This window comes from Stenotrophomonas sp. YJH_SMC_106-19, assembly GCF_059368375.1.
The window spans coordinates 1-402,567 of sequence record NZ_JCAFRQ010000003.1 but is presented as its reverse complement, the minus strand read 5'-3'; the positions used below and the strand labels follow the sequence as shown (position 1 = coordinate 402,567).

General features: G+C 67.4%; 345 protein-coding genes and 1 pseudogene. 200 read left to right on the top strand and 146 right to left on the bottom strand.

Annotation, left to right across the window (positions count from 1 at the left end):
- The 4 genes from AC5P5M_RS12590 to AC5P5M_RS12575 all read left to right on the top strand — a co-directional run.
- On the top strand, positions 1 to 2,092 hold a 2,092-nt coding region (locus AC5P5M_RS12590; RefSeq protein WP_495205976.1), incomplete at its 5' end, for an Ig-like domain-containing protein.
- A complete protein-coding gene (locus AC5P5M_RS12585) occupies positions 2,092 to 3,366 on the top strand; it encodes a TolC family protein (RefSeq protein WP_180875318.1) in 1,275 nt (424 codons plus the stop codon). The genes AC5P5M_RS12590 and AC5P5M_RS12585, both read left to right, overlap by 1 nt.
- Positions 3,347 to 5,512 carry a type I secretion system permease/ATPase gene (locus tag AC5P5M_RS12580; protein ID WP_495205975.1) on the top strand — a complete coding sequence of 722 codons (2,166 nt, stop codon included), beginning with the start codon at positions 3,347 to 3,349 and terminating at the stop codon, positions 5,510 to 5,512. Before AC5P5M_RS12585 ends, AC5P5M_RS12580 begins: the two co-directional genes overlap by 20 nt.
- The gene (locus AC5P5M_RS12575; RefSeq protein ID WP_005414746.1) at positions 5,505 to 6,695 is read left to right on the top strand and encodes a beta-barrel domain-containing protein; all 1,191 of its coding nucleotides are present in this window, start codon (positions 5,505 to 5,507) and stop codon (positions 6,693 to 6,695) included. The genes AC5P5M_RS12580 and AC5P5M_RS12575 overlap by 8 nt, the downstream gene beginning before the upstream one ends.
- On the opposite strand, the gene AC5P5M_RS12570 is transcribed toward AC5P5M_RS12575, so the two are convergent.
- Entirely contained in the window at positions 6,676 to 7,623 is a 948-nt protein-coding gene (locus AC5P5M_RS12570; protein ID WP_065182966.1) for a LysR family transcriptional regulator, read from the bottom strand. The two genes, AC5P5M_RS12575 and AC5P5M_RS12570, sit on opposite strands and share 20 nt — an antisense overlap.
- Before the next feature lie 93 nt (positions 7,624 to 7,716).
- Here AC5P5M_RS12570 and AC5P5M_RS12565 point away from each other — a divergent pair, with 93 nt between their 5' ends.
- On the top strand, positions 7,717 to 8,910 hold the full coding sequence (locus AC5P5M_RS12565; RefSeq protein WP_253118584.1) for an MFS transporter: 1,194 nt from the start codon (positions 7,717 to 7,719) through the stop codon (positions 8,908 to 8,910).
- 22 nt (positions 8,911 to 8,932) lie between these two features.
- On the opposite strand, the gene AC5P5M_RS12560 is transcribed toward AC5P5M_RS12565, so the two are convergent.
- Both AC5P5M_RS12560 and AC5P5M_RS12555 read right to left on the bottom strand, forming a co-directional pair.
- Positions 8,933 to 9,586, bottom strand: a complete 654-nt coding sequence (locus tag AC5P5M_RS12560; protein ID WP_065175264.1) for a response regulator — start codon at positions 9,584 to 9,586, stop codon at positions 8,933 to 8,935.
- Positions 9,579 to 12,608: a sensor histidine kinase gene (locus AC5P5M_RS12555; RefSeq protein WP_495205974.1), complete on the bottom strand. Its 3,030-nt coding sequence runs from the start codon at positions 12,606 to 12,608 to the stop codon at positions 9,579 to 9,581. The genes AC5P5M_RS12560 and AC5P5M_RS12555 overlap by 8 nt, the downstream gene beginning before the upstream one ends.
- 96 nt (positions 12,609 to 12,704) lie before the next feature.
- Between AC5P5M_RS12555 and AC5P5M_RS12550 the strand changes: the two genes are divergently transcribed.
- The 7 genes from AC5P5M_RS12550 to AC5P5M_RS12520 all read left to right on the top strand — a co-directional run bounded on the left by AC5P5M_RS12550 (position 12,705) and on the right by AC5P5M_RS12520 (position 19,476).
- The gene (locus AC5P5M_RS12550; RefSeq protein WP_253118582.1) at positions 12,705 to 13,037 is read left to right on the top strand and encodes a hypothetical protein; all 333 of its coding nucleotides are present in this window, start codon (positions 12,705 to 12,707) and stop codon (positions 13,035 to 13,037) included.
- Between the two features lie 78 nt (positions 13,038 to 13,115).
- Positions 13,116 to 13,532: a helix-turn-helix transcriptional regulator gene (locus AC5P5M_RS12545; RefSeq protein WP_164152522.1), complete on the top strand. Its 417-nt coding sequence runs from the start codon at positions 13,116 to 13,118 to the stop codon at positions 13,530 to 13,532.
- Positions 13,529 to 14,185 (top strand): hydrolase, encoded by a 657-nt coding sequence (locus AC5P5M_RS12540; RefSeq protein WP_065175260.1) that lies wholly within the window; start codon positions 13,529 to 13,531, stop codon positions 14,183 to 14,185. Before AC5P5M_RS12545 ends, AC5P5M_RS12540 begins: the two co-directional genes overlap by 4 nt.
- A gap of 2 nt (positions 14,186 to 14,187) precedes the next feature.
- Positions 14,188 to 14,607, top strand: a complete 420-nt coding sequence (locus tag AC5P5M_RS12535) for a DoxX family protein (RefSeq protein ID WP_065182957.1) — start codon at positions 14,188 to 14,190, stop codon at positions 14,605 to 14,607.
- A gap of 119 nt (positions 14,608 to 14,726) precedes the next feature.
- Entirely contained in the window at positions 14,727 to 16,574 is a 1,848-nt protein-coding gene (locus AC5P5M_RS12530; protein WP_253118618.1) for an amidohydrolase, read from the top strand.
- A complete protein-coding gene (locus tag AC5P5M_RS12525; protein ID WP_495205973.1) occupies positions 16,553 to 17,836 on the top strand; it encodes an alginate export family protein in 1,284 nt (427 codons plus the stop codon). Before AC5P5M_RS12530 ends, AC5P5M_RS12525 begins: the two co-directional genes overlap by 22 nt.
- Positions 17,830 to 19,476: an MFS transporter gene (locus tag AC5P5M_RS12520; protein WP_065175256.1), complete on the top strand. Its 1,647-nt coding sequence runs from the start codon at positions 17,830 to 17,832 to the stop codon at positions 19,474 to 19,476. The genes AC5P5M_RS12525 and AC5P5M_RS12520 overlap by 7 nt, the downstream gene beginning before the upstream one ends.
- Positions 19,477 to 19,581: 105 nt before the next feature.
- Here AC5P5M_RS12520 and AC5P5M_RS12515 read toward each other — a convergent pair whose 3' ends face one another.
- A complete protein-coding gene (locus AC5P5M_RS12515) occupies positions 19,582 to 20,406 on the bottom strand; it encodes an alpha/beta fold hydrolase (RefSeq protein WP_065175255.1) in 825 nt (274 codons plus the stop codon).
- Between the two features lie 187 nt (positions 20,407 to 20,593).
- On the opposite strand from AC5P5M_RS12515, the gene AC5P5M_RS12510 reads away from it, so the two are divergent.
- Positions 20,594 to 20,992, top strand: a complete 399-nt coding sequence (locus tag AC5P5M_RS12510) for a DUF4124 domain-containing protein (protein ID WP_155761065.1) — start codon at positions 20,594 to 20,596, stop codon at positions 20,990 to 20,992.
- A gap of 70 nt (positions 20,993 to 21,062) precedes the next feature.
- Here the strand turns inward: AC5P5M_RS12510 and AC5P5M_RS12505 are convergent, their stop codons facing one another.
- The 13 genes from AC5P5M_RS12505 to AC5P5M_RS12445 all read right to left on the bottom strand — a co-directional run bounded on the left by AC5P5M_RS12505 (position 21,063) and on the right by AC5P5M_RS12445 (position 33,623).
- Positions 21,063 to 21,770 (bottom strand): DUF2968 domain-containing protein, encoded by a 708-nt coding sequence (locus tag AC5P5M_RS12505; protein WP_065175254.1) that lies wholly within the window; start codon positions 21,768 to 21,770, stop codon positions 21,063 to 21,065.
- Positions 21,771 to 21,868: 98 nt separating this feature from the next.
- Positions 21,869 to 24,016 (bottom strand): TadG family pilus assembly protein, encoded by a 2,148-nt coding sequence (locus tag AC5P5M_RS12500; protein ID WP_164152531.1) that lies wholly within the window; start codon positions 24,014 to 24,016, stop codon positions 21,869 to 21,871.
- Between the two features lie 8 nt (positions 24,017 to 24,024).
- Positions 24,025 to 24,480 carry a DUF3613 domain-containing protein gene (locus AC5P5M_RS12495; RefSeq protein ID WP_459062088.1) on the bottom strand — a complete coding sequence of 152 codons (456 nt, stop codon included), beginning with the start codon at positions 24,478 to 24,480 and terminating at the stop codon, positions 24,025 to 24,027.
- Positions 24,477 to 25,352 carry a tetratricopeptide repeat protein gene (locus AC5P5M_RS12490; RefSeq protein ID WP_262100531.1) on the bottom strand — a complete coding sequence of 292 codons (876 nt, stop codon included), beginning with the start codon at positions 25,350 to 25,352 and terminating at the stop codon, positions 24,477 to 24,479. The genes AC5P5M_RS12495 and AC5P5M_RS12490 overlap by 4 nt, the downstream gene beginning before the upstream one ends.
- A 5-nt stretch (positions 25,353 to 25,357) precedes the next feature.
- On the bottom strand, positions 25,358 to 26,287 hold the full coding sequence (locus AC5P5M_RS12485) for a type II secretion system F family protein (protein WP_253118575.1): 930 nt from the start codon (positions 26,285 to 26,287) through the stop codon (positions 25,358 to 25,360).
- Between the two features lie 22 nt (positions 26,288 to 26,309).
- The gene (locus AC5P5M_RS12480) at positions 26,310 to 27,260 is read right to left on the bottom strand and encodes a type II secretion system F family protein (protein ID WP_322522645.1); all 951 of its coding nucleotides are present in this window, start codon (positions 27,258 to 27,260) and stop codon (positions 26,310 to 26,312) included.
- A 2-nt stretch (positions 27,261 to 27,262) separates the two neighbouring features.
- The gene (locus tag AC5P5M_RS12475) at positions 27,263 to 28,612 is read right to left on the bottom strand and encodes a TadA family conjugal transfer-associated ATPase (RefSeq protein WP_065182946.1); all 1,350 of its coding nucleotides are present in this window, start codon (positions 28,610 to 28,612) and stop codon (positions 27,263 to 27,265) included.
- On the bottom strand, positions 28,597 to 29,853 hold the full coding sequence (locus AC5P5M_RS12470; RefSeq protein WP_065175248.1) for a CpaE/TadZ family protein: 1,257 nt from the start codon (positions 29,851 to 29,853) through the stop codon (positions 28,597 to 28,599). The genes AC5P5M_RS12475 and AC5P5M_RS12470 overlap by 16 nt, the downstream gene beginning before the upstream one ends.
- A 27-nt stretch (positions 29,854 to 29,880) precedes the next feature.
- Positions 29,881 to 31,239, bottom strand: a complete 1,359-nt coding sequence (locus tag AC5P5M_RS12465; protein WP_111185926.1) for a type II and III secretion system protein family protein — start codon at positions 31,237 to 31,239, stop codon at positions 29,881 to 29,883.
- An 18-nt stretch (positions 31,240 to 31,257) separates the two neighbouring features.
- The gene (gene cpaB / locus AC5P5M_RS12460; protein ID WP_164152538.1) at positions 31,258 to 32,301 is read right to left on the bottom strand and encodes a Flp pilus assembly protein CpaB; all 1,044 of its coding nucleotides are present in this window, start codon (positions 32,299 to 32,301) and stop codon (positions 31,258 to 31,260) included.
- A 19-nt stretch (positions 32,302 to 32,320) separates the two neighbouring features.
- Positions 32,321 to 32,797 carry a TadE/TadG family type IV pilus assembly protein gene (locus AC5P5M_RS12455; RefSeq protein WP_065182943.1) on the bottom strand — a complete coding sequence of 159 codons (477 nt, stop codon included), beginning with the start codon at positions 32,795 to 32,797 and terminating at the stop codon, positions 32,321 to 32,323.
- Positions 32,794 to 33,339: an A24 family peptidase gene (locus tag AC5P5M_RS12450; RefSeq protein WP_065182942.1), complete on the bottom strand. Its 546-nt coding sequence runs from the start codon at positions 33,337 to 33,339 to the stop codon at positions 32,794 to 32,796. The genes AC5P5M_RS12455 and AC5P5M_RS12450 overlap by 4 nt, the downstream gene beginning before the upstream one ends.
- Before the next feature lie 104 nt (positions 33,340 to 33,443).
- Complete coding sequence (locus AC5P5M_RS12445; protein WP_065175243.1) at positions 33,444 to 33,623, bottom strand: Flp family type IVb pilin; 180 nt, start codon at positions 33,621 to 33,623, stop codon at positions 33,444 to 33,446.
- Positions 33,624 to 34,313: 690 nt separating this feature from the next.
- On the opposite strand from AC5P5M_RS12445, the gene AC5P5M_RS12440 reads away from it, so the two are divergent.
- From AC5P5M_RS12440 to AC5P5M_RS12425, 4 genes are all read left to right on the top strand, one after another.
- On the top strand, positions 34,314 to 35,294 hold the full coding sequence (locus AC5P5M_RS12440; RefSeq protein WP_065175242.1) for an AraC family transcriptional regulator: 981 nt from the start codon (positions 34,314 to 34,316) through the stop codon (positions 35,292 to 35,294).
- A 201-nt stretch (positions 35,295 to 35,495) separates the two neighbouring features.
- Positions 35,496 to 41,852 carry an ESPR-type extended signal peptide-containing protein gene (locus AC5P5M_RS12435; RefSeq protein WP_495205972.1) on the top strand — a complete coding sequence of 2,119 codons (6,357 nt, stop codon included), beginning with the start codon at positions 35,496 to 35,498 and terminating at the stop codon, positions 41,850 to 41,852.
- A gap of 61 nt (positions 41,853 to 41,913) precedes the next feature.
- Entirely contained in the window at positions 41,914 to 42,753 is an 840-nt protein-coding gene (locus tag AC5P5M_RS12430; RefSeq protein WP_180875308.1) for an OmpA family protein, read from the top strand.
- A gap of 150 nt (positions 42,754 to 42,903) precedes the next feature.
- Positions 42,904 to 43,167, top strand: coding sequence for a DUF6959 family protein (locus AC5P5M_RS12425; RefSeq protein ID WP_495205971.1), 264 nt, complete (start codon positions 42,904 to 42,906; stop codon positions 43,165 to 43,167).
- 15 nt (positions 43,168 to 43,182) lie between these two features.
- Here AC5P5M_RS12425 and AC5P5M_RS12420 read toward each other — a convergent pair whose 3' ends face one another.
- Together AC5P5M_RS12420 and AC5P5M_RS12415 are read right to left on the bottom strand one after the other, a co-directional pair.
- Positions 43,183 to 44,979: a chloride channel protein gene (locus AC5P5M_RS12420; RefSeq protein ID WP_053517842.1), complete on the bottom strand. Its 1,797-nt coding sequence runs from the start codon at positions 44,977 to 44,979 to the stop codon at positions 43,183 to 43,185.
- A 38-nt stretch (positions 44,980 to 45,017) separates the two neighbouring features.
- Positions 45,018 to 47,036, bottom strand: a complete 2,019-nt coding sequence (locus AC5P5M_RS12415) for a TonB-dependent receptor family protein (protein ID WP_495205970.1) — start codon at positions 47,034 to 47,036, stop codon at positions 45,018 to 45,020.
- Between the two features lie 192 nt (positions 47,037 to 47,228).
- Here AC5P5M_RS12415 and AC5P5M_RS12410 point away from each other — a divergent pair, with 192 nt between their 5' ends.
- A complete protein-coding gene (locus AC5P5M_RS12410) occupies positions 47,229 to 48,149 on the top strand; it encodes a M14 family metallopeptidase (protein WP_180875306.1) in 921 nt (306 codons plus the stop codon).
- A gap of 73 nt (positions 48,150 to 48,222) precedes the next feature.
- Here AC5P5M_RS12410 and AC5P5M_RS12405 read toward each other — a convergent pair whose 3' ends face one another.
- Positions 48,223 to 49,074: a LysR family transcriptional regulator gene (locus AC5P5M_RS12405; protein WP_495205983.1), complete on the bottom strand. Its 852-nt coding sequence runs from the start codon at positions 49,072 to 49,074 to the stop codon at positions 48,223 to 48,225.
- Positions 49,075 to 49,186: 112 nt separating this feature from the next.
- Between AC5P5M_RS12405 and AC5P5M_RS12400 the strand changes: the two genes are divergently transcribed.
- The 4 genes from AC5P5M_RS12400 (at position 49,187) to betT (ending at position 52,424) form a co-directional block, all read left to right on the top strand.
- Entirely contained in the window at positions 49,187 to 49,540 is a 354-nt protein-coding gene (locus AC5P5M_RS12400; RefSeq protein WP_053517832.1) for an SMR family transporter, read from the top strand.
- The gene (locus AC5P5M_RS12395) at positions 49,540 to 49,860 is read left to right on the top strand and encodes a DMT family transporter (protein ID WP_065175236.1); all 321 of its coding nucleotides are present in this window, start codon (positions 49,540 to 49,542) and stop codon (positions 49,858 to 49,860) included. Before AC5P5M_RS12400 ends, AC5P5M_RS12395 begins: the two co-directional genes overlap by 1 nt.
- Positions 49,861 to 49,926: 66 nt before the next feature.
- Positions 49,927 to 50,307 (top strand): VOC family protein, encoded by a 381-nt coding sequence (locus tag AC5P5M_RS12390; protein WP_065175235.1) that lies wholly within the window; start codon positions 49,927 to 49,929, stop codon positions 50,305 to 50,307.
- Between the two features lie 137 nt (positions 50,308 to 50,444).
- Complete coding sequence (gene betT / locus AC5P5M_RS12385; protein ID WP_495205969.1) at positions 50,445 to 52,424, top strand: choline BCCT transporter BetT; 1,980 nt, start codon at positions 50,445 to 50,447, stop codon at positions 52,422 to 52,424.
- A 127-nt stretch (positions 52,425 to 52,551) separates the two neighbouring features.
- Here the strand turns inward: betT and AC5P5M_RS12380 are convergent, their stop codons facing one another.
- The gene (locus tag AC5P5M_RS12380; RefSeq protein WP_495205968.1) at positions 52,552 to 55,179 is read right to left on the bottom strand and encodes a TonB-dependent receptor; all 2,628 of its coding nucleotides are present in this window, start codon (positions 55,177 to 55,179) and stop codon (positions 52,552 to 52,554) included.
- A 201-nt stretch (positions 55,180 to 55,380) separates the two neighbouring features.
- Entirely contained in the window at positions 55,381 to 56,358 is a 978-nt protein-coding gene (locus AC5P5M_RS12375) for a zinc-binding dehydrogenase (RefSeq protein ID WP_495205967.1), read from the bottom strand.
- A 431-nt stretch (positions 56,359 to 56,789) separates the two neighbouring features.
- On the opposite strand from AC5P5M_RS12375, the gene AC5P5M_RS12370 reads away from it, so the two are divergent.
- The 4 genes from AC5P5M_RS12370 (at position 56,790) to AC5P5M_RS12355 (ending at position 61,094) form a co-directional block, all read left to right on the top strand.
- Positions 56,790 to 59,153 (top strand): ribonucleoside-diphosphate reductase subunit alpha, encoded by a 2,364-nt coding sequence (locus tag AC5P5M_RS12370; protein WP_495205966.1) that lies wholly within the window; start codon positions 56,790 to 56,792, stop codon positions 59,151 to 59,153.
- 109 nt (positions 59,154 to 59,262) lie between these two features.
- Positions 59,263 to 60,303, top strand: a complete 1,041-nt coding sequence (locus tag AC5P5M_RS12365) for a ribonucleotide-diphosphate reductase subunit beta (protein WP_495205965.1) — start codon at positions 59,263 to 59,265, stop codon at positions 60,301 to 60,303.
- A 13-nt stretch (positions 60,304 to 60,316) separates the two neighbouring features.
- Entirely contained in the window at positions 60,317 to 60,796 is a 480-nt protein-coding gene (locus AC5P5M_RS12360) for a flavodoxin (RefSeq protein ID WP_495205982.1), read from the top strand.
- A complete protein-coding gene (locus AC5P5M_RS12355; RefSeq protein ID WP_445394387.1) occupies positions 60,768 to 61,094 on the top strand; it encodes a thioredoxin family protein in 327 nt (108 codons plus the stop codon). The genes AC5P5M_RS12360 and AC5P5M_RS12355 overlap by 29 nt, the downstream gene beginning before the upstream one ends.
- A gap of 66 nt (positions 61,095 to 61,160) precedes the next feature.
- On the opposite strand, the gene AC5P5M_RS12350 is transcribed toward AC5P5M_RS12355, so the two are convergent.
- Complete coding sequence (locus tag AC5P5M_RS12350) at positions 61,161 to 62,492, bottom strand: Nramp family divalent metal transporter (RefSeq protein ID WP_128987962.1); 1,332 nt, start codon at positions 62,490 to 62,492, stop codon at positions 61,161 to 61,163.
- Between the two features lie 116 nt (positions 62,493 to 62,608).
- On the opposite strand from AC5P5M_RS12350, the gene mntR reads away from it, so the two are divergent.
- Positions 62,609 to 63,073, top strand: coding sequence for a manganese-binding transcriptional regulator MntR (gene mntR, locus AC5P5M_RS12345; RefSeq protein WP_053517818.1), 465 nt, complete (start codon positions 62,609 to 62,611; stop codon positions 63,071 to 63,073).
- 118 nt (positions 63,074 to 63,191) lie between these two features.
- Here the strand turns inward: mntR and AC5P5M_RS12340 are convergent, their stop codons facing one another.
- The 4 genes from AC5P5M_RS12340 to fabR all read right to left on the bottom strand — a co-directional run bounded on the left by AC5P5M_RS12340 (position 63,192) and on the right by fabR (position 69,486).
- Positions 63,192 to 63,740 (bottom strand): thioredoxin-like domain-containing protein, encoded by a 549-nt coding sequence (locus AC5P5M_RS12340; RefSeq protein ID WP_495205964.1) that lies wholly within the window; start codon positions 63,738 to 63,740, stop codon positions 63,192 to 63,194.
- Positions 63,730 to 65,886 (bottom strand): TonB-dependent receptor plug domain-containing protein, encoded by a 2,157-nt coding sequence (locus tag AC5P5M_RS12335; RefSeq protein ID WP_495205981.1) that lies wholly within the window; start codon positions 65,884 to 65,886, stop codon positions 63,730 to 63,732. The genes AC5P5M_RS12340 and AC5P5M_RS12335 overlap by 11 nt, the downstream gene beginning before the upstream one ends.
- 238 nt (positions 65,887 to 66,124) lie before the next feature.
- Positions 66,125 to 68,494, bottom strand: a complete 2,370-nt coding sequence (locus AC5P5M_RS12330; protein ID WP_495205963.1) for an autotransporter family protein — start codon at positions 68,492 to 68,494, stop codon at positions 66,125 to 66,127.
- A 335-nt stretch (positions 68,495 to 68,829) separates the two neighbouring features.
- Positions 68,830 to 69,486: an HTH-type transcriptional repressor FabR gene (fabR, locus tag AC5P5M_RS12325; RefSeq protein WP_053517811.1), complete on the bottom strand. Its 657-nt coding sequence runs from the start codon at positions 69,484 to 69,486 to the stop codon at positions 68,830 to 68,832.
- A 93-nt stretch (positions 69,487 to 69,579) separates the two neighbouring features.
- Here fabR and AC5P5M_RS12320 point away from each other — a divergent pair, with 93 nt between their 5' ends.
- Positions 69,580 to 70,650 carry a ferredoxin reductase gene (locus AC5P5M_RS12320; RefSeq protein ID WP_495205962.1) on the top strand — a complete coding sequence of 357 codons (1,071 nt, stop codon included), beginning with the start codon at positions 69,580 to 69,582 and terminating at the stop codon, positions 70,648 to 70,650.
- Positions 70,651 to 70,662: 12 nt separating this feature from the next.
- Positions 70,663 to 71,811 (top strand): fatty acid desaturase family protein, encoded by a 1,149-nt coding sequence (locus tag AC5P5M_RS12315; protein ID WP_262100547.1) that lies wholly within the window; start codon positions 70,663 to 70,665, stop codon positions 71,809 to 71,811.
- 27 nt (positions 71,812 to 71,838) lie between these two features.
- On the opposite strand, the gene AC5P5M_RS12310 is transcribed toward AC5P5M_RS12315, so the two are convergent.
- The 4 genes from AC5P5M_RS12310 to AC5P5M_RS12295 form a co-directional block, all read right to left on the bottom strand.
- The gene (locus tag AC5P5M_RS12310) at positions 71,839 to 72,177 is read right to left on the bottom strand and encodes a tetratricopeptide repeat protein (RefSeq protein WP_495205961.1); all 339 of its coding nucleotides are present in this window, start codon (positions 72,175 to 72,177) and stop codon (positions 71,839 to 71,841) included.
- Positions 72,174 to 72,752 carry a flavin reductase family protein gene (locus AC5P5M_RS12305; protein WP_495205960.1) on the bottom strand — a complete coding sequence of 193 codons (579 nt, stop codon included), beginning with the start codon at positions 72,750 to 72,752 and terminating at the stop codon, positions 72,174 to 72,176. Before AC5P5M_RS12305 ends, AC5P5M_RS12310 begins: the two co-directional genes overlap by 4 nt.
- On the bottom strand, positions 72,749 to 73,378 hold the full coding sequence (locus AC5P5M_RS12300) for a superoxide dismutase (RefSeq protein WP_495205959.1): 630 nt from the start codon (positions 73,376 to 73,378) through the stop codon (positions 72,749 to 72,751). Before AC5P5M_RS12300 ends, AC5P5M_RS12305 begins: the two co-directional genes overlap by 4 nt.
- A gap of 100 nt (positions 73,379 to 73,478) precedes the next feature.
- A complete protein-coding gene (locus AC5P5M_RS12295) occupies positions 73,479 to 74,999 on the bottom strand; it encodes a thioredoxin family protein (protein WP_495205980.1) in 1,521 nt (506 codons plus the stop codon).
- 183 nt (positions 75,000 to 75,182) lie between these two features.
- On the opposite strand from AC5P5M_RS12295, the gene AC5P5M_RS12290 reads away from it, so the two are divergent.
- The 9 genes from AC5P5M_RS12290 (at position 75,183) to AC5P5M_RS12250 (ending at position 86,275) form a co-directional block, all read left to right on the top strand.
- Complete coding sequence (locus AC5P5M_RS12290) at positions 75,183 to 76,118, top strand: TIGR03571 family LLM class oxidoreductase (protein ID WP_495205958.1); 936 nt, start codon at positions 75,183 to 75,185, stop codon at positions 76,116 to 76,118.
- A 138-nt stretch (positions 76,119 to 76,256) separates the two neighbouring features.
- Positions 76,257 to 76,568: a DUF3817 domain-containing protein gene (locus tag AC5P5M_RS12285; RefSeq protein WP_277380751.1), complete on the top strand. Its 312-nt coding sequence runs from the start codon at positions 76,257 to 76,259 to the stop codon at positions 76,566 to 76,568.
- Positions 76,569 to 76,720: 152 nt separating this feature from the next.
- Positions 76,721 to 77,917 carry an MFS transporter gene (locus AC5P5M_RS12280; protein ID WP_065182925.1) on the top strand — a complete coding sequence of 399 codons (1,197 nt, stop codon included), beginning with the start codon at positions 76,721 to 76,723 and terminating at the stop codon, positions 77,915 to 77,917.
- Complete coding sequence (locus AC5P5M_RS12275) at positions 77,914 to 79,107, top strand: isochorismate synthase (protein WP_128987973.1); 1,194 nt, start codon at positions 77,914 to 77,916, stop codon at positions 79,105 to 79,107. The genes AC5P5M_RS12280 and AC5P5M_RS12275 overlap by 4 nt, the downstream gene beginning before the upstream one ends.
- Positions 79,104 to 80,750 (top strand): (2,3-dihydroxybenzoyl)adenylate synthase, encoded by a 1,647-nt coding sequence (locus tag AC5P5M_RS12270; protein WP_495205957.1) that lies wholly within the window; start codon positions 79,104 to 79,106, stop codon positions 80,748 to 80,750. The genes AC5P5M_RS12275 and AC5P5M_RS12270 overlap by 4 nt, the downstream gene beginning before the upstream one ends.
- Positions 80,750 to 81,382: an isochorismatase family protein gene (locus AC5P5M_RS12265; RefSeq protein WP_180875289.1), complete on the top strand. Its 633-nt coding sequence runs from the start codon at positions 80,750 to 80,752 to the stop codon at positions 81,380 to 81,382. The genes AC5P5M_RS12270 and AC5P5M_RS12265 overlap by 1 nt, the downstream gene beginning before the upstream one ends.
- Complete coding sequence (locus AC5P5M_RS12260) at positions 81,382 to 81,639, top strand: phosphopantetheine-binding protein (RefSeq protein ID WP_495205956.1); 258 nt, start codon at positions 81,382 to 81,384, stop codon at positions 81,637 to 81,639. The genes AC5P5M_RS12265 and AC5P5M_RS12260 overlap by 1 nt, the downstream gene beginning before the upstream one ends.
- A complete protein-coding gene (locus AC5P5M_RS12255) occupies positions 81,636 to 85,526 on the top strand; it encodes an amino acid adenylation domain-containing protein (RefSeq protein WP_495205955.1) in 3,891 nt (1,296 codons plus the stop codon). Before AC5P5M_RS12260 ends, AC5P5M_RS12255 begins: the two co-directional genes overlap by 4 nt.
- Positions 85,517 to 86,275 (top strand): 2,3-dihydro-2,3-dihydroxybenzoate dehydrogenase, encoded by a 759-nt coding sequence (locus AC5P5M_RS12250; RefSeq protein WP_128987976.1) that lies wholly within the window; start codon positions 85,517 to 85,519, stop codon positions 86,273 to 86,275. Before AC5P5M_RS12255 ends, AC5P5M_RS12250 begins: the two co-directional genes overlap by 10 nt.
- 22 nt (positions 86,276 to 86,297) lie before the next feature.
- Here the strand turns inward: AC5P5M_RS12250 and AC5P5M_RS12245 are convergent, their stop codons facing one another.
- From AC5P5M_RS12245 to AC5P5M_RS12230, 4 genes are read right to left on the bottom strand one after another with little or no spacing between them, the layout of a single operon-like run.
- Positions 86,298 to 86,675: a DUF2894 domain-containing protein gene (locus AC5P5M_RS12245; protein ID WP_128987977.1), complete on the bottom strand. Its 378-nt coding sequence runs from the start codon at positions 86,673 to 86,675 to the stop codon at positions 86,298 to 86,300.
- Positions 86,665 to 87,303, bottom strand: coding sequence for an OmpA family protein (locus AC5P5M_RS12240; protein ID WP_053517790.1), 639 nt, complete (start codon positions 87,301 to 87,303; stop codon positions 86,665 to 86,667). Before AC5P5M_RS12240 ends, AC5P5M_RS12245 begins: the two co-directional genes overlap by 11 nt.
- Complete coding sequence (locus tag AC5P5M_RS12235; RefSeq protein WP_495205954.1) at positions 87,300 to 89,477, bottom strand: DUF802 domain-containing protein; 2,178 nt, start codon at positions 89,475 to 89,477, stop codon at positions 87,300 to 87,302. Before AC5P5M_RS12235 ends, AC5P5M_RS12240 begins: the two co-directional genes overlap by 4 nt.
- 11 nt (positions 89,478 to 89,488) lie before the next feature.
- On the bottom strand, positions 89,489 to 90,142 hold the full coding sequence (locus tag AC5P5M_RS12230) for a DUF3348 family protein (RefSeq protein ID WP_065175212.1): 654 nt from the start codon (positions 90,140 to 90,142) through the stop codon (positions 89,489 to 89,491).
- 144 nt (positions 90,143 to 90,286) lie between these two features.
- On the opposite strand from AC5P5M_RS12230, the gene AC5P5M_RS12225 reads away from it, so the two are divergent.
- Positions 90,287 to 91,204 carry a M14 family metallopeptidase gene (locus AC5P5M_RS12225; protein WP_065176143.1) on the top strand — a complete coding sequence of 306 codons (918 nt, stop codon included), beginning with the start codon at positions 90,287 to 90,289 and terminating at the stop codon, positions 91,202 to 91,204.
- A 47-nt stretch (positions 91,205 to 91,251) separates the two neighbouring features.
- Here the strand turns inward: AC5P5M_RS12225 and AC5P5M_RS12220 are convergent, their stop codons facing one another.
- Positions 91,252 to 92,304: a sensor domain-containing diguanylate cyclase gene (locus AC5P5M_RS12220; protein ID WP_495205953.1), complete on the bottom strand. Its 1,053-nt coding sequence runs from the start codon at positions 92,302 to 92,304 to the stop codon at positions 91,252 to 91,254.
- Positions 92,305 to 92,389: 85 nt separating this feature from the next.
- On the opposite strand from AC5P5M_RS12220, the gene AC5P5M_RS12215 reads away from it, so the two are divergent.
- Entirely contained in the window at positions 92,390 to 93,466 is a 1,077-nt protein-coding gene (locus AC5P5M_RS12215; protein ID WP_495205952.1) for a retropepsin-like aspartic protease, read from the top strand.
- 97 nt (positions 93,467 to 93,563) lie between these two features.
- Here the strand turns inward: AC5P5M_RS12215 and AC5P5M_RS12210 are convergent, their stop codons facing one another.
- Entirely contained in the window at positions 93,564 to 93,905 is a 342-nt protein-coding gene (locus tag AC5P5M_RS12210; RefSeq protein ID WP_053519774.1) for an RcnB family protein, read from the bottom strand.
- A gap of 72 nt (positions 93,906 to 93,977) precedes the next feature.
- On the bottom strand, positions 93,978 to 94,865 hold the full coding sequence (locus AC5P5M_RS12205) for a LysR family transcriptional regulator (RefSeq protein WP_495205951.1): 888 nt from the start codon (positions 94,863 to 94,865) through the stop codon (positions 93,978 to 93,980).
- Between AC5P5M_RS12205 and AC5P5M_RS12200 the strand changes: the two genes are divergently transcribed.
- The 15 genes from AC5P5M_RS12200 to AC5P5M_RS12130 all read left to right on the top strand — a co-directional run bounded on the left by AC5P5M_RS12200 (position 94,864) and on the right by AC5P5M_RS12130 (position 106,400).
- Positions 94,864 to 95,736, top strand: coding sequence for a glucose 1-dehydrogenase (locus AC5P5M_RS12200; protein ID WP_461289819.1), 873 nt, complete (start codon positions 94,864 to 94,866; stop codon positions 95,734 to 95,736). The genes AC5P5M_RS12205 and AC5P5M_RS12200 overlap by 2 nt on opposite strands.
- Positions 95,737 to 95,748: 12 nt before the next feature.
- Positions 95,749 to 97,149 (top strand): MFS transporter, encoded by a 1,401-nt coding sequence (locus AC5P5M_RS12195; RefSeq protein WP_495205950.1) that lies wholly within the window; start codon positions 95,749 to 95,751, stop codon positions 97,147 to 97,149.
- Positions 97,150 to 97,260: 111 nt separating this feature from the next.
- Positions 97,261 to 97,530, top strand: coding sequence for a hypothetical protein (locus AC5P5M_RS12190; protein ID WP_053519770.1), 270 nt, complete (start codon positions 97,261 to 97,263; stop codon positions 97,528 to 97,530).
- 142 nt (positions 97,531 to 97,672) lie between these two features.
- On the top strand, positions 97,673 to 98,353 hold the full coding sequence (locus AC5P5M_RS12185; RefSeq protein WP_495205949.1) for a hypothetical protein: 681 nt from the start codon (positions 97,673 to 97,675) through the stop codon (positions 98,351 to 98,353).
- Positions 98,354 to 98,573: 220 nt separating this feature from the next.
- Positions 98,574 to 99,554 (top strand): GTP 3',8-cyclase MoaA, encoded by a 981-nt coding sequence (gene moaA / locus AC5P5M_RS12180; RefSeq protein ID WP_277380740.1) that lies wholly within the window; start codon positions 98,574 to 98,576, stop codon positions 99,552 to 99,554.
- Positions 99,555 to 99,562: 8 nt separating this feature from the next.
- Complete coding sequence (gene moaCB, locus AC5P5M_RS12175) at positions 99,563 to 100,561, top strand: bifunctional molybdenum cofactor biosynthesis protein MoaC/MoaB (RefSeq protein WP_495205948.1); 999 nt, start codon at positions 99,563 to 99,565, stop codon at positions 100,559 to 100,561.
- Positions 100,558 to 101,814, top strand: coding sequence for a molybdopterin molybdotransferase MoeA (locus tag AC5P5M_RS12170; protein ID WP_495205947.1), 1,257 nt, complete (start codon positions 100,558 to 100,560; stop codon positions 101,812 to 101,814). The genes moaCB and AC5P5M_RS12170 overlap by 4 nt, the downstream gene beginning before the upstream one ends.
- Positions 101,811 to 102,071, top strand: a complete 261-nt coding sequence (locus AC5P5M_RS12165) for a MoaD/ThiS family protein (protein ID WP_495205946.1) — start codon at positions 101,811 to 101,813, stop codon at positions 102,069 to 102,071. The genes AC5P5M_RS12170 and AC5P5M_RS12165 overlap by 4 nt, the downstream gene beginning before the upstream one ends.
- A 3-nt stretch (positions 102,072 to 102,074) precedes the next feature.
- Positions 102,075 to 102,569, top strand: coding sequence for a molybdenum cofactor biosynthesis protein MoaE (locus AC5P5M_RS12160; RefSeq protein ID WP_414487411.1), 495 nt, complete (start codon positions 102,075 to 102,077; stop codon positions 102,567 to 102,569).
- Entirely contained in the window at positions 102,541 to 103,098 is a 558-nt protein-coding gene (gene mobA / locus AC5P5M_RS12155) for a molybdenum cofactor guanylyltransferase (RefSeq protein WP_430544323.1), read from the top strand. The genes AC5P5M_RS12160 and mobA overlap by 29 nt, the downstream gene beginning before the upstream one ends.
- Positions 103,095 to 103,460 carry a hypothetical protein gene (locus AC5P5M_RS12150; RefSeq protein WP_111186844.1) on the top strand — a complete coding sequence of 122 codons (366 nt, stop codon included), beginning with the start codon at positions 103,095 to 103,097 and terminating at the stop codon, positions 103,458 to 103,460. Before mobA ends, AC5P5M_RS12150 begins: the two co-directional genes overlap by 4 nt.
- Positions 103,461 to 103,515: 55 nt before the next feature.
- On the top strand, positions 103,516 to 104,292 hold the full coding sequence (locus AC5P5M_RS12145) for a helix-turn-helix domain-containing protein (protein ID WP_053519761.1): 777 nt from the start codon (positions 103,516 to 103,518) through the stop codon (positions 104,290 to 104,292).
- Between the two features lie 19 nt (positions 104,293 to 104,311).
- Positions 104,312 to 105,055, top strand: a complete 744-nt coding sequence (gene modA, locus AC5P5M_RS12140; protein WP_461289330.1) for a molybdate ABC transporter substrate-binding protein — start codon at positions 104,312 to 104,314, stop codon at positions 105,053 to 105,055.
- A 3-nt stretch (positions 105,056 to 105,058) separates the two neighbouring features.
- Positions 105,059 to 105,742: a molybdate ABC transporter permease subunit gene (gene modB, locus AC5P5M_RS12135; protein ID WP_065176130.1), complete on the top strand. Its 684-nt coding sequence runs from the start codon at positions 105,059 to 105,061 to the stop codon at positions 105,740 to 105,742.
- Positions 105,732 to 106,400 carry a sulfate/molybdate ABC transporter ATP-binding protein gene (locus AC5P5M_RS12130; protein WP_128988275.1) on the top strand — a complete coding sequence of 223 codons (669 nt, stop codon included), beginning with the start codon at positions 105,732 to 105,734 and terminating at the stop codon, positions 106,398 to 106,400. Before modB ends, AC5P5M_RS12130 begins: the two co-directional genes overlap by 11 nt.
- A 45-nt stretch (positions 106,401 to 106,445) precedes the next feature.
- Here the strand turns inward: AC5P5M_RS12130 and AC5P5M_RS12125 are convergent, their stop codons facing one another.
- Positions 106,446 to 107,978: a flavodoxin domain-containing protein gene (locus AC5P5M_RS12125; RefSeq protein ID WP_111186848.1), complete on the bottom strand. Its 1,533-nt coding sequence runs from the start codon at positions 107,976 to 107,978 to the stop codon at positions 106,446 to 106,448.
- Complete coding sequence (locus AC5P5M_RS12120) at positions 107,975 to 108,403, bottom strand: PAS domain-containing protein (RefSeq protein WP_111186849.1); 429 nt, start codon at positions 108,401 to 108,403, stop codon at positions 107,975 to 107,977. The genes AC5P5M_RS12125 and AC5P5M_RS12120 overlap by 4 nt, the downstream gene beginning before the upstream one ends.
- A gap of 431 nt (positions 108,404 to 108,834) precedes the next feature.
- Between AC5P5M_RS12120 and glgA the strand changes: the two genes are divergently transcribed.
- From glgA to glgX, 7 genes are read left to right on the top strand one after another with little or no spacing between them, the layout of a single operon-like run.
- Positions 108,835 to 110,361 (top strand): glycogen synthase GlgA, encoded by a 1,527-nt coding sequence (gene glgA / locus AC5P5M_RS12115; protein ID WP_180875273.1) that lies wholly within the window; start codon positions 108,835 to 108,837, stop codon positions 110,359 to 110,361.
- Positions 110,358 to 112,592 (top strand): 1,4-alpha-glucan branching enzyme, encoded by a 2,235-nt coding sequence (locus AC5P5M_RS12110; RefSeq protein ID WP_495205945.1) that lies wholly within the window; start codon positions 110,358 to 110,360, stop codon positions 112,590 to 112,592. The genes glgA and AC5P5M_RS12110 overlap by 4 nt, the downstream gene beginning before the upstream one ends.
- Complete coding sequence (treZ, locus tag AC5P5M_RS12105) at positions 112,589 to 114,307, top strand: malto-oligosyltrehalose trehalohydrolase (protein WP_495205944.1); 1,719 nt, start codon at positions 112,589 to 112,591, stop codon at positions 114,305 to 114,307. The genes AC5P5M_RS12110 and treZ overlap by 4 nt, the downstream gene beginning before the upstream one ends.
- Positions 114,304 to 116,148 carry a 4-alpha-glucanotransferase gene (locus tag AC5P5M_RS12100; protein WP_495205943.1) on the top strand — a complete coding sequence of 615 codons (1,845 nt, stop codon included), beginning with the start codon at positions 114,304 to 114,306 and terminating at the stop codon, positions 116,146 to 116,148. The genes treZ and AC5P5M_RS12100 overlap by 4 nt, the downstream gene beginning before the upstream one ends.
- Positions 116,145 to 118,718 (top strand): malto-oligosyltrehalose synthase, encoded by a 2,574-nt coding sequence (treY, locus tag AC5P5M_RS12095; protein ID WP_495205942.1) that lies wholly within the window; start codon positions 116,145 to 116,147, stop codon positions 118,716 to 118,718. The genes AC5P5M_RS12100 and treY overlap by 4 nt, the downstream gene beginning before the upstream one ends.
- On the top strand, positions 118,687 to 118,857 hold the full coding sequence (locus AC5P5M_RS12090; RefSeq protein WP_080375226.1) for a DUF2934 domain-containing protein: 171 nt from the start codon (positions 118,687 to 118,689) through the stop codon (positions 118,855 to 118,857). Before treY ends, AC5P5M_RS12090 begins: the two co-directional genes overlap by 32 nt.
- Complete coding sequence (gene glgX / locus AC5P5M_RS12085) at positions 118,844 to 120,961, top strand: glycogen debranching protein GlgX (RefSeq protein ID WP_197571115.1); 2,118 nt, start codon at positions 118,844 to 118,846, stop codon at positions 120,959 to 120,961. The genes AC5P5M_RS12090 and glgX overlap by 14 nt, the downstream gene beginning before the upstream one ends.
- 66 nt (positions 120,962 to 121,027) lie before the next feature.
- Here glgX and AC5P5M_RS12080 read toward each other — a convergent pair whose 3' ends face one another.
- Both AC5P5M_RS12080 and AC5P5M_RS12075 read right to left on the bottom strand, forming a co-directional pair.
- Positions 121,028 to 121,327, bottom strand: coding sequence for an AzlD family protein (locus AC5P5M_RS12080; RefSeq protein WP_053516356.1), 300 nt, complete (start codon positions 121,325 to 121,327; stop codon positions 121,028 to 121,030).
- On the bottom strand, positions 121,324 to 122,058 hold the full coding sequence (locus AC5P5M_RS12075) for an AzlC family ABC transporter permease (RefSeq protein ID WP_495205941.1): 735 nt from the start codon (positions 122,056 to 122,058) through the stop codon (positions 121,324 to 121,326). Before AC5P5M_RS12075 ends, AC5P5M_RS12080 begins: the two co-directional genes overlap by 4 nt.
- A gap of 124 nt (positions 122,059 to 122,182) precedes the next feature.
- On the opposite strand from AC5P5M_RS12075, the gene AC5P5M_RS12070 reads away from it, so the two are divergent.
- The 15 genes from AC5P5M_RS12070 to AC5P5M_RS12000 all read left to right on the top strand — a co-directional run bounded on the left by AC5P5M_RS12070 (position 122,183) and on the right by AC5P5M_RS12000 (position 148,486).
- Positions 122,183 to 122,647 (top strand): Lrp/AsnC family transcriptional regulator, encoded by a 465-nt coding sequence (locus AC5P5M_RS12070; protein ID WP_128988259.1) that lies wholly within the window; start codon positions 122,183 to 122,185, stop codon positions 122,645 to 122,647.
- A 148-nt stretch (positions 122,648 to 122,795) separates the two neighbouring features.
- Positions 122,796 to 123,476 carry a TonB-dependent receptor gene (locus tag AC5P5M_RS12065; protein ID WP_053516350.1) on the top strand — a complete coding sequence of 227 codons (681 nt, stop codon included), beginning with the start codon at positions 122,796 to 122,798 and terminating at the stop codon, positions 123,474 to 123,476.
- A 16-nt stretch (positions 123,477 to 123,492) separates the two neighbouring features.
- Positions 123,493 to 124,023 (top strand): RNA polymerase sigma factor, encoded by a 531-nt coding sequence (locus AC5P5M_RS12060; protein ID WP_494531403.1) that lies wholly within the window; start codon positions 123,493 to 123,495, stop codon positions 124,021 to 124,023.
- Between the two features lie 69 nt (positions 124,024 to 124,092).
- Positions 124,093 to 125,073 carry a FecR family protein gene (locus tag AC5P5M_RS12055; RefSeq protein WP_476343098.1) on the top strand — a complete coding sequence of 327 codons (981 nt, stop codon included), beginning with the start codon at positions 124,093 to 124,095 and terminating at the stop codon, positions 125,071 to 125,073.
- Positions 125,074 to 125,126: 53 nt separating this feature from the next.
- On the top strand, positions 125,127 to 125,675 hold the full coding sequence (locus AC5P5M_RS12050; RefSeq protein WP_495205940.1) for a hypothetical protein: 549 nt from the start codon (positions 125,127 to 125,129) through the stop codon (positions 125,673 to 125,675).
- Positions 125,676 to 125,818: 143 nt separating this feature from the next.
- Positions 125,819 to 126,379 (top strand): hypothetical protein, encoded by a 561-nt coding sequence (locus AC5P5M_RS12045; protein ID WP_495205939.1) that lies wholly within the window; start codon positions 125,819 to 125,821, stop codon positions 126,377 to 126,379.
- A gap of 57 nt (positions 126,380 to 126,436) precedes the next feature.
- Entirely contained in the window at positions 126,437 to 126,874 is a 438-nt protein-coding gene (gene gspG, locus AC5P5M_RS12040; RefSeq protein WP_065176116.1) for a type II secretion system major pseudopilin GspG, read from the top strand.
- A 54-nt stretch (positions 126,875 to 126,928) separates the two neighbouring features.
- Complete coding sequence (gspK, locus tag AC5P5M_RS12035) at positions 126,929 to 127,789, top strand: type II secretion system minor pseudopilin GspK (RefSeq protein WP_111186859.1); 861 nt, start codon at positions 126,929 to 126,931, stop codon at positions 127,787 to 127,789.
- A complete protein-coding gene (gene gspL, locus AC5P5M_RS12030) occupies positions 127,786 to 128,952 on the top strand; it encodes a type II secretion system protein GspL (RefSeq protein WP_495205938.1) in 1,167 nt (388 codons plus the stop codon). The genes gspK and gspL overlap by 4 nt, the downstream gene beginning before the upstream one ends.
- Positions 128,949 to 129,476 (top strand): type II secretion system protein M, encoded by a 528-nt coding sequence (locus AC5P5M_RS12025; protein ID WP_253161711.1) that lies wholly within the window; start codon positions 128,949 to 128,951, stop codon positions 129,474 to 129,476. Before gspL ends, AC5P5M_RS12025 begins: the two co-directional genes overlap by 4 nt.
- Positions 129,473 to 131,848, top strand: coding sequence for a type II secretion system secretin GspD (gene gspD / locus AC5P5M_RS12020; RefSeq protein ID WP_495205937.1), 2,376 nt, complete (start codon positions 129,473 to 129,475; stop codon positions 131,846 to 131,848). Before AC5P5M_RS12025 ends, gspD begins: the two co-directional genes overlap by 4 nt.
- A 2-nt stretch (positions 131,849 to 131,850) precedes the next feature.
- On the top strand, positions 131,851 to 133,287 hold the full coding sequence (gene gspE / locus AC5P5M_RS12015; protein ID WP_495205979.1) for a type II secretion system ATPase GspE: 1,437 nt from the start codon (positions 131,851 to 131,853) through the stop codon (positions 133,285 to 133,287).
- A gap of 7 nt (positions 133,288 to 133,294) precedes the next feature.
- Positions 133,295 to 134,494, top strand: coding sequence for a type II secretion system inner membrane protein GspF (gene gspF, locus AC5P5M_RS12010; RefSeq protein ID WP_495205936.1), 1,200 nt, complete (start codon positions 133,295 to 133,297; stop codon positions 134,492 to 134,494).
- A gap of 212 nt (positions 134,495 to 134,706) precedes the next feature.
- A complete protein-coding gene (locus tag AC5P5M_RS12005; protein WP_053516316.1) occupies positions 134,707 to 135,882 on the top strand; it encodes a substrate-binding domain-containing protein in 1,176 nt (391 codons plus the stop codon).
- A gap of 205 nt (positions 135,883 to 136,087) precedes the next feature.
- Entirely contained in the window at positions 136,088 to 148,486 is a 12,399-nt protein-coding gene (locus AC5P5M_RS12000) for a putative filamentous hemagglutinin family protein (protein WP_495205935.1), read from the top strand.
- Between the two features lie 222 nt (positions 148,487 to 148,708).
- Here AC5P5M_RS12000 and AC5P5M_RS11995 read toward each other — a convergent pair whose 3' ends face one another.
- From AC5P5M_RS11995 to gspH, 3 genes are read right to left on the bottom strand one after another with little or no spacing between them, the layout of a single operon-like run.
- Positions 148,709 to 149,323: a type II secretion system protein GspJ gene (locus AC5P5M_RS11995; protein WP_414487534.1), complete on the bottom strand. Its 615-nt coding sequence runs from the start codon at positions 149,321 to 149,323 to the stop codon at positions 148,709 to 148,711.
- Entirely contained in the window at positions 149,320 to 149,679 is a 360-nt protein-coding gene (gene gspI, locus AC5P5M_RS11990; protein ID WP_414487427.1) for a type II secretion system minor pseudopilin GspI, read from the bottom strand. Before gspI ends, AC5P5M_RS11995 begins: the two co-directional genes overlap by 4 nt.
- Positions 149,679 to 150,125, bottom strand: coding sequence for a type II secretion system minor pseudopilin GspH (gene gspH, locus AC5P5M_RS11985; RefSeq protein ID WP_053516372.1), 447 nt, complete (start codon positions 150,123 to 150,125; stop codon positions 149,679 to 149,681). Before gspH ends, gspI begins: the two co-directional genes overlap by 1 nt.
- A 115-nt stretch (positions 150,126 to 150,240) precedes the next feature.
- On the opposite strand from gspH, the gene AC5P5M_RS11980 reads away from it, so the two are divergent.
- On the top strand, positions 150,241 to 150,699 hold the full coding sequence (locus AC5P5M_RS11980) for a general secretion pathway protein (protein ID WP_053516310.1): 459 nt from the start codon (positions 150,241 to 150,243) through the stop codon (positions 150,697 to 150,699).
- Between the two features lie 7 nt (positions 150,700 to 150,706).
- On the opposite strand, the gene AC5P5M_RS11975 is transcribed toward AC5P5M_RS11980, so the two are convergent.
- Positions 150,707 to 151,042, bottom strand: a complete 336-nt coding sequence (locus AC5P5M_RS11975; RefSeq protein ID WP_346475124.1) for a hypothetical protein — start codon at positions 151,040 to 151,042, stop codon at positions 150,707 to 150,709.
- Positions 151,043 to 151,243: 201 nt separating this feature from the next.
- Here AC5P5M_RS11975 and AC5P5M_RS11970 point away from each other — a divergent pair, with 201 nt between their 5' ends.
- From AC5P5M_RS11970 to AC5P5M_RS11945, 6 genes are all read left to right on the top strand, one after another.
- Entirely contained in the window at positions 151,244 to 152,866 is a 1,623-nt protein-coding gene (locus AC5P5M_RS11970; protein WP_111186880.1) for a ShlB/FhaC/HecB family hemolysin secretion/activation protein, read from the top strand.
- Positions 152,867 to 152,904: 38 nt separating this feature from the next.
- Positions 152,905 to 154,689, top strand: coding sequence for a DUF2341 domain-containing protein (locus tag AC5P5M_RS11965; RefSeq protein WP_495205934.1), 1,785 nt, complete (start codon positions 152,905 to 152,907; stop codon positions 154,687 to 154,689).
- A gap of 10 nt (positions 154,690 to 154,699) precedes the next feature.
- The gene (locus AC5P5M_RS11960; RefSeq protein WP_053516303.1) at positions 154,700 to 155,113 is read left to right on the top strand and encodes an ExbD/TolR family protein; all 414 of its coding nucleotides are present in this window, start codon (positions 154,700 to 154,702) and stop codon (positions 155,111 to 155,113) included.
- A 39-nt stretch (positions 155,114 to 155,152) separates the two neighbouring features.
- Entirely contained in the window at positions 155,153 to 155,818 is a 666-nt protein-coding gene (tolA, locus tag AC5P5M_RS11955) for a cell envelope integrity protein TolA (protein WP_053516301.1), read from the top strand.
- Between the two features lie 42 nt (positions 155,819 to 155,860).
- Entirely contained in the window at positions 155,861 to 157,606 is a 1,746-nt protein-coding gene (locus tag AC5P5M_RS11950; RefSeq protein WP_346475127.1) for a putative porin, read from the top strand.
- A 98-nt stretch (positions 157,607 to 157,704) separates the two neighbouring features.
- Positions 157,705 to 158,034 (top strand): hypothetical protein, encoded by a 330-nt coding sequence (locus AC5P5M_RS11945; RefSeq protein WP_495205933.1) that lies wholly within the window; start codon positions 157,705 to 157,707, stop codon positions 158,032 to 158,034.
- Here the strand turns inward: AC5P5M_RS11945 and AC5P5M_RS11940 are convergent.
- Positions 158,031 to 158,444: an OsmC family protein gene (locus tag AC5P5M_RS11940; protein WP_197600046.1), complete on the bottom strand. Its 414-nt coding sequence runs from the start codon at positions 158,442 to 158,444 to the stop codon at positions 158,031 to 158,033. The genes AC5P5M_RS11945 and AC5P5M_RS11940 overlap by 4 nt on opposite strands.
- Before the next feature lie 222 nt (positions 158,445 to 158,666).
- Here AC5P5M_RS11940 and AC5P5M_RS11935 point away from each other — a divergent pair, with 222 nt between their 5' ends.
- From AC5P5M_RS11935 to AC5P5M_RS11905, 7 genes are all read left to right on the top strand, one after another.
- Positions 158,667 to 159,167: an RNA polymerase sigma factor gene (locus AC5P5M_RS11935; RefSeq protein WP_053516292.1), complete on the top strand. Its 501-nt coding sequence runs from the start codon at positions 158,667 to 158,669 to the stop codon at positions 159,165 to 159,167.
- An 82-nt stretch (positions 159,168 to 159,249) separates the two neighbouring features.
- Complete coding sequence (locus AC5P5M_RS11930) at positions 159,250 to 160,206, top strand: FecR family protein (protein WP_495205932.1); 957 nt, start codon at positions 159,250 to 159,252, stop codon at positions 160,204 to 160,206.
- 171 nt (positions 160,207 to 160,377) lie between these two features.
- Positions 160,378 to 163,512, top strand: coding sequence for a TonB-dependent receptor (locus tag AC5P5M_RS11925; protein WP_495205931.1), 3,135 nt, complete (start codon positions 160,378 to 160,380; stop codon positions 163,510 to 163,512).
- A 54-nt stretch (positions 163,513 to 163,566) separates the two neighbouring features.
- Positions 163,567 to 164,331 (top strand): Slam-dependent surface lipoprotein, encoded by a 765-nt coding sequence (locus AC5P5M_RS11920; RefSeq protein WP_495205930.1) that lies wholly within the window; start codon positions 163,567 to 163,569, stop codon positions 164,329 to 164,331.
- Positions 164,332 to 164,422: 91 nt separating this feature from the next.
- Positions 164,423 to 165,877 carry a surface lipoprotein assembly modifier gene (locus tag AC5P5M_RS11915; protein ID WP_495205929.1) on the top strand — a complete coding sequence of 485 codons (1,455 nt, stop codon included), beginning with the start codon at positions 164,423 to 164,425 and terminating at the stop codon, positions 165,875 to 165,877.
- 145 nt (positions 165,878 to 166,022) lie between these two features.
- Complete coding sequence (locus AC5P5M_RS11910; RefSeq protein ID WP_065176179.1) at positions 166,023 to 166,427, top strand: response regulator; 405 nt, start codon at positions 166,023 to 166,025, stop codon at positions 166,425 to 166,427.
- A gap of 9 nt (positions 166,428 to 166,436) precedes the next feature.
- The gene (locus AC5P5M_RS11905) at positions 166,437 to 168,032 is read left to right on the top strand and encodes a sensor histidine kinase (protein ID WP_263174415.1); all 1,596 of its coding nucleotides are present in this window, start codon (positions 166,437 to 166,439) and stop codon (positions 168,030 to 168,032) included.
- A gap of 29 nt (positions 168,033 to 168,061) precedes the next feature.
- Here AC5P5M_RS11905 and AC5P5M_RS11900 read toward each other — a convergent pair whose 3' ends face one another.
- On the bottom strand, positions 168,062 to 168,286 hold the full coding sequence (locus AC5P5M_RS11900) for a hypothetical protein (RefSeq protein WP_053516280.1): 225 nt from the start codon (positions 168,284 to 168,286) through the stop codon (positions 168,062 to 168,064).
- Between the two features lie 166 nt (positions 168,287 to 168,452).
- Between AC5P5M_RS11900 and AC5P5M_RS11895 the strand changes: the two genes are divergently transcribed.
- The 3 genes from AC5P5M_RS11895 to AC5P5M_RS11885 all read left to right on the top strand — a co-directional run bounded on the left by AC5P5M_RS11895 (position 168,453) and on the right by AC5P5M_RS11885 (position 171,644).
- Positions 168,453 to 168,869, top strand: a complete 417-nt coding sequence (locus AC5P5M_RS11895; protein ID WP_053516277.1) for a baeRF12 domain-containing protein — start codon at positions 168,453 to 168,455, stop codon at positions 168,867 to 168,869.
- A gap of 5 nt (positions 168,870 to 168,874) precedes the next feature.
- Positions 168,875 to 169,198: a thioredoxin family protein gene (locus tag AC5P5M_RS11890; RefSeq protein ID WP_495205928.1), complete on the top strand. Its 324-nt coding sequence runs from the start codon at positions 168,875 to 168,877 to the stop codon at positions 169,196 to 169,198.
- Positions 169,199 to 169,289: 91 nt separating this feature from the next.
- Complete coding sequence (locus AC5P5M_RS11885; RefSeq protein ID WP_481504653.1) at positions 169,290 to 171,644, top strand: GH92 family glycosyl hydrolase; 2,355 nt, start codon at positions 169,290 to 169,292, stop codon at positions 171,642 to 171,644.
- Between the two features lie 34 nt (positions 171,645 to 171,678).
- Here the strand turns inward: AC5P5M_RS11885 and AC5P5M_RS11880 are convergent, their stop codons facing one another.
- Complete coding sequence (locus tag AC5P5M_RS11880; protein WP_065182361.1) at positions 171,679 to 172,422, bottom strand: SDR family oxidoreductase; 744 nt, start codon at positions 172,420 to 172,422, stop codon at positions 171,679 to 171,681.
- Positions 172,423 to 172,529: 107 nt separating this feature from the next.
- On the opposite strand from AC5P5M_RS11880, the gene AC5P5M_RS11875 reads away from it, so the two are divergent.
- Positions 172,530 to 173,423, top strand: coding sequence for a LysR family transcriptional regulator (locus AC5P5M_RS11875; protein WP_065176182.1), 894 nt, complete (start codon positions 172,530 to 172,532; stop codon positions 173,421 to 173,423).
- Here AC5P5M_RS11875 and AC5P5M_RS11870 read toward each other — a convergent pair.
- The 5 genes from AC5P5M_RS11870 to AC5P5M_RS11850 all read right to left on the bottom strand — a co-directional run bounded on the left by AC5P5M_RS11870 (position 173,383) and on the right by AC5P5M_RS11850 (position 177,380).
- A complete protein-coding gene (locus tag AC5P5M_RS11870; protein ID WP_495205927.1) occupies positions 173,383 to 174,777 on the bottom strand; it encodes a heavy metal sensor histidine kinase in 1,395 nt (464 codons plus the stop codon). The two genes, AC5P5M_RS11875 and AC5P5M_RS11870, sit on opposite strands and share 41 nt — an antisense overlap.
- A complete protein-coding gene (locus AC5P5M_RS11865) occupies positions 174,774 to 175,472 on the bottom strand; it encodes a heavy metal response regulator transcription factor (protein ID WP_053516367.1) in 699 nt (232 codons plus the stop codon). Before AC5P5M_RS11865 ends, AC5P5M_RS11870 begins: the two co-directional genes overlap by 4 nt.
- A 31-nt stretch (positions 175,473 to 175,503) precedes the next feature.
- Positions 175,504 to 176,388 carry a copper homeostasis membrane protein CopD gene (gene copD, locus AC5P5M_RS11860; protein ID WP_111187011.1) on the bottom strand — a complete coding sequence of 295 codons (885 nt, stop codon included), beginning with the start codon at positions 176,386 to 176,388 and terminating at the stop codon, positions 175,504 to 175,506.
- A 9-nt stretch (positions 176,389 to 176,397) separates the two neighbouring features.
- Complete coding sequence (copC, locus tag AC5P5M_RS11855; protein WP_495205926.1) at positions 176,398 to 176,775, bottom strand: copper homeostasis periplasmic binding protein CopC; 378 nt, start codon at positions 176,773 to 176,775, stop codon at positions 176,398 to 176,400.
- A 116-nt stretch (positions 176,776 to 176,891) separates the two neighbouring features.
- Positions 176,892 to 177,380 (bottom strand): MerC family mercury resistance protein, encoded by a 489-nt coding sequence (locus AC5P5M_RS11850; RefSeq protein ID WP_495205925.1) that lies wholly within the window; start codon positions 177,378 to 177,380, stop codon positions 176,892 to 176,894.
- A gap of 31 nt (positions 177,381 to 177,411) precedes the next feature.
- Between AC5P5M_RS11850 and AC5P5M_RS11845 the strand changes: the two genes are divergently transcribed.
- From AC5P5M_RS11845 to AC5P5M_RS11810, 8 genes are all read left to right on the top strand, one after another.
- Positions 177,412 to 177,942, top strand: a complete 531-nt coding sequence (locus tag AC5P5M_RS11845; RefSeq protein WP_346480231.1) for a ZrgA family zinc uptake protein — start codon at positions 177,412 to 177,414, stop codon at positions 177,940 to 177,942.
- Entirely contained in the window at positions 177,939 to 178,631 is a 693-nt protein-coding gene (locus tag AC5P5M_RS11840) for an ABC transporter ATP-binding protein (RefSeq protein WP_495205924.1), read from the top strand. The genes AC5P5M_RS11845 and AC5P5M_RS11840 overlap by 4 nt, the downstream gene beginning before the upstream one ends.
- A complete protein-coding gene (locus AC5P5M_RS11835) occupies positions 178,624 to 179,877 on the top strand; it encodes an ABC transporter permease (protein WP_081284414.1) in 1,254 nt (417 codons plus the stop codon). Before AC5P5M_RS11840 ends, AC5P5M_RS11835 begins: the two co-directional genes overlap by 8 nt.
- Positions 179,878 to 179,879: 2 nt before the next feature.
- A complete protein-coding gene (locus AC5P5M_RS11830) occupies positions 179,880 to 180,425 on the top strand; it encodes a DUF3299 domain-containing protein (protein ID WP_164152801.1) in 546 nt (181 codons plus the stop codon).
- Positions 180,415 to 181,035, top strand: coding sequence for a DUF3299 domain-containing protein (locus AC5P5M_RS11825; RefSeq protein WP_495205923.1), 621 nt, complete (start codon positions 180,415 to 180,417; stop codon positions 181,033 to 181,035). Before AC5P5M_RS11830 ends, AC5P5M_RS11825 begins: the two co-directional genes overlap by 11 nt.
- A complete protein-coding gene (locus AC5P5M_RS11820) occupies positions 181,035 to 181,781 on the top strand; it encodes a hypothetical protein (protein ID WP_459040318.1) in 747 nt (248 codons plus the stop codon). Before AC5P5M_RS11825 ends, AC5P5M_RS11820 begins: the two co-directional genes overlap by 1 nt.
- 125 nt (positions 181,782 to 181,906) lie before the next feature.
- The gene (locus tag AC5P5M_RS11815; protein ID WP_478053280.1) at positions 181,907 to 183,439 is read left to right on the top strand and encodes an MFS transporter; all 1,533 of its coding nucleotides are present in this window, start codon (positions 181,907 to 181,909) and stop codon (positions 183,437 to 183,439) included.
- Positions 183,440 to 183,443: 4 nt separating this feature from the next.
- Positions 183,444 to 183,989 carry a TetR/AcrR family transcriptional regulator gene (locus AC5P5M_RS11810; RefSeq protein WP_065182328.1) on the top strand — a complete coding sequence of 182 codons (546 nt, stop codon included), beginning with the start codon at positions 183,444 to 183,446 and terminating at the stop codon, positions 183,987 to 183,989.
- Between the two features lie 44 nt (positions 183,990 to 184,033).
- Here the strand turns inward: AC5P5M_RS11810 and fdhD are convergent, their stop codons facing one another.
- The gene (fdhD, locus tag AC5P5M_RS11805) at positions 184,034 to 184,888 is read right to left on the bottom strand and encodes a formate dehydrogenase accessory sulfurtransferase FdhD (protein ID WP_065182327.1); all 855 of its coding nucleotides are present in this window, start codon (positions 184,886 to 184,888) and stop codon (positions 184,034 to 184,036) included.
- Positions 184,889 to 185,101: 213 nt separating this feature from the next.
- Between fdhD and AC5P5M_RS11800 the strand changes: the two genes are divergently transcribed.
- Positions 185,102 to 187,393, top strand: coding sequence for an FdhF/YdeP family oxidoreductase (locus AC5P5M_RS11800; RefSeq protein ID WP_180875240.1), 2,292 nt, complete (start codon positions 185,102 to 185,104; stop codon positions 187,391 to 187,393).
- 504 nt (positions 187,394 to 187,897) lie between these two features.
- On the top strand, positions 187,898 to 188,425 hold the full coding sequence (locus AC5P5M_RS11795) for a DUF411 domain-containing protein (RefSeq protein ID WP_081358907.1): 528 nt from the start codon (positions 187,898 to 187,900) through the stop codon (positions 188,423 to 188,425).
- A 40-nt stretch (positions 188,426 to 188,465) separates the two neighbouring features.
- Here AC5P5M_RS11795 and blaL1 read toward each other — a convergent pair whose 3' ends face one another.
- The 6 genes from blaL1 to AC5P5M_RS11765 all read right to left on the bottom strand — a co-directional run bounded on the left by blaL1 (position 188,466) and on the right by AC5P5M_RS11765 (position 195,121).
- Positions 188,466 to 189,332, bottom strand: a complete 867-nt coding sequence (blaL1, locus tag AC5P5M_RS11790) for a L1 family subclass B3 metallo-beta-lactamase (protein WP_481525810.1) — start codon at positions 189,330 to 189,332, stop codon at positions 188,466 to 188,468.
- An 85-nt stretch (positions 189,333 to 189,417) separates the two neighbouring features.
- Positions 189,418 to 190,059 carry a response regulator transcription factor gene (locus AC5P5M_RS11785; protein ID WP_476341396.1) on the bottom strand — a complete coding sequence of 214 codons (642 nt, stop codon included), beginning with the start codon at positions 190,057 to 190,059 and terminating at the stop codon, positions 189,418 to 189,420.
- Complete coding sequence (locus tag AC5P5M_RS11780; RefSeq protein ID WP_065176099.1) at positions 190,052 to 191,107, bottom strand: sensor histidine kinase; 1,056 nt, start codon at positions 191,105 to 191,107, stop codon at positions 190,052 to 190,054. Before AC5P5M_RS11780 ends, AC5P5M_RS11785 begins: the two co-directional genes overlap by 8 nt.
- A 119-nt stretch (positions 191,108 to 191,226) precedes the next feature.
- Positions 191,227 to 191,967 carry an MgtC/SapB family protein gene (locus AC5P5M_RS11775; protein WP_065176105.1) on the bottom strand — a complete coding sequence of 247 codons (741 nt, stop codon included), beginning with the start codon at positions 191,965 to 191,967 and terminating at the stop codon, positions 191,227 to 191,229.
- A 30-nt stretch (positions 191,968 to 191,997) separates the two neighbouring features.
- A complete protein-coding gene (mgtA, locus tag AC5P5M_RS11770) occupies positions 191,998 to 194,757 on the bottom strand; it encodes a magnesium-translocating P-type ATPase (RefSeq protein WP_495205922.1) in 2,760 nt (919 codons plus the stop codon).
- A 64-nt stretch (positions 194,758 to 194,821) separates the two neighbouring features.
- Positions 194,822 to 195,121, bottom strand: coding sequence for a hypothetical protein (locus tag AC5P5M_RS11765; protein ID WP_065182320.1), 300 nt, complete (start codon positions 195,119 to 195,121; stop codon positions 194,822 to 194,824).
- A 376-nt stretch (positions 195,122 to 195,497) separates the two neighbouring features.
- On the opposite strand from AC5P5M_RS11765, the gene AC5P5M_RS11760 reads away from it, so the two are divergent.
- Genes AC5P5M_RS11760 through AC5P5M_RS11745 form a run of 4 tightly spaced genes read left to right on the top strand, consistent with a single transcriptional unit; the run spans position 195,498 to position 201,833 of the window.
- Positions 195,498 to 196,679, top strand: coding sequence for an efflux RND transporter periplasmic adaptor subunit (locus tag AC5P5M_RS11760; RefSeq protein WP_197600030.1), 1,182 nt, complete (start codon positions 195,498 to 195,500; stop codon positions 196,677 to 196,679).
- The gene (locus AC5P5M_RS11755; protein WP_111186906.1) at positions 196,676 to 199,789 is read left to right on the top strand and encodes a multidrug efflux RND transporter permease subunit; all 3,114 of its coding nucleotides are present in this window, start codon (positions 196,676 to 196,678) and stop codon (positions 199,787 to 199,789) included. The genes AC5P5M_RS11760 and AC5P5M_RS11755 overlap by 4 nt, the downstream gene beginning before the upstream one ends.
- Positions 199,786 to 200,475: a heavy metal response regulator transcription factor gene (locus AC5P5M_RS11750; RefSeq protein WP_053515914.1), complete on the top strand. Its 690-nt coding sequence runs from the start codon at positions 199,786 to 199,788 to the stop codon at positions 200,473 to 200,475. The genes AC5P5M_RS11755 and AC5P5M_RS11750 overlap by 4 nt, the downstream gene beginning before the upstream one ends.
- 2 nt (positions 200,476 to 200,477) lie before the next feature.
- Positions 200,478 to 201,833, top strand: a complete 1,356-nt coding sequence (locus tag AC5P5M_RS11745; protein WP_227255275.1) for a heavy metal sensor histidine kinase — start codon at positions 200,478 to 200,480, stop codon at positions 201,831 to 201,833.
- 9 nt (positions 201,834 to 201,842) lie between these two features.
- Here the strand turns inward: AC5P5M_RS11745 and pip are convergent, their stop codons facing one another.
- Positions 201,843 to 202,802 carry a prolyl aminopeptidase gene (gene pip, locus AC5P5M_RS11740; RefSeq protein ID WP_277380714.1) on the bottom strand — a complete coding sequence of 320 codons (960 nt, stop codon included), beginning with the start codon at positions 202,800 to 202,802 and terminating at the stop codon, positions 201,843 to 201,845.
- Between the two features lie 61 nt (positions 202,803 to 202,863).
- On the opposite strand from pip, the gene AC5P5M_RS11735 reads away from it, so the two are divergent.
- Entirely contained in the window at positions 202,864 to 203,973 is a 1,110-nt protein-coding gene (locus AC5P5M_RS11735; protein WP_111186909.1) for a DNA glycosylase AlkZ-like family protein, read from the top strand.
- 127 nt (positions 203,974 to 204,100) lie between these two features.
- Positions 204,101 to 204,892 carry an exodeoxyribonuclease III gene (locus tag AC5P5M_RS11730; RefSeq protein WP_495205921.1) on the top strand — a complete coding sequence of 264 codons (792 nt, stop codon included), beginning with the start codon at positions 204,101 to 204,103 and terminating at the stop codon, positions 204,890 to 204,892.
- Between the two features lie 44 nt (positions 204,893 to 204,936).
- Here AC5P5M_RS11730 and AC5P5M_RS11725 read toward each other — a convergent pair whose 3' ends face one another.
- From AC5P5M_RS11725 to AC5P5M_RS11705, 5 genes are all read right to left on the bottom strand, one after another.
- Positions 204,937 to 205,131 (bottom strand): hypothetical protein, encoded by a 195-nt coding sequence (locus AC5P5M_RS11725; protein ID WP_111186911.1) that lies wholly within the window; start codon positions 205,129 to 205,131, stop codon positions 204,937 to 204,939.
- Entirely contained in the window at positions 205,128 to 205,760 is a 633-nt protein-coding gene (locus tag AC5P5M_RS11720) for a DNA-3-methyladenine glycosylase (protein ID WP_065176091.1), read from the bottom strand. The genes AC5P5M_RS11725 and AC5P5M_RS11720 overlap by 4 nt, the downstream gene beginning before the upstream one ends.
- A gap of 69 nt (positions 205,761 to 205,829) precedes the next feature.
- Positions 205,830 to 206,789 (bottom strand): cation diffusion facilitator family transporter, encoded by a 960-nt coding sequence (locus AC5P5M_RS11715; RefSeq protein ID WP_495205920.1) that lies wholly within the window; start codon positions 206,787 to 206,789, stop codon positions 205,830 to 205,832.
- Positions 206,790 to 206,859: 70 nt separating this feature from the next.
- On the bottom strand, positions 206,860 to 207,471 hold the full coding sequence (locus AC5P5M_RS11710) for an AprI/Inh family metalloprotease inhibitor (RefSeq protein ID WP_111186913.1): 612 nt from the start codon (positions 207,469 to 207,471) through the stop codon (positions 206,860 to 206,862).
- Positions 207,472 to 207,561: 90 nt separating this feature from the next.
- Complete coding sequence (locus AC5P5M_RS11705; protein WP_197571394.1) at positions 207,562 to 208,206, bottom strand: TetR family transcriptional regulator; 645 nt, start codon at positions 208,204 to 208,206, stop codon at positions 207,562 to 207,564.
- 124 nt (positions 208,207 to 208,330) lie between these two features.
- Here AC5P5M_RS11705 and AC5P5M_RS11700 point away from each other — a divergent pair, with 124 nt between their 5' ends.
- Both AC5P5M_RS11700 and AC5P5M_RS11695 read left to right on the top strand, forming a co-directional pair.
- Positions 208,331 to 210,613: a TonB-dependent receptor gene (locus AC5P5M_RS11700; RefSeq protein ID WP_495205919.1), complete on the top strand. Its 2,283-nt coding sequence runs from the start codon at positions 208,331 to 208,333 to the stop codon at positions 210,611 to 210,613.
- A gap of 17 nt (positions 210,614 to 210,630) precedes the next feature.
- Positions 210,631 to 211,527 (top strand): tyrosine-protein phosphatase, encoded by an 897-nt coding sequence (locus tag AC5P5M_RS11695; protein ID WP_111186916.1) that lies wholly within the window; start codon positions 210,631 to 210,633, stop codon positions 211,525 to 211,527.
- A gap of 50 nt (positions 211,528 to 211,577) precedes the next feature.
- On the opposite strand, the gene AC5P5M_RS11690 is transcribed toward AC5P5M_RS11695, so the two are convergent.
- From AC5P5M_RS11690 to AC5P5M_RS11675, 4 genes are all read right to left on the bottom strand, one after another.
- The gene (locus tag AC5P5M_RS11690; protein ID WP_053515893.1) at positions 211,578 to 211,835 is read right to left on the bottom strand and encodes a hypothetical protein; all 258 of its coding nucleotides are present in this window, start codon (positions 211,833 to 211,835) and stop codon (positions 211,578 to 211,580) included.
- Positions 211,832 to 213,184: a TFIIB-type zinc ribbon-containing protein gene (locus tag AC5P5M_RS11685; RefSeq protein ID WP_495205918.1), complete on the bottom strand. Its 1,353-nt coding sequence runs from the start codon at positions 213,182 to 213,184 to the stop codon at positions 211,832 to 211,834. The genes AC5P5M_RS11690 and AC5P5M_RS11685 overlap by 4 nt, the downstream gene beginning before the upstream one ends.
- A 21-nt stretch (positions 213,185 to 213,205) precedes the next feature.
- Entirely contained in the window at positions 213,206 to 214,345 is a 1,140-nt protein-coding gene (locus AC5P5M_RS11680; RefSeq protein ID WP_193395822.1) for an SPFH domain-containing protein, read from the bottom strand.
- A gap of 96 nt (positions 214,346 to 214,441) precedes the next feature.
- On the bottom strand, positions 214,442 to 215,314 hold the full coding sequence (locus AC5P5M_RS11675) for an NAD(P)-dependent oxidoreductase (protein WP_495205917.1): 873 nt from the start codon (positions 215,312 to 215,314) through the stop codon (positions 214,442 to 214,444).
- A gap of 204 nt (positions 215,315 to 215,518) precedes the next feature.
- Here AC5P5M_RS11675 and AC5P5M_RS11670 point away from each other — a divergent pair, with 204 nt between their 5' ends.
- Both AC5P5M_RS11670 and AC5P5M_RS11665 read left to right on the top strand, forming a co-directional pair.
- Positions 215,519 to 215,980, top strand: coding sequence for a helix-turn-helix transcriptional regulator (locus AC5P5M_RS11670; protein WP_495205916.1), 462 nt, complete (start codon positions 215,519 to 215,521; stop codon positions 215,978 to 215,980).
- Between the two features lie 10 nt (positions 215,981 to 215,990).
- Positions 215,991 to 216,416: a VOC family protein gene (locus AC5P5M_RS11665; protein ID WP_053515885.1), complete on the top strand. Its 426-nt coding sequence runs from the start codon at positions 215,991 to 215,993 to the stop codon at positions 216,414 to 216,416.
- Between the two features lie 45 nt (positions 216,417 to 216,461).
- On the opposite strand, the gene AC5P5M_RS11660 is transcribed toward AC5P5M_RS11665, so the two are convergent.
- Together AC5P5M_RS11660 and AC5P5M_RS11655 are read right to left on the bottom strand one after the other, a co-directional pair.
- Positions 216,462 to 217,157, bottom strand: a complete 696-nt coding sequence (locus AC5P5M_RS11660; protein WP_283219769.1) for an HAD family hydrolase — start codon at positions 217,155 to 217,157, stop codon at positions 216,462 to 216,464.
- 93 nt (positions 217,158 to 217,250) lie between these two features.
- Positions 217,251 to 218,165, bottom strand: coding sequence for a hypothetical protein (locus tag AC5P5M_RS11655; protein WP_461288274.1), 915 nt, complete (start codon positions 218,163 to 218,165; stop codon positions 217,251 to 217,253).
- Positions 218,166 to 218,371: 206 nt separating this feature from the next.
- Here AC5P5M_RS11655 and AC5P5M_RS11650 point away from each other — a divergent pair, with 206 nt between their 5' ends.
- Complete coding sequence (locus AC5P5M_RS11650; RefSeq protein WP_495205915.1) at positions 218,372 to 219,946, top strand: alpha/beta fold hydrolase; 1,575 nt, start codon at positions 218,372 to 218,374, stop codon at positions 219,944 to 219,946.
- Here the strand turns inward: AC5P5M_RS11650 and AC5P5M_RS11645 are convergent.
- Positions 219,920 to 222,151 (bottom strand): ATP-binding protein, encoded by a 2,232-nt coding sequence (locus tag AC5P5M_RS11645; protein ID WP_495205914.1) that lies wholly within the window; start codon positions 222,149 to 222,151, stop codon positions 219,920 to 219,922. The two genes, AC5P5M_RS11650 and AC5P5M_RS11645, sit on opposite strands and share 27 nt — an antisense overlap.
- Before the next feature lie 312 nt (positions 222,152 to 222,463).
- Entirely contained in the window at positions 222,464 to 222,769 is a 306-nt protein-coding gene (locus tag AC5P5M_RS11640; RefSeq protein WP_154582308.1) for a hypothetical protein, read from the bottom strand.
- A gap of 284 nt (positions 222,770 to 223,053) precedes the next feature.
- Here AC5P5M_RS11640 and AC5P5M_RS11635 point away from each other — a divergent pair, with 284 nt between their 5' ends.
- The 12 genes from AC5P5M_RS11635 to AC5P5M_RS11580 all read left to right on the top strand — a co-directional run bounded on the left by AC5P5M_RS11635 (position 223,054) and on the right by AC5P5M_RS11580 (position 235,723).
- Positions 223,054 to 223,569 (top strand): hypothetical protein, encoded by a 516-nt coding sequence (locus tag AC5P5M_RS11635; protein ID WP_461288277.1) that lies wholly within the window; start codon positions 223,054 to 223,056, stop codon positions 223,567 to 223,569.
- A 172-nt stretch (positions 223,570 to 223,741) separates the two neighbouring features.
- Complete coding sequence (locus tag AC5P5M_RS11630; protein WP_495205913.1) at positions 223,742 to 224,485, top strand: CS1 fimbrial subunit B flags: Precursor; 744 nt, start codon at positions 223,742 to 223,744, stop codon at positions 224,483 to 224,485.
- 68 nt (positions 224,486 to 224,553) lie between these two features.
- Positions 224,554 to 225,051, top strand: a complete 498-nt coding sequence (locus AC5P5M_RS11625) for a CS1 type fimbrial major subunit (RefSeq protein ID WP_277380704.1) — start codon at positions 224,554 to 224,556, stop codon at positions 225,049 to 225,051.
- Positions 225,052 to 225,134: 83 nt separating this feature from the next.
- On the top strand, positions 225,135 to 227,666 hold the full coding sequence (locus AC5P5M_RS11620; protein ID WP_495205912.1) for a TcfC E-set like domain-containing protein: 2,532 nt from the start codon (positions 225,135 to 225,137) through the stop codon (positions 227,664 to 227,666).
- On the top strand, positions 227,663 to 228,886 hold the full coding sequence (locus AC5P5M_RS11615; protein WP_279941454.1) for a hypothetical protein: 1,224 nt from the start codon (positions 227,663 to 227,665) through the stop codon (positions 228,884 to 228,886). The genes AC5P5M_RS11620 and AC5P5M_RS11615 overlap by 4 nt, the downstream gene beginning before the upstream one ends.
- Positions 228,887 to 228,967: 81 nt before the next feature.
- The gene (locus AC5P5M_RS11610) at positions 228,968 to 229,564 is read left to right on the top strand and encodes an NADPH-dependent FMN reductase (protein WP_053515860.1); all 597 of its coding nucleotides are present in this window, start codon (positions 228,968 to 228,970) and stop codon (positions 229,562 to 229,564) included.
- A gap of 11 nt (positions 229,565 to 229,575) precedes the next feature.
- Positions 229,576 to 230,259, top strand: a complete 684-nt coding sequence (locus tag AC5P5M_RS11605) for a hypothetical protein (protein ID WP_495205911.1) — start codon at positions 229,576 to 229,578, stop codon at positions 230,257 to 230,259.
- A 19-nt stretch (positions 230,260 to 230,278) separates the two neighbouring features.
- Positions 230,279 to 231,229 carry a DUF2268 domain-containing putative Zn-dependent protease gene (locus AC5P5M_RS11600; RefSeq protein ID WP_053515855.1) on the top strand — a complete coding sequence of 317 codons (951 nt, stop codon included), beginning with the start codon at positions 230,279 to 230,281 and terminating at the stop codon, positions 231,227 to 231,229.
- A 90-nt stretch (positions 231,230 to 231,319) separates the two neighbouring features.
- Positions 231,320 to 232,609: a serine hydrolase domain-containing protein gene (locus AC5P5M_RS11595; RefSeq protein WP_495205910.1), complete on the top strand. Its 1,290-nt coding sequence runs from the start codon at positions 231,320 to 231,322 to the stop codon at positions 232,607 to 232,609.
- A gap of 59 nt (positions 232,610 to 232,668) precedes the next feature.
- Positions 232,669 to 233,709 (top strand): alpha/beta hydrolase, encoded by a 1,041-nt coding sequence (locus AC5P5M_RS11590; RefSeq protein ID WP_495205909.1) that lies wholly within the window; start codon positions 232,669 to 232,671, stop codon positions 233,707 to 233,709.
- 32 nt (positions 233,710 to 233,741) lie between these two features.
- Positions 233,742 to 235,223 carry an OprO/OprP family phosphate-selective porin gene (locus AC5P5M_RS11585; protein WP_346480257.1) on the top strand — a complete coding sequence of 494 codons (1,482 nt, stop codon included), beginning with the start codon at positions 233,742 to 233,744 and terminating at the stop codon, positions 235,221 to 235,223.
- A 77-nt stretch (positions 235,224 to 235,300) separates the two neighbouring features.
- On the top strand, positions 235,301 to 235,723 hold the full coding sequence (locus tag AC5P5M_RS11580; protein ID WP_053515935.1) for an H-NS histone family protein: 423 nt from the start codon (positions 235,301 to 235,303) through the stop codon (positions 235,721 to 235,723).
- Between the two features lie 75 nt (positions 235,724 to 235,798).
- On the opposite strand, the gene AC5P5M_RS11575 is transcribed toward AC5P5M_RS11580, so the two are convergent.
- The 18 genes from AC5P5M_RS11575 to AC5P5M_RS11490 form a co-directional block, all read right to left on the bottom strand.
- The gene (locus tag AC5P5M_RS11575) at positions 235,799 to 236,176 is read right to left on the bottom strand and encodes an EF-hand domain-containing protein (protein WP_053515849.1); all 378 of its coding nucleotides are present in this window, start codon (positions 236,174 to 236,176) and stop codon (positions 235,799 to 235,801) included.
- Between the two features lie 33 nt (positions 236,177 to 236,209).
- Positions 236,210 to 236,590: a BA14K family protein gene (locus AC5P5M_RS11570; RefSeq protein ID WP_053515847.1), complete on the bottom strand. Its 381-nt coding sequence runs from the start codon at positions 236,588 to 236,590 to the stop codon at positions 236,210 to 236,212.
- Positions 236,591 to 236,676: 86 nt separating this feature from the next.
- Positions 236,677 to 238,647, bottom strand: a complete 1,971-nt coding sequence (locus AC5P5M_RS11565; RefSeq protein ID WP_495205908.1) for a MacB family efflux pump subunit — start codon at positions 238,645 to 238,647, stop codon at positions 236,677 to 236,679.
- Positions 238,647 to 239,870: an efflux RND transporter periplasmic adaptor subunit gene (locus AC5P5M_RS11560; protein ID WP_053515933.1), complete on the bottom strand. Its 1,224-nt coding sequence runs from the start codon at positions 239,868 to 239,870 to the stop codon at positions 238,647 to 238,649. Before AC5P5M_RS11560 ends, AC5P5M_RS11565 begins: the two co-directional genes overlap by 1 nt.
- A gap of 131 nt (positions 239,871 to 240,001) precedes the next feature.
- Entirely contained in the window at positions 240,002 to 240,835 is an 834-nt protein-coding gene (locus AC5P5M_RS11555) for a hypothetical protein (protein ID WP_495205907.1), read from the bottom strand.
- Between the two features lie 88 nt (positions 240,836 to 240,923).
- A complete protein-coding gene (locus tag AC5P5M_RS11550; protein ID WP_495205906.1) occupies positions 240,924 to 242,279 on the bottom strand; it encodes a sensor histidine kinase in 1,356 nt (451 codons plus the stop codon).
- Entirely contained in the window at positions 242,276 to 242,950 is a 675-nt protein-coding gene (locus AC5P5M_RS11545) for a response regulator transcription factor (RefSeq protein ID WP_053515840.1), read from the bottom strand. The genes AC5P5M_RS11550 and AC5P5M_RS11545 overlap by 4 nt, the downstream gene beginning before the upstream one ends.
- Positions 242,951 to 243,102: 152 nt before the next feature.
- The gene (locus tag AC5P5M_RS11540) at positions 243,103 to 244,155 is read right to left on the bottom strand and encodes a sialidase family protein (protein ID WP_495205905.1); all 1,053 of its coding nucleotides are present in this window, start codon (positions 244,153 to 244,155) and stop codon (positions 243,103 to 243,105) included.
- Between the two features lie 5 nt (positions 244,156 to 244,160).
- Positions 244,161 to 245,720, bottom strand: coding sequence for a sodium/sugar symporter (locus AC5P5M_RS11535; protein ID WP_495205904.1), 1,560 nt, complete (start codon positions 245,718 to 245,720; stop codon positions 244,161 to 244,163).
- Positions 245,717 to 246,652 (bottom strand): SMP-30/gluconolactonase/LRE family protein, encoded by a 936-nt coding sequence (locus AC5P5M_RS11530; RefSeq protein WP_495205903.1) that lies wholly within the window; start codon positions 246,650 to 246,652, stop codon positions 245,717 to 245,719. Before AC5P5M_RS11530 ends, AC5P5M_RS11535 begins: the two co-directional genes overlap by 4 nt.
- Positions 246,649 to 247,413 (bottom strand): SDR family NAD(P)-dependent oxidoreductase, encoded by a 765-nt coding sequence (locus AC5P5M_RS11525; RefSeq protein ID WP_180875194.1) that lies wholly within the window; start codon positions 247,411 to 247,413, stop codon positions 246,649 to 246,651. Before AC5P5M_RS11525 ends, AC5P5M_RS11530 begins: the two co-directional genes overlap by 4 nt.
- Before the next feature lie 5 nt (positions 247,414 to 247,418).
- Positions 247,419 to 248,567: a galactonate dehydratase gene (gene dgoD, locus AC5P5M_RS11520; protein WP_065182278.1), complete on the bottom strand. Its 1,149-nt coding sequence runs from the start codon at positions 248,565 to 248,567 to the stop codon at positions 247,419 to 247,421.
- A complete protein-coding gene (locus AC5P5M_RS11515) occupies positions 248,564 to 249,199 on the bottom strand; it encodes a 2-dehydro-3-deoxy-6-phosphogalactonate aldolase (protein ID WP_476341453.1) in 636 nt (211 codons plus the stop codon). Before AC5P5M_RS11515 ends, dgoD begins: the two co-directional genes overlap by 4 nt.
- Before the next feature lie 10 nt (positions 249,200 to 249,209).
- Positions 249,210 to 249,926 carry a FadR/GntR family transcriptional regulator gene (locus AC5P5M_RS11510; RefSeq protein WP_229765774.1) on the bottom strand — a complete coding sequence of 239 codons (717 nt, stop codon included), beginning with the start codon at positions 249,924 to 249,926 and terminating at the stop codon, positions 249,210 to 249,212.
- A gap of 99 nt (positions 249,927 to 250,025) precedes the next feature.
- The gene (locus AC5P5M_RS11505; RefSeq protein WP_495205902.1) at positions 250,026 to 252,737 is read right to left on the bottom strand and encodes a TonB-dependent receptor; all 2,712 of its coding nucleotides are present in this window, start codon (positions 252,735 to 252,737) and stop codon (positions 250,026 to 250,028) included.
- Positions 252,738 to 252,812: 75 nt separating this feature from the next.
- Complete coding sequence (locus tag AC5P5M_RS11500; RefSeq protein WP_111187013.1) at positions 252,813 to 253,961, bottom strand: cellulase family glycosylhydrolase; 1,149 nt, start codon at positions 253,959 to 253,961, stop codon at positions 252,813 to 252,815.
- Positions 253,962 to 254,077: 116 nt separating this feature from the next.
- Positions 254,078 to 255,220, bottom strand: coding sequence for an aldose epimerase family protein (locus AC5P5M_RS11495; RefSeq protein ID WP_065182275.1), 1,143 nt, complete (start codon positions 255,218 to 255,220; stop codon positions 254,078 to 254,080).
- 104 nt (positions 255,221 to 255,324) lie between these two features.
- Positions 255,325 to 256,254: a 2-dehydro-3-deoxygalactonokinase gene (locus tag AC5P5M_RS11490; RefSeq protein ID WP_495205901.1), complete on the bottom strand. Its 930-nt coding sequence runs from the start codon at positions 256,252 to 256,254 to the stop codon at positions 255,325 to 255,327.
- A 105-nt stretch (positions 256,255 to 256,359) separates the two neighbouring features.
- On the opposite strand from AC5P5M_RS11490, the gene AC5P5M_RS11485 reads away from it, so the two are divergent.
- On the top strand, positions 256,360 to 257,361 hold the full coding sequence (locus AC5P5M_RS11485; protein WP_495205900.1) for a glycoside hydrolase family 43 protein: 1,002 nt from the start codon (positions 256,360 to 256,362) through the stop codon (positions 257,359 to 257,361).
- A gap of 131 nt (positions 257,362 to 257,492) precedes the next feature.
- Here the strand turns inward: AC5P5M_RS11485 and AC5P5M_RS11480 are convergent, their stop codons facing one another.
- A complete protein-coding gene (locus tag AC5P5M_RS11480) occupies positions 257,493 to 258,419 on the bottom strand; it encodes a ParB N-terminal domain-containing protein (RefSeq protein WP_495205899.1) in 927 nt (308 codons plus the stop codon).
- A 192-nt stretch (positions 258,420 to 258,611) separates the two neighbouring features.
- Between AC5P5M_RS11480 and AC5P5M_RS11475 the strand changes: the two genes are divergently transcribed.
- The 3 genes from AC5P5M_RS11475 to AC5P5M_RS11465 all read left to right on the top strand — a co-directional run bounded on the left by AC5P5M_RS11475 (position 258,612) and on the right by AC5P5M_RS11465 (position 261,408).
- The gene (locus tag AC5P5M_RS11475) at positions 258,612 to 258,773 is read left to right on the top strand and encodes a hypothetical protein (protein ID WP_195840294.1); all 162 of its coding nucleotides are present in this window, start codon (positions 258,612 to 258,614) and stop codon (positions 258,771 to 258,773) included.
- Positions 258,774 to 258,851: 78 nt separating this feature from the next.
- Complete coding sequence (locus AC5P5M_RS11470; protein ID WP_277380691.1) at positions 258,852 to 259,553, top strand: lasso peptide biosynthesis B2 protein; 702 nt, start codon at positions 258,852 to 258,854, stop codon at positions 259,551 to 259,553.
- A 13-nt stretch (positions 259,554 to 259,566) separates the two neighbouring features.
- Complete coding sequence (locus AC5P5M_RS11465; RefSeq protein WP_495205898.1) at positions 259,567 to 261,408, top strand: asparagine synthase-related protein; 1,842 nt, start codon at positions 259,567 to 259,569, stop codon at positions 261,406 to 261,408.
- Here the strand turns inward: AC5P5M_RS11465 and AC5P5M_RS11460 are convergent.
- From AC5P5M_RS11460 to AC5P5M_RS11445, 4 genes are read right to left on the bottom strand one after another with little or no spacing between them, the layout of a single operon-like run.
- Entirely contained in the window at positions 261,405 to 262,115 is a 711-nt protein-coding gene (locus AC5P5M_RS11460; RefSeq protein WP_053515807.1) for an ABC transporter ATP-binding protein, read from the bottom strand. The genes AC5P5M_RS11465 and AC5P5M_RS11460 overlap by 4 nt on opposite strands.
- A gap of 9 nt (positions 262,116 to 262,124) precedes the next feature.
- Positions 262,125 to 263,483: an ABC transporter permease subunit gene (locus tag AC5P5M_RS11455; RefSeq protein WP_495205897.1), complete on the bottom strand. Its 1,359-nt coding sequence runs from the start codon at positions 263,481 to 263,483 to the stop codon at positions 262,125 to 262,127.
- Positions 263,480 to 264,943, bottom strand: coding sequence for a DUF3526 domain-containing protein (locus tag AC5P5M_RS11450; RefSeq protein WP_495205896.1), 1,464 nt, complete (start codon positions 264,941 to 264,943; stop codon positions 263,480 to 263,482). The genes AC5P5M_RS11455 and AC5P5M_RS11450 overlap by 4 nt, the downstream gene beginning before the upstream one ends.
- A gap of 5 nt (positions 264,944 to 264,948) precedes the next feature.
- Positions 264,949 to 267,312 carry a TonB-dependent receptor plug domain-containing protein gene (locus AC5P5M_RS11445; RefSeq protein ID WP_495205895.1) on the bottom strand — a complete coding sequence of 788 codons (2,364 nt, stop codon included), beginning with the start codon at positions 267,310 to 267,312 and terminating at the stop codon, positions 264,949 to 264,951.
- A gap of 138 nt (positions 267,313 to 267,450) precedes the next feature.
- On the opposite strand from AC5P5M_RS11445, the gene AC5P5M_RS11440 reads away from it, so the two are divergent.
- Positions 267,451 to 269,133, top strand: a complete 1,683-nt coding sequence (locus AC5P5M_RS11440) for an ABC transporter ATP-binding protein (RefSeq protein ID WP_495205894.1) — start codon at positions 267,451 to 267,453, stop codon at positions 269,131 to 269,133.
- Positions 269,134 to 269,249: 116 nt separating this feature from the next.
- Positions 269,250 to 270,068, top strand: coding sequence for a S1 family peptidase (locus tag AC5P5M_RS11435; protein ID WP_263174261.1), 819 nt, complete (start codon positions 269,250 to 269,252; stop codon positions 270,066 to 270,068).
- Between the two features lie 12 nt (positions 270,069 to 270,080).
- Here the strand turns inward: AC5P5M_RS11435 and AC5P5M_RS11430 are convergent, their stop codons facing one another.
- The 3 genes from AC5P5M_RS11430 to AC5P5M_RS11420 all read right to left on the bottom strand — a co-directional run bounded on the left by AC5P5M_RS11430 (position 270,081) and on the right by AC5P5M_RS11420 (position 272,368).
- Positions 270,081 to 270,359, bottom strand: a complete 279-nt coding sequence (locus tag AC5P5M_RS11430; RefSeq protein ID WP_053515798.1) for a hypothetical protein — start codon at positions 270,357 to 270,359, stop codon at positions 270,081 to 270,083.
- A gap of 187 nt (positions 270,360 to 270,546) precedes the next feature.
- Positions 270,547 to 270,903, bottom strand: a complete 357-nt coding sequence (locus AC5P5M_RS11425; RefSeq protein ID WP_262100631.1) for a hypothetical protein — start codon at positions 270,901 to 270,903, stop codon at positions 270,547 to 270,549.
- A 469-nt stretch (positions 270,904 to 271,372) separates the two neighbouring features.
- Positions 271,373 to 272,368, bottom strand: coding sequence for a LysR substrate-binding domain-containing protein (locus AC5P5M_RS11420; RefSeq protein WP_495205893.1), 996 nt, complete (start codon positions 272,366 to 272,368; stop codon positions 271,373 to 271,375).
- Between AC5P5M_RS11420 and AC5P5M_RS11415 the strand changes: the two genes are divergently transcribed.
- From AC5P5M_RS11415 to AC5P5M_RS11395, 5 genes are all read left to right on the top strand, one after another.
- Positions 272,367 to 273,395 (top strand): glutathione S-transferase family protein, encoded by a 1,029-nt coding sequence (locus AC5P5M_RS11415; protein ID WP_495205892.1) that lies wholly within the window; start codon positions 272,367 to 272,369, stop codon positions 273,393 to 273,395. The genes AC5P5M_RS11420 and AC5P5M_RS11415 overlap by 2 nt on opposite strands.
- The gene (locus AC5P5M_RS11410; protein WP_495205891.1) at positions 273,392 to 274,018 is read left to right on the top strand and encodes a LysE family translocator; all 627 of its coding nucleotides are present in this window, start codon (positions 273,392 to 273,394) and stop codon (positions 274,016 to 274,018) included. Before AC5P5M_RS11415 ends, AC5P5M_RS11410 begins: the two co-directional genes overlap by 4 nt.
- A 119-nt stretch (positions 274,019 to 274,137) precedes the next feature.
- Positions 274,138 to 274,776 carry an acrylate utilization transcriptional regulator AcuR gene (gene acuR / locus AC5P5M_RS11405; RefSeq protein WP_065182260.1) on the top strand — a complete coding sequence of 213 codons (639 nt, stop codon included), beginning with the start codon at positions 274,138 to 274,140 and terminating at the stop codon, positions 274,774 to 274,776.
- Positions 274,777 to 274,854: 78 nt separating this feature from the next.
- Complete coding sequence (acuI, locus tag AC5P5M_RS11400; protein WP_065175658.1) at positions 274,855 to 275,841, top strand: acrylyl-CoA reductase (NADPH); 987 nt, start codon at positions 274,855 to 274,857, stop codon at positions 275,839 to 275,841.
- 176 nt (positions 275,842 to 276,017) lie between these two features.
- Positions 276,018 to 277,115, top strand: coding sequence for a hypothetical protein (locus tag AC5P5M_RS11395; protein ID WP_065182259.1), 1,098 nt, complete (start codon positions 276,018 to 276,020; stop codon positions 277,113 to 277,115).
- A gap of 99 nt (positions 277,116 to 277,214) precedes the next feature.
- Here AC5P5M_RS11395 and AC5P5M_RS11390 read toward each other — a convergent pair whose 3' ends face one another.
- The 4 genes from AC5P5M_RS11390 to AC5P5M_RS11375 form a co-directional block, all read right to left on the bottom strand.
- Complete coding sequence (locus AC5P5M_RS11390) at positions 277,215 to 277,613, bottom strand: hypothetical protein (RefSeq protein ID WP_065182258.1); 399 nt, start codon at positions 277,611 to 277,613, stop codon at positions 277,215 to 277,217.
- On the bottom strand, positions 277,594 to 277,989 hold the full coding sequence (locus AC5P5M_RS11385) for a hypothetical protein (protein ID WP_258012745.1): 396 nt from the start codon (positions 277,987 to 277,989) through the stop codon (positions 277,594 to 277,596). The genes AC5P5M_RS11390 and AC5P5M_RS11385 overlap by 20 nt, the downstream gene beginning before the upstream one ends.
- Before the next feature lie 119 nt (positions 277,990 to 278,108).
- Complete coding sequence (locus AC5P5M_RS11380) at positions 278,109 to 280,289, bottom strand: TonB-dependent siderophore receptor (protein ID WP_495205890.1); 2,181 nt, start codon at positions 280,287 to 280,289, stop codon at positions 278,109 to 278,111.
- Positions 280,290 to 280,617: 328 nt separating this feature from the next.
- Entirely contained in the window at positions 280,618 to 281,469 is an 852-nt protein-coding gene (locus AC5P5M_RS11375) for an AraC family transcriptional regulator (RefSeq protein WP_065182352.1), read from the bottom strand.
- Between the two features lie 198 nt (positions 281,470 to 281,667).
- Here AC5P5M_RS11375 and AC5P5M_RS11370 point away from each other — a divergent pair, with 198 nt between their 5' ends.
- The 12 genes from AC5P5M_RS11370 to AC5P5M_RS11315 all read left to right on the top strand — a co-directional run bounded on the left by AC5P5M_RS11370 (position 281,668) and on the right by AC5P5M_RS11315 (position 293,710).
- A complete protein-coding gene (locus tag AC5P5M_RS11370; protein WP_495205889.1) occupies positions 281,668 to 282,864 on the top strand; it encodes a GAF domain-containing sensor histidine kinase in 1,197 nt (398 codons plus the stop codon).
- Between the two features lie 304 nt (positions 282,865 to 283,168).
- Positions 283,169 to 283,498, top strand: a complete 330-nt coding sequence (locus AC5P5M_RS11365; protein ID WP_253118483.1) for a hypothetical protein — start codon at positions 283,169 to 283,171, stop codon at positions 283,496 to 283,498.
- 427 nt (positions 283,499 to 283,925) lie between these two features.
- Positions 283,926 to 284,141 carry a hypothetical protein gene (locus AC5P5M_RS11360; protein ID WP_193395781.1) on the top strand — a complete coding sequence of 72 codons (216 nt, stop codon included), beginning with the start codon at positions 283,926 to 283,928 and terminating at the stop codon, positions 284,139 to 284,141.
- A gap of 590 nt (positions 284,142 to 284,731) precedes the next feature.
- On the top strand, positions 284,732 to 285,031 hold the full coding sequence (locus tag AC5P5M_RS11355; protein WP_227255271.1) for a hypothetical protein: 300 nt from the start codon (positions 284,732 to 284,734) through the stop codon (positions 285,029 to 285,031).
- Between the two features lie 1,577 nt (positions 285,032 to 286,608).
- Positions 286,609 to 287,256 (top strand): aldehyde dehydrogenase iron-sulfur subunit PaoA, encoded by a 648-nt coding sequence (gene paoA / locus AC5P5M_RS11350; protein WP_065182255.1) that lies wholly within the window; start codon positions 286,609 to 286,611, stop codon positions 287,254 to 287,256.
- Positions 287,253 to 288,203 carry an FAD binding domain-containing protein gene (locus tag AC5P5M_RS11345; protein WP_253118482.1) on the top strand — a complete coding sequence of 317 codons (951 nt, stop codon included), beginning with the start codon at positions 287,253 to 287,255 and terminating at the stop codon, positions 288,201 to 288,203. The genes paoA and AC5P5M_RS11345 overlap by 4 nt, the downstream gene beginning before the upstream one ends.
- A complete protein-coding gene (gene paoC / locus AC5P5M_RS11340; protein WP_368865092.1) occupies positions 288,203 to 290,407 on the top strand; it encodes an aldehyde oxidoreductase molybdenum-binding subunit PaoC in 2,205 nt (734 codons plus the stop codon). The genes AC5P5M_RS11345 and paoC overlap by 1 nt, the downstream gene beginning before the upstream one ends.
- A 9-nt stretch (positions 290,408 to 290,416) precedes the next feature.
- On the top strand, positions 290,417 to 291,478 hold the full coding sequence (locus AC5P5M_RS11335; RefSeq protein WP_495205888.1) for an XdhC family protein: 1,062 nt from the start codon (positions 290,417 to 290,419) through the stop codon (positions 291,476 to 291,478).
- Positions 291,454 to 292,077, top strand: coding sequence for a nucleotidyltransferase family protein (locus tag AC5P5M_RS11330; protein WP_495205887.1), 624 nt, complete (start codon positions 291,454 to 291,456; stop codon positions 292,075 to 292,077). Before AC5P5M_RS11335 ends, AC5P5M_RS11330 begins: the two co-directional genes overlap by 25 nt.
- 176 nt (positions 292,078 to 292,253) lie before the next feature.
- The gene (locus tag AC5P5M_RS11325; RefSeq protein ID WP_258012743.1) at positions 292,254 to 292,385 is read left to right on the top strand and encodes a hypothetical protein; all 132 of its coding nucleotides are present in this window, start codon (positions 292,254 to 292,256) and stop codon (positions 292,383 to 292,385) included.
- A 61-nt stretch (positions 292,386 to 292,446) separates the two neighbouring features.
- Positions 292,447 to 293,178, top strand: a complete 732-nt coding sequence (locus AC5P5M_RS11320; RefSeq protein WP_461287861.1) for a hypothetical protein — start codon at positions 292,447 to 292,449, stop codon at positions 293,176 to 293,178.
- A gap of 283 nt (positions 293,179 to 293,461) precedes the next feature.
- A complete protein-coding gene (locus AC5P5M_RS11315) occupies positions 293,462 to 293,710 on the top strand; it encodes a DUF3653 domain-containing protein (RefSeq protein ID WP_164152119.1) in 249 nt (82 codons plus the stop codon).
- Positions 293,711 to 293,917: 207 nt separating this feature from the next.
- Here AC5P5M_RS11315 and AC5P5M_RS11310 read toward each other — a convergent pair whose 3' ends face one another.
- On the bottom strand, positions 293,918 to 294,901 hold the full coding sequence (locus AC5P5M_RS11310) for a LacI family DNA-binding transcriptional regulator (RefSeq protein ID WP_053516400.1): 984 nt from the start codon (positions 294,899 to 294,901) through the stop codon (positions 293,918 to 293,920).
- A gap of 159 nt (positions 294,902 to 295,060) precedes the next feature.
- Between AC5P5M_RS11310 and ptsP the strand changes: the two genes are divergently transcribed.
- The 4 genes from ptsP to AC5P5M_RS11290 all read left to right on the top strand — a co-directional run bounded on the left by ptsP (position 295,061) and on the right by AC5P5M_RS11290 (position 301,640).
- The gene (gene ptsP / locus AC5P5M_RS11305) at positions 295,061 to 297,571 is read left to right on the top strand and encodes a phosphoenolpyruvate--protein phosphotransferase (protein WP_481526043.1); all 2,511 of its coding nucleotides are present in this window, start codon (positions 295,061 to 295,063) and stop codon (positions 297,569 to 297,571) included.
- On the top strand, positions 297,568 to 298,524 hold the full coding sequence (locus AC5P5M_RS11300; protein WP_262218107.1) for a 1-phosphofructokinase family hexose kinase: 957 nt from the start codon (positions 297,568 to 297,570) through the stop codon (positions 298,522 to 298,524). The genes ptsP and AC5P5M_RS11300 overlap by 4 nt, the downstream gene beginning before the upstream one ends.
- An 83-nt stretch (positions 298,525 to 298,607) precedes the next feature.
- Positions 298,608 to 300,308 (top strand): PTS fructose transporter subunit IIC, encoded by a 1,701-nt coding sequence (locus AC5P5M_RS11295; protein ID WP_053516393.1) that lies wholly within the window; start codon positions 298,608 to 298,610, stop codon positions 300,306 to 300,308.
- A 78-nt stretch (positions 300,309 to 300,386) separates the two neighbouring features.
- Positions 300,387 to 301,640 carry a carbohydrate porin gene (locus AC5P5M_RS11290; protein WP_495205886.1) on the top strand — a complete coding sequence of 418 codons (1,254 nt, stop codon included), beginning with the start codon at positions 300,387 to 300,389 and terminating at the stop codon, positions 301,638 to 301,640.
- A gap of 48 nt (positions 301,641 to 301,688) precedes the next feature.
- Here the strand turns inward: AC5P5M_RS11290 and AC5P5M_RS11285 are convergent, their stop codons facing one another.
- The 7 genes from AC5P5M_RS11285 to AC5P5M_RS11255 are packed head-to-tail and all read right to left on the bottom strand — an operon-like array spanning position 301,689 to position 313,655.
- The gene (locus AC5P5M_RS11285) at positions 301,689 to 302,540 is read right to left on the bottom strand and encodes an aldose epimerase family protein (RefSeq protein WP_495205885.1); all 852 of its coding nucleotides are present in this window, start codon (positions 302,538 to 302,540) and stop codon (positions 301,689 to 301,691) included.
- Positions 302,530 to 303,567 carry a glycoside hydrolase family 43 protein gene (locus AC5P5M_RS11280; protein WP_263178302.1) on the bottom strand — a complete coding sequence of 346 codons (1,038 nt, stop codon included), beginning with the start codon at positions 303,565 to 303,567 and terminating at the stop codon, positions 302,530 to 302,532. The genes AC5P5M_RS11285 and AC5P5M_RS11280 overlap by 11 nt, the downstream gene beginning before the upstream one ends.
- Before the next feature lie 16 nt (positions 303,568 to 303,583).
- Positions 303,584 to 305,068 (bottom strand): MFS transporter, encoded by a 1,485-nt coding sequence (locus AC5P5M_RS11275; protein ID WP_495205884.1) that lies wholly within the window; start codon positions 305,066 to 305,068, stop codon positions 303,584 to 303,586.
- Entirely contained in the window at positions 305,055 to 307,760 is a 2,706-nt protein-coding gene (locus AC5P5M_RS11270) for a glycoside hydrolase family 3 protein (protein ID WP_495205883.1), read from the bottom strand. Before AC5P5M_RS11270 ends, AC5P5M_RS11275 begins: the two co-directional genes overlap by 14 nt.
- Positions 307,760 to 309,442: a glycoside hydrolase family 43 protein gene (locus AC5P5M_RS11265; protein WP_495205978.1), complete on the bottom strand. Its 1,683-nt coding sequence runs from the start codon at positions 309,440 to 309,442 to the stop codon at positions 307,760 to 307,762. Before AC5P5M_RS11265 ends, AC5P5M_RS11270 begins: the two co-directional genes overlap by 1 nt.
- A gap of 59 nt (positions 309,443 to 309,501) precedes the next feature.
- A complete protein-coding gene (locus tag AC5P5M_RS11260) occupies positions 309,502 to 311,478 on the bottom strand; it encodes a sialate O-acetylesterase (RefSeq protein WP_495205977.1) in 1,977 nt (658 codons plus the stop codon).
- A 2-nt stretch (positions 311,479 to 311,480) separates the two neighbouring features.
- Positions 311,481 to 313,655 carry an alpha-glucuronidase family glycosyl hydrolase gene (locus AC5P5M_RS11255; protein ID WP_495205882.1) on the bottom strand — a complete coding sequence of 725 codons (2,175 nt, stop codon included), beginning with the start codon at positions 313,653 to 313,655 and terminating at the stop codon, positions 311,481 to 311,483.
- 92 nt (positions 313,656 to 313,747) lie between these two features.
- Here AC5P5M_RS11255 and AC5P5M_RS11250 point away from each other — a divergent pair, with 92 nt between their 5' ends.
- Positions 313,748 to 314,806: a LacI family DNA-binding transcriptional regulator gene (locus tag AC5P5M_RS11250; RefSeq protein WP_495205881.1), complete on the top strand. Its 1,059-nt coding sequence runs from the start codon at positions 313,748 to 313,750 to the stop codon at positions 314,804 to 314,806.
- A 73-nt stretch (positions 314,807 to 314,879) separates the two neighbouring features.
- Here the strand turns inward: AC5P5M_RS11250 and AC5P5M_RS11245 are convergent, their stop codons facing one another.
- The 8 genes from AC5P5M_RS11245 to AC5P5M_RS11210 form a co-directional block, all read right to left on the bottom strand.
- A complete protein-coding gene (locus AC5P5M_RS11245; protein ID WP_495205880.1) occupies positions 314,880 to 317,429 on the bottom strand; it encodes a glycoside hydrolase family 3 N-terminal domain-containing protein in 2,550 nt (849 codons plus the stop codon).
- Between the two features lie 5 nt (positions 317,430 to 317,434).
- The gene (locus AC5P5M_RS11240) at positions 317,435 to 318,844 is read right to left on the bottom strand and encodes a sugar porter family MFS transporter (protein ID WP_164152081.1); all 1,410 of its coding nucleotides are present in this window, start codon (positions 318,842 to 318,844) and stop codon (positions 317,435 to 317,437) included.
- A 45-nt stretch (positions 318,845 to 318,889) separates the two neighbouring features.
- Positions 318,890 to 320,224, bottom strand: a complete 1,335-nt coding sequence (gene xylA / locus AC5P5M_RS11235; protein WP_253118467.1) for a xylose isomerase — start codon at positions 320,222 to 320,224, stop codon at positions 318,890 to 318,892.
- 46 nt (positions 320,225 to 320,270) lie between these two features.
- On the bottom strand, positions 320,271 to 321,764 hold the full coding sequence (gene xylB, locus AC5P5M_RS11230; RefSeq protein WP_495205879.1) for a xylulokinase: 1,494 nt from the start codon (positions 321,762 to 321,764) through the stop codon (positions 320,271 to 320,273).
- A gap of 197 nt (positions 321,765 to 321,961) precedes the next feature.
- Positions 321,962 to 323,494: a tryptophan halogenase family protein gene (locus AC5P5M_RS11225; protein WP_495205878.1), complete on the bottom strand. Its 1,533-nt coding sequence runs from the start codon at positions 323,492 to 323,494 to the stop codon at positions 321,962 to 321,964.
- 8 nt (positions 323,495 to 323,502) lie between these two features.
- Positions 323,503 to 324,519: a cupin-like domain-containing protein gene (locus tag AC5P5M_RS11220; protein ID WP_459040362.1), complete on the bottom strand. Its 1,017-nt coding sequence runs from the start codon at positions 324,517 to 324,519 to the stop codon at positions 323,503 to 323,505.
- A gap of 9 nt (positions 324,520 to 324,528) precedes the next feature.
- A complete protein-coding gene (locus tag AC5P5M_RS11215) occupies positions 324,529 to 325,287 on the bottom strand; it encodes a SapC family protein (protein ID WP_263178286.1) in 759 nt (252 codons plus the stop codon).
- 137 nt (positions 325,288 to 325,424) lie between these two features.
- Positions 325,425 to 328,562: a TonB-dependent receptor gene (locus tag AC5P5M_RS11210; protein WP_053518517.1), complete on the bottom strand. Its 3,138-nt coding sequence runs from the start codon at positions 328,560 to 328,562 to the stop codon at positions 325,425 to 325,427.
- 402 nt (positions 328,563 to 328,964) lie between these two features.
- Between AC5P5M_RS11210 and AC5P5M_RS11205 the strand changes: the two genes are divergently transcribed.
- Positions 328,965 to 330,212, top strand: a complete 1,248-nt coding sequence (locus tag AC5P5M_RS11205; RefSeq protein WP_053518519.1) for an arsenic transporter — start codon at positions 328,965 to 328,967, stop codon at positions 330,210 to 330,212.
- Positions 330,213 to 330,236: 24 nt separating this feature from the next.
- Here the strand turns inward: AC5P5M_RS11205 and AC5P5M_RS11200 are convergent.
- Positions 330,237 to 330,308, bottom strand: a pseudogene (locus tag AC5P5M_RS11200) (CGNR zinc finger domain-containing protein); the annotation flags it as partial.
- Between the two features lie 77 nt (positions 330,309 to 330,385).
- Here AC5P5M_RS11200 and AC5P5M_RS11195 point away from each other — a divergent pair.
- Both AC5P5M_RS11195 and AC5P5M_RS11190 read left to right on the top strand, forming a co-directional pair.
- Positions 330,386 to 332,581, top strand: a complete 2,196-nt coding sequence (locus tag AC5P5M_RS11195) for an AsmA family protein (RefSeq protein ID WP_495205877.1) — start codon at positions 330,386 to 330,388, stop codon at positions 332,579 to 332,581.
- 66 nt (positions 332,582 to 332,647) lie between these two features.
- Positions 332,648 to 333,133 carry a TspO/MBR family protein gene (locus AC5P5M_RS11190; protein WP_065182222.1) on the top strand — a complete coding sequence of 162 codons (486 nt, stop codon included), beginning with the start codon at positions 332,648 to 332,650 and terminating at the stop codon, positions 333,131 to 333,133.
- Between the two features lie 13 nt (positions 333,134 to 333,146).
- Here AC5P5M_RS11190 and AC5P5M_RS11185 read toward each other — a convergent pair whose 3' ends face one another.
- Positions 333,147 to 333,446: a hypothetical protein gene (locus tag AC5P5M_RS11185; RefSeq protein ID WP_065175681.1), complete on the bottom strand. Its 300-nt coding sequence runs from the start codon at positions 333,444 to 333,446 to the stop codon at positions 333,147 to 333,149.
- A gap of 126 nt (positions 333,447 to 333,572) precedes the next feature.
- Between AC5P5M_RS11185 and AC5P5M_RS11180 the strand changes: the two genes are divergently transcribed.
- From AC5P5M_RS11180 to AC5P5M_RS11165, 4 genes are all read left to right on the top strand, one after another.
- A complete protein-coding gene (locus tag AC5P5M_RS11180; RefSeq protein WP_155761037.1) occupies positions 333,573 to 334,184 on the top strand; it encodes a biliverdin-producing heme oxygenase in 612 nt (203 codons plus the stop codon).
- Between the two features lie 97 nt (positions 334,185 to 334,281).
- Positions 334,282 to 336,519: an ATP-binding protein gene (locus AC5P5M_RS11175; protein WP_495205876.1), complete on the top strand. Its 2,238-nt coding sequence runs from the start codon at positions 334,282 to 334,284 to the stop codon at positions 336,517 to 336,519.
- Positions 336,516 to 336,983 (top strand): response regulator, encoded by a 468-nt coding sequence (locus AC5P5M_RS11170; RefSeq protein ID WP_053518529.1) that lies wholly within the window; start codon positions 336,516 to 336,518, stop codon positions 336,981 to 336,983. Before AC5P5M_RS11175 ends, AC5P5M_RS11170 begins: the two co-directional genes overlap by 4 nt.
- Entirely contained in the window at positions 336,976 to 339,372 is a 2,397-nt protein-coding gene (locus AC5P5M_RS11165) for a response regulator (protein WP_495205875.1), read from the top strand. The genes AC5P5M_RS11170 and AC5P5M_RS11165 overlap by 8 nt, the downstream gene beginning before the upstream one ends.
- Before the next feature lie 21 nt (positions 339,373 to 339,393).
- On the opposite strand, the gene AC5P5M_RS11160 is transcribed toward AC5P5M_RS11165, so the two are convergent.
- From AC5P5M_RS11160 to AC5P5M_RS11150, 3 genes are read right to left on the bottom strand one after another with little or no spacing between them, the layout of a single operon-like run.
- Positions 339,394 to 340,062, bottom strand: coding sequence for an NAD(P)H-binding protein (locus AC5P5M_RS11160; RefSeq protein ID WP_053518533.1), 669 nt, complete (start codon positions 340,060 to 340,062; stop codon positions 339,394 to 339,396).
- A gap of 32 nt (positions 340,063 to 340,094) precedes the next feature.
- Positions 340,095 to 340,775, bottom strand: a complete 681-nt coding sequence (locus tag AC5P5M_RS11155; protein ID WP_277381768.1) for a ChrR family anti-sigma-E factor — start codon at positions 340,773 to 340,775, stop codon at positions 340,095 to 340,097.
- On the bottom strand, positions 340,772 to 341,395 hold the full coding sequence (locus AC5P5M_RS11150; RefSeq protein ID WP_065182216.1) for a sigma-70 family RNA polymerase sigma factor: 624 nt from the start codon (positions 341,393 to 341,395) through the stop codon (positions 340,772 to 340,774). The genes AC5P5M_RS11155 and AC5P5M_RS11150 overlap by 4 nt, the downstream gene beginning before the upstream one ends.
- A gap of 132 nt (positions 341,396 to 341,527) precedes the next feature.
- Here AC5P5M_RS11150 and AC5P5M_RS11145 point away from each other — a divergent pair, with 132 nt between their 5' ends.
- The 9 genes from AC5P5M_RS11145 (at position 341,528) to AC5P5M_RS11105 (ending at position 349,581) form a co-directional block, all read left to right on the top strand.
- Positions 341,528 to 342,295 carry a hypothetical protein gene (locus AC5P5M_RS11145; RefSeq protein ID WP_495205874.1) on the top strand — a complete coding sequence of 256 codons (768 nt, stop codon included), beginning with the start codon at positions 341,528 to 341,530 and terminating at the stop codon, positions 342,293 to 342,295.
- A gap of 93 nt (positions 342,296 to 342,388) precedes the next feature.
- Positions 342,389 to 343,339, top strand: coding sequence for an acyl-CoA desaturase (locus tag AC5P5M_RS11140; protein ID WP_495205873.1), 951 nt, complete (start codon positions 342,389 to 342,391; stop codon positions 343,337 to 343,339).
- A 1-nt stretch (position 343,340) separates the two neighbouring features.
- Positions 343,341 to 344,618: an NAD(P)/FAD-dependent oxidoreductase gene (locus AC5P5M_RS11135; RefSeq protein ID WP_495205872.1), complete on the top strand. Its 1,278-nt coding sequence runs from the start codon at positions 343,341 to 343,343 to the stop codon at positions 344,616 to 344,618.
- On the top strand, positions 344,615 to 345,382 hold the full coding sequence (locus AC5P5M_RS11130) for a DUF1365 domain-containing protein (protein ID WP_065182212.1): 768 nt from the start codon (positions 344,615 to 344,617) through the stop codon (positions 345,380 to 345,382). The genes AC5P5M_RS11135 and AC5P5M_RS11130 overlap by 4 nt, the downstream gene beginning before the upstream one ends.
- A complete protein-coding gene (locus tag AC5P5M_RS11125) occupies positions 345,379 to 346,638 on the top strand; it encodes a class I SAM-dependent methyltransferase (RefSeq protein ID WP_495205871.1) in 1,260 nt (419 codons plus the stop codon). Before AC5P5M_RS11130 ends, AC5P5M_RS11125 begins: the two co-directional genes overlap by 4 nt.
- A gap of 1 nt (position 346,639) precedes the next feature.
- The gene (locus tag AC5P5M_RS11120) at positions 346,640 to 347,188 is read left to right on the top strand and encodes a DUF2878 domain-containing protein (protein WP_053518549.1); all 549 of its coding nucleotides are present in this window, start codon (positions 346,640 to 346,642) and stop codon (positions 347,186 to 347,188) included.
- Complete coding sequence (locus tag AC5P5M_RS11115; protein ID WP_445394497.1) at positions 347,185 to 347,970, top strand: DUF1295 domain-containing protein; 786 nt, start codon at positions 347,185 to 347,187, stop codon at positions 347,968 to 347,970. Before AC5P5M_RS11120 ends, AC5P5M_RS11115 begins: the two co-directional genes overlap by 4 nt.
- Positions 347,967 to 349,040 (top strand): SAM-dependent methyltransferase, encoded by a 1,074-nt coding sequence (locus tag AC5P5M_RS11110; protein ID WP_065175693.1) that lies wholly within the window; start codon positions 347,967 to 347,969, stop codon positions 349,038 to 349,040. Before AC5P5M_RS11115 ends, AC5P5M_RS11110 begins: the two co-directional genes overlap by 4 nt.
- A gap of 7 nt (positions 349,041 to 349,047) precedes the next feature.
- The gene (locus AC5P5M_RS11105) at positions 349,048 to 349,581 is read left to right on the top strand and encodes a lipocalin family protein (RefSeq protein ID WP_065175694.1); all 534 of its coding nucleotides are present in this window, start codon (positions 349,048 to 349,050) and stop codon (positions 349,579 to 349,581) included.
- A gap of 50 nt (positions 349,582 to 349,631) precedes the next feature.
- Here AC5P5M_RS11105 and AC5P5M_RS11100 read toward each other — a convergent pair whose 3' ends face one another.
- The 13 genes from AC5P5M_RS11100 to AC5P5M_RS11040 all read right to left on the bottom strand — a co-directional run bounded on the left by AC5P5M_RS11100 (position 349,632) and on the right by AC5P5M_RS11040 (position 366,004).
- A complete protein-coding gene (locus tag AC5P5M_RS11100; protein ID WP_053518557.1) occupies positions 349,632 to 350,384 on the bottom strand; it encodes a SapC family protein in 753 nt (250 codons plus the stop codon).
- 110 nt (positions 350,385 to 350,494) lie between these two features.
- Positions 350,495 to 350,767: a hypothetical protein gene (locus AC5P5M_RS11095; RefSeq protein WP_019659661.1), complete on the bottom strand. Its 273-nt coding sequence runs from the start codon at positions 350,765 to 350,767 to the stop codon at positions 350,495 to 350,497.
- 156 nt (positions 350,768 to 350,923) lie between these two features.
- Positions 350,924 to 352,960: an elongation factor G gene (fusA, locus tag AC5P5M_RS11090; RefSeq protein WP_495205870.1), complete on the bottom strand. Its 2,037-nt coding sequence runs from the start codon at positions 352,958 to 352,960 to the stop codon at positions 350,924 to 350,926.
- A gap of 370 nt (positions 352,961 to 353,330) precedes the next feature.
- The gene (locus AC5P5M_RS11085) at positions 353,331 to 354,092 is read right to left on the bottom strand and encodes a heme ABC transporter ATP-binding protein (RefSeq protein WP_495205869.1); all 762 of its coding nucleotides are present in this window, start codon (positions 354,090 to 354,092) and stop codon (positions 353,331 to 353,333) included.
- The gene (locus tag AC5P5M_RS11080) at positions 354,089 to 355,132 is read right to left on the bottom strand and encodes a FecCD family ABC transporter permease (RefSeq protein ID WP_164152907.1); all 1,044 of its coding nucleotides are present in this window, start codon (positions 355,130 to 355,132) and stop codon (positions 354,089 to 354,091) included. Before AC5P5M_RS11080 ends, AC5P5M_RS11085 begins: the two co-directional genes overlap by 4 nt.
- Entirely contained in the window at positions 355,129 to 356,181 is a 1,053-nt protein-coding gene (locus AC5P5M_RS11075; protein WP_262218073.1) for a heme/hemin ABC transporter substrate-binding protein, read from the bottom strand. Before AC5P5M_RS11075 ends, AC5P5M_RS11080 begins: the two co-directional genes overlap by 4 nt.
- A 51-nt stretch (positions 356,182 to 356,232) precedes the next feature.
- Positions 356,233 to 357,621 carry a YncE family protein gene (locus tag AC5P5M_RS11070; RefSeq protein ID WP_128988579.1) on the bottom strand — a complete coding sequence of 463 codons (1,389 nt, stop codon included), beginning with the start codon at positions 357,619 to 357,621 and terminating at the stop codon, positions 356,233 to 356,235.
- A 122-nt stretch (positions 357,622 to 357,743) separates the two neighbouring features.
- A complete protein-coding gene (locus AC5P5M_RS11065; protein ID WP_065182201.1) occupies positions 357,744 to 358,772 on the bottom strand; it encodes an alpha/beta hydrolase in 1,029 nt (342 codons plus the stop codon).
- 201 nt (positions 358,773 to 358,973) lie between these two features.
- Entirely contained in the window at positions 358,974 to 359,363 is a 390-nt protein-coding gene (locus AC5P5M_RS11060; RefSeq protein ID WP_065182200.1) for a DUF805 domain-containing protein, read from the bottom strand.
- A gap of 81 nt (positions 359,364 to 359,444) precedes the next feature.
- Positions 359,445 to 360,722: a replication-associated recombination protein A gene (locus AC5P5M_RS11055; RefSeq protein ID WP_227255445.1), complete on the bottom strand. Its 1,278-nt coding sequence runs from the start codon at positions 360,720 to 360,722 to the stop codon at positions 359,445 to 359,447.
- Positions 360,723 to 360,908: 186 nt separating this feature from the next.
- Entirely contained in the window at positions 360,909 to 361,547 is a 639-nt protein-coding gene (gene lolA / locus AC5P5M_RS11050) for an outer membrane lipoprotein periplasmic chaperone LolA (protein WP_065182198.1), read from the bottom strand.
- Positions 361,548 to 361,658: 111 nt separating this feature from the next.
- Positions 361,659 to 363,602 carry a DUF3857 domain-containing protein gene (locus tag AC5P5M_RS11045; RefSeq protein WP_495205868.1) on the bottom strand — a complete coding sequence of 648 codons (1,944 nt, stop codon included), beginning with the start codon at positions 363,600 to 363,602 and terminating at the stop codon, positions 361,659 to 361,661.
- Positions 363,603 to 363,640: 38 nt separating this feature from the next.
- On the bottom strand, positions 363,641 to 366,004 hold the full coding sequence (locus AC5P5M_RS11040; protein ID WP_283219318.1) for a DNA translocase FtsK: 2,364 nt from the start codon (positions 366,002 to 366,004) through the stop codon (positions 363,641 to 363,643).
- Positions 366,005 to 366,237: 233 nt separating this feature from the next.
- On the opposite strand from AC5P5M_RS11040, the gene trxB reads away from it, so the two are divergent.
- The 5 genes from trxB (at position 366,238) to AC5P5M_RS11015 (ending at position 370,085) form a co-directional block, all read left to right on the top strand.
- Positions 366,238 to 367,209 (top strand): thioredoxin-disulfide reductase, encoded by a 972-nt coding sequence (gene trxB / locus AC5P5M_RS11035; protein WP_053517948.1) that lies wholly within the window; start codon positions 366,238 to 366,240, stop codon positions 367,207 to 367,209.
- A gap of 83 nt (positions 367,210 to 367,292) precedes the next feature.
- Positions 367,293 to 368,417 carry a GNAT family N-acetyltransferase gene (locus AC5P5M_RS11030; protein WP_111186996.1) on the top strand — a complete coding sequence of 375 codons (1,125 nt, stop codon included), beginning with the start codon at positions 367,293 to 367,295 and terminating at the stop codon, positions 368,415 to 368,417.
- Between the two features lie 43 nt (positions 368,418 to 368,460).
- Positions 368,461 to 369,201: a leucyl/phenylalanyl-tRNA--protein transferase gene (aat, locus tag AC5P5M_RS11025; RefSeq protein ID WP_053517945.1), complete on the top strand. Its 741-nt coding sequence runs from the start codon at positions 368,461 to 368,463 to the stop codon at positions 369,199 to 369,201.
- 86 nt (positions 369,202 to 369,287) lie between these two features.
- Positions 369,288 to 369,506 (top strand): translation initiation factor IF-1, encoded by a 219-nt coding sequence (infA, locus tag AC5P5M_RS11020; protein WP_005409596.1) that lies wholly within the window; start codon positions 369,288 to 369,290, stop codon positions 369,504 to 369,506.
- A gap of 201 nt (positions 369,507 to 369,707) precedes the next feature.
- On the top strand, positions 369,708 to 370,085 hold the full coding sequence (locus tag AC5P5M_RS11015) for a hypothetical protein (protein ID WP_253118448.1): 378 nt from the start codon (positions 369,708 to 369,710) through the stop codon (positions 370,083 to 370,085).
- A 75-nt stretch (positions 370,086 to 370,160) separates the two neighbouring features.
- Here the strand turns inward: AC5P5M_RS11015 and clpA are convergent, their stop codons facing one another.
- Positions 370,161 to 372,440 carry an ATP-dependent Clp protease ATP-binding subunit ClpA gene (gene clpA, locus AC5P5M_RS11010; protein ID WP_495205867.1) on the bottom strand — a complete coding sequence of 760 codons (2,280 nt, stop codon included), beginning with the start codon at positions 372,438 to 372,440 and terminating at the stop codon, positions 370,161 to 370,163.
- Positions 372,441 to 372,575: 135 nt separating this feature from the next.
- On the opposite strand from clpA, the gene AC5P5M_RS11005 reads away from it, so the two are divergent.
- Positions 372,576 to 373,388 (top strand): APH(6) family putative aminoglycoside O-phosphotransferase, encoded by an 813-nt coding sequence (locus AC5P5M_RS11005; protein ID WP_495205866.1) that lies wholly within the window; start codon positions 372,576 to 372,578, stop codon positions 373,386 to 373,388.
- Between the two features lie 43 nt (positions 373,389 to 373,431).
- On the opposite strand, the gene clpS is transcribed toward AC5P5M_RS11005, so the two are convergent.
- Entirely contained in the window at positions 373,432 to 373,758 is a 327-nt protein-coding gene (gene clpS, locus AC5P5M_RS11000) for an ATP-dependent Clp protease adapter ClpS (RefSeq protein ID WP_053517940.1), read from the bottom strand.
- A gap of 108 nt (positions 373,759 to 373,866) precedes the next feature.
- On the opposite strand from clpS, the gene AC5P5M_RS10995 reads away from it, so the two are divergent.
- The 6 genes from AC5P5M_RS10995 (at position 373,867) to AC5P5M_RS10970 (ending at position 378,249) form a co-directional block, all read left to right on the top strand.
- A complete protein-coding gene (locus tag AC5P5M_RS10995; protein ID WP_495205865.1) occupies positions 373,867 to 374,337 on the top strand; it encodes a hypothetical protein in 471 nt (156 codons plus the stop codon).
- Position 374,338: 1 nt separating this feature from the next.
- Entirely contained in the window at positions 374,339 to 374,800 is a 462-nt protein-coding gene (locus AC5P5M_RS10990; RefSeq protein WP_495205864.1) for an NUDIX hydrolase, read from the top strand.
- Complete coding sequence (gene mnmA / locus AC5P5M_RS10985) at positions 374,797 to 375,939, top strand: tRNA 2-thiouridine(34) synthase MnmA (RefSeq protein ID WP_053517935.1); 1,143 nt, start codon at positions 374,797 to 374,799, stop codon at positions 375,937 to 375,939. Before AC5P5M_RS10990 ends, mnmA begins: the two co-directional genes overlap by 4 nt.
- Positions 375,936 to 376,550, top strand: a complete 615-nt coding sequence (hflD, locus tag AC5P5M_RS10980) for a high frequency lysogenization protein HflD (RefSeq protein WP_053517934.1) — start codon at positions 375,936 to 375,938, stop codon at positions 376,548 to 376,550. Before mnmA ends, hflD begins: the two co-directional genes overlap by 4 nt.
- A gap of 191 nt (positions 376,551 to 376,741) precedes the next feature.
- Positions 376,742 to 377,932: a methyl-accepting chemotaxis protein gene (locus AC5P5M_RS10975; RefSeq protein ID WP_053517932.1), complete on the top strand. Its 1,191-nt coding sequence runs from the start codon at positions 376,742 to 376,744 to the stop codon at positions 377,930 to 377,932.
- 98 nt (positions 377,933 to 378,030) lie between these two features.
- Positions 378,031 to 378,249, top strand: coding sequence for a hypothetical protein (locus tag AC5P5M_RS10970; protein ID WP_193396554.1), 219 nt, complete (start codon positions 378,031 to 378,033; stop codon positions 378,247 to 378,249).
- A 215-nt stretch (positions 378,250 to 378,464) separates the two neighbouring features.
- Here AC5P5M_RS10970 and AC5P5M_RS10965 read toward each other — a convergent pair whose 3' ends face one another.
- Positions 378,465 to 381,227 (bottom strand): bifunctional diguanylate cyclase/phosphodiesterase, encoded by a 2,763-nt coding sequence (locus AC5P5M_RS10965; RefSeq protein ID WP_053517927.1) that lies wholly within the window; start codon positions 381,225 to 381,227, stop codon positions 378,465 to 378,467.
- Positions 381,228 to 381,358: 131 nt separating this feature from the next.
- Here AC5P5M_RS10965 and AC5P5M_RS10960 point away from each other — a divergent pair, with 131 nt between their 5' ends.
- Both AC5P5M_RS10960 and AC5P5M_RS10955 read left to right on the top strand, forming a co-directional pair.
- A complete protein-coding gene (locus tag AC5P5M_RS10960) occupies positions 381,359 to 383,461 on the top strand; it encodes a sensor histidine kinase (protein ID WP_481526493.1) in 2,103 nt (700 codons plus the stop codon).
- A gap of 4 nt (positions 383,462 to 383,465) precedes the next feature.
- Positions 383,466 to 385,241, top strand: a complete 1,776-nt coding sequence (locus tag AC5P5M_RS10955; RefSeq protein ID WP_065182186.1) for an EAL domain-containing protein — start codon at positions 383,466 to 383,468, stop codon at positions 385,239 to 385,241.
- A 54-nt stretch (positions 385,242 to 385,295) separates the two neighbouring features.
- Here the strand turns inward: AC5P5M_RS10955 and AC5P5M_RS10950 are convergent, their stop codons facing one another.
- The 4 genes from AC5P5M_RS10950 to flgA all read right to left on the bottom strand — a co-directional run bounded on the left by AC5P5M_RS10950 (position 385,296) and on the right by flgA (position 387,977).
- Positions 385,296 to 386,513, bottom strand: a complete 1,218-nt coding sequence (locus AC5P5M_RS10950) for an ATP-binding protein (protein ID WP_065175707.1) — start codon at positions 386,511 to 386,513, stop codon at positions 385,296 to 385,298.
- Positions 386,514 to 386,604: 91 nt separating this feature from the next.
- Entirely contained in the window at positions 386,605 to 386,943 is a 339-nt protein-coding gene (locus AC5P5M_RS10945; RefSeq protein ID WP_053517922.1) for a flagella protein, read from the bottom strand.
- The gene (gene flgM, locus AC5P5M_RS10940) at positions 386,940 to 387,245 is read right to left on the bottom strand and encodes a flagellar biosynthesis anti-sigma factor FlgM (protein WP_053517921.1); all 306 of its coding nucleotides are present in this window, start codon (positions 387,243 to 387,245) and stop codon (positions 386,940 to 386,942) included. The genes AC5P5M_RS10945 and flgM overlap by 4 nt, the downstream gene beginning before the upstream one ends.
- 75 nt (positions 387,246 to 387,320) lie before the next feature.
- The gene (gene flgA, locus AC5P5M_RS10935) at positions 387,321 to 387,977 is read right to left on the bottom strand and encodes a flagellar basal body P-ring formation chaperone FlgA (protein ID WP_476341591.1); all 657 of its coding nucleotides are present in this window, start codon (positions 387,975 to 387,977) and stop codon (positions 387,321 to 387,323) included.
- Between the two features lie 129 nt (positions 387,978 to 388,106).
- Between flgA and AC5P5M_RS10930 the strand changes: the two genes are divergently transcribed.
- The 14 genes from AC5P5M_RS10930 to AC5P5M_RS10865 form a co-directional block, all read left to right on the top strand.
- Complete coding sequence (locus AC5P5M_RS10930) at positions 388,107 to 389,051, top strand: chemotaxis protein (protein ID WP_053517918.1); 945 nt, start codon at positions 388,107 to 388,109, stop codon at positions 389,049 to 389,051.
- Positions 389,052 to 389,169: 118 nt separating this feature from the next.
- Positions 389,170 to 389,565: a flagellar basal body rod protein FlgB gene (flgB, locus tag AC5P5M_RS10925; RefSeq protein WP_476341593.1), complete on the top strand. Its 396-nt coding sequence runs from the start codon at positions 389,170 to 389,172 to the stop codon at positions 389,563 to 389,565.
- Positions 389,566 to 389,568: 3 nt separating this feature from the next.
- Positions 389,569 to 389,976 (top strand): flagellar basal body rod protein FlgC, encoded by a 408-nt coding sequence (gene flgC, locus AC5P5M_RS10920; RefSeq protein ID WP_053517916.1) that lies wholly within the window; start codon positions 389,569 to 389,571, stop codon positions 389,974 to 389,976.
- Between the two features lie 23 nt (positions 389,977 to 389,999).
- Positions 390,000 to 390,683 carry a flagellar hook assembly protein FlgD gene (locus tag AC5P5M_RS10915; RefSeq protein ID WP_053517914.1) on the top strand — a complete coding sequence of 228 codons (684 nt, stop codon included), beginning with the start codon at positions 390,000 to 390,002 and terminating at the stop codon, positions 390,681 to 390,683.
- A gap of 31 nt (positions 390,684 to 390,714) precedes the next feature.
- Positions 390,715 to 391,938, top strand: coding sequence for a flagellar hook protein FlgE (gene flgE, locus AC5P5M_RS10910; protein ID WP_053517912.1), 1,224 nt, complete (start codon positions 390,715 to 390,717; stop codon positions 391,936 to 391,938).
- A gap of 32 nt (positions 391,939 to 391,970) precedes the next feature.
- Positions 391,971 to 392,720, top strand: coding sequence for a flagellar basal body rod protein FlgF (locus AC5P5M_RS10905; protein WP_065175709.1), 750 nt, complete (start codon positions 391,971 to 391,973; stop codon positions 392,718 to 392,720).
- Positions 392,721 to 392,823: 103 nt separating this feature from the next.
- On the top strand, positions 392,824 to 393,609 hold the full coding sequence (flgG, locus tag AC5P5M_RS10900; protein WP_053517910.1) for a flagellar basal-body rod protein FlgG: 786 nt from the start codon (positions 392,824 to 392,826) through the stop codon (positions 393,607 to 393,609).
- A gap of 22 nt (positions 393,610 to 393,631) precedes the next feature.
- The gene (gene flgH / locus AC5P5M_RS10895) at positions 393,632 to 394,324 is read left to right on the top strand and encodes a flagellar basal body L-ring protein FlgH (protein WP_253118440.1); all 693 of its coding nucleotides are present in this window, start codon (positions 393,632 to 393,634) and stop codon (positions 394,322 to 394,324) included.
- An 8-nt stretch (positions 394,325 to 394,332) separates the two neighbouring features.
- On the top strand, positions 394,333 to 395,460 hold the full coding sequence (locus AC5P5M_RS10890; RefSeq protein ID WP_414487527.1) for a flagellar basal body P-ring protein FlgI: 1,128 nt from the start codon (positions 394,333 to 394,335) through the stop codon (positions 395,458 to 395,460).
- A 1-nt stretch (position 395,461) separates the two neighbouring features.
- Positions 395,462 to 396,658, top strand: a complete 1,197-nt coding sequence (gene flgJ / locus AC5P5M_RS10885; RefSeq protein WP_476341599.1) for a flagellar assembly peptidoglycan hydrolase FlgJ — start codon at positions 395,462 to 395,464, stop codon at positions 396,656 to 396,658.
- Positions 396,659 to 396,666: 8 nt separating this feature from the next.
- Positions 396,667 to 398,547, top strand: a complete 1,881-nt coding sequence (gene flgK / locus AC5P5M_RS10880) for a flagellar hook-associated protein FlgK (protein WP_495205863.1) — start codon at positions 396,667 to 396,669, stop codon at positions 398,545 to 398,547.
- Entirely contained in the window at positions 398,544 to 399,746 is a 1,203-nt protein-coding gene (flgL, locus tag AC5P5M_RS10875; RefSeq protein ID WP_053517905.1) for a flagellar hook-associated protein FlgL, read from the top strand. The genes flgK and flgL overlap by 4 nt, the downstream gene beginning before the upstream one ends.
- Before the next feature lie 370 nt (positions 399,747 to 400,116).
- On the top strand, positions 400,117 to 401,334 hold the full coding sequence (locus AC5P5M_RS10870; protein ID WP_495205862.1) for a flagellin: 1,218 nt from the start codon (positions 400,117 to 400,119) through the stop codon (positions 401,332 to 401,334).
- Positions 401,335 to 401,406: 72 nt separating this feature from the next.
- Positions 401,407 to 402,567 (top strand): flagellin (locus tag AC5P5M_RS10865; protein WP_495205861.1); only part of this gene is annotated, 1,161 nt, incomplete at its 3' end.

Sequence of the window (402,567 nt, the reverse complement as noted above, 5' to 3'; positions counted from 1 at the left end):
CGCCGATGGCAGCGGCAACTGGAGCTTCACCCCTGGAGCGCCGCTGCCCGATGGCACCGTGATCAACGCGGTGGCCCAGGATGCGGCGGGCAATAGCAGCGGCCCGGCCACCACCACGGTGGACGCGGTGGCGCCGCCGGCACCGGTGATCGACCCGAGCAACGGCAGTGTCATCACTGGCACGGCCGAAGCGGGTGCCACGGTGATCCTCACAGATGGCAACGGCGATCCGATCGGGCAGGCTATCGCCGATGGCAGCGGCAACTGGAGCTTCACTCCTGGAGCGGCGCTGCCCGATGGCACCGTGATCAACGCGGTGGCCCAGGATGCGGCGGGCAACAACAGCGGCCCGGCCACCACCACGGTGGACGCCGTGGCGCCGCCGGCGCCGCTGCTCAGCGTGAGTGCTGACGGTACGCTGCTGAGCGGCACGGCCGAGCCCAACAGCCAGGTCCGGATTGTGGTCAATGGAGACACCGCGAATCCGATCACCGTCAATGTGGATGGCAGCGGCAACTTCAGCCTGCCGTTCGCACCACCGTTGATTGCCGGCGAGCTGATCTCTGCGGTGGCGATCGATCTGGCGGGCAATACCAGCGGTCCGGCGACGATCAATGCCCCCGATCTTGCGCCACCGGACATCAGCGTGCCGGAGGCCGCCGACACGTGGATCAATGCTGCGGAAATCGGCGACGGCATCCAGGTCGACGTGACCGTTCGCCCGACGATGCAGGTCGGGCAGGTCATCACCGTCAGGTTCGCGGGCCAGAACGGCTACGAGGCCGATGTCAGCCACACCCTGACCGCTGCGGACATCGCGGCCGGTTCGGTGACCGTGACCTTGACGCCGCCCGCTGGCATGGGGCCGTTCCCGGAAGGCGCATCGACTATCACCGCCGAAGTCGCCGGTGGCACCGCATCGGCGCCGGAAGCCTTCACCATCGATACGGTTCCACCCGCAACCCCTGTGCTGTCGCTGGTCGGCAATCTGCTGACCATTTCCGCCGAACCCGGCACCGAATTGACGGTCACGCTGACGGTAGGAGGTGTGACGGCCACGGCGACGGTCACCGCCGACAACAGTGGCCTGGCGTCGCTGAACCTGCTCACCGATCTGGATATCGACTTCACCTGGGACCAGCTGCTCAACGCACAGGTGTCGGTCGTGGGCAGTGATCCGGCTGGCAATCCGAGCAACGTGGCCAGCATCGGCATCGGCACCAGCATCGAACAGCCGGTCACCATCGGCAACTTCGGGGTGGACGTCAGCCTCAATCCTCTCAGTCCGCGCTTTGGCTTCAGTGGCACCACCGAGCCGGATTCGAGCGTTGTGATCCGGGTGATCACGCCCGCGCTGAACGTCGAGCTGCTGCCGATCCAGGCCGATTCCTCCGGCAACTTCTCGCTGAACCTGCTCAGTCCGACCATCCTCAGCCAGCTCGGGTTGAACATCACCGATATCCTCAACCTTGGGTCGCAGATATCCTTCAATCTGGTATCTACCGATTCCAACGGCAACGACAGCGCTGCTTACGGCGTCACGCTGAGTCCGAACGGCCTGTCGTTGAACATCGGTCAGATCGATGTCAACGGTACATCCGGGAATGACGTACTGTCCGGCGCCAACGGCAGTTCCGAGCACATCAACGGCGGCGATGGCAGCGATCTGATCTTCAACGTCGGCAGCGGCGATCACGTGGTCGCCGGCAACGGCGACGACGCGATCCAGATCACCGCCACCAACTTCGTCAGCATCGATGGAGGGGCTGGATTCGACACCCTGATCCTGGCCAATGGCATCGACCTGGACTACAACTCGGCCGGTGTGGGCACGCTCAGCAACATCGAGCGCATCGATCTGGGCACGGGAGATTCGGGCAGCGTGCTCACCCTCACTGCGGCGGAGGTGGCGGCGATCACCGATGGCAACGACACGCTGCAGATCACCGGCGAGAGCAACGATGTGCTGAACGTCATCGGTGCGGTCAACACCGGAACCACCCAGTTGATCAATGGTGTGACCTACGACGTGTACACCTTTGGCAGCACCACGCTGCTGGTGGAGGACAACTCGGTGCAGGTGGTGGCCTGATGCCGCAACGGCGGAGCCGAAGGCGGTGGGCAGGAGGAGCGTTCGCGCTCCTCCTGCTGTGCGGCCTGCCGGCGGGCGCCAGTGCGATGAGTGTGGAGCAGGCTGTGCAGACCGGACTGGCGATCCATCCCCGGGTGCGTGCGGCGCTGAGCGAAGCGGAACGGGCAGGCACCGACGTGAAAATCGCACGGGGGGGCTACTTTCCCGCACTGCAGGTCTCTGGCGGACCGCAGGCCGGACACATGTCCGAGATGGTGTACGACGTCACGCTGTCGCAGATGCTGTTCGACTGGGGCCGGACGCGCAGCCAGGTCGAGGCCGCCAGTGCGACCCAGCGCCGCTATCTGGCAGCGCTGGAGGTCGCCCGGGACGACGCAGCGCTGGATATCATCGAGACCTACCTGGACGTGCTGGTCGCCCGCGAAAGAGTGGTGGCCGTGCGTGACTTCCTGCAGCGGATCGAGGGCGTCCGCGGCATGGCCCGCGACCGCAGCGGCAGCGGCTACGCCGACCGCACCGAGCTGGATCGCGCGCAGCTGGAGTTCGCGCGCGGCCAGGACCAGCTGGCGTTCGAGGAAGGCGCGTTGCGCGATGCCAACAACCAGCTGGCCCTGCTGCTGGGCCGGGATCCTGGCCCGCTGCAGGCGCCGGACCTGCCTGCCGGACGGCGGGCGTGGCAGCGTGACGGCCTGGATGCAGCAATCGAGGCCGCGCCGCTGCTGCGGGAATCGCGCGAGGATGCCGCGGCAGCCGAGGCGGAGCTGGCCGAATCGCGCGCGGCATTGAAGCCACAGCTCAACGTGGAGGCATCGGCGCTGCGCCGCGAGATCGGCGGCCAGATGGAGAACGATTCGGTGGTTTCGCTGCGCCTGCGCATGGATGTCCTGCGCGGCTTCAGCAATTTCCAGCGGCCGGCGGCGGCCCGGCAGCGACTGGAGGCGGCGCAGTGGAGTGCAGACGCCACCCGCCGTGATCTGCGGCGCAAGATGCGTACCTTGTTCGACAACGCCGATGCGCTGGTACTGCGTGAGCAGGCGCTGCAGCAACAGGTGGAGGAGTCCACGCACGTCGGCGGCCTGTATCACGACCAGTTCCAGGTCGGACGCCGCGACATCATCGATCTGCTCAGCGTGCAGCGCGAGCGGATGGAGGCCGAACGCCAGCTGGCAACTCTGCGCATGGAGCGGGTCCGTATCGATTATCGCGCTGCCGCCCAGATCGGGCAGCTGGGTGAGTTGCTTGGAGGGAGGACGCATGCAGACGCCGCGCATTGAATCGACTACCACCGGCAGCGGCAACACGCCGCGCGACCCGCTGCAGGATGGCCTGCTGCTGCTGTGCGAGCGGCTGGGCCGGCCACTGGGTGCTGCCGAGCTGGTTGACGGCATTGCTCTGGAGCACGGGCGGCTGCCATTGCAGCGGGTGCCACGCGCGCTGCGGCGGGCGGACCTGAACGCGCGCGTGGAGGCCTTCGAGCTGACCGACATCGACGCCTATCTGCTGCCGGTCCTGCTGCTGCTGAACAATGGGAACACGCTGTTGTTGACGGCGATCAGCGATGGCCAGGCGCAGGTGGAGGTGCCACAGGCCGAGGGTGGCACACAGGCCATGCCGCTGCAGGCACTGCAGGCGCTGTACAGTGGTACGGCAGTGTTCGCCAAACCGCGCTTCCGCTCGGATGGCCGGGTCGGCGATTTCGCCGCGGGCCGGGGCGAGCACTGGTTCTACGGGCCACTGCGTCAGCTGTGGCGCTCCTATGTCGAGGTGGGGGCCGCCGCATTCGTGGCCAACCTACTGGCCATCGCGACGGCGATCTTCGCCATGCAGGTCTATGACCGGGTGGTGCCGGTGGCAGCGTTCGACACGCTGTGGGTGCTGGCCAGTGGCGTTGCCCTGGCGGTCATCATCGAAGGGGTGCTGCGCGTCCTGCGCGGGCAGCTGCTGCATGTGCTCGGCAAGCGCATGGACCTGCAGCTGGGAACGCTGCTGTTCGCCCGCGTGCTCGGTACCCGGATCAACGCCAAGCCGGCGTCGATGGGGGCATTCAGTACGCAGGTGCGCGAGTTTGAGGGCGTGCGTGATTTCTTCACCTCGTCCACCGCTGCGCTGCTCAGCGACCTGCCGTTCGTGTTCGTGTTCCTGCTGCTGATCGCCCTGATCGGTGGGCATGTGGTCTGGGTGCCGGTGGTGGCCTGTGTCCTGATGGTGCTGCCGGGCGTGCTCGCGCAGCGCCGGCTGGGTGAGCTGTCGCGGCAGAATCTGCGCGAAGGGGCGATGAAGAACAGCGTGCTGCTGGAGGCCTTTGAACACCTGGAATCAGTAAAGGCCACGCGTGCCGAAGGCCGCAGCCTGAAGCACTGGGAAAGCCTGACGGCGCAGCTGGCGGGAACGGCATTGAAGACAAGTACGCTCACCGCCAGCCTCAGCCATGGTGCGGCCGTGGTGCAGCAGCTTGCGTATGTGGGTGTGGTTGCCTTCGGTGTCTACCGCATCAATGACGGTGCGATGACCGTGGGCGCACTGGTGGCGTGCTCGATCCTGTCATCGCGGGCGATCGCGCCGCTGGCGCAGGTTGCGGCGGTGCTGGGACGCTGGCAGCACACCCGCGTCGCCATGGAGGGGCTGGACCAGTTGATGGGCGCCGAGCAGGAGCGCCCACAGGGCGCCCGGTTCGTGCACCGGTCGCGCCTGCAGGGTGCCTACCAGCTTCACGATGTCCGCCTGGCGCTGGGCGAAGGGCCGTGGGTGGTCGACGTGCAGGCGCTGTCCATCGTACCTGGGCAGCGGGTGGCGCTGCTGGGCGGCAACGGTGCCGGCAAGTCCAGCCTGCTGCGTGTTCTGTCCGGACTGGTGACGCCGCAGCAGGGACGCCTGCTGCTGGACGATGTGGCGCTGGCACAGATCGATCCCGGTGACCGCGCACGCAACATCGGCTATCTGCCGCAGGACGTGGCGCTGTTCCATGGCAGCCTGCGCGACAACCTCAATCTGGAAGGTGCCGCCTGGCGGGACGAGGAACTGCTGGAGGCGCTGGATGCGGTGGGCATGGGGCCTTTCGTGCGCGGCAATCCGTTGGGGCTGGACCAGCTGGTGATGGGCAACGGCAGCCTGTCCGGTGGCCAGCGCCAGGCCATCGGCCTGGCCCGGGTGATCCTGCAGGATCCGCCTGTCGTGCTGCTGGATGAGCCCACCGCCGCCTTCGACCAGCAGAGCGAGACCCATGTCATCCAGTTCCTGCAGCGTTGGCTCGGCCAGCGCACGCTGGTACTGACCACCCACAAGCGCAGCATGCTGGCCCTCGTCGAGCGTGCCGTGGTGATGCGCAACGGCAGGATCATCATGGACGGCCCATTGGAGCAGGTGGTGCAGGGCAACCAGGTGCAGCCGATCGCCGCGGTCGCAGGAGGACATCATGGTTGAGCGGCAGAAGCGTTCGCAGCGACTGCGGCGCGAGCTTGCGGATCCACTGCTGGCGTCCACGCATCCCGTGTACCGACCGCTGTTGTGGGTGCTGCTGGCGACGGTGGCCATCGCCGTGGGCTGGGCCGCGCTTGCGCAGCTGGACCAGGTGACCCGTGGCGAGGGCAGGGTGGTGCCGTACAGCCGCATGCAGAAGATCCAGAGCCTGGAAGGCGGCATCCTCGATCGCCTGCTGGTGAAGGAGGGAGACCTGGTCGAAGTGGGCCAGCCGCTGGTGCGGCTGGAGGAAACCCACTTCCGCACCAACTACGAGGAATCGGCCAACCAGTCGCAGGTGCTGCGGGCCGCAATCGCGCGACTGGATGCGGAGGTGCTGGGCAAAGGTGCCATCGAGTTCCCGGACGACATTCCGGCCGGGAGCGCGCTGGCACGTTCGGAGCGGGAGCTGTACCAGTCCCGCCGTGCGACATTGCAGCAGAGTTCGGCAGCCATCGGCCAGCAGCTGTCGATCGCGCGCGACCAGCTGCGGATCGTGCGGCCGCTGGTCGCGCGCAACGCCGTCAGCCAGATGGAAGAGTTGAAGCTGACCCAGGAAATCGCCACGTTGACCGGCAAGCTCAGCGAGTTGCGCAACACCTATTTCCAGGAAGCCTATACCGAACGCTCCAAGCTGAAGGCGGAGTTGTCCGCACTGGAGCCGATCGTTCACCAGCGGCAGGACCAGCTGCGGCGCACCGAGATCCTGTCGCCCGTGCGTGGGCGGGTCAACACGGTGCTGATCAATACCCGCGGTGGCGTGATTCCTCCCGGCGAGCCGATCATGGAGGTGATTCCGGTGGAGGAACGGCTGCTGGTGGAAGCCCGCGTCAAGCCGCGCGACGTCGCGTTCCTGGTGCCGGGCATGCCGGCCAAGGTCAAGATCACCGCCTATGACTACACCATCTACGGCGAACTCAGCGGCACCGTCGAGCAGATCAGTGCCGATACCATCGAGGAGGATACGCCGCGGGGCAAGGAATCGTTCTACCAGGTGCTGATCCGCACCGATGGCAGCCAGCTGCGGCGGCACGGCGAGGCCCTGCCGATCATTCCCGGCATGGTGGCGGATGTGGACATCCTGACCGGCAAGCGCAGCGTCCTGAACTACCTGCTCCGACCGTTGATCAAGGCGCGGTTGAACTGAGACCGGGAGTCGGCCGCATGCCATGCAGCTGCGGCAGGGCGGCCTTCATCGCATCGATGAAGGCGCGCAGCCGCGCCGGCTGCTGGCGCGCGGCAGGAAACACCACATGCACCGGCAGGGGCGGCGCTTCCCAGCCCGGCAACAACTGGACCAGGCGGCCGTGCGCCAGATCCTCGGCGACCAGCCAGGCCGATACCACCGCCGCACCCAGGCCCGCACGCGCCGCCTGCTGGACCACGAACAGGTTGTCACTGAGCAGGCGCGGCGTGATCGACAGTGTGTGCGGACGCCCGCGTGCGTCGTACAGCAGCAGGCGTTCGCGGTAGTAGGTGACGAGGGAGATCCAGGGCAATGCCTGCGCCTGTGCAGCGGTGGTCACCGCATCGGGATCGACCAGCGAAGGCGCGGCGACCACGATGCGTGGGACTTCGGCCAGCGGCAGCGCGACCATGCGTGGCTCGTCCACCGGGCCGACCCGCACCGCACAGTCGACGCCCTCGGCAATGAAGTCCGGGCGCCGGTCTTCGAGGATCCACTCCAGGCTCAACTGTGGATGCCGGGCGAGGAAGGCGAGCATGGTCGGCAGCAGCTGTGCCTGTCCAAACGCATGCGGCACCATCACACGCAGGCGCCCACGCAGCACGTCGGGTTGTCCCTGCAGTTCGGCCTGGAGCGTTTCCCATTCTTCCACCACCCGCTGCGCGTGCCGCTGGCAGCGCATGCCCTCCTCGGTCAGCTGCAGACCATGCGTGGACCGGTGCAGCAGTCGCAGGCCCAGTTGCCGTTCCAGTGCCTGCAGGCGGCGGCTCACGGTGGGCTGGGTGGTACCCAGCTGCACGGCGGCGGCAGACAGGCTGCCGGCGTCGACGATGCGCAGGAAGGTGCGCAGCAGGTCGAGCCGGTCGGCGCCCGGGGCCATGTCCATCATACGCACCATGTATGAAAAGTATTCATTTGATCCTACTACAGACGTGAGGCGAATAGGCGCAGGCTACCTCCCGTTCCCTGACTGGAGTTGCTGATGTCCACCCCCACGCTTTCCGTGACCGCCCCGCCGGTCGTGGCTCCTTCCACCTCCCTGGTACTGGCGATGGCGGCCGGTGCCGGGTTTTCGGTGGCATCGCTCTATTACAGCCAGCCGATGCTGGGACTGATCGCCCAGGACCTGTCCGCGGGCGAGCGCGCGGCAGGTCTGGTGCCGACCCTGACCCAGCTCGGCTATGCGCTGGGCATCCTGCTGCTGGCGCCCTTGGGGGATCGTTTCGACCGCCGGTCGCTGATCCTGCTGAAGTCCGCGCTGCTGTCGGTTGCACTCGCCGCAGCGGCCGGGGCGGGGCACCTGCCGGGCCTGCTGATGGCCAGCCTGCTGGTCGGGTTGATGGCAACGCTGGCCCAGGACATCGTGCCTGCCGCTGCGGCGCTGGCTCCGGATGCGCAACGCGGGCAGGTGGTCGGACGGGTGATGACCGGTCTGCTGCTGGGCATCCTGCTGTCGCGCGTGGTCAGCGGGATGGTGGCCGAGGCCTGGGGCTGGCGCACCCAGTTCGTGCTGGCGGCCGTGTCCGTGGCGGCGATGGGGGTGGTGATGGCGCGTGCACTGCCCCGCTTCGCATCCACCAGCACCCTGCGCTATCCGGCGCTGCTGGGCTCGTTGCTGTCGCTGTGGCGGGAGCAGCCGCAGCTGCGCCGGGCGGTGGCGAGCCAGTCGTTGCTGGCGGTGGGTTTCAGCGCGTTCTGGTCAACCCTGGCGCTGATGCTGCATGCGCGTCTGGGACTGGGCAGTGCTGCCGCCGGCGCCTTCGGTATTGCCGGTGCGGCGGGCGCGCTGGCGGCGCCGTTCGCCGGTCGCTTCGCCGACAGGCTGGGCAGCCCCGCAGTGGCACGCTTGGCGATCATGGTGGCATTGCTTGGCTTTGCACTGCTGCTCGCCGAATCGTGGCTGCCCGCAGCGGCACTGCTGCCGCTGCTGGTGGCCAGCGCACTGCTGTTCGATTTCGGCTTCCAGTCGGCTTTGGTGGCCCACCAGACACTGGTGTATGGCCTGGCGCCCGCCGCACGCAGCCGTCTCAATGCAGTGCTGTTCACCGGCATGTTCATCGGCATGGCGGCCGGAGGCGCACTTGGCAGCCTGGCATTGGCGCAGTGGGGGTGGCATGGGGTGGCATGGCTGGCGACGCTCTGTGCCGGTGGCAGCCTGCTGATCCGCCTGCGCTGAGCGCTGCGCGCGCAGCCGCGCGTCAATCGTGGCCGCTGTCGTCCAGGCTGATGATGCCGCGGCGCAGGGCCTGTGTGACCGCATGGGTGCGGTCGCCGACGCCCAGCTTGTCCATCAGGCTCTTCATGTGCGCTTTCACCGTCTGCTCCGAGATCTGCATGCGTTCGCCGATGCGCTTGTTCGAGAGTCCGCCGGCAACATGCCGCAGCACCTCGGTTTCGCGCGGCGACAGCCGGTCCTCCACCACGTGCGCGGCGATGCTGGCGGCCACCGCGGGTGGAATAGGCGCACGGCGACCACCGGCCACCATGCGGATGGTATCGATCAGTTCATGGCGCAGCATGTCCTTGAGCAGGTAGGCGCTGGCACCGGCCTGCAGGGCGCGCACCGCGCGCACGTCGCCGCGGTAGGTGGTCAGCACGATGATGCGGGCACGCGGGTCGAGCGCGCGGATCCGCATGATGGCCTCGACACCGTCCAGCCGGGGCATCTGCAGGTCCATCAGCACCACGTCCGGTTGCAGATGCTGGTACTGCGCGATGGCTTCTTCACCGTCGGCAGCTTCGCCCAGCAGCCGCAGGTCCGGCTGGGCGCCGAGCAGGGCCGCCAGGCCGTCGCGCAGCAGCGGGTGGTCATCGACCACCAGCACGCCGATGGGAGGGGAGAGCTCAGTCATGGTCAGGTCTGCTCCAGGGCCAGCGCCAGCGCGACGGCCTTCGGTGATAGAGGCGGCGCGCGGGGACCGACAGCGCCACTTCAGTGCCCAGGCCGGGCCGCGTCCACAGCTTCAGCGCCGCGCCCAGCCGCTGCGCGCGCTCGCGCATGCCCTGCAGCCCCCAGTGGCCGGCACCGGCATGGTCGTCGGCAATGCCAACGCCGTCATCGCGGACATGCAGCAGGAAGCAGCGGGCACCGTAGGACAGCTCGACCTCGATGGCGCTGGCGTGCGCATGCCGCAATGCATTGCGGATCGCCTCGCGGCCGATCAGGAACACCTCCTCGGCAGCATCCGGCTGCAGGCGGGGCGGGGTGCCTTCCACGGTCAGGCGCAGTGGGTTGGTGCCCTGGCCGGCGTACTCAGCGTGCACATCGGCCAGGGCCGAGGCCAGATCACGACCCGCGAAGGGACCGTCGCGCAGGGCGTTGACCCGTTCGCGGCCCTCGGCCAGATTGCGTTCGGCCAGCTGCATCGCCGATTCCAGCTGGCTGCGCACGGTTTCCGGTGTCTGTGGTGACTGGCTGATCGCGTGCAGGCGCAGGATCAGGCCCTGGCTGCCCTGCAGCAGCGTGTCATGCAGGTCACGGGCGATGCGCTCGCGTTCGCCGTTGCGCTCCTGCAGCCGGGCCCGGAACAGCGCGGCCAGCTGTCCGCTGCGGATCCGTACGGCCATCACCAGCACCGCCAGCACCAGCAGCGCGCACAGCAGCTTGAACCAGACCGTCTGCATGAAGGTCGGTGCGATGCGGAAGCTGCGATGCGCCGGCACCCGGCTCCAGATGCCGTCTTCGTTGGCGGCCTCCACCTCGAAGCGGTAGCTGCCGGGGGCCAGGTTGGTGTAGTAGGCGCGGGTGCTGCTGCCGGCGTCCTGCCAGTCCTCGTCGACACCCGACAGTCGATAGCGGTAGCGGTTGCGTTCGGGCCGGGCCAGTGAAAGGGCCACGTAGTCGATCTGCAGCTGGGTGGTACCAGCGGGCAGGCGCAGATTGTCACGCAGTGGTTCGTGCACGTTGCCGTACAGCACATCGCCGATGCGGACGCTCGGCGCCATGCTGTTGACGTGCGCGTGGGTCGTGTCCAGCCATGCCAGGCCCTGGTTGGTGGCCAGCCAGAGCAGCCCGTCACCGGCCAGCACCGCCGTGGAGATCGGACCGCTCTGCAGGGCGACGCCCGGCATGCCGTCCACGGCATCGAACAGGCGCGGCGTCACCGGCAGGCCGGCGCGCAGCGCGTGCCGCAGATGCGCGCTGTCCAGACGCACCAGGCCGCGGCTGCCGTTGAGCCAGAGCCGGCCCTGTGCATCGGCCACCATGCCGGTGATGCCCTCGAGCACGCCCGCAAGGTCGGTTCGTACCGGCATGAAACGTCCGCCGCCCAGGCGTGCGGCCAGGCCCGATTCGCCGGCGACCAGCAACAGATCGCGCTGCTGCAGCAGGGCAGTCACCGGCCCCACTGACAGCCCCTGCGCGGCACCGAAGGTCTCGATCGTGCTATCACCCAGATGGCGCAGGCGTCCATCGGCATACCCCAGCAGCAGCTGGCCGTTGTCGTCCATTGCCAGGGAGGAACAGGCCTGCTCGGGCAGGCGCGGTTCGCGCTGCCAACGGCCCTGCGCGTAATGCAGCACGCCGCGCTCGCCGGTACAGACCCAGGCCTGCTCGTCATCGGGAAACAGCAGCGCGTGCAGTGGCTGGCCGGTGAACGGCGCCGGCAGTGCGATCCGTGCGGTCCGGCCGTTACGCGTGCGCGCGAGATTGACCCAGTCGAATTGCCAGATCGGCGTCGGCGCGCCGCGTGCAGCGGCTTTCAGTTGCGCGCCACTGCCGTCGAGCAGCTCCCGGCGCAGGTCATAAGGTGCCAGATCCTCGCCGTAGCCATACACGCGGCCATCGCTGGCACGGACCAGCGAGCGATACGGATCGGCAGGACCGGCCGACAGCGTTTTCACGCTGCGCGCGCGGAAGCGGTTGAGGCCGAGATTGGTGCCGACCCAGATATTGCCTTCGCGGTCGGCCATGATCGGCACGGCCGACGTTGCGGTCAGGCCATCCGGTGAATCGAAACGTTCCATGCGCACGGCGCGCCTGCCATCGAACGTGACCCTGGCGACCCCACCGTGCGGGCTCATCGTCGCCCACAGCGCGCCATCAGCGGTGAACTGCAGCCGCGCAGCGACCAGCTCCGGCAGGCGGCGTGCCTCGCGCTCGTGCTGTGGCAGCACACCCTCCGCGTTGGCCAGCGGCGAGGTGCCGCGCACGCGGTCGGCCAGCCACACCTCACCCAGCGGGCTCTCCACCAACGTGGCCATCTGCGAGACAGCGATGCCGGTGTCCTCGAAGCGGACGGCACCCGGCGCGCGTTTCCAGATCTTCAGGTCGGCCAGCACCCAGAAGGTATTGCGGCTGTCCTGCAGGACCCACTGCACGCGCCGCTCGGGCAGGCCTGCGCTGGCCGGTGGCGGCCGCCAGCGCTTGCCGTCGAACCAGCGCAGCCCGCCGTTGATGGCGGCCCAGCGGCGTCCGTGCTGGTCGCGGCTGAAGCGCGGCACCACGCCGACCGGAACCCCTTCCGCGCGCCCGAAGTTGCGCAGCTGGCCATTGGCGAACTGGCTGATGCCCGCCTGGAAATAGCCGATCCACAGCGCATCGCCATCGCCGGGCACCAGGGTGACCATGTTGGTGGAGGGAAATCGGCTGCCGGGCGGTGCGGGCTGCCGCTCGAAGCGACGCCCGTCGAAGCGGTACAGCCCGGAGCCGGTGGCCAGCCAGAGCAGGCCGTCGCGATCCTGGGCGATGTCCCAGATATCGCCGGGTGCGCCCTGTCCCACCCGCCAGGCGGTGTGCTCGTAGCCGGGCAGCCCGCTGCTCACTGCCGGGCGCTGCACGGCGTGGGCGGGCAGGGCGATGCACAGCAGCAGGCACATCAGCAACGCCGTCAGGCGACGCAGGGAAGGGAAGGGGCAGCCATGCATGCAGCGCATTCTCGCAGGTGCGGGGCAGGGCGGGGTGACCCGAACGGGGTAGGCGCCTGCCGCGGCACTCGGCTATCACGCCGGCATGGACCACAGAGACTCTCCATGCAGCGCCTGTTCGTGATGTTTCCTGACCGCGGTCCCGGCGCCGGCCTGTTGTGGCTGCGGCTGTGCGTGGTCGCAGCGCTGTGCGTGCGCCCGTCCGACGCGGGCTGGCTGACGGCTGCCTGCCTGATGGTCGCCCTGTCGCTGCTGCTGGGGGTGCTGACGCCGCTGTCTGCGCTGCTGGCCGTGCCGTGCCTGTTCTGGCAGTCCGTGCCGTGGGCCCTGGCGTTGCTGCCGTTGGCCCTGCTGGCACTTGGGCCGGGTGCCTACTCGCTGGACGCGCGGCTGTTCGGACGACGTGTGCTGGAGCGACGGTCTCCCCCATTCGGGTAGGTGCTGCCCTCGTCCGTCGGGGGTAGGGCATCGTGCCGGCGCCCCGCACCATGGGGCACCCCGTCGTGGCACCCCTCCATGGCTACCGTATCCAGCCCTGTTCCGACCGTCGCGGCGCTGCCGCCCCGGCAGGCTGCCGCTCTGCAGCGTGCGCTGCATTACATCGATGAACACCTGTCACAGCCGATGCGGGTCACCGAGCTGGCTGACGCGGCCTGCGTGAGCCGCTTCCATCTGGTGCGGCTGTTCCGCACCGGAACCGGCGCGAGCCCACTGCGCTACGTGCGCCGCCGCCGTATCGAGCGTGCCCGTCAGCTGCTGCCCGTCGTGCAACTGCCGATGTCCTGCCTGGCGCAGCAGCTGGGCTTCTTCGACCAGAGCCATTTCGTCCGCAGCTTCCGCGCGGAGACCGGCTGCAGCCCCGGCCAGTACCTGGCTGGAGATGCAGCCCTGTCCCTTCCCCCTGCCCTTGTTCGCAACGGAGTCCATCCATGAGCCTCGCTACCGCAATTCCTGCCAAAGGCCTGCTATCGCCCACCGATCACGCACTGGTCCTGATCGATTTCCAGTCGCAGATGGCATTTGCAACCCACACGATCGACATCTCGGCGCTGCGCAACAACGTCGCGCTGATCAGCAAGGGCGCGCAGGGTTTCAATGTGCCCGTGGTGCTGACCACGGTCGCGGAGACCTCGTTCTCCGGCCCGATGTTTCCGGAGCTGCCGGTGATCTTCCCCGGGCAGAAGGTGTTCGATCGCACCTCCATGAACACCTGGGAAGACCAGCCGGTGATCGATGAGATCAATCGCATCGGCAGGCGTCGCCTCGTAATGGCCGGGCTGTGGACCAGCGTGTGCATCGTGGGGCCTGCGCTGTCAGCGCTGGAGCAGGGTTTCCAGGTGTACGTGATCACCGACGCCTGCGGCGATGTCAGCGTGGAAGCACATGAGCGGGCGATCGCCCGCATGGTGCAGGCCGGTGCGGTGCCGATGACCAGCGTGCAGTACCTGCTGGAGCTGCAGCGCGACTGGGCGCGCGGCGAGACCTATGGCCTGACCACCGGAATCGCCCGTGATCATGCGGGCGGTTACGGCATCGGCATCCAGTACGCCAAGACCATGTTCGGCGCCCAGGAAGGCGGGCACTGACCATGGATCCGGGGCTCGACCTGGCGCTGCTGATCCTGCGCGTGGCGGCGGGCGGCTTCCTGCTGCCCCACGCGCTGGGCAAGCTGTTCGGCTGGTTCGGTGGCCCTGGCCTGAGCGGTTTCGCGGCCGAACTGCGTGGCTTCGGCCTGCCGTCGGCGGCGCCTCTGCCATTGCTGCTGGCCGGGCTGCAGGTGCTGTCCGGAATGGCCGTACTGCTGGGCTGGCAGACACGCATCGCTGCGCTGGCCGCAGCGGCGTTCATCGGCTTCACCGTGCTGCTGGCCGTGCCCAAGGGCTGGTTCTGGATGCGCGCCGGCGCCGAGTACCCCCTGATGTGGACCCTCGTCCTGCTGGCCATCGCGCTGGCCGGGCCGGGAGCCTGGGCGCTGGACAGCCCCGTATTTCCCGGAGACATCGCATGAACCATGAGCCACTCGATCCCGGCCGCCGCAGCGTCGTACTGGGCACCGGCGCTGCCGTGGCGCTGGGCCTTGCCGGACAGGCCGGCGCCGCCCTCGATTCCGCCCCCAAGGAGCGCCGCATGCACACACTGGTCATCCGCAACGCCCGCATCACCACGCTCGATCCACACCGTCCGCATGCACAGGCGCTGGCCGTACAGGAAGGGCGCATCATCGCCGTAGGCAGCGATGAAGAGATCATGCGTGGTTGGGGAGCCGAAGCCACGCTCATCGACGCACAGGGCAGGCGACTGGTGCCCGGCCTCAACGACAGTCACACCCACCTCATCCGTGGTGGCCTGAACTACAACCTGGAGCTGCGCTGGGACGGGCTGCGTTCGCTGGCCGATGCAATGGCCATGCTCAAGGCACAGGTCGATCGCACCCCGGCGCCGCAATGGGTGCGCGTGGTGGGGGGCTTCACCGCCGCCCAGTTCCACGAGAAGCGCCTGCCGACCCTGCAGGAGCTCAACCAGATCGCACCGGATACGCCGGTGTTCCTGCTGCACCTGTATGACCGCGCGCTGCTCAACGGGGCGGCGCTGCGTGCATGCGGCTACACCCGCGAAACGCCGGACCCGCCCGGTGGCCAGATCGTGCGCGATTCGCTGGGCAACCCCACCGGCCTGCTGCTGGCCAAGCCCAATGCGTTGATTCTGTATGCGACGCTCGCCAAGGGGCCACGCCTGCCGGTCGAATACCAGGCCAACTCCACCCGTCACTTCATGCGCGAGTTGAACCGGCTCGGCATCACCTCGGTGATCGATGCCGGGGGAGGCTTCCAGAACTATCCCGAGGACTACCAGGTCATCGAGCAGCTGCACCGCGACGACCAGCTGACCGTGCGTATCGCCTACAACCTGTTCACGCAGAACAAAGGCAAGGAAGTGGATGACTTCCGTGGCTGGAGTGAGATCCTGCAGCCCCGCCAGGGCGATGATCTGCTGCGCCACAACGGCGCCGGCGAGATGCTGGTGTTCTCGGCAGCGGACTTCGAGCTGTTCAGCGAACCACGCCCCGAGCTGCCGCCGGAACTGGAGCCGGAGCTGCATAATGTGGTGAAGCTGCTGGTGCAGAAGCGCTGGCCGTTCCGCATCCACGCGACCTATGACGAGAGCATCGGCCGCATCCTCGATGTCTATGAGCAGGTCAACCGCGAAGTACCGTTCGATGGACTGCACTGGTTCATCGATCACGCCGAGACCATCACCCCGCGCAACATCGAGCGGATCCGGGCACTGGGTGGAGGCATTGCCGTACAGCACCGCATGGCCTACCAGGGCGAAGCGTTCGTCGAACGCTATGGCGTGCAGGCGGCACGGCACACGCCGCCGGTGAAGCGCATGCTGGCCGAAGGCGTGCCGGTCGGCGCGGGCACCGACGCCACCCGCGTGGCCAGCTACAACCCCTGGGTCGCGCTGTCGTGGCTGGTCACCGGGCGCACCGTCGGCGGCCTGGCGCTGTATGGGGAGGAGAACCTGCTGGAGCGCGAGCAGGCCTTGCGCCTGTGGACGCAGGGCAGCGCATGGTTCTCCGGCGATGAAGCGGTGAAGGGCACCTTGAGGGAAGGCCAGTTGGCCGATTTCATCCTGCTCTCGGCCGATTTCTTCCGCGTCGAAGATGCCCGCATCGCCGACATCACCAGCGTGCTTACCGTGGTCGGTGGCCGCATCGTGCATGCCGGCGAAGACTATGCCGGACTGGCGCCGCAGCTGCCGCCGGCGATGCCGGACTGGTCGCCGGTCAACCGGTTCGGGGGGTATCACGTGGGCGGCGCGGCCACCGGCCTGGCGATGGCGCATCACCATCACCATGGTGCGGCCTGCAGGACCCACGGTGCACACGACCATGCCGCGCGCCACGCAGCACCCAGCAATGATCTGACCGCATTCTGGGGTGCGATGGGATGCTCGTGCTTCGCATTCTGAGCCTCGCCCTGCTGGCCGCGCCGTCCCTTGCGCTCGCCTGCGAGGGGGGCTACTGCAGCGATGCCGCTGATGGCACGTTGCAGTGGGATGCCTCGATGCGTCTGCGCGGCATGTACTACGACCCGACCCGCTTCGGTATCGGCGGCGGCGAGGATGGCTACGGCCTGCTTCGCGCATTGGCGTCGGCCACCTACGGTAAACGCGACTGGAAGGCGATGCTGCAGCTGGGCGTGCACGGCGAGCGTGGGAGGGCCGGTGGACCTGGCAGGACCGATCGGGGTGCGCTGGACGTGCAGCAGGCGTACTGGCGCTGGCAGCGCGGCGGCCTGCGTGTGCAGCTCGGGCGGCAGGAGGCGGGCCATGGCAGCTCGCGCCTGCTGTCGGTGCGCGACGGGCCGAATATCCGCCTGGCCTTCGATGGTGCCAGGGTCGGATGGCAGGGCGGACTGGGCGTGCTGGAACTGATGGCACTGCGTCCGGTGGAGAACCGGCCGGGTGCGTTCGATGACCGTGGCGAACGCGGTGCGCATCTGTGGGGTGCCTATGCAACCACGGCGCCAGGCCAGGGTCCGGGCCAGTGGGACCTCTATCTGCTGGACTATCGCCGGGAGGACGCCCGCTTCGCGGCAGGCGCCGGCATCGAGCGCCGGCAGACTCTCGGGGCGCGCTGGTTCGGCCAGGCCGGATCGTTGGACTGGAACAGCGAGCTGGTCGTGCAGGGCGGTGAGCTGCGGACCACCAGCGAGCAGCTTGATATCCGCGCGTGGACGCTGGCCACCGATACCGGTTGGCGTTGGCCGCAACTGCCCTTGCAGCCACGGCTGGGACTGAAGGCCGACATCGCCAGTGGTGATGGCCGCCCGAACGACGCCCGGCTGGGCACCTTCAATGCCCTGTTCCCGAAATCGGCCTACTTCAGCGAAGCCAGCCTGCTGGCGCCGGCGAACCTGATGGACGTGCAGCCAACCCTCACACTGCGGTTGCACGAATCCGTCACCACTGAACTGGGCATGCAGATGGCCTGGAAGCACCGCCGCGCCGATGCGGTGTACACCACGCCCGCACCGCTGGTGGCGTTGCCCGGCAGCGCAGGCGGCGCGCGCAGGATCGGCCGCCAGTACAAATCCGAAACCCGCTGGCAGGCCAGTGCACACTGGCAGTGGCAGCTGCAGCTGGCCTGGGTCGATGCCGGTCCTGCGCTGACGCAGGCCGGTGGGCAGGACACGTTGTTCGCCTCGATCGTTGGAGCATGGCAATGGTGAATGCACGCACATCGCAACCTCCCGCACCGGCCGCAGGTGCCTGGTCCCCGCTGAAGATCCGCATGTTCCGCTCGATCTGGCTGGCGATCCTGGCCAGCAACATCGGTACGTGGGTCAATGACGTGGCCGCGGCCTGGGTGATGGCCGAACGCACAGGATCACCGTTGATGGTGGCCCTGGTGCAGTCAGCCACAACCGTACCGATCGTGCTGCTGGCACTGGCCGCAGGAACCCTGGCCGACATCGTCGATCGCCGCACGTACCTGCTGGCCACCCAGGGATGGATGCTGGCAGTGGCGGCCTTGATGGCGGTGCTGACCTCGCTCGGCATGCTGACGCCGCAGCTGCTGGTGCTGCTCACGTTCTGCATGGGATGTGGCGCGGCGATGGCGATGCCGGCGCAGGCAGCGATCGTCTCCGAGCTGGTTCCGCAGCCGATGCTGCCGTCGGCAGTGGCGCTGAATTCGATCGGCATCAACATCGCCCGTTCGATCGGGCCTGCTGTCGGTGGCCTCATCGTCGCCCAGCTGGGAGCCGTGTGGGCCTTTGGCTTCAATGCCATCACCTTCGCTGCGATGCTGTTCGTGGTCTGGGGCTGGAAGCGTGACCCGAAGGCATCGAGCCTGCCGCCGGAAGGCTTCGGTGCCGGACTGAAGGCCGGACTACGCTATGCCAGCCGCGCCGGGCGTCTGCAGGCAGTGCTGATCAAATCGGTCGGCTTTTTCTTCTTCGCTGCGGCGATGAACGCATTGTTGCCGGTGGTAGTGCGAGGGCAGATGCATGGCGGTGCAGGGCAGTACGGCATGCTGCTGGGCTGCATCGGCATCGGCGCGGTTGCCGGGGCGCTGCTGCTGCCTAGATTGCGCGCACAGCTGGACCGCGATCTGCTGGTGTTGCTGGCGACGCTGGCGCTGGCACTGAGCTTGGTTGGACTGGCGCTGACCCGCAGCTGGTACCTGCTGCCGGTGGTGATGCTGGTGAACGGTTTTGCCTGGATCACGGTGCTGTCCTCGTTGCAGATCGCCGCACAGACGGCGGTTCCGGCGTGGGTGAGGGCACGAGCGCTGGCGCTGTACATCATGGTGTTCTCGGCAGGCATGGCCGCCGGCGGCCTATGCTGGGGCGCGCTGGCGCAGCGAACATCGCCGGAACTGGCGCTGCTGGTTGCGGCAGCAGGCGCGGTCATCGGCGGGCTGCTGGTGTGGAGGGTGCGAATCGCTGGCACCGAAGATCTCAACCTGCGCCCTGCGGGTCATTGGCCGGCGCCGGAACTGTCGGTGCCGGTCTCCAACGATCGCGGGCCGGTGCTGGTGACGATCGAATACCGCATCGATGCCGCCGACCGTGCATCGTTCCAGGCGCAGATGCGCGCGCTGGGCACGGTCCGGCGCCGCGACGGTGCGGTGGTGTGGGGCGTGGTCGAAGATGTGGCGAGCCCGGGCATCCATCTGGAGTATTTCGTGACCCCGTCCTGGCTGGAGCACCTGCGCCAGCACGAACGCATCACGGCCGACGACAAGGCGATCCAGGAAGTGCTGCGTGCCCTGCACCGTGGTGAACGCGCGCCGGTGGTACGTCATTTCGTCGGCGGGCATGACCCGTTGCCCACGGCGGTACCGCACCATCACAGCGATATCTGACAGGTAGCGCCGGGCCATGCCCGGCGGATTCTGGATACGTTCGCCGGGCAATACCCGTCGCTACCCCGCAGGAGCGGCGGCGCAGTGGGGCGCCGCCGCGGGACATCATTTGCGGGCGAACGCCAGCAGGTCGGCGTTGAAGCGATCGGCATGGGTGACGGTCAGGCCGTGCGGCGCGCCGGGGTAGACCGTCAGTTCGGCGTCCTTGATGATCTGCGAGGACAGCTTGGCCGACGCATCGAAGGGGACGATCTGGTCGTCGTCACCGTGCACGACCCATGCCGGCACGTCGATCTTCTGCAGATCTGCGGTGTAGTCGACTTCCGAGAATTCATGGATGCAGTCGTACTGGCCCTTCACACCGCCCAGCATGCCCTGCAGCCAGAACGAATCGCGCATGCCCTGGGTGACCGTGTTGCCGTCACGGTTGGCGCCGAAGAAGGGCGTGGCCAGGTCCTGGAAGAACTGCGAACGATCACCGCCGGTGCCCTTGCGGATGCCGTCGAAGACCTCCAGTGGCGTTCCGGCCGGGTTGCCCGCGGTCTTCAGCATCAGTGGCGGTACCGCACCGACCAGCACCACCTTCGCCACGCGCGCGCTGCCATGGCGGCCGATGTAGTGGGCCACCTCGCCACCACCGGTGGAGTGGCCGACCAGGATGGCGTCCTTCAGGTCCAATGCGTCGATCACCGCGGCCAGGTCGTCGGCGTAGGTGTCCATGTCGTTGCCGTCCCAGGTTTGGCTGGAACGACCGTGGCTGCGCCGGTCGTGGGCGATCACGCGGAAGCCGTTCTGGCCCATGAACAGCATCTGCGGGTCCCAGGCGTCTGAGGACAGTGGCCAGCCGTGCGCGAAAACGACCGGTTGCCCGGTGCCCCAGTCCTTGTAGAAGATGCGGGCGCCGTCGTTGACGGTGATGTAGTTGCTCATTGCGGTTTCCTTGGCGGAAGGGAAGGACGGCGGCGGCGAAGGTGGCCGTCGCCTGTGGCAGTACAGCGCAGAGGCGATGCAGTGGCTTGCACGGCTGTGCTGGATGAGCACGGATGTGACGCGGATCGCTCTGGCGCGCGGCGCTCGCCGTACCGACCATGAGTGCTGGTCGTGGGAGGGGGTGAAGATGAGGACTCTGCCGGAATGGGGGCTGCTGGCCATGCTGCTGGCGACATCCGCAGCGGCGCAGACCCAGGTCTACAAGTGCACGGACGGCGGGCGTGCGCTGTACCAGCAGACGCCTTGCCAGGGGCAGGCGGAGTGGCGCTGGGAAGTGCCCGCCGAGCAGTCGCTGCCGCGCGGCAGTGCGCCGCTCACCGCCGAGGCAACCCCCACGGGTAACGGTGGACGCAGGCCGACGCGGCGATCGGGCCGTGCACAGGGGGCGTTGATTCCGATCAGTGCGGATGCTGCGGCCTGTGCACGGGCGCGCAGGATGCGCACGGAGGCGCTGGCCAGAACGCGCCGGGCGGATTTCGTCCAGCGCAGGCAGTGGGACGATGCCGTGTTCGAGGCCTGCCGCTGAAACGGGTCGCAATCAGGCCAAAAACGACAACGGCGCCGTTCGGCGCCGCTGTCGGGTTCTGTCGGGGGATTCAGCGAACGTCGCTGGCCGCTGCCGGCGCGGGTGTGCTGTCCGGCTTCGGCAGGCTCAATTCGGGGTTGCCCTGTTCGGCCTGCAGGATCTGGATGCGGCGCTGCAGGGCGTCCAGCTGGCTGTTGGTGCTCTGCACATCGGTGCTCAGGCTGACGGCCTGCTGCTGGGCCTGCTGCAGTGACGCGCTGACCTGGGCCGACTGCGCCTGCTGCTGCTCCATTTCCTGCTGCAGGGTACGCAGGCGCTCTTCGTTGTAGGCCACCAGGCGCTCGGTATAGCGCTTGCCGGCTTCCAGGCGGGTGGTATCGATGTAGACCTGCGCGAGCTGTTCGGTCTGCTGCACGAACGTGCGATAGACGCGCTCGGCGTTGTCGACGGCATCGGTCTTGATGACGCGCCAGAAGTTCTTTTCCTGGAACAGGGCGACGTAGTAGGTCAGGGTACTGGCATTGAAAAGCAGGCTGGCGCCGTAGTTGCCGTTGTACGTGGTACGCAGTTCGGTCAGCTGGCGTGCGTCCATCAACTGCTTGAGCTCGTCCACCGTGTTGCGTACCACGGGTGCGCTGCTGCGTACCGGTTCGGCTGCGGCTTCGCGGCTGCTGCGCGCCGCCAGTGCGGACGGTGCCGCCAGCAGCATGGCCACGGCCAGCAGTGCCGCGCCGCGCGCGTGGCGGGCGAAGACGGTGCCCCCTGAAGTTTCTCGCATGTCTGGACCATCCACGGATGAGTGTGGGTTGAGATGGAAGTGTTCCCCGCCCGGGAGTCTAGCATGCGCGGCGGCGGCGCCAAGGGCGCCGGCCCGGCTCAGAACACAAGCTGTGCGCCATTGCACTGGATGGACTGGACGTTGACATCGGTGCGGCCCAGCTCCAGCCCCAGCAGGCTGGCCAGGGTCGTGCTCAGCAGGGAGCCGACGGTGTTGAGTACCGGCTTGAGCGCGGCCAGCACCGGGTTCAGCACGGTGCATAGCACACCGCTGCAGGACACGTTGTTGCCGGGCGCGGTGACACCGCCGCCGGCCGCCGCGTCGAGGAAGCCGTCCGGGGCGGTCTGGATGTACGAGGCCAGATTGGTGCGGACGCAGCCGTTGTAGTCGATCAGGTTGCCCAGCAGGCTGTCGCAGCGGTTGATGAGCAGCCCGCCGACCAGTGAGCCGAGCAGCCCGTCGAGCAGACCCAGGCCCTGTCCCGTCACGGTGGCGCGGTAGCCTGCCCAGACCGAGCCATCTTCCCAGCAGGTGCCCAGCCCGATCAGGCAGGGTTTTGGCACGCCCTTCTTGACCGTCCAGTTGCCCAGCGGTGCCAGGTTGCGCGACGGGTCGCCGTCGCGCAGCAGGGGAATGAGCTGGTCGACGTTGTAGCGGCCGCCCGAGGGGAACGCTGCCTGCAGGTAGCGGTCGGCCAGTGCCTTGGCCGTGTCGTTGGCATTCATGCCCTGTGCCGGCGAGCTCAGCATGCCCGACAGGACACGCAGCAGCTCGTTGACCAAGTGCGAGACCGCGTCACCGACGGCCAGGGGATTGATCCGGGTGGTGCCGGTCTGGCCGGCGGCCAGGGTCAGGCTCTGCGTGCCGGTCAGCGCCGGCAGGGTGATCTTGTCGTTGATCAGCGGCCGTCCCAGCAGTGTCAGCAGTTGTTCGTTCTGCAAGGTGGCGTCGCAGACATTGCTCTTGGAGAAACGGTCGGCGGCATTGACCTTGCCGACGCACGCGCGCAGTACCGAGGAGTCCACCTGGATGGTGGCGGTGGGCGGTGCCGCGCTGCACTGGATGCTGGTCAGTGTTCCCATCGCGTTGGCCACGTCCACATGCAATGGCAGGTGCAGGCGCGTGCCCAGCAGGTTGAGCAGTGGCCCCACCCCGAACAGGCGGTCGCTGTCGACGTCGACCATCAGCCGGACCTGTGCGTTGTAGGCCCGCGAACCGACACCGCCGATGGCGATCGACGGCGGTTCGACAACACCTGCCTTGATATCCATGCCGAGCAGGTTGAGGTTCGGCACCGCTACGCCATTGCCATCATTGGCGATGGAGATGGCTGCATTGACCAGGTCAAGCACGTTGATCTGCGACTGCAGCGCACTGCCCACCGTGCCGTCGGGAGAGATCACCTCGGCGAACAGTCCGCCGCCGCCGTTCTGGCTGCCCAGCGCGATATTGACCCGATTGATGTCAAGGCGGGTGGCCACCAGGTCCGACAGCGCACGCAGCTGCACGCCTGCGGTGGTGCTGCGGCCGACCACCGTGGCGGTGGCGTCCACCAGCCGTGCCAGTGAAACCTGGTTCAACGACAGCAGGCGATTGAAGTCGGCCACGCTGAGATTGGCGGTGACCGGAATGCCGAGCGCATTGAGCAGGCCTGACGGTGTGATGTTGGCCTGCGCCAGTCCGTCGTACGACAGCACCGTGGCGTTGGTGACGTCCAGCCCTACCAGGCGCAGGGTGCCCATCAAGGGCGAGTTGCCGTTCGTGCGCAGCAGCTGCGAACCCACCGCGAACACCGCCGTCGGCTCCGAGCGGCGCGCCACGGCCTGCACGGTGATGGTCGGCAGGCTCTCGTTCTGGCCGAAGAACGGCAGCACGCTGCGGGTCGCAACCACCCGCACCGCATTGCGCGGATTGCTGGCGTCGACCGTCTCGCTGAAGCGGTTGCCTCCGCGTGCGGCGCTCCAGTTGCCGCAGCGGACCTGCACCGTGCCCGGGAACTGGTTCTGCGTGAGTGCGCTCTGCCGCGCGGCGCTGTTGTCGCCGTTGTTCGATGTACACAGCTCAAGTCGCTGTGCACCTGCCAGCGCCGCCAGGTCCACGACCTTCTGCGCATCGCGCTTGGCCCAGAACAGGAAGCCGACCTCGATCAGACCCAGCATGGCCACCAGTGCCAGCATCACCAGCATCATGGTGACGGACATGCCGCCGCGCGGGCGGTGGAAACGGGGCTGGCGAGAGCGGTTCATGGCATGCCTCAGCGTCCGGAGTTGGAGGTGCTCTTGGAACTGCCGACATCCGTGTCGAAGAAGGCGGGGATGTCCTGCTCGAAACTCTTCAGGTAGCGCGCGTAGCTGGCGGTGGCCTGGTCGCCGAGGATCGGCAGCCGCGCGCCCGCCTGTTGCCCGGACGCCTGCAGCTGGAACAGCTGGCGCGTGGCATCACCGACCTCGTTGCGCCGTGGCGCAGCCGGTGCGGCGGCCACCGGAGCAGGAGGCGCGGGCGGCATCGCCGGGGGCGGCGCAGGCGCCGCGAGGTCGACGGTTGCCAGTGCTTCGGCCTGCTGTGGGGCGACGGCCGGGCCGGCGGCCGGGCCGCCTCCCAGCATCTGGCCGGTCAGCGGCGCCTGTGGCGCCTGTGCGTGGGCTCCCGTGGCAAGCAGGCAGCAGGTGACCGCAGGCAGCAGGCGTCGGATCAGGGTCATGGCGGTCATGGCGTGTTCTCGGTCGGGTGGTCGGACGTGCCGAAGCGCTCCAGCATCGACGGCGGCAGACGGGAGGGATCGCGATCGCGGGCGTCACGGCGTGTTTCGGCCGCCAGCCGGCTGCTGGCGGGGGCGGTAGCGTTGGTCGGCGCGGTGGTGATCCGTGCCGCGCTGCTGGCCGCCGCCTGCGCCTGGCGCTGCTGCAGCCGGCTGCGGATCTGCTGGGCCTGCTGCTGGATGCTGCGCCGGGTGTCTTCGTTGAGGTTGGCCTGCGCAGCCAGGCGTTCGGCCGTGGCGTTGTCGCCGCGCAGGACCGCCCACAGCGCCAGGTTGGCGGTCGCCTTGGCGTTGCCCGGTGACAGTTCCAGTGCTTTGGCCAGCGGCTCGCGGGCCTGGTCGAAGCGGCCGGCACGCAGACGCGCATACCCCAGGTCACCCAGATAATCGGTATTCAACGGCTGCAGCTGGGTGGCGCGGGCCAGCGACAGTTCGCTGCCGGCCTCGTCATCGCGATGCGCGGCGATCAGGCCCAGGCCATGTGCCGCGGCGGCGGCCTGCGGCCCGCTGCTGAGTTCGCGGTACAGCGCGGCCGCGGCGTCGGTCTGGCCGGTCTCGCGCAGTGCATTGGCCTGCAGCAGGCGCAGCGCCGGAGGATCGCCGTAGCGCTGGCGGAATGCATCCACATGCGCCAGCGAGGCGTACCAGGCCCCTTGCAGCTGCATGCGCTCGATCAGCTCAAGGTAGGCATTGCGGCTGTCCTGCGGCGCGGGCCCGGGCTCGGCCAGGGTGGGCGCGCGCAGGTACTTCGGGGTGGACGAGGCGCATCCCGCGACGGCAGTGGCAAGAGCAAACAACAGACAGGCGTGGCGCAGAGCAGGCATGACGGTCATCCCATGTTCGACAGGGTTTTGGCCAGCGCGACCAGCGCAGGCCCGGCCAGCACCAGCATCAGTGCAGGCAGCAGGGTCAGCATCATCACCACGGTCATCTTCACCGAGAGCTTGCCGACCTTCTCTTTCAGAGCATTGCGGCGCTGTTCGCGCAGCCGGATGCTGAACTGGCGCAGCGGCTCCTGCACCGCGCCGCCGTGGGCGTGCACCTGCAGGATCAACTGCACCAGGCTGGACAGGTCGTCATCGCCGTAGACATCGCTGAGCCGGCGCAGCGACTGGGCGCGAGTGCGTCCATGGGTGTAGGCGACGTTCGCCTCCTGGATCTCGCCACCGAGCACCGGCAGTGCGTCGCGCAGCTTGTCGCCCAGGGTCTGCAGGCTCTGATCCATGCTGAAGCCAACCCCCTGCAGCAGGCGCAGCAGGTCGATCAGCAGCGGCAACTCGTTGTTGACGGCGCGCCGCCGCCGTTTGACCCACGCGGCCAGCACGAACTTGGGCAGCAGCAGGCCGGCGGCGAGCGCGCCGACGATCACCATGATCCGGGCCAGGCCGGTGGCATCGCTCACGGCCAGGGTCAGCGCCAGCACCATTACTGCCAGCAGAAGGCGCAGGCCCAGATAGATCGCCGTGCCGCGACGGGTGTTCCAGCCGGCCAGATCAAGCAGCAGGCGATCCTCGCCTGCCAGCAGCGCGGCTTCCAGGCGCCCGCCGCTGAGCGTCCGTCCGAAGCGCTCCAGCCAGCCCAGTGAATCCCTGCGGGCCGCGTCCTCGTCGGCGATCGGGTCACGTGGCTGCAATGCGGTCTTCAGCGTTGCCGCACTGCGGTCCTCGCGATGGCTGCGGACCCAGCCACCCACACCGAGCAGGGCGACGCCGGCGGCCAGGACCAGCAGGGCCAGTGCGAACCAGGCAGTTGCGCTCATCGGGAACCTCCGCTGCGGATGCTCATAGCGACTTGGCCAGGCGATACAGCAGGAAACCACCGAGCAGTTCCAGGCCCAGGGCGATCAGCAGGATCTTGTGACCGAGCGGATCGTGCAGGACGGGCTGGAAGAACTCGGGGCTGGAGATCGCCATCAGTACCGCGCTGGCGGGCGGAAGCAGTCCCAGCACCCAGGCCGACATGCGGGTCTCGGACGTGGTGGCTGACAGCTCCTGCTGGGCCTGCTCCAGGTCGCGCATGAAATCGCCCATGCGCTGCAGGATCTGATCGGCGCGGCCGCCGATGCGGACGCTGACGCCCATCACCACGGCCAGCACCTTCAGCACCTCCATCCGATAGGGCTGCGCGGCGAGGTTCAGTGCGCGGTCCAGGTCCATGCCGCCCCGTGCGTATCGCACCGTGGTGTCCAGCAGCTCACGCAGCGGCGGCGTCGCCTGCTGCGACGCGACCTGGAAGGCCGACTGCAGGCTGTTGCCGAGCGCGGTCAGGCGGACCAGGTTGTCGAGGAAGTCCGGCAGCTGATGCAGCAGCTTGGCCTGCAGCTTGGCGGTGCGGCGCATGATCCACAACCAGCAGCCCAGCAGGTACAGCAGCAGCGTCAACGGCAGCATCCATGCCGTTCCCAGCCGCAGCATCGCGAACAGCGAGAGGGCCAGGCCAGGCACCAGCAGCATCAGCGGCACCTTCCAGCCGGTGGCGAGGCCCGCGCGTTGCAGCAGGCCATTCCAGGGCAGCGCGCGACGGCCAGCTGCTGCCGGCAGCGGCCGCGGCCCATCGTTGGCCGCAGCCGCGTTGCTGCCCGGGCCCGCGCTGCCACGTGCCAGCTGCTGTTCGGCATGCTGCAAGGAGGCCTGCCGCTGTTCGCGGCTGTTGGCGGTGCCCCACAGCCATACCGCCAGCGCCAGCAGCACCGACACGATGCTCAATACGCCCAGCAGCAGGCCAGTCCCCATGTTCAGTAGTCTCCGTAGAGGGATTCGCGCAACAGTTGGCGGAACGGCTCGAGCTTGTGCGAGTGCGGCTGGAAGCCCAGCCCGATCCAGCGGTCGGTCTCCTTGCCACTGCCGTCGATCTGCACTTCGTGGCGGAACATCTCCTGGGTGGTGATCAGGTTGTCGCTGACGCCGGTGATCTCGGTGATCGATACCAGCACGCGCCGGCCACTGCCGAGGCGCGAGATCTGCACGATGAAATCGATCGCGCTGGCGATCTGCCGGCGCAGGCTGTCTTCGCTGCCCTGGAACCCGGCGAAGCCGGCCAGCATCTCGATGCGATAGAGACAGTCGCGTGGCGAGTTGGCATGGATGGTGGCCATCGAGCCGTCGTGGCCGGTGTTCATCGCCTGCAGCATCTCCAGCACTTCCGCGCCGCGCACCTCGCCGACCACGATGCGGTCGGGGCGCATGCGCAGGCTGTTGCGCACCAGGTCACGGATGCTGACGGCGCCCTGTCCCTCCGCACCACCGATGCGGCTCTCCAGGCGCACCACATGCGGATGATTGAGCGAGAGCTCGGCGGTGTCCTCGACGGTGATCACGCGCTCGGTGGGTGGCACGTAGCTGGCCAGGGCGTTCAGCAGCGAGGTCTTGCCCGAGCTGGTGCCGCCGGAGACCAGGATGTTGCAGCGACCCAGCACCATCGCCTTCAGCAGCGCCTGCATCGGCGCATCGAAGGTGCCCTTGGCCAGCAGTTCATCGGGCGTGAACGGGTCCTTGCGGAACTTGCGGATGGAGACCATCGGTCCGTCCACCGCCAGCGGCGAGATGATCGCATTGAGGCGGCCGCCGTTGGGCAGGCGCGCATCCACCATCGGGTTGGAGTCGTCCAGGCGCCGGCCAAGTGGCGCGAGGATGCGGCGCAGGATGCGCAGCAGATGGGTGTCGTCGGTGAAGCGCTGGGTTGCGCGCTTGAGCTGTCCGCCCTGCGAGACATGCACATCCTTGAAGCCATTGATCAAGATGTCTTCGATGGTGGGATCATGCAGCAGGTCGTCCAGCGGGCCGAAGCCGGTCAGCTCCTTGACCAGGCCCTCGGCCACCACCTGCATCTCCTCTTCATTGATCGGGATGCGCCACTCCTGGATGAAACCCACGGTCTGCACCTGCACCCAGCGCGCGATCGTGTCCGGAGCCCAGGAATCGATATCGATGCGCTCGTCCTCGATGCTGTTGAGCAGGTGCTCATGTGCCGCGGACAGCACCTTCTGGTACTGCTCGGTCTCTGCGAACGGCAGATTGCCCGCAACGTGGTCAGGCACGGTGTGGCGGGCGACGGCGTGCGGAAACGGGGTTACTTTGTCTTCCATTGCGATCCACCCAGGGCAAGGGCAAGTCTTTCCCGCAGGCCGTGCGTCTGGACCGGGCATGCAGCCGGATCCAGGCGTTGGACGAGCGGGGCGAGGGCACGCAGGTACGGATCACGCGGCGCGTCCTGCAGCAGCAGGTGGCCGTGGCTGGCGGAGGCACGTACGCGTGGTCGTTCGGGGAGCGTGGCCAGCAGTGGAAGCTCGAACCGTCGGGCGATCTGCTCCGGGCTCATGCCGCTGCTGTCGTCATGGCGGTTGATCACCAGTTGCAGGCGCTTCTCCCGTTCGCGCTGGCCGGACAGATGCTTGAGCGCATGGTCAAGCGAGACCAGAGTGGCAATCGAAGCGTCCGCGACCAGCCAGATCTCGTCGGCCTGGTCCAGCAGCAGCGGTGGCAGTTGACGCAGCGGGCAGCCGCCGGCGTCGCACAGCACGCTGGCAAACACGCCGCGCAGCCGCTGCAGCAGGGCGCCCGGATCGGACGGCGGAAGCGCATCGCTGCCGCTGGCGCGGTCGAGCAGGACAAGTCCGCTGTCATGGCGCGCCATTGCAGTGCGCGCCAGGGTGGCGTCGATGCGGCTGGCATTGCGCAGTGCGTCTTCGTAGTGGAAGCGGCTGTCCAGATTGAGGTAGAGCGCCAGATCGCCTGCCGGCTGCGCCAGTTCCAGCAGCAGACCGTCCTGGGTGCTGGCCTCGCCTTGCGCCAGTGCATGGGTCTGTTGTGCAAGCACGGCCAGATGCGCGGCCAGTGTGCTGGTGCCGACCCCGGCACGTACGCCCAGCAGCAGGATCAACCGCGCCTTGTGCGGCTGGTGTGCGGCAGCGGCGGGCCGGGGCGAGAGCGCGCGGCGCAGCGCGGCCTCGATGCCGGTGTTGTCGCTGTCCAGGTCGAGCACATCGCGCAGGCCGGCGCGCAGCGCCATCACCACGCCTTCGACCTGCCCGGCACTGGTGGCGCCAACGGCGACCAGCGCAAGGTCCGGCTGGGTCTGCTGCAGCTGCTGCGCCAGCACGGTCGAGGCGGCGGCGTGCTCGGGGCGGAAGTCGAGCAGTACCAGATTCTGCGGACCGCGTTGCAGGTCCTGCGCGGATGTCGGCTCACCGCTGTCCTGCCAGTGCAGGGTGGTGGCAGGCGGCAGCTTGGCCGCCAGCCGCGGCAGCAGTTCGCGATCCATCCCGTACAGGACCAGGTTCATCGGCGGTCCTTGCGGATGCAGCGGCTGGGCAGTGGCGTAGGGCATGGGCGTGGTATCGCAGGCATCATGGATTCAACGTGAGAAACCGGGCACCGGGTCCTGGCTGACCGGACCCAGCAGCCAGGAACCCCACTCAGGCAGGTTGGGCCGGGCCTCGCGCTCGCCTGGCAGTGCCAGCTCGGCATTGCGGGCGAGGGGCTGCACCAGCCGTGGCGTGACGATGATCACCAGTTCCTTGTCCTGGCGCTTGTAGTCGAAATCGCGGAAGAACGAGCCGATGATCGGCAGGTCGCCCAGCAGCGGGATCTTGTTCACCGTGGAGGCGACCGTCGAGCTGACGAGACCGCCGATCACGAAGCTCTCGCCATCGCCCAGCTCCACCGTGGTATCGGCACGGCGGGTGCTGATCGAGGGAATCTGCACACCGTTGAGGGAAATGGCGTTGGTGTAGTCGAGGTCGCTGGCTTCCGGCGCCACCTTCAGGGCGATGCGGTTGGGCGCGAGCACGGTCGGGGTGACGGTCAGGCCGATGCCGAACGGCTTGTAGGTGATGGTGGTGGTCCCCAGGCCCTGGGGTTCGAGGATCGGCAGTTCACCACCGGCGAGGAAGCTGGCGCTCTGGCCGGACAGCGCGACCAGGGTCGGCTCGGCCAGCACCCGGGCCATGCCATTGGACTGCAGCAGATCGAGGTCCGCATTCCACAGGCCCTTCGTCGAGCCGAACACCAGGCGGAAGGCCGACGAGATGGGCGATTCCGATTCGTTGCTGGAATTGCCCTCCTGCATGCCGGGCAGCACGCCGGTGTTGCCCGGCAGGATGCCGCCCGGACGAGCGAAGCCATAGGCAAAACCGCCGTTGCGGTTCTGGAAGCTGATGCCGACCTGTTTCAGCGCGGTCTTGTTGAACTCGACCACCTTCACCTCGACCTGGACCACACCGCCGCTGGCGATGGTGGAGGCATCGGCCAGCTGGCCATCCTTGCCCAACGCCATCGCGGCCGCCTTCTGTTCCTGCATGTGCGAGAGCGCACTGTCGGTGCTTCCCTGCAGCAGGCCCTGCTGGTCCTGCTGGGTGAACACCAGGCCGCTGGAACCCGCATCGGCCGCCCCCTGCACCGCGCTCTGCACGCGGACCTGCACGCGCTGTGGCTCCGACTGCTTGCGGTGCCACAGCAGCAGGGTGGTGGTGCCGGGGGCCTTGCCGACCAGCAGCGCCTGGCGCTGGCCTCGCAGCATCACGATATCGGCGACGCCCGGATCGGCGATGGCCACCCGTTCCAGGTCCGCGGGCAGTGTCCATGGCCGCTGTTCGCGGGCCTGCAGCACCAGGTCGTCAGCAGCCACGCTGGTCGCAGGCGCCAGCAGCACCAGCAGCAGAGCGAGCCAGCGCTGGCGGGAGGAGGGGCGTGGACTCTGGCGACGTTCGGTCATGGAAGCTCTCGGTGCAGGTCAAAGGGAGCCGCGGGGCGCAGAACCATCGCCGCGGATGATCTCGATTCCGGATGCGCGCGGTGCGCTGCGGCGGGCGGCGGGGGGCTGTGCCGGGGCGTCGTTCACCGTGCGTGCGCGTGCGTTGCTGCGACCGGCCAGGGCATCGCCATCGATGCCGGCGAAGGCGTGGTTCTCGGGGCGCTGCAACGCCAGCTGCTGTTCCGCGTCCAGGCCACGCAGCGGGTCGATCACACCCCGCGCCTGCGGGAACAGGGCCAGGTCGGGCTGGCCGGCGTCGGCGGGATTGCGCAGCGCGAGGTAGAGCTTGCCCTGCTGCGCGCCCAGCAGCAGCCGGTTGGCATCGGCCACCGGCACCGCCAGCACGGCGCTGCGGGCCGGCTGGGCTGCGTCACCGCTACTGCCGCCACCGCTGCTGGCGTTGCTGGTGATATCCGCCGCGCGCGGGTCTGCACGGTTGCTGGTATCGGCGCTGGCATTCGTGCTGCCCGTGTTCGGGGCGATGTCCTGCTGGCCATAACTGAGCACGCGCAGGCGCGACAGCAGAAGGCGGGTCTGTGCGGCGTCGGGTGCCGCGTTGTAGCTGGCAGGTTCGCTGCGCAGGTTGAGGAACACATCGACGAAATCGCCCGGCAGGATACGGTTGCCGGCACCGACCAGTTCATCCACCGGCACCGCCAGTGCACGCTCGCCGGGCCGCAGCTGCAGCGAGAAGCCCTGGGCCAGCACTGCGTCGCTGATGGTGCTGCCTTCGGCGATGTCCTGCACCGGCACCTTGCCGACCACGGCGGCCAGGTCGGCGGCGGCACCCGGCACGGCTGCGCTTCGACGCGCCAGGCGCACGCCATTGGCTGTGATCGGTTCACCGGCCGGCAGCCGGGCGATGGCCTCGACCACCGTAATGGCCTGTGCGTCGGCGTGAACGACCGGAGCCGCGCTTTCCGTCGAAGGGGCGGGCCTGCGGCCGATCACGAATGCGATCAGCGCCAGCAGCACCGCGAGTGCGATCAGAGCGATGGCGGCGATGCGGGTCAACTTGAGCATGGAACCGTCTCCTGTACCGTCAGTTGCCGGAGCCGAGGTCGAGCTGGGCGACCGCGACGCTGCGGATGGGGGCCTGCATCACCCAGCCGTAAAGCGTGGCGGTGCCGGGGAAGAAAGGGTGGGCGGCGTAGTCGTAGCGGACGGTGACCGTCATGCACTGCGCGGTCGCCATGCCCGCGCAGGGTGCCTGCGCCGAGACCTGGATCGGACCGGTGCCGCCGGCGCTGCAGTCAGGGTTCTGCCTGGAGAACTGCAGCAGCCATTGCATCGACTGGCGTGCTGCGACGCACGCGGCGGTGCGTCGTTCGTTGGCGGTTCCGAAGCGGAGCGATGCGCGCGCGCCTTCGGCAGCGGCCGTTGCAAGCGTCTGCTGGGCAGCCATGATCAGCACGCCGGAAAAAGTGAACAGCAGCAGCGGCACCAGGCCGAGAATCATCATCAGCGCGTATTCGACGGCAACCACGCCACGCTGGCGCCGGGGACCGAGGGTGTTCATGCGAGACCTCCGTAGGTCGTGGCCAGGAGCCAGCCGATCGCCGCCAATGCGAGGTAGGCCGCATAGGGAATGCCGCGGCGCCCCTGGCGGGCAGCCTCCATTCCGCGCAATGCGGGGTGTGTCTGCCATTGCTCGCTGGCGCGCGATACCTGCAGCTGCACGCGCATCGGCAGGTGCATGCCCAGCTGACGCCCGAGCAGGATCGCCACTGCGTGGGCGCCGGCGGCAAGGCTGGCCACTACCCATATCGGCAGCAAGGCATGCCATCCCAGCAGCAGGCCGAGCACGGCAAAGAATTTCACGTCGCCTGCGCCCATCCAGCGTAGTGCGTAGAAGGGCAGGAGCGCGAGCAAGCCGGCAACGGCACCGAGCAGGTGCGCCGGCCATGGCAGTCGTGGCTCACCAAATTGCCCGGCGACGAGCAGAGGTATTGCGAGTGCGCACGCAGCCAGCAGCCAGGCATTGGGCACCCGGCGGGCATACAGATCGCTGATCGCGATCCGCAGGCACACACCGATGGCCAATAGTCCCAGCAGTGTCATCGCACTCCCCTTCGTCCGTCACTGGACCGTCTGCAACCGCATCCCGGCCTGCGGCCACCGTGGTCGCGGATGGCGCGACCAGCGGTGGTGCGTCCGCAGGTCGCTCAGGTGGTTGCTTCGGTGGCGATTGCCGAAAGGCGGGTGAACAGCGTGGTGAAGAATTCCGTGATCTGGGTGCGGCCCACGGCAATCAGGATGCCGGCGATCACAGCGGCCAGCAGCCCGTACTCGAGTGCGGTCACGCCATCTTCTTCTTTCAGGAACTTGCGGATGGAAGCGTTCATGACGGTTGTCTCCCTCTACCTGTCAATGGCAACAAGACACCTGCATCGGCCGGTTGCCCGACTCCGTCGGGACCGTCCATGGACCTCTGCCATCCTGGCGGAGGTGGCAATGCGGGACTGTCCCGCATCGCTAAAGCAGGGTGATCTCCGCCAGGGAGTGCAGCGACCGCGCATGTGCGACCGCGCGGCACCAGGCCGGTGGTCGCAACGTCATCGAGCAGCGCGTGCATCGTCATGCTGTCCCCTGGGTGTGACCGCATCGGAGCGGTTCGATCACCGTGATACCGACTTTGCCTGAATGGCGGCCGGGTGCAACCGGAACCTATATGCAAATTCGGCAGGAATCTCTTATTCCTGATAATCGGTTGCTTATTCTGTGATGAAGCGCCGCTCCCAGGCGTAACGATTCATCGTGATGTTAATAATGTGACCCGGGTTAACGCATGCGAGAATCGTGCCACTGGCGCCCACATTTCCTTCACGCCGGGCGCGGGTTGCTGTATTCCCGTGCGACCTGTTTACCTGCGTGGATTATCGGGCATACTCGTATTCAAGGTTTGGTACTTTCAAGGTGGAGCCGGCCAGTGGCCGCATCCATCACGGCAACGGATGATGCTCTTGGAAACCGCGCGCACCTGTAGGGCAGTGGGGGTTGCGGCGGGCAGCTGACCAACGGGGGACGACACTGTCATGGTTGATGGTGGGGTGGTTGACAGCGACGACGGCGAGCTCCGGTCGATCGACCTGGCCACGCTGAGCGGTGTGCTTCGCGTATGCGATGTGGAACTGTTGCTGCTCGACGGCAATGGTCCGCGCGCGGCGTTCGCTTCGCGCGTGCATGAGGAAGCCCTGTTCTGCAGCATCAGCTGCGGATTCCATTGCCGTGGCCGCTTCATGCTGCCGCCGGACTGGGCGATGCTGGGGTATCTGCAGGCCACCGACGAGGCGGTGAGCTGGTGCCATGGCGTACCGCTGGCGGCCGGGATGGCGTTGACCGTGCTTCCCGAAGGCATCAGTGAATTCACCCTCAGCCCCGGTACCCGCTTGACCCTGATGCTGGTGCCGGTATCCCGAGTGCAGCGCAAGTTGACCGAACTGAGCCTGCGCAGCACACCGCCGGCGGGACAGGCGCTCTCGCTGTTCAATCTGTCCGGTGATGATGCCCCGCTGGCGCTGCATTACCAGCAGCTGCACCAGCAGCTGGGGCAGGGTGCCAGCCTGCAGCCGGAGGAAACCGAGCGGCTGCTGCATGAGCACATCCAGGCCCTGCTGGGTGCCGGTGCCGTCGATCGCCCGGGGTGCAGCCGCGCACGGCGTACGCATTACCTGATCGCCCAGCGCGCCGAGAATTTCATGCGGCTCAACCTGCGTCGCAATATATATATGAATGAAATCTGCGACGCCGCCGGTGTCAGCGAGCGTGGCCTGCGCTATGCATTTGAAGATCTGTTCGGTACGTCGCCCAACCGTTATCTGTCCATGCTGCGCCTGTGTGCAGCCTGCCGCAGCCTGTCGATGGCCGACTCCAGCAGGCGTTCGGTCAAGGCGATCGCGCTGAGCTGTGGCCTGTGGGATCTCTCCCGCTTTGCCGACAATTACCGGAAGGTGTTCGGTGAACTTCCGCGGGATACCCTGATGCGTGCACCCGCGCAGTTGGGCCAACCGGCCTGAGTCTGCCCCACAGGGGCTTTGACGGCATTGCTGCCGGTTTTGCATATCCGGCTGCCGAATCCGGCCGTGGATTTGCCGGATTGCGCGATTGCCCTGCCGGATTGAAGTGCGCCACGCCTCCGCGAACCGTTGAAATGTCAGTCACCTGCCTAGCGGCAAGTCCACTGTCATTCAAGTTGTTCGCCTACGGGGGAAATGCTCATGAACCGCATCTACCGGCGTGTATGGAACCGCCAGCTCAATGCTCTGGTTGTGGCCTCGGAACTGGCCACCGGCGATAGCGGCGGCACCGCATCACGCGATCCGCGCACCTCCCTGCTGACGCCCAGCGCCCTTGCGCTTGCACTGCTGTGCGTGCTGGCCAGCGGGCCGGCATCCGCAACCGAATCCAACCAGTCGCTGCGCGATCTGCAGGCGCTGGCGGCCAAGTACACCCAGACGTTGCCGGTGGAGGTCGATGCCGAAGTCGCCCTGGCTGCAGCCGCGCGACAGGCGCAGGCCACGCCTGCGATCAGTGCCGATACGCGTGTGGGCCTGCAGCTGAGCACGGCCTCGCTGCCGCTGGTGCACGAGGTCCTGCCGGCCGCCGTGCAGGTGAAGCTGGGGGCGAACGCATCGCCGCAGCATGTGCCCACGCCAGCGCTGGCCGCTGATGTGCGGGCCCAGCTCGGCATCGGAGCAGGTACCCAGGTGGATACCTCACTGGCAGCGAACGTTTCCTCCGGCTCCGCTTCGCCGCTGGGGCTGACGGCCGATGCGAAGGCAAAGGCCAGGGTCGGCATCGCGGGTGCCCCGGTGGCATCGGTGGGTGCCGGCGCCAAGGCGGCAGCGGGTATCACGACGTCCTCGCAGGGATTGTCCGGGTTGAAGGCCGGCATCGACGGCAACGCCGACTCGCATCTGGCCATCGCCGGACATCGAATCGAGGGCCAGGGCAAGGCCTCCGCAACCGCAGCAGTGAGCTTGCCCGCCAAGGAAGAACTGCCGGGCGAGACCGATGATCGCGCGATCACGGCGGCGTTCGATGCAGGCGTCGCCGGCAAGGTGCGCGTGCAGGGCCCGGGTGGCCAGGACGTGGTGGCCGATCGCAACCTGAAGCTCGCGGGCCGGACCGTCGTGAGTGCGCAGGCCAGCACGCTCGGTCTCGGAGGCCTGCATCACGGCGCCCTGGGCGATCTTGGCGGTGCGGTGGGTGGCGTAGTGCACGGCGTAGTCGGCACGGTGGGCAGCGCAGCAGGCGGGACGCTGCACGAAACCGTCGGCACCGTAGGTGGCGCAGTGGGCGGCACGCTCCACGGTGCTGTCGGTACGGTCGGCAGTGCGGTGGGCGGTGTACTGAACGGCACCGTCGGCAACGTCGGTGGTTCCCTGGGCGACACGTTGAACAACACCGTAGGTGCTGTAGGTGGCGTCCTCGATGGAACCGTCGGCACCGTCGGTGGTGCTGTGGGTGGCGCGCTCAACGGCACGGTCGGCACGATCGGCAGCGCCGTAGGCGGCGCTTTGAACGGCACCGTGGGTGCGGTTGGCGGTGTCCTCGATGGAACCGTCGGCACCGTCGGTGGTGCGGTGGGTGGCGCGCTCAACGGCACGGTCGGCACGGTCGGCAGCGCCGTAGGCGGCGCGTTGAACGGCACGGTGGGTGCGGTTGGCGGTGTCCTCGATGGAACCGTCGGCACCGTCGGTGGTGCGGTGGGTGGCGCGCTCAACGGCACAGTCGGCACGATCGGCAGCGCCGTAGGCGGCGCGTTGAACGGCACCGTGGGTGCGGTTGGCGGTGTCCTCGATGGAACCGTCGGCACCGTCGGTGGTGCGGTGGGTGGCGCGCTCAACGGCACAGTCGGCACGATCGGCAGCGCCGTAGGCGGCGCTTTGAACGGTACCGTGGGTGCCGTAGGTGGCGTCCTCGATGGAACCGTCGGCACCGTCGGTGGTGCGGTGGGCGGTGCGCTCAACGGCACGGTCGGTACGGTCGGCAGCGCCGTAGGCGGCGCTTTGAACGGTACCGTGGGTGCCGTAGGTGGCGTCCTCGATGGAACCATCGGCACTGTCGGTGGTGCAGTCGGCGGTGTCCTGGATGGAACTGTCGGCACCGTCGGCAGTGCGCTCAACGGCACCGTCGGCACGGTCGGCGGCGCCGTAGGCGGCGCTCTGAACGGCACCGTGGGTGCAGTCGGCGGTGTCCTCGATGGAACCGTCGGCACCGTTGGCGGTGCGCTCAACGGCACGGTTGGCACGGTTGGCAGTGCTGTGGGTGGCGCGTTGAACGGCACCGTAGGTGCGGTCGGCGGTGTCCTCGATGGAACCGTCGGCACCGTTGGCGGTGCGCTCAACGGCACCGTCGGCACGGTTGGCAGTGCCGTGGGTGGCGCTCTGAACGGCACCGCAGGTGCGGTCGGCGGCGTCCTCGATGGAACCGTCGGCACCGTTGGCGGTGCGCTCAACGGCACGGTTGGCACGGTTGGCAGTGCTGTGGGTGGCGCGTTGAACGGCACTGTAGGTGCGGTCGGCGGCGTCCTGGATGGAACTGTCGGCACGGTCGGCGGTGCAGTCGGCGGTGCGCTGAACGGCACGGTCGGCAGCGCGGTAGGCGGCGCGTTGAACGGTACGGTAGGTGCGGTCGGTGGCGTCCTGGATGGAACTGTCGGCGCGGTCGGCGGTGCAGTCGGCGGTGCGCTGAACGGCACCGTTGGCACAGTCGGCAGCGCCGTAGGCGGTGCTTTGAACGGCACCGTGGGCGCAGTCGGCGGTGCAGTCGGAGGCGTGCTCAACGGCACGGTCGGCGCAGTCGGTGGTGCGGTGGGTGGTGTGCTCAACGGCACCGTCGGCACCATCGGAGGTGCCGTGGGCGGTGCACTCAACAATACGGTCGGCTCGGTCGGCAGCGTTGTCGGTGGCCTGCTCGGGGGTGGCAGCACCACGCCGGGCAGCGGGCTGGACGGCGTACTCACCGGCACGCTCGGCAACGTCGGCGGTGCGGTGGGCAACCTGCTGGAGGGCAACCTCAACGGTACCGTCAACAATCTCGGCGGCGCAGTCGGCGGGCTGGTGGGCGGCACGCTGGGTGGCCTGGGCCTGACCCAGCCCTCGGCGATTCCGCCGGACAGCCCGAAGGCACCCGCTCCGGCTGATCCGAATGCGGGACTCATCATCGGTACCGGTGGCCTGGTCGGCAACGTCGGCCAGCTGATCGGCCCGACGACCAGCAGCCTGTTCGGCGGTGACGGCTATCTGCACAACGGCAATCTCAAGCTCAGCAACGCGAACGTGATGCAGGCCTACTCCACGGTCAACGTGCTCGGCCTGCCGGTCGTGAACCTGTCACCGGTCGGCAGCACCCTCAATGGCCTGGGCGGCGCGGTGACCGGTGGCAGCTCGCACCTGACCCTGATCGGTGGCGTCACTTCCGACAGTTACATCTACAACATCAACAACGGCAACCCCGGTGGCCTGCTGGGCCTGCTGCTGCCGACGGATTCGCCGGCATGGGCCGCCAAGTGCCTGGATATCGCGTTGGCCGACATCTCCTGCTGGGCGGTCAACGCCGCACAGGATTACCAGGTGCTGATGGGTGACGGTGCCTTCGCCAACGGCTCCAAGGAAGTGGTGATCGGCGCCAATGCCCGCCATGAGCTGCCGAAGGTGGATGCCAACGTGGCGTTCCCGGGAGCCGGTCCCAACGATCCCACCAATCCAACCGGCGTGCCGACTGCGGACTACGCCGCGCGCATGGGCCACTCGGTGATTGTCGGCGACAGCGCGGTGGGTACTGCCAACGGCCAGACCCTGCTGGGTGCGGAGGCGACCTCGAACCAGGCCAATTCGGTGGCACTGGGCTACCGTTCTGCTGCGCTGCGCGGCGCACAGGCCAGCTACAGCGCCTATGGCCTGACCGCCGCCCAGGTCTCTGCCGGTGAAGTTTCGGTGGGTACCGCCAACGGTGGCGAGCGCCAGATCACCAATCTGGCTGCGGGTAGCGCCAATACCGATGCGGTCAACGTCGCCCAGTTGAAGGGCGCGATCAGCCTGATCGATGATGTTTCGGCCGGCGCGGTGATGTACGACGTCGATGGCGCAGGCAATCCAGACTATCGCCGCGTCACGCTCGGCAACGGCACGGGTACCACCACCATCGGGAACCTCGCCGCGGGTGCGGTGACCGCCGGCAGCCTGGAAGCCGTCAACGGCGGGCAGCTGGCCACCACCAACGCCGCCATCGCCGGCTTCTTCGGTGGCATCACCGCCTTCGATCCGGTCAGTGGCGCCTTCACCGCGCCGCTGTTCGAGATCAGCACGATCTCCACCGACGGCGCCATCGCGCAGGGACTGTACAACAATGCGACCGATGCCTTCGACGCCGTCGACGGCTCGCTGGTCAATCTCAACACGCAGATCAACGATATCCGCAACGGCGGCACCAAGTACCTGCGGGTGAACTCCACGGGCGTGGAGGCAGTGGCCACCGGTGCCGACTCCATCGCGGTCGGTACCAACGCCCGCGCCACGGCTGCCAACGCGATCGCGGTCGGTGCCGGCAGCCTGGCTGATCGTGCGAACAGCGTGTCGATCGGTGCCGCGGGTGCCGAACGCCAGGTGACGAATCTGGCCGCCGGTACGGCTGCCACCGATGCGGTGAACCTGGGCCAGCTGCAGGCCTCGGAGGAAGGCGCGCTGCGCTACGACCTCAATGGCGATGGCAGCGTCAACTACGCCAGCGCCACGCTGGGTCAGGGCGGCACGGCGACCACGCTGCGCAACCTCGGCCCGGGCCAGGTGAGCGCCACGAGCAGCGAAGCCATCAATGGTGCCCAGCTGTTCGCTGCCAACCAGGCCGTCGCCACCCATCTCGGAGGCGGCGCGGCGGTCAATGCGGCCGGTGTGCTGACCGCGCCGACCTACACGATCAACAACATCGCCGCCAATGGCACCATCAGCCAGGGCAGCTACAACGACGTCGGCACCGCCTTCGACGCGGTCAGCAATTCGCTGGCCAATGTCGCCGACCAGACCGACGATATCGACAAGCGCGCGGTGAAGTACGATGTCGATGGCAGTGGCAACGTCGTGAACACGGTCACCCTGAGCGGTACCGGCACGGGTGCGGTGAAGGTGACCAACGTGGCGGCCGGCAGCATCCTTGCAGGCAGCAGCGACGCCATCACCGGCGACCAGCTGTTCAGCACGAACTCGACCATCGCCAGCTACTTCGGCGGCAGCACGGCCTTCGACGGCACCACCAATCTGTGGACCGCGCCGTCGTTCAGCATCTCCAGCATCGCCACCGACGGCACCCTGACCGCCAACGACTACAGCAACGTCACCGCGGCGTTCTCCGCGGTGGACGGTTCGCTGAGGGTGCTCAACCAGCGCATCACCAACGGTGGCGGCAGCCCGTACCTGGCAGTGAACTCCAGCGCCGCGGCGGCCGCTGCGGCGGGTGCGGAGGCGCTGGCGGTGGGTCCGCAGGCCAGTGCGGCAGGTGCTTCGGCCGTGGCAGTCGGCAACGGTGCCAACGCCAGCGCGGACAACAGCGTGGCACTGGGTGCCGGCTCGGTGGCCAGCGTCGGCGCGCAGAGCGGCTATACCGGTGCCTATGGTCAGACGGGTGCCAGCAATTCGGCAGGCGAAGTGTCGGTCGGCAGCAGCGGCAGTGAACGCAAGATCACCCACGTTGCCGACGGCTCGGACGATCACGACGCGACGAATGTCGGCCAGCTGAAGAATGGCGTGAACTATGCCATCGATCAGTCCAAGGCCTACACCGACCAGAAGATCCAGAACATCACCAACGTCGCCGGCAGCTTCCGCGCCAACAACAGCAACAACCTGGCCGATCCGGCCGCGACGGGCGCCAATTCCGCAGCCGGTGGTGCAGGATCGACGGCCGCCGGTGCCAACTCGACGGCCCTGGGCAACGGCTCGCAGGCACAGGCCGACAACTCGGTGGCCCTGGGCGCAGGGTCGGTGGCCAACCGTGCCAACACGGTTTCGGTTGGGGCCAGCGGCGCCGAACGGCAGGTGGTCAATGTGGCAGACGGCACCCAGGCCACCGATGCGGTCAACGTGCGGCAGCTGCAGGCCTCGCAGCAGGGCACCATCCGCTACGACACCACCGTCAACGGAGCCACCAACTTCAACAGTGTCACTCTCGGCAGCAGCACCAGCGGCCCGACGACGGTCCGCAACGTTGCCGCCGGTACGGCAGGCACCGACGCGGTCAATGTCGACCAGCTGAAGTCCGGCATGGCGCAGACTCTGGACTGGTCGAAGGCCTATACCGACGAGCGCATGGGCGGCTTCGAGCGCGACCTGCGCAGGACCGACAACCGCGCTTCGGCCGGCATCGCTTCGGCCATGGCCACGGCCTCGCTGCCGCAGCCGAGCGAAGCGGGTCGCAGCATGGCCTCGTTCGCCGCCGGCAGCTACAACGGCGAATCGGGCGTGGCGGTGGGCCTGTCCGGTGTCTCGGAAGGAGGCCGCTGGATCTACAAGTTCAGCGGCTCTACCAACAGCCGTGGCGAGGCCGGTGTGGCCGTCGGTGCCGGCATCCAGTGGTAACGCCGTAGCCGGGCCGCGATCGCGGCCCGGTTGCCGCGCAAACGTCTACAGGGGGAATGACATGAATCAGCATCGCATCGCCCGCGCCGGCCGCACCGCCGCGTCGCTGGGCCTGATCCTCGCCGCCGGCCTGCTGGCCGCCTGCCGCAGCCACGCGCCCGCCGGTGAGGGTCCGGCGGAGGCCACTGCAGTGGCCTTCCCGGAAGTCTCCAAGGCGTCGCTGAAGGAGGGTACCTATCCCGACATCGCCGACCTGCGCCGCTTCGCGCCCGGGATGAGCAAGCGGCAGCTGTACAGCCTGCTGGGTACGCCGCACTTCAACGAAGGCATGTGGGGCGTGCGCGAGTGGAACTATCTGTTCAACTTCCGCACCGCACAGGGCGCCGAGTACTTCACCTGCCAGTTCCAGGTGCGCTTCGACAACAAGGGCATCGCCCAGGCCGGCTACTGGAAGCCCGAATCCTGCGCCGCCGTGCTCGACCCGCCGCGGCCACCACCGCCGCCGCCGGCACCCGCGCCACTGCCCGAACAGCCGCTGCGCCTGGCCGCCGATGCACTGTTCGGTTTCGACAGCGCGGTACTCAGCGCCGAGGGCCAGCAGGCGGTGCAGGGCATCCTGGCGCAGGTCCGTGAGGCCAGCAAGGTGCAGTCGATCCAGGTCGTCGGCTACACCGACCGTATCGGTGCGGCCAGCTACAACCAGCAACTCTCGCAGAAGCGGGCCGAAGCGGTGCGCACGGCCCTGGTGCAGGGCGGAGTGCCGCCGGGCAGCATCAGTGCCGAAGGGCGCGGCGCGGCTGAACCGATCGTGCAGTGCGCACAGCGCAACCGTCGCGAGCTGATCGCGTGCCTTGCGCCGAATCGCCGGGTGCAGATCGTCGGGATCGCGCACCCGCGCTGAAGTCTCCCGCGCCGTGGCCATGCCCCGGCATCCCGAGTCCCCCCTGACCACCGGCAGGACGTGGCCACGTCTCCCCCGTCGTCCACCCCTGCCGGTGGCTCAGGTTTTCATACGGTGCACGCGATGAACGCCCAATTCCTGCCTCTGTCCATGAAGACGGAAACCACCCTCAGCGTGTATGGCCAGCTCGGCAATCATGCGGTCGTGCGCATCCCCGGGCGGCGCCTGCCGGGCCTGATCCTGCAGGCCGATACCGTGGCCGGGTTCCTGGCCCAGCTGCAGGAAACCCAGGCCTGCCTGCGCAGTGGCCGGGCGCAGCGTGCCGATGCAGAGCTGGACATGCTGATCGACATGCTGGAGCAATGGTACGCGTTGATCGAGTCGCGGCTGGCCGATGCCGGCGAAGCGCTGTAGCAGCGGGGCGGGCGATCAATCGGCGTCTTCGACGCGCTCGCCCATCAGTTCGCGCTGGCGCTTGTCCAGCTCCTCGGCGTAGCGCCTGCGCACGAAGGCCTCGGAAACAATGCCCAGCAGCTGGCCATCGGCGGCAACCACGGCCAGTTCGTCGGCCTGCGTCCGGTCGAAGCACTGCATCACGCTGACCACATCCGCGCCCGGCAACAGTGACACCTCGCGGTTCTCGGCCAGATCGCCAACGGGTGTCTCCGGCTTCACGCCGTCGGCGTAGACGCGCGGAATCTGCACGATGCCGGCGTAGTGGCCTTCGCTGTCGATCAGGACCACGCGACTGCCGGAGCCCAGCGGGAAACGCTGGCGGAACGCAGCGGCATCCAGCCCGGCCGGAGTGGTGGCAACGCCCTTGCGCATCATCCGCCCGGCGTTGAGGGTGTGGATCCAGCCGACGTCGCGTGCGCTGCGGATGGTTTCGCCGCGCAGATGCATGCGCCATGTCGAGAACGAGTAACCGAACCACTGGCGGACCAGTGTGCTGGAGACCAGTACCGCGCTCATCACCACGCTGGTCAGCAGGAAGTCGTGGGTGCCTTCCAGCACCAGCATGGCCATGGTCATCGGCGCGCCGACCACTGCGGCGGCCAACGCGGCCATGCCCGCAAGCGCCGCGGACGTGGCGTCGACCACGGGCACGCCAGTGGCCATCGCCAGCAGGCCGGCAAACAGGGTGCCGACCAGGGTGCCCATGAACAGCGACGCAAAGAACAGGCCACCGCGGAAGCCGAAGCCCAGCGAAATGCCCGAGGCCAGAAGCTTCAGGGCGAGCAGGCCGCCGATCCAGATCAGTGGCAGCTGCGTGGTCAGGTCCAGGTGCAGCGCACCGTGACCGGAGGAAAGCACCTGCGGGCTGGCCATGGCCAGTGGAATCAGCAGGAGGCCGCCGACCACCGGGCGCCCCCACAGGGGCAGTGGACTGCGCTTGACCACGCCTTCGATGGAGGCGATCAGTCGCATCACGCCGATCCCCACCATGGCGCAGCAGCAACCGAGCAGGCCGTAGATCGCGTAGTCGGCGGCGCGCACATCGATGGTCGAGGCTGCGGGCAGCAGGTACGCCTCGATGCCAGCCTGGTCGGCGACGAATGCACCCGCCAGTGCGGCCAGGGCCACAGGCGCGAGAGCGGCGGGCGTGTAGGCGCCGATGACGATCTCGAACGCGTAGAACGCGCCGGCCAGCGGAGCCCCGAAGGCCGCGGCGATGGCGCCGGCGGCACCGGCACCGACCAGGATGCGCACATCATTGCGGCGCAGGCGCATGACACGGCCCAGCTGCGAGCCGCTGCCCGCACCCATCTGGGTATACGAAGCCTCAAGGCCGACGGACGCACCGCAGCCGTTCGACAGCAGGGTCTGGGTGAGCACGATCAGATTGTCGCGCATCGACATGCGACCGCCATGCAGGGCATTGGCCTCGACCGCGTCGAGCAGCGGGCGCTTGCGCCGCGCGGCCGCCAGGCTGACCAGCCCGACCAGCAGGCCGCCCAGCGGCAGCACCAGCAGGGCGGTCCAGCTGAGCGCGGGCAGGGAGCTGAGGCGCATGCCGGGTTCCAGCCCGTACAGCGCACTCTGCAGCCCGCGCGCGATGTCCGACTGCAGCAGCGTCAGGCCACCGGCGATCAGGCCGACCAGCAACGCCAGTGCGATGAACCACAGGTCGCTGCCACGCAGGCGCAGTCGCAGGCCCTGGAAGGCCAGATGCAGGCGCGATGGTGGAACCGTGGAGGCCATGGTGGCGGCATGATACGCCGCCATCGTGATCGCCACCGTCACCGCATCGGGCATTTACCGCATCAGAAGCGGTAGCGTCCCTGCAGGTAGAAGGTGCGTGGCGCAGCCACCATGCGCCCGGCATTGCCGTCGACATTGCGGGTGTACCAGCGCTTGTCGGCCAGGTTGTTCACGCCGGCCGTGATCTCGCTGTCGCCCAGCCCCGGAACCTGCCAGGCCACCTGCGCATTCCACAGCCGCACCCCCGGCACGCGGCCCACACGTGCATCGGCGCTTTCCTGCCAGGTGTTGGCAGCGTCGGAGAACTGGCCGCTCTGGTGCGTGCTGGAGACATTGAAGGTCCAGGCCGACAGCGCATAGCGGGCGCCGATGCTGTCGGTGTCGCGCGAGTAGAAGGGCACGTCCCGGCCGCGGTTGTCACCGGACTGCTGGATCGCCTTGGTCCAGGTGTAGTTGGCGTACAGCTCCAGTCCGGCCAGCACGCTGTCTTCGGCGAAGCGGTATTCGAGCGCGCTTTCCACACCCTTGTGGTCGGTCGCACCGATGTTCTGGAAGGTGGGAGGAGTGATTCCCGGCACCTGCAGGATCTGGTTGTCAAATCGCATCCTGAACACCGTGACCTCGGCGCGCAGTGCCCCGTCCTGCCAGCGGGCGCCCAGCTCGGTGGTCCTGGCCACCTCCGGATTCAGCGGATTGCTGGCGGTCTGCGAGTTCAGCTGGATGTTCTGCACGGGCCCGAACGAGGTGGTGTAGTTGCCGAACACGGTCAGCTGCGGGGTCAACAGGTAGGCGACGTTGAGCGAGGGCAGGGCTTTGTCGTTGCGGCTGCTGAAGGTGGTGCCGCCATCGGCCTGGCGGCGGTCCATGTCGATCCATTCCATGCGCACCCCCGGCGTGATCCGCCACTGGCCGATGGCGATGCGGTCGTCGAGATAGAAGGCGTGGGCGTCGGTGGCATTGTCGAAGCGGTTGATGGGGCTTGCGGCGCCGGTGCGGCGGGTCACCGTGTAGCTGCGGTCGTTGCCGCGCTCGCGCAGGAAGCGGTAGCCCGCGGTGACGTCGTGCACGCTTGCCCCCCAGTGCAGGCGCTGGGTGTAGCGCGGTTCGATACCGAGCACGCGGTAGTCGCGCGGCTGCACGCTCACCTGGGTGTTGGAAGCGTTGATCAGCGAGCTGGCACGGGTGCTCTCGTTGTAATAGGCCAGTACCTCGAACTCGCTGGTGTCGGACAACGTGTGGGTGTAGCCCAGATCGATGCCCGTGCGGTGGCCCTTCCAGAAGTCATCGGGACGCGTGTTCTGGAACGGATCCGCCTCGTACTGCGCGCGGGTCAGGCCGCCTGGCGTCAGCGAGCGGACGTCGTAGTAGGACAGCTTGGCACGCAGCGTCTGCTGGTCGTCGATGGCGTAGGCGAACTTCAGTGCCAGATCGTTGAAACGGTCGTCGCTGCCTTCGCGCCAGCCGCGACCGTCCTGGCCGGAATAGAGCAGGGCGACGCCCAGGCCGTTGTCGCTGGTGCCGCCGAGGAAGGTGTTGTACTGGGTGCTGTCGCCGCCGCCATGGTCATGGGCGTTGTAGCGGATCCCGACCTCGCCGTGCAGGCCGCTCTGCTGCGGAATGGCGCGGGTGCTGAAGTTGATGATGCCGCCCACGTTCTGCGGCCCGTAACGCACGGCTCCGCCGCCGCGCACGACGTCGATCGATTCGATGTTGGACAGGCTGGCCGGCGCGAACGACAGCTGGGGCTGGCCGTAGGGTGCGACGGCCAGCGGCACGCCATCCAGCAGCACCGTCGAGCGGGGTGAGTAGCGGCCGGTGAGGCCGCGCACGCCGATGTTCAGCGACACCGAACTGCCGGCGGTGCCGGAGTTGTCGGTGACCTGCACGCCGGGGATGCGGCGCATGGCGTCGCCGATGCTGGTCGCGCCACTGGCCTCGATGCGCTGGCGATCGACCACCGTACGTGCCCCGGCGAAGCTCTTGACGCTGTCATGCAGGCCGGTGCCCAGCCAACTGCCGGAGACCTGGATGCTGTCGAGCGTGGTCGGCGCGTCCTGGGCGAGGGCGGAAGCAAGGGGCATCAGGCACAGGGCGAGGGCTGCCACCAAGGGCAGCTGGGCCGGTTTCGGGGTGCGGAGGGGCATCTGGACGGCGCAGGAAGGTGGTAAATGAGAATTATTGCTGATTCCATTCGTGAATGGAATCGAGGGACGATGGCCTCTGGGGTCGGGTGGTAAAGTGAATGATTGCCTCCTGACTCACCGAGATCCGTCATGCCTGCAGCTGTCTTCTATCCCGTCGGAACCCCTGGCCAGCCGTGGGGAGCGGCGGAACGGGAGCAGTGGCGTGCGCGCCAGCAGCGCCTGCGCCGCTACGACGAGGAAGTACTGCCGCGCATCGAGGCACTGGCAGCGCGCTTCGACAAGGTGGCCTACGGCCAGCTCGACTACGCGGGAGAGACCTATACCCTGTTCGCCCTGCGCAGCCGCGACTGGAACCCGGCGCTGCCGGCGGCGCTGGTCACCGGCGGCGTGCACGGCTACGAAACCAGTGGCGTGATGGGTGCCCTGGAGTTCCTTGAAAAGCACGCGGCCGATTACGCGGGCAAGGCCAACCTGCTGGTGGCACCGTGCGTCAACCCATGGGGTTTCGAGCGCATCAACCGCTGGAACTTCGACGCGATCGATCCGAACCGCAACTTCCGTGCCGGTGGTCCGGCTCGCGAATCAACCGCGCTGATCGAGCTGATCGAACCCCTCAAGGGCCAGTTCGCGCTGCACATCGATCTGCATGAGACCACCGACAGCGATGAAAGCGAGTTCCGCCCTGCGCTGGCGGCGCGCGACGGCAAGCCGTTCGAACCGGGCCTGATTCCTGATGGCTTCTACCTGGTGGACGACAGCGCCAATCCGCAGCCGGCGTTCCAGCAGGCCGTGATCGCGGCGGTGGAAAAGGTGACCCACATTGCACCGGCCGACGACAAGGGCGAGATCATCGGCTCTCCGGTGGTGGCCCATGGCGTGATCGAGTACCCGCTGGTGGAATTGGCCCTCTGTGCCGGCATCACCGGTGCGCCGTACACCACCACCACCGAAGTCTACCCGGACAGCCCGCGCGCCACGCCGCAGCAGTGCAACGACGCGCAGGTGGCCGCGGTCTGCTCCGCGCTGGACTACGCACTGGCGCATCGCTGAGGGGGAGTGCCGAGCCCATGCGCGGCTGCGGTTGCAACAACCTTGATACATCCCGGGCCGATACGGCCCGGCGCTACCGCAGTGCGTCGGCCCACCACAGTGCGGCCGGCCCGGGTGGCGTGTCGCGTCGCCACACCAGGTCGCTGTGGATGCGCCGCGGCCAACCGGGCAGGGCCAGTTCCACCAGGTGTCCGCGGTCGTAGCGCTGCACCAGCGCTCTCGGGAGTTCGGCCCAGCCGATGCCTTCCTCGGCCATTTCCATCACCATCAGGTAGTCCGATGCGGTCCAGGCCGGGCCGGCGACGGCACGCGCGTGATCGACCTGTGCGCTCAAGCGAATCTGTCGATGGCGGGCAAGCTGCGGTGCGGCGCGCGCACCGGCCGCGGCCAGTGCGTGTCCGTGCGCGACATACACCGCCAGCTCGCTGTGATGGGCCAGGGGCTGTGCGATCACTGCATCCGGATAGCGCTCCTGGCGAGGCAGCAGGCCCAGTCCGGCGCGGCCGCTGCCGACCAGTTCCAGCACATCGTGCCCTTCAGCGTCGAGCCACTCCAGTTCGATTTCGGGAAAGGCTTCAGCGAAACGCTGCAGCACCTGTTGCGCCGGGTCCAGCTGGTAAACATCGGAGAACACCACCGTCAGCCGGGGTTCGACAGGTGCAGCCAGGCGCACGCTCAGCTGCTGCAGGCGCGTATCGGCAGCCAGGATTTCCTGGGCATGGCCCAGCACCTGCCGCCCCGGGTCGGTAAGCTGCGGATAGCGCCCGCTGCGGTCGAACAGGGATACGCCCAGATCGGCTTCCAGATGGGCGATGGCGGTGCTGACCGTCGATTGCGTCTTGCGCAGGCGCCGCGCGGCAGCCGAGAAGGAGCCCAGTGCGGCAGCCTCGACGAACGCCTGCAGGGATTCAGGAGAGTAGGGCATCGATCCATCGCTCATATCGATGGATTCCATTTTTGATCCATCGTAAATGGCGATGATACTGGACGCCATCGCCCCTGTCAGCGGGCGCTGTGAATCCTGCTGGAGTTTTCCCATGACCCGTCGTGTTCCCGCCCCAGGCCCCCTGATTGCCTGGGCCTGCCTGACCGTGGCGATCGTCGCCGAAGTGGTCGGCACGTCCTTCATGGCCCATGCCGCCCGCGCCGGTGGCTGGACCGGCTACCTGGTGATGGCCGGGGCGCTGGCGTTGTCCTATTACTTCCTGGCGCTGTCGGTACGGCGCATCGCGGTCGGCGTTGCGTACGCGGTGTGGGAGGGGCTGGGGCTGACCCTGCTGACCCTGGTCGGCATTGCGGTGTTCGGCGAGAGCCTGTCGATGCAGCAGCTGGCCGGCCTGCTGCTGGCGGTGGCCGGCATTGTCTGCGTCACCCTTGGGGAGGCGCACTGATGAACACAACGGCACTGTTCTTCGTGATCTGTTCTGCACTGATCGACGTCGCGGCAAACATGATGGTGGCCAAGTCTGAAGGCTTCCGCCGCTGGCAATGGGGTGTCGCTGCCGTCGTCATGGTCTGGATCGCCTTCGCGCTGCTGGGCCAGGCAGTACGCCACCTGGACCTGGCCACGGCCTATGCGCTGTGGGGTGCCATCGGCGTGATCGGCACCGCTGCCTGCGGGCGCCTGCTGTTCGGCAATCGCCTGCGGCCCATCGGCTGGATCGGCATTGCACTGGTGACGGGGGCGGTGCTTCTGCTCAGTACCGCATGAGCGGCGACGATTGCAGACCGGAGCGCGCTGTCCGACACTGCGGTTTTTCCGCAACGGAGTGCCGCCATGTTCAGCCACATCACCGTCGGTTCCAATGATCTTGCGGTCTCGCGCCGCTTCTACGACGCACTGTTCGCAGCCATCGGCGGCCGACCGGGCATGACCGATGAAGATGGAAAACTGGTCTACGTCAAGGACGGGCGGATGTTCATCGTGACCCCGCCCATCGATGGCCAGCCGGCGTGCCACGCCAATGGCGGCACGATTGGTTTCGCGCTGGAGACTCCGCAGGCAGTTCACGCCTGGCAGGACGCAGGCATCGCCCACGGCGGCAGCGCCATCGAAGATCCGCCGGGCGTACGCCACAAGGCCGGGCGGCAGCTGTACCTGGCCTACCTGCGCGATCCCGACGGCAACAAGTTGTGCGCCGTGCACGTGATGCGCTGAACTTCGCGGCGCGCGCGTGATACCACGCGCGTGCTGTCCCTGTGCTGTCATCGCGCGACAGCACTTCATCCTGCGTCCACCGCCGTTCAGCCAGAATCCGCCGGCTCACTCTTTGATCGACCGGAGAACGCCGCCCCGTGGAAGCCCTGGAGCCGCAACAATCCCCGGTGCGCACCCTGCGGCCTGTATTCGCCTTCGCGGCGATCATCGTCGTGGCGTTCGCGCTGTTCGTCAGCCTCTATCCAATCGGTGCCGGTCGCCTGCTGCTCAGCGCCCAGGACTGGGCGGCACTCAACGTTGGCTGGTACTACCTGCTGGCGATGACCCTCTATCTGGTGTTCGTGGTCGGCGTGGCGCTGTCCAAGTATGGTGGCATCAAGCTCGGTGCCGACCATGACGAGCCCGAGTTCAGCTATCTCTCCTGGGCGGGCATGCTGTTCGCCGCGGGCATCAGCATCACCCTGTTCTTCTTCTGTGTCTCCGAGCCGCTGACCCATTACCTGCAGCCGCCGCAGGGCGATCCCGCCGCTGGTGAGGCCGGCGCGCGCCAGGCCATGCAGCTGCTGTTCCTGCACTGGGGCCTGCATGGCTGGGGCGTGTTCGCGCTGGCGGCAATGGCCATGGCCTACTTCGCCTATCGCCACAACCTGCCGTTGGCGCTGCGCTCGGCGCTGTATCCGCTGATCGGCAAGCGCATCAACGGACCGATCGGCTACACCGTGGACGCGCTGGGCATCGTCGCCACCGTGTTCGGCATCGGCGCCGACATGGGCTTCGGTGTCCTGCACCTCAACGCCGGGTTGTCGCACCTGTTCGACATCCCGCACTCGAACTTCGTGCAGATCGCCCTGGTCGCCAGCATGATGGGGGCGGCGGTGGCCGTGGCAGTGTCCGGCGTGGAGAAGGGGGTCCGCTGGATGGCCAACATCAACATGCTGCTGGCGATCGCGCTGGTGCTGTTCATGCTGTTCGCCGGGCCCACCCAATACCTGTTCGGCACGTTGATGCAGAACCTGGGCGACTATCTGGGCAGCGTGGTCGGCAAGAGCTTTGACGTGTACGCCTATGGTGGACGGCCGGCATGGTTGGGCGGCTGGACGGTGTTCTACTGGGCCTGGTGGATCGGCTGGGCGCCGTTCGTCGGCCTGTTCATCGCCCGCATCTCGCGCGGACGTACCATTCGCGAATTCGTGTTCGGCGTGCTGCTGATTCCGCTCGGCTTCACCCTGGCCTGGTTGTCGATCTTCGGCAACAGCGCGCTGGACCAGGTGCTGCACCATGGCCAGCAGCAGCTGGCACAGCTGGCCGTGGATGACCCACCGACCGTGCTGTACGCATTGCTTGATGGTTATCCGTGGAGCCGCACGGTGATCGCGGTGACCGTGCTGGTCAGCTTCATCTTTTTCGTGACATCGGCCGATTCGGGCGCGGTGGTGCTGTCCACGCTGTCGTCGCACGGCGGCGCTCCGGAAGACGATGGCCCGCGCTGGCTGCGCGTGTTCTGGGGCACGGTGATCGCCGTGCTCACCGCAGGCCTGCTGCTGGCGGGCAGCATCGATGCGTTGAAGTCGGCGGTGGTGCTGGCGTCGCTGCCATTCTCGGCGGTGCTGCTGCTGATGATGTGGGGCCTCACCCGAGCCTTCAGTGACGAATCGCACCGCAAGCGCGCGCTGCAGTACCGGCCATCGCCGCTGATCGGCGACGATCGCCACCACCAGGGCTGGCGCCAGCGGCTTGCGCAGGCCATGCACTTCCCGGTGCGCGACCAGGTCTACCGCTTCATGGATGACACGGTGAAACCGGCGATGGAAGCCGTGGCCGAGCAGCTGCGCGAACAGGGCTGGGACGTACATACCCGCATCGAAGCCGGCGACATGGAACTTTCGGTCAACCATGGCGAGCAGCAGGACTTCCTGTTTCGGGTGATCCTCCGCGGCTACCTGACGCCGTCGTTCGCCGCCCAGCAGCTGCGCAACCAGCGCTACTACCGCGCCGAAGTGCATCTGTTCGAAGGCAGCCAGGATTACGACCTGGTCGGATACAGCCGCAAGCAGATCATCAACGACATCATCAGCCAGTACGAGCGGCACCTGCAGTTCCTGCACCTGAGCCGGTGATGCACGACCGCTGCGATGGGTGCGGACCGTTGGTCCGCACACTCCGTGGAGCCGAGCCCACGCTCGGCTCCATCAAGCCGGTAAAGCAGCCGGGCATGGGCTCGGCGCTACATGTGCAGTTTCCGCATCAGAACCGGTAGCGTGCCCCCACCGTGACGAACTGGCCGCGCAGGTTGTACTGGCTGATGTCGAAGCCGTTGGAGCCGCCCGCCGGGTCGAATGGCGGGTCCTTGTCGGTCAGGTTCAGCACCGACAGCGACAGCGTGGTGTTGGGAATGCCTTCGTACGCCACGTACAGGTCCAGCTGGTGATAGGGCTTGACGCGATCGCGCAGGCCCGGGTTGCTGGTGGCCGTCGCTACCCGCTGGTCGTAGCCGCTGACATATTGCAGGCTCAGCGTGCTGTTCCAGTCGCCCACCGCCCAGTTCAGTGACGTGGTGCCGCGGGTGCGCGGCAGCGCGCCGTGGCGGTTGTTGCCCGCGCCGTCATAGGGCGCCTGACCGGCTACCAGGGGCTGCTTGAAGCTGAGCAGATGGGTCCAGCTGCCGGCGAGGGTGAGGTTGCCCCAGCCGTCGGTGCGGAAGGTGCGGCTGGCCTCCAGGTCGAGACCGGACGTGGTCAGCTCCCCCTGGTTGGCATACTGGTTGGTGATGAACTGGATGCGGCCCTGCGCATCGCGCTGGACCCGGCCCGGGAACAGGGCGGGATTGTCGACGATGAACTGTGCGCTGTCGGGCTTGACCAGGTTGTCCTGCTCGATGCGGTACCAGTCCAGGCCGATGCTGCTGTCAGCGTCCGGCGACCACACCGCGCCAACGTTGAGATTGCGCGAGCGCTCGGCCTTCAGGTCGGGATTGCCGGTGCGGATGTTGGTGACACCGCGGCTGCCACCGGGCTGCAACGGGTCGAGCGGGTCGATCACCGATCCGTAGCTGACCGTCTGTCCGGGTGCGATTTCCGGCAGCGAGGGAGCGCGGAAACCACGCGAGAACGAACCGCGCAGCAGCAGGCTGTCCAGCGGCTGCCAGCGCAGCGCGAACTTCGGCGAGAACGCCTTGCCGAAGTCGTCGTAGCGGTCGCCGCGTCCGGCGACCTGCAGTTCCAATGTGCGATGCAACGGTACGCTGAACTCGGCGTAGGCGGCGCTGACCTGCCGCTCGCCATCGACCACGTTGATCGCCGGCCGCAGCTCCGTTCCGGACAGCACCTGCGCACTGGTCCGTGCATCCAGCGATTCCTTCCGGAACTCCGCGCCCCAGGCGAAGCCGACCGCGCCGGCCGGCAGCTCCCACAGCGACGTCGATGCCTTGAGGTTCAGAGAGTGCAGCTGGTACCAGCCCGGGCGCTTGGTCTGCAGGCGCAGCGCGTCAAGCGCGGCCGGCGTGCTGGCCGGGTCGAGGAAGTTGTAGCTGCCATCGCGCAGGATCTGCTCGAACGCGTAGCGGTTGATGAAGTTGTCCACGTACTCGCGCTGCTCGCTCTGCGAGGTCAGCGCGGCGACCTCCCAGTCCCAGCGCTCGCCCTGGCCACGCACGCCGGCCAATGCACGGTAGAACACCTGCGTGTTGTCCTTCAGGCGCGGGCCGAGATCGAAGAACGTGTACTCGAAGGGCAGGGGAGCGCTGCCCGGGTTGTTCGGATGCCCGACCGGCAGCACTGCCGGAATGTCGAGCAGGGTGCCGGTGGCGGGGTTGTAGGCGCGCAGGCCCGGGCCGACGGTCAGTGGCGCGCTGAAGATCTGGTCGGCCTTGTTGTGGCTGTAGAGCACGTCGGCGAAGGCTTCGACGTTGTCGCTGAAGCGGTAGGTCGCGCTCAGCGATGCCTGCAGGCGTTCGGCACCGGGCTGCAGGGTCTTGAACGGCTGCGCATTGAACGCGCAGGCCTGGCCGGGCAGGCTGCTGCCGAAGTCGCTGTAGGGCCGCAGCTGGCTGCCCTCGGGGCAGGGCGAGAATGGCTGCGGCGCGCGCGGGTTCGCCAGCCAGTTGCCACCGGCAGTGGACCAGCCGGCCAGGCGACCACCGGGCTTGTCGCGGAAATCGCCGCTGCGGGTATAGGCGCGCTGGTCGGCGTCGAGCCGATCGCGCTTGAGCACGTCCAGCCCGAACAGCACGTTCCAGCCCTGCTGTTCGAGGTCACCGAAACCGGTCAGCAGATTGGCCTTGCGTTCGTCGAGGCCGCCCTGGGTGGCCGTACCGAAGCCGCCGCCCACTTCCACGCCCTGGAAGTTCCTGCGCAGGATGATGTTGATGACACCGGCGATGGCATCGGAGCCATACACCGCCGAGGCGCCGTCCTTCAGTACTTCAATGCGTTCGACCGCGCTGATCGGCAGCGCATTGAGATCGACGAAGGTGTCCTGGGTATTGAGGGCGAAACCGAAGTTGGCCACGCGATAGCCGTTGACCAGCACCAGGGTGTTCTTCGGCGACAGCCCGCGCAGGCCGATCGACGCCGAGCCCGCCGCGAAGCTGCCGGTGTACTGCTCGTCGAAGCTGTTGCCGGCATTGGCCGACAGGTTGCGCAGCACATCGGTCAACGTGCTGCGACCGGTCTGTTCGATCTGTTCACGGCTGACGATCTGCACCGGGTTGGGGCCGGCGGTGTCGCTGCGCTTGATGTTGGATCCGGTCACCAGCACGGTGCCGAGCGTGGTGCTGTCCTTGCCGGTAGCGGCAGTTTCAGCAGCGCCGGCAGCGCCGGCGGTGAGTCCCAGCGCGATGGCGCCGGCAAGCAGGTTCAGGGTGGTGCGGTACATGGAAGCGACAACGCCGGACAGAGGAGGAGCCGTCAGTACCGCATGCGCGCAGCTTCGCCTTCCAATGACGAAAGCGCATTCAGTTATACATCACAGGTTCTTAACGAGTGACTGGCCCTGTTATCGACCGGTGCTGCGCATTCCTCTCAGGGGTCAGATCCCTTTCCAACGGAAAGGGATCTGACCCCGGTTGGCCGACCGTCAAGGCCGCAAGAGCACCTTGCCGTTGCGGCCGGAACCTGCGCCGGCCTTGACCGCCGCGGCGATATCATCGAGTGCGAACACCTGTTCCACCGGCAGCGTCAGTTCGCCGCCGGCTGCACGCTGCAGCAGTTCGCCCACGAGCCGTCGCTTGTCGTCCACCGCCATCGCCTGGCTGACCTTGCTGCCCCAGAAGCCTTTCACGGTGGCTTCCTTGTAGATCAGGCCTCCGGCGGGGATGCGCATGGGCTCGCCGCTCATCACGCCGAAGGACACCAGCGTGCCGTGGTGGCCGAGCAGGTCGACCAGGTCACCGCTGGCGTCGCCGCCGATGGAATCCACGGCGGCCGCCGCCTGCGCTTCACCGGTCACTGCACGCACGCGGTCCTTCCAGCCGTCCACCGAGGTATCGAATACATGATCGATGCCGAGCGCCTGCAGCTGCGCGACCGCATCGGCGTTGCGCACCAGGTTGGCCGCATGGACGCCACGCGCCCGCGCCAGCATCGCCAGCGACTTGCCGACCGCGCCATTGGCGGTGTTCTGCACGATCCACTGGCCCGGCTCGACATGCAGGAATTCCAGCAGCATCAGCGCACTGAGCGGCATGGCAATCAACTGCGCAGCGGTCTCGTCGGGGATCGATTCCGGCATCGGAATCACCATCCGTGCCGGCGCGATGAACGCTTCGGCCCAGGTGCCGTGCACCGAGGCGGCAGCGACACGCTGACCGATCCGAAGGCCGTCGACGCCGTCGCCAACCGCATCGACCACGCCCAGTGCCTCGCTGCCACCGATCGCCGGCAGGGTCGGCTTGTAGCCATACAGGCCGCGCACGGTCAGCAGATCGTGGTTATGGATGGAGGCCAGCACGGTACGGATGCGCACCTCGCCAGGACCAGGTTCAGGCAGGGCGGCCTCGGCGACGGCAAGGACGTCGGACGGGTCGCCGAAGGAGGAGTACTGGGCAGCGCGCATGAGGGATGTTCCGCGGAAAGTGGAGGTTGTATCGAAGTGGGGATGCGTGCGGCGTCGACAACCGGCGCAGACGCAACACGGCATCCTGCGACGGTTCGTCGCGGACGGCGACTTTTACTGCATCTTGTGTTGACGATATCGATTATCCCCACTATGTTGGGGCCGTCACTCCCGGTCAGCCGCCGCCGCCGGACGATGCAAGACACGTCCCGCGGCCCGCCCCTGAAGGCTTGCCGTGTCGACGCGGCCGCCCTCGTGCGGACTCAGGTCGCCCCCACGGACCGGATACCGGCCGCAGGCGCAGGCACTTGCCGACGATCTGGTGTTCCCGCGCTTTGGCATCCCACCCGATCGCCCCGTGCGCCGGTATCGCGTGCAGGGCCGCCATGGCATCGGCGCAATCGTGCGTGCGAGCCTGGAGACGCAGGACCATGACTGAATACACCTACCGCGCGGCCGACCCGGCCGGCGCCGGCGACGCCCTGCGCGCCGGTGGCGAGCGCGTGCCGACCTGGATCACCAAGGAGGCCGGCAACCGACGCCTGCCGTTCGACGCCGGGCGCCTGCAGCGCAGCATCGACGCCATCCATGCCGAGTTCCCGCAGCTGGACGTAGCCGACTACCGCCGCGTGGTACAGGCGATGGTTGAGCGCAAGCCCAGCATCAGTGCCGACGACCTGGTGGACCTGCTGATCCGCGAGGCGGAATCCCGTGTGGACCTGGTCGCGCCGGACTGGGAGCGGTTCGCCGCCCGCATCTACCTGCGCCGCCTGTACAAGCGCGCCAGCCGCAACCGCTTCTACGATGTCAGCCTGAAGTACGGCTCGTACGTAGGCCTGCAGGAGAGCCTGGCCGACCGTGGCGTCTACAGCAATGACATCCTGCGCTGCTACTCGAAGGAGGAGCTGCAGCAGGCCGGAGAGATGATCGATCCCGACCGCGACCGCCTGTTCGCCTACAACGGCCTGTATTTGCTGGCGACGCGCTACCTGGCCAGCGACCGCAGCCGCGAGGTGTATGAGTTGCCGCAGGAGCGCTGGCTGACCATCGCCCTGTACCTGATGCAGGAGGAGAAGCCGCGTGAGCGGCGCATGCAGCTGGTCGGCGAGGCGTACTGGGCGCTGTCGAACCTGTACATGACGGTGGCCACACCGACGCTGGCCAACGCCGGCAAGGTCGGTGGACAGCTGTCCAGCTGCTTCATCGATACGGTGGACGACAGCCTGCAGGGCATCTATGACTCCAATACGGACATTGCCCGGGTTTCCAAGCACGGCGGGGGTGTCGGCGCCTACCTGGGCTACGTGCGCAGCAGCGGTGCACCGATCCGGGGTGTGCCCAACTCGTCCGGCGGCGTAGTGCCCTGGATCAAGCAGCTCAACAACACCGCGGTATCGGTCGATCAGCTCGGCCAGCGCAAAGGCGCGGTGGCGGTATACCTGGACATCTGGCACCGCGACATCGAGGCCTTCCTCGATCTGCGCCTGAACAACGGCGACCAGCGCCTGCGCGCGCATGATGTGTTCACGTCGGTCTGCGTGCCCGATCTGTTCATGGAGGCGGTCGAGCGTCGGGCCGACTGGTACCTGTTCGACCCGCATGAAGTGAAGCAGGCCAAGGGCTGGTACCTGCAGGACTTCTACGATGAGACGCGCGGTGCGGGCAGCTTCCGCGACCGCTACGCGGAGCTGGTGGCCGACGAGCGCATCAGCCGGCGCACCGTGCGTGCGATCGATCTGTTCAAGCGCATCATGCTCAGCCAGCTGGAGACCGGCAATCCGTTCCTGTTCTACCGCGATGAAGTCAATCGCAGGAACCCGAACAAGCATGCGGGCATGGTCTATTCCAGCAACCTGTGCACCGAGATCCTGCAGAACATGAGCCCGACGCGGATGATCCAGGAGATCGTCAGCGGCGACCAGATCGTCACCACCCGCCGCGCCGGCGATTTCGTGGTGTGCAACCTGTCCTCGATCAATCTCGGACGGGCGGTCACCGCGCCGGACGATCTGCTGGCGAAGGACGTGCTGGAACGGTTGATCCCGATCCAGGTGCGCATGCTGGACAACGTGATCGATCTCAATGCCTTGCCGGTGCCGCAGGCCACGATCACCAACCGCAAGTACCGGGCCATTGGTCTGGGCACGTTCGGCTGGCATCACCTGCTGGCGCAGCAGGCGATCCCGTGGGAATCGCCGGAGGCCGAGGCGCTGGCCGACCGCCTGTACGAGCGCATCAACTTCCTGACCATCCAGGCCAGCGCCGAACTGGCGAAAGAGAAGGGCCACTATCCGATGTTCGCTGGCAGCGACTGGCACACCGGCCGCTACTTCAGCGACCGTGATTACCGTGATGCGGCCTGGGAGGGCCTGGCGCGTGAGGTGGCCCGCCATGGTCTGCGCAATGGCTGGTTGCTGGCGGTCGCGCCGAACATGAGCACCGCCCAGATCGCCGGTTCCACCGCCTCGATCGATCCCATCTACAGCGCGTTCTACTACGAGGAAAAGAAGGACTTCCGACGGCCGGTCGCAGCCCCCGGGCTGTCGCTGGAAACCTGGCCGTACTACGAGAAGGGCGCCTACAAGGTGGACCAGTTCGCCAGCGTCCGGCAGAACGCCCGGCGCCAGCGCCATGTGGACCAGTCGATCAGCTTCAACCTGTATGTGCCCAGCACCATCCGTGCGAGCACGTTGCTGGAGCTGCACCTGAGCGCATGGCGCGCGGGGCTGAAGACCACCTACTACGTGCGCTCCAACGACATCGACATCAGCGAATGCGAGTGGTGCTCGAGCTGATCGCTGCGCCCCAGCCGCGGTAGCGCCGGGCCATGCCCGGCGAGCGCACCTCGCGGCCACCGCACATTCCGCCGGGCACGGCCCGGCGCCACCCTCTGCAGGTAACACCATGGCAACGCCCCTTGACCGCATCAAGATCCTTGAACCACGCCATCCCAACCGCAGCACCGGCATCATCAACGGCCGCACCAGCGGCATACTGAACTGGAACGATATTCCGTACCCCTCGTTCTATCGGGCGTACAAGGAGCTGTCGACCAACTTCTGGATCCCCGACGAAGTGGACATGAAGCTGGACGCACGCCAGTACGGTGAACTGTCCGGGCGCGAGAAGAATGCCTACGACTCGATCATCGGCCTGCTGGCCACGCTCGATTCGCCGCAGACCCGGTTCATCTACAACGTCGCCGAGTACATCACCGATCCGGCCGCGCATGCCAATGCGGCGATCATCGGCCAGCAGGAAGTGATACATAACGAAAGCTACAGCTATGTGCTGGCGTCGATCACCGATCTGCCCAACCAGAACCGGGTGTTCGAACTGGCCCGCACGCATCCGACCATCATCAGCCGCAACGCGCCGATCATGCAGGCGTACAACGACTTCATGCGCGACAAGACCGCCGAGACGCTGCTGAAGTCGCTGATCCAGTCGTCGATCCTGGAGGGCATCAACTTCTATTCCGGCTTCGCCTATTTCTACAACCTGGTGCGGCAGAACCGCATGACCGGCACCGGCAAGATCATCAGCTTCATCAACCGCGACGAGCTGGCCCATACCAAGTTCATCAGCGAGGTGATCCGCGCCATCGTCGGCGAGAATCCGGAACTTCAGACCAACGAGCTGACGGCTTACGTACACAGCGCCTTCGAGCATGCCATCACCCTGGAGACGCAATGGTCGTCGGAAGTGCTGGATGGCATCGACGGCATCGATGTGGACGAGATGGTGCGCTACGTGAAGTACCGCGCCAACAAGATGGCCGGCATGCTGGGCATCGAGCGGCTGTACAGCGATACGACCGACAATGTGATGCCGTGGATCAAGGCCTACGCCGACAACTTCACCGAAACCAAGACCGACTTCTTCGAGATGCGCAATGCAAGTTACAAGAAGACCAACGTCGACAACGGCTTCGACGATCTCTGAGCAGGGGCAGGCGCTGGGCATCCTGATCGTGGTCGCCTCGCTCAGTGGCAATACCCGGGAGCTGGGGCGGCAGATCGCCGAGCGGTGTCGCGCGGCGGGTCACGCGGTGCATTGGCAGGAGGCCGACGACCTGCGCCAGCCGGCTCCGCTGGCGGCCGATGAAGCCGACCTCGTGCTGCTGGGCAGCTGGACCGACAACGCCGGCCGCACACCGGCGGAGATGAAGGCGTGGGTGGCCGGTATTGCTGGGCGGGGTCAGTGGCCGCGACAGGTGGCGGTGTTCGGCACCGGCGAGACACAGTGGGGCCAGGAGTACTACTGCGGCGCCGTGCACCGCCTGATCCGCTACTTCCACAGCAGCTACCCGCCGCTGGAGATTGAACAGATGCCGCACGGCGAGCGCCACGCCGCGGTCATCGACGCCTGGACCGACGCGGTCCTGGCCCATTGCCGGAGTACCACCGATGCAGATCATCGACGCCACCACGCCTGAGCAGCTCCAGCAGCTGCTGGCCGAACACCCCCGGGTCCTGGTGGATTTCCACAAGGAGCAGTGCCCGGGCTGCCGGATGCTGGAGATGTCCCTTCAGCGCGTCGCCAGCAGCGGTGCGGGGCAGGGCATGACCCTGCTGCGGGTGCAGCTGGAAGTGCTGGGTGAAGCCTTCTTCAGGGAGCTGGGGCTGCGGCAGACACCAACGCTTGCGCTGTTCCGTGACGGCAACGAACGCATCCGCCTGGCCGGATTCCAGTCGCCACAGCAGATCGAGGCTGCCATCGCCCTGCATCTGTAGAGCGGGGCCAGGCTCGACAGCGCTGCACGCGTGCGTCGAGCATGGTCCGGTGGCGGCCCTCGGCCGTCAGGCGCCGGCGAAGGTGTCGACCAGCAGCTTCACATTCAATGCCACGATCACCAGCGCGATCAACCAGGCGATCGTACCCAGCCACCGCGGCGCCACCAGTGCGCCCATGGTCACCTTGTCGGTCACGATCCGCACCAGGGGAATGATCGCGAACGGCAGCTGCATCGACAGCACCACCTGACTCAGCACCAGCAGCTTCACCGCACCCTGGTCGCCGAACAGCACAATCACCACCACCACCGGAATGATCGCCAGCGCCCGGGTCAGCAGCCGCCGCAGCCACGGTGGCAGGCGAAGGCGCAGGAAGCCCTCCATCACGATCTGCCCGGCCAGCGTCGCGGTCACCGTGGAATTCAGGCCCGATGCCAGCAGTGCCACCGCGAACAGCGTCGCCGCGGCACCCACGCCCAGCATCGGTGCCAGCAGCTGATGCGCCTGCTCGATGTCTTCCACGTCGAAGCGACCGTTGGCATGGAATACGGCCGCGGCCAGGATCAGGATGCTGGCATTGATGAACAGTGCCAGCGTCAGGGCCAGCGTGCTGTCGGTCACCGCCCAGCGCAGCGCGCTGCGGCGACCCTCGTCGGTACGCGGATACGCTCGGGTCTGCACGATGGACGAGTGGAGGTACAGGTTGTGCGGCATGACCGTGGCGCCGATGATGCCGATCGCGATGTACAGGGCGTGCGGATCGGTGACCACCTGTGCGCGTGGAATGAAGCCGCCAAGGACCGCCATGACAGGCGGCGCGGCCATCGCGATCTGGACCACGAAGCAGGCGAAGATCACCATCAGCAGCGCGATGACGAAGGCCTCCAGCGCGCGGAAGCCGCGGTTCATCAGCAGCAGCACCAGCAGCGTGTCCAGCGCGGTGATCACTGCACCCCACAGCAGCGGCAGGTCGAACAGCAGCTTCAGTGCGATGGCGGTGCCGATCACCTCGGCCAGGTCGCAGGCGATGATGGCTGCCTCGCACAGCGCCCACAGGGCCAGGTTGACCGGCTTCGGGTAGCGCGCGCGACAGGCCTGGGCCAGGTCCAGCCCGGTGGCGATACCCAGCCGCGCCGAGAGCGCCTGCAGGATCACCGCCATCAGATTGGACACGAGGATGACCGACAGCAGCAGGTAGCCGAAGCGTGAGCCGCCGGCCAGGTCGGTGGCCCAGTTGCCAGGGTCCATGTAGCCGACCGAGATCATGTAGCCCGGGCCGAGGAACGCCAGCAGGCGGAACCACCAGTGGCCCTTGTCGGGTACCGCCACCGAGGCATTGAGCGCACCCAGGCTGGCCGGGGCAGGGGCCGAAGGGTTATCGGGCGCCAGGGTGTTCATGCGCGTAATATAGCCCCTGCTATATCCAATAGCAATGTGAAACAATCGTCTTTATCGCGTCACTGGTCCAGAATTCAGCTTCATTCCCGGACGACTTCGGCAGGACAGGCGCACGCGTGGGCAAGAGCGACGATTCGACATCGCCAAAGAATCCCCCCTTGATCGAGGCCGAGCGCCAGGTCGAGAGCTTCCGGCAGGTGCGCGAGGCGCACCGGATGGAACTGGTGGAGGACTATGTCGAGCTGATCTCGGACCTGCTGGCCGATGGCGGCGAGGCCCGCCAGGTCGACATCGCCACCCGCCTGGGGGTGGCCCAGCCGACCGTGGCGAAGATGCTGCGGCGGCTGGCCCGCGACGGCTGGGTCGTGCAGCGGCCCTATCGTGGTGTCTTCCTGACCGCCGAGGGCGAGGCGCTGGCCCATGCCAGTCGCCAGCGGCACCAGACGGTGGAGCGCTTTCTGTTGGCGCTGGGCGTGGATGCCGATACCGCCCGGCGCGATGCCGAAGGCATCGAGCACCACGTCAGCGAGCAGACGCTGGCTCTGTTCGAAGCATTCGTGCGCAAGGCCGAGGGCGGGTAGGGCCGGCGCGCGCGATCTGAAGGGTGGCGGTAGCGCCGGGCCATGCCCGGCGGCTGCATGCGCTCGGAAGGAGGGGTAGCGCCGGGCCATGCCCGGCGGCCGTGGAAGCAACCGCAGGTCACTCAAGCGGCGGGCAGCGCGCCTGTTCCTGTGCGCATGCCCGTGCCCGCCACAGCTTCAGTACGGGCTGCAGACCCTCATAGCGCCGTCCGTGCCAACCGTTCGCCAGCACGCGACCTTCCGCGTCGATCAGCACCAGATTGGGCGGCGCGGGGCCGGCCAGGGCCTGCAGCACCGGCATGCGCGCGGCCCTGCGCGGGTCCAGTACCGGCCACGGCATGTCCTGGTGGCGCATGTAGCGGCGCAGCGCGGCCTCGCTCTCATCCTGGCTGACGTAGACCACCTCCGTGTCCGCACCGGCCTCGCGCAGTGCGTCACGCACGCTGCGCAGGGTCGGCACGAAGGCATGGCAGGGCGCGCACCAGTCCGCGCCGAAGTACAGCGCGATCAACTGCGGCGGCGGCGACCACTGCATCGGGCGCAGCGATCGCGCCTCCGGTCGCATCAGCGACGCCGAGACCTGCGCGTGCAGGTTCTCTGCCGCCACCGGTGCGGCCAGCAGCACGCTGCCCGCGCACAGCAGAATGCGCAGTGCTTCAGAACGCATAGCGCAGGCTGACATACCACGAGCGCGCGAAGCGTGGCCCGTAGACGTAGTCGCTGTCGCGCAGCGCGCCGGCTTCAAGATCCTTCTGCCGCTGGTCGAATACGTTCTTGACTCCGGCTGCCACGGACACCTCCCGTTCGGCGCCCACCCCCAGGTGGCGATGCCAACGGGCGCCCAGGTCGGTCACCCAGAAGGCACGGGTGCGGTGCAGTTCACCCAACCGGTTGTTCAGCACCGGCATTGAACCGGTGTGGCGCAGCGCGATGAAGGTCTCCCACGGTTCTGAAGGCAACCAGCCGAGCTGGGCCAGCCCGGTCCAGCGAGGGGTCTTGAGGTAGTCGCGGCTGTCGATCACGGTGTCGCCGCCCTCGCCGGTGTCATCGAAGATGCGCTGGGGTTCGCGGAAGCGCGAGCGGTACCACGATGCGCCCGCGGTAAGACGCCATTGCGGCGAGGGTTGCCAGCCCAGATTGGTTTCCATGCCCAGTACGTCCGAGCCCGAGGCGTTGTAGCGCAGCTGGCCGAGCCGGCCATCGGCGCCGCGCAGGATCTCGCCCAGCGCAAAGGTGTCACGGATGCGCGCGTAGGAGGCGGTGGCGTCCCACGTCCACACCGGCTCGGCCGGATCCGAACGCCAGTCGAAGCCGAGCAGGGTGGTCAGCGCACGTTCCTCCTTCAGGCCGTCGGCATTGCGCACGCGCACCTGCTCGCCACCGAGCGTGTCCACATGCACATCCTCGACGAAGATTTCCGGTGCGCGGAATCCGCTGGCAATGCCCGCCCGCCACTTCAGGTTCTCCGTGGCCTGCCAGGCCAAGGCGACACGCGGTGAGAGCACCGCGTTGTCCAGTTCGGAACTCTTGTCCACGCGCGCGCCGATCACCAGGTCGATGTCCTCGCGCAGGCTCCATTCGTCCTGCACGAAGGCGCCCAGGTTGTGGAAGCTGGCGTCCTCCAGCACGGCCAGGCGCTGGCCGTCACCGGTCCGGTTGTCGTCGCGCAGGCGCTCGTGCTTGTACTGCACGCCGAACGCCAGGGCATGCGCGCCCAGCCGCCAGTTCAACTGGCTGTCGAGGTAATGCAGCGGATTGTGCGTGCGTCCGTATTGCCGCCAGGAGCGCGAGGCGGCGCTGCCGGCCACGGTGGGGTCCAGCTCGGAGGGATCGTATCCGGCTGCCGACGGGTCGGTGACCACATCGCCGAGACCGCCATAGAAGCTGTCGCGATCGATGTCGGCGAAGGCATAGGCGAGGCGGAAGTCGATGTCCGGGCTTACTTCCTGGTCCCAGGACACGCTGCCACGCCGGTACGTGGTGTCGAGCGATTCTGCGATGTTGGCCAGATACTCCGGCTGGTCAAGGCGGTTGCCGCCGCGCCGGGTTTCATCGGTGACCTGCACGTCCACGCGCAGCCGTGTTCCCGGTGTGGGCGCATACCACGCCTGCAGTCCACCGACCTTGAGATCCTTGCGCGTGATCTCGGTGTAGTCATCACCGTTGTAGTCGATGCCACTGTTCCAGTTGCGCTGGGCGATCACCGACAGCCCGGCATCGATTTGCGCGGCGACCAGATCCAGCCGGACATCTGCATTCTTCTGCGGCGTGCCACGCAGCACATCCACGCCGGCCTGCACATGGCCACCACTGCGCGAGGGCAGCGGCGGAACCAGGTTGATCACGCCGGCCACCGCGCCGGGTCCATACAGCGCCGAGCCACCGCCCTTGACCACTTCGATGCGATCGACGAAGCCGGCGGGAATCTGCTCCAGGCCGTACACGCTGCCCAGCGTGGACAGCAGCGGGATGCCGTCGAACAGCAGCTGGTTGTAGGCACCCGGCAGGCCCAGCAGCTGCACTTCGCTGGTGTTGCAGTTCTGGCAGTTGCTTTCCACGCGCAGGCCATTGATCAGTTCGACCGCACGGGAGAAATCGGTGGCCGCACGCAGCGCGATGTCCTCCCTGCGCAGCACTTCGGTACGGATCGGCACATCGGCAAGCAGGCGCTCGCTGCGCGTGGCGGTACTGACCTTGACCTGCACCCGGTCCAGCTGCGTGGGCGAGGGCGTGCCGGCTAGTACCGGGGTCGACAGGGCAAAGAAGATGGCGGTGGCCAGCGGAAGGTGGCACGGCGGCACGGCGTGGGGCATGGAGGCGTCGTCCTTGGGGAAGAGAGCGGCGAGGGCGACCTGGCTGGTGTACATGAAAGCAAATGCTCATAGATATAGCAATTGCTATATCAAGCGCGACGCTGCTTTCATGGGCACGGCACAGGGCGCCTCATCAGGAATGACGGTGTTATAACATTACAATAGACGACGTCACCCCTGCCGGATGTCATATCCGGCAGGGGTGTTCAGGCGCGTGTTCCGGGCGGGACGCCGGGTGTTACCAGGCGGCGCGCAGGCCGACCTGTGCACCGTGGTTGCGATAGCCGCTGTCGCCGCGCTGCACGCGCAGGTCGCCCCAGGCACTCCAGCGTTGCCCCAGCTGCAGCTGCGCGCCCGCCTGCATTTCGTAGCGGCTGTCGGGCGTCTTCGCGCTCAACAGCTCTTCGTTGAAGCGCATCGAGGGATCTCGCTGGCCGCGCAGCCAGTTGACCGCCAGGAAGGGTTGTACGCGATTGCCGCGCAGGGTGCTCTGTCCAAACAGACGCACACCCAGCCGGCTGTTCAGCCCGATGCTGCGGCCATCCTCGACCCGCGTTCCGTTGTCCTCAACCAGGCTGTCACTGTCGTAGTCGGTCCAGGTCAGCTGTGCCTGCGGCTGCAGGTACAGAGTGCTGGCCTCGCGGGTGCGGATCGCCCAGGCGTAGCCGAGCTCCAGCGACGCGCTGCGGACGTCCGCATCGTAGGTTTCCGCCGCAATGCCCTCGCCCTGCACATCATTGTCGAAGCGGGCAGCCTGCACCCAGCCGTCCACGTACAGACCGCCGCTGCTCTGTGCATCCTGCACCCAGCCCAGGTACACGCCTGCCGATTTGCCCTTGATCCTGCCGCGGGTGCCATAGCCGGACAGCATGGAGACCGCGCGGGTGGTGGCGTCACCGGTGCCGAGCATCACGCCCACCTGGCCGCGCCCGTCGCTCCAGCGCCACAGATCGCTGCCCAGCTGCAGGACGTTGAGATGCGTGCGAGCATCGACCTGGCCGGCAATGCTGGCCCGCAGCTGGTCGCGACCCGCGCGGACCCAGGTTCCGATGCGCGCACGATCGAAGCCCGGTTCGCCGCGATCGTGGCGGCGTACCTGGAACATCTGCTCGGCCGCGATCTGGTTGGCCAGATAGGCACCGGGCTCCGGGCGCAGCACGGGTTCGGGATCGGGGTCAGGATCGGGAGGAGGAATCACCGGATCCTCCGGATCGCACTCCGGCAGGGAAGGATTGATATCGCATGGATTGCCCGTGTAGGCCGAGGTCAGGTACCAGTTGCCGTTGGCCGTCGTGGCCGAGCCTTTGTGCAGGAAGTACTCGTACATGCCGCCGATGGCGCGGCCCTGCAGCGCGAAGCTGCCGTTGCTGGCGCCATCGACCTGGACCAGCAGGATGCCGTCGGCCGTCTGCGCGCCGGCGCCCGCGATGTTGTTGACAATGACGTTGGTGGCGCCGCTGGTGGCACCGGTTACATGCAGGCGCGAACTCGCGGCGGCGTCGCCGGCCAGCACGGTGTTGAAATGCAGGGTGCCGCCGTTGCCGGTGTAATCGCCATTGACGGTCAACTGCGGATACGCCGCCTGACCCTCCGCGCCGAGCAGGATGTGGCTGTCCGCGCCGAGGGTGAGGTTGCCGGTGCTGCTGTCACCGGACAGCGTCCAGCGTCCGCCCTGGTCGACGATCACCTCGGCCGGGCCGGTGATCTGTCCGGTCAGCACCAGCCCCTCGAGGAAGCGCAGGGTCGTGCTGGCGGTATCGGCGATGACGAAGTTGCCGTTGAGGGTGGACGTGCGGGCGGTGAAATCGAGTGCCAGATCGGGGTCGACTTCCACCAGATTGCCGTTGCCACCGATGAGCGTTGCGCCGTTCTGGACGGTGAGGCGCGCCAGATCGGGAGCACGGCCATTCTCGATTCTCACCTTGACGGCGGGACCGGTGGTGCCCTCCACGCGTGATCCATCCACCAGTACACGCCAGTCCGCAGGGTCCGCATAGGGGGGTTGGCTCAGTCTGGAATTTCCCAGTAGCAGGCCGATGTCGCTGCCGATGGCGGCGGAGCCATCACGCAGCTCGATCGAGCCGGCCAGGCTGCGCATGCCGATGGCTCCGGAGAAGGTCGAGCGCTCGGCAACGATGGTGCCGCCACCACTGGCCTGAGCACCAATGGCGGCACCCGACACCTTGCTGTCGATGAACTGGACGAAGCTGAGAGGCTGCGGGGTGGGGGCGGTAATCAGTGCGCCGGTTGAAAAGCCGAAGCCGCTGGCACTCGTATTGACGATCTCCGACCTGAGGAAGCGGCCCTGCGAGTTGGTTATCGATGCTCCCGCTCCCGAAGCATTGCTGGTAATGGTCGTGTCCGTCGCATTGACGACGCCCCCCTCGCGGGCACCCACGCGACCCACACTGACGCCATTGAGGTTCAATGTTCCCTCGACGGAAAAATCTCGGCCCTCATAGGGGCTTCCCGGATCCACCGTCAGCGTGGTGCCGGCCGGGACAAAAACTGACTGGGCATGACCTGTCTGCGGCACGCCGACGCAGGCCGCCAGGGCCAGCGCAAGCGGAGCGACCTGCGCGGGCAGGGCGCGTGAAGCGGACTTCATCGTGTACATGGGATCTCTCCAATGCGTTGGATGGGGCCCGTCCCCACAGGCCAAAGGCAACACTCTGCGGGGCGACAGCCTGCAGAGCCATGCAACTTTTCCAGAACCTGCGGCGGCGTCCATCCAGCTGTGGAGGGCCTATTCAGCTGCGGAACTCGCGCATGCTGGATAGTCCTGCTGAAGTGAAAACGGCATGAAGCCCCTGTCGAAGCGAGGCGAACCCCATTTCACCGATCTAAATCGTGACGCAAATCACAGATGGCCGAGGGGCGACGTCTCGAAATACTGCATTGCAGCATTCCGGCGCAAAGCGGCAACGGTCTGGAGCCTGGCGATCAGCCGCGGCGGAAGGCGGCCGGGGTGCGGGCGCCGACGATGATCATGCGGATCATCGTGGAGATCTGTTCGACCAGTTCCGGATCTTTCTCCGGCGGCAGGTCCATCGCGGTGGCGCCCATCGCGAACACCAGGCGGGTGATCGCCTTGGCCACCAGTTCCGGTGCATGCAGCACCGCGCCGTCGAGGGCCGCCAGGCGCACCAGGTCGTGCTGCAGCTCTTCCTCGAAGTAGTGCAGCTCGCGCTCGACGGCGTGCTTGAAGTCATCCGAACCGACTGCGCCTTCGCGCAGCAGTACGTGCAGCAGCTTGTCGTCTGCGCGCAGCTGCTCCATGAAGGTCTCCACTGATACCCGCACTACGCTGGTGGCGGAGGAGGTCGCGCGCTGCCGCGCCTCGCCGATGATGGTGCGCAGCGAGCGGCCGGCCACATCGATGAGGGCCACGGCGAGTTCGTCCATGTCGCGGAACTGCCGGTAGAAGCTGTTCGGCGCGATGCCTGCCTCACGCGCGACCTCGCGCAGGCTGAGGGTGGACAGGCTGCGGTGCGGGCCGATCAGCTTCAGGGCTGCGGCCAGCAGATCTTCGCGGCTCACCGTACGGCGGGCCGGGCTCTGCGCATCTTCGGGTATCGACAGGACGGTGGCAGCGGCCATGAGGGTTCCGGTGGGGCAAGGCTGAATCATACCCAATCCGGTTCAATATACACGTGTATACACAGGTGTATGTGCGCCCGTATAGTGGCTGCCATGAGCGCTGTCGTCCGTCCGTCCCCGTTTTCCCTGCACCGCTGGCTGTCGCCCACGCTGTTCGATTTCTGGGCCGGCCAGATCAATCCGTTGTGGACGCTGCGCGAGCCCTTGGCACGCCTGGTCCGACGCGAACCAGCGGGCGAGGGCGCGGCCACCCTGATCCTGCGCTGCAACCGGCACTGGGCCGGCATGCGCGCCGGCCAGCACGTCACCCTCGGCGTCGAGCTTGAGGGGCGGGTATGGCAGCGCAGCTACAGCCCGACCCCGCTGAGTGGCCGCGAACTGGCCATTACCGTCAAGGCCGTGGAAGGGGGGCGGGTCAGCCAGCACCTGGTGAACCAGGCGCGGCCCGGTGACCTGTTCCGTATCGATGCCGCCTTCGGTGACTTCCATATGCCGGCCGCCGCGCCGGTGTTGCTGCTGGCGGCGGGCAGCGGCATCACGCCGATGCGCAGCCTGCTGCGCGAGGCCTGCCAGCGACCGCTGGGCGCGCCGGTGGACCTGTTCTACTGGGAACGCACAGCGGCCGCCATCCAGTTCCGTGACGAACTGCATACGCTGGCGACAGCGACGCCGGGCCTGCGCGTGCACCTGCTGACCACCCGCGAGGGCGAGGTGCCGGCCGCGCGCATCGATACCCACGCCCTGCAGATTCCCGGCGATGACACGCCGCTGGCACAGCGCCATGTACTGGCCTGTGGCCCGGACGGCTTCGTTGCCGCCGCGCGCCGCCGCCTTGCGCATCAGGTTGCCGGTTTCCAGGCGGAAGCCTTCACGCCGCCCGCGCCGCTGCTGGATGCCGACGGCGAAGGCGAGGTGTCGCTGACCCTGGCACGCAGTGGGCGCCAGCTGCGCGTGCCGCGCGGCCGCTCCCTGCTGGAGAGCCTGGAAGCGCAGGGCATCAAGCCCCGGCACGGCTGCCGCATGGGCATCTGCAACAGCTGTAGCTGTGAACGCGTCAGTGGCGGTACCCGCCATCTGCGCACCGGCGATACGCATTCCGAAGCGGCGCAGTCCGTACGGATCTGTGTGAGTGCGCCGACCACCGACCTGACCCTGGATCTCTGAGGAACCGTTGCCATGACCCGCGCTACCGACCGTGCCCTGAGTCCTGCCGAAATGAACGCCTTCGGCCAGGAACTCGACGCGATCCGCGATCGTGTGATCGGCAGTCTCGGCGCGTCCGATACGCGCTATATCCGGCGCGTGGCCGCTGCCGTGCGCTGGTTCGGCGTCGGCGGCCGCAGCCTGCTGTTCCTGGCGGCGTTCTCGCCGCTGCTGTGGGCACCGCTGCTGTGGCCGGCCGCCATCGCCGGCACGCTCATGCTGGCGCTGTCGAAGATCCTGGAGAACATGGAGCTGGGCCACAACGTGATGCACGGCCAGTTCGACTGGACCGGCGACCCGAAGTTGAACGGCAACACCTACGAGTGGGACATCGTTGCCACCGCCGACAACTGGCGCAAGACCCACAATTTCCGCCACCACACCTATACCAACGTGCGTGGCATGGACGATGACATCGGTTACGGCCTGCTGCGCATCTTCCCGGAACAGCGCTGGAAGCCGTTCTATCTGCTGCAGCCGATCATCGCACCGATCTTCGCGCTGCTGTTCCAGTGGGGCGTGGCTGCCCAGGACCTGCGCCTGGGGCGCTGGCTGAAGGGCCGCATCAGCAGCCGCGCGATGTGGCTGCAGACCCGTCCGGTGGCGCGCAAGATGCTGCGCCAGGTGCTGAAGGATTACGTGCTGTTCCCGCTGCTGGCCGGCCCGTTCTTCCTGACCGTGATGCTGGGCAACCTGGTCGCCAACGGCCTGCGCAACATCTGGACCTACGTGATCATCTTCTGCGGCCACTTCACCGCTGAATCGGAGACGTTCCCCAAGGAGTGCCTGCGCAACGAATCGCGTGGCCACTGGTACCTGCGCCAGCTGCGTGGCTCGTCGAACATCAGCGGTGGTTTCCTGATCAACGTGCTGTCGGGCAACCTCAGCCACCAGATCGAACACCACTTCTATCCGGATCTGCCGGCCAACCGCTATGCGGCCATCGCCAAGGAAGTGAAGGAGATCTGCCTTCGCTACGGTCAGCACTACAACAACGGTTCGCTGCCGCGGCAGTTCGGCCAGGTGGTGTGGCGCATCCTGCGGCATGCCTTCCCGAGCAAGCCGCGCCGCCTGCCGATGCCGGACATCATGCCGGCGCCGGCACCGGCCAACGCGGGCTGATCGATACGGCCCGCCCGTGTGGCCGGCTCAGCCTGCGCCCTCCTGCGGCGCAGGCTGTTCGCGCTGCAGCCGGCGCAGAAACACCTGCATTTCCCTGCGAGCCTGCTGGTCGCCCTGGTGGCTGGCCACGCTCAGGCCCCGTTGCCATGCCTCGCGAGCCGCCTGCGGCTGGCCACCCGCCAGCCAGGCCTTGCCCAGCAGTTTCCACGCCGCCGAGTACTGCGGATCAAGTGCCACGCAGCGGCCCAGATGGGTCGCCGCGCGCGCCGGATCGCCGGCGTCGAGCCAACCCTTGCCCAGCCCGAAGCGCAGCAGCGCGCTGTCGTGGCCGTTGGCAAGCAGGTCCTCCAGTGCCTCGATGGTCATGTCCGCACCTCCTGCAGGGTGTCCAGCGGCCCCGGCAGGAAGCGGCCACGGTGGAACATCAGCGGCGCACCGCCGGTTTCGTTGATCTCGATGATGCGGCCGGCCAGCAGCAGGTGATCACCCACCGGCCATTGCGCATGACGAGTGCAGGTCAGGTGCGCGACCGCGCCGGCGATGCGCGGCGGCGCGTCGTCTTCGTCTGGAAGCAGGGGTACGTCGTCGAAACGATTGCGCACCTGGGGATCGGCGAACGTGCGCGCCAGTGCTTCCTGGTCCGCGGCCAGCACGCTGATCGCGAAGCGCGTCGCGCGCTGGAAGGCCTGCAGGCTCTGTGCGTGCAGGGCCAGGTTCCACAGTACCAGCGGCGGCTGCAGCGACACGGGCACGAAGGAATTGATGGTCAGGCCCAGCGGTCTGCCCCGTGCGTCACGGGTGCAGACGATGGCCACGCCGGTAGGGAAGTGGCCGAGCAGCCGCCGCAATGCACGCGGCGGCAGACTGACCGAGGGTGCCGGGGCCGGGGCGGGGAAAACCCCGGCCCACGGCCCGGCGTAATGGGGAATGCCGGTGCTCATGCGCCGCCCGCCTGGCGGTAACGGCGACCGACTTCGGCCCAGTCGATGATGTTGAAGAACGCCCCGATGTAGTCCGGACGGCGGTTCTGGTAATGCAGGTAATACGCGTGCTCCCACACATCCAGGCCGAGGATCGGCGTGTTGCCGGACAGGCCGACCGACGCGCCCATCAGCGGGTTGTCCTGGTTGGCGCTGCTTTCAACCCGCAGGCGGCCATCGCGATCACGGGTCAGCCAGGCCCAGCCGCTGCCGAAGCGGGTCAGCGCCGCCTCGCTGAAGGCATCCTTGAAGGCATCGAAGCCGCCGAGGTCACGGTCAATCGCCGCCGCAAGCACCTGATCGGGCGTGCCGCCGTGTGCGCTGAGCACGGTCCAGAACAGGCTGTGGTTGGCGTGGCCGCCACCGTTGTTCCGGACCGCGCCGCGCTGGGCCTCCGGCACGGCATCGAGGCGGGCGATCAGCGCCTCGACCGGCTGTTCGGCGAGGCCGGCCTGCTCGACCGCGGCATTGAGGTTGTTGACGTAGGTCTGGTGGTGCCTGCTGTGGTGGATCTCCATCGTCCGCGCATCGAAATGCGGTTCGAGGGCATCGTAGGCATAGGGGAGCGGGGGAAGCGAGTACGACATCGAAGCAGTCTCCGTAGCGAAGGCCAGCGGGCTGGCCGTGGGGAGACTGTTATCGCACCTCAACATTGGTTGAGGTCAACCCGCCTGCGCCATCATCCACTCAACCCAGCCAATCCCTGCACGCCCCATCCACCTGATTGCCGCACGCCTGCTGCATCCGCTGCTGCAGCCGCGCCAGCGTCTGCGCGCCCTGGTGCTTGCCACTCCATGCCTTCAGCTGCCCGGCCAGGCGCTCGAAGCGCTGGCGGGTGCGCTGGTGGTAGCCCGACGGCTGCGCCTCCAGTTCGGCGATCAGCGAGGCGGTCGCCTGTTCGATGCGCGGTGCATCGTCCGGCGCCAGCTTCAGCAGGCCTTCCACATACAGCACACCCCACTGCACGCGGGTCGCCGGGCCCTGCGCACCGTCGTAGGCCCGTTTCAGCCACTCCAGCGCACCGGCGGTGTCACCGCGCTGCTCGGCCAGTTCGGCCAGCTCAGGCATGTAGTAGTACGGCTGCTCGCTGCGCTTCAGCTCGGCCAGCAGCAGCGACTCCGCGCCGGCGTCGTCGCCGACCTGGCGCAGTGCGTAGACCGCGCTGCTGATCGTGGCCTGGCGTGCATGCGCATCGGTGGCGGCTGCATTGGCAGCCGCCACGCGCTGCTTGACCCGATCAACCAGAGTGGCGGGCAGTGCGCCCTTGGGCTGTTGCAGTCGGGCCAGCGACACTTCGGTCAGCGCGCGCGACAACGCGTCGTCGGCGCGGTTGCCACGCTCGGCGTCTGCGCGCTCCAGTGCGACCAGCAGCTGCTGTCCCAGGGTGTTGCTGGTGGCCGGCCCGGTACTGGCCTGCTTGACCAGCTGCACGCCGGCATAGCCCAGCAGCTCGCGGTTGCGTCGCACCTCCGCGGGGCGCGCCAGCACCGCCTGCAGCAGCTCGCGCACTTCGGTGGGCGAGGCATTGGGCTTTTCGGCTGTCGCCAAGGCAAGCAGAGCAAAACGGCGCTGCAGGGCGGCCTCCGGTGCGGCCTTGGACAGCTGGCGCAGCACGTCCTGGCTGTTGCGTTCGCCGGCCAGGCGGTTGGCGTCGACTTCCCAGCCGTAGTCGCCCAACACCTGCCAGTCTTCGGCGGCCAGTTGCTCCGGCGTCGCCAATGCGGTGGCCAGGGTGGCGGCAACGGCACTGCGGCGGCCTGCGGCCACGGTCAGTGCCCGGGTCAGTTCGGCGGCATCGTTGCCGCCGGCTACGCGGGTGATTTCGTTGCGCTGAGGGTCCAGCACGATCAGGGTCGGATAGCCGCGCACGCCGAAGCGCTCGCCCCAGGCCTGCGCACCTTCCTCGTCACCATCCAGATAGACGGGAACGAATTTGCTGGTCAGCGCGATGAAGGCCGGGTCCTTGAACAGACCTGCCTTGAGCTGGTTGCACGGTGGGCACCAGACCGCGCCCCAGTACAGCAGCACCGGCTTGCCGCTGTCGGCGGCTTCGGCGAAGGCGTCGTCGACGTCGCCCTGGCGCCAGGCGATGGCGGACGCCGGTGCGGGGGCCTCGGCGGAGTTGGCGGTGGAAACCGGGGCCGGGGTGCAGGCGCTCAGCGCCGAAGCCAGCAGCAACACGGAAAGCGCGACGCGCATCGGCAGCATCTCGAAGGGCGGGGTGACAGGCCATTGTAGGAATGACCGCAGAGGCTGCTGATTCAGTTTGCTCATGAAGGATGCGCAGCAGGGCATGACGTCCGCCGCCCGCACCCGCTGCCGACACACCACCCCAGTGAACTCGCCGGCTTGGCACGCACCTGCGGCAGGGCTCCACGCTAAGCTGGCAGCATGAGCGATTTCAATTCTGCCTACGCTGCGCTGTTTGCCGAACAGGGCCTGAGCCTGGGACTGATGACGCCGGTGGCGGCGCACGGGTTGGCCGATCCGCATGAGGCGCGGCGTGTCGCCCGGCTGGCCGATGACCTCGGCTTTGCCGCGTTGTGGACGCGCGACGTGCCCTTGATGGTGCCGCAGGGACCGGAGGCGACCGCGAGCGCGCTGGATGATCCCTTCCTGTGGCTGGGCATGCTGGCCGCGGCGACAGAGCGCATCGTGGTTGGCAGTGCAGCCATCGTGCTGCCATTGCGCCAGCCGCTGCAGGTGGCGAAGTCGGCCTTGAGCCTGGACCGCATCAGCGGCGGGCGTTTCGTGCTGGGCCTGGGTTCGGGTGACCGCCCGGAGGAATTCGCCGCGTTCGGCGAGGATCTGGAGGGCAGGGCCGCGACGTTCCGTGAGCGCTGGTCGTTGCTGCGGGCGGCGCTGTCGCCGCAGGCACACGAGCGGGCCGCCGTGCTGCAGGTGACCGGAGGCTTCGACGTGCTGCCTGCGCCGGCCGCGCGCATTCCGATGCTGGTGGTGGGGACCGCCAGGCAGAGCCTGCAGTGGATCGCCCGGGAGTCTGAAGGATGGGCCACCTATCACCGCGAGGAGGCTGCCCAGGAGGGACGCATCGGTCTGTGGCAGCAGGCGTTGGCGCAACAGGGCGCGGCGGGCAGACCGTTCGTGCAGTCGATGCTGCTGGACCTGCAGGCGGACCCGCAGGCACCCGCCGAGCCGTTGCCGCTTGGCCTGAAGGTCGGCCGCGATGGCCTGCGTGACTATCTGCTGCGCGTGCATGGGCAGGGCGTGGCGCATGTGATGTTCAATCTGGTCGACAACGGCCGGCCGGTGGAGGCCGTGCTGCGCGAGATCGGGGAGCGGGTGCTGCCGCATATCCCCCGGTAGCTGTGCTGCGCCCGCCGGGCATGGCCCGGCGCTACCGATGTGGGCGGGTGTGACCCGACGGTGTCCTGAACGTTCGCATCTGCGTATCATTCGCATTTTCGGTCCCTGCAGGAGCGCGATGTGACCCCGGGCAATCCCATGCACCCCGTCGGACGGCTGTTCGCCGTGGTTGCCTTCATCGAGGCCATCACCTGGGCCGGCCTGCTGGTGGGCATGTGGCTGAAGTACGGCCCGCAGGCCAACGTCGCCCTGGTCAAGGTGTTCGGGCCGCTGCATGGCGTGGCGTTCCTGGTGTACGTGGCCGTGACCCTGTTCTCCGCAGTGCGCCTGCGCTGGCCATGGTGGGCCAGCGCGCTGGCCCTGCTTGCTGCCATCCCCCCGCTGGTCACGCTGCCGCTGGAGTGGTGGTTCCGCCGTCGCGGCCTGCTGTCGCCGCGTGTGACGCGCTGACACGGCTGTTGCGGGTCCATTCAATTGAATGGGTATCAAATGCAAATACGAGCCGTTATCATTTAAGGATGGTGCCGCTGCGTGACGTGGCGGCATCGGGCGGAGCGTCGTGCTGGCGTTCTGCCGTCCTTCCCTGTCACGGCTGGTGTTCCATGCACGCACGTCCCGTCGTTCCCGGTTTGCCGGCCCTGGTGTTGGCGGCCCTGATCGGCACCATGGCCATGATGTCTTTCGTCGCCGTGATCGGCCCGGTGGTCCGGCTGCTGGGCCTGTCCGAATGGCACGCGGGCCTGTCGGTGACGGCCGCCGGCGTGCTGTGGATGCTGGCGGCTCGCCGCTGGGGCCAACTCAGCGACCGCATCGGTCGCAAGCGCGTGCTGCTGCTGGCGATGGGCGCGTACACCGGCGTCTACCTCGCGCTCGCCATGTTCATCGATGTGGCCCTGCAGGTCACGCCGCCGGTGGTTGTGTCGGTGCTGGTGCTGGTGGGCGCGCGCGGGCTGATCGGGCTGTTCTATGCCGCCGTGCCACCGACGGCCGCAGCCTTGATCGCCGACCAGGCGCCGGCCGGCCAGCGCACGCAGTTTCTCGCCCGTCTGGGCAGTGCCAATGCACTGGGGATGGTGCTGGGCCCGGCGGCAGCAGGCTGGCTGGCCTACACGCATCTTTCGCTGGCGCTGTATGTGGCCGCGCTGTTGCCGCTGCTGGCGCTGGCACTGCTGGCGTGGCGTCTGCCTTCGACAGCGCCGGCAGCGGCGGCATCGTCAGCACGACGGACGCCCCTGCGCCGTCTGGACCGGCGCCTTCGGCTGCCCCAACTGGCCGCGTTCCTAGGAATGGTGTCGGTGACCATCGCGCAGGTGACGGTCGGCTTCTTCGCGATCGATCGCCTCGGCCTGGCAGCGGCTGAAGGCGCGCGCATGGCCGGCATCGCACTGACCGCTGTGGGCGTCGGGCTGATCCTGGCGCAGGCACTGGTGATGAAGCTGGAGGTGCCACCGCGGCGCTGGATCGTGCTGGGTGCATTGATCGCCGGTATCGGCTTCGCCTCGGTCGCCGCCGTGCAGCAGTCCTGGCAGCTGCCGGCGGCCTATGCGCTGGCGGCATTCGGCATGGGCTTCGTGTTCCCGTCGTTCCAGGCGCTGGCCGCCGATGCGGTGCAGGCACACGAACAGGGTGCCGCCGCCGGAACGGTCGCTGCGGCACAGGGGCTGGGCATGGTGGTCGGGCCGATGCTCGGCACGCTGTTGTATCGGGGCGGGCCGAGCCTGCCGTATCTGCTGGTCGGTGTGCTGCTGCTGTTGCTGTGCGTGCTGGCGGCAGCGCACCGGATGAAGGAGGCGACATGAACGATTCGCTCAGGGACGATGCATGGCAGGAGACGGCGCCGTTGCCGTTGCCGGCTGCGGATGACCCCACGCTGTTCCTGCTGCAGCATGCAGGGCAGCATGTGCATGCGCGTGGCTGTCGTGCGGCGCTTGCGTCCGGTCCGCTGGTGACGCTGGCCGGACGCGTGGCTGCGTTCTTCGCGCAGCAGCGGGGCGGGCCGGGCCTGCTGGTCGGAGCGATTCCGTTCGAGCCACGTGCCGACGATGCGCTGTACCAGCCCGAACGCGTGCTGCCTGCGTTGCCGGTGCAGCCGCAGGCTGCGCCTGCGCTGGAGGGTGTCGTGCAGGCCGAACCTTCGGCGGACGACTACGCCGCAGCGGTGGATAGGGCAGTACAGGCCCTGCGTGATCCCCGACAGGACCTGCACAAGGTGGTACTGGCGCGCAGCCTGTTGGCACACACACGCCACGCCCTGACGCCCGATGTGCTGCTGGCGAGACTGGGAGCCGATCCGTCGGTGGCGACCTACGCGGTGCCGCTGCCGGTGGAGCTGGGCCAGGCCCCGGCATGGCTGGTCGGGGCGACGCCCGAGCTGCTGCTGCGCAAGCGCGGCGCGCAGGTGCTGTCGCACCCGCTGGCCGGCTCAGCCCGACGCAGTGCGGATCCGGTGCAGGACGAGCGTGCCGCGCAGACCCTGCTGGCGTCGGCCAAGGATCACGACGAGCACCGTCATGTGGTCGAGGCCATCGTTGATGGCCTCTCTCCCTATTGCAGCCATATCGACGCGCAGGCGCGGCCGGTGCTGCATGCCACGGCCACCATGTGGCACCTGGGCACCCGCATCCATGCCACGTTGAAGGATCCACGGGTGCCGGCCGCCGCCCTGCTGGCGCAACTGCATCCCACGCCCGCCGTATGCGGCACGCCGCAGCAGGCGGCGCTGCAGCGCATCCGCGAACTGGAGCCGGTTCCACGCGGTTTCTACGCCGGTGCCGTGGGGTGGCTGGACGCGCAGGGCGACGGCGACTGGTACGTCGCCATCCGCTGCGCACGACTGCAGGGCACGCAGCTGCGCCTGTATGCGGGCGCCGGCATCGTCGCCGGGTCGCAGCCGCAGGCCGAAGTGGCCGAAACCGCAGCGAAGTTTGCTGCCCTGTTGAACGCGCTGGGCGTCAGTGAGCCCGCGCCCCCGACCGAGCCCCTCGCATGAGCCGATCTCCTTCCCGCCTGCCATTGCAGCAGGTATGGCCCGAAGACCGGGTCGCCCACTATCGCCGGATGGGGCATTGGCGCGGGGAGACCTTCCCGGCCTTCCTGCGCGAGCGCGCCGAACGCTACGCCGATGACATCGCGGTGGTGGCAGGTGATGTCCGACTGAGCTATGCGCAGCTGTGGCACGAGGCCGGGCGCATCGGCAGCGGCCTGCTGGCGCTGGGCCTGCAGCCCGGTGAACGGGTGCTGGTGCAGCTGGGCAACAGCGCCGGCTTCATCGCCACCGTCTGCGGCCTGTTCCGCGCCGGCCTGGTACCGGTGTACGCGTTGCCCGCGCACCGCATCACCGAGCTGGTGCACTTCGCCACGAAGGCCGAGGCCAGTGCCTTTGTCACCGCCGATGTGCACGAGGGTTTCGATCATCGCGGGCTGGCACGGGCACTGCAGGCGGAGGTGCCGGCCCTGCGCCACGTGGTGATCGACGGCGATGCGGAGGAGTTCGTCGGGCTGGCGAACCTGCAGGGCGACCGCAGCCAGCTGCCGGCCGACCCGGATCCGCAGTCGGTGGCGTTCCTGCAGCTGTCAGGTGGCAGCACCGGCCTGTCCAAGCTGATTCCGCGCACGCACGACGACTACATCTATTCGTTCCGTGCCAGCAACGCGATCTGCGGGATCGACCGCGACAGCGTGTATCTGGTCGCATTGCCGGCCGCGCATAATTTTCCGATGAGCTCGCCGGGCTTCTTCGGTGCGCTGTATGCCGGTGCCCGCGTGGTGCTCAGTCCGGGGCCGGGCCCGGATGTCGCGTTCCCGCTGATTGCACGCGAGAAGGTGACCTGCTGTGGGCTGGTGCCGCCGCTGGCCCTGCTGTGGGCGCAGGCAGCGGCATCGACGAAGCACGATCTGTCCAGCCTGCGGGTGCTGCAGGTGGGCGGCGCAAAACTGGTGCCGGAGGCCGCGCGGCGCGTCATCGATGGCCTGGGCTGCACGCTGCAGCAGGTGTTCGGCATGGCCGAAGGCCTGGTGAACTACACCCGCCTCGACGATCCCGAGGAACTGGTGGTGGCCTGCCAGGGACGTCCGATCAGCCCTGACGACGAGGTCCGTGTGGTCGACGACCACGACCAGCCGGTTGCCGAGGGCGAGATCGGACATCTGTTGACCCGCGGCCCGTACACCATCCGTGGGTACCACAACGATGCCGCGGCCAACGCGCGCTCGTTCACCGACGACGGCTTCTACCGCACCGGCGACCGCGTGCAGCAGCTGCCCGGGGGATATCTGGTGGTGCAGGGGCGTGCCGGTGACCACATCAACCGTGCCGGCGAGAAGATCTCCGCCGAGGAGATCGAAGACCATCTGCTGGCCCATCCGGGTGTGTTCGATGCGGCGGTGGTGTCCATTCCCGATGAGTACCTGGGCGAGCGCAGCTGTGCCTTCGTCATCCGCCAGGGCGAGCCGATCACGGCGCCGGCACTGAAGGCCTGGATGCGCGGGCGCGGGCTGGCGGCGTTCAAGGTGCCGGACCAGGTGGTGTTCGTGGACAGCTTCGATACAACAGCGGTCGGCAAGATCAGCCGCCGCGAACTGCGTGCGCAGCTGCGTGCGCGTCATCTGCAACAGACAGGAGGAACGCGCTGATGGCGCTGCCCCGCATTGCTTCATATTCCCTGCCGACCGCCAGCGAGTTACCACAGCCGCGCGGCCCCTGGCACCCGCAGCGCGAGCGGATCGCGTTGCTGGTGCACGACATGCAACGCTACTTCCTGGCAGCGTTCGACGCGGACAGCGAGCCGCTGCGCCCCGCCGTGGACAACGTCGCGCGCCTGCTGGCGCATTGCCGGGCGCAGGGAATTCCCGTGTTCTATACCGCCCAGCATGGCGATCAGGACCGGCGCGACCGCGGCCTGCAGGCCGACCTGTGGGGGCCCGGCATGCGCCGGAGTGACGAACATGAGCCGATCATCACCGCGCTGGCCCCGCAGCCGGGCGAGCACGTACTGGTCAAGCATCGCTACAGCGCGTTCCAGCGCAGCAACCTGGAGACGCTGATGCGCGCGCGCGGGCGCGACCAGCTGCTGGTGACCGGTGTGTATGCGCATATCGGCTGCACCGCGACCGTGGTCGAAGCCTTCCAGCGTGATATCGAGGCATTCATCGCCGCGGATGCGGTCGCCGACTTCTCGCGCGCCGATCATGAGCAGGCGCTGCACTGGATCGCACGGACCTGTGGCGTACCGATGACCACCGGCCAGCTGCTGGAGACACTGTGATGGATAGGACGGGCGATGTGCTTGACCTGGAACGGATGCGCGCGGACGTGGCGCGCGTGCTCGAATGCGAGCCGGCCGACATCGGCGATGACGACAACCTGATCGGTCTCGACCTGGATTCGATGCGCATGCTCGGCCTCGTTCTTGCGTGGAGCAATACTGGCCTTCCGCTGGAGTTCTCGCAGCTGGCCGAGCACACCACGCTGCGCCAGTGGTGGCAGGTGGTGCAACGGCTGCAGGCCGCACAAGGCGCATGAACGGTGCAGCGCCAGCCTCACCGGTGGCATTGACCGAGGCCCAGGCGGGGCTGTGGTATGCCCAGCGCCTGGCTCCCGACAACCCTGCATTCAACACGGCCCATGCCGTATGGATCGACGGCGCGCTGGACGTGGCGGCGTTCACGGCCGCCGCCAACCAGGCGGCGGCAGAGGCGCAGGCGCTCGCACTGCGCTTCACGGAAGGCAGCGATGGCCAGCCGCTGCAATGGCATGAGCCGGCGCATGTACCGCTGCTGGCAGTCCATGATCTTTCCAGCGCTGCCGATCCGGTGGCCGACGCCAACGCCGCGATGCGGGCCGACCGGCTGAGCCCGGTCGATCCCACCCGCGACCGGATCAGCCAGCAGGCGCTCTACGCACTGGGAGGCCAGCGCTGGGTCTGGTACCTGCGCGTTCACCATCTCGGCGCTGATGGCTATGGCATGGCACTGTTCAGCGATCGTGTCTGCGCGCTGTACGCCGGGCGCGGCGGCGATGCGCTGCCGCCCCTGGCCGGTGTACTGGCCGACGATGCGGCATACCGCATCGATCCGCGTCGCGAGATGGCCGGCGCCTGGTGGCGCGACCACCTGCGGGACGCGCCGGCCGCCGCTGGTCTGGCCGGCATCGCCGCCGCCAGTGATGACGCGCTGCGCTGGGTGCAGCCGCTGGATGCCGCCTTCCGTGAAGAGCTGCTGCAGGCATCGGTGCGCTGGCTGCAGCCGTGGCCGGATGTGCTGGCCGCACTTGCGGCAGAGTACCTGCGGCGGATGAGTGCGGCCGAGGAAGTGGTGCTGGGGGTGCCCTACATGGGGCGCCTGGGAAACGCGTCGGCGCGCGTGCCCGCGATGGTGATGAACGTGCTGCCGCTGCGCGTGGCCGCTGCCGAGGGCAGTGTCGAAAGCTACACCCGTGGCATCGGCCGGCAGTTGAGCCAGAGCCGCAGGCATGGCCGGTATCGCGGCGAACAGCTGCGGCGCGATCTGGGCCTGGTCGGTGCGCAGCAGCGCCTGCATGGCCCGCTGGTGAACATACAGCCGTTCTACAGGCCGCTGGCGCTGCCCGGCGTGCAGGCCACGCTGCAGGTGCTGTGCACCGGGCCGGTGGAGGATCTGGTGCTGGGCTTCCGCGGTGATGGCCAGGCGCTGCTGGATCTGGAGATCGAGGCGAACCCCGCCCTGTACAGCGACGCCGACGTGCAGGCGCATGCGCAACGGCTGCTGCATTTCGTGTCGGCGGCGCTGGATGCCGACGACATTGCCAGCGTGCCACTGGCCACCGCGGCAGAGGTCACGCAGGTGGTTCACCGCTTCAACGCGACCACCCATCCATTGCCTGCAACCACACTGGTGGAACTGTTGCAGCAGGGCATGGATCGCGACCCTCAGGCAACGGCGCTGGTCTGCGGCGACGCCACGCTTGAGCATGCCGCGCTGGAGGCACGCAGCTTCGCACTGGCGGCACAGCTGCGCGCGCTGGGGGTGGGGCCGGGCAGTGTGGTGGCGGTCGCGCTGCCGCGTTCGATGGAGCTGGTCATCGCCCTGGTGGCCGCGCTGCGTGCCGGCGCCGCCTATCTTCCGCTGGATCCTGCACATCCCGACCAGCGCCTGGCGCGCATCCTGCGCTCGGCGCGTCCGGCCTGCGTGCTGGCCGACAGCACGATGGCGCACCGGGCCGCAGGCGTGCCGGTGCTGCCGCCCGATCAATGGATGGCACAGGGGGCTGCCGCGCCCTGGCCGGACCCGGCGCCGGATGATGCGGCCTATGTGATCTACACCTCCGGCTCGACCGGCGAACCCAAGGGCGTGGTCATCGAGCATCGCGCCATCGTCAACCGCCTGCTGTGGATGCGCGAGCACTACGGCTTCGGCCCCGACGACCGCGTGCTGCAGAAGACGCCCGCCACGTTCGACGTGTCGGTCTGGGAGTTCTTCCTGCCGCTGCTGTGCGGTGCAACGCTGGTTCTCGCGGGTCCGGATGCGCATCGTGATCCCACCGAGCTGGGCCGGCTGATCCGCGCGCAGGGCATCACCACCGCCCACTTCGTCCCGTCGATGCTGGACGCCTTCCTCGCGGCGCCCGCCTCGCAGGGCCTGCAGCTGCGTCGGGTGTTCACCAGCGGCGAAGCGCTCGATGCCTCGCTGCGCGACCGCTTCCATGCCCGCATCGACGCGCAGCTGCACAACCTGTATGGGCCTACCGAAGCCGCGGTGGACGTCAGTTACTGGCCGGCCCCGGCAGGCGATCGCTCACGCCCGGTGCCGATCGGCTTCCCGGTCTGGAACACCCGCCTGTATGTGCTCGATGCACGCATGCAGCCTTTGCCGGTGGGCGTGCCGGGCGAGCTCTACCTCGGCGGCGTGCAGCTGGCACGAGGCTACCTGGGCCGCGACGATCTCACCGCCGGACGTTTCCTGGCCGATCCCTTCCTCGCGGGCGAGCGCATCTACCGCACCGGGGACGTCGCACGCTGGCGCAGCGACGGGGCGGTCGAGTATCTGGGCCGCAGCGACCATCAGGTGAAGCTGCGCGGTCTGCGCATCGAGCTGGGGGAAATCGAGGCGGCACTGCGGGAGCTGCCTGGGATGGTGCGCGTGGAGGTGCTGCTGCGCCACGACCTTCCCGGTGAGCCGCGGCTGGTCGCTTATTTGCCCGCGGCAATGGCCGACGCCGCTGCCCTGCGCGCGCACCTGGCCGCGCGCGTGCCGGACTACATGGTGCCGTCGGCGTTTGTCGGAGTCGATCACTGGCCGGTGACCACCAACGGAAAGCTGGATCGCAGCGCGCTTCCGAAGCCGCCGCAGGTCGGGATGACCGGTGTCTCACCGCGCACGCCACTGGAACATGCGCTGGCTGCCTTGTTCGCACAGGCACTGGGCCTTGAGCAGGCAGTTGCGGTGGATGCGGACTTCTTCAGCCTTGGGGGCGACTCGCTTTCGGCCGTGCACCTGCTGCTGGCCATCGAACAGCGCTGGCGCTGCGAGCTGGGCCTCGGCGTTCTGTTCGCGGAGCCGACGGTGGCGGCGCTGGCCCGGCGTATCGCCGAACCCCCGATGCTGGCCGATCATGCCTTGGGCCCGGTCATCGCGTTGGCCACGACCGATGGGACTGAACCCTCGCCGCTGTTCGTGCTGCACCCGGCAGGCGGCATCGCCTGGAATTACCGCGCGCTGGCGCGTGCGCTGCAACCGGCGCGGGCCGTGTACGGGCTGCAGTCGCCGGCGCTGGACGCCGCGCAGCCGCTGCCGGCCAGCATCGAGGCGATGGCCAACGAGTACGTGCAGCGTGTAGTGACCCTGCAGCCGCGCGGGCCGGTGCACCTGCTCGGCTGGTCGGTGGGGGGGATCATCGCCCAGGCGATGGCCGTGCGCCTGCACGAGATCGGTCGCGAGGTCGGCGAGCTGGTGCTGCTCGACGCCTATCCCAGTGAATGCTGGCGGGCCGAGCCGGAGCCGGATCCGATCGCTGCGCTGCGGGCGTTGCTGGCCATCGCCGGCCACGATCCGGACGCACACCCGGAACTGGACAGCCGCGAGCGCATCCTGGCCTTCCTGCGTCGAGGTGGCAGTGCGCTGGGCAGCCTGCCCGACGTGGTGCTGGACGGCGTGGTGCGCGCGGTCACCGGAACCAACCGCCTGATCCGCGAGCACCACCACCGGCCATTCGACGGCACCCTGGTGCATGTGCGCGCAGGGCGGGACCACCAGGCACGACCACAGCTGCAGTCGGCGCTGTGGAAGGCGCACGCGCGCACGGTGCAGGCGCTGGAACTGCCGTTCCTGCATGCCGAACTGACCGGCCGTGATGCGGTGGCGCAACTCGCGCCATGGCTGTCGGCGCGACTGCGGCATCGGGATGAACAACAGGAGATCGCAACATGCAGTTGACCGGTTTTGAGGGTCGCGTGGCGCTGGTGACTGGCGCAGCCGGGGGGATCGGCACCGCGCTGGTGAAGCTGCTGGTCGCCGCCGGCTGCCAGGTGGTGGCCACCGACCGCGAGTCGCCTGCGATCGTGGGCGAGCGCGTCCATGCCTGTGCGCTGGATGTCAGCGACAGCGCAGCGGTCGATGCGCTCATCGACCAGGTAGAGGCGAAGATCGGACCGATCGCCCTGGCGGCCAGTGTGGCCGGCGTGCTGCAGGTCGGCGCGGTGACGGATACCTGTGATGCCGATTGGCGCCGTGTTTTCTCAGTCAACGCTGACGGTGTGTTCCATCTCGGCCGCGCACTGGCGCGGGTGATGTCACCGCGCAGACAGGGCGCCATCGTCACCGTCAGCTCGAACGCCGCAGGCGTGCCGCGTCACGGCATGGCGGCCTACGCTGCCTCGAAGGCGGCAGCGACCATGTTCACCCGTTGCCTGGGCCTGGAGCTGGCGCCACTGGGCATCCGCTGCAACATCGTCGCACCCGGTTCGACGCTGACCGCCATGCAGACCGGCATGTGGGAAGACGCGTACGGTGCCGAGCGGGTGATTGCCGGCAACCTCGACACCTACAAGGCGGGCATTCCCCTGCGCAAGCTGGCTACGCCGGAGGACGTTGCCCAGTCGGTGATGTTCCTGCTGTCCGAGCAGGCCGGGCATGTGGCGATGAGTGACCTGTACGTCGACGGCGGCGCCACGCTGCGCGGCTGACCCCCTGATGCAGGGCCGGGCCTCAACCGGGGTTGCGGGGCTTGCGCGCGCGCTTCGGTTTCGCCGCATCACCGCCGCTGGCCGCACCGTCCTGCAGCGCCTGCAACCACGACAGGGTATCGACGTAATCGATGAAGTGGCGCAGATAGCCGGGGCTGGCGGCCTGCATCGAATCGAGCATGCGCTGCACCAGTACCGCGGAGTTCAGCGGGCCGCCGTCGGCAGGGGCCTCGGCGCGCAGCGAACGGCGCACCTGCAGTTCACTGCGCAGCTCCGACCACTCGTGCTGCACCTGCTGCAGCATCGGCACCTGCGGGTAGTCCGCCAGCGAGCGCGACCCCGCATCGAGATCGCGCACCAGTGCACGCAGCCCCTCCAGCGCTGGCAGCTTATCTGCCATCCGGTGCCCTGGGCCTGGGAATCGGCGCGATCTCCACGCGGCGGTTGCGCGCGCGGCCATCTTCGCTGGCATTGGAGCTGACCGGCTGCTCGCTGCCGAAGGCGGCGGCGAACACCGCATCGGCCGGTACGCCATCGGCGATCAGGGTACGGGTCACCGTCAGCGAACGCTGCGCGGACAGTTCCCAGTTGTCGGCGAAACGACGGTTGCCTTCGCGCACCGGCGCATCATCGGTGAAGCCGCTGACCATCAGGATCTCTTCGCGGCTGCCCAGGTAGGCAGCCAGCGGTGCGGCCAGGCTGCGCAGCAGCTCCTGGCCCTCCGGCTGCAGCTGGTCTGAATTGAGGGCGAACAGCACACTGCCGCTGATGCCGATGCGGCCATCGACCAGCGTCACCCGGCCCGCCGCCAGCGGGCCGGCCAGTGCCTGCTCCAGCGTCTGCAGGCGCTTGGCTTCGGCCTGGCGCTGCCTGACTTCATCCTCCAGCCGCTGCGAGAGTTCCAGCTGGACCGCCACCACGCCGACCAGGATCAGCACGAACGCGCCGAGCAGTACCGACATCAGGTCGCCGAATGCCGCCCAGATCGGCGCGTGCGAACCGCCGTCGACCTCCAGCTCGTCGCTCATGCGGTGCCGGCCTTGCCGCGGCGCGCGGCCAACTGTTGCAGCTCCTCCATCACCTGTTTCTGCGACAGCACGCTCAGGTCGACCACCTCGCGCGCCTGCGCCACGTAATAGGCCAGCTGCTCGTCGCTGCGGGCCAGCGAGGCATCCAGCGCGCCACCGATCTGTTCCAGCCGGCCCGACAGCTCGGCCGATGCGGCGCCGAACTGGGCCACGGCGTCGCCGAAGGCGCCGGCAAGGTGGCCGACTTCAGTGGCGCTGCCATCGAGCAGTGCAGCGATGCCGTCGAGCTTGCCGGTTTCGGCCGCGATGTGGTCGGTGAAGCGGTTGCCGACGCGCTCCAGCAGTTCCGCCGAGCCGCCCACCAGTGCATCGACCGCGCTGCGTTGTTCATGCGAGGCATGGTTGATCGCATCCAGCAGGGTCTGCACCGTCGCCAGCAGGCGGCCGCGCTCCTCCAGCATCGCGTTGTCGCGCACCAGACTCTCGGAGAGCGTGCTGCGCAGCTCGTTGATGACGTCGGCAGCGGCCTTCGGTGCGGCGGCAGCCGTCTGCAGCAGGGTCGAGACTTCCGCGAGCGTTGCGCTGGCCTGGGCACGGCCGTTCTCGCCGATCTGCTGCGCGGTCTCCGCCAGCGTGTCGCAGATCTGCTGCTGCTGCGCAGCCAGGCGTTCTCCATTGGCGTGCAGGCGTTCGGCCAGATCGTTCGACAGGGTGTGCAGCGCGTCGCTCCAGCGTTGCAGGCGCTGTTCGTCACCGGCCTGCAGTTGTGCCTGCAGCGCGGCGTGGGCCTGTTGCAGATGGGTGCTGGCGGCCTCCCAGCGCGCCTGGCGCTGCTGCTCGTGGTCCTGCAGCAGCGACTGGCTGGCTGCATGACGTTCTTCAAGCGCGTGAAGCAGCGACTGGGCCCGTTCGTCCAGATGCTGACTGACCGCCTCCAGTGCCTGCCGCTGGCGCTCGACCAGCGTGGTGTTGAGCGCATGCTGCTGGTCGGCTGCAGTGCGCCACGCGTCGGTCTGGCGGTCGGCATCCGCCTGCAGCCGTTCGCCGATGCGTGCCACCACTGCTTCGCCGTGTGCACCCTGGGCATCGCTGAAGGCCTGCAGATGCTGGCGAAGGTCGGTCACCAGCGCCTGCTGTGCCTGGGCCTGTTCGGCCATCACCCGCGTCCAGCTGGCTTCAGTCGATACGCGGCTGCGCTCGAAGCCGTCCGCCAGCCCGGCCAGTTGCTGCTGCACCGCCTGTTCAACGCGCGCATGCAGGGCCTGGCCGTGGCTGGCCAGGCCAGCCAGCGTGGTTTCCGCCATCGGCTGCAGGGCACCGCCGATGGCCGCTGCGCTGGCTTCGGCGCCTTCGCGCAGCGATTGCTGGAGGGAGGCCGCCAGGCGCTCCTGCAGCGCCTGGCTCTGGCTGAGGAACTCGGCCTGGCCGGCCAGCAGCCGTTCGTTGGCCGCCAGGCTGTGCTGCTCGAAGGCACCGGTCATCGCCTGCAGGCGGTCGACCAGGGCCGGCAGCGCTGCGGACTGCGCCTGCAGCAGTCGCAGGGATTCGGCGCGTTGCCACGCCTGCGAATACGGGTGCAGCGGGCCGGAGATGGCACGGTCGAGCTGCTGCACGGCCTGCAGGCGATCCCGGCGCAACAGCGCCGAAAGCAGCCCCAGCATGGCCGAACTGGCGACACCGGCAATCGACGTACCGAAGGCGACGGCCAGGCCCTGTACCGGGGATGCCAGCGAGCCGCGGATGGCGGCCATGTCGGTGGCGCCCTGCAGGGCGAGGCCGGTGCCGCGCAGGGTGTCCATCATGCCCAGCAGGGTGCCGAGCATGCCCAGCAGCACCAGCAGGCCGACCAGGTACGGTGTCAGGACCGGGCCGGGCAGGGCGGTGCGCTCACCTTCCACGCGCAGGCGCACGGCATTGCGCAGGCTTGCCGGCACGCGCTCCAGCCAGGGTGCCAGGCGCTCCTCGGCGGCGGACAGATCGCCCAGGGCATCGCGCAGGCCCGCGCTGGCCTGGCGGTAGCGGTACAGCTCCACACCACCGGCGATGTAGCAGGCGGCAATGACCGCCGCGACCGCTGCACCCAGCGGGTGCACCGAAACGTAGCCGATGCCGATCCAGCACACGGCCAGCAGGCCGACAAGGAAGACAACGACAGGGAAAGCAGTTCTGGACATGGTGTTCCGGGTCAGTGGGAGCGCAGGGCTGCCAGCAGCCCCTCGATCGGGTGGAAGCGCAGCTGCAGCTCGGCAAGCAGCAGCGAGCGCATGTCATGGCGGAATGCGGTGCGCCAGCCAGGCTGGCCATGCACGCGGTCGAAGCGGGTGCCCAGCACTGCCGGGGCGATGGCCAGCAGGCTGTGCTCGCGCGGGCTGAGGGTCTGCTCCATCACGGCGTCGATCTCGGCCAGCCGCGCCAAATCGGGCGAGGCCCGCAGCAACTGGTCACGGAGGCGTCCGCGCAGGCGCCCGGTCGCGGTCTGGATGGCCTGCTGCAGTACCCGGTAGCGCTGCCGCAACGAGGCAAAGGTGGGTGTGGCGGCCGCCTCGGCCAGATCGAGCAGGCGCTCGGCTTCGGCATCGTCACGAATCGACGCCAGCAGGCTGGCATGGGCCTGCTCGCAGTCGGCCAGCAGGTCGTCCATCGCCTCGCCCGCGTCCGCCGCTGCAGGCACGCGTCCGCCCAGTGCCGTCGACAGCGCGACAGCACGGCTCCAGTCCACCCACTGACCGAGGCGATCGGTCAGGACGGGACTGGTGGCCGGCATCGCGCCGTCGCTGAGACGGGCGAGCAGGCGAAGGAAATCCGGTCCACCCAGGACCGTCTGCGCTGCGTTCGCCATCAAGGGGTGAGGGGCCAAAAACCGTTGATTTTACAGCCAGATGAGCCTGGCTGGATGAAGGGCGGGACGGGTGGGCGGGCCCGCAGGCGCCACAAGGCTTAGAATGACCGGCTGCACTCACCACGTTCGACCTCTGGAGCACCCATGACTGTTGCGCAGTTCTACCCGATCGGCACCCCCGGACAGCCCTGGGGCGATCCGGAACGCGCGCAGTGGCGGGCCCGCCAGCAACGCCAGCGCAGCTACCATGACGATGTGGTGGCGGCGCTGGAACGCCTGGACGAGCGTTTCGACGTGATCCAGTACGGGCAGCTCGATTACGCGCCGGACCACTATCCCCTGTTCGCCGTGGTCAACCACGACTGGAACCCGGCACTGCCGACGGCGCTGGTTACCGGCGGCGTGCATGGTTATGAGACCAGCGGCGTACACGGTGCCCTGCAGTTCCTGGAGCAGCAGGCCGAGCGGTACCTGGGGCGTCTGAACCTGATCGTGGCCCCCTGCGTGAGTCCGTGGGGCTATGAGCGCATCCAGCGCTGGAACCCCGCTGCCCTGGACCCGAACCGCAGCTTCCGCGACGGCGGCCTGATCGAGGAAGCCGCCTCGCTGATGCGCTGGGTGGCCGGGCGCAAGGCCGACATCCGGGTGCACCTGGACCTGCACGAAACCACCGACAGCGACCTGCACGAGTTCGACCCGGCCCGTTGCGCCCGTGATGGCAAGCCCTTCGAGCGGGACACCATTCCCGATGGCTTCTACGTGATCGGCAACAGCGAAGACCCGCAACCGGCATTCCAGCGGGCGCTGATCGCCGCCGTGGCGCCGATCACCCATATCGCCCCGGCCGATGCCGAAGGCAACCTGGTCGGCCTGCCGTTGCAGTCACCGGGCGTGGTATGGGGTGAATCGCGCTCGATCGGGGCCTGCGCCGGATTCACCGATGCGCGTTTTGCCACCACCACGGAGGTCTACCCGGACAGTCCGCGTACCCACCCGCAGGAGTGCAACGACGCGCAGGTCGCGGCGGTCTGTGCGGGCCTGGATTTCGCCCTGGCGCACTGATCCGGATCGGGACCGCGACCGGCCGGGATGACGCTGCTACGCGGCCATTACTGGGCGAAACTGGCGGTGTCCTTGCCTTGCCGCTTGGCGTGGTAGAGGGCTCGGTCGGCCAGTGCCAGCCAGTCCTCGACACTGCCGTGTCGCGGGCTCGCAGCGACTCCCATGCTGACACTGAAATCGCTCGCCGGTCCTGTCCGGCGTGCGTTCTCGTGCAGGCGTTGCCGGATGCGTGCCGCCATCTGCATGGCGTCTGACGCGGCGCAGTCGCGCAGCAGCACGACGAACTCATCCCCCCCGAGCCGTGCAGCTGTATCGGCCGGGCTGGCGAATTCGCGCAGTGTCGTGGCGATATGCCGCAGGACCTGATCGCCGGCGCGATGCCCCTGCGAGTCGTTGATGCGCTTGAAGTCATCCACATCCAGCATCAACAGGCACGCCATGCCACCGTGGCGCTGGGATTTGTCCAGCGCCTGCTGGGCACGGTGGATCAGGAAGCCCCGGTTGGCCAGCTCCACCAGCGGATCCATCCGGCTCAGCCGCCGCAGCTGCCGGTTCTGTGATTTGACCCGGCGCGCGAGTTGCCAGCTCAGGATGCTGAGGCCGATGCCGTACACGAACAGGAACGGCATGCTCAGCATGATGCTGCGTTGCGAGGTGGTCGGCTGGTAGGGGAAGCCCAGCGCGAACCAGACGAGTCCAAAACCCAGCACCAGCGCCAGCGTCGCCCGCAGCGCCAGCCGCACTCCCCCTGCTGCGATCTTGTCGGCCACCAGCAGGGCGGTGAACAGTGCGCTGGGCACGATGCTGAGGGCGATGAACGCGATCCACGCGCCGCCAAGGAAGGAATCGAACACCATGCAGCGGAACTGGGTGGCGGCCGGCTCGGGGGAACGCCGGGTGAGGACCAGAGCGATCGTCGGCCATGCCAGCGCGTTGAGCAGCAGCAGTGTCCATGGCCACACGCCATCCTGGCGTTCGAGCAGGATGGAGGCCAGGGGGAGGGCCGCCAGGCTGCTGCCGACGAACCGCATCCAACCGATGCGCCGCGCCGCGCCGATACCCTCGACGGCCACCTCGGTCGAATCAGTGAAGTAGGGCATTGCCGATCCCCCCAAGATCGCACGACCAACGGCGCTCCACGGTGGAGCGCGCTCCAGCAGTCTGGCATTGCGACGTCAACGGCCCGTGCATGCTGCGGTCGCAGACGTCAGCGCCGGATGGCAACACGGGGCCGCGGGCGCCGGGCGCCGGTTTGCTTCGGTCCGGAACCATCGAGGGCAGCGCGGCAGGCGTCTAAACCTTCTGCACCCCTGCCGCATCCAAGGCAGGCGGCAATCTGCCGTTGCCCTCCACTGGAAGCCATCAATGCGCCAGTCCATACGTCCGTGGTACGTCGCCCTGGTTGCGGGGCTGCTTGTTCTTCCGCAGTCCCGCGCCGCGGCCGGGACGATCACCCTTCCTTTCGAGCAGGACAAGGATCACCGGATCTATGTGGAAGGGCGGATCAACCAGTCAGGACCGCTGCGCTTTCTTGTCGACACCGGGGCTGACGGACTGGCAGTCACGGTTGCCACCCGCAAAGCGGCGTCGATGCAGGTCGATGACCGCTCCGAGAACACCGGCTCCGATGGCGTGAGTTTCGTGGACTACAGTACCCACAACACGGTCGTCGTGGGAGACATGCGCCGGACGATGGGGGCGGCCGTGATCGACTACGGCAAGCGTCCGTTCGACGCCGTGCTTGGCTGGACATTCTTCGCGGGGCGCATCATCGAGATCGACTACGACCGCAAGCTGCTGCACGTGCACGACCGGTTGCCGGATCTGCACGGATACACCCGCGCGAACGTCCGCTGGATCGACAATACGCCCGCCATCGAAGTGCTTCTGCGTGAGGGTGGCTCGACACTTGCGGCCTGGCTGTTCGTGGACACCGGCAGCAACGGCGCCATCGATCTGGGTCATGCGTACAGCTCGCGCCACCGACTGCAGGAGGTGTTCACCCGCACCATCGGTACCTCACAGTTCAGCGGCTCGGCGGGCAGGAAGATCCGGGCCGTCGATGCACGGATCGCATCGGCCGATGTGGGCGGGCTGCGACTGGAACAGCCCAAGGTGTCGTTCACCATCGATGAGGATGGATCCAATGCCGACGGCACGCTGGGCAGTGAAGCACTGCGCAACTTCAACATCCTGCTGGATACCGGAACCGGGCAGCTCCATCTGCGGCCAAACGGAAACGCGCGCGCGCTGCCGAACTAGCCCTTCAGCGCCCACCGCTGGACGCAGCAGCGGCAGGCAGCGCAGGAAGGGCTGACCCATCGCGCGTCTGCGCCCGATGGGTCAGCCAGGGCTGCGTTCACCGACGCAGCGCGTCGACGATCACGCCGGTGGCGATTTCAACAAGCAGATACTCGGTGTCGCTCTGGCGGACCCAGCGCTGGCCGCGGCCGGGATCACGCAGCCTGTAGCGTGCGTAGTCATCCACCCAGTAGCGACGATCCACTTCCGCCCACGGCAGATGATCGCCGCGCCGCCATGCCTTCTTCTGCCATCCTGGCGGCGGTGCATCGCGATTGTGCGGCCCGCCTGCGTGCGGTGGGGGACCGTTTCCGCGGGCGTGGTGCGGCGGATCCGCCCAGGCCGGTGCGACGGCGAGCAGTGCCACCATCAGAGCAGGTACGACGTGTCGGGTCCTCATGGCATCCTCCTGTCAGTGGCCGGTCCTGCCGGCCTGGTGAGGTGGACCATAGGCCAACGCCCGTGAACGGAATCATGCTGTCTGTTTTCCTGCCGAGGGGGCGGCGCCTGTTGGCGGCAGTGTCGAATCGAGGATGTCCAGCAGGGCACGCAGACGGTCCATGTGGCGCAGATCCTGGTGATAGCCCACCCAGATGCCCCGCGAAGGGGGCGTCCCGTGTGAGTCGATGCGCTGCAGTCCGGCCACCGCGTCACCCAACGCACGGGGCAGCACGGCGATGCCGGTACCGTGCAGGCACATCTGCGCCTGGACACTGCGACTGGTACTGGTGAATGCGCGCGGCGAACGCGGAAACCGCTGCAGCAACCATTCCACGTCGGGGAAGTGCGACTGCGCGGTGTTCATCAGGATGAGCCCGACCGAATCGGGGTCGTCCTGCAGCCGGGCGGTGGTCGAGACCGAACCATACAGGCCGTAGGGCAGGGTCATCACGAGGCGCTGGACGATGTCCGGCTCACTGAACGGCACGATGCGGAACGCGACGTCGGCATCGCGGCGCGACAGGTCCAGCAGTCGATAGCTGGCGATCAGTTCCGGAACCACCGCCGGATGCCGGCGTACCAGTTCGGCGAGCACGGGCGTCAGCACGTGGCAGGCAAACCAGTCCGCGCTCGAAATGCGCAGAATGCCTTCCAGCCGGCCCGGGCTGCCTTCCAGGCGGCGCTCCATGGCCAGGGCGGAGTTCTCCATGGCTTCGGCCAGGGCCAGCACCGCATCACCGGCATCGGTCGTGACCAGCCCGTCCCGCGTCCGCCGCAGCAGGGGCTGCCGGGCGTGCTGTTCAAGGGCCTTCAACCGGCGGCCCACCGTGGGATGGCTGACACCAAGGCGCCGCGCCGCCTCACCCAGCGACCCGCCCCGCACGATCGCCAGGAAGACACGGACATCACCCCATTCCATGATCGTGCTCGTTCAAAAATGTACGACGAATGTGCATCAGTGTCAGTCCACATACAAGTTTGAAAGGTCCAGCATGGGCCCCGGTCGCACTGACCGCCTCCCCCTGGAACTGGATCCGCTTGATATGAACACGCTGAAAGACAAGGTCGCGCTGGTCACCGGCGCTTCGAAGGGCATTGGCGCTGCGGTTGCCCGCCGCCTGGCGGCCGACGGCGCCAGCGTCGTCGTCAACTACGCCTCGAGCCGGGAGGGCGCCGAACAGGTCGTTGCCGATATCGAAGCCGCCGGTGGTCGGGCGTTGGCGGTGCGCGCCGACGTGCGTGACGCGCGCGAGGTCGATGCAATGGTGGCCACGGCCCTGGATGCGTTCGGCAGGCTGGATGTAGTGGTGAACAACTCCGGCGTGTACCGGTTCGCGAAGATCGAGGACACCACCGAGGGGCTCTATCGCCACCAGTTCGACATCAATGTGCTGGGCCCGCTGCTGGTCACTGCCGCCGCCGTTCCCCATCTGCGGCCCGGTGCAAGCATCATCAACATCAGTTCATTCGTGACCCGCATCCTGCCGGTGGACAGCGCCATCTACACCGGTTCGAAGGGTGCGATGGACGCCATTACCGGCGTGTTGTCCAGGGAGCTTGGCCCGCGCGGCATCCGTGTCAATGCGGTCAATCCCGGCCTGATCGAGACCGAGGGCACGCACGCTGCGGGTGTCGTCGATTCCGGGTTCCAGGCCTGGAATCTGGCGCAGACACCACTGGGCCGGACAGGCCAGGTGCTGGACGTGGCGCCGATCGTTGCATTTCTCGCCTCGGACGATGCGCGATGGGTGAGCGGCGACACGCTGCTTGCCTCTGGCGGCATGCGCTGAGTGGGGGGCGTCATGAATCTACCGGCTGACGCTGCGGCCGCTGTACCGCCCGATCCGCGCCGTTGGATGGCATTGGCTGTACTGCTGACAGGCACGCTGCTGCCGCCGCTCGACTTCTTCATCGTCAATGTCGCGTTGCCGGCCATCCGTGTCGATCTGCACGCGCCCCCGGATGTCTCGCAGCTGGTCATCTCGGTCTACGCCACGGCCTACGCGGTGACCCTGATCCTGGGAGGCCGGCTGGGCGACATCTACGGCAGGAAACGTGTGTTCATCGCAGGCATGCTGGGGTTTGGCCTGGCATCGGCGCTGTGCGGCCTGGCGCCTGCGGCTGAAGTGCTGGTGGCCGGACGGCTGCTGCAGGGGATGTCGGCCGCGCTGATGGCCCCGCAGTCATTGGCATCGATCCATGCCCTGTTCCCGGACAGCGAGAAGGGCCGTGCGCTTGGCCTGTATGGCGCCACCTTCGGCCTCGCGTCGGTGGGCGGGCAGCTGCTGGGAGGGGTGCTTGTGACAGCCGATCTGTGGGGGACAGGGTGGAGGAGCGTGTTCCTCATCAATCTTCCCATCATCGCAGCCGCGGTGCCGGCTGCATTCGTGCTGCTGCGTGAGTCGCACGCCCGCCAGGGAGCACGGCTGGACGCTGTCGGAGCGGTGGCACTGGCGGCGTCGTTGCTGGCGCTGGTGGTACCGATCATCGAGGGCCGCCAGCGCCAGTGGCCGTGGTGGTGCGTAGGACTGCTGCTGGCAAGCGGCCCCCTGCTGCTGTTGTTCTGGAAGCATGAGCAACGATGCGTGGGGCGTGGGCAGATGCCGCTGGTATTGCCATCGCTGCTGCAGATGCGCGGGTTGAGGCGCAGTCTGTCAGCGACATTCTTCTTCTACGCGCTGGCTGCGTTCTTTCTCGTCTTCGCGGTGTATCAGCAGTCCGCGCTGGGGCGCAGCAGCGCGTCGGCGGGGTTGGCGATCCTGCCGTTGGGGCTGGGTTTCCTTCTCGGGCCGCTGTGTGGTTCGGCGTTCCGGCGGCTGGCCGCACAGGGTGCATCGCATGGGATGGTGATGGAGGTTGCGGGCCTGCTGGCGGTCGCAGCGCTCGCGCTGCTGGACATGCCGTCGTGGCTGCCGCTTCCGCTGTTTCTGATCGGCGCAGGACAGGGCATTGCGCTTCCGGCGCTGGTGAAGCAGAGCGTGGACCATGTGGATGCCCGCCACGCCGGGCTGGCCGCAGGCATCGTGAGTGCGACGCTGCAGATCAGTGCGGCGCTGTCGGTGGCGTTGGTGGGCGGTCTGTTCTTTGCCGTCGCGCCTGACACGGCAACGCCCGCGGAGGTGCGCACCGCGTTCGTGGTGGCCTCGCTGGTGATCGCGGCATCCTTGGCGATTGCCGCCGGATTCGCTTGGCGACGTGGTTGAGACGGGGTCTTCACGCGACGTCCACGTCTTCCACCTGCAGCTGAAAGCCAATCGGAGAGTGTGCCGAAACGCCGCTATATTCCTGACACCCCAGACGAAGGAGGGAGTGGAATGATTCTTACCAAGCAGCACCTGATGATGGCACGTACGCTCGGTGTGGCGATTGTCGCCACCGTAGGCCTTGGGGCCTGCGCCACCTACAAGGACGATTTCGCAACGATCAACTCGCGGCTCGACCAGCTTGATGTGAAGGTGCAGGGTGCGGCGCAGAGCGCCGAGTCGGCCAATCAGTCGGCGCAGCAGGCCAACCAGCGTCTGGATCAGATCGAAGGCCGCGTCCAGCAGCTTGAACGGGCGCCTCGCCGCACCCCGCGCGGCTGACCGCCTGTAGCCTGCACATCCGAGTCAGGGGCCCAGTGGCCGCAGCGGCCACTGGTGTCCTCCCGTAACACAGCTTTCGAGGAATGCTCCCATCCATACCCACTCATCCCTTGCGCGCCATGCCCATCGCGCTGCTCTGGCAGTGGCGTTGGCGTTCCTGGTGGTCGGTGTCGTCAATGCGGAAGATTCCGCCGCGCCGCCGTCGGCCGCCGTTGATGAACTTCCACCCGGCCAGGATGTCTCCGAAACCGTGATCGAACTGGCGGGCTGGGTCGTGGCGTCCAAGGACAGCCAAGGCTATCCGTTCGCGGTCATGGACAAGGCTGCCGCGCAGATCCTGGTGTTCGGTGGCGACGGCCGGCTGCGCGGCGCGGCCCCTGCATTGTTCGGTTCAGCGACCGGCGACCACACCGCGCCCGGCGTTGCGGGTCTCGCCCTGCGTGCCATTCCGGGACGGGACCGCACCACGCCTGCGGGTCGCTTCGTGGGCGGCTACGGCCCTTCGATCGATGCAGGGCGGGTGCTGTGGGTGGACTACGAGTCCGCAGTCTCCATCCATCCGACCGCAACCGGCGTTCCAGCAGAGAGGCGTGTCGAGCGCCTGGCATCGCCGTCGCCGGACGACAACCGCGTCACCCACGGCTGCATCAACGTCTCGCCGGAGTTCTACGAACGCATCATCCGTTCAACCTTCGAGCGGGGCGGGGTGTTCTACATCCTGCCGGACGTGGACCCGATCGAGCAGACCTTCCCCGAGTTCGCACAGAGCCGCGCGGCTGCGCAGCACAACGGCGGCAAGCGCGCACGATCTGCCCGCAGGTAGACGCTCCACCGCCGGCCCGCTGGGCGGCGCGGTCAGCCTGGCGCGCATCCATCCGGACACTGGCTGCGGCTCTTCCTGTTGCCCGGCAGCGTGCACCCGCTGCCGGAAATCGTTCATGATGGGCCCAGTCACACTCCCGTGGCAGCGCAGGCCGCATGCTGTGATGCGCCGACATCACGCGGCAACAGGCAGGACGGTGGAGCAAGAAGGTGGACCAGCCATGAGCCAACTCACCGACGGTTTCGGACGCAGCTTTCCGTACCTGCGCCTGTCGTTGACCGAAGCCTGCAACTTCCGTTGTGGCTATTGCCTGCCGGAGGGGTACCAGGCCGATGGCCGCCCGCGTTTCCTGCAGGTCGAGGAGATCAGCCGCCTGGTCCGCGCCTTCGCGGCGCTGGGCATGAGCAAGATCCGGCTGACCGGTGGCGAGCCCAGCCTGCGCAAGGATCTTGATGACATCATCGCGGCCGTGGCGGCGGTGCCGGGTATCGGCAAAGTGGCCATCACCACCAACGGCACGCAGTTGCCGCGTCGCCTGCCGGGTTGGCACCGCGCCGGCCTGACGGCGCTGAACGTCAGCATGGACAGTCTGCGGCGCGAACGTTTTGCCGCGATCACCGGGCATGACCGCCTGCCGGAGATCGAGCAGGGCCTGGCCCTGGCGCAGGCGCTGGGGCTGCCGTCGATCAAGCTCAACGCGGTGCTGCTGCGCGGCCTCAACGACGATGAGCTGCCGCAGTGGATGGCGTACCTGCGCGACCGTCCCTTCAGCGTGCGCTTCATCGAACTGATGCGCACCGGCGACAACGAAGCCTATTTCCAGCAGCATCACCTGCGTGCCGACGGGGTGATCGAGCAGTTGCTGGCTGCCGGCTGGCGCGAGCGTGCACGGGCGGCCGATGCCGGCCCGGCGCGCGAGTTCGGCCATCCGGACCATCGTGGCAGCATCGGCATCATCGCGCCGTACTCGCGCGATTTCTGCAAGGGCTGCAACCGCTTGCGGGTAACAGCCAGGGGAGACCTGCGGCTGTGCCTGTTCGGCGACTTCGGCGTGCCGCTGCGCGCGCTGCTGCAGCACGATGACGACCATGACGCGCTGCTGGCGCGCATCACCACCCAGCTTGGCCTGAAAGCGGCCGGGCATGGCCTGCACCAGGGCCGGACCGGGCTGACCCCGCACCTGGCTTCCATCGGAGGATGAGCAGCACGATGAGTGGGGAACTGAACGCGGCATTCCATATGGCCGATGTCCGCAACAAGCGCATCAGTCGCCGGCGGGCGGTGGCGGTGGGCGAGCTGCATGCCGGTCCGCTGGCGTACCCGTTGATCGTCGAGCGTCGCCTGCCGAAGGGCGACGCGCTGGTCATGGCCGAGATCGCCGGCCTGCAGGGGGCGAAGATGGCGTCGATGCTGATGCCACTGTGCCATCCGCTGCCGCTGGAGCTGGTGCAGGTGTTCTGCGCGCCGGTGCCGAAACGGCACGCCATCCGGGTCTGGTGCGAGTGTGCCAGCGAGGCGCGTACCGGTGTGGAAATGGAAGCGCTGGCCGGCGTCAACGCGGCGCTGCTGACCCTGTACGACCTGAGCAAACCGGTGGAACCGGCGCTGCGCATCGAAGGTATCCGCCTGCTGTTCAAGGAAGGTGGCAAGCGCGGCCTGTGGCTGCATCCTGATGGCATGGATGATGCCGAGCGCGAGCGCTTCAGACCGCGTGCGCCGAAGGGCCTGCAAGGCGCGGCCTGCGCGGTGATCACCCTGAGCGACCGTGCCAGCGCAGGTACTTATGAGGATGTTTCTGGCCCGACCCTGGTGGCCGGCCTGAACAGGCTGGGCGGCGAGGTGGTGGCTGCCGACGTGCTGCCCGATGGCATCGAGCCGTTGGCGGATCGCCTTCAGGCACTGGCCGCCGACGGCGTGCGCCTGTGCCTGTGCACTGGCGGTACCGGTCTGGGCCCGCGCGACCTCACCCCGGAGGCGCTGCGTTCGTTGAACGCGCGGCCGGTGCATGGCCTGGCGCAGATGGTCCGGGCGCTGAGCGCGCAGCACACGCCGATGGCCTGGCTGAGCCGCGCCGAGGTGGTGCAACTGGGCAGCATGCTGGTGTTCGCGCTGCCCGGCAGCCCTAAGGCGGCAGCGCAGTGCCTGGACATCCTGGCGCCGGTGCTGGGCCACGCCCTGGCGATGGTCGACGGTGGTGACCACGCGTGATTCTTTACAGTGAAGCACTGCAGCGCCTGCTGGAGGCGGCCACGCCGCTTCCCGCCGAGCGTCTGCCCCTGCAGGAGGCCGCAGGCCGCACCCTGGCCAGTGACATCCACAGCGCGCAGGCATTGCCGCCGTTCGACAATTCGGCAATGGACGGTTTTGCGCTGCGCGCCGACGGGGTGGCGTTCGAGTCGGGTACCGAATTCACGGTGCAGGGCTGGCAGGCGGCGGGTGATGGCGATGCCGAAGGCGGCGAGGGCGCCTGGGAGATCATGACCGGCGCGCGCATGCCGGGCGGCCTGGACACGGTGGTACCGATCGAGAACGTGCAGATCCTCGCCAGCGAAGCGGGCCGTCCGACCCGGATCGCGCTGAAGAGCGTGGTCAGGCCGGGCCAGAACGTGCGTCTGCGGGGCGAGGACGTAGCCGAAGGCGAGTGCGTGCTGCGGGCCGGGCAGAGGGTGGATATCAACGCACGGACCCTGCTGCACGCCCTTGGCGTTGGCGAGGTGGTGGTGATGTCGCGACCGGCGGTGGCGGTGATTGCCACCGGCAAGGAGCTGGTAAGCGAGGCGGCGCAGGCGCTGGCGTCCGGACAGATCCGTGACAGCAACCGCCCCTACCTGGTCGGGCGGCTGCACGCGGCCGGAGCTGAGGTGGTGTGGCAGGGCACCGTCGGTGATGATGTGGCCGCGTTCGATGCAGCGCTGGACCAGGCACTGGCGGCCGGTGCGCGGATACTGGTCAGTACCGGTGCGGTCTCTGCGGGCCGTTACGACTTCGTGCCCGACGCACTGCGCGCGCGCGGGGCGCGCATCGTGTTCCACAAAGTGGCGATCCGTCCGGGCAAGCCGCTGCTGTTTGCGGTACTGCCCGACGGTGCGCTGTATTTCGGCCTGCCGGGCAACCCGGTGTCGGCGGCAGTGGGGCAGCGGTTCTTTGTCGAGCCTGTACTGCGCCGGCTGCTGGGGTTGGCGCAGGAACCGGTGCTGCGGCTTCCCCTGCAGGCGATGGTGCGCAAGCCGCCCGGCCTGCGCGTCCACGCCCGTGCGCGGGTGGAGCTGGACGAGCAGGGCCAGCTGAGTGCGCGGGTGCTGTCCGGACAGGAATCGTTCCGTCTGATGTCCATGGTGCAGGCCAACGCCTGGGTGGTGCTGGAGGACGAGGGCGATCTGGTTCCGGCCGGCAGCGCGGTGCGCGTACAGGGCTGGGGCCACGCCGACCCGGTGCAGCTGACGGGCAGGGAGTGCGAATGAAACAGGTGACGTTGCAGTTGTTCGGTGCGTTCTCCGATCTGGATGAGCGTCGGGAGATCACGCTGGAGGTGCCGGGTGCGACCGTGGCCGACCTGCGCCAGGCGCTGCGCGAGCTGCTGCCGGTGCGTTGGCCCGGTTTCCGTGCCGGCCTGCTGGACTATTCGGCCTTCGCCGACCAGCAGCGCGTGCTGCGCGATCACGATGTGCTGCCGGAGGATGGCCGCGTGGCCATCCTGCCGCCGGTGAGCGGGGGCTGAGCGATGGACGCGAAACCGATTGCGAAGGTCGTGGACCGGGCGCGCGGGGTGATCGACCCGGCAGAAGGGATCGCCGCCGTGTCCGACCCGGGTTTCGGTGGTATCGACGTGTTCATCGGCAAGGTACGTGACGTGAATGTCGGCCGGGTGGTCACGGGCATCACCTACGATCTGTTCGAGCCGCTGGTGCTGAACGAAATCCAGCGCCTGGCGGCCGAGGTGGAGGCGGCGTTCGGGCCGCGCCTGAAGCTGTATGTGGCGCATGCCAGGGGGCGGCTGGGCATCGGCGATGTGGCCGTGGTGGTGGCCGCCGGCAGCCCGCACCGGGACGAAGCATTCCGCGCGTGCCGGCAGCTGATCGAGGCAGTGAAGCACCAGTGCCCGATCTGGAAGCAGGAACACTACGAGGATGGCGACAGCGCCTGGAGCGAGGGCTGCAGCCTGTGCCATGCCGACAGCACGCCTGCACATGGCCATGACCACGAGCACGGCCATTGACGGCATCGTGCTGGCTGGAGGCCTGTCCAGCCGCATGGGCCGCGACAAGGCGCTGCTGCCCTGGCGCGGGCGCACCCTGCTTGAGCACATGCGTGACGTGTTGATCGAGGCCGGTGCGCAGCGGGTGTGGGTGAGCGGTGACCATCCGGCCTTCGATGGCATTCCCGACCAGGTCGCGCGCTGCGGCCCGCTGGGCGGGCTTTACAGCGTGTCCCTGGCCATGCCCGATACCGTTGCGTGGGTGGTGCCGGTGGACATGCCCAGGTTGACCGTCGCCCTGCTGCATCGGCTGCACGGGGTGCCTTCCGCCTGCAGCGTGTTCTCCGGCGAGCCATTGCCGATGTGTCTGCAGATCGATGATCATTGCCGGCGGGCCCTGCGCAACTTGATCGAAGATCCACAGGCGCGGCGTTCGCTGCGTGCCCTGCAGGAGCGGCTGGCGGCGACGGCGTTGCCGCTGCCTGAGAATGAGCGTGCCTTGCTGTTCAACTGCAATACCGGGGCCGACTGGGAGTCCATCGCAACATGAAAGTCCAGCTGCAGCGGCAATCCATGCGCCTGCGTGTCGATGAAGAGGAACTGGCAGCACTGCTGGCCGGTGACTCGCTGGAGAACCTGACCCGATTTGGTGGCACGGGCGGGTGGGGAACCGCGTTGTCGCTGCATGGGGGCGACCAGGCGGTGCTGCTGGACGGTGGCACGGTCTGCCGGCTGGTGCTGCCGCGCGATGCTGTGCAGGGGCTGGCAGCACGACTGCCGTCGCGTGAGGGTCTGGAATTTTCCATCGCGCTGGATGATGACAGTTCGTTGCAGCTTCAGTTCGACGTGGATGTGCGCGACAGCATGCGCCAGCGCGGCCATCAGCGGCGGGGGCAGCGTCCGCCGCCGTGAGACCGGCCGTGGCACGCCTGCCGTATGATGAAGGCCTTCATCCAGGCATTCCGTGATGTTCTCCACTCCGTACCCCCAGGTTCGCCAGGGCGCGGCGACGCCGAACCCCGCCGCTGCCGATGACGGCGACGCGCTGCACTTCTGCAGTACCTGTGCATTCTCCGATGCCTGCATGTCGCAGGGGTATGACAAGGCCGCGCTGGGCGAACTGCATGTGCTGGTCGACCATGTCGGCCCGTTCCACGCGGGCGACTACATCTTCCGCGCCGGCGAGCCGTTCGATTCGATCGCGGCGGTGCGTGCCGGCATGGTCAAGACGTTTGTCGATGACAGCCAGGGCAACGAGCAGGTGCTCGGTTTCAGTCTGCCCGGTGAGGTGATCGGCCTGAACGCGATCCACGAGGCACGCTTTCCCTGCAATGCCGTGGCGCTGGATACCGTGTACCTGTGCCGGATCTCATTCCCCAGGCTGAGCCTGCTGGCCACCCGCATGCCGGGCCTGCAGGCGCGGCTGTTCAGCCTGCTCAGTGCGGAGATCGGCAAGGTTGCCCTGCTGGCGGCCAACCATCGCACCGAAGAGCGGATGGCCGCGTTCCTGCTGGACATGTCCGAGCGCTACGCACGCCGCGGGTTCTCCGCCACCCGGTTCAACCTGACGATGGCACGCACCGAGATCGCCAATTACCTGCGGATGGCACCGGAAACCGCCAGCCGCGTGCTGCGCCGGCTGAGCGATGATGGGATCATCGCGGTCAGGCAGCGGGAAATCCTGTTGTTGCAGCCCGAGCGCCTGGCATTGCTGGCATCGGCCGATGAATCCGATCCGAACTGAATCTGGCCGGGAGCCGAAGATGATGCGAGCGGGACTGATGTTGCTGGGGATGCTGGCGTCGCTGCCGGCGTACGCAGCCGGGCTGACGGTATCGGCGGCGTCGAGCCTGACCGAGAGCTTCCGTGAACTCGGTGCCGCCTATGAGAAGGCCCATCCCGGCGCCCGGGTCGATTTCAACTTCGCCGCCTCCGGCGTGCTGCTGCAGCAGATCAGCCGGGGCGCACCGGTCGATGTGTTTGCTTCGGCCGACGAAGTCACCATGGATCAGGCACAGCAGCAGGGCCTGCTGGCTGCCGGTACCCGCGAGGTGTTCGCGGTGAACGCGCTGTGGGTGGTGGTGCCGCCGCAGACCAGGGGCGGGCCACGTAGCCTGAAGGATCTCGCGGGTGCCGACGTGCGGCGCCTCGCGCTGGGCAACCCGGACAGCGTGCCGGTCGGCCGCTATGCCAAGGGTGCGCTGCAAGCGGCGGGCCTGTGGCCGTCGGTACAGAGCAGGATCGTCACCACGCAGAACGTGCGCCAGTCGTTGGATTACGTGGCGCGGGGCGAAGTGGACGCCGGTTTCGTCTACGCCACCGACGCACAGGCCATGGCCGGCCGCGTGCGTTGTGCCTTCGCAGTGCCGGTGTCCGGACGCATCGCCTATCCGCTGGCGGTGACCCGGGCCAGCACGCAGCCAGCCGAAGCCAGGCGCTTCGCCACCTTCGTGCGGTCGGCACAAGGTCAGGCGATCCTGGCCAGGCATGGGTTCGGCAAGCCCTGACGGATGGACCTGGACTGGAGCGCGCTGGGGTTGTCGCTGAAGGTCGCCGGCTGGGCCACGGCGATCAATCTGGTGCTGGGCGTTGGATTGGGGGCGTTGCTGGCGCGTCGGCGCTTCCCCGGCCGCGAACTGCTGGATTCGCTGCTGACCCTGCCGATGGTGCTGCCGCCGACGGTGCTCGGTTATTACCTGCTGGTGCTGATAGGGCGCAACGGCCCCATCGGCGCGTGGTTGCAGTCGTGGTTCGGCATCAACCTGATCTTTACCTGGCAGGCGGCGGTGGTCGCCGCGGCAGTGGCTTCGCTGCCGCTGGTGTTCAAGCCGGCACGCGCGGCGTTCGAGGATGTGGACGGGCAGCTGGAGCAGGCCGCGCGCACGCTCGGCGTGTCGGAGGCGGCGGTGTTCTTCCGCATCACGCTGCCGCTGGCCTGGCGCGGCATTCTCGCCGGCCTCCTGCTGGCGTTTGCCCGGGCAATGGGTGAGTTCGGCGCGACGCTGATGGTGGCCGGCAGCATCCCGGGTCGTACGCAGACGCTGTCGATCGCCATCTACGAGGCGGTGCAGGCAGGGCAGGACGGCAGGGCCAATGCGCTGGTGATCCTGACGTCGGTAGTGTGCATCGTCATCCTGCTGCTGGCGGCACGCCTGGTGGGCGGGCATCGCAGGGAGCTGCGCGATGTGGCTTGACCTGAAGGTGCAGCGCCGGATGCAGGCAGCGGGCCAGGTCTTCGAACTGGACGTCACGCTGCAGTGCACGCAGCGCCAGGTTGTGGTGTTCGGCCCGTCCGGGGCAGGCAAAAGCCTGACGCTCAAGGCCGTGGCCGGACTGCTGCGTCCCGGACAGGGCCATGTGACGCTGCAGGGGCAGGTGCTGTTCGATTCCCACGCGCGGGTCGACCTGCCACCGCAGCGGCGTCGCCTGGGGTACGTGTTCCAGGACTACGCGCTGTTTCCCCACCTGAGCGTGCGCCAGAACGTGGCGTTCGGGCTGCAGCGGGGGTGGTTCAATCCACGCCGTGGCCAGCGCTTCGACGTCGTCGAGCAGTGGCTGCAGGCGTTCCGTATCGACCACGTGGGGGATCTGCTGCCGTCGCAGATCTCCGGCGGCCAGCGTCAGCGTACGGCCCTGGCGCGGGTCATGGTGACCCAACCGCAGGCATTGCTGCTGGACGAGCCGTTCGCCGCACTGGACCACGACCTGCGCCAGCACCTGCGCGAGGAGCTGGCGGCGGTGCTGGACAGTACCGGCATTCCGCTGCTGCTGATCAGCCACGATCCTCAGGATGCCGTCGTCTTCGGCCAGCAGGTCGCGCACATGGCGGACGGCCGGGTCGTCGGCGATTGATGCATGCGCTCGTGCCGGGCCACGGCCGGCCGAATCGATGCAGGGTCAGTACAGCTCGCAGTGAATGCGGCCCTCCCCGCGCAGCAGGTCCCAATGCCCCTGGCCGCCAATGGCGTCGATGGCCTCGCGCACCGCGTCTTCCAGGTGGCGCTTGTTGCCGCACAGGTACAGGTGCCCGCCGCGGGACAACACCTGCCTTACTTCGCGGGCGCGCTGCCGCAGCACATGCTGCACATACACCTTTTCGGTTCCGTCACGCGAGAAGGCAGGATGCAGGCCGGCGAGCACGCCGCGCGCATGCCAGTCCTGCAGCTGCTCGCGATACAGGTAATCGTGTTCGCAATGCTTCTCGCCGAACACAAGATGCAGTTCGCGTCCGCAGCCATTGGCCTGCACCTGCTGCACCAGGCCGATCAGCGGCGCGATGCCGGTGCCGGTGCCGACCAGCAGCAGGGGCGCGCTGCCGGTGTCGGCCAGATGGAAGCCGGGATTGGAGCGGCAGTACACGCGGGCGTGGCTGCCCCCCCGCAGCAGGCTGCCGGTGGCGGTACCGGAACGCTCGCGGCCGCGCAGGCTGTAGCGCACTTCGCGTATGCACAGGCTCAGCTGGCCGTTGCCGGGATGCGAGGCGATCGAGTAGGCCCGTGGCAGGCGCGCTGACAGGAGGTCGCGCAGCCTGGCCAGCGGCACGCGGTCCGGGCTGGCGTGGTCCTGCAGGATATCCAGCACGTCCAGACCGTGCAGGTAGGCATCCAGCTCGCGCTTCTGGCTGACCTTCAGCAGCGACTTCAACCGCTCGCTGCCGCCCAGCCTGGCCAGCTCGCGCAGCACGCCCCTGCCCAGCAGGCGCAGTTCGCGGTCCTGCAGCATGGCGATGGCCGCATTGTCGCCGTACCAGGTGGCAAGGGCCTGCAGCAGTGCGGGATCGTGGTCCGGCAGCACGTGCACCGTGTCGCCGGCGCGGTAGGCCATGCCGCTGCCGGCAATATCCAGCTGCAGGTGCCACGCGGCCGGATCACTGCTGTTGACGCGACGGCGCTCGACGATGGGCGCGGCGAAGGCATTGTCGTCACCGTAGGCGGTAACCTGCAGGTGCAGGTCCTGGCCGGCGGCGGCATCGCCCTCGAGCACCTGGCGGAGCACCGGCTGCCACTGCTGGAAGAACCGTTCATAGCCGAGGTCGGCGTCGACCCGCCGCAGCAGCGGCTGCGCTTGGCGTTCGCTCAGCGCCGCGTCCAGCGCTCGGGTGAAGCCGCAGAATCGAGGGTAGCCGGTGTCGCCCAGGCCGAACACCGCGTAGCGCAGGCCGGGCAGCGACCCGGTCTGGCACACGCTCTGGAAGAAGCGTTCGCCGTTCGCGGGCGGCTCGCCGTCGCCGAACGAACTGGAGATCGCCAGCAGCACATCGCCCTGGCCCAGGCTGGCAACGTCAATGTCGTTGAACGGCAGCACCTGCGGCGCGAGCGCTTGCAGGCCAGGGTCCGCGCCCAGGCGCTGGGCCAGGGCGCGGGCATTGCCCGATTCGGAGGCGAAACCCACCAGCAGGCGGCGAACCGGTGTGGCAGCGATGGTGCTCACGCGGCCTCGTAGAAGTCGTCGAATTTCTCCTTGCTGAACTCGACCTGCTCGAAGTCCTGCATCAGGTCGTTCACCACGCGGCGGATGCTGATGTACGCGGTGATGTTGCCCTCGGCGTCGAGCAGCGGCTGCACGGTGGTGTCGACCACGTAGAGCACGCCCCCCTTGCCCAGGTTCGGCACGATGCCGGTCCAGATGCCGCCGGCCTTGATCGTGTCCCACATGTCCTTGTAGACGGCCTTGGGCACATCCGGATGGCGCACGATGCTGTGCGGCTGGCCGATCAGTTCTTCACGTGCGAAGCCGGTGAGCGTGCAGAACAGATCATTGGCGTAGGTGATGTTGCCCTGCAGGTCAGTGGTGGAGATCACCATGACCTTCTGCAGGGCGTTCAGGAGCTGGCTGTTGTCGGGGGTGTCGTGCATTGCAGGGTCCTTGTGGCTGCCGGAAACGCCGGCGTGTTCGGGTCCTGCATAGAGATACCCCTGCGTGCCGGCGGCCGGTTTGACATTGGTCAAGGGGGAGGCAGGGACCGCCTGCGACGGGATGTCGCATATGGCACCCAACCGACCGCCACCACCCAGGCCACGGGTAGCGCGCTCACGGCATCCAGGTGGATGTCCCGTCCGGGAGGCATCGATGGGCGTGATGAACGCGGCATGCGTACTCAGCTCATGACGCGCTGTCACAAAGAAATCGCCAGGGCTTCACGGCCGATTGATCGCATGCGGGGCTATTGTCCTCCTGAGCCTCTCGCTGACGTCCCCCACGTTCTGCGTCGACTTCCCTCTCCGCTTCAGCGCCCGTCCGGGCGCCGTTGGCGTCCGTCTGCCTGAACACTTCCGAGATCATCGCCATGGCCCGCGTCGTCCAGTCCGCCTCACCCGTTGCGACGCCTCCCGGTGCACCTGTACCAATCGGGACCCGCCGGGGCCACTCACAGCCGTTGAAGTTGCCGGAACTGGTACAGCGCGTGCTGTTTGTCGCGACCGAAATGGCCGACTTCGTCAAGGCGGGAGGCCTGGGCGATGTGGCCGCGGCCCTGCCACGCGCGGTGCGCGGCGCGTGTGATTCGCGCGTGCTGCTTCCCGGCTACCCGGAGGTGCTGCAGCGCCTGCCGCAGCTGCGGCCGGTGGGGCAGGTCAGCCCAAGGGCCGGCCTGCCTGCGTGCACCATCGGCATGGCGGTGCAGGCCGACGGCCTGCCGATCTACGTGCTGCTCTCGCCTGAGCTGTATGAGCGGGAAGGCTCGCCCTACGTGGATGGGCAGGGACAGGAGTGGAAGGACAACGCGGTTCGCTTCGCCACGCTGTCACACGCGGCTGCGGAGATTGCGGCCGGGCGTGCCGGGCTGGACTGGTCACCGCAGCTGCTGCACCTGAATGACTGGCCGGTGGCCATGGCCGCCGCCTACGTGCGTTGGGACCGGACGGCCGTGCCGACGCTGTTGACGATCCACAACCTGGCCTACCAGGGCCTGTTCCCGTATGCGCTTGCGCCGGTGCTGGGCGTACCGGCCGCGCACCTGGATGAACTGCACTTCCACGGACAGATGTCATTCCTGCAGGGCGGCATCACCAATGCCACGCGGCTGAACACAGTCAGCCTGCGCTATGCACAGCAGATCACCGCCCCTGATGATGGATGCGGACTGCATGACCTGCTGGCCCGGCGCGCCGCTGGCGGTCACCTGAGCGGCATCGTCAACGGCATCGACGCCAGCTGGGATCCGCGACGCGACATCCACCTCAAGGCGCACTTCGGCATCGGCGAATGGACCGGACGCGCGACCAACGCACATGCGGTGCGCAGGGCGTTCGGCCTGGCGCCCTCGACCGGCCCGCTGTTCGCGGTGGTTTCCCGCCTGGTGCACCAGAAGGGGCTGGACATCACCTGTGACGTGGCGCCACAGATCGTCGCGGCCGGGGGGCAGCTGGTCGTCATCGGCGGCGGCGAGCCGCAGGTGGAAGCACAGGTGCAGGCGCTGGCCCGGCGCTACCCGGGCCGGGTGGGCGCATTCATCGGGTTCGAGGAAGCGCTGGCGCGCCAGATGTTCGCCGGCGCGGACTTCCTGCTGATGCCTTCGCGTTTTGAACCCTGCGGGCTCAGCCAGATGTACGCGCAGCGCTTCGGCTGCCTGCCGGTCGCGCATGCGACGGGCGGGCTGGTGGACACCGTCGAGGATGGCGTGACCGGTTTCCTGTTCCACGGTGCCAATGCCGATGGCCTGCGCCGCTGCGTGGAGCGGGCGATGCGCACCTTCCGTCTGCCAGGCTTGCTGCAGGCCATGCGCCGCGCCGCCATGCTGCGGCCGGGCGGCTGGGATGCGGCCGGGCGAGCCTATCTGGCGCTGTACCAGCAGACCTGCCAGGTGGCCGCATGAGCCACGACAGCACGCATCTGGCCGCCCTCGAGGACGACACCACCGCAGACACAGCACTGGATCACCGCATCGCGCCGGCGCTGGAGGACCTCGTCCATGCCCGCCCGGCAGATGCATTTGCCTGGCTGGGCCCGCACCGCCAGCGCGAGGGTGAACGGCGGTTGCGCGTGCTGGTGCCGCACGCGCAGCGCGTCGAGGTGATCGGAGAGGACGGGCGACGCTGGGATCTGCACCCGGGCCCCTTGCCCGGCCTGTTCGAGGGCGCCGCCGGTGAAGCGGCGGTGCCGCTGCTTGCCCTGCATTTCGAGCAGGGTGTGGAGCAGGTGCACGATGCCTATGCCTTCGGCCCGCTGCTGGACGAAGCGCTGCTGCAACGCTTCCATGCTGGTGATGCCGATGCGGCGCGCCAGCTGGGCGCGGTCCCGATGCAGGTGCAGGGGATCGCCGGCGTGAGATTCGCGGTGTGGGCGCCCAATGCGCGGCGGGTCGCCGTGGTCGGCGATTTCAACGGATGGGATGGCCGACGCCATCCGATGCGGCTGCGCCATGCGGCAGGCGTGTGGGAACTGTTCCTGCCCGGCGTGCAGGCCGGTGCCCGCTACAAGTTCCGCATTGTCGGCGCTGATGGCCAGGTGATGCCCGACAAGTTCGACCCGATGGCGCGCTGGGCCGAACTGCCACCGGCCACCGCCTCACGCGTGCCTTCGGCGGCGCCGATGCAGTGGCATGACGAGGGTTGGAGGGCGGCCCGGCGCCAGGCGGGCGCCAGCGCGCCGCTGTCCATCTACGAGGTACATGCGGGCTCCTGGCAGCGCGGCGATGATGGCGCATCGCTGGACTGGGATGCGCTGGCCGACCGGCTGATTCCGTACGTGGCCGGACTCGGCTTCACCCACATCGAACTGCTGCCGGTCAGCGAGCATCCCTTCGGCGGTTCCTGGGGCTATCAGCCGCTGGGGATCTACGCACCGACGGCGCGCCATGGGACGCCGCACGCCTTCGCGCGCTTCGTGGATCGCTGTCACCAGGCCGGAGTGGGGGTGATCGTGGACTGGGTGAGCGCACACTTCCCCAACGACGCGCATGGCCTGGCCGGTTTCGACGGAACCGCGTTGTACGAGCATGCCGACCCGCGCGAAGGGGTGCACGCCGACTGGGACACGCTGATCTACAACTATGGCCGCAACGAAGTGGCCGCTTACCTGATCGGTAGTGCCTTGGAGTGGGTGGAGCGGTTCCACATCGACGGACTGCGCGTGGACGCAGTGGCGTCCATGCTGTACCGGGATTACAGCCGTGCTGACGGTGAGTGGATACCCAACGAGCAGGGCGGGCGAGAGAACCTGCAGGCGGTCGCCTTCCTGAGGCGGATGAACCAGACCCTGCGTGAGCGCTTCCCGGACGTGTTGGTGATTGCCGAGGAATCCACCGCGTGGCCGGGGGTGACCGCGCCGGTGGAGGAGGGCGGGCTTGGCTTCACCCACAAATGGAACATGGGCTGGATGCACGACACCCTGCAGTACCTGGGGCGCGATCCTGTCCATCGCCAGCATCACCACAGCGAGATCAGCTTCGGCCTGGTCTACGCCTTCTCAGAACGCTTCGTGCTTCCGCTGTCGCATGACGAGGTGGTGCATGGCAAGGGCGCGCTGCTGGCCAAGATGGCAGGCGAACCGGCGCAGCGGCTGGCCCAGCTTCGTGCGTATTACGGCTTCATGTGGGCGCACCCGGGCAGCAAACTGCTGTTCATGGGCGGCGAGTTCGGCCAGGGACATGAGTGGTCGCACGATGCAGCACTGGACTGGGAACAGGCGACCAGCAGTGAGGGCCGGGGCCTGTCGCGTCTGGTGGGCGACCTCAATGCCGTGCTCCGCTCCGAACCCGCGCTGCATCGTGACGAGCGCGATGAACGCGGTTTCGACTGGAGCGTGGCCGATGACAGCCGCAACAGCGTGTATGCCTTCATCCGCCGGGATCCTGCCGGCAGCGGCCGCACCCTGCTGGTGGTGAGCAACTTCACCCCGGTGCTGCGCGAGGGTTACCGGGTCGGTGTGCCGCAACCGGGGCGCTGGACGGAACGCCTCAACACCGACAGCGCGCATTACAACGGCGGCAATGCGGGCAACCTCGGAGCGGTGCAGACCGAGCCAAGGCCGATGCATGGCCACGCCCAGTCGCTGCGGCTGACCCTGCCGCCGCTGTCCACGCTGTACCTGCAGGTTGATGCATGACCACAGCGTCCCCGCGTCTGGGCGCTTGGCGTGCGGCCGGTGAGGGGGTGGAGTTCCGTGTGTGGGCGCCGGACGCAGACACGATGACGCTGTGCCTGCAGGGTGCGCTGCGGCCGATGCAACGCGAGCCGGACGGTTGCCACTGGCTGCGGACACAGGCATCGCATGGCGACCGGTACCGGTTCCGCCTCCCTTCAGGCCAGGACGTGCCAGATCCGGCCTCGCGCTGGCAGCCGGACGGCATCGATGGCGACAGCGCCGTGGTGCTGGACACCGGCAGGGCGCAGGCCACGTGGCAGGGGCCCGCCTGGCAGGACCTGGTCATCTGTGAGGTGCACATCGAGGCAGGCGGCGGCCTCGCTGCACTGACCGCGCAGCTGCCGATGCTGGCCGCAACGGGCATCACCGCCATCGAGCTGATGCCGGTTGCGCAGTTTCCCGGCCGGCGCAACTGGGGCTACGACGGTGTGTTCCCCTACGCACCGGCCCATGTCTACGGCGGGCCGGCAGCGCTGAAGGCTTTCATCGACGCGGCGCATGATGCCGGACTGTCGGTGCTGCTGGATGTGGTCTACAACCACTTCGGACCGCAGGGTAACCCTCTGCGTGACTACGCGCGGGCGTTCTTCCGTGACGATCGCAGCACCCCCTGGGGTGAGGCGATCGACTTCCGCCAGCCCTGGGTGCGGCGCTTCTTCATCGACAATGCGCTGATGTGGTTGCGCGACTATGGCTTCGATGGGCTGCGCCTGGACGCGGTACACGCCATCGACGATGACCGCTTCCTGCAGCAGCTGGCCGATGAGGTGCGCGCGGAGGTGCCGCACGCGCACCTGGTGCTGGAGAACGAACGCAACCAGGCGCGGTGGCTGCGCGGTGCCTATCAGGGGCAATGGAACGACGACTTCCACAACGCGCTGCACGTGATGCTGACCGGCGAGCAGGAAGGCTATTACGTGGCCTACGCCGGTCGCGCCGACGCGCTGCTGGCCCGCTGCCTGGCAGAAGGATTCGCCTGGCAGGGTGAGCCTGACCTGGGCGGCCATCCCCGCGGCGAACCCAGCAGCGACCTGTCGCCCGCGCGTTTCGTTGTATTCGCGCAGAACCACGACCAGGTGGGCAACCGTGCCTTCGGCGAGCGCCTGTCGATGCTGGTGGATCCGGCGCGGCTGCGCGCGGCACTGGCGCTGACCCTGCTGACGCCGATGATCCCGCTGCTGTTCATGGGTGAACCGTGGCAGGCGCGGTCGCCGTTCCTGTTCTTCACCGACTATGCGCCGCCGCTGGACGAGGCGGTGCGCGAGGGACGTCGCCGCGAGTTTTCCGGCTTCAGTGCCTTCGCCGATGCCGCCTCGCGTGCGCGTATTCCGGACCCGAACGATCCGGCCACCCTGCAGGTCTCGTACACGCCGCCGCCCGGCGATGATCCCTGGTCGCAGCAATGGCTGCGTTGCACAGGCGGGTTTTTGGCCCTGCGCAGACGCTATCTGCAGCCCGGCCTGCTGCAGGCCCGGTCGCTGGGTGCGCGGGTGCTTGGCGAGGGGGCGGTGCAGGCGGGTTGGCAGCTGCCATCGGGCCAATGGTGGATCGCGATCAATGTGGGCCCACGGCCCGTGGCGCATGCGGTGCCGGCCGGCGAGCGCGTTGTGGGTCCCGACATTGCCGGTGTGCTGCCGGCAGGCGGCAGTGTTGTTGCGTGCTGGGTGGCGGCATGAGGACGGATATATCGGTTCGGGACGCCGCACGCCGGGCAGGTCTCCTGGAGCGCTGGACCGACGTGGCCGGCGTCGAGCGCGAAGTCGCGCCGGACGTGCTTCGGGCGGTGCTGGAAGGGCTGCACTGCGATGGTGCGCCGGTGCGCGCCCGCTTGCTCACCGCCTGCTGTGGCCAGGTACTGGTGATGCCGGAGGCGACGGGGGCGGCGTGCTGGGTGGATGAACAGGGGCGCGAGCTGCCAGCACGGCCTGATGCGCAGGGGCGCTGGCGCGTTCCGGATCAACCGGGCTATTGGCAGTGGCGCCGGGGCGGGCGGCAACAGGCGGTCGCGGTGGCGCCGCCGCGAGCCTGGTGGCCACCGCGCATGCTGCGCGGTTGGGGTCTGTCGGCGCAGGTCTACAGTCTGCGCGCCCGCGGCGATGCAGGCATCGGTGACAGCGCCGGCTGCACACGGTGGCGTGAGCTTCTGCAGCGGCATGGAGGCGATGCACTGGCATTGAGTCCGCTGCACGCCGGCTTGCCACCCGGCCCGGGCTACAGCCCCTATTCGCCCAGTGACCGGCGCTGGCTCGATCCGCTGCAGGTATCTCTTCCGCAGGTGCTGCCGGAGGCTGCCGACAGCGTGCTGCGCCAGGACGAGGCACTGGCGATGGCAATTGATGCCGCCACCGCTGCACGCCGCATTGACTGGCCGCACTCGGCGGCATTGAAGTGGCGCTGGATGCGACAGGTGCGCCAATGGCTGCGGCAGCAGGCACCGGCACAGTGCGAGCAGATCGAGACCTGGTGCGATGCGCAGGGCGAACCGCTGCTGCGCTACTGCCAGCATGCCGCCGACGGGATCACCGGGAGCGCCGACGACCATGCATTTGCGCAGTGGCTGGCGCAGCAGGGCTGGGTGCAGGTGCACGCGGCGCTGCGCAGTGATGGCGCGTCGATCGGATTGATTGCCGATCTGGCCGTGGGCTGTGCACCGCAGGGCGTCGAGGCACGCACCGGTGGGGCCGATCTGCTGCAGGGGCTTGAACTGGGTGCGCCGCCGGATGCGTTCAATCCGCTCGGCCAGGCCTGGGGCATCACCAGCTGGTCACCGTTGGCGTTGCACCGCGAGGGCTTTGCACCGTTCATCCGCGTACTGCGCGCCGTGATGGCCGGCCGCGGTGGCCTGCGCATCGACCACATCCTCGGCCTGCAGCGGCTGTGGGTGTTGCCTCACGGCGCTGGCGCCGGGCAGGGCGTGTACCTGCGCTATCCATTCGATGACCTGATCAATCTGCTGGTGCTGGAATCGTGGCGGCATCGCTGCGTGCTGATCGGTGAAGACCTGGGGGTGGTGCCGCCGGGCATCCGCCAGCGGCTGGCAGCCCGGGGCATCCTGGGCATCGAGGTGCTGCCGTTCGCCCGCAACGGCGAGCGCTTCCTGCCGGCGCCGCGGTGGCGCCGCGATGCGGTGGCCATGCCGTCCACCCACGACCTGCCACCACTGGCCGGCTGGCTGCGCGGGCGCGACCTGCGCTGGCGTGCCCGCCTGGGTGAGCTGGAGGACCTGCCGGCGGCACTGCGCGCGCGCGCGCGGGACGTGCAGGCGCTGGCCGCAGTCTGCGGTGGTGGCGGCGCGACCGTGGAGGACGGAGCGCTGTCACTGGTTGCCCATGCAGCGTCGCGGCTGGCGCTGCTGCCACTGGAAGATGTGCTGGGCAGCCGTGCACAGGTGAACCTGCCAGGCACCGTCAGCGGACATCCGAACTGGCGCCGGCGGTTGCCGCTGGCGTGGGACGGTGCCGCCGCCGATGCGCGGCTGGCGCGCCTGAGCAGCACGCGCCGCAGGGCAGGGCGATGACGAGGTTGCGTGCCACCGCGCGCCTGCAGGTGCATGCAGGCTTCGACCTTGAGGCGGCCGCAGCGCAGGTGCCGTATTACGCCGCACTGGGCGTCAGTCACCTTTACCTGTCGCCGATCGCGGTTGCGGTGCCGGGGTCCACACATGGCTACGATGGCATCGACCCGGCCAGCATCAATCCGCAGCTGGGCGGCGAAGCGGCCTTCCGCCAGCTGGCCACCGCGGCGCGCTCACACGGCCTGGGTCTGATCCTGGACATCGTGCCCAACCATCTGGCGGCATCCCCGCACAGCCACTGGTGGAGCGATGTGCTGATGCACGGGCGTCGAAGCCGCCACGCGGGCTGGTTCGACATCGACTGGGAGGCGCCGGGCTGCGAAGGCCGGCTATGGTTGCCGGTGCTGGACCGGCCACTGCACGATGCCGTGCGCGACGGCGTACTGCGGGTGGGGGTGGACGATGAGCGGCCAGGGTTGCGCCATCATGGGCTGGTCCTGCCGTTGTCGCCGCGCAGTCATCCCCTGGACGCCGCGCAGTGGCCGGCGTGGGCCGAACGCTGCAACCGCAGCGTCGAGCGGTTGCAGGCACTGCTGCAGCGGCAGCACTACCGGCTGGCGTGGTGGCGCACGGCAGGCGATCAGGTGAACTACCGGCGCTTCTTCGATATCAACGAACTGGCCGCGCTGCGGGTGGAGCGCGACGAGGTGTTCGAAGCGGTGCATGCGCTGCCGCTGCGGCTGGTGCGTGAGGGCTGGGTGGATGGCCTGCGCATCGACCATGTGGACGGCCTGTCGTCGCCCGGCACCTATCTGCAGCGCCTGCGCGAAGCGATCAACGCTGCCTGCGCGGCCGGGAGCCGTGATCCGGAGGCGGTGACTCTGCACGTCGAGAAGATACTGGCCGAGGGCGAGCAGCTGCCCGAGGGGTGGGCCTGCGACGGGACCACCGGCTATGACTTCATGGACCAGGCTGGCGCGTGGCTGCACGATCCGGCAGCGGCGCCCGCGCTCTCACGCGCCTGGAAGGCGGCGAGCGGCGACACGCGCGACTTTGACCAGATACAGCAGGACGCGCGCGGGATGCTGCTGCGCCAGTCGCTTCACACCGACTTCCAGCGCCTGCTGCGCAATGCGCAGCAGGTTCTGCAGCCCCGGCTGGCCGAGGCCGACATCGGTACGGCCGCCCTGGCGCGCGCGCTGGCCGCGCTGCTGCGGCACTACCGCACCTATCGCCCGTATTCGCTGCGTGACGCGGGTGAGCGGAAGGCATTGGTCGCCGCTGCTGCCGCCGCGCGAGCCGCGCTGGACGGTGCCGGACGGGCGGCACTGGACCTGCTGCTGCAGGCACTTCCCGGCCAGCCACCGGCTGAAAGCGAGCTGCGCGTGCGATTCGGGCAGCTGGCCGCGCCGTTGAACGCCAAGTCGGTGGAGGATACCGGCTTCTATCGTTACTTCAGACTGCTCTCACGCAACGAAGTCGGCAGTGATCCGCAGCGGCTGGGCATGCAGGGACGCGAGCTGCTGCAGCATGCAGCGCGGCGCCTGCGACGCCATCCCGAGGCACTGCTTGCGCTGGCGACCCACGATCACAAGCGGGGCAGCGACAGCCGGGCGCGGCTGGCGGTGCTCAGCACCTGCACGGCGGAGTGGCGGGATGCTGCACGGCGCTGGAGCCGGATGGCCGCCAAGGCCGGCATGCCGCTGCCGTTGCCGGGCGCCGAAGCGTATGCGCTGTGGCAGGCGCTGGTGGCGGCGTGGCCGATGCAGGGCGCCCCCGGTGCCGACTTCGCATCGAGGATGGCGGACTGGCTGACCAAGGCCCTGCGCGAGGGCAAACGGATCAGCAACTGGTCCGATCCCGATGTGGCAGTGGAGGACGCCGCCGTGCAGTGGCTGCACGCGCTGCTGGAGGGAGCACCCTTGCTGCCGGTGCGCGAGGCGCTGGCGGCCTTCGTGGCCCGCATCGCGCCGGCGGGCGCCTGCAATGGATTGGCACAGCTGTGCCTGCAGCACTGCCTGCCCGGTGTGCCTGACCTCTATCAAGGCGGCGAAGGCTGGGACCTGAGCCTGGTGGACCCGGACAACCGCCGGGCCGTGGACTATCCGGCGCGGCAGGCATGGCTGCGGGACACGCGCTCCTGGCCCGCGCTGCTGCAGGACTGGCGGGACGGCGGCATCAAGGCATTCCTGCTGCGGCAGCTGCTGGATTGCCGCCGCAGGCACCCGCACCTTTTCCTGTACGGCGAGCTGCAGCCGCTGTCCGCGCCTGCGCGCTCGCCCTGGCTGGCGTTCGTGCGCAGCCACCAGACGCAGGTACTGCTGGTGATCGTGCAGCGTGGCTCGCCCATCGCCATGCCCGGGCCCGGCCTGAACGTTGTGCGTGACGTCGCCACCGGCCCAACGCTGCGCGGGCTTCCGGCAGGACGCATGCGCAACCTCCTGGACGGACGCATCGAACATTTCAATGAAACCGCGGATGCAGCACGGCTTCTGGCTGGCAGCCCGCTGGCGGTATGGATCAACGAGGAGACGGGTAGGGATGGACAGCAGGGAACGACGGCAGCGGATTGAGGCATTGGCTCACCAGATATGGGAAGCGGAAGGGCGCCCGGACGACCAGCAGCAGCGGCACTGGCACATGGCCGAGCGGCTGGTGGAGGCCGAGATTGCCGCGGCGCGCGGCGAGGAGGGCAGCGATGGCGAGCCGTAAGTGGGCACAGACCTCGCGCGTGCGCGAAGGCCGGCCCTTCCCGCTGGGTGCAACCTGGGACGGGCTGGGCGTGAACTTCGCGCTGTACTCGCGGCATGCCACCCGGGTCGAACTCTGCCTGTTCGACGCGCGCAACCGCGAGGTCGAACGCATCGCGCTGCCCGAGTACACCAATGAGATCTGGCACGGCTATCTGCCCGATGTAAGGCCCGGGCAGCGCTACGGTTACCGGGTGCACGGTCCGTATGCGCCGGAGGAAGGGCATCGCTTCAATCCCAACAAGCTGCTGCTGGACCCTTACGCCAAGCAGATCGTCGGCGAGCTGAAGTGGGCGCCCCACCTGTTCGGCTACACCCTGGGCCATCGCGATGGCGATCTCAGTTTCGACCGCCGCGACAGCGCCAGCTACATGCCACGCTGCGCCGTGATCGATCCGGCCTTCAGCTGGGGTGTCGAGCGTGCACCCGAAACGGCCTGGGACAGGACGGTGATCTACGAAGCGCACGTGCGCGGGTTGACCATGCAGCATCCTGATGTCCCGCAGGCCGAGCGCGGCACCTTCTCTGCACTGCGGCATGATGCGGTGGTGGACCACCTGAGCCATCTGGGTGTGACCGCCATCGAGCTGCTGCCCGTGCACGCCTACGTGGACGACCAGCAGCTGCTCGAGCGTGGGCTGCGCAACTACTGGGGGTACAACACCATCGGCTTCTTCGCCCCGCAGCCGCGTTACCTGTCGACGGGCACCGTGGCCGAGTTCAAGCAGATGGTCGCGCGGCTGCACAATGCCGGCATCGAAGTGATCCTGGACGTGGTCTACAACCACACCGCCGAGGGCAACGAGCTGGGCCCCACGCTGTCGTTCAAGGGCATCGACAATGCCAGCTACTACCGATTGGCCGATGATCGCCGCTATTACATCAACGATACCGGCACCGGCAACACGTTCGACCTGACCAATGCCGGCGCGCTGCGCATGGTGATGGACTCGCTGCGCTACTGGGTGACCGAGATGCGGGTGGACGGTTTCCGCTTCGACCTGGCGACCATTCTTGGCCGTGAGCGCCATGGCTTCGACGCCTCGGGCAGCTTCCTCGATGCGGTACGCCAGGACCCGGTCCTGAGCCAGGTGAAGCTGATCGCCGAGCCCTGGGACATCGGCCCGGGCGGCTACCAGCTGGGCCAGTTCCCGCCGGGTTGGGCGGAATGGAACGACCGCTTCCGCGATACAGTGCGCGCGCTGTGGCGTGGCGATGGCGGGCAGCTGCCGGAGTTCGCCACCCGTTTCACCGGCTCGGCCGACCTGTTCGAACACCACGGCAGGCGGCCGTCGGCCAGCATCAACCTGGTAACGGCACACGACGGGTTCACCCTGCACGATCTGGTGAGCTACAACGACCGCCACAACGAGGCCAACGGCGAGGACAACCGCGATGGCCATTCGCACAATCTTTCCAGCAACCACGGTGTGGAGGGCGACACCGATGATCCGGCGATCCTCTCGTTGCGTGCACGGCAGATGCGCAACCTGCTGGCCACGCTGCTGCTGTCGCAGGGCACGCCCATGCTGCTGGCCGGCGACGAGTTCGGCCATTCGCAGCAGGGGAACAACAACGCGTACTGCCAGGACAACCCGCTGAGCTGGATCGACTGGGAGCGTGCCTCGCAGCCGGCGGCGCAGGCGCAGGTGGCATTCGTGCGGCGTGCACTATCGCTGCGCCGGCGCTATGGCCTGCTGCGCAGGAACCGGTTCCTGCGCGGTGAATACGATGAAGCGCTGGGCCTGCGCGATATCGACTGGCGGCATCCGGACGGCCGCAGCATGGAGGAGGCGGACTGGCACGACCCCGAACTGCGCGCGCTGCTGATTGTGCTGGACGGTCGAAGCCCCGACAGCGGCCTGCGTGAGCCCGGGCGGCATGTCAGCCTCGCCCTGCTGTTGAATGCCGGAGACCAGCCGCAGCGGTTCCGCGTATCGGATCAGGCGCTGTCGTTCCGGCGCGTACTGCTGCAGACCGACGAGGCGCCGCTGGAGCAGGACGGCACCGGCGACTGGACCCTGCCGCCGCGCAGCCTGTGCCTGCTCGCGGCCAGCAGCGCCTGATTGCAGCGCGCCCGCTCGGCGCGAAGACCGATCGGCAGCGCCGGGTCCCGCCCGGCCTGCCGTGAATCAGCCCAGCAGATGGCGCAGCAACCCGGCCGAGACCACGCCGATCAGCACGGTCGGCAGCATCGACAGCCGGGTGGCGGCCAGCAGGGTGATGGCCAGCGCAGCCAGATCGGCGGGCTTGTCGGCAACGAAATCCGGGGCGATCACCGAGATCAGCACGCAGCCCGGCGCGGCCTCCATGACCGTCACCGCACGCTTGCCGAGGGTGCGGTTGCGCAGGGCCAGGAAGCCGATGATGCGGGTGAGGTAGGTAACGGCTGCCATCAGCACGATGGTGAGCAGCGAGCTCCACTGGATCATGCCGCGTCCTCCGCCAGCAGCCAGGCGGCCACCAGCCCGGCCAGCGCACCGCTGGCGACGTACCAGGCGCCCGGAACCAGCAGATGGGTGCCTGCGGCCACCAGCAGGCTGACCAGCCAGGGCCGCGCTGCGCGCAGGCCCTGCCACATGCCACGCAGCAGCACCAGGAACACTGCGGGGAAGGCCATGTCGAATCCATAGGCATGGATGTCGCCCAGCAGCGGGCCGGCGATCGCGCCCAGCGTCGTGCAGGTCACCCAGACCCCATACAGGCCGGCCGAGGTGCCCAGGTAGTAGGCGAGGCTGAAACCGTGCATGCGCCGCCGCGCGTCGGCGACACCCAGGGCCCAGCTTTCGTCACACATGAAGAACAACGCCGGCAGCGTGCGACGGCGTGGCAGGTGCTGCAGCAGCGGTGCCAGGCTGGCCCCCATCAACAGATGGCGGCTGTTGACCAGCGCGGTGATCGCTACGATGAGCGCGATGTGCGGAGGTGACGTCCACAGCTCGATGGCGGCGAACTCCGAGCCGCCGGCGAAGTTGAGCCCGGTCATGAGCGGTACTTCAAGCGCCGACAGGCCCTTCTGCGCAGCCTGTGCACCGAGCACCAGGGCGAAGGGAACGAAGCCGATCATCACCGGCACGGCAGCGCGCAGGCCGCGCAGGAACTCGGCGCGGGGCATGACGTGGCAGGGGGCGTCAGGCGGAAGGAGGGAGGGTTGGGCGTCCATGTAGCGGAAGCGAGTGAGGGGGCTTCATCGTAGCGGCGACGGCACGAAATCGGGTTGCGTTGATGCCATTCAATTGAGAATGTTGCGCATCTGATGCGGCAGATGGTCATAAGGCTGAAATCCAATGCAATCTCAACTCGATAACCTTGATCGCCGGATTCTCGAGGCGCTGCAGGTCGATGGTCGTCTGCAGAACCTGGAGCTGGCCAGGCAGGTCGGTCTTTCGCCGTCGGCTTGCCTGCGCCGGGTCCGCCTGCTGGAGGAGGGCGGCTACATCGACCGCTACGTGGCGCTGCTGAACGAGACCAAGGTTGGACGGGGCTTCACCGTATTCGTGCGGGTCTGGCTGCGTGGGCAGGACGAGGACACCACCAACCACTTCATAAACAGCATCAAGTCCCTGCCGGAAGTGCTTGAATGTCATCTGATGGCAGGCGATTGCGATTTTCTGCTGCGGGTGGCCGTGGCCGACCTGGATGCGTATCGCCAGTTCCAGATCCGGCATCTGAACAGGATCGCCGGGGTGCAGAACACCAAGACCGAGATCCCGATGCAGCGGATCAAGCAGACCACCCGGCTGCCGCTTTGAGGCCACGCCGCGCCGGCCCCCGGTGCGGTGGTCATCGCAATGACATCTGCCCCCGGTAGGGTCTGACCCCGCTTGCCGGGCGCGCGCGGGCGACCTCCCGGTCGTGCCGCCTGCCTCCGTCACAGCTGCTGTCGCTGCCGAGGGTCATGTGTTCAACGTCAGGGGGCTGGATGGACGCCACGCGGTCAGAACATGGAGAGTGGCCATCGCTGCGTGGCTGCTGCTGGCCTTCGTCGCCACGGCCGAGGACGACGTCCGTGCTTACGACATTCCGGCGCAGCCGCTGGAGCAGGCAGTGGAGCGCTTCAGCGTCAGCAGCGGGTGGTCGGTGATGTACGCCGGCGAACTCGCTGCCGGTCGGCGCAGTTACCCGCTGCACGCCAGCCTGCCGCCGCTGCAGGCGCTGCAGACCCTGCTGCAGGAGACCGGCGTCGAAGCCGAGGTGATCGGCGCGCAGCGCGTGGTGCTTCGGCTGGGCGCGCAACCCGAACGCGCGGCCGGTACCGTCGGCCTGCTGCCGGAATCCGAGCGCAGCCGTCGTTTTGGCGGGCTGCAGCAGCGGCTGCGCGACGCGTTCTGTGACGACCCCCTGCTCGCACCGGGCCGCTACGCGGCGACGCTGCGTTTCCGCATCACCGCCGAGGGCCATGTCGACGATGCCGAACTGCTCGTCGGCAGCGGCGACGCCCGGCGCGATCGGCGCCTGTTGCTGGCCATCGGCAGGCTGGCGCCGTCCATCGACGCCGCCGCGTTGCCGCAGCCGGTGACGCTGCAGATCCAGCCCTCCCGTGCCGACCACGACTGTGGCCGGCGGCAGCCCCTTCCATGATTTCAAGGATTCGAACATGAGCAACGGAACGGCCGGGGCGGTGGACCTGATGGATCACCTGCTGGGGGCTTACGATGAACTCAAGCGCCGGCTGGTGCGCAAGCTGGGCTCGGAAGAGCTGGCAGGCGATGCGCTGCAGGACACCTGGATGCGCCTGAGCGCACGCCGCGACCGGCTGGACCCGGTGCAGAATCCGGCGGCCTATCTGCTGCGGATGGCGATGAACACCGTGATCGATCGGCAGCGCGCCGACCATCGCCTGCTCAGCCTGGAAGAAGTGGACGCGCTGATGGAGATGGCCGATCCGGGCCCCGGTCCGGCTCAGGCTGCGGAGCTTGATCGTGCCCTCGAAGAAATGGTCGGCCTGCTGCACCGCATGCCCGAACGCCGCCGCCGGATCCTGCTGGCGATCCGCGTGGACGGCCTGCAGCAGCGGGACGTGGCCGAGCAGCTGGGCGTGTCGCTGCGGCTGGTGCAGCGCGAACTGAAAGCGGCCCAGGACTATCTGGCCGAGCGCAGCGGGCAGGACCGGCAGGTGCGGTTCTGACCGGCGGCGTCCGTCTACACTTTGACGCCGAGCAGAACCCCGCAGCGTGCGGGCATGGCTGGACTGCGCATGGACCCTGATGATCGCCCGCACCGCACGCTTGACGCCGTGGAGCGCCAGGCCCACGCCTGGGTGGTGCGTCTGACGTCGGGCGAGGCCACGGCAGCCGACGGACGCAGGTTCCGCCAATGGTGCGCGACCGATTCGCGTCACCGCGAAGCGTTTGCCCGTGCGCGGCGGCAATGGGAGCAGGTGCGCGTGGCCGGTGAGCAGGTCCCGGCTGCGGCGCGCCAGCCGCAGGCACCGGGCCTGGCACGGCGATGGAGCCGGCGTGCATTCCTGGGGGCGGCCATCGCCGCCCCCGCCAGCCTCGCCGTGGTGGCAGCGATCCGTCCACCGTTGGGGCTGTGGCCGTCGGTGAGTGCGATGGCGGCCGACTTCCATACCGGCACCGGCGAGCGCCTCCAGCTTGCGCTGACGCCGCAGTTGACGCTGGAGCTGGATACGCAGAGCAGTCTGCGGCGCCGGATGGGTGCGGGTGGCGAGGGTTACGAGCTGGTGCAGGGGCAGGCGGCATTCGAGACCGCTGCGGGTTCACGCCTCGCACTGTACGCGGGGCCGGGCTGTGTGATCGCCGATGAGGACGCAGCCCGGCTGGACGTGCGCAATACCGGGGGACACGTCCGGGTGACGTGCCTGCGCGGCAGCGCCCGCATCGAGCACCCGCAGGGCCGGCTGCGGCTGCAGGCCGGACAGCAGACCCGCTACGACGAACGCCTGAGCGGCGTGGTGGCCGAGGCCGTGGCCGGCGAGGTCAGCGCCTGGACCGAAGGCATGCTGGTGTTCCGCCGCGCGCCGTTGCGCGAGGTGGTGGACGAGATCAATCGCTATCGCCGCGGCAGGGTCCTGCTCGGTGACGGCGCACAGGCGCGTGCGCCGGTCAGCGGTCGCTTCCGCATCGATGACCCGGACGCGGCGCTGGAACAGCTGCGGTTGACGCTGTCGTTGGAGCTGCGTCGCTTCCCGGGCGGTATCGCCGTCCTGGGGTAGAGTCCCCGGCCACGCGCGTCGTGTGGCTGCCGCATGCAAGGAGAAGCCAAGGAATGCGCAACGAGACCATCGGTGTGCTCGACCTGCGACGCAACCTGTCCGCATTGCTGGAGACCACGCAGCGGCGTCCATTGACGGTGCACCGCTATGGATCGCCCTGGGTCTGCGTGGTCTCCGATCCGCAGTGGCAGGAACAGTCCGTGCTGCTGGATTTCGACCCGCAGGACCATCCGCTGGCTGCCCTGCTGAGGTTGCAGCAGGCGCTGTCGCTGCCGGAGAAGGGCAGCGTATCACCGGCAATGGCGGCCCGCGGTCTGCTGCTGATGGCGATGCATGGCATACAGGGCCTGCCACAGTTGCACGACCAGGTGATCCATCACCGCTTGTGGCACTGGTTCGTGGCCGGTGCGGTGAGCGCGATGGACGGATGGCAGTTGCCGGCACTGCGCCAGGCCACGGCCGCGTTGCTGGCCGACGCGGACGCGGCCGGGTTGCTGTCCGCATTTGCCCGACGTCCCGACGTGATGGTGCTGGCACGACAATGCGGCGGCATCGCTCCGTTGCTGGATGCCGATGCCTGCAGGCGCATGACGTCGCTGTGACAGAGCGGCTGAAGCGCAACGCACGGCACATCACGCGCAACGCGCTGTCGCTTCATTGACCCTGCTGACGTCTTCTCCAGAGTACGGCGCATCCGCGTCGTGGAGCGCAGGCAGCGTCGATGGCGGAACGTCGCAGGATCAGCATGCTCGAGCTGGATCGTCACCTGAGCCGGTCGCTGGAACAGGCCCGGCACGCGCCGCTGTGCGTACAGCGCTACGGGCATCCGTGGGTCTGGGTGCTTTCCAGCGACGCCTGGGCGGACGCCGCGCGATGGGCGGCGCTGGACGTCGAGGCGCATCCGCTGCTGGCGCTGCGCCGCGCAACCGATGCGCAACTGCCGGCGTGGCCGGAGGCAGCCATCGCGACGCTGCCCCTGGACATGGACGATGTCCGCATGCTGCAGCGTGCCGTTCTGCTGCTGTGGGTGCAGGCACTGGACAGCGCGCAACGGGTACACGATGACCTGCGCCATCACCAGGTGTACCGCCGCTTCGTCGGCTTCGGCCGTGGCAGCGCGTGGTCGCCGACGCAATGCGTGCGGATCCTGCAGGCCAGTCGCCACCCGCTGCTGCGTCGCTGCGTAGAAGGCGCGTTGGCGGCAGTACCTGCAACGCTGCTGCAGTCGGCTGGCGTGCCGCCGGCGGGCGCCAGCGCAGACAGGGTGGAGCAGCAGCGAATTGCAGGTGGATGTTTATCGTACTGACACATGCGCCGCTGACCATGGTGCAGCGGTCCCTTCCAGGATGACGAGGGCGGAACAATGGCAAGACAGCTTCGTGGTGGCAGGGCCCGGCAGCACGGTTTCAGCCTGATCGAGATCATGGTGGTGGTGGTGATCATCGGCATTCTTGCCGCACTGATTGTGCCGCGCCTGATGGATCGTCCCGATCAGGCGCGGGTGGTGGCGGCACGCCAGGACATCGCCGCACTGATGCAGGCGCTGAAGCTCTATCGCCTGGACAATGGCCGCTACCCCAGCACCGAGCAGGGATTGCAGGCGTTGGTGGCGCCGCCCCAGAGCAGCGGCGCGATGCCGACAACCCCCTATCTGGACCGCCTGCCGAACGACCCGTGGGGGCATCCGTACCAGTACCAGAACCCGGGCGCGCACGGCGACATCGACGTGTTCTCCCTTGGCGCGGACAGCAAGGCCGGAGGTGATGCCGGCAATGCGGACATCGGCTCCTGGCAGCTTTGAGGTCCACCGATGTCGCCTCCGATGGCAGCCTTTCCGTGTCGTCGCCAGCAGGGCATGGCGGTGATCGTCGCGATGCTGGTGGTCGCACTGGTGGCGGTGATCGCGACCGCGCTGCTGACCCGCCAGGCCGCGCAGCTGCGTGCGCTGCGTGGCGACCAGCTGCGGGCGCAGGTACGCATGGCCGTGGATGCCGCGCTGGAGCGCGCGGGGCAGCAGCTTCGTGACGACGCGCGCGAGCAGCTGACCACCGTGCGCGACGGTCGCTGGGCACGGCCGGTGCAGCTGGATGCGCCGCTGCCGGTGCGCCTGCAGATGGTGGACGCGCAGTCGCTGTTCAACCTGCGCAACCTGTTGTCGCAGGGCCAACCGGATGCGCAGGCGCGGCAGGCCTTCGTGGCGCTGTGCGTGGAGCAGGGGGTGTCTGCGGCCGCATGCAGCGGTGCCGCGGACCACATCCAGGCACGGCTGCGCGACGGTGATCGCGCCGCGCAGGCGCCCCTGCCGCGCGAAGCCCTGATCGGGCAGGCGCTGGCCGGTGCCGAGCCACGCGCCGTCCGGGCGTTGTCCCGGCGCACGGTGGTGTTGCCGGCGCAGACGCTGGTCAACGCCAATACGACTGACCTGGCCGTGCTGCAGGCGGTTGCACCCGGCGCTGATCCGGGCCGGCTGCGGGCGCTGGTGGACGAGCGCGATGGCGGCCGCTGGCTGCTCAACCGCGGTGATATCGCCAACCGCCTGCAGGTGAGCAGCGAGCAGATGTCGGTGATGCCGCTGGGCATCCACAGCGAATGGTTCCTGGCGGTCGGACAGGTCCAGGCAGACGACCGCGACGTCGATTTCCGCGCGTTGATCTGGCGTGAGTACCGCGATGACAGCGTGCGCGTGCAGCGTGTATGGACGAGGATCGGCGCATGAGCGTGCAGCTGCGGGTGCGCCTGCCGGCGCTGGATCGACTGCAGGCCGACAGCCGGGTGGAGTGGGCGCAACTGCAACGCGGTGACGTGGCGGCGCATGGCTGCGAGGCGCTATCGGCGTTGGGACAGCGCCATCCGCAGGCACAGGTGCACGCCTGCCTCGATCCGCATGACCTGATCCTGCTGGAACTGCAGCTGCCGCCGCTGTCAGGTCGCCGGCTGCAGGCCGCGCTGCAGGGCGAGGTGGAGGCGATGCTGCTGGACGACCTGCAGGATGTTGCGCTGGCCAATGGGCCGCAGGCGGCAGACGGGACCGTGCCGGTGGCATGGCTGGGCCAGCAGGCCGTGGCCCAGGCGCAGCAGCTGCTGGCGTCGTGCGGCCTGAGCCTGCAGGGGCTGTACCCGACGCCGCTGCTGCTGCCGTGGACGGAGGGGCGGGCCACGCTGGAGGCGAAGGGCGAGCACCTGCTGGTACGCAGCGGGCGCGACCGCGGCTTCGTGCAGTGGAGTGGCGGGCGCGACGTGGCAGGCGTGCTGCAGGCAACCTCCCTGTGCCTGCAGCAGGCCGGCGTGCAGGCCGTGCAATGGGTGCATGCGGTGCCCTCGGGTTGGCCCGGACACCTGCAGACCAGCACAGTGGCCGCGGGCAGCGAGGCCAGCGGCCCGCTGCCGGCATGGGCACTACCGCTGCAGCGCGGCGGACGACGCCTGCCACGAGTGGCGATCGGGCTGGCACTGGCGGCCGGGGTGCTCGCCGCGACGGGCCTGCAGTTGCAGGTCTCGCGCTGGCGCGGCGAAGGTGAGGCGTTGCAGCGGGAAATGACGCGGCAGTTCAGCGCGCAGTATCCGGAAATCACCGAGGTACTGGATCCGGTCCTGCAGGCACGGCGTGCGTTGGCCGCACCGGTGCAGACGGCTCCACTGCCGCGGATACAGCAACAGGTCGCGCTGGCATTGCAGGCGGTTCCGGAGCTGGCCGGCCGCGTTCGCGGCATGGACTACACGCCCGGCGCGCTTGAACTGGAACTGGACGCCGATGCGCAGGCGCTGGCCGATGATGCGCAGCATCTGGAACGATGGCAGCAGGCGGCGCAGGCGCAGGGCCTGCAGCTGGTCCGCCAGGGCGGTGGCCGCCTGCGGCTGAGCACCGGGGGCAGCCGATGAGGGTGCGGACTGCGTGGATGGAAGGCGGCATCGCGGCGCTGTCGCAGTGCTGGCGGCGCCTGCAGCTACGCGAGCGCGTCATGCTGACGACGATGGTGGGTGCACTGCTGGCCGCTGCGCTGTGGGCATTCTGGCTGGAGCCCCTGCTGAAGCAGCGCAGCTACTGGCAGGTTGAGCTGCCGCGCCTGCAGGCACAGATGCGGGCACTGGCGCCCTTGCTGGACGCGCGCGAGCGCCAGCGCCTGGCCCGGGAGCAGCGGCCGACACTGGCCAGCCTGCGTTCGCGGATCGCCGCCGCCGGCCTTGCCGATGGGGTGCGGGTCGACGCGCGCGATGGACGCTGGCACCTGCAGGTGCAGTCGGTGCCCGCCGATGTGCTCTGGAACTGGCTCCTGCCGCTGCTGGCCGACCCGACCATCGAACTGCAACGACTGCAACTGCAACGCACAGGGGACGCGGATATGCCGGCGGCACGTATTTCAGGAAGCATCGTGATGAAGGCCGTTGCGGGTGAGCTTCGATGAGGTCGATGCACGGTCTTGCCTGTGGCGCGGTGCTGGCTCTGGTCGTGGGGATGGTCCACCTGCCCGCGCGGGCATGGGCGCAGGATGCCAGCGACGAGCCGGTTCAGTTGAATCTGGTGGATACCGATATCGGTGGCGTGCTGCGGATGGCGGCGCGTTTCACCGGCCGCCAGTTCCTGATCGATCCACGTGTGACCGGCAAGATGACGGTGGTATCGGATGGTCCTGTCAGTCGCGGGCAGGCCTATCAGCTTCTGCTCGGCGCACTGCGCATGCGTGGCTTCGCCGTGGTCGAGAACGGTGGCATCAGCCGGGTCGTGCCACAGGCCGATGCCAAGCTGCTGGGCGGCCGGGTAGGCGGCGGAGCGGCAGGTGGAGAGGTTGCCACACGGACCTTCGCGCTGCGTTACGAGAATGCGGCCGCACTGGTCGCGGTGCTGCGGCCGATGATCAGCCCGGACAACCCGATCACCGCCAACGCGGGCAACAATACGCTGGTCATCACCGACTATGCCGACAATCTGGAACGCATCGCGCGGGTGATCGCCAGCGTGGACACCCCGGCTGGCATGGACACCGACGTGGTCAAGCTGCAGCAGGGGATCGCCGTGGATGTGGCCGCGATGGTCGCACCGTTGCTGGATGCGCAGGGCGCCGAGCCGGGCCAGAAGGTGGTGGTGATGGCCGATCCGCGCAGCAACAGCGTGCTGCTGCGCTCCAGCAGCCCGGGGCGCACGCGGTTGGCACGCCAGCTGGTGGAGAAGCTGGACCGGGCACAGGACGAGTCCGGCAACCTGCATGTGGTCTATCTGCGCAATGCACAGGCCACGCAGCTGGCGGGCGTGCTGCGCGGCGTGGTGGCCGGGCAGAGCGACGCGCAGGCGATGGGCAGCAGCGAGGGCATCACGCCGCTGCCTGGCGGGTCCGCTCGCAGCGCGCCGACGCAGCCGCAGCCGCAGCAGGCCGGGGCCACGGGCAATGCGCTGCCGTCGCAGCGGCTCGATCCGGACCGGCGCGACCCCGCTGATGCCGGCAGCAGTGGCTTCAGCCAGAACGGCATCTCCGTACAGGCCGATGTCGCCACCAATACGCTGCTGATCTCGGCGCCGGAGCCGGTGTACCGCAACCTGCGCCGGGTGATCGACCAGCTCGACCAGCGGCGCGCGCAGGTGCTGGTGGAAAGCCTGATCGTGGAAGTCAACCAGACCGATGCCGCTGAACTGGGCGTGCAGTGGATGCTGGGCAATGGCCGCACGTTCGCAGGCACCCACTTCGGTGGTGCGACCGGCGGCAGCGGCCTCAATGGCACGGCGCGCACCACGCTGGACGTGCTGCCGCGCGATGGCCTCAACGTGGGCGTGATCGATGGCACCATCACGCTGCCGGGCGTGGGCCAGATCCTCAACATGAAGGCACTGGCCAACGCGCTGCAGAGCAAGGGCGGTGCCAACATCCTGTCCACGCCGAACCTGATGACGCTCGATAACGAGGCCGCCAGCATCATGGTCGGCCAGACCGTCCCATTCGTCAGCGGCCGCTATGTCACCGACGGCGGAGGTGGCAGCAACAATCCGTTCCAGACCATCGAGCGTGAGGACATCGGCCTGAAGCTGCGGGTGCGCCCGCAGATCTCCGAAGGCGGGACGGTGAAGCTGGACATCTATCAGGAAGTGAGCAGCATCGACGGGCAGAGCTCCGGTAGCGAGGGCATCATCACCAACAAGCGGGCACTGGACACCAGCGTGCTGCTCGACGACGGCCAGATCATGGTGCTGGGCGGCCTGCTCGAGGACATCGTCAGCCACGGTCGCGACGCGGTGCCGGGCCTGGGCCGGATTCCGGTACTGGGCGCGTTGTTCCGCAGCGACACGCGCAGGCGCGCCAAGACCAACCTGATGGTGTTCCTGCGACCGCACGTGGTGCGTGACCCGGCGGCCGGCCAGCGCCTGACCCGCGATCGCTACGACTACATGCGCAACGCCCAGGCCGGTGCACAGCCGGTGCAGAGCTGGGCATTGCCGGCGCTGTCGGCGCCGCAGCTGCCGCCACAGGACCTGGGTACGCTCGGCCAGGGCAACGCGCGCGACGGCCAGGGGCGACCATTGCAGAACACCAGTCTGGCGGCCCTGTACCCGACCGGGGAAGGCACTGCGCAACTTGTGCAGTTCGCGCAGGGCCTTGACCCCGCACGCGCCGCGCAGGCGGTGGCGCAGGTGCGGGCATTGGGCCTGCAGGCGTACGCAGAAGCCACACCCGGCGCAGCGGGTCAGCGCCTGCGGGTGCGTCTGCCACGCGATCCGGCACAGCTGGACCCGGCCCTGCAGCAGTTGCGGGGGTTGGGATACACCCCGGAACTGGTGATCGGGCCGTGACCGTGGCCAACGATCTGCGATCACTGCCGTATGCCTGGGTGCGCAGCCACGGTGTGCTGCTGGCCGACACGGATGATGGGCCGGTCCTGCTGGGTACCGCCGAGACGCCGGCCTGGGCTGTCGCCGAGCTTCGCCGCCGGCATGGACCCCTGCCGTTCCAGCAACTGGACAGTGCGGCCTGGCAGCAGCGGCTGGGCGAACAGTATCGTGACGGCGGCGACGCCGCGGCGGTCGTCGGCGCGGCGGAGAGCGAAGTCGACCTTGACCGGCTGATGCAGGACATGCCGGAGATCACCGATCTGCTGGACGCACAGGATGACGCGCCGGTGATCCGCATGATCAATGCGCTGCTGGCACAGGCCGCGCGCGATGGCGCCAGCGACCTGCACATCGAGCCGTTCGAGACCCATTCGGTGGTCCGCTACCGTGTCGATGGCACGCTGCGCGACATGGTGCAGCCGCGGCGCGCCCTGCATGCCGCCCTGGTGTCGCGCATCAAGATCATGGCGCACCTGGATATCGCCGAGAAGCGCCTGCCACAGGACGGGCGCATCGCCCTCCGCGTAGGCGGCCGGCCGCTGGACATCCGCGTGTCCACCGTGCCGACCGGGCACGGCGAGCGCGCGGTGCTGCGCCTGCTGGAGAAGGATGCCGGCCGGCTGCAGCTGCAGCGCCTTGGCATGGCCGACGACACCCTGGCCACGTTCACCGGCCTGGTCCGCCAGCCACACGGCATCGTGCTGGTCACCGGCCCGACCGGCAGTGGCAAGACCACCTCGCTGTACGCCGCGCTCGGCCAGCTCGACAGCAGCACCAGCAACATCCTCACCGTGGAGGATCCCGTGGAGTACGACTTCGCGGGCATCGGCCAGATCCAGGTCAATGCGCGTATCGGGATGACCTTCGGCACCGCGCTGCGCGCGATCCTGCGCCAGGATCCGGACACCATCATGATCGGTGAGATCCGCGACCTGGAAACCGCGCAGATCGCCGTGCAGTCGTCACTGACGGGTCATGGCGTGCTGGCCTCGCTGCATACCAACGATGCGATCTCGGCAGTGACCCGGCTGGCAGACATGGGGGTGGAGCCGTTCCTGCTGGCGTCTTCGCTGCGCGGTGTGCTGGCACAGCGGCTGGTAAGGCGCCTGTGCATGCAGTGCCGGCGCGCGGAGGTCGATGCCGACGGTCGCACGGTGTGGCGGGCAGTGGGCTGCGCAGCCTGCGCACACAGCGGCTACCGCGGGCGAACCGGCATCCATGAGCTGTTCGTGGTCGATGATCGGGTGCGCGCGCTGATCCATGAAGGGCGGGGCGAGCCCGCGCTGCGCCAGGCGGCACGGGCCGCCGGCATGCGCAGCCTGCGCGAGGACGGCCAGCGCTGGGTCGACAGCGGCCTGACCACGCTGGAGGAAATCCTGCGCGTCAGCGGCGACGGTTGATGCGACGATGGCGCTGTTCGACTACCAGGCCGCCAATGCGCAGGGACGCATCGAAAAGGGCCAGCTGGATGCCGACAGCCCGCGTGGCGCGCGTCAGCTGCTGCGTGGGCGTGGGCTGACGCCCGTGCAGGTCAGCCCCGCGCGCGGCGCAGGCGGGGGCTGGGGAACACGCCGGCTTTCAGCGAGCGAACTGGCCTGGGCCACCCGCCAGCTGGCCAGCCTGCTCGCCGCCAGGCTGCCGCTGGAGGGCGCATTGAGTGCCGTCATCGAGCAGGCAGAGCGACCGCATGTGGCCCAGGCGCTGACCTCGGTGCGCGCCGATGTGCGTGCGGGTCAGCGCTTGACCGTGGCCCTGGCGGCCCGGCCGCGCGACTTCCCGCCGATCTATCGCGCCCTGGTCGGCGCCGGCGAGGACTCGGGCGACCTGGCGCGGGTGATGGAACGCCTGGCCGATTACATCGAGGAGCGCAATGCGCTGCAGGCCAAGGTGCTCACGGCGTTCATCTATCCAGCGGCGATCAGTCTGGTATCGGTGGCGATCGTGATCTTCCTGCTCAGCTATGTGGTGCCGCAGGTGGTGACAGCGTTCGTGCAGGCACGGCAGACACTGCCGATGCTGACCCAGGTGATGCTGGCCGCCAGCGCGTTCGTGCGCAGCTGGGGTGCATGGACAGCGCTGGGCATCGGCCTGCTGGTGGTGGCATGGCGACTGGCGTTGCGCCGCACCGATCTGCGCCTGCGCTGGGATGCGATGCTGCTGCGCGTGCCGGTGATGGGCCGCTTCGTGCTTGGCGTGAACAGTGCGCGCTTCGCCTCGACGCTGGCCATCCTGCTCGATGCCGGCGTGCCGTTGCTGCGCGCGCTGGAGGCGGCGCGGCAGACACTGGGAAACACGCTGCTGGCGCGCTGCGCCGAGGATGTTGCCGCGCGCGTGCGTGAAGGCGCGGCACTGGGCGCTGCGTTGAAAGTGCAGAAGGTCTATCCGCCGATCCTGGTGCATCTGGTCACCAGTGGTGAAAAGACCGGCACACTTGCGCCCCTGCTGGATCGCGCCGCGCAGACCCTCTCGCGCGAGATCGAGCGGCGCGCGATGGCACTGACCGCACTGCTCGAGCCGACCATGATCCTGGTGATGGGCGGGGTGGTGCTGACCATCGTGCTGGCGGTGCTGATGCCGATCATGGAAATGAACCAGCTCGTGCAGTGACGGGCGTGCGGCGCACAGGCCACGCTTCTCCACACAATCCTCCATACCTTTTTTCGATCTTCCACAGGTTTCTTAAGCGGCCTGTCATCGGTACGGACGAGCATGAGCCTGTCGTCGCGGAGCGGGCTGGGAGGCCCTCAGCGACAGCAGGCGTGTAGTGACCGTTCCTCCCTTGGCGTTTCCCTTCGCAGCAAACCCTTCAGGAGAAGATCATGTACAAGTACAAGACTCTGGCCGCGCTGGTTGCCACCGCGCTGCTCGCCACTGCCGGCGCCGCGTCGGCGCAGACCGTTACCGGCGGTGGTGCATCGCTGCCGGCCGACCTCTACAAGGGCCAGGCTGACAGCATCCTGCCGGCCAACTTCAGCTACGCCGTGACCGGTTCGGGCACCGGCAAGAAGGCGTTCCTGGAGAACAATTCGGCGCTGTTCTCGACCACCGGCACCGTGCATTTCGCTGGCAGCGACTCGGTGCTGAGCGCGACCGAACTGAGCACCTACACCACCAACTACAACCAGTCGACCAATGCGAACCGCTACGGCGCCCTGATCCAGGTGCCGTCGGTGGCCACCTCGGTGACCATCCCGTTCAACAAGCCGGGTTCGGCCGTCAACCTGAGCGTGGCGCAGATCTGTGGCGTGTTCTCCGGCGCGATCAGCGACTGGTCGACCATCGACGCCAACCGCAGCGGTCCGATCCGTGTGGTCTACCGCACCGAAAGCAGCGGCACCAGCGAAATGTTCACCCGCTTCCTGGCTGCCGCCTGCGCCGCTGAGCCGGCTGCGACCTCGAACCTGGTCGGCGGCACGTTCGCCGTGAAGTCGACCTTCGCCGACCTGTACAAGCGCGATGCCAACAACAACCTGCCGGCGTTCCTGGTTGCCGCGCCGGCCACGGGCGGCACCTCGCTGTACAACGCTGTCTATGCGGCGGATGGCCGCATCGGCTACGTCGGCCCGGACGTGATCCCGAGCCTGACCGATGCGACCAAGGTTGCCAAGGTCAAGGGCTTCTCGCCGGACCAGGTGAGCGTGCAGGCCACCCTGGATACCGTCGCTCCGCCGACCGGCACCGCTGCCGAGAACCCTGCCAACTGGGTGCCGGTGTTCGGCAACCCCTCGGCCGGCTATCCGATTGCCGGCTACACCAACCTGGTGATCGGCCAGTGCTACAAGGATTCGGCGGTTGCCACCAGCCTGCGCGGCTTCCTGGCCCGTCATTATCCGGCGACCTACCCGGCGGCCTACGAGGCGTCGATCACCGGCCATGGTTTCATCCCGCTGACCAAGGCCTGGCGCGATGCGATCCGCAACCGCTTCGTGCTGGCCAGCAGCGCAGCCGGCCTGAACAATCCCAGCACCTGTGCGGGCATCGGCCGTCCGCTGTAATCCGCAGCACCGCGTGAACCCTGTTTGACCCGGCGCCGGCCCCTGTGGCCGGCGTCGCCATTTCCGCCGTGCGGCGTGCAGCGCCATCGCCCCCTGCACGCTGTCGGCTTCATGTCACGCGAACCGTCTATCAGTGGCAGGGCATGCGTTGCGCGTGTCTGCGATCACCGCCGCCAGTGCGGTCCACCAGGTTGATGAGGTTACGATGTCGCACCCGCTCCCGTCCGCTGTTCATCCGGCCGCGCCGATGCGCCGCAATCATCCGATGGCCTGGGCCATCGCGGTCGCACTGGGAAGCGTGGTCGCCCCGGCCAGCCAGGCCCAGCAGGCGTTCAGCCCGGCCTGGTTCGCCGAGCGCGGCGCAGCGCAGGGGGCGGCCAGCCAGAGCGGGCGCATGCCCAACGGCGTGCCCATCCAGTTCCAGTTGCCGGCCCAGCAGCAGGATGCTGCGCGGCAGAAGCTGCAGCAGTCGATCGACAATCTCGGCACCGCCGCGCAGGCCATCGCCCTGCAGCAGCGCCTGCAGGATCAGGCGCGGCAATCGCGGCGGGAGGCCGGGTTCATCGTTGCCGACGGATTGGGCAGGGACGGGTTGAAGGTCGATGAGAATCCGTTGACCCGGGGCTGGATCAACGCCCGCGAGGCGATCCAGTCACAGGGCAGTGACGGACGTGTCCAGGTCAGCATCGAGCAGACCGCGGACAAGGCGATCCTGAACTGGGAGACCTTCAATATCGGCGGCAACACCACGCTGAACTTCCTGCAGAACCCGGACTGGGCCGTGCTCAACCGGGTGAACGATCCGAATGCGCGGCCCAGCCAGATTCTCGGCCAGCTCACCGCGGGCGGCACCGTGTTCGTGGCCAACCGCAACGGCGTGGTGTTCGGCAACAACAGCCAGGTCAACGTCCGCAACCTGGTCGCGGCGGCGGCGCGCATCAGCGATGGCCAGTTCCGCGACACCGGGTTGTACAGCGCGGATACGAATACGGCCGCCCTCAGCGATGCCGCTGGCAAGGTGATGGTGGAGCGGGGCGCACGTATCGCGACCCACGAGCCGACCAGCGCCACGCGTGGCGGCGGTTACGTGCTGCTGGCGGGACACAGCGTGGAGAACGCCGGCCAGATCGAGGCGCGAAAGGGCCAGGTGCAGCTGGCTGCCGGCGACAGTTTCGTGATCCGGCGCGGCGTCGGCACCGCAGCCAATACCAGCTCCACCACGCGTGGCAATGAAATCGCGCCGCGCTTCATCGCCGACAGTACCGCGGGCAGCGTGCGCAATACCGGCCTGCTGCGTGCCCGCGAGGGTGACGTGACCCTGGCCGGACGCAACGTCGAGCAGGCCGGCGTGGCCGTGGCCAGCACGACGCTCGCACAGCGCGGTACCGTGCATCTTCTGACCTCGTCCAGTGATGCCGGCAGCAGCGTCACGCTTGCCGATGGATCGACCACGGCGGTATTGATCGAGGACGATGGCAAGGCCACGGCACTGGACACCCAGCGCGACAGCCTCATCAGGGAATCGACAGAGCAGGATGCAATCCGCGCGGGCGCGCGCTCGGCAACCTTCGACAATCTGTCCCAGCACAACGACCGACGCGACCAGTCGCGGGTGGAGATCGTCTCGGGTGGCAACATCCATTTCAGTGCGGATTCGCTGACGGTTGCCACGGGCGGCCAGATCATCGCCGACGCGGCAGCCCGCAGCTATGTGGACGATGCAGCACGCGTGGACGTGTCGGGTGCCGTGGGCGTGCAGGTCTCGATGGAGAGCAACAATGTCCAGATCAAGGTGCAGGGCAACGAACTGCGCGATGCGCTGGACAACCGCGACAGCGGCAAGCTGACCAGCAGCGAGGTCTGGGTCGACCGCCGCAGGCTCATCCACGTGCCAGCCGGAACCGGGGGCTACGACGGTGAGCGCTGGTATGCCGCAGGCGGCCTGCTGGAAGTGGGCGGCTACCTCGACAACCAGGGGCATTCGATCGGCGAATGGGCCGCGCAGGGAGGCACCGTCCTGCTGGGTGGCAGTGAAGTGATCACGCATGGTGGGTCACGCATCAACCTTGCGGGTGGCAGCCTGGATGTGCAGAGCGGCGTGATCCGGCAGAGCTGGGTGCGCGGCGTGGATGGCCAGGTGTACCGCCTTGATGACGCACCGGCGGAGATCCTGTTCGACGGGGTGTACAACGGCCATGAGGTGAAACAGGAGCGCTGGGGCGTCACCGAGACGTTCCGCGATCCGGTCGTGTTCGCGGCGCAGCGTGTCGACAACGGGTATACGGTCGGCCGCGATGCAGGACGCCTGATCGTCTCCGCCCCGACGGCGGTGCTGGAGGGCCGTGTGGAGACCGCCACTTTCCAGGGCGCGCAGCAGAACCGCCGGCCTGATGCCGCACTGGACGGCTATGCACAGGCGCAGACGGCGGCAGCGCGCAATGCGCAGCTCTACCTCGGGCGTTATGACGGCCAGGGCCGCAGCGGCGTGTTCGGTTCGGACGTGCGCGTGGATGACAATGCGCCGAGGACGGCGGCGTGGTCACTGCTGGCACCGGTCGGGGAGGAGCGGCGCGACACGGTGTGGCTGGACATCGCAGAATTGAGTGCCCAGCAGTGGGGACGGATCGATCTGGCGAGCGCCGATCGCATCAGCATCGACGGCAGCCTTCGGTTGCAGGCGGGCGGACAGCTGAACCTGACCGGCAGCCAGGTGGAACTGGCGGGCGACATCGGCATTGCCGGTGGCCAGCTGTCGGCGGGCAACCTGCTGGAGGTGCAGGGCAGGCCGACGGCACTGCTGAACGATGGCCGCGCACGCACCGTCATTGCCGACGGTACCCGCATCGATCTTGCTGGTGAATGGAGCAACGCAGCGCTGGGGGAGCCACTGGATGCTGGTGGTGCCTGGACGGATGGCGGCCGCCTGAGCCTGAGCAACAGCCATGACGTGAGGGTGGGCGCGGGGGCGACGGTCGACGTCGAGGCCGGCGCCGCGCTGGACCTGCGCGGCAAGGGTCGTGTCGGCAAAGGGGGCAGCATCAGTCTGCAGGCGAACAGCAGCACGGTGGCAACGGACGGCAGCGGCCGGGTGCAGCTGGGCGAGGGCAGCCGGTTCAGTGGCCGTGGCCAGGGCAGCGGCACGTTCTCGCTGGGCACCGGTGGCCGGGTGCGGGTAGGCGATGCGGATCCGGCCGATGCTGCCGTGCTGCAGATCGATGCCGGCCTGTTCGGCAGTGGCTTTGCCCAATACGACATCAATGGCCATCAAGGGCTGGAGGTTGCCGATGGCACGCAGCTGGCAGCGCGCATGCCGGGCCTTCGGATGACCGCGGACGCGCGCACCGCGACGGATCGGAAAGAGGCACTGGAGAGCTGGCTGGCACCGCTCTACAGTGCCGATCCGATGAGCGGGCTGGTCCGCCAGCGCAGCGGTGCCAGCGTGAGCCTGCGCTCGGATCGCAACAGCGTCGGCGGCGACCTGCGGGTGGGCAAGGCCGCACTGATCGAGGTCGACCCGGGGCAGGCGATCTCCCTGCTCGGCGCCGGCAACATCGACGTGGAAGGTACGCTGCGTGCGCAGGGGGGACGCATCAGCATCGACGATGTGCGCCTGCCGACCACGCTGTATGCCGGGCAGCGGAGCGAACGGACCTGGCGGTTCGCCGACGGTGCGCTGCTGGATGCCAGCGCGGATGCGGTGTCACTGGCCGATGCCGGTGGCCGCCTGCAGGGACAGGTGCGGGCCGGCGGGCGCATCGAGATCGGCGGCGCGCTCGACTGGGAGAGCTCTGCGTCGGTGGACAACCGTCCGCCTGAAGCCTTCGTCGTGCTCGAGCGTGGCGCGCAGCTGCGGGCAGCGGGCGCCTCGGCGCCGCTGGATGTCGACGGGAAGGGACGGACCCGGGTGGACAGCGACGGCGGGCAGATCGTGCTGCGTTCGGCCAACGCTCTGTACCTGGACGGCGCAATGGATGCCTCTGCCGGCGGCAGTAGCGCGCGTGGCGGCACCTTGGGCGTAGCCTTTGGTGGCAGCGTCCATGCGCGGGGCGCGAGCGAGGAAGTGCTGCGTGCGCGCCGCATCACGCTCAGCCAGCGCGGCGCGGCCGACGCGGTGCTGCCGGACCGGCTGGAGTACGGGCACGCGGCGCTGTCGGTGGAGCAGATCCAGGCCGGTGGCTTCGACACCCTGTCCGTGTTCGGTGACGTCCGCGCGGAGGGCGATGTCGACCTGCGCATGGGCCAGAGCCTGCGCATCTACGGACAGGGGCAGTCAAGCCTCGGCATGGCCGTGGCAGCACCGCAGTCCAGCGGCATTTCGCTGAGTGCTCCGCACCTGCTGCTGGCACAGTCGCACTGGCAGTCGCTGCCGGGTGAGAACCTGGTGGTCACCGATACCGTGGCGTCGGCTGCGGAAGGCGACCACGTGCTGTCGGCGAGGGCTGATCTGATCGACATCCGTGATGTCACCTGGCTGCCCGGCTTCAACCAGGTCGTGCTGGACAGCCGCAGCGACGTGCGGCTGCTCAACGCGGTGTCCAACGGCGGATCGATCAGTGCGTTGATGGCGAGCGGGTCGATGGACGTGAGTGCCGCCCGCCTGTACCCCACCTCCGGTGCGACGGGCTATCTGGTCGCGGGTGCGTCTGCGGCGACCGTGGCGACGCCCGGATACTGGTCAGATCCGCATGCGGTGCTGCGCATCCGGGGTACCGGCACGGCGGCGGCCACTCCGCCGGAGTCAGCGCTGGGCGCGTTGCAGCTGGTGGCAGCGACCGTGCAGCAGGGCGGAAACGTGCAGGCGCCGATGGGAGCGCTGCAACTGGGCGGCCTGATCCTGGGCGGCACACGTGCCAGCCGGGTGGAGCTGTTGCCGGGCAGCATCACCTCCACCAGTGGCGCAGGTCTGGCGCTGCCCTATGGCGGTACCGTGGACGGCGTGTCGTGGAGAAGGGGCAGCAGTAGCCTGGAATCACTGACGCCGGGTGGAGTTGCATCCAAAGGCGTGACCCTTACCGCCAACGATGTGGATGTGCATGCCGGTGCGCTGCTGGACGTGTCAGGTGGCGGCGAACTGACGGGCGCGGCGTTTGTCTCAGGCCGCGGTGGCTCCGTCGACGTGCTGCGCACCGCGCTGGCCGATGCCAACCCGCGCTATGCGTTCAGTGCGTCCGGCAACCCGGTGTACGCGATTGTGCCGGGACGTGCCGGCAGCTTCGCACCCAGCAGTGATGATGGGTTTGCTGCGCCGGCGGTGGGCCAGCAGATCACCGTACCGGCCGGCGTTCCCGGCCTGCCTGCGGGGACCTACACATTGCTGCCGGCCAGCTTCGCGCTGCAGCCGGGTGCATTCCGCGTCGAACTGGGCGCGACGGGAACCTCCGGCGTACCGCAGCCGATCCAGACCGGCACCGGGACCTGGCGCGTGTCCGGCCAGCAGGGATCGGCACTGGGTGGGGTGGCGTCGCCGCTGCTCACCGACATCCTGCTGACGCCGGCGGCGGTGGTGCGCCGGCATTCCGGCTACAACGAAACCAGCTACAACAGCTTCGTGCAGGCCACCGCCGACCGTCGTGGCGAGGCGCGCGGCTGGCAGACCATCGATGCGCTGGGGCTGACCCTGGCACTGGGTGAAGGCGCTGGCCGCGAGGGAACCGCGGCCGTCGACTTCGCCGGCACGGCGCGCTTCTCCGCGGCCAATGAAAAGGGACGCGGTGGCACCCTGGTGGCCACGCTCGCCAGCCCGGCCGTGGGTTCGCTGGAGATCGCTGCTGCCGGCAGTCCGTCGCAGGCGCACGATCGTGGCGCGACCTTCACCGACGACGCACTCAATGCGCTGCGGCCGGAACGCTTGGTGATCGGCGGACAGTTCAATGAGACGGCATCGCTGGTGGCGGTGTCCGGCGCGGTGCGCGATGTGGCGATCCGCTCCGGTGCGAGCCTGCAGGCACCGGAGATACTGGTGGCTGCGGCGTCCGGTGGCAGCGGCATCCTGGTCGAAGCCGGGGCGACACTCGATACCCTGCCTTTCGCACGCGACACCGCGTCCGCGCCGACCGTACCCTATCAGGTCAATGGCGGCCTGCTGGCCGTCTCGAACCAGCGCCTGAACCTGATCACCGGTACGACCGGCGTGGCGGCCGGGCCGGTCGCGATCGACATCGGCGGCTGCCAGACGGACTGCGAAGGCGAGGCACGGCTGGTATCCGATGGCAGCATCGGGGTGGCCACCGATGGCGTGCTGCAGATGCGCGATTCCGCCCGTTATGGCACGCGCCAGCTTGGCGTGAGCATGGCGGCGCTCAACCTCGGCAGCGCCGAGGCGATCGCGCAGGCAGCGGCCGCAGGGGCGTTGCCAAATGGCATGACCATGAACCAGTCCGTGCTGCAGCAGCTGCTGCGCGGCAATGATGCCACCGGCGCACCGGCGCTGGATACGCTGAGCCTGGTCGCACGCGATTCGGTCAACGTGTTCGGCAGCGTCGACCTGGATGCGCGCGACAGTGCCACCGGCCGCGGCGGCCTGCAGACGCTGGTACTGGGCGCGCAGGCCATCCATGGCTATGGTGCGGCGAGCGACCGTGCGCGCATCCTGGTGGACACACTGGTCTGGGACGGTTCGCTGGCGGCGACGCAGGCGGCGGGCAGCGATGCATCGGTGCCGCCGGCCGATCCCATGGTGGACCGGCTTGGCGCGGGGCAGCTGGACATCGTCACCCGCAACCTGCAGCTGGCGCGCGCCCCGTTCAGCCGTCCCAGCTCCGAGGTGCCCGCGAACCGCCAGGTGCTCGGCTTCAGCGCGCTCAACCTCAGCGCGTCCGGGCAGCTGCTGTTTTCCGCGCAGGGTACGCTGGACGTGTACCAGCAGCGCGGCGACTATCTCGCGGACAAGGGCTGGCAGTACAGCGGTGGCAGTATCGGCATCGACACGCCGCTGCTGACGGCCGATCCGGGTGCGCAGCTGCAGGTACGGACCGGCGGCGACTTCCGCCTGCAGGGCGGCAGCGGAAGGGCCGGCGGCGACGCACTGGGCAGTGAACTGAGCATCGATGCCGAGCGGATCGCGCTGGACAGCACGATCGCACTGGCCTCCGGCCGCCTGTCAGCGAGCGCACGCGAAGGCATCGCGCTCGGCAGCCAGGCGGCGCTGGACCTGGCAGGGCGCAGGGTTACGCTGTACGACGTGGACCGGTACAGCTGGGGCGGCGACGTGCTGCTGTCCAGCGATGCGGGTGACGTCAGCACTGACGCCGCCTCACGCATCGATCTCTCGGCGCGCAACAACCGCGGCGGACGGCTGACGGTGAACGCCCTGGCCGGGAGTGCCGATCTGGCCGGCGGCATCGAGGGGGCTGCCAGTGGCCGTTACGACGCAGGTGGCACCGTGGTGCCTTACGACGGCGCAGACCTCGTGGTTCGCGCCGGCACGTTGCAGGACTTCGCAGGCCTGAACCAGCGCTTGAACGCAGGCGGTGTCACCGGCGGGCGCACGTTCCGGATCGGTGAGGGTGATCTTCTGATCGGTGATGAGGTGAAGGCGCGCAGGGTCGACATCAGCCTCGACGCAGGCAGCCTGCGCGTGGCGGGGCGCATCGACGCCAGTGGCGAGCAGGTCGGCGCGATCCGCCTGTACGCACGTGACGGTCTGCAGGTGGAGGGAACGCTGGATACGCATGGCACCGGCCTGCGCGTGGACAGCCAGGGCAAGATCATCGACAGCCCGAACCGGGCCACGATCGAACTGGGCAGCGCCGCCGGCGGGATCGACATCGGCGCCGGCGCCCATCTCGACCTGCGCGCGGGCACGGCGGTGGCGGTGGGCGGCGGCCTCGGGCAGAACGACGGCGTGGCCCGCGGCACCCTGAAGATCGATGCGCCCCGCATCGGCGGCAACGATGCGGCGATAACGGTCGCCAACGGTCTGCGCGTCGAAGGTGCGGCCGATATCCAGGTCAATGCGGTGCGACGCTATGAGGACGCGCCCTTGGCGGACACTGTCGACGTCAACGGCAACCGCGCGCAGCGCGTCACCCAGCAGTGGCTGGACCAGATCGTCGATCCGGACAACCGCGCGTGGATGGACGGCGCGCTGGCCAATGCGGATCTCCGACAACGCACGGCTGCGCTGGGCACGCATCGCCTGCGCCCCGGCGTGCAGGTCCTCGCCCGCCGCAGCGAGGCCAATCCCGGAGGTGACCTGACCGTATCCGGTGACATCGACCTGTCCGGCTACCGCTATGGGCCTGAGGCCGATCGCAATGATCCGGCGCGGCGCGGCTTCGGCGAGTCGGCGTCGCTGGTGCTGCGCGCGGAGGGCAACATCAACGTGCACGGCAGCATCAACGATGGCTTCGCGCCGCCACCGGCCAATCCGGACGAGGCAGGATGGCAGTTGCATGAGAGCCGCAACGGCACCGCCGGTCACACCCCGTTCGGCGGCGACCTGGTGGTGCCGGTGGAGGGCGTGAGGCTGCAGCCCGGTACGGAGTTCCGAGCCGGTACCCGCCTGAACTATGACGTGCCGGTCGAATCGGTAGCGCTTCCGGTCGGTACCGTGCTGCCCGCGCCGATGGTGATCTCGCAGAACCTGCGCCTGCCCGCGGGCACGGTGCTGGGTGCGGCGGTGACCACCGACTCCGGGCAGACGCTGGCGGCGGGCACCGTGCTGCAGGAGCCGCTGGTGCTGGCGGCCGGTGCGCGACTGGGGGCTGGCTTCCGCCTGCGCAGCGATGTGCAGATGGCCGCCCAGGACTGGCCGGCCGGCGCGATGCTGCCGGTGACCCTGCGCCTGGCACGGGAAGTCGAGCTCAAGGTAGGCGCGTACATTCCATCGCTGACCAAGGTGGAGCTGCCCGGCGACGCAACGGTGAACCTGCGTCCTGCCGACGCCAACGGCAACCAGGGACGCAACTGGGCGCTTGCCCCGATGCTGGCCGAAGGTACGACATCGTGGGACATGACACTGGTGGCGGGGGCTGACAGCGACGCCGCGGATCCGCGTTCGCGACGCTGGGGAAGCGACGGCAGCGTGGTGCTTGCCGATACCCATCAGGGCTCGGTCGGCACCGTGACGACCGAGATCATCTGGGTGGGCGACCGGGTCCTGACCGAACAGGCGTCACTGGACTGGATGGGCGACACCTCCTATGCCGGCCGTCCGATTTCCGAGCTGGCAGACATGTTCGGCTTCAGCGAGGATGAGTTCTGCGCGCTTTCCGATGGCTATTGCGGCCCCGCGCCGCGACAGGTCGCCGCGCAGGGTTCGCTGGATTTCTGGGGCGATGAATCCTACGTCGGCACGCCGGCAAAGGACTTCGCCGAGCTGTTGGGCATGACCGAGGACGAATTCTGCGGAATGGCACCGGGCTACTGTGCCGGCGGTGGCACCCAGACCGAGGTCACCACCTACGGCAAGCGCGCCGGTACACCGGCCTGGAGTGTCCTGCGCACCGGCAAGGGCGACCTGGAACTGCTCGCGGCGGGCGACGTTGCGATGAAGTCCGGGTTCGGCGTCTATACCGCCGGTACGCCCAGCTCACTCGGCGAGGGCCGTGACGCCGCGTTTGATTCACCGCGCGCGGCGGCGCCCTGGAACACCACGCTGCTGGGTGAGAACCTGGTGCCGGGCAGCTATGACGCCGCAATCGCGGGATACCAGGCCTGGTATCCCGATCATGGCGGCAACCTCCGCGTCGAAGCCGGGCGCGATATCGTCGGTGACGTCTGGACCGGGCGCGCAGAGTCCGGCACCAGCGAGCGCGACTGGGCGCTGTACTCCAGTGCCGCGGTCGGCAATTGGCTGTGGCGGCAGGGAACCGGCAGCACCACCGGCGTGGAGCCGGTGCCGACCAGCTGGTGGGTGAACTTTGGCGCCTACACCAACGTGTCCGCTGCTGCTGGCGCCTCTCCGCGGATGGTCGGCTTCACCGGCTTCGGCACATTGGGCGGCGGCAACTTGACGCTGGAGGCCGGGCGTGACGCCGGCGTGCGCGATGCGATAGGTGACGCGCTGGATTCGACGATCGCACCGCGCTCGGGTGCGATCATCGCGGCGGTGGGATCGACCGGCCGGGTCAGCGATGGCCAGCTGCACCTGACCGGCGGCGGTGACCTGCAGCTGCGTATCGGTGGCGCACTGAATCCGAATCTGCGGGCGACGTTCTCCAGCCTCAATGCCTCCAGGGCGGGACAGAATCTCGACCTCAACGGTACCTTCAGCAACCTGCGTGGCAGCCTGCTGCTCGATGCGGGCCGCATCGGTGCAATGGGTGTCACCCTGGACAGCTACGGGACGCTGGGCCAGCTGCGTGCGGCCGATCTGTTCGCCGCCGACGCCGCCCGCCCGATGGGCGGGCCGGTGCTGGTGCTGGGCGATGCGGTCGCACAGCTGCAGGCGCGGGGCGATGTCGTGCTCGGCGGCGTCGCCGATGCCGGCCGGGTTCCACTGGCCAACTACAGCACGGTGGTGCAGGACAACGGCAGCCGCGCTGCGGGCAGCACCTGGTTCTCCCTATGGACCGACGCGACCGCCGTGGATCTGTTCAGCGCCGGTGGCGACCTGGCGCCGGGCCTCGCCGGGCCGGAGAATGTGACCGGCAGCAATCTGTGGCCCGAGCAGGTTGCCCTGGCACCGGGCAGCCGGGAGGAGCTGCTGAACTACTGGCTCTATCCATCGCGCTTCAGCGCCGTTGCCGCCCAGGGTGACATCAAGCTGGACCGGATCAGTGCCGTGACGGGGACGCAGGATGTGATCCTGCTGGCGCCCTCGGCTACCGGGCGGCTGGACGTCCTGGCGGGCGGCAGCATCTTCGCCCGCAGCGGCGCGACCCAGATCACGCGCTCCGGCGCGGATGCGCGCCTGCCGGGGCCGTTCGACCCCGCATTCGTTGCCGAGCAACGCGATGCCAGCGGTAATGTGACGCGCCCGCGGCACAACCTGTCGGTCGATGGCAACATCGCCTCGCCGGAGGCATCGCTTCCGCTGTTCGCGTTCGGCCCCGGTACGCCGTTGTCCACGGTCTCCGCGGCACTGGCACCAAGCCGCTTCTACGCCGTGCAGGGCGACATCATCGGCCTGGCGACAGGCGCCCAACGCACGCTCGACGGCACCGCCTGGCAGCGCACGCAGCTGAACTGGTTCGAGGCAGCAGGCGCGGTGCAGCTGCGGGCAGGGCGGGACATCCTCGGCGTGTCGATGACCGCGTTGAACAGCGCGCCCACCGATATCACGGTGGCGGCGGCGGGACGTGACATCGTGCATCTGGACGCGACGATCGCCGGCCCCGGCAACGTCGAGATCAGTGCCGGCCGTCAGCTGCGCCAGGAGGAGGCGGGCAGCATCGTCAGCCTCGGTGGCATCGTGCAGGGTGACACCCGTCCGGGTGCCAGCATCGCGCTGACGGCCGGCAACCAGCAGATCGATTTCGCCGCCCTGCGTGCCCGCTATCTGGATCCCGCAAACCTGGCCGATCCCGCGCAATCGCTTGCGTCGCAGCCGGGCAGGGCAGTCAAGGTCTACGACCAGGAACTGAAGCAGTGGCTGCAACAACGCTTCGGCATGGCCGCCGATGGCGAGGCAGCGCTGGCTGCGTTCGATGCGTTGCCGCAGGAACAGCAGCGCATCTTCCTGCGCCAGATCTACTACACCGAGCTGCGCGAAGGCGGACGCGAGTACACCGATGCGGAAGGGCCGCGCTTCGGCTCCTATCTGCGCGGGCGCGAGGCCATCGCCACGCTGATGCCGGACAGGAATGCGGCCGGTGCGACGATCGACCGAACCGGCGATATCGTGATGTACGGTGGCTCCGGTGTGCGCACCGAGGCGGGCGGCAACATCGAACTGATGGCACCGGGAGGCCAGATCGTGGTGGGTGTACAGGGGGTGGTGCCGCCTGCCAGTGCCGGCCTCGTCACCCAGGGGCAGGGCGATATCCGCCTGTTCAGCCAGGACAGCGTGCTGCTGGGCCTGTCGCGGGTGATGACCACCTTCGGTGGCGACATCCTGGCGTGGTCGGAACAGGGCGACATCAATGCCGGTCGCGGCTCGCGCACCACGCTGTTGTACACACCGCCACGGCGCGTCTATGACACCTGGGGCAATGTGATCCTGTCGCCCCAGGCGCCGGCCAGTGGTGCGGGCATTGCCACCCTCAATCCGATCGCGGAAGTCGCGCCGGGCGATGTGGATCTGATCGCGCCGCTGGGCACCATCGATGCGGGCGAGGCGGGCATCCGTGTCTCGGGGAACATCAATCTGGCCGCGCTGCAGGTACTCAACGCGGCCAACATCCAGGTGCAGGGAGACAGCAAGGGCCTGCCGGTGCTGGCGTCGGTGAACGTCAACGCGCTGGCTTCGGCCAGCGCCGCCGCCAGCAGTGCCAGCCAGGCGGCACAGGATGTGATCCGCAAGAGCCAGGAGGATGCCCGGCGCAACCAGCCTTCGGTGATCAGCGTGCAGATCCTGGGCTTCGGCAACGCCAGCAGCAGCATCAACCCGCCGGCACGCGGCACGACCGCGGCCAGCGGCTACGACGTAGACAGTGCTTTCCAGTTCCCGCAGGCCCGCGAACCGCAGGCGCGTGGAGAGGGTGGCACACAGCGGCGATAATTGCCGGGGATGATCCACGCGGTGCGTGGAGATCCGCAATCGGGCCCGCTGCCACGGAGCGGTGGCGGCCCCCCGCCAGGACGGCACGGAGGGCAGGGAGCAGCCATCGGCGGTGAGGAGCACCCACAGGCGCCACCGGGCGCGGGACAGCGCCCGGTGGCCGGGATGGCGGACGCTGCGCCCCGGATGACGTGGGTCGACGGCGTGCGGGTGCGTCTGCGGCTAGAGTTCAAGGACGCGACGGTAGCTCAACGGACCGCGGCCATCACGCAGCCGCAGCCTCAGTTCCAACCCGGTGGCCGGCAGCAGCACGCCCTGGCTGGGCAGCGTCGTCCAGCCGGCGCCCGGCTGCCAGGCGCGCACATCGAAGAACTGAACATCGTGCGCCACGGCCAGCCCGCGTGACTGCTCTGGTGGCGGCAACGGATAGCGATCCGATGACGGCCCGCTGGCCCGCCACAGGGTATTGCCCTGACGCCACCAGCGCACCCGCTGCCAGCGCAGCCCGTCGCTGCCGACGCTGCGGGTGATCTCCAGCGCGAAACTGCCGTCGGCCTGCCGTTCGCTGACCAGCGCCGGCGGCAGCAGGCGCTGTGGCTGGTCAGCGGGGCGTACCGCACCATTCATCAGGGCATCGTCCGCACGCATCTCGATGTCGCGCTGGAACTGCTGCAGCACCCGCAATGCGGCATTGGTGCCTGCATCAGCCTGGCGCAGTCGCTGGTCACTGCTGGACACGCTGTCCAGCGCACGCCAGCAGATCACGGCCAGCACGCCCATGAGGGTGATCGCGATCATTACTTCGATCAGGGTGAAGCCCTGCACGCGCCGTTTCACGGTGCAGCGGTCCATGGCAGCAGCATGCGTGCCAGCGACTGCGTTGGTGCATCCTCCGCCACCACGATGAGCTCCAGCAGCGGCTGCCCGTCGCTGCCGCTGCCCAGATGCTGCCGCACCAGGAAGCGGCTGCGACCCTGCACGCAGCGCTGCTGCACATCCGCGGGCGGTTGCGCGGCCAGCCGCAGTTCCTGCCAGCGGTCCTGTGCGCACAGCAGTGCCAGACGTCGGTCGCGCAGCCGCGACTGGTCATCGGTTGCCACTGCCACCGAGCGCATCACCGCCGCCAGCGCGACTGCCACGATGGCCAGTGCGATCAGTACCTCGATCAAGGTGAACCCCCGCCGCGGCCGCATCACTGCACGACCTGCAGCTGTCCACTGCCGTCGTCGCGAAGGCGCAGCTGTCGCCCCTGCAGCGACAGCGCCAGCTCCCACGGCACGCCGATCCATTCCGGACTCAGTTCGATGGCTGCCGCCGGCTGTACGGCGATGCCCGGGCTCTGCCACCGCTGGGGGCGCAGCAGGTCGTCGCGCTGCACGTCGGTCCAGCGGTCGCCCTCGCGTCGGCTGAAGCGGTAGCCCTCGGCATCCGCCTGCCAGCGGAGGCTGCGGCCATCGATGCGGGCCTCATCGCGTGCCACCTGCAGGCGTTGCGCCAATCGCTCGCCTTCCTGACGGAGCTGGCGCGCAGGATCGAGCAGTGTGCCCAGGCCCAGGCCGATGGCCGTTGTACAGATGCCGATGATGACCAGCACCACCATCAGTTCCAGCAGGGTGAAGCCGCGCGGGATGCGCCGCATCGACATCGCCTCCTGTGCCTGCCGATCGCGGACAGGGTAGCGGCGGATGATGAAACAAAAGCGTCAGCGGCGACTGCTAGCGTGGTGGCCGTCAATGTCGACGAAGGTGCGGAACATGGACGGCAGGCGCTGGGATCGCAATCACCTGCTGACACTGCTGGCGGCGACGCTGCTGCTGGCCGTGATGGCCTACTGGGGCATTGCCCTGTTCGCTGCAGGACCACCGGCGGCGGCCAGCGCGGTAAGGCCGTCGACACCGGCCCGGCCACCGTTCGACGCTGCGGCCAGCGCTCCGCTGGTGCGGCTGCTGTCACCGGGTGCGATCCACACCGAGGTAGTGGTGCTGGGTGTGATGGCCAGCGCGCACGCACCGCTGGCACTGCTGTCGGTCGATGGTGGCGCTGTCGATGCCTATGTGCCGGGGCAGCGCCTGGGACCGTCCACGGTACTGGCCGGCATCGGCGCAGAGACCATCGAACTGCAGCAGGCGGGGCGGTCGCGCAGCCTGCCGGTGCCCGCGCTGCCGCCCGTTCCTGCCGACGGCATCGTGCCTGCCGCTGCGGGGCGGCACTGAGGCGCGATCAGCGAGAGGGGCGCTGCGGTGTCACCGAGCGACCAAAGGCGTCGCCCATCCGTTGCCGGGTGCCTTCCAGGTTGTACTGCATGAGCTGGTTGCCGGGCTGCCGCATCTGCCGCTCCGACTCGGACAGGCGCGGTGATCGTGCACGTGGCGGTGCCGGTGCGAGCCTGCGCTGCAGACATTCCCAGGCCGGAATGCGCTCTCCGTTGACCTGCACGTCGATGCAGGGCGGTGTGTCCGCGCGCGTTGCGCGGTCATCGGCGTGCGCAATCGGCATCGCGATGGACGCGAGCAACGCCACGGCAGGCCAGCGCCATGCAGTCAGGATCATGCTCATCTCCAATCTCCCGCCACCCCATGTCGGCTGCTTCATGGACGGGTGGCGGGCGCAGTGTCCGCCTGCGCGCATTCCGCCGCCGTCAACAGATGACAGTGCTGTCACAAAACTGTTGGCGGCTTTGACGCGCCCTGCACGTCCTGTGGGTAGACCCACGCGCCGCTCCCTGGCCACTTCCTTCGATACGACGCGATGCCTTCAATGACGCCTGTTCCGTGCCGAGCTGTCCGACTCCCGCTGCGCCTGCGTCCGCGGGCACTCGCGCTGGCCGTGGCGTCCCTGCCATTGCCGCTGCTCGCGCAGGATGCCACGCCGGCGGCCAGGGTGAACATCAACGAGTACATCGTGCGCGGCAACACCGTACTTGATCCGCGTCTGATCGAGCGCGCCGTTGAGCCCTATCTCGGCCCGGGCAGGACGTTGGCCGACGTCGAGCAGGCGCGCGATGCAGTCAGCGCGCTGTACCAGCAGGCGGGATACCAGTCGGTGTACGTGGAACTGCCCGAGCAGCAGGTCAGTGCCGGCGTGGTGCTGCTGAAGGTGCAGCAGACGCCGATCGGCGAACTGCGCGTGGTCGGTGCGGCGCCTGCTGCGGCGGCGCGGATCCGCGCACGGGTACCGGCGCTGGCCGAGGGCCAGGTGCCGGATTTCGACCGGGCGCAGAAGGAACTGACCGCGCTCAACGAAGGCGGTCGCCGCCAGGTGATGCCGCTGGTCCGTGAGGGAAAGACGCCCGGCACGATGGACGTGGACCTGCAGGTGGAAGAAAAGTCGCCCTGGCGAGCGAGCGCCGCACTCAACAATGACCGCAGTGCCGACACCGAGAAACTGCGCCTGAGTGCCTCGCTGGCGCATGACAACCTGTGGGGACGCGGGCACAGCGCCAGTCTCGGCGTGTTCCTCGCTCCGCAAGATACCGATCAGGCCAAGGTGTTCTCGGCGTCGTACACGCTGCCGTTTGAAGGCAGCCCCTGGAGCCTGGAGGCATCGGGCTATACCTCCGACAGCCGCGTGCTCAATGCCGGCGGCCAGGGGGGCGCGGGAACCGGCACCAACGTGATCGGCAATGGTCATTCGATCGGCCTCAAGCTCAATTACCGCCTGCCCGGCAGCACTGCATGGTGGCGGCAGCTCAGCCTCGGCGTCGACTTCAAGGACACCGAGGAGGACACCTGGATGGGCAGCGACAACCTGAAGACTCCCCTGAAGTACGCACCGCTCACGCTGGCATTCGTGGGTGTGCGCCAGGGCGAACAGGACCAGCTGAGCATCAGCACGCAGCTGGTGGCCGGAACCCGCCGCCTGTTCGGCTATGGCAGCAATGGGTACGACTTCAGCCAGAAGCGGGCGTGGGCCGATCCCAGCTTCGTGGCACTCAAGGCCGATGTGTCGAATACGCATACCTTCGGCAGCGATTGGCAATGGTATGCACGCGGGGCCCTGCAGGTGACCGATGCGCCACTGGTCTCGGCCGAGCAGTTCGCCGCCGGTGGCATGTACACCGTGCGCGGCTACCTGTCGGCCGAGGCGATCGGCGACTACGGCGGTGTGGCGAACCTGGAATGGCGCACCCCGGCATGGCCGCTGTGGAGCGGCAGCCAGCTTCGCGTGTACAGCTTTGCCGACGCGGCCTACCTGCGCCTGCGGCGGCCGCTGCCCGAACAGCGCGACCAGTACAACCTGGCCTCGGTCGGGCTCGGCGCGCAGCTGCGCCTGGGAGATCACCTGCAGTTGCGCCTGGACTATGCGTGGCCCTATGCCGATGGGCCGGTGACCCGCAAGGACGACCCGCGGCTGCATTTCAACATCAGCACCAGTTACTGACCCTTCCCTTGAACATGCGTTCTCCGGAGACCCCTCGCATGGACCGTTTGCTTTCCCGGATGTTGCTGCTGCTGGCCGCGCTGATCGCGCTGCCCGCCGCTGCGGCCGATGCCAGCTGGTGGCAGGCCGAATGGAAATACCGCAAGCCGATCACGATCGACGCAGGCCCGCAGGGTGCCGGTCTGGCAGGCGATCCCGGTCGAACCCCGCTGCTGCTGCGCCTGCATACGGGCAACTTCGGTTTCGACGGCACCCAGGATGCCGGCAGCGATCTGCGTTTCGTGTCGGCGGACGGGCGCACCGTGCTGGCGCACCAGATCGAACAGTTCGACCCGGCGCTGGGGCTGGCCCTGGTGTGGGTGGATGTGCCGGCCGTCAGCGCCGCCGCACCGCAGACGATCTGGATGTACTACGGCAACGACAAGGCGCCGGCCAGTGGGAATGGACAGCAGGTATTCGATCCGGACTACACGCTGGTCTACCACTTCGCCGACGCCAATGCCCCGGCACGTGACACCACGGCCTACGGCAACAATGCGGGCGCAGTGGTGCCGGCCGCCGAAGGTTCGGTGATCGGTCGCGGCGTGCAGTTCGCCGGCACTGCGCTGCCGCTGCCAGCCAGTGCTTCGCTGGCGCAGGAGGCCGGCGCGCCATTGACCGTGTCCGCGTGGATCAAGCCGGGTGCACAGAATGCGGCGCAGGCCATCTATGCCCGTCGCGATGGCAGCGCGGAACTGCTGCTGGGCATCGACAACCGGGTGCCGTTCGTGCAGCTCAATGGCCAGCGCAGCACGCCTGCGCAGCCGATTCCGGAGGGACAATGGGCGCATCTGGCGCTGACGGCGGAGAAGGGGTCGCTGCAGCTGTATCTCAATGGCCACGTGGTGGCGCAGCTCAGCGGCGAACTTCCGGCCATGTCCACCGCAGCGGTGGTGGGTGCTGACGCGCCGGGTGCCGAGCAGCCGCTGGCCAGCTTCGACGGTGCGCTGGATGAACTGCGGATTTCTCGCGTTGCGCGTCCGGCGGCACTGCTGCTGGTCGATGCCATCGCGCAGGGCGCTGACTCACGCCTGATCAGCTATGGCGCCGATGAGCAGTCCACGGGCCAGAGTCACTTCGGCTTCATCCTGAAGGCGATGCCGTTCGACGCCTGGGTGGTGGTGGCCATCCTCGGCCTGATGATGCTGATGTCGTGGGCGATCATGATCGCCAAGAGCCGTCACTTCGGCCGCACCGGCAAGGCCAATGCGGTGTTCACTGATGCTTTCGGCAAGCTGGCCGGCGTGCCGCTGCGCACGCTCTCGGACATGGACCGGCAGGGCCAGGCACCGGCGGCCATGCGCGACGGTTCGCTGTGGCGCATCTACCAGGTGGCCATCGATGAGATGCAGCAACGCCACCAGCGCGACGGCAACGGCGGCTATCTGAGCGCGGCGACCATCGCGGCGATCCGCGCATCGATGGATGCGGTGATGGTGCGCGAGCAGGAGGCGATGTCGCGTCGCATGAACTGGCTGTCCACCACCATCGAAGGCGCGCCCTATGTGGGCCTGTTCGGTACGGTGATCGGCATCATGCTGGTGTTCGTGGTCGCGGCGATGGCCGGTGCGGTGGACATCAACTCGGTCGCGCCGGGCATGGCGGCGGCCTTGCTGTGTACGGCCGCCGGCCTCGGCGTCGCGATCCCGGCACTGTTCGGCTACAACTGGCTGGGCGCACGCGCCGAGGCCATCGGTGCCGACATGGCCGTGTTCATCGACGAATTCGCCGCCCGCCTGGCTGAAGAGCAGGACGGGCGCGGCCCGGCCACGGTGCAGGGCTGAGGAGCGCGTCATGGCCCAGAAGGCGAAGTTCGGCATCAAGAAGCGCGAGAAGGGCATCAACGTGACGCCCTTCGTCGATGTGCTGCTGGTGGTGCTGGTGATCTTCATCCTCACCAGCAACGCCTCCATTCCCGGCATCGAGGTCAACCTGCCGAAGGCCAGCAACAGTGTGGCGCTGGAGAAGCCCAAGACCAAGGCGATCACCATCGATCCCAGCGGCCAGGTGTTCCTTGACGCCTACCCGGTGACGATGGCCGAGCTGGAGGACCGCCTGAGGACAGAGCGCGCGACCTCGCCGGACTTCCCGGTAATCGTGCGTGGCGACGCCCAGGTGCAGTACGCGCGCGTGGTCGAGGTGCTGGATCTGCTGCGGCGGCTGGAACTGGCCCAGGTTGGCCTGGTCACCGGCAAGGCACAGGGCTGAGGCATGACCGGCCCTCATTCCCCACGGCCGGAGCCCGGCATGCGTGACCGCCCGCTGCTGGTGACCGTCGCACTGGTGCTGGCGGTGCTGCTGGTAGTGGGCGCCGTGCTGTGGTGGCTGCTGTTCAAGGACACGGCCAGCACCCGCCGCCCCGTGGTGCAGCCGCCGATGCTGGCGTTGCCACCCCCGCCGCCACCCCCACCGCCGCCGCCTGAGAAGCCCCCCGAACCGGAGACCCCGCCGGAGGAGACCCTGCCCGAGCCGGAGCCGCTGGATCAGCCGACCCCGGCCGAGGAGCCGACGCCGACGCCGGACAACGCCGACCCGGTGACCATGAACGCCGACGCGCAGGCGGGCGGTGACAACTTCGGCATCCAGGCGGGCAGTGGCGGCGGCGCGTCCGGTACCGGTCGCGGTGGTGCCGGCAATGCCACCTATGGCCGCTATCTGGGTTACCTGATGCAGCAGGCGATTGCGCGCGATGCGAGGGTCAAGCGCCTGGCCTTCCAGTTGCAGGTGAACGTGTGGCTGGCGCCGGATGGGCGCCTGGAGAAAGTCGAGCTGGTGCGCGGCAGCGGCAATGAAGAGGCCGACGCCGCCGTGCTCGACGCACTGCGCCAGATCGGCCGGGTGGACCAGCCGCCGCCACCTTCACTGGACTTCCCCGCGCGCGTGCTTGTGCAGGGCCGCAGGCCCGGGGCTTGAACCGTGATTTCCCTGTTTTCCCTTCTTCCGATGAGAACCGTGATGAACAACCACGTCCGCGCTCGAACCGACTCCCGCCCGTCGCGGCCGGCCCGACGGGCGCTGCTGTGCTGCGCTGTGCTGCTCAGCCTGGCGGCGCCGGCCGGTGCAATGGCTGCTGAGACCACCATGATCAAGCTGATCAAAGGCCTGATGGCCACTGGCGCGCTCAAGCCCGAGGACGGCCAGGCGCTGCTGGTGCAGGCCGAAGCCGAGGCAGCAGCAGCCCAGCGCGGTGCTGCCGGTGCTGCATCGGCCAGCAGTGGAGGCATCGCGCTTGAGGCGGGCGATGTGCGTGTGCCCTATGTGCCGCAGAGTGTCCGTGATGGCATCCGCGACGAAGTGCGCCAGGACGTAATGGCGCAGGCGAAGGCGGAGGGCTGGGCGGCGCCGAATGAGGTCGCCGAATGGACACAGCGCATCAAGGTGACCGGGGACGTGCGTGTGCGCAGCGAGTCGCGCTTCTATGGCGATGACAACAGCGGCATCGTCAGCAACTGGGCCGCGGTCAATGCGGGCAGTGGATTCGACACCAACACCAATACCAACCTGCAGCTGCCGCCCTTGCTCAACACCCGACAGGACCGCCGTAACCTGTGGCGCATCCGCGCCCGCCTGGGGGTCGAGGCCATGATCGGCGATCACACCACCGCTGGCATCCGCCTGGCCAGCGGCAGCAGCAATGGCCCGGTGTCCACCACCGAGCAGCTGGGGGGCGGCCTGAGCAAGAAGGACGTGTGGCTCGACCAGGCATGGCTGGCCTACAGTCCGGCTGACTGGGTGACCGTGCGTGGTGGCCGTTTCGGCAATCCGTTCTGGAGCAGCGACACCCTGTTCTCCAACGATCTGAACTTCGATGGACTGGCCGCCAACCTGAAGTACGGGTTCGGCGACGGCGATCTGGACCTGTTCGGCACCCTTGCCGTGGCGCCGCTGGAGTACACCTCGGACAGCCTGCAGAGCCGCAGCGGAGAGAAGTCGCCGAACGAGAACAAATGGCTGTCCGGCGCGCAGGCTGGCGTGAACTGGCGCTTCAACGACGACAACGCACTGCGGGCCGCACTGGGCTACTACGACTTCAAGAACATCAGCGGTCGGCTGTCCTCGCCCTGTGCCCTGTACTCCGGCGCCGTCGGCTGCGACACCGACTGGTCGCGCCCGGCGTTCATGCAGAAGGGCAACACCCTGATGCTGATCCGCGACATCGCGCTCAATCCGATGGATCCGGCCGGCACGCCGACGCCGCAGTATGTCGGCCTGGCGTCCGCCTTCCGCCTGGCCACCCTGAACCTGCGTTGGGATACCCGGCTGGCGCAGGACATCGGACTGCGCCTGGAAGGCGACTTCATCCGCAACCTGGCGTACGACACGCAGGCGATGTTCCGCCGCGCCAACAACGGCATCGTCAACAATTTCGGTGCGGGTGAAGCTCCCGGCATCGATACGTTCCGCAGCGGCGACACCGCGTGGATGCTGCAGGCAACGTTCGGCGCCACCGACCTGAAGGAGAAGGGGCAGTGGCAGGCACTGCTGGGCTACAAGCGGATCGAGGCCGATGCGCTGCCGGATGCCTACAACGATCCGAACTTCCATCTGGGTGGCACCAACGCGCGCGGCTATTACGTGGGTGGTGCCTATGCGTTGGACGCGCGCAGCTGGATCAGCGGCAAGTGGATGGCTGCCAAGGCGGTGTCGGGCCCGCCGCTGGCGATCGATGTGTTCCAGCTGGAGTTCAACACCGGCTTCTGAGCCGCCAGCGATGACGGGCCGGCACGAAACGTGGCGGGGGTGCAGCGATGCGCCCGTCTAGGGAAAGGAGACCACGCGTGGCAACAAGGAGGAGTGTGATGAGCCGTCGCAAGCTGTTCCAAAATTCCGGGACGTCCAGCCAGATGCTGGGCATCGGTCCGGCCTATGTCTCGGTGGAGGGCCTGCGCCAGCACCTGGCCGAGTTCCTGCTGTACGCCGGCCGCCCGGTGGTGATCATGCGCGGGCGCAGCGAGGTGGGCTATTTCCTGCCGTCCCGCTGCTGGCGCCAGCGTGACGACGATCCGCTGGCGGCCGCCGCGGCCAACCAGATGCTGGATGCCGCGGGTTTCCAGGCCGAGGACATCCAGCAGGTGGAGCGGGAGTTCAACGCGATGCGCCAGCGCACCGTGCTGCACCCGCGCCGTTAGCGCTTTCCGGAAGCGGCGTTCTGGCCGCGTTCGCTGGTGATGCGCGCCCCTTCGCGCATCACCAGGGTGACCGGGGTCTTCTCGACCACCTCCAGCAGTCGCTGCCACTGGGCATCGTCCAGCGCGGCGCTGGCATGCAGTATGCGGTGCACATGGAAACGACCATCAGGATCGCGCTCCGAACGCAGTTCGGCGTGGAACTCGCCCAGCTCCCAGCCCTTGCGCTGGGCGTACATGCGCAGGGTGATGGCGGTGCAGGCGGCCAGTGAGGCCAGGTACAGATCGAACGGGGCGAATCCCTTGCCCTGGCCGCCCAGCGAGGCCGGCTCGTCGGCGTTGACATCGAAGGTGCCGTTGCTGATGTGGTGCAGGTAGTTGTCAGCCATCGAGACAATGCGTGCGTAGGCCATGGGCTTCTCCTGTGCGGGGGATGTGGGGCCGGATCAGGCGCGGTGCCGCGCGGCCATCACCGGTGATGATCGGGTGGCAGGGCTATCGTGACAATGGGACTGACGATCCCGGGAATGGCGGGTGCCGTGGTGCGGGCTGGGCGTGATGGGGTGCCGCGCCCTACAATCACGTCCCGGACCGTCGCCATCACGCCCATCATTCCCCGGTCCGGCCTGGCACCTATGTCTCCCAATGCCCTGGCGCTGGTCGAGCTGTTGATCCGCGAGCGCCGTGCGTTGTCACGCTTCATCGCGCGCTACCTGGACCCGGCCAGCACCGAGGACACCCTGCAGAACCTGTACCTGAAGGCCAGCAGCGTGCCCGGCGATCCGCCGATCCTTGAACCGCGCGGTTACCTGTACCGCATGGCGTACCATCACGCCCTCAACCGCAGCCAGGCCGACGCACGCGAACGGCGGGCGATGGCCGAGTACGCGTGCGAGGTCGGCGATGCCGTTGGTGGTGAGCAACAGGCGCTGGACCAGGCGCAGCTGCGCGAGATCACCCGGACCATCCTTGCGCTGCCGCCGCAGGTGCGGGAGTGTTTCGTGCTCAACCGCTACCTGGGCCTGAGCGAGCGTGAGATCGCCGCCCGCCTGGGCATTTCCAAGAGCCTGGTCGGCAAGCATGTGCTGCGCGCGGCAATGCTGATCCAGCAGCACCAGCAGGGCGCACGCCGATGACCCGCAATTACCGTGGGCAGAGGCCGCCCGCCCTTGTCACAACAGTCACGCGCACCGGTTCGTGGTGCGACAGGCTACGACCATGACCACGTCCGAACCCTCGCCGCGACAGGCCAGGCATGCGTTGCGCTGGGTGATCCGGTGCAGTGCAGGCCCGTTGCCGGACCGGCAGCAGCGGGCCCTGCAGCGATGGCTGCAGGCCGATCCGCGCCATGCCTTGGCCTGGCGCCGCCAGCAGGCATTCTGGGACGGCCTGGACGCGGCTGGGCCGGAGGTGCTGGCCGCACTGCCGGCACTGACCTCCGATCGCCAGGGCCTGCGCCCGATCGCCCCGCGCAGGCGCCTGTCCTGGTGGTGGGCCAGCGTGGCCGCGGTGGTGCTGGCGGTCCCAGCCCTCCCCGGGGTCGCATTGTGGGCGCGCAGCGATCTGCGTAGCGGCGATGCACCCCGTGTGGTGCAACTGGAGGATGGCAGCACGGTCGTGCTGGATGCCCGCACCGCGCTGGCCGTCGCATTCGACGGGGATCAGCGGCAACTGCGGCTGCTGCGCGGCCAGGCGTGGTTCCGGGTCGCGCATGAAGCGCGGCCGTTCCGGGTCGGGGCCGGCGGTGGCCTGGTGCGCGACATCGGTACCGCGTTCAGCGTTTCGTTGCAGGACGCGGTGGTGACCGCCCAGGTCAGCGAAGGGGTAGTGGACGTACATCCCGGTGATGGCAGCCTGCAACGGCTGCATGCAGGGCAGGCACGCGCGTTCCGTGACGGACGCTGGCTGCAGCCGGTGAGCAGCCTCGCCAGCGACGCGGTGGCACCCTGGCGGCGCGGTGAGGTTGCCATCGACGATCTGAGCGCGGCGCAGGCCATCGAACGGTTGGCGCGCTATCGGGCCGCACCGGTCTGGGTGCTGGGGACAAAAGCGGAGCAGATCCGGGTCAGTGGCCTGTTCCATCTGCGCCAGCCGGACCCGGCCATCTCCGCAGTGGCGGCCCAGGCGGGCCTGCGCGTGCAGCGGCTGCCGGGTGGCGCGCTGGTGGTCTGGTGATGCCGGCAGGTTTAGATCGCGATGAAAAAAGCCTGAAAAAAGCGTGGGCAGCCTGCAGCGTGCGCTGTCTATAGAGGTACAGCCAGAGCGAAACACCGTTTTTCCTCAAGCCAGACACACCACCGGCAGCGGCTGTGCCCGTGGTTTCCCCACGCTTGAGGAGTTCCGTCCATGCCGTCCACGGCGTCTGCCTGTCACCGTCGCGCCACCACACTGGCCCTGGCCATCTGCACCGCACTGCTGCCGCTGGCCCGGGTGCCGGCCGCGCAGGCGCAATCCAGCACAGCGGCGGCGCTGCGCCAGTACGCCATCCCGGAGCAGTCGCTGGCAGACGCGGTACGCGCGTTCGGGCGCCAGGCCGATGCGCAGGTGGTGTTCCGCAGCGACCTGGTCGAAGGGCGTCGTTCCAGCGCAGTGCAGGGCCAGTACAGCCAGATGCAGGCGCTGCAGCGGCTGCTGCAGGGCAGTGGGGTGCGTGCCCAGCGAGGTCTGGATGGCACCTGGAGCCTGCGCGCCGCGGCGGACGCAGCGCAGGCATCGGCCGAGGGGGAAGGGGTGCGGGTGACCGATACGCTGGACGTCGCCGGTCGCCTGCAGCCGGAAGGCGGCGAAGCGCGCGATCGCCGTGGCTACGATGACGTGTTCGCGCTGGACCTGACCACGGTGTATTCGGGGCGGGACCGGGTGGAGCGCTTCCGCGGCGCCAACCCGGCCGACGTGGTCAAGGATCTGGTCGGCGTTTTCAGCGGCGATGCGCGCAACAGCGGCGCGCTGGACATCAACATCCGCGGCATCCAGGGGCCGGGGCGGGTGCCGGTGAGCATCGATGGCGGTGAACAGGCCCTCACGGTCTGGCGGGGCTACAACGGCGTCAGCAGTCGCAACTACATCGATCCCAACCTGATCGGTGGCATCCAGGTCATCAAGGGGCCCGGCCTGGTGCGTGACGTGCACAGCGGCGTCGGCGGCGCGCTGGTCATCAGGACCATCGACATCGATGACGTCGTGCCGGCGGGCGAACGCTTCGGCGGGGAGCTGAAGATAGAAGGCAGCAGCAACGCGGTGGCGCCACGCCTGCCACGCCTCCACAGCGGCGAGGACTACCGGACGGTGCCGGGTTTCCCGCAGGGGTCGCCGAACTCGCCCTATGACGACCGTACCCTGGTGGTGCCGGTGCAGTCGCGCAGCGGCAACACTCCGTTCGATGGCGAGGACCAGGCGTGGCGACTGGCGCTGGGCCTGCGCGGTGAGACGGTGGACGTGATGGCGGCCTATGCCTGGCGCCGGCGTGGCAACTATTTCTCCGGCAGCCAGGGCAGCGACTACTACGACCAGGACCCACGCGAGCAGTACGAGTACCAGGGCATCGACTACATCACCACGCTGGCCCGCTACTTCAAGCCGGGTGATGAAGTGCCTAATACGTCGAGTGAACAGGAGTCGTGGCTGCTCAAGGCGACGTGGCAGATCAATGACGACCAGCAGCTGAAGGCGAGCTGGCGGCACACGCTCTCGCACTACGGCGAGATCATGCCTTCGCGCATCCTGTCGGCGCCGGACTACGGCCGCATCCAGTGGCCGCTGAGCCGCGTCGACTCGGATGCCTGGAACCTGGAGTATCGCTGGCAGCCGGCCGGCAGCCGCTGGCTGGATCTGTATGCCAATCTGTGGCGCACCGAGACCGACAGCGATACCTATACCGCGGGCGGCTTCCCCAACTTCGCGCCGGGCAATCCGCAATGGGACCCTGAAGCCAGCCCGATCCTGCGCAACACCGCTCTGGCCAACGCGCGCAACGATCGCACCGGCCTGACGGTCAGCAACCGCTTCGCGTTGCACTCCAGCCTCGACCTGACCGTAGGGGGCAACTGGCAGTACGAGAGCCTGGGTTCGCGCGATCCGTACTTCGGCACCACTGATGGCTGGCGCATGTTTCCGCGTGCCGGCCGCCGCCAGGAGGGTGAGGGCTACCTCAACCTGGAATGGCGTCCGCTCGATGTCCTCACCCTCAACGCCGGCGTCCGCTACAGCCGCTACTGGGCCTTCGACGACTTCCTCGACGCGCACCCGGAGCTTCTGACCAAGGGGGTGGGCAGCAAGCAGGCTACCTATCGGGTCAACGAGCTGCCCGAGCGACCGGCCAGCCTGCAGGCAGAGATCGATGCGCTGGAAGCAGAACGCGAGTTCTGGGAGAGCATCGGCATGGGCTCGGTGATCGATGATTCGATCCGGGGACTGCTGGCCTATTACGAAACACCGCAGGCAGTGGAGCACAACATCGCGTGGCTGCCCGACGCCAACGGCAACTATGCCCGTGCCACCAACCCGTGCCTCAACGGCGAGGTGGCTGCGATCCCGGGCGTGCTGCCGTTGTTCGCCGGCAGCGACCTGGTCTGCAGCATCGGCAACACCGTGCAGGCGCGGCCGGTGGATGGCAGCAACCGGCGCCAGCGCGATCACGCGTGGCTGCCCACTTTCTCGGCGACGGCGCATCTGTCGCCGGCCGCGCGCATCTACCTTCGCTACAGCGAAGCAGTGCGTTTCCCGAGCATGTTCGAAAGCACCATCGCCTTCTCCAGCAGCCTCAACCCGCTGTATGACCTCAAGCCGGAGCATGCCTACAACTACGAGCTGGGTTACGTGCACGACCTGTCGGCGCTGTTCGGAAACACCGCCGATGCCGACGTCAAGCTGGCCTATTACGTGCACAAGACCCGCAACGTGATCGAGCGCGATGCCTACTTCCTGTTCGACAACATCGACAAGCAGACCATCCGCGGCATCGAACTGCAGGCACGCTTCGACAACCGCCGTTTCTTCACCGATCTGGGCATCGCCCGCACGCTGGAGAACGAGGTCTGCGACGAGAGCAGTGCCGTGCTGCTGGATGCCAACCGTGGCCTGGTCCCGAACTGCGTGCAGGACGGGTTCGTCAGCGGCTACCTGCTCACCCAGGCGATTCCGAAGCTGTCGGTCAACGCGTCACTGGGCACCCGCCTGTTCGACGAACGACTGGAGCTGGGCAGCCGCATCATCCACTACCGGCGCCACGAAAACCCGGACCTGCAGGCCTACCGCGACCGGTTGCTGGCCGGTGGCAGCAGCCTGCTCTGGCAGAACGTGCCGTTCACCTGGGGAAACATCACCACGGTGGATGCGTATGCGCGCTGGCGCTTCAACGAGCACGCCAGCGTGGAGCTGGTCGGCAGCAATCTCGGCAACCGCTACTACGTCGACCCGGCCACGCGGTCCACGCTGCCGGCGCCGGGTCGCACCCTCAAGCTGGGCATCACCGCACGCTTCTGAACACCTGCATTCAAGCGTTGTACCCGTAGTTCCCTCAACCCAAGGAGCAACACCATGAAAATGATCTCCCGTTCCGTCCTGGCGGTCGCCGCCTCCTTCGCCCTGGCCGGCGCGGCGCAGGCAGCCGACATCGTCGGTGCGGCCAGCCAGGTGACCGATGCCGAGCTGTATGTCGCCGTCGGTGATTCCCAGGTCAACGGTGGCCCGCACTCGGCCGGCAAGGCCGGTATCGGCGTCGGCACCGTGTCCAACGCCCGTCGCGTCGATTTCCAGGGCCTGGCCAGCTATTCGGTGCCGACCACCATCAATGGCACCACCGTACGCACGCTGGCCATGCCGATCACCGGTGCGCCGGGCAGCCACGCGGGCATGGGCCACTTCAACTTCGTCAAGGTCGGCAGTGGCGATGTCTGGTTCGGTGAATGGTCCAAGGACGGCGCCGCAGGTGGCTTCAACAACCGCCAGGTGTACTTCGTCGGCGACCGTGCCGGCACCACCCTGCCGGCCGGCGTGGCCACCTACAGCGTGGCTGGCCTGAACAAGTTCAACGGCAGCAACCTGCTCAGCGGCACCTTCCGCGCCAACTTCGGCACCGGCACTCTGCTGGGCGGCCTCAGCGGCGGTGGCCTGTCGGTCAACATCAACGCCACCATCAACAGCGCCACCGCCTCGTTCGCAGGCGCGGCCACCGCCAACGGTTCGGTCAGTGGCACCACCCAGGGCCAGTTCTTCGGTGCCAATGCCGCCACCCTGGCCGGTATCGCCACCTTCGCCGGCAACAGCCAGTACGACACCGCCTTCGGCGGCAGCAAGAACTGATCGCCACGCCCCTGACGGGGCAGGGCAGGGACAAGCCGCGATCCGCCAGTCCCTGCTTCGGCCCGCTGCATCGCTTCACACCGGAACGACCATGCGCCTCCCTCTTTACTGCCTCCTTCTGCTGGCGCTGACCGCCACGGCGCACGCCCAGCAGGATGACCTGCGCCGCGTGCTGGAGCAGGGCAACGACGTGCGCCATCAACGCCAGGACCAGCAGCGGCTGCAACAGGCCGAACCGGATCGGCCGACCGTCACCCTCGATGGCCGGACCCTGCGCGTGGAGCGCACGGTCGACGACCTGGGCCAGGCGCTGTACCTGTCGTTGCAGCACCAGCAATGGCCCGCCGCGCAGGCCTTCCTGCACGAGTACATTGAACTTCCCGGCCATGACCCGCTGCTGCGCCACTACGCGCAGGGCGCGCTGGCGCGGGTTGCGGGCGAGCATCATCGCGCGGCCCTTGAGTACGAGGCCCTGCTGGCCCGGCAGCCGGATTTCCTGCCTGCGCGGCTTGAACTGGCGCGGGTCTACGCCGAGGACCAGCGTGACCGGGAGGCGACGTCGCTGTTCACCGCGATCGCCGCCGACATCGATGACCGCGACCCTGCCACCGCCGGCGTGCGCGGCCGGGTGCAGGGGTATCTGCAGGCGCTACAGGCGCGGCGGCGCTGGAAGGGCGCACTGTCCGCCGGACCTGCATGGAGCGACAACATCAACCGCAGTTCGGCCAGCCGCACCTGCCTGTTCGGCGTGGGCGAGGACTGCATCATCGAGCGCAGGTTGCCCGATGCCCAGCGCGCACCGGGGGTGGACTACGACGGCAGCCTGGAACGCCGCTGGGCACTGGCCGGCCACCACGGCCTGTATGTGCGCGGGTTGGCCTTCGGCCAGGCATGGAAAGACAACCGCGCCTACAACGAACTCAACGCCACTGTGCAGGTGGGCTACAGCTGGCGCAGCGCGCGGCACACCCTGCTGCTGGCCCCCGGCTACGACTATCAGGCACTGGGTAACCGTACCCTGCAGGGCGCCGCAGGCGCGCATGCGGAATGGCAATACGCACTGGACCCGCGCAGCCTGCTGAAGCTGGAGGCGAACTGGAAGCGCCAGCGCTATCGGCAACCGGGGCTGGCCGACAACTACGATGGCGCGATGGGAGCACTGTACGCCACCTGGTTCCGTGCGCTCACTACGCGCTGGACCGTCTTCGCAGGCATCGATCTGGCCGACAGCGGAGCGGCCGACGCGGCCAATGCCTATCGCCAGCGCGGCCTGCGCGTCGGTGCGGCGCGGCAGTGGAGCGGCACGACTGCCACGCTGTTCCTTTCGCTGCGCGAGCGCAGCTACGATGCCTGGAGTCCGCTGCTGGAAGCGCGCCGGCACGACGACGAGCAGAACCTCATCGCGCTGGTACGCAGCGAACGGCTGGCGGTGGCAGGCCTGGTGCCCAGCCTGAGCCTGCGCTACACCCGCATCGACAGCAATGTGGACTGGCTGTACAGCCATGACCGCAGCCTGCTGAGCCTGAAATGGGAGCGTGCGTTCTGACCGCGGGCCGGGCACACAGCGTGTTTGGCCGAGGTGAATGCGATCTCGCTGTTGTCTTCATCCGTCATCACGCGTTCTTGTAGGGCAACTCGCGCATCCTGCGGGCATTGCGGCCGGATGGGCCGCGCGTGTCAGGGAGTACAGCGTGCTGGAGTCGGGCGATGAACGGGAGGGGCTGCAGGGGCTGCGGGTGCTGGTGGCCGAAGATGAATTCGCCATTGCGATGTTCCTGGCCGACTATCTGCAGCTGAAGGGCGCGCACGTCGTGGGCCCGGCCGGTGACCTGCGCGAGTTGGCGCGTCTGGTCGATGATCACCCGATCGACGTCGCCCTGCTGGACATCAACCTGGGTGGTGAACAGGTGTACCCGCTGGCCGACCGCCTGTCCGAGGCGGGGACGCCGTTCCTGCTGACCTCCGGTTACGACGACAACCTGCCGAGCCGCTTCGCCAGCGCGCCGCGCTGCCCCAAGCCCTACCATATCGACGCGTTGGCCCGGCAGCTGGCCGGACTGGTCGCCGCACCGCGGGCTGCTGCGGGCAAGGTCTGACTGCGCGGCATGGGCCGGCGATTGGATACCGCTGCTCCCTCGTCCGTGCGCGGCACAGCACCTCCGGCGCATCGTCTGGGTGGACTGCATGACGGCATGGATGCGCGCATCGCGCGCCATGACTGGTCAGGGACGCCGCTTGGCCCGACTGGGCGGTGGCCGGCGCATCTGCGCGCCACCGTGGACATGATGCTGGCTCATGGGTTTCCCATGATCATCCTGTGGGGCCAGGAGCTCATCCAGCTCTACAACGACGGCTATGCCGAGATCCTTGCCGACAAGCATCCCGCTGGCCTGGGGCAGCCCACCCGCGACTGCTGGCCCGAGGTCTGGCACATCAACGGGCCGATCTACGACCGGGTCTGGCAGGGTGAGACCGTCACGTTCGAGGACAAGTTGTACCCGCTGGCCCGGCAGGGCCGGCTGGAGGACGTCTGGTTCACCATCACCTACAGTCCGCTCCGCGGCGAGGAAGGGCAGGTGGGCGGTGTGCTGGTCACCATGTTCGAGACCACGGCAGCGCACGTGGCACAGGCCGCGCGTGAGCGCGAGGAGCGGCGGCGGCAGGAGAGCGACCGGCGCTTGGCGCTGGCGTTCAAGGTACTGCCGGTCGGCTTGTGCATTGTCGATGCGCAGGGGCGGATGCAGCTGTCGAACGACCAGATGCGCGCCTATCTTCCCAGCAGCCAGGTGCCCTCGGCCGATCCGGTCAACCAGCACCGATGGCAGGGCTGGCATGCCGATGGCAGCCCGATCGCACCCGAGGATTTCGCCATCGCACGGGCCCTGCGCGGAGAAACCGTGGTGCCCGGACTGGAGTTCCAGTTCACCCATGAGGATGGGTGTGTCCGCTGGACGCGGGTCGCGGCGGCGCCGCTGCGAGATGTCGACGGCGAGGTGACGGGCGTGTTCGCCATCGCGGTGGACATCGATGATCTCAAGCGTGCCACCGAGCGGCAGGCGGTATTGCTGGCCGAGCTGCAGCACCGCGTGCGCAACATCATGGCCACGATCCACGCCATCGCCTGGCGCACACGCGAGTCGGTCGACAGCGTGGACGAGTACGCTGACCGCCTGTGCGCACGCCTCATGTCGCTTTCTCGCACGCAGACCCTGCTCACCCGCAGCGCCAATGCCGGGGTGAGCCTGCGTGGCATGCTGGATCAGGAGATCGCGGTGCAGGGACACGCGCCCGACGGATTCCTTCTGCAGGGCGAGGAGGACGTGCTGCTGCCGCCCAAGGCGGCCGAGGTGCTGTCGCTGGCGGTCCATGAACTGGCCAGCAACGCGCTCACGCACGGCGCATCGGTGCACAGCGATACGCGGATCGAGGTGTCCTGGTCGATGCAGGACATCGACGGTGAAGCCTGGCTGGACCTGCACTGGTGCGAGCGGCGCGCGGTGAACGACGACTGGATCGTCCCTTCGCATCGCGGGCTGGGTCGGGCGCTGGTCGAACAGCGCATTCCCTACGAGCTTGGCGGTAGCGGCGAACTTGCGTTCTCACCCCAGGGCGTGGATGCGTGGATCCGCTTGCCGCTGCGCGAGCGCGACAGCCTGCTGCAGACCGATGCCACCTCCAGCCTGTCGCCGCCGCGCGGGTAGCGCCTGCGTTCCTTCAATGGCTGGCCGGGTCAGTGCGTGGCGGCTGCGCCGATCAGGGTGCAGGCGAGCGCCATCGCGACCGGTACCGCCAGATGACGCGTCGCCAGCGCGGTGCCCGTGGTCATCAGCGAAGCCAGGGCAATGCCGAGCGCGAGCACCGGCTGGCCCTGCAGGAACTGGTGGATGCAGCCGGCGCATCCAGCGACGGCCAGGCCAACGGCGAAGCAGACATGGAGCAGGGAGGCAGCATGCATGGGGGGTTCCTCGCGGTGATGCCGTGGGTAGCGGCCGGCGCCGGGGCAAGTTGAGCCGCGATCTTCCATTCCAACGAATGGATCACATTGTGTGCGCGCCACGGTTACGGTGGGCGACCTAGGGTGGTGCTGCAGAAACATTCGAAACGCGTACGAGGAGGCAGCGATGGCACGAACGATTCCCGAGGGGACGCTGGTGGTGGTGGCCGATGGTGGTTCGGCCCGGGTGTTCACCAATGTCGGCAGCGCGCAGCAGCTCACGCTGAAGCAGGAGGGCGAACTGCGGCTGCAGGACATCAGCGAGACGGGCGTCTCCGGGCAGGGCCCGGCCGGTGCCGTTCCCAAGGACATGTCCATCGCCCAGCTCAACGAAGCCACCTTCGCCAAGCAGGTGGCCGAACAGCTCAACGAGGATGCGCTCAACAACCGCTATGCCCACCTGCTGCTGGTGGCCGACCCCACCACGCTCGGACGGATCCGTCCGCTGCTGCACAAGGAGACGCAGGCACGGTTGCTGGGCGACATCGCCAAGGACCTGACCAACGCGCCGCTGGCAGACATCCAGCGCAGCCTGGCGGGGTAACCTCGGTGCCCTTCATGCGCACGCACCTGTCCAGCGAGCCGTCACGCGCCGAAGTGGAGGCGCGCGACGGCTGGCAGCTGCTGGAATTCGGTGCGCCCTGGTGCGGCCATTGCCAGGGGGCACAGCCGGCGCTGCAGGAGGTCGTGGAAGCACATGATCTGGCGCACTGGAAGATCGAGGATGGGAAAGGGCGGGCGCTCGGGCGCTCGTTCCAGGTGAAGCTGTGGCCCACGGTGATCCTGCTGCACGACGGCCGGGAAGTGGCACGCGTGGTGCGTCCGCGCGTGCGTGCCGATCTCGCCGCGCTGGAGGGCCCGCTGCCCGACTGAGGGCACGCTGCACCGGGGACTGCGGCCGCACTGCAGCATGCGATGCACGGGCACTGGTGCTAGCATCGGTACACCATCTGAATCGATCCAAATGCCGATGCCCACGCTGGACCGTCGTCTCCTGATCGCCTTCGCCGCCACGGCCATGCTCGCCTCCGGCGCGGCCTGGGCAGCGCCTTCGAAGTCCGCCGCCGACAAGGCGTATGCCTCGGTGGACCCCTTCATCGGTACCGGTGGTGAAGGGCATACCTACCCCGGCGCGACGATACCCTTCGGCATGGTCCAGCTCAGCCCGGACACGCGCATCCAGCCGCGTGAGAAGGCTTACGGCTGGGCCGCCGGATACCGTTATGACGACAGCAGCATCGTCGGCTTTTCGCACACCCACTTCTCCGGCACCGGGCATTCTGATCTCGGCGACATCCTGGTGATGCCGTTCACCGGAAACCCGGGATTGGAACGCGGCGACCCCGAACGGCCCGGCAGCGGCTATGCGTCGCGCTTCCGCCATGACGACGAAAAGGCCGAACCGGGCTACTACGCGGTGACCCTGGACGATTACAAGGTGCGCGCCGAACTGACCACCAGCGCCCGGGTCGGTGTGCATCGCTACGCCTTCCCCAAGGGCGTCGATGCCAAGGTACTGCTGGACATGCGGACCAGCATGTACGACTACCCGGGCAAGGTGCTGTGGTCGCGGGTGCGAGTGCGTACGGACGGCACCATCACCGGTTTCCGCGAGACCCGCGGCTGGGCGCCGGGGCGCCAGCTATATTTCGCCATGCGCTTCTCGCAACCGTTGGCAGGCCATGCGCTGCACAACACCGAGCAGGACATCGTGTACAAGGGCTTCCCGCCGCCGGGTGAGAAAGATCCGGCACAGCGCGCACAGATCGAAGGCCGCCAGCTGGTCGGCACGTTCGATTTCGGCAGGCTGGATGCTCCGCTGGTGGTGAAGGTGGCGATCTCGCCCGTGAGCGAGGCCGGTGCGATCGCCAACCTGGATGCCGAGGTCGCCGACTTCGACTTCGACCGCGTGCGTGCGCAGGCCCGGCAGGAATGGACGCAGGCACTATCGGTGCTGGACATCGATGCGCCGGAGCATGCGCGGCGTAGCGCCTACACCGCCCTGTACCACACGATGCTGGGGCCGACGCTGTTCATGGATGTGGATGGCCAGTATCGCGGCCCCGACAACGCCGTGCATGTCGCCAAGGGGTATGCCCACTATTCCACGTTCTCGTTGTGGGACACCTACCGGGCGCTGCATCCGCTGCTGACTCTGGTGCAGCCGGAAAAACGCAACAGCGACTTCATCAACTCGATGCTGGCTCACCACGAACACAGCCCGTACGGCATGCTCCCGGTGTGGTCGTTCCACGGCCTGGAAGACTGGTGCATGATCGGTTACCACGCGGTGCCGGTCATCGCCGACGCCTATGTGAAGGGCATCCGCGGCTTCGACGCCGCAAAGGCGCTCGACGCGATGGTGGAGACCGCCAATTACGGTCCCTACGACGGCATCGCGCAGTACCGTGAGCTGGGGTATGTGCCCATCGATGAAGAGGGCGAAGCGGCCAGCAAGACCCTGGAATACGCGTTCGACGACTGGACCATCGCGCGCATGGCGCAGGCGATGGGCAGGAGCGAGATCGCGGCGACATTCGACAAGCGTGCGGCGAACTGGCGCAATGCCTTCGACAAGGACACCGGCTTCATGCGTGCCCGCAAGCGCGACGGCAGTTTCCGCACCCCGTTCGATCCCAGCGCCAGCGGCTACGGCACCGACTACACCGAGGGCAATGCTTGGCAGTACTCGTGGTACGTCCCGCAGGACGTGGCGGGCCTGGCTGCCGCGCATGGCGGCAGCGACCGGCTGCTGGCGAGGCTGGACGAGGTGTTCAACGCCACGGTCGATCCGGCGGTCTTCGAGCACATGGAAGACATCACCGGCCTGATCGGCTGGTATGCGCATGGCAACGAGCCCAGCCATCACGTTGCGTACCTCTACGCCTACGCTGGTCAGCCCTGGCGCACGCAGGCGCGCCTGAAGCAGATCATGGAGACCCAGTACGCCGACCGTCCCGATGGCCTGGCCGGCAACGATGACGTGGGCCAGATGTCGGCGTGGTACGTGTTCACCGCGCTGGGCTTCTATCCGGTGGCGCCGGGCTCGGGGGAGTACATCCTGGGCCGCCCGTTCCTGCCAAGGACCGCCATGCGCCTGCCCAACGGCAGGACCTTCACCATCGTGGCCGAGGGGCTGGATGACAGGCACACCTATGTGGGCAGTGTGTCCCTGAACGGCAAACCGCTGCAGCGCACCTTCCTGCGCCACGACGAGATCATGGCCGGGGGCGAGCTGCGCTTCACCATGCAGGCCGAGCCGAACAGGGACTGGCCCGGGCAGGGCGCGCAGGCGCCGTACTCGATGTCAACGCCGTAACGGTAGCGCCGGGCCATGCCCGGCGGCTTTGCTGTCACACCATCCCGCCATTGGCTCGCAGCACCTGGCCATTGATCCAGCCGCCGTCGGTGCCAGCCAGGAAAGCCACCGCGCCGGCGATGTCGTCCGGCGTGCCCAGCCGCTCCAGCGGATTCATCTGCGCCAGGCGCTCGATCAGTTCCGGCGACTTGCCCTCCAGGAACAGGTCGGTCGCGGTCGGGCCGGGTGCCACGGCATTGACCGTGATGCCACGGCCACGCAGCTCCTTGCTGAGTATCGCCGTCAGGGTTTCCACGGCCGCCTTGCTTGCGGCGTAGACACCGTAGTTCTCCAGCTTGAGGCCGACCACGCTGGTGGACAGCGCGACGATGCGGCCGCCGTCGCGGACGCGTCGCGCGCTCTCGCGCAGCACGTTGAAGGCGCCCTTGAGATTGATGGCGGTGACCCGATCGAACAACGCGTCGTCGGTGGCTGACAGCGGCGCAAGCTGCAGCACTCCGGCGCTGTTGACCACCACATCGATGCCCTCGAAACGAGCCTCGACGGCATCGAACAAGCGGCTCACCGCCTGCGGATCGGCCACGTCGGCCTGCAGCGCAATGGCTTGGCCGCCGGCGGAGACCAGCTCGGCGGCCAGGGCATCAGCCTCTTCGCGGCGGCCGGCATAGTTGATCGCAACCGCATGGCCGTCGGCCGCCAGCCGACGCGAGATCGCGGCGCCGATGCCGCGGGAGCCGCCGGTGACCAGGGCGACGGTACGGGGAGAGGAGCTGGACATGAAGGCTTCCTTCGAAGACGCGCCCGCGTGGCGCCCCATCATCTTGCTGGTTCCTGCCGCCCGGATAATCATGGAGAATCCGACAACATCATCCGGATGTTCGAACAATGGATCGATTCACCGCCCTGCGCGCTTTTGTCCGTATCGTCGAACGTCGCAGCTTCACCCGCGCTGCAGAGGACCTGGGGCTGCCGAGGGCCACGGTGACCGACGCGATCAAGGCGCTGGAGCGGCGGCTGGGGGTGAGGCTGTTGCACAGGACCACGCGACGGGTGGTGCCGACCCTCGAGGGCGAAGCCTTCTATGGCCGCTGCCTGCGCCTGATCGCCGACATGGACGATGCCGAAGCCGCATTCCGTGATGTCCCGCCGCGCGGCACGCTGCGCATCGAAGTGCACGGAACGCTTGGTCGGCACTTGTTGTTTCCGCACCTGCCCGAGTTCCTGCAGCGCTATCCCGACATCGAGCTGGACGTGAGCGAGGGGGATCGCTACGTGGATCTGCTGCGCGAAGGCGTGGATGCCGCGCTTCGGGTCGGCACCCTGGCCGACAGCGATCTGGTCGCGCGGCGCCTGGCACTGCTGCGCGAAGTCACCGTTGCCTCACCGTCCTACGTGGGTTCGCATGGGCTGCCGGACAGCATCGACGCGCTGCTGTCCGGTCATCGGATGGTCGGTTTCCGTTCCGGTGCCAGCGGACAGTTGATTCCTCTGGAGTTCCAGCAGGCCGGGCAGGTGCGCCATGTGCCTCTGCCGGCAACAGTGCGGGTATCCGGCGCAGATGCCTTCCTGGGGGCGGCACTGGCGGGGCTCGGGATCATCCAGGCGCCGCGCTACCGGCTGGATCCCTATATCGAACGTGGTCAGTTGCTGGAGTTGCTGGCGGAATCGCCGCCCACACCCAGCCCGTTGAGCCTGGTTCACCCGCGCAACCGCACGCCGTCGCCGCGGTTGCGGGTATTCATCGACTGGATTGCCGGCGTGTTTGCGCCGGACCGCTAGCGCCCGGCAGGGCCAGCTCGAACACGGTGCCCGATGCGTCGGAGACCACGCTCACCGATCCACCATGGGCCTGCACGATGGCGCGGGTGATCGCCAATCCCAGCCCGGCGCCCTCGTGCCGGCCGCGCTCGCCGCGGAAGAACCGGTCGAACAAGCGGGGCAGTGCCTGCATGGGAATCGACGGACCGAGGTTGTGGACAGCAATCCGGCTCATGGGCCCGGTGCCGTCCAGCCGCACCACGATCTCCGTACCCGGCGTGGCGTGCTGCAGGGCGTTGGAAAGCAGGTTGGCGACCGCCCGGTGCAGCATCAGGCGGTTGCCGTTGGCTTCTGCGCTGCCTTCCCGCCGCAGCGTGAGCTGGCGCTCCTCGGCCAGCAGATCGTAGAACTCCAGCAGCGCATCGACCATCGCATCCAGCGCCACCCCCTCGCGCGAGGGCAGGGCGCCGGGTGCTTCGGCCTGGGCCAGATAGAGCAGATCGCCCACGGTCTGTGCCAGCCGTTGCAGCTCTTCCGCGCAGGAGAGCAGCGTCTCGCGATAGGACTCGTTGCTGCGGGGGTGCGCGAGCACCACCTGCACCTGGGTCAGCATGTTGGTGATCGGCGTACGCAGTTCGTGGGCGAGGTCTCCGGAGAACCCGCTGAGGCGCTCGAAGTCCTGTTGCAGCCGCGCCAGCATCCCGTTCAGGCTCTGCGCCAGCTGTTCCAGTTCGACGGGCACGTGCTCGGCCGTGAGCCGGCGCTGCAGTCGTCCGGCGGTGATATGGCGGGCCTCGTCGGCCAGCGTGCGCAGTGGGCGCAGCGTCTGCCGCACGACGTAGCCCCCCAGCAGGCTGCTGGCCACCGCAGCAGTGACCAGAGCGACGGCCAGCAGGTGGCGGAAGCGCTGCAGGAAGTCCGCATGGCGCGCATCGTCGATCGCCAGCAGGGTGGCCAGGCGGCTGCCATCGGCCAGCGTCTGCCGCAGATTGAGGGCGTGCAGGCGGCTTCCGTCGGCCAGCGTCCAGTCATGGCGGCGCGGTTCAGTGTCGGCGGGTTGGGTCCGCGCATGCGCGCGCAAGGCCTCCGGCGCGGTGGAGAAGAGCACGCCGCCCTGCTCATCGACGATGTGGAAGGCGATATCGGGATGGTGGCGCAGCGCATCGCCCAGGCGCTGGGCGCGCTCATCGGACGTGCCGCTGCCGGCGAGGTCGGCGATCAACGCGGCCTTGTTCTCCAGTTCGGCGAAATCCTGTGCGACCAGATCATGGCGCGCGCTCAGATAGATCGCCACGCCCAGTGCAGCCAGCACCAGCGTACCGACCGTGGCGAACAGCACGGTGAGGCGGACGGCAATGGAGCGTCGCAGGCTCATTGCGGTTGCGCTGCTTCGACCTCGGGTGCCTCCAGCACGTAGCCCATCCCGCGCACAGTGACCACCAGCTTTTCGGCGAAGCCATCGTCGATCTTGGCGCGCAGGCGGCGTATCGCCACATCGATGACATTGGTGTCGCTGTCGAAATTCATGTCCCACACCTGCGAGGCGATCAACGAGCGTGGCAGGACCTCGCCGCGCCGTCGTGCCAGCAGCTCCAGCAGCGCGTATTCCTTCGGGCTCAGTGTGATGCGCTGGCCACCGCGCTCCACGCGCCGGCGAAGCGTATCCACCACCAGATCGGCGACGACGATGCGGTCAGGCTGAGACTGGCCCTGGCCGCGTCGCAGCAGGGTACGCACGCGTGCCAGCAGCTCGGCGAAGGCGAAAGGTTTGGCCAGGTAATCATCGGCACCCAGTTCCAGCCCCTGCACGCGGTCGGCAATGCTGCTGCGCGCCGACAGGAACAGCACCGGCACCTGCCACCCCGCATCGCGCAGGCGCGACAGGACGTTCCAGCCATCGAGACCGGGCAGCATCACATCGAGGATGACCAGCTGGTACTCGCCGCTTGCCGCCAGATGCAGGCCGTCCACGCCGTCGCAGGCGAGATCGACCACGTAGCCCGCTTCGATCAGGCCCTGTCGCAGGTAATTGCCGGTCTTGGGCTCGTCTTCGACGATCAGCAGCTTCATCGTGTGCATGCCGGCCCGCGCAGCGCCGCCCTCATGCCAGCGGGTCCAGCGTGCCGAGCACGGCCACGCAGGCCAGTACCAGCAGCCCGAGTGCGGCCTCGAAGGTGAGGCTGTGACGCAGCGAGCGCAGCGGGCGGAACTGCCAGCCGCCACGGATGGCGGTGGCGAGTGCCGGCACCAGCCGCCAGCGGTGCAGCGCGGCCAGGCCGAGCATGCCCGCGACCAGGGCCAGCTTGAACAGCAGCCAGCGCCCGTGCGCGGTGTTGAACAGGGTCTGCAGCGAGCCCTGCAGATCCACGTAGGTATAGGTGCCGGTCATCGCCAGCAGGGCCACGATTACCGTACCGGGCAGGGCGAAACCATGCGCCACCTGCCAGAGTTCATGGGTGCGTTCACGCAGGGAAGGGCCCTGGGTGCGCAGGGCCAGATGCAGCACCGCGGCGATCGCGCCGACCCATGCGCCTGCGGCGAGCAGGTGGACGGTCCCGGCCGCCAGGCGCAGCGCACCGCGGATGCCGTCGCCGGCGGCGGCGTGGCCGTTCCAGGCCAGGCTTGCCAGGGCGACCGCCGAGAGCGGCAGCAGGATGACACGGCGTGCCCCGGCCACTTTCGCGCTTGCGGCAAGCAGCGGCAGCATTGCCAGCAGCGCCAGCGCACGCACCAGTGCCGCTTCGCCGACCGGTGTGGCGGTGGTGAACCATGCGACGGTCGCTTGATCGACCGCGGCAAGCGGAAGCCCCAGCACGCCTGTCACCCGCACCGCCGCGTCCAGCAGCACGACTGCCAGCGCGATCACGGCCAGTGGCAGGAAGATGCGACGCGCAGGCGCAGGGCGGATGAACAGCATCCTGCCGAACAGCAGCATCAAGGCCAGGTACAACGCCAGCCGCAGGGCATAGGGAGACAGTTCGATCACCACCGCAGCTTACTTCACGCTGAAACGATAGTCGCCGGTGACGGGGTGGCTGTCCTGGCCGACGGCGCGCCACTGCAGGCGATAGTCTCCGGCAGGCAGCGGCTTGGCGAAACTCACGACCAGCCGGTGACCATCGTCCGACACCTGCTGGGAAAGGGCAGGCATCGCCATCAGGGTGCGGCCATGGGCCATGCTCAGTTCGATGCGGGTGGCGCGCGGCATCACCCGCTCGCTGAAGGTCAGCTCGATGCGGTTGGCAGGCGCGACGCTGGCATCGGCGGCGGGCGTTGCCTTCACCAGGCTGGGGTGTGCAAGGGCCAGCGGAGCGGCGGCGACGCCCGGCAGCAGCAGGAGCAGAACGGCGGAGCGGCGGAGCGAAGACGACATGGTGGCTGCCTGCAGGAATGGGGCGCTCAGGCTGACGGCGGGCACCTTTCGTGGCCCTGACCCGGACATTACCGATCTGTCAGGTTGGCCGGTGCCGGGCCGACCCGCCCTTCCCATCATCGGCGCGCGCGTGCGCAGGCACGCAGGGCGCGGCGGTTGCACAGGTGGGCCATCGCCAGCAGCCCACCGCCGCAGGCGGTGGCCATGCCGTGCCAGAGCAGCGATTCCTTCAGCGGTGGATACAGCGATGCGGACAACAGCAGGCCAGCCCCAGCCAGGGCCAGTCGCATCGGCAGCCAGTGGCGGTGCCGGCGCAGGCCCGCAGCGGTGCTGGCCAGCGCCAGCAGCGAGGCGAGCAACGCGAACGCCCACTCCCAGCGTGACATCAGCAGCAGGGTGGTCATCAGGGCATGGCCGGGGTGCTGGAACGAGCGCAACGCCATCATGGCCGCCGGGACGAAGGCCAGCAGCAGCGGCAGCGCGATGCAGTGCGCTGCGCAGGCCAATGACAGCCCTGCGCCGGCCAGATCGAAACGGGGATGCCAGCGTGCCGATGCTGGCGGCTGTGGCAGACCCCTTGCAGGAACGGTGCGGATGTGGTCCATAATGTTACATAGTAACACTAACGGTACCCTCATGAAGCTTCCCGCCACGTTTCTGCTGCTGCTTTCTGCGGCGTCCGCCCACGCCCATGAGGTGCGCCAGCAGGGCGCGCATGTGCATGGCCAGGCCACGGTCGATGTGGCGCTCGAACGGGGAACACTGGACCTGGCAATGCAGGCCCCCGGTATCGGCCTGCTCGATTTCGAGCGACCGCCCGCCACCCCGCAGGAGCGCGCCGCGCTCGCACGTGCGAAGGCACTGCTGAAGGAAGGCGCATGGGTCACCCTGCCGACTGCGGCCCAGTGCCGCCTTGCCGCCAGCAGCGTGGCCGCCAACGGATTCGCTGCAGACCCGATGCGCGACGCCGGGCACCACGGCCATGCCGGCTTCAGTGCCGGACTGCGTTTCCAGTGCGCGCATCCGTCCGCGCTGCGGGTGCTGGTGGTCCGCCTGCCGGTGCTGTTCCCTGGCCTGCATGAGGTCATCGTCAACAGCACCACGCCCGCCGGACAGGGACGGCACGTGCTGACCGCCGAGACTCTGCGCGTGGTACTTGCGCAGTGAGTGCGGCGGTCATCGATGTGCAGGACCTGCGCTTCGCCTACGGCGATCGCCCGGTACTGGAGATTCCGGCATTGCGCGTCGATGCGGGCAGCAGCGTGCTGCTGCGCGGTGCCAGTGGCGGTGGCAAAAGCACCCTGCTGGGTGTGCTGGCCGGCGTGCTGCGCGCTCGCCAGGGCCGGGTCGACGTCGCCGGACACTCCCTGCATGCGATGAACGGTCCGGCCCGCGACCGCTTCCGTGCCGACCAGCTGGGCGTGATCTTCCAGCAGTTCAACCTGCTGCCGTTCCTCAGCGTGCGCGAGAATATCGCGCTGGGTCTGCGCTTTTCGCGGCTGCGCAGGCAGCGCGTCGGCGCAGCGCTGGACGAGGAGATCGCACGGCTGCTGCAGTCCCTGCAGATCGACCCGACGCTGATGGACCGTCCGGCGGGCAGGCTCAGCGTGGGCCAGCAGCAGCGCGTGGCGGCGGCACGCGCACTGATCGGGCGGCCGCAGGTGCTGCTTGCCGACGAGCCCACCTCGGCACTGGACCGGCACGCGGCGGACGCGTTCGTGCGCCTGATGACCCGGCAATGCCAGGCCTTCGGCACCACCGCGCTGGTGGTCAGCCACGATGAAAGCCTGCAGCCTCTGTTCGACCGGGTCATCGTCCTGGCCGAGATCAATCATGCCGGAGCTGCCCATGCTTGAACTTGCCTGGGCCAGCCTGCGCAGCCGCGCGCTCAGTGTTGCCCTCACGGTGCTGGTGATCGCCCTCAGCGTGGTTCTGCTGCTGGGCGTGGAGCGGGTCCGCACGCAGGCGCATGAAGGTTTTGCCAGCACCGTGTCCGGAACCGATCTGATCGTGGGTGCGCGCTCCGGACCGGTGAACCTGCTGCTCTATTCAGTGTTCCATATCGGCGATCCGACCAACAATGTCTCCTGGCAGTCCTATCAGGCGCTGTCGGCGCTGCCGCAGGTGAAGTGGTCGGTGCCGCTCTCGCTGGGCGATTCCTGGCGGGGCTACCGCGTGGTCGGCACCACCGGCGGCTACTTCGAGCATTACCGCTACGGTGCCGGTCATGAACTGGTCTTCGCACAGGGCGGGCCCTTCTCGGACCTGTACGATGCGGTGATCGGCGCGGAGGTGGCGCAGGCGCAGAACATCACGCCGGGCGACCCGATCGTGCTGGCGCATGGCACCGGGGCGGTGCCCCTGGCCACGCATGCCGACAAGCCGTTCCGCGTGGTGGGGATCCTGCAGCGCACCGGAACACCGGTGGATGCGTCGGTACTGGTATCGCTGCCGGCGATCGAAGCCATCCACATCGACTGGCGTTCCGGCGTGCAGCTGCCCGGCCAGCATGTCAGCGCGGAGCAGGCGCGGCGGCTTGATCTGACCCCGACCAGCATCACCGCCTTCATGCTTGGCCTGAATACCCGCATCGCGACGTTCTCCGTGCAGCGCACGATCAATGACTATCCGGAGGAGGCGATGCTGGCGATCCTGCCGGGCGTCACCCTGCAGCAGTTGTGGCAATCGTTGGGCACGGCCGAGCGGGCACTGCGGTTGATCAGCGCGATGGTGGTGCTGCTGGGAATGGTCTCGCTGGTAGCGCTGCTGGTATCAACCCTGCAGGAGCGGCGCCGCGAGATGGCGGTGCTGCGCGCGGTCGGCGCGCGTCCGCGCTACATCGCCGGTCTACTGGTGGTGGAGGCGGTGGCGACCAGCGCGCTGGCGTGCGGGCTGGCACTGGCGGCGCTGGTGCTGGCCAGTGCCGTGGGGCGCAGCTGGGCGCTGGCGCAGTATGGCCTGTCGATCACCCACGTCTGGCCGGATGCGCGCGAGCTGGGCTGGGTGGCGGGCCTGCTGCTGGTCAGCGCCGTGGCGGGCCTGCTGCCGGCCGCGCTGGCCTACCGGCGCACGCTCGCCGACGGTTTGGCGTCGCCGGGATGAGCATGCGCCGGCTGGGTGGCTTGCCAGTGTTGCTGATGCTGGTTGCCTGCGAGCGGCCGGTCGACACCGGCGTGCAGGCGCTGCCGCCACCGGTGGCGGATCAGGGCGCAGCGACCGTGGAAGAGCAGGAGCTGGACTGGCTGCAGATGATGCCCGCCGACGAGCTGGCGGCGCTGGAACGTGGCGAAGGCCCTGAGGTGGAACACAACGGCAGCCGACGCATGCCGCAGTTCGGCACGTTCCGCACCGTCGACGCAGTGCTGCAGCGCCCGGTGCGCCTGCCGGGCTACGTGGTGCCGCTGGCCAGCACTGCGGAAGGACGGCTCAGTGAATTCCTGTTCGTCCCGTATTACGGCGCCTGCATCCATGTGCCACCACCGCCGCCGAACCAGATCGTGCACGTGGTACTGGACCGGGCAATCGAGATGCCAGACATGTACGCGCCGTTCTTCCTGGCCGGAAACCTGCACGCCGAGCGCCTGGACGATGAGCTGGCAGGCTCTGCCTACAGCATGCGCGATGCACGGCTGAAACCCTATGCGCCGTGATTGCCTTGCAGGGCTCGCTGGATGCGCGCTGCTGGCCGGATGCGCCCGCGTGCCCGACGGTGCCGGACAGCACCCTGCACCGTTGCCGGCGGCGGCGCCGTCTCCGTCGGCACGCCCGATCGACCGCTGGGACGCCCTGATGCCGGACGAGGACCGTTTCCAGCGACCGCCGCCGCAGATCGGCCTGTCACGCGACGGCATGGCCGGCGTCGGTGGCCTGATTGACGACAGCGGCGCCGGCACGCCGCCCGGTCAGGCGATCGACCACTCCCGTCCGGAGCGCGCCCGGCAGTTCGGCTCTTCGCGCGTGGTGGCATCGGTGGATGGACGTGCGGTGGACCTGGATGGTTACGTCGTGCCCCTGGGCACCACCGACGACGGACGCGTGGACGAGGTGCTGTTCGTCCCGTTCTATGGTGCCTGCATCCATGTACCCCCACCACCGCCGAACCAGATGATCCACGTGACGTTGGCCACGCCGATCACGCTGGGTGCGCTGTGGGACCCCTATCGACTCGCCGGGCGGGTGCAGGTCAAGCGCTTCGACGCCGACATCGCCAGCGCTTCCTACGATGTGGCGGCCGCCACACTGACGCCGATCCACAACTGATGCGCGGGCGTCCACTACTGGCGATGGCGCTGCTGGCGGTGACGGTCACGGCGGTCGGGTGGCTGTACCTGCGGACAGCGCAGCCGCAGCCGCCGCAGGCCACTTCCGTGGCGCCCACCGATGAGATGCGGCAGCGGATCGAGCGGCGGATGGGGGACGATGCGGCCTTCCGCAACGACGTGGCATTCCTGCTGGTGGCAACCCTGCGCGACCGCTGCCGGCCGGCAGAGGCAGGGCTGCTCGCGCGCATGGCCAACCGTGCCGCGCTGCCGGTACTGGGCGCGGTGAGTGCGGTGACTGCGGAGGATCCAGGCCTTGACCGTCCCATCTACCGTTACATCCAGCACCGCGCCGACAGTGCCCGCTGCACGGATCCGCTGCCCCTCGCAGCGGCCGGTGGCCGCGTGCTGCACGTCGATATCGAGCAGTATGCTCGCACCTTCCCGGACAGCTACTTCGATCCCACGCGCAGCAGGGCGCCGCGGGATTTCGGTGGGCATACGCTGCGCGAGCGGGCCTCCAACGCATGCAACAGCGTGGTTTATTCGGTACTGCCGCTCGGCGACGCGGACTGGCGCTGTGCGTCGCTGCGGGCGAACGCGCGGGCCCGGGTGCGCAGCCTGTGCGAGGACGAGCTGCGGCGCCAGCACGGTGACATCGCGGGCGAACTCGACATGGCCGTGGGGCAGGGCATGCAGGAACAGGTGGTCGCGGCGGTGGCGGCGTTGCCGGTGGACTGCAGGTAGCACCAGCGGCGCCTGCCGGGGCTGAACAGCGCCTGGGTCGAAACCTGAACGTGTCGCTGCAGGGCTATAACTATACAGGACATCCGGTATAGTTAATGGAACCTTCTTGCCCAGGTTTGTTTCCCATGGCCTTGTCCCAGTCCTTGGCCGATGCTCCGGCTCTGTCCCGTGCCCGGCGCTGGTCGCTGTTGTTCACGGTGGCCGCCGGCCTGCTGCTGGTGACGCTGGACAACTCGGTGCTGTACACGGCGCTGCCCACGCTGACGGCAGAGCTTTCCGCCAGCGCGGGTCAGGCGCTGTGGATCATCAATGCCTATCCACTGGTGATGGCTGGCCTGCTGCTCGGTGCGGGCACGCTGGGCGACCGCATCGGTCACCGTCGCATGTTCCTGATCGGCCTGGTGGTCTTCGGCGTGGCTTCGCTGGCGGCAGCGTTCTCTGTCACCGCAGCGCAGTTGATCGCTGCCCGTGCGCTGCTCGCCGTGGGCGCCGCGGCGATGATGCCGGCCACGCTCGCGCTGATCGGCCTCAGCTTCCATGAAGAGCGTGAGCGCAACATCGCCATCGCGATCTGGGGCTCGGTGGCGATCGTCGGCGCCGCACTCGGACCGATCATCGGTGGCTGGCTGCTGCAGCATTTCTGGTGGGGATCGGTGTTCCTGGTCAACGTGCCGGTGGTGATCGTGGCCTTCGTCGCGACGCTGCTGCTGGCGCCGGAGGGGCAGCGCGACACGTCCCGGCCGTGGGATCTGCTGTCCTCGCTGCTGGCGCTGGCGGCGCTGTCGGGGCTGGTGCTGGCGATCAAATCGCTGATCGCCACGCCGCCTTCCTATGGCCTCGGCGCGGCGGCATCGGTGCTGGCGCTGGCGGCGGGCGCCGCGTTCGCCCGCCGCCAGCGGCGCCTGCCGCATCCACTGCTGGACTTCGCGATCTTCCGCAATCCGGCATTCCTGGCCGGTACGCTGTCTGCGGTGTTCACCCTGTTTGCGATGGCGGGCCTGCAACTGCTGACCACCCAGCGTTTCCAGCTGGTCGCCGGATTCACGCCATTGCAGGCGGGCCTGCTGGTATCGGTGGCGGCGCTGGGCAGCCTGCCCAGCGCGCTGCTCGGCGGCAGCATCCTGCACCGCGTCGGCCTGCGTCCGCTGATCTGCGGCGGACTGGCCGCGGGGGCACTGGGAGTGGGCGTGGTCGCGTTCGGTTTTCCGCACGGACTGGGCTGGGTCGTCGCCGGCATGGCGATCACCGGGTTCGGCATGGGCTCGGCAATCTCGGTCGCATCCACTGCCATCCTCAACAATGTGCCTGCGCACCGTGCGGGCATGGCGTCCTCCGTGGAGGAGGTCTCCTACGAATTCGGCGGCCTGCTGGCGGTGGCGATGCTGGGCAGCCTGGGCGCAGCGATGTACGGCGCCTTCCTGCCGGTATCGGCGGATGTTCCGGCACTGGCGCGGGAAGGATTCGCCCAGGCGCAGCAGGTCGCCCGCGAAGCCGGCCCGGGCGAGTGGTTCGCCGGCGCCACCGCCGCCTATGACCGCAGCTACCAGATCGTGCTGCTGGTCATCACCGCGGTGCTGGCCGTGGGTGCAGCGCTGATCGCGCGCCTGCTGCGCGGGCGGGCGGGGAGCCGCGAGGGAGCGGCCGATCGCGTAAAGTAGTGCGATGAGAACCAGCAAGCGCCAGCGCATCCTCGATGCCGCCGTCAACGTGATCAATCGAGACGGTGTGCGCGCGGTGACCTTCGAGTCGGTGGCGGCAGAAGCCGGCCTCACGCGCGGCGGCCTGCTGTATCACTTCCCGTCGCGCGAGGCACTGCTGCGCGGCATCGACGAGCACCTGGTGCACAACTGGGAGGCGTCGATGGAAGCGCTGCTCGGCAAGCGTGCCAGCGAGGCCACGGCGCTCGAGCGCTATCAGACCTTCGTCCGCGTGTCGGCGCAGAGCGCGACGCGCGCCGAGCTGATGTTCATGCTCGAATCGGTGGACCCGGAGGCCGGTGAGCGGCCATGGAGCCCGGCCGTGCAGCGCTGGGCGCCATCGCCGCCGCCGGCCGGCGTGGTTGATCCTGCGGCGCTGGACAATTTCGTGGCACGGTTGGCGGCCGATGGGCTGTGGATCTACGAGGCCATGTACGAAGGACAGCTGGACGACGCGGTGCGCGCCCAGGTGGCCGAGCGCATTGCGGGCCTGTTGTCACCCGGCCGATGATGGGGGTTGCCCACTGACGATGGCGGGTCCCGCCATGGCCGCGTTCATGCCGTTGGCATGTCTTCCGGCCGCAACCGCTCTGGATGGGTGTACACATTGAATCCACTGCCGCGGGCGAAGCCGACCAGGCACAGCCCTGCGCTGCGCGCCAGATCGATCGCCAACGCCGTTGGCGCGGACACGGCGGCCAGTACGCTGGCACCGGCGCGCACTGCTTTGCTGACCATCTCGTAGCTGGCCCGGCTGGAAATCAGCAGCAGTCCACCGTCGATGGCGTGCTCGTTGTGATGCAGGGCGCCGATCAGCTTGTCCAGTGCATTGTGGCGGCCCACGTCCTCGCGCACCCAGCCGATGCGCCCGTTGGCGTCGGCCCAGGCGGCCGCGTGGGTGGAGCCGCTGGCCGCATTCATCGGCTGGTGCTGCGACAGCGTGGCCAGTGCCCGCTGCAGGGCCGCCGGCGCGTAGGTCCGTCGTTCGCGTACCGGGGGCAGGGGCCGCAGCACATCCTCGAGCTGCCGTGTTCCGCACAGGCCGCAGCCGCCACGGCCGGGCAGCAGGCGGCCATCGGCCGGATCCAGACCGGCGCCCGGTGCCTCGGCGGCAACCGTCATCCGCAGTTCGATGCCTTCCAGCTGCGGCGCCACATCGATCGAGAGCAGCTGCGTCGGCGTGGTGATCAAGCCCTCGCTGAGCGAGAAACCGAGCGCAAAGTCCTCCAGGTCACAGGGCGTGGCCATCATCACCGCGAACACGGTGCCGTTGTAGTGCAGCGCTACCGGCACCTCTTCGGCGACCACGTCGGCCTGCGCCTGCACCTGCAGCCCGCCCTCACGCCAGCGCTGCAACGTGCGCTGCGCGGTGCCGGCAGGCGGAGAGGGCGGCGGGGGCGAGTCAGCCATGCAGAGTGTCCGGACAGAGTGAGCGTGTCATGGGCCGTTCGCCCACCCCCCGGAGGATAGCGCAGTGCGTCCGTGGCGATGCAGCAGCCACCGGCGCGCCGAAGAGGGCGCGCTGGGAGATGCGGGGCGGCTCTGGCGAAGTGGTCCCGGGCGTGCTTGACTCTGTCTGTCGTGCCCTTCGCAGTCTCGTCTCCTGGCGCCAGGTCTTCGAACATGTCCGAGCAGAAGCCACCCCGTTACAAGCCCTACAACCAGCCCGCAGGCGGCTGGGGTGCGGCCGGCGCCACCGCCCGGGTTCTGCTGCAGCAGAGCGTGATCGGCAACGGCTCCAGGGCACTGCTGGCGATGAACCAGCCCGCTGGCTTCAAATGTCCCAGCTGCGCCTTCCCCGATGCCGACGAGCGCAGGAAACTGGAGTTCTGCGAGAACGGGGCCAAGGCACTGGCCTGGGAGGCGACCCGGTTCCGGGCGGATCGCGAGCTGTTCGCGCGTTATACCGTCAGCGAGCTGATGGAGCGGACCGACTACTGGCTGGAAATGCAGGGGCGGCTGACCGAGCCGATGCGTTACGACGCAGCCACCGACCACTATGTGCCATGCAGCTGGGACGAGGCGTTCGCACTCATCGGCCGTCACCTGCGGTCACTGGACAGCCCGCATCAGGCCGAGTTCTACACGTCGGGCCGCACGCCGAACGAGGCGGCGTTCCTGTATTCGATCTTCGTACGCGAGTTCGGCACCAACAACTTCCCCGATTGTTCGAACATGTGCCACGAGCCGACCAGCCGTGGCCTGCCACCTTCCATCGGTGTGGGCAAGGGCACCATCGTCCTGGAGGATTTCGAGCACGCCGAGGCGATCTTCGTGATCGGCCAGAACACCGGCACCAATTCGCCGCGGATGATGGGCAACCTGGTCGAGGCGCGCAGGCGCGGCGTGCCGATCGTGGCGGTCAACCCGATGCCCGAGCGCGCCCTGATCCGGTTTGCCGAGCCGCAGGATGTGGTGCAGATGGCGACCTTCGGCTCCACCGAGATCAGCAGCGAATTCGTGCATATCCGCATCGGCGGTGATCTGGCGCTGATCAAAGGCATGATGAAGGTGATGTTCGAGCGAGAGGCACAGGGCCAGCGCGTGCTCGACCATCGGTTCCTGGATGAACATACGGTCGGCCTGGACGCCTTGCGCGCGGACGTGATGGCGCAGGACTGGGACGACATCGTCAGGGTCTCCGGCATCTCGGAGGCGCAGATCCGGCGCTGCGCCGAGATCTACATCCGCTCCAATGCCACGGTGATCTGCTATGGCATGGGCCTGACCCAGCACCAGTATGGCTCGCGGCTGCTGCAGCAGGTCGCCAATCTGCTGATGCTGCGCGGCAACTTCGGCAAGCCGGGGGCGGGGATCGGCCCGATCCGGGGTCATTCCAACGTGCAGGGCGATCGTACCGTCGGCATCGACGAGAAGCCGGCGGCAGCGTATCTGGATCGCCTTCAGGAGGTGTTCGGTTTCAATCCGCCGCGGGAGCACGGGCACCATGTGGTCGAGTCGATCGAGGCGATGCTCGACGGCAGCGCCAGAGTGTTCATCGGGCTGGGCGGCAATTTCATCCATGCCGTGCCGGACACGCCCCGGGCCTACGAAGCCATGCGCAGCCTGCAGCTGACGGTGGGTATCGCCACCAAGCTCAACCGCGGGCACCTGGTGCATGGCCGCGATGCGCTGATCCTGCCGGTAGTGGCGCGCTCGGAACGTATCGTCACGCCCGCAGGCGAGCAGTTCGTGACGATCGAGGATGCGATGTCGAACGTGACCGCATCGCGCGGTGTTCTTGAGCCGGCCAGCGACCAGCTGCTGCCGGAGGTCGAGATCGTCTGTCGCATGGCGATGGCGACGCTGCCGGACAGCAGGGTCGACTGGGCAGGTTGCAGGCATGACTATGCGCGGATCCGTGACCTGATCGCTGCCGTGTACCCGCAGATCTATGCAGGCTTCAATGAGCGCATCCGGCAGCCGCACGGCTTCCATCTGGACATTGCACCGCGCCGCCGGGTGTGGCCCACCGCCAACGGCAAGGCCAACATCCTTGTGATGCCGGGCCTGGATGTGGACGACCCGGTGGATGATCCTGACATGCTGCGACTGGCCACGGTGCGTTCGCATGACCAGTTCAACACCACCATCTACAGCTACAACGACCGCTATCGCGGCGTATACAACGATCGCAGGGTGGTGTTCATGAACATCGAAGACCGGCTGGCACGCGGTCTGGAGAAGGAGGCGCGGGTCAGCCTGGAGACGCTCAGCGCAGATGGCGTGCGGCGTCGCATCGACGGGCTGACCGTGCTCGACTACCCCATGCCACGGGGCGCGCTGGCGGGCTACTACCCTGAGTTGAATGCGCTGCTGCCGCTGGACTACTACGATCGCCTCAGCGGCACGCCTGCGGCGAAGTCGATTCCGGTACGCATGCGGGCAGACACAGGCAGCGCGGACACCGCATAGGGTCGGGCGGCGGCCCAGCCTGCCACGCCCATCGGCTATGATGCCTGCGATGAATGCTGCTGCTCTCCTGCTGCGCTGGCTGTTGCTCGTTGCCCTGGTGCTGACCGCACCGGGGCTGGCGCGGGCTGCATCGGGCGACGGTGGACAGGGCGACACGGAGTACTGCGCCGCGTCGCATGAGACGGCCGTGGATCGGGCCGGATGCTGCGGCGATCGATCATCGGGCGACTGCGCAGCCAGTGAGTGTCCGTGCCCTCCCGCGTGTACCGGCGTGCCGGCGACCTCCTCCGCCGTGGCGATCACACCCTGGCGTGAGGCGCCACGCGCTGCCCTTGCACGACGGCCTGTGCCGCCGCCCCTGACCGACGCGTTGCGACCTCCCATCGTGTGATGGCCTGCAGGCGCCAGCCGCCTGTTGTCCTGCCTGTCCCATTCCCGATTTTCCCGCGCCTTCGATGCGTGGGTCGCGGGCGTTTCGCCCGCATGCACAAAGGAACCAACACGATGAACCGTTCTCTCTCTCTCGGCCTGCTGCTGGCTAGCATTCTGTCCGGCGCCGGCTGCGCCCGTGCAGCCGAAGAGGTGGCCGCGGCGCCGGGCCATGCTCACGCAGCGGCCGATGCCGCCTCCGTCCCCGATGCGCAGCTGCCGACCGCCATCGTCCACAAGACCGCCAGCTGCGGTTGCTGTGGCGTCTGGGTCGAACACCTGCAGGCCGCGGGCTTCGCGGTGGACGTGCGGGATACCGATGACATGAACCCGATCAAGCGGCGCCTGGGTGTGCCGGTCGGCAAGGGGTCCTGCCATACCGCCGAGATCGACGGCTATGTGGTGGAGGGGCACGTTCCGGCCGAGGACATCAAGCGGCTGCTGAAGGAGCGTCCTGCGGCGCGTGGACTGGTGCTGCCGGGCATGCCGGCCGGTTCGCCCGGCATGGAGATGCCCGACGGTTATGTGCAGCCGTACACGGTGGAACTGGTGCGCGGTGACGGCAGCACCGAGCCGTTCGCCCACCACGGCCAGGGCGGCTGAGGGTCGCTGCTGCTGTGGCGGCTCACAGGCCGCCACGGCTTCAGTGCGCGTTGTCGCGCTCCCTGGCCAGCTGTGCCTCGAAACTGCGCTCGGCTGAATCCGCGTAGGCGCTGCAGCGCATCGCTGCAGCACTGGCCTTGGCGCCTGCGGCATAGTCCCAGCCGCTGGCGCCAGGGTGCGGGGTCAACAGCACGTCGCAGGGCAGGCGGCGCACGGTCGCGAAGCTGCGGCGATAGTCCTCGATCAGGTGCGGATAGCGGGGATTGCCCTGCAACCGGTAGCCCGGCGCACTGAGGCTGTCCGCATAGGCGATGCGTACCGGCCTGCCATCGCGGGTGTCGTTCCAGGTCCAGGCGGTGCTGCCCGGTGTGTGACCCGGCATGAAATGCGCGGTGAAGTGCATTCCGCCCAGCGACACGACCTCGCCGTCCATCAGGATGCGGTCGGCATTGGTCGGAGGGAAGGTGATGTCATCGCCGAAGTGCAGATCGTTGCTGCCCCCGCGCGCCAGCAGGACGGCCGTTTCGGCGTTGCTGGCGATCTGCGCGCCGGTGCGGCGCTTGAGTTCGGCCACCGCACCGGCGTGGTCGGCATGGGCATGGCTGAGCAGGATCCAGCGCAGCTGCTGCGGTGCGACGCCGCGCTGCTGCAGGTTGGCCAGCAGGTGATCGGCCATCTGCGGCATGCCGCCATCGATCAGCACCGCGCCGTCGTCGGTCTGTACCAGCAGTGCGGTCAGGTTTTCGGTGCCGATCTGCCAGGTGTGGTCGGCGATCTGCAGCGGCCTCATCGGCTGCAGCCATGAAGCATCCACCGTGTAGGCCCGCAGCTGGGGCAGGGGCGGCTCTGCTGCGTGTACCGGCGGGACCGCCACGGCAAGGACGAGGGCAGGCAGGAGAGAGCGCATCGTGAAGGTTCGCTGGGAGGAGGCGCAGAAACTAGCATGGGCCTCGTCGGTCGCGTTCCGCATAGATTTCATGGCTCCCATAAGGCTAGGCGAGCCCGGCCCGCAGCCGGTCGTACAGGCGGACCAGGTCGACCAGCGTACGCGCGCCCATCTTGCGCATCACCTGGGCGCGGCGCACCTTCACCGTGATCTCGCTGACGCCCAGGTCCGCAGCGATCTGCTTGTTGAGCCGGCCCCGGACCACGCCATCCACCACGTCGCGCTCGCCGGCCGACATCGACTCCCAGCGCTGCTGGAGGGCGCCCAGTTCGTCGCCTTCGCGGCGGCGCTGGCGATCGATGCCGATGCCCTTGTGGATCGCATCCAGCAGTTCCTGGTCGCGGAAGGGCTTGGTCAGGAACTCGATCGCACCGTCCTTGATCGCGTTGACACCCATCGCGATGTCACCGTGGCCGGTGATGAACACCACCGGCAGGTGCAGGCCACGCTGGCGCATGCCGCGGTGGAATTCCAGGCCGCTCTGGCCCGGCATGCGCACATCCAGCACCAGGCAAGCGGGCGCATCCAGCAGCGGTTGTTCGAGGAACGCCTGGGTGGACGCGAAGCCCCGTACCTGCAGGCCCATCGAGGCCAGCAGATCCTCCAGCGCCGCGCGCACCGAGGGATCATCGTCGATCACGTACACGATGGGCGCCGGCTCGACGGCCGGTGCAGCGGGTCTACGCATGGCGGTCCCCGATGGCAACAGGCAGGTCGAACACGAAGCAGGCGCCACCGCCGGCAACGCGTTCCGCGCGGATGTGGCCGTCATTGGCCTCGATCATGGAGCGGCTCAAGCTCAGGCCCAGGCCGAGGCCGCTCGACTTCGTGGTCCAGAATGCCTCGAACACGCGCTCCGGCTGTTCCGCCGGCAGGCCGATGCCACGGTCGCGCACGCTCAGGGTGATCCGTTGCCCGTCGCGCCGGCTCAGCAGTGACAGCCGGCGTTCGGCCACCGTTACGCCTTCCATCGCATCGACGGCATTGAGAATCAGGTTGCCGATCACCTGCTGCACCTGCACGCGGTCGGCCTGCACCGGCGGCAGATCCGGCTCCAGCAGCAGGGACACGGCCACCCCATGCTGGTCGAGTTCGCTGCGCGACAGCGCAAGCATTTCCTCCACGGCCTGATTCAAGTCGAAGGTGTCGCGCTGGGGTGCCGCACCCCGGGTCAGTCCGCGGATGCGGGCGATCACATCGCCGGCACGATGCGCGTCGGCGAGGATGCGTGACAGCGCCTGCCGTGCCTTGTCAACATTCGGCGGTTCCTGCGCCAGCCAGCGCTGGCAGGCGTCGGCGCTGCTGGCAATGGCCGCCAGCGGCTGGTTCACCTCGTGCGCGATGGACGTGGTCAGCTCACCGACGGTGGACGCGCGGGCGACCCGCAGCAGGCGTGCCTGCGCCTCCTGCACGGCGGCCTTGGCGGCTTCCATTTTCAGCGCCAGCCAGGTGGTGATGGCGATCACCAGCATGCCGATCACGGAATTGACCAGACCGATGCGGTAGGTGCCGAAACGCGTGAGTACGAAGCTCAGGCCGGTCAGGGCGACACAGGCCACGGCCAGGGCCAGCAATCCGCGCGGCGAAAGCACCCGCGAGGCTGCCAGGATCACCGCCGCATAGAAGCAGGCGGCTGCCACCGCGTAGTCGGTCAACGTGTCGAGCAGGAAGATCGCCACTACGGAGACGATCAAGGCCAGCAGCACCAGTGGACGGCGGGACGACAGCGAAGGCATCGGGACAGCTCCCTGGCGGGATGGAAAGGATAGCAAAGCCGGATCTGCCTTCCGCGGCAGGGCGTGTGGCCCGTGATGGCAGCGGCTGCCGCGCTGCACGTGCGCGCGATGATCTCGCGTCACTCCTCCAGGCTGGCATTCCAGAACCCCTGCAGGACGCCGGGCGTGGTGGATAACGCCGCCAGGACCGCATCCAGCTCGTCGCCGTCGGCGGTGGTGGCATACAGCACCGCTTCGATCTCCACATCGCGCTCGCCGAAGGGATGGTGGTCCACCGCGCGCACGGGGTACTGGGCCTGTTCCAGCAACAGCAGCAGGCGATCCAGTACCTCGGCCTGCTGTTCGCGCTGGCAGACGACATTGATGGCATAGACGGCTTCGCTGAACGTCTCCGGCAAGGGCTGCCGCTGGATGCGGTTGACCACCGGCCGCAGCAGCGTGTTGGCGGCGAGCACGAACAGCGTGGCCATCACCGCCTCCGGCAACAGCTTGATGCCGGCACAGGCCCCCACTGCCGCCGAGCCCCACAGGGTGGCGGCGGTGTTCAGGCCCGAGACCTGCGCGCCCTCCTTCATGATCGCGCCCGCGCCCAGGAAGCCGACACCGGAGATCACGTAGGCGACCACGTGCAGCGGCGACGGCGGCCCGCCGTACAGGTCGTGGAAACGGACAGCCAGGTCGACGAACACCGCCGCGCCGACGGCTACCAGCGTGTTGGTGCGCAGCCCTGCGGTACGTTGGCGCAGCTGGCGCTCCAGGCCGATGGCGGCACCGAGGACGAAGGCGGTGGACAGGCTCAGCAGCGAGCCGAGCGTGGCGCCGGCGTTGAACGCGGGCAGGTTCAGGTTGATGGCGGACATCAGGATCTCCCCAGGCACGGCCGGCAACGCCTACTGCCAGCCGTAGCGACGGATGTAGAGCTTCTTCAGTGCAGTGGTCAGTGCGGCATAGCCGAACAGGATCGCCACCAGGAACGGCCAGTACCCTGCCGGCAGTGCCTGCAGCCTGAAGTAGGTGGCCAGCGGGCTCATCGGCAGGATCACGCCCAGGGCCATGATCAGTCCCGTCATCAGCAGCAGCGGTGGCGCGGCGATGCTCTGCAGGAACGGCAGCTTCGGCGTGCGGATCATGTGCACGATCAGGGTCTGGGTCAGCAGGCCGACGACGAACCAGCCTGACTGGAACAGGCCCTGGTCGGCGGGTGTGCGAGCGTCGAACACATACCACATCAGGGCGAAGCAGCTGAGGTCGAAGACCGAGCTGATCGGTCCGAAGAACACCATGAAGCGGCCGATGTCGGCCGGGTTCCATTTCAGCGGCTGCCGCACCAGGTCCTCGTCCACATTGTCGAACGGAATGGCAATCTGCGAAACGTCGTACAGCAGGTTCTGCACCAGCAGCTGCAGCGGCAGCATCGGCAGGAACGGCAGGAAGGCGGACGCTACCAGCACCGAGAACACGTTGCCGAAGTTGGAGCTGGCGGTCATGCGGATGTACTTGAGCATGTTGCAGAAGGTGCGCCGGCCCTGGATCACGCCTTCCTCCAGCACCATCAGGTTCTTTTCCAGCAGGATGATGTCGGCCGCTTCCTTGGCGATGTCCACGGCGCTGTCGACGCTGATGCCGATGTCGGCGGCGCGCAGCGCGGGCGCATCGTTGATGCCGTCGCCGAGAAAGCCGACCACCTTGCCCTGCGCGCGCAGCTGGCGTACCAGTCGTTCCTTGTGCAGCGGCGTCAGGCGGGCAAACACGCGGTGGTGCTGCAGGGCGTGTGCCAGCGCTTCATCGCCCATGCGTTCGATCTGCGGGCCGGTCAGGATCGTGTCCGCGTCGAGTCCGACCTGGGCACAGACACGGGCGGTGACCAGTTCGTTGTCGCCGGTGAACACCTTGACCTCGACGCCATGCATCGCCAGTGCCTGCAGTGCCTGTGCAGCCGATTCCTTGGGCGGATCAAGAAAGGCCACGTAGCCGATCAGGGTCAGTCCACATTCGTCGGACTGGGTGTAGGTCGCCTGCTGCGCGCTGGTTTCCTTCATCGCCACCGCCACCACCCGCAGGCCCTGTTCGTTCAGTTCCTCGGTGGTCTGCCGGACCCGCGCCAGCCGCCGTTCGTCCAGTGGCATGTCGTGGCCGTTCTCGCGCACGGTGGAGCACACCGCGAGCATCTCCTCGACCGCGCCCTTGCAGATCAGCTCATGGTGATTCCCGCATTCGGATACCACGACCGACATGCGGCGGCGCTCGAAGTCGAACGGTATCTCGTCCACCTTCCGGTAGTCCTGGCTCAGGCGCAGCGAGCTCTGCAGTTCCACGTGCTCCAGCACGGCGCGGTCCAGCAGATTGATCAGGCCGGTCTGGAAGTGGCTGTTGAGATAGGCGAACTTCAGCACGTCTTCCGAGTCACGGCCGAACACGTCGGTATGCCGTTCCAGGGCGATCCGGTCCTGGGTGAGCGTGCCGGTCTTGTCGGTGCACAGCACGTCCATGGCACCGAAGTTCTGGATGGCGTCCAGGCGCTTGACGATCACCTTGCGGCGCGACAGCAGCACCGCCCCCTTGGCCAGGGTGGAGGTGACGATCATCGGCAGCATTTCCGGGGTCAGGCCGACCGCCACCGACAGGGCAAACAGGAAGGCTTCGGTCCAGTCACCCTTGGTCCAGCCATTGACCAGCAGCACGAACGGCACCATCACCAGGGCGAAGCGGATCAGCAGCCAGCTGACACTGTTGACCCCGGCCTGGAAGGCCGTGGGTGCACGGTCGCTGGCGATGCTGCGCTCGGCCAGAGTGCCGAAATAGGTGCGGTTGCCGGTAGCCAGTACCACCGCGGTGGCCGTGCCGGAGACCACGTTGGTACCCATGAACAGCAGGTTGTGCTGATCGAGCAGGCCGGCCTGCGCATCGCCCGGATGGGCGAACTTCTCCACCGGCAGTGATTCCCCGGTCATGGCCGCCTGGGCCACGAACAGATCCTTGGCCGACAGCACCCGGCAGTCGGCCGGAATCATGTCGCCGGCCGAGAGCACGAGGTGATCGCCGGGTACCAGCTCGCGGATCGGCAGGTCCAGCAGCCGTGAGGGCCGCCGGCTGTGCAGGTGCGCACCGAAGTACTGATCGGCCAGGTCTGCCGCTTCCGTTCCAGGGGTGCGCCGCAGTACACGCGCCGTGTTCCCCACCAGTGCCTTCAGCCGTTCAGCGGCGCGGTTGGAACGCCCTTCCTGGACGAAGCGGATCAGGGTGGACAACAGCACCATCGCGGCGATCACCACCGTGGCCTTCGCATCCTCCGTCAGCCAGGAGACCGCTGCCAGCACGGTCAACAGCAGGTTGAACGGATTGCGGTAGCACTGCCACAGGTGGCGCCACCACGGCAGCGGCTTTTCGTGATCGACTTCGTTCGGGCCGAGGGCGGCCAGCCGTAAGTCCGCCTCGTGCTGGCCCAGGCCATCGGCGTGCGAGTCCAGCCTGCTCAGCAGGTGCGCTTCATCGAGCTGCGCCAAGGTGACCAGTCCGGCGGTGAGGTTGAACGGTACGCTCCCGCTGTTGCCGGGACCGAAGCCGGCTTCGGGCATCGCCCGGCGCCGGAACAGGTTGCCGGCGCGCCGGCTGCGCAGGAAAGCGTTGAACCAGGCATTGAGCAGGCTCATGGGGAACTCCTTGATGGGGCCGGCGCAGGACCGGCACGCAGGGGGCAGGGCGTCGCGTCGCCGTTCAGGCGGAGCGCAGGGCCAGTACGTCAGGCGACCAAGGCTGCATGCGAAGGCGCTGGCTGCCGCCGATGCACAGCGGCTTCATCGCGTCGCGGAGGGGGTAGGGCAGATGGCGCAGGACGCTGATGCGCTCGCTGATCGGCAGCAACGAAAGGACGTCGGCCACCACGCGTGGCGAGCCCAGCGCCAGCGAACGGGCAAACAGCACTGGGCCATGCACCCACAGCTGGCTGCGCAGGGCGGTGACATCGCGCGTACCCATCAGGCGGCGCAGGGTGATGTAGAGGGTCTTGCAGGACATGGGGGCACTCTCCAGGCAGGTGCGCCTGGCGGCCCCCCCGCACTCACGCAGGCAGGGACCGGCCGCCAGGCGCCCGGTACGGGCGGAAACAGGCAGGCAGGGGCGCGTTGCGCCCGGCAGGGTCGGGATCCATCGGCGTCTCCGTGCAGGTGGGAAGGGGCTGCCGGGGGCGTTTCCCGGCGGTGGTGCCATTGTCGGCCGCTGGCCGGGCACGGCCTAGAGGCCCGTGGGTTAGCGTCGCTATACCTTGGTATAGCGGCCGCAGTCGAAGCTGACGGAATTGTCAGGCAGGCGACAGCATGGTGCCGGAGGTTGCCACCCAGGATGACGGCAGGCCTGCGCAGACCGGCGCGGGCACCGGATTGGACCCCCTGCCATGCGATTGCCTGATGTCACTGCGCTGCTGCGCCGCCGCCACCTCGCGCTGGGAGCGGCACTGCTGGTTGCCCTGTTGCTGGCGATGTTGTTCCACGGCGTTTCCCGCGGCGACGCACAGCCCAGCGCGGCACCGCCACCGGTACCGGTGGTCACCACGCGCGTCGAGCAGCGTGATGTCCCCCACTGGCGAAGCGGCGTCGGCACGGTGCAGTCGCTGCAGAGCACCGTGCTGCGCCCGCAGGTGGATGGCGTGCTGACCGAAGTGCTGTTCGAGGAAGGGCAGAAGGTGCGCAAGGGGCAACTGCTCGCGCGTATCGATGATCGCGCCATCCGTGCCGGTCTGGGCGGTGCACAGGCGGCGCTGGTGCGCGACCGCGCCACGCTGGACGCGGCGCGCTCGGATCTGTCACGGCTGCAGCATCTGTCCAGCGACCAGCTGGTGTCGCGACAGATGCTGGAGCAGCAGGCCGCCACCGTGCAGCAGTTGCAGGCCACCGGCCGCGGCAACCAGGCTGCGGTGGACGCAGCGCAGGTGCAGCTCTCGTATACGCGCATCGTGGCGCCGATGGACGGCCGCATCGGTCTGCGCCAGGTGGATCCGGGCAATCTGGTGCGCGCCAGTGACACGCAGGGGTTGGTGACCGTGCAGCAGACCGATCCGATCTCGGTGGTGTTCGCGCTGCCGCAGGACGCGCTGCCGCAGCTGCGACAGGCGCTCGCCGCAGGCGACGCACAGGTGCAGGCACTGGACCGCGAGGGTGGCCAGCTGCTGGCTGAGGGCACGTTGCAGGTGATCGACAACCAGGTGGACGAGGCCTCCGGTACGGTGCGGCTGCGCGCGCGCTTCAGCAATGCGTCCGATCAGCTGTGGCCCGGACAGCTGGTCAGCGTGCGGGTGCGCACCGGCCAGAGCACGGGCGCGCTGGTGCTGGATGCCGCGGCGATCCAGCGTGGCGTGCAGGGCAGCTTCGTCTACCGCGTGGTCGCTGATGGCAGCGTGGAATCGCTGCCGGTCACGGTCGGTGAACAGGACGGCGGGCAGGTGGTCGTGCAGGGTGAGCTGCGGGTCGGCGATGTGGTGGTACGCGATGGACAGTCGCGGCTGCGGCCGGGCACGGTGGTGGCCGAGGCCAAACCCGCCGCGGCGCCTGCAGCGGTCCGGCGCGGGGCGGCACCGTGAGCGCGCGCACCTCGCTGTCCAGCTGGTTCGTTCATCACCCGGTCGCCACGACCCTGTTGACCCTGGCGGTGGTGCTGCTGGGCGTGGCAGCATTGCCGCGCCTACCGGTGGCGCCGTTGCCGGAGGCTGAGTTCCCGACCATCCGGGTCAATGCCAATCTGCCCGGTGCCAGCGCCGAGACCATGGCCTCGGCGGTGGCCACGCCACTGGAAACCCAGCTGACGGGCGTGCCCGGCATCATCGAGATGACCTCGACCAGTGCACTGGGCAGCACTTCGATCACCCTGCAGTTCGATCTGGAAAAGAACATCGACACGGCCGCGCAGGAAGTGCAGGCGGCGATCAACGCCGCCGCCGGCCGCCTGCCCAGTGAACTGCCGAACATGCCGACCTGGCGCAAGGTGAATCCGGCCGACAGTCCCATCCTGGTGCTCAGCGTGGTGTCGACCCAGATGTCGATGACCGAATTGAGCGATCTGGCCGAGAGCCGCCTCGCACGCTCGATCAGCCAGATCAGCGGCGTTTCGGAGGTCGGCATCGTCGGCCAGCAGCGTCCGGCGATCCGCATCCAGGCCCAGCCGGAGCGGCTGGCGGCGATGGGCCTGACCCTGTCCGACCTGCGTGGCGTGGCGCAGAACGCCAGCCTCAACCAGGCCAAGGGTGCACTGATGGGCGAGCAGCGCACGTCCACCTTCGAAGCCAACGACCAGCTGTTCAGTGCCCAGGACTACCGGCGCCTGGTCGTTGCCTATCGTGACGGCGCACCGGTGGTGCTGGGTGATGTCGCGCAGGTGATCGACGGCGCCGAGAATGCCTACGTGCAGGCGTGGCCGAACGGCCAGCCTGGGGTCGGCCTGATCATCAGCCGGCAGCCCGGCGCGAACATCGTGCGCACCACCGATGCGGTGCTGGCCGCCTTGCCGGAACTGAGCGCGAACCTCCCGGCCAGCGTCGATGTGGAGGTGCTCAACGACCGTACGCGCACCATCCGCGCGTCGCTGCACGAGGTGGAGCTCACCCTGGTACTGACCATCGTGCTGGTGGTGCTGGTGATGGGCCTGTTCCTGCGCCAGCTTTCCGCCACGCTGATCGTCGGCGCGGTACTGGTGGTCGCGCTGGTGGCGACCTTCGCCGCGATGTACGTGGCCGGCTTCAGCCTCAACAACCTGACCCTGGTGGCACTGGTGGTTGCGGTCGGCTTCGTGGTCGACGACGCGATCGTCGTGGTGGAGAACATCCACCGTCACCGCGAGGCCGGGCTCGGTCCGGTGGACGCCGCCCTGAAGGGCGCCGGCGAAATCGGCTTCACCGTGGTCTCGATCAGCCTGTCGTTGATTGCCGCCTTCATCCCGCTGCTGTTCATGGGCGGGGTGGTCGGGCGCCTGTTCGCCGAGTTCGCGCTGACCATCACCGTGGCGATCCTGATTTCCATCGTCGCCTCGCTGACCCTGGCACCGATGATGGCCGCGCACCTGATGAAGCGCATGCCGGCGCACCGGGACAGCGAGCGGACCCTGGCCGGGCGCCTGCTGGCCGGCTACGACCGCAGCCTGCAATGGGCCCTGCGCCGCCAGCGGCTGGTGCTGGCGGGCTTCGGCCTGACCGTGGCGGTGGCGGTGGCCTCGTACATAGTGATTCCCAAAGGCTTCTTCCCCCTGCAGGACACCGCCTTCGTGTTCGCCACCACCGAGGCGGCGCAGGACATCGGCTACGAGGACATGGTGGCCAAGCACCAGCAGCTCGCGCGCATCGTTGCGGATGATCCGGCCCTGCAGGCCTACAACCACGCGGTCGGTGCCACTGCCGGCAGCCAGACGCTGTCCAACGGCCGCTTCTGGTTCGTGCTGAAGGACCGCGGCGACCGCGATGTGGACGTGCACGGCTTCATTGACCGGGTGCGGGCGAAGATGGCCAGCGTGCCCGGCATCACCGTGTACATGCGCGCGGCGCAGGACATCAATCTCGGCGCCGGGCCGGCGCGGACGCAGTACCAGTATGCCCTGCGCGGACAGGACAGCCGCGAGCTGTCGCAGTGGGCCGAGCAGCTGACCGAGCGGCTGCGGGGCCTGCCGCAGCTGCGCGACGTATCCAATGACCAGCAGGTCGGCGCCAGCGTGACCCGGCTGGAGATCGACCGCACGGCTGCGGCGCGCTTCGGCCTGACCGCCAACGACATCGACCAGGTGCTCTACGATGCCTTCGGCCAGCGCCAGATCAACGAGTTCCAGACCGAAACCAACCAGTACCGGGTCATCCTGGAGATCGCGCCGGGCATGCTGGGGCAGGTCGATGCGCTGTCCTACTTCCACCTGCGTTCGCCACTGACCGGGCAGATGGTGCCGCTGTCGGCCGTGGCCCAGGTGCAGCCTCCGGGCAATGGTCCGCTGTCGATCAGCCACAACGGCATGCTGCCGGCGGTGAACCTGTCCTTCAATCTGGCCCCCGGCGTTTCACTGGGCGAAGCGGTCGGCCTGGTGGAGCAGGCGCAGGCGCAGATCGGCATGCCTGCCAGCATCAGCGGCCGCTTCCAGGGCACGGCACAGGCCTTCCAGGAGTCGCTGGCCAGCCAGCCGCTGCTGATCCTCGCGGCCCTGCTGGCGGTCTACATCATCCTCGGCGTGCTGTACGAGAGTTTCGTGCACCCGCTGACCATCCTGTCCACTCTGCCGTCGGCCGGCATCGGCGCAGTGCTGATGCTCTGGCTGTGGGGGCTGGACTTCTCGATCATGGCGCTGATCGGCATCGTGCTGCTGATCGGCATCGTCAAGAAGAACGGCATCCTGATGGTCGACTTCGCCCTCGACGCACAGCGCAACCGCGGGCTGGCGCCGCTGGAGGCGATCCACGAGGCCTGCCTGACCCGGTTCCGCCCGATCATGATGACCACGCTGGCCGCGTTGCTCGGTGCCATTCCGCTGATGATCGGTTTCGGTACGGGTTCGGAACTGCGCCAGCCGCTGGGCGTGGCGGTGGTCGGTGGCCTGCTGATCAGCCAGCTGTTGACCCTGTACAGTACCCCGGTGATCTACCTGGCCCTGGACCGCCTGTTCCTGCAGCGTCGCCGCGAGCGCAGGGAGGCGGCGGGCGCTGCCCTGGCGGACCCTGGATGAAACTGCTGATCGTGGAAGATGAAGGCAAGACCGCCCATTACCTGCGCACCGGCCTGGGCGAGCAGGGCTGGGCGGTGGATCTGGCTGCAGACGGTGTCACCGGCCTGCATCTGGCGCGCGAGTTCGACTACGACGTGATCGTGCTGGATGTGATGCTGCCGGGCATGGATGGCTTCAGCGTGCTGCGCGAGCTGCGCCGCAGCAAGCAGACACCGGTGATCATGCTGACCGCGCGGGACCGCGTGGATGATCGCGTGCACGGCCTGGGGCAGGGCGCCGACGACTACCTGGTCAAGCCGTTCTCGTTCATCGAACTGCTGGCGCGGCTGCAGGCCCTCGTGCGGCGTGGGCGCCAGCAGGAGCCGACCGAACTGCAGGTGGGCGATCTGCAGGTGAACCTGCTGGCCCGGCGGGCTTACCGCGATGGCTCGCGGCTGGACCTGACCGGCAAGGAGTTCGCGCTGCTGGCGCTGCTGGCACAGCGGCGGGGCCAGATCCTGTCCAAGACGGTGATCGCCGCCCAGGTCTGGGACATCAATTTCGACAGCAATACCAATGTGGTCGAAGTGGCGATCAAGCGCCTGCGCGGCAAGATCGACGGCCCTTACCCGAGCAAGCTGCTGCATACCGTGCGCGGCATGGGCTACGTGCTGGAAGTGCGCGAGGACGAGGGTGGGCGGGGATGAGGATGTCGATCGCCCAGCGCCTGTCGGCGATGTTCGCGCTGGCCGCATTGCTGGTGTTTGCTCTGCTGGGCGTGGGCGTCTATGGCGTGCTCGAGCGGCAGGTGGTGCGCTACCAGCATGCGGAACTGCAGACCAAGCTGCACGCGGTCAGTGGCAGCGTCGCGATGTGCGACAGCACCGAGCGCTGGAACAAGGTGCGCGAGAAGGTCGGCAACCTGATCTCCGGGGACCGCGACACCCTGGTCTGGGCATGGAGCGAGAACCCCACATTCCGCATCGGCCAGGCAGAGCCGCAGGTGCAGGCCCCCGGCAAGGGTGACAACGGCATGGGCACGCTGGCGCGTGAGGGTGGGCACCCGCTGCGCACGCTGTATGAACGGGTGCCGGGCAAGGGTGCGCGACCGGATGTGGACCTGTGGATCGGCATCGACTCGGAGCCCTATACGCAGGCGCTGCAGCGCTTCGGCGTTGCGTTGTGGGTGGCCGGCGGGCTGGGCGTGCTGCTGGTGGCCGGGCTCGGCTACTGGATCGCCCGGCTGGGGCTGGCCCCGCTGCGGGCGCTGTCCAACGAGGCACGCTCGCTCAGCCCGCAGCGGCTGTCGCAGCGCCTGGCCGCGCAGGGACTGCCGGCCGAACTGGGCCACCTCACGCAGGCCTTCAACGGCGCGCTGGATCGGTTGGAAGCAGCGTACACGCGGCTGGACGGGTTCAACGCGGACGTCGCGCACGAGCTGCGCACCCCCCTGGCCAATCTGATGGGACAGACCCAGGTGGCCCTGTCCCGTCCGCGTGATGTGGCGGCGCTGCAGGAGGTCATGCAGTCCAACCTGGAGGAACTGGAGCGCCTGCGTGCGATCGTCAACGATATGTTGTTCCTGTCGCGGGCCGGCCAGGGCGATATCGCGGTGGAAACGCGTCAGGTCCAGCTGGCAGACGAGGTCGCCACCGCCGGTGAATTCATGGAATTCCTGTTCGAAGAGGCCCAGCTGACGTTGCATGTCGAAGGCGACGCCACCGCCCGCATCGATCCGTCGTTGTTCCGCCGCGCGCTGACCAACCTGTTGCACAACGCCGTGCAGCATGCGCGTCCAGGCAGCGACGTGCGTGTGCAGCTGCAGTCCGAAGGCGAGGGCGTGCGGGTGGCCGTGCTGAATGAAGGCAACGGCATCGCCGCCGAGCATCTGCCCCTGCTGTTCGAGCGCTTCTACCGGGTCGACCAGGCCCGTGAGTATCGGGGCGAGCGCCATCACGGGCTGGGGTTGTCCATCGTCAAGGCCATCGCCGCACTGCATGGCGGCGAAGTGTTCGTGGCCAGTTCGGACGGTCTGACGACGGTCGGCTTCACCGTGGCACGGTGAAGGGGCGATTCAGCCGGGCTGGCCGAAACGATCGGCGAAGTCGTCGGTCGCGCGCACCAGCGCGTCGGTCGTGGCCGCTTCGTTCGCACTGTGGCCGGCAATCACCATCTCCAGTCTGGCTTCCGGCCACGCCTTGGCCAGTTCCCACGCGCTGCGTGGCGGACAGATGATGTCGTAGCGGCCCTGTACGATCACCGCCGGGAGGTGGCGGATCCGCTCCACATCGCGCAGCAGCTGGCCGGGCTCAAGGAAGGCCCTGTTGCGGAAGTAATGCGCCTCTATCCGGGCCTTGGCCAGGGTATCCATCGGGTCGCTGCTGGATTCGGCGGACACCTCGTGCTGCAGGGTCGCAGCATTGTCCTCCCAGCCCAGCCACGCCATTGCGGCAGCAATGCGGATGGCGGGGTCCGGGCTGTCCAGGCGTGTCCAGTACGCCTGCAGCAGGTTGCCGCGCTCATCTTCGGGAATGTGCGCTTCATAGCGGTCCCAGCGCTCCGGAAATATCCAGCGCGCACCGCCCTGCGGCTCGGAAAACCATTGGTTCTCGATGTCCCGCCCCAGATACACGCCGCGCACGATGAGGCCGGTGGCGCGGGCGGGATGGGCCTGCGCGTACGCCAGCGACAACGTCGAGCCCCAGGAGCCGCCATACACCAGCCAGCGCTCGATACCGAGGTGCTCACGTACCTTCTCGATATCGGCCACCAGTTCCTGCGTGGTGTTGTCGCGCAGTTCGCCGAACGGGGTGGAACGGCCGCTGCCGCGCTGGTCGATCAGCACGATGCGGTACCGCGCCGGGTCGAAGAAGCGACGATGCGTGGGTGAGATGCCGGCACCGGGACCGCCATGCAGATACACCACCGGAATGCCGTCGGGCGTCCCGCACTCTTCGACATGCAGGGTGTGCAGCGTGCTCACGGGCAGAGTGTGCTCGCGATAGGGCGTGATCGGGGGATACAGCGTGCGCATGATGGACGTCAGTGGACCGGGGTCTGACAGCATACCCCCGGCGCGCGCCTACAATGGCGTCATGTCCAGGCAGCCCACTCTCGACGACCTGCGCCGCTACGCGGTGGCGCGCACCCTGTTCCCGCCAACAACGTTGATGGCTGCGATCCGGCGGCTGGGCTTCGTACAGGCCGATCCGATCCGCGCGCCGGCCCGGGCACAGGATCTGACACTGCGGCATCGGGTGAAGGACTATCGGGCCGGTGACCTCGAGCGGCGTTACCCGCGCCTGCCGGTAGAGGAGGACTGCCTGGTCAACTACGGCTTCCTGCCGCGCGAGTACCTGGCGTTGATGCATCCCCGCGTGGCCCGGCGTGCATGGGACGCGGACACCGAACGCCGTGCGGCGGATGTGCTGGCGTTCGTGCGCGAACGTGGCAGCGTGCATCCGCGCGAGGTCGACCAGGCGTTCGCGCACGGCCGGGTGACCAACTACTGGGGCGGCACCAGCAACGCCAGCACGCATCTGCTGGAGGGCATGCACTATCGCGGCCTGCTGCGGGTGCAGCGGCGCGACAGCGGAACGCGCATCTACAGCGTGGCCGAGCATGCGCCGGCGGAGGACAGCGAGGACGGGCGCGTGCGGCGCGCGGCTGCACTGGTCGCGTTGATCGTGCGCAAGTACGCGCCGCTTCCATCGGCCAGCCTGACCTACCTGGCCCGGCTGCTGGGCTACGGCGCACCGCATCTGGCCGAGCAGACCCGGCAGGCGCTGAAGCTGGCGAAGGAACAGCTGGCGAGCGCTACCGTGGAGGGCACCACGTGGTACTGGCCGGCGGACGAGAATCCGCGCTCACGACGGCATGCGCCGGACGAGCAGGTACGCCTGCTGGCGCCGTTCGATCCGGTGGTCTGGGACCGCCGGCGGTTCGAGCTGCTGTGGGGCTGGGTCTACAGGTTCGAGGCCTACACGCCGGCGCCCAAGCGCCAGTATGGCTACTACGCGCTGCCGATGTTGTGGCACGAGCAGGTGGTGGGGTGGGCCAATGTGACTGTCCGCGACGGCCAGCTTGAGCCATCGCTCGGCTACGCGGGGCGCTCACTGGCGCGCGACCGGCTGTTCCGCAGTGCGCTGGAGGACGAGCTGCAGCGCATGGCGCTGTTTCTGGCGGGCGGGCGCGGGGCCGGGTAGCGCTCGCAGCAGGTTGCTGTGGGCGCGTTCGCCATGATCGCCGAGCGTCGTTTCGATGACGTCGACGGCGCCTGCATGACGGCGCAGGCACAGTGGTAGCTCTGCCCGCCGGCTTCAGGAGTTCTGCATGGCCCGCCGCAAGACGTTGCGCATCGCCACGTTCAACGTCAACGGTATCGGCACGCGCTTGCCCCATCTGCTTGCCTGGCTCGACAGGACATCGCCGGACGTGGTCGCATTGCAGGAGCTGAAGGCCACCGATGCTGCATTCCCGGCCGATGCGCTGGAACAGGCCGGCTACGGTGCACTGTGGCTGGGCGAAGCGCGATGGAATGGCGTGGCCCTGCTGGCAAGGGATGCGGTGCCGGTGGAGAGCCGGCGGCGGTTGCCGGGCGAACCGGCGGATGTGCAGAGCCGCTATCTGGAAGCGGCGGTGCACGGCATCGTCGTGGGTGGTCTCTACCTGCCCAACGGCAATCCCCAGCCGGGCCCCAGGTTCGACTACAAGCTGCGCTGGATGAAGCGCCTTATCCGTCACGCGCGCAGCCTCGTCGATCTCCCGCACCCTGCAGTGCTGCTGGGCGATTTCAACGTCATCCCCACCGAGGCCGATGTGTACGACCCGAAGGCATGGCGCCGCGACGCGCTGTTACAGCCGGAGGTGCGCGAGCAGTTCGAGCATCTGCTCGCGCAGGGCTGGACCGACGCCCTGCGCAGCGTGCACGGTGACAGCACGATCTACACATTCTGGGACTACTTCCGCCAGCATGCCGAGCGCGACCGGAGACTGCGCATCGATCACCTGCTGCTGAACCCGATCCTGGCGGCACGCCTGGTGGATGCAGGCGTGGATCGTTGGGTGCGCCTGCAGGACAAGGCCAGCGATCACGCGCCAACGTGGGCGACGGTGCGCACCTGATCCGGATCCGGCGTTGTCCGTCGGCACTGTGGTGGGGCGTCCGCTCAGCGCGTCTGCAACGATGCCTGCAGGGCGGCGGCCAGGGCAGCATCACCTGACACCAGGTCACGCCAGCGCAGGACCACACCCTTGCGCCGGCCTTTTTCCACCAGCTTCAGGCCCTGCGGATCAAGCGTCAGGGTGTAGTGCTGGCCGTCGATCTCCAGTTCACGCCGCAGTGGCCGGTCCAGCGGCGTCATCTGCGTGCTGCCGATGCAGGCCGGGGGGCGCGTGCCGAGACGTGCCGATGGCCGCGGACATGCCAGCGCCACGGAAAGTCGACGGCGCGGCTGATGCCGATCCGCGGGCCGATGACCGGGTCCGTCGGCGGAGGTGTGCCGTCGCGGGCAATGACCACACCGTGGCTGCCCGTCACCAGATCGGCGCCGTCGAAGCTCTTGTCCAGGCCGAATGCCTGGGACAGCTTGCCTGGGCCGCTGGCAAGATCGCGGTCGTGCCGTGCGGCTGGCCTGAGTTCCCGCATCCTGTCGATGCCCTGCACGGGCTCCGCTGCACGCAGCAGGACTGCCACGCCCTCGTGTTCCTGCCCGCACACCACGTTGCTTCCCCAGTGGATGCCGTAGCTGAAGTACACGTACAGATGCCCGGCCTCCCCGAACATGCTGGCTGTCCGCGGCGTCGGTCCTCGGTAGGAGTGCGCGGCCGGGTCCTGGCTGCCGCCGTAGGCCTCGACCTCGACGATACGGGCCGCCCGTCCATCGCTGCGTATCAGCAGCGCATTCAGGAGTTCGGGGGCGACCTCCTGCGGCGGACGCTGGTAGAAGCGGCGCGGCAGGAGCGTCCAGTGATCGGGCAGCCAGTCAGGCACGGCGGTAGCGGGTCGGCGAACGGGGGATCAGTCTGACGCTGGCAGGGTGAAGCGGATGCGGACGCGGCGTCAATCCGGTGAACGCGGCGCGCGAAGCGCCGCACGCCGGGCGGCGTAGACTTCCGGCGTCTGCGGTTTGACGAACAGCGCCACCAGTTCCGGGTACTCACGCTTGACGGCGTTTTCGATGCGGGTGATGCAGGCCTCGATCTGCGGCGTATGCCGATCATCCTCGAACTCCGCGCTGAGCATGGCCACCACCTGCTCTGGGCCCATCTGCATGGTGGTCACGCCATTGGCGCGGCGCAGATCGGCATCGGTTTCGGCGACGGCCAGGATGCGCTCGGCCACCGCTGGATGGGCAGGCTCGCCCACCAGCAGGCCCTTGGTCTCGCGTGCCAGCAGGAACGCAGTCACCGCCAGAACTGCGGCGATGCACAGCGAGGCCACGCCGTCCAGGACCGGCATGTCCAGCAGTTGCGCCGCGACCAGCCCGGCCAGCGCGAATCCGAGACCGAGCAGGGCTGCACTGTCCTCCAGAAGCACGGTGAACGTGGACGGGTCCTTGCTGCGTCGGAACGCCTCGAAGTAGCCGAGCCTGCCCTTGGTGCGGCGGAACTCGCGCAGCGCCACCCACCACGACGCGCCTTCGAAGAGGATGGAAATGCCCAGCACGCTGTAGCTCAGCACATGGTGGGTCGCCGGTTCCGGCTGGCGGATGTGCTGGATGCCCTCGTATGCCGACACGCCCGCGCCCGCCGCAAACACCAGCAAGGCCACGATGAAGCTCCAGAAATACAGCTCGCGCCGGTAGCCGAATGGATGCACGGTGTCCGGCGCCTTGCCGGCCCTGCGCAGCCCGTACAGCAACAGTACTTCGTTCAGGGTGTCGACCAGCGAGTGCACGCCTTCACTGAGCATCGCTGAACTGCCGGAGATGCCAGCGGCGATGAATTTGGCCACGGCAATGGCGAGGTTGCCGGCCAGGGCGGCATAGATGACGAGGCGGGGACCGGTGGGGGCGGACATCGCAGGGCGGTTCAAGGAAGGTTGCCTGATCTTCCTGATACTGCCGTCCCCGGGGCGTGCAGGGCGTCCGTCAGCGACCCTTCGGATTCAGGTAGAGCCGCGCGCCGTCGGACTCGCGAAAGCCAGACCACCGTCCGCCACCCGATGCACGGAAACGGCCGTACACCGTGTTGCTGGTGTCGGTCAGCAGCAACTGGTTACCGGAAAGCACCCAGCGGTTGGCCGGGAAGAATCCCTCTGGACAGCCCGCCGGCACATAGGCGCTGTAGCCGCCGAACCACTCCATGCTCTTCAGTTCGATCGTGCAGGTGTTCCCGTTCTCCTCGCCCAGCGTCCACGTGCCGAACAGGTCGCTGTCACGCAGATCGCGGGGATGGCGGCGTTCCTGGCCCCAGCGATCGGTGTCATCGGGGACGCCGATCTCCAGATCCACGCCGGTGCTCTCGCTGTTCGATTCGGAATGCGTCCGGGAATGGGTGCTGGACTGCGAGGTCATCGAGCCGCTGCTGCCGAAGGCCGTGTCATCGCTGCGCTGGCTTTGGCGCTGGGTGGTCGAGGTCTGGGTGGTCTGCGAGGTTTCGGTGCTCTGCTGGCCAAAGCCGAAGGATGCATCCTGGGCCATGACGGGAAGGGACAGGCAGCACAGCGCGGCCAGGCAGGTACGCGGGAGCAGGGCGATCATGGCGGGATGCTCGGGAGGGCGACCCGGAAAGCATGAGACCGGCAGGGTGGGAGACCGCGTGATGGTGCCATGCGGGCTGCGCAACGGTCCTCACTCGTCCAGAACCTGCGCGATGGCATCGGCCAGCAGCATGCGTACGCGGGGCGTGGGCAGATCAGGGTCGCGCACTGCCCGCATGGCCAGCCCTTCCACCAGCACTCGCAGCAGCAGGGTACGGCGGGCGATCCGCTCTTCGTCCAGCGTGCGGCCACGGCCCGCGTCACGCTCACGCAGCCAGCCATGAATCGCGGCGGTGATCTGCTTGTCGTGGCGGCGCAGCACCTCGGCCAGCGCCGGGTCGCGGTGTGCTTCGGCGTTGATTTCCGCAAACAGCGCCACGCTGGCAATGGCATTGCCGTGGATCGGCAGTACCTCACCCCGTGCCCATTGCTGGTAGCACTCCAGCAGGCCAGCCAGCAGGTCCGGTGCGTCCGGCATCTGGCTGATGGACGCTTGGTCGTGCCGGAGCTGGCGCTCGATCAGGGCCAGGATCAGGGCACGCTTGTTGGCGAAGTAGCGGTACATCAGTCCCTGGCTGATCTGCGCCTGCGCAGCGATGTCGGCAATGGAGCCGGCATGGAATCCCCGGGTGATGAAGCATGCCTGCGCGGCATCGAGGATGCGCCGCCGCTGTGCATCTGCATGGGCGGCGGCGGTATCCGCTGCGGGCGAGGGGACCGCGGGCGTCTGTGTCATGGATCTTCCTGGCTGGGATGAAGGGCCGGGATAGTACTTCACGGATCGCGTGAATGAACGGTCATTCATCTGTCACTGGCCGCCTCCACACTGCGCCGGCCAGCCCCTTCCGTGAATGAGTCCGATGCGCCACCTTCCGCTGCACCGATCCCTCCTTGCCCTGGCCGTTGCCACTACGTTGCCCGCCTTGGCCCGTGCCGAAGAAGCCCCGACCGCCGATATCTCCAGCGAAACCGCGCGCACCGTGGTCGCCCTGGACCAGGTGGTGGTGACCGCACAGAAGCGCGCCACCAACCTGCAGGAAACGCCCATATCGGTCTCCGTCGTCGACGCAGAAGGCTTGAAGGATCGGAGTGCGATCTCGCTGGGCAGTCTGTCCGACGGATCGATCCCATCGCTGCGTGTCACCCCGTTCGCGACCCGCAGCTCGGCGCTCAACATCGGCATCCGCGGCATTGGCGCATCCGGAGACGCCAATCAACCCGCCCGCGATGCCGGAGTCGGCATCTATGTCGATGGTGTGTTCATGGGGCGTGCGCAGGGCTTGGGCAGCATGCTCTACGACGTGGAGCGCATCGAAGTGCTGAAAGGGCCGCAAGGCACGCTGTTCGGCCGCAATACTGAAGGCGGTGCGGTGAGCATCGTGACAAAGCAGCCAACCGGGGAGTTCGGTGGCAGCGTGAGCGCGGGCGCGTCGAACTTTGGTGGCTACACCACCGCACTGCACCTGGATCTGCCGAGGGTGGCGGATCTCAGCTTCAAGGTCGATGCCGTGCAGGCAAAGCGTGACGGCACCACGGACAATCCGATGCGCGGCGAGCGCGATTTCAACGCCTATGACAAGCGCGGCGCGCGACTCAGCGCGCTCTGGCAGCCCAGCGAAGATTTCTCGCTGCTGTACGCCTTCGACAGATCCTACGATGCGACCACGCCTTACCACACGCAGGTGCTGGTCCCGGGTGCCTTCCTCAGCCCGCTGCAGCAGGCCGGTGCCAGCCAGGACCGGCGCGACAGTGCGATCCTGGGAGGACCGCAGGAGGACAATATCGGCCGCACCAGCGGACACCTGCTGAACCTGTCCTGGACCCTCAGCGACCAGCTTGAGCTCAAGTCCATCAGTTCCTATCGCGAACTGACCCAAGGCCAGTTCGACATGGGCCTGGTCGACGCGATCTCGGCCTATGGAGGGGCCGGTACGCCATTCGGACGCTACAGCCTTGCCCAGGTCTACCAGCACCAGTACAGCCAGGAGTTCCAGCTGATCGGCAACACCGACCAGCTGCAGTTCCTGGGCGGAGCATTCTTCTACCACGAGACTGCCGGCGACAATGCGCAGACTCCGAACATGCTGGTGTGGGGGCCGGGTGGCAACAGCTACACCGTCAACCCGGCAACCAATCCGCTGGATCTCTCGAAAGTACGCGTGGACCGTGCCAGCAAGGCATGGACCGACAGCCTGGGGGTATTCGGGCAAGCGACGTGGACGCCGGAAGCGATGGACCGGCTGCACCTGACCGCAGGTGGCCGTTACACACGCGATGACAAGAAGGGCAACCTGTACACCGTCAACGGTGCCGCCACCCAGCTGGCGTTCAACGACCGCTGGAGCCGCTTCGACCCGATGGTCAACATTGCCTATGACCTCGGTGGCCAGGCCATGGTCTACGTGCGTTACAGCACCGGCTTCAAGGCTGGTGGCGCGAATTCCCGCTCGACGAACTACACCGCGTTCGGCCCGGAAGAAGTGACCGCCTACGAGCTGGGTTTCAAGACGCAGTTCTGGGACGACCGCGCCCGTCTCAACGTCGCGCTCTTCGACGCCACGATTGCTCACAAGCAGATGGATTTCTCGTTGCCGTTCGACCCGAACAGCGGCGAGACGCGTACCACGATGGTCACCACCAACGCACTGGGCGATGGCAGATCACGCGGCGCGGAACTGGAGTTCAACGTGATGCCGGTGGACAACCTCACCCTGGCACTCAACTACGCCTACACGAAGATCGATGCGCAGACCGCGGTCGATCCGTTCGGCGCAGGCGTGCAGGTGACCGTGCAGCCGCTGCTGGCGCCGAAGAACGCCGGCAGCCTGGCCATCGACTATCTGGTGCCGTTCGCTAATTTTTCCGCGCTGAAGTTCCACGTTGATGGGAACTGGTCCGACGGCTTCTACACCAGCGAGTACGACCAGATGCTGACCGACCGTTCATTCGTGGTCAATGCCCGCGTTGCACTGGTGGATGTACCCATGAACAGCACTGGCACCACGATGTCGTTCTCATTATGGGCGCGCAATCTGCTCGATGAGCAGCACCTGTTCTACAAGCTCAACAGTCCGGCACTTGGCCAGACCGGCATCTTCAACGACCCGCGCACCTTTGGCCTCGATGTGGCCATCAACTTCTGAAAGCCCTGGAGAACCTCATGAAGACCCGCCCTGCCAGCCTTTTCCTGGCCCTGATGCTCTGCTTGCCGGTGGCCATGACTGCGGTCGCCGCCGATGCCCCGGAGGCCGTGGCTGCAAAGCCGACTGCCACCGCCAACGTGGTGCCTGTCGCCGCCGATGCGTCGCGGGAAATACCGCTGCAGGGAGCATGGAACGTGCGTACCTTCGCCGGTCTGCAGGGCCGCCATGGGCCGATTCCCGCCGAGGCATTCGTGCGCACCGCCGACCTCGGCCGCCTGACCGACGCAGACCGCGACGCGCTGGCCGCGGCCGGGGTGAAGCTGGACATCGACCTGCGTACCGCAGACGAGGAACGGCAGTCGCCGGACCTGCTGGCCCGCGATGAGCGCTTCGATTACCAGCGCATCTCGCTGATGGGCACCGAGCAGATGGACCTGCAGAAGATGATGGCCAGCTTCCCCGATACGTTGGGCGATGCGTACGTACAGTGGCTGGGCCACAGCCAGCCACAGTTCAAGCAGGTGTTCCAGCGCATCGCCGCACAGCAGGACGGCACCGTGCTGTTCCACTGCACGGCCGGCAAGGATCGCACCGGCATCATCGCGGGCCTGCTGCTGGATCTGGCCGGCGTGCCCGAAGCGGACATCGTGCACAACTATGCGATCTCAGCCCACTATCTGCAGGGGCAGCCGAAAGACAGCGCCATGAACGCGCAGATCATGGCGCTCATCAGGCAGAATCCGGAGATCGGCCGCAAGATGGCCGGGATGGCCGGGACCGCGCCGGACAACATGGAGCGGTTCCTGGCGGCGCTGCGCAGCCAGTACGGTGGTGCCGAGGGTTATCTGAAGGCGATCGGCGTGAGCGAGCGGGAGATCCAGCAGCTGAAGATCAGGCTGGGCCAGGCAGGCTGAGCGTCGGCATGACGCGTGCGCGGGGACGCGTTGGATGGCGTCCCCCGCCCTCAGGGCCTGGGTTTCAGCCGCGCCACGCGTCGTCGGTACTGGTAGACGTTGTCGCCCTCGATGCGGGTGGCCTCGGTGCCGCGCACCTGGCCCACCTTCTGGTCCGAGCCGCTGACGGGCGCGGCCTGCACTTCGGTTTCATGCTCGAAGGCGTGTGATTTGTCGGTATTGCGGTAGTAGCGGTACAGCGCCCAGTACAGCGCGGTCGCGCCGGCCGGACCTGCCGCCAACAGCCAGAGGCCACTGTCGTCGCTCATGCGGTCGCCATCAGAATGAGGATTGCCACTGCTTCGATGATCGTGCCGGCCGTAAGGGCTGCCAGCAGCATCTTCCACTGCTGCACGGGCACGCTTCCCATGGTTTCGCCGGTACGCCCGTTCACCGCGATGTAGTGCAGCATGCCGCCGTTGCGGCCGGGCTGATGATAGGAGTACAGCCAGACCGGCAGGTACATGGATACCCAGCGGGTGCCATGCACGTCCAGCTGTTCCTGCTCCCAGCGGACGCCCCGGTTGTAGCCGCGCACCGACGCTTCCACCTGTGCGCGCGCGATCGACAGCAGCTGGTCCTCCAGCCGCGGGCGCAGCGTTTCGACATCGAGATTGCGCTTCTCGGACGTGAAGCCGGCCAGGTAGGACGCGTTCCATTTCACCGCGTTCTTGGTGTCGAACGGCAGAATGGTGTTGATGATGTTGTTGGTGTTGGCACTGATGTCCAGATTGCCGCGCTCGGCAGAGGATTCCAGCGGCAGATCGTCGACGGTGAAGTTCACTTGGCGCTCGATCTGGTAGACATCGGCATCGTATACGGTGCGCTTGTTCTTCTCGCTGCCCACGGTGTATCGGCGGGTCTGGATCTCGCCCTTGCCCGCCACGGCGGCGCTGACATTGCTGTCCACGATCATGTATGGCAGGTACACGCCGACCACGTTCTCGGGCGTGAACTGATCCTTGAAGGCTTTCAGGGCGAACAGACGGCGCTTGTCGACGAACTGGCGGATGCGGGCAACCGCATCGTCCTTGCTGATGTGGAACGGCAGTACCGCATCCGGCACCGCGCCATTGGCGATCTGCTCGTTGACGCCGAACACATGCCGGCACCAGTGGCAGCGCGCCGTCATCGTGCTCTCGGTGTTGACCGTGACTTCGGCGCCGCAGCCGGTGCATTTGAAGCTCATCAGCGCCGACGCATCGGCATCGATGTCGCGTGCACCGCTGGCAATGATGGTGCCACGCAGCAGGTCGATGTTCTCGCCCAGACCGAATGCCTCTTCCACCCGGGCGCCATGCCATTCGTGACGGCAGTACAGGCAGACCAGGATGTCTGTGCCGAGCTTGGGCCGGATATCGGTGGCGCCGCATTTCGGGCACCGGTTCAGGCCGTCCTTCAACTCGGTGGCGGAGGTGTCGATGGCCAGCGGGTCCGGGGCGTCCACTTCGTCGCGGATCGCCTGCGGCAGCTGCGAGGTGTCCAGCGGGAAGCTGCCGGGTGGGGGAGGGACGTCCCGCGGAGAGCCCGGACCGTCCAACGCCGCCCCCGGCAACGGCGGAGGTGTCACAGGGCCGGAAGCGGGCAGCGGAGGCGGTCCGTTGCGTGGATCTGACATGTGCGGTTCGCGTCCTGCGGGTTACAGGCCCAGCGCCTTGGCCTTCAACGCATCATAGTCATCCTGGGTGATCAGGCCCAGGTCCAGCATCTCCTTGGCCTTTTTCAGCTTGGCCACCGGGTCATCCGCGGCCGGGGTGGCCGGCTGCTGCATGCCGCCGACACCGAACATGCCCGATGCCATGCCGACCCCCACCAGGCCTGCCGCGCCACCGTTCTCGCCGGCGGACTGGATGCCCTGGGCGACACTGGCCTGCAGGTTGGAGTTGCCGCGCGATCCGGCCAGCGCGTCGGCGCGCTGCACGGTCTTGAGCAGTTCGCGGGTAGTGGCGTCGTATTCGATGGAGACGATCGCCGTCTTGACGATGGCCAGGCCGCGATCGCTCTGCCACTGGTAGGCCTGCTCGACGGCGGCCGACAGGCTCTGCGCGAAGCCGATCGAATCCTGCTGCAGCCGGGTGATGCGGTTGCCCTTGCCCGGATCGTTGGTGTACAGGCTGAAGGCCGGCGCCAGCGAGCCCACCACCTCATTGAACAGCTGGGTGGCGGCAGCGTTGTCCAGGTCGGTGAAGTCGAACACCTTGCCCGGCTGCAGGTAGGCTGCGGGTACGAAGTTCTTCACGAACAGGATCGGATCAACGATCTTCAACGTGTACGAACCGCGGGTGACCGCGCCGACCTGGGTGTTGAGGAAACCGTCATCCCAGTAGATCTCCGACTGGGTGCCGAAACGGTTGTCCGGCAGTTCCTTCAGCGAGACGAAGAAGGCGGCCTGCTGGCTTCCCGGCTGGCCACCGAACTTGAAGCGCTCCCAGCTCTGCTTGATGAAGGTGCTGACCAGGCCGTCGCCGGCGAAGAGGGACTGCGAGTTCAGGTCGTCCGAGCGCCATTCGTATCCGCCCGGTTCGGCGACGAAGGCGGTGATCGCACCGTCCTGGAACAGCAGCAGGCCGTAGCCCTCGGGCACGACGATCTTCGAGCCGTTGCTGATGATGTTGGACGACGCGTGGGTATTGGAGCCGCGCCCGGCATTGGTGCCCTGCGGGACCGCAGCGAACAGGGCTGCGGTGGCCGGTAGGCCGGTGGGCACGGTGTAGAAGTCCTTCCACTGGTCGGCCAGCACACCACCGACCGCACCCTTCACCGCCTGTACCAGACCCATGGCCAACTCCCTGTTGTTGCGTGGACAGGCACCATGCCTGTCGAGCCCGCCTGAATATAGCAGCGGGCGGGGGCGGGCGTGCCATCCCTTGCTGAATCAGGCGGCGGGCGGTCCTCGCAGCGCCTGCAGCACGGCCGCCATGTCCAGCCCGCCCAGGCCGAGCCGCTGGGCGCGGTCAAAAAGGGCATCGCTGGCCTCGATCAGCGGTGCAGCAATGCCGGCGTCGCGTGCTGCCGCAGCCACCAGCTGGCTGTTCTTCAGCACGTCGGTGATCGACGCCTGCACCGCATAGTCGCCGCGCACCATCTTGTCGAGCTTGATCCGCGAAACGTCACTGGCCATCGGGCCGGCATCGAGCACCTGCGCGAAGCGCTCCAGCGGAATGCCGTGCGCTTCGGCGAAATGCACGGCCTCGGCCAGGCCGGTCACCAGCGTGATCAGGTACAGGTTCACGGCGAGCTTCATGCGCAATGCCGCGGGAACATTGCCGCAGGGAACGCATTGCCTGCCCAGCGGCGCCACCAGCGCGGAGGCCTGTGCGACGTCCTCGTCTTCACCTGCCAGCAGGATGACCAGCTGCGCGGCTTCGGCCTGCACCCGCGAGCCGGACACCGGGGCTTCCACATAGCGCCCGCCGGCTGCGCGCACCTGTTGTGCCAATGCCTGCGAATAGGACGCGGAGCTGGTCCCCATGTTGATCAGCAGGCGACCGGCAGCACGCGCTGCGAATTCGGGGCTGTCGCGTGCCAGCACGCTGTCGATCGCCGCGTCGTTGGCGAGCATGAGGATGATCGTGCCGCAGGCAGCGAACACGTCTTCAACGCCATCGGCCACTTCGACACCGGCGGCGACCGCCTCGGCGTCGTTGCGGCCCGAGCGCGACCATCCCAGTACCTGGCTTCCCGTCCGCGCCAGGTGCGACGCCATCGGCGTTCCCATCACTCCGAGCCCGATGAATCCGACAGGCATGACTGCTTCCGCTGGGGACAAGGCGCCCATCATGCCGCAGGGCGCCGGCGACTGGCAGGGATTGACCGCACGCAGTCGGGGACGCAGGCTGGGCCGGCTCATGGCCGCCCGACACCCATCGCCCCTGTCCGCATCCTCGCACGCCATTGAAGGGGTGGCGTGCGCGGAGGATGCGTGGCCCTGCCTCGTGCATGCGGGGAGGCCATGAACCAGAGCCCGGAATTGCTGCGCCGGTTGCTGCGTGCCCGCGACTGCATGGACCGCGCCAGCCACGAACCGTGGCCGGTCGCCCGTCTGGCCGAGGTCAGCGCAGTGTCCGTGGCGCACTTCGCACGCTCTTTCAAGCAGGCGTTTGGCATACCGCCCCATCGCTACCTGCTCAGCCGGCGCATCGAGCGGGCGGTTGCCCTGCTGCGCGAGACCGAACTGCCCATCACCGAGATCGCGCTGGCGACCGGCTGGGTCAGCCTGGGCACCTTTGGCCGCATCTTCCGTGACATCACCGGCGCCAGCCCGGGTGCCATCCGCGAACGCGAGCGCGCAGGGGGGGCGGCGCAGGGTCGGCTACCGGAGTGCCACGCCCGCGCGGCGCGACGCCCTGACCTGAAGACCGCAGTTCTGGAGAAGCGGCGACGCGACAGCGCTGCTAACGTCGCCCCTGACTGAGGGAGGTCCCATGACGAACAGCGTGAATGTGGTCGGCCTGTACGTGCGCGACCAGGATGAAGCACTCGACTTCTACGTCGGCAAGCTAGGCTTCGAGGTGCACACCGATGTGCGCAACGGTGACTACCGCTGGCTGACGGTCCGCAGCCCCGGGCAGGACGGCGTCCAGCTTGGCCTGTTCCGGCCCGGCCCACCGGTCCACGACGCCGCCACCACGGCGAGCCTGCAGCAGCTGCTGGCCAAGGGGGCGATGCCGCCCCTGGTGCTCGCGGTGGACGATTGCCGGGCCACCTACGAAGCGTGGCGACAGCGCGGGGTCGAGTTCACCCAGGAACCGGTCGAGCGCTACGGCGCGGTCGATGCCGGATTCCGTGATCCTTCCGGCAATGGCTGGAAGATGATCGAGGCCCGGTCCGATGCGAGGCGGCGGCCATGAGCCGCGGGCGCGGGGCCGGCCCCACGCTGCATCCGGTTGACCGGATCACGCCACGGCGCCGGCCGCGTGGGCGGCCAGCAGGGCCGGCAGCTCATCCATGCGCGCGAACACCCGATGGACACCTGCGGCGCGCAGTGCCTCCGGGGTGCTGTGGTGCGGCCCGCCCTCGCTGAAGCCGAACACGGTGGCACCCGCGGCCACGCCGGCCGCAGCGCCGGTCACGGTGTCCTCGATCACCGCACAGCGTTGCGGCTCGACGCCCAGCGAAGCGGCAGCGGCCAGGTAGACATCCGGATGTGGCTTGCTGCGCGGCATGTCCTGGCCGCTGAAGACATGGCCCTCGAAGGCGTCGAACATCCCGACCTTGCGCAGTTGCAGTTCCACCTTGTGCAGGTCCGCGCCGGACGCGCAGGCGATGCGGCCGCCGGTGGCGGCGTGGATGGCCCGCACGGCTTCAGGGGCACCTTCGATGGCGGTCAGGTCCCGCTCCAGGGCACGATTGCGCTGCTGGCGGAACTCCTCCAGCCATTCGGCGGTGAAGGGTTTTCCCGTGCGCTCCTCGATCAGGCCGGCCAATCCGGCAACGGACTTGCCGAGAAAGACCTCGCCTGCCTGGGCGGGGGTCAGCAGCCAGCCGCGCGCACTCAGCATCTCGGAGAGCACGCGGGCCACCAGCGGCTCGGAATCCACCAGTACGCCATCGCAGTCGAACAGCACCGCATCGAAGGGGTAGGGGGACATCGACAACTCCTGCCAGTGAAAAGCCCATCATTATCGCCGGTTCGCGCAGCGCCGGGTTGCCGGGCTGCGCATGGGATGCCGAGGGCGCGCCGACTACAGGCCCGGTTCCCGTCCCATGCGATGCGCCAACGCGAAGATCGCATCGGCCCCGGCCTGGGCAGCGTCCCTGTCTTCCGGCTGCAGGTCGCTGGTGAACAGGTCCTCGACCGACTCCGGCCCGCACATGCCTGCCTGACTGCACAGGCGGTTGAGCAGCGGAGAGTCGATTCCGCAGGGGACGCCGAGCCGGCATCCTGCGAGCATCCAGGCCGCTGTGGCGACCTCGCTGCCGGCGGGAACGCCCTGCAGCTGCTCGCGCCTGCCGGCTGCCGTTGAACCCATCAGGTTGGAAAGTGCCACGTACGCCTCGCCATCCTCCTGCAGGAGGACGGCTTCAATCAGTGTCCTGTGATCGGCCAGGGACAGATCAGAACGTGCATGCCTGATCTGCTCTTCTATCTGGGCCACCAGACTGCCCTGCCGGGCGGCCAGGCTTCGGTAGTGCCGGACGTTCCTGATGCTCTCGACAGTGCCAGGCGAGAACCCGGCACAGCGCCTCTGCAACCATGCGTGGCTGCGTATCAGAGCCGCACGGCGCTCGGGAGGGATGTCGATCGTCGCGATTGCCGCGGGGTCGAGGAACATCACGCACTCGTCGTAGATCCAGCTCAGGGCCAGGCTGGCGTCGGCGTCGCCGCTGCGCGAGCGCTGCTCCAGGTCGGCGATGAGCAGATCCAGGCGGGCCGCCTCGCGGTAGCGCGCCATGGGTGAAAGCACGGGCTTGGCCTGTCCGGTACCCGCGGCGGCTGCCGACGCCGGCGCACCGTGCAGCGCAGCCTCGGCTCCGGTAGTGGCCGTGGGTGATTGCGTGCTGTCCGCAGACCGCCGCGAGGCGACGACAAGCGTCATCGCCAGGAGGACCAGCAGGGCGGCCACGCACGCGGCCATCCGGAACGGGAACTTCACCATCGACCTCTTCTTGGCAACCGGATCCACCGGCACGGGCAGGGAGCTGTCTGTATGCCTGCATCGGCACGCTCGAGCCTAGCACGCCGCATTCATGTTCAAGCCCGGCGAGACGGGGCGTTGCCGCCATGTTGCGTCGCAAGGTGTCTCCCACCATTCGCACTGGTACGGTCCGGCTCGTCGCACTGCAGCGACGGGGAGAAACGACGATGCGCAAGATGCTGCTGCTGTTGATCCTGTTGACCGGCCTGTCACCTGCCGCCTGGGCGGTGACCGTCACCACCACCCATCAGACGATACCCAGCTGGGACGGAACACCGCTCGGGGTATTCGTCATCCAGCCGCAGGGGCAGGGCGAGGGACGCCTTCCGCTGCTGGTCATGCCCAGCAGTTGGGCCGTTCCCAGCGTGGAATATGTCGGCGTCGCGCAGGTGCTGGCCCAGCGTGGCTATATCGTGCTCAGCTACAGTTCGCGCGGATTCTGGGAGTCGGGTGGGTCGATCGACATCGCCGGACCCGCCACCGTCGAAGATGTCAGCGCGCTGATCGACTGGGCGCTGGACAACACCCGGGCCGATCCCGCCCGCATCGGTGTGTCCGGCATCTCCTACGGCGCCGGCACCAGTCTGCTGGCGGCGGCGCGTGATCCGCGCATCAAGGCGGTGGCCGCACTGAGCGGCTGGGCCGACCTGCAGGCGGCGCTGTACAGCAACAACACGCCCAGCGCGCAGGGCATTGCCCTGCTGGTGGCCGCCGGCCTGGCCACCGGCCGTCCCGGTGAGGAGCTGGCCACGATCAACCGCAGGGTGGTGACCGGCAACTTCCAGGACGCGGTCGAATCGCTGCTGCCGGTTGCGGCACTGCGCAGCCCATCGGCCAGCGTGGCGGAGATCAACGCCAACCGCCCCGCCATCTTCCTGGCCAATGCCTTCAACGACAGCCTGTTCCCGCCCGGCCAGCTGGTGGACTTCTTCAATGCGTTGACTGGCCCCAAGCAGCTGCAGCTGCGTCATGGCGATCATGCCCTCAACGAGGCGCTGGGTGCGCTGGGGGTGCCGAATGAGGTCTACGCCTCGGTGGGGGACTGGTTCGATCACTACCTCAAGGGCGTGGCGAACGGCATCGACCGTGCCCCGGCCGTGCAGCTGAAGTCGCAGAAGGGCAGCTGGAACACCTATGCAGACTGGCAGGCGACCCGTGCCGGGGCGACCCAGTACGCGCTGACCGCGCCGGGCGGACTGCTGCTTCCCACGGGCGGCCTGGTCGAGAACGGGCGCAGCAGCGGCTGGAGTTACCGCATCGGCAGTGGCCTGCCGACCGCCGCCAACTCCGGTGTCGCGATGGTGTCCGGCTCCCTGCAGATGATCAACGTTGCGCCTGGCGCCTACGTGCCCTTCATCGGCCGCAATGCCGCCGGCGTCTGGCAGAGCCCGGTCTACTGGAGCGCCCGTCGCCTGGACGGCATGCCGGAAGTGCGCGTCACCGTCACCCCCAGCCGGGCCGACACCACGCTCTATGCGTATCTGTTCGTCGAGGACGTCCTCGGCAACGGGCAGCTGATCAGCCACAAGCCGTACACCCTGCGCAGCGCGACCCCAGGGCAGGCCAGCACGCTCGATCTGCGTCTTGAAGCGAGCAGCTGGAACATCCCGGCCGGAAGCCGGCTGACCCTGGTGATCGACACCGTGGACCTGCGCTATGCCGGCGTCAGCCAGCTGGGCGGAACGGTCACCTTCAGTTCCCCGGCCAACGCACCTTCAGTCCTGCGGGTGCCCCTGCACTGAGGCGATGCCGCGTTCCTCGACGGGGACGCGGCCGCGTGCGGTGGAGGAAGCGCACGGCGCCGCTGCCAGCGGCGCCTGCTGCATCCGCGTGCCATGCGCCGCATACCATCGCAGGTCTTCGATGAGGCGGGCGATGTCACTGGCCGACGCCGGGTCTGCCGTGCGTTGGCGCAGTGCCGGCATCAGGGCCCGCGCGATGGCTTCGATGCCACGCTCGCCAGCGATGGCCGCGCTGCCGCAGATGCGGTGGGCCATGTCGCTGGCCTTGCCCCAGACGCCCGCCTCGACCGCGACCTGGAGATCCTGCAGGTCGCTGTCATACGATTCCCAGAAGATCTCCAGCATTCCGCGTGCGATCTCGTCCCCCGGTCCGCGGCCCAGCCAGGCCCTGAGCTGGAAGGTGGAGAGAGGTTTGGTCACGACGTGATCGAACCCCGCCTCGGCGCACTCCTTCGCATGTTCAACGCCCTCCATCGCTGAGATCGCCAGGATGCTGGCACGTCCTTGCCGCCGCGAGTGCTCAATCGCGCGGATCCGCCGGCACAGTGCGTAGCCATCCATGTCGGGCAGGTTGCAGTCCAGCAGGATCGAGCCGAACTGAGGAGCCGTCCGGATTACGCGCAGGGCATGCGCAGCATCCGTCGCCAAGGTCACCGACAGCCCCATCGCCTCGATCTGCGCCTTGAACATCCGTGCACTGTAGATATGGTCCTCCACGATCAGTACCGATGGATTCCCGTGCGTGGCGGTCGCCTGCTGTTGGAGTGCGAGCGTGGGAGCGGAAGGTTCGCAGGCTCGCGCGTGACGTGCGGGAAGCACGACGTGGAAGCGACTGCCTTTTCCGGGGCTGCTCTCCACCTGGATGGAACCCCCCAGCCGCTGCGTGATGCGCGAGCAGATGGACAGGCCCAGGCCAGCACCGCCCAGGGCGCGTCCCTGCTGGCTCTGCCAGTAGTCGGAGAACAAGGCGTCGCGCTCCTCGGGACTCATGCCGATACCGCTGTCGATGACCTCGATGTTCAGCGTGCAGCGCCCGGACGTGCCGGCCTCCACCCACAGGCGTACACGTACGTCACCGTTGCGTGTGAACTTGATCGCGTTGGACAACAGGTTGACGACCAACTGCCGCACCACGATGGGATCGATCCACAGATCGCCCGGCTCGCCACAGGGCAGTTCCACATGGCATGTCACGTTGCGCTCGCGCGCCTGCGGGCGGAACGCGCGCACCGACTCCTCGAGCAGGGGGCGCAGCGCGACGCGCGTTGGCTCCGCTGCGCGGCTGCCTCCTTCAAATCGCGAGTACTCCAATGCGTTGTTCAGCAGAAGACTGAGGCTGGAGGCACTGGCCAGGGCTGCATCGAGGGCCTCTTCCTGCTCCGGAAGCACGGGTCCCTTGCCGAGCAGGTCGGTTGCCGAAAGCAGCGCATTGGCCGAATTGCGGATTTCATGGCTGACCACGGCCAGCATCCTTGCCTTCTCCTGCGCGGCGCGTTTGGCCAGATCCAGTGATCGCTTCATCTGGTAGGCCGCGAACGCCAGCGCCAGCAGGACGAGGGTGGCGGAAATCGCTTCCGTCCGGTAGTACAGCAGGATTGCGCCGACCGAGGGCGGCGTGCGGTACACCGTCTCGAGCCAGCCATCGATCACATCCCGGTGATGGGCGACCGAAAGCGCGCGGAGTCCGCTGTCGATGGTGTCCAGCAGCGCCTTGTCCTCGCGCCTGACCACCGCACGCACCACGATCGGCAGCTCCGCGACCGCACCGGACGCGACCAGCGTATGCTGGAAGTATCGGCGGATCACCGGGTTGTACAGCGCATCGGTTCCCAGCGCCGCATCCGCCGCTCCCGACTCGACCGCACCGAGGATCTGCGGCACTCCCGTGAACTCCAGCACCTTGATATCCGGATGATGGCGCCGGATCCAGTCGACGTACTGGCTGCCCTCGCGTACGGCGACCACGTGGCCGGCCAGCGCGCCAAGCGTAGCGAAACCGGGCCCCGCCGCGCGCGAGAACAGCAGTGTCCTGCCCTCGAAGTAGGGTGGCGACACCAGGAAGCGGTCATCCTGCGGAAGATCCAGGTCCATGACCGAAGGCACCAGATCCACCTTGCCCGACTGAAGCTGACGGTAGGCCTCCGTGGGCGATCCGGTGGGTACGAACTGGAAGCGGACGCCCGCGAGCCCGGCGATGTGCATCATGTAGCGATAGGCGGAAGCACCTTTCCCGGTGGCGAAGCCAACCGCACGCCCTCCGTCCAACTGCGGATCGGCGGCCACACGGATGATGCGCGCCTGCGTAGCCGGAGTGCTTGCACGGTTCGCTGCACTGGATGTCGAGCAGCAGCGGTGGTTCCTTGATTCGTTGAACGGCTACATGTACGCGTCCGCGCCGCAGCGGAGGCAGCTGCGCAGCACGTGGGAGAACCATCGTCACGACGAGGTGGGCGGTCGCAGCGCCGTGCCCCGGCAGGCCTAGGCGGCCACGCGTGTGGAGTGGGGCGCCCGCATACATCATCGCTGTTCCGTGACGCCCACGATCTGCACCGATTCCCGATACAGTGCAGCAACGCCGGACCTCGCCGCGCTTGCCTGCTCCAGTAGTGTCTCTTCCACGGGCAGAAGCCCGGAGCGACATGCCTGCACCACGTCCTTGCACTCCATCATCATCCACTTCGTCTGACTGTCGTCCATCACGATTCTCGACAGCACGCGCGAGGCTTTGCGCAGTGCGATCTCCCGCGATGTCGCATGGGCACAGACGTAGGCGTAGAGCGGGGGCGCGAGGCCATGGCGATCACGCCGCAGGTCGAACTTCATCAGAAAGCACACACGCATCCGAACACCGCATCTCCGGCCGGGTCAAACGGCGCGCCATCGCGCCGACAGTGCAGCTCCAGCGGGTTTCGCTGCAGTGCAATATGGCAACAGTGCAATCAAGTCCGCGTTCTTTCCATAGAACTTTTATCAATCATTCGTTGCCGAGCTGGCCGGACAGGGCGATCCGCGCTGAACTTCGGAGTTGTTCGATTGAGTGCTCCAGCCGGCGGACATAGCATGGACGGCGCGCCGGCGCAGGAAGCGGCGAGGGGGCTGTTACCTACATGGACCATGTCGAGGGGGTCAAGACGATGTTCGCAGCGGGAGCCGGAGTACTGTCGGATCTGCGTCACTGCCAGTGCCGGGACTCCGCAACGATGCCCCATGATGAAGGTGCCATCCTGGGGCCGTCATCTGCATCGGAAGAGGCAGGCGTGCGCAGCCACATTGCCTTCCTGTGCCGATTCCCCGATCGCGATGTGCCGGTGATTACCAGCCGGTTCATGGGCCGGTCACTGACGGTGAGCATCGGGCTGGAGCCCCGTGGCGTCGGTCACGCAGGAAGGCAGGCCACCGGGGCAGAGCAGCGTGCGCTGCGCAGCGCGTGCGGCCGCGGTCGCATCCATACCGTTGCCATATCCACACGCACCGCCGCTCCGATCACCCTGCACGGCATGTTCCGTTCGGTGCCCGATGGCGAAGGCGTGATGATCCTGTGCGCCGACGATGCGGTCCGCCAGCATGTGATCGCTCTGATGGGCCTGTCGAACCACTGTTCCAATTGCGGCGCGACCCGCTGATTCCCTGTTACAGCGTGCGCAGTACACGAAGCTGAGCCGTTCATCCGCGCGGCCCGGGGTTTCGAATTATTCGGAATAGTTGCATACCCAGGCAGAGTATCCGTCCCTATCGTAGCGCCCTTCGATGAAGAGGGTGTCGGCAACGCCGCACCCCGACCTCAAGGAAGCTCCGATGAAACGCCTCATTCTGCTGGGCGCAGCCTTGCTGTTGCCCACGTTCGCCAGCGCCGAAATGCCGTCGATCCACGTCGGCGCCATGTACGAGTACCTGTTGCCCGACCAGGGCGCATTGCTGAAGCGTGTCCGCAACAGCGGTGACGCCACGGCATTCGTGCGTGTGCAGGTCACCGAGGTGCGCTACACGGAGGACAACACGCCTTACGAGGTCGATGTGGAGCCGGGTGTGTATGGCGGTGGTGGCAATGCTCTGATTGCCAGCCCTTCGCGCCTCATCGTTCCGCGCCAAGGGCAGCAGGCCACGCGGCTGCTCTTCCACGGCAATCGTGACAAGGAGCGCTATTACCGCGTCCGCTTCGTGCCTGTGCTGCCGAAGAAGGAGGACGAGTTCGCACTGACCGAGGCGCAGTCCGAGGACTATCGCCGTTCCATCGCGGCCGGCGTCAACGTGCTCACCGGCTACGGCGTCTTCGTCATCGTGCATCCGGAAGCGCCGTCGTCCGATCTGCGCACTGATCGCCAGGCCGACCGCACCGTGGTGCACAACGCGGGCAACAGCACCGTGGTGCTCGACAACGTGCGCCAGTGCAGCACTGGCACGCAGCCCGGGCAATGCGGCGCGTCGCGCAGGGTGCATCTGTTGCCCGGACGCAGCGAGGCATCCGCACATCTGCCTGGCCAAGACCATCGCTTTGAAATCGTCGAGGGGAAATCCCGCAAATCCGTCCTGCTCGACTAGCAGCTTCCTCTGAAGCTGCGCCCACCGCCGCACACGTCGGCATTTTCCAACCCTGGAGCAATATTGCAATGAACCTGAAGTCCATCACCGTGGCCGCCCTGGCCGCCCTTGCCCTGTCGCCGGCCGTCGCCTTCGCCGATCCGGAGCAGTTCCCGCTGCAGATCAACGTCACGGCCACCGTGCCGTCGCCGACCGGCCTGCAGATTTCCCCCGTGGGTGACTGGGCCGGCGAAACCCAGGACCTGCCGTGGAACATGACCACGCAGCGTCTGGAGCCGGTGCAGAAGCAGATCGACATGAAGAGCGGCCTGGGCGCGATCACTGCGCACCTTGCCTACGACGCCAAGCTGGCGGCAGACGCCGGTGAAATGCCGATGACGGTTTCCGTGGCCGGCAAGACCCTGGACGTGGGCCCGGCCGCCGCCGTTGAAGTCGCGACTGAAGTCGAGGCTGCGGCTGGCAAGCGTGCCCTCGTGTCCATCGCAGCGGCGCCGGCCGGCGGCGACTACCTGCAGGGCAACTACAGCGGCACCGTTTCGATGATGTTCGAAAGCCGTTCGCCGTAAGCACAGTCCTGTGCAGACCGGGCGCGCCCGCTCCCCCCGGGAGAGCGGGCGCGCCCCTCAGTCTTACTCAACAAGAGAACATCATGTCTCCGCGCACCCTCCCTCTCGCCATTACCCTCGCGCTGTTCTGCACCGCGCCTGCCGTGCTGGCTGCCGAGGGCGCGCTGGACACACTGAATCTGCTGGAGCAGTCCGATGCCCTGCCGGATGACTTCCGCGATCACTTCTTCGATGTGCCGCTGGTGGTCCGGGTAGAACGGGACGGCGAGTACCTGGGTGACGCGCGCGCCGTGCTTACCCGCGACAACGCGGTGTCGTTGCTGGAGTTCACCGACGCGCACGGCAGCACCCAGCCCGAGAGCGAGCGCGAGCGTTGGCTGGCCGTGCTGGCCTCCCCTCATGCCCTCGGCCCGTGCACGAGGCCGTGCCGCGATGGGCTCGCCGGCCTGCACTACAGCCTCGAGAGCTCCCTGCTTTCGATCGCCTCCGAAGCGGCCGGCCAGGCGTTGGCGGTGCAGCGCCACCTGTCGCTGCCTGATTCCGGCAGCAGTGGCCTGATCCTGCGCCACCAGTTGAATGCCTACGGCGGAGAGGGCCAGCGGGCTGCCGGTCGCTACGCGCTCGCCGCACAGGGCAGCGTCGGCAACTGGACGCTGGACGCCAGCTACCAGGCGGACCGCAGCGGCGAGGATGATCGTCGCGTCCGCCATGTCCTGCAGTCACTGCACGCGCAGCGTGAGTTCAAGGACCATTTCCTGCGTGCAGGATGGTTCCTCCCGAATTTCGACGGCGTTACACGGCAGCCCCGTGGCGCCGGACGCACCCGTTTCACCACCTTCGGGGTGATGGCCGGTTCGTCCGATACGCTGCTGGTGGACAGTCGTTCGCCCAGCCTGTACCCGGTATACGTGACTGCCAACCGCGAGGGCAGCGTCGAGGTCTACCGTGACGGTAGCCTGATCCTGACCCAGGCGGTCCGTCCGGGGCTGCAGCAGGTGGAGACGCGACGTCTGCCTGGCGGCATCTATGAAGTGGAACTGCGTGTGATCGAGGACGGACGCGAGACGTCACGGACAACGTCCATCATCCACAAACCCACCCAGTGGCGCGATCCCAGCCGGCGTTGGCGCTACAGTGCCTTTGCCGGCGTGCAGGACAGCCTGCTGGACAGCTTCGATGATCCCGGCGCGGGCCGGCCTGCCGTGGGCGGCGTGGTCAACTATCTTGCGCATCCGCGTGCGGTGCTCGGTGTTGCCGTGCAATCCATCGGGAACGATCGCTCGCTTGCCGGTTCAGTCGACTGGCAGGTCAATGACTGGGCCAATGTCTACACGAACGCCTATACTTCCAACCGGACCGGAAAGGGCGTGGACCTGCAGGGCCTGCTGCGCTACCGCAATGGCAGCGTGGTCGCCTCGCATACGCGGAGCTGGCAGGTGCAGGGCGACCTCATCGAGCCTCCGCCGTTTCCCGGGTACACCAGCGCGCCCGTGCGCGAGGGCTGGTTGCGCACCTCGGCAGTCGGGGTCAATCACGGGTTCGGCCGGCATGGCCAGCTCTCGGCCCGGATCTCACACAGCCAGGGCATCAGCCGCGGCACCGGCTTCGACCTTTCATTCAGCCGTCGGCAGACGCTGTTCGGCAGTGACGCCAACTGGCGGGCTTCGGTCTTCGATCGCCCCGGCAGCATCAGCTCGGGCCTGCGACGCAATCGTGGCGTGGAGTTCACCTTGAACATCGCGCTCGGCCAGGATGGGCGGCGCTACAGTGGCAGCCTTGGCTCACGTACCGGGGCCCGGGGAGGACGTGACGTCTACGCCAGTGCAGGCGTGCAACAGAGCTTCGCAGACAGCATCGTGCACAGTATCGCCGGGCAGGTCACCGTGGACAGCACCGGCATCGGCCTGGGCGGCAACGCCCACTTCGAGTCGGCTGCACTGCGCGGGGATCTCCATCTGCAGCGCTCTTCGCTGGACGGTGGTGTGAGCGGGGGCGTCAATCTGGAGAGCACGCTTGCCGTGGGCGGAGGCTCCCTGGCGATTGCAGGCGACGGCCAGGCCAGCATGGTTGACACCGGCATGATCATCGATGTGCGTTCGGACCTGGCCGGCGCCACGATCCGCGCGCACGACAGCCGTGGCGGCTCCCACATCCTGCGCCCCGGCCGCAATCTGCTGCCGGTGTCCGCCTACAGGCCCGGGTCGATCCAGCTCGACTTCGATGATCACCATGCGCCTGCCGCCGCGATCCAGCCGTCGGTGTTGCCCTATCACCTCAACAAGGGTGGCATCGCCTACAACCAGGTGGATGTCGTCAGAACGATCACCGTGCTGGGCCATCTGCAGGACTCGCAGGGGCGGCCGTTGGCCGGTGCGCACGTGATCAATCATGCCGGGCGCAGTGTCGCCGAGGCCGATGGCTTCTTCGCCCTGGAGATGAACAGCCGGATGCCGACGCTGGTGGTGCGTCATCCGGACATCAGCGCATGCAGTTTCGAGCTGGATGGCCGCACAACCCGCCCGCGTGGGGAGATGTGGATGGCCGGCATCCTCAGATGTCCACCTTCGGCCTTGGCCGCACAGGCTGCGGCCGGCCATGCTGGAGAAGCGCCATGATGTTCCTTGCGCACTACCGCCTTCTTCGCCGACTTGCCCTTGGCATGCTGATGCTGCTGCCCGCGCTGGCCGCGCAGGCGGGCGACGTGTACATCACGGCCGAGTTCAAGCCGGACCTGGCAAACCCCAACCAACGGGGATTCGTCAATACCACGCCGTGGAGCGGGGTCTGTGCCAATGCGCATATGGCGACCTGCATCGCCAACAACTGGTGGAGCATCGATACGACCGTCCGTGGCAGCAAGGAGGTGATCCGCAATGCGGACTACGGCCCGGATGGCTTTTATATCGCGATGCCGGCACCGCGCACCGTGACCGTCACGTCCGAGGATGGCGCCAGCAGCTTCGACCTTACCCTGCGGGTGATCGGGGCGGCGATGCGGTTCACCGACGAGGACAGGGACGGGGCGTCGAGCGGGTTCTACTCCAGCGGCGGACCGAACAACTGCTCGTATGGGGTGACAGGATCAAGTGCCTATACTGTCATGCGCATGCTCCTGCGCCGCGACGATGGACAGGGCGCCGTCGCCTGCGGCCTGCACTGGGTGAACACCAACAACTATGCCATTCCAGCACTGGATTTCGTCTATGCGCTGGAAACCCCGGCGCCGCTGGAGATGCGCAGTGGCATCTACACCGGTTCGACCCGCTTCTCGTTCGGGGGAACCGGGCAGGGCAGTGACTTCGACCTCGGGCACCGGGTATCCCTGTCCGACAGCCTGGTGAACGTGCATTTCCGCCTGGAGGTGCGCCATGCGTTCCGGTTGGATGTGGCCCCCGGCATGGATCACGCGGTGCTGGCGCCCAAAGGCGGGTGGAGCCAGTGGACCGACCATGGCATCGCACCGGCGCGGCTGCAGCAGGAAGTTCCGTTCCACATCAGCAGTTCCGGCCAGTTCAGTGTCTCGATGCAGTGCGAGCACCTGCAGGCAGACGGGCGCTGCGGGATCCGCAATACGAGCGTTGATGCCGATGACGTTCCGTTGGATGTCAGCCTGACATTGCCAGGTTTTCGTGATCGCGCGAGCGGCCGCCAGGTGGTGGATCTGCCGCTGCGGGTGAACCAGCCTCCGCCTGTATTCACCGCCGATGCCGTCATCATCGGGCGTTCGTCGACGCTTCGGTTCGCCGTGAACGGCGAGCCGGTACGGAAGATGCTGGATCACCCGGGCACCACGTATCAGGGCAGCGTCACCGTGGTGTTCGACGCAGATCCATAGCGCTGCGACGTGTGGTGTCTGGCATGATCGGCAGAGCATTCGGACGAGTGCTCTCCATCCGGTCCTTCCTGGGAACCTCTGATGCCTGACAATTTCGCCCCCCTACGCGTACTCGCTTTCGCCGGCAGCCTGCGCCGGAACAGTTACAACCGGCACCTGATCGACGCTGCAACAGGCTCGGCGCCGGCCGGCCTGTCGCTGACCGTCCATGACAGCATCGCTGACATTCCGCTGTTCAACGAGGACCTGGAAGCAGACGCTGCGGGTGGTCCGGACGGCGTGATGCGCCTGCGTGCTGCGGTTGCTGCGGCCGACGGCGTGCTGATCGCCACGCCCGAATACAACCAGTCCCTGCCGGGCGTGTTGAAGAACACCCTGGACTGGCTGTCGCGCAACGATGCCGCGCTGGGTGAGGTGCTGTCCGGCAAGCCGGTCGCCATCATGGGCGCCACCCCGGGGCGGTGGGGCACACGGCTGGCGCAATCGCAGCTGCGCCACGCGCTGGCCGCGATGGGGGCACTCGTCATGACCTCGCCGCAGCTGTACATTGCCGAGGCGGCATCGGCACTCGACACCGCAACGAATGACTTCGATGACGCCACCCGCAAGCGGTTGCACCGCTTCCTGGAGGGGTTCCAGAGCTGGATTCACCAGTTGCGCGGGGAGCGCACGCCATGAACCACACTCGCATGAAACCGATTGGATGCCTTGCCCTTGCACTGGCCGCGATGCTGACCGGCAATGCCTGGGCCGAGTCAGACGAGAGCACCAAGCGCCCGTCGGCCGAGCAGTTGCAGCGGCTGATTGTCGACCGCTCGCCGCAGACTCGCGTCGAACGTCCTGACAGCGAGCGGATCACAGCCCGCCGCATCGACATCGTGGATGACAAGGGCGTGATCCGCATGACGCTGTCGGGGCAGACGCCGGCACCGATCATCGATGGCATCCAGTACAAGCGCGCGTTCAACGTCGCGGGCATGGTGCTGTACGACGACAAGGGCAGTGAGCGCGGCGGGTTCGGCACCGCTGACATCGAGGGCGGGATGGCCGTGCTGGCGCTGGATCACCCGGCCATGGATGCGATCGGCTGGCGGGTATCGCCCGATGGCGAGGTCCGCTTCTCGATCAACCAGGCACCGCCGCCGATCCGCGATGCCGCACTGGGCAACAAGCTGGTACCGGGGGTGCAGGTTCCGACGCGTATCCAGATGGTGGTGGGCGCCGACGGCACGCCGGCCATCGCCTTGAATGACAAGCAGGACCGGACCCGCTTGCGCCTGACCGTCACTGCCGATGGCCATGGTGCCATCGAGTTCCTCGATGCACAGGGCAGGGTGGTGCATACGCTGGCCCCGGAAGCCGGTGCGCAGTAGACGCCGGACGCGGCGGTCGATGGCATCGGTCATCTGCAGATGGATCGCCGGTGGGCTGGCAATAGCCTCGCTGGCGACAGCCGCACAGGCGGAGACTCGGGCGCGCGCGCCCATCGTGCGAACCGATGATGTGACACGCTTCTTCGCGGTGATGGACGCCAGCGGTGGCAGGCCGGATGCATTGTTGCTGCAGCGCCGCTATCTGGAGCCGGGCAGCGATGCGCTGCATCAGTTCAGCGAACTGCGTATCGGCTCGATGCAGCGGCTTGCCGATGCAATCCAGCAGAAGCCGGCGCTGTATGTGAAGGCGCGCACGTGTGCTGCGGCACTGCCGGGCATCCGCAGCGGAGTGGCCCGTGCGCTGCGGAATCTCGGCGAGATCGTGCCGTCGGCCCGTTTTCCTCCGGTCACCCTCCTCGTCGGACGGGGCACCACCGGTGGCGTTACCACGCCGGACGGCGTGGTGATCGGCCTGGAGACACTCTGCAATGCGGACTGGATGCAGGCCGATGTGACGGAACGCTTCGTGCACCTGATTGCGCACGAGTATGTGCACGTGCAACAGCACGGCGCCGCTGTTGAAGTACCGGCGCCTACGCTGCTGTACCAGACGCTGCTGGAGGGCGGTGCAGAGTATGTGGGTGAACTGATCTCCGGGCAGCCCGCCAACAGCCATCTGCGGCGCTGGGCCGCAGGGCGCGAATGCGCCCTGGAGCGGGAATTCGTCGCGCAGCGCGACAGCACCGACCTGTCGCGGTGGCTGTACAACGGCCCTGGCGACGACACCCGCCGCGGCGATCTGGGTTACTGGATCGGGCAGCGCATCGCGCGGGCGTACGTCAACCGCGCCGACGACAGGCAGAAGGCCATCGCCGAGCTGCTGGATGTAAGGCCCGAAACCGCAGAGGCGCTGTTCAGCGCCAGTGGTTGGACGCCGGCGTGCGTTCCCGGCAGTACCGCGGCGCGGTAGGCACGTCGTGCTGAAGCCATGACTTCAGGCACTGCAGGCGATCTGCCTCCATCGCCACTCTGACCGCATGTCCCAGGAAGGAGCATTGCCTTGTCTGCCGTCCGACACGTGGCGTCCGTATTGCTGGCGTTCGCGCTGTACTGTCCTTTCGCCGAGGCCAGGCAGTCGCCTGCCGATGTGCTGGCGGATATCGAGCGTAACGGGCGTGCTGCCCATTCCGACGCTGTGCTGATCCAGAAGGACGGTGTTCCACTGCTGGATGTGGCCTCGACCAGCGAGCCGATTCACCTCATGTCGGCCACCAAGTCGATCATGGCGCTGGCGATCGGCCTGCTGCTCGATGACGGGAAGCTTGCGTCGCTGGACGAACCGGTCAGTGCGATCTATCCGGAATGGCGCCAGGGCCAGAAGCGGGACATCACGGTAAGGATGTTGCTGGAGCATACCTCCGGCCTGCAGAACGTTCCCAACGCGGGGGTCGAGCTGGAATCTGCGCCGGATCTCGTGCAGCTCGCGCTCGCAGCGGAAATCACGTCCGTGCCCGGCAGCGCGTTCTCCTACAACAACAAGGCCACCAATCTTCTGCCGGGCATCATTGCCCGCCTGGCCGGCCAGCCCGTGGATGCCTATCTGGAGGCGCGCCTTTTCAGGCCCCTGGGGATCACGCGCTACGACTGGATGAAGGATGAAGCGGGCACGCCCTTGGGCATGGCCGGGCTCTCCCTGTCAGCCCGGGACCTGGCCGCCATTGGTCAGCTGATGCTCGATGGCGGCGTGGCCAAGGACGGAACGCGCCTGATGAGCGAACACGCGATCTCCTTGATGACCGTCGAGAGTACGCAGTCTGCGGACGTCGGATTACTGTGGTGGCGGCTGCCGGAATGGGAGCGATACACGCTGCGGAAGGATGCGCAGCGCACGCTCCGGGAGCGCGGCGTATCTGACCGGCTTCAGCATGCGCTGCTGGCGGCGGAAGGCAGTACCTTTGCCAGCAAGTCGGCGCTGATGGCGCATCTCAGCCAGCAGCTGGGCGACGATTGGCAGCCGTTGTACGCCACCGAGATCACCGGCCGCGGGCTGAAGATCGCCGATCTTTTCCAATCCCAGCGTGGTCCGGTCAGCGCTTACGCCGCCAATGGATATCTTGGCCAGCACCTGGTGGTCGTACCGGAGCAGCGCATCGTCGCGGTCCGGCTGATCCAGCGCAGGGAAAGCCATGCCTTCCCGGTCGACGATTACGCCACGTTTCCAGCGGAGATCATTCGCTTGGCGAAGTCGATGCCTGCGTTGGCTGCGTCCGCCACGGACATCGGCGGGGCACAGCACGATGTTGCAGTGCACACAAAAATGGACGATACAGCTAGTCCCATCCGGCTATAGGCCCCCCGCGCGACTCGACGCACACTTCGTCCCGTGAAGGCCGAAGGGAGGGGCGTGAGATGAGTCTGTACATGGGGAGACTGCGCAGGCTGGCAGTGCTTGTGTTGCTGCTGAATCCCTTGCTTGCGGGTGCGGCGCCGGCGGCATCGTCGGTGCCTGCACCCGAGGTGGTTCCGCTGTGGCCGCAGGACCACTGGCAGCAACGCGCGCGTGGCCCGGAACGGATCGGGATCGAAGGCAGTGCGAAGGGCGCGGTCTCGGGCATCAGCGATGCGCGCATGGAAATCTATCGCCCGCTGAAGCCGAACGGCTCCGCGGTGGTGATCTTCGGCGGTGGCGGCTACTTCCGGATCCAGATCGGCAGCGCCGCCAAGCCGACGGCGCAGTGGCTGCAGTCGCTGGGGGTCACGGCTGCGGTTGTCTACTACCGGCTGCCTGCCGATGGATGGGCACCTGTCTCGCCCTTCCAGGATGGCCAGCGCGCCATGCGGCTGATGCGCGCACAGGCGCCCAGCCTGGGGGTCGATCCGGAGCGCATCGGCGCGTTGGGCTTTTCCGCTGGAGGCAACCTGGCCGGGATCGTCGCCACGCGCTTCGATGCCCCGTTGTATGCGCCGGTAGATGCGGCCGACCAGCTGTCGGCGCGGCCGGATTTCCTCGGCATGATCTATCCGGTCGTTTCAATGCGTGCGCCGCTGGACCAGACCCGGTCGAAGCGGGAGCTGGCGAGCCAGGACGACGCCCAGCAGGCGTATTCGGTCGAAGAACACATCCGCAAGGAAATGCCGCCGGTGTTCCTGGCCCAGGCCGTGGATGACCGCATCGTGGATGTCGGCCACAGCGTGGCGATGTACCAGGCCGCGCATGCAGCGGGTATTCCGGTGGAGCTGCATCTGTTCGAGGCCGGAGGCCACAGCTGGGGGCTGGGCCGGCCCGGCACATTGGTGGCGCAGTGGCCGCGGCTCTTCGCCAACTGGGCACGCAGCCACGGCTACCTCGGGCCAGCGCCTGCGCGGCTGCCCCCGAACGGTGGCCTGGCGATGCCGGCCGCTGCACCTCAGCCCCAGCCTGCGCTGGACGACGATGGCGCGGGCGACTGAGCCGCGCACCGTACTTCATTCGGGAGAACTCCATGAATTCACTGAAGCGTGCCGCGCTCGCCGCGGCTGCCGGCGGCGGCCTGTTGCTGGCGTCACCCTCCGTGCTGGCCGCGGCCAGCGATACCGAAGCCGGGTTGCGTGCACAGGTGCAGGAGCAGGCCAGACAGCTGCGCGAACAGGCAACCCTGCTGCAGCAGCTGAGCGCACGCCTGGCTGCGCTGGAAGGGGGAACGCAGGGCGCTGCCGCAGTGCCCGGCAGCGACGCCAACGTTGACGCGCAGGTAGCCGCCGCAATCGCCGACACCCGGCAGGACGACCTGGCCATTCTGCAGGCACAGGTGGCCCAGCTTGCCGCGACTGGTGGGGGAGGCGATGGCAATGTGCGCTGGCGCAAGGGTGGGCCCGAGCTGCGCAGCAGTGATGGCCAGTTCACTTTCCATCCCCGTGGCCGCGTGCTGGTGGATTTCAGCACCACCCACGGATCCGGATTCGACGCGCGCAACGTCACCGGCACCGATCTGGCCAGCGGCCGCCTGGGTGCAGAGGGACAGATGGGACCGCTGGGCTACAAGATCGATGCGGACTTTGCTGGCAACGAGGTATCACTGAAGGACACCTACCTGTCCTGGGACACGCGGATGGGAGGGCTGCCGACAGAGATCTACGTGGGCAACAAGCTCAAGGACCGTGGCCTCGACGGTGGCACCAGTGGAGTGAACACGCCTTTCATGCAGCGCAATGCCGTGGCCTCGGTGGGCGCCCAGCAGAGCGGGTACTACGGACTGGGCGTCACCACCAAGGTGATCGGCGATGGCTGGCATGCCAGCGTCGCGGTGACCGGCGATGATATCGGCAATGACAGCACGGCCAGCGACACGATTGCGTATCTGCTGCGCGCGCACTGGAACCCGCTGCGTGGCCAGGCCGGCTTCCTGCACCTGGGCGGCTGGTACTGGTACGAGGATCTCGGCCAGGACATCGGCAGCATCAACAAGACCTCGCCGATCGCACTGGGCTGGAACAGCAACGTGCGCGTATCGGCCAGTTCCATCGCCAACGTCACCGACAACCGCGCCTGGGGCCTGGAACTGGGCGGGGTGTACGGCCCGGTGTGGGCCTTTGCCGAACACACCACGCGCACCATCGAGTCGCGCACGGTCGACCCGGTCGACCAGCAGGCCACATCGGTCTACGCAGGTTGGCTGATCACCGGCGAGCGTCCCGGATTCAGCAGCCGATCCGGCGTATGGGGTACCACGCGCGTACTTCGCCCCGTGCAGGAAGGCGGCATCGGCGCCTTCGAGCTGGCGGCCCGCTATGACCGCTACGACTTCCTTGATGCTGCGCGCGGCGGCGAGGGCACGGCATGGACGCTCGGGCTCAACTGGTACCTCAACAACTGGTCACGCCTGATGCTGAACTACGTTCACTGGAAGACCGACAACAAGGTGGGCAATGCCCAGGGGCCGGATTCCGGCAATACTGTCGGCGTACGGGCGCAGGTCTCGTTCTGAGCCCGGTCGGCGATCCGGGTGCGGCACCCGCGGAGCATCCCTTGACAGGTCACGGCGCCCCCACCACGCTGCGTGCCATGCATATCGATATCAAGGCGCTGGACGAGCGGCAGCTGAAGGCACTCATCGCGGCCGCCGAGCGGCGGCTGCAGCTGCTCGCACAGCGACGTTCCGCGGCCGTCGTCAGGCGTGAACTGGTCGCCGCCGCCGCAGAATGCGGTTATTCAATCGAGGAACTGTTCGCCGGCGCCAGCGCGGTGTCCGTGCCTGCGGGCGGCGCTTCCCGCAGGCGCCGGAAGACAGGCAAGGTCGCACCCAAATATCGCGACCCCGAGAACCGGCGGAATACCTGGACCGGTCGCGGGCGCATGCCGCGCTGGCTTGCGGACAAGACCCGGCACGGTCGCAGCGCGACCGATTTCCTGATTCCGGGCCTGGCCAGGCCGACGACGGGCAAGGATGTGGTCATCGGGCGCAGGAGTGTGTTCAAGCAGAAGTGATGGGCGGGCTGCCTCGCGCCCCCGGCGCGGGTCCGGGGCCTGGATCAACGTCCGGCCCCGGACCTGCCACCCGGCCTACTTCACCGGGGCATCGGCTGTCTGTGCCGCCACCATCGCCTGCTGCATTTCAGCCAGTGACAGGTAGCCGTCGCCATTGACGTCCAGTCCCGCGAAATACTTGGCGATCTCGGGCACGATGGCAGCCTCATCCTTGCTGATCCTGCCGTCCTTGTTGCTGTCCATTGCCTTGAAGGCTGCATCGATGGAATCGGCCTGCTTGCTGAAGCGTGCGTTCTGGTACTTCGCGTACTCGAGCTTGTCGACGCGGCCATCGGCGTTGGCGTCCATTGCCGAGAACGTGGAATCGACGTAGGCCTGCCTTGGGTCCTTGCCGGCGGCATGGGCGAGGGCAGGCATCGCACACAGCGCGATCAGAAGTCCGGTCTTCTTCATGAGTCAGTTCTCCCTTGATGAGTGTTGTGTTGATCAGCGGCAGGGGTATGTGTAGCCGTCGCCGCCACGATAGGTATCCGTGCGCCGATCGTAGTTGCCGTAGCGGCTGATGCAGTAATCGGCACGCTCCCGGTTTTCGCGTTCGCGTTTGGCGGCGGCAGCGATCACTCCGGCAACCACCGCAGCGCCCACCGCACCTACCACGATGCCCTTGGCCTTGGCGTCGTCGCGGCGGTCCCGTTCCCGCTCGCGTCGTTCCCGCTCCTCGCGCTCGCGTTGCGCGTAGCCATGGCTCCACTCTCCGCGATAGCCATCACGATGCTGGGCGTGCGCGTCCCCCGCGTACGGAAGCACCACCAGCAGCTGCACGGCTGCACCCAGCAGCAGCGCCATACGTCCTGTCTTCAGAATCATTTCCCGCTCCTGTGCGGCGTTGTTTGATATCGACAGTAGACGCTGCGAACATTGCGCGAATCTGCCGTGATTTCCCGCCGTCGACGTCAACGGATCAATGCTTCGACAGGATCGAGCTGCGCAGCACGACGGGCCGGCAGGAAGCCGAAGCCCACGCCAATGGCGCTCGAGCAGGCAAATGCCGCAAGGATGGACGCAAAGGAGAACACCAGGTTGAAGCCGACCCTGGCCAGTTCCATAGCCAGGCCCAGGCCAAGCGCGACCACGATGCCCAGCACACCACCCAGCAGGCACACCAGCACCGATTCGATGAGGAACTGCTGCAGGATGTCGCCGCGTCGCGCGCCGACGGCCATGCGGACACCGATTTCCCGAGTGCGCTCGGTGACCGAGACCAGCATGATGTTCATCACGCCGATGCCGCCTACTACCAGCGCAATGGCGGCAATGGAGCTGATCATCATCGTGAGGATGCCCGTGGTCTGTTCGATCGACTTGCGGATCTGCGCGTTGTTGCTCATGTAGAAGTCACGCGTGCCATGGCGCTGGCCGAGGACGCGGGTAATCGCGGCCTCGGCAGCCTGCATGCTGATCGCATCGGACACGCGCACGGTGATGCTGGAGACATGGCTCTGGCCGAGCATGCGCGCCATGACGGTTGTGTAGGGCACCCAGATGCTCAGCACCGAGCCATCGCCAACGGCGGCCGAATCCTTCTTCGTCACCCCGGCCACGCGCAGCGGAACATTGCCTGCCAGCAGTATTCTCCCGATCGGGTCTTCACCTGGCCCGAACAGGCGGTTGCGGGTATTGATGTCAATCACTGCCACCTGCTGGTAGCCGTCCACGGCGTTCCGCGTGAAGAAGCTGCCTTCGCCCAGTTCCAGCCCACGCACGCGGAAATACTGCTCGCTGACACCGTGGATCTGGAGGCTGGCCGTACGGTTGCCACGCATGGCTGTCGCGGTGGTCGCCACACCGGGTGTGGCGCTGTCGATGAAGGGTTGCCCGGCCAGGGCCACACTGTCACTCGGAGTAAGCGTCTCCACCTGCGCGGCGCGCACGTCACCGAAGCCCGCGCCGGGATAGATCTCGATGGTGTTGGTGCCCAGCGACGCGATGTTGGACAGGATCGCCTGGCGTGCACCGGTCCCCAGCGCCACTACGGATACCACCGAAGCAATGCCGATGATGATGCCAAGCATGGTGAGGAACGTGCGCATGCGATGGGCGTTCATGGCCCGCAGCGCCATCCGGAAGGCCTCTCCGAAGCGGTCGCGCACGGCCTGCAGGCCACCACCCTCCGCCTGCGCAGCAAGCGGCTGCGCAGCACCGTTCGATGACATCGCGGCGGTGCGGGTACGGCGGTCCGAAACGATGCGGCCGTCGCTGATCTCGATGATCCGCTGGGCGTGCTCGGCTACGGCAGGGTCATGGGTAACCAGAACCACGGTGTGGCCCTCCGCATGCAGTTCGCCAAGGATCTTCATCACCTCCTTGCCCGATTGCGTGTCCAGCGCACCTGTCGGCTCATCGGCGAATATCACCTCTCCGCCGTTCATCAATGCACGTGCGATGGATACGCGTTGCTGCTGGCCGCCGGAGAGCTCGCCCGGGCGGTGGTCCATGCGGTCGCCCAGGCCAAGTCGCACCAGCAGCTGTGCCGCCCGCGTGTGACGGGACGCGGTCGGCATGCCGGCATAGATCGCCGGGACCTCGACATTGCTGATCGCGGACAGCTCGTTGAGCAGGTGATAGCGCTGGAAGATGAAACCGAAGTGCTGGCGGCGCAGCGCAGCCAGTTCGCCGGCCTCCATGTCCGCTGTCTTGCGGCCGTCCACCTGGTAGGTGCCCGCCGTAGGCTGGTCGAGGCAGCCGAGAATGTTCATCAGCGTGGACTTTCCCGAGCCGGACTGGCCGATGATGGCGACCAGCTCACCGGCATGGATGTCGAGGTCGACGCCGTCCAGGACCACAAGTGTCTGCTCGCCCGCCGGGAACTCGCGGCGCAGTCCGCGCACACACAGCAGGGGGCCCGGCTGCGACTGGTCCGCCATCATGATTGCGCCGGCGGGGAGTCCGCCTTGCCTGCCGTGGCCGGCGTCGCGCCGTCAGCATCCGCCTGGCCCAGGACGACCTGCTCGCCTTCCCGCAGCCCGCTCCTCACCTCGACCCTGATCTGATCGTCCAGCCCGATGGTGATGCGGCGGGGGACCGGATGGCCACTGGCGGATGGCACCTGCACCGTGTAGCTGCCGTCTGCGCCCCGTGCACCCAGCGCCGCGGAAGGTATGGTCAGCACGTTGCGCGAGCGCCCCAGCACGATGCGGACCTGGGCGGTCATGTAGCTGCGCAGGCGACCATCGCTGTTGTCCACGTCGAACTGGCCGTTGTAGTACATCGCCGTACGGCTGGCATTGCCGGACAGGGCCGGTGAAGACAGGCTGGAGGTGTCCTCCCGGGTGATCGATTCGGGGGCCGGCGCGATGTCGCGAAGGGTGCTGGTGTAGCGCCGGCCTGCATCTCCGAGAATGGTGAAGAACGCCTCCTGGCCCAGAGCGGTACGAACGACATCGGCCTCCGAGATCTCGGCATAGACCGTCATCGTGTCCTGGTTGCCAAGGATGATGATGGTGGGGGCGCTCTGTACTGCGTTCACCGTCTGGCCCTCGCGGGCCACCACGGCCAGAACCATGCCGTCGGCCGGAGCGGTGATGCGCGTATAACCCAGGCTGGTCTGCGCACTGTCCACGTCTGTCAGGCGCTGTACGATCTCGCCGTCCAGGGCATCGATCTGTTCACGTGTTGCGTCAACATGGGCCCGCGCGGCGTCGACATCTGCCCTGGCCACCAGTTGCGCTGCGCCAAGCTGCCGCAGCCGCCGTAGCGTCAGTTCCTGCTGTGCCAGCTCTGTGGACAGCGCCTGGCGGTTGGCGCGGGCGCTGCGCTCGGCCGCCTGCGCGCTGCGCAGGGCATTGCGCTGCGTTCGTGAATCGATCTCTGCAATCAGATCACCTGCCTTTACTTTGTCGCCCAGTTTCACATGCAGCGTTTCGATGCGTCCGGAAACCTGGGCGCCTACACTGACCAGACGCGATGGCTTCAGGGTTCCAGTGGCTTCGACGACCTGTTCGATGTCGCCACGGGTGACCGCAGCGCGTTCCAGTTCCGGTGGTGCTGGCGGTGCCAGCCACATGTAGAGCAGAGCGGGGACGCAGAGCAGCGCTGCACCGCCGATCAACAGCCTGCGTCGGCGACGCGTGGAAGCAGGACGCGTCATGACGGCGACATCCATAAGCAGCAGATCATCGGGTGTCCTTGCATCGGTGATGAAGGGCGCATGGGGACATGCACCTGCGGACACCGAGTCTTGCCGCGCTGCATTGCGCGAACCTTGCGTGATCGCTGCGCTCAGGCAGCCGCAGAGATGCCGAGTAGGGCGATCGTGATGAAATGCAGCAGGCCCCCAACCACCATCAGGCCCGACCATGTCACGCCTGCCGGGGACAGGGGGTGCCGCCGCTGCAGGGCCAGCCCGCCCAGGTAGACCAGTACGCCGGCGCCTGTGAGGTACTGCGCGAACGGGGCCATGTCCACGCTCAGCAGTGCGATGCAGCCCAGCATCACGGCAGTCGCCATTACCTGCAGGACAGGGTGCAGCAACAGATGACGGGGGCGGACGAACGCGGTCCGCACGGGGACGGACAGGCCGGCCAGCACACCGCCTGCGAGCAGCGTCGCCGTGTTGGCATCCGTGCTTGCGAGTGCGGCCAACGGCACCATCAATGAGACCATCGAAAGATGGGGGAAATGGCGATCCAGCAGCACCAGCGGGCCAGATACCGTGCTCTCGCCCGCGCCGCGGACAGCACGCAGTCCGTGCAGGAACGCCTGCGCCGCCACGTACAGCAGGACAGCCAGCGCGAGCCCGGAAGACCCGCGTACGCCGATGCAAATGACCAGCGCTGCGCCGGGGAGGGCGAAGAACAGCCCGCCGAACAGATGAATCAGCACCTGGCCGCGTGCGCTGTCGGGTATCACACGCAGCCAATCCGGCCAATGCTCCAGGCCCCACGTGTCCGCCTTCCGCGGGCGGCGCCTCCAGGCCGCAGCAGTCAGGGCCGGGGGGGCCTCGTGCGCACGGGAGGACGTGGCGCGTGCGTCGCCGCGTGCGGCGCTGCCGTCAGACATGTGGCTTCCTTTCGTGACCCGACATCGCGACGCATGCGCGCCGATCAAGGTCATGCTGGATAGCCAACATTGCGCCAGGGTTGCGTCAGCCCGGAACCCGGAATGGGACATCCCCAGGAATCCTCTGCGCCGCCGCAACGGGCTACAGCGGGTGACCTGACGCGAGGTTCCCGCCGGCAGGATGCGCAGGGAACTCGGCGCGGATCAGCGCACCGCCGCCTGGCGCATCGAGAATCGTGACATGGCCGCGATGGCGCTCGAGGACCTGCCGTACCAGATTCAGGCCAAGTCCTGCGCCGGTCTGGCGCGGCCGCAGGCGCTGGAAGGGCTCGAATACGCGCTCGCGCTCGGCCTCCGGTATTCCAGGGCCGTCGTCCTCCACCTCCAGGCGTGTTCCCTGTACCCGCACAGTGATGTTGCGTCCACCATGTTCCGCTGCATTCAACACCAGGTTCGTCAGGACGCGTTCGACCGCACCTGTCTCGCCCTGTATGGGATGGTGTGGTTCGACCACCACGGCGACCGTGCGCCCGGACTGGATCAGCAGCGGGGCCAGGTCGGCAACGACGCGCTTGGCCAGGCGGGCGAGGTGGATGGTTTCCAGATGCGCGACACTATCCAGCCGGTGCAGGTCCAGCAGCTGCTCCGCCAGCGTGGCCAGACGCGCGACCTCCACGGACAGGCTGCGCGAGGTGACATCGTCGGCTGCTTCGATCTTCACCCGAAGAATGGCGATCGGTGTACGCAGTTCATGTGCGGCAGCAGCGATGAAGCGCTGCTGCCGCTCGTGACCGTCATCAAGCCGGTCCAGTGCCTCGTTGACGGCTGCTACCAAGGGCGCGATCTCCACTGGCACGGCAGTTTCGGTCAGGCGGATCCCGCGCCGACTCGCCGAAATATGCTTGGCCTCCAGGGCGATCCGTTCAACCCCTGCAAGCGCCTTGCGTACGATGAACGGGGTGGCGATCAGCGTTACCAGCGCGAGCAGCACGAAGATGGGTAGAGTGAACACATGCGCCGCGATCGCCATCTGCCAGGTGAGTGAATCGGTTTCACCATGGGCCATGATGGTCAGCTTGCCGGCCGGGCCGGTGTGCCGACGGATCACAATGGCCAGTCCGTCGCCACGCTCGTGGCCGCGCAGGTCGCCGAACGGAACGCCCCGAAGCCTGCCGATCAACGACGCATAGGTCGGCGGGACGTTTCCGAAACTGACCGTCTGTCCCTGCTCATCCTCGGCGACGAACCAGGCACCTGGCGCCACTTTCAGCAGTTCGTCGAGTTCATGCGTGCGCTGTACGTAGAGCCGTCCCTGGTTGTCGCGGAGCACGGCGTTGGCGGCGATCGGGGCAAAGGTCTGCAGCGTGTAGTAGCCGCCGCTGTCCATGCGAACCAGCACCATGAGGAGTGTGAAGAATGCGATCAGCAGCGCCAACAGATGCAGGATGAGGGGCTTGATGATGAGCGGCCATTTCAGCGAGGGTTGTCGCCTGCTCACGTGCGCTCCCGCATCAGGTAGCCGACGCCACGGATCGCATGGATCTCCACCCCCGCGTCGGCGTCAGCCAGCTTCCTGCGCAGTCGTGATACGTGTGAATCGAGCGTGTTGGAATGAATGCCGTCGTCGAAGCCATACACCGCCATCTCGATGGATTCCCGCAGCACGGTACGCCCCAGCCTTCGGGTCAGCACGGTCAGCACCCGAATCTCGCGCCGGGGAAGCTCCAGGCGCTCGCCGCGGACGGTAGCCTCACCTGTCATCGGGTCGAACAGCAGATCGCCAGCGCGGATCGACTCTTCCTGGATCCCGGAGGGCCGACGGCCGACGGCGCGTATGCGCGCGAACAGTTCTTCCAGTGCAAAGGGCTTGCCGAGATAGTCGTCCGCACCCTCGTCCAGGCCCTCGACCCGATCTGGCAGGCCACCCAAGGCACTCAGCACGATGACGGGCACGAGGCAGTTGCGTGCACGCAGCAGCGGTATCAGAGCGAGACCATCCCCATCCGGAAGCGTCCGGTCCAGCAGGATCAATTCGTGTGCCCCGTGCAATGCAGCCTCCCGGGCAAGTCCGAAGGTATCTGCCAGGTCCACCACATGATGGTCCCGCTGCAGTGCGGACTTCAGGGCCGCAGCCAGTTCTGGCTCGTCTTCGACCAGCAGGATGTGCATCGGTGGCGTCCAGGAATGGGCGGGAGGCGGCCCTTCCAGAAGGCGCAAAGGGCAGGGCGCTGGCAAGGTATTACGGAAACATTGCGCCAACATGGCGTGAATGCACCGCATGTGCAGCCTTGTCCTGCCGGGTTGCCCCGCATGCGCCCCCCCTAGTAGCTCCCGAAACGGATCTGCACTGCGCCGTCCACCACGTTCACGACGCCGATCTCCGCAGGGCCGAGCTCGACCACGGCGGGCCAGGAATGGCGGAAACCCAGCGGCCATGCGGGAGGCGTCACCGTGCGCCAGCTCGATCCGCTGTCCTCGCTCCAGCTGACTTCGTTCAGGCACGAGGTCACGAACATCACCCCGCGCGTACTGGTCATGACGTGGGGGCCGCAGCGCTGGTCGGCGAGCGGCGTACCGAGGCCGGCCGGCCAGGTCCGCCCGTCCGTCGAGACCTTGTACGACACCGGGCATTGCGGGTCATCGCCGCAGGTCTCGAACACCATCAGGTAGCCACCGGCGGGGCGGCGTGCCATGACGGGCATGCCGGGCCGGAGCTGCCCACCGCCGGGCTGTTCGGCAATCGTCATCACAGGTCCCCAGGTGCGCCCGCCATCGTTGGACAGGCGCTGTGAAACGACCTGGTTGTAGGACGGATGCTCGTCGGCACGGGCTTCATCGGCATACACCACCGACAGCGTGCCGTCGTCCAGGCGCGTCAACACCGGCTCCCACACGCCGCGGTCCTTGCGCCCGTTCGGTGCCTCGTTGCCGGCGAGGGTGCTCAGGAAGGTCCAGTGTGCTCCAAGGTCGTCGCTGGCATAGAGATGCAGCCGGTAGGAGACGCCTTCGACCAGCGAACGCATCGCCAGCAGCACACGCCCCTCCGGCAGCACCAGCAGTTCGCCGTTGTCGATCATCCGGCCGGGCTCGGCCACGTCGGACCAGGGCGCCCAGCTGCGGGCCCGGTCACTGCTGATCGAGAGCTGCAGGGTGGTCGGCTGCCCTTCATTGAAGCGCGTGGTCACTGCCAGCCAGCGGCCATCCGGCAGCTGCGCCAATCGCCCCCAGCCCGCGTTGCGGGCGGCCACGGTGGCGGTGCCGGTCCATGTGATCTCCGCTGCGTGCAGCACAGAGGCGAACCCGGTCAGGGCCAGCAGTGCCAGGCAGCGCATACCACTGCGCAGAGCGAATGCGTGTCGGACAGTCAGGCGCATCGAGGTCACCAGTAGGTTGCGTAGAGGGCCACCAGGATCGCCAGCACCGCCAGCGAAGCGACGTTGAACGATGGGGCGGTGGCATAGCTCACATCGTCGGTGCGGATACGATCACGATCGCCACTGGCGCGGGTGCCCAGCGCGACGCCTACGCCCAGCAACAGCGTGACCAGGAACACCACGCCCATGCGGTCCATGAAGGGCAGCGAGGGCCACAGCAGCTTCAGGGCCAGCGACAGTACGAAGGAGCCGACCGCCGCAGCCAGCGCACCGGCTTCGTTCGCACGCTTCCAGAACAGGCCCAGCAGGAAGATCACCACGATGCCGGGGGTGAAGAAGCCGGTGAACTCCTGGATGTACTGGAAGCCCTGGTCGAACCCGCCCAGCAGTGGGCGTGCGGTCAGCACCGCCACGATGATCGAGACGGACGCCGCGAACCGGCCAACACGCACCAGTCTGGCTTCCGAGGCATCGGGCGCGCGCTTGGCATAGAAGTCGAGCGTGAAGATGGTGGCGACGGAATTGATCTTCGATGCCAGCGACGCAACGATGGCGGCCACCAGCGCGGCGAACACCAGGCCCAGGATGCCGCTGGGAAGCAGCGCCAGCATCGTCGGGTAGGCCGCGTCCGGGCGTTCCAGGCCGGGGGCGAGCATGACCGCGGCGATGCCGGGCAGCACCACGATGGCCGGAATGAGCAGCTTCAGGAACGCAGCGAATACCACGCCCTTCTGCGCCTCACGCAGATCCTTGGCGGCCAGTGCGCGCTGGATGATGTACTGGTTGAAACCCCAGTAGCTGAGATTGGCGATCCACATGCCGCCCAGCAACACCGACAGCCCGGGCAGATCCTTGTAGAGCGGGTTGTCCTTGCTGAGGATCATTTCAAAGCGTTCGGGATGCTGCTGCCACAGCTGCATGAAGCCGTCGGTGACGCTGCCGTTGCCGATCTGGCCCAGCGTGATGAAGGTGACCAGCAGGCCACCCAGAACCAGCAGCGAGACCTGCACGATGTCGGTCAGCGCGACCGCCTTCAGGCCGCCATACAGCTGATAGGCCAGTGCGAAGGCGCCCAGCAGCACCAGCGCCACGTCCTGGTTGAGGCCTGCCACGCCGGCAATGGCGATCGAACCCAGCCACAGGATCGAGGTGAGATTGACGAATACGTACAGGCCCAGCCAGAACACGGCCATCAGCGTGCGGATGCGGTTGCCGTAGCGCTCCTGCAGGAACTGCGGCATGGTGGTGATGCCGTTGCGCAGGAAGATCGGCAGGAACCATTTGCCGACGATCAGCAGCGTGATCGCCGCCATCCATTCATAGGATGCGATGGCCAGGCCGATGGCATAGCCCGAGCCGGACATGCCGATGATCTGTTCGGCCGAGATGTTGGCCGCGATGAGCGAGGCACCGATCGCCCACCACGGCAGGCTGCGGCTGGCCAGGAAGTAGTCCTGGGCCGACTTCTGCCGGCCGGCCTTCTCGCGGGAAACCCACTGCGCGAGGATGAAGATGCCAGCCAGATAGGCCAGCACGATGCTGATATCCAGGGTGGAAAGGCTCATGGAAGCTCCGCGATGGGTCCGCGCTGTGGGCACGGCGGCACGTCATTGGGGTTGCCGGCGAACCGGGGTTCGGGAACGCCGGCGATGCCGGCGTCGGTGGCGAACAGATGGCCGGCGAAGGGGTCGCGCGCACGCGCGGCCGCGTCCAGGCCGTCGTGCGCGCTGGTGATGAACATCGTTCGCAGCGTGCTGCCGCCAAAGACCGGGCGGGTGGGCTGCGCGACCGGGACGGAAAGTGTACGGTCCTGCCGGCCATCGGGCCGGTAGCGCACCACGCGCGAACCGCCCCAGCGGGCATTCCAGAGTCCGCCTTCAGCATCGACCACACTGCCATCGGGCTCGCCATCCTCGGCGCGCAGATCGGCGAACACTGTTACCGCACCCGGGCTGTCGCCGTAATCGCAACGCAGGATCTGCTTCTGCAGCGAGTCGCAGAAGTACATCGTGCGGCCGTCTGGACTGAACGCTACGCTGTTGGCAATCGCCACGGTCGGTAGCGGAAGCGTCTCGAGCACAAGCTCGGCGGTGAGCCTGTAGAAGGGTGCGACGGCCTGCTTCGGACCGTTCGTGGGCTCATGCAGCATGCCGAACACGAAGCGGCCCTGGCGGTCACAGGCGCCATCATTGGCGCGCAGACGCGCCCCTGTGTCGGGCAGCACAAGCACGTCACGCAGCTCGCCGCGCGCCGGATGGAAGAATGCCAGCCGCGACGCCAACGCCAGCAGCAGCCAGCCTTCGGCTTCGCACAATGCCAGTGCGGCCAGCCGCTCCGGCATCGGCCAGCGGGTGAGCGCGCCGTCACCGGGGCGATAGCGCCACAGCTGCGCCTGCGCGATGTCGGTCCAGTACACCACCGATTCGCGATCACACCACAGCACGCCTTCGCCCAGGGTGTTTGCGGCCGGCACCGCGACAGTGGCGGACCCGCTCACACCCAGCCTCCGTCGATGATGAAGTCCTGGCCGGTACACATGCGGCTGTCATCGGCGGCCAGGAACAGGGCGGCGCGCGCCAGGTCCTCCGCGCGCAGATAGCCCGGCAGGCATTGCGCACGACGCAGCTGTGCTTCGCCCTCCGCGTCCAGCCACAGCCGCTGCTGCTTCTCGGTGATCACCCAGCCCGGTACCAGCGCATTGATGCGGATGCGATCTTGCCCCAGTTCCCGGGCCAGGCCGTTGACCAGGCCGTGGACCGCGGATTTGGCCACCGCGTACAGCGGATACCCGCTGTTCTTGATCATCCAGCCCGTCGAACCCAGGCAGATGATCGAACCGCCGCCGAGGGCGCGCATGTCCGGCACCAGCGCCTGGATGGCGAAGTACTGGTGGCGCAGGTTCACCGCCATGCTGCGTTCAAAGTCCGCGATGCCGGTGTCGGCCAGGGCATGACGAGCATCGTTGGCGGCATTGTTGACCAGCACCGAGAACGGTCCAGCCAGGATCCGCGCGTGGGCGATGGCGGACCGGAGTGCCTCGATATCGGTGATGTCGCAATGCAGATAGCGCGGGGCAGTCGCAATGTCGCCCAGGCTTTCCAGCAGTGCTTGGGCGCCGCTGTCGTCGATGTCGAGAAAGACGACCTTCGCACCCTGCCGCGCGAAGTGCTCGACGAAGGCGGCGCCGATGCCGGTGGCACCACCGGTGATCAGCACCGCGCGGTTCTCAAGGCTGGGATAACGTGCCTGATCGGTCATGGCGCTCACCACTCGGCCACGCTGCCATCGGCATGGCGCCAGATGGGGTTGCGCCAGCGGTGGCCTTCGGCGGCTCGCTCGTCAACGTAGGCCTGGTTGATCTCGATGCCCAGCCCCGGGCCGTCGGGAATCCTGACGAAGCCTTCCCTGTACTCGAAGGGCGCGCGGTCCACCAGGTAGTCCAGCAGATCGTTGCTGGCGTTGTAGTGGATGCCCAGGCTCTGTTCCTGGATGAAGGCGTTGTAGCAGACCGCATCCAGCTGCAGGTTGGCCGCCAGCGCGATCGGACCGAGCGGGCAGTGCAGAGCGATGGCGACGTCGTAGGCTTCGGCCATGGCCGCGATCTTGCGGGTTTCCGTGATGCCACCCGAGTGCGATGGATCCGGTTGCAGGATGTCCACGCCGCCGGTCTGCAGTACGCGCTTGAAGTCGAAGCGGGAGTACAGGCGTTCGCCCAGCGCGATCGGCGCGGGCGAAAGGGCGGCCAGTTCCGGGATGGCTTCCAGGTGCTCGGAAAGCACCGGCTCTTCGATGAACATCAGCCCGAAGGGCGCCAGCTCGCGCATCAGCACCTTGGCCATCGGCTTGTGCACGCGGCCATGGAAGTCCACGGCCACTCCCACATCGCGGCCCACCGCATCGCGCACGGCCTGCACGTTCTCCAGTACCCGCGTGACCTTGTCATGGCTATCGACGAACTGCACTTCCTCGGTGGCGTTCATCTTCACCGCAGTGAAACCGCGTGCCACGGCGTCGCGGGCGGCACGGGCGGTGTCGGCCGGCCGATCGCCGCCGATCCATGAGTACACGCGGATGCGGTCGCGCACGGGGCCGCCCAGCAGGGCATGCACCGGCACGCCCAGTGCCTTGCCGTGGATGTCCCACAGCGCCTGGTCGATGCCCGCCAGTGCGCTCATCAGGATCGGACCACCACGGTAGAAGCCGCCACGATAGAGCACGTTCCAGTGGTCTTCGATGTGCCGGGGGTCCTTGCCGACCAGATAGTCGGACAGCTCTTCCACGGCCGCCGCCACGGTGTGCGCGCGTCCTTCGACGATGGGCTCGCCCCAGCCGCAGATGCCGGCGTCCGTATCGATGCGGACGAACAGCCAGCGCGGGGGCACCAGGTAGGTCGTGATGGCAGTGATCTTCATGCGGGGGAGTCCGTGTTCGTTCTGTTCCAGGCGTCGATGAACGCGCGCGCGCGGCGTGCGACGTCGTCCGCGGGGGTCTTGGGGGCATACAGGGCGGAGCCGATACCGAAGCCGGCGGCACCTGCCTGGCGGTAGGCGGCCATGCGCTCCGGGGTGATGCCGCCGACGGGCAGCAGCGGCGTGCTGGCGGGAAGCACACTGGACCACGCCTTCAGCACCGGAGGTGGCAGTTGTTCGGCGGGAAACAGTTTCAGTGCATCCGCACCGGCCCGCAGGGCGGCGAAGGCTTCCGTGGGCGTCGCCACGCCAGGCGTGCAGACCATGCCGCTGGCGTGGGCGGCGGCGATGACCTCCACGTCCGCGTGCGGCATCACCACCAGCCGGCCACCGGCATTGTTCACGTCCTGCACCTGCGTGGTGGACAGGACGGTGCCGGCACCGATCAGGCAGCGATCGCCGAGCTGCTTTGCGAGCAGTTCGATGCTCTGCAGCGGCTGCGGCGAGTTCAGCGGGACTTCCAGGATGTGGAAGCCGGCCTCGGCCAGCGCCGCGCCGATGGCGGGCGCTTCCTGCGGGGTGAGCCCGCGCAGGATGGCAACCAAGGGGAGGGGTTGCATCCAGGCGGTGCTCATGGTGTTTCCTTCAGCGTGGGGGTTTTCTGGACAGCCGCGCGCCCTTCAGATTGGCGCGGGAGTCGGCAATCATGTCCAGCATGGCGGCGCGCGCCGCGTCCGGCTGCTTCTGCCGGATGGCGTCGTACACGTCGAAGTGGCGCGGCAGCGAGTACTTGAAGTCCTGCGCGGTCTGCGCCGAGAGCAGGAAGAAGGTGCCCAGCGCCGCGTCGATGACCGAGAACAGGGATGCCAGCAGTTCGTTGTTGGTGGCTTCCAGCACGCTCTCGTGGAACATCAGGTCGGCCTTGGCCCACGCATCCTGGTCCGGTGCATCGGCCATGGCCTGGTACGCGCTCTTGATCCTGGCCAGCTGCGCGGGCGAACGCCGCTCGGCTGCGGAAGCCGCGGCCGCCGGTTCGATCACCTCGCGCATCTCCACCAGCTTTTCCACGAAGTCCTGGGTGGGCATCAGCGCGCAGCGCCACGCCAGGATGTCGCTGTCCAGCTGCTTCCAGTGACGCGGGTCGCGCACCCGCGAACCGGTTTTCTGCCGGGTTTCGATCAGCCCTTTGGAGCCCAGCACCTTCAGTCCCTCGCGCAGGGCGGAGCGGCTGACGGACAAGGTCTGTGACAGCAGCTCTTCCCTGGGCAGGAATTCGCCCGGCTGAAGTGCGCCGCTGATGATCCGCTGCCCGATCTCCTGGGCCACTTGGTCGTAGAGGTTGCGTACCTCGATCGGTTTCACAGGCATCCCTTTGGCTTGGTGCACCGCAGGCTGCGGTCACTCCTATTATCCGACAAAAGGACGGGTGCAGGGTGTGAGGCATGTGGGGGAGCGTCCTCATCAGAGCTTGAACCGGAAGCCCATGCCCAGGGTCTTGTCCTGGTAACGGATGTCGCGCGGCCGCGTGTTGCCGCTGCCCCAGTACTGGTGCAGGTTGTTGCCCAGCAGGTTGGTGGCCGAGAACACCACCGTGGCGCGCGGGGTCACGTCGTAGCTGATCGAGAAGTCCAGCGAGCTGGCCGGCTCGACCTGGTCCTCCGTTCCGGCGACCGTGGGCTGGGTGAAGAAATCGATGTACCGGCTGCGGTAGCCGTAGGCCAGGCGCGCACTCAGGCCGAAGTTCTCGTAGAACAGCACGGCGTTGTAGTTGTTCTTCGAGACGTTCTGCAGCGGCCGCGAGATCACGGGCCCGCCAAGGAACTCCGGAGACTTGGTATCGCCTTCGATGTAGGTGTAGTTGAACTGCGCACCCAGGCCGCTCCAGGCGCCGGGCAGGAAGTCGAAGGTCTGCTGGTAGGCCAGCTCGACACCCTGCAGATGGCCGCTGCCGGCGCTCTGCGGGGATGACAGCTCGTAGTCCTCTCCGGCGATGACCACATTGGTGATGTAGTTCTGGATGTAGCCATCGATGTCACGATAGAACACACCCGCACTGACGTAGCCCACCGGGGAGAAGTACCACTCCAGCGACATGTCGTAGTTGGTCGACTTGATCGGGCTCAGGTCGGGGTTGCCACTGCTGGCCACGCCCGCACGGTTGACGGTGCCGGGATTCAGCGAGATCGACGGGTTCAAGGCACCGAAGTCCGGATAGCTCAGTGTCTTGGCCGCCAGCACGCGCAGCTGCCAGGCATCGTTGAAGTGCAGGTTCAGGCTCGCGTTGGGCAGGGCATTGGTGTCCTGCGTGCTGCGGGTGATGGCACTGTAGACACCCGTGCCCGCGTCGAACGAGAAGGCGTTGAGTTCACGCTTGATCTTCTCCGCACGCACGCCTACCAGGCCATCCACGCGCAGGCCGCCCAGATCGAAGTCGTACTTCGCCTGCAGGTAGCCGGCGCTCTTGCGTTCTTCGATATCGAAGAAGCGGCCGGGATTCTCCGCCGCCAGTCCGTCCGGCAGACCGTAGTAACGGCGCAGCGCGTCGGCGTTGTCGATCAGGTAGTCGTAGCAGGGCGTCAGGAACGACTGGCTCAGTGCGGAGTTGCCGCGCTTGCTGCAGAAGAAGCTGCTGGCCGGGAACAGCCCCACCACCTGGTTGGCCGGGTTGGGCGAGGCGGTGATGTTGCCCGTACCGGCACCGCCTGGCGGCGGCGTGCTGATTTCCACGCTGCCCTTGGCGCTGGCGGTACGGTCGGCATAGCGCAGGCCGAACTGGAGGTTGGCGATCGGGCCGTCGAGGAACTCGAACGTTCCGTCGCCGCGCCAGCTGTTTTCCTCGCCGCGCGACTCGCCCCAGGTCTGGAACAGGCCATTGAGGTAGAAGCGCGACGGATCCATGGCCGGGTTGCCGGCCAGGTGCCAGTTCTGGTGCTTGCCCGAGGTGCCGTCCCATACGGTGGTGATCGGCCCGGCCAGGAAGGTGTCGATGATGAAGTTCTCATCGCGGTAGTAGCCGGACGTACGGGTCACTTCGGTGGACAGCCGCAGCTGGTCGCCGCGCCACTTGAAGCCCAGCGCGTTCTGGATGTCCTGGCCGCGCTGCTTGTGCGCCTGGGTGCTGCTGGCGGCATAGCTGTCGCCGGTCCATGTACCTGCGGTGGCGTCGCAGATGGTCTGGCCGGAGAGCGGCCCGTCCAGGCGGTTGGCATAGCAGTTGTCGCCGACCTGCAGCCCCGTCGGCGGCACCACCCCGACCGGGAAACTGAACAGGAACGCCTGGTCATAATCGTCTCGCACGAAATCATAGAGGCCCTCGACATAGACCTCGGTGCGTTCGCTGGGTTTCCACTGCAGGGCATAGTTGAACGCACTGCGCTTGCGGTCGCCATGGTTGTAGTTGGTGCCCCAGCCATTGGGGGCGGCGATCAGGTTGCCGTCATCGGTACGCGCCGGCGTGCCATCCGGATTCTCCAGGACCTTCGGGAAGTCACCCCACACCGCATCGTACGCGTAGCGCTTGCCGACATAGCCGAAGTTGACCATGGCGCCGATCTCGCCGGCATCGGTGTCCCAGCGGTTGCTCAGCAGCAGGCTGGCGGAGGGATCGATGTCGCCACCGTACTTGCTGTGCGTACCGGTCACGGTGCCGGCGATCTCGGCACCGTCGAAATCCAGCGGGCGGCGCAGCTGGATGTCCACCAGGCCCGCGATGCCGCCCAGTGGCAGGCTCGCCTCGCTGCTCTTGTAGACGTTCAGGCTCTTGATGGCGGTGGCCGGCAGGTTCTGGAAGGCGTAGCCGCGGCCGGAGCTGCTGAAGATCTCACGGCCGTTGAGGGTGCTGATCACGTTCGGCAGGCCGCGGATCACCACCCCGGTGGTCTCGCCCTGGTTGCCCTGCGCCACCTGCACGCCGGTAACGCGCTGCAGGGCGTCGGCCACGCTGTTGTCGGGCAGCTTGCCGATGTCTTCGGCAACGATCGAATCGACGACCATCTCCGCCTCCTGCTTGATCGACTGGGCGGTCTGCAGGCTTTGGCGCAGCGCGGTCACGGTGACCGTGTCCAGGTTGACGGCCTCCTGCGAGCCGGCCTCCTGCGCTTGCACCAGAGAGGGCAGGGCGAGGGCCGAAAGGATGGCCAGGGAAAGCACGGTGCGGGAAGAACGAGCGGTCATGGCGGTATCTCCGGATTCCGGAAAGCAGTCGCGGTTGAGTGGCCCGCCTTCATGCGAAGGCGGGCGCCAGTAGGGTCAGAAAGCGGGAACGGAGGTGCGCGGGGTCTTGGCCAGCCTGCGGAACAGCTCGGCTTCGCGTGCCCGGTAGGGCGTGCCGTCGGCCTTCAGCAGATCGTGGAACCACACGGTGGGGGCTTCCATCGTGTAGGGGCGCTGCCAGCTGTCCCACGGGAAGCGGGTCTGGATCGCGCCGTCCACGAAACCCCAGTTGATCATGCCGATGTTCTCGCGGCGGGCGATCGGAAGGATCGTGTCCACGTTCGAGCCTGCGCCGCGTGCCAGCCATTCGGTGCAGATCAGCGGGCGGCCGTACCTGCGCAGCTGTGCAATGCGGGCAACGAATGCCTCCGGCTGCTCGTAGTTGTGGAAGGTGATCACATCCGACTGCTCCAGCTGCGTGCGCTGGATCGCGGTGAGCGATGCGGCGCCCGGCGACCAGTCATCGCCGATCCACACGCCGCTGGTGAGCGGCTGCACCGGCTTCTTCGCGCGTGCCCAGTCGAAGATCTTCGGCAGCAGTTCGGCGATGCGTTCCTGCTCGCCCGGCAGCTGCTTGTCCATGTAGTTGCCACCCCCGGGGTTGTCCGGCTCGTTCCACAGGTCCCAGGCCAGCACGCGCGTGTCGTTGGCGAAGTGACCGATCACGCCCTCCACATAGGCCTGGAAGTGCGCGTCGTTGGCGCGGTCCACCAGCATGTGGCGGCTCGGGCTCTGCACCCAGCCGGAGTTGTGCACGCCGGGAATCGGGCGGCGCTGCGGGCCGAGCACCGGATCCGGGTCCCAGCAGCTGTCGAACAGCACGAGCATCGGGCGGATGCCGTTCTTCTCGGCGATGGACAGGAAGGTGTCGATGCGCTTCAGCAGGCCCTGCGGGTCCTGCTGCCACAGCAGGTCATGCAGGTAGACGCGCATGGTGTTCATGCCGAACTGCTCGTGCGCCCAGCGGAGTTCGCGGTCGATGGCTGCCGGATCGAAGGTCTCGGCCTGGAACATCTCCAGCTGGTTGATGGCGTTGGAGGTGGTGTAGTTCGCGCCCACCAGCCACTGTTGTCTGGAATACCACGCGTCGGCTTCGGCCGGGGTCCAGCGTGCGGCGTCGGTCGCATGCGCCATCGGTGCGACGGCGAGCAGCGTTGCCAGCAAAGGGGTAAGCCACTTTCGCATGAGATGCATCTCCTTGGTTCATGAGCTGCCCGTCCTGGCGTGAGCCAGGAGGCGGGCGGTGCGTACTGCGTCGGATTGCCGGTGCCGTGGGCGACCGGCGTGCCAGCTGCGCGGGATCAGCGGGCGGGCGGTGTGCGGTCGGTCGAGAAGTCGTAGACGATGCGGTTCACATAGGTCTCGCCCGGGGCCAGCCGCGCCGAGCCGAACGACGGCTGGTTCGGTGTGTCCGGGAACAGCTGCGGTTCCAGCGCGATGGCGTCGCCCTGGCGATAGACCCGGCCACTCTTGCCCACGGTGCTGCCGTCGAGGAAGTTGCCCGAATAGAACTGCAGGCCAGGCTGCGTGGACAGCACGGTCATGACCCGGCCCGAGCGCGGGTCGTGCACGCGGGCGACTTCGCGCGGCTCGCGCGTGGGAGATCTGCTGATGACCCAGTTGTGGTCGTAGCCGCGGCCGTGCAGCAGCTGTGGCTCATTGCCCTGGCGCAGGTCGCGCCCGATCGGCTTGGCCGTGCGGAAGTCGAAGGCGGTGCCTTGCACCGGCTGTAGCACGCCCGTGGGAATCAGGCTCGCATCCACCGGCGTATAGGCGCTGGCCGGAATGGTCAATTCGTGATCCATCGCCGAGCCGGAACCCTCGCCGGACAGATTCCAGTATGCGTGGTTGCTGAGGTTGACGATGGTCGGTGCATCGGTCGTGGCGCGGTACTCCACCTCCAGCCGGCCATTGCCCTTCAATGCGTAGGTTGCCGTGACCGTGAGCGTGCCCGGATAGCCCTGGTCGCCGTCAGGGCTGACATGCTGCAGGGTGGCGTGATCGGCGGCGGCGTCGACGATCTTCCACACCACCTTGTCGAAGCCGCGGGTGCCGCCGTGCAGGCTGTTCGGCCCATTGTTGACCGGTACCTGATAGGTCCTGCCATCGAGGGTGAAGCGACCCTTGGCGATGCGGTTGGCGAAGCGGCCGACGATCGTGCCGAAGTACTGCGGATTGTCGAGCGTCGCCTTGAGCGTCGCGTCGCCAAGCAGTACATCGGCGTATGCGCCATCACGGTCCGGCACTTCCAGTGAATGCAGTGCAGCGCCCAGCGTCAGTACCGTGGCCTGCATGCCGGTGCCGTCACGCAGCAGGATCGACTCCACCACGGTGCCATCGGCCGTCCGGCCTACCACAGCGCGTTCCTGTGCCTGACCTGCGCCCACTGCAGACAGTGCCAGTACGCCGATCAGCCCTGCCGTCTTCCCCTTGCCAGCACGCATTGCTCAAGACCCCTCTCGATGTCGTGATGCGTACAAAAACATATAATCAGACAATACGCACGTTGCGACGCAACACGTGATCAGACCGCCGTGCCCACCCGTGGTCAACGCGCAGTCGCGGTCATCGCGTGCAGTGCGGAGAAGCCGCGCACCACGGCGTCGGCGGACGCCACCGCGTGCGTGGCGATGCCGATTTCCGACAGCGCCGCCTGGTACAGCCGGGTGACCGGTCCGGAGCCCACCAGTGGCACCGACGCGGACCTCAGCCCGGGGAACAGCGCCAATGCGTCTGCAATCTCCGCACCGGCCAGCAGTCCGCGCAGGTAAGCGCTGGTCGCCGTGCGCGGCAGGGTGCCGCGGATCATCCGTGCCCGTACACCGAAGAGCAGCGCACCCAGGCCCAGTCGGCGGTCGGCGCCTGCATGCACACCCTCGACGAAGGCCGGTCCTGGCTCACCCGGTCCTTCCAGCACCGAGGCAAGCAGGCCGCCACTGGCCAGTCGATCGAACAGTTCGCCGGACATCGAGGTCATGAAGCTGTGCACCTGGCCGTCGATCAGCTGGATCCACTTGGTATGCGTGCCCGGCAGCGCCACGATGGCATCGGGGCCGACATCGCCGCCGCGCAGCAGCCCCAGCAGCTCGGTCTCCTCGCCGCGGAGCACGTCCGGCATGCCATCCACGGGGCGCACGCAGGCCATGCCGGGCACGATGCTCACGGACAACTCGCCGATCCGGGCCGGCACCAGCTGCTGCGCGATCGAGGCAACGCCTGCAGGGCACTCCACGTAGCCGGCATCGATCCAACCGACATTCGACCCGATCATGCCGGCCGCATAGGCGTGCCGCGCAGCCGGCCAGCGTGCACGGATCGTGTTGGCGGCCACCACCATGTCGTCACGGTCCAGCGTGGCCACGCCCGCGGGCATTTCATGGGCATCAAGCCGCTCACCGTTGGGGCTGATCAGATAGGCGCGCAGATTGCTGCTGCCCCAGTTGATGCCGATGATGCTGTCGGGGTGGTCCTGCTGCATGGCGGTTCCTTGGCGGCGATGGTATTGCCTATTGTCTGATTATATGGTTTGGTTGCCGCTCGCTGGCAAGCCTGCCGGCGCAGTTCCAGTCGGGAGGGGAACGCAATGAACGGCACGCTTTCCATGGCGCTTGCAGCGCTGCTTCAGGTATCGACGAACGCGTCCGCCGCAACACCGGCGGTGGACAATCCGCTGCTGGACTCCGGGCCGGACCCCTGGATCACCCGCGATGGGGACGTGTTCTATTACATGGGCACGCACGGTGATCGCCTGGCCATCCGCGCCACCCGCGACCTTGCGCACCTGGCTGACGCACGCGAAGTCACGGTGTGGCGTCCGCCGGCAACGGGGGCGAATGCGAAGTCGATCTGGGCGCCGGAACTGCATCGCATTGATGGGCACTGGTACATCTACTACACGGCGGCAGCGGGTGATGCACCCGAAGGTCAGGAAGACGCCCATCGGGGGGTGTTCGTGCTGGAGAACGGCAATGCCGATCCGACCCGGGGCACATGGACCGATCGCGGACGGCTGGCCACGGCACACCCCGGCATCGACGGCACCACTTTCGTAACCGGCGGCAAGCGCTACTTCGTGTATTCACCCTACGTGGGACCGGACAGCGTGCTGGCCATCGTGGACATGGCCAACCCCTGGACCCTGCGGGGCAGCGAAACCATCATTGCGCGGCCCGACCAGGCGTGGGAGCGACAGGGCGGGCGGCAGATCCTGGAGGGGCCGGAGTTCCTGCAGGGCGCACGCGGCGATCTGTTCCTGACCTATTCGGGCAGTGCGTGCTGGTCGGATGACTACGCGATTGGACTGCTGCACGCCAAGGCGGGCGCCGATCCGCTGGATGCGAGCGCGTGGCACAAGGCGAAGCAGCCGATCCTTGCCAAGCATCCTGCTGGCAACGTGTACGCACCGGGGCACAACGGTTTCTTCCAGATGGCCGACGGCGCGCCGTGGATCATCTACCACGCCAACCCGGGGCCGGACATGGGCTGCACCGCCAGGCGCTCGCCGCGCATCCAGCCGGTGCATTGGAGCCAGGACGGCATGCCGCTGCTGGGTGCGCCGTACGGGCGCGGAGTCGGGGTGAAGTGATTGCGTCGGCGGTCGAATGCTCTCACGCTTCTCCAGCAGCCTTGTCGGGCGCCAGGGCGGCCGCGCGGCTGTGATGAAACGCCGCCGCAGGGCTGGAGGTGTGAGGTGCCGGATTGTTCCGATGCTTTGCGCTACACCGCCGGCACCGTGATCCTCTGCAGGTCCAGCGTGGCCCGCAGCGCATAGTTCTTGCGGATCACCGGCACGATGCGGGTCAGGCGTGGATCGAAGTAGTCCCTGAACAACGGCGGCCGTGCCGAGCCCAGATAGAACGCACGGTCCTGCTTGACTGCTGCCGGCAACAGCACGTCACTGAAGTCGCTGTCGGAGGCGTCAGTCACCAGGCACGGTACATGGCGGAGCCCAAGCTGGCGCAGCAGGTACAGGCGATGGGAGCCATTGGTCAGGATCAGGCGGTTGCCGATCCGGGTGGCACTGACGAGGTTGTCGCTGAAGCCCAGATAGATGACCAGCGCGTGGCTGGCTGCACCGAAGGGTTCGTAGCCGGCGATGGCGGACGGGTCGATCGTCGCCACGTCCAGAAAGCGCAGGTCGTTGGAGCTGGACGCAAAGGTGTAGCTGCCTTCGGACCGGGACGCGCGGACCGGCGGGTGAGCGTGCCGCCCGTTGCGTGCAACCAGCTCCATGATGTCCTGTGCCGTGGGGGAGGCGGGAAAGGCCGCGGCAAGCTCGCCGACATGGCGCAGGTTGATGCATTCCTGGAAGACCACCAGCCGGTCGATCTCGACCATCTGCCATGCGCGCGGCACGTTGTTCGTCATGCGGTGCATCGACGGTTGGCGTGGCGCGTGGTCGGCCAGCGCCGCCATCTCCGCAGGAAGTGCATGCACCTCGACCGCGTCGGCGTCGTTGGCCTCTTCCTTCAGCTGGCGCAGCGCGTCGGCGCGGGCGCTCTTCCATTCCTCCACCAGCATCGCCTCATCGAAGCATCCGGGCGGGCATCGCTCCCTGATGACTCGGATGAACCTCGGCAGCGGGAACGGTCCTTTGAGCAGAAGGGTGGGCTCAAGGCCATCGTCACTGATCGGGTCGCTCATCCATTTCCCCTTCGAGAACGCGTGTCGACGTTGCCGGACAGCGACAGTCGTCACACTGAAATAATATGTTATATCGTAACATTTGCATGCCTTGACGGCAATCGCTTAGCAACACGCGCAGCGATGGTGGCTTGGCTGCTCCGTATCCGTGGCACGACGCCCGGATACATCCACTGACAAGAGGAGATGTTCATGAACGAGCTGATTGAGCTGGGTGTAGTGGCAGGACAGCAGAACCCTGAAGGCCAGGGTGTGGGCGGTGATCTGATCGAGCTGGGCTCGGTGGTTTCGGAAACCAAGGCACACAACCACGGCACCTTGTGGGATGGCGTGTTCCCGACCACCTCGCCCTGATCCACTGCGGCATGCATGACCTGCGGTGCATGCCCTGCGCATGCACCGCTTCTCCGCCTGGACTGAAGAGATCACGTAATGGAACAGCCTGCGGCGCGCTATTTCCTGTCGAAGCAGGCCCATGTCTGTGTCACCGGCGATGCAATGGTGATCCTGGACCAAGCGACGGGAAAATACCTGTCGCTCGACCGCCATCGTGCTGCCAGCCTGGGCGGGCTGGTGCTGGGTTGGCCGTTGCCGGCAGACGGCCGGCGGATGCCGGATCTGTTGCAGTCGCTGCTGCAACGCGGGCTGATCACCGACGATCCGCAGCGAGGCAAAGCCGCGACCAGTGCTTCGATCGCGCTGCCGCGCCACTGGATACGCGACGGTGAACCTCGCGGTTGTCCGCGCATCACCGCACGTGACGTCCGCAGATTCATGGCTGCGTGCATGCGTGCCGGATGCAGCAGGACGTTCCTTCCTTTCAGCCAAACAGTGTCCTCGGCGCGCAGGCGTGCGCAGGGATCACAGCGCACGGACGTAGGCGTGCAGGAGCTGGCCCTGCGCGTCCGGGTGTTCGACTGGCTGCGGCCGTTGGCCTTCAGGAAGACGGACGAGTGCTTTCTCTACTGCCTGGCGATGCGCGAATTCCTGTCCAGGCATGGAATCGTCGCGGACTGGGTGTTCGCGGTCAGGACCCAGCCCTTCGCGGCGCACTGCTGGCTGCAGCACGGCGATCAGGTCCTGACCGATATCCCCTTCAACCTGCGCCGGATGGTTCCCATCCTGGTGCTGTAGAGGCGCCTCACGCATGTATCGATACATCGCCGTGCTCTGGAACACCTCCTGCGACTCCGCAACCGCCCGGGCGCAGCAGGCGATGCAGCGCATCGAGGCCATGCACGCCGGCGTCACCTGCGTGATGAACGACCACGGCGCCGCGATTTATGTCCAAAGTGACAACCCGGGCTACCTGGACTGCAGCCGCTGCGGCTCGCTGGTCGTGCTCGGCGCGCTGTTCGACAGGAATTTCGGCCGGGATACCGTGCCCGCGCGCGTGCCACTGGATGCGGCCGCCGCCGATGCGGCCTGCCGCACGCAGGGAAAAACCCTCGTGCAGCACTACTGGGGCCGCTATGTAGCGTTCGGCTACCAGCCGCAGTCATCGAGCTGGTTCGTCCTGCGTGATCCCACCGCTGAAATTCCCTGTTACATGACGACGGCGGATCAGCTGACGGTGGTCTTCTCCAGCATGGAAGACTGCCTTGCACTGGGCCTGCGCGATTTCAGCATCGACTGGCCCTTCCTGTCCTACTCGCTGCTGTTTCCGTTCCGTGACGGGTTGCAGACCGGCTTCAGGGAGGTCACCGCCATCGAGGCCGGGGAGGCCGTTTCGATCCGCGATGGCGAGCCGGTCAGCCGGCAGTGCCAGTGGGACATCGTGCGCCTGGCCCGCGACGAACCGATCGAAGACCTGCAGGAGGCGGTGCAGCTCGCGCGCTCCACGCTGCTGGGCTGCATCGGTGCCCTGGCCAGCCGGCACCGGCGTATCCAGCTGCAGCTGTCGGGTGGGCTGGATTCCTCCATCATCCTCGCCGGCCTGCTGCACGCACCTTCCATGCCGGAAGTGGACTGTGTCCACCACTATGACGACGGCATCGGTGCCGATGAGCGGATGTTCGCCCGCATGGCGGTGGCCGGTGCCAGTGAGTCGTCGGGCCGGCGCTGCGGGTTCGTCGAGTACCGGCGGCAACCCCACTGCGCGCTGGAAGAGATCATGACCTTCCCGCGGACGGCGCGGCCGGCACATTGCTCGGGCTACCTTCTGCATCGCCGTGATGTCACCTTTGACGCAGATACCGTGCAGTTCACCGGCGTCGGCGGCGACGCGGTCTTCCTGCGCTTCAAGGGCAACGCTGCGGCGATCGACCATGCCTGGCGGCGCGGCATCGACCGCCACTTCTTCCGGGTCGCCTTTGAAACCGCACAGTCGGGCGATTCGCTTTATGGCGTCCTCAAGGATGCGGTGATCCATGGGCTGCTCAGGCGGCCGGCCAGCATCAACGGTCGCTGGGGCAACCCCTGCGAATGGGTGAAGGTCGACGCGACCGAGCAGGACGTCACGCCACCGGCCTGGCTGCGCCATGCGCGCAACGAAGGCCATGAGGTGTCACCGTACAAGCTTGCGCACATCAGCCGGATGGTGTTTCCGACCAGCGTCCTTGATCCGTTCGAGGGCGCGGGTCGCTGGCACGGTGTCTCTCCGATCAGCGCACAACCGCTGGTCGAACTGTTCGCGCGCATGCCGCTGCGTCTGCTCATGGCGGACGCGGAGGACCGGACGATCGCACGGCGTGCCTTGAAGGGGCTGCTGCCGGACGCTCTACTGTCGCGGAAGGTGAAGTCCTACCTCGACGATCATTCGGTCGCGGTCACCCAGGGCCATCAGGCGTTCATCCGCAGCCTGCTTGTCGATGGGCTGCTGGCCCGGCGTGGGTACATCGACAGCGCCTCGGCCGACGCTGGCATCCGCCGGGTCGGCCCGGATCATTCGTCGCAGGTGCTCGGCATCTTCGGCCCGCAGGTCAACATCGAAGCCTGGCTCAGGCGCTGGGCAGAGCGGCCCGCAGGGCAGGGAGCCGGAGTCGCCTAGGCGCTCCGGCTCATCTCCTCGAGGTACAGGCTCTCAAGATCGTTGGCGGTGATGGTGGTGGCATCCAATGTCCTGCGCAGCCGCCCGGCCTGCATGAGGCCGATCGTGGTGGCCACCTCGCGGGCGCGGAACAGATCGTGCGTGGCCATCAGGATGGCGGTGCCGCGATCACGCTGCCGCACGATCAGGTCATGGAACTCGGCCGACGCGGTGGGGTCGAGGCCGGAGGTTGGCTCGTCAAGCAGCAGTGCCTTGGCGTCCTTGACGATGGCCAGGGCAATGCCGACCTTCTGCCGCATGCCCTTGGAGTAGAGGCCCACGCGTCGTCCGAAGACATCCGGCGCCAGGCCCGCTGTACTCAGTGCATCCCGCAGCCGGGCGGGTGAGCGGTCGTCCACGCCGGCCAGGCGCGCGAAGTAGTCCAGGTTCTCAAGACCGGACAGCTCGTCGTACAGCGCCACGGTCTCGGGGATGTACAGCAGCCTGCGTCGCACCTCCTGCGGGTGCCGGTGCGCGCTGAGTCCATCGACTTCCGCGGATCCGGAGGTAGGGGTGAGGAAGCCCAGAAAGAGCTTGATCGTGGTCGATTTTCCCGCACCGTTGGCTCCGAGCAGGCAGAAGATCTCGCCGGGTCCCACCTCGAAGCTGACGTCGTCGAGTGCCCGGTGGGTGCCGTGCTCCTTGACCAGGTTCTTTGCAGAAAGCATGTGGGCTCCTCAAGGGGCCGCCAACCGGCGACGCATCGATCCGGCGGCGATCAGCAGAATCAGGGTGGCGGCGAGCAACGCCGCGAGATCGGCACGCACTCCACGCCGGCCCACGCCGGCCGGCTCCACGAACCGGAAGCGGGGCAGGGCTTCATATTCGGCAAGTGTCTGCGGCGCGTCGCGATCCAGGTACGCCTTGTGCAGCAACCGACGGGCCTGCCAGAACGCATGGACCTGGTCCTGGAAGGCGAGCGCGCGATCCGCGTCCGAGCCGGCGATGCGGTCCAGCGCGTCCTGTACTGCGACCGCGGGCAGCAGCAACCGCACGTTGTCCAGCACCCGGCGCCGTGCATCCTGCGCCCGCTCATGCGATTCGATCAGCGGCGCAAGGTCGAGATCGGTCGCCAGCAGGTCGGCATAGGCCTCGCGCACGTGGTCCGGAATCACCGGTGTCGAAGAACGTACAGCCGTTGAAGCACTGCGGCGATGGAGTGTCTGTTGCCTGGCCGTTGCGGCCAGCCGCGCCTTCACGTCGGTCGCGAGCTGCATCTGTGATGGCGGCGGAACGGCCAGATTCACTGCGGCGAGGGTCAACGACGGGGCCATCACCACGATCAGCAACCACACTCCGCCGGCCGCAATGGCCGCCTCCGTGGTGCGCCGGGCGAAACAGCCGATCAGCACCGCCACCGCCAGCCAGAAGCCGCCATAGGCAAGGATGACCAGCGAGAGCAGGCCGAGGCCGGCAAGGCTCTCCGCACCGGACCACGCCGCCGCGCCGACCAGGATCACTCCCGCAGGCAGCAGCACCACGCCGCCTCGGGCCAGCGTCTTCACTGCGATCAGCCGTCCCACCGCGACCGGCTGCGACAGCACCAGCGCAGCGATGCCACGCTCGCGCTCGCGGGACCAGAGGTCATAACTGGCTGCCAGGATGACCAAGGGCAACAGAAAGACGATGACGAACGCCAGATCGAACCGGCCTGCGGCCCGCGCTGCCGGATTGCCGATGTCGGCCCACACGTTCCTGAAAAGCTGGGTGCGGTCGCCCAGCGCCACCACATCGGCCGTATAGGGATAGGCCTCCGCCTGCCCGATCGACACCGACGCCATCGCAGCCGGCGGTAGCACGGGTTGGACGCGCGGCAACACCGAGGGCGCCTTGCCGACGAACACCCGGCTGCGGTCATGGGTGTGCTGCTCTTCGAGCTGGATCACGCCGATGGCGGCGTTACGCTGTTCGACCCACGCCCTGCCATTCCACGCGGCGTAGGCGGCCAGCGCCAGCAGCAGCGTCAGCAGGGTGGGCAGCGCCCGATCGCGCAGCAGCCTGCGCACCTCATGGCCGGCAACGGAAAGACTGCTCATGGGGTCGTCCCCAGGCGCCGGGCCGAGAAGAACACCAGTCCAAGCGCCAGCAGCACCCAGCCCAGCAGAATGGCCAGGTTCGCCGCCTGTGCCGCGGCAATGCCGGCCAGGCACTGTTGCCCCGGCGTGTAGGCCACGGACCGGGTGAGGGTCGCGATGTCGGCACGATGCTTCTCCCCCTGCGGCGCCTTGTGCTGCTTCACTTCCGCATTGAGTGCCTGGATCAGGCGGTAGCGGTAGTCTTCCACGCTCTGCAGGAAGGCCAGGTGCGCCGCGAAATCGGTGCGGGCGAATGCGCGTGACCATGACTGCAGCGCGATGGCCGGAGAAACGAAGGCGAATGCGCGCTGTGTTGCTTGCTGCTGCCGATAGGTCGCATGGATCCGCTCGAAATGGCGGTTGTAGGTGTCCGTCGAGTTCCTCTCTGCGAACTCCAGGGCCACGCCCCGGAAGTTGACGGGAAGCTCTTCCACCGTGTCGACCTGGTAGCGCGCCATCAGCGCGTGTCGCAGGGCGTCCAGCCGCTTGTCCGCAGGGTCATGGCCATCCACTCCGTTCTCCGCCTCTTCCGTCACGGCGGCCCTGAATGCCGGCGCGCTGGGCGTGGGATCCAGCGATTCGGCCACCGCTGGCGCCATTCGTGGCACCAGCACGGTGGCTACCACCCAGAACCCCAGCAGCACCACCAGCGAGGTCCGCGCCGAGCTGGACAACGCCGAGACACCGACCGTGAGGGCACAGAACACCAGCAGATAGAGTCCGTAGGCCGCGCACATGGCCAGCAGCGCGGCGATGTCCATCCAGCCGGCGTTCTGTCCCGCCACAGCGGGAACCGTCGCCGCCAGCATGGCAAGCACCAGCAGCAGGGAAGCACTTGCCAGAGCAATCAATCGGCCGATGATCAGCACCGCAGGCGACGCCCCGGTGCCGAGTTCCTGGCGAAGGGTTTCGCGGGCGACGTCGCCGGACAGCGTGGCGAAGCCGGCAAGGATGATGAGCAGCGGCGCTACTACCTGCAGCGCCCAGGCGGCAGAGAAACCGTCGAACCGGCTGAGGGCGGTACCCGCGTCCATCGCGCGATGCCGGGCCGGGTTCTGTGCGTGACCTTCGATGAACACCGAGGTGCCCAGTACATCGGTCAGTCCCGGATCGAGCGCGGCCAGGGGTCGCACCGGTGCGGGAATGGCGCGTCCCACATGCGCCGCGGCATGGGGATCGATCACGCCCTGGCCGTCCCACAGCCGCGCTTCCTCCGCTGCTACGGCCTGGCGCTCCTGCCCCTGCAGGGACAGGCGCGCGGCACCCGTGGCAACGGATGCGCCCGCAAGCAGCAGCAGGACCAGGGCGAGCCACGGCAGGCGCCGCTCACGCCACATCAAGGTCAGCTGGGTTGCCGCGACACCGGCAGCTTGCCGAAGCGTCGACGCAGGCCGGAAGCGGGCGGGGGAGGGCGGGCTCATCCGGCTTACCAGCGATGCGTGAGGGTCACCGACAGGAAGCGCCCCAGCGCGGTCGCATTGGTGGGGTCGTAGCCGGTGTTGATGCTGTTGATGATGAAGGGCGGATCCCGGTCGAGAAGATTCTGCACGTTGAGGGCGAGCGACGTGCCTTCGTGGTCGCCGGCCGGGGCGCCGAAGTGGTACTTGAGGTTCAGGTCGACGGTCGTCCAGGAGCTGACGTGTGGGTGGGCGATGTTGGCCGGATCGCGGTAGCTGTCCACGTAGTTCACGAAGACGCCGCCTGCGGCCTGGCCCCGGTCCAGGGTCAGGCCGCCGCGCAGCTTGAGGTCGACCGGGTAGTAGACCGCGTTGACCGCGTCCAGCTCGGGCGATGTGCTGGTCACGCGCCGCGTCGATTCGAGGATGTACTGCCCGGCCAGGTTCATCGCGATCCGCGTCTGGCCCACATCGACGCGATAGGACGCGTTGAGATCGACGCCGCGCTGCGAGGTGAAGGCGTTGTTGCGGAAGCGGTTGTCCAGGATCACCTGGCTGCTGGTCTCGTCCAGGCCGGCAGGGAGTGCATACGGCCCCACACGTGAGACGAACAGCCCCAGGCCCGACACGCCCAGTTGGCGCGCCTGCTGGATCTGCTGCTGCGATGGATCGACGGTCAGGATGTCCGCGTAGGGGGCCGTGGATTGCAGGAACAGGGACGGGAAGCTGCCGCCGAAGCCGCTGCCGATCCGGTCCGCATAGTCGATGTGATAGTAGTTGGCATCAACCGTGAGGCCGGGAACGGAGGGCGGCGCGAACGAGAACCCGCCGGTCCAGGTTTTCGCACGCTCGGGGCCGAGATCGGGATTGCCGTTGGAGAGCATCATCAGGACGGTGCTGCCGTTGGCCGCGTTCGGGTTCGGCACGTTCGCCACGACCACGGTGTTGTTCAGCTGCATGTCCTGGTAGACCGGCGCGCGGTAGGAGCGGCCGTAGCTGGTACGGAAGGAGAGTCCCTCGGTGGCTTCCCACAGCAGCCCCAGCTTGGGATTCAAGGTGGAGCCGAAGTCGCTGTAGTCGTCGTAGCGCGCCGCCGCGGTCAGCGACAGGCTGCGAACGCCGGGCATCTCCTTGAGCAGCGGGATGTTGAGCTCGGCAAAGGCGGACCTGATCGTGCGCTGCAGATCGAGCGGCTTTTCCAGCCCACGGTGATCGAGCAGCTCATAGCCATCGCGGCGGTAACCGACGCCGACCGCTGCGCGTACCGGGCCGGCGGGCAGGCTGAACACCTCGCCGTCGGCCACCACGTCCAGGTAGCGCGATTCAGAGTTCGTATCCGTCGGTGGCGCCGTGCTGACGGTGCTGCCGGTAATGGTCGTGCGCTCGTAGGACACCTCGTTCCTGCCGAATCCAGCGTCCAGGCGCGCCTGCCACTGGCGCGGGAGCTCCAGGGTCAGGCCTGCGAACACATCGAACTGCTGCGTGTGCGGGAACAACCGGGTTTCGTCGGCCGTGCCGGAGATGGTGGTGTCCATCTCGCGCTTGGCGAACGAGCCGGTGAGATTCAGCGTCAGCACATCGCTGAGCTCCTGCACGCCATCGACATACAGGCTGTGCCGCTTCGATCCGGGATAGAGATCGTAGGGCCTGACCGTGACGTTCCGGGAGAAATCCTTGTCGGTGGCGGGCAGGTTGCCCTGCTTCAGGAACTCGTAACTTGCCAGCACACGGCCGCGGTCCCACGCCCACCCCGCGGACTGCGACACCTGGTACTCGTCCATGTTGCCGGTGGTGACCGTGCCGTACCGCAGCGACGACTCATAGCCGGTGAAGTCCTGGCGCAGGATGATGTTGACGACGCCACCGACGGCATCGGTGCCGTAGATGGCAGAGGCACCATCGGTGAGGATCTCCACGCGTTCGACCGCACTGAGTGGAATCAGCGATACATCGACATACTGGTAGCGGTTCGATGAGGTCACGCGATGGCCGTTGACCAGGGTCAGCGTAGTGCCCGTACCCAGGCCACGCAGGTTGATCGCGGTGCCCTGGCCGAAGTTGTTGCCGGTATCACGGTCAACACCGAGATTGGCCACATTGGCACCATTGGCGCCGCCACCGAAGTTCTGCGGCAGCTTCTCGAACAGCTGCTGCAGGGAGGCCACGCCAGTGCGGTCGATGGCCTCCCGGTCGATCACGATGACCGGCGACGCACCACCGCCGACGGCATCGCGGATGTTGCTGCCAATGACCAGCACCTTGTCCAGGGTGGCCGTGGGTGCATCGTCGTCGGTGCCCGCGTTCTGTGCTTGGGCCTGCGCTCCGATCTGCAGCGCGGCAGCGATGCTCGCGGCCAGCAACGCGCGCCTACCGCCCATGAATACCTGTTCCATTCCCCGGTCCATCACTCTCATCCGATATCGGCCTGCAACACGGTCACGTGCATTTGAGAGCGATGTTATATCATATCATTCAACTGTACAGGGACTGCGTTGCCCTGTGGACCGCCGAGACGCCGGGGACCGAGAGTGATGAAGCCGTTCGCTGTGCCCGCGCCTGTCAGCGAAATACTGACGGCCTACTGGAAAGCCGATCGCACGCTGCTGGTGCTCATCGCCGGCACCGTGCTGCTCTCCGGCCTGGCCACCGTTGCGGCGCCCTATCTGTTCTCGCGGTTGATCGACCGCCTCCCCGGGCAGGGCGCAGCCGTCCTGGCCGGGTGGTTCGTTCTCTACGCCGTGCTGCTCGGGGTGGGCAGCGTGCTGCAGAACACCGTGCAGTACCTGTCATTCCTCAGCGGCGAGAATCTGGGCTTCATCACGAGTACCCGCTACTTCGCGCGCCTGCTGAAGAAGACCAGCAGCTTCTTCGTGGAATACAACGCAGCGGAACTGCAGGTGGCCGGCGAAAAGGGGCGGGGGGCGCTCAAGATCGTCGTGCAGCTGGGCCTGGTGGCCTTCATTCCCAGTGCCCTGCAGATCGTGTTGACCCTGGTCACCCTGGGCGCGCTGATCAACATGCAGATCGTCGCCATCGTGCTGGGCTACGGCACGGTGGCCGTAGCGCTATCTGCCCTCGCTACCCGACGTGCACGCATCCACCGCGAAGCGGCTGTCGAGGCCGGCCAGCAGAACGCCCGCTTCGTCGGCAATGCCATGAATGCCATGGAAACGCTCAGGCAATTCGGCGGCAGCGACTGGATGGTGCGGCGCTTCGAGCAGAAGGCGCAGAGCGTGCGCGACAGCTGGCGTGCCTACGTACTGCAGCGCGTAGGCTTCATTGCCCTGCTGGGCATCGGCCTGGCCATCGAGTTCATCGTCACCTTCAGCCTGCTGCTGCCGGGCTACCAGAACGGGCAGCTGAGCGTGGGCGACATCGTCCTGTTCAATCTGCTGCTGCTCCAGCTCAACCTGCCGCTGGAGATGATCGCGCGCTCCATCGACGACGTCGCGCGCTCGTGGAGCATGCTGGCGCCGCTCTCTACCCTGTGGGCCGCGCCCGAGGAACCGCAGGTGGCCCATGCCGAACAGTTCTCCGCCCGCAGCGGCCTGCTCCAGTTCGACGCAGTGAGCCATCGCTATGACAATGGTCGCGGCGTCGCCGATGCGACCTTCCACGCCGGACGCGGCGGCGTCACCTTCCTGATGGGAGAGACCGGTACCGGCAAGTCGACACTGTTCAAGCTGGCGCTGAAATCCATCGAGCCCCAGCACGGCCGGATACGGGTGGACGGTACCGACCTGGCACGGATCGATCGCGCGACGTGGCACGCGGCCGTCGCGGTCGTGCCGCAGGACGTGATGCTGCTCAACGAAAGCCTGGCCGACAACATCCTGCTGGGGCGCCCGCGCGATGACGAGCGGCTGCGGCACGCCGCACGCAAGGCTGCCATCCTCACCTTGATCGAGGCACTGCCCGAGCGCTTCGAGACCACGGTCGGGGAGCGTGGCCTGAAGCTCTCCGGCGGTGAGCGGCAGCGCATCGCCATCGCACGCGCACTGTATGGCGAGCCGGCGATCCTGTTGCTGGACGAAGCAAGCTCGGCCCTGGATGAGGCCACCGAACGCGAGATCATGGGTCATATTCGGGCGCTGGCCGGCGAGGTGACCGTGCTGGCCATCACCCATCGGCGCAGTGTCGTCACCGACGCCGATCGGGTGGTGGAGCTGGGCGGGGCGCAGATCGAATCCCTTGGCAGGCCAGCGCAGCCCTGATTCCGCGCCCGCTTTGCCGGCCTTCGTCGGCCGGCGCGGGCTCTGGTCGCATGCCGCTCACCAGGCAGGTGCATTTCGGCTAGCGTGGGCACTTGAACACGGGGATGCAGAAATACATGAAACGTTGGCTCTTCCTGATGCTTGTAACGGTCCCGTTTGCTGCCGGGGCCATCGTCATCCGTGACGACGTGGACGATGCCCGTTACCGCATCGATGGATCTGCCTTCCCGGCCCTTGCCGACCTGCCGGGAGAGGGGCACGGCGTACTGATCGCTCCGCGCTGGGTGATCACCGCCGCGCACGCGGCACCGATGGACGGCATGGGTGCCGAAGTCACCGTCGGTGGGCGCAACTACGCCGTCGCGCGTGTGTATCTGCACCCCGGCTTCAGGCCGATGCCGGCCGCGCTGGGCGAAGAGGCCCTGGCAACAGGCAGTGCAGGGAAGATCCACGCGTTCCTGGCGGCATCGGATGACATCGCGCTGATCCGGCTGGCAACGCCCGTTGCCGATGTCGAGCCCGTCGCCCTCTATCGGGGCGCGGGCGAGGTTGCGCAGGTGGCCACCTTGATAGGGAAGGGCGCCACCGGGAATGGCGCCGAGGGGTTGATCCCCGGAGGGTCGCATCGCACCGCTCTGCGGCGTGCGTTCAACGCCATCACCGGCGGCAACGACCGCTATCTCTGGTACCGCTTCGATCCGCCGCCGCGTGGCCTGCCGCTTGAAGGCGTGCTCGGCAACGGCGACAGCGGTGGCCCGCTGGTCATCAATGTGCAGGACCACTGGCAGCTGGTCGGCCTGGGTTCCTGGATCACCGCCGTTCCCGAGCACGCCCTTGAGGCCGGCTTCTATGGCCAGGTGGTGTTCAACGTGCGCATCTCACGCTACGCCGGCTGGATCGACCGCGTCATGTCCGGGGACGACGCCGGTCGATAGCGGTCGCCGGGTTCAACCCGGCAGCTCGCACTTCATCTTTCCGTCCACGTAGTACGGCTTGGGCACGTTGGGGTTGTCGCTGGTCTTCTCGAAGACCACCTCGAACGAGTCGGTATCCGGCGAGCCCTTGCGATCGGTGCAGGCGTCCTGCAGCTTCTTCTTGACCGCAGCAATGCCGGCATCGCGGTTGGCGCCTTCGGCGCTGTTGGTCAGGTTCACGGTTTCGGCCGAGGCCAGCGGACTCAGGGCCAGCAGGCAGCCGGTAATCAGCACGGTGTGGAGCTTGGTCATGGACTCGCCTCGTGAAGGTTCAGGGGCTTCGAGGATAGTGCGCGGCTGTTAACGGTGCGTGGTTGGGTGTGATGGGTCACGTTAGTAAGTGCCGCCCGCCGGTCAGGGCGGGCCCACATCTACGGACGCTGCGGTCAACGGGAGTGGCTGTGTGTCCCGCGAGCGCCAGCGCCCGCGGGACGAGGCATCAGCCTTCCGGCAACAGGCGTTCACTGGCGTGTGCGGTCAGCCCAAGGCCGGCCATGACCAGCCCTTCCAGCACACGGTCGCCGACGTACTGGTCAGGCTCTCCATTCTTGCGGGCGCGCTCTGCGGCAAGCAGAATTTCCATCACCACGCGCAGGCCATTGAGAGAACAGTCGGCGTCGGACAGTGCCATGCGTCGCCCTGGCGGAAGATGGCCTTCCGGCCAGGGCCGGCCGTTGGACGCGGCACCTGCGCCGATGCTGTGCAGCAGTGAAGCAAAGGCGTTGGGATCCGGTGTGGGCTCGTTGGCGGGATGCAGGCGGATCGGGTGCGGAGAAGGGGGGTAGGCGTTGGTCATGGCAGGGCTCCGAACAGATAAACGGAAGCCGCCACCGATGAAGGTGGCGGACGGTGCGAGGTTCGAAACCCGGTCTACGCTAAACCGGCAGGCACAAGGCCTCCGCGCACCGCCCGCCATAGCCGGCCGACGGATTGCCAGCCGGCACCACCTGATGGGTGATGCCGGCTGGCAAGCGTGTACTTCAGCGTAGAACCGGGGTTTCGAAGCCCGGCCACCCGTTTTCGGTGGCGCGCCAAGAATTACTCCCGGTCATGCGGGAAGCCAAGGGCTTGGGGCTGATGCCGACAACGCCCTCGACGCTTTCGGCATTGTTGCATAGCTGGCCGGGGCAGGGAGGCGCCCATCGTGCAAGGGTTTGGCCTCATTTCAGGCGTGGGCTGTAGTGGTGGTGATGGCTCGAGTCCCGGAGCCTGGAATTCAGGGCAATCACGACACGCGGCAGAAGGGATCTGAAGGTGCTGGGCACTCAGATCACCGTATCGCTAAACGCCGCCTGTTCTTTCAGCCATGCGATCACCGTCGATGCGCCGCTGCGCACATCGCGGTGCAGTGGAAGCGCAATCCAGTAGGCCGGGCCGAGCGCTACAGCGGCATCTTTGAATGGCCTTACCAGCGCGCCCGAGGCGATGTCATCGAATGCAAAGCGATGGCGCGCCAGCGCGACGCCCTGGCCCTGCACAGCAGCCCGAAGCACGAGGTCTGACGATGAGAAGCGCGGGCCGGCAGTCACATCCATCGAGGCCGGACCGTACAGCTGCCGCCATGCCTCCCACGATGCATGTGGATCACGATCATGCACCAGCCGCGTCCCGAGCAGGTCGGCCGGCTGCGCCGGTTGGCCGGAAGCTTCGAACAGCGCCGGGCTCATGACCGGATACAGGACTTCGTCCATCAGCGGCTCGCACCTGGCATCGGGCCAGGGCCCACGGCCCATGCGTATGGCCAGGTCGATGTCGCCGGTCTGCAGGTTGTCGATCTTCTGGTCTACAACCACCGACACCTCAAGATGAGGATGCGCCTGCTCGAGTCGCGGAAGGCGCGGAAGCAGCCAGCGTGCCGCAAATGAAGGTGTGGTCGATACGGTCACCGATCGCCCGGAGCGTGCTTCCTGCACTGCGGTGATTGCGCGCTCGATATCGCGGAAGCTCGACAGCGTGGCTCGGCCCAATGCCTCGCCTTGCGGTGTAAATGTGATTCCTCGCCGGCCTGCAGCGTCGCCGACCAGCCGTACACCCAGCCAGAGCTCCAGCTCCGCGAGATGGCGGCTCACCGACGAGTGGACGATGCCGAGCTCGCGCGCGGCCGAGCGAATCCCGCCGTGGGCATACACGGTGGCGAACGCCCGAAGTCCGTTGAGGGGCATCTTCATAGTGGACTCAATAATAGACCAGAAGCGGCGTCCCTTGGACCAGCTTGCCATCACACGATGTTGCATCGAGTCCAGATCGGAGAGGATGAACATGGGAATGCTGGTCGATGGCCGCTGGGTCGATGCCGATTCGACAATGATCGATGGTTGCTTTGTGAGACCGGAAAGCATGTTCCGGCAGGGTCTGGATGGCATTGCGGGCCGACTGCGTGCACAACCGGGTCGCTACTGGCTCATTGCGTCGTCCAGTTGTCCGTGGTCGCATCGCACCCTGCTGCTGCGTGCCCTCAAGCGCCTGGAGCATGCAGTGCCGGTGCAGATCGCGGGTGGTGAGCGAATGCAGGGCTACGCGGTGGCCGGCGGTGCCTCCTGGGTCGTCCCGGGATGCGGCTCGCGGGTCCGGCACCTGCACGAGATTTACCGTCTGTCGGCACCCCGTTACACCGGCCGGGCAACAGTGCCGGTGCTGTGGGACAGTCAGGCCTGCAGGATCGTCAGCAATGAGTCGTCGCACATCATGCGCGCGTTCGATGCGGCCGATGCGAACGTCGCGGGGGCGTTCACGCTCGTCCCGCCCGCCTTCCGCGGCCGGATCGATGCCCTCAACGCCGCGCTTCAGGCCGGGCTGTTCAATGCCGTCTATCGCGCCGGTTTCGCGCAACGGCAGGACGCCTACGAAGAAGCTGTCGAGAGTGTGTTCGCCATGCTGGATCAGTTGGAGCGGCGTCTTGCGAATGCACGCTATCTGTTTGGCCTGATCATCACCGAGACGGACTGGCGCCTGTTCCCGACTTTGGTCCGGTTCGACGCCGTCTATCACGGCCACTTCAAATGTTCACGTCGGCGACTGATCGACTACCCGCACTTGTGGGCCTACGCGCGAGACCTGTACTCCTGGCGCGGTGTCGCGGCTACGGTCGATCTCGACGTGATCCGCAACGGGTATTACTGGCACGATCGAAGCGTCAACCCGTTCGGCATCATTGCCGCCGCACCCGATTCGGACTGGTCGGCTGCGCACGGTCGCGAGCGCTTCGGACCGGCGCGGGTGACGCTTGCCTCCGGGCAGGCGATTGAGGTCGATCCCATGACGCTTCAGCGCGGAGAGGTGGTGCGATGAGCGCTCTCCTGATCGGCGCAGGTGTCATCGCCGTTGCCACCATCACGCCAGGTCCCAACAACCTGCTGGTCATGCGCATCGCCGCGCGATCCGGATTCGTGAGCGCGCTGCCAGCGGTCGCCGCCATCGTTGCCGGGGGATTGGGCATGTGGGCGATGGTGGCGGCCGGAGCAAGCACCGCATTCCAAACCGTGCCGCACCTGTACGCCCTTATGACTCTAGCTGGCGGGGCGTACCTGTGCTGGATGGGCGCCCGCCTGGTCCTGGAAACACTCCGGCCACCTGAGAAGCGCGTGCCCACGCCGACCAGTGTCCGCCAAGGCAGCGTGGTGGCGCTGTTCTGCTTTCAGTTCGTCAATCCAAAAAGCTGGGTGCTGGTGCTGACGGTGACTGCCGTCGTCGGCAATGGCGCCGAGCCCCTGCGGACCTCCCTTGTGCTGGCGGCAGCGTTTACGGTGATCTCCGCACTTTGTCTCGCTCTCTGGTGCGCGATGGGCGTTTCAATGATGCGCCATCTGGACACAACCGCGGCACGCAACTGGATTGACAGGGTGATGGGCGCGCTTCTGTTCGCATCAGCGCTGTTGCTCGTGCTCGCTCCGGCCGACATGCCGAACGCATGATCCCAATCATGATCGGCAGGGTGCTGGTTCCAGCTCTGAGAATGGCGAAGCCTGGCAGCTCCGGAGGGTTCAGAACTGCCCGTTTGAATTTAGAAGACGGTCGGTCTAAAGTGTGCGGCATGACTCCTGCTGTCACTACGACTACACGCCGCCGGGGGCGCCCGCCGAGGGCGGATCGCGGCTTTGATGACACCCGGCGCGAGCTGGTGCGCACTGGGATCGCGTTGTTGACGGAGCGAAGCTTCTCTGCAACGGGCATCGACGCAATCGTCAGGCAGCTGGGCGTCCCCAAGGGCTCGTTCTACCACTACTTCGACAGCAAAGAGGCCTACGGCTTGGCTGTGCTCGAGGCCTACGACGAGTATTTCTGCCGCAAGCTCGACCGGCATCTGCTGGACGAAGAACGCGATCCGCTTGAGCGGATCCTGGGATTCGTCGCCGACGCGTGCAATGGCCTGGAACGATTCGACTTCCGGCGAGGCTGCCTGGTCGGCAACCTTGGCCAGGAGATCTCGACATTGCCGCAGGCCTACCGTGCCCGATTGATCGAGGTGTTCAACGGATGGGAATCCCGGCTGGCCGCGTGCCTTGAACTGGCCCGGGGGCGCGCTGAGCTCTCGTCCGATGCGCGCTGCTCCGAGATCGCCACCGCCTTCTGGATCGGATGGGAGGGAGCTGTCCAACGAGCACGGCTTGAGCGCAGCGCTGCGCCGCTCACGATCTTCGCCAATGCGTTCCTGGCGGGCTTGCCCCGCTGAGTCCATGTTCCTTTGCCGGCTTGTAGCCGATCAGTCTAAATCACGCAGCAACCTTGCCGCTGCCTCAGGAGGAAGGCCATGTTCAACGCCGTATACATAGACAAGACGGGAAACGAATTGCAGGTCGACGTCAGGCAGGTGCCTGAATCGGCCCTGCCGGAGGGCGACGTCACCGTCCAGGTTTCGCACAGCACACTGAACTACAAGGACGCGATGGCAATCACCGGCCAGGGCGGTGCGGTGGTGCGGTCCTTTCCGATGGTGCCCGGCATCGACCTGGCCGGCACTGTGCTCGAGTCGGCGGACCGGCGCTATCAACCGGGCGACCAGGTGGTTCTCAATGGCTGGGGCGTGGGTGAGCGGCACTGGGGAGGGCTTTCGCAGCTGGCACGCGTCAACGCCGACTGGCTGATCCCGCTTCCAAAGGGCATGCAACCCGAGCAGGCCATGGCTATCGGAACGGCCGGCTATACCGCCATGCTGAGTCTGATCGCGCTGGAGCGCCATGGCCTTTCTCCGGATGCCGGTGAAGTGCTGGTTACCGGAGCGAGCGGAGGCGTAGGCAGCTTCGCTGTGACATTGCTGGCCGATCGTGGCTACAACGTCGTGGCGTCCACCGGACGGCTGGACGAGACCGACTACCTGAAGTCCCTGGGTGCCAGCGAGGTTATTGATCGCAATGTGCTGTCCCAGCCAGGCAAGCCACTTCAGCGGGAGCGGTGGAGTGCCGCCATTGACTCGGTGGGCAGCCACACACTTGCAAATGTGTGTGCCGCCATCAAGGAAGATGGCGCCGTGGCCGCGTGCGGGCTGGCTCAGGGCATGGACTTTCCTGCCACGGTGGCGCCCTTCATCCTGCGCGGCGTGAGCCTGCTGGGAATCAACAGCGTCACGCGGCCCACCGCAGAGCGGCTCGTGGCGTGGGAACGGCTTGCCAAGGACCTGGATATGGCCAAGCTCGACGCCATCTCCCAGCATATCGGCCTGGGAGAGGTTGTAGCCACTGCCGAAGCCCTGATGGCAGGACGCATCCGCGGACGCGTCGTGGTCAACGTCAATCGTTGACGTGAGGATCGTTGCCGCTGCCTGATGATGGCGTGGCGCCGCTGGCCGGGGGCTCTGTCATTTCCTGAAGGCGTGGGCCTGCACCGCGCCGGCCATCGACCAACGCCTTCTTCACTGACCGCGACATTACACTTGCGCGCTTTCACATGCGGAACAGGGAGGCAAGTAACCCCATCGTGAGAGCCATTTCCTCTATTGCCGCTGCCGTGCTCGTCAGCGCTTCGCTGACAGCGGAGGCATCGGAACGCGATCGAAACGGCGGCGCTTACTTCGAGCCGGGCGGCGCGGCAAGGTTCAATTACGGCTGGCTCGACTACGGCGCGACCAGCCGCCTCCAGCTTGAACTGCTGCGTGCAGACCTCGACGCTGGGACCGGGCCGTTTTTCTTCTCTGCCCAATACCGCTGGTACGATGGTTTCGACGCTGTGCATCACGCCTACGCGGGCTGGCAGTTCTCCGATGCTACCCAGCTGAAGGCAGGTATCCAGCAAGTCCCATTCGGGCTGCTCCCTACCGTTTCGCAGAGTTTCTGGTTCGGCTCCGGCTACTACCTGGGCATCGAGGATGATTACGATCCGGGCCTTGTAGTGATTCACCGCAGCGGCAGCACAACCTGGCATCTCGGCTGGTTCTCCGGAGACGAATACGGATCGGGTGCTCGCTACGATCGCTACTCCTTCGATGTCGCGCAGACCGAGGCGTTGCCGTATCGCGAGCGGCAACGGCTGCATGCACGCGTGGAGAATGCGCGCGACTGGGCTGGCGGGGACCTGCTGCTGGGCGCATCCGCGTTCGCCGGCAAAGTGCAGAACACACAGACACGACGCCATTACGGTCACCAGGGTGCAGCTCTGCATGCACAGTGGACGCGCGATGGCTGGACCGCGCAGTTGCAGTGGGCGCGGTACCGGTATGACGTGCCCGGAGATCGCATCGCAATGTCGGCGTTCCAATCCCCCTTCCAGGTTGCAGCGCAGGCGGATGTGCCAAGCGCCAACATCGCCTATTCGTTCGGCCGGAAGGGCTGGCTGGATGACATCACCTGCTATAACAACCTCAGCATGACCCGCCCGGTCGGGCACCGCGCGGGCCTACGCAACTCGTGGCAGAACGTGACCGGTTGCAGCCTGCAGAAGGGCGTCATGCTCACCTATGTCGATTGGATCGCCGGACGCAACATGTGGTTTGCCGGCGGCGACGGCATCGGCATCAGCGAGGGAGGCCCTTCGCGCTGGCATTCTCGGTTGAATCTGAACCTCGGTTTCTACTTCTGATCGGCCTCGCGCGCTCAGCAGGACCTTCCATTGAAGAACTCGGAGGCATGCTGTCAGGAGCGCTGAGGCGCCGCAGGTACAGCGCCCAACGAAGGCGGCTCAGGGCGTCTCGTTTGATTGAGACAGCAGATTCCTCGCAACTTCTATTGCCTTCTCGCGTGAGGTGACAATGTGGAGAGGGTAGCCCCAGAACTTGGAAAAGGGTACCGAGAACGTCTTGTAGGCGACGCGCTTGGCCGGATTGGGCTCGACCAGGACCATCGCCAGAACCAGCCTGCGAAGCTCGGCCTTGTGCTGCTTCATCCACAGCGCCATGCGTTTCTTCTCCGCTGGCGAGTGGTCATGCTCCTCCGATGGCGCCGTATCAGTGAGAAGTACGAAGGGCTCCCCCCGGCGCAGATTTTCCTCGAATGCGTCGAAGTCATCCTGATGTTCGTGTTCGGGGCCTTGCGCGAGGTCCATCCAGACCAGGGGAAAATCACTGCTGTTCATCGACATGGGCGGCTTCCTTGAGTTTGATGTGTCGCCAGGTGGTCGCTGCAGCGAACAGGCCCGGCAGCGTGATGAAGAAGATTGCGGAAAAGGTGACGTGCCAACCGTCCCTGAAGCCGTCGAAGACGCCGCCGAGCGTATTCAGCAGCACAAGTGCGCTCCCCAGTATCAGCGCAATCCAACAGGATCTTCGGGTATTTGACAGTGCGAGAAGCACTGTCACTATCCAGCACCCGTAATAGGCGGGAAACGCCCAGAGCGCATCGTTATCAAACGTGATCGCCGGTGCCGCTCCTTTGGCCCTGGCGAAGTCGTTGACGTAGAAGAACAGCTGGAAGGTGACAAAGAGAATGGCGCCAGCGGCAGTTGTCAGCCACAGCAATGCAACTCTGTCTGGAACACTTCCGGGCCGGGGTGGGGTGGTGGGCGAGGAGGGCTGAGTGGGCATGGCGGATTGTTCTCTGATGAGCCTCTATGGATCTTGTCGGGTACAGTGATGAATCAGTATCTGTAGTCCAGCGTCACCATCACATTGCGCGGCGCGCCATAGCCGACGGTGTCGAAATCTCCCTTCTGAAGCGCGTACTTCCTGTCCAGGACGTTGTTGACGTTGATAGCCACACTGGATTTGTCCGTGATGGAGTAGCGACCCATTACCGAGAGAAGTGCATAGGATCCCTGTTCTCCACCCAGGGAACTGGTTCCTGTGTTGGGCGCGTTGTAGAAGCGGCTTTGCCATTTGAAGCCGCCGCCCAGCGTCAAGCGGTCCCATTGGCCCGGCAACCGATAGGTCGTGAAAAGCTGCGCTGTGGTGCGGGGCAACTGCGTGTTCAAGCGCTCGTGGGCACCGTCCTTCGCAGTGAAGTGCGCGACACCCGCGTAGACGTTCCATCCAGCGGACAGCTCTCCCTGAAGATCCAGCTCGATACCGCGAGACCTGGTCCCGTCGGCGCCGCGGTAAGCCTGCGCTCCGCTGGGTGTGTAGGTGCCGGCGACCGATTGCGCGGCGTTGTCCAGTTCGGTGTGGAAGAGGGCAATCGATGCAGTCAAGCGCCCGTCAAGAAGCCCTGCCTTCAGCCCGATTTCGCTTGTTCTGCCTTTTGAAGGGGTCAGCACGTTACCGTTGCTGTCCCGATACTCGGTCTGTGGGTTGAACACTCCTGTGTGGCTGGCGTAGACCGAGTACGTCGCGTTGATGTCGTAGATCAGGCCGGCGTACGGGGTGAACTCGCCACTTTTTCTGTAGTGCACCGGTGCTCCACCGGCCGCATCGTCGATTTCATAGGTACTGAGGCGCCCCCCGACGATCAGCTTCAGTGGTCCAGCCAGCGAGAGTCGTGCCGCGCTGTAGACGCCACCTTGCTTGATTCGGATTCGCGTCGGCGTTGTGGGCATCGCATCGAAGTCAGGCCTGCGGAATGAGGGGCTCAACTCATACACGTTCACCGGCCAGATGCCTGCATAGAAGGGGGCGACGTCCTCCTGATATGCGTTGCGCCGCGAGCGGGTGGCGCCGACGATCAGATCGTGCTGTCGGCCAAACAGCTGGAAGGGGCCACCGGCCATGACGTCGAACGTGTTCTGGCGACTGCGCCCCTCGGACGCCAGCGCTACCGGATAGGCCCCGTTGGGGAACACGCCCAGGCCTGTGGCACGATCAGGTCGGCCGATCAGGCCAAGGAGCTCGGCGGCATGCTCGGTCCGATATTGATTCGCGGTGGCCTGGAACTTCCAGCCGTTTCCGAAGAGATGCTCGATTTCGGCGAAGGCCGTCTTGAGGGTGTTGTCCCAATAGCTCCAGTCCTGCGCGTAGTTCCTGGAGCGCGGATACTCCGCTTGCGTACCATCGCTGAACCAAAGTGGCAGGCCTCCCCAGGTCGATCCCTTCGGCGTAATGTCCTGGTATTCGTACCCCAGGCGGAAGGTCGTGTCGGCGGTCAGATCGGCCTCGATGACGCCATATAGCGACTTCCTCTGCGGCCTGTAACCATCAAGGTAGCTATGTCCGTCCTGGTATGTCCCCACCAGTCGCGACCGGATCCGACCGTCCGCGGTCAGCGGTGTGGAGATGTCGCCGACGCTCCGATAGGTCTCCCAGCTGCCAGCCCCCAGCGAAGCGCTCGCCGAGAAATCACGTGTCGGTCGTTTGCGGACAAGATTGATCGCGGCTGAAGGGTTGCCGGTACCTGTCAGCAGGCCCGATGCACCACGCACGACTTCCACGCGGTCGTAGAAGGCTGTATCAACAGCGCCGATTCCACTTCCATTGACGGTGCTGCCGACCACCGTGGGTATGCCGTTGTACTGGATGTTATTGATCAGGAAGCCACGCGCATAGAAGCTGGTACGCTCACTGTCCGACTGGTACGTGGCGATTCCGGAAGTGCTCTCCAGTACTGCCTGCACCGAGTCCAGGTGCTGGTCATCCATGCGCTGACGCGTCAGTACAGTCAGTGCCTGCGGCGTCTGCTTGAGCGACAGCGGCATGCGCGTGGCGGCAGAGGACTCCCGCGTCGTATAGGATCCTGTGCCCTCTGTGGCCGCCTTGTCCTTGTGAGCCAGCACTGTAACCGTGGGTAACGCGGTCTCTTCCGGCGCTGTCCTTTCGTCCGCGCGATCCGACGGAACGGATTCGCCTGCAAATACGGTCGGCGCGCCCAGCAGGGCCCATGCAACTGCCACGGCCAGGCCAGCGTATCGGGCGTCCCTCGGGCGCCCGCGCCTGTACTCCAGAGCAGAATTCCCATCCGCACCTGCAAGCACGTTGATCGGGTAATGGGGAGCATCGGCGCTCTGCTGGCCAGTCATAAATAATAGTCATTCGCGTTTGGGCGCCACATTTAACAACGAAATCCAGTGGAACACTGGCGAACCCAGGCCAGACTATTGTTCAGTCAGGCCAGGTCGGCAGGCGGCAGGCGGCAGGCGAGAGTCGGCTACACGAAGGAGCGGGGTCGAACCGGGCCAGAGGTGGAGCAGGCCAGGGGGGGGCGGGAGTTGGCCAGTCCGTTCAGCCCAGCAGATGGCCGGGCAAGGTGATTGTGGGCGGCGCGATCTGCGGCGCCAGCATGGAACGTTCTGAAAGGTAGCGCCCAGGCGGCTTTCCCATCGCCTTGCGAAACATGGTTACAAAGCCGCTTGCACTGCCGTACCCCAGATCCAGTGCGATCGTTTGAACGCTTTCACCTTGGGCCAGACGTTGGAGCGCGAGGATGACGTGCAGCTGCCGGCGCCAACGACCAAAGCCCATACCGATCTCGTCCTGCAGGAGGCGGCTCATGCTGCGCTCGCTCATGCCGACGCGGCTTGCCCAAACGCCCTTCGGGGTCTTGTCGGTCGGGTCGACCAGCAGGCACTCGGCCAGGCGACGGAGTCTTGCATCGCGCGGCATCGGCAGATGCAGATCTTCAACCGGGGCCTCTGCCAGCTGGTCGAGCAATGTGGCAATGAGGCGCTCCTCCTTGCCTCCAGCTGCATACTGCCCAGGAAAATCAGCCGCCTTCAACAGCAGTTCGCGCAGCAATGGCGAAACCGCAACGGTACAGCAGAACGTTGGGAGGTCCGGTGCGGCCTCCGGCTCGACAAACAGGCAGTAGCATTCTGTGTGTCCCGCTCCCCTTGCCGAGTGGGGAAGGTCGCCCGGTATCCAGACTGCGCACTGCGGAGGAACGATCCAGACGCCATCTTCCACCTCACAGGTCAAGACGCCGCGAACCGAATAGATCAGCTGTGCCTTGCGGTGCTGGTGGCGCTCATTTTCCCAGTCCCGCGCCACCGAAGCGGCAGTAACGGCTACAACTGCCTGGTGAAGGCTGTCGACGCTCACGTGCGCTGCGAAATCAGTGGTGGATACTCTGGACATGATGAAGGGGTCGATAGGCGGACGGCGATCTGCCGCCCGATTAGGGATTGCGGCCATTCACTTGTCAATGAAGCAGGCGCATCCTCGCGGCTGCGCGCTCATCGCTCGATTGCCCGCTTTGGACGCCCCGTTCTGAACGGAGCCGGCTTGCGATGGCGGTTTCATGGGATGATGCATCACTGTGCCCGCCTGCCACATATGCATACGCTGACTGATCCCCACCTGCTCAATGACGTCGCTGAGATCGGTCGTATCGAGGCAGTGCCGCGCATCCTTGAAACCGTAGCCCATATCACGGGCTCGAGATTCACGGCGATTGCCAGGGTTACAGAGACGACCTGGACCGCCTGCGCCACCCTGGACACGCTCGGGTTCGGGCTTGTTCCAGGCGGGCAGCTGGTCCTGGAAACCACCATCTGTGACGAGATCAGGCAGTCATCAACCTCCGTGGTTTTCGCACGCGCCAGTAACCACCCGCTGTACTCCAAGCACCACACGCCTCGGATCTACGGGCTTGAGAGTTACGCGTCGGTTCCGATTCATCGGCCGGACGGCAGTTTCTTCGGCACTCTGTGCGCCATTGATTCTTCGCCGGGCAACTTCGATGAAGCCCATGTCCGACGGTCCATGGAGCTGCTTGCCGAGCTCGTCGGCAACTATCTGGACAAGGAGGACCGCCTACAGGAAGCGGAGACGGCGCTTTCGGACGCGCAGCGGGATTCCGACTTGCGCGATCAGTTCATCGCGGTACTGGGCCATGATCTTCGCAGCCCCCTCCAGGCAATCAGCGTAGCAGCAGATGCACTTGAAGATGAGGCGACGTCCGCGCGTCAGCAGCAGATGCTTGCGCACATCGCATCTGGCGTGACCCGGATGGATGGGCTCATAAACGATGTACTTGATTTTGCCAGGGGCCGATTGGGTGGAGGCATCCCGATCTCGCTCCGGGAAAGCGATACGCTGCAAGCTGACCTTGAACGAGTTGCAGCGGAAGTGGCGATCGCCACCGGTCGCGAGGACATCGATGTGCAGATGCGGATCGAGGGCAGCGTGGTCTGCGATCCCGGCAGGCTGTCGCAGCTGCTGGCCAACCTGCTGACGAACGCAGTGCAGCATGGCGAGCGGTCGCTTCCTGTCACGCTGAGGGTGCACGCTGCATCCAATCGCCTCACGCTGGATGTGCACAACGCAGGCTGCATTGCGCCCGACAGGCTCAGCACCATTTTCAACCCGTTCTCGCGTGAGAAGGGCGAGCTTCCCAGGCCAGGTCTTGGTCTGGGCATCTACATCGCATCGGAGATTGCCAAGTCTCATGGCGGGATACTCGATGTGGTGTCAAGTGAAAGTGCCGGAACCGTGTTCACGTTCCGGATGCCAAGCGCGGATGTTGCCTGAGCGCCGGGGCTGGCCCTGCTTGATGCCACGGCATGCACTATCCAGGAGGTAGGCCGCGGTGGACTTTCGCTCAAGCAAGCTGTGGTAGCTCACGTCGTAGCACTTCGTGCGCTGCGCGGGGGCGAAGGCAGACCGTCAGGCACCTGTTGGCCGGACAATGCTCTGCCAACGGAAGCTCTCGCGCATCCAGCGTGGATCGTGCCTCCTTGCTGGGTTGGTCGGGAAGTCCCTTCTCGAACGCTTGATTGTAGATCTGTGTACCGTGGGCAATACTGAGATTGCCCCTGAGCGAGAGGACAGATCGTTGAGCGCCTCCATGCTTCCAAGAATCATAGGTTTCGACGTGCCACGGCTACAGGAGCATGTCGACTCATCTACCGACGAGGCCATCATTGCATTGCTGGATCTTGCCCCCGGTGCTCGCTGGATTGAACTGTTCCTGATGAAGTGTGAGGCGCTGGCGACTCAGCTTTCGCTTGCGCAAGTCCGGGTTGAAGGCTCGAAGATCTACTTCTACGGTTCGATCAGCGACTCTCGGGCGCTTGCAGATGCTGTCATGTCCATCGTCCACGTGCTGAATGATCAGCTGATGCGGGAAGGGAATGATGCAGCTGGGCAGGAGGGGCGTTGCTAAGGGCAGGAGAGTCGTGACCAGCATAGGGTCGCGATCTCCGCTGCGCCGGGGTGCCCGCGGAGACTGGATCGAGCCGCAAGCCTGACTTGGAGGGCGCCCAGCCATGCCTCGCGCATTCCGTGCGGATCTCTGATGTAGATGTCACACGCGAGCCGGATGACGGGGTCAACTTCATGGCGAAAGCTGACAGCAGGCAGGGCGCCAGAGTTGAATGCCAACCCCCAATGGGTGAGCTCACGCTCGACGTCAACGAAATCCTTGTTCCTCGTGCGTTCCATGGTTTGCTCCTGTTGGACATGCACTGTACACCCTTCAGGACAGCGGCCTGTTCATGGCGCTTGTTCATACTCGATCCAATCGGGCACGGCTGCGTAACGCGCTGAAGCCCACTGTGGGGTCGCAGCAGATGGCTGCATCGGAGCAAGACATGAACAACACTTCCCAGAACCAGAATGATGGCCGCAACTCGAGTGTCGAGAAGAAGCCCGGCCAGCAGGGCCACGCGGACGGCAAGGATCTCGGCGGTGAGGATCTGGCCGGACAGCAAGGGCAGCAACAGCAGCAGCCAAGCGAAACAGAGACTGGACAGCCAAGCCCTGGCCAGAACCCAAAGGCGGGTGTTGATCGCGACAGTCAGCGTTGATGCCCCAGAGGTGGCCGCGCCCAGCGCGGCTGCTTCGGCATCGACAGGAAGGCTGGAATGTCGTCTCACAATCAGGCTGTGACCTTGATGTCTCAGATCATGTACCAATCGCGCCCGGTCAGCACGACGACGATGGCTCAGTGCCGGGCTTGCCATGGCGAGAGTCCTGGTGGAATGGAGTGTGCGCGGTGTTTGACTGAAGAGTTGGGAAGAGTGATTGCCAATCGAGGCGCTGCTCTTTGCTGGCTTGAGTCGTTCCTGAAAGTTCAGCGAGACGAGGCACGCGTGTTCATCTGTGCAAAGAGAGTCGATGCGTCAGCCTTGGAGTAGTCGCATTCGGACCTGACATTGCGCAAGCGTATGCTCGATAAATCCAGGAGCAACGCTATGAACTTCCCGATATGCATCTACGACCGAACGGGTACGGGGCTCCGCCTTCCTGCCGGGTGGTGGATTGACCTTCAGTCCGATCTCCCCGCTCTGGTGAGAGGTGGTGAGCGCATAGATCTGCCACGCTCATCGAGAGATGACCGCCCTCGCCTGGATCCTGAAGTTCTCAGCGATCTGTCGAGGCGGATCCGGGGCTCGCAATGGCTAGAGTAGATCGAGCCCAACCGCCAGGCGTGCGCTGGTTGTTCTTCCGTCTTCGGAACGGACAGTCGATCAGCCCCGCCAGGCTGATGTCTGTCTGGTGCGAAGCCAGTGAATCGACTGAGTGCGCAGTACGCCGCGAGATCATTGACGGTGCTGGCTACGTGTATGCCCTTTATGCGCCCAATGGGCTGCGCTCACCTCGTCGCGTGGAACTGCGCATGAGGGCGCTTCTGGAAGAGGCGGGATTCGCCTTTACGATGGGAAGTTTGGCCGGGAGACATCCAGCCGACGGCTGAGGCGCGCCGCTTCCGGGACTGGAGGATCACTCTCCCGGTGGGTTCGCCGCCGCTCTGAGATCATGGCGTAGGGCCAGCCCAGCCGGCCGAAAGACTTTGCGTACGCTGTACGCGGCGCGGTGCCGATGCCTCCGGGCCCAAACGTGGTCATGCGCAATGACGGAACATCCGGCGAAATCAGGCAGCAGCTGAATCCATGCCCCGGGTAGCTGCCCGCGCGCGATCGGCAGCAACAGCGTTGCGCCCCCACACGCGATCACTTTCAGGCAGCCGCGACAGACCTCAGTGGAGCCTTCGCGGCGGCGGAGGCAATCCAGCCCTTCGGGCATGTCCATCACTCGCTTCTAGTCCTCGATATCGAATGGATCATCTGCTTGGAGTGCGCCAAGAGTTGTTGACGACGGCACTGCTCGAGCCAGTGGAGCCAGATCTCCATTTCGTCCATCAGACCTGTGGCCCCGCATGCAGGGCAGGTGAGGGTGGTTCCCTTCTGATCTGTTTCAAAGCCTGCGCCCCTGGTCATTGACGACCTCAGCCCACAGCTTCTACAGGTTGAACGCACCTGATCCAGTCGGATGATTGCGCCATTGAGCGCAAGCTGGGGCAGGATCGAATGGACCCTGAAGGCGTTGGGAGGGTGCATGGTCGTGCCATCTGGGGGGCTGGACACGGGAGCAAAGGATTGTGCACCGGAGAAGAGCCGCGAGATTGCAGTGTCCGCTCTTTGATGTGAGATCCCCTTCACGTCAATCGTCTCCGGCTGGCGGTCGAGGTGGATAGCCAGGAAGGATGCCCGAACGGGGCACACCCCTGGGGGCAAAGCCGTTGCCAGCCCACGGCAGCAATGTGGTGCTGGCCCCTGACGGTGCCACCCAGTTCTTGCTTCGCATCTGCGAAGTGCCGCTGCAGGTCAGTTTCCGCGCACGCGATAGAGCAGCTGTCTGCCGAACTGGGCCTGACGGTGGAGTTTCCGAGTGATCGTGTTCGTTGCAGAGATCTGGCGGAGAGCTGAGGCACTGATTCATCGAACCGTAGCTCTACCGCAGCGCCACGATCTCCATGGCCAAACTAGAGCCTTCCCGGTTCAAGCCGGCAGCCGCAGACATTTCCTCCACTGCAAGGACGAATGCTGAAACTTCCGCCCTACGCATGGCAGATGCAGTCCATTCCGCATCTCGACTATCCACAGCAGGTTGGCGCGTTAAGACTCGGATGCATCAGATCCGAGCGTCGAGGCGACTCCACGTTTTAATCCTTGTTTGAGCTCAACCCAGCTGCGGCGGGTGTTGACGGGCATGAACGAATCTCCAATCGGGATTCAGTATCCCCTCGTGGCTTCCGCTGATGGGGCCGATCAGTGGCGCAGATCAGTGTCTGTGGCGCACGCTTGCCAGAGACGGCATTGAAGATGACCGGCCAGTATGCTCGGCCGTTGATGCCGGCATGCCTCCGACCGGCTTCACAAATCTGTACCCCGAAGACGGGCATAGTGCCCTCTGAGTAGTGTGAGCGCGTCCATCCAGCCACGGGGTTTCCCCGAACGCCAGGAGGTCACTGTGCCAAGTTGGGATGAAGGAATGAAGTTGACGCGTCGCCAGGTGATCGCCGGCGGCGCCACGACCGTGGCGATGTCCGCCGCACCAGGGGCGTCATCGCTCGCCGCCGAACTGGCGGCATCCCCGCCGCCCAGGCCGCCGGTCATCAGCACGGTGGCGTTGACCGTCAACGGCGCGCGCCGGGAGCTTGAGCTCGACACGCGGACCACGCTGCTCGATGCCCTACGCGAACATCTGGAGCTGACCGGGACCAAAAAGGGCTGCGACCACGGTCAATGCGGTGCCTGTACCGTGCTGGTCAACGGTGAGCGCATCAATGCCTGCCTCAGCCTGGCGGTGCAGCACCAGGGCGATGCCATCACCACCATCGAAGGCCTCGGCACCCCCGATGACCTGCATCCGATGCAGGCCGCCTTCATCAAGCATGACGGTTACCAGTGCGGGTATTGCACGCCGGGGCAGATCTGTTCGGCGGTAGCGGTACTGGACGAGATCAAGCGGGGTGTCCCCAGCCATGTGCAGGCGGACGTCAGCGCACTGCCCCAGGCCACCAGCATGGAAATGCGCGAACGCATGAGTGGCAACCTTTGCCGATGCGGCGCCTATTCCAACATTGCCGAGGCAATGCAAGAGGTCGCTGGCGTGACCTCTGCAGGGAGGCGCTCATGAGGGCCTTCAGTTACGAACGCGCGAAATCCCCGGCCGAGGCCGCCAAAGCCGTGGCCGGTACCGAGGGCGCGAGGTTCCTGGCCGGAGGGACCAACCTGCTCGACCTGATGAAGCTGGAGGTCGAGACGCCAACGCACCTGGTCGACGTGCAGGACATCGGCCTGGACAGGATCGAACCCACCGACGAGGGCGGCCTGCGCATCGGCACGCTGGTCACCAATACCGCACTGGCCTCGCATGAGCGCGTGCGCCGCGACTACGCGGTGCTGACCCGCGCGATCGTGGCAGGCGCCTCCGGGCAGCTGCGCAACAAAGCCACCACCGGCGGAAATCTGGTGCAGCGCACGCGCTGCCCGTACTTCTACGACCCCCATCTTCCCTGCAACAAGCGCCTGCCCGGATCAGGCTGCGGCGCGCTCGAAGGGTTCTCCCGCCAGATGGGCGTGATCGGCACCTCGGACAGCTGCATCGCGACCTATCCGGGCGACATGGCGGTGGCCCTGCGGGTGCTGGACGCCTCGATCCAGACCGTCAGGGGTGACGGTAGTACGCGCAGCATCCCGATCGCCGATTTCCATCGTTCCCCCGGCGACAGGCCGCAGCAGGACAACGTGCTGCAGCGCGGTGAGCTGATCACCCACGTCACGCTGCCGGAACCCCTGGGCGGTCGGCACGTGTACCACAAGGTACGTGACCGCGCGTCCTATGCGTTCGCACTGGTTTCGGTCGCCGCGGTCGTGCAGCAAGACGGCTCGGCGCGGTTCGCCTTCGGTGGAGTTGCGCCGAAGCCGTGGCGCATCGAGGCAGCCGAACCCCTGCTGCGCGACGGCGTAAAGGCCGCGGCCCGGCAGGTGTTCGCCGGCGCCCGTCCGACGCCGGAGAACGCGTTCAAGATCGCTCTCGCCGAGCGCACCCTCGCAGCCGTGCTGGTGGAAGGAGAGCACTGATGCCCCTTGAATTCAACGCCCCCGCCGGTGACAACCTGTTCGACAAAGCGAAGGTCGTCGGCAAGTCGACGCCGCGCATCGACGGCCCACGCAAGACCACCGGCACCGCCCCCTATGCGTATGAGCGCCATGACGTGGCACCGAACCAGGCCTACGGCTATATCGTCGGCGCGGGCATCGGCAAGGGGCGCATCATTTCGATGGATGCCTCCCGCGCACGCGCCGCCCCGGGCGTGCTGGCGGTCATCACCGCACCGGAGACCAAGCCGGTCGGCAAATCGAACTGGAACAATGCACCGCTGTTCGGCGGCCCCGAAGTGGCCCACTATCACCAGGCCATCGCCTGCGTGGTGGCAGAGACCTTCGAGCAGGCCCGCGCCGCCGCGGCATTGATCCGCACCCGCTATGAGCGCGGCAAGGGCCGCTTCGATTTTCCCGCACTGGCGCCGTCCGCGCCGCTGGCAAAGGGGCGCGATGGCAAGCCCGACCGGCAGGCGCTGGGCGATTTCGACACCGCCTACGCGAGCGCCGCGGTCAAACTCGACGAGACCTACCACACCTCCGACGAAAGTCATTCGATGATGGAGCCGCACGCCACCATCGCCGCCTGGGAGGGCGACACGCTCACGCTGTGGACGGCGAACCAGATGATCGACTGGGCCAGGCAGGGCATGGCGGCGATCCTCGGCATCGATCCTGCCAAGGTGCGCGTGGACTCGCCCTATATCGGCGGCGGCTTCGGCGGCAAGCTGTTCATCCGTGCCGACGCGGTGCTGGCCGCGTTGGCGGCCAAGCAGGTCGGGCGACCGGTGAAGATCGCGCTGCAACGGCCTTTGATGGCCAACAACACCACCCACCGGCACGCAACCATTCAACGCGTCCGGATCGGTTGCGCGAAAGACGGCAGGATCTCCGCCATCGCCCATGAGAACTGGTCGGGCAACATCAACGGCGAGGACGGCGAGAACGGCACCCTGCAGACGCCCAAGCTCTACGCGGGCGCCAACCGCCTGGTGGCCAACTACATCGCCACGCTCGACATGCCCGAAGGCAATGCAATGCGCGCGCCGGGCGAAGCGCCAGGCCACATGGCGCTGGAAGTGGCGATGGACGAAATGGCCGAGAAGCTGGGACTCGACCCGATCGCGTTCCGCATCCTCAACGAGCCGGAGGTCGTACCCGGCGACCCGTCCAAGAAGTTCTCCGACCGCAACCTGGTGCGCTGCCTGCGCGAAGGCGCCAAGCGCTTCAACTGGAACAAGCGCAATGCCAGGCCGGCGCAGGTGAGGGAAGGGCACTGGCTGGTCGGCATGGGCGTGTCCGCGGGCTATCGCGGCGCACCGACGATGAAGTCGGCGGCGCGGGTGCGGCTCGACGGCCAAGGCGGCGTGATCGTGGAAACCGACATGACCGACATCGGCACGGGCTCCTACACGATCATCGCGCAGACGGCAGCCGAGACCATGGGCGTGCCGCTGGACCGGGTCCAGGTGACCCTCGGCGACTCCCGTCATCCCGCCTCCGCCGGTTCCGGCGGCCAGTGGGGCGCGGCAAGCTCCACCGCAGGCGTGTACGCGGCGTGCGTCAGCCTGCGCCGCAAGGTGGGCGAGAAAATGGGCTTCGACGGCGACACCGCAAACTTCGCCGATGGCCGCATCCAGGCGGATGGGCGGACCATCAAGCTGGCGGAGGCGGGGACACTGTCGGCGGAGGACGGCATTGCCTTCGGCGACTTCAAACAAGGCTACGACGTCGGCACCTACGCAGGGCATTTCTGCGAGGTCGCCGTGCATGCCTACACTGGAGAGACGCGCATTCGCCGCATGCTTGCCGTATGCGATGGCGGCCGGATCCTCAATCCGCTGTCCGCACGCAGCCAGGTCATCGGCGGGATGGTGATGGGCGCGGGTGCGACCCTCATGGAGGAACTGGTGGTCGACAAGCGGCTTGGCTTGTTCATCAACCACGACCTGGCCGGCTACGAGGTTCCCGTGCACGCCGATATTCCGTATCAGGAAGTGGTCTTCCTCGATACGCTGGATCCGGTGATCTCTCCGATGAAGGCCAAGGGCGTGGGTGAACTGGGCATCTGTGGGGTCGGCGCCGCGATCGCCAATGCGGTCTACAACGCAACCGGTGTGCGCGTACGCAGCTATCCCATCACCCTGGACAAGCTGTTGCCCGGCTTGCCCGACGTGAGCTGACCCTTGCGCATGGACCAACCCGCGGCCTCAGCCACTCTGGAGGCCTCCGCGATAGGCGGAGGAGGGCCCAGGGATGCTGCCGGGCAATTGTCCGCACCACCGGGCTTCCTCACCGAAGGAAGCCCGCGGAGCGTGCTCGAGACGGCCTTGACGCGCGCGCGCGCGGGGGAGCACGCCGTGCTGGCGCTGGTGCTGGAAACCGATGGCTCCACCTACGCCGGTGCCGGCGACATGGTGCTGTTCTGCAACGGCAGCCAGGTCGGCTGGCTGAGCGGCGGATGCTTGGAGCCCGAGCTCGCGCGACGCGCAGAGCAGGTGAGCGCGGCAGGGCAGGTCGATTGGATCGAGATCGACACGCGCAGTGACGAGGACCTGCTGAGTGGGTCCGCGCTTGGCTGCCGTGGTCGTCTGCGGATTGCACTTCTGCCATTGCGTGCCATGGCCGGCATCGACGTTGTCATCGAGGCATGGCTGCGCGAGGGTGTGCCACTACAGCGCGAGCTTCGCGCATCGGGGCAGATCGTTTTCCGCGCGGGCCGTCGCGAGCGGACGTGGCAGCTGCATCCGATGGATGGTACGCAGCCTTTTGGTGAGGGTGCGTGGCGTTTGACGCTGCCCCGGCTTCCGCGAGCCCTGATCCTGGGGGGCGGTCCCGAAACGCCCTTCCTGGTTCCGTTGCTGCGTGGCCTGGGGTGGCAGATCAGCGTGGCCGAACGGCGAGCGCGCTGGGCCTCAGCGGGGCAGGGCGCGGATGCACAGTTGCAGACCAGCCCGGCCGAGGCCCTCCAGGGCGACCCGTGCGACGCGGTACTGGTGATGCATCACGATTTCGAACTTGACCGGGAGGCGCTGGTGGCCCTGGCTGATACCAAAGTCGCGTTCATTGGACTGCTGGGTCCGCAGCGAAGGCGCGAGGACCTATTCAAACTGCTGACACCGGATCAGCGCCACCGCCTGTCCCCGCGACTTCGATCACCGGTCGGCCTGAACATCGGCGGCCGAGGGCCAGAGGCGATTTCGCTCAGCATCGCCGCGCAGCTGCAGCAATGGCGAAGCGCGCACGGCAGGTGACCGACCCGCATGCGGTCGTCGTGCTTGCTGCCGGCGGGAGCACCCGACTTGGCCAGCCCAAGCAGCTTCTAACCCGGCAGGGCGAGACCCTGGTACATCGCGTGGTCCGGTTGGCGCTGGAGCTAGCGCCAGCGCAGGTGCTGGTCGTAGTAGGCGCGAAAGCACAGGCAGTGACATCCAGCATTGCCGGGCTGGATGCCACCCCGGTAACCAACCACCACTGGGAACGCGGCCTGGCGAGCAGTCTGCAGGTCGCCGGCGCACACTTGCTGCCGACGGTGAGCGCGGTGATGGTCGTGGCATGCGACCAGCCCGCAATCGAGCACGCCCATCTGCAGGCGCTGCTTTCGGGTGCCCGCGCCGCGGCATCAGCGTGCGCGGGCACCCGTCACGGGAGTGCGCTTGGCGTTCCCGCGGTAGTACCGCGCGCCTGGTTCACCCCTGTGGGTGCAGCCGGTGACTGCGGCTTCGGAGCGCGCCTGCGGCAACTTCCTGCCGATACGGTGCATGTCCTACAGGCACCGGAACTGGCCCTGGACATCGACACGCCAGAAGATCTTGCGCGTGCGCGCGATGCGGGCTGGATCGATACTGAGTGAGTCGCACGCGGGTTCGGCCCCGTTTGAAATCGCGGCCGATTGCTTTGGCCCGCGCGCCTGGCTGAACGACCTGACCTGCTACAACACCCTCGGCATGACCTTCCCGGTGGGGCACAGCAGCGGGGTGCGCGACTCCTGGCAGAACGTCACCGGCTGCAGCCTGCAGAAGGGGCGGGATGCTCACCCACGTCGCCTGCATTGCCGGCCGCAACATGTGGTTTGCCGGAGGTGATGGCATCGGCATCAACAATGGCGGCCCGTCGCGCTGGCATTCGCGGCTGAACCCCAACATCGGGTTCTATTTCTGAAAGGTGCTACGCGTCGGCTACGATGCTACGGTCGGCATCGTAGCCGGTGGCAGGGGACGCAATGGATATGCAGGCAGCGGGCGAACTCGATTTGCCGGCAAAGACCGATTCGCAGGAACTGACCTTCCACTGGCTCTACCAGCGGGTCCAGGGGCTGGCTGAGCACAGCATCTATCCGAAGGCGGGCAGGGTGGAAACGTGGGCGTTTCGCATTGGCTTGGCCGCCGCAATCGTTGGCATTCTCTGTGGCCAGCTGCCTGATCGGTGGCTACCTGTGAGTGTAGTGCTGCAAGTGGTTGTTGCGTGCCTGGCCATCGAGATCGGCGGCTTCATCGTTGGAGTTGCCCTGGCCGCCTGCAGAGGAATTCACCAGTTCAGCCAGCCACGGCTCTCGCACGCCAAGGAGATGGACGGCGACTTCGCGCACTGGCAAACGGTGGTTACCGAGCTTCGCAGCTTCCCCCGCATCGAGCGTGAGCGACGCCTTCGCTATGTCAGCACGCTGCGCACCAACATGATCGAGCGCATGGGCATGATGTATGGCGGCCTGCAGCGGCTCGGGCCGTTTCCACTGCTGATCGCGCTCTATCTGCAATTCCGCGAATGGAAATGGGGTGACTGGGCGAGCGCGTTCGACGTCAGCTTGGTCGGCGCATTGTTGATCTTCGCCATGGTGCTGCTGTACCTCCTGGGCTGGATGCTGATCAGCCTCCGCACCCGCCTGGATACTTACGTCGCCCTGCTCGAGGGCTCCACCCACGAGCCCGAGCCCCCGCAACCAGCGCCACAGTAGAGCCAAGCCATGCTCGGCTACGGCATGCCCGGCCGAAGGCCGGTCAGGTCAATACGGTGGTGCGGGTCGAACACGATCATGCCGGGATCTCATGCAAGGCTGGGCGGTCTCAGGGCGGAGGCAGGGGCCGAGCCAGAGGCCCAGCCATTGCCATGCGGAGCCAACAAAGGCCCAGATTCGACGGATACGACATTTCGCATAATGTATATTATGTTAGCCCCGGCCCAGCAAGGGCATCCCGGCACGCCTCTTGCCGCGTCCCGGCTGACATCGAGCCACAATGATGCGTGATCGGAAATTTACCGGTGCTTGGGCCGGCTTCTCGTTCAAGGGCGGCCGACTGGTCACGCCTGAGGGTCGTGAACTGCTGCCTGAGGACTTGGCATGGCTTTCCCTTCTGGCCGTCCAGGCCCATGAATGGCGCCGCTTGATGGAGACCGCACAAGGTGGCCAGAAACGTCCGTTTGGTCGGGCCGGCATCATTGATCTGGCCGACGTAATCCGTCGCCGGGCCCGCAGCTCGCTAGAGTGACCAGCAGCCTCGCGACTGATGCCTGTTCTGCTACTCACGGCAGTGCAGCCATTCGCCCTTGGCGTTGCGCAGCTGCTCCCGGTCGCTCAGCAAGGCACCTCATTACACACTGGCCGTGACGCGTCACGTTAATCGGTACGAATCGGCCCAGATCATCTGCTCTCCACGATCTGCAAGGCAGTTCCGCAGGCCCCGGGCGTCCGGAAACTATCGCGAAGCGGTTGATCCCCGTACAACGCAGCGACCGGTCATCACCAGCCTGCGCACTGGCATCTCCGGTGCACGCAGGCGCTCCAGCAGCAGCGACATCGCGGCTCGCCCCATCTCCTCCACCGGTTGCTCGACGACAGTGATGCCCGGTTCAACCAGTTCGGTCCAGCGCTCGTTGTCGAACCCCGCCAGCGCCAGCGCGCCTGGAATCGCCAGTCCTGCGCTGCGTGCCGCTTTCAGTGCTCCCATCAGCAGCAGGCTGTTGCTGGTAACCAGCGCCTCGGGCCTCGAGGGCCCAGCCAGCCACTGTCCGGCGGTGCTGATGGCGGCCTCGGCCGTGGGTTCGACTTCCCGGTAGTCCGGTTCCAGCCCATGCCTGCGCATGGCCGCAAGATAGCCATCACGACGTTCGGCCGCAGTGGTGCTGGTACTGCCGAACAGGCCGCCGATGCGCCGATAGCCGCGTTCAACCAGATGCTCGACCAGGCCGGCCATGGCCGCCGGATTGTCCAGCACCACGCTGTCGATCGCCCCGCCCGGCGCGGCGCGGTCGACCAGTACCGTCGGATAGTCCAGCGCGAGCCGTTCCAGCCGCCCCACCGTGGTCCGGGTCGGCGCGAAGATCAGCCCGCTGATGCGCTCCTCGTGCATCAACTGCAGGTACAGTGCCTCGCGCTCGGGGTCCTCGTCGGTGTTGCACAGGGTGACGCGCAGGCCCTCGCGATAGGCGACCTCCTCCACCGCGCGGATCAGCGCGGTAAAGAAGGGGTTGCGGATATCCGCCACGACCAGCCCGATGATGCCGGTATGCCGGGAGCGCAGGCGCCTGGCCTGCAGGTTCGGGCGATAGCCGGTCTGGCGGATGGCGGCCTCGACCCGGCTGCGCACCTCTCCACTGACCGGGCCGCCACCCAGCACGCGCGACACCGTGGATTTGGAGACGCCCGCCACGCGCGCCACGTCGTTGATGCTGATGCTCATTGGATTGGAAACGTTCCCGGTCAACTGTGCTGGCCGCAGCTCGACGGCCGTTCAGGACAATGCTAACGCCAAATTACTATTGGATTTTTGTGCAGTGCACATTGAAATGCGGGCTGGGAACGTTCCCAATACGCCAGCACACCCTTCCCGGAGCCCGCCTTGTCTTCCCTCCCCGCCCCTGCTCCCGTCAGCCACGAACTGATCCGCCTCGGCGCACGGGCCCGTGACAAGGCAGATGCCATCGCCCAGGCCGCACAGATGCTGCTGGCCGCCGGCTGCGTTGCGCCGGGCTACGAAACCAGCATGGGCCGCCGTGAGCAGCTGGCGAACACCTTCCTCGGCCACGGTGTGGCGATCCCGCATGGGCTCGGCGAGGACCGCCATCTGGTGCGCCGCGATGGCATTGCCGTGCTGCAGTTGCCGGACGGTGTCGAATGGAATCCGGGCCAGGTGACGCGGCTGGTGGTCGGCATCGCCGCCCAGTCCGATACCCACATCACCCTGCTGCGCCGGCTCACCCGGCTCATCCAGGATGACGCCACGCTGCAGCGTCTGTTCACGACCGCCGAAGCGAGCGAGATCGTGACGGCGCTGGCCGGCGACGTCACCACCTTGGCCAACGATGTTCCAGCGCAGGATCTGGCCGAGCATTTCGGCTGGACCATCGCCTACCCCAATGGCCTGCATGCGCGGCCTGCCACGCGCTGGGCCGAGACGGCCCGCAGTTTCAGCGCCCGTGCCCAGGTGCGCGCAGGCGACCAGGCGGCCGATGCCAAGAGCCTGGTCGCGCTGCTGCAGCTGGGTCTGCGTCATGGCGACCCGGTGAGCGTGTCTGCCGAAGGCGCGGATGCGCCCGCACTGCTGGCCGCACTGCGCAGGGTCATGGAGGGGTTGGTGGCTCAGGAAAAGGCCGATGCCGAACGCGCAGCACAGCGCAAGGCGGCGCCGGTCGCGGGCTGGAATCCACCGGAGGCACAGGCAGCGATCGTCGGCATTGGTGCCAGCCCCGGGTTGGCGATCGGCCGGATCCATGTGCTCGCCAGCAGGCAGACCAACGTCGCCGACCACCCCGCCCCGCTCGGGGAAGGCGGTGCACGCCTGCAGGACGCGCTCGGCCGCACCCGCCAGCAGCTGGCGGCGCTGCAGGACGACACCCAGCGCCGGCTCGGCGCATCTGACGCGGCGATCTTCGGGGCCCAGGCCGCGCTGCTCGACGACACAGACCTGATCACCCGTACCTGTCAGCTGATGGTGGAAGGCCATGGCGTCGCGTGGTCATGGCACCAGGCCATCGAACAGATTGCCTCCGGGCTGGCGGCGCTGGGCAATCCGGTGCTCGCCGGGCGCGCAGCCGACCTGCGTGACGTGGGGCGGCGTGTGCTGGCACAGCTTGATCCGTCTGCGGCCGGCGGTGGTCTCGCCGACCTGCCCGCCTACCCCTGCATCCTGCTCGCGGCCGACCTGTCACCGTCAGACACCGCCAACCTCGACACCCGTCGCGTGCTCGGTCTGGCCACCGCACAGGGCGGGCCAACCTCACATACCGCGATCCTCTCGCGCACGCTCGGGTTGCCGGCGCTGGTTGCCGGTGGCGCGGATCTGCTGACGATTGAAGCGGGTGTGGAGGCCATCATCGACGGCAGCAGCGGGCGGCTCTATCTGTCTCCGTCCGATGCCGATCTCGCTTCGGCCCGCGCCTGGATCGCCGAGCAGCAGCACATCCGCGAACGCGAGGCCGCGCAACGCGCGCAGCCGGCGCAGACGACCGACGGCCACCGCATCGACATCGGTGCCAACGTCAACCTGCCCGAACAGGTGCCGTTGGCACTGGAACAGGGCGCCGAAGGCGTTGGCCTGATGCGGACCGAGTTCCTGTTCCTCGAACGCGGCAGCACGCCCAGCGAGGATGAGCAGTACGCCACGTATCGGGCGATGGCCAGCGCCCTGGATGGCCGCCCGTTGATCGTGCGCGCGCTCGACATCGGCGGCGACAAGCAGGTTGCGCACCTGGAGCTGCCGCATGAGGACAACCCGTTCCTCGGCGTGCGCGGCGCGCGCCTGCTGCTGCGCCGTCCCGATCTTCTGGAGCCGCAGCTGCGGGCGCTGTATCGCGCGGCGAGGGACGGTGCGCGCCTGTCGATCATGTTCCCGATGATCACGTCCGTACCGGAACTGATCGCGCTGCGTGCCATCTGCGAACGGTTGCGCATCGGGCTGGAGGCGCCCGAAGTGCCGATCGGCATCATGATCGAAGTGCCCGCAGCCGCAGCCCAGAGCGATGTGCTGGCGCGCCATGCCGATTTCTTCTCGATCGGCACCAATGACCTGACCCAGTACGTGCTGGCGATCGATCGCCAGAATCCGGAACTCGCCGTCGAGGCCGACAGCCTGCATCCCGCCGTGCTGCGCGCGATCCGCGCCACGGTCGACGGCGCACGCACGCATGGGCGCTGGGTCGGCGTCTGCGGTGGCTTGGCTGGCGACCCGTTCGGCGCCATGCTGCTGGCCGGTCTCGGCGTGGACGAGCTGTCGATGACCCCGAACGATATTCCGGCGGTGAAGGCCCGCCTGCGCAGTACCCGGTTGGCCGATCTGCAGGCGCTGGCCGGCAAGGCACTGGACTGCGAAACCACCGAACAGGTGCGTGCCCTTGAGGGAGCGCGCGCATGAACCCCCGCGCCGTCACCGTCACCCTGAACCCGGCGATCGACCAGACCGTGCGCCTGGCGGGCCTGCAGCCGGGGCATGTGCATCGTGCCTTCAGCAGCCGCGACGACGCGGGGGGCAAGGGCATCAATGTTGCCGCCTGCCTGGCCGACTGGGGCGTGCCAACAGCCGCACTGGGTGTGATCGGCGAGGACAACCCGGGCGTGTTCAGTGCGCTGTTCTCGGCGCGCGGCATCACCGACGGCTGCCTGCGCGTGCCGGGCCGGACCCGCACCAACATCAAGCTTGTGGATGAGACCCACGGCGAGACCACTGATATCAACCTGCCCGGCCTGCCCTTGAACGGCGCCGATCTGGATGCGGTGTGCCGACGACTCGCCGCCGTGCTCCAGCCACAGCTGCCGGTGGTGTTGTCCGGCAGCCTGCCCTCCGGCCTGCCGGCCGATTCATGGACGCGACTGCAGGCGCAGGCGGGCGGCGCGGGCGCGCGGGTACTGCTCGACACCAGCGGCGATGCGCTCGCCGCCGCCCTGAGCAGCGCACACGCGTCAGTGCCCTATGCGGTCAAGCCCAACCGCCACGAACTGGAGTCGTGGGCCGGAACGCCGCTGCCGGATCGGAGCGCCCTGCGCGCTGCCGGCCTGCGCCTGCTTGAACGCGGGGTTGCGCTGGTGGTGATTTCGATGGGCGTCGACGGCGCGCTGTTCATGGATCGCAACGGCGCCCTGATCGCGCGTCCCCCGCGTCTGTCGCAGGGCAGCACGGTCGGTGCGGGCGACGCCATGGTGGCCGGTATCGCCGCCGCACTGCTTGAGCCGGCCTTCGACCTGGCCAGCTGCGCGCGCCTGGCAACGGCCTTTTCGATGAGTCGCCTGCACAGCGGCGACGCGCGACGGCTGGATCCGGCGCAGGTCCGCGGGTGGACGGACGATGTACTGATCGAACGATTGGATTGAAACCCTGCAGGCGGCGCTGCAGGCCCCACGGCCCGCCCCAGCGCCTCACGCAGAACAGAACCCGAAGAATTCCAGGAGTTCCCATGCACCCTTTCCCCGTCATCATCGCCGCTGGCGCGCGCAGCATCGAGGCCGTTCTCGCTGCCGAAGCGCTGCGCCGCGCCGCCCGCCAGCGTGGCCTCGAACTGGTGATCGAGATCCGCAGCGAACAGGGCGTGACCGGCGCACTTGATGCCGCACACGCCACCGCGACGACGCTCCTGCTGGTGGGCGACGGCGAGGCCGATCTGACCCGCTTCGACACTGCGACGGTGGTGCGCGCCGGCCTCGGCGAAGTGCTGGACGATCCACTCGCTGCATTGGCATCACTGGAAACTGCTGTGCCCAAGGCCGATGCGGCGGACCCTCGCAAGCGCATCGTCGCTGTCACCTCCTGCCCGACCGGCATCGCCCACACGTTCATGGCGGCCGAAGGTCTGCAGCAGGCCGGCAAGGCGCTTGGCCACGCAATCCGGGTCGAAACGCAGGGCTCGGTCGGTGCGCAGGATGCGTTGAGCGACGAGGAAATCGCTGCCGCCGACCTGGTGCTGATCGCCGCAGACCGTGAAGTGGATCTGTCACGCTTCGCCGGCAAGCGCCTGTTCAAGAGTGGCACCAAGCCCGCGATCAACGACGGCCAGAACCTGCTCCGCAAGGCGCTGGCCGAGGCCAATGTCCACGCCGGCGCGTCTGCCCCGGGCCGCGCACCCGAGAAGAGCAAGGGCACCGGCCCCTACAAGCACCTGATGACCGGCGTATCGTTCATGCTGCCGTTCGTGACCGCAGGTGGCCTGCTGATCGCGCTGGCATTTGCCCTCGGCGGCATCTACGCCTTCGACGATGCACACAAGGGCACGCTGGCCTGGTCCCTGTTCCAGATCGGCGCCAAGGCCGGCTTCACTCTGATGGTGCCGGCACTTGCCGGCTACATCGCCTATTCCATCGCCGACCGCCCCGGCATCGCGCCCGGCATGATCGGCGGGCTGGTCGCGGTCAACATGGACGCGGGCTTTATCGGCGGCATCCTGGCCGGCTTCATTGCCGGCTATGGCGTGCACTGGATCAACCGAGCGCTGCGCCTGCCGCGCAGCCTGGAGGGCCTCAAGCCGGTATTGATCCTGCCAGTGCTGGGCACCCTGCTGGTGGGCCTGTTGATGATGTACGTGATCGGCACGCCGGTCGCAGGGCTGCTGGCCTGGCTGACCGAATGGCTGCGGGGCATGCAGGGCAGCAGCGCGATCCTGCTCGGTCTGCTGCTGGGCGGAATGATGGCGGTGGACATGGGCGGCCCGGTCAACAAGGCTTCCTATGCGTTCTCCACTGCATTGATCTCCAGCCAGGTCTACACGCCGATGGCAGCGACGATGATCGGCGGCATGACGCCGCCATTGGGCATCGCATTGGCGACGTGGTTGTTCAGCAACCGCTTCACGGCCGAGGAACGCGGCACTGCCGGAGCCGCCGGCGTGCTCGGTCTCAGTTTCGTCACTGAAGGTGCGATCCCCTACGCCGCGCGCGATCCGCTGCGCACCATTCCGGCGCTGATCCTAGGCTCGGCCGTGGCCGGCGCGATCTCGATGGCCGCGGGCGTCGAACTGAAGGTCCCCCATGGCGGCGTGTTCGTGCTGCCGATCCCGAACGCGGTCACCCATCTGGGCGTCTACCTGCTGGCGCTGCTGGCCGGCGTCACCGTGACGGCGCTCGCGCTGCGTCTCCTCAAGAAGCCGGTCACCGCCGCGGCCTGACCGTTCTCCCTGCCTCGATCACTCGGCTGTCCCGGCTTTCCGGGGCGGCGTCGTTGCCCATCTACAGGACTTCCGCCCATGCCCCGCTCCTCCCGCCGCCTGCTGCTGGCCGCACTCCTGCTGACGCTGCCCTCGCTGGTCGCGGCCGCCGACCGGGGCGAGGTCGTTTCACCCAAGCTTTCCTACACCGGCGAAGCCGCGGCCACGCTCGACGGCGGCAAGAACAGCGGCACCGCCTACGCCGGCCAGTTGATGTTCGGCGCGGACGTGAACCTGGAGGCCGCGTTCGGGTGGCAGGGGGCAACGATCAAGGCCTACGGCATCAACCGCCATGGCACCAACCTGGCTGCCAGCAGCACCGGCAACAGCACCTCGGTGCAGGAAATCTACGGCGGCCAGGGGACGCGTCTGGCCAATCTGACCCTCGAACAGAAACTGCTCGACGACCGCCTGGTGCTCGAAGCCGGACGCAGCGTCGCCAACATCCACTTCCTCGGCTCCGAACTGTGCCAGTACTTCCAGGGCAATTCGGCCTGCGGCAACCCGACCTACGTGTTCCGCACCAGCAACTTCACCTGGTGGCCGGTGTCGAGCTGGATGGCCGATGCCACCACCTGGTTGACGCCGGATGTCTATCTGCGCGTCGGCGCCTACCAGGTCGATCCGAGTCAGGCCGAAGACGGCCAGCATGGCCTGAAATGGAGCACGCACCAGGCCACCGGCTGGATCGTGCCGTACACGATCGGCTGGCGCAGCCCGGCTTCGGCGCGATTGCGGGCCCGGTATGAACTGGGTGGCTGGCAGGACAACTCGACCTATCGTGATCCGTTGCGCGACATCAACGGAATGCCCGCCGTGCTCACTGGCCAGGACTACGCGAACCGCCACGGTCGCTCCGGTGCATTTGCCCGTTTCGAGCAGCAGCTGACCGGTGATGGCAGCGATCGCGGCCTGACGGTCTTCGGCGCCGTGCTCAAGGGCACCTCCGGCCAGTTGATCGAGGATCACTTTCTGCAGGCCGGCCTGGTGCAGAAAGGCACCTTCGCCCGCCGTCCACAGGACAGCATCGCCTTCGTCGTGACCCAGCAGAAGTACAGCGGCATCGCCCTGGAGAACCTGCGCCTGGCGCGTGCCGCAGCCGGTGGCAGCGGCACCCCGCATGGGAGCCAGGTGATGATGGAGCTGAGCTACGGCATCCAGCTCACCCCACAGCTGCGGATTGCGCCAAACCTGCACTACATCATGCATCCTGACCAGTTCAACGAACCTGCGCGCCAGCGTGACCTGCCGGATGCGCTGATTGCAGGCCTGCGCATCGATTGGAGCCTGTGATGGCCCGTTCCGTCGCAGTTCCCGCCCTGCGCTGAACCGCGCGGCAGTTCAGGGGGCGTCCTGCTCCCAGACCAGCTCGAACGTCTGCGCCAGCTGCTGACCGGGCTGCAGCCGGCGCGGCGCAAGCGTGAAGCCATCAGGTGGCCCGCTCTGCGGTTCGATGCAGGTGGCGTGCGGGGCACCGTCGTAGACAACCCAGTGGTCGCCGTCCGATCGCAGCCGCAGGCGCTGCCCGCCGCGCACCAGCGCGATGTCACGATCACGGTCGGTGATGAAACAGTCATCCCATGGACCTGGCGCGGGCGGCACGCACGGCAGAACGGCAATACCCTCCCCGTCACGCGGGTACATCGCGCGAGGGTTGAACAGCAGCCGGTCCGGTTTGCGGAACCACGGGTGCCAGCCCAGTACTGCCGGCATGGCCTGCTGCGCAGCCTCGACCGAGAGCTGCAGCTGCAGGCACTGTGCCTGCAGGCGTATGACCTGTCGCGCGACGCCACCGAAGGGCCAGTACCTGTCGCGCGGCAGATCAAGCGTCAGCGTGGCGCTCGTCGCGTCGAGGCTGTCGATCTGCCAGGGCCTGGAGAAGCCGACCCCGTGAATGGCGTGCCCGCCGAAGTTGACCGGCAATTCATGGGGTGCACCGTCGAAGCTGAAGTGTCCACGACGAATGCGCCCAGCCCACGGCACCATCGGATAGCAGCCCCAGGCGATCGTCGCCGCTCCGCCCTCCTCTGCGTCCACCAGCCAGTCCACGCCCCGGTAACGCATCTGTGCCAGGCGCCCCCCTGCCCCGGCCGCCAGCGCCACTTCGAGATCGCCTGCCTGAAGCCAGTGCAGCTCACCGGCCGGCAGCGGGGCGAGCGCGTCGTCCACCGGCAGCCTGCGCTCATGCACCATAGGGATCGATGGTCCGGATGCGGCCATCGGCCTCCATGTGCAGCGGCGTGCACTTGGCCGAGCGCAGATGTGTCACGCCGCCGGACATCAGCGCATCGTGGTAGAACAGATACCACTGTCCCTTGAAGCTGCAGATGGAGTGGTGCGTGGTCCAGCCCACCACGGGCGTCAGCAGTACGCCGGCATAGGTGAACGGGCCATAGGGGCTGTCGCCGATCGCGTAGCACAGCAGGTGCGTGTTGCCCGTGGAATAGGACAGGTAGTACCGGCCCTGATACTTGTGCACCCACGGCCCTTCAAAGAAGCGGCGCGCATGATCGTCCGCGCGCAGCGGCTGGCCGTGCTCGTCCAGGATCTGCACCTCGCGCGTGGGTTCGGCCAGTTCGGTCATGCCGGCATCGAGCCGGCCCACCCTCGGCCCCAGCGCCGGCGCACTGCCTGTCGGCTCTTCGTGCGCGGCGTCGTACCGATTGTCACGATAGTGCTGCAGCTGCCCGCCCCAGATCCCACCGAAGTACAGATAGTGGCTGCCGTCCTCGTCCTCGAATACGGCCGGGTCGATCGAGTACGCGCCCTGCATCGGTTCGGGCCGGGGAATGAATGGTCCCTCTGGCCGTTCGCCGACCGCCACGCCGATGCGGAACAGGCCCTGCGCATCCTTGGCCGGGAAATAGAAGTAGTAGCGCCCGTCGCGGCAGGCGGCGTCGGGCGCCCACATCTGCTTGTGCGCCCACGGCACGTCGTCAAGGTGCAGCGCCTGGCCGCAATCGATGGCGTCGCCGTCGGGCGTGTCCATCCGCAGTACGTGGTAGTCCTGCATGCCGAAGTGCCCACCCTCGTCGTCGAACGGCTGGCCGCCGTCGATGTCGTGCGAGGGATAGATGTAGAGCCGTCCCTCGAAGACATGGGCCGACGGATCGGCGGTGTAGATATGGGTCACCAGCGGCTGCGAGATGGCGTGCCGGGTGAGCTGCGCGAGGCGGGCGTCGTCGGCCCGGCCGTCGTCGCCTGGAGAGAGGTCGATCATGGTCGTCATCGTTGGGTTACGCGGACGCGTCGGCCGTGCGGCGACGCAGTTGGAGGTCCTGTTCGATGCGGGCTTCCGCGCGCTTGTCGATTTCGTACGCGAACAGCAGCGCCACGGCGAGCAGGAAAGGAAGGGAGCAGTAGACGCTTACGGTCAGGCGGATGCCCTCGACCACGCCCTCGGGCTGTGTCGCCACGCCCGCCTGGTAGCCGTAGTGGGCAAGAATGCCGGCGACCAGGGCGCCTCCCACGCTGAGGCCGATCTTCAGGCCGCACAGCATCGCCGAGAAGATGATCGCGGTGGCCCGGCGATGGTTCTTCCATTCCGAGTAGTCGGCAACGTCGGCGATCATCGCCCACAGCAGCGGGATGGTGATGCCGTAGCAGAATCCATGCAGCATGAAGGCAGCAAAGGCAACGCCGACAGCCGTCGGCGGAAACAGGTAGAAGGCCAGCAGGAACAGGGTGGAGATGAACAGTGCGCCGCCGAAGACGTCACGCTTGCCGAAGCGGTCTGCCAGCCGTCGCGATACGCCGATGCCCAGGATCATGCAGATGATTCCGCAGGCATTGAACAGGCTGAAGGCCGAGGTTGCCGCGTCGCTGGGCCAGCTGAAGCCGGCGAATCCGGCACTACCCAGACCTGCATTCAGGCCCCTGATCAGGCCGTTGAATCCTGAGTTTTCCAGGAAGGCGACCAGCGCAGCGTCGCTCATGTAGTACTGGAAGTAGTAGATGTACGTGCCGCCCTTCAGCGCCAAGTTGATGAACACCAGGACGGTCAGGGCCAGCATCACCTGCCACGGCCGGTTGTGCAGCAGGTCAGACAGATCCTGCAGCACGCCTCCGGTCTGCTCGCGGGTGGGAACGATGCGCTCGCGCGTGGTGGCGAAGGTGATCAGGAAGAACACCGTCCCGACGATGGCGAACACGGTCATCACCTGTTCGAAGCCCCGCACGCGGTCACCGTCACCCAGGATCAGCACCAGCGGCATCAGCAGGACCTGGATGATGAACTGCGCGATCATCACGGCCACGAAACGGTAGGCCGACAGGCTGTTGCGCTGTGCCATGCTGCCGGTCAGCACACCACTCAGTGCGGAGTACGGCAGATTGTTCGCTGCATAGACGAAGACCAGCAGAGCGTAGGTGCCCAGCGCATAGATGACCTTGCCGCGCTCGCCCAGTTCTGGCGTGCTGAACGCCAGCAGCGACAGCACGCCGAACGGGATCGCCGTCCACAGGATCCACGGACGGAACCGCCCCCAGCGCGTCGAGGTGCGGTCTGCGGCGATGCCGATCAGCGGGGTGAAAACGAACGCGCCGAGCATGCCGACCACGAAGATGATCGTAGCCGCCGTTGCCGGCGGCAGCCGGTAGACATCGGTGTAGAAGAACGCCAGATAGGTGATCAGGGTCTGGAAGATCAGGTTCGCCGCGAGATCGCCCAGGCTGTAGCCCAGCTTCTCGCGCACCGTGAGGGTGTGTTCAGTGCTTGCCATGCACGGCCTCCACCGAGAACCCGGCCCGCGCGCGGATATCGGCACTCGAGGCGCCGACCCGCACCTCGTAGGCCCCGGGCAGCACCGCATAGGCACCGCCCGCTTCGTCGTAGCGGCGCAGGTCCCGCGGTGCCTCAAGCGAGAACGTCACGGTGCGCCGTTCGCCGGCGGCGAGATGGACACGCTGGAAGCCACGCAGTTCCTGCACGGCCTCGTCGCTGCCAGCCTGCTGGCGTCGCACATAGAGCTGCACGACCTCGTCACCGCTGCGTGTGCCGGTGTTGGTCACGTCCACGTGCACACCCAGCCGGCCATCGGCATTGATCCTGTCCGCATCAATGCGCAGTGCTGCGTAATCGAAGCGGGTGTACGAGAGCCCGTGGCCAAACGGATACAGGGGGGTGCCGCGGAAGTACCGGTAGGTACGGCCCTCCATGCTGTAGTCGTCGAACGCCGGCAGCGCTTCACCGGCCTTGTAGAAGGTCACCGGCAGGCGACCCGCGGGGTTGACGTCGCCGAACAGCGCCTGGCCCACGGCAGTGCCGCCGCGCTGCCCCGGGTACCAGCTCATCAGGATCGCCGGCAGATGGTCCTGGGCCCAGTCAACGGCCATTGCCGATCCGCCGGTCAGCACCATCACCACCGGCTTGCCGGTGGCATGCAGTGCCTCCAGCAGGGTGCGCTGGGGTGCCGGCAGCCGCAGATCGGTCCGGTCCCCACCCGCGAAGCCCGGATAGTTGACGGTCATCTCCTCGCCCTCGACGTCGCCGGTCAGGCCGCCGACAAACACCACGACATCGGCGTCGCGGGCCGCATCAAGGGCTTCGTCGAAGGGTGCCTTGGCGCCCGGCATGCGCCAGCCCAGCCGCACGCCCGCATCGCGCTCGTCGTCGTAGTACTCCAGTTTCAGCTCATAGGCGCGGCCCGCCTGCAGATCGACGTCGATACCTTCGGCGTGCAGACGATCCGTGTTCACCCAGTGGTCCAGCACGCGCTTGCCGTCCAGATACAGGCGGAAGCCGTCGTCGCCGGCCACCTCCAGCCGATAGCGCCCGGATACCGGCGGCAGCAGCTGTCCGGTCCAGCGGATGCTGAAACCATCGCTCGGAATGCCCTGCCCCGGCGCCGCCTCGCCACGGGCAAGCAGATTGTCGGTTGGCGAGCCGCGGTCCCAGCGGAAGCCGATCTGCGCGTCGGTGCGGACCAGTGCCGGCGTGCCCGACAGGTCGGCCGTGCGGAAGTACTCGCCACGCAGGCCACGCTCGGTCGACGCCGCCGACGGCCGCAGGAAGGTCGGCTCGATCAGCGGCGTCGCGCTGGGATCATCACGCCCCTCGACCAGGTCCACGCCACGGGCGTAGGGCACGTCGATACCCTTCGCCGCATCGCGGATACCCTGCAGTATCGTGACCGGCGCGGCCGGTGTGCCGAAGTAGTTGCCGAGCAGCGCCATGGTGTCGTCAGCCGTGGGACCGACCACGGCAATGCGCTTGAGGTCACGCGACAACGGCAGTACCCCCTCGTTCTTCAGCAGGACCAGCGATTCCTGGGCGGCCCTCAGCGCCAGGGTGTCGTGCGCGGGCGCCTGGTTGACCGAGGCGGGAATCCGCGCCCAACGCACCCGCTCCGGTGGATCGAACATGCCCAGGCGCATCCGTGCGGCGAACAGGCGTGTCACCGCGTCGTCGATCTCCGCTTCGGTGATCAGGCCCTGGCGCACGGCTGCGGGCAGCGTGGCGTACTCCTGTCCGCACTCCAGCTCGGTGCCATTCCTGACCGCCAGCGCTGCGGCGGCTTCACGGGTGGCAACGATCCGGTGATGTTTCCAGATATCGACGATCGCCCAGCAGTCCGAGACGACGTAGCCCTTGAAGCCCCAGTCACGCCGCAGCACGTCGCGCAGCAGGAACCGGCTGGCACTGGCTGACTCGCCGTACACCCGGTTGTATGCGCCCATCACCGCATCGACATCGCCCTCCTTCACCAGCGCCTCGAACGCCGGCAGGTAGGTGTCGTACAGGTCGCGCCGGCTGGGCCGCGCGTCGAAGTGGTGACGGTCGGCCTCCGGCCCGCTGTGCACGGCCAGATGCTTGGCCGTGGCATCGAGCTTGCGGTACACCGGGTCATCGCCCTGCAGGCCACGTACGAAGGCGACGCCCATGCGGGCAGTCAGGTAGGGATCCTCGCCGTAGGTTTCCTGGCCACGGCCCCAGCGCGGGTCACGGAAGATGTTGACGTTCGGGGACCAGAACGTGAGCCCCTGGTAACGCCCGTGCGATCCCTCGCGGAGAAACTGGTGATGCTTCGCACGGGCCTCGTCGCTGATGGTCGTCGCCACCTCGCCCATCAGCGGCACGTCGAACGTCGCCGCCAGTCCGATGGCCTGTGGAAAGACAGTGGCCTGCCCTGCCCGCGCCACGCCATGCAGCCCCTCGTTCCACCAGTCGTAGGCCGGCACACCGAGGCGCTCGATCGCCGGCGCGGCATTCTGCATCTGCGCGGCTTTCTCCTCCAGCGTCATCTGGGCGACCAGCGATGCGGCCCGCTGCTCGAAGCTGGCCGAAGCATCCAGCCACGGCCGCGGCGCAGCGGCCGACGCGGCGGTCGCCACGCACAGCAGCGCAGCATAAAGCGCCCGCCGGCCATGCCGCGTGCCGCGGTGTACAGCGCCGTTGGACGAAGTCGATATCATCATTTGCTCCTCCCGGCGCGCTCATCGCGCGCGAATGGTCCCAGCAGTGCGCCTACGAAGCCGCCTGCGCGATCAGTACTCAGAACCGTGCCATCCACATCGCGTGCCAGCGTTTGCCAGCCCTGCCCGTCACCGGTATCGAACGAGAACGCGTAGTCGGCCTCATCCCCGGCGATCTTCAGACGCAGGACCGCGGATGCGGGGACCTCGCGGCTGGCCAGCGTTCGCGTGGTGCCGCTGCCGTCGCGGCCCTCGAGGAAGACCGACAGACGATCACCGCGCACGCTGCGGACGCCAAGGAAGTACCAGTAGGCCTCGCTCTGGAATGCAGCCAGGCCCGCCGCGACACCGATGGCCGGACGGGACATCTCGGTACTCGCCTCGAAGCGCAGATGCTGCTGGCGGCGACCGAGGAACGCCGGATTGCGCAGCGTGTCCAGATTCTCCGCAAGCGGGTGCACGGCCAGCATGCCCGGCCGGTCACCCAGGTCGGCCCAGGCCTGTTTGGGCACCCGAACGCGCAGCCAGTGGGCGGCAAGCGTCGGCCCATCAAAGGGGTCGTGGTCGACGAAGTTGCCGGTCAGCGGCGCCTGGGACGCCTGCCCCTGCATCCAGGACGGTGCCTTGACCACATAGGGAATGGCCTGGTCGGTCGGCAGGATCTGCGGCCAGCCATCCTGCCAGCGAACCGGCAGCAGATAGGTTTCGCGCCCGGTGTTGTAGTGCCGCTTCTGGTAATTGCGGCTGGCAAGGAACACTGCCCACCACGAGCCGTCCGGGCCCTCGATCAGATCGGCGTGCCCTGCATTGGTGATCGGCAGCGGCCGGTCGTCCGGCAGCTCGCGCTGGGTCAGGATGGGATTGCCCGGATAGGGGATGTACGGCCCCCATACATCACGGCTGCGCAGCACCACCTGCGAATGCTGCGGCCCTGTGCCGCCTTCGGCGTCGGACAGGTAGTACCAGCCCTCACGCTTGTAGATGTGCGGCCCTTCGATCCAGATGGGGTTCTTCGACGGCTCCACGCCACCATCGACCAGCACCCTGCGCGGGCCGACCGGCTTGAAGGCCGACAGATCGATCTGCTGCATCCAGATGGCGCGGTGGCCGTCGTAGCGCGCCGGACCAGGCGGCACATCGTTGTTGAACAGATAGACCTTGCCATCGTCGTCGAAGAACAGTGACGGATCGATGCCATCGATGCTGGGCAACCAGTGCGGATCGGACCACGGTCCCGCCGGATCCCGCGCGGTGGCAATGAAATTGCCACCACTGTCGGTCGCGGTGGTGACGACGTAGAAGGTTCCCTCGTGAAACTCGATGGTGGGCGCGAAGATGCCGCGGGAGACGCTCAGACCGTCGAAATCCAGCTGTGTCGGACGGTCGATCACGTTGCCGATCTGCTTCCAGTGGACCAGGTCGACGCTCTCGAACACCGGAATGCCCGGGTAGTAGGTGAAGCTGGAGTTGACCAGATAGAACTTCCCGTTCGCGCCCACGATGCTCGGATCGGCGTGGAAGCCGGCCAGGATCGGGTTGCGGTAGTGGCCCGCCGGCAGCGGCGCCTCAAACGCGGTGTCATGACCGCGGTACTCGAACCAGTCGAAGTACACCGGCGGCGCGGCCTCTGGCGAGGCGGCATGGGCGGTCGCCGCCGACAGCGCGAACATCGCTGCCAGCATCCGGCGCGCCAGTGACACCCGGGCGCGCCGGGCAGAAGGGTGCTGCAGGGACAACATCTTCATCGTCGGGCCTCGGCGTCGGCAATGGGAAGTTCGAACGGACCGGCCGGCGCCCCGCTGCTGTCACGCAGCGTGCACACCGGGCCATCGGCCCAGCAGTAGCGGACATGCGTCGGGCGCAGGGAAGGCAGGCTGCGCAACACCACCCGGCGTCCATCCAGGTCGGCGTCGCTGTACTCACAGCGCGGGGCGACGGCATCGCACAGTTCAAAGCCGATGGGGTGCTTCGAACCGGTTGCTGCCAGGGCGCCGTCGACATCCTCGAATTCGACGGCCACGCCTGCCGGCACGCGCAGGGCCCTGGCCGCATCCGGCCCTGACGGGGCCACTGCGTGCTCGCCGTAGATGACGTGGCGCGCGACCCGGGCCAGACGGCGACCCAGTTCCTGCTTGTTCGGTGGGTGGATGTCGTAGGCATCGCCGATGTCGATGGCCACGGCGAGGCCACTGCGGGGATCTTCGGCCGCGACCCGGCGCTGTGCGTCGCGCACCTGCGCCCATCCGCTGTCCGCAGGGGCGACGGGCGGTTGGCCATAGCCAGCCAGTTGCACCAGCAGCAACGGCGTATCCGTACCGAACTGGCGTCGCCAGTCGTCCCGCAGCGAGCGCAGCAGTGCCGCATATCCGGCGCCGTCGCCGGTGTTCGACTCCCCCTGGTACCACAGCATGCCGCGCAGTCCGAACGCGCCCAGCGGCGCGATCATGCCGTTGTACAACGTCGACAGACCCGTCGCCGCCTGCCAGGAAGCGAACGGGGGCGCTTGTCCGCCAGGTGCCATCCGGTACTGCCAGGACGCATCCAGCACCACCCGCTGACCGTCCTCCAGGATCACCGCATGTGCGGTGGCAGGGCCGGCCAGGCCACCTTCACCGTAGGTGTCCAGCACGTTGACCACGACACTGTTGGACCCGGCCTTCAACAGCCCCTTCGGCAGCGGATAGCGCCGCTCACCGGCGCCATACTGGCTGCCCACGGCGACACCGTTCACCCAGGTCATGTCCGTCTCGTCAACGGATGCCAGTTCGAGCGTCGCGCCCTGCGCCGCCTGTTCCGCACTCAGCGTGACCTGCGTGCGATACCACACCATGCCGTTGTAATCGGCAAGCGCCGGGACGTTCCAATGCTCCCATGCGCCCAGCGCTGCCGGCGCCGGTTGCCATCCGCTGTCGCTGGCCTCCGCGCGCCACGGCGATGCGCCGGGCACAGCCTCATCGCGCGTCACCCACCACTGCTGCCAGTACCGCCCCCAGCGTGCGCGTGCCGCCAGGGGGTCACCGGCATACAGCGCGAGGATATCCAGGGGCTCTGCCATGTCCCGCTGCGCGCGCAGCGCCTCGACGCTGGTCCATGCCTCGATCCGCGAGCCGCCCCAGGCGGCCTGGATCAATCCCATCGGCACGGCGACCGTGCGCTGCAGCTCGCGTGCGAAGTAGAGGCAGGTCGCGGAGAAGTCGCGCACCGTGGCGGGCGATGCCGGCGTCCAGGCAACCGCGCTCTGGAATGTCGTCTGCGCCTGCACCGCCGCGGCCTGCGGCACGGTGAACAGGCGGATCGTCGGCAGCGTGGCGGAGGCGATCTCGCTGCCTGCATTGAGCGCGCGCCACACGGGCAGCTCCATGTTCGACTGTCCGGAGCACAGCCAGACATCGCCGACCAGGATGTCGCGGGCGATCTGGATGTCCTTGCCGGACGTTGCCTGCAGCATGTGGGGGCCGCCTGCCGGGGTCGGTTGCAGCGTGGCGTGCCATCGGCCCGTGGCATCCGCCTGCGTGGTCACCGCCTGCCCGGCGAAGGTCACGGAAACCTCCTGTCCCGCAGGCGCCTGGCCCCAGACCGCGATCGGCCGATCACGCTGCAGGACGGCATGATCCTGGAACAGCGGATGCAGCAACGCCGCCGGCTCCCGTGCCGCGACGGACCCGGCCATTGCAGCCAGGGCCAGCAGCAAGGCCGCCCGCCCGGCCCGTCCGATCATGCTCATCGTCCATCCCCCGGTGCGAAAGGAAACTGCAATGCCTGGTAATACGACAGCGGGTGCGGCGGTGGCGGTTCGCCGGGCGGCAACGGCCGGCCGCTGAGCGACTGGAAGTACGCCACGCTGGCATCGCGCCACCATTGCGCCTCCTCCTGCTGGATCTGCAGGAACGCGGCCACGTGCTGATAGCGTTGTGGATCGATCCGGCCCTGCAGGGTTGCCCAGGTAGCCTGCAGGGACTGCACCTGGCGCACGCCACGCGAGTAGCGTCCTACCAGTTCGTCCCACAGCAACCGCCCCGAACGCATGCGGTGATCCCACGGCACATGATGGAACCACAGCAGCAGCGACTCCGGCACCCGCGCCAGGTCGCCGTACTCCGCGGCGACCGCCGGGGCGTACTGGGACACCGCGTTGCTTCCGGCCGATGTGCGGTCGAAGCCCACGCCGTGCCGGTCCGCGCGGTGGTAGTACACGGACGTCCAGTCGGCGCGTGGCCCTCCATCCACCCAGGGACCGGGGCCGTAGTGATGCCCACGGGCCATGAGGTGATGCAGGCCCAGCGGGGTCATGTAGTCCACCGCCGCTTCGCGCGAGGCCATCATCATCCGCACGATCGGGCCGGTCACCTGCGGGTCCGGCGAGAACGTCAGCGCGGCCCAGTCTTCAGCGATGGCGCGGGCAGACTGCTGCGGATTCCAGGCCAGCCGCCCGAAGGCATACCAGTTGGCCTGATCGAAGTGCGAGCCGCTCCAGGTCCGGTCCACGCCGATGTTGGCGACGCCGGCGATGCCGGTCAGCCCGTGGCCGTGCAGCGAACCGTCGACCACGCGCGCGACCGTGGAGCCCGGTCCGCGTACCCGGGTGTCGGCCCGCAGCACTTCCTCGTACAGCGTGCCCAGGTACACCAGGTGCGTCGCAAAGCCCAGATACTCCTTGGTGATCTGGAACTCCATCATCAACGGCGTGCGTGGCATTGCGCCGAACAGCGGATGGAACGGCTCGCGGGGCTGGAAATCGATCGGCCCGTTCTTCACCTGCACGATCACGTTGCGGCGGAAGGCACCGTCCAGGCCGATGAACTCACCGTAGGCCTGCTTGGCGCGATCTTCGGGTACCTCGTGCGAGTAGACGAAGGCACGCCACATCACCACGCCGTTGTGCGGCGCCAGGGCATCGCCCAGCAGGTTGGCACCGTCGGCATGGGAGCGGCCGTAATCCTGCGGGCCCGGTTGGCCCTCCGAGTTCGCCTTGACCAGGAAGCCGCCGAAATCCGGGATGAGGGCGTAGATCTCTTCGACCTTTCTCCGCCACCAGCGCTGCACCTCCGGATCCAGCGGATCGGCCGTGGCCAGGCCGCCGAGCTCGATGGGCGCGCTGAAGCGTGCGCTCAGGTACACACGGATGCCGTAGGGGCGGAACAGGTCCGCCAGCGCGGCGGCCTTGGCGAGATAGGCCGGCGACAGGCTCAGGGCGCTGGCATTGACGTTGTTCAGTACGGTGCCATTGATGCCCAGCGACGCGTTGGCGCGGGCGTAGTCGGTATAGCGCGGGTCACGCCACTGCGGCAGGGTCTGCCAGTCCCACAGGGAGCTGCCCGCGTAGCCGCGTTCGACGTAGCGATCCAGGTTGTCCCAGTGATCGAGCACCCGCAGCGCAACCCGGGGCGATTCCCGCACGTCCAGCGACTGCAGCGATGCGCCACGCTGCAGCAGCCGCAGCAGGTGGAACACGCCGTACAGCACACCGATGTCCTGCCGTGCCGCCACCAGCAGAAGATCGCGTCCTCCGCTGCGGACCTTCCTGATCAGGTAGCCATCCTCGCCCAAGGTGGCAATGTCTTCGCGGAACGGCGCGACCAGCATCGAGGACTGCGGCGTGCCCAGCACCAGGGCGTGATCACCGGCGAGGTCCGTGCGGATGGGCGGTGCCGTTCCCAGTACCCCGGGAAGGCCGCGCGCCAGTTCATCACGCGCTGCGCGCTGGGTAGGCGTCTGGTCAGGGGCGACCACCTCGCCCAGCTGCAGCCGATAGCCGGCAGCGACCTCCACGGCCGCCGGCACGTAGCGCATCCACAATGCGTAGCCATCCTCCGCATGTGCGCCACCGGCGCATGCCAGCAAGGCAAGGGCGGCGCACAGCCGTCCGCCGACAGCACGGAACAACGGCGTTAACATTCGACTTTGTAGACTACGACCGGCGCCGGAACGGTTCATCATCTGCCCTCGCACCTGCGCGGCAACGCCACCAAGAACAAAGGGATCGTGCATTGGACAAGCCGAAGAAATCGGTTCGCCGCAGAACCGCGGGCGTGACGATCGACGAGGTTGCGGCCCTTGCCGGCGTTTCGCCGATGACCGTGTCGCGGGTGATCAACCAGGGCAAGGTGCGGGACGTCACCCGCGAGCGGGTGATGCGTGCCGTGCGTGAGCTGGGCTATACGCCCAATCTGGCGGCCAGTTCGCTGGCCGCTGCGCAGCACACGCGCATTGCGTTGATCTATACCAATCCCAGCGGTGCCTACCTGCGCGAACTGCTGGTCGGGCTGCTGCGCGTCGCGTCCAGCTCTGCCATCCAACTGGTCATCGACTACTGGGACAACCTTGACGATGAGTCCGAGCGCACGGCAGCGCGTGCCCTGGCCAGCCGCGTCGACGGGGTGATCCTGCCGCCGCCGCTGTGCGAATCGCAGGCGGCCGTGAGTGAACTGGTGAAGGCCGGCATCCCGGTGGTGGCCATCGCATCGGGGCGCCTGAGCGAGGCCCTGTCCTGCGTCCGCATCGACGACTTCAACGCAGGCAAGGAAATGACCGAGCACCTGATCCGGCAGGGCCACAGCCGCATCGGCTTCATCCGCGGGCGCCGGGATCTGAGCGCGAGTGCGCGTCGCTACGATGGTTTCGTCACCGCGTTGCAGGAAGCCGGACTGTCGGTGGAACCCGGCCTGGTCCAGCACGGCGACTACACCTACCGGTCCGGACTGGCCGCCGCCGAGAAGCTGCTGTCCCAGCGTCGGCCACCGACGGCCATCTTCGCCAGCAACGATGACATGGCGGCAGCCGCCGTCTCCGTGGCGCACCGACGCGGCCTGGAGGTTCCCCGCGACCTGTCGGTGGTGGGCTTCGATGACACATCGGCCGCGACCACCGTGTGGCCGGAACTGACGACGATCCATCAGCCGATCGCCTCGATGGCCAATGCTGCCATCGATATCCTGCTGCGCACCATCCGTCGCCCGGCCGGAAACGCCCCCGTACTGCGGGATCATGTCGTGCCGCATCGCCTGATCGCACGCGATTCGGTGGCGGCCCCGCCTACGCACCGGTAGCGCACAGGCCCGTGTCATGCCGGCACCCGCACGGTGCCTGTGTCCAGCGCGCTGGCCTTCAGGCAGGATGCCATCACGCACCGCATCCGAGGGTGGTCTCGGCTTCGTTCAGCGCGCCCAGCGCCACGCGGGACACGGAGATCGTCATTGCATCAGCCGTCCCCACCGACCACGGCCGATCCAGCGCACCCACCTTCGCTCCGGCCGCAGCCAGGCATTTCAGGGGAATGCCCACGCGCGTCCACTGGCCGACCGGAAGCGCCGCCAGCGTGGGCCCGATGGCGATGCGCGCCGAGCACCCGGCACCACAGCCCACCGACAGCCACGCCTCGCCACGTGGTGCCACGTCGACACGCAGCGTGGTCAACAGCATCAGATCACCATTGGCTTCCCGCTGCAGGTCCAGCGGCGTGTGCGACTGCAGTGCGACCACGGCTTCCCCCTGACCCGACCAGGCAAGACGTCGGCCGTCCTCCTGGGCCAGATGGTCCACACCGGTGATCTTCAGACGGTCATCTGCCAGTGCATCCGGCACGCTGATCACGGTCATGCCCTGCCCGGCACCATCCTCCAGCCGCAGCGCCATGCCGGCACCTGCATCGCCGCGGGCAAAGAAGACACCGGTTGCCCCCTCGTTGCCGGTGACGCCCGAAACTTCCGGCAGTGCCGCCAGATCGCCCTTGTCGGCATAGCTCAGACCGAAGGCGAACGGGAACAGCGGGGCGTAGTCCTTCTGGCCGACGTTGTTGGCGTACTGCGTGGCCGTACGTGGCCAGCTGAAGCTGAGTCTGCCCTTGAAGTCGTGCTGCATGCGGCCATCCGGACCACGCAGCAGTACGTCGGCAACGCCACCGCCTTCCGATCCCGGCAGCCACGCCGCCACGAAGGCGTCCGCGGCATTGATTTCCCGGTTCACCCAGAGAGGTCGCCCGCTCAGGAAGACCGCCACCACTGGAATGCCGTCTTCCTTGAGCCGGCGAATCAATCCCAGATCCGTTTCATCGCCGGGCTTGTAGGCCAGCGTGGGCAGGTCGCCCTGGAACTCGGCATACGGATCTTCACCGAACACCACCACCGCCACATCCGGCTTCACTGTGTATCTGCCATCGATGGCAAGCGTGGCCTCGCCACCCGCGGCCCTGGCCTGCTGCGCAATGCCCTCGAAGATCGTATCCGCATTGGGGAAGTCCTTGCGGGTGGTGCCGGTGCCCTGCCAGTTCAGCGTCCAGCCGCCGGCCTGCTTGCCGACATCATCGGCACCGTCGCCGGCCACGAGGATCCGCTGCTTTGGCGACAGCGGCAGGATGCCGTTCTGGTTCTTCAGCAGCACCAGCGACTCGCGCACCGCCTGCCGCGCCACCGCGCGATGCTCAGGGGCGCCGATCAGCGCGAACTGGCCGCCGACCGCCCGGGTGGAAGGCCTGCCCGCCTCGAACAGGCCCAGGCGGAACTTCACCCGCAGGATCCTGCGCACCGCATCATCCAGCCGCTCAGCAGTGATCCTGCCGTCCTTCACGGCTGCCAGGGTGGTTTCGTAGAAGCCCTTCCAGCTGTCCGACGCCATGGCCATGTCCAGGCCCGCATTGATGGTGGCGGGACAGTCGGTGGTCGTGCAGCCCTTGATCTGTCCATGGCCATTCCAGTCGCCGACCACGAAGCCGCCGAAGTTCATCCGCCCTTTCAGCACGTCGGTGAGGTAGTGCCGGTGGCCGTGCATCTTCTCGCCGTTGACGCTGTTGAACGACGCCATGGCGGTCTGTGCTCCGGCAGCGATCGCCGGCGGATAGCCGGCCGCATGGATGCGCACCAGCTCGGCCTCGCTGATGCGGGTGTCGCCCTGGTCCTTCCCGCCGGTCGTGCCACCATCGCCCAGGAAGTGCTTCACCGACGCGATCACATGGCGGCCATCAAGAAAGTCAGGCGACCCTATCCTGCCCTGCAGGCCCTCCACCATGGCACCCGCATAACTGGCCACCACGGTGGGAGACTCCGAATAGCCCTCGTAGGTGCGCCCCCAGCGGTCATCCTGCGGAACCGCGACCGTTGGCGCGAACGTCCATTCCATGCCGGTGACGCGTGTCTCCAGCGCGGTGATCTCGCCGATCCTGCGCAGCAGCTCGGGATTGCGAGCAGCGCCGAGCCCGATGTTGTGTGGGAACAGCGTGGCGCCGATGATGTTGCTCTGCCCGTGCACCGCGTCGATGCCGAACAGCAGCGGAATTGCCTTTCCACCCTGCGAGGTGTCCATGGAGGCGTCGTAGAACGCGTCCGCCAGCGCCAGCCACTCGGCGGGCGATGCATCGTAGCGACCGCCAGGATCGGAGTTGCCTCCGGCCAGGATCGAGCCGAGCCGGTATCTGCGCACGTCGTCGGGGGTGATGCTGGCGATGTCTCCCTGCACCAGCTGGCCGACCTTTTCCTCCACGGTCATGCCGGCCATCAGGTCGGTGATGCGTTTCTCCAGTGCGGCATCCTCGGCCAGGGGCCAGGCCACCTGTGGCCATGGATCAGCCTCGGTAGCGGTGGCCTGCGCTGGCCGGTCTCCCCCCTTGCAACCGGCCAGCGCCAGCATCAGTCCGGCGATCAGCGCGCCGGCACGGCGCATGGAATCCTGCGATGTCATGGCGCTCATCCTTCCATCTGCTCCAGTTCCTTGCCCTTGGTCTCGTGCACATGGCGCAGCACGAACACGACCGAGACCACCGCGGCCACCAGGTAGATGCTGTAGGTTGCCGCCAGCCCTGCCGCGGCCAGCAGCATCGGGAACGTCACCGTGACCGCGAAGTTCGACGTCCACTGCGCTGCACCGGCGACGGCCAGTGCCGAGCCCCGGATCTGGTTGGGGAACATCTCGCCCAGCATCACCCACATCACCGGTCCCCAGGACAGATTGAAGAACACGACGTAGGCATTGGCGGCGACCAGCGCCAGGGTGCCCATGCGGCCCGGCAGCTGCAGGTGCCCGTCGGCCAGCGAGCCGCTGGCGAAGGCAACCACCACCAGCGCCAGGGAGACGGACATGCCCACCGAGCCGATCCACAGCAGCGGCTTGCGACCGATACGGTCGATCAGCAGCACGGTGACGAGGCATGCGCCGATGCTCAGTGCGCCGGACAACACATTGATCAGCAGCGCGTCGTTCTCCGAGAACCCGACCGCCTGCCACAGCACGGCGCCGTAGTAGAAGACCACGTTGATGCCGACCAGCTGCTGGAAACAGGCCAGGCCGACACCCACCCAGACGATGGGACGGATCCGCCCGGTCGCCCTGCTCCTCAGGTCGGACAGCCGCGGACGATGATGGTCGGTGGACAGGGAGGCCTCGATCTCGTCGAGCGTGAGCTGTGCCTTGTCGCGGCCCAGCAGCCGGGTGAGAACCCGCAGTGCGTCCTCCTTGCGCCGCTTCACCACCAGGTAGCGGGGGCTCTCGGGGATGGTCAGCAACAGCAGCAGGAACACCAGCGAGGGCACCGCCTGCATCCAGAACATCCAGCGCCAAGCGGCCTGCCCTGCCCACAGAGGCTCCGTCGATGCCCCGGCGGCGGCGGCCAGCAGGTAGTTGGACAGGAACGCTGCGGTCAGCCCGCTGATGATCGCGATCTGCTGCACCGTAGCCAGTCGGCCACGGTAACGGGCGGGTGCCACCTCGGCGATGTAGGCCGGTGAAATCACGCTCGCCGCGCCAACTGCAAATCCCCCTATCACCCGCGCGACGATGAACCACGCGGAAGAACCCGCAGCGCCGGCCCCCAGCGCCGATAGCAGGAACATCACCGCCGACAGGATCAGCACATTGCGCCGCCCCAGCCGGTCGGCCAACCTGCCGGCGCTGAAGGCGCCCACGGCGCAGCCCAGCAACATCGAGGCGATCTCGAAGCCCTGCATCCATTCCCCGGAGCGGAACGCCTGGTGCAGGCCGTCCTGGGTGCCGTTGATGACGCCACTGTCAAACCCGAACAGAAACCCGCCAATCGTTGCCACCACGCTGATCAGAACGATCAGCCGTGTGTTCTCTCCGCCATCTGCTGCCTGGTTCATCGACATCCCCTCGATCGCTCCATTGCCGACTTGACGCTGCCGTGCTCAGCGCAGCAGATACTGGTTGAGCAGGTTCTCGTAGCGTTCCTGCTTGCCGCTGGTCTGGCGCGGCTCGCCGTTATCGGCGGCCAGCGTGGCCAGGTCGGCAAGGCTCAGCGTGCCGCGCTCGAAATCCTTGCCGGCTCCCGTGTCGAAGCTGGCGTAGCGCTCTCTGCGCCACTGCTCCCACGGCGACTCGGTGAGCAGTGCGTGTGCCACTTCCAGACCTCGTGCGAACGCGTCCATGCCGCCGATGTGGGCAATGAACAGGTCTTCCAGGTCAGTCGACTCCCGGCGCACCTTGGCGTCGAAATTCAGCCCGCCCTCCAGGCCACCCTGCCGCAGCACGACCAGCATCGCGCCTACGGTGTCGTACAGATCGCTCGGGAACTGATCGGTGTCCCACCCGTTCTGCGCATTGCCACGGTTGGCATCGATGCTGCCAAGCAGGCCATGGTCGGAGGCCACCTGCAGGTCATGCTCGAAGGTGTGCCCCGAGAGCGTGGCGTGGTTCGCTTCGATGTTGAGCTTGAAGTCCTTGTCCAGCCCGTGCTCCTTCAGGAAGCCCACCACGGTCGCGCTGTCGAAATCGTACTGGTGCTTCATCGGCTCCATCGGCTTGGGCTCGATGAGGAAGTTGCCTTTCAGGCCGATGCTGCGGCCGTAGTCGCGGGCCATCGTCAGGAACCGCGCGAAATGCTCGATCTCGCGCTTCATCTGCGTATTGGCCAGCGACGCGTAGCCTTCGCGCCCACCCCAGAACACGTAGTGCTCGCCCCCCAGCTCGACGGTGGCATCCAGCGCGGCCTTCACCTGCACCGCGGCACGGGCAACCACGGCGAAATCAGGATTGGTCGATGCGCCGTTCATGTAGCGCGGGTGCGAGAACAGATTGGCCGTACCCCACAGCAGCTTGACCCCGGTGGCGTCCTGGCGGGCCTTGGCCAGGCGCACCATGTGCGTGAGATTCTTCTGGTACTGGCCAATGTCGTCTGCATCCGGCGCCAGGTCGATGTCATGGAAGCACCAGTACGGCACGCCCAGCTTGGTGAAGAACTCGAAGGCTGCATCGACCTTCGCCTCTGCAGTGGCCAGCGGCGAACCGGCCTCCCACGGAAACTGCCGGGTTCCCGGTCCGAACGGATCGTGGCCGGCGTTGCAGAAGGTGTGCCAGTAGCACACGGCGAAGCGCAGGTGCTCCTGCATGGTCTTGCCGCCGATGACCCGGTTCGCGTCGTAGACCTTGAAGGCGAGCGGATTGTCCGAGTCCCTGCCCTCGAACGGAATGCGGCCGACGCCCGGGAAGTACTCTTTGGCGCCGATGAAGGGCTGCGTGGTCATGGTACGTGCTCCTGTCGTTGTGCGGGATGTTGGAGGGAGGCGGACCTCAGCCGCGCTGCAGCGGCGTGACGGCCTCGAGATGGCGGAGAAAACGCGAATAGGCGGAGGCATAGGCCGCACTGCGGCCGGAATCCGGACGCGCGGACAGTGCTGGGTCCACGCGGACATGCTGCGCGGTGACCTCGCTGATCGGCGCGGCATCACCCTGCGACCGCCCGATGGCCCACAGGGCCTGCAGCGCCGCACCGAATGCCGCGCCTTCGGCCTGCACCGGCACGTCGACCGGCAGTCCGAACACATCGGCCACCAGCTGCCGCCACGCGGCACTGTTGCTGCCACCCCCGGTAAGCACGATGCGGTCGAACTGCATGCCGGCGCGTCTGAACGCGTCGTAGCCGAACTTCAGGCTGTAGGTCGCCCCTTCCATGGCAGCGCGGTAGATGTGCGCCGGCGTGAAGTTGTGGGTGTCCAGGCCGGCCAGCACGCCCTTGCCCAGCGGCAGGTCGGGGGTGCGCTCGCCATTGAGGAACGGCAGCATGACCAATCCGCCAGCGCCGGGCGACGTCGCGTTGAGGTGGGCATCGCCGTCACGCGTACTGAAACCGAAGGTACTCGCTACCTGCTCGGTCACGACGGTGCAGTTCATCGTGCAGATCAGCGGCAGCCAGCCGCCGGTGGAAGAGCAGAAGGCGGCCCAGGCCCCGTCCGGATCGATCACCGGTGAATCGGAGTAGGCAAACAACGTGCCCGACGTTCCCAGGCTCATCGCCAGGCGGCCTTCCGTGACGCAGCCGGTGCCGATGGCCGCCATCATGTTGTCGCCACCGCCGACCGCCACCTTCACCGTCACCGGCAGTCCGAGCATGCTGGCCGCCGCAGGGTCGATATCGAACAGCGCGTCGGGTGGGGCGATGGGCGGAAGGCAGGCAGCAAGATCGCGGTCCGGATCCGTGGCGCGCAGCAGCGCCTGCGACCACGTGCGCGTGCGCACATCGAGCCAGCCCGTGCCGGAGGCATCTCCGTGCTCGCAGAACCGCTGCCCGGTCAACACGAAATTGAGATAGTCGTGCGGCAGCAGGATGGTCGCCAGCCGCGCATAGGCTGCCGGGCGATGCGCTTTCGTCCACGGCAGCTTGGAGGCCGTATAGCCGGCAAGGATCGGATTGCCGGCCAGCGCGATGGTCCGGTCAATTCCGCCGGCGGCGTCCATGATGCGGGTGCATTCGGCCGACGTGCTGGTATCGCACCAGAGCTTGGCCGGCGCCAGCACGTCGCCCGCCGCATCCAGCGGCACGAAGCCGTGCTGCTGGCCCGATACGGCCAGACCTGCAATGCGTGACCGGAGCGATGGATCAATCCCGTCGAAGCAGGTGCGCAGCGCCGCCACCCAGTCGGCCGGCACCTGTTCCCGGCTGCCATCGGCGCCGCTGCTCATCTCCAGCGCCGCGCTGGTGCGGGCGACAACGGCACGCGCCTCCGGGTCGTAGACCAGCACCTTCAAACTCTGCGTTCCTGCGTCGACACCGGCAACCAGACCCATCGAAACCGCCTCCGAACTCCGAAAAGTTAGCGCTACCATTTCTGACATTCAAAAAAGGAGGCCTTGTTGCACTGCCTCCTCGTTTGCACGGCGTGCGTGCCGCCCGCCGTGATGCCGCACTGTAACCAGCCGCGGCGGAAAAAGCGTGCTGCAATGCAAAACCCTGCTCGCCGTCGCGGCATCTGCAGGCAGACCTGTTACGACGCCGCCCTGTTCGCGTGCCATACCTCGGGGCCCGACCGGCAATAGCGGTCGATGAATTCCGCCTGCGATGGCATCTGCGTGGCCGCCTGCCGCACCGGCTGCTGGATGCGTTTCAGCAGCGTGCGCAGGTCGGCGTCACTCAGTGCCCGCGCAAGCGGGTGCGGGCGGCCCGGTTGGATGCCCTGGCCAAGCAGCACACTGGTCCACGACTCGACCCGGAACAGCTCGCCGGGGTCCTGCCACGCGTGCGCGCGCTCACGCCACGCGCGCAGCCGCTGCTGCAACGACTCGGGCACCGCCATCTCGCGGCACGCCTTCCACAACGGCTCTTCGCGCTGGGTGGCGTGGTAATGAAGGATGATGAAATCGCGCACGTGTTCCATCTCCTGGCAACCGACCTCGTTGTATAGCTGCACCAGTGAGGCCGCGATCCCATCGAACGGAAACAACTGGATCAGCCGCACCACGGCGCTGATCGTCAGATGGATGCTGGTGGATTCCAACGGTTCGATGAAGCCACTGGCCAGCCCCAGCGCAACCACGTTCCTGTTCCAGGCCTGCAGACGGCGTCCACTGCGGAAGGGCACCTGCCAGGGATCGCGCAGCGGTGGTGCGCCCACGTCGCGCAGCAGCTTCGCCCTCGCCTCGTCGTCGGACATGTGCCGGCTGGAATAGACCAGCCCGCACCCGACCCGGTGCTGCAGCGCGATATGCCAACGCCATCCGGCCTCGTGGGCGATGGCCCGGGTGTACGGCACTGGTGGAGCGACCGATTCGGTCTGTACCGCGACGGCACGATCGCACGGCAGCCATTCGTGCCAGTCCTCATAGCCGGTCTTCAATGTCTGCTCGATCAGAAGGCCACGGAAGCCGGTGCAGTCGATGAACAGATCGCCCTCGATGACCTGCCCGTCGTCCAGCACCAGCGACTGCACCGAACCATCATGCGCATGCTGTCTGACCTCGGCGATCCTGCCCTCCACCCGTCGCAGGCCGTGCGCCTCGGCTCTGCGGCGCAGGAACCGGGCGTAGAGACCGGCATCGAAGTGATAGGCGTAGCTGGGCTGCGGCTGGGTCTGCAGCGAGAAGCGGTCGTCGCGCGAGGCGACGCTCTCCAGGCAGAAATCGCCCAGATCCGATGGCATCCCGCGGCGGAGGCTGTCCAGCCAGAAATGGTGGAACGGCGTGGCCCAGGTGCCATGTCCGATGGTGCCGAACGGATGGAAGAAGCGCTCGCCCGGCAGGCGCCAGTTCTCGAACGAGATCGACAGCTTGAACGTGCCGGCCACCGCGCGCAGGAAGTCCTGCTCGTCGATCTGCAGAAAGTGATGGAAAGTGCGGATGGGCGGTACAGTGGACTCGCCGACACCGACCGTACCGATCTGCTCGGACTCGACCAGGGTGATGTCCAGCTGGTCGCGGAATTGATGGGACAGCGCACATCCGGCCAGCCAACCGGCGGTGCCACCGCCGGCAATGACCACCTTGCGGATGCGCCCTTCTGCTGTGCTCGCGGTATCGATCACGGTGCCCCTCAGCGGTTGAGTCTGCCCAGCAGCATCGCGCGCATGCGGCGCGCGCGATGCTCGTCGAACGGTGCAAGATCCCCCCGCGCATCGTCGGGCAGGTGCTGCCCCGCGCGCTCGCCGGGGCCGAATACGTAGTACTGGAAGAGCGCTTCCCACGCCTTCTTTTCACGCGCGGGCAGATCGCGCAGGGCCCACATCGCATGGTGCAGCGCCGGCAGGGGCGAGCCGAGGAAGGCCGGCGAGCTCCGCCACCAGTAGTTCACCAGCACATTGAACGGCGCCAGGCTGCGCACGTGGTGCCACCACATGCTGGGAATGAAGATGGCATCCCCTGGCTCCAGCACTGCGCTGCGTGCACTCGCCAGGGCCTCCCTGAAGCGGGGATACCGGTCGAAGTCAGGACGTTCGAAGTCCACCACGCTCACCACCTGGCCGCCTGGCGTGGGATCCAGCGGGCCGGGGTAGAGATTGTCGATCTGTTCGGGCGGGAACAGCGTGAACTCGCGTCGGCCCACCGCGCAGCACGCAAGGTTGTCGGGGGTATCGAAATGGCACGATGCGGTGACGCGGTTGCCGATCCAGATGCTGGCCAACGCCTCGATGCCCTGCCCCGCCAACCCTGCGTGGTTGGCCTGTGCGAATGCCGGCAGCAATGCCCGCTCCACCGGCAGCGACGCCACGTAGTAGGTGGGCGGCCTCGGCTCATGCAGTGTCGAGGCGATGCCTTCCAGCACCTCGCTGAGCGATGCGCGACGGACCTCGAAGTTCAGCCGGCTGAAGTCGGCGGTGTAGAACGGGCGCCCGTCGATGTCCGGCCCGCCGAACGAGTACTGGATGGGCACGCCCGCGTCGACGCCGCCCAGGTAGGCCAGCGCGTCCAGCGTGGAGCGCTGTCCAGCCTCGACCAGCGGCCAGCTTGACGCAATGCCTCGCAGCACTACCGGCTCTCCGGCCTCGACCAGCGAGGCCAGAGGCAGCGCAGCAGGATCGATGCCCTCCAGTATCCGCATCGCAGCCCCCATCGCCCGCCCTCAGTTCCTGGCCGTGGACGCTGCTGCATCCTGCGCGCGCAGGCGCCGCTGCTTCTCGGCGATCAGGCGGCGCATGTTGTGCAGCGACGCCAGCATCAGGTAGGCGCCCTCAAGGCAGCCAGCGCGATTCAGCGCGGCCAGCGTCGAGTCGTCCAGCAGCGCCAGGCGCTCACGGTCGATGCCGTGCAATCCGTTCACGCTCACCCGGTGATGCTGCGTGATCTGCACATCGAGCGTGACCGGCTGGATCAGTCCGCTTTCGTCAAGCATTGCAAACATCGCGGCGCCGAACGCGCTGCCATCATGGATACCACGCAGCACGCCGGCGATGTGGTCGAGGTAGGGGGTGTTGCCACCCTGCGGCAGGAACAGCGGCTCGCCGGCGTCGGTGTTGACCCGGGGATGGTCCAGATCGACATGCATCACCGCCTCACGGGTGAGCACACCGTCGACGTAATGCTCCTGGAATCCGATCAGGAACGGCCCCTTCGCTGCGGCTCCCGGAAGATAGGAGGCGTTCCAGCGGCCGTCCTGCAGGAAGAGGTTCTCGTGCTGTTCAAACCCGAGCAGGGCGACGGCCTGCCATTCGCCCGATCCGGCCTGTTTGCGCAGGAAGATGGGATATTCCCGCTGCAGTTCGGCGAACTCGCTGGGATAGGCCGGCACCATGCCCACGGCGTCGCCGAACTCGGGGCCGAAGCCGGTGGCGACCCTCAGGTCCCGATGGGCGATGTTGTTGAGCATTTCATAGCGGGCCATCAGGGTGTCCAGTCCGGTGCGGGGCCAGTGGCCGGCAGGGTACCGCCGGCACGTGCGACAGGTGCTGCGTCAGGACAGGCCCGTGCGGTACCGTTGCCGGGACAACGGTACCGCGCCGGACGGGTCCGTCGCCAGACTCAGAACTTGTAACGGACACCCAGCATGTAGCGTGGGCTCTGGTCAGCCAGCTTCACGATCATCTGCGACGTGCGCGAGCGCCAGCGTACGTCCTCGCCGGTCAGGTTGATCGCTTCCAGTCCGAACGACCAGTGGTCGTCCAGCGTGTAGTTCACGCTCAGATCCCACTGCTCGTAAGCCTCCACATAGTAGGGATTGCGGCTGGCGCCCTGGTTGGCCAGGATCAGGTACTGGTCGCGCCAGTTCCACGCCAGGCGGACCGACCAGCCGTACTTCTCGTACATGAGCATGGCGTTGGCGGTATCACTCAGACCGGTGAGCGAGAACTGGTCGATGCCCGGATCGCCGCCATTGTTGTAGCCGACGTCGCCGCTGACGATCGTGTAGTTGGCCAGCACGCCGAAACCGGTGTCGCCGAAGAAGTACTGCCCGCCGAGCTCCCAGCCGTGCAGCTTGGACTTGTTCTGGTTGATCGGGCGGTTGACATTGAACTGGTACAGCGGATCGTCCGCCTGGCCATACAGATCGTAGGCCGCTTCGGTGGCCAGCACCTGCGCGTCGGTTCCGTTGTAGGCCGCCAGTCCGGCGGGGTTGTTGCGCAGCAACGCCAGCGCGGTGAACAGCGAGGTGTCGTTGGCCGAGCAGGCGGCCGCATTGGCGGCACCGACCTGGGAGACGCAGGCTGCACTGGTGAGGAAGTCCAGAGCCGCACGCGCATCCGGGCCGGACGTGGGATCGGTCAGCCCGTACAGGCTCTCCTGGACAACGGTATTTCCGATGAAGTTGTCGACCGACTTGTTCCAGTAGGTCAACGACACATAGCTGGCGTCGGCGAAATACCACTCCAGCCCGAGGTCGAGGTTGTCCGATTCCAGCGGCTTCAGGCTGGGATTCTGCGCGTTGCCGCTGGCGCGCGACGACGGATCGATCAGCACCGATCCGAACGGCTGCTGTGCGCCCGGGCCCGCATAGAGATTGCCGTAGGGCGCGCGGGCGATGCTCTTGCCGAACGAGGCACGGCCTTTCAGCTCATCGGTGAAATCGATGCTGAAATCGAGATTGGGCAGGATGTAGCTGTACCTTGCCTTCTCGGTGAAGGGCTGCTGCTCGTCGGACAGCACGATGCGGAAATCGTTGTTGGCCTGCCACTCGATGGACTCGGGAACGGCGATGACCGAGGTCGAGACCACGTCGGTGGTTTCGTAGCGCACGCCCAGCCGGGTATTGGTGCGCATGCTCCCCAGCTGGCCATCCAGTTCCACCTGGAAGTAGGCCGCCTTGGTCTTCTCTTCCACGAAGTTGTCGGCCGCGCGTTGCGGGCTGACTCCCAGTCCCACGCCATATTCGTCCGCCGCCCACTGTGCGAGCTGGCCGGCGTTGCCGCGCCATGCGGGCCAGCTGCTGGCGCTGTAGTCGTCGAACAGGCCGACGATGTTGACCGGACGCAGCAGATCCATGAGCCCGGCATCGGTATCCCGGTTCACGTTGGCCACGCCCCAGTCACCGAGGGTCGAGTAGGCCTCGGCTGCCTGGATGCGGTGCGTGGTCGACTTGTTGGTGTCCACGCCGAACTGGAACCGCCCCTGGTCGAAGTTCCATTCGCCGTCCACGCGGGCCTGCTTGATCTCGCTCACCTGCGACTGTGCGTTGACACGCAGCACCTGGGTGCCGATCTCGCCTTCCTGGAAGCCCGGGTTGACCACGCCGTTGGTGCCGGCGATCGCATCTGCCGTGCTGGGATACCAGGTCTGGGTGCCGACCGGCAGACCATTGTTGAACTCCAGTTCCTGCACCCAGGAGCCACCGCAATGGGGGCCACGGGTACAGTTGTTGGTGCCGGCAATGCTCATGAAGATCGAGCCGCCGCCGGTGAGCGGATCATTCGGACGACTCTCGTTCTTCGAATTGTGTGCGTCGAAGCTCAGCTTGAAGCGGTCGGTGACATTCCACACGGCATTGAAGCCAAGCGATCCCAGCTTGTACTCCTGCATGCTGCGCTGCTGTTCCAACCCGAAATCCTTGGTGCCGGCGATCTCACGGATGTAAACCGGGGTGGCCACCGCACCACTGGTATCGAACTGGACGTTGGTGTAGTTGCTGTTCTGCAGCCACATGCCCTGCTCGCCACGGTTCTCGGTGATCTCGTTGGTCGAGTAGGTGTAGTCCACGGTCAGGGTCAGGCTGTCCGTGGGCGCGAACTGCAGAACGGCCTGGCCGTTCACGCGTTCCCGCTCGAACTCCGAGAATGCATAGCGCAGGTCGTTCGGGCGTGCATAGAGCTGGCCGATCTCCGGCGCGTTGACCACCGTCGGGTTGCCGGGCATCGAGCCCGTCCACGGCTGCACGTTCCAGTAGTTCTCCGTGGCCTGCACCGAGCCGCCCTTGCGCTTCTGCTGGCTCGCGCTCAGGCTCACACCGAAGGTCTTTTCCGGGTTGCTGTAACTGAAGATGCCCGACAGCTCCGGCGTCAGATCATTGTCGAACGGCTGGCTGCGGTCCGAGACGAGCTTCGCGCCGGCATTGGCGATGATCCCTTCGTGATCCAGCGGCCGCGCGGTCAGGATGTTGATCGTCGCGCCGATGCCGCCGCTGGGTACCTGCGCCTGGCTGGTCTTGTAGACCTCGATGCCGTTGATGGCCTCGGCGGCCAGCTGCGCGAAGTTGAAGGCGCGGGTGCCACCGTCGACGCCACCGATGGCGACCTGCCCGGACGCACCGAATGCATCGGCACCGGGCATCTGGCGTCCGTTGAGGGTCACCATGTTGAACTGCGGACCGAAGCCACGTGCAGTGACCTGTGCACCTTCGCCGTCACGACGCTCGATGGAGATGCCGGTGATGCGCTGCAGCGACTCCGCCAGGTTGGTATCGGGGAACTTGCCGATATCCTCGGCACTGATCGCGTCCACCACGCCAGCCGAATCACGCTTGATGTCCATGGCCTGGCTGAGGCTGTTGCGGATACCGGTCACCTGCACCGCGTCCAGCTGAGTAGGCTGCGTGGGCTGCGTCTGCGCCGTAGGCGGTTGTGCGGTGGTCGTGGAGGCCTCCTGTGCGAAGGCGGGATTGATCACCAGGACGCCGCCGACGAACGTGAACATGGCCCTGGAGCGGAACTTCGCCAAGGTCCGGCTCATGGACGGGTCCTCGGGTCTGGAGTAGCACGGAAACTGCGAGCGCTCATGAAAGTCCCCTATGACATACGATCGAATGGATGTACCGCCCCCTCCCAGGGGCACGCACCGGCGAGGCCCGTATTCCAAACCGAACATCGCGGGCGCCGGACGCGCCGCGACTCAAACTCGCTTTCAAGCCTGCCAGGACGAACACGCGGTAAAGAAGGCAGCCCCTGGACCCAAAACCCCGAATCTATTGGTAGCGCTACCATCGCGTTGAGGCGCAGACTAATCACCCTGGTTCCCGCTTGTCACCGTGCAGCGCAGCAAATCATTCCTGCGGCAGTCCCCTTGTGCGCATCGCACACGCGGCCGCGGCGCGACCCACACGGTATGATGCCGCGTTTCCTGCTCCCCCTCCCCATGCTCGCTTCCTACTCCTCCGCCATCATCTGGTCGGCGGTGGCGCTCGCCACCGTGGGTCTGCTGTTCCGTCCTTTCCGCCTGCCCGAGTATGTCTGGGCCGTCGTGGCGGCGGCGCTGCTGCCGCTGACCGGTGTGATGCAGGTCGGCACGGTCCTGGGCGCGGTCGCCGAAGGCGGTGATGTCTATCTGTTCCTGGTTGGGATGATGGTTCTGGCAGAGCTCGCGCGGCGGGAGGGCCTGTTCGACTGGCTGGCGCTGTACGCGGTGCGGCACGCGGGGGGCTCCGGGCGGCGGCTGTTCGACCTGGTGTTCCTGGTGGGCACGCTGGTGACAGTATTCCTCTCCAACGACGCGACCGCGGTCGTGCTGACCCCTGCGGTCTATGCCGCGTGCAGGGCGGCCCGCGCCAATCCCCTGCCCTACCTGTTCGTCTGTGCGTTCATCGCCAATGCGGCAAGCTTCGTGCTGCCCATCTCCAATCCGGCCAATCTGGTGGTGTATGGCAGGCACATGCCACCGCTGCAGCAGTGGCTGGCGCAGTTCGCGTTGCCGTCGCTGGCGGCGATCGGTGCGACCTACCTGGTCCTGCGCTGGGTGCACCGCCGCGAGATCGCGCAGCCACTGGCCCCGGCGCCGGAACATCGCCCCCTGTCTGCTGGCGGTCGCCTGAGTGCTTACGGCGTGCTGTTCACCGGCTCAGCGCTGCTGGTGACGTCGGCGTTGAACGGCCCGCTGGGTCTGGTGACCTTCTGCGCAGGCAGCGCGAGCGTCGTCGCCGTCGCCCTTCGCCAGCGCCAGAGTCCGCTGCCGCTGCTGCGCAACGTGTCCTGGGGCGTGCTGCCGCTGGTGGCAGGTCTGTTCGTTCTGGTCGAAGGCGTGGCACAGACCGGCGTGATACAGATGGCGGCCAGTGCGCTGGAGTCCCTTGCCCGCACCTCACCCCACCAGGCCGGGTGGCTGGCCGGCTCGGCCGCAGCCCTGCTCAGCAATCTCGCCAACAATCTGCCGGTGGGTCTGGCCGCAGGCTCACTGGGGCAGATGGCCGACCTGCCGGCGCAGACGCGCGCGGCACTGCTGATTGGTGTGGACCTCGGCCCGAACCTGTCGGTGACCGGTTCGCTGGCGACCCTGCTGTGGTTGGTGGCCCTGCGTCGGGAAGGCGAACATGTCAGCGGGCTCGACTTCCTGCGCATCGGCGTACTGGTGATGCCGCCCGCGCTGCTCGGGGCATTGCTGCTGCTCTGAGCCATCGCTGGTCCGGCACAGGGTTCAGTGCGGCTGCCTGCGCGAGCGGAACGCCGCCACCTTCATGCGGTTTCCGCACTGGGCCATGCTGCACCAGCGCCGCCAGTCACTTCACATGGTGAACCACGGTACTCGGCCATAGTGGCCGGAGTTCGTCATCATGTTGAGCGTTCATGGCAGCAGTCCGCGCGCACCTCAAGCATTTGCCTCGCCGGTGGCGCACAGCGCTCTACATCCTGCTCGGCCTCTACGCAGCCTATCTGTTGGCGGGCAACGTCTTCCTCAACACGCCGCTGTTCGACAACGTCACCAACCGCAAGCCGCAGAAGTTCGTGATGACCACGGGCCCGGCGATCACACTGGTGCCGGGCCACGTGATCGCCTGGAACGTGCACATGCGCGGCCACGTCAACCACACGGTCTATGTGCTGCATGCGGAACGTGCCAGTGCGCGCCTTGCCCTGCTCCCCCTGTTCCGGCGCGAAGTCCGGGTGCCGCGGCTGCAGGCCACCGGCGTTTCGGCCGATGTCAGTCGCGTCGATCAGGTCGTCCCCTCGCCCCCCCGCGGCACCCGCGGGTGGACGCTGCGCTTCAACGCCATCCATAGCGACAGCATCCGCAGTGCCCGGCTGGGCAAGCTGCTGATCATCGGCAAGGGAGCCGGAACGGTCGGTTTCCTCAAGCAGCTGCGCGGCGGTCCGTCGGAACTGTTCGATTCCCAGGTCCGCTTCGATGCCGCCGACGTCAGCTATGACGGCGTCCAGCTGCTGGGGGACACAGAACTCACGTCCCGCTTCAGCTATCCCCGCCATTTCCGCGACCAGGCGCCCGGCCTGACCAAACTGGGCCTGTTGCGGGCTGCGCTCGAGGTCAACGCACGAAGCCAGGGGCTGCGCCTGGATACCGGCCTGGCGCAGCCGCGGATCGCCAGTGCCCCGGTGCCGGGGCGACTGCAGATGGACATCCGCATGGACCATGGACGCCTGCAGCCCGGCAGCCACGCGCTGTGGCACGTGCCCCTGCTGCTCGGTGACGGCGCTCCCGGCCGTGGCGTTCTGGCCCTGCAGCTCAACACCGCCGACGACATTCGGCTGCAGGCCCGGCTGCCTCCCAAGGAAGGAACGGGCGCAGCGCTGGACGCCGATCTGCGGATTGCTGGCCGTGAGATTCCTTTCCGCCAGATCGACCAGTTGATCGAACGGACCTCGGGAACGGTGCGCGGCGAGTGGACCTTCACCTCGCTCAACTGGATCCCCGCGCTGTTCGTTCGCAAACCCTGGCTGCAGCTCGATGGCGGCGGCGTCCTGCAGGCGGATCTGAAGCTCCGCAACGGTGAACTGGTGGCGGGCAGCACGGTCGACATTCCCTCCGCCAAAGCGGTTGCCGGTATTGCCGGCGTGACGATGGCGGGCACGGCCAGCGCGCATGGTGAGCTCAAGGACGGATCGCCCACCCGCGCCGAGCTGTCGGTACGCCTGCCCCGCTTCACTGCCAACCCGACGGACGCGCCGCGCACACGGCTGTTCGATGGCCGCGATCTGCAGGTGACGTTGAGTGGTGACGGGCGCATCCGCGAGCTGCGCAACGGTGTGCGCGCGCACCTGCGTTTCAGTGACGCCACCATTCCGGACCTGGCGGCCTACAACCGCTATCTGGGCACGGACCAGGTGCGGCTGCTCGGCGGCACCGGCCAGGTGAGCGGCGAGATGCGGCTGGACACCAATGGTCGCATCGGCCAGGGCAGCGCCCGCCTGCTGGGCCGGCAGGCACGTGCGCAGGTCGCCGGGCTGTCACTGGCCGGCGACGTGCAGCTGGATGCAGCCCTGCGCCGCGGCAACTTCACTGACCGCCATTTCGACGTCTCCGGCAGCACCGTCGAGCTGCGCAACATCCAGATGGCCGGTGTCGCACGCAAGACGCCGTGGCGCGGACGTATCGACATCCAGTCCGGGCGCATCGATGCACAGTCGCCGTTCCAGGTGGACGCACGTGGCGCCGTGGCGATGAGCGATGCCTCGCCCCTGCTGGCGGTGTTTGCCGAGCGCGGCGACTATCCGCGCTGGGTGCTGTCGCTGCTCGACGCTGGCCAGGTCGATGCGCAGACCGCACTGCGCTGGCGGCCGGGGCATCTCACCCTGGACGAGCTGACTGCGGAGAATGACCGGTGGTCCGTCCGCGCCCGCCTCGATCTTCCCGGTCAGCACAAGCGCGGCGATCTCTATCTGCGCTGGGGCGTGCTCGGCGCCGGCCTCGAGCTCGACGGCGATCAGCGCCGCTGGCACCTGGCAAAGGCCCGCGAGTGGTTTGATGAGCGCCCCTCCCTGCTGCCCGCCTCGGCGGCCCCTGCGCAACAAGCGCCTGGGGACTGACGGCCGGCGCTGCATCCAAACGTGCCACTCGTTCGTATTGGTTCGAGACCCACGCGAGGATGCCCGATGAAACGAACAACGCAGGCCCTTGGACTGGCCGGCTGGCTTACGCTGACCTTCGTGGCAGCGGCGCTTGGCGCACGGGCCTCGATCTCGGCATCGGATTTCTACTCCACCCTGTCGCTGCCCGCGTGGGCGCCTCCCGCCGGGCTGTTCGGACCGGTCTGGACGGTGTTGTACGCGCTGATGGCAGTGGCCGCGTGGCTGGTCTGGCGCGAGAAGGAACGGCGTCCCAACACGGTGGCATTGGTGCTCTACGTCGTGCAGCTGGCAGCCAACACCGCATGGAGCTGGCTGTTCTTTGGATGGAAACAGGGTGCGCTCGCCTTCGTGGATATCCTGGCCCTGCTGGCGCTCATCATCGCCACCGTGATTGCCTTCGCGCGCATCCGGACGCTGGCGGCGATCCTGCTACTGCCCTATCTGCTGTGGGTAGGGTTCGCCGCCGTACTCAACTACGCGGTGTGGCAGGCCAACCCCGGGGCCCTGTAAGGCGGTGCGCGCTTCAGGCGGTTGCTTCAGGCGCAGGCTGCCAGCTGCGCAGGGTCGCGCCCTTCAGCGACTGCTGCCCGCAGCCGGTCGGGCAGCGCAGCACGCGGATGGCCGACATACTGACCAGGCCCTGCCCCTCCACCGCCTTGAACACCGTCTCGCAGCGCAGGCAGCGTGCCACCATGGAATACAGGTGAACGATGCGGCGGGTGCCGGGGTCCTGCAGAAGATCCACATCCAGCAACTGGAACTGGCAGCTGTCCGGCATCGCGCGCATGGAGTGGGACGTGTTCGGGGGTGTGTGCAGGTTCACGACGGAGCGCCAGTGGAAGTGTCCTGCGTACGTTATGGAAACCGGCGTGCAGCGGGTGTGCAGTGCACATGCAGTGACCGCGAAATCTTGTGCGGGCCGCGGACCGATTCTGCTAGGGTGCCGCAGATGCACAGTCCATTGCCGTCCTCCGATCCACCCGCCCGCTGCCAGCAGTCTGCCGGTAGTCCGTTGAGCGTGTACCTGAGGGACGCCACGCGGTCGGTGCACGGCAGCCTCGATGCGTTCCTGATCGGGCAACGCCTGTTCGAATCCACATTGCGCTACGGGCGCTTTCTCCAGGTCCAATGGCATTTCCACCACGCCGCCGCGCCGCTGTACATGGACGGGCTGATGCTTCCGGCAACGGCACGACTGCAGCTGGTTGAACAGGATCTGCTGGATATGGGCGCCCCGCTGCCACGCGCGCATGCCTGGCGTCCCAGGCTGCAGCACGCATCCCGTGCGTCGGCATTGGGTTGGCTGTATACCGTCGAGGGTTCTGCCCTGGGTTCGGCTGTCCTGCTCAAGTACGCCGCCGCGCTGGGGCTGGGTGCCGGCCATGGCGCCCGTCACCTTGCACCTTCGCCTGCAGGCGTGGCCGAGCAATGGCGGATCACCCGCGCGCATCTGGATGCGGAACCCCTCACGCAGCAGCAACGCCAGCAGGCCTGCAGCGCGGCTCAACAGGCGTTTGCATTCGTGCGGCGTTGCGCAGCTGAAGTGTTCAGCAATGCGTGAACAGGCATTCACATCGACCGGACGGTATGCGCCCGCAGCATTTTCCGTCACCATTCCATTCCGCCCGGCCCGTCACGAATCATGAGTACCGCCCTTGATGCCTTCCACTGATCGCACCTGGAACGATGCACTGTCGGACTGTGCGCGGGAACCCATCCACACACCGGGCGCCATCCAGCCCTACGGCGTGCTGTTGGTGCTGGATCCGCTGACGCTGCTGGTGCGGGAATGTGCCGTTAGCCAGCCCATCGCGCTGCGCCAGTACGGTGATCCGCTGATGCAGCATGTCGAGAACGCACTGGGCGGTGTGATCGGTCCCTTCGTACATCGCCTGCGGCACATCGCACCCGGCGGCACGCTGCACCTGGGCGCGGTCCACCTGGATGGGCTGGGGCGCCACCAGTTGCTCGCGCATCGTTCAGATGACGATCTTCTGATCGAACTGGAAGCCCCCGTTGCCGGTCAACCCGCCTCGCTGGAGGAGCTGTACCCCGCGATCCGCGAACTGATGCTCGCCATCGAGGGTGCCGTGACGGTCGAGGATCTCTGCCAGCTGGCGGCTGCGCACATACGCAGGATCGCCGGATTCGACCGTACGCTCGTCTACCAGTTCGACGCCGGCTGGAATGGAACCGTCGTGGCCGAAGATGGCAACGGCATCCTGCCTTCGTATCTTGATCTGCGCTTCCCGGAATCGGATATTCCGGCGCAGGCGCGCGCCCTGTATCTGCATAACCGGGTGCGGCTGATCGCCGATTGCGATTACACGCCCGTGCCCCTGGTGCGGGCCGGGCATCATCGCCAGGCCCCGCCCACCGACCTGAGCCTTTCCACGCTCCGCAGCGTCTCGCCGGTGCACCTGCAGTACATGCGCAACATGGGCACGGCGGCATCGATGTCGGTCTCGCTGATCCACGAGGGACAGCTGTGGGGGCTGGTGTCGTGCCACAGCGCACAGCCGCGCCGGCTGCCCTATCACGTGCGCACGGCCTGCGAGTTCATGGGGCAGATCCTGTCGCTGCAGATCGCACTGAAGCAGCGCGCACGCGCCGTTGAGGAACGGGTCGGGCGCCGGTCCTTGCTGGTCAAGCTGCTGGGCCGCATGGCCGGCGACGAGGACTTCATGGCCGCGCTCCGCCGGGACCCTGACAGCCTGCTTTCACTGACCGGCGCGCAGGGCGCGGCCATCGTGCACAGGAACGACTGCGTGCGCCTGGGCCAATGCCCCGGGAATCCGGAGGTACTTGCGCTGGCACAGTGGCTCGCGACCGCGCACGTGGGCGAGGAAATGTACGTCACCGATCATCTGACCGCGGCCTGGCCGCCTGCGGAGCAGTTCAGCGATGTTGCCAGCGGCGTGATCGCCGTATCCATCTCCCAGCTGCATGACAGCTACCTGATGTGGTTCCGCCCAGAGGTGGTACGCACGGTCAGATGGGGTGGCGATCCACGCAAGAGCGCAGGCGGCAGCGACGCCCTGTCGCCACGGCATTCCTTCGAGGCATGGAAAGAGACCGTGCAGCAGCGCAGCCTGCCGTGGAACGAGGCCGACTGCGATGCGGCGCTCGAGATGCGCAACGCCATCGTCGACATCGTGCTGCGCAAGGCGGAAGAGATGGCCGAACTGAACGAGCAGCTGATGCGGAGCAACAAGGAGCTGGAGGCGTTCTCGTATTCCATCAGCCATGATCTGCGCGCCCCGTTCCGGCATATCGTGGGCTATTCCGAACTGCTGGGCAGCTCGGCAGCCGAGCGCTTGAACGAGACCGAGCGGCGTTTCCTCGACACCATCGTCGATTCGGCCAAATCGGCCGGCACGCTGGTGGATGATCTTCTGAGCTTCTCCCAGATGGGCCGCTCGACGCTGGGTCGCGCACGCATCGACATGGCAGCCATGGTGGAGGATGTGCGGAAGATGCTGGAGTTCGAATACCACGGACGCGACGTCCACTGGCAGATCGGGGACCTGCCCCAGGTTGAGGCCGACCCCACCATGATGCGCCTGGTCTGGCAGAACCTGCTGTCCAATGCAGTGAAGTTCACCCGCGAGCGCACGCACGCGGTGATCGCAGTGGCGCACGAGCGCTCGGAAAGCGAGGATGTCTTCACTGTGCGCGACAACGGCTGCGGCTTCGACATGCGCTATGTGGACAAGCTGTTCGGCGTGTTCCAGCGGCTGCACCATGTCGAGGAATTCGAAGGTACCGGCATCGGCCTGGCCAACGTGCGCCGCATCATCGGCCGCCATGGCGGCCGCACCTGGGCCGAGGGCGAGCCGGGCAAAGGCGCCACCCTCCATTTCACCCTGCCCCTGCATTCTGGAGATGTTCAATGAGGGACCTGCGGCCGATCCTGCTTGTCGAGGACAGCCCCAAGGATGCTGAGTTGACCCTGGCCGCGCTGTCGCGTTGCCAGCTGCTCAATGATGTCATCCATGTGCGTGACGGCGCCGAGGCGCTGGACTATCTGCGATGCGAGGGCGCCTTTTCCGGTGCCCGCCATGGCGGCCCCGTGGTCGTGCTGCTCGATCTCAAGCTGCCGAAGGTCAATGGACTGGAGGTGCTCGAGCAGGTTCGTGGCGATCCCGTTCTCAGCAGCACCCCGATCGTGATGCTGACCTCGTCGCGGGAGGAGCAGGATCTGATCCGCAGCTATGAACTGGGGGTCAACGCGTTCGTGGTCAAGCCCGTGGATTTCAAGGAATTCTTCGACGCGATCCAGGGTCTTGGCATGTTCTGGGGAATCACCAATCAACCACCGCCGCATCGCCCGAACGGCTCGGGACACCACCATGGGTGATATCACCGACCGCGGCGAGCGCCTGCGCATCCTCATGCTGGAGGACAGCGCACTCGATGCGGAGCTGATCTCCGCCCAGCTGCTGCGGGCCGGCCTGGATTTCGAGGCGGAGCGCGTATGGACGCGTCGGGGCTTCCTCGATGCCATCGACAGCGGCACGCATGACGTCATCCTCGCCGATCATGTATTGCCCGGCTTCGATGGCGATGCGGCCCTGGCCCTGGCGCGCGAACGCGTCCCCCATACGCCATTCATTTTTGTTTCCGGCACGCTTACCGAAGAACTGGCGGTGCAGGCCCTGACCCGTGGCGCGCGCGACTACGTGGTGAAGCAGCGGCTGCAACGACTGCCGGACGCGATACGGCGTGCACGGCAGGAGGCGCACGAGCGTGGCAAGCTGGCCCAGGCCCAGGCGGCGCTGAATGACAGCCAGGCGCAGTTGCAGCAGATCACCGACGTGGTTCCGGCGCTGATCGCGCAGTTCGATCACGAACACCGCTTCCGCTTCGCCAACCGTGCGTTTCTCGACTGGCACGGGGTAAGCCTGGCCGAACTGCAGGGACGGACTGCGCGCGAGATCAGTGGGATTTCAGCCTTCGAGGAGGCGCTGCCCAGCCTGCAGCAGGTCCTCCAGGGAGAGCGCGCCAACTTCCAGGCACGTCTTGCCCATCGCAGCGGTGAGACGCGCTTCGTACAGATGGACTGCGTACCGGAGCGCGCAGCCGATGGCCGCGTGGTCGGCTACATATGCGTGGGCAGCGACGTTTCCCAGCTCAAGCGCGCCGAACTGGCCCTGCGCGAGGACAACCAGTCGCTGGAGCGGCAGGTTCAGGCGCGCACCGCCGAGCTCCGGGCCAGCAAGCGACGTCTGCAGTCCATCTTCGAGTCCAGCTTCCAGCATCAGGTGCTGCTTGACCTGTCCGGGCGTGTCGTCGACGCCAACGTCGCCTCGCTGGCCGCGGTGCTGGCCGAGAAGGCGCAGGTTGTGGATACCCCCTACTGGCAGACGCCCTGGTTCACCACCACGCCCGGAATGAGCGAGGTGATCGACAAGGCGGTTGCCGATGCCGTAAGTGGGCGCAGCTCCCTGCACTCGCTCGAACTGGAGCTGCCCACCGGCCGGCGAAGTTTCGACGTTTCATTCCGTCCGTTGCAGGACGGCGCCGGCGAGGTCACCGCGGTGGTGTCCGAAGCCGTGGAGACCACCGCACGACTACAGGCAGAGCATGCACTCCGGCAGGCGCAGAAGATCGAGGCCGTCGGGCAGCTGACCGGCGGCATCGCCCATGACTTCAACAATATCCTGACGGTCATCTCCGGCAACGTCGAGCACGCGATGCTGTTGAGCGGCCATCCCGGAGCGTCGGCCGAGGCGACCATACGCGCACTGGACAACGCCCTGAAGGGCGTCTCGCGCGCGGCAAGCCTGACCCAGCGGCTGCTGGCCTTCGCGCGCCGCCAGCCCCTGCGCAGCCAGGCCGTCAACCTCAACGACTGCATGCTCGGAATGCAGGACATGCTGCAGCGGGCGCTGGGCGAGCTGGTGCGACTGGAGATCAGCACGGCTGCCGGCATCTGGTGCGTGGAACTGGACGTCGCGCAGCTGGAGGCATCCGTGCTCAACCTCGCGGTGAATGCACGCGATGCGATGCCCAGCGGCGGCCGGCTGAAGGTCGAGATCGACAACAGCCATCTCGACGGCGACTACGCCGCCCTGTTCCCCGATGCGGCTCCGGGCGAGTACGTAATGCTGCGTGTCCGCGACAACGGCCACGGCATGCCGGCCGATACGCTGGCGCGGGTGTTCGAGCCGTTCTTCACCACGAAACAGGTGGGGCGTGGCACGGGCCTGGGGCTCTCCATGGTGCATGGTTTCGTCAAGCAGTCCGGCGGCCACGTCCTGATCGACTCCGTGGAGGGCGGAGGAACCAGCATCACCATGATGTTCCCGCGCTCGCCGCTGCCACTGCCCTGTGAATCTCCCGCGCCGGCAGCGGGCCTGGCCGGCTATGAACAGCGCGGCGAGACCATCCTGGTCGCTGAAGACAATGACGATGTCCGCGCATACACCGTCGACGCCCTGCGCCAGCTGGGCTACCGCGTGCTGGAGGCACATGACGGGCCGTCCGCGCTGCGCCTGCTGGAACGCCCGGACGCGCGCATCGATCTGCTGTTCTCCGATATCGTGATGCCCGGCATGTCCGGCTGGGAACTGGGTCGCGAAGTCCGGGAGCGCTGGCCTGAGGTGGCGATTCTGTTCACATCCGGCTATCCGCGCGATCATGACGCCCCGGGGGGCGCGGGCCGCTCTGCGGCGCTGCTGAGCAAGCCATTCACGCGCGCCGATCTGGCCGAATCGATCCGCGGCGTGCTGGCGTCCTCCAGCTGACGGACCGGGGCGCGCGCCGGCTCAGGGGCCTTGCCTGGTTCCGAGCCGGTTGATCTGCGCGCACTCAACGACGCCCGGCGGCTGTGGCATGTCGGCCAATGCAACCATCGCCCGCCCCAGGGCCAGATTGCTGGTCGCGATGGAAGGGGCCATGCGTGCGACCAGCCCCAGCACCGGGGCGCCGACACCATAGAGTGGCTTCATCCACGAATGCACCGTGCCTGTACCTGCAACAGGCTGGACACCGCCTGGTCGCAACATCACCGTACGGATCGGCAAGCGGGCCAGCGCCTGTTCGGTCTGCCCCTTCACCCGCAATGGCATGATGCGGCTCTGCGGATCAGCATGAGCCCCGGACACGTACAGAAAGCGCCCCTGCGGACATGCCTGGGCGAACGCCGAAGCCACGGCAAGCGTGGCATCGAAGGTCACCGCGCGGTACTCGGCTTCGCGGGTTCCCACCGGCGGCGCTCCGGCGCAGTAAAGGCAGGCGTCGAATCCCGAAAACAGGTCAACACTGCCGGCGGCCTGCCGGAAATCGGCGAGCAGCAGTTCGGCGACCTGCTGCCCCGGCCGGCTGCCCGGCCTGCGGACCAGTGCCGTGACACGCTGCACCCGGGGCGATTCCAGGCAGGCCAGGACAACGCCCTGCCCCACCAGCCCTGTTGCACCGGCAACGAGCAGCTTCATGCGGCCAGGGGCGGCGTGGCTGTCCACGGGGCTCAGAGTTTCACGAAACGCTGGATGCGGCGCGCCAGCCAACCACTGAACACCAGCGGGGCATCCAGCGCGGATACACAGATGCATGGCACGCCCGGCGCCGTCACCGGCTGGTGCTCAACGTCCTCGTCAAGATCCGCGACATCGCCAGGCGCGAACAGGCCCAACGCATCGTTGTAGGAACCGCGCAGGATCTGCGTCAGTTCGCTCTGTCCGTGGCTATGCATCGGCAGGCACTTTCCGGGGGCGATCTTCAGCATGATCAACGATGGCATCTGTTCGGCCCGGATGCAGTGCACGCCAGGCGCGATCCAGCGCCAACGCAGCGCTGCCAGTGACCTGCCGAAATACGGGTGCAGCGATGCCGGCAGGTAGTCCGGATCAGCCTCCGGCCGTTCATGCGGCACCTCCCGTGGCGATGATGGCTCGGCCGCTGCTGAGACCGCCTGCGAGGACAGATGGGCCAGCATGGCCTCGCGCAGGGCGTCCCGGCGGTCTTCGGCAAGCGCAGGCTGGGTGTGTTCCAGCAGCGCCGAACCGATCGCCTCAGCCTCCCGCAGGCGCTGCCGGCACACCGGGCAGCGCTCCAGATGCGTGCCGGCGACGATACTCAGTGGCACCGGCAGTGCGCCGGCCGCATAACTCATCAACGTCGATTCGTGCAGATGGTGGTGCGGGCTCATTGCGCACCTCCGATCCGCGACTGCAGGCGCAGGAATGCGCGGCGGAGATGCGACTTCACGGTCCCCAGCGGCATGCCCAGAATGGAGGCGATCTCACCGTGGCTCTTGGCCTCGAAGTACGACATCCGGACCATGCGCGCCTGCACGGCCGGCAGTTCGTTGATGCGCTGGCGCAGCCGTGCATGGTCGGCAAACTGCTCGGCGCTGCTGCGCTCGACCAGGTCCGCGGCAGCGGCCTCTTCGACGGCCGCCTGGACCTGCATCCAGCTGCGCTCGCGCCGGACCCGGTCGATATGCAGGTTGCGGGCGATCCGGTAGAGCCATGTACTCAGTGCCGCCTGCGCCGGATCGTAGTCTCCAGCGCGCAGCCACACCTTCAACAGGCATTCCTGCGCAAGCTCTTCAGCCACGGCATCCGGCACGCCGAGTCCGCGCAGATAGACGCACAACCTGGGCATGAAGTGGTCATAGATGCGCATGAAGCAGTCGCGGTCGCGCAACCGCGCCACCGCGTCCATGTCACCGGTCCAGTTCAGTGCGTCAGTGCTGGGCTGCTGGGAACTGGACACGAGGCGGGCGGTGTCGAAGGGAACGGGAGGGCTGGCGGCGTCAGGGTACATCTGCGGTCGCGGCGGGCTGGTGAAGGTCTGTCCTGAGTACGGGCCACGGGCCCGTTTGGATGCAGCGCCGACCTGCATCCAGCAACGGCCCTGCCGCGTATGCCAGGACGTCCCCCCGCCGGAGCGCCTTCGATGCGCATCACTCTCCTGCTGCTGTGCCTGCCCTGCCACGCACTCTCGGCCACCCTGCTGCACAACGAGGGCATCGCCACCCTGCCGGATGGCCGGGTGGCCTACCGCGAGATGCACTGGCAGCGGGGCGCCACGGAAGGCGCCGAGCGCTGGGTCCAGTACCTGTGCCCGGACGGCCAGCCCTTTGCAAGAAAACACATGGCGGCCACGGATCGGCCGCTGGCGCGCGGCTACCGGCTGCTCGCCCAGCGCTCCGGTCAGCAGGCTGACGTGGAGATGTCCAGCGATACAGTCCGCATCTCGTGGAAGGAGAGTGCCTCGTCCACATCGCGGCAGGCACGCCTGCCAGCGCCTGCCGGTGCAGTCGTCGATGCCGGCTTCGATGCGGCCGTGCGCCAGCACTGGACACCGCTGCTGCAGGGAGCCGAGGTGACCCTGCCCTTTCTCGTCCCCGGGCGCCAGCGCTTCTATCCGGTCAAGGTCAGCTGGCGTGGTGCGAACCGCTGGCGCGGGCTGGCTGCACAGTCATTCGAGGTCCAGCTGGACACCTGGTATGGCGGCGTGGCCCCACGCCTGTCACTGGTCTACGCCGAGGCCGATCGTCGCCTGCTGGAGTTCCGCGGCACCAGCAACCTGCGCGATGCACGTGGCACTTACCCCGCCGTGGTGGTGAGCTTCGACAGCCCGCCTGCGCCCCAGCCGGACAGCCAGTGGCAGCAGGCGTGGGCGCGGCCTCTGGTCGCCGGGTGCGCCGTTACGGCGAAGTGAAGACAAACAGGAAGACGAAGAATCTGCGACGAGGCGCATCCATTTCCCGCCCTGCTGCGTAGAGAAACACACGCCTCTCTCGAGATCCGCCCCATGGCTTCCGCAGCGCCCCTCCGCAGCCGACGCGAACGCCTTCTGAGCACCATCCGGCGCTGGTTCGACGCCGGCACTGCAATGGACACCGACAGTGGGCGTGCGGATCGGATCGACTGGCTGCGCGCGGTGCCATTCGCACTGATGCACCTGGCCTGCCTCGGCGTGATCTGGGTGGGGGTGTCCTGGATCGCCGTGGCCGTGGCAGCTGCGCTCTACGCGATCAGGATGTTTGCGATCACCGCGTTCTATCACCGCTACTTCTCGCATCGAACCTTCCAGGCGCCGCGCTGGGTGCAGTTCGTATTCGCGGTGATCGGCGCTTCCAGCGTGCAGCGCGGCCCGCTGTGGTGGGCCGCGCACCACCGGCATCACCACCGCCACGCCGACCAGCCGCAGGACCCCCATTCCCCACGCCAGCGCGGATTCTGGCGCAGTCACATGGGCTGGTTCCTGACCCGCGAGGCGTTCACCACCGACCTTGCCCGGGTGCCTGATCTGGCCCGGTTCCCGGAACTGCGCTGGCTGGACCGCTTCGACATCGCGGTGCCGGTACTGCTGGCGGCAGGCCTTTATGTACTAGGCGAACTGCTCGAACGGGCAGCGCCCGGCCTGCACACGTCCGGGCCGCAGCTTCTGGTCTGGGGCTTCTTCATTTCCACCGTCGTCCTGTTCCATGCCACCGTCACCATCAACTCGCTGGCGCATCGCTTCGGCCGGCGCCGCTTCGATACCCGTGACGACAGCCGCAACAATCTGTGGCTGGCACTGCTGACCTTCGGCGAGGGTTGGCACAACAATCATCACTTCTTTCCCGGCTCGGTCAGGCAGGGCTTCCGCTGGTGGGAGGTGGACATGACCTGGTACGGGCTGCGCGCAATGGCCGCCCTGCGGCTGGTCAGCGGGCTCAAACCCATCCCTGCGTGGGTCCTGGACAAGGCGAGATACTGACATGCGCATCGCAGTCATCGGCTCGGGAATCTCTGGTCTGGCCAGTGCATGGTGGCTGGACGGCGAACATGACGTCACGCTGTTCGAGGCCAACGACTATCTCGGCGGACACACCCACACCCACGACCTCGAGCTGGGCGGGACGCGGATGGCTGTGGACACCGGGTTCATCGTGTTCAATCCGCTGCACTATCCACTGCTGAGCGCGCTGTTCGACGAGCTGGGCGTCACCTCGCGGCCCACCACCATGAGTTTCTCCATGCACAGCGAGCGTTCGGGCGTGGAGTACAACGCCACCTCGCTGGACGGCCTGTTCTGCCAGCGGCGCAACCTCGTTTCGCCGCGCTTCTGGGGAATGCTCTCCGACCTGCGGCGCTTCTATCGAGATGCGCCGCTGCTGCTGGCCGAGCGGGAAGGCCCAACGCTGGGCGACTATCTGCGCAGCCAGCGCTATGGCAAGGCCTTCGTCGACGAGCATCTGCTGCCGATGGCGTCGGCGTTGTGGTCGTCGCCGACGGCGACCGTCCTGGACTTCCCCGCACGCTACCTGGCCCAGTTCATGGCCAACCACCAGATGCTGCAGATGACCGGCCGCGCGCCGTGGCGCGTGGTGGAAGGTGGTTCGGCGCGCTACGTGGACGCCCTGCGCCGCCGCTGGCGGGTGCACGAGCGCCTGGAGTGTCCCGTCCTCGCCGTCGAGCGGATGCCCTGGGGCGCGCGCGTGCACAGCGCTGCAGGCGTGGAAGGATTCGATGAAGTGATCCTCGCCTGCCACAGCAACCAGGCGCTGGCACTGCTGGCCGATGCCGATCCGATCGAACGTGACGTACTCGGTGCCATCCGCTACCAGCCCAACGACGTCGTACTGCACACCGATGCGTCCCTGCTGCCCCGCAACCGCAAGGCATGGGCTGCATGGAACGCGCATGTGCCGCGCGATCCCGCCGCTCCCTGCACCGTGAGCTACTGCATGAACCTGCTGCAGGGACTGCCCGGCGACATCACGCTGGTCGTGACGCTCAACCGCACCGAGGCGATCGACCCACGCCGCATACTGCGTCGTATGAGCTATGCACACCCGGTGCACGATCATGCTGCAGTCCGAGCCCAGCAGCGCTGGGCCGACGTACAGGGCCGCCGCCACACCTGGTTTGCCGGAGCCTACTGGGGGTGGGGTTTCCACGAAGATGGCATCCGCAGTGCCCGTCGTGTCGTCGACGCAATGCGGACCTGTTCGCCACAGCCACGTCCCATGACACAGGACGAGGCCGCCGCATGAGCGCCAGCGCCCTCTACTTCGGCCACGTGATACACCGCAGGCACCAGCCGCACGCGCACGCCTTCCGCTACCCGGTCGCGCAGCTGCTGCTTGATCTCGACGAGCTGGACACGATCTTTGCCGGACGATGGCTGTGGTCCTTGAACCGCCGCAATCTGGCGGAGTTCCGGCGCAGCGACTACTTCGGTGACCCCTCGATGCCGCTTCCCGAGGCGGTCCGCCGCCATGTCGCAGGCGTGCGGGGTCATCGCCCGGCGGGCCCCATCCGCCTGCTGACCCACCTGCGCTTCGGCGGGCACGTCTTCAACCCGGTCAGTTTCTATTACTGCTACCAGCCTGACGGCAGCACACTGGACTGCATCGTGGCCGACATCACCAATACGCCCTGGAAAGAGCGCCACGCCTACGTCCTGTCAGTGGCAGAAGCGGCCAGCGAGCCGGGCTCACTGCGCTGGCAGTTCCAGAAGCGCTTCCATGTGTCGCCCTTCATGGCGATGGACTGCACCTACGACTGGCGGTTCAGCACGCCCGGCGAGGACCTCAGGGTCCACATGCAGGTTCTGCAGGAGGGCGTGCGCCAGTTCGACGCCACGCAGCACATGCAGCGACGACCGCTGGACGGGCGCGGCCTGGCGAAGGTGCTCACCCTGTATCCCTTGATGACCGTGCAGGTCGTTGCGGCGATTCACTGGCATGCGCTGCGGTTGTGGCTCAAGCGCAACCCGGTCCATGACCACCCCTCACTTGCCGGAAAACCGCGATGAACGAGATGACTCCATCGGCAGCCATGCCCCGGGCCGGCGCGCTCGACGCATACCTGCGCCAACGCCTGCTGTCCCAGCTTGCACCGCTGCGCGAAGGCCAGCTGCGGGTACGGGATGCCCTCGGCGAAACACTGCTGGGCGACGCTGCGGGGGAACTGCATGTCACTGTGACCATCGATGACCCGGCGTTCTACCGCAAGGTCGCCGCACAAGGCAGCGTAGGCGCCGGCGAGAGCTACATCCATGGCGACTGGCAATGCGACGACCTGGTTGCGCTGGTACGCCTGCTGGTGCGCAACCGCGATCTGCTGGACGGCATGGAACGTGGCCCGGCACGCATCGGCGGCTGGCTGCTGCGCGGCTGGAACCGGCTGCGCCGCAACAGCCGCGAAGGCAGCCGGCGCAACATCGCGGCTCACTACGATCTCGGCAACGACTTCTTCGCCCTGTTCCTGTCAACGGACCTGATGTATTCATCGGCGCTGTTCGCCAGCGAGCAGGACACGCTCGAGGACGCCTCGCGGCGCAAGCTCGATCGCATCTGCCAGCAGCTGCGCCTGGCACCCGGAGACCGGGTGGTCGAGATCGGCACGGGGTGGGGCGGGTTCGCACTGCATGCCGCGCAGCATTACGGCTGCCATGTCACTACCACCACGATCTCCGCCGAGCAGCATGCGCTGGCCACGGCACGGGTGCGCGCCGCGGGTCTGGAGGATCGCATCACCCTGCTGATGAAGGACTATCGCGACCTCGACGGGCAGTACGACAAGCTGGTCTCGATCGAGATGATCGAAGCGATCGGCGCCCAGTATCTGGACACCTACATGGCCACCCTGCAACGGCTGCTCACGCCGGACGGGCTGGCCCTGCTGCAGGCGATCACCATTGAAGACCACCGCTATGAGCAGGCGCGCCGAAGCGTGGACTACATCAAACGCCACGTGTTCCCCGGCAGCTTCATCCCTTCCATCAACGCGATCATGGCCGCCAAGACCCGTGCCAGCGATCTGCAGCTGCTGGCGCAGCAGGACTTCGGCCATTCCTATGCCCTCACGCTGCGGGCGTGGCGCCAGCGATTCCTCACACAGCTTCCCGCAGTGCATGCGCAGGGGTTTGACGCGCGGTTCTGCCGTCTGTGGGAGTTCTACCTGGCCTACTGCGAGGGCGGCTTCCTGGAACGTTCGATCGGCGTTTCACACCTGCTGCTGGCACGCCCCGGCCATCGGGGCAGCGCGCACGCCAGGGGTGCACACTGACATGCGCCGCACCTGGCTCAATCTGCTCGGCAACCAGGCGGTCTGGCTGTGCGCGGTCGCTGGCGCCGGGCGCGGGCTGCAATGGCCAGCACTGCTGGCCGCCACACTGTTCGTGGCCAGCCAGCTCAGCACCAGTCCCCTGCCCCGGGTCGAGCTCCGCCTGCTGGTCCTGGCCTTGGCCTGTGCGTGGCTGGTCGATGGCGCCGCTGCCGCCGCGGGCGTGGTGCGTTATGCCGCTGCGCCCCTGGGCTGGATGCCACCGCCCTGGATCCTCGCACTCTGGGCGTCCTTCGCGATGACGATCAATGCATCGATGGCCTTCCTGCAGCGGAACACGGCGCTCCCCGTGTGCTTTGGCCTGCTGCTTGCCCCGCTGGCGTACCTGTCCGCCAGCCGCGGCTTCGACGCCGTGCAGCTTTCGCCCCCGGCCTGGAAAGGCCTGCTGACGCTGGGTATCGGCTGGAGCATCGCCCTGCCGCTGCTGTGTATCGCTGCGCGTCGCTGGTCGAGGCTGGCCATCCGCCCACCGTTTGCCGGAGCCCGACCATGAACGCCCTGCCCTGGGTTGCCCTGTATGCCCTGCTCATCATGGCCTGGGGATGGGCATGGCAACGCCGTCACCGCAACATCGGCATCGTCGATGTGCTGTGGGCGAAGGGCGTCGCTGCGTCAGCGCTGATACTGGCCCTGCTCGGTGACGGCGCCGCGCTGCCGCGTGTGGCCCTTGCGGTGCTGGGCGGCCTGTGGGGCGGCCGACTCGCGCTGCACCTGTGGAGCCGCGTGCGGCGCGAGGCCGAGGACGGGCGTTACCGATACCTGCGAGATCACTGGCAGAGCCACCAGGGCAAGATCTTCGGCTTCTTCATCGCCCAGGCGCTGCTGATCGTGCTGTTCTCCCTGCCATTCGTGGCCGTCGCCAGCAACGACTCGCCCGCCGCGGCGGGCTGGGTTGCCGCCGCTGCCGTAGTCTGGCTGTTGAGCGTCGGCGGCGAGGCGCTGGCCGACCATCAGCTCACACGGTTCCGCGCCGACCCGGCCAACAAGGGGCGCACCTGCCGCACCGGCCTCTGGCGGTACTCGCGGCACCCCAACTACTTCTTCGAATGGCTGCACTGGTTCACCTACGTCCTGCTCGCGGCCGGCTCGCCATTGGGCTGGCTTGCCTGGACAGGACCGGTGCTGATGTACCTGTTCCTGCGCTATCTCAGCGGCATTCCCTTCACCGAAAAGCAGGCGTTGCGCAGCCGTGGTGAGGACTACCGCGACTACCAGCGCAGCACGCCGATGTTCTTCCCGTGGTTCCCGCGTTCGTCCAAGGAGCACCTGCCATGACTGTCGCCACATCGCTCGCAACGCCTGCCGATCCGGAAACCGGGCTGATCGCCTGGGCCGAGCGCGGCCTCATTCCGGATGTGGCCCTGCGCTCCGGTATCCGCCGGCTGTGCGCCCAACGCCTCCAGGAAGAGAGTGCCGGGGGCATCGAGGCGCAGTCCGCGCGCTTCAACCAGTGCCTTGAGCAGTTGGCCGGCAGCCCGGTCGCGCTTCATGTCGATGCCGCCAACCGGCAACACTATGAAGTCCCCGCCGCATTCTTCCAGGCCTGCCTGGGCAAGCGCCTGAAATACAGCAGCTGCTACTACCCGAGTGGTCGCGAGACCTTGGACGAAGCCGAAGTCGCCATGCTCGAGCTCTACGGCGAGCGTGCCAGCCTGGCTGACGGGCAGCACATCCTTGAACTGGGGTGTGGCTGGGGCTCGCTGACCCTGTGGATGGCCGAGCGCTTCCCGGGCGCGCGCATCACGGCGGTGTCCAATTCGCACAGCCAGCGCCAGCACATCCTTGAACAGTGCAGGCTGCGCGGGCTGGGCAATGTCGAGGTGATCACCTGCGATGTGAACCGGCTGGAGCTGCCCGCGGGCCGTTTCGACCGCTGCGTTTCGGTGGAGATGTTCGAGCACGTCCGCAACCATGCGCAGCTGATGTCACGCATCGCGCAGTGGCTGAAGCCCGACGGCGCGCTGTTCGTGCACATCTTCGCCCACCGCACCCTGATGTACCCCTTTGAAACCGAAGGCGGCGACAACTGGATGGGGCGGCACTTCTTCACGGGTGGGCTGATGCCCGCTGCCGACACTCTGCTGCACTTCCAGCAGGACCTGCGCCTGCAGCGGCGCTGGCTGCTGGATGGCACGCATTACCAGCGTACGGCTGACCACTGGCTGGCGAACCAGGATGCCGCGCGTGAACGCATCATGCCGATCCTGGAGGCAACCTATGGCAGGCCGGCGGCAAGGCAATGGTGGAACCGCTGGCGCATGTTCTGGATGGCCTGCGCCGAGTTGTTCGGCTACGACAACGGCCAGCAGTGGCTGGTTGCCCATTACCTGTTCCGGCCACGTTGAGGTCACCATGCGCCCCCTTCCGCTGCTCTCGTTCCTGGCGATCGCCCTGTTCGGCACCGGCTGCAGTTCAAGTGACCTGCGCCCTCTGCCGCGACCGCAGGCGGTCGACGTTCCCCGCTTCATGGGCGACTGGTACGTCATCGCCCATATCCCTTCCTGGCCAGAACGCGAAGCGTTTGACGCCATTGAAAGCTACGCGCCGCGGCCGGACGGCCGCATCCAGACCACCTTCACCTATCGCAAGGGCAGTTTCGACGCACCACAGCGATCGATGCACCCGATCGGCAGGGTCGAGAAGGAAGGCAACGGCGCCATCTGGGGCATGCAGTTCGTATGGCCCATTCAGGCCGAGTACGTCATTGCCTGGATCGATAGCGACTACCAGCAGACCATCGTGGCGCGTAGCAAGCGCGACTACGTGTGGTACATGGCGCGCACCCCGCAGGTCTCTGCGGAGGACTATGCGCAGGCGGTGAAACGCATCGCCGCGATGGGATATGACACCCGCGAGCTGCGGCGCGTTCCGCAGTCACTGCGCTAGTCCCGCACGGACCGGGCCCCGCTGCGCGGGAGCCCGGCCCTTCAGCCCGCTCAGGCTGCCAGGCGTTCCACCTGGCGACGGGTCAGGTCGTTGAAGCGGCCCAGCGACATCAGGTGCTGGTGGATCAGGGCCAGCCAGCCGCTGCGGTGCCATTCGATCACGGTTTCCTCGGGCAGCGCGACGAACTTCTCGACGTCGACCACCTGGAAGCCGTTGAGGTTGAACTCCTGGCCGTTCGGAGCGCGTACGGTCGCGTTGCGCTCGACCAGCAGTCCCTTTTCGATGAGCGCCTTGGAGAAGGCCTGGGTCTGTTCGTGCTCGCGGGTGTACTGGCCGCAGAACTCCAGCGCCTGCTGCACCATGTCGGTAGCCTTGCCGTCGGCGAACAGCGCCTGGCCTTCCTCGCCTCCCTTGACCACGCGCGGGCTCGCTTCATCGATGCCGAGCAGGAAATCGTTGTCCGCGCCGGTGTCGATGAAGATGAAGGGGTGGCGACGCAGATAGGCCGGAACGTAGGCCTCGTCTTCCCACAGCCCGTCCTTGATGAACAGGTTCTCGTTGGTCACGCCGACGGCAGCCATCGGAACGGCGCCGGGGCCGGCGAACAGGATCGGGAAATGGTGCAGTGCCAGCGAGAACTCGCCGAGCACCAGCGGAATGGCGTTGTTGCCGGCTGCGAAATCAAGCTTGCCCGGCAGGATGCGCAGGTCGGCGTGCACATCAGCCTGCAGCGGCACCGGACGGGTGTAGAACAGGGGGGTGCCGGCCTGCGCCGCTTCGGTGGTGGTGTCGCTGGTGGTCATCGTAGGAACCGTTTCATCGTGCGCGCCTGCCATCCCGGGCGCGCCAGCGGGAACAACCTGAATCCCGCATTATCAACAAGCCGGGTGACGACCACCACCCCGGCACTGACTTATTTCAGCTGCAGCGGATAGCGCTGCCACAGGACGTGGACAAGGAAGCCCGCCAGTTCGGTGTCGCGCGCACTGACCGCGGCGCGGATCTTGTCCAGCAGGACCATGTCACTGCAGGAGCGCACATCGGCGTGGTTGGCCTGGCCCGACCTGCGTGCGCGGTAACGCGCGGCGCGCTGCGCATCGCTCATCGCGTACCCGAATTTGGGCGGACGACCGCGCTTGCGCGGCAGGGTCAGCTCCAGGGTTCCGGGGTCTTTGTCATCACGCATGAGTGGGGGCAGACAGCGGCAAGCAACGACGGGTGCGCAATTTATCGTGAGGCATCACTTTAATCCAGCCTTTTCTACACTTTTGTTGCACTGCAATGCGCCCTGCTGCCGCTCGCCGGCAGCAAGAGGGGCCCGCGAACGGGCCCCTTGCACACTTCAGGCAGCGCGTACCGGCTCGTAACCGTGCAGGTGCGCTTCACTGCTGGCGCGCCCCTGGCTGAGCGAGCGCAACGCAGTGGTGTAGCCCACCAGTTGCGCCAGCGGTGCAAAGCCGCTCACTTCGGCACGGCCCTCCTGGTCCTCGATGCGCGCGACGCGACCGTGGCGACGGTTGAGGTCGCCGACCACGTCGCCCACCGACGCCGAGGGCGAATGCACCGTTACCGCCATCACCGGCTCCAGCACCTGCGTGCCGGCACTGGCCAGCGCGGCCCTGACGGCCTCACTGCCGGCCCGGTGGAACGCCATGCCCGAGGAATCCTTGGCATGGGTCTGGCCGTCCACCAGGGTCACTTCGATGCCCACGACCGGATGCCCATGCGGTCCTTCCGACAGCGCCGCACGCGCACCCTTCTCCACCGCTGCGATGAAACCACGGGGGATCACGCCTCCGACGATGCGATCGTTGAACACCACCTGGTCGTCCTCACGCGGCGCCACGTCCAGCACCACATGGGCGAACTGGCCCTGGCCACCGCTCTGCTTGACGACCCTGCCGACCACGCCGGAGACCGCGCGCAACGGCGTTTCCTGGTAGGCAACGCGCGGCGAACCGATGCCGACATCGACCTTCCATTCGCTGCGCAGGCGCTCGACCATCACCTCCAGGTGCAGTTCGCCCATGCCCCATACCAGCGTTTCGCCGCTCTCGCGATCAGTCTCCACGCGGAATGACGGATCCTCCTGGGCGAGGCTGGCCAGCCCCTGCGCCATGCGGATCAGGTCCGCTGCACGCGCAGGTTCCAGGCGCCACGCCAGCACCGGCGCCTGTGCCTGGATGCTCTCCAGGCGCAACGGCTGATCGCGTGCGCTCAGCGTTTCACCGCTGACTGCATCCTTCCAGCCCAGCACCGCGACGATGTCACCGGCCACGGCCTGCTCGATGTCATGGGTCTGGTCTGCCTGCACCCGCACCAGGCGGCTCACGCGCCGACCCTGCGGATGTTGCGAGCTGGCCACAGCGTCGCCTGCCTTCAGCGTTCCCGAATACAGCCTCACGAAGCTCAGCGCACCGTGCTGCTGATGGGTGATCTTGAACAACAGGCCCGCCAGCGGACCCTCCGGATCCGGCGGCAGCAGCACGTCGCCGGCCTCGCCTTCGGCAGTGACGGCAGGCCGATCCAACGGCGAAGGCAGGTAATCGACCACCGCATCCAGCAGCGCCTCGATGCCTTTGTCCTTGAACGCCGCACCCGCAAGCACCGGCACGCCCGCACCGGCCAGCGTCGCCCGCCGGAGTGCCGCGCGCAGCAGTTCCGCATCGATCACCCGGCCCTCCAGCCACGCATCGGCCAGACCCTCGTCATGGTCGGCCACGGCCTCCACCAGCGCGTCGCGCCGCGGTTGCCACTGGCTGCGTGCAGCGTCATCCCACGGCGTGATGGTCACCACGCCGCCGTCGCGCCACTGCAGCACGCGCTCATCCACCAGATCGACCCAGCCGCTGAAGTCGCTTTCGCTGCCCAGCGGCACACCCAGCGCCCACGGCCGCGCCTGCAGCTTGTCCCGCAGCTGCTCCAGCACGCGCTCGAACGAGGCGCCGACACGATCCATCTTGTTGACGAAGGCGATCAACGGCACCCGGTGCCGGCGCGCCTGGCGCCACACCGTTTCCGACTGCGGCTGCACGCCATCCACGGCAGAGAACACCGCGACGGCACCGTCGAGCACCCGCAGCGAACGCTCGACTTCAATGGCGAAATCGATGTGGCCCGGGGTGTCGATCAGGGTCAGCCGATGCGGCGGCAGATCGCGCGGCGCCCACTGCGCCTGCACGGCTGCTGCGCCGATGGTGATGCCACGCTCGCGCTCGATCGCTGAGAAATCGGTGGTGGCGTTGCCGTCATGGACCTCACCGACGCGGTGGATCTCGCCGCTCTTCCACAGCAGTCGTTCGGTGAGCGTGGTCTTGCCGGCGTCGATGTGGGCAATGATGCCGAGGTTGCGACGACGGGAAAGGATCTGGGTGTTCATGTGATGGGTTCCTGCAAGCCAACTTCGGGGGCCGCGCACCCCGGTTGGCGACAGGGTGCGCGGCTAGCGTTCGGTCTCGGCGATCTGGTGCATGGCACGTTCTCCTTGCGGTGCAGCGGGTGGATGAAAGGGACTGCGGAAACGAAAAGAGCGCCCCGGAGGGCGCTCTGTGGATGGTCCAACGGTGGCCGATTCAGCGGCCCCGTCGAGCTCCAGGCAGACACGCCCGTTCCGCGCTTGCGCGGGTCAGGGTGAAAAACTTCAGGAGCGGCATCCGGTTCATGGGGCGCATTCTAGACCTGCCAATCTGGCGCGCAAGTGCAGATTGCGCGCACCAGTGGAACGATGAGGATTCCTTTCGCCGCCCGGATCAGGTGACCACCACCAGCGGCACGCCCCGCTTCGGATGCTTCAGCACGACCACCTCCTGCTGGTAGACCCGCTGCAGCGTGTCCACGGTCAACACCTGCGCGGGTGAGCCGTCGGCGGCCACCCTGCCCTGTTCCAGCAGCACAATGCGGTCGGCATGGCCGGCGGCCAGATTCAGGTCGTGCAGCACCACGATCACGCAGGCCCCGGCCTCGGCACAGGCACGCACGCTGCGCAGCGTACGCTCCTGGTGGCGCAGATCCAGCGCAGCGGTCGGCTCGTCGAGAAGCAGCAGCGGCGTATCCTGCGCCAGCACGCGCGCGAACGTGGTCCGGGCCGACTCGCCACCGGACAACTGCTGCACCTCGCGCAGGCGCAGCGCCTGCAGTTCGGTCGCGTCGATCGCGGCCTCCACCTGCGTGCCATCGCGTACGGGATCGGGCGGGTGTGGCAGGCGCCCCATCGCAACCACCTCCTCCACGCTGAAGGCGAAGCGCACGCCGTGCTCCTGCGGCATCACCGCGCGCTCGCGCGCCAGTGGACCGGCCTTGTAGCCGGCCAGCGGCCTGCCAAGCAGGCTCACCTCACCCGCATCGGCACGCAGATCGCCTGCAGCGACTGCCAGCAGCGTCGATTTGCCAGCGCCGTTGGGCCCCACCAAGGCAGTGACCGTCGCCGGCTCGAACGCCAGGTTGATGCCGTGCAGGATCTCGCGCTGCCCGCGTCGCACCACGACGTCGCGCAGATGAAGCAGGGCCGTCATGGGGCTGCCTTGCGGCGCTGCTGCAGCACCAGCCAGAGGAAGAACGGTGCACCCAGTGCAGCCGAGAACAGACCGAGTGGAATCTCCGCCGGCGGGTCGAGCGTGCGCGCGGCCGTATCGGCCACCACGATCAGCAGCGCCCCCAGCAGGCCGGAAAGGGGCAGCAACCAGCGGTGCCCCGGCCCCACCAGCATGCGCGCCACGTGTGGCACCACCAGGCCGACAAAGCTGATCGAACCGGCAAACGCGACGGCCGCACCCACCAGCAGGGCACTGAACGCCACCAGCCGGCGGCGGGTCCGTGCCACGTCCAGGCCCAGATGCTGGGCCTGGCGTTCCCCCAGCGCCAGCATGTCCAGTGGCGTTGCCAGGCGCTGCAGCGCGAACACGCCGATGGCAAACAACGGCACCACGGCGGCGACATCACTCCAGCTGGCGCGGGCCAGCGAACCCATCTGCCAGAACACCAGCGACTGCAGTTCGCTCTCGCTGGCGATGTAGGTCAGGAAACCGATCAGCGCCGAGCAGAACGCCGCCATGGCGATGCCGACCAGCAACAGCGTGGCATTGCCACTGCCCTTGCCCGGCCGGGCAAGGGCGTAGGTCAGGCCGATCGCCAGCGCACCGCCGGCAAACGCGGCCACCGGCACCAACCAGCCGGCCGCACCTGCAGCACCGAGCACGATGGCGGCGACCGCGCCCAGCGCGGCGCCCTGGCTGACGCCGACAATGCCCGGGTCCGCCAACGGATTGCCGAACAGGCCCTGCAGGCTGGCACCGGCCATCGCCAGCGATGCCCCCACCACCGCGCCCAACAGGGCGCGCGGGATGCGCAGCTGCCAGACCACCGCCAGGTCGCGGCTGCTCACCGCCTGCGGATCGAGCAGCTCCATCTTCACCGCTAGCGCCTGCAGCACCTCCAGCGGTGGCAAGCGCAGTGGCCCGACCGCAAACGAGGCCAGAATGGCGGCCAGCAGTGCCAGCATCGCCACCATCAACATCGTCCGCCCGCGACGACGGCGCCGGTCCGCCGGACTCATGCCTTCGGCAGCGCCGCCAGCGCCCGCGCCAGCGCCAGTGCGCCAGCCCCGGAACCTACGCTGGTGTACTTGAGCTGCACATCCGGCATCACCCAGACCCGGTTGGCCTGCCCGGCCGGTGTCTGCTTCAGCGTCGGGTACGACTTCCACAGGCCCTCGGCACCGCCGAACAGCTGCAGATCGTGCTCGGTCACCAGAATCACCTCCGGTGCCGCGGCGACCACGCCCTCATTGCTCAGCTGCGAGTAGTTCTTCACTCCCGCTTCGGTGCCGATGTTGACGCCGCCGGCCAGCGCGATCAGTTGCGCCGATGCGCTGTCGGCGCCCGCAACGGTTGGTGCGCCACCGGCACCGGTGGCCGACACATGGATCACACGCGGCGCATGGCCCAGGCCCCGGCCGATCGCTGCGGCCTCATCCAGCTGACGCTGCACCTGCGTGGCAAGCGTCTGCCCTGCTTCGGCCAGCCCGAGTGCGGCGGCGACCTTGCGCACCTTGTCCGGCGCCGGCTGCAGATCGTCGATGACCACCGCCGGCTCCCCCACCTCGCGCAGCTTCTTAGCCAGCTCGGTGTGGCGGCGCAGGCTGTTGCCCAGGAACAGCGAACCCCGCAGGCTCAGCACACCCTCCACACCCGTGGTGCGGTTGAACAGGAACTGGTGCGGCGCAGCCCGGCCAGCCTCGGTGGTGGTGTTGGTCGGGGCGGCAAATACCTGCTTGCCCAGCCCCAGCGCCTCGATCACCGCGATGACGTCGTCGCCACCGGCGATGATCCGGCGGGTGTCGGTCACCGCGATATCGGCGCCGTCATCGGAATGCACCTTGGCCGGCAGCACGGCCTTCTGGTCATGCACGGCCGGCATCTCGGCACCGGCCACGCGTTTCCAGCCTGCCGGCAACGCGGTGTCCGCGGCGGCCGCCATTGCCGCCGGCGGCGGTTCGGAAGGCTTCTTGGCATCGGAGGGAGCCGACGAGCCGCCACAGGCAGCCAGTGCCAGCGAAACAGCCAACGGAAGTGCGCACAGGCGCAGACGGGGCACGATGTTCATGGACGTTCTCCTTGCTGGCAGGGCGACGCGCGCGCCGCCCTGCCGTCTGACTTACTGCTTCGGGGTGATGCGGGTGATGCGGTCACCCTTCGGGTCTTCAGCGCCGCGCGACTTGTTCACCGCGAACACGTTGCCCTTGCCATCGGCACGGACGTGGTTCGGCAAAGTGCCGCCGTCGAGGTTGGCGACCACCTTGCCCTCGCGGTCGACCACGGTCACGGTGCCGGCGCCACGGTTGCTGACATAGGCCAGGCCGGATGCATCATCGAAGGCGACGTTCAGCGCACCCGCGCCCACCGGCACATCGTGCAGCACCTTGCCGGCTGCGACGTCGACGATCAGCAGGTTGTCGGTGCCCTGCGACGCCACGTACAACCGGTTGCGCGCCGCGTCGAACGCCACGCCCGACGCGCTGATCGAGTTGCCCAGATCGATCACCTTCTCGACCTCACCGCTGGCCACGTCGATCACCGCCGCCTCCGGCGTGCCGATGCTGACGGTGAACAGCTTGCCGCCCTTCTCGTCCAGCACCAGGCTCATCGGCGTGAACTTGCCGTCATCCACGCCCGATTCAAGCGTCACCGCGGGCAGCTCCTTGAACGTCTTCGCATCGAATACCGACAGGTGATCCTCGCCGGTGGCCGAGGCAAACACCTTGCCGCGGGTACCATCGATCACCACGTCGCGCGCATGCGGCACCGCATCGACCGGGAACTGGTGCACCAGCGACAGATCCTTCTGGCGATAGACGGCCACGCTGTTCTGACGGGTATTGGTCACCCACACGTTGCCGTTGGCATCATCCACGCCCACGCCGTACACCGCATAGACCGCGCCGTTGGTACTGCCCGGCACCTGCGCCGGAGTGATCGCCTTGCTGACCTTCAGCGACGCCGGGTCGATCTTCAGCAGCTGCGACTGGGTCACCGGCGGCCGGCCGACCGCGGAGGTCACGAACAGCGCATTGCTGGCGGCGCTGTAGGCGGACTGGTACAGGCCCGGCACCAGCTTGTTGGACTGGGTGGTGAACTGCGCCTGGCCCGATAGCGGCAGCTGCGGCGAGACGCGCAGCTTCAGCACCGTCGCGGCGGCCGGCTGGCTCGCCCGCACCACGACCGGATGGGTGCCCGGCACGGCATCGGCGGGAATGGCCAGCTGGGTCTTGAAGTTGCCATCGGCATCAACCACCACCGGCTGGGCGTTCAACACGCTGTCGCCGCGCAGCAGGCTGACCTTCTGGCCCGGCACGAAGCCGCGACCGACCACATCGGCGGTGCTGCCCGGCACCACATTGTCGCCGCGCGAGACCACCTGGCCCTTGAACGTGGCGTTGGCCGGTTGATCGAATACCGGCTGCGCGGTGGCCGCGACGGCCAGCAGCAGGCCGGTGGCCAGAGTGGTGAAGCGAAGCGAAGGACGAAGGGAGGAACGGAACGACATGACAGGCTCCTTGCACACGTAGGCCGCGCCACGTGGCGCGGGATTCATCGGTTGCCTGGGCCGCTGCACGCGGGCAGCCTCGCCTGGGTAGTGGGGTCGCACGGCACGCCGCGCGAAGGGATTCATTCGCTGGACGGCCCATCCGTTGCACTGGCGCCATCGCCTGCACTGCGATCGGTCACCCCGTACAGCTCATGCAGCGCCGCGTGGAAGGACGCCGGCAGCATCGGGCCATGGCCCAGGCCAGGAAACTCGCGGTACTGCACGCTCAGCCCCGGCACCCGGCGCAGCCGCTCGGACAACTGCATCGCCGCGTCAGGCGTGGCGCCGCCGATGCGGCGCAGGTGCGCGACCACCCGCGGGTTGTTCAGGTCACGCTTGCCGCGGTCGCCGACGCGCTCGGCGCCTCCCAGCATCAGCCAGACCCTGGCCGGCTGCCCGTGCACGTTCTGCACGAACTGCTGTTCGGGATCGCCCAGCGCCGCGCCCTGCGCCCACCACAGTGACGGACTGGCGGCGAGATAGGCCTGGAACGCGGCCGGCCGGGTGTACAGCGCGTTGAGCACGAACAGGCCACCGAGCGAGTGCCCCCACAGCGCCTGCTGCCCGGTGTCGACGCGCGCGCGACGCTCCACCTCGGGCTTGATGCGGCGCTCGATCACATCAAGAAACGCCGCAGCGCCGCCGCCGACCGCCTGGGTTGCGCCGCTCTCATCGTCGGCGCGGTCGATCCATGCCGTGTAGTCACGGGTCCGCGCCTTCGAGTCGATGCGCAGATCATTGTCATAGCCGATCAGCACCAGCACCGGAGGCGCCTTGAGCGCTGCAAGTTCAGCCAGCAGCGGCTGGTCGAGCACCATCGCCACCGCATTGCCATCCAGCGCGTACAACACCGGCGAAGGTGCACTGGAGGCGCGGACCGGAATCGCCAGATTCACCCGCCAGCGGCGCTGCGTGTCGGCACTGTCGATCACGAAATGCTCGAAGCGATAGCTGGCGGCCGGCTCATCCAGCACGGTGTGGCCGATCTTCTGCAGCGGATTGCGCTGCTGCGCGTACGCATACGGGGTAGCCAGGAGCAGACCCATCATCAGGACGGCAAGGCCGCGGGCCAGCGGACCACGGTGCGGAGGCAGGACGAAATGCTTCATCGGCGGGCGACGTCAGCGGCCTGGGCCGCTGTTTCACAAGGGACCGCAGTCTACCTTAAACGCGAATGATTATCACAACGATCAAACGTCACACTGTGTATCACGCGCGCGATAACGCGGCGTCATGGGACGCATCATCTCGTTCCCGCCAAGGCGGGAGGGCCGATTCCCAGGACCGGGCGCTGCCCGGCGGGTGCCGCGTCAAGGGCCCGCAGGCACGGGGCCGTACGGGTTTTCCTGCGGCGTGCCCGGCAGCAGAGCGAACACCAGGATCACCAGGCCGCCCATCGGCACCAATGCCAGAAGATAGAGCCAGCCGGACTGGTTGCAGTCATGCAGACGGCGCACGGTGACGGCGATCAGCGGCACGATCGTCGCCAGCCACATCAGGCCCAGCAGCACCATCGTGCCGATCAGGATGGCGCTCAGTGCATCCGGACTGGAGCGCATGAGGATCGCCAGCACGCCGGCCAGCAGCGACACCGCCGTGGCCACCAGAAACAGGAACAGCTGGAACATCCAGTATTCGCGGCGATTGGCCCGACCCTCGAACTGGGCGTAGCGCTTCAACGCCAGAGTCATGTCCTGCATGAACGTCATCCTTGAGAAGTGAACCGGGGATTCTCTCGAATCAGCGTGGACCCGACAATCGGATTGGTTGCGTAACGGCGATCAACGCCGCTTCGCCGCCCGCGCCGCCTCGCGCTCGGCGCGCAACCGGTCGAGCTTTTCCTTCAGCTTGATCTCCAGTCCGCGCGGCACCGGGTTGTAGTACACGCGCTCGCCCATCGCATCGGGGAAGCCGGTCTGATCCAGCGCGATCCCGCCTTCCGCATCGTGGTCATACTGGTACTCGGCACCGTAGCCCAGTTCCTTCATCAGCTTGGTCGGCGCGTTGCGCAGGTGCAGCGGCACCTCTTCGGTACCGCTCTGGCGCACGTCGGCCTTGGCCTGGTTGAACGCCGCGTAGCCTGCATTCGACTTGGCGGTGCTGGCCAGGTACAGCACCAGCTGGGCGAACGCGAGCTCGCCTTCGGGGCTGCCCAGCCGTTCGTAGATGTCCCACGCTTCCAGCGCCATGCTCTGTGCTCGCGGATCGGCCAGGCCGATGTCCTCGATCGCCATGCGGGTCAGCCGGCGCGCCAGGTACGACGGATCACAGCCGCCGTCGAGCATGCGGGTCAGCCAGTACAGCGCCGCATCGGGATTGGAACTGCGCACCGACTTGTGCAACGCCGAGATCTGGTCGTAGAACTGCTCGCCACCCTTGTCGAAACGGCGGGTACGGTCGGCCAGCACCTGGGTGAGCGTCTGCGGGGTGATGTGCCCGCCCTCGCCCCCTGCCAGTTCGGCGGCGATTTCCAGCAGGGTCAACGCGCGGCGCACGTCGCCATCGGCAGCGGTGGCGATCTCCAGCAGCAGCTCGGGCGCAACCTCGATGGACTCCTGGCCCAGGCCGCGCTCGCGATCCCCCAGCGCCCGCTGCAGTGCCTCGACGATGTCGGTGGGCGAGACCGCCTCCAGCACGTGCACGCGGCAGCGTGACAGCAGCGCCGAGTTCAGCTCGAAGGACGGGTTCTCGGTCGTGGCACCCACGAACAGGATGGTGCCGCGCTCGATATGCGGCAGGAACGCGTCCTGCTGCGCCTTGTTGAAGCGATGCACCTCATCGACGAACAGCACGGTACGCCGGCCTTCGGCGAAACGCTGCGCCGCTTCGGCCAGGACCTGACGCACCTCCGGCAGGCCGGACAGCACGGCGGAGATGGCGCGGAACTCGGCATCGGAATACTCAGCCAGCAGCAGCGACAACGTGGTCTTGCCACAGCCCGGCGGACCCCACAGGATCATCGAATGCACGCGACCGGACTCGACCGCCCGGCGCAGTGCGCTGTCCGGAGCGAGCAGGCGCTTCTGCCCGACCATTTCATCGAGCGTCTGCGGACGCATGCGCTCTGCGAGCGGGCGCAGATGATCCCGATCGACACTCAGCAGATCGGGTCCGGGGAAGGAAGTGGAGCGTTGTCTTGGCACCCGCTTATTGTACCGCGCCCCCCGTCGGTCGCGCCGGGCCATGCCCGGCGGATCGGCGAAATGCGCACATCGGTAGCGCCGGGCCATGCCCGGCGTCACGCATCAGTTGCCGATGACGTCGGTGCCCGCCGGCGGGCTGAAGCGGAAGGTCGAGGCCGCGAACGTCGGGTTGCGCTTCCAGCCGCTGAAATTGATCACGGTGCGCTGGCCGACCGCGTCGGTGATCTCCATCCTCGCCAGCCCCTGGGCATTGAAGCCTAGTGCAGCGTACTGGAAGCTGGCCTCGGTATCGCGCTTCGGCGACAGCGACAGCCACTGCAGGCCATCCCGTTGTGCCGCCTCCTCGCTGAGGTCGTACTGCTGCTCCAGCAGCGCCGGGTTGATCAGCGCGGTCAAGGGGCTGTTCTGCTCTTCCTTGCCCTGCTCGCGCACGGTGGCCTGCTCCAGGTCCGGCTCGTACATCCAGACCTTCTTGCCGTCGGCCACGATCAGCTGTTCATGCGGCCGCACGTACTCCCAGCGGAACAGGCGCGGGGCCGACAGGGCCACGCGGCCGCTGGTCGACTCCTTGACCTTGCCGCGGCTGTCGAACACCTGCTGGCTGAACTGGCCATCCAGGCCCTTCAGGCCGCTGGTGAAGTTCTTCAGGTCATCGCGGGCACCCGCCCACGCGCTGCCCGCGGCGGCGCAGGCCATGGCGAGAGTGCTGGCGGCAAGAATACGGCGGAGGCGGACGTTCATGCGGGAATCCTGTGGGCGCGGGCGCAAGGAAAGGTGGATGTCAGTGTGCCCGGGCAAAGATGAATGGGCGATCAGGGCGACATTATGCCGCCCCGCACGTCCACCGGGGATTCAGTTGGCCGGCGCAGGCAGCCTTCCATACAGGACCTGTCCGCGGAAGCCGCGGCGCACTTCGCGATACAGCGCGCGGAACGCGGTGTAGTCCTGGGGCTGGCACAGTGCCTCCGGTCCACGCACGGCATTCTGCTGCAGGCGGTGGTGGACGATCACCTCCTGGCCCTGCCGGCTCCACTCCACCCGGTACTCGCCCGCGGCATTGGCAAAACGCTGGCTGGCCGGAACGGCGATGATCGGCGCGTTGGCCGGGAACTGCAGGCGATAGGTTTCTTCGCGCAGGCTCGCGTTGCAGTAGAACGGCGTCTCGTTGGCCGGTGCAGACGCGGTAGCGTACAGCCCGCGCACCGACTCGCCGCCTGGCGGATCCGGCACCGCCATGCCCCCGGCCACGCTGAAGTCCACGTAGTCTTCCGCCTGGAAGGCCATGCGGTAGCCGAACGGCCGGGTCAGATCGACCGGGACGCCCTGCAGCTGCAGCTGGCCGCGGCCATCAAAACCGGACGCCGCCATGATCGACTCCTCGGCGCGCGCCCGATTCTGCGCATTGAGCTGGGCGAACTGTGCGCGCATGCCGATCTCCGCATTCTCGCCCAGCTGCGGAATCGTCTCGCCACGCAGATTGCCGGTGGCATCGAACGTGAAGCGCACCTCCATCGAGGTTGCGTTGCGCTGCGGACCATTGGCCGGCGTGCGTGCCAGGCTCGCGTCGGCCGTGCGCATCACCGGCGCGCCCAGGTCGCCCTCGGGCAACTGGCCGAAGCGCGCCCAGGCGGTGGTCGAATCCAGGTACAGATCGAACTCGGGAATGTAGGTGATGGCGTGGTTGAAGCGCCCCAGCACCGGAATCTTCGGCAGCGTCGGCCCGCCACCGGCGCCGATCAGCACCGGCGAACTGGCAATTCCCTTGGCGGCCAGCAGGGCTTCCAGCAGGGTCACATGGTCCTTGCAGTCCCCATAGTGGTTGTCGAGGATGCTCTGCGCGCTGTTGGGCTCCAGCCCGCCATTGCCCAGGTACACCGCGACGTAGCGGATGTTCTGAGCGACCCAGCGGTACAGCGCATCGGCCTGCGAGCGACGGTCGCCGATGCCTGCGGTGACCTGGTCGGCCAGCGCCTGGATCTCCGCCGTGACCTGCGCGGCGGGACCGGCCTTGAGCTGGTACGCCCGGCCCATCTGCGCCCAGTCACGATAGGTGCTGGCCATGATGTTCGGGCCGAACTCCCAGCCGGCGGCCGACCAGTTCTGCGCCTGCATCGCCTCGCGGCGCTGGTAGCGCCAGCGCCACTGCGCCTGGCCGTTCCTCACCACCGGGCGATCGCTGCCCTGCACGCCGCGGCTGTCGACGAACATCGGCAGGTTGGCCGGTGCGCTCAGCGTCACCTCGGCATCCTCGTATTCGGTGAACACATTGAAGGTCTCCCACAGGCCGAAGTAGCCCGGGAAGTACGGCGTGGCCTGGGTGCGGCGCACCTGGTAATACAGGCGCGTGCCCGGCGCCAGGTTCGGGAACACGATCACCCGCACCTTGCGGTCGGCGTACATCGCTGCCGAGGCGCTGGAATAGCTTTCCTGGGTGTAGATGCGATCTGCCGGAACGTCACGGCGCTGGCCATCGGCGGTGATGGTGTAGGCGTCGAGCACCTCCAGCGTCTCCATCTTCTCGCTGTAACTCAGCCGCACCTGGCTGAACTGCTCGACCGAGGCCTTGGTCTTGAGCAGGACCTCGTAGGTCTCGGTCTGCACATTGCCTGCGTCGGGCCGCACCTGGTAGTCGGCGCGATAGCGGACGATGCTGAAGTTGTTGCTGGCTTCGGTATCGCCGCTGGTGGAAGGCGGCGCCGTAGCGGGCGCGGGGGTGGCGGTCTCCGCCAGGGCCGGGCTGGCGGCCATCAGGCCAGCCAGCGCCAGCGCCAGCGCGCGTGGTACGGGATGAAGCATTCGTCGGATCCTTGGACGTCGTGGGGGTACGTCGGGCCTTACTTCGGCGGCGGCGGTGCCAGCACCGTCCGGTCGCCATTGTGCTCGGGCGCACTGACAACGCCGGCCGCTTCCATGGCCTCGATCAGTCGCGCCGCACGGTTGTAGCCAATCTTCAGCCGGCGCTGCACGCCGGAAATCGACGCGCGGCGGGTCTCCGTGACCACCCTCAGTGCCTCGTCATACAGCGGATCCGACTCGTCGCCGCCGGCACTGGTTTCCGGCAGGCCGGTGGCACCCACCACCACGCCGTCCCCCAGGGTCTGAACCTCGTCCAGCACGCCCTCGATGTAATCGGCCGGACCCATCGCCTTGAGATGCTCGACCACGCGATGCACTTCATCGTCGGAGACGAACGCGCCGTGCACACGCTCGGGCATGGCGGTGCCCGGCGGCAGGTACAGCATGTCGCCGTGCCCCAGCAGCGTCTCCGCGCCGGACTGGTCGAGAATGGTGCGCGAGTCGATCTTCGAGCTCACCTGGAACGCGATGCGGGTGGGAATGTTGGCCTTGATCAGGCCGGTGATCACATCCACCGACGGACGCTGGGTGGCCAGGATCAGGTGGATGCCGGCTGCACGTGCCTTCTGTGCCAGACGTGCGATCAGTTCTTCGACCTTCTTGCCGACGATCATCATCATGTCGGCGAATTCGTCGATGAAGATGACGATGAACGGCAGCGTCTCCAGCGGGCGCGGCGCCTCGCCCAGCTCCGGGTTCGGCTTGAACAACGGGTCCATCAGCGGCTGGCCGGCGTCCTCGGCGTCCTTCACCTTCTTGTTGAAGCCGGCCAGGTTGCGCACGCCCACCGCGCTCATCAGCTTGTAGCGGCGCTCCATCTCCGCCACGCACCAGCGCAGGCCGTTGGCGGCCTCCTTCATGTCGGTGACCACAGGCGCGAGCAGATGCGGGATACCCTGGTAGACGCTCAGTTCGAGCATCTTCGGGTCGATCATCAGCATCCGCAGATCTTTCGGCGAGCCCTTGTACAGCAGGCTCAGTACCATCGCATTGACGGCCACGGACTTACCCGAGCCGGTGGTACCGGCCACCAGCAGGTGTGGCATGCGCGCCAGGTCGGCCACGGTGGGGCGGCCGGCGATGTCCTTGCCCAGCGCCAGGGTCAGCACGCTGGAGGCCTTGTCGTACTCCTTCGAGCGCAGCAGCTCGGACAGGAAGATCATCTCGCGGGTGACGTTGGGAATCTCCAGGCCGATCACCGACTTGCCGGGAATCACATCGACCACGCGCACCGACTTGACCGACAGGCCGCGGGCGATGTCCTTGTCCAGCGAGCTGATCTGGCTGACCTTGATGCCCGGCGCCGGCTCGATCTCGAAGCGGGTGATGACCGGGCCCGGATAGGCGCCGACCACCTGCGCATCGATGCGGAAATCCTTCAGTTTGAACTCGATCTGCCGCGACAGGGTCTCCAGCGTCTCCTCGTCGTAGCCCTTGGGCTGTGGCTTGGGATCATCGAGCAGGGCCAGCGGCGGCAGGTCCGAACCATCGCCGTTGACGCCGCGGAACATCGGTATCTGGTTGTCACGCTTGGCCCGGTCGCTCTTCTCGATCACCGGTTCCGGGCGCGGTTCGATCTTCACCGGCTCGCGCTTGGCGCGCACCTCGGCGTCCGCCTTGCGGACTTCCTGGCGCTCCTCGCGCAGGGCACGGGTCTGCTTCCACTCCGTCGCCTGTTCCTTCTTGCGCTCCAGCAGCGGCGCCAGCGACATCACCCCACGGCCGATCTTCTCCATCACCGTGAACCACGACAGGCCGGTGGCCAGGGTGATCGAGGCCAGCAGCAGCACCAGCACGAACAGGTTCGCGCCCAGCGCTCCGAACCCGACGGTGAGCGAGTTGCCCACCAGCTTGCCAAGGATGCCGCCCGCACTGGACACATCACCATTGAACAGGCGCACATGCAGGAAGCCGGTACCGGCGATCAGGAAGCCGACCAGACCGACCAGGCGCAGGGCCGGATCGAGGTCGTTCTCGCCCTTGCTTTCCCGCTTGAGGCCGAACATGGCGATCCAGGCCAGCGCGCCGAGCACCACCGGCAGCAGGAACGCGATGTAGCCGAACAACTGCAGCAGCACGTCGGCGATCCAGGCACCGGCGCGGCCGCCCATGTTGTGCACCGGCGCGACCACGCTGCCGGTATGCGACCAGCCGGGGTCCGACGCCGAGTAGGTGAGCAGACTTGCCGCCAGGTACAGCAGGGCCGGCGCGATCGCGATCAGGCCCAGGTCGCGCCAGAGGCGCTGGCGGCGGGGGTTGTCGGTCGTCGCCGCCGCCGCGGCCGTGCGACGTGACGCCTTGCTGTCGTCGGACTTGGAGCGTTCGGGGACCTGCTTCGCCACCTTAGACCATACCTTTGGAATGCGCTGTTAGTGATTGATAATAAATGAGACGGCGTCAGTTTTCAGTTATGCGACGCTGCGAGGCGCCCTCCGGGGCCGGAAACCGTCGATGGGCGACGGCGTTCTGTTCATCGGCTTGAATCGCCCTGCCCCAGCCGCCACTCTATGACCTGCCATGGATGCTGCGCAAACATCGCCAGCGCCTTGTCCCACTTACCTTTTCGCGAGTTTACATGAGCACCAGCCTGCCCTCCCGCCACCAACGGCTTGTCATCCTCGGTTCCGGCCCGGCCGGCTGGACCGCTGCGGTCTACGCCGCCCGCGCCAACCTGAAGCCGGTCGTCATCACCGGCCTGCAGCAGGGCGGTCAGCTGATGACCACGACCGAGGTCGACAACTGGCCGGGTGACGCCCATGGCCTGATGGGCCCGGACCTGATGGCGCGCATGCAGGCTCACGCCGAGCGCTTCGAGACCGAGGTCATCTTCGACCACATCCACACCGCCGACCTGTCCCAGCGCCCGTTCCGGCTGATCGGCGACAGTCACGAATACACCTGTGACGCCCTGATCATCGCCACCGGCGCCACCGCCAAGTACCTGGGCATCCCGACCGAAGAGGCCTTCAAGGGCCGCGGCGTGTCCGCCTGCGCCACCTGCGACGGGTTCTTCTACCGTGACCAGGACGTGGTCGTGGTCGGCGGTGGCAACACTGCGGTGGAAGAGGCCCTGTACCTGTCCAACATCGCCCGCAAGGTCTACCTGGTCCACCGCCGCGACACCCTCAAGGCGGAAAAGATCATGCAGGACAAGCTGTTCGCCAAGGTCGCGGCCGGCAAGATCGAAACCGTCTGGCACCACCAGGTCGAGGAAGTGCTGGGCAACGATGCCGGCGTGACCGGTGTGCGCGTGAAGTCCACCCTGGACGGCAGCACCCGCGACATCGACGCGCACGGCTTCTTCGTGGCCATCGGTCATCACCCGAACACCACCCTGTTCGATGGCCAGCTGGCGATGAACAACGGCTACCTGGAAATCCGCTCGGGCCTGGGCGGCAACGCCACCCAGACCTCGGTGGAAGGCGTGTTCGCCGCGGGCGACGTGGCCGACCAGCACTATCGGCAGGCCATCACCTCCGCCGGCTTCGGCTGCATGGCCGCACTGGATGCCGAGCGCTATCTGGATGCACAGGGCAAGGCCGGCTGAAGATTGCTCCACGCCATGACTGATCCTGGGGGCCGGCGCGGAAGCGCCGGCCTTTCTGTTTTCTTCTGACCTATCCTTGGCCCATGCCCTCCCCCCGTTTCCTCGACTCGCTGCAGTCCGTTACCGCCACCGACTGGGACGCGCTGCATGATGGCCGCAATCCCTTCGTCAGCTACGCCTTCCTGGCCGGACTCGAAGCCCACGGTTGCCTGCGCGGGGATTGGGGCTGGCAGGCATGGCATTTCACCCTGTGGGAGGGCGACGTCCTGGTCGCGGCGATTCCCGGCTACCTGAAGACCAACTCCCACGGCGAATTCGTGTTCGACCACGCCTGGGCCAATGCCTATGCCCGGCATGGCCGCGACTACTACCCGAAATGGCTCGGCGCCGTGCCGTACTCGCCGGTGACCGGACCGCGGCTGCTGGCCCGGGACGATCCAGCCCGCGCGGGCGTGCTGTCGGCCCTGCGCGGGGCGCTGCCCACGCTGGGCGTGTCCTCGGCGCATATCAACTTCCACACCGCAGCGGATGAAGCGCTGTTCGGCGATGACTGGCTGTTGCGCGAGGACATCCAGTTCCAGTGGCAGAACCCGGGCGACTGGACGACGTTCGATCAGTTCCTTGGCGCCATGGACCACAAGCACCGCAAGAACATCCGCCAGGAGCGCGCCAGGGTCACCCGCCAGGGCATCGGCTTCCGCGTCGTGCACGGCGATGAGGCCAGCCGTGCCGACCTGCAGGCGATGTACCGTTTCTACCTGCAGACCTTCGTCGAGTACGGCAATGCACCGGCGCTCACCGAGCCCTTCCTGCGCCACCTGGCCAGCAGCCTCGGGCGCGGCCTGGTGATGTTCCTGGCCGAACAGGACGGCGAACCGATTGCCGGCGCCCTGTGCCTGCGTGGGGGCGACACGCTGTATGGCCGCTACTGGGGTGGCGCTACCCTGCCTGGCCTGCACTTCGAGGCCTGCTACTACCAGGGCATCGAGTACTGCCTGCGCGAAGGCCTGACCCGCTTCGAGCCCGGCGCACAGGGCGAACACAAGCTGGCGCGCGGCTTCCTGCCGACGCGGGTGCGCAGCCGGCACTGGGTGGCCGATGCGGATTTCGCAGAAGCTCTGCAGGACTGGTGCAGGCAGGAGCGCAGGGACGTGCGGCGCTATGAGCAGACGTTGCAGCAACACAGCCCGTTCCGCACGCAGGACTAGCGCCGCCGCAGAATGGATGCGCCGGCATCGCTACACTCCCGGCATGACCCGTCAATTGCCCTGGCGCCTGGACGATGCGCCGGACGCCCCCTTCCCGCCCGCTGAAACCGCGCTGCGCAGTCCCGACGGCCTGCTGGCCGTAGGCGGCGACCTGCATCCTGCACGCCTGTTGAATGCCTATGCCGGCGGCATCTTCCCGTGGTTCAGCGACGGCGAGCCGATCCTGTGGTGGTCACCGGACCCACGCATGGTGTTCCGCACCTCCGGCGTACACCTGTCCAGCCGCTTCCGCCGCCAGCTGCGCGGCAGCCACTGGGAGGTGACTGCCGACACCGCCTTCAGCCAGGTGATGCGCGCCTGTGCTGCCGCGCCGCGCCCCGGACAGGACGGCACCTGGATCAGCCCGGCAATGGTCGAGGCCTACAGCCGGCTGCACGACCTCGGGTTCGCCCATTCCGTCGAGGTCTGGGACCGGCAGACCCTGGTCGGTGGCATCTATGGCGTGGCCATCGGTACGGTGTTCTTCGGCGAAAGCATGTTCAGCGGCGCCAGCGGCGGCTCCAAGATCGCGCTGGCCGCGCTGGCGGCCACCCTGCATGGCTGGGGCTGGGAATTGATCGATGCACAGGTGGAGAATCCACATCTGCTGCGGATGGGTGCGGTGCACCTGCCACGCGCCGCGTTTCTGGACCACGTGCGGCAGGCCGTGCGCTGCCCGGGGCGTGAAGGCCCGTGGACCCGGCACATGGGCCGCTTGCCGGCCCGCGTCCTGGCCGGGGGTTAACATAAACTTTGCAAGCCGGCCGCGTCCCGCGTAAAATACTGCGCCTTAGGCCCAGCGTGGCCGTTTTCTGAACCGCACAGGACTACATGTCGAAAGACGATTCCATCGAGTTCGAGGGCACCGTCAGCGAGACGCTGCCGAACACCACTTTCCGCGTTCGTCTGGAAAATGGGCACGAGATCATCGCCCACATCTCCGGCCGCATGCGCAAGAACTACATCCGCATCCTCACCGGTGACCGGGTCAAGGTTGAAATGACCCCGTACGACCTGACCAAGGGCCGTATCACCTACCGCATGAAGTAAGCGGTCGGCGCGTCGCGCCACTTCGACAAGGCCAGCCTGGGTTGCTGGCCTTTTGTCATGCCCGCTCTCCGGCCCTGCCGGAGGTCATCGTGACCGATCTCACCATGACGTCAGTCAGCCCTGCTTGCGGCAGATTCGCAGTTGCGACAGCGGCAGCATTCTGGGATCCGATCCACTCCGGATCGCCACCCCTGCCCCGCCATGAACCTCACTTCCCTGCTCGCCCCCTTGGCCTTGTCCGCCATCGCCCTGCTGGCCCCGTCCGCCCATGCGGCCGACACCCCGGCGACGCAGTGCGTGCCGCTGTCCGGCGAACAGCAGATCGTTCGCGCCGGCGCCGACAGGAACATCCTGCTCCGCTCCGGCGAAGCGCACTATGTCGTGCACTTCCGCAACAGCTGCCCTTCCGCCGTGCTGGCCACCCGCCTCGGCTTCACGACCGACGGCAAGGAGGCTGACACGCTGTGCAGCGAGGGCCGAAGCAAGCTGGACACCGGTCGCGGCTCCTGCGAGGTGGCGCGCATCGAGCCGATCGATGCCGAGCGGTTCACGCGTGAAGCGCGCCGTCGCAGCCGCTGACACCTGACAGCACAAGGGCGGCCGAAGCCGCCCTTGCCCTTTCCAGTCCTTCACGCCACAGCCCGTGGCGTCAGCTCACTCCACCGTGGCCGGCAGCAGCCGCTCCGGCTCGGCCTGGGTCTCGACCACCAGTTCGTCGTCGCGGACATCGATGCTGACCTTGCCGCCGTTGACCAGCTTGCCGAACAACAGCTCGTCGGCCAGCGGACGCTTGATCTTGTCCTGGATCACGCGCGCCATCGGACGGGCACCCATCAGCGGGTCGAAGCCATGGTGGGCCAGCCAGTCGCGCGCGGTCGGCGTGGCCGACAGGCTGACGTGCTTCTCCTGCAGCAGCATCTCCAGCTCGATCAGGAACTTGTCCACCACACGCAGGATGTGCTCGAAGCCCAGCGCCTGGAACTGCACCACCGCATCGAGGCGGTTGCGGAATTCCGGGGTGAAGCTGCGGCGGATGGTCTCCATCGCGTCGGTGGCGTGGTCCTGCTTGGTGAAGCCGATCGAACGCCGCGAGGCCTGGGCCGCGCCGGCATTGGTGGTCATCACCAGCACCACGTTCTTGAAGTTCGCTTCACGTCCGTTGGTGTCGGTCAGCACGCCCCGGTCCATGACCTGCAGCAGGATGTTGAAGATGTCCGGGTGCGCCTTCTCGATTTCGTCCAGCAGCAGCACGCAATGCGGCGTCTTGACGATCTTCTCGGTCAGCAGGCCGCCCTGGTCGAAGCCGACGTATCCCGGGGGCGCACCGATCAGGCGGCTGATCGAATGCGGCTCCATGTACTCGGACATGTCGAAGCGGACCAGCTCGATGCCCAGCTGCAGGGCCAGCTGCTTGGTCACCTCGGTCTTGCCGACACCGGTCGGGCCGGCAAACAGGAAGTTGCCGATCGGCTTCTCCGGATTGCCCAGGCCCGAGCGCGCCAGCTTGATCGCCGACGACAGGGTCTCGATGGCCGGGTCCTGGCCGAAGATCACCATCTTCAGGTTGCGCTCCAGGTGCTGCAGCACATCCTTGTCGGTGGCGCTGACCTGCTTGGTCGGGATGCGCGCCATCTTGGCAATGATGGCCTCCACTTCCTCCACGTCGATCAGTTCCTTGCGCTGGTCCCCCGGCAACAGCCGCTGGCGCGCACCTGCCTCGTCGATCACGTCGATGGCCTTGTCCGGCAGCAGGCGGTCACCGATATGCTTGACCGACAGGTCCACCGCGGCCTGCAGCGCCTCGTCGGAGTACGTCACGCCGTGGTGGGCTTCGTACTTGCCCTTCAGGCCCTGCAGGATCTCGTAGGTCTCACCCACGGTCGGCTCGACGATGTCGATCTTCTGGAAGCGGCGCGCCAGGGCGCGATCCTTCTCGAAGATGCCGCGGTACTCCTGGAACGTGGTCGAGCCGATGCAGCGCAGCTCGCCCGACGCCAGCGCCGGCTTGATCAGGTTGGACGCATCCATGGTGCCGCCCGACGCCGAACCGGCACCGATGATGGTGTGGATCTCGTCGATGAACAGCACGGCATTGGGCACCTTCTTCAGGGCTGTCAGCACGCTCTTCAGGCGCTTCTCGAAGTCGCCACGGTACTTGGTGCCAGCCACCAGTGCGCCCAGGTCGAGCGAATAGATGACGGCATCGGCCAGCACCTCCGGCACCGAGCCCTCGACGATGCGCCGGGCCAGGCCTTCGGCGATCGCGGTCTTGCCGACGCCGGCCTCGCCCACGTAGAGCGGGTTGTTCTTGCGACGGCGGCACAGGACCTGGATGGTCCGCTCGATCTCGTCGGCACGCCCGACCAGCGGGTCGATGCGTCCGGCCCGGGCCTGCTCGTTGAGGTTGCTGGCGAACTCGGTCAGGGCATCCCCCTTCGGCTCGCCCTCCCCGCCCTCGGCCCGGCTCTCGCCTTCGGAGGAAGGCTGTTCGCCCTCCTCGCCCAGCTTGGCGATGCCATGGGACAGGTAATTGACCACGTCCAGGCGGGTCACGTCCTGCTGGTTGAGGTAGTAGACGGCATGGGAGTCCTTCTCGCCGAAGATGGCGACCAGCACATTGGCGCCGGTGACCTCCTTCTTGCCCGAGGACTGCACGTGGTACACGGCCCGCTGCAGCACGCGCTGGAAGCCCAGCGTCGGCTGGGTGTCGCGGCCATCGTCTTCCGCCAGGCGGGACACGGAGGCCTCGATGGCCTGCTCCAGCTCCTGGCGCAGGCGGTCGGCATCGGCACCACAGGCCTTCAGTACGGCCTGGGCGGACGGGTTGTCGAGCAGTGCCAGCAGCAGGTGTTCGACCGTCATGAACTCATGCCGGGCCTCACGGGCGCGCTTGTAGCACTGGCCGATGGTGTGTTCGAGGTCTTTGCTGAACATGGATTACTCCGGCGGCAGATGGGGACAATATGCGGCCTGACTACGCGATTTCCATCACCCTAGCGGATTGCTGCGTTCAGATGGCGTTAGCAGTGCGGATTGCTTGATCTTCATTCACTCCCGGACAGCCCACCCATGAGCGAACCCTACCTGAGCCGCTGGCGATTGCGACGTGATGGTCCCGCCATCCGTACCCCGCACGCCCGGCTCTGGCCGGTACTGACCGCCGACGACCTGCCGGCAATGCTGAAGATCAGCAGTGAAACCGAAGAACAGAACAGCCATCGCCTGCTGCGCTGGTGGGACGGCGACGGTGCCGCGCGCCTGCTGGCGCACGAGGGGCCGGCCATCCTGATCGAGCGCGCCGGCGGCCAATCGCTGCGGGAGCGCTCGATCGGCGGCGATGACAGCACCTGTACCACGATCCTGTGCCAGGTCCTGCAGCGGCTGCACCGGCCACGGAGCGCACCGCCAGCGGAGCTGGTCTGCCTGCCTACATGGTTCGCCGACCTGCTGCAGCCAAGGGGCTCGCTGCCGCCACTGCTGGAACAGTGCAGATCGCTGGCGGTCGCGCTGCTGGAGGACGAACAGGAGGTCCGGCCGCTGCACGGTGACCTGCACCACGACAACGTGCTCGACTTCGGCACGCGCGGATGGCTGGCGATCGACCCGAAACGGCTGATCGGTGATCGCGCGTTCGACTACACCACGCTGTTCAGCAATCCCGACCTGTGCGGTCCCGGCATCCACGTCGCGACCCGGCCGGAGCGCTTTGCGGCCCGGGTGACCGAGGTCAGCGCCCTGGCGGACCTGGATCGCACGCGCCTGCTGCGCTGGATCGCTGCCAGCGCCGGGCTGTCGGCCGTATGGTTCCGCAATGATGGCGACCCGGCCGATATCGACGAGACAGTCGCGGCGATGGCACTGGAGGCGCTGGCGGAGGGGTGATCCCGCTGCAGCCGAGCATGGGCTCGGCTCTACAAGAGGCCGGTCAGGCCTTTTCCATCGTGCACAGCAGCGGATGCTGGTTCATCCGTGAATACTCGTTGACCTGGCCGACCTTGGTCTCGGCCACTTCGCGGGTGAACACGCCGCAGACGCCGCGACCGCGGGTATGGACATGCAGCATCACCTGCGTCGCCTTGTCCAGGTCCATGTTGAAGAACTGCTGCAGCACGTCCACCACGAAATCCATCGGGGTGTAGTCGTCGTTGAGCAGCATGACCTGGTAGAACGGCGGCGGCGCCACTTCCGGGCGCGCGGGCTCCACGGCGATGCCGTGCTCGTGGTGGGAATCGGGGGAAGACTCGCGGGGCATCCGGTCATTATAGAGGTTGCCGCGCGCCCGCGTCGGCCCTCCCGGAATGGACGGCACGGACGGCCGCCGTCACAATTGCCCTTCCCACCCCGGTTTCACAGGATTTTCATGAAAAGGACCCTTCTGCCTGCCCTGCTGATCGCCCTGGCCTGTGCCGGTCCGGCGAGCGCAGCCGATGCCGACGCCGCTGTCGGCCGCCTGCTGGACAAGCTGGGCTACAACTACGAGGTCGACGAGGATGGCGACTACCGGCTGGTGTTCGACGTCGAGGGCGACCGCACCCAGATGGTGTACGTGCGCTCGGCGGTGGAAGACTTCGGCAGCCACAACATCCGTGAGATCTGGTCGCCAGGCTACACGTCCAAGACCAAGCAGTTCCCGGTCGCGGTCGCCAACCGCCTGCTGGAGGACTCCCAGGACGCCAAGATGGGCGGCTGGGTGAAACAGGAGGCGACCGCGATGTTCGTGGTGAAGATCGACGCCGATGCCACCACCGACCAGCTCAGCGACGCCATCGATGCCGCGATCCGCACCGCCGACGCGATGGAACTGGAACTGACCAAGAAGGACGATCTCTGAGGTGAACGCCACGCCGGACCCGCGCTGGGCACCACACGCCACCGTCGCCACCATCGTGGTCGACGGCGGCCGCGTGCTGCTGGTCGAGGAGACCATCGATGGCCGCGCCGTGCTCAACCAGCCTGCCGGGCACCTCGAGCCCGGCGAGAGCCTGGCCGAGGCGGCGCTGCGCGAGACCCGCGAGGAGACCGGCTGGACGGTTCAGCTGACCGACTTCATCGGCTGTTACCACTGGACGGCGGGCGACGGTACGACGTTCCTTCGCTTCTGCTACGCGGCGCGCCCGGTCTCGCATGATCCGGCGCAGCCGCTCGACACCGGCATCGATCGCGCGCTGTGGATGACCCCGGCCGAGCTGCAGGCCGCCGGGCAGCGCCAGCGCAGCCCGCTGGTATGGCAGGTCGTGGCGGACTATCTGGGTGGCCAGCGCCACCCGCTCTCGCTGGTCCGGGAGGTCGCATGAGCACCCCGCGCGTGATGGTGGGCGTTTCCGGTGGCGTCGATTCGTCGGTCGCCGCTTGGCGGCTGGTGCAGCAGGGCGAGGCCGTGGCCGGCCTGTTCATGCAGAACTGGGCCGACGACGGCAGCGGCGACTGCCGCGCCGAGGATGATCGCCGCGATGCGGTGGCGGTCTGCGGCCTGCTGGGCATTCCCTTCCATTTCCGCGACTTCTCCAGCGAGTACTGGCAAGGCGTGTTCGAGCATTTCCTGGCCGAGTACGCCGCCGGCCGCACCCCCAATCCGGACGTGCTGTGCAACCGCGAGGTGAAGTTCAAGCACTTCCTGGACGCGGCGCGTGAACTGGGCGCCGAGCGCATCGCCACCGGCCATTACGCGCGGGTGACCCAGCGCGGGCACCAGTGGCTGCTGCTGCGCGGCGCCGACCGCTCCAAGGACCAGAGCTATTTCCTGCACCAGCTGGGGCAGGAGCAGCTGGCCGCCACCCTGTTCCCGATCGGCGACCTGGAAAAGAGCGACCTGCGCCGGATCGCCCGTGACGTCAGCCTGCCGACCCATGCCAAGAAGGACTCCACCGGCATCTGCTTCATCGGCGAGCGCGACTTCCGCGAGTTCCTCGGCCGCTACCTGCCGGCCCGGCCGGGACAGATCCTCGACCCGGCCGACGGCAGCGTGATTGCCGAGCATCCGGGCGTGTTCTATTTCACGCTCGGCCAGCGCGAGGGCCTGAACATCGGCGGCGTGCGTGGCCGCCCGGCCGCGCCGTGGTACGTGGTCGGCAAGGACGTGGCCAGCAACGTGCTGTATGTCGATCAGGACCGCGACAGCCCGTGGATGCTCTCCGAACGCCTGCGTTCGGAAACCGCGCACTGGATCGCCGGCGCACCACCGGCCCGGCGTTTCGAATGCACTGCCCAGACCCGCTACCGCCAGCCCGACGAGCCGTGTACGGTCGATGTGCTGGACGATGGCAGCGTGCTGGTCACCTTTGCCCGCCCGCAGCGGGCCGTCACGCCCGGCCAGTCGCTGGTGCTGTATGACGGCGAGATCTGCCTGGGCGGTGCGGTGATCGCCGCCACCGATGCGCCGCTGGAACAGCGCCTGCGCACCACCCCTTCTCCTTTTGAGGTAATCGCTGCATGAGTTTCACTGTCGACGACCGCGTCCTGGCCCTGGCCGGCATTGCCCAGGCCCTGCAGCAGGTGCGCCGCATCGCCGATACCGGCCATTCCGACGCCGCCGCTGTACGTACCGCGGTGGACAGCGTGTTCCGCGTCGACGCGTCCTCTCCGCAGGAGGTGTTCGGCGACCGCCACGCGCTGAAGTCGGGCCTGCGCCTGCTGCACAACTACTTCCGCAACCAGGGCCAGGATCCGATCCTGCCCAAGCTGGCATTGTCGGTGCTGCAGCTGGAGCGCCGCTTCGTGCAGGACGGCGCAACCGTCAACAAGGTTGCCGCGGGCATCGAGCAGGCGCAGCGCAAGGCCGCCGAACTGGGCGACAGCGGTCACCCGGATGTGCTGGCCAGCCTCGGCGGCGTCTATGCGGACACCATCAGCCATCTCAAGCCGCGGGTGATGGTGCAGGGCAACCCGCATTACCTGGGCCAGGCCGGTGTGGTCTCCGAGATCCGTGCCCTGCTGCTGGCCGCCGTCCGCGCCGCGGTGCTGTGGCGGCAGGTGGGCGGCAGCTACTGGGACTTCCTGTTTGGTCGCAAGGCGATGGTCGAGGCCGTGGACCGCCTGCTGGCCTGACCGTTGCATCCGCCGGGCATGGCCCGGCGCTACCGCATGGCCTGACCGTCGCGCAGCGCTGCAGGGGTACCGCCGGGCCATGCCCGGCGAGCGTCCGGCGCCGGAAATCCGGCGCATTCAGAAAGCGCATCGACGTTAAAGAGAAAGGGCACACGGCCGATACATCCTCCGTGCACCTCCCGAGAACGTCCATGTACTCACGCATTTTCATCCGTCTGGCCGCCCCGCTGGCCCTGACCCTGCTGCTCCCCTTCGCCATCGGTTTCGAATGGCCGGCCGCCCTGCGCTGGGCGATCCTGACCACGATGACGCTGAGCTGGCTGGGCTTTGCGTGGTGGACCGCGCGCGCCCAGGCGCACCGCTCACCGGAACAGGCCCGCGTCCTGCGTGAGCAGGACCAGCTGCTGACCGAACTGCGCAGCTTCGTCGGCAACGAAATCGACGGTTCGCGTGGTGAAGTGGAACGCGCCCGCGACCTGATCCGCCAGGCGGTATCGAGCCTGGGCGGCAGCTTCGATGCAATGAACCGCAAGTCACGCCAGCAGAGCCAGGCGCTGTCGCGCATCGTCGACCGTGCCGGCGATGAAGGCAGTGCGGGCCTCGACGTTGCGCGGTTCGCCCAGCATGCCAGTCATCGCATGGAACAGCTGGTGGAAGCGCTGGAACAGGTCAGCGGCCAGAGCTCTACCACCGTGCAGCACATCGACCAGATGGCGCAGCACCTGGACGGCATCTTCGCGCTGCTGGAAGACGTCAAGTCGATTGCCGACCAGACCAACCTGCTGGCACTGAATGCCGCCATCGAAGCGGCCCGTGCCGGCGAGGCCGGCCGCGGCTTCGCGGTGGTCGCCGACGAAGTGCGCAACCTGTCCGAGCGCTCGACCACCTTCAACGAACAGATCCGAAAGCTGGCCCACAGCTCCAAGGACGCCATCGCCAAGGTCCGCGAGACGGTCTCGCACATGGCTTCGCGCGACATGGACCGCTCCCGCGAAGCACGCCAGGAAGCAGCGGCCATGCTGGACAACGTGGCGCAGATCAATGCTTCTCTGGGCGAAGGCATGCGCGAGGTGTCCGAGTGTGCGCGTGCCATCGACGGCAGCGTCGCCGAGGCCGTGCGCGCGCTGCAGTTCGAAGATATCGCCACGCAGGCGCTGGGTGGCGTGCATACCCATCTCGACCGCCTGACCGCGATCAACCGCGAAGCGGTGGCCCTGCAGGAACTGCTGCACCGCAATGGCGGCGTCTTCGACGAAGAGATCGCCAGCGCGCTGCAGCGCACCGGCAACCGTCTGCGCGAACTTCGCAACGAATGGGAGCGCCCGCCGCACAAGCCGGTCGCCCAGCAGAACATGGGCGCCGGTACCGTCGAACTGTTCTGACACGCGTGTCCGCTGCCCTCTCCGGCAGTCTGCAAGGCCCCGGCTCGACCGGGGCCTTTGCCTGTGATCCACCGCCGAATGCATCCTGTACGCGCCCCATGGCCCTGATCAGCGCCCCGCCCTCCTCCCTCACCGACATCGAACGCCCGCGCAACGCCAGCGTGCGAGAACAGCTGCAGCAGCTGGAAAAGGTCGCGCATGAGGAGATCCGCGAGCTGCAGCAGCTCGCCGATGCGCGCTCGCCCTCGCCCGGTACCGCCGGCGAACTGCTGGGCATGGCCTGGGACCTGGGGTTGGATGGAGATGCCCTGAAGTAGCGCCGGGGCGTCTGCCGGGTCTATCGCGGCCCGAACACGAAAGAGCCGAGCGTCGGCTCGGCTCTACGGTGAAACAGGCCCATGCTCGGCTGAGGCGCAGGGATATCCATCGCTCCGACCAGAAAGCGCCGCCGAGCCCATGCTCGGCTCATATGCGCCGCAGGTTCATCGCAACCGGACAGGCCTGGAGACCGCGGGTACGCGGTCACAAATCGTCAACGCACCAGCAGCGCTTCGTTGCCGGCGTCCGTGCGCGACGGTGACTGATGCTGCTGGCGCAGCCACTGCGCCAGGTCGCGCGGGCTCAGCGGCCGCGAGTACAGGTAGCCCTGGATCTCGTCGCAGCCCTGGCGGCGCAGCATGTCTTCTTCCTGGTGCGTTTCCACACCTTCGGCCACGACCTTCATGCCCAGCGCGTGGCCCAGGTGCACGATGGCCTGGGTCACCTCGGCCGTACCCGAGTCGTGCAGCATGCCCTGCACGAAGCTGCGGTCGATCTTCAGGCGGCCCACCGGGAACCGGTTGAGGTAGTTGAGGTTGGAGAATCCCGTTCCGAAATCGTCCACCGCCAGCGGAACACCGTGCCGTTCCAGCACGTCGAAGCAATGGCGAAGGATGTCGGTGTCACGGATCAGCGCCGACTCGGTCAGCTCCAGTTCCAGGCGCTGTGGCGGCCAGCCATGGGCATGGCAGATCTCGATCACCCGCTCGGCGAAGCCGCGATCACGCAGCTGCACGGCCGAGACGTTCACCGCGATGCGGTCGAAGTGCAGACCGGCTCTGTCCCAGGCAGTGGCCTGGCGGCAGGCTTCGTTCAGTACCCAGTCGCCGATGCGCACGATTTCACCGCACTTCTCGGCGATGGGAATGAACTCGGCCGGACTGCAGTAGCCGATGCCGGGTCGATGCCAGCGCAGCAGTGCTTCGATGGCCGGCGGCTCGCCAAGGTGGGCGTGCAGCAGCGGCTGATAGGCCAGGCTGAACTCCTCGCGCTCGATCGCGCCATGGAGTGCATGCTCCAGCTCAAGCCGGCGCTGGATGCGGGCCAGTGCGTCCTGGCTGTAGTACTGGTAGGTGTTGCGACCGGCTTCCTTGGCCGCATACATCGCGGCATCGGCGGCGCGCAGCAGTGAATCGAAATCGGTCTGGGTATCGCCCAGCATGGCGATGCCCACGCTGGCCCCCACCTTCAGCGTGGTATCGCCGCGGCGCAGCGGCTCGGCCAGCGAGCCGATCAGCTTGCGCGCCACGTGGCCAGCGTCTTCCGGTTCGGCCAGGTCGCGCAGCACCACGATGAATTCGTCACCGCTGAAGCGGCCGAACAGATCGTTGTTGCGCAGGTTCTGGTGCAGCCGGGTGGCCGCCGCCTTCAGCAGGGCATCACCGGTGGCATGGCCGAAGCTGTCGTTGATGGTCTTGAAGCCATCCAGGTCGATGAACAGCATCGCCAGCGAGGTGCCGCGATCACGCGCTTCCTCGATTGCTTCAGCCGTCTGCTCGCCCAGCAGCACCCGGTTCGGCAGGCCGGTCAGCAGGTCGTAATGGGCCAGCAGCTCGATTCGCTCATTGGCCTCGCGCTCTCGCGTGATGTCACGGAACAGCACCACGAAGCGTGGCGGCAGGCCATCGCGCCGATCCAGCTCGATCAGCACCTGCACCCATACGCGCAGGCCGGATTGACGATAGAAGCAGAGATCCAGCTGCTCGGGCAGTCCGCCACCGGCAATCCGGCCCAGCGCCGCCTCGAACGCACTGCGCGAGTCCTCGGTGTACAGCGCCAACGCCTGGTCCAGGGTGATCGGCTCCTTGCGCAGTCCGTGGATGCGATAGCACTCTTCGGTCCATTGCATGTGCCGGGTCTGCACCTCGATCTCGCACCCGCCGATGCGGCCCAGGGCCGAAACGCGGTTGAGCAGCTCGGTACGCCAGCGGATCAGCGCATCGGTCTGGTGCTGTTCGGTGATGTTCTGCACCTGGCCCAGCAGCCGCTTGGGCTGGCCCTCGCCGTCCAGCAGCGGCTGCATCCACAGCCGCAGATGCAGCGATGGTTCGCCGCTGCCGCGGGCCAGCTCCAGTTCGAGGCTGGCGGAGCGGCCATCGCGCCACAAGCGGCGCCAGGCTGCCCGCAGCGCTCCACGTGAACGCGGATGCAGCTGCTTGAGCCAGCGTCGCTGGCCGGGCACGTTGCCGGGCTCAAGTGCGAGCAGCGAACGCAGTTCGGGCGACCACCAGAAGGAGCCCGTGCCTGGATCGAACGACCAGCTGCCCATGCTGGCGATGCGCTGCGCCTCGCTCAGGTGCACCTGCTGTTCGTGCAGCAACGCCTCCAGCTGCTTCTGCTGTTCGATGTCGGTGTGGGTGCCGACCATCCGCAGCGGCTGGCCGTCGGCAGTGCGCGCGACCACGCGGCCACGATCAAGCACCCAGCGCCACTGCCCGTCGGGCTGGCGGAAGCGGAACTGCGCGCTGTACTGGTCGCTGGTTCCACGCAGGTGCTGATCCAGCGCGGCGCGCACGTGGCCGATGTCCTCGCCGTGCACGCGCGCCAGCATTCCGCTGGCGGTCTCTTCGCCCAGGCCAGGGGTGCGGGTGACGCGATCGCTGGGAATATCCCAGTCCCACAGGCTGTGGCCAGCGCTGTCCAGCGCCAGTTCCCAGCGTCCGCCACCCGCCAGCGGCACAGGTTCCGGCACGCTCAGGGTGAAGGCCAGCAGATTGCCGGCGCCGTCATGCACGGCGCGCAGGTGGCCGTCGTAATGGCCGCGCGGCCCTCCCGGCAGGCTGCACGCAACAATGCCACCGTCGGCCGCCAGCAGACGCAGGTCCTCCAGCATCGGCGCGTAGGCCGCGACCGTCGCCGGCAGGCCATGCTCGCGCGCGGCCGGATTGGCTGCCAGCGGACGGCCAGTGCGGTCGACGATGACCAGCGCCGACGCGAGCGGATGCTGCAGCAGGCTGGCGATGATCCCTTGGTCCACGCGATCTTGCTCCGGATGAAACGCCCGACAGCGGGGCACGCAGTGGTTAACGGCGCCTGCGGCGGATAATTGAGTGGCTACGGGGCACCTGCGCGGTAAGATGGCCGGCGCCCCTACCTGCTGCCCTGTCCATGCCCGCAGAACCGACCGGCACCGCCCCTGTTCCCGACCCGCGGATGGCCCAATCGCTGGGCCGCGATCGTCGGCGGATCGTGCTGAGTTACCTGGCGATGGCCCTGGCCTGGATGATCGCCACCGACAGCGCCGTGCAGCTGCTGGTACCCGATCCGTACCAGGCATCACTGTGGCAAAGCCTGAAAGGGTCGTTCTTCGCCCTGGCCAGCGCCGGGCTGCTGTACCTGCTGCTGCGGCCGCTGGCCGAGCACGTGCTGCTCACCCATGCCCGCCTGCAGGCCTCCGAGCTGCGCCTGCGGCAGATGTTCGAGGGCAATCCCGGGCCGATCCTGGTCTACGATCTGGACAGCCTGGCCATTCTCGATGCCAATCCTGCGGCCTGCAGCGCCTTCGGCTGGGAGCGCGAGGAACTGCTTGAGCGCACCATCGACGTGCTCTGGCCGCCCGGCCAGGACCAGGCGCTGCAGACCAAGCTCGAAGCCATCCGGGAGGCGCCCGAGCAGCTGTGCATCCTGCGGGCGCAGCTGCAGCTGCGCGATGGCAGCCTGCGGCAGATGGAGCTGCGCTCGAACGCAATCGGTTACGACGGCCACAACGCACGCCTGCTGATTGCCATCGATCGCACCGCCGAGGACCTTGCACAGCTGCGCCGGGACCAGGCACTGGCACGGGTGGAGGAAGCGCATGAGCTGGCGAAGATCGGCGCCTGGGAACTGGACCCCTCCAGCGGGCTGGGCCGGTACTCCAGCCAGGTCTACCGCCTGCTCGGCCGGCGCCCGCCGGAAGCGCGCCGCTGGCATCGCTTCGACGAACTGCTGGTGGCGGCCGATCCGGCCACTGCCGCGCAGGCGGACCAGCTGCTGGCCGAACTGTGTTCCGGCGAACCGGTGCAGGTGGACGTGCTGCTGCCGCTGCTGTCGATGGATGGCCGCGCGTTGATGGTGCACCTGCGCGCGGCCAGCGGCGTTGACGAGGCCGGCCGCGACCGCGTGCTCGGCACGCTGCAGGACGTGACCGAGCGCGAGCAGTCGCGGCGGCTGCTGCGCGAACGTGAGGAACAGTTCCGCGAACTGGTGCGTGTACTGCCGGACGGCGTGGTCATCCTCTTCGAGGAGCACGTACTGTACGCCAACGCCTGGGCCGCGAGCCTGTTCGGCTATGGCGGCCATGCCCTGCTCGGCGAGCCGCTGGCGGCCCTGGTCGCCGACAGCGATCTGGCGCGGGTACGTGTGCAGCTCCGGGCCGGCCAGCCCCAGCACGGCCCCGGCCACAGCAGCGTGGTGGCGATGCAGCGTGCCGATGGCCGCAGCTTCCACGCCGGCCTGGCTGTGGGCGAAGTGCGCTATGGCGGTCGCGACTGCAAGCTGCTGATCGTGCGTGACCTGAGCGACTCCGAGCGCACCCGCAGTGCGCTGGAGACCAGCAACCGCGAACTGCAGGCGATGGCCGGCCGGTTGTTCTCGCTGCAGGAGGACGAGCGCCGCGCGATCTCGCGCGACCTGCACGATGACATCGGGCAGGCCATCACCGCCATCAAGCTCTCCGCCTATGCCGCGCAGGACGAAGACGATCCGAAGCGCCGCAGCGAGGATCTGGCACAGATCGTCAGCCTGGCCGACACCACGGTGGCCAAGCTGCGTGACATCTCCACCCTGCTGCGGCCACCACAACTGGATGCGCTGGGCCTGGAGGCGGCATTGAGCTGGCAGGCACGGGTACTGTTCCGCTCCTCACCGGTGGAACTGCTGGCCGAAATCGAGCCCCTGCCGCATCGGCCCGACAACAGCATCGAGCAGGCCTGTTTCCGCATCGCCCAGGAAAGCCTGACCAACGTACTGCGCCACGCCCGCGCCAGCCAGGTGCAGCTGCAGCTGCGCGATGTCGGCCAGCGCGGGCTGCACCTGCAGATCCGCGACGACGGCGAGGGTTTCGACCCTGAGGGCCCACGCGGCCTGGGCCTGATCGTCATGCGCGAACGTGCGCAGAGCGTGGGCGGCCACGTGCGCATCGAGTCGGCGCACGGCGCCGGCACCCTGGTCGATGTCCATCTTCCCTACCAGGCAGCCTGCGCGGCTGCCGTCGAAACACCGGATTACTGAGCCTATGTGGAATCCCAATCTGCCACTGGTCAGCATCGACGATGCCCCTGACCGCCTTGGCGCCGGCAATCCCGAGCTGCAGGCGATGGTGGCCGAAGCCGCTTCGGGTGGCACGCCGCTGATGCTGATGCATGTGGACATCGACCACTTCGCGTCGGTCAACGAGAACATGAGCGCGGAAGTGGGTGACCAGGCGCTGGTACTGGTGGCGCAACGCCTGCAGTCCTACCTGCGCGGGCGCGGCAAGCTGTGGCGCCATGGCAGCGACGAGTTCCTGATCGCCGTGCCGCGCGACGCCGACCTGCCGCTGCCGGAGGACTTCGCCGAAGAAATCCGCCAGCAGATGGAACTGCCGCTGTCGGTGCTGCCCTACACCCTGTTCATGACCGGCAAGCTGGGCGTCAGCCTGTGCCCGGAGCATGCCAGCAGCACCTCGCGCCTGCTCGATCATGCTGAAGATGCGCTGTACCAGGCCGCCCGCGAGGGTGGCAACGCGGTGCGCATCCATGCCGTGGACACACCACCCAGCGCGCACAGCGAGAGCATCATCGCGCGCCAGATCGTCGATGCCATCCCCAATGCCGAGCTGAAGCTGCGCTACCAGCCCCTGGTCAGCGCACGCGATGGCCATGTGGTGGGCATGGAAGCCCTGCTGCGCTGGCAGTCGCCGACGCTGGGGATGCTGGTACCGGAGCGCTTCATGCGAACGGCCGAGCGGCTCGGCATCATCGTGCAGATCGGTACCTGGGTGCTGGAGGGCGCGCTCAAGCAGGCCCGGCTGTGGCGCGACCAGGGTTTCGACGACTTCACCATTGCGGTGAATGTCTCCACCCTGCAGCTGCTGCGACCGAATTTCTTCGCCGAAGTGATGTCGCTGCTGCAGGCAGCGGGCGTGCCGGCGCAGATGCTGACGCTGGAGATCAACGAAAGCGCGCTGACCAACAACGTCAATTTCGTGCACGAGACCCTGGCCAACCTGCGCAACGAAGGCATCAGCCTGAGCCTGGACAACTTCGGCACCGGCGACTCCAGCCTGAGCGCGCTGGTGCGCTATCCGGTGGACAAGCTGAAGATCGACCGCAGCTTCATCAAAAGCGCACCCGCCGGCAACCGCGAGGCCGCCATCGCCCGTGCGATCATCGCCATGGGCCACCAGCTGGGCATGACGGTGATCGCCAACGGTGTGGAATCGCAGGCACAGCTGGGCTTCCTGCGCCGCAACGACTGCGATGTGTTCCAGGGCTATCTGTTCGGCGAACCGATGTCGGCCGATGCCGCGGGCATGACCCTGCGCCGGCGCTACCTGCGCCCGGAAGCATTCGCCGAGACCCGCCCGGACCGCACCCTGCTGCTGCTGGACGATGAAGAGAACGTGCTGCGCTCGCTGGTGCGGCTGTTCCGTCGCGACGGCTACCGCATCCTCGCCGCCGGCAACGTGCGCGACGCCTTCGATCTGCTGGCGATCAACGATGTGCAGGTGATCCTGTCCGACCAGCGCATGAGCGACATGAGCGGCACCGAGTTCCTGGGCCGGGTGAAAATGCTGTACCCCGACACCATCCGCCTCGTGCTGTCCGGCTACACCGATCTGAACACGGTGACCGACGCGATCAACCGCGGCGCGATCTACCGCTTCCTGACCAAGCCATGGAACGACGACGAGCTGCGCAAGCACATCCACCAGGCCTTCCGTACCTACGAGGAACAGCGCCGCAGCAACGCCGGCCCGGTGACGATGGACGCAGGTGATGGTGGCGAGGATCGCCCGCCGTTGCGGTGATGGAGGCCGCCGGGCATGGCCCGGCGCTACCGTGCACCTGTGCCGTGCGGCGGCTCAGCGCGGCTGCTTCACCGGCAGCACCACGCGGAAGCGCGAGCCGACGCCGGGGGTGCTGTCCAGATCGATGCGACCGTGATGCTTGTTGATGATGCTGTAGGAGATCGACAGGCCCAGGCCGGTTCCGCTGCCCACTGGCTTGGTGGTGAAGAACGGATCGAAGATGCGCTGGCGCAGTTCGGGCGAGATGCCGCCACCGGTGTCCTCGAACTCGACCCAGACATGGTCGCCCTCCACGCCGGTACGCACGGTGATGGTGCCACGCTCGGCGATGGCATGGCCGGCGTTGAGCAGCAGGTTCATGTAGACCTGGTTGAGTTCGGACGGCAGGCACTCGACCAGCGGCAGCTGGCCGAACTCACGCACCAGGGTGACCTTGTACTTGAGCTCGTTCCAGATGATGTTGATGGTGGACTCGAGGCCGGCGTGCAGGTCGACCAGCTTCCACGACTCATCGCGGCCGGAGTACGAGAAGTCCTTGAGGTCGCGCACGATGCGCGTCACCCGCTCGATGCCCTCGCGTGACTCGGCCATCAGCTGTGGCAGATCGCGGCTGATGAAGTCGATGTCCAGCCGGTCACGGATGTCGTCGATCTCCGGGATGAGCGCCTTCGGGTCGGGCGCACGCAGGGCGCGCTCGTAGGCCTCGATCACGGTGAACAGGCTGCGCAGGTACTCCTGCAGGCTGCCGAGATTGGAGTGCACGTAGCCGATCGGGTTGTTGATCTCGTGCGCGACGCCGGCGGCAAGCTGGCCGATGGACGCCATCTTCTCCGACTGCAGCAGCTTTTCCTGCGTGCCGTTCAGTCGAAGGTAGGCCTGGCGCAGTTCGGCATGGCGCTGCTGCAGCTCGCGCTCGTAGTCTTCCTGGCCCTCGATGTGGCGGAACAGTGCCAGGTAGTGGCCCTGCCCGGGCGGACCGTGATGGTACAGATGCGCGATGACCACGCCCTCGCCCAGCGGCAGGCTGCCGTTCCAGTGACCGTTCTGGCGGGCGTGCTCCAGCGCGTCCGGCGGCAGCAGCTGACGCAGGCGCTGTGGTGCCGGCAGAAGGCCTTCGTCGCTGGCCAGCAGGTTCTGCGCGGCCGGATTGGCCAAGGCGACCTGACCGTCTTCGGTGAACAGCAGCAGGCCCTCGCGCAGGCGTTCAAGCAACGCCTGCAGCACCGGCTGTGGTGGAAGGGGGGCGGTAACCAGGACGTTGGCAGCGGACACGGCGGCTCAGGGGCATTCGAACAGGCGCCCAATATACGCGGTCGTGCCGCAGGCGACAGCCTGCGAGCCGGGAGGTCCGCGCGAAGTTGCGTCAGGCCACCGCCAGAGGACGGCCAGCGGTGACTGCGTGGGCCTGCCCCTTGGCATCGTAGGCCGAGGCCTCTTCGCTGCGGCCCAGCTGGCGCAGCGCCCAGTTCACTTCGCGGCGCCTGCGCGACAGCAGCACGCCGTTGGCGCGATTGCGCTCGGCCAGCTCCTGCAGCTGTTCGCCCTCGCCCACCGGCGGTGCGCCTTCCAGCGCACGCAGCGCCTCCAGCTTGGCGCCGGTGGCGCGGATCAATGCGTGCACGTCATGCTCGACCAGGGCCTGGCGTTCGACGTCCAGGGCCAGCGCCAGGCGCTGCAACGGCTCGCTCATCGCCGCGGTCATCCGTGCAGCTGCTGGTCCAGCTCAAGCATGCGCGAAGCGATCGCGTCCGGATTGATCGTATAGGTGCCGTTCTGCAGCGATTCGCGCACGGCGGCCACGCGCTGGGCGTCGATCGCCGGCGCCGTGGTCAGTTCGCGTTCGATGGCCTGCAGATTGGTGGCCTCGCCGGTCAGGCGCAGGCTGTCGGCCGCCTCCACCGGACGCGCCGGCGAGTCGCTGCTGACGCCGGGCTTGCTGGCCGGGTTCGTCACGCTGCGCAGTGCCTGGGGGACCTGCAGGTTGCCGTCGATTTTCTGGCTCATGGGGTGTCCTGGAGTTGCCGTTCACAAGGGATAACGGCCGCAGGGCCGTGATCTTTAGGGAAATCTTGCGGGAATTCAACGCGCCACGATTACGTCACCACGGGCATCCACCGTGCCCTGCACGATGCGCCGCGAGGAGAGGTTCTCCACCGAGATGCGTTCGTTCTCGCCGGCATCGCCCATCGCCCGGCCCGCGATGCGCACCTCGACCGAGCCGCGCCGCGACACCAGCGCCACATTGTCTCCGCGCTTGATGAGACGCTGGGTGACCAGGTCGTTGCTCGACAGCAGCGTTCCAGCCTGCAGCGGACGCCGGGCGATGCGGCCGATCGCTGCATTGGGATCGGCCAGCACGGCCCCGGCAATGCGTGCAGCATCGCGTTGGGCGGTACTGATATCGGCAGCCGTCAGCGTTTCTCCAGCAGCGATGCCGCGTGCAAGCACCAGCACCGTCTGGTTGCGCCGCACCTTCACCGGTACGAACAGGCGCCAGCCGCCCGCATCGGGGCAGCTGACCTCGACCGTGGTGTTCGCTGTCGGCTGCACCTGCAGCGCTCCCCCGCACCGGGGAAGACGCAGCGCGTCAGCCACCTGGGCCTCGCCTTCGCTGCCGGCGGGCAGGCTCGACAACGCCGCCGCACGGATGCTGGCCACCGGCTGCCAGTCGGCGGCCAGTGCCCAGGGCGAGGCAATGGCCAGTGCGACTGCCAGGATGGAGGAAATCGGGCGCATGGCGCCTCCTGTCGATGGGACCTGGCCCGGACGCGTGCAAGCGGCGTGCCAGTGCGATGCGCGGCACCACACTCGGCGCCGCTGGATCGGACCCTCAAGTTCCCGCCGCTGCACGCCGATACAGCAGCCATGTCCCATGACCTGCTCAACCGGATCGACCAGCGGACCCGCCTGGCCGGCCACAACCGACTGGCGCTGCTGCTGTTCCGCCTCGGCGGACGTCAGCTTTTTGGCGTCAATGTATTCAAGGTGCAGGAAGTGCTGCGGCGCCCGGAGCTGTTCCAGGTGCCCGGCCTGCCCGGGCAGTTCGCCGGCGTGGCCGATGTACGCGGACGCTCGGTGCCGGTCCTGGACCTGGGCCTGGCGATCGGCCATCCCGAGCGCGAGCCGGATGCCGATACCTCGCCCGGCTACCTTGTCGTCACTGAATTCAACCGCTCGATCCAGGGCTTCCTGGTCAGCGGCGTGGAGCGCATCGTCAACATCGCAGTGGAGGACATCCATCCGCCACCGGAACTCGGCGCTGAATCGAGCTACCTGACGGCGGTCACCCGCTTCCAGGGCGAGCTGATCCAGGTGATCGACGTGGAAAGCGTGCTGGCCGACATCGCGCAGATCCGGGGCGAGGCCGTGCTCGATCCACAGATGGCCATGCCCGCCGACGGCCCGCAGCTGCAGGTGCTGGTGGTGGACGACTCGCGGGTGGCACGCCAGCAGATCCGCAGCGTGCTGGACCAGCTGGGGGTCGGCGCCACCCTGCTCTCCGATGGCCGGCAGGCGCTGGACCACCTGCTGCAGATCCACGCCTCGGGCGAGAATCCCGCCGACCGCTACGCCATGGTCATCTCCGATATCGAGATGCCGGCGATGGACGGCTACACGCTGACGACGGAAATCCGGCGCCATCCGGGGCTGGCGGGGCTGTACGTGCTGCTGCACACCTCGCTGTCGGGCGTATTCAACAACGCGATGGTCGAGCGCGTGGGCGCCAATGCCTTCGTCGCCAAGTACTCCCCGCACGAGCTGGCCGATTTCGTGCTGGACCGCCTGCGCAAGGTGGCGATGGCGGCCTGAGGCCGCCGGGGTTCCGCGCCGGGCATGGCCCGGCGAGCGTAGCGGCGCCCCGCCCCGCCCACGACCTTTTGGCACACCGCTTGCAGCTTCCCGGGCAACGTTCCCCTGGGAGTGCATCGTGCGCAACCTGATTACCGACTACCTGGGCGTACATGCCCAGGCCATGCCGTTGCGCGAACAGCGGATGAAGCTGATCGCCAGCAATCTCGGCAATGCCGATACCCCCGGCTACAAGGCCCAGGACCTGGACTTCGACGCCGCCCTGCGCAGCGCACAGGGACAGGATGGCAACGGCCTGATGGCCACCACCCACGAGCAGCACTATGCGATCAACAACGGCCTGAATCCGTTCCAGATCACGCGCGAGGGTGTCCAGCCCAGCCTTGACGGCAACACCGTCGATCCGGATGCAGAGCGCGCCGCCTACGGTCGCGCCGCGCTGGAGTACCGCGCATCGCTCAGCTTCGTCGAGAGCAAGGTCCGTTCCATGCTGACCGCGATCACGGGGCAATAAGCCATGAGCAACCTGCCGATCTTCGACATCGCCGGCTCCGCGCTGCAGGCGCAGTCGGTGCGCATGAGCACCATCGCCTCCAACCTGTCCAACGCCGACACCGTTGCCGGCTCGGCCGAGGCCGTCTACAAGCCGCTGGAGCCGATCTTCCAGGCGGTCACGAGCAAGGACGACCCGAACATCACCTCGGTGCAGGTGAAGGAAATCACCCGCAGCGAGGCGGCGCCGATCAAGCGCTACGAGCCCGGCCACCCGCTTGCCGACGCCGACGGTTACATCTACCAGCCCGACGTCGATCCTGTCGCGCAGATGGTCAATCTGATCTCGACCTCACGCAACTACCAGGCCGGCGTGGAGATGTTGACCACCGCCAAGGAACTGGCCCTGGCCACCCTGACCATGGGCCGCTGAGGCCCGCAGTACCGGATACCGCCATGACCACTGCCGTCAACAACCAGACCAGCCAGGACGTCTACTCCGCACTGGGCCTGAATGCTCCCAACAGCAACGCCACCAAGAAGAAGAACACCCTGGACCAGGCCGACTTCCTGCGCCTGATGACCGAGCAGCTGCAGCACCAGGACCCGCTCAAGCCCATGGACAACACGCAGATGGTCGCGCAGATGGCGCAGATGTCGACCGTGCAGGGCATCACCGATCTGAACACCACGGTGCAGGGCTTCCAGCAGTCGATGGCCAGCGACCAGGTGCTGCGTGGCGCCGCGCTGGTGGGACACCAGGTGCTGGTGCCGTCCGAGAAGCTGGTGCTGGAGAACGAAGGCAGCGTCGAGGGCACGGTGGCCGCGCCCGGCGCCGGCATCATCACCGTGGACATCACCGATGCCAACGGCGCCAAGGTCACCTCGATCAGCGTCGAGGCCAAGGCCGCGGGCGAAACCGCATTCCAGTGGGATGGCAAGGATGCCGCCGGCAACCGCATGGAGCCGGGCAAGTACAGCGTGGTCGCCAACCATGTCGATACCGCTGGCAAGAGCACCAAGCTGTCCACCTATGTGCAGGCACCGGTGGAAAGCGTGACCGTCGGTTCCGATGGCCTGTACCTGAACCTCAAGGGCCTGGGCACGGCCCCGATCGACTACGTGCTCCGCGTCAGCTGAGCCGCCTACCCGCATCTACCAGGAGCATCCCATGGGCTTCAATGTCTCGCTGTCCGGCATCAATGCCGCCAACTCCGACCTGAGCGTCACCGCCAACAACGTCGCCAACGTCAACACCACCGGCTTCAAGCAGTCGCGCGCCGAGTTCGCCGACCTGTTCGCCGCCACCAGCTACGGCCTGTCGAAGAACGCGGTCGGCTCGGGCGTGCGCGTCTCCAACGTGGCCCAGCAGTTCATCCAGGGCAACAACGAGCAGACCGGCCGCAGCCTGGACATGGCGATTTCCGGTGAGGGCTTCTTCACCATGAACATGAACGGCCAGCGGGTGTACTCGCGTGCCGGCAACTTCCAGACCGATGCCGCAGGCTACGTGACCAACCCGCAGGGCGCGCGCCTGCAGGTGTTCGCGCCCAACGCCGACGGCACCAACTTCGACGCCGGTCGCATGATCGACCTGCAGCTGCTGACCACCGACAGCCCGCCCCGGCAGACCAGCGATGTAAAGGTTGGTTTCACCCTGCCGGCCAACGCCAAGGAACCGACGGTGCAGCCGTTCGATGCCACCAATTCCAACAGCTACAACCACTCCAGCGGCGGCATTACCGTGTATGACTCGCTGGGCGTGAGCCACATCCAGGTGTCGTACTTCGTCAAGGAAGCCGGCGTCAACCAGTGGACCGTGCACAACTTCGTCGACGGCGAGCCCGCAGGTACCCCGACGCCGGTCACCTTCGACAACAGCGGCAAGCTGACCGCACCGGCCAACGGCAGGATCAGCCTCGGCACGTTCACCCCGACCACCGGCGCGGGCGAGTTGAACATGACCCTGGACGTGAGCGGCTCGACCCAGTACGGCGAGAAGTTCGCCCTGCGCAACACCCAGCAGGACGGTTACGCCGCGGGCAAGCTCAACGAAATCACGGTGTCGGACACCGGCGTGGTCTACGCACGCTACTCCAATGGCGACGACAAGCCGCTCGGCCAGGTTGCGCTGACCACCTTCAACAACCCGCAGGGCCTGGAGCAGAAGGGCAACAACGTGTGGGCGGAGACGTTCGATTCGGGTACGGCCCGTACCGGAATGCCCGACACCTCCAACCTCGGCAAGATCCAGGCCGGCTCGCTGGAGGCGTCCACTGTCGACCTGACCGAGCAGCTGGTCAACATGATCACCGCGCAGCGCAACTTCCAGGCCAACGCACAGATGATCACCACCCAGGACCAGATCACCCAGACCGTCATCAACATCCGTTGATGAGCCGCTGACCCTGTCACGGAACTCCCCGCATGGATAAAGCCCTCTACGTGGCGATGACCGGTGCCCGCGCCTCCCTGCAGGCGCAGGGAACGCTCAGCCACAACCTCGCCAACTCCGATACCCCCGGCTTCAAGGAAGCGCTGGCCAACACCGAGGCCTTCCCGATCCAGGGCCGGGGCTTTGCCTCGCGGGTCGATGCGCTGCACGTCGACGCCGGCTTCAACCGCCGGCCCGGTGCGCAGCACATCACCGGCAAGCCGCTGGACCTGGCGCTGCAGACCGGCACCTGGCTGGCCGTGCAGTCCACCGACGGCAGCGAAGCGTACACGCGCGGCGCGGCACTGTCGGTGACACCGAACGGTCAGCTGGTAACTTCCGGTGGGCGCCCGGTACTAGATGACAACAACAACCCGATCGCCATTCCGCCTTACCAGGCGATGGAGATCGGCAACGACGGCACGATCTCCATCATCCCGCAGGGTGAAGGCCCGCAGACCATGGCCATGATCGGCCGGATCAAGGTGGTGCAGGCACCGGACGAACGGCTCGAGCGCGGTCTTGATGGCCTGTTCCGCAACACCGATCCGCTGCAGCCGTTCGCCCAGGCCCTCGGGCCCACCGTGCACAGCGGCCAGCTGGAGGGCAGCAACGTCGATGCCGCCGGTGCACTGGTGCAGATGATCCAGCTGCAACGCCAGTACGAAATGCAGGTGCAGGTGATCAAGCACGGTGATGACAACGCACGCAGCGCCAACAGCCTGCTGCGACTGGGCAGCTGACGGAATTCCGCCGGCGCCGCGTAACGGCACTGGCACACCGCTTGCACGCCGTACCCCATGGGCCGCAGCACGCGGCCGGTTTCAGCCAGACAGGACTCCGAAGATGAACCAGGCATTGTGGATCGCGAAAACCGGACTGGATGCGCAGCAGATGCGCATGTCGGTGGTTTCCAACAACCTCGCCAACACCAACACCACCGGCTTCAAGCAGGACCGCGCCAGCTTCGAGGATCTGTTGTACCAGCAGGTCCGCCAGCCGGGCGGCGCATCGTCGGCGCAGACCCAGCTGCCGACCGGCCTGCAGCTGGGCACGGGCGTGCGCGTGGTGGCCACCGCCAAGAACTTCGAGCAGGGCAGCCAGCAGCAGACCGGCCGCGCGCTGGACGTGATGGTCAATGGCCGGGGCTTCTTCGAGGTGCAGCTGCCCGATGGCAGCTCCGCCTACACCCGCGACGGCTCGTTCAAGATCAACCAGGACAGCGAACTGGTCACCAACAGCGGTTACCCGGTGCAGCCCGGCATCCAGATTCCCGAAGGCGCGCAGTCGGTAACCATCGGCAGCGACGGCACCATCAGCGTGAAGATGGCCGACGACGCCGCATCGGTGGAAATCGGTGCGCTGACCCTGACCGACTTCGTCAATCCCGCAGGCCTGCAGGCGCGCGGCGAGAACCTGTTCCTGGAAACCACCGCCTCGGGGCCGGCGCAGAACGGCAATCCGGGCCTGAACGGGCTCGGCAACGTGGTCCAGGGTGCGCTCGAGGGCAGCAACGTGAACGTGGTGGAGGAGCTGGTGTCGATGATCGAAACCCAGCGCGCCTACGAGATGAACGCCAAGGCGATCTCGACCACCGACTCCATGCTGGCCTACCTCAACAACAAGATCTGACCGGCCCAACCGGGATAACGCCATGTCGCCCACTTCCACCCTCGCCCGCACTGTCCTCGCCAGCACGGTGGCCGCCCTGCTCGGCGGCTGCGTGATTGCCGGCGACGTGCGCCCCTACCCCGCGATGGCGCCGCTGCAGCCGATCATGCCGCCCCAGGCGGAGCCGACGGCCGGTGCGATCTATGCGGCAGGGCCAACCCTGCAGCTGTACTCGGACCGCCGCGCGCGTGATGTCGGCGACCTGCTGACCATCACGCTGCTGGAAAACACCACCGCGCAGACCAGCGCCAACACCGCCACCAACAAGGAATCGAATCTGAGCCTGGGGACGCCCTCGATCTTCGGTGCGCCGGTCACCCTGGGCGGCAAGGACATCCTCAGCGCCAGCGCCAAGGGCGCGCGCGACTTCACCGGCAAGGGCAACAGCGCACAGAGCAACCGCCTGCAGGGCAGCGTCACGGTCACCGTGATCCAGCGCCTGCCCAATGGCAACCTGGTCGTGCAGGGACAGAAGAATCTGCGCCTGAACCAGGGCGACGAGCTGGTGCAGGTGCAGGGCATCGTGCGCCCGGGTGACATCAGCCCGGACAACACCCTTCCCTCCAGCCGTGTGGCCGAGGCCCGCATCGTCTACGGCGGCCGCGGTCCGGTCGCGCAATCCAACGCGATGGGCTGGCTGAGCCGCTTCTTCAACTCCGGCCTGACGCCGTTCTGAGCATGGCCATGACGCTTACCTTCTTCTCTTCCTGGCACCGTCTGTCATCGCTGTGCTGCCTGGTGCTGCTGGCAGTGGCTGCGCCCGCCAATGCCGAGCGCATCAAGGATCTGGCCCAGGTCGGCGGCGTGCGCGGCAACGCGCTGGTCGGCTACGGCCTGGTGGTCGGCCTGGATGGCAGTGGCGACCGCACCAGCCAGGCCCCCTTCACCGTGCAGAGCCTGAAGAACCTGCTGGGCGAGCTGGGCGTGAATGTGCCGGCCAACGTCAATCCGCAGCTGAAGAACGTCGCCGCCGTGGCGATCCACGCCGAACTGCCACCGTTCGCCAAGCCAGGGCAGCCCATCGATGTCACCGTGTCCTCGATCGGCAACGCGGTGTCGCTGCGTGGCGGCTCGCTGCTGATGGCGCCGCTGCGCGGTGCTGATGGCCAGGTCTACGCCATCGCACAGGGCAACCTGATCGTGGGCGGCTTCGGTGCCCAGGGCAAGGATGGCTCGCGGGTGTCGGTGAACGTGCCCAGCGTCGGCCGCATTCCCAACGGTGCCACGGTCGAACGCGCGTTGCCGGATGTGTTCGGTGCCAACGGCGAAATCACCCTGAACCTGCACAACAACGACTTCACCACCGTCTCGCGGATGGTCGCCGCGCTCAACAACGCCTTCGGCGAAGGCGCGGCACGCGCCGTCGACGGCGTGACTGTGGCGGTGGCCGCGCCGACCGACCCGGGTGCACGCATCGGCCTGCTTGCCCGCATCGAGAACCTGGAGCTGACCCCGGGCAGCGCCCCGGCCAAGGTCGTGGTCAACTCGCGTACGGGCACGGTGGTCATCGGCCAGCAGGTCCGCGTCGGCCCTGCGGCGATCTCGCACGGCTCGTTGACGGTGACCATCCAGGAGAACACCAACGTCAGCCAGCCCAACGCACTGGCCGGCGGCAGCACGGTGGTCAGCCCGCAGTCGACCATCACCGCCACCAACGATGGCAGCCGCATGTTCAAGTTCAATGGCGGCACCACACTGGATGAGATCGTGCACGCGGTGAACGCCGTCGGCGCCGCGCCGGGCGACCTCATCGCGATCCTGGAAGCACTGAAGCAGGCCGGCGCGCTGAGCGCCGAACTCGAGGTGATCTGACATGCGCATCACCCCCGCCTTCGAGCTGAATCCGGCGCAGCAGAACGACCCGGCCAGGATCGACAAGGTCGCGCGGCAGCTGGAAGGCCAGTTCGCGCAGATGCTGGTCAAGAGCATGCGCGATGCCAGTTTCGGCGACTCGCTCTTTCCCGGTGAGAACAAGATGTTCCGGGAGATGTACGACCAGAAGATCGCCGAGGCGATGACCCGTGGCAAGGGACTCGGGCTGTCGGCCATGATCACCCGCCAGCTGTCCGGAGCGACCGCCGAAGGACCGGCGCTGGATACCGGCATCGGCGCTGCGAAGGCCAGCCGGGCCTATCAGCTCAACGCGCCCGCCAAGGCGGCGCCGTCGCTGCCGCTGGAGGACGCCGGCCAGGCCGTACGCATGCTGCAGCAGATGGCCGCAGGTGCACAGCAGGATGCATCGGCCGCCATCGCGCCGATGGAACAGGCCCTGGACCTGATCGCCGGCCGCGAAAGCAGCAGCGTCCACCGGTCGCTGGGCACCGATGATCCCTACATCGCCGGGCTTGACGGCCCCGACTGGGCAGCCCGCAACGACCAGTGGGCCGCCACTGCCAGCAACCGTGGCAGCGGCACTACGACCGACGCGCTGGCGACCCGCACCGCGGTTGCCCAGCTGGGTGCGCATACCCCGGAAGGCTTCGTCGCCAGCATCTGGCAGCACGCGCAGAGCGCAGCCCGGGAGCTGGGCGTGGACGCACGCGCGCTGGTTGCGCAGGCCGCACTGGAAACCGGCTGGGGCAAGCGCCAGATCAAGCACGCCGATGGCAGCACCTCGCACAACCTGTTCGGCATCAAGGCCAATGGCTGGAACGGGCAGCGTGCGGTGGCCGGCACCCATGAGTACGTCGATGGCGTGCGCCGTAATGAAACCGCAAGCTTCCGCGCCTACACCTCGCCGGCCGAGAGCTTCGCCGATTACGTGCGCCTGCTGAAGACCAGCCCGCGCTACCAGCAGGCCCTGCAGGCCGGCACCGATGTGCAGGGCTTCGCCCGGGGCCTGCAGCGGGCCGGCTATGCCACCGATCCGCGCTACGCGGCCAAGATCGCCGCGATCGCCGGCGGCCCGACCATCGAGCGTGCCGTCGCCGCCGTGACCGATGCCGGCAGTCGCCTTGGCCAGACCTTCGCCAGCACCGCAACAGCGGCGCTGGGTACCACCCGTCGTTGAGGAACCCCATGTCCAGCGTACTTTCCACCGGTACCGGTGCCCTGCTCGCCTTCCAGCGCGCCCTGGCAACCACCAGCCACAACGTGGCCAACCTCAACACGCCGGGTTACAGCCGGCAGAAGGTCAATTTCGCCACGGCCGATCCGCAGAACTTCGGCTACGGCACGGTGGGCAACGGCACGCGCATCACCGACATCCGGCGCACTGCCGACCAGCTGGCGATCTCGCGCCTGCTCGACAGCAGCGGCGAGCTGGCACGCCTGAAGCAGTTGTCCGGCATGGCCGACCGCGTCAACGCCCTGTTCTCCGACGCCGCCACCAACGTCGCAGGCGTCTGGTCCAACTTCTTCGATTCGGTCAGCGGCCTGTCTTCCAATGCCTCCGGCACGGCCGACCGGCAGAGCATGCTGGACGGTGGCAAGGCACTGGCCAACCGTTTCGTGCAGCTCAATACCCATCTGAACAACCTCAACAGTGAGGTCAACAACGGCCTGCTCGCCGGAGCGACCGAGGTCAACCGGCTGGCGCAGGAGATCGCCCAGATCAACGGCGCCATCGGTACCAACATCGCCAGCGCGGCTCCGGACCTGCTCGATCGCCGCGACCAGCTGATCTCGCAGCTGATCGGCTATACCGGTGGCACCGCGGTGATCCAGGACGGCGGCGTGATGAACGTCTACACCGCTGGCGGCAACGCACTGGTGGTCGGCACCACCGCCACCCGGGTCACCACCGTGGCCGATCCGTACCAGCCCGAGCGCCTGCAGCTGGCGCTGGAAACGCAGGGCAACACCATCACCCTGGATCCCAAGGCCGTCGGCGGCCAGATCGGTGGGCTGATGGAGTTCCGCGACACCGTGCTGACCCCGGCGCAGGCGGAACTGGGCAAGCTGGCGATCGGCCTGGCCGACACCTTCAACCAGGTCCACCACCAGGGCGTGGATCTCTACGGCCAGCTCGGCGGTGACTTCTTCAACATCGGCACGCCGCGGGTGACGGCCAACAGTGGCAACAGCGGGACGGCCAGCATCAGTGCCAGCTTCGGCGATCTCGGCAAGCTGGACGCGCAGAACGTCGTCCTGCAGTTCGATGGCACGCAGTGGAAGGCGAGCCGCGCCGACACCGGCGCCAGCATTCCGTTGACCGGCACCGGCACCGCCGCCGATCCGCTGGTGATCAACGGCGTCGAGCTGGTGGTCGGCGGCACGCCGGCAATCAACGACCGCTTCCTGCTGCAGCCCACTGCCGGCGTGGCCGGCAGCCTGGAGATCGCCATCACCGATCCCTCGCGCATCGCAGCCGCGGCTGCCGTGAAGGGCGCCGCCGCCACCGCCAATACCGGTACGGGCAAGCTCAGCGGCGTCTCCGTGACCGATGCCGGCCATGCGGACCTGCGCAATCCTGCGGCGATCGTCTTCACTTCCGCCACCACCTACACCATCGATGGTGGCCCACCGCAGACCTACACCCCGGGCCAGACCATCAGCGCCAACGGTTGGTGTTTCGTTCTCGACGGTGCACCGCGCACCGGCGACACCTTCAACATCACCCCGACCCCGGCCGGCTCTTCGGACAACAGCAACGCGGCAAGGCTGGCCAAGGTGGAGAGCGCCAAGGCGTTCAGCAGCGGCACCGTCACCCTGAACGGCGCACTGGGCGGGCTGACCACCCAGGTCGGCGCGGCAGCGCGCTCAGCCGAGTACTCGCTTGAAGCGCAGCTGGTGATCAACGAGAAGGCCCAGGACGCGCGCGACGAAATCTCCGGCGTCAACCTGGATGAGGAGGCGGCGAACATGCTCCGCCTGCAGCAGGCCTACCAGGCCGCCTCGCAGTTGATTTCCACTGCCGACAACATGTTCCAGACCATCCTGGGAGCCGTCCGCCGATGAGCAGCCGCATCTCCACCGGAATGATGTTCAACCAGTCGGTGACGCTGATGCTGGCCAAGCAGGCCAAGCTCAATCACCTGGAGCAGCAGATCGCCACCGGCAGCAAGATCGTCAGCGCCAAGGACGATCCCGTGGCCGCGGGCACCGCCGTGGGCCTGGACCGCAGCCTGGCGGCCCTCGAGCGGATGGGCCTCAACGCCGGCAACGTGCAGAACCGGCTCGGCGTGCAGGAGAACACACTGGCCCAGGTCAACGATCTGATGGGCCGCGTCAGCGATCTGACGCTGCAGGCCAGCAATCCGGCGCTGAGCGCCGCGGACAAGAAGACCCTGATCACCGAGCTGAACCAGATCCGCGACGGCCTGCTGTCGCTGGCCAACAGCAGCGATGGTACCGGCCGCTATGTATTCGGTGGCACCCATGACGGCGATCCGCCGTTCGCCAAGATCGACGGCAAGGTGGTCTATCGCGGCGACCAGACCCAGCGCCAGGTGGAAGTGGGGCCGGACACCTACGTGCTCGACGCCCTGCCCGGCAGCGAGATCTTCATGCGCATTCCGACCGGCGATGGCTTCGTCGACGGCAGCGCCGCCGCAGGCAACACCGGCAAGGGCGTGCTGACCAACATCACCCGCGACGGCAGCGACAGCTGGAACGGCCAGGCCTTCAGCGTGCGCTTCACCGCCAGCGACCAGTACGAGGTGCTGGACGCAACGGGCAACGTGACCAGTACCGGCTCCCTGAAGCCCGGCGACGAACTGGAAGTGAACGGCGTGCGCCTGCAGATCACCGGCGCTGCCGAGCCCGGCGATACCTTCAACGTGCAGCCGGCCGGCAGCCGCGACATCTTCGCGACGATGGACAAGCTGATCGCCGCACTCGACGCCGATACCGGCAGCACCGCACAGCTGGCGGCGCAGCAGAACCAGCTGCAGAGTGCATTGCGTGACGTCGGCCGCGCGTCCGAGCGGATGATCGATTCGCGTGCTGCCGGCGGCTCGCAGCTCAAGGCGCTGGACAATGCAGCGGACATGCGCGAAGCCAACAGTGTGACGTTGAAGACCACCCTGTCACAGATGCGCGACCTGGACTACGCCGATGCCCTGAGTCAGTACCAGTTGCAGAGCACCGCGCTGCAGGCTGCACAGACGATCTTCTCGCAGATGCAGTCGATGTCGCTGTTCAACAAGATCGGCTGATCCGTTTCCCGCACACGCCCATGAAGGCCGCGATGCCCTGCATCGCGGCCTTTTTCGTTTCCGCAGCACCCTGCCGCTGCCTCGCCCGCCGGTGCGCCGCGCGCGTTCATTGACGACCCGCGCGCCCAGGTCCGCCCCACCCGGCGCCACCAGCGGCGCCCGCCACCCCTGCCCGCCCCCCTTCCAGGCCGGTGAAACCCCGGAAAAACAGCGTCCCGCGGGCTTTTTCCGGTTCATCGGAATTCACGCCTAAAGGTTGTTGACAAAGCGCCGTTATTCATTTGGCAACGGCGAAGCACACAGCCAAACAAAAAACAGGCGGCGCTTCGTTCCATTCACCTACGGGTTCCAAATAAGAGGAGACGACCCCATGGCACAGGTAATCAACACCAATACGATGTCGCTCAACGCTCAGCGCAACCTGAGCACCAGCGGCAACTCGCTGGCCACCACCATCCAGCGCCTCTCGTCCGGCCTGCGCATCAACAGCGCGAAGGACGACGCCGCCGGCCTGGCGATCTCGGAGCGTTTCAGCACCCAGATCCGCGGCCTGGACGTGGCCATCCGCAACGCCAACGACGGCATCTCGCTGGCCCAGGTCGCCGAAGGTTCGCTGAGCGAAGTCGGCAACAACCTGCAGCGCATCCGCGAACTGGCCGTGCAGGCCTCCAATGCCACCAACTCCAGCAGCGACCGCAAGGCCCTGCAGGCCGAAGTGACCCAGCTGGTCAGCGAAATCGACCGCGTCGCCAAGCAGAGCGACTTCAACGGCACCAAGCTGCTCGACGGCAGCTTCACCAGCCAGCTGTTCCAGGTGGGTGCCAACGCCGGCCAGGCCATCGCCATCAACAGCGTGGTCGACGCCAAGGCCAACTCGCTGGGCGCGACGACCTTCGTCAACGCTGGCAGCGCCACCCTGGATGACGCAGCCGTCGATGCCGCCGCCGGCACGCTGGCCAACATCACGGTGGGCGACGTCAGCATCGGCGACGTCACGTTCGACTACACCACCCCGCCGGGCGCGCCGGCCACCGCCGCCGAGATCGCTGCGGTGCGCAAGGTCAACCAGGACAGCGCCACCAAGGCGCTGGCTGCTGCCCTGAACGGCAAGATCGGCGAAACCGGCCTGCATGCCGCGCAGTCCACCACCGCGGGCGAAGTCACCCTGACCTCGGTCAAGGCCGACAACACCGTGGCCGGTGTGACCGTGAAGATGGGGCCGACCGCCACCGCAACCGATCTGAACGCCCCCGCCGCCGGCACTGCTGCCGCCCACGTCGCCGACATCCAGATCGATACCGTCGCCGGCGCCCAGCAGGCCCTGGAGATCGTCGACAAGGCCCTGGAATCGGTCAACAGCGTCCGCGCCGACCTGGGCGCGATCCAGAACCGCTTCACCTCGGTGGTCGCCAACCTGCAGACCTCTTCCGAAAACCTGTCGGCCTCGCGCAGCCGCATCCGCGATACCGACTTCGCCAAGGAAACCGCCGAACTGACCCGCACCCAGATCCTGCAGCAGGCCGGCACGGCCATGCTGGCCCAGGCCAACCAGGTGCCGCAGAACGTGCTCAGCCTGTTGCAGCGCTGACATGAGCCGCTCCCGGGGCACGTCGGGGGCGTCTGACCCAACTCACGTGCAACCGCTCAAGGACCTCTCCTCATGGCACAAGTCATCAACACCAACACGATGTCGTTGAATGCTCAGCGTAACCTGAGCACCAGCGGCAGCTCGCTGGCCACCACCATCCAGCGCCTGTCCTCCGGTTCGCGCATCAACAGCGCCAAGGACGACGCCGCTGGCCTGGCGATCTCCGAGCGCTTCGGCACCCAGATCCGCGGCACCGATGTGGCCATCCGCAATGCCAACGACGGCATCTCGCTGGCCCAGGTCGCCGAAGGCTCGTTGACCGAGATCGGCAACAACCTGCAGCGCGTCCGCGAGTTGTCGGTGCAGGCCGCCAATGCCACCAACTCGGCCAGTGACCGCAAGGCGCTGCAGGCCGAAGTGACCCAGCTGGTCAGCGAAATCGACCGCGTTGCCAAGCAGTCCGAGTTCAACGGCACCAAGCTGCTGGACGGCTCGTTCTCCAGCCAGCTGTTCCAGGTCGGTGCCAACGCCGGCCAGGCCATCGCCATCGACAAGGTGGTCGATGCCAAGGCCGACGCGCTGGGCAATGCCGTCTTCGACGCCAACACCATCGCCATCGACGAAGGCGATAGCGTCGCAGCCGATGCGGGCAAGGAAATCACCTATTCCGGCCTGACCATCGGTGGCGGCGGCCTGACCTCGGCGATCAAGATCGCCGATGTCAAGATCACCTCCACCGGCGACGCCGCCAAGGACCAGGCTGCCCTGGCCGCGGCGACCGTGACCGCGATCAACGCCAAGATCGGTGAGACCGGCGTCTACGCCGAACTCGACGGCACCACCGCCGGCCAGATCAACCTGACCTCGGTGAAGGAAAGCGTCGACAAGGACGGCAAGTTCGTCGCCATGTCCGCCACCGCAGGCACCAGCGCCGGCGTCACCGGCTTCGACAGCGCCGCCGCCACCGCCAGCACCGGTGCATCACCGGGCAAGCTGCTGAAGGACGTCGACATCAGCACCGTGAAGGGTGCCCAGCAGGCGCTGGAAGTGGTCGACAAGGCACTGGGTTCGATCAACAACACCCGCGCCGACCTGGGTGCGATCCAGAACCGCTTCACCTCGGTGGTTGCCAACCTGCAGACCTCGACGGAGAACCTGTCCGCCTCGCGCAGCCGCATCAAGGACACCGACTTCGCCAAGGAAACCGCTGAACTGACCCGTACCCAGATCCTG

Excerpts from the sequence above, each read along its gene's own strand:
- AC5P5M_RS12585 (WP_180875318.1), top strand. The coding sequence starts at position 2,092 with ATGCCGCAACGGCGGAGCCGAAGGCGGTGGGCAGGAGGAGCGTTCGCG.
- AC5P5M_RS12580 (WP_495205975.1), top strand. The coding sequence starts at position 3,347 with ATGCAGACGCCGCGCATTGAATCGACTACCACCGGCAGCGGCAACACG.
- AC5P5M_RS12575 (WP_005414746.1), top strand. The coding sequence starts at position 5,505 with ATGGTTGAGCGGCAGAAGCGTTCGCAGCGACTGCGGCGCGAGCTTGCG.
- AC5P5M_RS12570 (WP_065182966.1), bottom strand. The coding sequence starts at position 7,623 with ATGATGGACATGGCCCCGGGCGCCGACCGGCTCGACCTGCTGCGCACC.
- AC5P5M_RS12565 (WP_253118584.1), top strand. The coding sequence starts at position 7,717 with ATGTCCACCCCCACGCTTTCCGTGACCGCCCCGCCGGTCGTGGCTCCT.
- AC5P5M_RS12560 (WP_065175264.1), bottom strand. The coding sequence starts at position 9,586 with ATGACTGAGCTCTCCCCTCCCATCGGCGTGCTGGTGGTCGATGACCAC.
- AC5P5M_RS12555 (WP_495205974.1), bottom strand. The coding sequence starts at position 12,608 with ATGCGCTGCATGCATGGCTGCCCCTTCCCTTCCCTGCGTCGCCTGACG.
- AC5P5M_RS12550 (WP_253118582.1), top strand. The coding sequence starts at position 12,705 with ATGCAGCGCCTGTTCGTGATGTTTCCTGACCGCGGTCCCGGCGCCGGC.
- AC5P5M_RS12545 (WP_164152522.1), top strand. The coding sequence starts at position 13,116 with ATGGCTACCGTATCCAGCCCTGTTCCGACCGTCGCGGCGCTGCCGCCC.
- AC5P5M_RS12540 (WP_065175260.1), top strand. The coding sequence starts at position 13,529 with ATGAGCCTCGCTACCGCAATTCCTGCCAAAGGCCTGCTATCGCCCACC.
- AC5P5M_RS12535 (WP_065182957.1), top strand. The coding sequence starts at position 14,188 with ATGGATCCGGGGCTCGACCTGGCGCTGCTGATCCTGCGCGTGGCGGCG.
- AC5P5M_RS12530 (WP_253118618.1), top strand. The coding sequence starts at position 14,727 with ATGCACACACTGGTCATCCGCAACGCCCGCATCACCACGCTCGATCCA.
- AC5P5M_RS12525 (WP_495205973.1), top strand. The coding sequence starts at position 16,553 with ATGCTCGTGCTTCGCATTCTGAGCCTCGCCCTGCTGGCCGCGCCGTCC.
- AC5P5M_RS12520 (WP_065175256.1), top strand. The coding sequence starts at position 17,830 with ATGGTGAATGCACGCACATCGCAACCTCCCGCACCGGCCGCAGGTGCC.
- AC5P5M_RS12515 (WP_065175255.1), bottom strand. The coding sequence starts at position 20,406 with ATGAGCAACTACATCACCGTCAACGACGGCGCCCGCATCTTCTACAAG.
- AC5P5M_RS12510 (WP_155761065.1), top strand. The coding sequence starts at position 20,594 with ATGAGGACTCTGCCGGAATGGGGGCTGCTGGCCATGCTGCTGGCGACA.
- AC5P5M_RS12505 (WP_065175254.1), bottom strand. The coding sequence starts at position 21,770 with ATGCGAGAAACTTCAGGGGGCACCGTCTTCGCCCGCCACGCGCGCGGC.
- AC5P5M_RS12500 (WP_164152531.1), bottom strand. The coding sequence starts at position 24,016 with ATGAACCGCTCTCGCCAGCCCCGTTTCCACCGCCCGCGCGGCGGCATG.
- AC5P5M_RS12495 (WP_459062088.1), bottom strand. The coding sequence starts at position 24,480 with ATGACCGCCATGACCCTGATCCGACGCCTGCTGCCTGCGGTCACCTGC.
- AC5P5M_RS12490 (WP_262100531.1), bottom strand. The coding sequence starts at position 25,352 with ATGCCTGCTCTGCGCCACGCCTGTCTGTTGTTTGCTCTTGCCACTGCC.
- AC5P5M_RS12485 (WP_253118575.1), bottom strand. The coding sequence starts at position 26,287 with ATGAGCGCAACTGCCTGGTTCGCACTGGCCCTGCTGGTCCTGGCCGCC.
- AC5P5M_RS12480 (WP_322522645.1), bottom strand. The coding sequence starts at position 27,260 with ATGGGGACTGGCCTGCTGCTGGGCGTATTGAGCATCGTGTCGGTGCTG.
- AC5P5M_RS12475 (WP_065182946.1), bottom strand. The coding sequence starts at position 28,612 with ATGGAAGACAAAGTAACCCCGTTTCCGCACGCCGTCGCCCGCCACACC.
- AC5P5M_RS12470 (WP_065175248.1), bottom strand. The coding sequence starts at position 29,853 with ATGCCCTACGCCACTGCCCAGCCGCTGCATCCGCAAGGACCGCCGATG.
- AC5P5M_RS12465 (WP_111185926.1), bottom strand. The coding sequence starts at position 31,239 with ATGACCGAACGTCGCCAGAGTCCACGCCCCTCCTCCCGCCAGCGCTGG.
- cpaB (WP_164152538.1), bottom strand. The coding sequence starts at position 32,301 with ATGCTCAAGTTGACCCGCATCGCCGCCATCGCTCTGATCGCACTCGCG.
- AC5P5M_RS12455 (WP_065182943.1), bottom strand. The coding sequence starts at position 32,797 with ATGAACACCCTCGGTCCCCGGCGCCAGCGTGGCGTGGTTGCCGTCGAA.
- AC5P5M_RS12450 (WP_065182942.1), bottom strand. The coding sequence starts at position 33,339 with ATGACACTGCTGGGACTATTGGCCATCGGTGTGTGCCTGCGGATCGCG.
- AC5P5M_RS12445 (WP_065175243.1), bottom strand. The coding sequence starts at position 33,623 with ATGAACGCTTCCATCCGCAAGTTCCTGAAAGAAGAAGATGGCGTGACC.
- AC5P5M_RS12440 (WP_065175242.1), top strand. The coding sequence starts at position 34,314 with ATGGTTGATGGTGGGGTGGTTGACAGCGACGACGGCGAGCTCCGGTCG.
- AC5P5M_RS12435 (WP_495205972.1), top strand. The coding sequence starts at position 35,496 with ATGAACCGCATCTACCGGCGTGTATGGAACCGCCAGCTCAATGCTCTG.
- AC5P5M_RS12430 (WP_180875308.1), top strand. The coding sequence starts at position 41,914 with ATGAATCAGCATCGCATCGCCCGCGCCGGCCGCACCGCCGCGTCGCTG.
- AC5P5M_RS12425 (WP_495205971.1), top strand. The coding sequence starts at position 42,904 with ATGAAGACGGAAACCACCCTCAGCGTGTATGGCCAGCTCGGCAATCAT.
- AC5P5M_RS12420 (WP_053517842.1), bottom strand. The coding sequence starts at position 44,979 with ATGGCGGCGTATCATGCCGCCACCATGGCCTCCACGGTTCCACCATCG.
- AC5P5M_RS12415 (WP_495205970.1), bottom strand. The coding sequence starts at position 47,036 with ATGCCCCTTGCTTCCGCCCTCGCCCAGGACGCGCCGACCACGCTCGAC.
- AC5P5M_RS12410 (WP_180875306.1), top strand. The coding sequence starts at position 47,229 with ATGCCTGCAGCTGTCTTCTATCCCGTCGGAACCCCTGGCCAGCCGTGG.
- AC5P5M_RS12405 (WP_495205983.1), bottom strand. The coding sequence starts at position 49,074 with ATGCCCTACTCTCCTGAATCCCTGCAGGCGTTCGTCGAGGCTGCCGCA.
- AC5P5M_RS12400 (WP_053517832.1), top strand. The coding sequence starts at position 49,187 with ATGACCCGTCGTGTTCCCGCCCCAGGCCCCCTGATTGCCTGGGCCTGC.
- AC5P5M_RS12395 (WP_065175236.1), top strand. The coding sequence starts at position 49,540 with ATGAACACAACGGCACTGTTCTTCGTGATCTGTTCTGCACTGATCGAC.
- AC5P5M_RS12390 (WP_065175235.1), top strand. The coding sequence starts at position 49,927 with ATGTTCAGCCACATCACCGTCGGTTCCAATGATCTTGCGGTCTCGCGC.
- AC5P5M_RS12380 (WP_495205968.1), bottom strand. The coding sequence starts at position 55,179 with ATGTACCGCACCACCCTGAACCTGCTTGCCGGCGCCATCGCGCTGGGA.
- AC5P5M_RS12375 (WP_495205967.1), bottom strand. The coding sequence starts at position 56,358 with ATGCGCGCTGCCCAGTACTCCTCCTTCGGCGACCCGTCCGACGTCCTT.
- AC5P5M_RS12370 (WP_495205966.1), top strand. The coding sequence starts at position 56,790 with ATGACTGAATACACCTACCGCGCGGCCGACCCGGCCGGCGCCGGCGAC.
- AC5P5M_RS12365 (WP_495205965.1), top strand. The coding sequence starts at position 59,263 with ATGGCAACGCCCCTTGACCGCATCAAGATCCTTGAACCACGCCATCCC.
- AC5P5M_RS12355 (WP_445394387.1), top strand. The coding sequence starts at position 60,768 with ATGCAGATCATCGACGCCACCACGCCTGAGCAGCTCCAGCAGCTGCTG.
- AC5P5M_RS12350 (WP_128987962.1), bottom strand. The coding sequence starts at position 62,492 with ATGAACACCCTGGCGCCCGATAACCCTTCGGCCCCTGCCCCGGCCAGC.
- AC5P5M_RS12340 (WP_495205964.1), bottom strand. The coding sequence starts at position 63,740 with ATGCGTTCTGAAGCACTGCGCATTCTGCTGTGCGCGGGCAGCGTGCTG.
- AC5P5M_RS12335 (WP_495205981.1), bottom strand. The coding sequence starts at position 65,886 with ATGCCCCACGCCGTGCCGCCGTGCCACCTTCCGCTGGCCACCGCCATC.
- AC5P5M_RS12330 (WP_495205963.1), bottom strand. The coding sequence starts at position 68,494 with ATGAAGTCCGCTTCACGCGCCCTGCCCGCGCAGGTCGCTCCGCTTGCG.
- fabR (WP_053517811.1), bottom strand. The coding sequence starts at position 69,486 with ATGGCCGCTGCCACCGTCCTGTCGATACCCGAAGATGCGCAGAGCCCG.
- AC5P5M_RS12320 (WP_495205962.1), top strand. The coding sequence starts at position 69,580 with ATGAGCGCTGTCGTCCGTCCGTCCCCGTTTTCCCTGCACCGCTGGCTG.
- AC5P5M_RS12315 (WP_262100547.1), top strand. The coding sequence starts at position 70,663 with ATGACCCGCGCTACCGACCGTGCCCTGAGTCCTGCCGAAATGAACGCC.
- AC5P5M_RS12310 (WP_495205961.1), bottom strand. The coding sequence starts at position 72,177 with ATGACCATCGAGGCACTGGAGGACCTGCTTGCCAACGGCCACGACAGC.
- AC5P5M_RS12305 (WP_495205960.1), bottom strand. The coding sequence starts at position 72,752 with ATGAGCACCGGCATTCCCCATTACGCCGGGCCGTGGGCCGGGGTTTTC.
- AC5P5M_RS12300 (WP_495205959.1), bottom strand. The coding sequence starts at position 73,378 with ATGTCGTACTCGCTTCCCCCGCTCCCCTATGCCTACGATGCCCTCGAA.
- AC5P5M_RS12295 (WP_495205980.1), bottom strand. The coding sequence starts at position 74,999 with ATGCTGCCGATGCGCGTCGCGCTTTCCGTGTTGCTGCTGGCTTCGGCG.
- AC5P5M_RS12290 (WP_495205958.1), top strand. The coding sequence starts at position 75,183 with ATGAGCGATTTCAATTCTGCCTACGCTGCGCTGTTTGCCGAACAGGGC.
- AC5P5M_RS12285 (WP_277380751.1), top strand. The coding sequence starts at position 76,257 with ATGCACCCCGTCGGACGGCTGTTCGCCGTGGTTGCCTTCATCGAGGCC.
- AC5P5M_RS12280 (WP_065182925.1), top strand. The coding sequence starts at position 76,721 with ATGCACGCACGTCCCGTCGTTCCCGGTTTGCCGGCCCTGGTGTTGGCG.
- AC5P5M_RS12275 (WP_128987973.1), top strand. The coding sequence starts at position 77,914 with ATGAACGATTCGCTCAGGGACGATGCATGGCAGGAGACGGCGCCGTTG.
- AC5P5M_RS12270 (WP_495205957.1), top strand. The coding sequence starts at position 79,104 with ATGAGCCGATCTCCTTCCCGCCTGCCATTGCAGCAGGTATGGCCCGAA.
- AC5P5M_RS12265 (WP_180875289.1), top strand. The coding sequence starts at position 80,750 with ATGGCGCTGCCCCGCATTGCTTCATATTCCCTGCCGACCGCCAGCGAG.
- AC5P5M_RS12260 (WP_495205956.1), top strand. The coding sequence starts at position 81,382 with ATGGATAGGACGGGCGATGTGCTTGACCTGGAACGGATGCGCGCGGAC.
- AC5P5M_RS12255 (WP_495205955.1), top strand. The coding sequence starts at position 81,636 with ATGAACGGTGCAGCGCCAGCCTCACCGGTGGCATTGACCGAGGCCCAG.
- AC5P5M_RS12250 (WP_128987976.1), top strand. The coding sequence starts at position 85,517 with ATGCAGTTGACCGGTTTTGAGGGTCGCGTGGCGCTGGTGACTGGCGCA.
- AC5P5M_RS12245 (WP_128987977.1), bottom strand. The coding sequence starts at position 86,675 with ATGGCAGATAAGCTGCCAGCGCTGGAGGGGCTGCGTGCACTGGTGCGC.
- AC5P5M_RS12240 (WP_053517790.1), bottom strand. The coding sequence starts at position 87,303 with ATGAGCGACGAGCTGGAGGTCGACGGCGGTTCGCACGCGCCGATCTGG.
- AC5P5M_RS12235 (WP_495205954.1), bottom strand. The coding sequence starts at position 89,477 with ATGTCCAGAACTGCTTTCCCTGTCGTTGTCTTCCTTGTCGGCCTGCTG.
- AC5P5M_RS12230 (WP_065175212.1), bottom strand. The coding sequence starts at position 90,142 with ATGGCGAACGCAGCGCAGACGGTCCTGGGTGGACCGGATTTCCTTCGC.
- AC5P5M_RS12225 (WP_065176143.1), top strand. The coding sequence starts at position 90,287 with ATGACTGTTGCGCAGTTCTACCCGATCGGCACCCCCGGACAGCCCTGG.
- AC5P5M_RS12220 (WP_495205953.1), bottom strand. The coding sequence starts at position 92,304 with ATGCCCTACTTCACTGATTCGACCGAGGTGGCCGTCGAGGGTATCGGC.
- AC5P5M_RS12210 (WP_053519774.1), bottom strand. The coding sequence starts at position 93,905 with ATGAGGACCCGACACGTCGTACCTGCTCTGATGGTGGCACTGCTCGCC.
- AC5P5M_RS12200 (WP_461289819.1), top strand. The coding sequence starts at position 94,864 with ATGATCGTGCTCGTTCAAAAATGTACGACGAATGTGCATCAGTGTCAG.
- AC5P5M_RS12205 (WP_495205951.1), bottom strand. The coding sequence starts at position 94,865 with ATGGAATGGGGTGATGTCCGTGTCTTCCTGGCGATCGTGCGGGGCGGG.
- AC5P5M_RS12195 (WP_495205950.1), top strand. The coding sequence starts at position 95,749 with ATGAATCTACCGGCTGACGCTGCGGCCGCTGTACCGCCCGATCCGCGC.
- AC5P5M_RS12190 (WP_053519770.1), top strand. The coding sequence starts at position 97,261 with ATGATTCTTACCAAGCAGCACCTGATGATGGCACGTACGCTCGGTGTG.
- moaA (WP_277380740.1), top strand. The coding sequence starts at position 98,574 with ATGAGCCAACTCACCGACGGTTTCGGACGCAGCTTTCCGTACCTGCGC.
- moaCB (WP_495205948.1), top strand. The coding sequence starts at position 99,563 with ATGAGTGGGGAACTGAACGCGGCATTCCATATGGCCGATGTCCGCAAC.
- AC5P5M_RS12165 (WP_495205946.1), top strand. The coding sequence starts at position 101,811 with ATGAAACAGGTGACGTTGCAGTTGTTCGGTGCGTTCTCCGATCTGGAT.
- AC5P5M_RS12160 (WP_414487411.1), top strand. The coding sequence starts at position 102,075 with ATGGACGCGAAACCGATTGCGAAGGTCGTGGACCGGGCGCGCGGGGTG.
- mobA (WP_430544323.1), top strand. The coding sequence starts at position 102,541 with ATGGCCATGACCACGAGCACGGCCATTGACGGCATCGTGCTGGCTGGA.
- AC5P5M_RS12150 (WP_111186844.1), top strand. The coding sequence starts at position 103,095 with ATGAAAGTCCAGCTGCAGCGGCAATCCATGCGCCTGCGTGTCGATGAA.
- AC5P5M_RS12145 (WP_053519761.1), top strand. The coding sequence starts at position 103,516 with ATGTTCTCCACTCCGTACCCCCAGGTTCGCCAGGGCGCGGCGACGCCG.
- modA (WP_461289330.1), top strand. The coding sequence starts at position 104,312 with ATGATGCGAGCGGGACTGATGTTGCTGGGGATGCTGGCGTCGCTGCCG.
- modB (WP_065176130.1), top strand. The coding sequence starts at position 105,059 with ATGGACCTGGACTGGAGCGCGCTGGGGTTGTCGCTGAAGGTCGCCGGC.
- AC5P5M_RS12130 (WP_128988275.1), top strand. The coding sequence starts at position 105,732 with ATGTGGCTTGACCTGAAGGTGCAGCGCCGGATGCAGGCAGCGGGCCAG.
- AC5P5M_RS12120 (WP_111186849.1), bottom strand. The coding sequence starts at position 108,403 with ATGCACGACACCCCCGACAACAGCCAGCTCCTGAACGCCCTGCAGAAG.
- glgA (WP_180875273.1), top strand. The coding sequence starts at position 108,835 with ATGGCCCGCGTCGTCCAGTCCGCCTCACCCGTTGCGACGCCTCCCGGT.
- AC5P5M_RS12110 (WP_495205945.1), top strand. The coding sequence starts at position 110,358 with ATGAGCCACGACAGCACGCATCTGGCCGCCCTCGAGGACGACACCACC.
- treZ (WP_495205944.1), top strand. The coding sequence starts at position 112,589 with ATGACCACAGCGTCCCCGCGTCTGGGCGCTTGGCGTGCGGCCGGTGAG.
- AC5P5M_RS12100 (WP_495205943.1), top strand. The coding sequence starts at position 114,304 with ATGAGGACGGATATATCGGTTCGGGACGCCGCACGCCGGGCAGGTCTC.
- treY (WP_495205942.1), top strand. The coding sequence starts at position 116,145 with ATGACGAGGTTGCGTGCCACCGCGCGCCTGCAGGTGCATGCAGGCTTC.
- AC5P5M_RS12090 (WP_080375226.1), top strand. The coding sequence starts at position 118,687 with ATGGACAGCAGGGAACGACGGCAGCGGATTGAGGCATTGGCTCACCAG.
- glgX (WP_197571115.1), top strand. The coding sequence starts at position 118,844 with ATGGCGAGCCGTAAGTGGGCACAGACCTCGCGCGTGCGCGAAGGCCGG.
- AC5P5M_RS12080 (WP_053516356.1), bottom strand. The coding sequence starts at position 121,327 with ATGATCCAGTGGAGCTCGCTGCTCACCATCGTGCTGATGGCAGCCGTT.
- AC5P5M_RS12075 (WP_495205941.1), bottom strand. The coding sequence starts at position 122,058 with ATGGACGCCCAACCCTCCCTCCTTCCGCCTGACGCCCCCTGCCACGTC.
- AC5P5M_RS12070 (WP_128988259.1), top strand. The coding sequence starts at position 122,183 with ATGCAATCTCAACTCGATAACCTTGATCGCCGGATTCTCGAGGCGCTG.
- AC5P5M_RS12060 (WP_494531403.1), top strand. The coding sequence starts at position 123,493 with ATGAGCAACGGAACGGCCGGGGCGGTGGACCTGATGGATCACCTGCTG.
- AC5P5M_RS12055 (WP_476343098.1), top strand. The coding sequence starts at position 124,093 with ATGGACCCTGATGATCGCCCGCACCGCACGCTTGACGCCGTGGAGCGC.
- AC5P5M_RS12050 (WP_495205940.1), top strand. The coding sequence starts at position 125,127 with ATGCGCAACGAGACCATCGGTGTGCTCGACCTGCGACGCAACCTGTCC.
- AC5P5M_RS12045 (WP_495205939.1), top strand. The coding sequence starts at position 125,819 with ATGCTCGAGCTGGATCGTCACCTGAGCCGGTCGCTGGAACAGGCCCGG.
- gspG (WP_065176116.1), top strand. The coding sequence starts at position 126,437 with ATGGCAAGACAGCTTCGTGGTGGCAGGGCCCGGCAGCACGGTTTCAGC.
- gspK (WP_111186859.1), top strand. The coding sequence starts at position 126,929 with ATGGCGGTGATCGTCGCGATGCTGGTGGTCGCACTGGTGGCGGTGATC.
- gspL (WP_495205938.1), top strand. The coding sequence starts at position 127,786 with ATGAGCGTGCAGCTGCGGGTGCGCCTGCCGGCGCTGGATCGACTGCAG.
- AC5P5M_RS12025 (WP_253161711.1), top strand. The coding sequence starts at position 128,949 with ATGAGGGTGCGGACTGCGTGGATGGAAGGCGGCATCGCGGCGCTGTCG.
- gspD (WP_495205937.1), top strand. The coding sequence starts at position 129,473 with ATGAGGTCGATGCACGGTCTTGCCTGTGGCGCGGTGCTGGCTCTGGTC.
- gspF (WP_495205936.1), top strand. The coding sequence starts at position 133,295 with ATGGCGCTGTTCGACTACCAGGCCGCCAATGCGCAGGGACGCATCGAA.
- AC5P5M_RS12005 (WP_053516316.1), top strand. The coding sequence starts at position 134,707 with ATGTACAAGTACAAGACTCTGGCCGCGCTGGTTGCCACCGCGCTGCTC.
- AC5P5M_RS12000 (WP_495205935.1), top strand. The coding sequence starts at position 136,088 with ATGTCGCACCCGCTCCCGTCCGCTGTTCATCCGGCCGCGCCGATGCGC.
- gspI (WP_414487427.1), bottom strand. The coding sequence starts at position 149,679 with ATGCGGCCGCGGCGGGGGTTCACCTTGATCGAGGTACTGATCGCACTG.
- gspH (WP_053516372.1), bottom strand. The coding sequence starts at position 150,125 with ATGCGGCGCATCCCGCGCGGCTTCACCCTGCTGGAACTGATGGTGGTG.
- AC5P5M_RS11980 (WP_053516310.1), top strand. The coding sequence starts at position 150,241 with ATGGACGGCAGGCGCTGGGATCGCAATCACCTGCTGACACTGCTGGCG.
- AC5P5M_RS11975 (WP_346475124.1), bottom strand. The coding sequence starts at position 151,042 with ATGAGCATGATCCTGACTGCATGGCGCTGGCCTGCCGTGGCGTTGCTC.
- AC5P5M_RS11970 (WP_111186880.1), top strand. The coding sequence starts at position 151,244 with ATGACGCCTGTTCCGTGCCGAGCTGTCCGACTCCCGCTGCGCCTGCGT.
- AC5P5M_RS11965 (WP_495205934.1), top strand. The coding sequence starts at position 152,905 with ATGGACCGTTTGCTTTCCCGGATGTTGCTGCTGCTGGCCGCGCTGATC.
- AC5P5M_RS11960 (WP_053516303.1), top strand. The coding sequence starts at position 154,700 with ATGGCCCAGAAGGCGAAGTTCGGCATCAAGAAGCGCGAGAAGGGCATC.
- tolA (WP_053516301.1), top strand. The coding sequence starts at position 155,153 with ATGCGTGACCGCCCGCTGCTGGTGACCGTCGCACTGGTGCTGGCGGTG.
- AC5P5M_RS11950 (WP_346475127.1), top strand. The coding sequence starts at position 155,861 with ATGAACAACCACGTCCGCGCTCGAACCGACTCCCGCCCGTCGCGGCCG.
- AC5P5M_RS11945 (WP_495205933.1), top strand. The coding sequence starts at position 157,705 with ATGAGCCGTCGCAAGCTGTTCCAAAATTCCGGGACGTCCAGCCAGATG.
- AC5P5M_RS11940 (WP_197600046.1), bottom strand. The coding sequence starts at position 158,444 with ATGGCCTACGCACGCATTGTCTCGATGGCTGACAACTACCTGCACCAC.
- AC5P5M_RS11935 (WP_053516292.1), top strand. The coding sequence starts at position 158,667 with ATGTCTCCCAATGCCCTGGCGCTGGTCGAGCTGTTGATCCGCGAGCGC.
- AC5P5M_RS11930 (WP_495205932.1), top strand. The coding sequence starts at position 159,250 with ATGACCACGTCCGAACCCTCGCCGCGACAGGCCAGGCATGCGTTGCGC.
- AC5P5M_RS11925 (WP_495205931.1), top strand. The coding sequence starts at position 160,378 with ATGCCGTCCACGGCGTCTGCCTGTCACCGTCGCGCCACCACACTGGCC.
- AC5P5M_RS11920 (WP_495205930.1), top strand. The coding sequence starts at position 163,567 with ATGAAAATGATCTCCCGTTCCGTCCTGGCGGTCGCCGCCTCCTTCGCC.
- AC5P5M_RS11915 (WP_495205929.1), top strand. The coding sequence starts at position 164,423 with ATGCGCCTCCCTCTTTACTGCCTCCTTCTGCTGGCGCTGACCGCCACG.
- AC5P5M_RS11905 (WP_263174415.1), top strand. The coding sequence starts at position 166,437 with ATGGGCCGGCGATTGGATACCGCTGCTCCCTCGTCCGTGCGCGGCACA.
- AC5P5M_RS11900 (WP_053516280.1), bottom strand. The coding sequence starts at position 168,286 with ATGCATGCTGCCTCCCTGCTCCATGTCTGCTTCGCCGTTGGCCTGGCC.
- AC5P5M_RS11895 (WP_053516277.1), top strand. The coding sequence starts at position 168,453 with ATGGCACGAACGATTCCCGAGGGGACGCTGGTGGTGGTGGCCGATGGT.
- AC5P5M_RS11885 (WP_481504653.1), top strand. The coding sequence starts at position 169,290 with ATGCCGATGCCCACGCTGGACCGTCGTCTCCTGATCGCCTTCGCCGCC.
- AC5P5M_RS11880 (WP_065182361.1), bottom strand. The coding sequence starts at position 172,422 with ATGTCCAGCTCCTCTCCCCGTACCGTCGCCCTGGTCACCGGCGGCTCC.
- AC5P5M_RS11875 (WP_065176182.1), top strand. The coding sequence starts at position 172,530 with ATGGATCGATTCACCGCCCTGCGCGCTTTTGTCCGTATCGTCGAACGT.
- AC5P5M_RS11870 (WP_495205927.1), bottom strand. The coding sequence starts at position 174,777 with ATGAGCCTGCGACGCTCCATTGCCGTCCGCCTCACCGTGCTGTTCGCC.
- AC5P5M_RS11865 (WP_053516367.1), bottom strand. The coding sequence starts at position 175,472 with ATGAAGCTGCTGATCGTCGAAGACGAGCCCAAGACCGGCAATTACCTG.
- copC (WP_495205926.1), bottom strand. The coding sequence starts at position 176,775 with ATGTCGTCTTCGCTCCGCCGCTCCGCCGTTCTGCTCCTGCTGCTGCCG.
- AC5P5M_RS11850 (WP_495205925.1), bottom strand. The coding sequence starts at position 177,380 with ATGGACCACATCCGCACCGTTCCTGCAAGGGGTCTGCCACAGCCGCCA.
- AC5P5M_RS11845 (WP_346480231.1), top strand. The coding sequence starts at position 177,412 with ATGAAGCTTCCCGCCACGTTTCTGCTGCTGCTTTCTGCGGCGTCCGCC.
- AC5P5M_RS11835 (WP_081284414.1), top strand. The coding sequence starts at position 178,624 with ATGCTTGAACTTGCCTGGGCCAGCCTGCGCAGCCGCGCGCTCAGTGTT.
- AC5P5M_RS11830 (WP_164152801.1), top strand. The coding sequence starts at position 179,880 with ATGCGCCGGCTGGGTGGCTTGCCAGTGTTGCTGATGCTGGTTGCCTGC.
- AC5P5M_RS11825 (WP_495205923.1), top strand. The coding sequence starts at position 180,415 with ATGCGCCGTGATTGCCTTGCAGGGCTCGCTGGATGCGCGCTGCTGGCC.
- AC5P5M_RS11820 (WP_459040318.1), top strand. The coding sequence starts at position 181,035 with ATGCGCGGGCGTCCACTACTGGCGATGGCGCTGCTGGCGGTGACGGTC.
- AC5P5M_RS11815 (WP_478053280.1), top strand. The coding sequence starts at position 181,907 with ATGGCCTTGTCCCAGTCCTTGGCCGATGCTCCGGCTCTGTCCCGTGCC.
- AC5P5M_RS11810 (WP_065182328.1), top strand. The coding sequence starts at position 183,444 with ATGAGAACCAGCAAGCGCCAGCGCATCCTCGATGCCGCCGTCAACGTG.
- fdhD (WP_065182327.1), bottom strand. The coding sequence starts at position 184,888 with ATGGCTGACTCGCCCCCGCCGCCCTCTCCGCCTGCCGGCACCGCGCAG.
- AC5P5M_RS11800 (WP_180875240.1), top strand. The coding sequence starts at position 185,102 with ATGTCCGAGCAGAAGCCACCCCGTTACAAGCCCTACAACCAGCCCGCA.
- AC5P5M_RS11795 (WP_081358907.1), top strand. The coding sequence starts at position 187,898 with ATGAACCGTTCTCTCTCTCTCGGCCTGCTGCTGGCTAGCATTCTGTCC.
- blaL1 (WP_481525810.1), bottom strand. The coding sequence starts at position 189,332 with ATGCGCTCTCTCCTGCCTGCCCTCGTCCTTGCCGTGGCGGTCCCGCCG.
- AC5P5M_RS11785 (WP_476341396.1), bottom strand. The coding sequence starts at position 190,059 with ATGCGTAGACCCGCTGCACCGGCCGTCGAGCCGGCGCCCATCGTGTAC.
- AC5P5M_RS11780 (WP_065176099.1), bottom strand. The coding sequence starts at position 191,107 with ATGCCTTCGCTGTCGTCCCGCCGTCCACTGGTGCTGCTGGCCTTGATC.
- AC5P5M_RS11775 (WP_065176105.1), bottom strand. The coding sequence starts at position 191,967 with ATGTCCGCCATCAACCTGAACCTGCCCGCGTTCAACGCCGGCGCCACG.
- mgtA (WP_495205922.1), bottom strand. The coding sequence starts at position 194,757 with ATGAGCCTGCTCAATGCCTGGTTCAACGCTTTCCTGCGCAGCCGGCGC.
- AC5P5M_RS11765 (WP_065182320.1), bottom strand. The coding sequence starts at position 195,121 with ATGTCCTGCAAGACCCTCTACATCACCCTGCGCCGCCTGATGGGTACG.
- AC5P5M_RS11760 (WP_197600030.1), top strand. The coding sequence starts at position 195,498 with ATGCGATTGCCTGATGTCACTGCGCTGCTGCGCCGCCGCCACCTCGCG.
- AC5P5M_RS11750 (WP_053515914.1), top strand. The coding sequence starts at position 199,786 with ATGAAACTGCTGATCGTGGAAGATGAAGGCAAGACCGCCCATTACCTG.
- AC5P5M_RS11745 (WP_227255275.1), top strand. The coding sequence starts at position 200,478 with ATGTCGATCGCCCAGCGCCTGTCGGCGATGTTCGCGCTGGCCGCATTG.
- pip (WP_277380714.1), bottom strand. The coding sequence starts at position 202,802 with ATGCGCACGCTGTATCCCCCGATCACGCCCTATCGCGAGCACACTCTG.
- AC5P5M_RS11735 (WP_111186909.1), top strand. The coding sequence starts at position 202,864 with ATGTCCAGGCAGCCCACTCTCGACGACCTGCGCCGCTACGCGGTGGCG.
- AC5P5M_RS11730 (WP_495205921.1), top strand. The coding sequence starts at position 204,101 with ATGGCCCGCCGCAAGACGTTGCGCATCGCCACGTTCAACGTCAACGGT.
- AC5P5M_RS11725 (WP_111186911.1), bottom strand. The coding sequence starts at position 205,131 with ATGACGCCGCTGGACCGGCCACTGCGGCGTGAACTGGAGATCGACGGC.
- AC5P5M_RS11715 (WP_495205920.1), bottom strand. The coding sequence starts at position 206,789 with ATGTCCGCCCCCACCGGTCCCCGCCTCGTCATCTATGCCGCCCTGGCC.
- AC5P5M_RS11710 (WP_111186913.1), bottom strand. The coding sequence starts at position 207,471 with ATGATCGCCCTGCTCCCGCGTACCTGCCTGGCCGCGCTGTGCTGCCTG.
- AC5P5M_RS11705 (WP_197571394.1), bottom strand. The coding sequence starts at position 208,206 with ATGACACAGACGCCCGCGGTCCCCTCGCCCGCAGCGGATACCGCCGCC.
- AC5P5M_RS11700 (WP_495205919.1), top strand. The coding sequence starts at position 208,331 with ATGCGCCACCTTCCGCTGCACCGATCCCTCCTTGCCCTGGCCGTTGCC.
- AC5P5M_RS11695 (WP_111186916.1), top strand. The coding sequence starts at position 210,631 with ATGAAGACCCGCCCTGCCAGCCTTTTCCTGGCCCTGATGCTCTGCTTG.
- AC5P5M_RS11690 (WP_053515893.1), bottom strand. The coding sequence starts at position 211,835 with ATGAGCGACGACAGTGGCCTCTGGCTGTTGGCGGCAGGTCCGGCCGGC.
- AC5P5M_RS11685 (WP_495205918.1), bottom strand. The coding sequence starts at position 213,184 with ATGTCAGATCCACGCAACGGACCGCCTCCGCTGCCCGCTTCCGGCCCT.
- AC5P5M_RS11680 (WP_193395822.1), bottom strand. The coding sequence starts at position 214,345 with ATGGGTCTGGTACAGGCGGTGAAGGGTGCGGTCGGTGGTGTGCTGGCC.
- AC5P5M_RS11675 (WP_495205917.1), bottom strand. The coding sequence starts at position 215,314 with ATGCCTGTCGGATTCATCGGGCTCGGAGTGATGGGAACGCCGATGGCG.
- AC5P5M_RS11670 (WP_495205916.1), top strand. The coding sequence starts at position 215,519 with ATGAACCAGAGCCCGGAATTGCTGCGCCGGTTGCTGCGTGCCCGCGAC.
- AC5P5M_RS11665 (WP_053515885.1), top strand. The coding sequence starts at position 215,991 with ATGACGAACAGCGTGAATGTGGTCGGCCTGTACGTGCGCGACCAGGAT.
- AC5P5M_RS11660 (WP_283219769.1), bottom strand. The coding sequence starts at position 217,157 with ATGTCCCCCTACCCCTTCGATGCGGTGCTGTTCGACTGCGATGGCGTA.
- AC5P5M_RS11655 (WP_461288274.1), bottom strand. The coding sequence starts at position 218,165 with ATGGTGAAGTTCCCGTTCCGGATGGCCGCGTGCGTGGCCGCCCTGCTG.
- AC5P5M_RS11650 (WP_495205915.1), top strand. The coding sequence starts at position 218,372 with ATGCGCAAGATGCTGCTGCTGTTGATCCTGTTGACCGGCCTGTCACCT.
- AC5P5M_RS11645 (WP_495205914.1), bottom strand. The coding sequence starts at position 222,151 with ATGATGCACATCGCCGGGCTCGCGGGCGTCCGCTTCCAGTTCGTACCC.
- AC5P5M_RS11640 (WP_154582308.1), bottom strand. The coding sequence starts at position 222,769 with ATGAAGTTCGACCTGCGGCGTGATCGCCATGGCCTCGCGCCCCCGCTC.
- AC5P5M_RS11635 (WP_461288277.1), top strand. The coding sequence starts at position 223,054 with ATGGACCATGTCGAGGGGGTCAAGACGATGTTCGCAGCGGGAGCCGGA.
- AC5P5M_RS11630 (WP_495205913.1), top strand. The coding sequence starts at position 223,742 with ATGAAACGCCTCATTCTGCTGGGCGCAGCCTTGCTGTTGCCCACGTTC.
- AC5P5M_RS11625 (WP_277380704.1), top strand. The coding sequence starts at position 224,554 with ATGAACCTGAAGTCCATCACCGTGGCCGCCCTGGCCGCCCTTGCCCTG.
- AC5P5M_RS11620 (WP_495205912.1), top strand. The coding sequence starts at position 225,135 with ATGTCTCCGCGCACCCTCCCTCTCGCCATTACCCTCGCGCTGTTCTGC.
- AC5P5M_RS11615 (WP_279941454.1), top strand. The coding sequence starts at position 227,663 with ATGATGTTCCTTGCGCACTACCGCCTTCTTCGCCGACTTGCCCTTGGC.
- AC5P5M_RS11610 (WP_053515860.1), top strand. The coding sequence starts at position 228,968 with ATGCCTGACAATTTCGCCCCCCTACGCGTACTCGCTTTCGCCGGCAGC.
- AC5P5M_RS11605 (WP_495205911.1), top strand. The coding sequence starts at position 229,576 with ATGAAACCGATTGGATGCCTTGCCCTTGCACTGGCCGCGATGCTGACC.
- AC5P5M_RS11600 (WP_053515855.1), top strand. The coding sequence starts at position 230,279 with ATGGCATCGGTCATCTGCAGATGGATCGCCGGTGGGCTGGCAATAGCC.
- AC5P5M_RS11590 (WP_495205909.1), top strand. The coding sequence starts at position 232,669 with ATGAGTCTGTACATGGGGAGACTGCGCAGGCTGGCAGTGCTTGTGTTG.
- AC5P5M_RS11585 (WP_346480257.1), top strand. The coding sequence starts at position 233,742 with ATGAATTCACTGAAGCGTGCCGCGCTCGCCGCGGCTGCCGGCGGCGGC.
- AC5P5M_RS11580 (WP_053515935.1), top strand. The coding sequence starts at position 235,301 with ATGCATATCGATATCAAGGCGCTGGACGAGCGGCAGCTGAAGGCACTC.
- AC5P5M_RS11575 (WP_053515849.1), bottom strand. The coding sequence starts at position 236,176 with ATGAAGAAGACCGGACTTCTGATCGCGCTGTGTGCGATGCCTGCCCTC.
- AC5P5M_RS11570 (WP_053515847.1), bottom strand. The coding sequence starts at position 236,590 with ATGATTCTGAAGACAGGACGTATGGCGCTGCTGCTGGGTGCAGCCGTG.
- AC5P5M_RS11565 (WP_495205908.1), bottom strand. The coding sequence starts at position 238,647 with ATGGCGGACCAGTCGCAGCCGGGCCCCCTGCTGTGTGTGCGCGGACTG.
- AC5P5M_RS11560 (WP_053515933.1), bottom strand. The coding sequence starts at position 239,870 with ATGACGCGTCCTGCTTCCACGCGTCGCCGACGCAGGCTGTTGATCGGC.
- AC5P5M_RS11555 (WP_495205907.1), bottom strand. The coding sequence starts at position 240,835 with ATGACCTTGATCGGCGCGCATGCGTCGCGATGTCGGGTCACGAAAGGA.
- AC5P5M_RS11545 (WP_053515840.1), bottom strand. The coding sequence starts at position 242,950 with ATGCACATCCTGCTGGTCGAAGACGAGCCAGAACTGGCTGCGGCCCTG.
- AC5P5M_RS11540 (WP_495205905.1), bottom strand. The coding sequence starts at position 244,155 with ATGCGCCTGACTGTCCGACACGCATTCGCTCTGCGCAGTGGTATGCGC.
- AC5P5M_RS11535 (WP_495205904.1), bottom strand. The coding sequence starts at position 245,720 with ATGAGCCTTTCCACCCTGGATATCAGCATCGTGCTGGCCTATCTGGCT.
- AC5P5M_RS11525 (WP_180875194.1), bottom strand. The coding sequence starts at position 247,413 with ATGACCGATCAGGCACGTTATCCCAGCCTTGAGAACCGCGCGGTGCTG.
- dgoD (WP_065182278.1), bottom strand. The coding sequence starts at position 248,567 with ATGAAGATCACTGCCATCACGACCTACCTGGTGCCCCCGCGCTGGCTG.
- AC5P5M_RS11515 (WP_476341453.1), bottom strand. The coding sequence starts at position 249,199 with ATGAGCACCGCCTGGATGCAACCCCTCCCCTTGGTTGCCATCCTGCGC.
- AC5P5M_RS11505 (WP_495205902.1), bottom strand. The coding sequence starts at position 252,737 with ATGACCGCTCGTTCTTCCCGCACCGTGCTTTCCCTGGCCATCCTTTCG.
- AC5P5M_RS11500 (WP_111187013.1), bottom strand. The coding sequence starts at position 253,961 with ATGCGAAAGTGGCTTACCCCTTTGCTGGCAACGCTGCTCGCCGTCGCA.
- AC5P5M_RS11495 (WP_065182275.1), bottom strand. The coding sequence starts at position 255,220 with ATGCGTGCTGGCAAGGGGAAGACGGCAGGGCTGATCGGCGTACTGGCA.
- AC5P5M_RS11490 (WP_495205901.1), bottom strand. The coding sequence starts at position 256,254 with ATGCAGCAGGACCACCCCGACAGCATCATCGGCATCAACTGGGGCAGC.
- AC5P5M_RS11485 (WP_495205900.1), top strand. The coding sequence starts at position 256,360 with ATGAACGGCACGCTTTCCATGGCGCTTGCAGCGCTGCTTCAGGTATCG.
- AC5P5M_RS11480 (WP_495205899.1), bottom strand. The coding sequence starts at position 258,419 with ATGAGCGACCCGATCAGTGACGATGGCCTTGAGCCCACCCTTCTGCTC.
- AC5P5M_RS11475 (WP_195840294.1), top strand. The coding sequence starts at position 258,612 with ATGAACGAGCTGATTGAGCTGGGTGTAGTGGCAGGACAGCAGAACCCT.
- AC5P5M_RS11470 (WP_277380691.1), top strand. The coding sequence starts at position 258,852 with ATGGAACAGCCTGCGGCGCGCTATTTCCTGTCGAAGCAGGCCCATGTC.
- AC5P5M_RS11465 (WP_495205898.1), top strand. The coding sequence starts at position 259,567 with ATGTATCGATACATCGCCGTGCTCTGGAACACCTCCTGCGACTCCGCA.
- AC5P5M_RS11460 (WP_053515807.1), bottom strand. The coding sequence starts at position 262,115 with ATGCTTTCTGCAAAGAACCTGGTCAAGGAGCACGGCACCCACCGGGCA.
- AC5P5M_RS11455 (WP_495205897.1), bottom strand. The coding sequence starts at position 263,483 with ATGAGCAGTCTTTCCGTTGCCGGCCATGAGGTGCGCAGGCTGCTGCGC.
- AC5P5M_RS11450 (WP_495205896.1), bottom strand. The coding sequence starts at position 264,943 with ATGAGCCCGCCCTCCCCCGCCCGCTTCCGGCCTGCGTCGACGCTTCGG.
- AC5P5M_RS11445 (WP_495205895.1), bottom strand. The coding sequence starts at position 267,312 with ATGGAACAGGTATTCATGGGCGGTAGGCGCGCGTTGCTGGCCGCGAGC.
- AC5P5M_RS11440 (WP_495205894.1), top strand. The coding sequence starts at position 267,451 with ATGAAGCCGTTCGCTGTGCCCGCGCCTGTCAGCGAAATACTGACGGCC.
- AC5P5M_RS11435 (WP_263174261.1), top strand. The coding sequence starts at position 269,250 with ATGAAACGTTGGCTCTTCCTGATGCTTGTAACGGTCCCGTTTGCTGCC.
- AC5P5M_RS11430 (WP_053515798.1), bottom strand. The coding sequence starts at position 270,359 with ATGACCAAGCTCCACACCGTGCTGATTACCGGCTGCCTGCTGGCCCTG.
- AC5P5M_RS11425 (WP_262100631.1), bottom strand. The coding sequence starts at position 270,903 with ATGACCAACGCCTACCCCCCTTCTCCGCACCCGATCCGCCTGCATCCC.
- AC5P5M_RS11415 (WP_495205892.1), top strand. The coding sequence starts at position 272,367 with ATGGGAATGCTGGTCGATGGCCGCTGGGTCGATGCCGATTCGACAATG.
- AC5P5M_RS11420 (WP_495205893.1), bottom strand. The coding sequence starts at position 272,368 with ATGTTCATCCTCTCCGATCTGGACTCGATGCAACATCGTGTGATGGCA.
- AC5P5M_RS11410 (WP_495205891.1), top strand. The coding sequence starts at position 273,392 with ATGAGCGCTCTCCTGATCGGCGCAGGTGTCATCGCCGTTGCCACCATC.
- acuR (WP_065182260.1), top strand. The coding sequence starts at position 274,138 with ATGACTCCTGCTGTCACTACGACTACACGCCGCCGGGGGCGCCCGCCG.
- acuI (WP_065175658.1), top strand. The coding sequence starts at position 274,855 with ATGTTCAACGCCGTATACATAGACAAGACGGGAAACGAATTGCAGGTC.
- AC5P5M_RS11390 (WP_065182258.1), bottom strand. The coding sequence starts at position 277,613 with ATGTCGATGAACAGCAGTGATTTTCCCCTGGTCTGGATGGACCTCGCG.
- AC5P5M_RS11375 (WP_065182352.1), bottom strand. The coding sequence starts at position 281,469 with ATGTCCAGAGTATCCACCACTGATTTCGCAGCGCACGTGAGCGTCGAC.
- AC5P5M_RS11370 (WP_495205889.1), top strand. The coding sequence starts at position 281,668 with ATGCATACGCTGACTGATCCCCACCTGCTCAATGACGTCGCTGAGATC.
- AC5P5M_RS11360 (WP_193395781.1), top strand. The coding sequence starts at position 283,926 with ATGAACAACACTTCCCAGAACCAGAATGATGGCCGCAACTCGAGTGTC.
- AC5P5M_RS11355 (WP_227255271.1), top strand. The coding sequence starts at position 284,732 with ATGGCTAGAGTAGATCGAGCCCAACCGCCAGGCGTGCGCTGGTTGTTC.
- paoA (WP_065182255.1), top strand. The coding sequence starts at position 286,609 with ATGAAGTTGACGCGTCGCCAGGTGATCGCCGGCGGCGCCACGACCGTG.
- AC5P5M_RS11345 (WP_253118482.1), top strand. The coding sequence starts at position 287,253 with ATGAGGGCCTTCAGTTACGAACGCGCGAAATCCCCGGCCGAGGCCGCC.
- paoC (WP_368865092.1), top strand. The coding sequence starts at position 288,203 with ATGCCCCTTGAATTCAACGCCCCCGCCGGTGACAACCTGTTCGACAAA.
- AC5P5M_RS11335 (WP_495205888.1), top strand. The coding sequence starts at position 290,417 with ATGGACCAACCCGCGGCCTCAGCCACTCTGGAGGCCTCCGCGATAGGC.
- AC5P5M_RS11330 (WP_495205887.1), top strand. The coding sequence starts at position 291,454 with ATGGCGAAGCGCGCACGGCAGGTGACCGACCCGCATGCGGTCGTCGTG.
- AC5P5M_RS11325 (WP_258012743.1), top strand. The coding sequence starts at position 292,254 with ATGCTCACCCACGTCGCCTGCATTGCCGGCCGCAACATGTGGTTTGCC.
- AC5P5M_RS11320 (WP_461287861.1), top strand. The coding sequence starts at position 292,447 with ATGGATATGCAGGCAGCGGGCGAACTCGATTTGCCGGCAAAGACCGAT.
- AC5P5M_RS11315 (WP_164152119.1), top strand. The coding sequence starts at position 293,462 with ATGCGTGATCGGAAATTTACCGGTGCTTGGGCCGGCTTCTCGTTCAAG.
- AC5P5M_RS11310 (WP_053516400.1), bottom strand. The coding sequence starts at position 294,901 with ATGAGCATCAGCATCAACGACGTGGCGCGCGTGGCGGGCGTCTCCAAA.
- AC5P5M_RS11300 (WP_262218107.1), top strand. The coding sequence starts at position 297,568 with ATGAACCCCCGCGCCGTCACCGTCACCCTGAACCCGGCGATCGACCAG.
- AC5P5M_RS11295 (WP_053516393.1), top strand. The coding sequence starts at position 298,608 with ATGCACCCTTTCCCCGTCATCATCGCCGCTGGCGCGCGCAGCATCGAG.
- AC5P5M_RS11290 (WP_495205886.1), top strand. The coding sequence starts at position 300,387 with ATGCCCCGCTCCTCCCGCCGCCTGCTGCTGGCCGCACTCCTGCTGACG.
- AC5P5M_RS11285 (WP_495205885.1), bottom strand. The coding sequence starts at position 302,540 with ATGGTGCATGAGCGCAGGCTGCCGGTGGACGACGCGCTCGCCCCGCTG.
- AC5P5M_RS11280 (WP_263178302.1), bottom strand. The coding sequence starts at position 303,567 with ATGATCGACCTCTCTCCAGGCGACGACGGCCGGGCCGACGACGCCCGC.
- AC5P5M_RS11275 (WP_495205884.1), bottom strand. The coding sequence starts at position 305,068 with ATGGCAAGCACTGAACACACCCTCACGGTGCGCGAGAAGCTGGGCTAC.
- AC5P5M_RS11270 (WP_495205883.1), bottom strand. The coding sequence starts at position 307,760 with ATGATATCGACTTCGTCCAACGGCGCTGTACACCGCGGCACGCGGCAT.
- AC5P5M_RS11265 (WP_495205978.1), bottom strand. The coding sequence starts at position 309,442 with ATGCTGGCAGCGATGTTCGCGCTGTCGGCGGCGACCGCCCATGCCGCC.
- AC5P5M_RS11260 (WP_495205977.1), bottom strand. The coding sequence starts at position 311,478 with ATGATCGGACGGGCCGGGCGGGCGGCCTTGCTGCTGGCCCTGGCTGCA.
- AC5P5M_RS11255 (WP_495205882.1), bottom strand. The coding sequence starts at position 313,655 with ATGTTAACGCCGTTGTTCCGTGCTGTCGGCGGACGGCTGTGCGCCGCC.
- AC5P5M_RS11245 (WP_495205880.1), bottom strand. The coding sequence starts at position 317,429 with ATGACATCGCAGGATTCCATGCGCCGTGCCGGCGCGCTGATCGCCGGA.
- AC5P5M_RS11240 (WP_164152081.1), bottom strand. The coding sequence starts at position 318,844 with ATGAACCAGGCAGCAGATGGCGGAGAGAACACACGGCTGATCGTTCTG.
- xylA (WP_253118467.1), bottom strand. The coding sequence starts at position 320,224 with ATGACCACGCAGCCCTTCATCGGCGCCAAAGAGTACTTCCCGGGCGTC.
- xylB (WP_495205879.1), bottom strand. The coding sequence starts at position 321,764 with ATGGGTCTGGTTGCCGGTGTCGACGCAGGAACGCAGAGTTTGAAGGTG.
- AC5P5M_RS11220 (WP_459040362.1), bottom strand. The coding sequence starts at position 324,519 with ATGGGGGCTGCGATGCGGATACTGGAGGGCATCGATCCTGCTGCGCTG.
- AC5P5M_RS11215 (WP_263178286.1), bottom strand. The coding sequence starts at position 325,287 with ATGGCCCGCTATGAAATGCTCAACAACATCGCCCATCGGGACCTGAGG.
- AC5P5M_RS11210 (WP_053518517.1), bottom strand. The coding sequence starts at position 328,562 with ATGAGCCGGACCTTGGCGAAGTTCCGCTCCAGGGCCATGTTCACGTTC.
- AC5P5M_RS11205 (WP_053518519.1), top strand. The coding sequence starts at position 328,965 with ATGCTCGCTTCCTACTCCTCCGCCATCATCTGGTCGGCGGTGGCGCTC.
- AC5P5M_RS11195 (WP_495205877.1), top strand. The coding sequence starts at position 330,386 with ATGGCAGCAGTCCGCGCGCACCTCAAGCATTTGCCTCGCCGGTGGCGC.
- AC5P5M_RS11190 (WP_065182222.1), top strand. The coding sequence starts at position 332,648 with ATGAAACGAACAACGCAGGCCCTTGGACTGGCCGGCTGGCTTACGCTG.
- AC5P5M_RS11180 (WP_155761037.1), top strand. The coding sequence starts at position 333,573 with ATGCACAGTCCATTGCCGTCCTCCGATCCACCCGCCCGCTGCCAGCAG.
- AC5P5M_RS11175 (WP_495205876.1), top strand. The coding sequence starts at position 334,282 with ATGCCTTCCACTGATCGCACCTGGAACGATGCACTGTCGGACTGTGCG.
- AC5P5M_RS11170 (WP_053518529.1), top strand. The coding sequence starts at position 336,516 with ATGAGGGACCTGCGGCCGATCCTGCTTGTCGAGGACAGCCCCAAGGAT.
- AC5P5M_RS11165 (WP_495205875.1), top strand. The coding sequence starts at position 336,976 with ATGGGTGATATCACCGACCGCGGCGAGCGCCTGCGCATCCTCATGCTG.
- AC5P5M_RS11160 (WP_053518533.1), bottom strand. The coding sequence starts at position 340,062 with ATGAAGCTGCTCGTTGCCGGTGCAACAGGGCTGGTGGGGCAGGGCGTT.
- AC5P5M_RS11155 (WP_277381768.1), bottom strand. The coding sequence starts at position 340,775 with ATGAGCCCGCACCACCATCTGCACGAATCGACGTTGATGAGTTATGCG.
- AC5P5M_RS11150 (WP_065182216.1), bottom strand. The coding sequence starts at position 341,395 with ATGTACCCTGACGCCGCCAGCCCTCCCGTTCCCTTCGACACCGCCCGC.
- AC5P5M_RS11145 (WP_495205874.1), top strand. The coding sequence starts at position 341,528 with ATGCGCATCACTCTCCTGCTGCTGTGCCTGCCCTGCCACGCACTCTCG.
- AC5P5M_RS11140 (WP_495205873.1), top strand. The coding sequence starts at position 342,389 with ATGGCTTCCGCAGCGCCCCTCCGCAGCCGACGCGAACGCCTTCTGAGC.
- AC5P5M_RS11135 (WP_495205872.1), top strand. The coding sequence starts at position 343,341 with ATGCGCATCGCAGTCATCGGCTCGGGAATCTCTGGTCTGGCCAGTGCA.
- AC5P5M_RS11130 (WP_065182212.1), top strand. The coding sequence starts at position 344,615 with ATGAGCGCCAGCGCCCTCTACTTCGGCCACGTGATACACCGCAGGCAC.
- AC5P5M_RS11125 (WP_495205871.1), top strand. The coding sequence starts at position 345,379 with ATGAACGAGATGACTCCATCGGCAGCCATGCCCCGGGCCGGCGCGCTC.
- AC5P5M_RS11120 (WP_053518549.1), top strand. The coding sequence starts at position 346,640 with ATGCGCCGCACCTGGCTCAATCTGCTCGGCAACCAGGCGGTCTGGCTG.
- AC5P5M_RS11115 (WP_445394497.1), top strand. The coding sequence starts at position 347,185 with ATGAACGCCCTGCCCTGGGTTGCCCTGTATGCCCTGCTCATCATGGCC.
- AC5P5M_RS11110 (WP_065175693.1), top strand. The coding sequence starts at position 347,967 with ATGACTGTCGCCACATCGCTCGCAACGCCTGCCGATCCGGAAACCGGG.
- AC5P5M_RS11105 (WP_065175694.1), top strand. The coding sequence starts at position 349,048 with ATGCGCCCCCTTCCGCTGCTCTCGTTCCTGGCGATCGCCCTGTTCGGC.
- AC5P5M_RS11100 (WP_053518557.1), bottom strand. The coding sequence starts at position 350,384 with ATGACCACCAGCGACACCACCACCGAAGCGGCGCAGGCCGGCACCCCC.
- AC5P5M_RS11095 (WP_019659661.1), bottom strand. The coding sequence starts at position 350,767 with ATGCGTGATGACAAAGACCCCGGAACCCTGGAGCTGACCCTGCCGCGC.
- fusA (WP_495205870.1), bottom strand. The coding sequence starts at position 352,960 with ATGAACACCCAGATCCTTTCCCGTCGTCGCAACCTCGGCATCATTGCC.
- AC5P5M_RS11085 (WP_495205869.1), bottom strand. The coding sequence starts at position 354,092 with ATGACGGCCCTGCTTCATCTGCGCGACGTCGTGGTGCGACGCGGGCAG.
- AC5P5M_RS11080 (WP_164152907.1), bottom strand. The coding sequence starts at position 355,132 with ATGAGTCCGGCGGACCGGCGCCGTCGTCGCGGGCGGACGATGTTGATG.
- AC5P5M_RS11075 (WP_262218073.1), bottom strand. The coding sequence starts at position 356,181 with ATGAACATCGTGCCCCGTCTGCGCCTGTGCGCACTTCCGTTGGCTGTT.
- AC5P5M_RS11070 (WP_128988579.1), bottom strand. The coding sequence starts at position 357,621 with ATGTCGTTCCGTTCCTCCCTTCGTCCTTCGCTTCGCTTCACCACTCTG.
- AC5P5M_RS11065 (WP_065182201.1), bottom strand. The coding sequence starts at position 358,772 with ATGAAGCATTTCGTCCTGCCTCCGCACCGTGGTCCGCTGGCCCGCGGC.
- AC5P5M_RS11060 (WP_065182200.1), bottom strand. The coding sequence starts at position 359,363 with ATGCAGGACATGACTCTGGCGTTGAAGCGCTACGCCCAGTTCGAGGGT.
- AC5P5M_RS11055 (WP_227255445.1), bottom strand. The coding sequence starts at position 360,722 with ATGCGTCCGCAGACGCTCGATGAAATGGTCGGGCAGAAGCGCCTGCTC.
- lolA (WP_065182198.1), bottom strand. The coding sequence starts at position 361,547 with ATGAACGTCCGCCTCCGCCGTATTCTTGCCGCCAGCACTCTCGCCATG.
- AC5P5M_RS11045 (WP_495205868.1), bottom strand. The coding sequence starts at position 363,602 with ATGCTTCATCCCGTACCACGCGCGCTGGCGCTGGCGCTGGCTGGCCTG.
- trxB (WP_053517948.1), top strand. The coding sequence starts at position 366,238 with ATGAGCACCAGCCTGCCCTCCCGCCACCAACGGCTTGTCATCCTCGGT.
- AC5P5M_RS11030 (WP_111186996.1), top strand. The coding sequence starts at position 367,293 with ATGCCCTCCCCCCGTTTCCTCGACTCGCTGCAGTCCGTTACCGCCACC.
- aat (WP_053517945.1), top strand. The coding sequence starts at position 368,461 with ATGACCCGTCAATTGCCCTGGCGCCTGGACGATGCGCCGGACGCCCCC.
- infA (WP_005409596.1), top strand. The coding sequence starts at position 369,288 with ATGTCGAAAGACGATTCCATCGAGTTCGAGGGCACCGTCAGCGAGACG.
- AC5P5M_RS11015 (WP_253118448.1), top strand. The coding sequence starts at position 369,708 with ATGAACCTCACTTCCCTGCTCGCCCCCTTGGCCTTGTCCGCCATCGCC.
- clpA (WP_495205867.1), bottom strand. The coding sequence starts at position 372,440 with ATGTTCAGCAAAGACCTCGAACACACCATCGGCCAGTGCTACAAGCGC.
- AC5P5M_RS11005 (WP_495205866.1), top strand. The coding sequence starts at position 372,576 with ATGAGCGAACCCTACCTGAGCCGCTGGCGATTGCGACGTGATGGTCCC.
- clpS (WP_053517940.1), bottom strand. The coding sequence starts at position 373,758 with ATGCCCCGCGAGTCTTCCCCCGATTCCCACCACGAGCACGGCATCGCC.
- AC5P5M_RS10995 (WP_495205865.1), top strand. The coding sequence starts at position 373,867 with ATGAAAAGGACCCTTCTGCCTGCCCTGCTGATCGCCCTGGCCTGTGCC.
- mnmA (WP_053517935.1), top strand. The coding sequence starts at position 374,797 with ATGAGCACCCCGCGCGTGATGGTGGGCGTTTCCGGTGGCGTCGATTCG.
- hflD (WP_053517934.1), top strand. The coding sequence starts at position 375,936 with ATGAGTTTCACTGTCGACGACCGCGTCCTGGCCCTGGCCGGCATTGCC.
- AC5P5M_RS10975 (WP_053517932.1), top strand. The coding sequence starts at position 376,742 with ATGTACTCACGCATTTTCATCCGTCTGGCCGCCCCGCTGGCCCTGACC.
- AC5P5M_RS10970 (WP_193396554.1), top strand. The coding sequence starts at position 378,031 with ATGGCCCTGATCAGCGCCCCGCCCTCCTCCCTCACCGACATCGAACGC.
- AC5P5M_RS10960 (WP_481526493.1), top strand. The coding sequence starts at position 381,359 with ATGCCCGCAGAACCGACCGGCACCGCCCCTGTTCCCGACCCGCGGATG.
- AC5P5M_RS10955 (WP_065182186.1), top strand. The coding sequence starts at position 383,466 with ATGTGGAATCCCAATCTGCCACTGGTCAGCATCGACGATGCCCCTGAC.
- AC5P5M_RS10945 (WP_053517922.1), bottom strand. The coding sequence starts at position 386,943 with ATGACCGCGGCGATGAGCGAGCCGTTGCAGCGCCTGGCGCTGGCCCTG.
- flgM (WP_053517921.1), bottom strand. The coding sequence starts at position 387,245 with ATGAGCCAGAAAATCGACGGCAACCTGCAGGTCCCCCAGGCACTGCGC.
- flgA (WP_476341591.1), bottom strand. The coding sequence starts at position 387,977 with ATGCGCCCGATTTCCTCCATCCTGGCAGTCGCACTGGCCATTGCCTCG.
- AC5P5M_RS10930 (WP_053517918.1), top strand. The coding sequence starts at position 388,107 with ATGTCCCATGACCTGCTCAACCGGATCGACCAGCGGACCCGCCTGGCC.
- flgC (WP_053517916.1), top strand. The coding sequence starts at position 389,569 with ATGAGCAACCTGCCGATCTTCGACATCGCCGGCTCCGCGCTGCAGGCG.
- AC5P5M_RS10915 (WP_053517914.1), top strand. The coding sequence starts at position 390,000 with ATGACCACTGCCGTCAACAACCAGACCAGCCAGGACGTCTACTCCGCA.
- flgE (WP_053517912.1), top strand. The coding sequence starts at position 390,715 with ATGGGCTTCAATGTCTCGCTGTCCGGCATCAATGCCGCCAACTCCGAC.
- AC5P5M_RS10905 (WP_065175709.1), top strand. The coding sequence starts at position 391,971 with ATGGATAAAGCCCTCTACGTGGCGATGACCGGTGCCCGCGCCTCCCTG.
- flgG (WP_053517910.1), top strand. The coding sequence starts at position 392,824 with ATGAACCAGGCATTGTGGATCGCGAAAACCGGACTGGATGCGCAGCAG.
- flgH (WP_253118440.1), top strand. The coding sequence starts at position 393,632 with ATGTCGCCCACTTCCACCCTCGCCCGCACTGTCCTCGCCAGCACGGTG.
- AC5P5M_RS10890 (WP_414487527.1), top strand. The coding sequence starts at position 394,333 with ATGACGCTTACCTTCTTCTCTTCCTGGCACCGTCTGTCATCGCTGTGC.
- flgJ (WP_476341599.1), top strand. The coding sequence starts at position 395,462 with ATGCGCATCACCCCCGCCTTCGAGCTGAATCCGGCGCAGCAGAACGAC.
- flgK (WP_495205863.1), top strand. The coding sequence starts at position 396,667 with ATGTCCAGCGTACTTTCCACCGGTACCGGTGCCCTGCTCGCCTTCCAG.
- flgL (WP_053517905.1), top strand. The coding sequence starts at position 398,544 with ATGAGCAGCCGCATCTCCACCGGAATGATGTTCAACCAGTCGGTGACG.
- AC5P5M_RS10870 (WP_495205862.1), top strand. The coding sequence starts at position 400,117 with ATGGCACAGGTAATCAACACCAATACGATGTCGCTCAACGCTCAGCGC.